The organism is Paractinoplanes lichenicola, from assembly GCF_016785085.1.
GTDB classification, from domain to species: Bacteria; Actinomycetota; Actinomycetes; order Mycobacteriales; family Micromonosporaceae; genus Actinoplanes; species Actinoplanes lichenicola.
This window is the reverse complement of record NZ_JAENHO010000006.1, coordinates 1-456,002: the sequence shown is the minus strand read 5'-3', so window position 1 is coordinate 456,002 and position 456,002 is coordinate 1. Positions and strand designations below refer to the sequence as shown.

434 protein-coding genes, 5 tRNA genes, 1 other RNA gene, 3 pseudogenes and 2 riboswitches (1 of these 445 running past the window's edge) are annotated in these 456,002 nt (G+C 70.8%); of the genes and pseudogenes, 304 read left to right on the top strand and 139 right to left on the bottom strand.

Annotated features, from left to right (window positions below):
- On the bottom strand, positions 1–3 hold the start of the coding sequence (locus JKJ07_RS23245; protein WP_202993802.1) for a YcaO-like family protein. Its footprint begins 1,851 nt before the window's first position; the window shows 3 of its 1,854 coding nt (coding positions 1–3); its start codon is at positions 1–3; its stop codon lies beyond the left edge, outside the window.
- Positions 4–290: 287 nt separating this feature from the next.
- On the opposite strand from JKJ07_RS23245, the gene JKJ07_RS23240 reads away from it, so the two are divergent.
- A complete protein-coding gene (locus JKJ07_RS23240; protein ID WP_307834361.1) occupies positions 291–2,108 on the top strand; it encodes an MBL fold metallo-hydrolase in 1,818 nt (605 codons plus the stop codon).
- 104 nt (positions 2,109–2,212) lie between these two features.
- A complete protein-coding gene (locus JKJ07_RS23235; protein WP_202993800.1) occupies positions 2,213–3,805 on the top strand; it encodes a multinuclear nonheme iron-dependent oxidase in 1,593 nt (530 codons plus the stop codon).
- Positions 3,806–3,994: 189 nt separating this feature from the next.
- Here the strand turns inward: JKJ07_RS23235 and JKJ07_RS23230 are convergent, their stop codons facing one another.
- Both JKJ07_RS23230 and JKJ07_RS23225 read right to left on the bottom strand, forming a co-directional pair.
- Positions 3,995–4,144 carry a hypothetical protein gene (locus tag JKJ07_RS23230; RefSeq protein WP_202993799.1) on the bottom strand — a complete coding sequence of 50 codons (150 nt, stop codon included), beginning with the start codon at positions 4,142–4,144 and terminating at the stop codon, positions 3,995–3,997.
- Between the two features lie 88 nt (positions 4,145–4,232).
- Positions 4,233–7,253 (bottom strand): EAL domain-containing protein, encoded by a 3,021-nt coding sequence (locus JKJ07_RS23225; RefSeq protein WP_202993798.1) that lies wholly within the window; start codon positions 7,251–7,253, stop codon positions 4,233–4,235.
- 205 nt (positions 7,254–7,458) lie between these two features.
- Between JKJ07_RS23225 and JKJ07_RS23220 the strand changes: the two genes are divergently transcribed.
- On the top strand, positions 7,459–9,072 hold the full coding sequence (locus tag JKJ07_RS23220) for a chitinase (RefSeq protein ID WP_236029683.1): 1,614 nt from the start codon (positions 7,459–7,461) through the stop codon (positions 9,070–9,072).
- A gap of 46 nt (positions 9,073–9,118) precedes the next feature.
- On the opposite strand, the gene JKJ07_RS23215 is transcribed toward JKJ07_RS23220, so the two are convergent.
- A complete protein-coding gene (locus JKJ07_RS23215; protein WP_202993797.1) occupies positions 9,119–9,931 on the bottom strand; it encodes an ABC transporter ATP-binding protein in 813 nt (270 codons plus the stop codon).
- Positions 9,921–12,683, bottom strand: a complete 2,763-nt coding sequence (locus tag JKJ07_RS23210; protein WP_202993796.1) for an FtsX-like permease family protein — start codon at positions 12,681–12,683, stop codon at positions 9,921–9,923. The genes JKJ07_RS23215 and JKJ07_RS23210 overlap by 11 nt, the downstream gene beginning before the upstream one ends.
- On the opposite strand from JKJ07_RS23210, the gene JKJ07_RS52445 reads away from it, so the two are divergent.
- Positions 12,682–13,083, top strand: coding sequence for a DUF899 family protein (locus tag JKJ07_RS52445; RefSeq protein ID WP_438871435.1), 402 nt, complete (start codon positions 12,682–12,684; stop codon positions 13,081–13,083). The genes JKJ07_RS23210 and JKJ07_RS52445 overlap by 2 nt on opposite strands.
- Here the strand turns inward: JKJ07_RS52445 and JKJ07_RS23200 are convergent.
- Positions 13,020–14,741 (bottom strand): ABC transporter ATP-binding protein, encoded by a 1,722-nt coding sequence (locus JKJ07_RS23200; RefSeq protein WP_202993794.1) that lies wholly within the window; start codon positions 14,739–14,741, stop codon positions 13,020–13,022. The two genes, JKJ07_RS52445 and JKJ07_RS23200, sit on opposite strands and share 64 nt — an antisense overlap.
- Positions 14,742–14,802: 61 nt before the next feature.
- On the opposite strand from JKJ07_RS23200, the gene JKJ07_RS23195 reads away from it, so the two are divergent.
- The gene (locus JKJ07_RS23195; RefSeq protein WP_307834359.1) at positions 14,803–15,387 is read left to right on the top strand and encodes a TetR/AcrR family transcriptional regulator; all 585 of its coding nucleotides are present in this window, start codon (positions 14,803–14,805) and stop codon (positions 15,385–15,387) included.
- Between the two features lie 52 nt (positions 15,388–15,439).
- On the opposite strand, the gene JKJ07_RS23190 is transcribed toward JKJ07_RS23195, so the two are convergent.
- Positions 15,440–17,227, bottom strand: coding sequence for a sensor histidine kinase (locus tag JKJ07_RS23190; RefSeq protein ID WP_202993792.1), 1,788 nt, complete (start codon positions 17,225–17,227; stop codon positions 15,440–15,442).
- Positions 17,224–17,916: a response regulator transcription factor gene (locus JKJ07_RS23185; protein WP_202993791.1), complete on the bottom strand. Its 693-nt coding sequence runs from the start codon at positions 17,914–17,916 to the stop codon at positions 17,224–17,226. Before JKJ07_RS23185 ends, JKJ07_RS23190 begins: the two co-directional genes overlap by 4 nt.
- A gap of 92 nt (positions 17,917–18,008) precedes the next feature.
- On the opposite strand from JKJ07_RS23185, the gene JKJ07_RS23180 reads away from it, so the two are divergent.
- From JKJ07_RS23180 to JKJ07_RS23170, 3 genes are read left to right on the top strand one after another with little or no spacing between them, the layout of a single operon-like run.
- Positions 18,009–19,058 carry a peptidoglycan-binding protein gene (locus JKJ07_RS23180; protein WP_202993790.1) on the top strand — a complete coding sequence of 350 codons (1,050 nt, stop codon included), beginning with the start codon at positions 18,009–18,011 and terminating at the stop codon, positions 19,056–19,058.
- The gene (locus tag JKJ07_RS23175) at positions 19,055–19,717 is read left to right on the top strand and encodes an ABC transporter ATP-binding protein (protein ID WP_202993789.1); all 663 of its coding nucleotides are present in this window, start codon (positions 19,055–19,057) and stop codon (positions 19,715–19,717) included. Before JKJ07_RS23180 ends, JKJ07_RS23175 begins: the two co-directional genes overlap by 4 nt.
- Positions 19,714–20,877 (top strand): ABC transporter permease, encoded by a 1,164-nt coding sequence (locus tag JKJ07_RS23170; protein ID WP_202993788.1) that lies wholly within the window; start codon positions 19,714–19,716, stop codon positions 20,875–20,877. The genes JKJ07_RS23175 and JKJ07_RS23170 overlap by 4 nt, the downstream gene beginning before the upstream one ends.
- Here JKJ07_RS23170 and JKJ07_RS23165 read toward each other — a convergent pair.
- The 3 genes from JKJ07_RS23165 to JKJ07_RS23155 form a co-directional block, all read right to left on the bottom strand.
- Positions 20,874–21,458, bottom strand: a complete 585-nt coding sequence (locus tag JKJ07_RS23165) for a hypothetical protein (protein WP_202993787.1) — start codon at positions 21,456–21,458, stop codon at positions 20,874–20,876. The two genes, JKJ07_RS23170 and JKJ07_RS23165, sit on opposite strands and share 4 nt — an antisense overlap.
- Positions 21,459–21,559: 101 nt before the next feature.
- Positions 21,560–22,342 carry a polysaccharide lyase family 7 protein gene (locus JKJ07_RS23160; RefSeq protein ID WP_202993786.1) on the bottom strand — a complete coding sequence of 261 codons (783 nt, stop codon included), beginning with the start codon at positions 22,340–22,342 and terminating at the stop codon, positions 21,560–21,562.
- A 94-nt stretch (positions 22,343–22,436) separates the two neighbouring features.
- Positions 22,437–23,060 carry a flavin reductase family protein gene (locus JKJ07_RS23155; protein WP_202993785.1) on the bottom strand — a complete coding sequence of 208 codons (624 nt, stop codon included), beginning with the start codon at positions 23,058–23,060 and terminating at the stop codon, positions 22,437–22,439.
- 62 nt (positions 23,061–23,122) lie between these two features.
- On the opposite strand from JKJ07_RS23155, the gene JKJ07_RS23150 reads away from it, so the two are divergent.
- Complete coding sequence (locus JKJ07_RS23150) at positions 23,123–23,560, top strand: SRPBCC family protein (protein ID WP_202993784.1); 438 nt, start codon at positions 23,123–23,125, stop codon at positions 23,558–23,560.
- 13 nt (positions 23,561–23,573) lie between these two features.
- Here the strand turns inward: JKJ07_RS23150 and JKJ07_RS23145 are convergent, their stop codons facing one another.
- From JKJ07_RS23145 to JKJ07_RS23135, 3 genes are read right to left on the bottom strand one after another with little or no spacing between them, the layout of a single operon-like run.
- A complete protein-coding gene (locus tag JKJ07_RS23145; protein ID WP_202993783.1) occupies positions 23,574–23,963 on the bottom strand; it encodes an NAD-dependent epimerase/dehydratase family protein in 390 nt (129 codons plus the stop codon).
- 17 nt (positions 23,964–23,980) lie between these two features.
- A complete protein-coding gene (locus tag JKJ07_RS23140) occupies positions 23,981–25,108 on the bottom strand; it encodes a Gfo/Idh/MocA family protein (RefSeq protein WP_202993782.1) in 1,128 nt (375 codons plus the stop codon).
- A gap of 17 nt (positions 25,109–25,125) precedes the next feature.
- A complete protein-coding gene (locus JKJ07_RS23135) occupies positions 25,126–25,716 on the bottom strand; it encodes a copper resistance CopC family protein (protein WP_202993781.1) in 591 nt (196 codons plus the stop codon).
- 126 nt (positions 25,717–25,842) lie between these two features.
- Between JKJ07_RS23135 and JKJ07_RS23130 the strand changes: the two genes are divergently transcribed.
- The 11 genes from JKJ07_RS23130 (at position 25,843) to JKJ07_RS23080 (ending at position 38,043) form a co-directional block, all read left to right on the top strand.
- Complete coding sequence (locus JKJ07_RS23130) at positions 25,843–27,141, top strand: VTT domain-containing protein (RefSeq protein ID WP_202993780.1); 1,299 nt, start codon at positions 25,843–25,845, stop codon at positions 27,139–27,141.
- A 6-nt stretch (positions 27,142–27,147) separates the two neighbouring features.
- Positions 27,148–28,332, top strand: a complete 1,185-nt coding sequence (locus tag JKJ07_RS23125) for a sensor histidine kinase (protein ID WP_202993779.1) — start codon at positions 27,148–27,150, stop codon at positions 28,330–28,332.
- On the top strand, positions 28,320–28,964 hold the full coding sequence (locus JKJ07_RS23120) for a response regulator (protein WP_202993778.1): 645 nt from the start codon (positions 28,320–28,322) through the stop codon (positions 28,962–28,964). The genes JKJ07_RS23125 and JKJ07_RS23120 overlap by 13 nt, the downstream gene beginning before the upstream one ends.
- Positions 28,965–29,079: 115 nt before the next feature.
- Positions 29,080–29,796, top strand: coding sequence for an ABC transporter ATP-binding protein (locus tag JKJ07_RS23115; protein ID WP_202994029.1), 717 nt, complete (start codon positions 29,080–29,082; stop codon positions 29,794–29,796).
- A 5-nt stretch (positions 29,797–29,801) separates the two neighbouring features.
- Positions 29,802–31,952: an FtsX-like permease family protein gene (locus JKJ07_RS23110; protein ID WP_202993777.1), complete on the top strand. Its 2,151-nt coding sequence runs from the start codon at positions 29,802–29,804 to the stop codon at positions 31,950–31,952.
- A 16-nt stretch (positions 31,953–31,968) separates the two neighbouring features.
- Entirely contained in the window at positions 31,969–33,348 is a 1,380-nt protein-coding gene (locus tag JKJ07_RS23105; RefSeq protein WP_202993776.1) for a M14 family zinc carboxypeptidase, read from the top strand.
- 75 nt (positions 33,349–33,423) lie between these two features.
- Positions 33,424–34,434, top strand: a complete 1,011-nt coding sequence (locus JKJ07_RS23100) for an iron-siderophore ABC transporter substrate-binding protein (protein ID WP_202993775.1) — start codon at positions 33,424–33,426, stop codon at positions 34,432–34,434.
- A gap of 7 nt (positions 34,435–34,441) precedes the next feature.
- Positions 34,442–35,467, top strand: coding sequence for a FecCD family ABC transporter permease (locus JKJ07_RS23095; RefSeq protein WP_307834358.1), 1,026 nt, complete (start codon positions 34,442–34,444; stop codon positions 35,465–35,467).
- Positions 35,464–36,495 (top strand): FecCD family ABC transporter permease, encoded by a 1,032-nt coding sequence (locus tag JKJ07_RS23090; protein ID WP_202993774.1) that lies wholly within the window; start codon positions 35,464–35,466, stop codon positions 36,493–36,495. Before JKJ07_RS23095 ends, JKJ07_RS23090 begins: the two co-directional genes overlap by 4 nt.
- Before the next feature lie 2 nt (positions 36,496–36,497).
- A complete protein-coding gene (locus JKJ07_RS23085) occupies positions 36,498–37,304 on the top strand; it encodes an ABC transporter ATP-binding protein (protein ID WP_438871434.1) in 807 nt (268 codons plus the stop codon).
- A 28-nt stretch (positions 37,305–37,332) separates the two neighbouring features.
- The gene (locus JKJ07_RS23080; protein WP_202993773.1) at positions 37,333–38,043 is read left to right on the top strand and encodes a DinB family protein; all 711 of its coding nucleotides are present in this window, start codon (positions 37,333–37,335) and stop codon (positions 38,041–38,043) included.
- On the opposite strand, the gene JKJ07_RS23075 is transcribed toward JKJ07_RS23080, so the two are convergent.
- Together JKJ07_RS23075 and JKJ07_RS23070 are read right to left on the bottom strand one after the other, a co-directional pair.
- Positions 38,033–38,323, bottom strand: a complete 291-nt coding sequence (locus tag JKJ07_RS23075) for an Rdx family protein (RefSeq protein WP_202993772.1) — start codon at positions 38,321–38,323, stop codon at positions 38,033–38,035. The genes JKJ07_RS23080 and JKJ07_RS23075 overlap by 11 nt on opposite strands.
- 2 nt (positions 38,324–38,325) lie before the next feature.
- Entirely contained in the window at positions 38,326–39,687 is a 1,362-nt protein-coding gene (locus tag JKJ07_RS23070; RefSeq protein ID WP_202993771.1) for an FAD-binding oxidoreductase, read from the bottom strand.
- Between the two features lie 123 nt (positions 39,688–39,810).
- Here JKJ07_RS23070 and JKJ07_RS23065 point away from each other — a divergent pair, with 123 nt between their 5' ends.
- Positions 39,811–41,658, top strand: a complete 1,848-nt coding sequence (locus JKJ07_RS23065) for an AfsR/SARP family transcriptional regulator (protein ID WP_202993770.1) — start codon at positions 39,811–39,813, stop codon at positions 41,656–41,658.
- On the opposite strand, the gene JKJ07_RS23060 is transcribed toward JKJ07_RS23065, so the two are convergent.
- Positions 41,655–43,091, bottom strand: coding sequence for an MFS transporter (locus JKJ07_RS23060; RefSeq protein ID WP_307834357.1), 1,437 nt, complete (start codon positions 43,089–43,091; stop codon positions 41,655–41,657). The genes JKJ07_RS23065 and JKJ07_RS23060 overlap by 4 nt on opposite strands.
- Positions 43,092–43,168: 77 nt before the next feature.
- On the opposite strand from JKJ07_RS23060, the gene JKJ07_RS23055 reads away from it, so the two are divergent.
- Positions 43,169–43,852 (top strand): TetR/AcrR family transcriptional regulator, encoded by a 684-nt coding sequence (locus tag JKJ07_RS23055; RefSeq protein WP_307834356.1) that lies wholly within the window; start codon positions 43,169–43,171, stop codon positions 43,850–43,852.
- Here JKJ07_RS23055 and JKJ07_RS23050 read toward each other — a convergent pair.
- On the bottom strand, positions 43,842–45,758 hold the full coding sequence (locus JKJ07_RS23050) for an NHL repeat-containing protein (protein ID WP_202993767.1): 1,917 nt from the start codon (positions 45,756–45,758) through the stop codon (positions 43,842–43,844). The genes JKJ07_RS23055 and JKJ07_RS23050 overlap by 11 nt on opposite strands.
- A gap of 88 nt (positions 45,759–45,846) precedes the next feature.
- On the opposite strand from JKJ07_RS23050, the gene JKJ07_RS23045 reads away from it, so the two are divergent.
- Positions 45,847–47,034: an MFS transporter gene (locus tag JKJ07_RS23045; RefSeq protein ID WP_202993766.1), complete on the top strand. Its 1,188-nt coding sequence runs from the start codon at positions 45,847–45,849 to the stop codon at positions 47,032–47,034.
- A gap of 137 nt (positions 47,035–47,171) precedes the next feature.
- Here the strand turns inward: JKJ07_RS23045 and JKJ07_RS23040 are convergent, their stop codons facing one another.
- Positions 47,172–47,708: a class I SAM-dependent methyltransferase gene (locus tag JKJ07_RS23040; RefSeq protein WP_202993765.1), complete on the bottom strand. Its 537-nt coding sequence runs from the start codon at positions 47,706–47,708 to the stop codon at positions 47,172–47,174.
- A gap of 108 nt (positions 47,709–47,816) precedes the next feature.
- Between JKJ07_RS23040 and JKJ07_RS51195 the strand changes: the two genes are divergently transcribed.
- From JKJ07_RS51195 to JKJ07_RS23020, 4 genes are all read left to right on the top strand, one after another.
- Complete coding sequence (locus JKJ07_RS51195; protein WP_202993764.1) at positions 47,817–48,395, top strand: TetR/AcrR family transcriptional regulator; 579 nt, start codon at positions 47,817–47,819, stop codon at positions 48,393–48,395.
- 64 nt (positions 48,396–48,459) lie between these two features.
- Positions 48,460–49,464, top strand: coding sequence for a zinc-dependent alcohol dehydrogenase (locus tag JKJ07_RS23030; protein ID WP_202993763.1), 1,005 nt, complete (start codon positions 48,460–48,462; stop codon positions 49,462–49,464).
- 4 nt (positions 49,465–49,468) lie between these two features.
- Positions 49,469–50,662, top strand: coding sequence for an NAD(P)/FAD-dependent oxidoreductase (locus JKJ07_RS23025; protein ID WP_202993762.1), 1,194 nt, complete (start codon positions 49,469–49,471; stop codon positions 50,660–50,662).
- Positions 50,663–50,753: 91 nt separating this feature from the next.
- Positions 50,754–51,434 (top strand): FAD-binding oxidoreductase, encoded by a 681-nt coding sequence (locus JKJ07_RS23020; RefSeq protein ID WP_202993761.1) that lies wholly within the window; start codon positions 50,754–50,756, stop codon positions 51,432–51,434.
- Positions 51,435–51,464: 30 nt separating this feature from the next.
- Here the strand turns inward: JKJ07_RS23020 and JKJ07_RS23015 are convergent, their stop codons facing one another.
- Complete coding sequence (locus JKJ07_RS23015; protein ID WP_202993760.1) at positions 51,465–52,400, bottom strand: LysR family transcriptional regulator; 936 nt, start codon at positions 52,398–52,400, stop codon at positions 51,465–51,467.
- Positions 52,401–52,470: 70 nt separating this feature from the next.
- On the opposite strand from JKJ07_RS23015, the gene JKJ07_RS23010 reads away from it, so the two are divergent.
- Entirely contained in the window at positions 52,471–52,842 is a 372-nt protein-coding gene (locus tag JKJ07_RS23010) for a YybH family protein (RefSeq protein WP_202993759.1), read from the top strand.
- A 9-nt stretch (positions 52,843–52,851) separates the two neighbouring features.
- Here JKJ07_RS23010 and JKJ07_RS51805 read toward each other — a convergent pair whose 3' ends face one another.
- Positions 52,852–53,550 (bottom strand): LysM peptidoglycan-binding domain-containing protein, encoded by a 699-nt coding sequence (locus JKJ07_RS51805; RefSeq protein WP_202993758.1) that lies wholly within the window; start codon positions 53,548–53,550, stop codon positions 52,852–52,854.
- A 20-nt stretch (positions 53,551–53,570) separates the two neighbouring features.
- A riboswitch (cyclic di-AMP (ydaO/yuaA leader) is annotated at positions 53,571–53,687 on the bottom strand.
- A gap of 176 nt (positions 53,688–53,863) precedes the next feature.
- Here JKJ07_RS51805 and JKJ07_RS23000 point away from each other — a divergent pair.
- Positions 53,864–55,102: a saccharopine dehydrogenase family protein gene (locus tag JKJ07_RS23000; protein WP_202993757.1), complete on the top strand. Its 1,239-nt coding sequence runs from the start codon at positions 53,864–53,866 to the stop codon at positions 55,100–55,102.
- A gap of 215 nt (positions 55,103–55,317) precedes the next feature.
- Here the strand turns inward: JKJ07_RS23000 and JKJ07_RS22995 are convergent, their stop codons facing one another.
- Positions 55,318–55,953 (bottom strand): TetR/AcrR family transcriptional regulator, encoded by a 636-nt coding sequence (locus JKJ07_RS22995; RefSeq protein WP_307834355.1) that lies wholly within the window; start codon positions 55,951–55,953, stop codon positions 55,318–55,320.
- 203 nt (positions 55,954–56,156) lie between these two features.
- On the opposite strand from JKJ07_RS22995, the gene JKJ07_RS22990 reads away from it, so the two are divergent.
- From JKJ07_RS22990 to JKJ07_RS22980, 3 genes are all read left to right on the top strand, one after another.
- Positions 56,157–56,765 (top strand): GNAT family N-acetyltransferase, encoded by a 609-nt coding sequence (locus tag JKJ07_RS22990; protein WP_202993755.1) that lies wholly within the window; start codon positions 56,157–56,159, stop codon positions 56,763–56,765.
- A 17-nt stretch (positions 56,766–56,782) separates the two neighbouring features.
- On the top strand, positions 56,783–57,877 hold the full coding sequence (locus JKJ07_RS22985; protein WP_307834354.1) for a winged helix DNA-binding domain-containing protein: 1,095 nt from the start codon (positions 56,783–56,785) through the stop codon (positions 57,875–57,877).
- Between the two features lie 179 nt (positions 57,878–58,056).
- Positions 58,057–58,368 carry a DUF3040 domain-containing protein gene (locus JKJ07_RS22980; RefSeq protein ID WP_202993754.1) on the top strand — a complete coding sequence of 104 codons (312 nt, stop codon included), beginning with the start codon at positions 58,057–58,059 and terminating at the stop codon, positions 58,366–58,368.
- A 676-nt stretch (positions 58,369–59,044) separates the two neighbouring features.
- Here JKJ07_RS22980 and JKJ07_RS22975 read toward each other — a convergent pair.
- The 5 genes from JKJ07_RS22975 to JKJ07_RS22955 all read right to left on the bottom strand — a co-directional run bounded on the left by JKJ07_RS22975 (position 59,045) and on the right by JKJ07_RS22955 (position 66,223).
- Positions 59,045–60,292, bottom strand: a complete 1,248-nt coding sequence (locus tag JKJ07_RS22975; protein WP_202993753.1) for a bifunctional glycosyltransferase family 2/GtrA family protein — start codon at positions 60,290–60,292, stop codon at positions 59,045–59,047.
- 140 nt (positions 60,293–60,432) lie between these two features.
- Entirely contained in the window at positions 60,433–62,601 is a 2,169-nt protein-coding gene (locus JKJ07_RS22970; RefSeq protein WP_202993752.1) for an ArnT family glycosyltransferase, read from the bottom strand.
- Between the two features lie 106 nt (positions 62,602–62,707).
- Positions 62,708–63,844, bottom strand: a complete 1,137-nt coding sequence (locus JKJ07_RS22965) for a 3-deoxy-7-phosphoheptulonate synthase (protein ID WP_202993751.1) — start codon at positions 63,842–63,844, stop codon at positions 62,708–62,710.
- Between the two features lie 122 nt (positions 63,845–63,966).
- Positions 63,967–65,484: a sensor histidine kinase gene (locus JKJ07_RS22960; protein ID WP_202993750.1), complete on the bottom strand. Its 1,518-nt coding sequence runs from the start codon at positions 65,482–65,484 to the stop codon at positions 63,967–63,969.
- Between the two features lies 1 nt (position 65,485).
- Entirely contained in the window at positions 65,486–66,223 is a 738-nt protein-coding gene (locus tag JKJ07_RS22955; protein WP_202993749.1) for a response regulator transcription factor, read from the bottom strand.
- 130 nt (positions 66,224–66,353) lie between these two features.
- Between JKJ07_RS22955 and JKJ07_RS22950 the strand changes: the two genes are divergently transcribed.
- Positions 66,354–66,593, top strand: a complete 240-nt coding sequence (locus tag JKJ07_RS22950) for a hypothetical protein (RefSeq protein WP_202993748.1) — start codon at positions 66,354–66,356, stop codon at positions 66,591–66,593.
- Here the strand turns inward: JKJ07_RS22950 and JKJ07_RS22945 are convergent.
- Complete coding sequence (locus JKJ07_RS22945; protein ID WP_236029681.1) at positions 66,577–68,685, bottom strand: hypothetical protein; 2,109 nt, start codon at positions 68,683–68,685, stop codon at positions 66,577–66,579. The genes JKJ07_RS22950 and JKJ07_RS22945 overlap by 17 nt on opposite strands.
- A gap of 199 nt (positions 68,686–68,884) precedes the next feature.
- On the opposite strand from JKJ07_RS22945, the gene JKJ07_RS22940 reads away from it, so the two are divergent.
- The gene (locus tag JKJ07_RS22940) at positions 68,885–69,259 is read left to right on the top strand and encodes a tetratricopeptide repeat protein (RefSeq protein WP_202993746.1); all 375 of its coding nucleotides are present in this window, start codon (positions 68,885–68,887) and stop codon (positions 69,257–69,259) included.
- Complete coding sequence (locus JKJ07_RS22935) at positions 69,256–69,540, top strand: Smr/MutS family protein (RefSeq protein ID WP_202993745.1); 285 nt, start codon at positions 69,256–69,258, stop codon at positions 69,538–69,540. The genes JKJ07_RS22940 and JKJ07_RS22935 overlap by 4 nt, the downstream gene beginning before the upstream one ends.
- On the opposite strand, the gene JKJ07_RS22930 is transcribed toward JKJ07_RS22935, so the two are convergent.
- Positions 69,537–71,897: a M28 family peptidase gene (locus JKJ07_RS22930; protein WP_202993744.1), complete on the bottom strand. Its 2,361-nt coding sequence runs from the start codon at positions 71,895–71,897 to the stop codon at positions 69,537–69,539. The two genes, JKJ07_RS22935 and JKJ07_RS22930, sit on opposite strands and share 4 nt — an antisense overlap.
- A 74-nt stretch (positions 71,898–71,971) precedes the next feature.
- Here JKJ07_RS22930 and JKJ07_RS22925 point away from each other — a divergent pair, with 74 nt between their 5' ends.
- The 8 genes from JKJ07_RS22925 (at position 71,972) to JKJ07_RS22890 (ending at position 79,863) form a co-directional block, all read left to right on the top strand.
- Positions 71,972–72,307: a hypothetical protein gene (locus tag JKJ07_RS22925; protein ID WP_202993743.1), complete on the top strand. Its 336-nt coding sequence runs from the start codon at positions 71,972–71,974 to the stop codon at positions 72,305–72,307.
- Between the two features lie 75 nt (positions 72,308–72,382).
- The gene (locus JKJ07_RS22920) at positions 72,383–73,585 is read left to right on the top strand and encodes a PP2C family protein-serine/threonine phosphatase (RefSeq protein ID WP_202993742.1); all 1,203 of its coding nucleotides are present in this window, start codon (positions 72,383–72,385) and stop codon (positions 73,583–73,585) included.
- Positions 73,582–75,195, top strand: a complete 1,614-nt coding sequence (locus JKJ07_RS22915) for a sensor histidine kinase (protein ID WP_202993741.1) — start codon at positions 73,582–73,584, stop codon at positions 75,193–75,195. The genes JKJ07_RS22920 and JKJ07_RS22915 overlap by 4 nt, the downstream gene beginning before the upstream one ends.
- Positions 75,192–75,647, top strand: coding sequence for a response regulator (locus JKJ07_RS22910; protein ID WP_202993740.1), 456 nt, complete (start codon positions 75,192–75,194; stop codon positions 75,645–75,647). Before JKJ07_RS22915 ends, JKJ07_RS22910 begins: the two co-directional genes overlap by 4 nt.
- On the top strand, positions 75,640–76,449 hold the full coding sequence (locus JKJ07_RS22905; RefSeq protein ID WP_202993739.1) for an inositol monophosphatase family protein: 810 nt from the start codon (positions 75,640–75,642) through the stop codon (positions 76,447–76,449). The genes JKJ07_RS22910 and JKJ07_RS22905 overlap by 8 nt, the downstream gene beginning before the upstream one ends.
- 5 nt (positions 76,450–76,454) lie before the next feature.
- A complete protein-coding gene (locus JKJ07_RS22900) occupies positions 76,455–77,228 on the top strand; it encodes an SDR family NAD(P)-dependent oxidoreductase (RefSeq protein WP_202993738.1) in 774 nt (257 codons plus the stop codon).
- Between the two features lie 64 nt (positions 77,229–77,292).
- The gene (locus JKJ07_RS22895; RefSeq protein WP_202993737.1) at positions 77,293–78,306 is read left to right on the top strand and encodes a coiled-coil domain-containing protein; all 1,014 of its coding nucleotides are present in this window, start codon (positions 77,293–77,295) and stop codon (positions 78,304–78,306) included.
- Between the two features lie 57 nt (positions 78,307–78,363).
- Positions 78,364–79,863 (top strand): fused MFS/spermidine synthase, encoded by a 1,500-nt coding sequence (locus tag JKJ07_RS22890; protein ID WP_202993736.1) that lies wholly within the window; start codon positions 78,364–78,366, stop codon positions 79,861–79,863.
- 384 nt (positions 79,864–80,247) lie between these two features.
- Here the strand turns inward: JKJ07_RS22890 and JKJ07_RS22885 are convergent, their stop codons facing one another.
- Complete coding sequence (locus tag JKJ07_RS22885; protein ID WP_202993735.1) at positions 80,248–82,077, bottom strand: serine/threonine-protein kinase; 1,830 nt, start codon at positions 82,075–82,077, stop codon at positions 80,248–80,250.
- A 237-nt stretch (positions 82,078–82,314) separates the two neighbouring features.
- Between JKJ07_RS22885 and JKJ07_RS22880 the strand changes: the two genes are divergently transcribed.
- Both JKJ07_RS22880 and JKJ07_RS22875 read left to right on the top strand, forming a co-directional pair.
- Positions 82,315–83,550, top strand: a complete 1,236-nt coding sequence (locus JKJ07_RS22880) for an MFS transporter (RefSeq protein WP_202993734.1) — start codon at positions 82,315–82,317, stop codon at positions 83,548–83,550.
- Positions 83,551–83,635: 85 nt separating this feature from the next.
- Positions 83,636–84,361, top strand: coding sequence for an SDR family NAD(P)-dependent oxidoreductase (locus JKJ07_RS22875; RefSeq protein ID WP_202993733.1), 726 nt, complete (start codon positions 83,636–83,638; stop codon positions 84,359–84,361).
- Between the two features lie 25 nt (positions 84,362–84,386).
- On the opposite strand, the gene JKJ07_RS22870 is transcribed toward JKJ07_RS22875, so the two are convergent.
- Entirely contained in the window at positions 84,387–84,785 is a 399-nt protein-coding gene (locus JKJ07_RS22870; RefSeq protein WP_202993732.1) for a hypothetical protein, read from the bottom strand.
- A 670-nt stretch (positions 84,786–85,455) separates the two neighbouring features.
- Here JKJ07_RS22870 and JKJ07_RS22865 point away from each other — a divergent pair.
- The 4 genes from JKJ07_RS22865 to JKJ07_RS22850 are packed head-to-tail and all read left to right on the top strand — an operon-like array spanning position 85,456 to position 89,239.
- A complete protein-coding gene (locus JKJ07_RS22865; RefSeq protein ID WP_307834352.1) occupies positions 85,456–87,612 on the top strand; it encodes a RecQ family ATP-dependent DNA helicase in 2,157 nt (718 codons plus the stop codon).
- A 57-nt stretch (positions 87,613–87,669) separates the two neighbouring features.
- Positions 87,670–87,975 carry a metal-sensitive transcriptional regulator gene (locus tag JKJ07_RS22860; RefSeq protein WP_184953800.1) on the top strand — a complete coding sequence of 102 codons (306 nt, stop codon included), beginning with the start codon at positions 87,670–87,672 and terminating at the stop codon, positions 87,973–87,975.
- A 21-nt stretch (positions 87,976–87,996) separates the two neighbouring features.
- A complete protein-coding gene (locus tag JKJ07_RS22855; protein ID WP_202993731.1) occupies positions 87,997–88,209 on the top strand; it encodes a heavy-metal-associated domain-containing protein in 213 nt (70 codons plus the stop codon).
- The gene (locus JKJ07_RS22850) at positions 88,202–89,239 is read left to right on the top strand and encodes a DUF8832 domain-containing protein (RefSeq protein ID WP_236029680.1); all 1,038 of its coding nucleotides are present in this window, start codon (positions 88,202–88,204) and stop codon (positions 89,237–89,239) included. The genes JKJ07_RS22855 and JKJ07_RS22850 overlap by 8 nt, the downstream gene beginning before the upstream one ends.
- A 9-nt stretch (positions 89,240–89,248) precedes the next feature.
- Here JKJ07_RS22850 and JKJ07_RS50010 read toward each other — a convergent pair whose 3' ends face one another.
- The gene (locus JKJ07_RS50010; RefSeq protein ID WP_236029679.1) at positions 89,249–90,688 is read right to left on the bottom strand and encodes a class I SAM-dependent methyltransferase; all 1,440 of its coding nucleotides are present in this window, start codon (positions 90,686–90,688) and stop codon (positions 89,249–89,251) included.
- Positions 90,689–90,823: 135 nt separating this feature from the next.
- Between JKJ07_RS50010 and JKJ07_RS22835 the strand changes: the two genes are divergently transcribed.
- Positions 90,824–91,483 (top strand): biliverdin-producing heme oxygenase, encoded by a 660-nt coding sequence (locus JKJ07_RS22835; protein WP_202993730.1) that lies wholly within the window; start codon positions 90,824–90,826, stop codon positions 91,481–91,483.
- Positions 91,484–91,515: 32 nt separating this feature from the next.
- Complete coding sequence (locus tag JKJ07_RS22830; RefSeq protein WP_202993729.1) at positions 91,516–91,815, top strand: DUF2470 domain-containing protein; 300 nt, start codon at positions 91,516–91,518, stop codon at positions 91,813–91,815.
- A 56-nt stretch (positions 91,816–91,871) separates the two neighbouring features.
- Here JKJ07_RS22830 and JKJ07_RS22825 read toward each other — a convergent pair whose 3' ends face one another.
- The 3 genes from JKJ07_RS22825 to JKJ07_RS22815 form a co-directional block, all read right to left on the bottom strand.
- On the bottom strand, positions 91,872–93,734 hold the full coding sequence (locus JKJ07_RS22825) for a DEAD/DEAH box helicase (protein ID WP_202993728.1): 1,863 nt from the start codon (positions 93,732–93,734) through the stop codon (positions 91,872–91,874).
- A gap of 269 nt (positions 93,735–94,003) precedes the next feature.
- Positions 94,004–94,228, bottom strand: a complete 225-nt coding sequence (locus JKJ07_RS22820) for a DUF3107 domain-containing protein (protein ID WP_202993727.1) — start codon at positions 94,226–94,228, stop codon at positions 94,004–94,006.
- 38 nt (positions 94,229–94,266) lie between these two features.
- Positions 94,267–94,926, bottom strand: coding sequence for a TetR/AcrR family transcriptional regulator (locus JKJ07_RS22815; RefSeq protein WP_202993726.1), 660 nt, complete (start codon positions 94,924–94,926; stop codon positions 94,267–94,269).
- Between the two features lie 374 nt (positions 94,927–95,300).
- Here JKJ07_RS22815 and JKJ07_RS22810 point away from each other — a divergent pair, with 374 nt between their 5' ends.
- The 7 genes from JKJ07_RS22810 (at position 95,301) to JKJ07_RS22780 (ending at position 102,894) form a co-directional block, all read left to right on the top strand.
- Positions 95,301–97,328, top strand: coding sequence for a Daple (locus JKJ07_RS22810; protein WP_202993725.1), 2,028 nt, complete (start codon positions 95,301–95,303; stop codon positions 97,326–97,328).
- Positions 97,325–98,287, top strand: coding sequence for an alpha/beta fold hydrolase (locus tag JKJ07_RS22805; protein ID WP_202993724.1), 963 nt, complete (start codon positions 97,325–97,327; stop codon positions 98,285–98,287). Before JKJ07_RS22810 ends, JKJ07_RS22805 begins: the two co-directional genes overlap by 4 nt.
- A 61-nt stretch (positions 98,288–98,348) precedes the next feature.
- The gene (locus tag JKJ07_RS22800) at positions 98,349–99,221 is read left to right on the top strand and encodes a DUF3152 domain-containing protein (protein ID WP_202993723.1); all 873 of its coding nucleotides are present in this window, start codon (positions 98,349–98,351) and stop codon (positions 99,219–99,221) included.
- Positions 99,222–99,338: 117 nt separating this feature from the next.
- Positions 99,339–100,520, top strand: coding sequence for an adenylyltransferase/sulfurtransferase MoeZ (gene moeZ, locus JKJ07_RS22795; protein WP_202993722.1), 1,182 nt, complete (start codon positions 99,339–99,341; stop codon positions 100,518–100,520).
- Between the two features lie 91 nt (positions 100,521–100,611).
- Complete coding sequence (locus JKJ07_RS22790; RefSeq protein ID WP_202993721.1) at positions 100,612–101,418, top strand: prenyltransferase/squalene oxidase repeat-containing protein; 807 nt, start codon at positions 100,612–100,614, stop codon at positions 101,416–101,418.
- A gap of 250 nt (positions 101,419–101,668) precedes the next feature.
- Positions 101,669–102,178, top strand: coding sequence for a hypothetical protein (locus JKJ07_RS22785; RefSeq protein ID WP_202993720.1), 510 nt, complete (start codon positions 101,669–101,671; stop codon positions 102,176–102,178).
- Positions 102,179–102,213: 35 nt separating this feature from the next.
- Positions 102,214–102,894, top strand: coding sequence for a hypothetical protein (locus tag JKJ07_RS22780; protein ID WP_202993719.1), 681 nt, complete (start codon positions 102,214–102,216; stop codon positions 102,892–102,894).
- A 7-nt stretch (positions 102,895–102,901) separates the two neighbouring features.
- Here the strand turns inward: JKJ07_RS22780 and JKJ07_RS22775 are convergent, their stop codons facing one another.
- Together JKJ07_RS22775 and proB are read right to left on the bottom strand one after the other, a co-directional pair.
- Complete coding sequence (locus tag JKJ07_RS22775; protein ID WP_202993718.1) at positions 102,902–104,149, bottom strand: glutamate-5-semialdehyde dehydrogenase; 1,248 nt, start codon at positions 104,147–104,149, stop codon at positions 102,902–102,904.
- 17 nt (positions 104,150–104,166) lie between these two features.
- Positions 104,167–105,327 carry a glutamate 5-kinase gene (gene proB / locus JKJ07_RS22770; protein WP_202993717.1) on the bottom strand — a complete coding sequence of 387 codons (1,161 nt, stop codon included), beginning with the start codon at positions 105,325–105,327 and terminating at the stop codon, positions 104,167–104,169.
- Positions 105,328–105,339: 12 nt separating this feature from the next.
- Here proB and JKJ07_RS22765 point away from each other — a divergent pair, with 12 nt between their 5' ends.
- The gene (locus JKJ07_RS22765) at positions 105,340–105,642 is read left to right on the top strand and encodes an MGMT family protein (RefSeq protein WP_202993716.1); all 303 of its coding nucleotides are present in this window, start codon (positions 105,340–105,342) and stop codon (positions 105,640–105,642) included.
- Positions 105,642–106,448, top strand: coding sequence for a class I SAM-dependent methyltransferase (locus JKJ07_RS22760; protein ID WP_202993715.1), 807 nt, complete (start codon positions 105,642–105,644; stop codon positions 106,446–106,448). Before JKJ07_RS22765 ends, JKJ07_RS22760 begins: the two co-directional genes overlap by 1 nt.
- On the opposite strand, the gene JKJ07_RS22755 is transcribed toward JKJ07_RS22760, so the two are convergent.
- Positions 106,423–107,112: a TetR/AcrR family transcriptional regulator gene (locus JKJ07_RS22755; protein ID WP_202993714.1), complete on the bottom strand. Its 690-nt coding sequence runs from the start codon at positions 107,110–107,112 to the stop codon at positions 106,423–106,425. The genes JKJ07_RS22760 and JKJ07_RS22755 overlap by 26 nt on opposite strands.
- A 101-nt stretch (positions 107,113–107,213) precedes the next feature.
- On the opposite strand from JKJ07_RS22755, the gene JKJ07_RS22750 reads away from it, so the two are divergent.
- From JKJ07_RS22750 to JKJ07_RS22740, 3 genes are all read left to right on the top strand, one after another.
- The gene (locus JKJ07_RS22750) at positions 107,214–108,143 is read left to right on the top strand and encodes a Rossmann-fold NAD(P)-binding domain-containing protein (RefSeq protein WP_202993713.1); all 930 of its coding nucleotides are present in this window, start codon (positions 107,214–107,216) and stop codon (positions 108,141–108,143) included.
- A gap of 353 nt (positions 108,144–108,496) precedes the next feature.
- A complete protein-coding gene (locus JKJ07_RS22745; RefSeq protein WP_202993712.1) occupies positions 108,497–109,027 on the top strand; it encodes a hypothetical protein in 531 nt (176 codons plus the stop codon).
- A 17-nt stretch (positions 109,028–109,044) separates the two neighbouring features.
- On the top strand, positions 109,045–109,923 hold the full coding sequence (locus tag JKJ07_RS22740; protein ID WP_202993711.1) for a DUF3037 domain-containing protein: 879 nt from the start codon (positions 109,045–109,047) through the stop codon (positions 109,921–109,923).
- 21 nt (positions 109,924–109,944) lie between these two features.
- On the opposite strand, the gene JKJ07_RS22735 is transcribed toward JKJ07_RS22740, so the two are convergent.
- Complete coding sequence (locus JKJ07_RS22735; protein ID WP_202993710.1) at positions 109,945–111,336, bottom strand: gamma-glutamyltransferase; 1,392 nt, start codon at positions 111,334–111,336, stop codon at positions 109,945–109,947.
- Between the two features lie 49 nt (positions 111,337–111,385).
- On the opposite strand from JKJ07_RS22735, the gene JKJ07_RS22730 reads away from it, so the two are divergent.
- The 6 genes from JKJ07_RS22730 to JKJ07_RS22705 all read left to right on the top strand — a co-directional run bounded on the left by JKJ07_RS22730 (position 111,386) and on the right by JKJ07_RS22705 (position 117,739).
- Positions 111,386–112,720 (top strand): MFS transporter, encoded by a 1,335-nt coding sequence (locus JKJ07_RS22730; protein WP_202993709.1) that lies wholly within the window; start codon positions 111,386–111,388, stop codon positions 112,718–112,720.
- Positions 112,721–112,798: 78 nt separating this feature from the next.
- Positions 112,799–114,280 (top strand): pyridoxal phosphate-dependent decarboxylase family protein, encoded by a 1,482-nt coding sequence (locus JKJ07_RS22725; RefSeq protein WP_202993708.1) that lies wholly within the window; start codon positions 112,799–112,801, stop codon positions 114,278–114,280.
- Positions 114,281–114,289: 9 nt separating this feature from the next.
- The gene (locus tag JKJ07_RS22720; protein WP_202993707.1) at positions 114,290–114,826 is read left to right on the top strand and encodes an NADH-quinone oxidoreductase subunit B; all 537 of its coding nucleotides are present in this window, start codon (positions 114,290–114,292) and stop codon (positions 114,824–114,826) included.
- Between the two features lie 10 nt (positions 114,827–114,836).
- Positions 114,837–116,138 carry a DUF2252 domain-containing protein gene (locus tag JKJ07_RS22715; RefSeq protein WP_202993706.1) on the top strand — a complete coding sequence of 434 codons (1,302 nt, stop codon included), beginning with the start codon at positions 114,837–114,839 and terminating at the stop codon, positions 116,136–116,138.
- Between the two features lie 24 nt (positions 116,139–116,162).
- Complete coding sequence (locus tag JKJ07_RS22710) at positions 116,163–116,780, top strand: NADH-quinone oxidoreductase subunit C (protein WP_202993705.1); 618 nt, start codon at positions 116,163–116,165, stop codon at positions 116,778–116,780.
- On the top strand, positions 116,780–117,739 hold the full coding sequence (locus JKJ07_RS22705; RefSeq protein ID WP_202993704.1) for a complex I subunit 1/NuoH family protein: 960 nt from the start codon (positions 116,780–116,782) through the stop codon (positions 117,737–117,739). Before JKJ07_RS22710 ends, JKJ07_RS22705 begins: the two co-directional genes overlap by 1 nt.
- Here the strand turns inward: JKJ07_RS22705 and JKJ07_RS22700 are convergent.
- Both JKJ07_RS22700 and JKJ07_RS22695 read right to left on the bottom strand, forming a co-directional pair.
- Positions 117,732–118,133 (bottom strand): hypothetical protein, encoded by a 402-nt coding sequence (locus tag JKJ07_RS22700; RefSeq protein WP_202993703.1) that lies wholly within the window; start codon positions 118,131–118,133, stop codon positions 117,732–117,734. The two genes, JKJ07_RS22705 and JKJ07_RS22700, sit on opposite strands and share 8 nt — an antisense overlap.
- 265 nt (positions 118,134–118,398) lie before the next feature.
- Positions 118,399–118,974, bottom strand: coding sequence for a Uma2 family endonuclease (locus JKJ07_RS22695; protein ID WP_202993702.1), 576 nt, complete (start codon positions 118,972–118,974; stop codon positions 118,399–118,401).
- Positions 118,975–119,079: 105 nt separating this feature from the next.
- On the opposite strand from JKJ07_RS22695, the gene JKJ07_RS22690 reads away from it, so the two are divergent.
- The 7 genes and pseudogenes from JKJ07_RS22690 to JKJ07_RS22660 all read left to right on the top strand — a co-directional run bounded on the left by JKJ07_RS22690 (position 119,080) and on the right by JKJ07_RS22660 (position 126,826).
- Positions 119,080–119,757 carry a 4Fe-4S binding protein gene (locus JKJ07_RS22690; protein WP_202993701.1) on the top strand — a complete coding sequence of 226 codons (678 nt, stop codon included), beginning with the start codon at positions 119,080–119,082 and terminating at the stop codon, positions 119,755–119,757.
- Positions 119,754–120,269, top strand: a pseudogene (locus tag JKJ07_RS22685) (NADH-quinone oxidoreductase subunit J family protein); the annotation flags it as partial. The gene JKJ07_RS22690 and the pseudogene JKJ07_RS22685, both read left to right, overlap by 4 nt.
- Positions 120,270–120,694: 425 nt before the next feature.
- On the top strand, positions 120,695–121,066 hold the full coding sequence (gene nuoK / locus JKJ07_RS22680) for an NADH-quinone oxidoreductase subunit NuoK (protein ID WP_202993700.1): 372 nt from the start codon (positions 120,695–120,697) through the stop codon (positions 121,064–121,066).
- A complete protein-coding gene (locus JKJ07_RS22675; protein ID WP_202993699.1) occupies positions 121,063–122,937 on the top strand; it encodes an NADH-quinone oxidoreductase subunit 5 family protein in 1,875 nt (624 codons plus the stop codon). Before nuoK ends, JKJ07_RS22675 begins: the two co-directional genes overlap by 4 nt.
- A gap of 34 nt (positions 122,938–122,971) precedes the next feature.
- Positions 122,972–124,468: a complex I subunit 4 family protein gene (locus tag JKJ07_RS22670; RefSeq protein WP_202993698.1), complete on the top strand. Its 1,497-nt coding sequence runs from the start codon at positions 122,972–122,974 to the stop codon at positions 124,466–124,468.
- Entirely contained in the window at positions 124,465–125,928 is a 1,464-nt protein-coding gene (locus tag JKJ07_RS22665; RefSeq protein WP_202993697.1) for an NADH-quinone oxidoreductase subunit N, read from the top strand. Before JKJ07_RS22670 ends, JKJ07_RS22665 begins: the two co-directional genes overlap by 4 nt.
- Positions 125,929–126,034: 106 nt before the next feature.
- Complete coding sequence (locus JKJ07_RS22660; protein ID WP_202993696.1) at positions 126,035–126,826, top strand: alpha/beta fold hydrolase; 792 nt, start codon at positions 126,035–126,037, stop codon at positions 126,824–126,826.
- A gap of 60 nt (positions 126,827–126,886) precedes the next feature.
- Here the strand turns inward: JKJ07_RS22660 and JKJ07_RS22655 are convergent, their stop codons facing one another.
- The gene (locus tag JKJ07_RS22655) at positions 126,887–128,011 is read right to left on the bottom strand and encodes an MFS transporter (protein WP_202994023.1); all 1,125 of its coding nucleotides are present in this window, start codon (positions 128,009–128,011) and stop codon (positions 126,887–126,889) included.
- Between the two features lie 74 nt (positions 128,012–128,085).
- Here JKJ07_RS22655 and htpX point away from each other — a divergent pair, with 74 nt between their 5' ends.
- Positions 128,086–129,003 (top strand): zinc metalloprotease HtpX, encoded by a 918-nt coding sequence (htpX, locus tag JKJ07_RS22650; protein ID WP_202993695.1) that lies wholly within the window; start codon positions 128,086–128,088, stop codon positions 129,001–129,003.
- A 152-nt stretch (positions 129,004–129,155) separates the two neighbouring features.
- Entirely contained in the window at positions 129,156–130,412 is a 1,257-nt protein-coding gene (locus JKJ07_RS22645) for an MFS transporter (protein WP_202993694.1), read from the top strand.
- A 50-nt stretch (positions 130,413–130,462) separates the two neighbouring features.
- Here the strand turns inward: JKJ07_RS22645 and JKJ07_RS22640 are convergent, their stop codons facing one another.
- Positions 130,463–130,693: a winged helix-turn-helix domain-containing protein gene (locus JKJ07_RS22640; protein WP_202993693.1), complete on the bottom strand. Its 231-nt coding sequence runs from the start codon at positions 130,691–130,693 to the stop codon at positions 130,463–130,465.
- A 784-nt stretch (positions 130,694–131,477) separates the two neighbouring features.
- A complete protein-coding gene (locus JKJ07_RS22635; protein ID WP_202993692.1) occupies positions 131,478–132,128 on the bottom strand; it encodes a class I SAM-dependent methyltransferase in 651 nt (216 codons plus the stop codon).
- 77 nt (positions 132,129–132,205) lie between these two features.
- Between JKJ07_RS22635 and JKJ07_RS22630 the strand changes: the two genes are divergently transcribed.
- Positions 132,206–132,652 carry a DUF1707 SHOCT-like domain-containing protein gene (locus tag JKJ07_RS22630; RefSeq protein ID WP_202993691.1) on the top strand — a complete coding sequence of 149 codons (447 nt, stop codon included), beginning with the start codon at positions 132,206–132,208 and terminating at the stop codon, positions 132,650–132,652.
- Between the two features lie 36 nt (positions 132,653–132,688).
- On the opposite strand, the gene JKJ07_RS22625 is transcribed toward JKJ07_RS22630, so the two are convergent.
- Positions 132,689–134,854 carry an acyltransferase family protein gene (locus JKJ07_RS22625; protein ID WP_236029678.1) on the bottom strand — a complete coding sequence of 722 codons (2,166 nt, stop codon included), beginning with the start codon at positions 134,852–134,854 and terminating at the stop codon, positions 132,689–132,691.
- A 69-nt stretch (positions 134,855–134,923) separates the two neighbouring features.
- Between JKJ07_RS22625 and JKJ07_RS22620 the strand changes: the two genes are divergently transcribed.
- From JKJ07_RS22620 to JKJ07_RS22610, 3 genes are read left to right on the top strand one after another with little or no spacing between them, the layout of a single operon-like run.
- A complete protein-coding gene (locus tag JKJ07_RS22620; RefSeq protein WP_307834351.1) occupies positions 134,924–135,916 on the top strand; it encodes an LLM class flavin-dependent oxidoreductase in 993 nt (330 codons plus the stop codon).
- A 47-nt stretch (positions 135,917–135,963) separates the two neighbouring features.
- Positions 135,964–136,809, top strand: a complete 846-nt coding sequence (locus JKJ07_RS22615) for a GNAT family N-acetyltransferase (protein WP_202993689.1) — start codon at positions 135,964–135,966, stop codon at positions 136,807–136,809.
- Positions 136,806–137,474, top strand: coding sequence for an MOSC domain-containing protein (locus tag JKJ07_RS22610; protein WP_202993688.1), 669 nt, complete (start codon positions 136,806–136,808; stop codon positions 137,472–137,474). The genes JKJ07_RS22615 and JKJ07_RS22610 overlap by 4 nt, the downstream gene beginning before the upstream one ends.
- Positions 137,475–137,559: 85 nt before the next feature.
- Here JKJ07_RS22610 and JKJ07_RS22605 read toward each other — a convergent pair whose 3' ends face one another.
- Positions 137,560–137,859, bottom strand: coding sequence for a hypothetical protein (locus tag JKJ07_RS22605; RefSeq protein WP_202993687.1), 300 nt, complete (start codon positions 137,857–137,859; stop codon positions 137,560–137,562).
- A 143-nt stretch (positions 137,860–138,002) separates the two neighbouring features.
- Positions 138,003–138,086: transfer RNA gene (locus tag JKJ07_RS22600), tRNA-Tyr, on the bottom strand.
- Positions 138,087–138,235: 149 nt separating this feature from the next.
- Between JKJ07_RS22600 and JKJ07_RS22595 the strand changes: the two genes are divergently transcribed.
- Genes JKJ07_RS22595 through JKJ07_RS51800 form a run of 3 tightly spaced genes read left to right on the top strand, consistent with a single transcriptional unit; the run spans position 138,236 to position 139,897 of the window.
- Positions 138,236–138,730 (top strand): YajQ family cyclic di-GMP-binding protein, encoded by a 495-nt coding sequence (locus JKJ07_RS22595; RefSeq protein WP_202993686.1) that lies wholly within the window; start codon positions 138,236–138,238, stop codon positions 138,728–138,730.
- A gap of 30 nt (positions 138,731–138,760) precedes the next feature.
- On the top strand, positions 138,761–139,063 hold the full coding sequence (locus tag JKJ07_RS22590) for a hypothetical protein (RefSeq protein WP_202993685.1): 303 nt from the start codon (positions 138,761–138,763) through the stop codon (positions 139,061–139,063).
- A gap of 24 nt (positions 139,064–139,087) precedes the next feature.
- Positions 139,088–139,897: a sulfurtransferase gene (locus JKJ07_RS51800; RefSeq protein WP_202993684.1), complete on the top strand. Its 810-nt coding sequence runs from the start codon at positions 139,088–139,090 to the stop codon at positions 139,895–139,897.
- Between the two features lie 3 nt (positions 139,898–139,900).
- On the opposite strand, the gene JKJ07_RS22580 is transcribed toward JKJ07_RS51800, so the two are convergent.
- Complete coding sequence (locus JKJ07_RS22580) at positions 139,901–140,215, bottom strand: hypothetical protein (protein ID WP_202993683.1); 315 nt, start codon at positions 140,213–140,215, stop codon at positions 139,901–139,903.
- A gap of 504 nt (positions 140,216–140,719) precedes the next feature.
- Between JKJ07_RS22580 and JKJ07_RS22575 the strand changes: the two genes are divergently transcribed.
- From JKJ07_RS22575 to rplO, 43 genes are all read left to right on the top strand, one after another.
- Positions 140,720–143,254 (top strand): putative bifunctional diguanylate cyclase/phosphodiesterase, encoded by a 2,535-nt coding sequence (locus tag JKJ07_RS22575; protein WP_202993682.1) that lies wholly within the window; start codon positions 140,720–140,722, stop codon positions 143,252–143,254.
- 94 nt (positions 143,255–143,348) lie between these two features.
- Positions 143,349–143,421 (top strand) — tRNA-Thr (locus tag JKJ07_RS22570).
- Between the two features lie 63 nt (positions 143,422–143,484).
- Positions 143,485–143,557: transfer RNA gene (locus tag JKJ07_RS22565), tRNA-Met, on the top strand.
- A gap of 104 nt (positions 143,558–143,661) precedes the next feature.
- On the top strand, positions 143,662–143,829 hold the full coding sequence (gene rpmG / locus JKJ07_RS22560) for a 50S ribosomal protein L33 (RefSeq protein WP_184953737.1): 168 nt from the start codon (positions 143,662–143,664) through the stop codon (positions 143,827–143,829).
- A gap of 77 nt (positions 143,830–143,906) precedes the next feature.
- Positions 143,907–144,353, top strand: coding sequence for a MaoC family dehydratase N-terminal domain-containing protein (locus JKJ07_RS22555; protein WP_202993681.1), 447 nt, complete (start codon positions 143,907–143,909; stop codon positions 144,351–144,353).
- A complete protein-coding gene (locus JKJ07_RS22550) occupies positions 144,350–144,745 on the top strand; it encodes a MaoC family dehydratase (protein ID WP_202993680.1) in 396 nt (131 codons plus the stop codon). Before JKJ07_RS22555 ends, JKJ07_RS22550 begins: the two co-directional genes overlap by 4 nt.
- Before the next feature lie 119 nt (positions 144,746–144,864).
- Positions 144,865–144,937, top strand: a tRNA-Trp gene (locus tag JKJ07_RS22545).
- Positions 144,938–145,044: 107 nt separating this feature from the next.
- A complete protein-coding gene (gene secE / locus JKJ07_RS22540) occupies positions 145,045–145,407 on the top strand; it encodes a preprotein translocase subunit SecE (protein WP_202993679.1) in 363 nt (120 codons plus the stop codon).
- Between the two features lie 39 nt (positions 145,408–145,446).
- The gene (nusG, locus tag JKJ07_RS22535) at positions 145,447–146,211 is read left to right on the top strand and encodes a transcription termination/antitermination protein NusG (RefSeq protein WP_202993678.1); all 765 of its coding nucleotides are present in this window, start codon (positions 145,447–145,449) and stop codon (positions 146,209–146,211) included.
- A 73-nt stretch (positions 146,212–146,284) separates the two neighbouring features.
- On the top strand, positions 146,285–146,995 hold the full coding sequence (gene rplA / locus JKJ07_RS22530) for a 50S ribosomal protein L1 (protein ID WP_202993677.1): 711 nt from the start codon (positions 146,285–146,287) through the stop codon (positions 146,993–146,995).
- A 62-nt stretch (positions 146,996–147,057) separates the two neighbouring features.
- Positions 147,058–147,873 (top strand): ATP-binding cassette domain-containing protein, encoded by an 816-nt coding sequence (locus tag JKJ07_RS22525; protein WP_202993676.1) that lies wholly within the window; start codon positions 147,058–147,060, stop codon positions 147,871–147,873.
- Entirely contained in the window at positions 147,870–148,550 is a 681-nt protein-coding gene (locus JKJ07_RS22520) for a hypothetical protein (RefSeq protein WP_202993675.1), read from the top strand. The genes JKJ07_RS22525 and JKJ07_RS22520 overlap by 4 nt, the downstream gene beginning before the upstream one ends.
- 369 nt (positions 148,551–148,919) lie before the next feature.
- Positions 148,920–149,465, top strand: coding sequence for a 50S ribosomal protein L10 (gene rplJ / locus JKJ07_RS22515; protein ID WP_202993674.1), 546 nt, complete (start codon positions 148,920–148,922; stop codon positions 149,463–149,465).
- Positions 149,466–149,520: 55 nt separating this feature from the next.
- Positions 149,521–149,907, top strand: a complete 387-nt coding sequence (gene rplL / locus JKJ07_RS22510) for a 50S ribosomal protein L7/L12 (protein WP_202993673.1) — start codon at positions 149,521–149,523, stop codon at positions 149,905–149,907.
- A gap of 600 nt (positions 149,908–150,507) precedes the next feature.
- Positions 150,508–153,948 carry a DNA-directed RNA polymerase subunit beta gene (gene rpoB, locus JKJ07_RS22505; protein ID WP_202993672.1) on the top strand — a complete coding sequence of 1,147 codons (3,441 nt, stop codon included), beginning with the start codon at positions 150,508–150,510 and terminating at the stop codon, positions 153,946–153,948.
- A gap of 129 nt (positions 153,949–154,077) precedes the next feature.
- Positions 154,078–157,968 (top strand): DNA-directed RNA polymerase subunit beta', encoded by a 3,891-nt coding sequence (locus tag JKJ07_RS22500; protein WP_202993671.1) that lies wholly within the window; start codon positions 154,078–154,080, stop codon positions 157,966–157,968.
- A 105-nt stretch (positions 157,969–158,073) separates the two neighbouring features.
- Complete coding sequence (locus tag JKJ07_RS22495) at positions 158,074–158,388, top strand: hypothetical protein (RefSeq protein WP_202994021.1); 315 nt, start codon at positions 158,074–158,076, stop codon at positions 158,386–158,388.
- Between the two features lie 42 nt (positions 158,389–158,430).
- Positions 158,431–158,901 (top strand): hypothetical protein, encoded by a 471-nt coding sequence (locus tag JKJ07_RS22490; protein WP_236029677.1) that lies wholly within the window; start codon positions 158,431–158,433, stop codon positions 158,899–158,901.
- A gap of 397 nt (positions 158,902–159,298) precedes the next feature.
- On the top strand, positions 159,299–159,673 hold the full coding sequence (gene rpsL / locus JKJ07_RS22485) for a 30S ribosomal protein S12 (protein ID WP_014440718.1): 375 nt from the start codon (positions 159,299–159,301) through the stop codon (positions 159,671–159,673).
- A gap of 1 nt (position 159,674) precedes the next feature.
- Positions 159,675–160,145 (top strand): 30S ribosomal protein S7, encoded by a 471-nt coding sequence (gene rpsG / locus JKJ07_RS22480; RefSeq protein WP_133873229.1) that lies wholly within the window; start codon positions 159,675–159,677, stop codon positions 160,143–160,145.
- Between the two features lie 87 nt (positions 160,146–160,232).
- Positions 160,233–162,329, top strand: a complete 2,097-nt coding sequence (gene fusA / locus JKJ07_RS22475; RefSeq protein ID WP_202993670.1) for an elongation factor G — start codon at positions 160,233–160,235, stop codon at positions 162,327–162,329.
- Between the two features lie 119 nt (positions 162,330–162,448).
- Entirely contained in the window at positions 162,449–163,642 is a 1,194-nt protein-coding gene (tuf, locus tag JKJ07_RS22470) for an elongation factor Tu (protein WP_184953723.1), read from the top strand.
- A 309-nt stretch (positions 163,643–163,951) separates the two neighbouring features.
- Positions 163,952–164,260, top strand: a complete 309-nt coding sequence (gene rpsJ, locus JKJ07_RS22465) for a 30S ribosomal protein S10 (RefSeq protein ID WP_007073037.1) — start codon at positions 163,952–163,954, stop codon at positions 164,258–164,260.
- 13 nt (positions 164,261–164,273) lie between these two features.
- Positions 164,274–164,924, top strand: coding sequence for a 50S ribosomal protein L3 (gene rplC, locus JKJ07_RS22460; protein ID WP_202993669.1), 651 nt, complete (start codon positions 164,274–164,276; stop codon positions 164,922–164,924).
- Positions 164,921–165,568 (top strand): 50S ribosomal protein L4, encoded by a 648-nt coding sequence (gene rplD, locus JKJ07_RS22455; protein ID WP_202993668.1) that lies wholly within the window; start codon positions 164,921–164,923, stop codon positions 165,566–165,568. The genes rplC and rplD overlap by 4 nt, the downstream gene beginning before the upstream one ends.
- On the top strand, positions 165,565–165,867 hold the full coding sequence (rplW, locus tag JKJ07_RS22450) for a 50S ribosomal protein L23 (protein ID WP_202993667.1): 303 nt from the start codon (positions 165,565–165,567) through the stop codon (positions 165,865–165,867). Before rplD ends, rplW begins: the two co-directional genes overlap by 4 nt.
- Before the next feature lie 12 nt (positions 165,868–165,879).
- Positions 165,880–166,719 (top strand): 50S ribosomal protein L2, encoded by an 840-nt coding sequence (rplB, locus tag JKJ07_RS22445; RefSeq protein WP_097322774.1) that lies wholly within the window; start codon positions 165,880–165,882, stop codon positions 166,717–166,719.
- A gap of 15 nt (positions 166,720–166,734) precedes the next feature.
- Complete coding sequence (rpsS, locus tag JKJ07_RS22440) at positions 166,735–167,016, top strand: 30S ribosomal protein S19 (RefSeq protein ID WP_014440726.1); 282 nt, start codon at positions 166,735–166,737, stop codon at positions 167,014–167,016.
- Positions 167,017–167,047: 31 nt separating this feature from the next.
- Positions 167,048–167,512, top strand: a complete 465-nt coding sequence (rplV, locus tag JKJ07_RS22435) for a 50S ribosomal protein L22 (RefSeq protein WP_202993666.1) — start codon at positions 167,048–167,050, stop codon at positions 167,510–167,512.
- Positions 167,512–168,369: a 30S ribosomal protein S3 gene (gene rpsC, locus JKJ07_RS22430; RefSeq protein ID WP_202993665.1), complete on the top strand. Its 858-nt coding sequence runs from the start codon at positions 167,512–167,514 to the stop codon at positions 168,367–168,369. The genes rplV and rpsC overlap by 1 nt, the downstream gene beginning before the upstream one ends.
- Before the next feature lie 3 nt (positions 168,370–168,372).
- Positions 168,373–168,798: a 50S ribosomal protein L16 gene (gene rplP / locus JKJ07_RS22425; RefSeq protein ID WP_097322770.1), complete on the top strand. Its 426-nt coding sequence runs from the start codon at positions 168,373–168,375 to the stop codon at positions 168,796–168,798.
- The gene (gene rpmC / locus JKJ07_RS22420) at positions 168,798–169,031 is read left to right on the top strand and encodes a 50S ribosomal protein L29 (protein WP_127499785.1); all 234 of its coding nucleotides are present in this window, start codon (positions 168,798–168,800) and stop codon (positions 169,029–169,031) included. Before rplP ends, rpmC begins: the two co-directional genes overlap by 1 nt.
- Positions 169,028–169,303, top strand: coding sequence for a 30S ribosomal protein S17 (rpsQ, locus tag JKJ07_RS22415; protein WP_133873220.1), 276 nt, complete (start codon positions 169,028–169,030; stop codon positions 169,301–169,303). Before rpmC ends, rpsQ begins: the two co-directional genes overlap by 4 nt.
- Before the next feature lie 93 nt (positions 169,304–169,396).
- Positions 169,397–169,765: a 50S ribosomal protein L14 gene (gene rplN / locus JKJ07_RS22410; RefSeq protein WP_023358185.1), complete on the top strand. Its 369-nt coding sequence runs from the start codon at positions 169,397–169,399 to the stop codon at positions 169,763–169,765.
- The gene (gene rplX, locus JKJ07_RS22405) at positions 169,762–170,082 is read left to right on the top strand and encodes a 50S ribosomal protein L24 (RefSeq protein ID WP_202994019.1); all 321 of its coding nucleotides are present in this window, start codon (positions 169,762–169,764) and stop codon (positions 170,080–170,082) included. The genes rplN and rplX overlap by 4 nt, the downstream gene beginning before the upstream one ends.
- Positions 170,082–170,651, top strand: a complete 570-nt coding sequence (gene rplE / locus JKJ07_RS22400; RefSeq protein ID WP_184953717.1) for a 50S ribosomal protein L5 — start codon at positions 170,082–170,084, stop codon at positions 170,649–170,651. Before rplX ends, rplE begins: the two co-directional genes overlap by 1 nt.
- A gap of 2 nt (positions 170,652–170,653) precedes the next feature.
- On the top strand, positions 170,654–170,839 hold the full coding sequence (locus JKJ07_RS22395) for a type Z 30S ribosomal protein S14 (protein WP_014440734.1): 186 nt from the start codon (positions 170,654–170,656) through the stop codon (positions 170,837–170,839).
- Between the two features lie 72 nt (positions 170,840–170,911).
- Positions 170,912–171,319 (top strand): 30S ribosomal protein S8, encoded by a 408-nt coding sequence (gene rpsH, locus JKJ07_RS22390; protein ID WP_202993664.1) that lies wholly within the window; start codon positions 170,912–170,914, stop codon positions 171,317–171,319.
- Between the two features lie 17 nt (positions 171,320–171,336).
- Positions 171,337–171,876 carry a 50S ribosomal protein L6 gene (rplF, locus tag JKJ07_RS22385; protein ID WP_202993663.1) on the top strand — a complete coding sequence of 180 codons (540 nt, stop codon included), beginning with the start codon at positions 171,337–171,339 and terminating at the stop codon, positions 171,874–171,876.
- On the top strand, positions 171,873–172,268 hold the full coding sequence (gene rplR / locus JKJ07_RS22380; RefSeq protein WP_438871433.1) for a 50S ribosomal protein L18: 396 nt from the start codon (positions 171,873–171,875) through the stop codon (positions 172,266–172,268). The genes rplF and rplR overlap by 4 nt, the downstream gene beginning before the upstream one ends.
- Before the next feature lie 13 nt (positions 172,269–172,281).
- Positions 172,282–172,905: a 30S ribosomal protein S5 gene (gene rpsE / locus JKJ07_RS22375; protein ID WP_202993662.1), complete on the top strand. Its 624-nt coding sequence runs from the start codon at positions 172,282–172,284 to the stop codon at positions 172,903–172,905.
- Positions 172,905–173,087, top strand: a complete 183-nt coding sequence (gene rpmD / locus JKJ07_RS22370; protein ID WP_014687772.1) for a 50S ribosomal protein L30 — start codon at positions 172,905–172,907, stop codon at positions 173,085–173,087. The genes rpsE and rpmD overlap by 1 nt, the downstream gene beginning before the upstream one ends.
- The gene (gene rplO, locus JKJ07_RS22365; protein ID WP_184953714.1) at positions 173,087–173,536 is read left to right on the top strand and encodes a 50S ribosomal protein L15; all 450 of its coding nucleotides are present in this window, start codon (positions 173,087–173,089) and stop codon (positions 173,534–173,536) included. The genes rpmD and rplO overlap by 1 nt, the downstream gene beginning before the upstream one ends.
- A 118-nt stretch (positions 173,537–173,654) precedes the next feature.
- On the opposite strand, the gene JKJ07_RS22360 is transcribed toward rplO, so the two are convergent.
- Complete coding sequence (locus JKJ07_RS22360) at positions 173,655–174,062, bottom strand: hypothetical protein (RefSeq protein ID WP_236029676.1); 408 nt, start codon at positions 174,060–174,062, stop codon at positions 173,655–173,657.
- A gap of 598 nt (positions 174,063–174,660) precedes the next feature.
- Between JKJ07_RS22360 and secY the strand changes: the two genes are divergently transcribed.
- From secY to truA, 13 genes are all read left to right on the top strand, one after another.
- Positions 174,661–176,007 (top strand): preprotein translocase subunit SecY, encoded by a 1,347-nt coding sequence (gene secY, locus JKJ07_RS22355; RefSeq protein WP_202993660.1) that lies wholly within the window; start codon positions 174,661–174,663, stop codon positions 176,005–176,007.
- A 65-nt stretch (positions 176,008–176,072) separates the two neighbouring features.
- Positions 176,073–176,726 (top strand): adenylate kinase, encoded by a 654-nt coding sequence (locus tag JKJ07_RS22350; RefSeq protein ID WP_030436520.1) that lies wholly within the window; start codon positions 176,073–176,075, stop codon positions 176,724–176,726.
- A gap of 1 nt (position 176,727) precedes the next feature.
- Complete coding sequence (gene map, locus JKJ07_RS22345) at positions 176,728–177,561, top strand: type I methionyl aminopeptidase (RefSeq protein ID WP_202993659.1); 834 nt, start codon at positions 176,728–176,730, stop codon at positions 177,559–177,561.
- Positions 177,562–177,598: 37 nt separating this feature from the next.
- Entirely contained in the window at positions 177,599–178,033 is a 435-nt protein-coding gene (locus JKJ07_RS22340) for a DUF1707 SHOCT-like domain-containing protein (RefSeq protein WP_236029675.1), read from the top strand.
- Between the two features lie 39 nt (positions 178,034–178,072).
- Positions 178,073–178,696, top strand: coding sequence for a DUF1707 SHOCT-like domain-containing protein (locus tag JKJ07_RS22335; RefSeq protein ID WP_236029674.1), 624 nt, complete (start codon positions 178,073–178,075; stop codon positions 178,694–178,696).
- 251 nt (positions 178,697–178,947) lie between these two features.
- Complete coding sequence (infA, locus tag JKJ07_RS22330) at positions 178,948–179,169, top strand: translation initiation factor IF-1 (protein ID WP_018347787.1); 222 nt, start codon at positions 178,948–178,950, stop codon at positions 179,167–179,169.
- Positions 179,170–179,224: 55 nt separating this feature from the next.
- Entirely contained in the window at positions 179,225–179,341 is a 117-nt protein-coding gene (rpmJ, locus tag JKJ07_RS22325; protein WP_015619018.1) for a 50S ribosomal protein L36, read from the top strand.
- A gap of 150 nt (positions 179,342–179,491) precedes the next feature.
- Positions 179,492–179,872 (top strand): 30S ribosomal protein S13, encoded by a 381-nt coding sequence (rpsM, locus tag JKJ07_RS22320; protein ID WP_133873210.1) that lies wholly within the window; start codon positions 179,492–179,494, stop codon positions 179,870–179,872.
- A 17-nt stretch (positions 179,873–179,889) separates the two neighbouring features.
- Complete coding sequence (gene rpsK / locus JKJ07_RS22315; protein ID WP_014440747.1) at positions 179,890–180,297, top strand: 30S ribosomal protein S11; 408 nt, start codon at positions 179,890–179,892, stop codon at positions 180,295–180,297.
- A 16-nt stretch (positions 180,298–180,313) separates the two neighbouring features.
- Positions 180,314–180,940, top strand: coding sequence for a 30S ribosomal protein S4 (gene rpsD / locus JKJ07_RS22310; RefSeq protein WP_202993658.1), 627 nt, complete (start codon positions 180,314–180,316; stop codon positions 180,938–180,940).
- Between the two features lie 94 nt (positions 180,941–181,034).
- Entirely contained in the window at positions 181,035–182,057 is a 1,023-nt protein-coding gene (locus JKJ07_RS22305) for a DNA-directed RNA polymerase subunit alpha (RefSeq protein ID WP_127499772.1), read from the top strand.
- A gap of 36 nt (positions 182,058–182,093) precedes the next feature.
- Positions 182,094–182,675, top strand: coding sequence for a 50S ribosomal protein L17 (gene rplQ, locus JKJ07_RS22300; RefSeq protein ID WP_202993657.1), 582 nt, complete (start codon positions 182,094–182,096; stop codon positions 182,673–182,675).
- Between the two features lie 135 nt (positions 182,676–182,810).
- Positions 182,811–183,623, top strand: coding sequence for a tRNA pseudouridine(38-40) synthase TruA (gene truA / locus JKJ07_RS22295; RefSeq protein WP_202993656.1), 813 nt, complete (start codon positions 182,811–182,813; stop codon positions 183,621–183,623).
- Here the strand turns inward: truA and JKJ07_RS22290 are convergent.
- Positions 183,620–184,417 (bottom strand): hypothetical protein, encoded by a 798-nt coding sequence (locus JKJ07_RS22290; RefSeq protein WP_202993655.1) that lies wholly within the window; start codon positions 184,415–184,417, stop codon positions 183,620–183,622. The genes truA and JKJ07_RS22290 overlap by 4 nt on opposite strands.
- 96 nt (positions 184,418–184,513) lie before the next feature.
- Between JKJ07_RS22290 and JKJ07_RS22285 the strand changes: the two genes are divergently transcribed.
- The 9 genes and pseudogenes from JKJ07_RS22285 to thiC all read left to right on the top strand — a co-directional run bounded on the left by JKJ07_RS22285 (position 184,514) and on the right by thiC (position 192,599).
- Positions 184,514–185,128 carry a class I SAM-dependent methyltransferase gene (locus JKJ07_RS22285; protein ID WP_202993654.1) on the top strand — a complete coding sequence of 205 codons (615 nt, stop codon included), beginning with the start codon at positions 184,514–184,516 and terminating at the stop codon, positions 185,126–185,128.
- Between the two features lie 32 nt (positions 185,129–185,160).
- Positions 185,161–186,807 carry an ABC-F family ATP-binding cassette domain-containing protein gene (locus JKJ07_RS22280; RefSeq protein ID WP_202993653.1) on the top strand — a complete coding sequence of 549 codons (1,647 nt, stop codon included), beginning with the start codon at positions 185,161–185,163 and terminating at the stop codon, positions 186,805–186,807.
- 34 nt (positions 186,808–186,841) lie between these two features.
- Positions 186,842–186,953, top strand: a riboswitch (TPP riboswitch).
- A pseudogene (locus JKJ07_RS22275) lies at positions 186,947–187,522 on the top strand (thiamine phosphate synthase); the annotation flags it as partial. (Overlaps the previous riboswitch by 7 nt.)
- A 127-nt stretch (positions 187,523–187,649) precedes the next feature.
- On the top strand, positions 187,650–188,639 hold the full coding sequence (thiO, locus tag JKJ07_RS22270) for a glycine oxidase ThiO (protein ID WP_202993652.1): 990 nt from the start codon (positions 187,650–187,652) through the stop codon (positions 188,637–188,639).
- Positions 188,639–188,836 carry a sulfur carrier protein ThiS gene (gene thiS, locus JKJ07_RS22265; RefSeq protein WP_202993651.1) on the top strand — a complete coding sequence of 66 codons (198 nt, stop codon included), beginning with the start codon at positions 188,639–188,641 and terminating at the stop codon, positions 188,834–188,836. Before thiO ends, thiS begins: the two co-directional genes overlap by 1 nt.
- 2 nt (positions 188,837–188,838) lie before the next feature.
- Positions 188,839–189,585: a thiazole synthase gene (locus JKJ07_RS22260; protein ID WP_438871432.1), complete on the top strand. Its 747-nt coding sequence runs from the start codon at positions 188,839–188,841 to the stop codon at positions 189,583–189,585.
- Positions 189,579–190,157 (top strand): annotated as a pseudogene (locus JKJ07_RS22255) (thiamine phosphate synthase); the annotation flags it as partial. The gene JKJ07_RS22260 and the pseudogene JKJ07_RS22255, both read left to right, overlap by 7 nt.
- Before the next feature lie 104 nt (positions 190,158–190,261).
- Positions 190,262–191,032, top strand: a complete 771-nt coding sequence (gene thiD / locus JKJ07_RS22250) for a bifunctional hydroxymethylpyrimidine kinase/phosphomethylpyrimidine kinase (protein ID WP_202993649.1) — start codon at positions 190,262–190,264, stop codon at positions 191,030–191,032.
- A gap of 55 nt (positions 191,033–191,087) precedes the next feature.
- A complete protein-coding gene (gene thiC / locus JKJ07_RS22245; protein ID WP_202993648.1) occupies positions 191,088–192,599 on the top strand; it encodes a phosphomethylpyrimidine synthase ThiC in 1,512 nt (503 codons plus the stop codon).
- A 114-nt stretch (positions 192,600–192,713) separates the two neighbouring features.
- Here thiC and JKJ07_RS22240 read toward each other — a convergent pair whose 3' ends face one another.
- The 3 genes from JKJ07_RS22240 to JKJ07_RS22230 form a co-directional block, all read right to left on the bottom strand.
- Positions 192,714–193,904 (bottom strand): hypothetical protein, encoded by a 1,191-nt coding sequence (locus JKJ07_RS22240; protein WP_202993647.1) that lies wholly within the window; start codon positions 193,902–193,904, stop codon positions 192,714–192,716.
- Positions 193,905–193,996: 92 nt separating this feature from the next.
- Entirely contained in the window at positions 193,997–194,746 is a 750-nt protein-coding gene (locus JKJ07_RS22235) for an ABC transporter ATP-binding protein (RefSeq protein WP_202994013.1), read from the bottom strand.
- Positions 194,743–195,852 carry an ABC transporter substrate-binding protein gene (locus JKJ07_RS22230; protein WP_202994012.1) on the bottom strand — a complete coding sequence of 370 codons (1,110 nt, stop codon included), beginning with the start codon at positions 195,850–195,852 and terminating at the stop codon, positions 194,743–194,745. The genes JKJ07_RS22235 and JKJ07_RS22230 overlap by 4 nt, the downstream gene beginning before the upstream one ends.
- A 458-nt stretch (positions 195,853–196,310) precedes the next feature.
- Between JKJ07_RS22230 and JKJ07_RS22225 the strand changes: the two genes are divergently transcribed.
- Genes JKJ07_RS22225 through JKJ07_RS22210 form a run of 4 tightly spaced genes read left to right on the top strand, consistent with a single transcriptional unit; the run spans position 196,311 to position 200,675 of the window.
- Positions 196,311–199,280, top strand: a complete 2,970-nt coding sequence (locus JKJ07_RS22225) for a sensor histidine kinase (RefSeq protein WP_202993646.1) — start codon at positions 196,311–196,313, stop codon at positions 199,278–199,280.
- Positions 199,277–199,684: a roadblock/LC7 domain-containing protein gene (locus JKJ07_RS22220; protein WP_202993645.1), complete on the top strand. Its 408-nt coding sequence runs from the start codon at positions 199,277–199,279 to the stop codon at positions 199,682–199,684. Before JKJ07_RS22225 ends, JKJ07_RS22220 begins: the two co-directional genes overlap by 4 nt.
- Positions 199,685–199,714: 30 nt before the next feature.
- Entirely contained in the window at positions 199,715–200,077 is a 363-nt protein-coding gene (locus JKJ07_RS22215; RefSeq protein WP_133873193.1) for a DUF742 domain-containing protein, read from the top strand.
- Complete coding sequence (locus JKJ07_RS22210; RefSeq protein WP_184953692.1) at positions 200,058–200,675, top strand: GTP-binding protein; 618 nt, start codon at positions 200,058–200,060, stop codon at positions 200,673–200,675. The genes JKJ07_RS22215 and JKJ07_RS22210 overlap by 20 nt, the downstream gene beginning before the upstream one ends.
- A gap of 346 nt (positions 200,676–201,021) precedes the next feature.
- Here JKJ07_RS22210 and JKJ07_RS22205 read toward each other — a convergent pair whose 3' ends face one another.
- On the bottom strand, positions 201,022–202,167 hold the full coding sequence (locus JKJ07_RS22205) for a uroporphyrinogen-III synthase (protein ID WP_202993644.1): 1,146 nt from the start codon (positions 202,165–202,167) through the stop codon (positions 201,022–201,024).
- Between the two features lie 651 nt (positions 202,168–202,818).
- Here JKJ07_RS22205 and rplM point away from each other — a divergent pair.
- The 3 genes from rplM to glmM all read left to right on the top strand — a co-directional run bounded on the left by rplM (position 202,819) and on the right by glmM (position 205,275).
- Positions 202,819–203,262, top strand: coding sequence for a 50S ribosomal protein L13 (rplM, locus tag JKJ07_RS22200; RefSeq protein WP_202993643.1), 444 nt, complete (start codon positions 202,819–202,821; stop codon positions 203,260–203,262).
- 20 nt (positions 203,263–203,282) lie between these two features.
- Entirely contained in the window at positions 203,283–203,813 is a 531-nt protein-coding gene (gene rpsI, locus JKJ07_RS22195) for a 30S ribosomal protein S9 (protein WP_236029672.1), read from the top strand.
- 109 nt (positions 203,814–203,922) lie between these two features.
- A complete protein-coding gene (gene glmM / locus JKJ07_RS22190) occupies positions 203,923–205,275 on the top strand; it encodes a phosphoglucosamine mutase (RefSeq protein WP_202993642.1) in 1,353 nt (450 codons plus the stop codon).
- Positions 205,276–205,345: 70 nt separating this feature from the next.
- Here glmM and JKJ07_RS22185 read toward each other — a convergent pair whose 3' ends face one another.
- Together JKJ07_RS22185 and JKJ07_RS22180 are read right to left on the bottom strand one after the other, a co-directional pair.
- Complete coding sequence (locus tag JKJ07_RS22185) at positions 205,346–206,527, bottom strand: pyridoxal phosphate-dependent aminotransferase (protein ID WP_202993641.1); 1,182 nt, start codon at positions 206,525–206,527, stop codon at positions 205,346–205,348.
- Between the two features lie 12 nt (positions 206,528–206,539).
- On the bottom strand, positions 206,540–207,325 hold the full coding sequence (locus JKJ07_RS22180) for an MmpS family transport accessory protein (protein ID WP_202993640.1): 786 nt from the start codon (positions 207,323–207,325) through the stop codon (positions 206,540–206,542).
- A gap of 170 nt (positions 207,326–207,495) precedes the next feature.
- Between JKJ07_RS22180 and glmS the strand changes: the two genes are divergently transcribed.
- On the top strand, positions 207,496–209,379 hold the full coding sequence (gene glmS / locus JKJ07_RS22175; RefSeq protein ID WP_202993639.1) for a glutamine--fructose-6-phosphate transaminase (isomerizing): 1,884 nt from the start codon (positions 207,496–207,498) through the stop codon (positions 209,377–209,379).
- 47 nt (positions 209,380–209,426) lie between these two features.
- Here glmS and JKJ07_RS22170 read toward each other — a convergent pair whose 3' ends face one another.
- Both JKJ07_RS22170 and JKJ07_RS22165 read right to left on the bottom strand, forming a co-directional pair.
- Entirely contained in the window at positions 209,427–210,923 is a 1,497-nt protein-coding gene (locus JKJ07_RS22170; protein ID WP_202993638.1) for an alpha/beta hydrolase, read from the bottom strand.
- A complete protein-coding gene (locus tag JKJ07_RS22165; RefSeq protein WP_202993637.1) occupies positions 210,920–211,207 on the bottom strand; it encodes a hypothetical protein in 288 nt (95 codons plus the stop codon). The genes JKJ07_RS22170 and JKJ07_RS22165 overlap by 4 nt, the downstream gene beginning before the upstream one ends.
- 135 nt (positions 211,208–211,342) lie before the next feature.
- On the opposite strand from JKJ07_RS22165, the gene JKJ07_RS22160 reads away from it, so the two are divergent.
- The 12 genes from JKJ07_RS22160 to JKJ07_RS22105 all read left to right on the top strand — a co-directional run bounded on the left by JKJ07_RS22160 (position 211,343) and on the right by JKJ07_RS22105 (position 222,761).
- The gene (locus JKJ07_RS22160) at positions 211,343–211,711 is read left to right on the top strand and encodes a holo-ACP synthase (protein ID WP_202993636.1); all 369 of its coding nucleotides are present in this window, start codon (positions 211,343–211,345) and stop codon (positions 211,709–211,711) included.
- A gap of 81 nt (positions 211,712–211,792) precedes the next feature.
- Positions 211,793–213,247: an NAD(P)H-hydrate dehydratase gene (locus JKJ07_RS22155; protein ID WP_202993635.1), complete on the top strand. Its 1,455-nt coding sequence runs from the start codon at positions 211,793–211,795 to the stop codon at positions 213,245–213,247.
- Between the two features lie 10 nt (positions 213,248–213,257).
- Positions 213,258–214,376: an alanine racemase gene (alr, locus tag JKJ07_RS22150; protein ID WP_202993634.1), complete on the top strand. Its 1,119-nt coding sequence runs from the start codon at positions 213,258–213,260 to the stop codon at positions 214,374–214,376.
- On the top strand, positions 214,373–215,449 hold the full coding sequence (locus JKJ07_RS22145; protein WP_202993633.1) for an alpha/beta fold hydrolase: 1,077 nt from the start codon (positions 214,373–214,375) through the stop codon (positions 215,447–215,449). Before alr ends, JKJ07_RS22145 begins: the two co-directional genes overlap by 4 nt.
- Positions 215,446–215,916 (top strand): tRNA (adenosine(37)-N6)-threonylcarbamoyltransferase complex ATPase subunit type 1 TsaE, encoded by a 471-nt coding sequence (gene tsaE, locus JKJ07_RS22140; protein ID WP_202993632.1) that lies wholly within the window; start codon positions 215,446–215,448, stop codon positions 215,914–215,916. Before JKJ07_RS22145 ends, tsaE begins: the two co-directional genes overlap by 4 nt.
- The gene (ung, locus tag JKJ07_RS22135) at positions 215,913–216,596 is read left to right on the top strand and encodes a uracil-DNA glycosylase (protein ID WP_202993631.1); all 684 of its coding nucleotides are present in this window, start codon (positions 215,913–215,915) and stop codon (positions 216,594–216,596) included. Before tsaE ends, ung begins: the two co-directional genes overlap by 4 nt.
- Positions 216,597–216,606: 10 nt before the next feature.
- Complete coding sequence (gene tsaB / locus JKJ07_RS22130) at positions 216,607–217,512, top strand: tRNA (adenosine(37)-N6)-threonylcarbamoyltransferase complex dimerization subunit type 1 TsaB (RefSeq protein ID WP_202993630.1); 906 nt, start codon at positions 216,607–216,609, stop codon at positions 217,510–217,512.
- The gene (gene rimI / locus JKJ07_RS22125; protein ID WP_202993629.1) at positions 217,512–217,946 is read left to right on the top strand and encodes a ribosomal protein S18-alanine N-acetyltransferase; all 435 of its coding nucleotides are present in this window, start codon (positions 217,512–217,514) and stop codon (positions 217,944–217,946) included. The genes tsaB and rimI overlap by 1 nt, the downstream gene beginning before the upstream one ends.
- Positions 217,939–218,991: a tRNA (adenosine(37)-N6)-threonylcarbamoyltransferase complex transferase subunit TsaD gene (tsaD, locus tag JKJ07_RS22120; protein ID WP_202993628.1), complete on the top strand. Its 1,053-nt coding sequence runs from the start codon at positions 217,939–217,941 to the stop codon at positions 218,989–218,991. The genes rimI and tsaD overlap by 8 nt, the downstream gene beginning before the upstream one ends.
- A gap of 9 nt (positions 218,992–219,000) precedes the next feature.
- The gene (locus tag JKJ07_RS22115; RefSeq protein ID WP_202993627.1) at positions 219,001–219,255 is read left to right on the top strand and encodes a hypothetical protein; all 255 of its coding nucleotides are present in this window, start codon (positions 219,001–219,003) and stop codon (positions 219,253–219,255) included.
- Positions 219,256–219,306: 51 nt separating this feature from the next.
- The gene (locus JKJ07_RS22110; RefSeq protein WP_202993626.1) at positions 219,307–220,998 is read left to right on the top strand and encodes an ABC transporter ATP-binding protein; all 1,692 of its coding nucleotides are present in this window, start codon (positions 219,307–219,309) and stop codon (positions 220,996–220,998) included.
- Positions 220,995–222,761, top strand: coding sequence for an ABC transporter ATP-binding protein (locus JKJ07_RS22105; RefSeq protein WP_202993625.1), 1,767 nt, complete (start codon positions 220,995–220,997; stop codon positions 222,759–222,761). The genes JKJ07_RS22110 and JKJ07_RS22105 overlap by 4 nt, the downstream gene beginning before the upstream one ends.
- Positions 222,762–222,772: 11 nt before the next feature.
- Here JKJ07_RS22105 and JKJ07_RS22100 read toward each other — a convergent pair whose 3' ends face one another.
- The 3 genes from JKJ07_RS22100 to groES all read right to left on the bottom strand — a co-directional run bounded on the left by JKJ07_RS22100 (position 222,773) and on the right by groES (position 225,477).
- Positions 222,773–223,066: a DUF1707 SHOCT-like domain-containing protein gene (locus JKJ07_RS22100; protein WP_202993624.1), complete on the bottom strand. Its 294-nt coding sequence runs from the start codon at positions 223,064–223,066 to the stop codon at positions 222,773–222,775.
- Between the two features lie 381 nt (positions 223,067–223,447).
- Complete coding sequence (groL, locus tag JKJ07_RS22095; protein WP_202993623.1) at positions 223,448–225,097, bottom strand: chaperonin GroEL; 1,650 nt, start codon at positions 225,095–225,097, stop codon at positions 223,448–223,450.
- Between the two features lie 71 nt (positions 225,098–225,168).
- A complete protein-coding gene (gene groES / locus JKJ07_RS22090; protein ID WP_015619077.1) occupies positions 225,169–225,477 on the bottom strand; it encodes a co-chaperone GroES in 309 nt (102 codons plus the stop codon).
- Positions 225,478–225,711: 234 nt separating this feature from the next.
- Between groES and JKJ07_RS22085 the strand changes: the two genes are divergently transcribed.
- The 7 genes from JKJ07_RS22085 to JKJ07_RS22055 all read left to right on the top strand — a co-directional run bounded on the left by JKJ07_RS22085 (position 225,712) and on the right by JKJ07_RS22055 (position 234,256).
- On the top strand, positions 225,712–226,899 hold the full coding sequence (locus JKJ07_RS22085; RefSeq protein WP_307834350.1) for a class I SAM-dependent methyltransferase: 1,188 nt from the start codon (positions 225,712–225,714) through the stop codon (positions 226,897–226,899).
- A gap of 18 nt (positions 226,900–226,917) precedes the next feature.
- A complete protein-coding gene (gene ybaK / locus JKJ07_RS22080; RefSeq protein ID WP_202993622.1) occupies positions 226,918–227,403 on the top strand; it encodes a Cys-tRNA(Pro) deacylase in 486 nt (161 codons plus the stop codon).
- Positions 227,404–227,788: 385 nt separating this feature from the next.
- On the top strand, positions 227,789–228,895 hold the full coding sequence (locus tag JKJ07_RS22075; protein WP_202993621.1) for a sugar ABC transporter substrate-binding protein: 1,107 nt from the start codon (positions 227,789–227,791) through the stop codon (positions 228,893–228,895).
- Between the two features lie 164 nt (positions 228,896–229,059).
- Complete coding sequence (locus JKJ07_RS22070) at positions 229,060–229,878, top strand: ATP-binding cassette domain-containing protein (protein WP_202993620.1); 819 nt, start codon at positions 229,060–229,062, stop codon at positions 229,876–229,878.
- Entirely contained in the window at positions 229,875–231,131 is a 1,257-nt protein-coding gene (locus tag JKJ07_RS22065; protein WP_202993619.1) for a sugar ABC transporter permease, read from the top strand. The genes JKJ07_RS22070 and JKJ07_RS22065 overlap by 4 nt, the downstream gene beginning before the upstream one ends.
- A 34-nt stretch (positions 231,132–231,165) precedes the next feature.
- Positions 231,166–232,344: an ROK family transcriptional regulator gene (locus tag JKJ07_RS22060; protein WP_202993618.1), complete on the top strand. Its 1,179-nt coding sequence runs from the start codon at positions 231,166–231,168 to the stop codon at positions 232,342–232,344.
- Positions 232,345–232,582: 238 nt separating this feature from the next.
- On the top strand, positions 232,583–234,256 hold the full coding sequence (locus JKJ07_RS22055) for a molybdopterin-dependent oxidoreductase (protein WP_202993617.1): 1,674 nt from the start codon (positions 232,583–232,585) through the stop codon (positions 234,254–234,256).
- 182 nt (positions 234,257–234,438) lie between these two features.
- On the opposite strand, the gene JKJ07_RS22050 is transcribed toward JKJ07_RS22055, so the two are convergent.
- Entirely contained in the window at positions 234,439–234,828 is a 390-nt protein-coding gene (locus JKJ07_RS22050; protein WP_184953664.1) for a WhiB family transcriptional regulator, read from the bottom strand.
- A gap of 231 nt (positions 234,829–235,059) precedes the next feature.
- On the opposite strand from JKJ07_RS22050, the gene JKJ07_RS22045 reads away from it, so the two are divergent.
- Positions 235,060–235,911 carry a response regulator transcription factor gene (locus JKJ07_RS22045; RefSeq protein ID WP_202993616.1) on the top strand — a complete coding sequence of 284 codons (852 nt, stop codon included), beginning with the start codon at positions 235,060–235,062 and terminating at the stop codon, positions 235,909–235,911.
- Positions 235,912–235,948: 37 nt separating this feature from the next.
- On the opposite strand, the gene JKJ07_RS22040 is transcribed toward JKJ07_RS22045, so the two are convergent.
- Positions 235,949–236,350 (bottom strand): DUF5319 domain-containing protein, encoded by a 402-nt coding sequence (locus JKJ07_RS22040; RefSeq protein WP_202993615.1) that lies wholly within the window; start codon positions 236,348–236,350, stop codon positions 235,949–235,951.
- Between the two features lie 122 nt (positions 236,351–236,472).
- Between JKJ07_RS22040 and guaB the strand changes: the two genes are divergently transcribed.
- Genes guaB through JKJ07_RS22025 form a run of 3 tightly spaced genes read left to right on the top strand, consistent with a single transcriptional unit; the run spans position 236,473 to position 240,565 of the window.
- Positions 236,473–237,960 carry an IMP dehydrogenase gene (gene guaB, locus JKJ07_RS22035; RefSeq protein ID WP_202993614.1) on the top strand — a complete coding sequence of 496 codons (1,488 nt, stop codon included), beginning with the start codon at positions 236,473–236,475 and terminating at the stop codon, positions 237,958–237,960.
- An 18-nt stretch (positions 237,961–237,978) separates the two neighbouring features.
- Positions 237,979–239,097, top strand: a complete 1,119-nt coding sequence (locus tag JKJ07_RS22030; protein ID WP_184953660.1) for a GuaB3 family IMP dehydrogenase-related protein — start codon at positions 237,979–237,981, stop codon at positions 239,095–239,097.
- Between the two features lie 43 nt (positions 239,098–239,140).
- Positions 239,141–240,565, top strand: a complete 1,425-nt coding sequence (locus JKJ07_RS22025) for a M1 family metallopeptidase (protein ID WP_202993613.1) — start codon at positions 239,141–239,143, stop codon at positions 240,563–240,565.
- Between the two features lie 10 nt (positions 240,566–240,575).
- On the opposite strand, the gene JKJ07_RS22020 is transcribed toward JKJ07_RS22025, so the two are convergent.
- A complete protein-coding gene (locus JKJ07_RS22020; RefSeq protein ID WP_202993612.1) occupies positions 240,576–241,640 on the bottom strand; it encodes an LCP family protein in 1,065 nt (354 codons plus the stop codon).
- Positions 241,641–241,771: 131 nt separating this feature from the next.
- On the opposite strand from JKJ07_RS22020, the gene JKJ07_RS22015 reads away from it, so the two are divergent.
- The 3 genes from JKJ07_RS22015 (at position 241,772) to guaA (ending at position 246,589) form a co-directional block, all read left to right on the top strand.
- Positions 241,772–243,583, top strand: a complete 1,812-nt coding sequence (locus JKJ07_RS22015; RefSeq protein ID WP_202993611.1) for a S8 family serine peptidase — start codon at positions 241,772–241,774, stop codon at positions 243,581–243,583.
- Between the two features lie 94 nt (positions 243,584–243,677).
- On the top strand, positions 243,678–245,045 hold the full coding sequence (locus JKJ07_RS22010) for a S8 family serine peptidase (RefSeq protein ID WP_202993610.1): 1,368 nt from the start codon (positions 243,678–243,680) through the stop codon (positions 245,043–245,045).
- Positions 245,042–246,589 carry a glutamine-hydrolyzing GMP synthase gene (gene guaA, locus JKJ07_RS22005; protein WP_202993609.1) on the top strand — a complete coding sequence of 516 codons (1,548 nt, stop codon included), beginning with the start codon at positions 245,042–245,044 and terminating at the stop codon, positions 246,587–246,589. The genes JKJ07_RS22010 and guaA overlap by 4 nt, the downstream gene beginning before the upstream one ends.
- Positions 246,590–246,596: 7 nt before the next feature.
- Here guaA and JKJ07_RS22000 read toward each other — a convergent pair whose 3' ends face one another.
- Positions 246,597–246,881, bottom strand: coding sequence for a PspC domain-containing protein (locus tag JKJ07_RS22000; RefSeq protein ID WP_202993608.1), 285 nt, complete (start codon positions 246,879–246,881; stop codon positions 246,597–246,599).
- A gap of 204 nt (positions 246,882–247,085) precedes the next feature.
- On the opposite strand from JKJ07_RS22000, the gene JKJ07_RS21995 reads away from it, so the two are divergent.
- The 4 genes from JKJ07_RS21995 to JKJ07_RS21980 all read left to right on the top strand — a co-directional run bounded on the left by JKJ07_RS21995 (position 247,086) and on the right by JKJ07_RS21980 (position 251,373).
- Positions 247,086–248,036: an NUDIX domain-containing protein gene (locus JKJ07_RS21995; protein ID WP_202993607.1), complete on the top strand. Its 951-nt coding sequence runs from the start codon at positions 247,086–247,088 to the stop codon at positions 248,034–248,036.
- A 5-nt stretch (positions 248,037–248,041) separates the two neighbouring features.
- Positions 248,042–248,944, top strand: coding sequence for an NUDIX hydrolase (locus JKJ07_RS21990; RefSeq protein WP_202993606.1), 903 nt, complete (start codon positions 248,042–248,044; stop codon positions 248,942–248,944).
- A gap of 265 nt (positions 248,945–249,209) precedes the next feature.
- Complete coding sequence (locus JKJ07_RS21985) at positions 249,210–250,067, top strand: CDP-alcohol phosphatidyltransferase family protein (RefSeq protein WP_202994009.1); 858 nt, start codon at positions 249,210–249,212, stop codon at positions 250,065–250,067.
- A 70-nt stretch (positions 250,068–250,137) separates the two neighbouring features.
- A complete protein-coding gene (locus tag JKJ07_RS21980; RefSeq protein WP_202993605.1) occupies positions 250,138–251,373 on the top strand; it encodes a HEAT repeat domain-containing protein in 1,236 nt (411 codons plus the stop codon).
- 2 nt (positions 251,374–251,375) lie between these two features.
- Here the strand turns inward: JKJ07_RS21980 and JKJ07_RS21975 are convergent, their stop codons facing one another.
- From JKJ07_RS21975 to JKJ07_RS21965, 3 genes are read right to left on the bottom strand one after another with little or no spacing between them, the layout of a single operon-like run.
- Positions 251,376–252,620, bottom strand: a complete 1,245-nt coding sequence (locus JKJ07_RS21975) for a phosphatidylserine decarboxylase (RefSeq protein WP_202993604.1) — start codon at positions 252,618–252,620, stop codon at positions 251,376–251,378.
- Positions 252,621–252,630: 10 nt separating this feature from the next.
- Positions 252,631–253,002, bottom strand: a complete 372-nt coding sequence (locus tag JKJ07_RS21970; protein ID WP_202993603.1) for a hypothetical protein — start codon at positions 253,000–253,002, stop codon at positions 252,631–252,633.
- A complete protein-coding gene (locus tag JKJ07_RS21965) occupies positions 252,999–254,675 on the bottom strand; it encodes a PspC domain-containing protein (protein ID WP_202993602.1) in 1,677 nt (558 codons plus the stop codon). Before JKJ07_RS21965 ends, JKJ07_RS21970 begins: the two co-directional genes overlap by 4 nt.
- Before the next feature lie 153 nt (positions 254,676–254,828).
- On the opposite strand from JKJ07_RS21965, the gene JKJ07_RS21960 reads away from it, so the two are divergent.
- The 8 genes from JKJ07_RS21960 to JKJ07_RS21925 all read left to right on the top strand — a co-directional run bounded on the left by JKJ07_RS21960 (position 254,829) and on the right by JKJ07_RS21925 (position 264,137).
- Positions 254,829–256,085 carry an ATP-binding protein gene (locus JKJ07_RS21960; RefSeq protein ID WP_202994008.1) on the top strand — a complete coding sequence of 419 codons (1,257 nt, stop codon included), beginning with the start codon at positions 254,829–254,831 and terminating at the stop codon, positions 256,083–256,085.
- Positions 256,082–256,750, top strand: coding sequence for a response regulator (locus JKJ07_RS21955; protein ID WP_202993601.1), 669 nt, complete (start codon positions 256,082–256,084; stop codon positions 256,748–256,750). Before JKJ07_RS21960 ends, JKJ07_RS21955 begins: the two co-directional genes overlap by 4 nt.
- Positions 256,751–256,964: 214 nt before the next feature.
- Positions 256,965–258,599, top strand: a complete 1,635-nt coding sequence (locus JKJ07_RS21950; RefSeq protein ID WP_202993600.1) for a peptide ABC transporter substrate-binding protein — start codon at positions 256,965–256,967, stop codon at positions 258,597–258,599.
- Positions 258,600–259,526, top strand: coding sequence for an ABC transporter permease (locus JKJ07_RS21945; protein ID WP_202993599.1), 927 nt, complete (start codon positions 258,600–258,602; stop codon positions 259,524–259,526). It abuts the gene before it with no gap.
- Positions 259,519–260,412 (top strand): ABC transporter permease, encoded by an 894-nt coding sequence (locus tag JKJ07_RS21940; RefSeq protein WP_202993598.1) that lies wholly within the window; start codon positions 259,519–259,521, stop codon positions 260,410–260,412. The genes JKJ07_RS21945 and JKJ07_RS21940 overlap by 8 nt, the downstream gene beginning before the upstream one ends.
- A 7-nt stretch (positions 260,413–260,419) precedes the next feature.
- On the top strand, positions 260,420–261,403 hold the full coding sequence (locus JKJ07_RS21935) for an ABC transporter ATP-binding protein (protein WP_202993597.1): 984 nt from the start codon (positions 260,420–260,422) through the stop codon (positions 261,401–261,403).
- On the top strand, positions 261,396–262,367 hold the full coding sequence (locus JKJ07_RS21930) for an ABC transporter ATP-binding protein (protein WP_202993596.1): 972 nt from the start codon (positions 261,396–261,398) through the stop codon (positions 262,365–262,367). Before JKJ07_RS21935 ends, JKJ07_RS21930 begins: the two co-directional genes overlap by 8 nt.
- 18 nt (positions 262,368–262,385) lie before the next feature.
- On the top strand, positions 262,386–264,137 hold the full coding sequence (locus JKJ07_RS21925; protein WP_202993595.1) for an NACHT domain-containing protein: 1,752 nt from the start codon (positions 262,386–262,388) through the stop codon (positions 264,135–264,137).
- 124 nt (positions 264,138–264,261) lie between these two features.
- Here the strand turns inward: JKJ07_RS21925 and JKJ07_RS21920 are convergent, their stop codons facing one another.
- Together JKJ07_RS21920 and JKJ07_RS21915 are read right to left on the bottom strand one after the other, a co-directional pair.
- The gene (locus tag JKJ07_RS21920) at positions 264,262–264,552 is read right to left on the bottom strand and encodes a chorismate mutase (RefSeq protein WP_184953639.1); all 291 of its coding nucleotides are present in this window, start codon (positions 264,550–264,552) and stop codon (positions 264,262–264,264) included.
- 223 nt (positions 264,553–264,775) lie between these two features.
- Positions 264,776–266,632 (bottom strand): bifunctional metallophosphatase/5'-nucleotidase, encoded by a 1,857-nt coding sequence (locus JKJ07_RS21915; RefSeq protein WP_202993594.1) that lies wholly within the window; start codon positions 266,630–266,632, stop codon positions 264,776–264,778.
- Between the two features lie 135 nt (positions 266,633–266,767).
- On the opposite strand from JKJ07_RS21915, the gene pcrA reads away from it, so the two are divergent.
- Positions 266,768–269,197 carry a DNA helicase PcrA gene (gene pcrA, locus JKJ07_RS21910; RefSeq protein ID WP_202993593.1) on the top strand — a complete coding sequence of 810 codons (2,430 nt, stop codon included), beginning with the start codon at positions 266,768–266,770 and terminating at the stop codon, positions 269,195–269,197.
- On the opposite strand, the gene JKJ07_RS21905 is transcribed toward pcrA, so the two are convergent.
- Both JKJ07_RS21905 and JKJ07_RS21900 read right to left on the bottom strand, forming a co-directional pair.
- The gene (locus JKJ07_RS21905; RefSeq protein WP_307834349.1) at positions 269,194–269,949 is read right to left on the bottom strand and encodes a M23 family metallopeptidase; all 756 of its coding nucleotides are present in this window, start codon (positions 269,947–269,949) and stop codon (positions 269,194–269,196) included. The two genes, pcrA and JKJ07_RS21905, sit on opposite strands and share 4 nt — an antisense overlap.
- Positions 269,950–270,120: 171 nt before the next feature.
- Positions 270,121–270,855: a M23 family metallopeptidase gene (locus JKJ07_RS21900; protein WP_202993592.1), complete on the bottom strand. Its 735-nt coding sequence runs from the start codon at positions 270,853–270,855 to the stop codon at positions 270,121–270,123.
- A 389-nt stretch (positions 270,856–271,244) separates the two neighbouring features.
- Here JKJ07_RS21900 and icmB point away from each other — a divergent pair, with 389 nt between their 5' ends.
- The 4 genes from icmB to JKJ07_RS21880 all read left to right on the top strand — a co-directional run bounded on the left by icmB (position 271,245) and on the right by JKJ07_RS21880 (position 275,729).
- Positions 271,245–271,649 (top strand): coenzyme B12-dependent isobutyryl CoA mutase small subunit, encoded by a 405-nt coding sequence (gene icmB / locus JKJ07_RS21895; RefSeq protein WP_202993591.1) that lies wholly within the window; start codon positions 271,245–271,247, stop codon positions 271,647–271,649.
- Between the two features lie 452 nt (positions 271,650–272,101).
- On the top strand, positions 272,102–273,280 hold the full coding sequence (gene sucC, locus JKJ07_RS21890; RefSeq protein ID WP_202993590.1) for an ADP-forming succinate--CoA ligase subunit beta: 1,179 nt from the start codon (positions 272,102–272,104) through the stop codon (positions 273,278–273,280).
- A gap of 5 nt (positions 273,281–273,285) precedes the next feature.
- A complete protein-coding gene (gene sucD, locus JKJ07_RS21885; RefSeq protein ID WP_202993589.1) occupies positions 273,286–274,167 on the top strand; it encodes a succinate--CoA ligase subunit alpha in 882 nt (293 codons plus the stop codon).
- A 113-nt stretch (positions 274,168–274,280) separates the two neighbouring features.
- Positions 274,281–275,729, top strand: a complete 1,449-nt coding sequence (locus JKJ07_RS21880) for a cell division protein PerM (protein ID WP_236029669.1) — start codon at positions 274,281–274,283, stop codon at positions 275,727–275,729.
- A 99-nt stretch (positions 275,730–275,828) separates the two neighbouring features.
- Here the strand turns inward: JKJ07_RS21880 and JKJ07_RS21875 are convergent, their stop codons facing one another.
- Positions 275,829–276,179, bottom strand: coding sequence for a hypothetical protein (locus JKJ07_RS21875; protein WP_202993588.1), 351 nt, complete (start codon positions 276,177–276,179; stop codon positions 275,829–275,831).
- A 142-nt stretch (positions 276,180–276,321) separates the two neighbouring features.
- Here JKJ07_RS21875 and purN point away from each other — a divergent pair, with 142 nt between their 5' ends.
- From purN to mdh, 4 genes are all read left to right on the top strand, one after another.
- Positions 276,322–276,939, top strand: coding sequence for a phosphoribosylglycinamide formyltransferase (gene purN / locus JKJ07_RS21870; RefSeq protein WP_202993587.1), 618 nt, complete (start codon positions 276,322–276,324; stop codon positions 276,937–276,939).
- Positions 276,936–278,504 carry a bifunctional phosphoribosylaminoimidazolecarboxamide formyltransferase/IMP cyclohydrolase gene (gene purH, locus JKJ07_RS21865; RefSeq protein WP_202993586.1) on the top strand — a complete coding sequence of 523 codons (1,569 nt, stop codon included), beginning with the start codon at positions 276,936–276,938 and terminating at the stop codon, positions 278,502–278,504. The genes purN and purH overlap by 4 nt, the downstream gene beginning before the upstream one ends.
- Position 278,505: 1 nt before the next feature.
- Entirely contained in the window at positions 278,506–279,099 is a 594-nt protein-coding gene (locus tag JKJ07_RS21860) for a pentapeptide repeat-containing protein (protein WP_202993585.1), read from the top strand.
- An 88-nt stretch (positions 279,100–279,187) separates the two neighbouring features.
- Positions 279,188–280,138: a malate dehydrogenase gene (gene mdh, locus JKJ07_RS21855; protein WP_202993584.1), complete on the top strand. Its 951-nt coding sequence runs from the start codon at positions 279,188–279,190 to the stop codon at positions 280,136–280,138.
- Between the two features lie 117 nt (positions 280,139–280,255).
- Here mdh and JKJ07_RS21850 read toward each other — a convergent pair whose 3' ends face one another.
- Entirely contained in the window at positions 280,256–281,062 is an 807-nt protein-coding gene (locus tag JKJ07_RS21850) for an MBL fold metallo-hydrolase (RefSeq protein WP_236029668.1), read from the bottom strand.
- 154 nt (positions 281,063–281,216) lie between these two features.
- Positions 281,217–282,845 carry an alkaline phosphatase D family protein gene (locus JKJ07_RS21845; RefSeq protein WP_202993583.1) on the bottom strand — a complete coding sequence of 543 codons (1,629 nt, stop codon included), beginning with the start codon at positions 282,843–282,845 and terminating at the stop codon, positions 281,217–281,219.
- 161 nt (positions 282,846–283,006) lie between these two features.
- Here JKJ07_RS21845 and JKJ07_RS21840 point away from each other — a divergent pair, with 161 nt between their 5' ends.
- The 3 genes from JKJ07_RS21840 to JKJ07_RS50005 all read left to right on the top strand — a co-directional run bounded on the left by JKJ07_RS21840 (position 283,007) and on the right by JKJ07_RS50005 (position 285,176).
- Positions 283,007–284,224 (top strand): NADP-dependent isocitrate dehydrogenase, encoded by a 1,218-nt coding sequence (locus tag JKJ07_RS21840; protein WP_202993582.1) that lies wholly within the window; start codon positions 283,007–283,009, stop codon positions 284,222–284,224.
- Positions 284,225–284,608: 384 nt separating this feature from the next.
- On the top strand, positions 284,609–284,923 hold the full coding sequence (locus tag JKJ07_RS21835; RefSeq protein ID WP_202993581.1) for a type II toxin-antitoxin system Phd/YefM family antitoxin: 315 nt from the start codon (positions 284,609–284,611) through the stop codon (positions 284,921–284,923).
- 151 nt (positions 284,924–285,074) lie between these two features.
- Positions 285,075–285,176, top strand: coding sequence for a type II toxin-antitoxin system YoeB family toxin (locus tag JKJ07_RS50005; protein ID WP_236029667.1), 102 nt, complete (start codon positions 285,075–285,077; stop codon positions 285,174–285,176).
- Here JKJ07_RS50005 and JKJ07_RS21825 read toward each other — a convergent pair.
- The 5 genes from JKJ07_RS21825 to JKJ07_RS21805 all read right to left on the bottom strand — a co-directional run bounded on the left by JKJ07_RS21825 (position 285,173) and on the right by JKJ07_RS21805 (position 289,294).
- A complete protein-coding gene (locus JKJ07_RS21825) occupies positions 285,173–285,505 on the bottom strand; it encodes a TraR/DksA family transcriptional regulator (RefSeq protein WP_202993580.1) in 333 nt (110 codons plus the stop codon). The two genes, JKJ07_RS50005 and JKJ07_RS21825, sit on opposite strands and share 4 nt — an antisense overlap.
- Positions 285,505–286,593, bottom strand: coding sequence for a galactose-1-phosphate uridylyltransferase (galT, locus tag JKJ07_RS21820; RefSeq protein ID WP_202993579.1), 1,089 nt, complete (start codon positions 286,591–286,593; stop codon positions 285,505–285,507). The genes JKJ07_RS21825 and galT overlap by 1 nt, the downstream gene beginning before the upstream one ends.
- Complete coding sequence (locus JKJ07_RS21815) at positions 286,590–287,366, bottom strand: DeoR/GlpR family DNA-binding transcription regulator (RefSeq protein ID WP_202993578.1); 777 nt, start codon at positions 287,364–287,366, stop codon at positions 286,590–286,592. Before JKJ07_RS21815 ends, galT begins: the two co-directional genes overlap by 4 nt.
- A gap of 81 nt (positions 287,367–287,447) precedes the next feature.
- Positions 287,448–288,362, bottom strand: a complete 915-nt coding sequence (locus tag JKJ07_RS21810; protein WP_202993577.1) for a glycosyltransferase family A protein — start codon at positions 288,360–288,362, stop codon at positions 287,448–287,450.
- Positions 288,359–289,294, bottom strand: coding sequence for a sulfotransferase (locus JKJ07_RS21805; RefSeq protein ID WP_202993576.1), 936 nt, complete (start codon positions 289,292–289,294; stop codon positions 288,359–288,361). The genes JKJ07_RS21810 and JKJ07_RS21805 overlap by 4 nt, the downstream gene beginning before the upstream one ends.
- Before the next feature lie 62 nt (positions 289,295–289,356).
- On the opposite strand from JKJ07_RS21805, the gene JKJ07_RS21800 reads away from it, so the two are divergent.
- A complete protein-coding gene (locus tag JKJ07_RS21800) occupies positions 289,357–290,154 on the top strand; it encodes a WecB/TagA/CpsF family glycosyltransferase (RefSeq protein ID WP_202993575.1) in 798 nt (265 codons plus the stop codon).
- On the opposite strand, the gene JKJ07_RS21795 is transcribed toward JKJ07_RS21800, so the two are convergent.
- Complete coding sequence (locus JKJ07_RS21795) at positions 290,133–290,804, bottom strand: cutinase family protein (RefSeq protein ID WP_202993574.1); 672 nt, start codon at positions 290,802–290,804, stop codon at positions 290,133–290,135. The two genes, JKJ07_RS21800 and JKJ07_RS21795, sit on opposite strands and share 22 nt — an antisense overlap.
- A 289-nt stretch (positions 290,805–291,093) precedes the next feature.
- On the opposite strand from JKJ07_RS21795, the gene JKJ07_RS21790 reads away from it, so the two are divergent.
- Positions 291,094–291,462, top strand: coding sequence for a VOC family protein (locus JKJ07_RS21790; protein ID WP_202993573.1), 369 nt, complete (start codon positions 291,094–291,096; stop codon positions 291,460–291,462).
- On the opposite strand, the gene JKJ07_RS21785 is transcribed toward JKJ07_RS21790, so the two are convergent.
- From JKJ07_RS21785 to cysC, 8 genes are all read right to left on the bottom strand, one after another.
- A complete protein-coding gene (locus tag JKJ07_RS21785; RefSeq protein WP_202993572.1) occupies positions 291,452–292,444 on the bottom strand; it encodes a glycosyl hydrolase in 993 nt (330 codons plus the stop codon). The two genes, JKJ07_RS21790 and JKJ07_RS21785, sit on opposite strands and share 11 nt — an antisense overlap.
- On the bottom strand, positions 292,437–293,171 hold the full coding sequence (locus tag JKJ07_RS21780; RefSeq protein ID WP_202993571.1) for a class I SAM-dependent methyltransferase: 735 nt from the start codon (positions 293,169–293,171) through the stop codon (positions 292,437–292,439). Before JKJ07_RS21780 ends, JKJ07_RS21785 begins: the two co-directional genes overlap by 8 nt.
- Before the next feature lie 10 nt (positions 293,172–293,181).
- Positions 293,182–294,711 carry an oligosaccharide flippase family protein gene (locus tag JKJ07_RS21775; RefSeq protein ID WP_202993570.1) on the bottom strand — a complete coding sequence of 510 codons (1,530 nt, stop codon included), beginning with the start codon at positions 294,709–294,711 and terminating at the stop codon, positions 293,182–293,184.
- Positions 294,699–295,574 carry a sulfotransferase domain-containing protein gene (locus JKJ07_RS21770; RefSeq protein ID WP_202993569.1) on the bottom strand — a complete coding sequence of 292 codons (876 nt, stop codon included), beginning with the start codon at positions 295,572–295,574 and terminating at the stop codon, positions 294,699–294,701. The genes JKJ07_RS21775 and JKJ07_RS21770 overlap by 13 nt, the downstream gene beginning before the upstream one ends.
- A gap of 11 nt (positions 295,575–295,585) precedes the next feature.
- Complete coding sequence (locus JKJ07_RS21765; RefSeq protein ID WP_202993568.1) at positions 295,586–296,815, bottom strand: hypothetical protein; 1,230 nt, start codon at positions 296,813–296,815, stop codon at positions 295,586–295,588.
- Positions 296,812–298,185 (bottom strand): O-antigen ligase family protein, encoded by a 1,374-nt coding sequence (locus JKJ07_RS21760; protein WP_307834347.1) that lies wholly within the window; start codon positions 298,183–298,185, stop codon positions 296,812–296,814. The genes JKJ07_RS21765 and JKJ07_RS21760 overlap by 4 nt, the downstream gene beginning before the upstream one ends.
- On the bottom strand, positions 298,182–299,897 hold the full coding sequence (locus tag JKJ07_RS21755; RefSeq protein WP_438871431.1) for a Wzz/FepE/Etk N-terminal domain-containing protein: 1,716 nt from the start codon (positions 299,895–299,897) through the stop codon (positions 298,182–298,184). The genes JKJ07_RS21760 and JKJ07_RS21755 overlap by 4 nt, the downstream gene beginning before the upstream one ends.
- A 137-nt stretch (positions 299,898–300,034) precedes the next feature.
- A complete protein-coding gene (gene cysC, locus JKJ07_RS21750; protein ID WP_202993566.1) occupies positions 300,035–301,555 on the bottom strand; it encodes an adenylyl-sulfate kinase in 1,521 nt (506 codons plus the stop codon).
- A gap of 141 nt (positions 301,556–301,696) precedes the next feature.
- On the opposite strand from cysC, the gene JKJ07_RS51795 reads away from it, so the two are divergent.
- On the top strand, positions 301,697–303,064 hold the full coding sequence (locus JKJ07_RS51795) for a glycosyl hydrolase (RefSeq protein WP_202993565.1): 1,368 nt from the start codon (positions 301,697–301,699) through the stop codon (positions 303,062–303,064).
- Positions 303,065–303,067: 3 nt separating this feature from the next.
- On the opposite strand, the gene JKJ07_RS21740 is transcribed toward JKJ07_RS51795, so the two are convergent.
- The 5 genes from JKJ07_RS21740 to JKJ07_RS21720 form a co-directional block, all read right to left on the bottom strand.
- Complete coding sequence (locus tag JKJ07_RS21740; protein ID WP_202993564.1) at positions 303,068–303,625, bottom strand: DUF4352 domain-containing protein; 558 nt, start codon at positions 303,623–303,625, stop codon at positions 303,068–303,070.
- Between the two features lie 99 nt (positions 303,626–303,724).
- Entirely contained in the window at positions 303,725–304,435 is a 711-nt protein-coding gene (locus tag JKJ07_RS21735) for an ABC transporter permease (RefSeq protein ID WP_202993563.1), read from the bottom strand.
- Positions 304,435–305,346: an ABC transporter ATP-binding protein gene (locus JKJ07_RS21730; protein ID WP_202993562.1), complete on the bottom strand. Its 912-nt coding sequence runs from the start codon at positions 305,344–305,346 to the stop codon at positions 304,435–304,437. Before JKJ07_RS21730 ends, JKJ07_RS21735 begins: the two co-directional genes overlap by 1 nt.
- Complete coding sequence (locus JKJ07_RS21725; RefSeq protein WP_202993561.1) at positions 305,343–306,206, bottom strand: ABC transporter permease; 864 nt, start codon at positions 306,204–306,206, stop codon at positions 305,343–305,345. Before JKJ07_RS21725 ends, JKJ07_RS21730 begins: the two co-directional genes overlap by 4 nt.
- Positions 306,199–307,113: an ABC transporter ATP-binding protein gene (locus tag JKJ07_RS21720; protein ID WP_202993560.1), complete on the bottom strand. Its 915-nt coding sequence runs from the start codon at positions 307,111–307,113 to the stop codon at positions 306,199–306,201. The genes JKJ07_RS21725 and JKJ07_RS21720 overlap by 8 nt, the downstream gene beginning before the upstream one ends.
- A gap of 120 nt (positions 307,114–307,233) precedes the next feature.
- Between JKJ07_RS21720 and JKJ07_RS21715 the strand changes: the two genes are divergently transcribed.
- Positions 307,234–307,986: a hypothetical protein gene (locus JKJ07_RS21715; RefSeq protein WP_202993559.1), complete on the top strand. Its 753-nt coding sequence runs from the start codon at positions 307,234–307,236 to the stop codon at positions 307,984–307,986.
- 65 nt (positions 307,987–308,051) lie between these two features.
- Here JKJ07_RS21715 and JKJ07_RS21710 read toward each other — a convergent pair whose 3' ends face one another.
- From JKJ07_RS21710 to JKJ07_RS21685, 6 genes are all read right to left on the bottom strand, one after another.
- A complete protein-coding gene (locus tag JKJ07_RS21710) occupies positions 308,052–309,404 on the bottom strand; it encodes a cellulase family glycosylhydrolase (protein WP_202993558.1) in 1,353 nt (450 codons plus the stop codon).
- Positions 309,405–309,538: 134 nt separating this feature from the next.
- Positions 309,539–312,334 (bottom strand): phosphoenolpyruvate carboxylase, encoded by a 2,796-nt coding sequence (gene ppc, locus JKJ07_RS21705; protein WP_202993557.1) that lies wholly within the window; start codon positions 312,332–312,334, stop codon positions 309,539–309,541.
- Between the two features lie 101 nt (positions 312,335–312,435).
- Positions 312,436–313,443 (bottom strand): glycoside hydrolase family 6 protein, encoded by a 1,008-nt coding sequence (locus JKJ07_RS21700; RefSeq protein WP_236029666.1) that lies wholly within the window; start codon positions 313,441–313,443, stop codon positions 312,436–312,438.
- On the bottom strand, positions 313,443–315,395 hold the full coding sequence (glxA, locus tag JKJ07_RS21695) for a radical copper oxidase GlxA (RefSeq protein WP_202993556.1): 1,953 nt from the start codon (positions 315,393–315,395) through the stop codon (positions 313,443–313,445). Before glxA ends, JKJ07_RS21700 begins: the two co-directional genes overlap by 1 nt.
- The gene (locus JKJ07_RS21690) at positions 315,392–317,146 is read right to left on the bottom strand and encodes a glycosyltransferase family 2 protein (protein WP_236029665.1); all 1,755 of its coding nucleotides are present in this window, start codon (positions 317,144–317,146) and stop codon (positions 315,392–315,394) included. The genes glxA and JKJ07_RS21690 overlap by 4 nt, the downstream gene beginning before the upstream one ends.
- On the bottom strand, positions 317,146–318,894 hold the full coding sequence (locus JKJ07_RS21685; protein ID WP_202993551.1) for a hydrogenase maturation protein: 1,749 nt from the start codon (positions 318,892–318,894) through the stop codon (positions 317,146–317,148). Before JKJ07_RS21685 ends, JKJ07_RS21690 begins: the two co-directional genes overlap by 1 nt.
- Before the next feature lie 182 nt (positions 318,895–319,076).
- Here JKJ07_RS21685 and mfd point away from each other — a divergent pair, with 182 nt between their 5' ends.
- From mfd to JKJ07_RS21660, 5 genes are all read left to right on the top strand, one after another.
- Positions 319,077–322,700, top strand: a complete 3,624-nt coding sequence (gene mfd / locus JKJ07_RS21680) for a transcription-repair coupling factor (RefSeq protein ID WP_202993546.1) — start codon at positions 319,077–319,079, stop codon at positions 322,698–322,700.
- Between the two features lie 121 nt (positions 322,701–322,821).
- Positions 322,822–323,490, top strand: a complete 669-nt coding sequence (locus JKJ07_RS21675; RefSeq protein WP_202993545.1) for a hypothetical protein — start codon at positions 322,822–322,824, stop codon at positions 323,488–323,490.
- A 513-nt stretch (positions 323,491–324,003) separates the two neighbouring features.
- Positions 324,004–325,014 carry a nucleoside triphosphate pyrophosphohydrolase gene (locus JKJ07_RS21670; protein WP_202993543.1) on the top strand — a complete coding sequence of 337 codons (1,011 nt, stop codon included), beginning with the start codon at positions 324,004–324,006 and terminating at the stop codon, positions 325,012–325,014.
- Between the two features lie 10 nt (positions 325,015–325,024).
- Positions 325,025–326,641 carry a DUF885 domain-containing protein gene (locus tag JKJ07_RS21665; RefSeq protein WP_202993541.1) on the top strand — a complete coding sequence of 539 codons (1,617 nt, stop codon included), beginning with the start codon at positions 325,025–325,027 and terminating at the stop codon, positions 326,639–326,641.
- Positions 326,642–326,842: 201 nt separating this feature from the next.
- Complete coding sequence (locus tag JKJ07_RS21660) at positions 326,843–327,958, top strand: protein kinase family protein (RefSeq protein WP_202993539.1); 1,116 nt, start codon at positions 326,843–326,845, stop codon at positions 327,956–327,958.
- Here JKJ07_RS21660 and JKJ07_RS21655 read toward each other — a convergent pair.
- The 4 genes from JKJ07_RS21655 to JKJ07_RS21640 form a co-directional block, all read right to left on the bottom strand.
- A complete protein-coding gene (locus JKJ07_RS21655) occupies positions 327,900–328,340 on the bottom strand; it encodes a hypothetical protein (protein ID WP_202993531.1) in 441 nt (146 codons plus the stop codon). The two genes, JKJ07_RS21660 and JKJ07_RS21655, sit on opposite strands and share 59 nt — an antisense overlap.
- Positions 328,337–328,888 carry an RNA polymerase sigma factor gene (locus JKJ07_RS21650; protein ID WP_236029664.1) on the bottom strand — a complete coding sequence of 184 codons (552 nt, stop codon included), beginning with the start codon at positions 328,886–328,888 and terminating at the stop codon, positions 328,337–328,339. Before JKJ07_RS21650 ends, JKJ07_RS21655 begins: the two co-directional genes overlap by 4 nt.
- 189 nt (positions 328,889–329,077) lie before the next feature.
- Positions 329,078–329,749, bottom strand: coding sequence for a hypothetical protein (locus JKJ07_RS21645; protein WP_202993527.1), 672 nt, complete (start codon positions 329,747–329,749; stop codon positions 329,078–329,080).
- Between the two features lie 42 nt (positions 329,750–329,791).
- Positions 329,792–330,421, bottom strand: a complete 630-nt coding sequence (locus tag JKJ07_RS21640) for a hypothetical protein (RefSeq protein WP_202993525.1) — start codon at positions 330,419–330,421, stop codon at positions 329,792–329,794.
- Positions 330,422–330,587: 166 nt separating this feature from the next.
- Here JKJ07_RS21640 and eno point away from each other — a divergent pair, with 166 nt between their 5' ends.
- The 19 genes from eno to JKJ07_RS21545 all read left to right on the top strand — a co-directional run bounded on the left by eno (position 330,588) and on the right by JKJ07_RS21545 (position 345,233).
- Positions 330,588–331,871 carry a phosphopyruvate hydratase gene (gene eno / locus JKJ07_RS21635; protein WP_184953590.1) on the top strand — a complete coding sequence of 428 codons (1,284 nt, stop codon included), beginning with the start codon at positions 330,588–330,590 and terminating at the stop codon, positions 331,869–331,871.
- A 317-nt stretch (positions 331,872–332,188) separates the two neighbouring features.
- On the top strand, positions 332,189–332,644 hold the full coding sequence (locus tag JKJ07_RS21630; protein WP_438871430.1) for an FtsB family cell division protein: 456 nt from the start codon (positions 332,189–332,191) through the stop codon (positions 332,642–332,644).
- Position 332,645: 1 nt separating this feature from the next.
- Positions 332,646–333,143, top strand: coding sequence for a DUF501 domain-containing protein (locus JKJ07_RS21625; RefSeq protein ID WP_202993522.1), 498 nt, complete (start codon positions 332,646–332,648; stop codon positions 333,141–333,143).
- Between the two features lie 2 nt (positions 333,144–333,145).
- Positions 333,146–333,640, top strand: a complete 495-nt coding sequence (locus JKJ07_RS21620) for an amino-acid N-acetyltransferase (RefSeq protein WP_202993521.1) — start codon at positions 333,146–333,148, stop codon at positions 333,638–333,640.
- Complete coding sequence (locus JKJ07_RS21615) at positions 333,637–334,545, top strand: Ppx/GppA phosphatase family protein (protein WP_202993520.1); 909 nt, start codon at positions 333,637–333,639, stop codon at positions 334,543–334,545. Before JKJ07_RS21620 ends, JKJ07_RS21615 begins: the two co-directional genes overlap by 4 nt.
- Positions 334,546–334,625: 80 nt before the next feature.
- On the top strand, positions 334,626–334,955 hold the full coding sequence (locus JKJ07_RS21610; protein WP_202993517.1) for a PadR family transcriptional regulator: 330 nt from the start codon (positions 334,626–334,628) through the stop codon (positions 334,953–334,955).
- Entirely contained in the window at positions 334,952–336,037 is a 1,086-nt protein-coding gene (locus tag JKJ07_RS21605) for an HAAS signaling domain-containing protein (protein WP_202993515.1), read from the top strand. The genes JKJ07_RS21610 and JKJ07_RS21605 overlap by 4 nt, the downstream gene beginning before the upstream one ends.
- A gap of 121 nt (positions 336,038–336,158) precedes the next feature.
- Entirely contained in the window at positions 336,159–336,881 is a 723-nt protein-coding gene (locus tag JKJ07_RS21600; RefSeq protein WP_202993513.1) for an LppU/SCO3897 family protein, read from the top strand.
- Between the two features lie 70 nt (positions 336,882–336,951).
- Positions 336,952–337,329, top strand: coding sequence for an LppU/SCO3897 family protein (locus JKJ07_RS21595; RefSeq protein WP_202993511.1), 378 nt, complete (start codon positions 336,952–336,954; stop codon positions 337,327–337,329).
- Between the two features lie 10 nt (positions 337,330–337,339).
- Positions 337,340–338,077, top strand: a complete 738-nt coding sequence (locus JKJ07_RS21590; protein ID WP_307834346.1) for a uracil-DNA glycosylase — start codon at positions 337,340–337,342, stop codon at positions 338,075–338,077.
- A 20-nt stretch (positions 338,078–338,097) separates the two neighbouring features.
- Entirely contained in the window at positions 338,098–338,790 is a 693-nt protein-coding gene (locus tag JKJ07_RS21585) for a DUF4129 domain-containing protein (protein WP_202993507.1), read from the top strand.
- Positions 338,787–339,365 carry a hypothetical protein gene (locus JKJ07_RS21580; protein ID WP_202993505.1) on the top strand — a complete coding sequence of 193 codons (579 nt, stop codon included), beginning with the start codon at positions 338,787–338,789 and terminating at the stop codon, positions 339,363–339,365. Before JKJ07_RS21585 ends, JKJ07_RS21580 begins: the two co-directional genes overlap by 4 nt.
- Before the next feature lie 13 nt (positions 339,366–339,378).
- Positions 339,379–340,389 (top strand): AAA family ATPase, encoded by a 1,011-nt coding sequence (locus tag JKJ07_RS21575; protein WP_202993503.1) that lies wholly within the window; start codon positions 339,379–339,381, stop codon positions 340,387–340,389.
- Positions 340,390–340,403: 14 nt separating this feature from the next.
- Complete coding sequence (locus JKJ07_RS21570) at positions 340,404–341,735, top strand: DUF58 domain-containing protein (RefSeq protein ID WP_202994002.1); 1,332 nt, start codon at positions 340,404–340,406, stop codon at positions 341,733–341,735.
- The gene (locus tag JKJ07_RS21565; RefSeq protein ID WP_202993501.1) at positions 341,735–342,298 is read left to right on the top strand and encodes a hypothetical protein; all 564 of its coding nucleotides are present in this window, start codon (positions 341,735–341,737) and stop codon (positions 342,296–342,298) included. Before JKJ07_RS21570 ends, JKJ07_RS21565 begins: the two co-directional genes overlap by 1 nt.
- 100 nt (positions 342,299–342,398) lie before the next feature.
- Positions 342,399–343,748: an NAD(P)/FAD-dependent oxidoreductase gene (locus JKJ07_RS21560; protein ID WP_202993499.1), complete on the top strand. Its 1,350-nt coding sequence runs from the start codon at positions 342,399–342,401 to the stop codon at positions 343,746–343,748.
- An 86-nt stretch (positions 343,749–343,834) separates the two neighbouring features.
- Positions 343,835–343,918: transfer RNA gene (locus JKJ07_RS21555), tRNA-Leu, on the top strand.
- A 120-nt stretch (positions 343,919–344,038) separates the two neighbouring features.
- On the top strand, positions 344,039–344,866 hold the full coding sequence (locus JKJ07_RS21550; protein WP_202993497.1) for a Bax inhibitor-1/YccA family protein: 828 nt from the start codon (positions 344,039–344,041) through the stop codon (positions 344,864–344,866).
- Between the two features lie 70 nt (positions 344,867–344,936).
- Positions 344,937–345,233: a hypothetical protein gene (locus JKJ07_RS21545; RefSeq protein WP_307834345.1), complete on the top strand. Its 297-nt coding sequence runs from the start codon at positions 344,937–344,939 to the stop codon at positions 345,231–345,233.
- Positions 345,234–345,305: 72 nt separating this feature from the next.
- On the opposite strand, the gene JKJ07_RS21540 is transcribed toward JKJ07_RS21545, so the two are convergent.
- The 3 genes from JKJ07_RS21540 to JKJ07_RS21530 all read right to left on the bottom strand — a co-directional run bounded on the left by JKJ07_RS21540 (position 345,306) and on the right by JKJ07_RS21530 (position 348,508).
- On the bottom strand, positions 345,306–346,550 hold the full coding sequence (locus JKJ07_RS21540) for an acetyl-CoA C-acetyltransferase (RefSeq protein ID WP_202993495.1): 1,245 nt from the start codon (positions 346,548–346,550) through the stop codon (positions 345,306–345,308).
- A gap of 89 nt (positions 346,551–346,639) precedes the next feature.
- Complete coding sequence (locus JKJ07_RS21535) at positions 346,640–347,431, bottom strand: SGNH/GDSL hydrolase family protein (RefSeq protein ID WP_202993494.1); 792 nt, start codon at positions 347,429–347,431, stop codon at positions 346,640–346,642.
- Between the two features lie 18 nt (positions 347,432–347,449).
- Positions 347,450–348,508: an SGNH/GDSL hydrolase family protein gene (locus tag JKJ07_RS21530; protein WP_438871438.1), complete on the bottom strand. Its 1,059-nt coding sequence runs from the start codon at positions 348,506–348,508 to the stop codon at positions 347,450–347,452.
- Between the two features lie 141 nt (positions 348,509–348,649).
- Between JKJ07_RS21530 and JKJ07_RS21525 the strand changes: the two genes are divergently transcribed.
- Complete coding sequence (locus JKJ07_RS21525) at positions 348,650–348,994, top strand: YkvA family protein (protein WP_202993493.1); 345 nt, start codon at positions 348,650–348,652, stop codon at positions 348,992–348,994.
- A 4-nt stretch (positions 348,995–348,998) separates the two neighbouring features.
- Positions 348,999–350,357 carry a cystathionine beta-synthase gene (locus tag JKJ07_RS21520; protein ID WP_202993492.1) on the top strand — a complete coding sequence of 453 codons (1,359 nt, stop codon included), beginning with the start codon at positions 348,999–349,001 and terminating at the stop codon, positions 350,355–350,357.
- Here JKJ07_RS21520 and JKJ07_RS21515 read toward each other — a convergent pair whose 3' ends face one another.
- Positions 350,358–350,936 (bottom strand): TetR/AcrR family transcriptional regulator, encoded by a 579-nt coding sequence (locus JKJ07_RS21515; protein WP_202993491.1) that lies wholly within the window; start codon positions 350,934–350,936, stop codon positions 350,358–350,360.
- A 48-nt stretch (positions 350,937–350,984) separates the two neighbouring features.
- On the opposite strand from JKJ07_RS21515, the gene JKJ07_RS21510 reads away from it, so the two are divergent.
- Both JKJ07_RS21510 and JKJ07_RS21505 read left to right on the top strand, forming a co-directional pair.
- A complete protein-coding gene (locus JKJ07_RS21510; RefSeq protein WP_202993490.1) occupies positions 350,985–351,560 on the top strand; it encodes a dihydrofolate reductase family protein in 576 nt (191 codons plus the stop codon).
- Positions 351,561–351,814: 254 nt separating this feature from the next.
- Positions 351,815–354,040: a TPM domain-containing protein gene (locus JKJ07_RS21505; RefSeq protein ID WP_307834344.1), complete on the top strand. Its 2,226-nt coding sequence runs from the start codon at positions 351,815–351,817 to the stop codon at positions 354,038–354,040.
- Between the two features lie 211 nt (positions 354,041–354,251).
- On the opposite strand, the gene JKJ07_RS21500 is transcribed toward JKJ07_RS21505, so the two are convergent.
- Both JKJ07_RS21500 and JKJ07_RS21495 read right to left on the bottom strand, forming a co-directional pair.
- Positions 354,252–354,557, bottom strand: a complete 306-nt coding sequence (locus tag JKJ07_RS21500) for a DUF1330 domain-containing protein (RefSeq protein WP_202993489.1) — start codon at positions 354,555–354,557, stop codon at positions 354,252–354,254.
- A 28-nt stretch (positions 354,558–354,585) separates the two neighbouring features.
- Complete coding sequence (locus JKJ07_RS21495; RefSeq protein WP_307834343.1) at positions 354,586–355,473, bottom strand: S1C family serine protease; 888 nt, start codon at positions 355,471–355,473, stop codon at positions 354,586–354,588.
- Positions 355,474–355,747: 274 nt separating this feature from the next.
- Here JKJ07_RS21495 and JKJ07_RS21490 point away from each other — a divergent pair, with 274 nt between their 5' ends.
- Positions 355,748–356,041, top strand: a complete 294-nt coding sequence (locus JKJ07_RS21490) for a hypothetical protein (protein WP_202993486.1) — start codon at positions 355,748–355,750, stop codon at positions 356,039–356,041.
- 795 nt (positions 356,042–356,836) lie between these two features.
- Here the strand turns inward: JKJ07_RS21490 and JKJ07_RS21485 are convergent.
- The 4 genes from JKJ07_RS21485 to JKJ07_RS21470 form a co-directional block, all read right to left on the bottom strand.
- Positions 356,837–357,361: a GNAT family N-acetyltransferase gene (locus tag JKJ07_RS21485; RefSeq protein ID WP_202993484.1), complete on the bottom strand. Its 525-nt coding sequence runs from the start codon at positions 357,359–357,361 to the stop codon at positions 356,837–356,839.
- Positions 357,361–358,272, bottom strand: coding sequence for a ribonuclease Z (locus JKJ07_RS21480; protein ID WP_202993998.1), 912 nt, complete (start codon positions 358,270–358,272; stop codon positions 357,361–357,363). The genes JKJ07_RS21485 and JKJ07_RS21480 overlap by 1 nt, the downstream gene beginning before the upstream one ends.
- A gap of 276 nt (positions 358,273–358,548) precedes the next feature.
- Positions 358,549–359,523, bottom strand: coding sequence for a polyphosphate kinase 2 (gene ppk2 / locus JKJ07_RS21475; protein ID WP_202993482.1), 975 nt, complete (start codon positions 359,521–359,523; stop codon positions 358,549–358,551).
- Between the two features lie 55 nt (positions 359,524–359,578).
- Positions 359,579–360,997 (bottom strand): CYTH and CHAD domain-containing protein, encoded by a 1,419-nt coding sequence (locus JKJ07_RS21470; RefSeq protein WP_202993480.1) that lies wholly within the window; start codon positions 360,995–360,997, stop codon positions 359,579–359,581.
- Between the two features lie 117 nt (positions 360,998–361,114).
- On the opposite strand from JKJ07_RS21470, the gene JKJ07_RS21465 reads away from it, so the two are divergent.
- Positions 361,115–361,288, top strand: a complete 174-nt coding sequence (locus JKJ07_RS21465; protein ID WP_202994052.1) for a hypothetical protein — start codon at positions 361,115–361,117, stop codon at positions 361,286–361,288.
- Here JKJ07_RS21465 and JKJ07_RS21460 read toward each other — a convergent pair.
- The 3 genes from JKJ07_RS21460 to JKJ07_RS21450 all read right to left on the bottom strand — a co-directional run bounded on the left by JKJ07_RS21460 (position 361,285) and on the right by JKJ07_RS21450 (position 362,858).
- Complete coding sequence (locus JKJ07_RS21460; RefSeq protein WP_202993478.1) at positions 361,285–361,614, bottom strand: hypothetical protein; 330 nt, start codon at positions 361,612–361,614, stop codon at positions 361,285–361,287. The genes JKJ07_RS21465 and JKJ07_RS21460 overlap by 4 nt on opposite strands.
- Positions 361,615–361,737: 123 nt before the next feature.
- A complete protein-coding gene (msrA, locus tag JKJ07_RS21455; RefSeq protein ID WP_202993476.1) occupies positions 361,738–362,397 on the bottom strand; it encodes a peptide-methionine (S)-S-oxide reductase MsrA in 660 nt (219 codons plus the stop codon).
- A gap of 47 nt (positions 362,398–362,444) precedes the next feature.
- Positions 362,445–362,858: an HIT family protein gene (locus tag JKJ07_RS21450; RefSeq protein WP_202993474.1), complete on the bottom strand. Its 414-nt coding sequence runs from the start codon at positions 362,856–362,858 to the stop codon at positions 362,445–362,447.
- A 24-nt stretch (positions 362,859–362,882) separates the two neighbouring features.
- On the opposite strand from JKJ07_RS21450, the gene JKJ07_RS21445 reads away from it, so the two are divergent.
- The 3 genes from JKJ07_RS21445 to ilvA are packed head-to-tail and all read left to right on the top strand — an operon-like array spanning position 362,883 to position 366,652.
- Positions 362,883–364,034 (top strand): cystathionine gamma-synthase, encoded by a 1,152-nt coding sequence (locus JKJ07_RS21445; RefSeq protein ID WP_202993472.1) that lies wholly within the window; start codon positions 362,883–362,885, stop codon positions 364,032–364,034.
- 16 nt (positions 364,035–364,050) lie between these two features.
- Positions 364,051–365,409: an amidase gene (locus JKJ07_RS21440; protein ID WP_202993470.1), complete on the top strand. Its 1,359-nt coding sequence runs from the start codon at positions 364,051–364,053 to the stop codon at positions 365,407–365,409.
- Between the two features lie 16 nt (positions 365,410–365,425).
- Positions 365,426–366,652, top strand: a complete 1,227-nt coding sequence (gene ilvA, locus JKJ07_RS21435) for a threonine ammonia-lyase (RefSeq protein WP_202993468.1) — start codon at positions 365,426–365,428, stop codon at positions 366,650–366,652.
- Positions 366,653–366,698: 46 nt separating this feature from the next.
- On the opposite strand, the gene greA is transcribed toward ilvA, so the two are convergent.
- Both greA and JKJ07_RS21425 read right to left on the bottom strand, forming a co-directional pair.
- Positions 366,699–367,247, bottom strand: a complete 549-nt coding sequence (gene greA, locus JKJ07_RS21430) for a transcription elongation factor GreA (RefSeq protein WP_236029660.1) — start codon at positions 367,245–367,247, stop codon at positions 366,699–366,701.
- Between the two features lie 96 nt (positions 367,248–367,343).
- Positions 367,344–367,760, bottom strand: a complete 417-nt coding sequence (locus JKJ07_RS21425; RefSeq protein ID WP_202993464.1) for a DUF4307 domain-containing protein — start codon at positions 367,758–367,760, stop codon at positions 367,344–367,346.
- 111 nt (positions 367,761–367,871) lie between these two features.
- Here JKJ07_RS21425 and mca point away from each other — a divergent pair, with 111 nt between their 5' ends.
- From mca to JKJ07_RS21360, 13 genes are all read left to right on the top strand, one after another.
- Positions 367,872–368,753, top strand: a complete 882-nt coding sequence (gene mca / locus JKJ07_RS21420) for a mycothiol conjugate amidase Mca (protein WP_202993461.1) — start codon at positions 367,872–367,874, stop codon at positions 368,751–368,753.
- Positions 368,754–368,812: 59 nt separating this feature from the next.
- Positions 368,813–369,178 carry a hypothetical protein gene (locus JKJ07_RS21415; RefSeq protein WP_202993452.1) on the top strand — a complete coding sequence of 122 codons (366 nt, stop codon included), beginning with the start codon at positions 368,813–368,815 and terminating at the stop codon, positions 369,176–369,178.
- A 249-nt stretch (positions 369,179–369,427) separates the two neighbouring features.
- On the top strand, positions 369,428–371,971 hold the full coding sequence (locus JKJ07_RS21410) for a putative bifunctional diguanylate cyclase/phosphodiesterase (protein WP_202993450.1): 2,544 nt from the start codon (positions 369,428–369,430) through the stop codon (positions 371,969–371,971).
- 55 nt (positions 371,972–372,026) lie between these two features.
- Positions 372,027–374,012: a thioredoxin domain-containing protein gene (locus JKJ07_RS21405; protein ID WP_202993448.1), complete on the top strand. Its 1,986-nt coding sequence runs from the start codon at positions 372,027–372,029 to the stop codon at positions 374,010–374,012.
- 28 nt (positions 374,013–374,040) lie between these two features.
- Positions 374,041–375,183, top strand: coding sequence for a 5-(carboxyamino)imidazole ribonucleotide synthase (locus JKJ07_RS21400; RefSeq protein ID WP_202993446.1), 1,143 nt, complete (start codon positions 374,041–374,043; stop codon positions 375,181–375,183).
- Complete coding sequence (gene purE / locus JKJ07_RS21395) at positions 375,184–375,681, top strand: 5-(carboxyamino)imidazole ribonucleotide mutase (protein ID WP_202993444.1); 498 nt, start codon at positions 375,184–375,186, stop codon at positions 375,679–375,681.
- 9 nt (positions 375,682–375,690) lie between these two features.
- Positions 375,691–376,113, top strand: coding sequence for a glutaredoxin domain-containing protein (locus JKJ07_RS21390; protein ID WP_202993438.1), 423 nt, complete (start codon positions 375,691–375,693; stop codon positions 376,111–376,113).
- Between the two features lie 59 nt (positions 376,114–376,172).
- Positions 376,173–377,369: a substrate-binding domain-containing protein gene (locus tag JKJ07_RS51790; protein WP_202993436.1), complete on the top strand. Its 1,197-nt coding sequence runs from the start codon at positions 376,173–376,175 to the stop codon at positions 377,367–377,369.
- The gene (locus JKJ07_RS21380; protein ID WP_202993434.1) at positions 377,357–377,680 is read left to right on the top strand and encodes a type 2 periplasmic-binding domain-containing protein; all 324 of its coding nucleotides are present in this window, start codon (positions 377,357–377,359) and stop codon (positions 377,678–377,680) included. Before JKJ07_RS51790 ends, JKJ07_RS21380 begins: the two co-directional genes overlap by 13 nt.
- 265 nt (positions 377,681–377,945) lie before the next feature.
- Positions 377,946–378,386, top strand: a complete 441-nt coding sequence (locus tag JKJ07_RS49990; protein ID WP_438871437.1) for a CdiA C-terminal domain-containing protein — start codon at positions 377,946–377,948, stop codon at positions 378,384–378,386.
- 4 nt (positions 378,387–378,390) lie between these two features.
- Positions 378,391–378,843, top strand: coding sequence for a SitI3 family protein (locus tag JKJ07_RS21370; RefSeq protein WP_202993431.1), 453 nt, complete (start codon positions 378,391–378,393; stop codon positions 378,841–378,843).
- 134 nt (positions 378,844–378,977) lie between these two features.
- Positions 378,978–379,724, top strand: a complete 747-nt coding sequence (locus JKJ07_RS21365) for a methyltransferase domain-containing protein (RefSeq protein ID WP_307834342.1) — start codon at positions 378,978–378,980, stop codon at positions 379,722–379,724.
- 14 nt (positions 379,725–379,738) lie between these two features.
- Positions 379,739–380,251 carry a GNAT family N-acetyltransferase gene (locus JKJ07_RS21360; protein WP_202993429.1) on the top strand — a complete coding sequence of 171 codons (513 nt, stop codon included), beginning with the start codon at positions 379,739–379,741 and terminating at the stop codon, positions 380,249–380,251.
- Here the strand turns inward: JKJ07_RS21360 and JKJ07_RS21355 are convergent.
- Positions 380,232–380,843 carry a histidine phosphatase family protein gene (locus tag JKJ07_RS21355; protein WP_202993427.1) on the bottom strand — a complete coding sequence of 204 codons (612 nt, stop codon included), beginning with the start codon at positions 380,841–380,843 and terminating at the stop codon, positions 380,232–380,234. The genes JKJ07_RS21360 and JKJ07_RS21355 overlap by 20 nt on opposite strands.
- Before the next feature lie 24 nt (positions 380,844–380,867).
- On the opposite strand from JKJ07_RS21355, the gene JKJ07_RS21350 reads away from it, so the two are divergent.
- Positions 380,868–381,179: an NIPSNAP family protein gene (locus JKJ07_RS21350; protein ID WP_202993425.1), complete on the top strand. Its 312-nt coding sequence runs from the start codon at positions 380,868–380,870 to the stop codon at positions 381,177–381,179.
- A 709-nt stretch (positions 381,180–381,888) separates the two neighbouring features.
- Here JKJ07_RS21350 and JKJ07_RS21345 read toward each other — a convergent pair.
- Entirely contained in the window at positions 381,889–387,000 is a 5,112-nt protein-coding gene (locus JKJ07_RS21345) for an SCO7613 C-terminal domain-containing membrane protein (RefSeq protein ID WP_202993423.1), read from the bottom strand.
- Between the two features lie 107 nt (positions 387,001–387,107).
- Complete coding sequence (locus JKJ07_RS21340) at positions 387,108–388,466, bottom strand: UDP-glucose dehydrogenase family protein (RefSeq protein WP_236029658.1); 1,359 nt, start codon at positions 388,464–388,466, stop codon at positions 387,108–387,110.
- An 89-nt stretch (positions 388,467–388,555) separates the two neighbouring features.
- On the opposite strand from JKJ07_RS21340, the gene JKJ07_RS21335 reads away from it, so the two are divergent.
- The gene (locus tag JKJ07_RS21335) at positions 388,556–389,710 is read left to right on the top strand and encodes an acyl-CoA dehydrogenase family protein (protein ID WP_202993419.1); all 1,155 of its coding nucleotides are present in this window, start codon (positions 388,556–388,558) and stop codon (positions 389,708–389,710) included.
- 46 nt (positions 389,711–389,756) lie between these two features.
- Here JKJ07_RS21335 and JKJ07_RS21330 read toward each other — a convergent pair whose 3' ends face one another.
- Positions 389,757–390,791, bottom strand: a complete 1,035-nt coding sequence (locus JKJ07_RS21330) for an iron-siderophore ABC transporter substrate-binding protein (protein ID WP_202993412.1) — start codon at positions 390,789–390,791, stop codon at positions 389,757–389,759.
- Between the two features lie 129 nt (positions 390,792–390,920).
- Between JKJ07_RS21330 and JKJ07_RS21325 the strand changes: the two genes are divergently transcribed.
- From JKJ07_RS21325 to JKJ07_RS21265, 13 genes are all read left to right on the top strand, one after another.
- Positions 390,921–391,895 carry a FecCD family ABC transporter permease gene (locus JKJ07_RS21325; RefSeq protein WP_438871436.1) on the top strand — a complete coding sequence of 325 codons (975 nt, stop codon included), beginning with the start codon at positions 390,921–390,923 and terminating at the stop codon, positions 391,893–391,895.
- Positions 391,892–392,920, top strand: coding sequence for a FecCD family ABC transporter permease (locus tag JKJ07_RS21320; protein ID WP_202993410.1), 1,029 nt, complete (start codon positions 391,892–391,894; stop codon positions 392,918–392,920). The genes JKJ07_RS21325 and JKJ07_RS21320 overlap by 4 nt, the downstream gene beginning before the upstream one ends.
- A complete protein-coding gene (locus JKJ07_RS21315) occupies positions 392,917–393,720 on the top strand; it encodes an ABC transporter ATP-binding protein (RefSeq protein ID WP_202993408.1) in 804 nt (267 codons plus the stop codon). Before JKJ07_RS21320 ends, JKJ07_RS21315 begins: the two co-directional genes overlap by 4 nt.
- The gene (locus JKJ07_RS21310; protein ID WP_202993407.1) at positions 393,717–395,357 is read left to right on the top strand and encodes an ABC transporter ATP-binding protein; all 1,641 of its coding nucleotides are present in this window, start codon (positions 393,717–393,719) and stop codon (positions 395,355–395,357) included. Before JKJ07_RS21315 ends, JKJ07_RS21310 begins: the two co-directional genes overlap by 4 nt.
- A complete protein-coding gene (locus JKJ07_RS21305; RefSeq protein WP_202993405.1) occupies positions 395,354–397,072 on the top strand; it encodes an ABC transporter ATP-binding protein in 1,719 nt (572 codons plus the stop codon). The genes JKJ07_RS21310 and JKJ07_RS21305 overlap by 4 nt, the downstream gene beginning before the upstream one ends.
- A 72-nt stretch (positions 397,073–397,144) precedes the next feature.
- Positions 397,145–398,569, top strand: a complete 1,425-nt coding sequence (locus JKJ07_RS21300; RefSeq protein ID WP_307834341.1) for an ATP-binding protein — start codon at positions 397,145–397,147, stop codon at positions 398,567–398,569.
- 69 nt (positions 398,570–398,638) lie between these two features.
- Entirely contained in the window at positions 398,639–401,125 is a 2,487-nt protein-coding gene (locus tag JKJ07_RS21295; protein WP_202993403.1) for a helix-turn-helix transcriptional regulator, read from the top strand.
- A gap of 65 nt (positions 401,126–401,190) precedes the next feature.
- A complete protein-coding gene (locus tag JKJ07_RS21290) occupies positions 401,191–401,442 on the top strand; it encodes a DUF4242 domain-containing protein (protein WP_202993402.1) in 252 nt (83 codons plus the stop codon).
- Between the two features lie 35 nt (positions 401,443–401,477).
- A complete protein-coding gene (locus JKJ07_RS21285) occupies positions 401,478–401,807 on the top strand; it encodes a PadR family transcriptional regulator (RefSeq protein ID WP_202993401.1) in 330 nt (109 codons plus the stop codon).
- Positions 401,800–402,615 (top strand): ATP-binding cassette domain-containing protein, encoded by an 816-nt coding sequence (locus JKJ07_RS21280; protein ID WP_202993400.1) that lies wholly within the window; start codon positions 401,800–401,802, stop codon positions 402,613–402,615. The genes JKJ07_RS21285 and JKJ07_RS21280 overlap by 8 nt, the downstream gene beginning before the upstream one ends.
- The gene (locus tag JKJ07_RS21275) at positions 402,612–403,286 is read left to right on the top strand and encodes a hypothetical protein (RefSeq protein ID WP_202993399.1); all 675 of its coding nucleotides are present in this window, start codon (positions 402,612–402,614) and stop codon (positions 403,284–403,286) included. The genes JKJ07_RS21280 and JKJ07_RS21275 overlap by 4 nt, the downstream gene beginning before the upstream one ends.
- A 135-nt stretch (positions 403,287–403,421) precedes the next feature.
- Positions 403,422–404,318, top strand: coding sequence for an arginase family protein (locus tag JKJ07_RS21270; RefSeq protein ID WP_202993398.1), 897 nt, complete (start codon positions 403,422–403,424; stop codon positions 404,316–404,318).
- 141 nt (positions 404,319–404,459) lie between these two features.
- A complete protein-coding gene (locus JKJ07_RS21265; protein WP_202993397.1) occupies positions 404,460–404,867 on the top strand; it encodes a hypothetical protein in 408 nt (135 codons plus the stop codon).
- A 496-nt stretch (positions 404,868–405,363) separates the two neighbouring features.
- Here the strand turns inward: JKJ07_RS21265 and lexA are convergent, their stop codons facing one another.
- Together lexA and JKJ07_RS21255 are read right to left on the bottom strand one after the other, a co-directional pair.
- The gene (lexA, locus tag JKJ07_RS21260; protein ID WP_202993396.1) at positions 405,364–405,972 is read right to left on the bottom strand and encodes a transcriptional repressor LexA; all 609 of its coding nucleotides are present in this window, start codon (positions 405,970–405,972) and stop codon (positions 405,364–405,366) included.
- A 69-nt stretch (positions 405,973–406,041) separates the two neighbouring features.
- Positions 406,042–408,933: a hypothetical protein gene (locus JKJ07_RS21255; protein ID WP_202993394.1), complete on the bottom strand. Its 2,892-nt coding sequence runs from the start codon at positions 408,931–408,933 to the stop codon at positions 406,042–406,044.
- 372 nt (positions 408,934–409,305) lie between these two features.
- Here JKJ07_RS21255 and JKJ07_RS21250 point away from each other — a divergent pair, with 372 nt between their 5' ends.
- Together JKJ07_RS21250 and JKJ07_RS21245 are read left to right on the top strand one after the other, a co-directional pair.
- Positions 409,306–409,803 carry an acyl-CoA thioesterase gene (locus JKJ07_RS21250; protein ID WP_202993393.1) on the top strand — a complete coding sequence of 166 codons (498 nt, stop codon included), beginning with the start codon at positions 409,306–409,308 and terminating at the stop codon, positions 409,801–409,803.
- A gap of 20 nt (positions 409,804–409,823) precedes the next feature.
- The gene (locus JKJ07_RS21245) at positions 409,824–411,758 is read left to right on the top strand and encodes an acetoacetate--CoA ligase (protein ID WP_202993392.1); all 1,935 of its coding nucleotides are present in this window, start codon (positions 409,824–409,826) and stop codon (positions 411,756–411,758) included.
- Here JKJ07_RS21245 and JKJ07_RS21240 read toward each other — a convergent pair.
- Positions 411,739–412,443: a TIGR03089 family protein gene (locus tag JKJ07_RS21240; RefSeq protein WP_202993391.1), complete on the bottom strand. Its 705-nt coding sequence runs from the start codon at positions 412,441–412,443 to the stop codon at positions 411,739–411,741. The genes JKJ07_RS21245 and JKJ07_RS21240 overlap by 20 nt on opposite strands.
- A 160-nt stretch (positions 412,444–412,603) precedes the next feature.
- Here JKJ07_RS21240 and JKJ07_RS21235 point away from each other — a divergent pair, with 160 nt between their 5' ends.
- The gene (locus tag JKJ07_RS21235) at positions 412,604–413,755 is read left to right on the top strand and encodes a glycosyltransferase family 4 protein (protein ID WP_202993390.1); all 1,152 of its coding nucleotides are present in this window, start codon (positions 412,604–412,606) and stop codon (positions 413,753–413,755) included.
- Positions 413,756–413,773: 18 nt separating this feature from the next.
- A complete protein-coding gene (locus JKJ07_RS21230; protein WP_202993389.1) occupies positions 413,774–414,889 on the top strand; it encodes a mannose-1-phosphate guanylyltransferase in 1,116 nt (371 codons plus the stop codon).
- Positions 414,890–414,892: 3 nt separating this feature from the next.
- Here the strand turns inward: JKJ07_RS21230 and JKJ07_RS21225 are convergent, their stop codons facing one another.
- From JKJ07_RS21225 to cofD, 3 genes are read right to left on the bottom strand one after another with little or no spacing between them, the layout of a single operon-like run.
- Positions 414,893–415,444, bottom strand: coding sequence for an NUDIX hydrolase (locus JKJ07_RS21225; protein ID WP_202993388.1), 552 nt, complete (start codon positions 415,442–415,444; stop codon positions 414,893–414,895).
- A gap of 10 nt (positions 415,445–415,454) precedes the next feature.
- A complete protein-coding gene (locus JKJ07_RS21220; protein WP_202993387.1) occupies positions 415,455–416,504 on the bottom strand; it encodes a coenzyme F420-0:L-glutamate ligase in 1,050 nt (349 codons plus the stop codon).
- Between the two features lie 28 nt (positions 416,505–416,532).
- Positions 416,533–417,489, bottom strand: a complete 957-nt coding sequence (gene cofD, locus JKJ07_RS21215; RefSeq protein ID WP_202993385.1) for a 2-phospho-L-lactate transferase — start codon at positions 417,487–417,489, stop codon at positions 416,533–416,535.
- Between the two features lie 111 nt (positions 417,490–417,600).
- On the opposite strand from cofD, the gene JKJ07_RS21210 reads away from it, so the two are divergent.
- From JKJ07_RS21210 to JKJ07_RS21200, 3 genes are all read left to right on the top strand, one after another.
- Complete coding sequence (locus tag JKJ07_RS21210) at positions 417,601–418,557, top strand: hypothetical protein (protein ID WP_202993383.1); 957 nt, start codon at positions 417,601–417,603, stop codon at positions 418,555–418,557.
- Positions 418,558–418,631: 74 nt separating this feature from the next.
- A complete protein-coding gene (locus JKJ07_RS21205) occupies positions 418,632–421,142 on the top strand; it encodes a bifunctional FO biosynthesis protein CofGH (RefSeq protein ID WP_202993382.1) in 2,511 nt (836 codons plus the stop codon).
- 285 nt (positions 421,143–421,427) lie between these two features.
- Positions 421,428–421,685, top strand: coding sequence for a WhiB family transcriptional regulator (locus tag JKJ07_RS21200; protein WP_014688021.1), 258 nt, complete (start codon positions 421,428–421,430; stop codon positions 421,683–421,685).
- Here the strand turns inward: JKJ07_RS21200 and JKJ07_RS21195 are convergent.
- Complete coding sequence (locus tag JKJ07_RS21195; RefSeq protein ID WP_438870759.1) at positions 421,682–422,161, bottom strand: metallopeptidase family protein; 480 nt, start codon at positions 422,159–422,161, stop codon at positions 421,682–421,684. The genes JKJ07_RS21200 and JKJ07_RS21195 overlap by 4 nt on opposite strands.
- Positions 422,162–422,367: 206 nt before the next feature.
- On the opposite strand from JKJ07_RS21195, the gene JKJ07_RS21190 reads away from it, so the two are divergent.
- Positions 422,368–422,736, top strand: coding sequence for a DUF3499 domain-containing protein (locus tag JKJ07_RS21190; RefSeq protein ID WP_202993379.1), 369 nt, complete (start codon positions 422,368–422,370; stop codon positions 422,734–422,736).
- Here JKJ07_RS21190 and JKJ07_RS21185 read toward each other — a convergent pair whose 3' ends face one another.
- From JKJ07_RS21185 to JKJ07_RS21170, 4 genes are all read right to left on the bottom strand, one after another.
- Positions 422,737–423,588, bottom strand: coding sequence for a polysaccharide deacetylase family protein (locus tag JKJ07_RS21185; RefSeq protein ID WP_202993378.1), 852 nt, complete (start codon positions 423,586–423,588; stop codon positions 422,737–422,739).
- 343 nt (positions 423,589–423,931) lie between these two features.
- Positions 423,932–424,303 (bottom strand): DUF779 domain-containing protein, encoded by a 372-nt coding sequence (locus tag JKJ07_RS21180; RefSeq protein ID WP_202993377.1) that lies wholly within the window; start codon positions 424,301–424,303, stop codon positions 423,932–423,934.
- Positions 424,304–424,307: 4 nt separating this feature from the next.
- A complete protein-coding gene (gene adh / locus JKJ07_RS21175; RefSeq protein ID WP_202993376.1) occupies positions 424,308–425,831 on the bottom strand; it encodes an aldehyde dehydrogenase in 1,524 nt (507 codons plus the stop codon).
- 33 nt (positions 425,832–425,864) lie between these two features.
- On the bottom strand, positions 425,865–427,151 hold the full coding sequence (locus JKJ07_RS21170; RefSeq protein WP_202993375.1) for a GAF domain-containing protein: 1,287 nt from the start codon (positions 427,149–427,151) through the stop codon (positions 425,865–425,867).
- Positions 427,152–427,333: 182 nt separating this feature from the next.
- Between JKJ07_RS21170 and JKJ07_RS21165 the strand changes: the two genes are divergently transcribed.
- The 12 genes from JKJ07_RS21165 to hpf all read left to right on the top strand — a co-directional run bounded on the left by JKJ07_RS21165 (position 427,334) and on the right by hpf (position 440,558).
- Positions 427,334–428,713, top strand: a complete 1,380-nt coding sequence (locus JKJ07_RS21165; RefSeq protein WP_202993374.1) for a phosphomannomutase/phosphoglucomutase — start codon at positions 427,334–427,336, stop codon at positions 428,711–428,713.
- 43 nt (positions 428,714–428,756) lie between these two features.
- Positions 428,757–428,936, top strand: coding sequence for a Trm112 family protein (locus tag JKJ07_RS21160; protein ID WP_202993373.1), 180 nt, complete (start codon positions 428,757–428,759; stop codon positions 428,934–428,936).
- Positions 428,936–430,162, top strand: coding sequence for an SIS domain-containing protein (locus JKJ07_RS21155; RefSeq protein ID WP_438871429.1), 1,227 nt, complete (start codon positions 428,936–428,938; stop codon positions 430,160–430,162). Before JKJ07_RS21160 ends, JKJ07_RS21155 begins: the two co-directional genes overlap by 1 nt.
- A 36-nt stretch (positions 430,163–430,198) precedes the next feature.
- A complete protein-coding gene (locus tag JKJ07_RS21150) occupies positions 430,199–431,134 on the top strand; it encodes a cation diffusion facilitator family transporter (protein WP_202993372.1) in 936 nt (311 codons plus the stop codon).
- Positions 431,135–431,173: 39 nt separating this feature from the next.
- The gene (gene manA, locus JKJ07_RS21145) at positions 431,174–432,328 is read left to right on the top strand and encodes a mannose-6-phosphate isomerase, class I (RefSeq protein WP_202993371.1); all 1,155 of its coding nucleotides are present in this window, start codon (positions 431,174–431,176) and stop codon (positions 432,326–432,328) included.
- 1,141 nt (positions 432,329–433,469) lie between these two features.
- Entirely contained in the window at positions 433,470–434,330 is an 861-nt protein-coding gene (locus tag JKJ07_RS21140; RefSeq protein WP_202993370.1) for a DUF5753 domain-containing protein, read from the top strand.
- Between the two features lie 42 nt (positions 434,331–434,372).
- A complete protein-coding gene (locus JKJ07_RS21135; protein WP_202993369.1) occupies positions 434,373–434,576 on the top strand; it encodes a DUF397 domain-containing protein in 204 nt (67 codons plus the stop codon).
- A gap of 109 nt (positions 434,577–434,685) precedes the next feature.
- Positions 434,686–435,375 (top strand): MtrAB system response regulator MtrA, encoded by a 690-nt coding sequence (gene mtrA / locus JKJ07_RS21130; protein WP_089293161.1) that lies wholly within the window; start codon positions 434,686–434,688, stop codon positions 435,373–435,375.
- 28 nt (positions 435,376–435,403) lie between these two features.
- Entirely contained in the window at positions 435,404–437,086 is a 1,683-nt protein-coding gene (gene mtrB, locus JKJ07_RS21125) for an MtrAB system histidine kinase MtrB (protein WP_202993368.1), read from the top strand.
- Positions 437,086–438,897: an LpqB family beta-propeller domain-containing protein gene (locus JKJ07_RS21120; RefSeq protein WP_202993367.1), complete on the top strand. Its 1,812-nt coding sequence runs from the start codon at positions 437,086–437,088 to the stop codon at positions 438,895–438,897. The genes mtrB and JKJ07_RS21120 overlap by 1 nt, the downstream gene beginning before the upstream one ends.
- Position 438,898: 1 nt before the next feature.
- Positions 438,899–439,687, top strand: coding sequence for a ComF family protein (locus JKJ07_RS21115; protein ID WP_202993366.1), 789 nt, complete (start codon positions 438,899–438,901; stop codon positions 439,685–439,687).
- Positions 439,688–439,934: 247 nt separating this feature from the next.
- Positions 439,935–440,558, top strand: coding sequence for a ribosome hibernation-promoting factor, HPF/YfiA family (gene hpf, locus JKJ07_RS21110; protein ID WP_202993365.1), 624 nt, complete (start codon positions 439,935–439,937; stop codon positions 440,556–440,558).
- On the opposite strand, the gene JKJ07_RS21105 is transcribed toward hpf, so the two are convergent.
- Positions 440,559–441,692, bottom strand: a complete 1,134-nt coding sequence (locus tag JKJ07_RS21105) for a GNAT family N-acetyltransferase (RefSeq protein ID WP_202993364.1) — start codon at positions 441,690–441,692, stop codon at positions 440,559–440,561.
- 163 nt (positions 441,693–441,855) lie between these two features.
- Here JKJ07_RS21105 and secA point away from each other — a divergent pair, with 163 nt between their 5' ends.
- Positions 441,856–444,768: a preprotein translocase subunit SecA gene (secA, locus tag JKJ07_RS21100; RefSeq protein WP_202993363.1), complete on the top strand. Its 2,913-nt coding sequence runs from the start codon at positions 441,856–441,858 to the stop codon at positions 444,766–444,768.
- Positions 444,769–444,994: 226 nt separating this feature from the next.
- Here secA and JKJ07_RS21095 read toward each other — a convergent pair whose 3' ends face one another.
- The 3 genes from JKJ07_RS21095 to JKJ07_RS21085 all read right to left on the bottom strand — a co-directional run bounded on the left by JKJ07_RS21095 (position 444,995) and on the right by JKJ07_RS21085 (position 446,435).
- A complete protein-coding gene (locus tag JKJ07_RS21095) occupies positions 444,995–445,552 on the bottom strand; it encodes an Rv3235 family protein (protein WP_202993362.1) in 558 nt (185 codons plus the stop codon).
- A 147-nt stretch (positions 445,553–445,699) separates the two neighbouring features.
- The gene (locus JKJ07_RS21090) at positions 445,700–445,930 is read right to left on the bottom strand and encodes a helix-turn-helix transcriptional regulator (RefSeq protein WP_202993361.1); all 231 of its coding nucleotides are present in this window, start codon (positions 445,928–445,930) and stop codon (positions 445,700–445,702) included.
- Between the two features lie 49 nt (positions 445,931–445,979).
- On the bottom strand, positions 445,980–446,435 hold the full coding sequence (locus JKJ07_RS21085; protein ID WP_202993360.1) for an Lrp/AsnC family transcriptional regulator: 456 nt from the start codon (positions 446,433–446,435) through the stop codon (positions 445,980–445,982).
- Between the two features lie 94 nt (positions 446,436–446,529).
- Between JKJ07_RS21085 and JKJ07_RS21080 the strand changes: the two genes are divergently transcribed.
- Both JKJ07_RS21080 and JKJ07_RS21075 read left to right on the top strand, forming a co-directional pair.
- Positions 446,530–447,051, top strand: a complete 522-nt coding sequence (locus JKJ07_RS21080; protein ID WP_202993359.1) for a rhodanese-like domain-containing protein — start codon at positions 446,530–446,532, stop codon at positions 447,049–447,051.
- Between the two features lie 278 nt (positions 447,052–447,329).
- Entirely contained in the window at positions 447,330–447,839 is a 510-nt protein-coding gene (locus JKJ07_RS21075; RefSeq protein ID WP_438871428.1) for a DUF6912 family protein, read from the top strand.
- 15 nt (positions 447,840–447,854) lie between these two features.
- On the opposite strand, the gene JKJ07_RS21070 is transcribed toward JKJ07_RS21075, so the two are convergent.
- A complete protein-coding gene (locus tag JKJ07_RS21070; RefSeq protein WP_202993358.1) occupies positions 447,855–448,982 on the bottom strand; it encodes a hypothetical protein in 1,128 nt (375 codons plus the stop codon).
- Between the two features lie 322 nt (positions 448,983–449,304).
- On the opposite strand from JKJ07_RS21070, the gene JKJ07_RS21065 reads away from it, so the two are divergent.
- From JKJ07_RS21065 to ssrA, 8 genes are all read left to right on the top strand, one after another.
- Entirely contained in the window at positions 449,305–449,820 is a 516-nt protein-coding gene (locus JKJ07_RS21065; protein WP_202993357.1) for a PadR family transcriptional regulator, read from the top strand.
- 64 nt (positions 449,821–449,884) lie between these two features.
- Complete coding sequence (prfB, locus tag JKJ07_RS21060; protein ID WP_202993356.1) at positions 449,885–451,003, top strand: peptide chain release factor 2; 1,119 nt, start codon at positions 449,885–449,887, stop codon at positions 451,001–451,003.
- Between the two features lie 148 nt (positions 451,004–451,151).
- Positions 451,152–451,832: a cell division ATP-binding protein FtsE gene (gene ftsE, locus JKJ07_RS21055; protein ID WP_202993355.1), complete on the top strand. Its 681-nt coding sequence runs from the start codon at positions 451,152–451,154 to the stop codon at positions 451,830–451,832.
- Between the two features lie 60 nt (positions 451,833–451,892).
- Positions 451,893–452,768 carry a permease-like cell division protein FtsX gene (gene ftsX / locus JKJ07_RS21050; RefSeq protein WP_202993354.1) on the top strand — a complete coding sequence of 292 codons (876 nt, stop codon included), beginning with the start codon at positions 451,893–451,895 and terminating at the stop codon, positions 452,766–452,768.
- Between the two features lie 105 nt (positions 452,769–452,873).
- Positions 452,874–454,115 carry a peptidoglycan DD-metalloendopeptidase family protein gene (locus JKJ07_RS51170; protein WP_307834340.1) on the top strand — a complete coding sequence of 414 codons (1,242 nt, stop codon included), beginning with the start codon at positions 452,874–452,876 and terminating at the stop codon, positions 454,113–454,115.
- Between the two features lie 53 nt (positions 454,116–454,168).
- Positions 454,169–454,645, top strand: coding sequence for an SsrA-binding protein SmpB (gene smpB / locus JKJ07_RS21040; RefSeq protein WP_202993353.1), 477 nt, complete (start codon positions 454,169–454,171; stop codon positions 454,643–454,645).
- Positions 454,646–454,688: 43 nt separating this feature from the next.
- On the top strand, positions 454,689–455,330 hold the full coding sequence (locus JKJ07_RS21035; RefSeq protein ID WP_202993352.1) for a cellulose binding domain-containing protein: 642 nt from the start codon (positions 454,689–454,691) through the stop codon (positions 455,328–455,330).
- Positions 455,331–455,354: 24 nt separating this feature from the next.
- Positions 455,355–455,730, top strand: a transfer-messenger RNA (tmRNA) gene (ssrA, locus tag JKJ07_RS21030).
- Positions 455,731–456,002: the final 272 nt, after the last annotated feature.

Genomic DNA, 456,002 nt, shown 5'->3' with positions numbered 1-456,002 from the left:
CATGACCCCTCCGTGGTCGCGCCGGGCCACCGGCCTGCCCCGGGACGGACCCGGGGCAGGCCGGTGCTCGGCTACGCGGTCGTGCCGGCGCGTTTTACTGGCAGCGCGAGTTGGCCGGGATGCTGCGGCCGGGGTTCTCGAAGGTCTCGACCTCCTCGATGGTGATTTCCTCGTCCTGCTCGACCTCGACGGCGACAACGGGCTTCTCGGCCATGACGGTTCCTCTCGTTGATTCCGGTGCGGCCGGTTGAGCCGCTGCCAATAATCAACCATTCGGCGAGCGGCCCGTCATGTCCCCGATTCAAGGGACTGTTGTAGCGGTCGCGGTCAATGCGAGAGTTGCTGCAATCACCAGTTCGATACGGGGAGAGTGCGACATGCAACCGTGGCGGATAACCCGCGTACAGCACACGTGTTTCGTCATGGACGCCGGATCCGGGCGGGTCGCGGTGGACCCCTCGCTCGACTATTTCGGCAATCTGTGGAGCCCGAAAGGACAGAACGATCGGGCGGTCACCACGCTGCGCGGAGTGGACGCGGTTGTCGTCTCCCATTCCCACGTCGACCACTTCCACGTGCCGACGCTGCTGCAGCTCGACCGGGACACGCCGATCGTGCTGCCCGAGGCCGACCTCGACGCGCGTTTTCCGATGTCCGAGGAGTTGAAGGAGCACGGGTTCACCGACATCCGGTTCCTCGGCGCCGACCGGCCCGCCGCGGTGGCCGGCTTCGAGATCAGCGCGGTCGCCGCGTGCGAGTCCATCGAGGGCATCCCGCAGCAGTCACTGCTGTTCGCCGCGGGCGGCCTGCGGGTGCTGCACGGGGCGGACACGCTGGAGGATTTCACCGGCTACGCCCGGCTCGCGGCGCGGGGCCCGGTCGACGTGGCGCTGCTCCCGCTCAACTGCAGCTTCAACTTCCGGGCCCTGCGCAACCAGATGTCGCCGGCCACGTTCCTGCGCAGCGTCGAACTGCTGAGCCCGGTGGTGGCCGTCCCGCTCGGCATCAACGAGGGCACCCGGCGGGCGCAGACCGCGCTCGACGCGCCCTGGTTCCCGCACAGCGAGGCCCTCTACACCGACCGCTTCCTGCTCTCGCACGCGCCGGCCGGCACCAGCGTGGAGCCGCTGGCCGACGGGCAGACGCTGCTGCTCGAACGGGCCGCGGACGGCGCGGTGACCTGGCGCAGCGAGCCCGAGCCGGCCGGGGCCGACCTGTCCGCGGCCGGAGTCGAGATCGCGATGGGCCGGTTCTGGTCGCTCGCCCTCGACGTGCACCGCCGCGACCGGCACTACTTCGGCCTCAACCTGACCCGCAAGTTCCCGCAGTGGCGGGACAGCTGGCTGGAGTGCCGCGACCGGCTGGAGGCGCTGCTGCCCGAATGGGCCGAGCACCTCACCGACGCGCTCGGCCAGGCCTCCCGCCGCTACTCGACGCTGCCGGTGCTGATGCACTTCCCCGACACCGTCGACTTTCTCGAAGGCCGGGGTGACGACGTCGCCGCGCTGGTGATGCAGTCGCTGTACCTGCTCGACGCCGACGTCGCCGAGCACGACTACTTGCAGCGGATCTACGACGTGCTCAGCTATCGGGTCCGCGACGACGCGGAGGCACTCTGGCGCTGCCACTTCGAGTACGCCCGCTGGCTGCAGACGCGGCAGGCCGCCAAACAGCCGAACCGGCCCGCCGAATTCAGCCCCGAGGCCGAACAGGAATGGCTGCGCCGTCAGATCGACGCCGACCTGGACGCGGCCGACTTCGCGCACCCGCGCATCAATCCCATTTTCGGACCGTTCGCGGGAACACCGGAGTTCCTGCGCAAAGGGCCGGCCGACGAGGACACCGTCACCTTTTATCTGATCGACCGTACCGACGAGCGCATTCGTACCTCGGTCAAAATCTTTTCCCGTACGTCGGCTGCACTCGTGCGGGCGATCGACGCGGCCCAGGGGCGCAAGACCATCACCGCGATCTGCACCGAGACGGGGATCGGTCAGGACGAGTTCCGCAAACTCTACGAGAGCATGCTCGCCTTCACGCCCTATCTGATGGACACCCATTGGCTGCCCAGCGAGACGCTCGCCTGGCAACCCCACTTCACCCGCTGAGCTTCATCCGCCGCGAAAGGACACCACGCCATGTTCACCTTCGAGGACGACCCCTCCAGCCTGATCTTCGACCCGACCGTCAGCACACCGCCGAGGTCGCTGTGATGTTCGGCCCCGAGTACTTCGCCGGCGTCGCCCGGCGCGGGCTCGGCCTCGGCGTCAACCCGTCCGACTTCCACGACGCCTACCTGACCGCCGAGCCCGGCCGCGTCGACTTCTTCGAGGTGACCGCGGCCTCGGCCCGCCACCGCGGCCGACTTGCCTACACCGACGTGCAGGAGCGGCGGGGCCGGCCGGAGGGCTTCCACCGGCGCAGCGCGGCCGACCTGGTCGAGCTGGGGCAGAACGTGCTGGTGCACAGCACGGACCTGAACCCGGTCTACCCGGAACCGGTCGCGCCGGCCGACCTGCGCGAGCTCAACACGCTGCTCACCGACAGCGGGTCGCCGTGGGTCACCGAGGACCTCGGCGTCTGGCTGATGAGCGAACGGCACGTCTACCCGTACTTCACGCCGTTCCCGTTCGACGAGACCACCCTGGCCACGACGATCGGCAACGTGCACGCGCTGCACGCCAACCTGCCGGTGCCGTTCAACGCCGAGTTCCCGCCGTGTGAGGTCATCACCGGCCGGATGCACGCCTTCGACTTCTTCGCCGACCTGGTGACCGAGACCGGCGCGGGCATGTGCGTCGACGTCGGGCACGTGCTCAGCTACCAGCTCGCCCGCGGTGCCTCGCCGATGGCCGACCTGCACCGGCTGCCCTGGTCGCACATCACCGAGATCCACGTCGCCGGCGGCGGCCTCGACCTGCACGACTTCGGTCTGCGCTACGACGACGCGCACGGCGACGCCCCGATCATCTCGGTCTGCTTCGACCTGATCGACGCGATCGTCGAGCACGCGCCCAACCTGCGGGCGATCGTGCTCGAAGTGTTCGGCGCGCGCCGGCCTGCCGAGGCGCTGGCCACGCTGGACACCGTGCGCGACCGGCCCAGCGTGGCCGCCTGGCTGGCCGGGCAGCAACGCGTCCCCCGGGCGCGGACGGCCGACCCCGGCCGCAGCCGGTCCCGGATCGTGGCGACCTTCGACGCGCTGCACGGCGGCGCCCCGGTCGACGGCGAACGGCTGGCCGAACTGGGCGAGCCCGTACTGACCGGGTTCGCCGTGGCCGAGCAGGACCGGTGGGAGTTCCACCGCCGCCAACGCCTGCAACTGCACGGCGCCACCGTGGCCGGTTACTTCCCGCTCACCACCAAATGGCTGCTGCACCGCGACGGCCTCACCGAACTCGAACTCTTCGAGCGGATCGTGCCCACACTGACCGGCTCCGACGTCGAGCTGCACGAAAAGGTGCACGCCGCGTTCGCGCTCCAGGTAACCGCCGACGCCAACGACACAACCGGCGCGGAGATCTACCGCATGGAATCGTGGATGAACACCTGCGCCGCGGAGGGCGACAACGATCAGCGCGCCGAATTCACACTCAGCCTGCCCGACCTCCTGTCGGCGACGCGATCGGAGACGTTGGGGACCGGAGACTTCCTCCGCCCGTACGGGGTCAGCTTGCGCCACAAAGGCGAGTGCCGTTTCGCCACCTCGGCCTCGGAGAAGCGGGTGCTCGTCGAGGCGACCGCCCTGGCCGTGGTGGACCTGGGCGATGTGCCCGGCCGAGCCGTCTGCTGCAGCGGCGAATAAACGCTCGGTCTCGTCAGCAGCACGGATGCTCCCCGATCAGCGCGACCACCGAGCCGTGCGAAACCGTGACGGCGGCCAGCAGAAACAGAACCAGCAAACAACCGGCGGCGAGGTTCAGAAGGCGTCTCATGAACTCACCCTGGCAACGTCGTAGATGCCTGGCAATCCCTGCTTTTGCCCCCTATGGGGTCACCCCGACAACCCCTGTATGACGGCGCCCGGCGAGCGGTCGTGCGCCGGGCCCGGGGCGAACTCCATCGGACTGGGCTCGTCCCGGCGGGCCAGGGCGAGGAGGTCATCGAGTTTCATCCGGGCCCCGTCCTTGGCCAGCTGGGCCATCCGACGCTCCGCGTCCGCCCTGACGGTCCGCACCGTGGTGGTGGCCAGCCCCGATCGCGCTCGGCGCCGGCGGAACGGTCGTGGCGGGCTACCAGCCGCCCACGCCGGTCAGGACTCTCTCTACCGGGACTGGTTTGCCCAGGTAGAAGCCCTGGCCGAAGGGGACGCCGCAGGCCACCAGGGCGTCGCGTTGGGCGGCGGTTTCGATGCCTTCGGCAATCACGGTGCAGCCGTGCTGGTCGGCGAACTGGACCAGGGCGCGGATCGCGGCCTGGCGGGCGCCCGAGGTTTCGATGCCGGTGATCGAGCCGAGGCCCAGCTTGAGGAACGCCGGGCGTACGTGTTCGACCAGCGACAGTGTCTCGTAGCCGGCGCCCAGGTCGTCGACAGCCAGCCGTACGCCGCCACCCAGCCGGGCCACCTCGGCCGCCTCGGCGTCGCCGGTTTCGAGGACCAGGGGGCGGCGGGATTCGGCGAGCAGTTGCGCGAGTTCGTGCGGGTGGCGGAGCAGGTCGGCGGTGGCGTTGACCGACAGCCACGTGCCGTTGGGCAGGGACGCCGACGACGTGATCGCGGCCTGGATCAGGGCGGCGTCGAGCGCGATGTGCACGCCGCGCTGGGCGGCCGATGCCAGGGCCTCGCGCGGGTTGCTGCCGTCGGCGAAACGGGTGAGCGCCTCGTAGCCGACCACATGGCCGTTGATCATGTTGTAGATCGGCTGGAAGACCGTGAAGAAGCTGAACTCCTCGAACGCGTGGGCCTGTGAGGAGGACGACGACGCAGATTTCCAGTCGCCGGTCTGGCTGCGCTGCAACCGTACGGTGGTGTGACCGGCATTCGTTCCGGTCTCGTGCCGATAGTGCAGCACCTGGGCCCAATCGCCGGCCCCGGCGGTCGGGATAGGGGCAACAGCGGCCTTCTTCTTCGTACGCCGTTTGCGAACCCGCTTCGGGACGACCGGGCGGACCAGCCAGTTGCGCAGGTGCGTGAGCAGGTCGACCACCGTGTTGCCCAAACCGACGAACGCGATCATCGCGTACAGGGAAAGGGTCAGGTTGAGCACCGCGAACACCATGTTGTTCCACAGCTGGTGCTCGATGTCGACCCAGATCGTGTAGACACACAGGGCGATCAGCGCGAGCGGCAGGATCAGATAGCTGGTGGCCGCGGTCGTGCGATTACGGACCTTCGGCGTACGTTTGAAGGCGCTCTTCTCGCCGGTGAGCAACTGGAGCAGCGAGGCGATGCTGCCCGACAGGTTGACCGGCAGCAAAATCAGGTTGAAGCCGTAGATGCGCAGCATGTCCGAGCGCTTGTAGCCGAGCTGCTTCAGGTCGGCCGCCATCATGAAGAAGTACGGCACCGAAATGAGCAGCAGGATCGGGTTGAGCAGCTCGTTGTTGAACGGGTAGGCCAGCATCACGACCAGGCACACGGAGCTCCAGAAGATGGAGGCCATGTAGTTGACGCGCAGGAAGTACTCGCCGAAGCGGTTCTTGTCCTCGCGTTTCGACTTCGCCCGGAACTGGTCCTTCAGGCGCGACAGGATCAGCAACCCGCCGTTGGCCCAGCGCTGCCGCTGAATGCAGAGCGAACCGAAGTCGGGCGGCGTGGCGCTGTAGGCCAGGCGCTCCGGATAATTGTGCAGGAGCCACCCCCGTACGCCGAGGTCGATCGTCGATTCGGTGTCCTCGATGACCGTACGGTCCTGGATGTATCGCTTGATCTCCCAGTCACCCTCGTACGAGGTCTCGCAGATCTCGTCCAGGGCCTTCTTGCGCAGCACGGCGTTAGCGCCGACCCAGAACGTGGCGCCGTAATGCGTCATGCCCTGGTGCACGATGTATTGGATGTCGGTGGTGGCGCCCGAAATGCGCTCGATCCGCGTGGCCGAACCCGGATAGGCCGAGTACGGCGTCTGCGCGACCGCGTGATGCGCGAATGCGCCCTGTTCGAGCAGGTGCACGAGTCGAAGCGCGTATTCGGGCAGCAGCACACTGTCCGCGTCGAGCGTGAGCACGTAATCCGGGTTCGGCACGACCAGGTCCGCGCGGTTCGGGCCGGCCGTCACCAGCGCGGTCCCCAGCGGCGTGCTGACCTCCTGATACGCGCCGCCCATGAGCCCGATGTAGCTGTTCAGGTTCATCGCCTTGTTGGGCTCGTGCGACAGCGACACGTATTTCTTGCGCTCGAAGCTGGTCACCTGCACGTCGAAGATGGCCAGCAGCCGCTTGTAGAACTGGTTCATGCGCGCGATCGGCAGCGCGACCTGCTCGTCGGCGCCCTTGTTGAGCGCGCCCGCGATCTGGCCGAGTTCGGCCGCGAGCGGATTGACGATGTGCTCGACGAAGAACGTGTCGGTGTGGTCGACGATCTCCTGCCGGGCGCCCAGGTCGTACAGCCAATCGGAGGCGTACCGGTATTCGTCGGCGAGCCGGCGCATGTCCTCGATCATGACCAGGTAGCCGCCGCGAACACGCACCTGCTCGTCGAAATAGGCGAAAGCGTTCGACACTCGATAGAACGGGACCTTCAGCTCACCCTCGATCTGGCCGGGCAGGGCGCGGGCGGCGAGCAGCATGTCCCGTGCGGCCCGGGTTTTAGGTGCGCGCGGGTCGTCGATCAGCAGCGTCACCCGCAGGCCGGGATATTCCTGCAAGGCCGCCGACAACAACGTCGTACGGTTGGTCCGCTCGTCCTCCTGATAGGACGGCACGAGCACCGTCACCGACGGCATCTTCCCGCCGATGAACTCGTCGAGCATGATGCGCGGCGCCCGCTGGTGACCACGCGCGCGATAGAAATAGCCGATTCGCGTAATGAGGTACGCGATGGCCGAAGCGGCCAGTCCGGTGACGACCAACATGTACACGATCGCCTCGATCGCGAGCCGCACCGAATAGGCGTGGCCGGCAATGAACTGCTGAATGATCGTGTATGTGATGTAGCATGCCCAGACCGTGATTGTCACCACGATCGCCAGCCGGCCTCGAGTGATCCTGCCTTCGGAGACAGGGGGCGGAACGATCGGATGAGGGTCCGTCCGCCGGTCGGCCCCCCATTGGCGCTGGGCGTCCCGTTTTCCCTGGTCCGCCGATGTGCGTGGCATGCGTGTCTGGGCCTTTCGGTGCGATTTGCGGCGACACCGCGCGGCGATGTCGGCGGAATTGTGGGCCCCCGATCCCGTTTTGCAGCTCCCGATTCCGGTCGAAAGAACCGTCCCTCGCGCCCCACTGGTCTCGTCCTTTCACCCGATCGTGAAAGCGGCCCCCGTACGCCAGCGTGTGGCGACTCGAAAAATCGAAAGGGCTTTCATGGACCGCGCCACACCCGTAGCCGTGCGGCCCGATTACGATCCGCTCGCGGACCCCCTGGCCGACCCGAACTGGCAGGAGCCTGAGCAGCCGCGCAGCAAGCTGTCGTGGACGCGGCTCGGCCTGCTGGTGATCGTTCTGGGGCTGGTCGGCGCCGGCGGCACGCTCGGAGTGATCCACCTCCAGAACACCGCGGGCCCGACCGCGAAGTCGTGGGCCGTGCCGTACGTCGACGTCACGCTGACCCCGACGTTCCAGTTCCAGGATCCGACGGCGAACCCGGCCAACGACGTCGCGCTGGGCTTCGTGGTCGCCGACCCCAAGAACGCGTGCAGCCCGAGCTGGGGTGGCGCGTACACGCTGGACGGGGCGGGCAACCTGCTCGAGCTCGACCGCCGCATCGCGCAGCTGCGCCAGGCCGGCGGCGACATCACGCTCAGCCTCGGCGGGCTGCACAACTCCGAGCTGGCCGTCGCGTGCACGGACGAGGAGCGGCTCACCGCGGCGTACCGGGAATTGGTGGAAAGGTACGACGTCAAGACGCTCGACCTCGACATCGAGGGGACGGCCGTCGCCGACCAGGCCTCCTTGCAGCGCCGGGTCGCCGCGCTGGCCACCGTGCAGAAGGAGCGCGAGGGCGCCGGCAAGCCGCTCGCCGTGTGGCTGACGCTGCCCGTCGCGCCGAGCGGGCTGACCGAGGACGGTGTCGGTGTCGTCCGCGGCATGCTCGAAGGCGACGTCGAACTGCGCGGCGTCAACGTCATGACGATGGACTTCAACACCGGCGAGACACGGCCGAACATGCTCGACCTGAGCATCAGCGCGCTCAACGGCACGCACAAGCAGCTGTCCGACACGTACCTGCGCCTGGGTCGGAAGCTCACGTCGCCGCAGGTGTGGTCGCGGATCGGGGCCACCCCGATGATCGGCCAGAACGACATCGACGCCGAGCGCTTCACCCTCGACGACGCCGCGGGCCTGGCCCGTTTCGCCGTCGACAACGGCCTCGGCCGCGTCTCGATGTGGTCGATCAACCGTGACGCCCCCTGCCGCGGCACGTTCGCCAACGTCGTCGTCCACTCGAACACCTGCAGCGGCGTCGACCAGGACGCGCTGGCCTTCTCCAAGGTCTTCGCGGGCCTGCCCGGCAAGGCCGCGGGCAGCGACAACTACGACTCCGTGGAGATCCCCAACCGGGCCACGACGGTCGACAACCCCAAGACCAGCCCGTACCCGATCTGGCGGATGACGGCCATGTACGCGGGCGGCTACAAGGTGGTCTGGAAGGGCGTCGTCTACGAGGCCAAGTGGGCCAACTCGGGCCAGGACCCGGCGGCCGCCCCACCCGCGGGCACCCAGAGCGCGTGGTCGGTGATCGGCCCGGTGAGCCCGGTCGAGAAGGCGCCCAGACCCATCCCGGTGGTGACCGGAGTGACCGACGCGTGGACGGCCGGCACTATTTACCGCCGAGGCGATCGGGTGCTGTTCGGCGGCCTCCCGTACGAGGCCAAATGGACCACAAAGGACGACTCCCCGTCGACCGAGTTCCCCGTCGACGCCGACGATCCGTGGAAGCCGCTCTTCAACATCCCGGGTGAACCCAAAACCAACTAAGAGGGCTCTCCGGCCGCGTAGGCGGCGAGGACCTCGTCTTCGCGGCTCATGATGTCGGCGGGTGCAATTGGACGTGATCGTCGACCACGGTCACCACGGCTCGGCCGGTCGGGAACAGGGGCAGGGCCTCCTCGGGGAGTTGGAGGCGGCCCAGGCTGTCGATGGTGACTGTTCTGTCCTGGCCGGTTTCGTGTTCACCGGAAAGGACGCCGTGGCGCAGGCGGAGCACCGTGTCCGAGGCGGCGATGGCGCGGGCGTCATGCGTGGCGATCACTACCGCGCTTCCGGCGGCGGCCCGGGCACGCAGAAGACGCAGAACCAGCGCCGCGGATTCGTCGTCCAGTTCGGCTGTGGGTTCGTCGGCGATCAGGAGGGCGGGTGGGCCCACGCCGGCGGCGGCCACGGCCAGGCGTTGTTGTTCGCCGCCGGACATCGTGGCGGGGTGGGCGGTGGCTCGGGACGTCAGGGAGACCTCGGCCAGGGCGGCCTCCACGTCGACTTTGACCCGGCGCAGCTGGGCGATCTGTGAGATCTGGCCGCGCGCGTCAAGCTGGGGAAACAGGCTGTGGGTGGGGCGCTGGGCGACCCAGCCGATCTCGCGACGACGCAGTTTTTGCAGGTCACGGCGGGACAGCGAGGAGACCAGGCGGCCGCGATGGCGCAGTTCGCCGCCGGCGGGGCGTTCGCGCAGGGCCAGCACGGCCAGCAGCGTGGACTTGCCGCTGCCGGACGGGCCGGTGATGGCGCTGACCCGGCCGGCGACCACCGAGACGTCGACGCCGCGCAGGGCCTGGGTCGGGCCGGTGCGGGCGGCGTACAGCTGAAGGAGCTCGCGACCCACGAGCAGGTCAGTTGTCACGGTAGGCCTCCTCCTCCAGACCAGGCGAACGCGCCGCGGTAATCAAGACTGCCAGCACCGTGGCCACTGCCGCAGCCCCGGCGGTGACGGCGATGCCGGGAACGGAGAGCTGGAACGAGAAAGCGGGCAGCAAACCGGGCTGATCGTCGAGCAGCCGGCCGCCCAGCGGGATCAGCAGGGCCACGCCGGCCACCGCGAAAGCGAAGGACAGCACGGCCAGCAGCACGAATTCGAGGGAGCGGGCGCGGCGGACCCGGGCGCGGCCCAGGCCGATCCGGGACAGCATGAGGTCGGACGGTCGGCGCAGCACCGCGGTGCGCTGGGCGTAGACACACAGCGTCAGGATCGCCAGCAACGCCAGGTAACCGGCGATGGCGAGCTGATAGCCGCGGGCCCGGCTCGTGGCGACGTACGCGCCGTCCTCGCGCAGCTGGGCCGCGGTGTCGATGCGTTCCGGCTGCACCCCCTTGGGCTCGGTGACGGCCAGCACGCCCGGCTCACCGGCCGAGCTCCACAGATACGTCTGGATCACGAACATGGGCGAGCCCAGCTCGGTGCGCGGCACCAGCCGGGGATCGTCGACGCCGAGCAGGGCGAACATCGGGTCGGCGGCCACGACGTACATCGGGCGACCGCGCATGCCGGGGAAGGCGTCGACACGCTCCGCAATCATCAGGTTTTCGGCGTTGTAACCCAGAGACACCCGTACGAGGGGCACGTCCACGGTCGAGGGGTCCGCCACGACGATCGCGCGGGGCATCCCGTCCACGTCCGTGGGGTGGGCGGCCAGCGCGGTCACGGCGTCGCGGGCGGCCGCCAGATCGGGGCCGGTGCCCCACAACGCGACGTCCTTGAACCGCGCGGGATCGATGACCAGCAGGTCACGCTGGCCGTCGTCGAGCGGCGTCGACACGTCCACATGCCACACCGTCGTGCTGTCCGGGGGTAAAGGCGGCACCCGTACGCCGGGAACAAGTCCCTTGGGCGGCGCCTGGTTCGGAACCTCGGGCGGCGCGGACGGCGCCTGATCGTCAAGCTCCCACGAGCCGTTGATCTTCGCGACCGCCTCGGCCCCGGCGGCCACGGCGATCCGGTTGTCGGCCGACGACCCCGTGGAGTGAAGAGCGGACAGTGCGAAGAGCAACATGCCCAGCCCGGCGGTCACCACGAGCACGGCCAGCCGCCGCTCGGTGCCACCCGAACCGAGCCTCCGCCGGGCCAGCCACACGACCACCCGGGTGGGCGCCGCCGGGATCTTGCCGCCGCCTCGCAGCAGGGCGGGCAGCCAGCCGGCGAGCACCCCGGCCGCCACCAGCACCAGCAACGGCACGAGCAGATCCACCCCGCGTACGCCGTCGGCCTGCGACAACCCCGCGGCGGCGACCAGCGCCACGATGATCAGAACCGGACCCCACGGGATCGAGCGCTTCGCCGTCGCGGGCGGGGCGGGCCGTACCCGCCGGGCCGCCGCGGCCGCACCGACCACCGCGACCAGCAGCAGGCCGATGCCGGTCGCGCCGGCCGCGTTCACCGCCGCCGGTTCCCACGACTCCGCGATGGTGCCCGGCGGACCCAGCCGCTCGACCAGTTGCCACGCGGCGAGCCAGCCAAGCCCGGCCCCGACCGCCGCCGGCAGCAGATTTTCGAGCAGCCACAGGCCACCCACGGTGATCGGGGACATGCCGACGGCCGCGGTGTGGCGCAGTTCCCGCTCGCGCCGGCGGGCCGACAACAACGCCACGGCCAGCACCGACGCCAGCCCGACGCCGGTCGCCGCCCACTCCACGGGCCGGGTGCGCTGCCGCACCGTCTCGGTCGTGGCCTGCGCGGTCGCGACGATCCGCCCGATGCCGCTGGCGAAGTTGAGCGCCAGCGGGTCGTCACCCTCGGCCGGCCGCACGGTCGCGTAGTACCGCCGCTTGTAGTCGATCTCGGCGGCCGTCCGCCGGGCCTCGCTGAGGGTGACGCCCGGCTTCAGCGCGGCCTCGACCGCCCACAAGATCTGATCGTCAACGGTCTTGGCCAGGCGCTCGACCGTCGCGACGTTGCCGACCAGCAGGTACGCCGGGAGGGTGCGATATTCGGTGTCGCCGGGGGTGTCGCCGCCCCGCAGCGCCCACTTCGTGCTGCCCCGAGGGTCGGCCGGCAGCCGCCCGCCGCGATCGACCGCGTAGACGCCGCTGACCTTGGCCGTGGCCCTCTTCGGTATGCCGCGATTGCCCGTGACCACCGCGAGGACGATCTCGCCGCCCGGCCGCACGCCCAGCTCCTCGGCCACCGGCTCGGCCAGCCACACACCGTCATCGCCAACGGCCTTACCGACCGCGACCAGCTCCTCGGCCGGACTACCGACCGCGAACAGCCGCCCCCGCTCGGTCTTGCCACCCGCGCTGACCGTCGACCCCCAGAACTTCGGCTTGGCCAGCTCGGCCCCGATCGACCCGCCGGTCAGGTCGGGCTCGGTCAGCCCGGCCACCCCGCGCAGATCGTCGATGACCTTCTGCTGATCGAGACTGTCCGGCCCGACATTCGCCGACAACCGCACGACGGCCGCGTCGTTCTGCCGCGCGGTCACCGGAACCTGCTCGCGCCGCACCTCGAAGGCCGCGTTGTCGGACGCCTCGGCAAACATCGGCCCGGCCGCCGCGGCCGCCGCCAGCACCAGGAACGCGCACAACGTGAGCACCGTCCAGGCCCGCTGCCGCAACCCACCCACCAGCGCCGCAACGGCAAGCCGACCACCGAGCGCCATGGGCCTCCTTAGGCCATCAACCACCAGAGGCCGATTGCCGATGAAGCTATCTCACTGGGCGCGCTCCCACGACCCCGCGGCACCGAGGGCACCGCGGGACAGGCTCACGGCGTACGGGGAAAAGTGGGGTTGGGGTGTTCCGCTGTATTCGCCGTTCGGGTCGGAGTTCCACTACGACTTCACCGTGACGATCGACGCTGCGAAGGCGCCGGCATCACGGGCCGGACGAGCTGCCCGCGGCCGGGGTCGAATGGATGCTGAACGAGGACGAGCGGCCGGGAATGAGCTGGGGACTGAGCAGGCCGGCGGGGCGTACGGGATCCGTTCGGTCGGGTTTCAGGTGACCGAGCCGGCTGCTGAGGGGACTGCGATGCGCAGTGCTTCGACCAGGCCGCGGTAGAGGTCGTCGGAAGCCAGGAGGGAGTCGTGGGTGCCTACGGCCCGGACGCGGCCGCGGTCGAGGACGATGATGCGGTCGGCGTCGATCACCGTGGAGAGGCGGTGGGCGATCGTCACGACGGCGCCGGTAGCGGCACGGTCCCGAACGGAGGTTTGGACCGCGGCCTCGGTCAGGGCGTCCATCTGGGCCGTCGCCTCGTCGAGGAGCAGGATCGCCGGGGTGCGGATCAGGGCGCGGGCCAGGGCTATCCGCTGGCGTTCGCCGCCCGAGAGCTCGGCGCCGGAGATCGGGGTGTCGACGCCCTGCGGCAGGCCGGCGACCTTGTCGGCCAGGTTGACCCGGGTCAGCACCGACTCCAGTTCCTCGTCCGTCGCCGACGGGTGGCTGAACAGGATGTTCTCGCGGATGGTGCCCGGCACGACCGGGGCCTCCTGTTCCACGTACGCCAGTTCTGCGCGGATCTCGCTGTGCGTGAGCGCGCTGTAGGGCCGGCCGTGCAGGTAGATCTCGCCCGAGTCGGGGTCGAGGAAGCGCAGCAGCAGCGAGAACAGCGACGTCTTGCCGGCCCCGGACGGTCCGACGATCGCCGTGTGGCCGCGCGCGGGGATCGACAGGGTGACGTCGTCGAGGGCCGCCGGACCGTCCACGGTGTACGACAGAGTGACCCGCTCGGCGGACAAGACGGGCGCGTCGGCGACCCGTGAACCGGGCGTCGGGGTGGAGGTCTCCGAGGTCATCGCGTAGACCTCGCTGATCCGGCGGGCGGCGGCGATGCCGGACTGCAGGGCGGTCACGTTGTTGGTCAGCTCGCCGATCGGGCCCATCAGCTGAAACGCGTACAGCAGGAAAGCGATCAGGCTGCTGACCTCGAGCAGGCCGGCGTCGGCCCGCCACGCGCCCACGCCGAGCACCGCGATGATGGCCAGGGAGACGCCGCTCCACGAGACCGTCCACACCCAGGCCGCCCGGCGCGCCGCCCGTATGTTGAAGGCCGCGGCCCGGCGTGCGTCCGACTCGATGCGGTCACCCTGGCGCTGCTCGGCCCGGCTGGCCTTGACCGTGCGCATCGCTCGCAGCGTGCCTTCGAGTTCGCCGCCCAGGTCGCCGACCGCGTCCTGCGCCGCCTTCTGCGACTTGCTGATCGTGGGCAGCAGCAGGGCCATGACCGCGCCCACGATCGCGACCGCGGCCAGCGTGCACAGCAGCAGCACGAGGTCGAGCGTGCCCATCAGCACCAAGGTCGCGACGAAGGCCAGCGACGCGTTGATCAGGCCGACGATGCTCGACGAGGCCTGGTGCAGCAGGCCGGGGTCGGCCGTGACCCGGGTGACCAGCTCGCCGGTGGGGCGGCCGGTCAGCTCGGCCAGCCGGGCCCGGAAGTAGCGCTGGATCACCGAGAGCCGTGCGTCGAGGACGACCTGCTCGGCCAGCGTGCCCATCAGGATCCACTGCCAGAGCCCGATCACCGAGCCGATCACGACCAGCACCAGCAGCAGCGTGATCGGGCCGGTCAGCGCGTTGCCGGTGCCGAGCGTGTCGATGATCCGTTTGGTGGCGAGCGGGGCGGCCAGGTTGGCGGCGTTGGCGATCAGGCCGAGGACCAGCCCGAGGGCCAGCACCCGGAGGTGCGGGCGGAGGAGGCGCAGCAGAATCTGCATGATTCGTAGTGGAACACATGTGTTCCATTGCGGGCAATGCCAATTCCCGTACAGTATGGCCGTGACCTCCGGCATCAAGAACCGCACGCGGCAGGCGATCATCGATGCCGCGATCGACCTGCTGGCCGACAACCCGGCCTGCTCGCTCGGCGACATCGCGTCGGCGGCCCAGGTCGGGCGCACGACGCTGCATCGATATTTCGCCGAGCGGGCCGATCTGCTGTCCGCGGTCGCCGTCGAGGGCGGGCAGCGTCTCGTGCGGGCGGCGCGGCTGGCGGAGCTCGAGCGCGGCACCGGCGGCGAGGCGTTGCTGCGGCTCTGCCGGGAGTATTTCGACCTCGGCCCGCTGCTCTCCCTGATCTTCAGCGAGCAGGGCGGCGAATGCTGGGAGGCCCAGGACGAGACGTCGCTCCACACGGTGATCGAGCGCGGCCGCCGGGACGGCTCGATCGACCCCGTGCTGCCGGCCGACTGGGTGCTCAGCCTGCTTTGGTCCCAGCTCTACGCGGCGTGGTCCTACCTGGGCGAGCGGCCCGGCTCGTCCCGCCACCACGTGCTCGACCTGCTCACCCGCACCCTCACCAACGCCCTCCGCCCAGAGCCCAAGCCCGATCCCGTACGGGGTAAGGCAAGCGCGACGCCATGAGCCGCAGACCAGCCCGAGCCCGTACGGGGTGAGGCCGCGCGCTGAAGGGCGGTCAGTCGCCGAGATTGATGGTGAAGAGGGTGCCTTCGCCGAGGGTGCTTTCGACCTCGATCGTGAAGTTGTGGGCGTCGGCCAGTTTGCGGGCTATGGCCAGGCCCAGGCCGCGGCCGCCGGTGGCTCGGCTGCGGGATTCGTCGGCTCGCCAGAAGCGGTCGAAGATGCGCGGCAGGTCCTCGGGCGCGATGCCGGTGCCGGTGTCGCGGACGGTGATCGCGGACCGGGTCGCGCCGACCGTGACCGTGCCGCCCGCGGGGGTGTGGCGGATCGCGTTGGAGACCAGGTTGCCGACGAGCTGGCGCAGGCGTACGGGATCGGCAGTGACGACCGGGTCGCCGTCGACCTCGATCGTCAGGTGCACGCCGCTGGCCGCGCCGCGGTGGCTGTCGACGACCTGGGTCAGCACGTCGCGCAGATAGCTCGGCTCGGGGTGGATGCGCAGCGTGCCCGCGTCGGCGGCGGACAAATCGCTGAGGTCGTCGATGATGTGCTGCAGCAGCACCGCCTCCTCGTGCAGCAACGTGAGCAACTGCGCGTCAGTGGGGGCCAGGTCGTCCTGCGCGGCCTCGAGCCAGCTGCGGATGTTCGTGAGAGGCGTGCGCAGCTCGTGCGCGACATCGCTTACCATCGCGCGGCGCTGCTCCTCGGCCCGGTCGCGGCGTTCGGTGCTGTCGTTGAGCGCGCGGGCCAGCCGGCCGATCTCGTCCTTGGTCGACACCGTGGCGGGCACGTGCCGGTCGGCCGAGTCGGTGAGCGCGCGCAGCGGCCGCACCAGGCGCCGGCCGACGAGCACCGTGACGACGATCGTGGCCAGCAGGACCGCGCCGGTCACGGCCACGATCCGTACGGTGTTCTCCTCCGACAGCGTGAACGGGTCAGGGTCCTCGCGCGGGTCGGTCACGAAGAGCAGGGCGGGCGGGGCCACGTACGGCTGAAGAACTGCCCGCCGGGCCTTCTCGACGCATCCGTCGATGCGGGCGGCCTGCTGCGGCACGAGAAACGCCTCGGCGGACGCCGTCATCCCGGGCACGGGGCGGAGGTAGTCCTCGTCCCGCAGCGCCTTGGTCACGTACGTGGTGAAATCCGGCCGGATGCCCAGCTGATAATTGCGCTCGTCGAGCTTGACGCAGCGCGAGACGACCTGGCCCAGCGAGCGCAGCGCCGTGAACTCGCTCCTCGTGATGGTGTTCTCGAGCTCGGAGCACCCGGTGTCGAAGGCTCCGGGGGAACGCACCGTGATCACCGGCCGGCCGTTCGCGCCCTGCCCCATCGTGCCGTCCAAGCCGCTCTTGCGCAGGCACTGCATGTCGCCGTCGGCCACTTTGCGGAGCAGCGCCCGATCCTCGGCCGACGTCACCCGGAACGGCCCGATCACGCGCCGGTCGATGCGGCTGCTGCCCCCGGTCAGGCTCAGGTCCAGGTTGAGCGGGTCGACGACGGCCGACGGGCGGGCCGTGTGCAGCGACGGACCCGGACCGGAGTCGACGATCACCGCCCGGTCGTCGGTCATCAGCGTGATCCGGCGGCCCAGCTTCTGCGCCCGCTCCTGGATCAGCTTCGGTGCACCCGTCCAGTCGGCGTGCGTGGCCGCGTATTCGACGAGCATGTCGTACACGCCTTTGTCGTCGGCGAGCGCGCGACCCTGTTCCTGACTGATCGCCCGGGTGGCCGTGCGGACGGCGAGCCACGCGGTCGAGGCGATGCCCGCGATCGCGATCAGCACCGACGTGACCAGCAGCCGGGTGACCAGGCTGTGCCGCAGCGGGACGCGGCCGCGGCTCACGGTGTGCCCGGGGTCAGCTTGTAGCCGACGCCGTGGACGGTCAGCAGGTGCACGGGCCGGCGCGAATCGAGCTCGATCTTGCGGCGCAGGTTCATCACGTGCACGTCGATCGTGCGCTCGGTCGAGCTGCGGTCGATGCCGCGCGTGTGGTGCAGCAGCTGGGCGCGCGTGAAGACCCGGTCGGGCTGCTCGGACATCGCGGCCAGGATCGCGAACTCGCCGCGCGTGCACTCGATCGGCTCGCCGTCGACGCTGATGAGATGCCGATGCGGATCGATGGTGATTCGCCCGATTTGTCGGCTCGCAACTCCGGTGGGGTGGGCGACGGGGGCCCGGCGGAGCAGCGTGCGCACCCGGGCCATCAGCTCCCGGGGGCTGTACGGCTTGGTCAGGTAGTCGTCGGCGCCCAGCTCGAGCCCGAGCAGCAGGTCGTCCTCGGTCGTCCGCGCCGTGAGCATCAGGACGAGAACGTCCGATTCCTGCCGCAGCGTCCGGCAGACCTGCAGCCCGTCCATCCCGGGCATCATCACGTCGAGGACGAGCAGGTCGGGGCGCAGGCGGCGGGCGCTGTCGAGGGCCGCCCGGCCGTCGTGCACGACCACGGCCTCGTGCCCCTCCGCGGTCAGGTAGCGGCGCACCACCTCGGCCTGCCGGGGATCGTCGTCCGCCACCAGCACCTGAGCACACATGGCGGCGATGATAGATCCGCTTCGCACGTCCGTTAGCCGGTTTCCGCGATACCTGACGGTTTCCTAACGAACCCCGGCCACGCTCGTTCGCCATGTGGAAACGATGGCTGATCACGTGTCTCGTGCTGGCCGGCCTGGCCGCCGGCTCGACGTACGTGGTGACCCGGCACCAGGCCGGGCGGGAACCGGTGGCCCGCGAGACGGTGGCGGTCGAGACGGCCAAGCTCGAGCGGCGGACGTTGTCCACGGTCACGTCCCTGCCCGGCGCGCTCGGGTTCGGCCCGGCGCGGCCGCTGGCCGGGCACGCCGAGGCCGTCGTGACCTGGCTGCCGGCCCCGGGCGCGACGATCCGGCGCGGCGACCAGCTGTTCCGCGCGAACGACAAGCCGGTGGCGCTCTTCTACGGCAGCCTGCCGCTCTTCCGGCCGATCGCGACGCCCGCCATGAAGGGCCGCGACGTGCGCATCATCGTGGACAACCTGCGCGCGCTCGGCTATCGCACCGGCTCGCAGCGCAGCCGCGAGGAGGGCGAGCTCACCCCGGATCTGGTCGGCGCGATCAAACGCTGGCAGAAGGATCAGGAGGTGCCGGTGACCGGGACGATCGCGGTGGGCGACATCGAGGTGCAGTCCGGGGCCGTACGGGTCGAGTCGATCGCCGTGCAGCCCGGCTCGCCGGCGAACGCGCCGCTGATGACCGTGACGTCGACCCGCAAGGTGATCACCGTGGCCGCCGAGCCGGGCGACGCCGCGGCCATCCGGCGGGGTGGCCGCATCACCGTGAGCCTGCCCGACGACCGTACGGTGAAGGCTCGGGTCCTCGCGGTGGGCCGGGAGGTCGCGTCGGCCGACGAGGGCGCGGCGAGTGGTCCGCCGAAGCTGACCGTCACCGTCGCCGTGGACGACCCCGCGAGCGTGGCCAAGTTCGACACGGCCGAGGTCGAGGTCAACTTCCCCGGGCGTACGCGCAAGGACGTTCTGACCGCGCCGATCGAGGCGCTCGTGGCGTTGAGCGAGGGTGGTTACGCCGTACAGGGGCCGGAGGGTTTGATCGCCGTCAAGACCGGCATGTTCGCCGACGGCTGGGTCGAGATCACCGGCGACGGCCTCGACGAGGGCGCCGACGTGGTGGTCGCGTCATGAGCGTGCTGTCCGTGCGCGACGCGAGCATGGTTTATCCCGGCGGCGTGACCGCGCTGGCCGGCGTCACCCTCGACATCGAGGCCGGTGAGCTGGTGGCGGTGGTCGGGCCCTCCGGCTCGGGCAAGTCGACGCTGCTCAACATCATCGGCACGCTCGACCGGCCCACCTCCGGCACCGTGGCCATCGCCGGGCAGGACGTGGCCACCCTGCGCGATAGGCAACTGTCCCGCCTGCGGGCGCGCGAGATCGGCTTCGTCTTTCAGCAGTTCCACCTCACCGACGGGCTGAGCGCGGTCGACAACGTGACAACCGGGCTCCTGTACGCCGGGACGCCGCGCCGCAAACGCCGGGACCTGGCCCTGCAGGCGCTGTCGCGGGTCGGCCTCGGGCATCGCGCGAGTCACCGCCCGCAGCAGCTCTCGGGTGGTGAACGGCAGCGGGTCGCGATCGCCCGCGCGCTCGTCAACGAGCCGTCGCTGGTGCTCGCCGACGAGCCGACCGGCGCCCTGGACAGCGCGAACGGGCAGGCCGTGCTGGGTCTGCTGCGCCGGCTCAACGACGAGGGCACCACCATCGTGGTGATCACCCACGACCGGGACATCGCGGCGTCGATGCCCCGCCGGATCGAGATCCGCGACGGCCGGGTGGTGTCGTCATGAGCCCGCTCGACGTGCTCGACCTGGGTTTCCTGGGGCTGCGAACCAGACCCGCGCGGGCGGCGCTGTCGGCGCTGGGCATCGCGATCGGCATCGCCACGATGATCGTGGTGACCGGCATCCCGGCGTCGAGCCAGGCCGCGCTGCTCGCCGAGCTGAGCGCGCTCGGCACGAACACCTTGCAGGCCACGGCCGTCCCCGACCAGGAGCCGCCGACGACCATTCCGGAGTCGGCGGTCGAGATGGTGCGCCGGATAGGCCCGGTCACCGCGGTCAGCGCCGTGGCCAACACCCATGCCCTCGTACGGCGTAACGACCGGATCTCGCAGGACAACGGCTCGGGGCTGACCGTGCTGGCCAGCCGGCTCGACCTGCTGCCCACGATCAACGCCCGGATGCAGTCGGGCCGATGGCTGACCGAGGCCACCGCCCGCTTCCCGGCCGTGGTGCTCGGCTCGATCGCGGCGGCCCGGCTCGGCATCGTGGCGCCCGGCCCGCAGGTCGTCATCGCCGACACCCGGTTCACCGTGGTCGGGATCCTCGCCACCACGCCGCTCTCGCCCGACATCGACCGCTCGGTGCTGGTCGGCTGGGAGGCGGCCCGCGATGCCCTCGACTTCGACGGGCACCCGACCGTCCTCTATGTGCAGTCGCAGGAGGCCCAGCTCGAGGAGGTGCGCGGCGTGCTGGCCGAGACGATCTATCCCGAGCGGCCGGGCCGGGTGGCCGTGACCCGGCCCTCCGACGCGCTCGCGGCCAAGCGGGCCACCGAGAGCAGCTTCTCGGTGCTGTTTCTGGCGCTGGCCGCGGTCGCCCTGGTCGTCGGGGGGATCGGGGTGGCCAACACGATGGTCGTGGCCGTGCTGGAACGCCGCTCCGAGATCGGCCTGCGGCGGGCGCTGGGGGCCACCCGCGGCCAGATCCGCCTGCAGTTCCTCACCGAATCGGTCGTGCTGGCCACGATCGGCGGCGTCGCGGGGGCGGGGCTGGGGCTGGCCGCCACGATCGGCTACGCCTCGTGGCAGCAGTGGCCCCTGGTCGTACCGACGGAAGCGGCGCTGGCCGGGGCCGGGGGAGCCGTCGTGATCGGCGTGCTCGCCGGGTTGTATCCCAGCGTGCGCGCGGCCCGGCTCACCCCGACCCAGGCCTTGGCCACTGTTTAGTTCTTGGCGGCGACCTCGCGCTCGCACTCGGGCGCGAGGTCCATGCCCATGGTGATCGAGCGGCGGTCGTTCTGGTCGCCGCCCAGCGCGTAGCTCAGCCCGTCCTCGGCGACCTCGACGTATTTGACGCCCTTGTTCTTCAGGCACTTCACCACCGCGACGGCGAAGTCGCGGGCCTCCGGGTTGGCCGGATCCTTCTCCCACGGCGGCAGCGGATAGAACTGCGCCTCGCAGACCCGGAACGCCTCGTCCATCGCCTCGGACGCCGGACCGGCCGCCGGTTTCGCGCCGCCGCCGGCATCGGAGGCCGCCTTGCGCTTGAGGTCGTCCGGGGCGTAGCCGCGCTCCTTCAGGCACTTGTTGTACGGCCCCAGCAGCGCCTCGAACTCCTCGGGCGTCGTGTCGAGCCGCTCCCGCGGACGTTGCGCGGCCTTCGACGACGCCTGTGCCTTCTGCGGCGTGGTGCTGGTCAACGTGGCCACCTTCGCCTCGCCGCCCGCCTGCTCGTCCTCCTTCGCCCCGCACGCCGACACCGCCGTCAGCGCGATCGCCGCGACCACCAGCGCGTGACTTCTGCGCATGAACCAGCCCTCCTGTCCGTTGCCCCGGCGCGGTGTTGCTCCGTTGCGAACGGCCAGCCTTCCGGCCGGAAGTCAGGAAGCTGTGAGGTTCGCCCAGCCGGTCAGTTGTGGGTGACCGTGAGGGCGTAGAACTTCACCTTGGCCCCGTTGGTGGTGCTCTCCGAGGATGACTGGTTGTACGAGCCGGCCTTGAAGTACTGCTTGTACGGGTTGAACGACGACGGGATCGTGTAGTTGGTCTTGCTCCCGTTGACGGTCAGGCTGGCCTTGTTGCCCGAGACGTTGATGACGTAGGTCCAGCGCTGGCCGAGCGGCACGTTGCCCAGCTTGTGCAGCGTCTGGCCGTCGGTGGGGCTGCGCTGCTGGCCGAGATAGATGTCGCCGTTCGCGCGGTAGTAGAGCTCGAGCAGCGGCTTGGTCGACGTGCCGCCGGTGCCCAGCTTGACCTGGCCGACCGCCACGTTCTTGGTCACCGAGACGATCCGCAGGTCGGCGCTGAGCGTGTGGTTGCCGGCGAGCGACCAGTCGGCGGCCGAGCCGTTGGCGTTCATCTCGCGCAGCTCCGAGCGCGCGTATTTGGAGTTCGGCGTCGTCACACCCTTCTCCGGCGCCCAGAAGGTCATCGAGCCGTCGTTCTTGTCGGTCCAGAAGTAGGCCGGGTTGGAATAGCCGTTGGCGCCCTTGAGCCGGGCCGGCGAGATCGTCTCGGGGCTGCCGGGCGAGCCGATGGGCAGCTGCAGCGACCAGACGGAGAGGTTGAAGTTGCCGCCGGGGGCGACGGCGGGGTTGAGGGCAGCGGCGTGAGCGGTGGTCACGCCGAGCAGGCCGAGGCCGCCGACAACCACTGTGGACAGTGCGGCAGCGAGCAGGGTGCGCTTCTTCATGGGGGACACCTCGTTTGCCTCAGGGGGATTGGCAAGACGGTTAACAATAAAGACCCCTGTCGATCGGTTGTCAATGGATGTGCTGGTCAGATTTTTAAAGAGCCTTGATTAAAGACGACCGGAAGCTCTGACCGCGCTCCTCGCCGAGGCCGAAGTAGTGGCGGAAGTTGTAGATCAGCGGGTTCCAGGCCGCCGGGTCGACGTGGTCGGTGCCGGGCACGACGATCCGGGGGTCGGCGTGCACCGCGAGCACATGGGCCTCGACGAGCAAGAAGTCGCCGCTGGCATCGGTCCGGATGTCGGCCGCGCGGGCCTCCAGCTGCAGCGGGCACTCGGCGACCCGGGGCGGTCGAACCCGCGCGGAGGCCTGCGGCGTCAGACCGGCGGCGGCGAACTTGGCCGGCTCGTGCCGGAACTGATCGCGCTTGTCCGCCGGAACCGGGTGCCGGCCGGTCAACGGGGCCAGGCGTTCGACGGCCTGCCACTGCGAGGCCGCGGGCAGATTGATCACCATCTCGGGCCGGCGGGCGAGGTTGTGCCCGCTCTGACCGTCCCGGCCGAGGCCGAGCACGACGACGTCACCGAGCGCCCACGCGGAGGACATCGGGGCGAGGTTCGCGCTGCCGTCCTCGTTCTCGGTGCTCAGCAGCACCACCGGAGTGCCGAAGTAGAGGATCTTCGGAGCGATCGTCACGTGCGTGAAAGGCCTGGTCGTCATGGTCAGGACCGTAGGGCCGGCGCCCTTCGGCGGCGGCCGAAAGAAGCCTACGATCTCGGGCTATGCCGACCGACCGGTTCAGCGAGACCGTCCACCTGGCCGCCCCGCCCGCGACCCTCTACGCCCACCTGCTCGACCCGAACAGCTACATCGGCCTGTCCCCGCTGATCGTGGCCGTCCGCGACATCCGGCACACCGCCGGCGCGACCAGCTATGTGGCCGTCGAGCGCTTCAAGCTGGGCCCGCTGCACTGGGACAACCGCATCCGGGTCACGCTGACCGGCGAGATCCCCGACGTACGCCTGGTCAGCCACGTGATCAGCCCCGGCGCGGTCCGCTTGACGGCCACCGTCGACCTGGCCCCCACCGCCGGCGGCACCTCGCTCACCGAGTCAGTCGAGGTCAGTTCCCCTGCCCTGCTGCGCGGTTTCGTCGTCAAGCAGGCCAGTTCCGTTCAAAAGGCCCGCCTCGCCGAATTGGCCCGCCACTTCAATCAGTAAGCGACCCGCTCTCTCACTCGGTGAGCGACCCGCCGACCAGGCGATGCTCGGAGCGGCTCCAGTCCGGCGCGTCGTCGGGCAGCCCGTCCGGCCCGGCCTCCTCGCGCGACCAGTAGCCGGCCGCGTGGTTGCTCGACGCCAGCACCACCCGCGGCACCCCGCAGTCGACCGCCGCCCGCAGCACATTCTCGGTGCCCCGTACGTTCACCGACAGCACCTCGTCGAACGACCCGCGACCGGCGATCGCTCCCAGATGCACGATCGCCTCGACGCCTTCACTGGCTGCCCGGACCGCGTCCGCATCGGTGACGTCGACCGGCGTGAGCCGCCACGGCAGCGCCAGCCGGTCCCGCAGCATGCGCCCGATCCGTCCCGACGCGCCAGTCATGAGAATCTCCGCCATGCCCGGGTGATACCCCGCTAGCGAAGCGTGACCCAGGCCCCCGAGACCGCGGATTGCTCCATCGCGTCCAGCGCCTCGGCCGCCCGGATGGCGTCGGTCAGAGTTGCCCCGTACGGCTTCCCGTCGGCCACCGACCGCAGGAAGCGCGCCGCCTCGATCACCTTGAGGTCGTCGTAACCCATCGGAATTCCGGCCCCCGGCTGGAACGCCCCGAAGTCGCCGTCGAGTGGGCCGACGAAGAGCGTGCGCACGGGTTCGTCCTGATAAGACGGCCCGGTGCCGACCCCCAGCTCGCCCATCCGGCGAAAATCCCAGAAGAGCGCGCCCCGGGTGCCGTGGATCTCGAAGCCGTAGCTGTTCTGCTCGCCCACCGCGACCCGGCTGCAGTCGAGCGTCACCCGCGCCCCCGAGGTCATCCGCAGCAGGCTGCCGAACCAGTCGTCGTTCTCGACCGGCCCCGGCTCGCCGCTGCCCCGTTCGTGCCCGGCCGTGGCGGCGGTCGGGCGCGGCCTTTCCGGAATGAAGATCGCGGTGTCGGCCACCAGCGAGCCGATCTCGCCGAGCAGGTAGCGCACCAGGTCGACGCCGTGCGCCCCGAGGTCGCCGAGCACCCCGTTGCCGCCCCGGGCCCGCTCGAAACGCCAGCTCAGGGCGCCGTCGGGGTGGGCCGCGTAGTCGCTCAGAAACTTGAACCGGGCGTGCGTGACCGTCCCGATCTCGCCGTTCGCGATCAGCTCGCGCGCCTTCTTGACGGCCGGCGCGTTCCGATAGTTGAAGCCGACGGCGACCTGCCCGTCCCCCACGATCGCCCGCGCGTCGTCGGCGGTCAGCCCGACCGGCTTCTCGATCCAGATGTGCTGCCCGGCCGCGGCGAACGCGCTGCCCATCTCGCGGTGCAGAAAGTTGGGGGCGGTGATGCTGACGGCCTGCACCCGCGGATCGCCGACGAGCCCCCGCCAATCCACCGCCGACTCCGCGAACCCGTACCGCTGGGCGGCCTGCTCGGCCCGCCCCGGCACATCGTCAGCCACAGCCACCAGCCGTACGGGTCCCACGCCCGAAAAATGGTGGGGAACCCGCGCATAGGCCTGCGCGTGCACCCGCCCCATCCAACCGAACCCGACAACCGCGACGCCGATGTCCATCGACCGAGACTAACCCGCTAGCTCGCGCGGCGGTTGCGGGCGAAGAGGAAGCCGCCGAAGGCCAGAAGGGCGACCACGATCGCGCCGAGGATCAGGTAGGTGGTGGTGTTGCTGTTGTTCGACTCGTTCGAGGCCAGGTCGGTCGCCGGGGTCGGGGCCGGGGCGCTGGTGGTCGGCGGGGCGACCTGGACCAGCGACTCGTCGGGGGCGGGCGCGGGCTCGGTCGTGGGGGCGGCGGTGGCGGACGGGTCGGCCACCGTGAACTTGTAGGAGCCCTTGACCGTGTGGCCGTCCGTCGAGACCACCTGGTAGGCCACCGTGTAGGCGCCGTTGGGCAGGGGGTCGAAGGTGATCGAGCCGGTCGCGCCGTCGACCTTGGGGGCCGAGGTCTCGATCTTGGCGGTGCCGGAGAGGGCGATCGTCGTGTATTCGGGGTTGAGCTTCTGCAGGAACTTCAGCTTGACGCTGGTCGGGGCCTTTTTGACCGTGGCGCCCTTGGCCGGCGTGGCTTCGGCCAGCGCGTTGTGGGCGAGCGCGGGCGCGCCGGGCAGCAGCACCGCCAGTGTCGCGGCCAGGGCGACGAGCAGGCGGGTCACGGGCTTGGTCATGGGTCACAGGTCCTTCGGTATGAAGCGGGGAGTAAGTAGTCGCTCCTCGAAGCGAGAAAGTTCCCGGACGAGCTTAGGGGAATCTCACCGATACGCCTGGGGTGTGCGCGTTCATAGTCTGCGGGCGTGCCTTTCCTCGACGACCTGCCGGCCTGGCTGGCCCTCGCGGTGGTGGCGGCGCTGGTCGCGGCCGAGGCGGCCTTCCTGGCCGGCCTGGTCCTGCCGTCGGCGACCGCGCTGGTCGCGCTGGGCCTGCTCGCCAACGAGGGGGTGGTGGGCATCGTCCCGGCCGCGCTGGTCGCCGTGGGCGCGGCGCTGCTCGGCGGCAACGGGGGATATGTCGCCGGGCGGCGCCGCGGGCCGCGGTCGCGGTGGGTCAAGGAGCGGCACTGGCGGCGGGCCGAGCGGATCTTCGAGCGTTACGGCGGGCGGTCGGTCTTCTTCGGACAGTGGGTGGCCGGAGCCCGTACGCTGGTGCCCCGCCTGGCCGGTATGAACGGCGTGTCGTACGGGCGGTTCGTCGCCTTTCACAGCCCGGCCGCGATCGGCTGGTCCCTGTGGCTGGTGCTCGGCAGCTATCTGGCCGGCGCCTCGTACGACGTGCTGGCCGCCCGCGCGGGCCGGGCCGGGGGCGCCCTGGCCGTGCTGACCGCGCTGCTCGTGGTGCTGGTGCTGGCCGGTCGCTGGCTGGGCAGCCACCCGATGCGGGCGCCCGACTGGCCGGTGCCGGCCGACAACCGCGCGGCCCGGGTGCTGACCAGCTTGACCGCGCTCGTGTTGTTCGCCCTGCTACTGCTGTTTGTCATGCCCCTGATCGTCAAGCTCAGCGGCCTGTCGGCGGCCGACGACGCCGTCACCACCTGGGCCCGCGGCCAGTGGTCGTCCGACGGTTACCGGTTCGCGCTCGAGCTGGCCACCTCGGCCAGCCCGGAGATCCTGCTCGCGGTGGCCGCCGTGGTCGTGCTGGCCCGGGCCTGGTGGCGGCGCACCGGGCTGCTCGACGGCCTGGCCCCGCTGCTGCCCCTGGCCGTCCTGACCCTGGTGCTGGCGATCGTCAGCCCGCCGTCGTGGGACGGCCCGCCCGACGTGTTCTTCCCGTCCGCGGCCGAATACGACGGCCCGGCTCCCCTCCGTGAGGCCGGCCCCGCCCTGGCCGACCTCGCCGCGGGCCAGACCGCGCAGCTGGCCGCCGTCGTGGGTCTGCTGGCCTGGCTGCTGTCGCGCCGCCTGACCTGGCCGCAGCGGGTCACCGTGGGCACGCTGGCCGCCGCCGGGGTGGTGGTCTGCGCCGGCTCGTGGGTCTATCTGGGCTGGTCCCACCTCAGCGAGACGATTGCCGCCGTGCTGCTCGGCGGCGCCTGGGCCGTGCTCAACGCGGCGATCTGGGCGTCCCGCGTTCCCAGGCGCGCCCATGTCCTAGTGTGACGGGCTATGCGCCGCCGTGTGCACGCCCTCATCGACGCCTTGCAAAGGTTGCTCGGCGGCTTCGGCACGGCGTTCATGGCCCTGGGCGCCCTGTTCTGGCTGGCCGTCGTGGCGTTGTTGTGCCCGGTCGGCATCGGCATTTTGCTCATCCCGTACGCCCGGAGGGCCGTGCGCGCCGTGGCCGACCGCGAGCGGGCCCGGCTGTCGCGCTGGGGCCCCGAGGTGCTGGGCCCGGTGTCCGACCGGTGGAGCCGGCGTGAGCTGCTCTGGCTGGTCGAGCACGCGACCGTCGGGTGGCTGCTGAGCGCGTTCGGCCTGATCGTCCCGCTCTCGGCCGTGCAGGACGTCATCTTCCCGTTCTTCTGGTGGCTCGTCCCGCCCGGCTCCACCCCCGGTCTCGTCTGGTGGCGGGTCGACAGCCAGGCCGGCGCGATCGTCGTGGCCGTCTACGGGCTGGCCTGGGTGCTGCTCGGCCTCTATCTCGCGCCGAAGCTGGCCCGGTTGCAGGCCTGGCCGGGCCGCCGCCTGCTCGCCCCGCCGCCGGGCACCGACCTCTCGCTGCGCGTGGCCGAACTGACCGCCACCCGGGCCGCGGCCCTGGATGCGCACGCCGTCGAGCTGCGCCGGATCGAGCGTTCGCTGCACGACGGCGCACAAAATCGCCTGGTCGCCGTCAGCGTGCTGCTCGGCGCGGCCCGGCGGGCGGTGACCCGCGACCCGGCGTCGGCGGGCGAGCTGCTCGACCGGGCCCAGGACGCCGCCGAGCAGGCCCTGGCCGAGCTGCGTACGGTCGTGCGCGGCATCCTCCCGCCGGTGCTCGACGGTCGCGGGCTCGACGGCGCGCTGGCCGGGCTGGCCGGTGACTCGGGCGTGCCCTGCCGGCTCGACGTGCGGCTGCCCCGCCGGTGCGCGGCCTCGGTCGAGGCGACCGCCTATTTCGTGGTGGCCGAGGCGCTGACAAACATCAACAAGCACAGCGGTGCGACCGCGGCCTCGGTCACGGCGCGTCTCGAGGATCAGCGGCTCGAAGTGACGATCGAGGACAACGGCCGTGGTGGCGCCGACGAGCACGGCGGGTCCGGGCTCACCGGGATCCGGCGCCGGGTCGAGGCGTACGACGGCAGCCTCACCCTGACCAGCCCGGCCGGTGGGCCGACGACGATGCGAGTGGAGCTGCCGTGCGGATCGTGATCGCCGAGGACGACGCGTTGCTGCGTGAGGGCCTGGCCCTGCTGCTGCGGGCCGAGGGGCTCGACGTGGTGGCGACGACCGACGGCCCGGCCGCGTTCCTGGCCGCGGTCGACGAGCACAAGCCGGATGTGGCGATCGTCGACGTGCGGATGCCGCCCACGCACACCGACGAGGGCATCGTCGCCGCCGTCGAGGCCCGCCGGCGGTTGCCCGGCCTGGCCGTGCTCGTGCTCTCGGCGTACGTGGAACAGGCTTTTGCCACGGATCTGCTGGCCGGTGGCGCGGCGGGGCTGGGGTATCTGCTCAAGGAGCGGGTGGGCCGGGTCGAGGAGTTCCTGGAGGCGCTGCATCGGGTGGCCGACGGTGGCACGGCCGTCGACCCCGAGGTGGTGGGGCTGCTGCTCGCCCGCAACAGCGCCGACAACGGCCTGGAACGGCTCAGCCCCCGCGAGCGGGACGTGCTCGCGCTGATGGCCGAGGGGCTGGGCAACGTGGCGATCGCCGAGCGCCTGGTCGTCACCGAGGGCGCCGTGCACAAGCACATCCGCAGCATCTTCGCCAAGCTCGACCTGGCGCCGAGCGACCGGGCCGACCGGCGCGTGACGGCGGTGCTGCGCTACCTGGAGGTATAGCCTGCTGTACCCGGAAGACGGCAGCTGCCTTCATCGATCTTGACCACTGCGAAAAATAGATTTCTTGGTGTCAGCGAAAGCCCGCTACACACCGAGAGGCGCAGTGATGAACGACATGGTCGCGGTCCGGGTCGAGGGACTCACCCGCACGTACGCCACCGACGGGCAGCAGGTCGTGGCCCTGGCCGGGGTGGACGCCGCGTTCGCCCGCGGCACGTTCACGGCGGTCATGGGCCCGTCCGGCTCCGGCAAGAGCACACTGCTGCAGACCGCCGCCGGCCTCGACCGCCCCACCGCGGGCAAGGTCTGGGTCGGCGACACCGAGCTGTCGAAGCTCTCCGAGACCAAGCTGACCGAGCTCCGGCGCGACCGCATCGGCTTCGTCTTCCAGGCGTTCAACCTGATCGGCGCGCTCACCGTCGAGGAGAACATCCTGCTGCCCTCGCGGCTGGCCGGCACCCGGCCGGACCGGCAGTGGGTGGCGAGCGTGATCGAGCGGGTCGGCCTGACCCCGCGGCTGGCGCACCGCCCGGCCCAGCTCTCCGGCGGCCAGCAGCAGCGAGTCGCCATCGCCCGCGCCCTGTCCGTGCGCCCCGATGTGGTCTTCGCCGACGAGCCGACCGGCGCGCTCGACACCGAGACCGCGGCCGAGGTGCTCACCCTGCTGCGCTCGATGGTCGACGAGTTCGGCCAGACCGTGGTGATGGTGACGCACGACCCGGTCGCCGCCTCGTACGCCGACCGCGTGCTCGTGCTGGCCGACGGCCGGATCGTCCGCGACCTGCCGCAGGTGGGCGCGGAGAAGATCGCCGAGCTGCTGGCGAGCCGGTGATCACGATGCTGAAGCTTGCTCTGCGCCTGCTGCGGCAGCGCCCCGGAACCTCCCTCGCCACCCTGGTCGCCCTGGCCGGCGGCGTGATGATCCTGATGAGCCTGGCCGTGTTCGTCGAATCGGGCCTGCGCTATCAGCCCGAGCCCCAGAAATACGCGGCCGCCGACGTGGTGGTCGCCCATCGTCACATCGAGATCTCCACCAAGGAGTTCGACGGCGAGGTCAGCGTCTCGCAGGTGCCCCTGCCCGAGGGCAAGGTGCCGGCCGGGCTGGCCGACAAGATCCGCGCCGTCCCGGGGGTGACCGACGTCCAGGCCGACCCGCAGGCCATCGCGATCAAGGCGTCCCCGGAGGCCATCAAGCAGATCGACGGCCTGGCCGAGGAGGCCGGGGTCGAGGCGTACGCCGGGAAGGAACGCGGCTGGGCCGAGCCATCGAGCTCGATCGAGGCCCGCTCGCTGCTGATGGAGGCGGGCGGCGCGTTCGGCGGCTACGTCGTCATGCTGATCGTCTTCGTCGTGGCCGGCACCGTCGGCCTGTCCGTCCGGCACCGCCGCCGCGACCTGGCCCTGCTGCGCGCCGTGGCCGCCACCCCGCGGCAGGTACGCACCCTGGTCGTCGCCGAGGCGGCAGTGGTCGGCCTGGCCTCGGCCGTGATCGGCATCCCGGCCGGGCTCTGGGCGACCGCCTGGACCCACGACGAGCTGGTCGCCCGCGGCTTCCTGCCGGAGAGCTTCCCGATCGCCAACCCCGCCCTCGCCGCCGCCGTCGCGGTCCTCACGACCCTGCTGATCGCCGTGGGCGCGGCCCGGATCGCGGCCCGCCGGGTCGCCCGCATCCGCCCGGCCGAGGCGCTCGGCGAGATCGCCGTCGAACCCCCGCGCGGCGGCCGCGTCCGGCTCGCGTTCGGGCTGTTCACGCTGGCCGGGGCGGGCACGTCGACGTTCTTCACGGCGGGCACCTCGGGCACGGCCGCGATGGCCGCCGCGGTCGGCATGCTCTACCTGTTCGTGCTGGCGGTCGCGCTGCTGGCGCCCTGGATCAACCTGTACGCGGCCCGGCTGCTCGCGCCGGTGCTGCGTACGGTATGGGGGGTCTCGGGGGAGCTGGCCGCAGCCAACCTGCGGGCCAACGCCCGGGGCATGGCCGCCGTGCTGAGCGCGCTGGTGCTGTCGGTCGGGTTCGGCGGCTCGGTCTGGTTCCTGCAGGACAACCTGCAGCGTCAGACGGTGACCCAGAGCCAGGACGGGCTGCTGGCCGACCGGGCCCTGACCTCGTCGGAGGGTCTGCCCGCGTCGACTGCCGACCGCGTGCGTCGTACCGGTGGTGTGCAGGCGGCGACCGGGGTGCAGCACACGTCGGTGGTCGCGCGGATCTTCGACGGGGCCGAGCCGGTCGTGGCCCGGGCGGTCGAGCCGGCCCAGCTCGCGTCCACGATGGACCTGAAGGTGCGCGAGGGCAGCCTGGCCGGGCTGACCGGCGACACGATCGCGGCCTCGGCCCTGCAGGCGTCGTCCTCGGGGTGGAAGGTCGGCGACCAGGCCGAGATGTGGCTGGCCGACGGCACCCCCGTCAAGCGCACGGTGGTCGCGATCTACGAGCGCGGGCTCGGCTTCGGCGACGTGCTGATGCCGTACGTGTCGGGGCCTTACGACGAGATCCTGGTGCGCACCGACGGGCACGCCGACGAGGCGCTGGCCGCCCTGGGGCAGGTGCGCACGGCCGACGAGCTCACCGGGCAGCTCAGCCGTGACCTGGCCATCAGCGCCTGGCTCAACAAGCTGCTGATCACGGTGATGGTGGCGTACGCGGCCCTCGCGGCCGGCAACACGATGGTGATGGCCGCCCTGGCCCGCGGCCGGGAGCTGGCGGTGCTGCGGCTGGCCGGCGTCACCCCGCGCCAGGTGCGGCGGATGGTCAACGCCGAGCAGGTGGGGCTGCTCGGGGCGGCCCTGACGGTCGGTGTGGTGATCGCCGGGATGACGCTGGTGGCCGTGGTGCGGGCGCTGACCGGCACGCTGGTGCCGTACGTGCCGCCGCTGGGCTGGGTGATCGTGCTGGGCGGGGCGATCGGGCTGGCCCTGGTCACGACGATCCTGCCGGTGAGCCGCCTGCTGCGGGTTCCGCCCGTACGAGCAGCGGGCACCAAGGAATAGCGGGGAGGATGGCGGGATGGACACCCTCCCCGCCTGGCTCCGAACCGAGATCGAGACCGTGCCGGCCTACGAGGCCTTCGCCGGGGTCGACGAACTGCACGCCGGGCTGCGGCGGATCGCGGATCGTCACCCCGGCGTCGCGTCGTTGCGGCGGTGCGGCAGCTCCCGGCAGGGCAACCCGCTCTGGTGCCTCTCCATTGGCAGCTCTGCGGAAAATGCGCCCGAGGCCCTCGCGTTCGGGCTGCCCCACCCCAACGAGCCGATCGGCGGGCTGACCGCGCTGCACCTGGCGGAACGGCTCTGCGAGGACCGTGAGCTGCGGGAACGCCTCGGGCACACGTGGCGGATCGTGGACTGCGTCGACCCGGACGGGCTGCGGCTCAACGAGGGCTGGCTGCGCGGGCCGTTCACCCGCAGCCACTACGCGCGGCACTTCTATCGGCCGGCCGGGCGCGACCAGGTCGAGTGGACGTTTCCGGTCAACCACGGCGACGCGTACTTCGACGAGCCGATCCCCGAGACGCAGGCGCTGATGCGGCTGATCGACGCGCACCGGCCGGCCTTGGTCGCGTCGCTGCACAACAGCGAGCTGGGCGGGGCGTACTACTGGCTGAGCCGGGCCGAGCCGCCGCTGCACCCGATCCTGCAGGGCATTCCCGAACATCTGGGCATTCCGCTCGACCGGGGCGAGCCCGAGGCGCCCGACCTCGAGCTGCTCGGCGACGCGATCTACGAGGCCACGCCGCTGGCGACCGTCTACGAGCGCACGATGGCCCGGCAGCAGCCGTGGATCTTCGAGGGCGGCAGCACGACCTGGTACGCCGAGCGGTGGGGCGCGCTGATCCTGGTCAGCGAGCTGCCCTACTGGCTGGATGCGCGGGCCGGGGACACGTCGCCGGCCGGGACGACGTACGCGGAGGCCTTGGCCGGGAATGCCGTCGCGCTGGCCGATCTCGGGGAGCTGCTGACCCGTACGCTCGCGGCCGTTGAGAGTTGCCTGATCGCGCCGACCTCGCCGTACTGGAGGGCAGCTCGCTTCTATGCCACGGTCGTCGAGGGCGCGGCCCAGGAGCGGCTCGCGCGCAGCAAGGAGCCGGCGTCGCAGCGCCCGGCCAGTGTGGCCGAGGCGAACTCGCTCGAGCTGAACTTCCACGAGTGGCGGCTGCGCTACGGCGGAATTCTGCTGCGGGCGCTGCAAGGCGAGGCCGCGGTGGGCAATGTGCGCGCTGCTGTCCGCTTCGCACTGGCCGAGGTGGAGCAACGCTACGGCGGCTGGCTGGAGGAGGACGCCCGCGTCGCCGAGCTCGATCCGATTGAGATCCGGCGGCTCGTCGGCGTGCAGTACGGGGCCACCATCGCCGCCGCGGCCCATTTGGCAGGACGTTTGCAATTGTGACCTACGTGGCTCTGACTTGCGGATATGGTGATTGTCGTTAGGTTAGGCTCACCTTTGACGATCATGGAGCCTTTGATGCGACTTCCGTTTCCCCGCGCCGGCCGGCTTCTGCCGGTCGCCATTCTGAGCGCCGTGGTAGCCCTCTCCGGCTGCTCGACGACCGGCACGGAGGACGACAACGCCGCGCCCGAAGCGGGATCGTCGGCCGCCTCGGCCTTCCCGGTCACCGTCACCACCGCCTTCGGCGACGTCACGGTCAGCAAGCAGCCCGAGCGTGTGGTCGCCCTGGGCTGGAGCGACGCCGACGTGGCGCTCTCGCTCGGCGTGCAGCCCGTCGGCGCCTCCGACTGGCTGGCCTTCGGCGGCGACGGCCAGGGCCCGTGGAACGCCGGCAAATACACGACGCCGCCCGAGATCCTCGGCACCCTCGAGCTCGACATGGAGAAGGTGGCGGCCCTCAAGCCCGACCTGATCCTCGACACCCGCGGCAGCGGCGAGAAGGCCCGGCACGACTCGCTGGCCAAGCTGGGCGTCCCGGTGATCGACGTCCCCAAGGGCGGCGAGATGTATCTGACCACCTGGGAGCAGCAGCTCGACATGATCGGCAAGGCGCTCGGCAAGCAGGCCGAGGCGGCCAAGCTCAAGACCGATCTCGACGCCAAGTTCACCGCGGCCGCCGCGGCCAACCCGGGCTTCAAGGACAAGACCATCGCCGCGGTCGCCCGCACCGGCGAGGGCTGGGGCGCCTACGTCACCGGTGACGGCCGCGTCGACTTCCTGACCAAGCTCGGTTTCAAGAACGCCCCGGCGATCGAGGCGCTCAAGAAGGACTCGTTCTACATCACGCTCTCCAACGAGCAGCTCGACCTGGCCAACGCCGACGTCACCGTCGTGTTCCTCATCCAGGCCACGCTCGATCAGGTCAAGGGCGACAAGCTGTTCCAGGCCGTGCCGTCGGTCAAGGCCGGCCACGTCGCCTACATGGACGACAAGGACATCTCGAACGCGTTCTCGAGCTCGTCCGTCGCCGGCCTGTCCTACGCCGTGGACAAGGTCACCCCGCTGCTGGCCACCGCCGCCGGCTGACGCCGAAGTGCCGGAGACGGATACCCGGCACCGCAGGGCCGCCGTGCTCACCACCGGACTGGTGGTGATCGCGGCGGCCCTCGCCGGAGCCGCGCTGCTGAGCCTCGCCGTCGGCGCCCGGGACGTGCCCTTCGGCACGGTGCTTCACGCCCTCGTGAACCCGGACCCGAACTCCACCCTCGACCTGATCGTCACCGAGTCGCGCGTTCCCCGGACGATCGTCGGCCTGCTCGCCGGGGCCGCGTTCGGGCTGGCCGGCGCGGTGATCCAGGGCGTCACCCGCAACCCGCTGGCCGACCCCGGCATCCTCGGCGTCAACGCCGGCGCCGGGCTCTTCATCGTCATCGCGATCAGCTTCTTCGGCATCACCAGCCTGACCGGGTACGTCTGGTTCGGCTTCCTCGGCGCCGCGATCACCTCGGTCCTCGTCTACACGATCGGGTCGATCGGCCGCGGCGGCGCCACCCCGGTCAAGCTGGCCCTGGCCGGCGCCGCGGTCACGGCCGCGCTGATCTCGTTCACCACCGCCGTGCTGATCACCGACGTCGATGCGTACGACCAGTTCCGGTTCTGGCAGGTCGGCTCGCTCGCCGGCCGGGGCACCGACGTGGCCGTCCAGAGCATCCCGTTCCTCATCCTCGGAGCCGCGCTCGCCCTGTATTCGGCCCGCGCCCTCAACGCGCTCGCCCTCGGCGACGACGTGGCCACCTCGTTCGGCCAGAACGTGATCGTGGCCCGGCTCGTCGCGGCCGGCGCGGTGGTGCTGCTCTGCGGCACGGCCACGTCGATGGCCGGCCCGCTGGTCTTCATCGGCCTGGTCATCCCGCACATCGCACGGGCGATCACCGGACCCGACCACCGCTGGCTGCTGCCCTACTCGATGCTGCTGGCCCCGCTCCTGCTGCTGATCGCCGACGTGATCGGCCGGGTCGTCGCCCGGCCGGGCGAGGTGCAGGTCGGCATCGTCACCGCGATCATCGGCGCGCCGATCTTCGTGGCCATGGCCCGCCGCGAGAAGCTGGCCGAGCTGTGAGCGCCGGTGTGGTGACCACGACCCGGCGCCGCGAGCTGGCCCGGGCCCGTACGGTGGCAGTGGCGCTGTTCGTCGGCGTGGTCGCGATGTTCCTGCTGACCCTGTCGTACGGCGATTTCCAGATCTCGCTGCCCGATGTGGTGCGCTCGCTGCTCGGCCGGTCCACCCCGGCCGGGGTCGACTACGTCATGCACGACCTGCGCCTGCCCCGGGCCTCGGTCGCGGCGTGCGCCGGGCTCGCGTTCGGCCTGGCCGGCGCGATCTTCCAGCAGCTGCTGCGCAACCCGCTGGCCAGCCCCGACGTGATCGGCGTGAGCCAGGGCGCGACCACCGCCGGGATCATCATGGTGATGGTGCTGGGCCTCGAGGGCGGCGTCGTGGCGGCCGCCGGCCTGGCCGGTGCGCTGGTCACGGCCCTGACGATCTATGCGCTGTCGTGGCGCAAGGGCGTCGGCGGCTACCGCTTCATCCTGGTCGGCATCGGCATCGGCACGGTGCTGACCAGCATCACCTCCTACATCCTGACCCGCTCGGACGTGAAGGTCGCGGCCGAGGCGATGATCTGGCTGACCGGCAGCGTCAACGGCCGCACCTGGCCGCAGATCGTCCCGCTCGCTGTGTCCCTGCTGATCCTGGTGCCGTTGGCGCTGATCCTGGGCCGGGTGCTGACCGGCATGCAGCTCGGGGACGACCTGGCCACCGCTTTCGGCGTACGGGTGCAGTGGAGCCGGTTCGCGCTGCTGATCGTGGCCGTGTGCCTGACCGGCATGGCGACCTCGGCGGCCGGCCCGATCGCCTTCGTCGCCTTCATGTCGGGGCCGATCGCCGCGCGCATGGTCGGTGGGGGCCGGCCCGTGCTCGTCCAGGCCGCCCTCGTCGGCGCCCTGCTCGTGCTGGTGGCCGACTTCATCGGCTCGCACCTGCTCGGTTCCCGGCAGTTCCCGGTCGGCGTCGTCACCGGCGTCATCGGGGCCCCCTACCTGCTGTGGCTGCTCGCCACGGCCAACCGCTCCGGCCGAGGAGGCTAATCGTGCCCTTGGATCTGCAGGCCGAACGGCTGTCGCTGGGATACGGCGAGCGGACGATCGTCCACGACCTGAGTCTGACCCTGCCCAAGGGCAAGGTCACCATCATCGTCGGGCCCAACGCGTGCGGTAAGTCGACCTTCCTGCGCGGCCTGGCCCGCCTGCTGCCGCCCGCCTCGGGCCGCGTGCTGCTCGACGGCAAATCGATCCACTCCACGCCCAGCCGCGAGGTCGCGCTCGAGCTCGGCATCCTGCCCCAGGGCCCGATCGCGCCGGACGGCATCACGGTCACCGACCTGGTCAGCCGGGGCCGGCACGTGCACCAGGGCTGGTTCCGGCGGTGGAGCGGCGATGACGACGACGCGGTGACCGCGGCCCTGACCGCCACCGGCACGCTCCCGCTGGCGGCGCGGCCGGTCGACGAGCTCTCCGGCGGGCAGCGGCAGCGCGTGTGGATCGCGATGGCGCTGGCCCAGCGTACGGGGATTTTGTTGCTCGACGAGCCGACGACCTATCTCGACATCAGCCACCAGGTCGAGGTGCTGGATCTGCTGACCGACCTCAACGAGGCCGAGGGCACGACCGTCGTGATCGTGCTGCACGAGCTCAACCTGGCCTTCCGCTACGCCGATCACGTGGTCGTGATGAAGGACGGCGCGGTGGTGACGGCGGGCGACCCCAACGAGGTGCTCACCGAGCAGATCATCGCGGAAGTGTTCGGCATGCGCTGCCGCCTCGTCGACGACCCGGTCTCGAACACCCCGATGATCGTCCCGATCGGCCGCCACCGGGTCGGAGTTCAGGAAGCCTGACGTCCGGAATCGGGTCTACCGTGCGCTCATGGCTGAGTTTCACGGCGACGATCTGACCGGCTCGACGTTCCGCGACGTCGACTTCTCCAAGTCGACGATGCGGGGCGTCGAGATGCGGGACGTGACGATCGACGGCGACATCGGCAACCTCGTGATCAACGGGGTCGACGTGGTGCCGCTGATCGAGGCCGAGCTGGACCGGCGCGACCCGCTGCGGCCCAAGATGCGTCCGGTCGATCCGGCCGGGTTCCGCGAGGCGTGGGACATCGTCGAGCGGCTCTGGGCCGGGACGGTCGACCATGCCCGTACGTTCCCGGCCGAGCAGTTGCACGAGTCGGTCGACGGTGAATGGTCGTTCATCGAGACGCTCCGGCATCTCGCCTTCGCCACCGAGTCGTGGGTGTCGCGGGCGATCCTGGGCGACCCGGCCCCGTGGCATTCGCTGAGCCTGCCCTGGGACGGGATGCCGGACACGCCGGGAGTGCCGCGCGACCGGTCGGCCCGGCCGTCGCTCGACGAGGCGCTGGCGCTGCGGCTCGACCGGATGGCCACCGTACGGCGGGTGGTCGACGACCTGACCGACGAGTCCCTGGCGGCCGACACCGTGCCGGTCGAGGGGCCGGGGTGGCCGCCGGCGCGGGCTTTCCCCGTACGGGAATGCCTGTTGATTGTCTTGAACGAGGAATGGCATCACCGGCTGTTCGCCGAGCGCGACCTGGACGTTCTGGCTAAGCGCTAGTTCCGGCGTTGTCGGTGTGGCCCAGCGAGCGGCCGGGCGCGATGCGGTCGCGCACCAGCCGCTTCAACTCGGGCAGCTCGGGGAAGCCGCCCTGTTCCTTGCGGGACCAGAGCAGCTCGCCGTCGAGGTGGATCTCGAACACGCCGCCCGTGCCCGGCATGAGCGCGACCTCACCCAGCTCCTTCTGGAACGTGGTGAGCAGCTCCTGCGCCGTCCACGCGGCCCGCAGCAACCACCGGCACTGGGTGCAGTATTCGATCTCCAACCGAGGTGTTCTCACAACTAGTCAGTATGCGCCGGGGCGATGTTGTGGTTGATCCGGAACGTGTTGGCCGGGTCGTGGCGCCGCTTGATCTCGCGCAGCCGCCGGAAGGCGTCGTCGGAGTAGGCGAGCGCGACGGTCTCGGGATCGGTGTCGCCCGCGAACATGAAGTTCAGATAGCGGCGGCCGGTCGACCACGGCCGGAGCGCGTCGATGACGGCCTGCTCGTAGGCCTCCAGCTGCGGGCCGCCACCCACCGCCGCGACGAAGACGCTGAACTCCGCGTCCGCGCGGTTGCCGACGGCGTTGGGGACCTGCGGCGGGCGGCCGAGGGCGCCGCCGAGGTGCCGGATCTCGGCCATGACCAGGGGCGAGTCCGAGCCGGGGCCGGCGAGCCGCAGGATGGTGTCGACCGCCTCGGCGGGGAGTTCGCGCAGCATGGTGGCGCGCTCGACGATCGGCATCGGGTCGACCGGATCGTTGTGGACGGCGGCCACCGCGCCGTACGGGAGCTGGGTCACCGCGTCGATGATCGGCTCGCCGAGGTCGCGGAAGGGCTGGACCAGGCGCTCGCCGTCCGGCCCGAGATGGGCGAACCGGAGGTGGGTGACCAGGCGGCCGCGCAGGGGCTCGGGCACGAACTCCACCGGCGGCAGGTTGAGCAGGCAGATCGAGGCGGTCATCTCGTCGGGCACGTCCCGCACCCACTCGCGGAACAGGTGCAGCGCCTCGCCCGCCAGCTCGCCGGGCAGGAACAGCCCGCCGCCGTAGAAGATGGTGATCGGGAAGAGGGCGAACTCCATCGCGACCACCACGCCGAAGTTGCCCTTGCTGCCGAGCAGCGCCCAGAACAGCTCGGGCTCGCTCTGCGCGGTGACATGCCGTAGCTCTCCGTCGGCCGTCACGACATCCATTGACCGTACGTGGTCGGCCGCGTATCCGTATTTGCGACCGAACGGGCCCAGGCCGCCACCGAGCGTGTAGCCGATCACCGAGACGGTCGGGGAGGAGCCGTTGAGCGCCCCCAGCCCGGCCTTGGCGGCCTGCTCGATCAGCTCGGCCCAGCGCACGCCGGCCTCGACCCGGGCCGTACGGGTGGTCTCGTCGACGGTCAGGCCGGTCATCCGGCGCGTGGTGATCAGCACCGAGCCGGCCGACGGGGTGGTGCTGCCGTGGCCGGTGCCGAGCACCGCGACCGGCAGGTCGTGCGCGGCGGCGAAGCGGACGGCGGCCTGCACGTCGGCCGGGCCGGTGGCGCCGATCACAACGGCCGGCTCGTGCCGCACGGACAGGTTGAAAGTGGACAATTCCTGCGCGTATCCGTCGTCGCCGGGGGTAAGGACGATGACCTCTTGGCGCAGGGTGTCGAGCGCGGCGTTCACTGTGGTGGACCTCTCTGATCTGCTTCCCGGTTTGCCGGGTCGAGGTCCATGAGGCCGGTTCGCGATCGACGGAGAGTTGACAAAACATAGTCGCGCCGGTCGCGGCCCGGTTTGATGGTCCGGGTGAGCGAGGACGTGCGGTATTCGGTGCTGGGCCCGGTGCGGGCGTGGCGAGGTGACGAGGAGCTCGAGCTCGGGTCGCCGCAGCAGCGGACCGTGCTGGCCGTCCTGCTGCTGCACGAGGGCCGGGCGGCCACCGCCGACACGCTGATCTCGGCGGTCTGGGGCGACGAGTCACCGCGCACCGCGATGCTCACCCTCCGCACGTACGTCTTCCGGCTGCGCAAGGTGCTCGGCGAGTCCGCGATCCGCACGGTCGCCGGTGGCTACGCGCTCTCTCTCGAGCCGGACGCCCTCGACGCGGCCGTGCACGCTCGAGCTGTGGCCCGGGCCCGGGGCGACGTGGCCGCGCTGGCCGAGGCCGATGCGCTCTGGCAGGGCGATCCGCTGGCCGACATCGCCGGCGCCTGGGCTTCGCGCCAGCGGGTCCGGCTGCAAGGTCAAAGGCAGGCCGCCGTACGCGAGAGGATCGCGCTCGACCTCGCCGCGGGCCGGGCCGGCGCGGCCGTCACCGAGCTCACCGGTCTCGTGGCCGCCCACCCGCTGGACGAGGAGCTTCGCGGGCTGCTGATGACCGCGCTGGCCGGTTCGGGTCGTCAGGCCCTGGCCGTGACGCAGTATCACGAGATCCGCACCCTGCTCGCCCACGAACTGGGCCTCGATCCCAGCCCCGACCTGCAGCGGGCCTATCACCGCTTGCTCAACCCGGCCCGGCCTGCCTCGCCCGATTCCGGCTCTCTGCTCTCGGCACTTCCGATCGAGTCGCCGCCCGCTGCAGCTCACTCACCCGCCGCGCGGCTTGTCGTGCCGGCGCAACTGCCCGCACCCGTTCGCGACTTCGTGGGTCGCGCCGACCTGCTCAACCGGCTGTCCGCCGTGCTGACCCGCGACTCCACCACCACCGTCCCGTCCGCGTCGACCGGTCTGCCCGGGGCGGCGTCCATTGTCGGCATCGTCGGGATCGGCGGTGCCGGTGCCAGCGCGCTCGCCGTCCACGTCGCCCACCGTATCCGGCCCGCCTTCCCCGACGGGCAGCTCTACGCCGACCTGCGCGGCTCCGATGCCGGCCAGGTGCTCGCCGGCTTCCTGCGCGCCTTCGGCATCACCGGCGACAGCATCCCGGCCGACCTGACCGAGCGGGCGGCCCTGTGGCGCAGCGTGGCCGACGGCCGCCGGATTCTCGTCGTGCTCGACCACGCGACCCCGCAGGATCAGCCGGACCTGCTCCTGCCTGTCACCGCAGGCGCGGCCGCGATCGTCACCGGCGGCCGGCGCCTGCCCGATCTGGCGGTCGACGAGTGGGCCACTGTGCCCCCCTTCGCTCCGGAGGAATCGGTGCAACTGCTGTCGTTCGTCATCGGCGCCGCCCGGGTGCGCGCCGAGCGGGCGGCCGCCCTGCGGCTGGCCGAGATGTGCTCCCACCTGCCGATAGCCATCCGGATGGGTGCCGAGCGGCTGCACGCCCGTCCGAACTGGACGCTGGCCGAGACCGTCGAGCGGCTCCGGGCGGAGCTGGACCACCCGGTCGTGGTGCACGGCGACTGCCGCCGGGTCTACGAGCCGCTCGAACGCCGCCTCGACGAGGTGCACGCGAGCGCACCCCGGGCCGTCGAAGCGTTCGAGCTCGGCACCCTGCTCGGTGAGCCCGAGGTGGCGCTGGCCGACGTGGCGTCGCTGCTCGGCCTCCCCGACATCGAGGCCGAGCATCTGCTGGACGACCTCGTCGACGCGCACCTGCTGGAGCCCGTCGGCTTCCGCCGCTATCGCTACCTCGACGCCCTGCGCCGGCTGGCCCAACGCCGGCTCGCCGCCCGCTCGGCGACGGTCGGCGCTCAGGGCGCGTGGCTCTAGGCCGGCTCCAGCATCGGCTCCTCGTCCTTGGCGGTGGGCTCGTCGGCCGGCTTGACCGAGCGCAGCGCCCACAGCGAGATCGGGATGCCCACCGCGACCAGGGCCGCCGCCACGACCAGCGAGAACTGGTAGCCCTCGAGGTATCGGTGCAGCTCGGAACCGGTGGCCGCGTTCGAGCGGTTGGTCAGGAGGGCGCCCAGGATCGTGATGCCGAGCAGGCCGAACACCTCGCGCGAGACGTTGAGCATGCCCGACGCGATGCCGGCCCGGGCGGCCGGAAGCGCGCCGACGACCACGTTGTTGAGGGGCACGAGCATGCCGCCGCCGACGCCGTAGACGAGGAACCAGGGCAGCAGGTCGAGATAGGTCGTGCCCTCGCCGAACGAGGAGATGCCCGCGACCGAGACGGCCATCAGCGCGAGCGCCGCCGCCACCGTGCGCCCCGCGCCGAACCGGGCCTCGAGCCGCGGCGCGACAGTCGCCATCACGGCCATGACCAGGGCCATCGGCACGAACGCGGCACCCGCCTCGGTAGGCGAGAAGCCGAGCACGTTCTGCATGTAGATCGCCGTGTAGAAGTAGATGCCGAAGACGCCGAACGCCCACAGACCCATCGCGAGCAGGCCGCCGGTGAAGAGCCGCAGGCGGAAGAAGCTGAGATCCATCATCGGGTTGGCCGAGCGCGACTCGATGATCACGAAGGCGATCGCCCCAGCCGCGGCCACCGCGAAGCCGGCCAGGATCGAGCCGCTGGTCCAGCCGCGTGACTCGCCCTCGATGAGCGCGAACGTGAGGGCGAACAGCGCCAGCGAGGAGGCGCCGAGGCCGGGCAGGTCGAGGCCGCGGCTCGTGCCCCGGCGGCCGGCCGGGATGCTCAGGAAGCCGACGACGGCGGTGGCGATGCCGATCGGCGCGTTGATCAGGAAGATCCAGCCCCAGGAGGCGTGCTCGCTGAGCCAGCCACCGGTCAGCGGGCCGAAGGCCAGGGCCAGCGCGCCGACGCCACCCCAGATGCCGACCGCGGTGGCCCGCTCGCGCGCATTCGGGAAGAGCTGGGTCAGCAGGGCCAGCGAGGCCGGGGTGAGCAGGGCCGCGCCCACACCCTGAACCGCCCGGGCGCCGATCAGCATCTCCTGGTTCTGCGCGAGGCCGGCGGCCACCGAGGCCACCGTGAAGACGGCCAGGCCGCCGAAGAACACGCCGCGCATGCCGACCACGTCGGCGATCCGGCCCCCGGCCAGCAGCAGGCCCGCGAAGACCAGGATGTACGAGCTGGCGATCCACTCCAGGCCCTCGATGCTCAGCTGCAGGTCGCGCTGGATCGAGGGGAGAGCCACGTTGACCACGTTGTTGTCGAGGTAGGTCATGAAGGTGCCCAGCGCCACCGCGACGAGCGCCCACCACCTGCGATTTGTCTGCGTTCCTACAGTCACCGGATCCCCCTTTACGGCGTCCATGTACGTCGTACATGTACCGCGTACATGGAACCTGTACGTTGTATGGTTGTCAAGTGGCAGCAGAACGACTCAGCCGAGCGACCGTCGCCGAGACCGCCCTGCGCCTGGGCGACGAGCAGGGGCTCGAGGCGGTGACGATCCGCCGGCTCGCGCAGGAGCTGGGCGTCACCCCGATGGCGCTGTATTGGCACTTCAAAAACAAGGAAGAGCTGTTCCTGGGCGTGGTCGATCACGCGCTGGCCGACGTGCGGGCCGACCGCAGCGCGGCCGATCCGTGGCCGGTGCAGCTGCGCTCGATGGTCGAGTCGCTCGTCGAGGCCATGCGGCGGCATCCGATCCTGCCCGACCTGCTGCACCAGTCCGACAAGGCCCGCGCCAACAGCTTCAGCCGCGCCACCGAGGACGTGCTCGTCCTGCTGACCCAGGCCGGGTTCACCCCGCAGGAGGGCTACTGGATCGGCAGCCACCTGCTGCACGGCGTGATCGGCCTGGTGCACGCGCAGGTCGAGACGCCCCCGCGCAACGGCGGGTGGGAGGTCAACGAGTGGCGGCGGATGCGGCGGATCGAGCTCGAGTGCCTGCCGATGGACCAGTTCCCGATGATGGTGCAGATCGGCGCGACGTACGCGGCCGAGCCCGACCCCGAGCGCTATTACACATTCGGCGTCGACCTGCTGATGGCCGGCGTCGAGTCGATGGCCCGTGGCCGGTCGGCGGCCGACCCGGTCAGTTCGTGAACGTGAAGAACTGGTAGTTGCCGTACGTCGTGGCGTTCAGCGTGTCGCCCGACTTGGCGTACAGATAGATCGCGCGGAGCCGGTATTTGACGCCGGGCGTGTGCGTGCCGGAGAGCTCGTTGTAGAGATTGCCGTACGTGTTGAGCCCGAACCAGCCGGCCTGCCAGACCTTCCACTGCGTGCCGTTGAAGTATTCGAGCTGCAGATAGACCTTGCGGCCGGGCACCGCCGGACTCTTCGTGGTGATGTAGGGATTCACCGTCTTGCGCAGGTGGTGATAGGACACTCCGCCGATCTTGGCCACCTTGTAGGACCGGGCGATCGACGTCGTCACGCTGGTCTTGACCGAGACGGTCGTGGTGGCCGTGCGCGCGCCGGTGAACAGGTCGCCGCGATAGATCGCCGAGAAGGTCGTGTGGCGGGTGACCTTGAACGTGGTCGTGACGACGCCCTGGCTGTTCGCCGTGGCCTTGCGCACGAGCCGGTTCGCCTGGTCGGCGCCGAACGGGTCGGCCCAGATCTCGACGACCCGGCTCGAATGGGTCGGGCCCAGCTTGGCCGTCAGGGTCACCGTCGTCCCGTACGCCAGCACGCCGCTGCCGCTGCGGGCCAGCGCGAGGGTCGTGGTCTTCGTGGTGCCGACCCCGAACGACTTGGTGATCGTCGCGGGGGAGTAGTCGCCGTTGCCCGCGAACGCGACGGTGTAGGTCACCGTGCCCGTCCGGGTGGGCTTGTCGGAGATGGTGAACTTGCCGTTCGCCGGGACGGTCGTCGGCCCGACGCGGCGGCTGCCGGCCGCGTCCTTGCGGGTGATCGTCACCGGCAGCCCGGCCGGGATCGGCGCGGTGAAGGCGCCGCTGATCGTGACCGTCTTGCCCAGCTCGGCCTTGGCCGGCACGGTGAGCCCGACCTTGGTCGCCAGGACGGCCGGGTCGCCGAAGATCTGCAGGTCGAACTGGCCCGCCTGGCCGGAGACCCCGAACAGGCGCGGGCCGCCCGGCTGCCAGGCCAGGCCACCCGGCTGCAGGACCCCGGCCGTCCGCACGGTGAACTGCTTGGTCGCCGTGGCCGAGTCGGCCGCGAACACGGAAACAGCCTTGCTCGAGCCGACCGCGACGCTGCCCGTCGACGACACGGCGACCGTGTTGTTGTCGGCGGCCGCGGTGTAGTTCTGGATCGTGCTCAGGTCGGCCGGCTTCACCGCCCGGGCCAGGCCCTGGCTGCCCGCCACGAGCAGGCGGCCGGCGCCGAACGCGAGCGCCTTGGCCTGCCCGGCGCCGGCCTGGGCGGTGACGACGGCGGGGGTCGCGGGCGCGACGTCCGCGACGGCGACGGTGCCGGGGGTGGCGGCCGGGTCGGCGGCGGCCAGCAGGGAGCCCGACCCGGTCAGCACCGGGGTGGCCGTGAGGCCGGTGCTGACGGCGTCGGGCACGAGGTCGGGCTCGTCGCCGCCGCGGTCGAGCCGGCCGATCCCGCCGTCCGCCTCGCCGAACCAGATGCGGTCGCCCGCGGCGGCCAGCGAGACGGGCCGGACGTTGCCGGTGGCCGTGAAGGTCTGGAGCCGGGTGCCGTCCGGCTTGAAGACGACGATCGCCTTGGCGTCGGGAACGGCGGCGTAGACGTCACCGTCCTCCTCGTCGAGCGCGAGGCCGGCGATGCTGGGCAGCTTGTCGGTCGTCTTCTGCACCACACCGGCGTAGTTCGTGGTGATCAACTTGCCGGCCGCCGGGTCGCTGATGAAGATCAGCTGGCTCTTCGGGTTGACCACGATGTCGCCGAACGAGGTGATCGGCAGCGGGGCGGTGAGGTCGACGGCGTGGGCCGGGCCGGAGACGCTCAGGACGAGCGCGGTCGACCCCGCGACGAGGGCGGCGGACAGCGCTGCGCGAACGATCCGATGCGACACGGACCGCATAGTAAAGGCGCGGGCGGGGCGGGCTGATCATACGAACGGACCCGGATTTCTGTCGTACCTCCTCGATAGCGTCGGCCGCATGGAAGTGAGTCGTACGCGTGCCTGGGTCGCCCTGGCGGCGCTGTCGCTCGGCGCCTTTCTTTACGTCACGGTCGAGACCCTGCCGATCGGCCTGCTGGCGGCCATGGCCGGCGACCTCGGCGTCAGCGAGTCCTCGATCGGCCTGCTCGTCACGGCGTACGGGTTCGTGGTCGTGGCGGTCACGGTGCCGCTGGTCCGGCTGACGGCCGGGTGGCCGCGGCGGCGCCTGCTGGTGTTGCTGCTGGCGGTGTTCGTGGTCGCCACGGCCCTGTCCGCCCTGGCCCTGAACTATCCGTCACTGCTGGCGGCGCGGGTCGTGATCGCCCTGAGCCAGTCCGTCTTCTGGGCCGTGATCACCCCCGCCGCGGCCGGCCTGTTCCCCCAGCGACTGCGCGGCCGGGCGCTGTCGATGATCTATGCCGGCAGCTCCACCGCGCCGCTGGTCGGCGTGCCGCTGGGCACGTGGCTGGGCCAGCAGGCCAGCTGGCGGCTGCCGTTCCTCGCCCTGGGCGGGCTCGGTGTGGTCGTCCTGATCGTCGTGCTGACGCTGCTGCCCGAGACCCCACGCGGCGAGAGCGACGCCGACCGCGGCACGGCCCCCGACGCCGGCCGCTATCGCACGCTCGTCGTGGCCAGCGCGATCACGGTCTCCGGAGCCTTCGCCGCCTTCACTTACGTTGACCCTTTCCTGACCCGGGTCAGCGGCATCGACCCGGCCGCCCTGGGCCCGATCCTCGCCCTGCGCGGCGTGGCCGGCCTGGTCGGCGTGGTCGTCGCGGGCCTGGTCGTGGGTCGCTGGGGCTGGCCGAGCTTCCTGACCGTCACCGTCGTCCAGGCCGTGACGCTGGGCGCCCAGTTCGCCTTCGGCACCGACCAGCTGACCGCCGTCGTCACCACCGCGGTGGCCGGCTTCGCCCTCTCCGGCATGGCCTCGATCCTCGGCACCCGGGTGCTGGAGGTCGCCCCGGGCAGCACCGACATGGCCGCCGCGGGCACCTCCACGGCCTTCAACGTCGGCATCACCGGCGGCGCCCTGCTGGGCAGTGCCCTGCTGACCGGCGCCGGCCCCCGTTCCCCGGCACTGGCCGGCGCCGTCCTGTCCGCCGTGGCCGTGCTGGTCATCCTGGCCGAACCCCGCCTGTCCACCGCCCGCCGCTCCCAGTCGGTCCCCCAGCCGGCCCGCTGACCCCCGATCCCCGACGCCCGCCCCAGCTCAGCCCGCCCCAGCCCAGGGCAGCCCGTCCAGCCCCGCCCCAGCCCGGCCCGCCGCGGCCCGGGCCCTAGCTGCGAATGGGCGCCAGTCCTCGCGCGTGCGGGATCGGCTCAGCGGGCCCTGGCGGTCAGGCGGGTGATCAGCGGGATCGGCCAGCGCGTCAAGCGGATCGGCTCCCGGCGCACGTCGGCAAGCTCCCGCTCGGCGGCCCGCCGGGCCCGGCTCAGGCTCCAGCGCACGTCATAGATCCAGAGCCGCCCACCCGGCCGCAACACCCGGCGCAGGTCGCGGATCCCGGCGTCCACTTGCGACCAGTGATGCTGGCTCAGCGACGAGACGATCAGGTCGAAGCTCGCGTCGGGGTAGGGAAGCGCGGCCACGTCGCCGACGCTGAAGGTCACCCGGCCGCCCTGACCCCGGGCGTATTCGATCATCTGCGGCGACAGGTCGATCCCGTCGATGACCCAGGTCGGCTCGACGGCGGCGAGCGCGCGGGGGATCCGGCCCGGCCCGGTTCCGACGTCGAGCACCCTCGTGCCGTCGGGCAGGCCCAGCTCGTGCGCGTCGGCCACCACTCGGTCGTAGAGCTTGCGGCCCAGCCGGAACGCGTGGCGGTCGTACTGCTCGGCGTGCGTGAACGTCTGCATGATTGACTCCCGAACTTAGTGTTCACTTCCGAACAGAGTGTTCGGTTATGGTGAGCGGGTCAACGGGCGGAATCGCACGTCGGTCCCGAACCGAACAGATCGGCGAAAGTGCCCGCAAACCTGGAGGGCGAGATGGCGGCGGTCGAGGACCGGCGGGTCCGGCGTACGCGGGCGGCTCTTCGCCAGGCCATGGTCGAGCTCGTCGTGGAACGGGGCTACGACCGGGTCACCGTGCGGGACGTGCTGGACCGGGCCGACATCGGGCGGTCGACGTTCTATGCGCACTATCGCGACAAGGACGCCCTCTTCGCGTCCTGCTTCGAGGATCTGCGCGAGGGCTTGCAACGCGAGATGGCCCTGCTCGAGGGCGGCCGAGGCGGCGGCCCGGCCGACCCGATCAAACCGATCAGCGTCATCTTCGAGCACGCCCACCGGCACCCGCAGATCTATCGCGCGGTCGGCACCACCCACCTGCACCAGATGATCTTCGAGGTGATGCGTGACCACCTCTGCACCCACGACGACCTGCGGCTCCCCGTCGACGTGGCCGCCGAATATCACGCGAGCGCCCTCGTCGGCATCCTCGGCTGGTGGGTGCGTGCGGGCTTCCCGCACGGCCCGGCCGAGATGGCCCGCATGATCCGCGAACTGACGGCCGGCGGCTTGGGGCACGTGACCGCCCCCTGACGCGGCGAGCCCGCTGTCGGCGGCATCACGGCCGCGTGATCGTTCGAGGCGGCAGACTGTCGGCATGCGCGCATTCGTGATCACCGGGCCGGGACGCTCCGAGGTCGTCGAGGTGGACCCGCCCGTCGCCGGCCCCGGCGAGGTGGTCGTCGACGTCGAGCGGGCCGGTGTCTGCGGCACCGACATGGAGTTCTTCGGCGGCGACATGGCCTACCTGGCCAGCGGCGACGCCACGTACCCGGTCCGCATCGGCCACGAATGGAGCGGCGTCGTGGCCACGGTCGGCGCCGGGGTCGACCCGTCGTGGCTGGGCAAGCGCGTCACCGGCGACACGATGCTCGGCTGCGGCCACTGCGCGCGCTGCCGCAACGGCCGCCAGCACCTCTGCGCCGACCGCTACGAGATCGGCATCCGCCACGGCTGGCCGGGGGCGCTGGCCGAGAGCCTGCCCGTGCCGGCCAAGGCCCTCTTCGAGCTGCCCGATGCGGTCGATCCGACCCTCGGCGCCCTGGTCGAGCCGGGTGGCAACGCCCTGCGCGCGGTCCGGGCGGCCGACCCGGCGCCGGGCTCCCCGACGCTGATCATGGGGCCGGGCACGATCGGCCTGCTCGCCGCCATGTTCGCGCGGGCCCGCGGCGCGCACGTCCACCTGCTCGGGGCCACCCCGGAGTCGCTCGCCTTCGCCCGCGAGCTGGGCTTCGCCGACGCGTGGACCCGGGACGACTTGCCCTCGATCCCGTTCGACTCGATCATCGACGCCACCAACGCGCACGACCTGCCGGCGTTCGCGGTCGACCGGGTCGAGCCCGGCGGACGGGTCGTCTGTATCGGCATCGCCGGCGAGCCGTCCCTCGTGGACACCCGCCGGGTCGTGCTCGAGGACCTCACCGTCGTCGGCATCCTGAGCGCGTCGGGCGGACTCGGTGAGACCATCGAGACCTACGCCTCGGGGGCCGTTGATCCTCGACCGCTGGTCGCCGAGACGGTCGGACTGGAGGAGGCGGCCGACGTGCTCGCCGGCCGGCGCAGCGGATCGGCACCGAAGATTCACATCGACCCACGAGGATGAGGCTATGACCTACGTTGTGGTGGGCGGCGGCCTGGCTGCCGCCAAGGCGGTGGAGACGCTGCGCGACGAGGGCTTCCACGGCCCGGTCACGCTGATCGGCGCCGAGACGGACCGGCCGTACGAGCGTCCGCCGCTCTCGAAGGGTCTGCTGCTCGGCACCGACGAGCCCGAGAGCGTCTTCGTGCACTCGCGGGACTGGTATCCGGAGCACAACATCGACCTGCGGCTGGGCACCACGGTCACCGCGATCGACCGCGACGCCAAGGTCGTGCGGCTGGCCGAGGGCGACGAGATCGCGTACGAGAAGCTTTTGCTGGCGACCGGCTCGAGCCCGCGCCCGCTCCCGGTTCCGGGCGGAGAAAGAGCCTTCCTTCTCCGTACGCTTTCCGACTCGCACCGCATCTCCGCCGCCGTCACCAGCACGGCCCGGGTCGTGGTGATCGGCGCGGGTTGGATCGGCCTCGAGGTCGCCGCGGCCGCTCGCAGCCGCGGCGCCGACGTGACCGTCGTGGGCACGGCCGCGCTGCCGCTGCAGAAGGTGCTCGGCGACGAGATGGCCCAGGTCTTCGCCGATCTGCATCGGGCCAACGGCACCAAGCTCGTGCTCGGCGCCCAGGTCACCGAGGTCACCCCGACCGAGGTGGTGCTGGCCGACGGCCGGCGGCTGCCCGCCGACGTGGTGATCGCCGGCATCGGCGTGAACCCCAACATCGCCCTGGCCGACCACGCCGGCCTCGCGATCGACAACGGCGTGCTCGTCTCGCCGAGCCTGGCCACCAGCGACCCGGACATCTTCGCGGCCGGCGACATCGCCCACGTCGACCACGCCTTCCTCGGGCGGCGGATCCGGGTCGAGCACTGGGACGTGGCCATCCACACCGGCCAGGCCGCGGCCCGGGCGATGCTCGGCCAGGAGGTCTCCTACGACCGCCTGCCCTATTTCTTCACCGACCAATACGACCTCGGCATGGAATACACCGGGTTCGCCCCGCCCGGCGCCGAGGTGGTCGTCCGCGGGGATCTCGCCGCCCGCGAGTTCATTGCGTTCTGGCTGGTCGACGGCCGGGTCGCGGCCGGCATGAACGTCAACATCTGGGACGTCGCCGACCAGATCGGCGACCTCATCCACTCCCGGGCCGCGATCGACCCCGAGCGACTGGCCGATCCAGGCCTCGAGCTAGCCGCATTGCGCGGCTGACCTGCCCGTTCGCACAATCTGTCCGTCGGGTGCCGGGCCCGTCGGCGACGCTGATCGGGCAATTGACGACGACCGGCATCAGGGGCGAACGATGTCGACCGACTTTTGGCCCGCCGAGGTGCTGCGGCACGAACGGCGCCGACCCGACGTCGCGGTCTTCACCTGCCGGACGGCGCGACCGCTGCCGTACCGGGCCGGGCAGCACGTCACCATCGAGTGCCCGTATCTGCCGTGGCGGTCGTCGGCCTACTCGATGGCGAACGCGCCCCGGCCCGACCGCCGCATCGAGTTCCACGTGCGCGCGGGCCGGCCCGGCGACGTGTCGGCCGCGCTGGTCGAGCGGCTGAAACCCGGCGACACGCTGCGCCTGAGCGCGCCCCGGGGCTCGCTGTCGCTCGACCCGTACTCCCGGCGGGATCTCGTCTTCGTCGCGGCGGGCACCGGGCTGGCCGCCGCGAAGGCGCTGCTCGACGAGCTGTCCCGGGTCAACCGGACGCGCTGGATCCACCTGTTTCGCGGCGAGCGCGACGAGGCCGGCTTCTACGACCGCGAGGCCCTGGACCGGCTGGCCCAGCGGCACCCCTGGCTGACCGTCACCCGGGCCGTGTGTGACGTCGCCGAGCTCGTGGCCAGCCATGGGCCCTGGCCCGACCACGACTTCTATCTCAGTGGACCACCCACCATGGTGTCCACGACGCTGCGCCGGCTGGAGAGCTCACGAGTTCCGGTCTCGCGCATCCACTTCGACGCCCCGGCGCAGCTTCAGTTCTGACTTCCCTATTGATCGCTTCAAGTTTCGCCTTCACCTTTGAAGACGCTTCGAGCCGGCCGATCCGCTTACGACCGCGGCTGACTTTTCCGGCGAGACGCCGAACGCCTCGCGCAGATGGGGGAGCAGGGCGGCCAGCGCGGGGCTGACTCGCGGGCGCCAGGTCAGGGCGAGCAGGGCGGGGATCCGTACGGGCTCGATGGGAATGGTCTTGAGCTGCGGGAACCCGGCCGCCATGGACTCGCTCAGCACGCCCAGGCCGAGACCCCGCGACGCCAGCTCGGCCACCGCACCCGGCGCCGACGCCACCAGCACCACGTTCGGGAACAGGCCGGCGGCCAGGCACGACTCGTCGAGAACGGTGCGAATGCCGGTGCCCTCGGGCAACGTGACCAGCGGATGAGCGGCGAGATCGGGCAGCGAGATGCGGTCGAGCCGGGCCACCTCGGAGCCCACGGGCGCCATCGCGGCCAGCCCCTCGCGCACGATGACCTGCGACTCCAGGTGTTCCGGGGGCTCGCCGGCCACTCCGACCAGGGCGACGTCCACTGTGCTCACCCGCACGCCTGCCACGAGCCGGTCGGAATTGTCCTCGATCAGGTCGAGCTCGATCGCCGGATGCTCCCGGCTGAAGGCGGCCAGCGCGGCGAAGAGCGGCTTCACCTCGCAACCCGTCACCATCCCGACCGTGAGCTGCCCCCGCACGAGCCCCCGCACCTCGTCCACCACCTGCCGCATGCCTGCGGCGGCCTCCAGGGCGGCTTTCGCGTACGGCAGGGCGGCGGCACCCGTCTCGGTGAGGCGTGCCGTGCGGCCCGAGCGGTCGAAGAGCGGCGCTCCGATCTCGTGCTCCAGCGCCTTGACCTGCGAGCTCACGCCCGACTGGCTGATCCGGACGCGCTCGGCGGCGCGGGTGAAGTTGGCCTCCTCGGCGACGGTGACGAAGTACTCCAGCTGGCGCAATTCCATAACTCGCAATTCTAGTTCCCATAAGAACTATGCGTTGGACTTGTGAATCCGGCCGGAGCAGGGTGGAGCCATGACCGAACGCGAGAAGGCCCACCGTCCCGAAGACCTGACCCGCCTCTTCGTCGAGCGTGCGAACGCCAAAGACGCCGAGGGGCTGGCGCTGCTCTATGAGGAAGACGCCGTGATGGCCTATCCGCCGGGCCGGCAGACCGTCGGCCGTGCCGCGATCCAGCAGCTCTGGGCGGAGGCGTTGCCGCACATGCCGTCCTTCACGCCGGAGGAGCCGCTGCCGACCTTGATCAGCGGTGACCTGGCCCTGACGTCGACGCCGCCGAGCGACGGCGCCGGCGCCCGGGCCCAGGTCGTGCGTCGGCAGCCCGACGGCACGTGGTTGCGCGTGCTCGACCAGCCCGAGTTCGTCAGCCCGGCCGGTGACGGGTGAGCGCCGCGCTCACAGCGAGAGCGGCTGACCGGGATAGATCCGGTGCGGGCTGGGGAGCTTGTCGCGATTGAGGCGGTGCAGGGCGCGCCAGCCCCCGGGGAATTTCGTCCGCTGCGCGATCAGCGCGAGGGTGTCCCCGGCCCGCACGATGTAGACGCGCTTCGTCGGGCGGGCTGTGGTGGCCGCTGCTTGAGCTGTGGGCGGGGTTCCGGTGGCGACGCTCTGGGCCGTGGCGTCGTCCGTGGCTCGGGTCGCGGCGGCTTGGGCGGCACGGGCTTCGGCGGCGCGCTTTGCGGCCGCGGCGGCTCGGGCCTCGGCCAGCTGGGCTCGATATTGCTTGGTCGACGAGGCTCGGCGGCCGCACGTGGGCCAGGCGCCCAGGCCCTGGCCGTCGCGCACGCGTTCGGCGATCGCGATCTGCTCGGCCCGGCTGGCCTGGTCGGCGGTGCCGGCGAACCGCGATCCGCCGTAGGCACGCCAGGTGCTGCGGCTGAACTGCAGACCGCCGTAATAGCCGTTGCCCGTGTTGATGTCCCAGTCGCCGCCCGACTCGCATTCGGCGATGGCGTCCCAGTTGACGTCGGCCGTGGGTGCGGGTGCGGCGACGGCCGGGGTGGTGGCCTTCGGCCCGATCAGGGAGGTGATGCTGGTGATGCCCGCCGCGGCGAGAACAAGCGCGGCGCGGGCAGGGTGACAGACTCGTGCCATGACAGTGGACCCTCCACGCCTTCGAGGTCAGCTGTCGGGTTCGGGCTGAGGTGCCCGGCCGCGTGGTGGCGGCTTCACCCCGAGGCGCGCGGACGCGCCGAGGAACGTGGGTCCCCCGCTCCATGCCGTTGATGATTGTCCCGTCGGGCGGCGGCAGGACTCGGCGTTCCGCCCGCGGTGTCCGCGATGCGCGGACGGGGCCGGTTCCGAGGCCGCGAAGGGGCCCGTCACCAGCCGGTTCGGTAGAGGAACAAGCGGCTTGAGACTAAACCGCCCGAGCAGTTCGTGGAGCGCTGATGCAGAATCCAGAACCATGACCGATCGAGCCAGGGATCACGATATCGTCGTTTACGGCGCCACCGGGTTTGTCGGCGCGGTGACCGCTCGCTACCTCGCCGAGCACGCGCCGGAGGGCACGCGTCTGGCCCTGGCCGGGCGGTCCGAGTCACGCCTCGCGGCCGTCCGCGACAAACTCGGCGTCGACTGGCCGATCCTGGTGGCCGACGCCGCCGACCATGAGGCGCTGGCCCGTCTGGCCGCGTCGACCCGGGTCGTGCTGACGACCGTGGGGCCCTATCTGAAGTTCGGCAAGGCGCTGGCCCAGGCGTGCGCCGAGGCCGGCACCGACTACGCCGACCTGACCGGCGAGGTGATCTTCGCGCGGCACAGCATCGACGCCAACCACGAGACGGCCGCGCGCACGGGCGCCCGGATCGTGCATTCGTGCGGCTTCGACTCGATCCCCTCCGACCTCGGCGTGCACGTGCTCGCGCAGCAGGTCGCGGCCGACGGGGCCGGGGAGCTGACCGACACCACCATGGTCGTGACCAGCATGCGCGGCGGGGTCAGCGGCGGCACGATCGACTCGATGCGTCAGCAGCTCGACGCGGTCAAGAACGATCGCCGTCTGCGCCGGCTGGCCGCGAGCCCCTATTCGCTCAGCCCCGACCGCGCCGGCGAGCCCGACCTGGGCCGGCAGGGCGACGTCGCCACCGTGCGCGGCGCCGAGGTGCATCCCACGCTGCGGGGCACGCTCGCGCCGTTCTTCATGGCGTCCTACAACACCCGGGTCGTCCGGCGCAGCAACGCCCTGCACAACTGGCGATACGGGCGGCGCTTCCGCTATCGCGAGCTGATGAGCGTCGGGGCGTCACCGCTCTCGCCGCTCGTGGCGAACGGGGTCAAAATCGGGTTCGGCGCCCTGGTCGCGGGCATGATGCTGCCGCCGACCCGGTTCGTTCTCGACCGCCTGCTCCCCAAGCCGGGCAGCGGTCCCAGCGAGCGTGCGCAGCGCGACGGCCACTTCACGATGGATTTCTTCACCACGACGACAACCGGCGCCCGCTACACGGCCCGCTTCCGTGCCAAGGGCGACCCCGGCTACGCCGCCACCGCCATCATGCTCGGCGAATCGGCACTGGCCCTGATCCACAACCGCGACGCGCTCCCCGCCTCGCCGGGCGGCGTGCTGACCCCGGCCACCGCCCTGGGCGACGCCCTGGTCACCCGCCTGCGGGCCGCGGGAGTGGAGATCACGGCCCGCCGCCTCTGACCACCGCACCCAGCGCCTCTAACCAGCGCGCCCGACGCCTCTGGCCAGCGCGCCCGACGCCTCTGGCCAGCGCGCCCGACGCCACTGACCACCGCACCTAACGCCACTGGGTCTCCGCCCTTAGCCTCCACCGCCCGTCCCTTCGCCGCCCCCGGCCCGCCGCGCGCCACCTCTCCCTCGCCTAGCTGGCTCTCGCCTGTCGCTGGGGGAGCGTGTCAGAGGGTGGCGGCGCGGGTGGTGAGGGCCAGGGCTATGCCGGTCAGGTGTTCGGCGAGGTGGTCGGGGTCGCCGTCCATGTCGTGGGAGATCCAGTCGATGATCACCTCGCTGAGCCCCGAGACCAGGGCCAGGAGCGTACGGTCGTAGCCGATCTGGTCCTCGGGTTTGCCCACTGCACGCCGCAGCATCGCCGCGACGAACTGGGCGTCCTCGCGCAGCACGCCGCGCCGGCGGGTCTCCATGCGGGGAGCGTTCACGTAGATCACGCGGGCGCTCTCCGGGTTGTCCCTCAGCATCCCGACCAGCGTGTGCAGAGCCGGCCGGAACAGCTCTTCCAGCGAGGCCGGACGCTCGGGGATCGCCGCAGCGACGCCACGCAGCAACCACTCGTTCTGGTCGCGGTTCACCCTGATCAGGAGGTCAGGACGATCCTCGAAATGCTCGTAAAAATACCTTTTGGACACTTTGGCGTCGGCGCAGATGTCGGCGACGGTGACATCGTCGTAGTCACGCGTGCCGAACAGGTGCACCGCCGACATCATGATCCGCGCGCGCCGCTCGTTGGACCGCTGCTCGCGAGATCTGCCGGCGTAAGTTTCGCCGCGCCGGGTCGTCGTGGTTTGTTCCTCCACAGGGTCAACGTTACGACTTCGCCGATCAACCCACCCGTCAACCCTCCACATTGGGCAAGGTGGACGACCAAGATCCGTGCATCATCCCGCGAATGCGCCGTCGGCGATAGCGGCTATCCGACGTTGGCGGCATGACCAATCACTCATCGGCTTCATATCCTGCGCTACTGGCCGCAACCGGTCCTTACGGGCAGGATTCAATCATGGCCGCCAGCCGTCTGCCCTATCCGCTCACACTGACGGGGGACGGCATCACCCTGCGCGAATGGCGCTCCGAGGACCTCGACGACCTGGTCCGCATGTTCGACGAGCCCGAGATCGCCCGCTGGTCGCCGATGCCGTCGCCGTTCGACGTCGAGGCCGGCATCGCGTATCTGAAGCGCTGTTATCAAAATCGCGTCGGCGGCCGGCGCATCCAGCTCGCGATCACCGCCGACGGCTCGCGCCCCCTCGGCGAGGTCACGCTCTTCGGCCTCGACCTGGGGCGCAAGGAGGCCGAGCTCGGCTATCTGGTCGATGCGGGCGAGCGCCGGCGCGGGCTCGCGTCGGGCGCGTTGTCACTTCTTTCCGCGTACGCACAGGGCAGTCTCCACCTGAGCCGTCTGCTGCTGCGCATCGATCCCGGCAACGTCGGCAGCACGGCCGTGGCCCGGCGCTGCGGCTATCGGCTCACCGGCGAGCCGCCGATCCTGCAGGAGGGGCCGCACGGATCGAGCCGCCTGGAGACGTGGGAGCTGGTCGAACGGCAGCCCGACACCCGTCGCGACCGGCTGAAAAATGTCGCAGCCCGGCGGTACGGTCGTCGCACCTAGCTTCCTCAGGGGGTGCCGTGGTCAACGTCGATCGTGCGCAAGCAATGGCCTACCGGGTCACCGCGTTGGGGCTGGCCGAGCGAAGTTCCGCCCGGCCCGCCGACCTGCCCGTGCTCGATCTCGGCGTGCAGGAATACACACCCGGCTCGGCCCAGGTCGCGCTGGCCGCGCGCACGGGCGCTGACCTCGCCGACCGGCGGCTGATCACTGTCTGGGCCGCGCGCGGGGCGCCTCACCTGCATCGTCGCGCCGATCTGGCCGCGCTGGTCAAACAGTTGTGGCCGATCAGCGACGCCGACGCGTCCGCCCGCATCAAGAGCAGCCAGATCCCCGACGGCATGAAGCTCGGTCTCGAGGCCTTCCGGGTCACCGCCGCGGCGTTCCGCGAGGTCGTGCGGGAGCCGATGCCCCGCGGCGAGGTGAGCACCGAGGTCAGTAAGCGCGTGCCGAAGGCCCTGACCTACGAGTGCCGCAGTTGCGAGGCCCGGCACATCGCCGGCAACGTCTGGCAGCATTCCGGGCTGGCCGGCGGCGTCGAGGTGCAGTCCCGTGGCCGCGACGCGATGCTCGGCCCGCTGGCCAAGGCGCCCCCGATCCCCGCCGAGAACGCCGGAATCGACGAGCTGATCCTGACTTACCTGCGGTTTCTCGGGCCGGCCGGTCCGCTCGAGGTCGGCAAATATCTGGGCAGCTCGACCGCCGAGATGAAATCCGTCTGGCCCGCGGAACGGCTGACACCGGTCACCGTGGAGGGGCGCAAGGCGTGGCTGCCGACCGAGGCGATCGAGGAGTTGACGTCCGCGTCGAGCCCCGGTGGCGTCCGGTTCGTCCCGCCGATGGATCCGCTGCTCCAGGCGCGTGACCGCGACGTGCTGGTGCCCGGCCGCGAGCGGCAGAAGGAAGTCTGGCGCATTCTGGGCAATCCGGGAGCCCTGCTCGTCGACGGCGAGGTGGCGGGTGTGTGGCGGGCCAAGATGTCCGGCAAACGCGTCAACCTGACCGTGACGTCGTTCGGCTCGTTGCCGGCCGCCCGCCGCAAACAGATCGAGGAAGAGTCCGCCGAGGTCGCGCGGGCTCGCGGGGTGCCCGAGGCCGCGGTCGCCTTCGAGTGAGTTCCACTCTTTGAGACGGCTCAGCGCTTTCCGGGCCGGTGGGAACGCTCGCGATCCCGGCCGCTGGGCCGTGCTGAATTCTGGAGGTATCCGAAAGGCAACACGTGAGTAACAATGGCATTGATCGGAGTGCGTGCCGTTCGATGGGGTGTGGCCGCGACCCGACCGGAGGTGGCGACATGTTGAGCAGGGAAGACAGCCGACGGCTGGCGCAGCTGGAGCGTCAGTTGAGGCGTGATGACCCGGAGTTCTGCGCCCGCATGACCAGCGGCCGCCTCGAACCGCCCCGCCCCAAACGTCCGTCTTTGTCGCTGATTCTGACCGCCGTGGTCATCTGGACCGCCGCCGTCATCCTCGGCGTGCTCGGCTGGTGGGTCGCCGCCGCGGCTGCCGCCTTCTTCGCCACCCTGGTGATCGCCGCGGCCCTGCTGCGCCGCCCGCCGGGTCGCCCCCGCCGCATCACCCCCGACCAGCTCCCGCCGGAGCACTGACTCCGCTTCGAGCAGGAGTCGCCTCACCTGGCTCGACCGCGCCCGCCTCGCTCGATCGTGTTCGCCTGGCTCGATCGCGCCGCCCATCCGCCTTCTCTCGGCGCGCCCATCACACTTTGGACATTTACGATTTGTCGCCCCGAGCAACATGGGCCAAGCGGTGCGCGCGGCCTGCGGTCTGCGGCGAGTGCGGCTCATCGTGGGTCGGTGCGACGGGTGCCGTGCGGTGCGGCGGGGTGCTGGGCAACGGGATGCGGTGCGGTGCGGCGGGATGCGGTGCGGTGCGACGGGGTGCGGTGCGACGGGGTGCCGGGCGGCGTGGTGCGGTGCGAGCCGTGCGACGGGGTGCGGTGGGTCGTGCGGCGCGGTCGGCGACGGTTCGATGAACGGTAGGACGAAGGCCATCAGAAGGCGAAGGGGCGGCGCCGGGTGGTAGTGGCGCCGCCCCTCCTGGTGGGCTGAGGCCGAGGATGCCCTCCGTCGCGGGCGCGACTTCGGCGGCGCTCAGACCCTGGTCGGGCTGGTCGGGTGGCCGAGTTGGCCGGGTGATCGAGTTGGTTAGGTGCCGGGCTGGCCGGGTGCTGGGTTGGCAGCATGACGGGGCTTGCGGGCTTGCGGGCTTGCGGGCTGCGGGGCTGGCCGGGCGTCCATTGCCTGGGTGGCTGGGGTGGCCGGCTTACGGGGTGGAGTGTGCCTGGGTGGGGACTCGGCGGGAGCGGAAGACCCAGAGCCGGAGCATGAGGAAACGGACCGCGGTGGCCAGCAGGTTGGCCAGGATGAGGACGGCCAGTTCGACCGGCTTGGCGGGGGCCGAGTGCAGGGCGTCCAGCAGGGCCAGGGCGCCGCTTGTCAGGCCCAGGCCCACGGCGAAGACGATCAGGCCTTGGGCCTGCTGCCGCCAAGCGCCCTCGTTTCCTCGTACGTTGAAGGTCAGTCGGCGGTTGGCGGCCGTGTTGGCGATGGCTGTGGCCAGCAGGGCCAGCAGGTTGGCCGGCTGCGGACCCATTCCCAGGCGGAGCAGGGCGTACAGGCCCAGATAGGCCAGGGTGCTCGCCACTCCCACGGCGGCGAAGCGGATCAGCTGACCGGTCAGCCCGGCCGGCACCCCGGCCACCGGCAGTGGGTTGCGGCCGAGTTGTTCGCGCAGCGTGGCCAGCGGGAGGCGGCCCGCGCCGAAGGCACGCATGAGGCGGACGATGCCGCGCAGGTCGGCCATCGCCGTCGGGACGATGTCGACCCGGCTGTCGGGGTCGTCGACCCAGTCGACGGGCACCTCGTGGATGCGCAGGCCCGCGCGTTCGGCCAGCACCAGCATCTCGGTGTCGAAGAACCAGCCCGTGTCCTCGACCATCGGCAGCAGCCGGGCGGCGACGTCGGACCGGATCGCCTTGAAGCCGCATTGCGCGTCGGTGAAGCGGGCGGCCAGGGTGCCGCGCAGGAGCAGGTTGTAGCCACGCGAGATGAACTCCCGCTTGGCGCCCCGCACCACCCGGGAACCGCGGGCCAGCCGGGAGCCGATCGCCAGGTCGGAGTGGCCGCTGATCAGCGGGGCGACCAGCGGCAGCAGCGCGCCCAGGTCGGTCGACAAGTCGACGTCCATATAGGCCATGACGGCCGCGTCGGAGTGCGTCCACACCTGCTTCAGTGCGCGGCCGCGGCCCTTCTCCGGCAGGTGCGCCCATTCGACCTCGGCCAGCTCGCCGGCCAGCCGGTGCGCCACGTCCGCCGTCGAGTCGGTGCTCGCGTTGTCGGCGATCGTGATGCGGAAGCGGTACGGGAAGTACGCCCCGAGATAGCCGTGCAGCCGTCGCACGCACGGCTCGAGGTCGATCTCCTCGTTGTAGACCGGAACGACCACGTCGAGCACCGGGGCATCGAGACGAGTCGGGGCCGCGGTGGGTGCGGGCTGCGTCGAAAGGCTCATGAGACCACGATGATCCCGTCGGCTGAGCGCGATTTATGGCGATCCTGTGCCCCCACTGTGAACCCGTGCGTGGCTGCGAGAGCACCAAAAGAACGGCCAGTTCCCCGTACGGGAAACCGGCCGTTCTTTGATTGACGGGGTCAGGCCGTCGTCTGGGTCAGGTCGTAGACGGTGGTGTTGCCGACAGTCTGGGCCGTGAAGTTCTCCGACACCCAGGACGCGATCTCCGAGCTGGCGCTGCTGCCGCTCGACCCGCGGCCGCCGAAGCCGCCGCCCCCGATGAAGTAGTGGATCTTGCCCTCGGCCACGTATTGCTGGAACTGGGCCAGGGTGGGGGACGGGTCGCTGCCGTTGAAGCCGCCGACCGCCATCACCGGGTTGCCGGTGGCCAGCTGGTAGCCCGACGCGTTCTGCGAGCCGACCGCGGCCGCGATCCAGGTGTACTGGTCGGCGTTCGCCTCGAGCAGGGCTTTCATCTCGTCGCTGACCGTGGCCGCGTCGAGCAGACCGCCCATGCCGCCACCGCGCATCCCGCCGCCGTTGCCACCGGGGAAACCGCCGCCCTGAGACGTGCCGCCCTGAGACGTCCCACCCTGGGTGCCGCCCTGAGTGCCGCCCTGAGAAGTGCCGCCTTGGGACGTGCCGCCCGGGGAGCCGCCGCCGGGGAAGCCCTGACCGCCGCCGGGGAAGCCTTGACCACCACCCGGGAAGCCTTGACCACCACCCGGGAAGCCCTGTCCGCCGCCGGGGAAGCCGCCGCCGTTGCCGCGCCCGCCGCCACCGCCGCGGAAGCCACCCCGACCGGGCCCGCCGCCGAAGCCGCCCGAGGTAGCCGGCCCCGCCGAGGGAATCGAGCCGGTGTGCGCCTCGGAAGCCGTCTGCACCGCGTACGCCGCGGGCCCGGCCAGCACCGCGGCCAGCGAAACCCCCGCCGCCAGCGCCGCCACCCGGGCCGGCAACCGCAGCGCGCCGAGCAGGGCCGCCGCCCCCACGAGGCCGCCGATCAGCACGACCCAGCGCAGCCAGGGCAGGAAGTCCGGGCTGAGCCCGAGCAGGTGAAACGACCACCAAGCCGTGACCGCCACGGTCGCCGCCAGGGTCACCGCGGCCACCACGTTGCGCCGCCGCTGCCAGAGCAGGGCCACGCCCATGCCGACCACCGCGCCGACCGCGGGCGCCAGCGCCACCGTGTAGTACGCGTGGAAGATCCCCTGCATGAAGCTGAAGACCAGTCCGGTGATCAGCAGCCAGCCGCCCCACAGGATCAGGCCGGCTCGTTGCCGGTCGGTGCGGGCCCGCCGAGCCGTGATCACCAGACCCGCGACCAGCACGATCAGGGCCGCCGGGAGCAGCCACGAGATCTGACCGCCCTGCGAGGAGTCGAACATGCGGGTCAGCCCGGTCGACCCCCACATGCTCCCACCGCCGCCGAAGCCGCCACCGCCGCCGCCGACGCTGCCGGTCTCGTCGCCGTTGAGCCGGCCCAGGCCGTTGTAGCCGAGGGTGAGCTCGAGGATGCTGTTGTTCTGCGAGCCGCCGATGTAGGGCCGCATCGACGCCGGCACCAGTTCGACGATCGCGATGTACCAGCCGGCCGAGACGATCACGGCCAGGCCCGAGAGCAGCAGCTGCCAGATCCGCTTGCCCAGCTTGGGCGGCCCGGCGACCAGGTAGGCGAGCGCGAAGGCGGGCACCACGAGCAGCGCCTGCAGCATCTTGGCCAGGAAGCCGAACCCGACGAAGACCCCGGCCAGCACGATCCACTTCGTGGAGCCGTTCTCGACGGCCCGTACGGTCGCGTAGGCCCCGGCCACCATGAGCAGCACGAGCAGCGCGTCCGGGTTGTTGAACCGGAACATCAGCACCGCGATCGGGGTCAGCGCCAGCACCGCCCCGGCCAGCAGGCCCGCGGCCGGCCCGAACCAGCGCCGCACGGTCGCGAACAGCAGCCCGACGCTGGCCACACCCATCAGCGCCTGCGGCACCAGGATGCTCCACGCGTTGACGCCGAAGATCCGGGCCGACAGGGCCATCACCCACAGCGCGGCCGGCGTCTTGTCGACCGTGATCGAGTTGGCCGCGTCGGAGGAGCCGAAGAAGAACGCCTTCCAGCTCTCCGACCCGGCCTGCACGGCGGCCGAGTAGAACGCGTTGGCCCAGCCGTTCTTGCCGAGGCCCCAGATGTAGAGCACTCCGGTCGCCACGAGCAGCGCGATCAGGGCCGGACGCACCCAGGCCGGATTGGGCGCGGGGGCACGGGGAGGCAGATCCTGCGCCACCGGCGGCGGGACGGGCAACGTCGTGGTCATCGAGGCTCTCCACAGAAAAGCGGATATTTACCTCGACCAGATTCGCCGCCCGCCCTGTCCCGCCGTTATGCCAAGCCTGTGCCCCGGCTGTGAGTTGGAGGCCGCCTCACGAAGCCGAAACAGTGCGCCGCTTGGCCGAAGCCGTGGCCAGGCGCTCCAGCACCTCGACGGTCGGGTCCCAGCCCATGCACGCGTCGGTCACCGACTGGCCGTAGGTCAGCGCGCCGCCCAGCTCCTGGCGCCCGGGCACGAGGAAGCTCTCCAGCATGACGCCGCTGATGCCGTGCTGACCGGCCTCCATCTGCTGCGCCACGTCGTCGGCGACCACCGGCTGGCGCAGGTGATCCTTGCCGCTGTTGCCGTGCGAGCAGTCGATCACCAGTCGCTCGGGAAGACCGGCCTTGCGCAGCAGTTCCAGCGCGTTGGCCACGTCCGCGGCGCTGTAGTTGGGCTTGCCCCCGCCGCCGCGCAGCACCAGGTGGGTGTCCGGGTTGCCGGTCGTGTGCAGGATCGCCGGGGTGCCGGAGTAGTCGATGCCGGGGAAGACGTGCGGCACGGCGGCCGCGTGGATCGCGTCGATGGCGGTGGCGATGCTGCCGTCGGGGCGGTTCTTCATCCCGATCGGCATCGACAGCCCCGACGAGAGCTGCCGGTGCACCTGCGATTCCACCGTACGGGCTCCGATCGCGCCCCAGCTCACGGTGTCCGCGATGTATTGCGGGGTGATCGGGTCGAGGAACTCGACGGCGGTCGGCAGCCCCCGGCCGACGATCTCGAGCAGGAGCCGCCGGGCGATCCGCAGACCGGTGCCGACGTCGCCGGTGCCGTCGAGCGCGGGGTCGTTGATCAGGCCCTTCCACCCGACCGTGGAGCGCGGCTTCTCGAAGTAGACCCGCATGACGATCAGCAGGTCGTCGGAGAAGCGCTCGGTCGCGCCGGCCAGCAGCGAGGCGTACTCGCCGGCGGCGACGGGGTCGTGCACGGAGCACGGGCCGACGACGACGAGCAGCCGCGGATCTCGGCGGTTGAGCACGTCCTCGACCTGGCGGCGGCCCTCCAGCACGGTGTCGTGCAACTCGCTCGTCAGCGGCAGCTCGTGGTGCAGCAGCGCGGGGCTCATCAGCGGGACGACGGCCTCGATGCGCTGGTCACGAACGCGCTGAACCTCGGGGGCAGTCACGGTGGTCTCCACTTCTGCGCCGGCCCCCACCCTGAGAGCCGGCAAACAAAAAGGCAGCGACATCGTGTCGCTGCCCGGGCCGGCTCTGGCGTGGTGTCTCAGACGATGGTCATGGCTGAGGCACCGGCGGGAGCCGGCCTCGTAAACCAATAGAACGCCTGAGTCACGTCGCACAGCATAGCGCCTCAGTTCGCAGGCGGAGCTATTTGAGCCAACTGCTCAGCTGATGAGACGGGCAACGGCAGCTCAACCGTGAAGACTGTGCGGCCGGGAACACTCTCGACGGCGACGTGGCCCTGGTGGGACTGCACCACGGCGTGCACGATCGACAGGCCGAGGCCGGTGCTGCCGGCGGCCCGCGAGCGCGAGCTGTCGCCGCGGGCGAATCGCTCGAAGATGTGCGGCTGCAACTCGTACGGGATGCCGGGGCCGTTGTCGGTGACGCGCAGCACGGCCGAGCCGGGCGTCGAGCTCACCCCGACCGTCACGACCGAGCCCTCGGGGGTGTGCGTGCGCGCGTTGGCCAGCAGGTTGGCCAGCACCTGATGCAGCCGCGCGCCGTCGCCGACGACGATGACCGGCTCCTCGGGCAGGTCGAGCTGCCAGAAGTGCCGCGGCCCGGCGGCGTGGGCGTCGCTGACCGAGTCGACGACCAGCATGGTCAGGTCGACCGGGTCGTGGGCGAGCGGCCGCCCGGCGTCGATCCGGGCCAGCAGCAGCAGGTCCTCGACCAGGCCGGTCATCCGCTTGGCCTCGGACTCGACGCGGTTGAGCACGTGGGCGATCTCGTCCGGGATCGGGGCCCGGCTGCGCCGGCTGAGCTCGGCGTACCCGCGGATGGCGGCCAGCGGCGTGCGCAGCTCGTGGCTGGCGTCGGCGACGAACTGGCGGACCTGGGTCTCGCTGGCGTGCCGCGCCTCGAGCGCGTTGCCGACGTGGTCGAGCATCTGGTTGAGCGCGGCGCCGACCTGGCCGACCTCGGTGCGCGGGTCGGTGTCCCGCTCGGGCACGCGCTGGGCCAGCCGCACCTCGCCGCGGTCGAGCCGCAGCTCGGAGACCCGGGTGGCGGTGGCGGCGACCCGGTCGAGCGGGGCCAGGGTGCGGCGCACGATGAGGGCGCCGGCCCACCCGGCGATGCCCAGGGCGATCAGCACCGCGCCCCCGGTGACCAGGGCGACGCGCAACAGCGTGAAGTTGGTGTTCTTGAGTGAGAGCGCGGTGACCCGGATCGTGCCCTCGTTCGTCGTCTCGGCGATCACCCGGTACGACCCGTAGCCGTCCAGGCCGACCGTCGACTTCTCGCCGTCGACCGGCACGGCCAGCAACTGGGCGCTCGCGACGTCGGTGAGCGTCTTGTAGCGGGTGTCGGGGAAGCCTTCGGTGTTGGTGAACGCCTCGACCATGCCGCCCTCGATGTCGCTCACGCCCGTATAGGTGATCGTGATCGACCCGGGCTCGGCGCCGCGGTACGGGTGCGTGTCGTCGAACGGGAACTGGAATTTGCCCCCGCCCGGTCCGGGCCGGCCGGCCGTGTCGAGCTTGGCGTCGACCTGGGTGTAGAGCGTGTTGCGGAGGAAGAAGAACGCCGTGCCGCCGACGGCCAGGCCCAGCACCGTGAGCAGCACCATGATGATGGCCACGATCCGGGTACGCAGCGGCCAGCCCGCGGGGCTGCGCCAGCGCGAGGGGTGGGTCCAGGTCATCTCAGTCGGCGGGCTTGAGGACATAACCCGCCCCGCGCATCGTGTGGATCATCGGGGCGCGCCCGGCGTCGATCTTCTTACGCAGGTACGAGATGTAGAGCTCGACCACGTTGGCCTGGCCGCCGAAGTCGTAGTTCCACACCCGGTCGAGGATCTGGCTCTTGCTCAGCACCCGGCGGGGGTTGCGCATCAGATAGCGCAGCAGCTCGAACTCGGTGGCGGTCAGCGTGACCAGGTCGCCGCCGCGGCGCACCTCGTGGCTGTCCTCGTCGAGCGTCAGGTCGCCGACGATCAGCTGCGAGTCGGTGCGCATGGGGGAGTGACCCATCCGGCGCATCAGGCCGCGCAGCCGGGCCACGACCTCCTCCAGGCTGAACGGCTTGGTCACGTAGTCGTCGCCGCCCGCGGTCAGGCCGGTGATCCTGTCCTCGACCGAGTCCTTGGCCGTCAGGAACAGCACCGGCACCTCGGGCGACTCGCCGCGCAGCCGGCGCAGCACCTCGAGCCCGTCGATGTCGGGCAGCATCATGTCGAGGACGACGGCGTCGGGGCGGAAGTCGCGGGCGGTGCGCACGGCGGTCTGCCCGTCGCCCGCGCTCTTGACGTCCCAGCCCTCGTAGCGCAGCGCCATGCTGAGCAGCTCGGCCAGCGTCGGCTCGTCGTCGACCACGAGGACCCGGACGGGACCCCCGTCGGGCCGGCGGAGATCGGTGCTGGAATCTGCGTTCGCCATCGTCATGCCCTTACTTTCGCGGGCCACGCTATGCGCTTCCTTTCCCATTCCTGTGTACCACCTGTGGATGCGGCTCACAGGGAGGGCATCAAAACCGCACAGCCGCCTGACACCGTACGCCGGGAAGGTGTTGACCATGACGCAGATGACGAAGCACCTGACGGCAGGCTGGCAGCGGCGCACCGGCCTGGTGGCGCTGGGGGCGGCGATCGCGATGGCCGCGACTTTCGGGCCGGGCACGCTCGGCACCACCCGGCTCGGCGCGAGCGAGGTGGCCGGCTACGCGACGGTGACCGCGGCCGACACAATCACCTCGACCTCGGTGCTGGCCGAGGGCACCTCCGCGGGCCGGGTGCGGGTCAGCCGGTCGTCGTAGCGAGCGCGGCGTCCCGCAGCTCGGCCGCCCCCTGCTTGATCCGCTCGGAGTAGCGCGGCCGCGTCCAGTCGGCCCACTTGACCTGCCCGACCCCCTGGTCGGTGCCCGAGGCGGTGAGCGACACCGTCACCCCGGGACTGATCTGCGTGGTCAGCTTGCCGTTCTTGGGCACGGCCACCCGGTGCGCCGACGGGTCGGCGAAACCCAGCATGGCCCACGGCACCCGTACGGACAGGTCGTCGCCGTCGAGGTGCCACAGCGCCCGGCTGTCGGCCTCCTCGTCCTCGGGGTCCCAGCTGCCGTGCCGCAGTTGCCCGGCGTTCTGCAGCTCGACCGGCAGCTTCGCCTTGATCCGGGGCACGGTCACGGCCCGGTTCACGACCAGCTCGAAGGGCTTCCAGCCGTTCGGGGCCGGGCCTCGTTCGGCGGCCGGCACCGAGAAGTCCAGCCGCATCGGGTCGAGCTGGTTGCGTACGTACGCCTGACCGCTGTGCCCTACCAGGTTGAGCGCGAAAACAGCGTCCGGCCGGCGGTCGCCGCTGCCCGGCATCGGCGCGCCGGTCACACCCGGCAGCACGTCGAAGCTCACCATCATCGTGCCCGGGGGCGAGTCCCCGAGTTTGATCTTCAAATTCAGGTACGCCTCGTCCACCCGCGCGTCGACGTCGGTCGCCGGCCACCCGTCGGTGTCGAGCAGGTGCTGCTCCCCGGCGTCGGGCTGCCCCTGCGGGTCCATCGCGAGCACCCCGAAGCCCTGCTCGTTGGTCAGCGGGTCGTGCCAGAGCTGGCGGCGCTCCGGGTCCTGGACGCCTGCCGTGTTCCAGGTGTAGCGCCACCACTCGTCGGCCCAGCTGAACACGAACCCGGCCCCGAGGCCCTGCTCCCGGATCATGCGCAGCAGGCCGGCGTTGATCCGCATCGCGTCCTGCTCGCTGTGGTCACCCTGAGTGCGGCCCAGGGGAGCGTTGTGGGCCGACCCGATCGCCGACGGCACCCCGAACTCGGTGATCAGCGTCGGCATCGTGGAGTGGTGCCGGCGCAGGTCGGCGAGGTATCCGGCGTACGGGTCGCGCTGCCCGCCGAAGTCGTAGGCGAGCAGGTCCGGCTCGTGCCGCAGGAAGTCCGGATAGAACGGGTACGCGTGGTAGCTGGCGAACGTCCCGGCCGGCCAGTCCGCCGTGGGCAGCACGTGGTTGGCGTCCAGCCCGACCAGGTCCTCCTGCTTGAGCGGCTCCTCGGGGTGGCGCAGCGGGTCGGTGGTGGGCCAGTTCACGAAGGCGATCGGCTGGCTGACCCCGTGCCCGGCGACGAACCCGGCCAGGTCGTTCATTCGGGCGGCGAGCCAGCGCTCGGTCGGCGTCGACTTGGGCGTGTTCCGGAAGTACTTGCCGGTGAACCGGGGCACGTCGGCGTTGCGCTCGTCCGAGGCGACGGCCGCGGCCGGGTCGATCTCGTCGCCGACGATCCAGCCGGCCAGCCACGGCGTGACGTCGGTGGTCCACGTGCCGCCGGCCCGGCCGGGCACCGTCGTCCGGCGGTAGTCGCCCGTCACCACCTGCGCGGCCGCCTGCAGCTCCTGCCGGAACGCGGTGGTCACCCGCTTGTCGAACAGGTTCTTCTTGGCCACGTACGTCTGGTCGGGCAGTGCGACGCCCTGCACGAGATAGAGCGGGCGGTCCGGGTTCGCCTCGTTCCACGCGGCCAGCTGGTCGTAGAACGCGGGCGGGTGGATCTGGTAGATCCGCACCACGCGCAGGCCCAGCCAGCTCATCCCGGCGAACCAGGCCCGATACTGCGCGGCCGAGATCGCGCCCTCGCCGGGCAGGTGGCCGGGCGTGGTGTCACCGAGGTCGACGCCGGGCAGGAAGGTGCGGTCGCCCCCGGCCGTGTGCAGCTCGAACTCCTGCCCGTCGGCGCTCGCCACCATGCGCAGGCCGCCCGCCTCCCGCGGCGCCGCGGCCCACGACGTGCCCTGCGGCGGCGACGGGATCTCGTTCATCCCCGCGATCAGGAAGGCGGGCGAGTCCAGCTGCGGTGCCGCCGCGCCCCCGGCCAGCAGCGCGCACAGGGCCAGCACGAAGAGGCCGATCATGGACGCCCTGAATCGCCCGAATCGTGGACGGGCCGGTGCGGTCACGAGATGGCTCGGAAAGTCCCCCACGCAGGCATTGTCTGACGGCTGAGTTGCTGTATGGGCGGTTTTGTCGGGAAGCTTGGATCATCGGAACACTCGCCGTTGGCCCGTTGTTGTGCCAGCGTTGGGTAGCCGGCGCGAGCGTGGGGAGTGACACGTGGATCTTCTCGAGGAGTACCGCAGGGCCACCTTCTTCTTCGAGTCCGGCGACCCGCTCGGGGCGGCCAAGCTGCTCGAGCCGATAGTCGAGGCCGAACCGCACAACGCGGCCGTGCGCCAGCTGCTGGCCCGGGCCTATTTCAACTCGGCCCAGCTCGGCCGGGCCGAGGCCCAGCTGCGGGCGCTGGTCGAGCACGATCCGTCCGACCACTACGCGCATCACGTGCTCGGCCGCACACTGGAGCGGGACGGCCGCTTCCGCGAGGCGCTGCCCCACCTGCGGCTCGCCGCGGCGATGAAGCAGCATTCGGACTACGAGGACGCATTGCACCGGGTCGAGCAGTGGCTCGGCAAAGCAGAGGACACGCCGTGAAATTGAAGCTCGACCTGCACGACATCTTCAACCGGGGGCAGGAGATCGACCGTGCGCTGCGCGGGATCATCGACGAAGCCGTGCAGAAGAAGGCCAGCACGGTCGAGATCATCCCGGGCAAGGGCAGCGGCGCCCTGAAGAAGAAGGTGCTGCGCTTTCTCGACCAGAAAGAGATCAAGCAGCTCTACCACCGGGTCGAGAAGGACGGCGACAACTGGGGCCGCCTCTTCGTCCACTTCCGCCACAACGAGAGCACGGGCCGCCGCGGTCGCGGTCGCTAGAACGTGTAGGTCTTCGCCACCGCCAGCAGCTCGCTCGTGTGGGAGCCGACGATGCCGACGGCGGCCGGGCGGGACTTGAAGCCGGGCAGTTGGCTCAGGCCGTCGCTGCCGTCCATCGCGCGGAACTTGACCTCGCCGGCGGTGCGCACGGTCAGCGTGACCTCGACGCCGTCGGCCGGTGGGGCGTGGAAGACGAAGCCCCAGCCCCAGGCGCCGTCGATCGGCTCGCGGGCGGGCATCGGGCGGCCGCCCACGGTCGCCGACTCGACCGGCGTCGCGGCCGCCACGTGCAGGGTGATCAGCCGGGCCTGACGCTGCGGTTTGAGCCGGACTTTGAGCGTGCGAGTTTCCCCCGTACGGGTGTCGGACTCGACGGTGAGCAGCGGCGCGGGCAGGCCGGCGGCGGGGGCGTCGCCGGTGCGCACCTGCTCGGGGCCGAACGACGGCAGCGTGTCGTCGACCCGGTGCGGCTCGCCCTGGACGAACTGGCTGGTCCACTGCTGGACCCGGGGCTCGTCGCTGATCCAGCGGGCGGTGCCGTTGTCGGCGTCGAGCGCATACATGAGCTGGGTCAGGGCCGGGCGCTCGGCGTCGAACCGGTCGACCGCCAGCCCGGTGACCGTGCAGACCAGCGCGGCTACGGCGGCGGCCAGCGCGGGCAGCGCCCCCAGGCGGCGGCTGCGCAGGGCCTCGAGACCGCGTTGACCGCCGGCCCGCGGGTGGATCAGGTCGATCACCGGCAGCAGGGCCAGGCCGAGCAGCACGGTGAGGAACGCCCCGGCCGCGCCCAGGCCCATGCCCAGCGCGGGGAACAGCATGATCACCGTGGGCAGCAGGATGACCGTGGCCACGGCGCCGCCCAGAGTCACCGCGACGACCGGAAGCGTTTTGTTGCTCAGCCCCACGGCGAACAGACAGGTCAGTGCGCCGACCAGGGCGGGGATGGCGGCCAGGTAGGAGCCGCCGGGCACGAACGCGGCCAGCACGATGCCGAGGACGGCCAGCCAGCCCAGGCCGGCGATGGCCAGGGCGGCCGGGCCGAGCCGGCGGCGCAGCAGCGCGAACCAGGCCAGCACCACGGCGGCGGAGAGCAGGATGACGGCCACCCGATAGAGCCCCGGGCGATACGGGTCGATCGGCAATTGCGCGTACGGGGGACGGATTTTGGTCAGGACGAACCAGAGGAGCTGGGCCAGCAGCGGCGCCACCACGATCGGGACCAGGGCCAGCGCGCCCGCCTTGAGCAGGCGCCGGCCGCCGGTCAGCCGCCGCCGACGAGCCAGCCAGGCCAGCGCGGCCACCGCGACCAGGGCCAGCAGCGCGATCGGCCAGACCAGCGCGCCGGGATAGCGCACCAGCAGGCCGGGCACGGGGAAATAGGTCGCGTCGCCGCCGTCGGTGGCCGCCAGCGGGGCCAGGTCGCGGCCGCCCAGCTCGCGCGTCACGGCCAGCGTGTTGTCGCCGTGGTGCTGCAGGCTGGCCCGATTCATCGCGGCAGGCACGTCGGTCGGCGCGTGATAGACCGCCGCGCCGTCGATGTAGGCCGCGTTCATGCCGGCGAAGCCCGACTCGCGGAACGGGGTGAAGTCGGTGTCGTTGGGCAGCAGCCGATAGATCTCGACCGCGAATGACGTGCCCACCGGCTTGGGGGCGTGCGCGTAGGCCCCGACCAGGCCACCGTTGCCGGCCGAGGTCTCGAACATGATCGCCGGGCCGCTGCTGCCGCGGGCCTCGATGTTGAGCACCACGCCGCCGTCGCGGGCCAGCGGATGCTGGTCGACGAACGCCTTGGCGCCGCAGAGGCAGGCCTCCTCGCCGTCGGTCAGCACCAGCACCACGTCGTTGCGCAGGCGTGGGCCGGCCAGCAGGGCCCGGGCCGTCTCGAGGATCGTCGAGGTGCCGGCCGCGTCGTCGTTGCCGCCCGGCCCGACCTGCACCGAGTCGTAGTGCGCGACCAGGAACACGCGCCCGGTCGAGCCGGTGCCGGGGATCCGGGCGATCACGTTGCGGACGCGGGCCAGCCCGGCGCCGCCCGCGCTCGCCGACAGCCCGGCGCCCTCGATCGACACCGTGTCCTGCACCTCGGGGGTCAGGCCCAGGCCCCGCAGCGTGGTCAGCAGATGCTCGCGCACCTCGTCGTTGGCCGGGCTGCCGACCGGGTGCGGCCGCTGGGCGATCGCCTGCACCTGCTGGAACGCGCGCTCGGCGCTGAACTCGGCCTCCGGCGCCGAGACGGGCCGGGCCGAGGGCGGCCGGATCGTCGCGAGACCCGCCGCGCCGGCCAGGATCAGCACCACGACAGCGACGACGGCGGCCAGGGCCCGGTGGGCCGGGTCGGTGATCGCGGGAGCACGCATGGGTGTATCTAAGCGGTTGGGTACGACACCGGGTAGTCGGAAGATCGTTTACGGCGTGGCCTAGCGTTGTCGGCGTGAGCACCCCGTTCGACCCCGCCGCGGTGGTGGCCGCCTTCATCGACGCCGTCGCCCCCTACGACCCCCAGCCCGAGGCCGCCCCGGTCGCGATGGTGGGGGTGCGCACTGCCATGGGCGAGGGCGTGTTCCCGGTCAGCGACCACGTCATCCGGGCCATGTGCAAGGCGCTCGCGGCCTATCGCGACCCGGAGGACAGGGGCACCTGCGTCGAGTGCGGCGGACGTCACCTCGACGAGAATCTGCACTGCCGGGAGTGCGGACGGCTGCACGGAATCCTGGGCGAGGTCATCGCGCAGCACGCTCGTCGTGTGGCCGGCGAGGAGGCCACGTGAGAGTGTTGTGCCCCCGCACGCAGTGGTACACGATCAGCGGGACAGGGGCCGGCAGGCGGACGAGTGGGGGTGGGCATGACTGAGCGCTCCGTCGCGCCCCGCGCCCGTGCCGGCACACCGGTCTATCAGGAGCGGCTGAGCGTCCTGCTCGTCGAGGACGACGAGGGCGACGCCTTCCTCGTCCGCGAGCTGCTGCACGAGGCCGACGCGCCCTTCGACCTGCGCGTGGCGACCAGCCTGCGCGAGGCCCGGGGCCTGCTGCGCGGCATCCACTGTGTGCTGCTCGACCTCGGCCTGCCCGACGCCGAGGGCATCGACGGGCTGCGCAAGCTGCTCGCGGTGGCCGGCAGCGCCGCGGTCTGCGTGCTCACCGGCCGCTCCGACGAGCACCTGGGCGTCGCCGCGGTGGCCGAGGGCGCCCAGGACTATCTGGTCAAGGGCCAGGTCGACGGCGTCCTGCTGACCCGGGCGCTGCGATACGCGGTCGAGCGCAAACGGGCCGACGAGAACGCGCAGCGCCTGCGCGAGGTCGAGCTGCGCCAGGCCGAGTCGGCCCGCCTCGAGCGCGGCCTGCTGCCCCAGCCCCTGATGTCCACCGATCGGGTGGCGGTGCACACGTTCTATCGCTCCGGCCGGGCGATGGGCCTGCTCGGCGGCGACTTCTTCGACGTCGTCCAGGTCGGCGACAACAAGCTGCACGTGATCGTGGGCGACGTCTGCGGGCACGGCGTCGACGAGGCCGCGCTCGGCGTCGAGCTCCGGGTCGCCTGGCGCGCGCTGGTGCTGGCCGGGGTGCCCGACGAGCAGATCCTGGCGTCGCTCGAACAGGTGCTGATGAGCGAGCGCCGGGCCCGCGAGATCTTCGCGACCGTGGCCGCGGTGACGATCGACCTCGACGTCAACCGGGCCGTCGTCCGGCTGGCCGGCCATCCCCCGCCGGTGCTGCTCGGCGGGGGCCGGGTCGGCCCGGTCGAGGCCCGCACCGGGATCGTGCTCGGGGTCAGCCCGCGGCCCACCCCCGCCACCGAGGTGGAGTTGTCCGGAGATGACTGGTCCCTGCTGATGTATACCGACGGCCTGATCGAGGGCCACACCGGCGAGGGCAACGAGCGGCTCGACGTGTCCGGCCTGTGCTCGCTGCTCGACGAGCCCGCCGCCCGTACGGTGCCGCTGCCCGCGCTGCCGGCCTGGCTGGTCGGGCGGGCCGAGCACGCCAACGGCGGCCCGCTGGCCGACGACGTGGCCATGCTGCTGATCTCGCGGGGGAATGGCCGATGAGCAGCCTTTTCGACCTGCGCACCTGGACCCTGCGGCGGCGCATCCTGGCGCTCTGCATCACCGTCGGCGTCCTGCTCAGCGCGCTCGGCGTGTTCGCCTTCATCACCGCCGCGCAGAACAATCGCCAGCTCGACGACGTGCTCGACCGGGCCAGCCCGATGCGGGCCGCGGGCGAGGCGCTCAACACGGCGTACGTCGATCAGGAGACCGGCATCCGCGGTTTCGCGATCACCGGCCAGGAAGCCAACCTCAAGCCGTACACGCAAGGCATCGCGGACGAGGAGCGGCTGCTCGGCCGTATCAACCAGCTCCTCGACCCGGACGACACCGACATCCGGGACGCGCTACGGGTGGTGCAGCAGCGGGCCGACGAGTGGCATCGAGAGGTGGCCGACCCGGTGATCGCGCTCATCCGGGCCGACGGCACCCAGGCCGGGCAGGAGCGGCTGAGGGGCACGTCGACCGAGCGGTTCGACGCGTTGCGCGGCGCCATCGCGACGATGCAGGACGACATTCAGGTGATGCGTGCCGCCGCGGCCGAGCAGGCCAAAGCCAGCAGCCGCACCATGGTGGCGATCCAGATCGCCGCCGCCGCGATCATCATCCTGGCCGGCTCGGCATTGATCCTCGTGCTCGACCGGATGGTCAGCCGCCCGGTCACCGACCTCGCCCAGCAGGTGCGCGAGGTGGCCGACGGCGATTACGACAAGCACATCACCAGCAGCGGCTCGCCCGAGCTGGCCGCCCTGGCCGGCGACGTCGACGGCATGCGGACGAAGATCGCCGCCGAGCTGACCGAGGTCCGTGAGGCCCGGGCCCAGATCGAGTGGGTCAACGACCAGCTCAAGGTGCAGGCCGAGGAGCTGACCCGGTCCAACCGCGACCTCGAGCAGTTCGCCTACGTCGCGTCGCACGACCTGCAGGAGCCGCTGCGCAAGGTGGCCAGCTTCTGCCAGTTGCTGCAACGCCGGTACGCGGGACAGCTCGACGAGCGCGCCGATCAGTACATCGCGTTCGCGGTCGACGGCGCCCAGCGGATGCAGCGGCTGATCAACGACCTGCTCGCGTTCTCGCGGATCGGCCGGCTCACGGCCGGGTTCACCGACGTGCCCCTCGATCGGGTCCTGACCGAGGTGAAGTCGCAGCTCGAGCCGCGGGCCGGCGAGGACGCCGAGATCAGCTGGTCCGGGCTGCCGACCGTCGAGGGCGAGGAGCCGCTGCTCACGACCCTGTTCGTCAACCTGATCGGCAACTCGCTCAAGTTCCGCCGGCCCGACGTGCCGCCCGTGATCCGGGTCAGCGCCGAGCGCGCGGACGACGAGTGGCGGATCAACGTGCGCGACAACGGCATCGGGATCGAGGCCGAGTTCGCCGACAAGGTCTTCGTCATCTTCCAGCGGCTGCACGCCCGCGACGCGTACGAGGGCACCGGCATCGGTCTGGCGATCGTCAAGAAGATCGTCGAATATCATGGCGGACGGATCTGGCTCGATCTCGACGCCGAGGTCGGCACGTCGATCTGGTTCACCCTTCCGGTGCTGCCGGGCGCCCCGGCCGACGAGGAACCCCAGGCACCGACGCAGGAGACGAGAAAAGAGGTCACGGCATGACGGCTCCCATTCGGGCCGACGGCACGCCGATCGAGGTGCTGCTGGTCGAGGACGACCCGGGCGACGTGCTGATGACCCAGGAGGCGTTCGAGGAGCACAAGGTCCGCAACCGGCTCAACGTCGTCTCCGACGGGGCCGAGGCGCTGGCCTACCTGCGGCGCGAGGGCGACTACGCGAACGCCGTCCGCCCCGACCTGATCCTGCTCGACCTCAACCTGCCCAAGCGGGACGGCCGCGAGGTGCTCGAAGAGATCAAGAAGGACGACGAGCTGGGCCGCATCCCGGTCGTCGTGCTCACCACCTCGGCCGCCGACGAAGACATCCTGCGCAGCTATCAGCTGCACGCCAACGCGTACGTGACGAAGCCGGTCGACTTCGAGCGGTTCATCACGGTCATCCGGCAGATCGACGAGTTCTTCGTCAGCGTCGTGAAGCTGCCGCCGCGTGCTTGATCAGGTCGGCGAGCTCATCCGGGAGGTCGCGGCCACCGTCGTGCTGCCGCGCTTCCGTCACCTGTCCACCGACGAGATCGTCCAGAAGGCGCCCGGTGACCTGGTCACCATCGCCGACAAGGAATCCGAGCAGGCGCTCACCCGCGGCCTCACCGCCCTGCTGCCCGGCTCGATCGTGGTCGGCGAGGAATCGGTGGCGGCCGATCCGCGCGTGCTCGACCGGGTCGGTGCCGGCGGTGCGGTCTGGATCGTCGACCCGGTCGACGGCACCAACAACTTCGCGGCCGGCAAGACCCCGTTCGCGGTGATGGTGGCCCTGCTGCGCGACGGCGAGCCCGCGGCCTCGTGGATTCTCGACGTGGTGGGCGACCATCTCGTGGTGGCCGAGGCGGGCTCGGGCGCCTACCGCGACGGCGTACGGGTCAAGACTCGCACCGACGACCCGGGAGCGGCCGGTCTGCGCGGCGTCGTGGCCACTCACTACCTGCCGGAACGCCTGCGGGTGGTGGCGTCGGCCAACCAGACCGCGCTCGGCGAGGTGACCCGGGGCAAGCACTGCGCGGGCTACGAATACCCCGCGGTCGCGGTCGACGAGCAGCAGTTCGCCCTGTTCTGGCGGATCCTGCCCTGGGATCACGTGCCGGGCTCGCTGATCGTCCGGGAGGCGGGCGGCACGGTGCTGCATCTGGACGGCTCGTCCTACCGCCCGACCGACAGCGAGCGTGGCCTCCTGGTCGCCGCGAACGACGACATCTGGCGTACGGTCCGCGACACGCTCTTTCCCGACACCTCGATCCTGTAGGGCACATGTCGGCGTACCTGGAAAGCGTTTTCGGTCTGGCCGGCCGCACGGCGATGGTCACCGGCGGCAGCTCGGGCATCGGCCGGGCCATGGCGATCGCGCTGGGGCGGGCCGGCGCGCGGGTGCTGCTGGTGGCGCGGCGGCCCGGGCCCCTGGCCGAGGTGATCGGCGAGCTGCGCGGGTTCGGCGCCGAGGGCCACGCGATCGAGGCCGACCTGGCCGAGCGCAAGGCCGTCACCGTCCTCATCGAACAGACCCTGCAGTCGTACGGGGCTCCGGACATTCTGGTCAACTCGGCCGCGGTCAATCGCCGCCCGCCGCTCGACGAGCTCACCGAGGACGACTGGGACGTCACCATGGCGGCCAATCTCACAGCCCCGTTCCTGCTCGGGCAGGCGTTCGGGCCGCGGATGGCCGAGCGCGGCTGGGGCCGGATCATCAATGTGGCGTCGCAACAGGCCTTCCGCGCGTACGGGAACAGCGGGGCCTACGGCGCGTCCAAGGCGGGTCTGGTCGGTTTGACCAGGTCGCAGGCCGAGGCGTGGTCGGCCCGGGGCGTCTGTTGCAACGCGATCGCGCCCGGAGTGGTGCATACGCCCCTGACCGAACCGGTCTTCGCGGATCCGGCGGTCGTCGCGAAGCACGCGGCCCGCGCCATGATCGGCAGAAACGGCGTACCGGATGATTTCGGGGCGTGTGCGGTCTTTCTGTCCAGCGCTGCCGTCGTCGCCGTGACGGGCCAGACACTCTTCGTCGACGGCGGTTACTCCGCCAGTTGATCGATCTGCCGCTTCCCTGCGTATCACGGTAGAGTCTGCCCGCGCTGACGATGGGGAGGTATCCGTGGCGGCGGTTTTCCAGCGCCGGCTCAGTGCTGTGCTCGTGCTGATCGTGGCGGCATGCGCGCTCGTGCTGACGGCTACGTCGGGTTCGGCCTACGCCGATCCGGACGAGGGCGACGACAAGACGCTGCGCAGCGCGCTCGAATCCGCGGCCAAGGGCCAGGCGGTGGCGATCCAGAAGCTCAACGCGTCGAAGAAGCGGGCCGTGGCCCTGCAGAAGACGGTCGCGCAGGCGACGGCCGGGGCCAAAGCCATGGAGAGCCAGGTCAACGAGATCGCGGCCCGGTCCTACCGGCTCGGCCGGCCCAGCACCGCCTCGATGCTGCTCGACTCGACCTCGCCCGACGTCTTCCTCGAGCGCATCCAGCAGCTCGACATGATGGCCCAGCTCGACGGGCAGGTCCTGGCGCAATATCGCGCGTCGCTCGACAAGGCCAAGGCGGCCAAGGCGGCGATCGACAAAGAGGTCACCGAGCAGACCAAGCAGGTCGCCGCGCTGGGCAAGAAGAAGAAAGAGGCCGAGCGCGCGCTGGCCAGTGTGGGCGGCGGGCAGGTCGCCGGCGGCTTCGTCGGGGTCAACTCGCCGCTGGCCAAACCGGCCCCGCGCAACTCGGACGGCTCCTGGCCCGACGAGAAGTGCACTGTCGACGACCCGACCAGCACGGGCTGCCTGACGCCGCGCACCCTGAACGCCTACCAGCAGGCGAGGGCCGACGACTTCACGCGCTACACGGTGTGCTGGAGTCAGCGCAACTCCGGCGAGCATCCCAAGGGCCGGGCGTGCGACATGTCGTCCAACCGCACGACATACAAGAACTCGCCCGCGACCGGCGACGACAAGGCGTACGGGGATCGGCTCGCCGCCTATTTCGTGAAGAACGCCGACCGGCTGGGCGTGATGTATGTGATCTGGTTCCGGCAGATCTGGCTGCCCGGCGACGGCTGGAAGAGCTACAGCGGCAGCGGCGGGGCCTCGGCCGAACACACCAACCACGTGCACGTCTCCATGCTTTAGCGCGGCTTTTCCCGGCGGTCAGCTTCCTTCCAGGTGGCGGCGGCTAGCATCCGGCGAATGGAAACCCCGCCCCGTGCGCTTCCGTCCGGTCTGGCCACCGCCCTGGTTTTCGGCACGAGCGGGGCCGTGCTCGTCCTCGAGATCGTCGCGCTCCGGCTCGTCGGGCCCTACGTCGGCGTGACGCTGCAGGTGAGCAGCTCGGTCATCGGCATCGCGCTGGCCGCCATCGCGTACGGGACGTGGCTGGGCGGGCGGCTCGCCGACCGCTACGACCCGCGCTCGCTGCTCGTGCCGGCGCTGCTGCTCGGCGCGATCTTCACGGCCGTCACCCTGCCCCTGGTCCGCTTCGGCGGCGAGATCCTGCGGGGCGGGGCCGCGCCGGCCGTGCTGCTGCTCGCCGCCCTGGCCGTCCTCCTGCCCGCCTTCATCCTCTCGGCGGTCACCCCGTTGGTGGTGAAGCTGCAGCTCAGCGATCTCAACCGGACGGGCTCGGTGGTCGGGCGGCTGTCCAGCATGGGCACGCTGGGGGCGATCACGGCCACGCTGGCGACCGGGTTCATCTTCGTGGCCGCGGTGCCGTCGAGCTGGATCATCATCTCGCTGGCGGTGCTGCTCGCGCTGGCCGGCGCCGGGCTGGCCTGGTGGCTGCGCGGGCGCGGCGGGGCGGCCCTGCCCGGCAAGCCCCGCACCCGGGCCGTGCTGGTGTCGGTGGGGCTGGTCGGGGCGGGGCTCGGGGTGGCGTCGCCGAACCCGTGCGACGTCGAGACGGCCTATCACTGCGCCCGGGTGCAGGCGGATCCGGCCGAGCCCCGTGGCCGCGAGCTGATCCTCAACTCGGCGCGCCACTCGTACGTCGACCTCGACAACCCGCGCAACCTCGAATTCGCGTACATCCAGTGGATCGGGGCGGTGGCCGACGTGCTGCCGGCCGGTCCGGTCGACGCGCTCCACCTCGGCGGGGGCGGCTTCACGATGCCCGATTACGTGCGGGCGACCCGGCCCGGCAGCGACCAGCTGGTGATCGAGCTCGACGGCGGGCTGGTCGAGCTCGACCGGTCGAAACTCGGGCTCAAAACCGGACCAGACCTTCGCGTACGGGTGGGGGACGCGCGCGTGGGCGTGGCCGACCAGCCGTCCGGGTCGTACGACTTCGTGGTCGGCGACGCCTTCGGGCACCTGACCGTGCCGTGGCACCTGGCCACGCGCGAGATGGCGCAGGAGATCGCCCGCGTGCTGCGCCCCGGCGGGATCTACGTGCAGAACGTGATCGACTACCCGCCCGACCGCTTCATCCGCGCCGAACTGGCCACGGTGGCGGCGGCCTTCCCGCACGTCGCGGTGATCAGCAGCCGCGAGGCCCTGGACGGCGAGGTGGGCGCCAACTTCGTCATCATGGCGTCGGCCAGCCCTCTACCGTCTTCCGAGGTCGCGCGCCGAGTCTCCCAGGTCGAAGATCCAGCCGTCCTACTGACCGGCGCGGAGCTGGGCGCCTTCATCGACAACGCCCGCATCCTGACCGACGACTACGCCCCGGTCGACCAACTACTGGCCGGCTAGCCGCCCGCTCCGCCCGCCTTTACCGCTCGCCGCCTGGCCGCTGCTCCACCCGCCTTTATCGCCCGCCGCCTGGCCGGGGCCTGGCCGCCGCCTGCGCCCGCCCGCCTTCGTTTCTGCCGTGCCGCAGCCCCTGCCCGCCCCATCCGCCTGCCGCCCTTGCCGCTCGGCCCGTGCCCCCGCCGCGCCCGTGCCCCCGCCGCGCCCGTGCCTCCCGCCGCGCCCTGCCCCCGCCGCGCCCTGCCCTCGTTCTTGAAAGTGAGTACTCACTTACCAAGTGGGGACGGACTCGACCTGCGCCCCGCCGCGCCCTGCCCTGTCTTCCGCCCTGCCCTCGCTCCTGGAAGTGAGTACTCACTTACCAAGTCGGGGCGGGCTCGGTGGCGGTCACATCGCTAGGGAGAAGCCTGTTTCGCCGGTGGCCTTGGTCGTCGGGGTCGGGCCGGGGCTCTTCGTCGGCGAGCCGACCCGCTTCTGGGGTGTGCCGTTCTTGCGGGCACCGCGCTCGGCCCCGGCGCCGTGCTGGAGCGACGGGCGGTTGTGCCGGGGCTCGCTGATCTCGGCGGTGCCGGGCAGCGCCGGGTTCTTGCGTTCGTGGCGGCTCACCGGCATGTTGGCCAGCACCTCGGCCCGGCATTTCACGCCGTCGACGGCGAACGTCAGCGGCAACGGGTTGTAGTCGCGGTATTCGCCACGCAACGTGAAGGACTTGAGCTTGCCGTGACCCTTCGCGGTCACCTTGCGACCCTTCTGGGTGACCGCCTTCGAGGGCCCGGTGAGCTGCTGACTGCCCGGATAGAGAAACTGCACCCGCCACGAGCTCTGCGCCAGTTCCTCGGTGGTAGCCACGGTCAACTGGGCCTCGTAATCCCGGCCCGAATCCCGCCGCAGCTGATAGCGCACCGCGCACCCGCCGTCGTCGCTCGGCCCGGCTGCCACCACCCCGGAGCCGGCCGCTTGCGCCTCCTGCACGTCCGGGGTGTCGCGGGTCGTCGCCCAGCTGATCCCGGCCGTCGCCACCAGGGCCAGCGTCATGAGCGCGGTCTGCACCCGATGCCGCCCGCGCAGGAACCCCAGCGCGTCCCCGGTGAGCATGCCGCCGCCCATCCGGCCGCCCTCGAACAGGCCGCCGCCCAGCGGTCGCACCTTGCCGAGCCGCAACGCCGCCCCGATCTTGAGTCCGGCCCGCAGCCGCAGCATCCGGGTGGCTGGTCGCGGACCCGGCGTCCCGCCTGGCAGGCCGAGATAGGCCAGCAGGACCCGGCCCAGACCGGGCCGCCGCCGCGGCACGACCGCGGGCGGATAGGCGGCGCCTCGCACCGGCTCCGGCGCGTCGGCCGCCCGCTCGGTGACCGGCGGGATGATCGGTTGCACGCCGACGATCACGGCCAGGTCGCGGGCCACGTCGGCCGCAGTGGGACGGTCGGCCGGGTCCTTGGTCAGGCAGCGCAGGCACAGGTCGGCGACCGACTCGGGCATGCCCGCGATCGAGGGCAGCGGCTCCGGGTCGGCGTACAGGTGCGCGCGGAGCGCCTCCGACGTGGTCTCGGCGGGCCACGGCAGGCGACCGCTGAGCGAGCGGTAGAGCAGCAGCCCGAGCGCGTAGACGTCGGCCGTCGTGGAGACCTGTGAGCCGCCGAGCCGCTCCGGCGCCAGATAGGCCGGGGTGCCGAGCAGGCTGCCGTCGGGGGCGGCGTCGCACTGGCCGACGATCGCCGAGATACCGAAGTCGACCACCTTGGCGCCGCCGCCGGTCAGCATCACGTTGGCCGGGGTGACGTCGCGGTGCACGACGCCCCGCGCGTGGGCGGTGGCCAGGGCGGACGCGACCTCGACGGCGACCGTGACCGCCTGCCGCCAGGGCAACGGCCCCTGCCGCGCGAGCCGCGAGGCCACCGACTCGCCGTCGTTCAGCTCCATCACCACGTACGGGAGGGAAAAGCGCTCGTCGAGAGGTGACTCGCCGAAGTCGAAGATCCCCGTGATGTGGGGGTGGGCCAGGCGGGCCGCGGCGAGCGCCTCCTGCCGCATGCGGTCGCGGAACATCTGATCGCCGGCCAGGCGCGGCGAGAGCACCTTGACGGCGACCGGGCGGCCGAGGGTCTCGTCGTGGGCGCGCCACACCTCGGACATGCCGCCGGTGCCGAGCTTCTCGACGAGCCGATACCGGCCGATACGGAGCGACCCGATCTGCCCTTTTCGCTCCGTCCGCCCCATGTGCCGATTGTGACCCGAGGGACGGGCCGCTCGAAGGCGTCCGGGGAAACCCGTAACGCTCGTGCCCAGATGCCGGGATTGCCGATACTCTGACCGGCGTCGCTCGGGAGGGAGTTCGCATGCAACGCACCTCGGTGAAGGTCTTCGCCTCGACGCGAGGGCGCTAGGGCTTCCTAGCCGTCACTCCTCGCCTCGGGGCAGTCGCCTTCGACTGTTTCCTTTGCTCGAGGAGCTCTTTTGCGTGCCCTTTTCGCCGCACCGCTGGGTGCGGATTTCTGGAAACTCTGGACCGCTTCCGCCGTCACCAACGTGGGCGACGGCATCACCATGGTCGCCGGCCCCCTGCTCGTCGCCTCGCTCACCTCGAACCCGGCCGCGGTGGCCGGGGCGGTCTTCGCCCAGCAGCTTCCCTGGCTGCTGTTCGCCCTGATCAGCGGGGTGTGGGCGGACCGCCTGGACCGGCGCCGGCTGGTCGTGGCGGTCAACATCATGCGCGCGGCGGCCCTGGCCACCCTGGCCGTCGCGGTGGCCTCGGGGATCGCCTCGGTTCCGCTCATCCTGGCCGTGTTCTTCCTGCTCGGCACCGGTGAGACCCTGGCCGACACGGCCGCGGCCGCCTTCGTCCCGGCGATCGTGAGCGAGCCGCTGCGGCCACAAGCCAATTCCCTCATGTACGCCAATTTCAACGTGCTCAATCAGTTCGCGGCCAAGCCGTTGGGCGGTTGGCTGTTCGTCGTGGCCGCGGCGGTGCCGTTCGCCGTCAACGCCGTGACGTTCGCGGTCTCGGCCGCTCTGATCGCCGCGATCCGTGCCGTCGGGCCGCCTTCACCTACTACTTCCACATGCTCGGCGCGGCCGGGCCTTGGAGCGGAGATCGCCGAGGGGGTGCGGTGGCTGATGCGGCACCGCCTGCTGCGCACCCTGGCCGTCACGATGGCGGTCGGCAACGTCGTCTTCTGCGCCGCCTTCGCGATCTTCGTTCTCTACGCCGGTCAGCGCCTGGGCCTGAACGAGGTCGGCTACGGAACCCTCCTCATCTCCTTCGCGGCCGGCGGCTTCCTGGGCACCCTGGCCGCCCCCGCCCTGATCCGCCGCTTCGACGCCGCGCCGCTGCTCAGGCTGGGGCTGCTGATCGAGGTCGCCCTGCACGTCACCCTGGCCCTGACCCGGGAATCCCTGGCCGCCGCGGCGATGATCGTCGTCTTCGGCATCCACACGACGGTCTGGGGCGTAGTCGTCACCACCCTCCGCCAACGCGACGTCCCGCCGGCGATGTTCGGCCGGGTCACCAGCGTCTACTCCTTCCTGGACCTGGGCGGCGCGGCCCTGGGCTCGCTGTCGGGCGGCCTGGTGGCCACCGCGTACGGCTTGGTCGCGCCGTATTGGGCCGCGGCGATCGCCATGGCCCTGGTGGCGGCCGCCGCCTGGCGTCCGCTGAGGTCCGCCACGCTCAAACCCGTCCCGGCCGGCTGACGAACGCGGGGAGCGCCGGCAGCCAGTCGGCGCTCCCCGGCTCGACCGGGGCGTGGGGTGGCGCGCGCGTCGATAGGGTTGAGGCATGTCGAGGCTTGCGGTGGTCAGCGGGGGCGGTACCGGGATCGGTCGCTCGACGGCGGGAATGCTCGCCGGCGAGGGCTACGACGTGATCGTCGTCGGCCGCCGTCCCGAGGTGCTGGAGGAGGCGATCGCCTGGATCGGCCCGCAGGCGTCAGCGGTCACCGCCGACGTCTCCGACCCCGCCCAGGTCGCCGCCGTGGTCGCCGCGGTCGGCGATCGCCCCGTCGACGTCCTGGTCAACAACGCCGGCGCGTTCGTCTCCGGCGACGGTTCCACTCTCGACGCCGTGGCCACCCGGTGGCGGGCCAACTTCGACTCGAACGTCCTGACCGCCGTGCTGCTGACCACCGCCCTCCTGCCCAGCCTGCGCCGCCCCGGCGGCCGCATCATCCTGACCAGCTCGATCGCCGCCCAGCGCGGTGGCGGCGGTCCCTATTCCGCCGCCAAGGCCGCCCTCCACGGCTACGCCCTCGACCTGGCCACCGACCTCGGCGCGGAAGGCATCACCGCCAACGTCATCGCCCCCGGCTACGTCACCGACAGCGAGTTCTTCGCCGGCCGGATGACCCCCGAGGGCCACCGCGCCCGGGTCGACGCGACCCTGCTCAAGCGGCCCGGCGAGCCCGACGACATCGCCGAGGCCGTCCGCTGGCTGGCCGGCCCCGGCGGTCGCTACGTGACCGGCCAGATCATCAACGTCAACGGCGGCTCGGTCCTCGGCCGCTGACGCGCCCCCGAGCCGGCCGCCGGCGCTACTTCGCGCCGCCGGTGAAGCGGCCCTCGCCCTCCCGGTTGGGCCGGAACCGCAGCCCGGACCAGTTGTCGTCGATCGCGACCTGTCCGCACGGGCGCATGTCGTAGTCGGCGACGATCGGCCACAGCGAATCCCGGTTGATGTCGGCCTTGTTGCCCTTGGGGTAGGCCACCCAGAACACCCCCGGCTTCGCCAGGTCGGCCTGGTGCTCGTCGAGCTTCTCGCGGGTGCTCGCGGCATCGGAGACGAAAAGCACTGCCGTGCTCGCGGTGGCCAGCGCGTCGACCTCGCGAACCCCCTCCGGCATCGGCGTCAGCAGCGCTACGTGAGCGGGATCCGACAGCCAGACCGTGGAGTTCGGCTTGATCAGCAGCTTCTCGGCGATCGTCTTCGACATGAACCGAGCCTCGCACCGACAAGAAAAGTTGTCAACGACCTGCCAGGCTTCCAGCAGGCTCATGACCGGATTTCGGAGCAGCGTGCCGGCGGTCCTGGGCCCACCGATCAGCAGGCGCCGGTAGAAGCGCTGAGGTGGGCCGTCGACATGCTCGGGTGCCGGTTTGATCCCATGACTCCGCCGGCGATGCGGTGGCGTCGCGCGGGCCGGAAGCGGAGCGTAACGGCCGGACCGGACGCGCCTCAGGGCCACGCCGCCGGTCGGCCTGGTCGTGGGGCGGTGGCGCGGAGCCTCCTCGGCGGCGCCGCCCTCATCCCGTTCGACGAGGCGCAGGGGTCGGTCCGGAAGGCCGGGCCCCAGTCGCACCAGGGGCAGGGGATTGCCCATGAAGTCGAAGAGGTCGGGGCGGACCTGTGTCTCCGCCGACGCTTGAACACGGCGGCGCCGGCGGCGACCCAGTGCTGGGCCTTTGCCGGTGGCGGCCTGACGGGCTGACCGAGAGGGACTGGACTGACGGGACACGGCTCGCTCCTTGCTCGGGGGTGCGGAGGCGAGCCCGATTCTGGGTCGATCCGTCCCGGCGCCGCGCAAATTTCCCGACTGCCTGTGGACAACGAGGCTGCCTGTGGATAACCCGAGTTCTGTCGGACGGGGCTGATAGACATGCCGGGTGACCGAGACCCGAGCGACAGCCGAGCAAGCCACCGCAGCCGACCGCGCCGCCGTGCGTGAGCGGGCCGAGGCGGTGCTGCGCCGGCTCGCCGGTGATCACGCGGTGCTCCGCGAGGATCAGTGGCGGGCGATCGAGGCGCTCACCGTCGACCGCAGGCGGGTGCTCTGCGTGCAACGTACTGGATGGGGCAAGTCCGCCGTCTATTTCGTGGCGACCGCCCTGTTGCGAGACACCGAGGGCGCGGCGGCCGGTCCCACGGTCATCGTCTCCCCGCTGCTCGCCCTCATGCGCAACCAGGTCGACGCCGCGGCCCGCGCCGGCATCCGGGCCCGCACGATCAATTCGGCCAATCTCGACGAGTGGTCCGAGATCGAGGAGGAGATCCGCGCCGGCCAGGTCGACGTGCTGCTGATCAGCCCCGAGCGGCTCAACAACCCCGACTTCCGCGACAACGTGCTGCCCGGCCTGGCCGCCGAGACGGGCCTGCTCGTGGTCGACGAGGCCCACTGCGTCTCCGACTGGGGTCACGACTTCCGCCCCGACTATCGCCGCCTGCGCACGTTCCTGGCCGGCCTGCCGAGCCGCACGCCGGTGCTCGCCACCACCGCGACGGCCAACTCGCGGGTGACCGCCGACGTGGCCGAGCAGCTGGGTGACGCGCTGGTGCTCCGGGGCCCGCTCGACCGCGACTCGCTGCGCCTGGCCGTGCTCGAGCTGCCCAATCCCGCGCACCGGCTGGCCTGGCTGGCCGACAATCTCGACCGGCTGCCCGGCTCCGGCATCATCTACACGCTCACCGTGGCCGGCGCGACCGAGACGGCCGATTTCCTGCGGTCGCGCGGGTTCCCCGTGGCGTCGTACACGGGCCAGGTCGAGGACGCGGATCGTCGCGCGGCCGAGCAGGACCTGCTGGACAACAAGATCAAGGCCCTGGTCGCCACGTCCGCGCTGGGCATGGGCTTCGACAAGCCCGACCTCGGCTTCGTCGTGCACCTGGGCGCCCCGCCGTCCCCGATCGCCTATTACCAGCAGGTCGGCCGGGCGGGCCGCGCCGTCGAGCACGCCGAGGTCGTGCTGCTGCCCGGCAAGGAGGACGCCGCGATCTGGCGCTACTTCGCCTCGCTGGCCTTCCCGCCGGAGGATCAGGTGCGCTCAGTGCTGGCCAACTTGTGGTCCGACCGCCCGACGTCCACGCAGGCGCTCGAGCCGCTGGTCGACCTGCGCCGCAACCGCCTCGAGATGATGCTCAAGGTGCTCGACGTCGACGGCGCTGTCCGGCGGGCGCGGGGCGGCTGGCTCGCGACCGGGGAGCCGTGGACCTACGACACCGCTCGCCTGCGCCGGGTCGCCGAGGCCCGGGCCGACGAGCAAAAGACCATGATCGAGTACGCGGTGACGAGCCAGTGCCGCATGGAGTTCCTCCGCCGCTGCCTGGACGACCCCGAGGCCACGCCGTGCGGGCGCTGCGACAGCTGCGCCGCCCCGCTGTTCGACGCCGAGGTGTCGGCCGCCTCGGTCGCCGCCGCCGACGCGTTCCTGGGCCACCCCGGCGTGGTCGTCGCCCCCAAAAAGATGTGGCCGACCGGCCTGGCCGCGGTGGGCGTCGGCCTCAAGGGCAAGATCCCCGTCGGCGAGCAGATCGAGCCCGGTCGCGCCGTCGGCCGGCTCTCCGACCTGGGCTGGGGCAACCGGCTGCGGGGGCTGGTCGGCCCCGAGTCGCCCGACGCGTCCATCCCCGACGATCTCGCGGGCGCCGTGGTCGAGATCCTCAAGGACTGGGCGCACGGCGACGACGCGTGGGCCCTGCGACCGGCGGCGGTGGTCGCGGTCTCGTCGAGCCGCCGGCCCGAGCTGGTCGGTTCGCTGGCCGCGCACATCGCCAAGATCGGGCGGTTGCCGCTGCTCGGCACGGTCGAGGTGACTCCGAACGCGGAATCCGACGGGCGGGGAAACAGTGCCCAGCGGGTCCGGGTGCTGCACGACGCCTTCACGGTTCCGCCCGAGGTGGCCGCCGAGCTGCCCGGCCTGTCCGGCCCGGTCCTGCTCGTAGACGACCTGGTCGACTCCGGGTGGACGATGACGCTGGCCGGCCGCGCCCTGCGCCGCGCCGGGGCCGCGGGGGTGCTGCCGCTGGCGTTGGCGGTCGCGGGCTGAGCCTGTCCCGGTCGGGGGCGTGGCGGGATGGATACGGGGAGGGGGTATGCTGGCGTCATGTCCGATGAGTCGACGCCGCAGCACGGTCCGCATGGCTATTCGGGGGACAAGGCGGCACTGCTCGGGCGCCTCAGGCGCATCGAGGGGCAGATCCGTGGGCTCCAGCGGATGGTCGACGAAGACACGTATTGCATCGATGTGCTGACGCAGATCTCGGCCGCCAAGAGCGCATTGCAGGCGGTGGCGGTCGGGCTGCTCGAGGATCACCTGGCCCACTGCGTCGTCGACGCGGCGCGAGCCGGGGACCCGACGGCCAAGGTCAAAGAGGCGTCGGACGCGATCGCCAGACTCGTCCGTTCCTGAGCGCTCCGGAGGCTTACTGCCATGGCTGTGACCAGCACCTACACCGTGACCGGCATGACCTGTGGGCACTGCGTGCAGGCGGTGACCGGGGAGTTGTCCGCCCTTCCGGGTGTCGACGCCGTGCAGGTCGACCTCGCCTCCGGCGCGGTCACGGTGACCAGCGACGCCCCGCTCGAGGACGAGGCGGTGCGGGCCGCGGTGGACGAGGCCGGCTACGAGCTCGCGAATGCCTGACGACCCACACCGCGACGACCGCCCGGCCGGCGGCACCACGGCGACCGACGAAAAGCCGATGACCACGGCGGTGGATGAGACGCCGGTGGGGGATCGGGCCGGGTTCCGGCTGGCCGCCTTCGGGGCGGTGCTCGTGGTGGTGCTGTTCGCGGGCTACGGGCTGGGCCGGCTCAACAACTCGACGGTCTCGGCCTCGGCCCCACCCACGGCCGGGACGCAAAGCCCCGGCGCGATGCCCGGCATGGTCATGGACGAGAGCCAGCCGCACACGCACAACTCCAGCGGCACGGTCAGCCAGCCCGGCAGCACGACGATGCCGATGGGTGCCTCAGTCGGCGGCCTGTCGTTGAGCTCGGACGGGCTCACGCTGGTGCCCGAGACGACCAGTTTCGCGGCCGGGCAGAAGCAGCGGCTCGCGTTCCGGGTCGCCGGGGCGGGCGGGGCGCCGGTCACGACATACGCGGTTGTGCACGACAAACCCCTGCACCTGATTATCGTGCGGCGGGATCTGACCGGCTTCCAGCATCTGCATCCCAGCATGGCGGCCGACGGCACCTGGGGCATCGACCTCACGCTGGCCGAGCCGGGGATCTACCGCATGATCGCCGACTTCACCGCGATCGTCGGCGGGCAGCAGATCGCCACCACACTGGGCGGCGACCTGACCGTGGCGGGCGACTACGCGCCACGGGCACTGCCCGGCCCGGGGCGGACCGACAAGCCGGACACGTTCACGGTGTCGTACGAGGGAACTCCCAACACCCAGGCCACCCAGCCGCTGCTGATGACCGTGACCGGCGCCGACGGCAAGACCGCGAAGCTCGACCCGTATCTGGGCGCGTTCGGCCACCTGGTCGTGATGCGGCAGGGCGACCTGGCCTACGTGCACGTCCATCCGGAGGCGACGCTGGTCGACGGCAAGGTCAAGTTCTGGCTGACCGCGCCCAGCCGCGGGACTTACCGGATGTTCTTCGACTTCCAGGTGGCCGGCCAGGTGCACACCGCGGCCTGGACCGCCACGATCGAATAGGGCCACGACCTACGGGAGCATCTTCTCCAACGCCGGGGTCACGCCCCACTCGGAGGTGAGGGCCTCGTACTCCGCCCGCTGCGCCTCGGTGGGCGGTGCGGCGGTGCGGCGGGCCCGCAGCAGCAGGTTGCGCGGGGTGTGGGCGGAGTCGATGAACTCGACGACGTCGACCTTGTAACCGTTCAGGCGCAGCAGCGCGGCCCGCAGCGAGTCGGTCAGCACGTCGGCGAAGCGCTCGCGCATGATCGCGTGCCGGGTCAGCTCGCCGAACGGGGCGGGGGCCGGACGGCCCTTGAGCTGGGCCGCGATGTCGTGGTGGCAGCACGGCGCGGCCAGCGTCCACTGCGCCTGCCAGTCGACGGCCCGGGCCAGGGCCTGGTCGGTGGCGGTGTCGCAGGCGTGCAGGGCGAGCACCAGGTCGGGCGCGAACGGCAGCTGCGCGTCCTCGATCGTGCCCGCCACGAACGTCACGTCCTCGGCGCAGCCCAGCGAGGCGGCGACGGCCGTGTTGCGTACGCGCTGATCTTCCCGGACGTCGACTCCCACGACCTGCACCGAGTCGACCCGCTCGGCCAGGTATCGGTAGGCCGCGAACGTCAGGTAGGCGTTGCCGCAGCCCAGGTCGACCACCCGCAGCGACGAGGGCAGCGACTTGGGCAGCGTGGCCGCGAGCGCCCGGAGGAACGCGTCGATCTGGCGCCGCTTGGCCGCGTTGCCGCCGATCACCTGGAACAGCGGATCGCCGGGATCGAGCAGCCACTGCTTCTGCCGATCATGATCTTGCGAGGGGGTGGGGGCCTTGCCGGGGGAGGCCGCGACGAAGGGGGAGGCCGCCGCGACGGAGGGGGAGGCCGCCGCGACGGAGGGGGAGGCCGCCGCGACGGAGGGGGAGGCCGCAGTGGTGGAAGAGGCAGCGGAGGGGGAGGCCGCAGTGGTGGAAGAGGCAACGGAGGGGGAGGCCGCAGCGGTGGAAGAGGCAGCGGAGCGGGAGGTCGCAGCGGTGGAAGAGGCGGCAGGGATCGAGGACGCGGCAGAAGGGGAGGCGGCGCGGGCCGAGGGCGCGGAGGAGGCGGCGGCGGGGGCCGAGGAGGCAGCGGGGGGAGCGGCGGCGGCTCGGTGAACCTGGGCGTCGCCCTTCTTGGTTACTCGGAGTTGCAGCGTCACTTCCGCGGTTTCGACGTGCCAGTTGCCGAACGGCTGGGCCAGCAGCTCGTCGACCGCTGTCGCCGCTGCGGGGCCCGCGGCGGCGTTGCGGGTGAAGGGGCGGGCGCCGTCGTCCGTCACGATCTGCAAGTGCGGGCCACCCCTGAGTGTCACCGGGCGCAGCTCGGCCCGGGTCACCGAAGGGGTGAATCCGCGACGGCGGCCGGCCGCCACGGCACGGGTCAATCCGGGGCTCAGCAGCAGTTCCCGGACTTCGGCCAGGGCGGAGTCGAGCGGTTGTGGCATAGCTCTATTCTGCCTCGCGCCGCTCGGTAACGATCGCCGCGTAAGATCCCCGCCCACACGCGGCGTGAGGACCGCCGTCGGTGGCAAGTGGATCTATAGATAGGCTGATAGGCCGGGAAGTGAGGTGCCTTGCCGATGTCGTTGATGGCCGACCCGCCGGGAGCCGACCGGCTCTCCGTTCGTGTGCGCCGGAACACAGTCGGCGACCACGACGAGGCCCAGCGCAGCGGGTTCCTCGACGCGCTCGCGTCCGGCCGGTTGCCCTGGGAGGCCTACGCCGACCTGACCGCGCAGCACTGGTTCATCTACGAGGCGCTCGAGTCGGCCGCCACCACGATGGCCGACGACCCGGTGGTCGGCGCGTTTCTGTTTCCCGAGCTGCGCCGGCTCCCCGCGCTCGAGTCCGACCTGCGCTTCCTGTACGGGCCACGCTGGGCCGATCACCTGTTCGCGTTGCACGCCACGACCGTCTACTGCACCCGTTTGCGTGACGTGGCCCACCGCGCGGCCACGGGTTTCGTCGCCCACCAATACACGCGCTACATCGGTGATCTCTCCGGCGGCCAATATCTGGGCCCCGCGATCGCCCAGTCATACGGTTTGCCCGGCGCCGAGGGGCACCGCTTCTTCGTCTTCAACGGCGTCGACCCGATGGCCTTCAAGACGCACTATCGCGGCCTGCTCGACACGGCGCCCTGGTCCCTGGCCGAGCAGGATGAGTTCATCGCCGAGGTGGCCGAGGCGTACCGGCTCAACATCGCCGTGCTCGGCGAGCTGCAGAGTCGCTGGGGCTGATCAAAGGTCAAGGTCGAAGCAGGGGAGGCACGATGACCGATCCGTTCCCGCCCGAGGTGATCGATCAGATCGCCCGGCACATGAACGACGACCACGCCGACGACAACGTGCTGATCGTGCGGGCGCTCGGCGGCATGCCGACGGCCACGGCGGCCCGCATGTCCGGCCTGGACGCCGACGCGATGGAGTTCAAGGCGGTGGTCGACGGCATCGAGGTGCCCGTCCGCGTGCCGTTCTCCGAGCGGCTGACCGAGCGTCGGCAGGTGCGGGCCGAGGCCGTCCGGATGTATCGCGAGGCCTGCGCCGCCCTCGGGGTCGAGCCCCGCCACTGAGCACGCAAAAGCCCCTCGATCCCGCGCAAGGATCAAGGGGCTTTCCCGTACGAGGATCAGGCCGTGGTGCCGACCCCGGCCTCGGACCCGCCGCTCATGTCGGCCGGCGCGGCGCCCTCGGAGGTAGAGGCGGATGCGGCGCCCTCGGAGGCGGAGGCGGATGCGGCGCCGGAACCGGAGCCGCGGCTGCCCCGGCCACCGCGACGACGACGGCGACGAGGCCGGTCGGCGCCCTCGTCGTCATCGGACGAGAAGTCGTCGGAGCCGGAGTCGGAATCGGAGTCAGCCGAGCCGGCCTCGGGAGCCACCGCGGCGTCGCCGTCCGAGAACACCGGAGTGGCCACGCGACGACGGGACCTCGTACGGGCGGGGCGTTCCTCAGCCGTAGCCGAAGACGCGTCCTCAGAGACCGCAGCGTCGTCCGAAGTCACCTCGGGGGTCACGTCGGAGTCGACCCGCCGCCGGCGCCGCTGCCGCTTGGGCCGCTCGCTGTCGCCGCTCTCGGAGGAGGGGGCGGGGGAGTCGGAGCCGCCCCGCGACCGGCCGCCGCGCTCGCGCCCGCCGCGTCCGCCACCACCGGGCTCGCGACGACGACGGCTGCCGCCACCCAGGTCTTCCTCGACCTCGGCGGACAGGCCGGCCCGGCTGCGGTCGGCGGTCGGCAGCGTGCTCGTCACGTCGGTGGGGATGTCGAGGTCGCTGTAGAGCGCCGGGCTGGTGTGATACGTCTCGGGCGGCTGCGGCATGCTCAGGCCCATCGACTTGTCGATGAGGACCCAGCGCGGCATGTCCTCCCAGTCGACGAAGGTCACGGCGACGCCGGTTGCGCCCGCCCGGCCGGTGCGGCCGATGCGGTGCGTGTAGGTCTCGGGGTCTTCCGGGCAGTCGAAGTTGATCACGTGGGTGACGCCGGAGACGTCCAGGCCGCGGGCGGCGACGTCGGTGGCCACCAGCACGTCGATCTTGCCGCTGCGGAACGCGCGGAGGGCGCGCTCGCGGGCGCCCTGGTTGAGGTCGCCGTGCACCGCGGCCACCGCGAAACCGCGGAAGTCGAGGTCTTCGGCGAGCCGGTCGGCGGCCCGCTTGGTCCGCGTGAAGATCATCGTCAGGCCGCGGTCGCGCGCCTGCAGGATGCGCGCCACCATCTCGACCTTGTTGAGCGGGTGCGTGCGATAGACGACCTGCTTGGTCAGCGGCGACGGCCCGCTGTCGGCGGTGTGGCCGGCGTGGATCGTCACCGGGTGGCTCAGGAAGCGGCGCGACAGCGCGACGATCGGGTCGGGCATGGTCGCCGAGAAGAGCATGGTCTGCCGCTTCTCGGGGAGCATGGCCAGGATCTTCTCGACGTCGTCGAGGAAGCCCAGGTCGAGCATGCGGTCGGCCTCGTCGAGCACCAGCGCCTTGACCGAGTCGAGCTTGAGCTGCTTCTGCTTGGCCAGGTCGAGCAGGCGGCCGGGGGTGCCGACGAGGATCTCGACGCCCTTCTTCAGCGCGTCCACCTGCGGCTCGTACGCCACCCCGCCGTAGATCGGCAGCACGCGGACGCCCCGGGTGCTGCCCGCGGCGGCCAGGTCGCGCGCCACCTGCAGGCCCAGCTCGCGGGTGGGCACGACGATGAGCGCCTGGGGGCGGCCGTCGGCGCCCTCGCCGGGAGCCGTGACGCGCTCGAGGATGGGCAGGCCGAAGCCCAGGGTCTTGCCCGTGCCGGTGGGCGCCTGACCGATCAGGTCGGTGCCGCGCAGGGCGATCGGCAGGGCGTACTCCTGGATGGCGAAGGCCCGGTTGATGCCGGCCTTGGCCAGCGCTTCGACGGTCTCGGCCCGGACACCCAGCTCGGCAAAGGTGGGGCTGTCGGGACGGACGGGTGCGCGGTTGGTTACTGCTACCAGAGCGGGTTCGTTGTTCTCGATGTCGGTCATGAAGTTTTACGGGTGCCTCTCGTGGTGCGCCCGTGGGAAGTCTTGGGGCGCGGTGTGGATAGGGCGCGGGCCACACGCTGCTCAGTTTTTGCAGAGCGCAGCGGGCCGCACGCGCGGGTCGCCGCGGCGATCGGTGAAGATCGACGTCGACGGCAACGCCGCCAGTCTACCCGACGGGACGATCGTGCACCTCAGAGCGGACTTCAGAGCCGAAAGCACGCCGAGGACGCCCCCTGGCAGGGGCGCCCTCGGCGAATGGAGAACTATTTTCAGCGCGCGGTGAAACCGAACGGACGAGCGTTCGACTCAGCGATCTCCACGTACGCCACCTTGGCGATCGGGATGATCACCTTGCGGCCCTTCTCATCCGTGAGCGACAGCACGCTGTCCTTGGCCATCGCCTCGGCCACGGCCTGCTCAACCTCCGCCGGGGTCTGCGCGCTCTCGAGCACCAGCTCACGCGGCGTGTGCTGCACGCCGATCTTGACCTCCACGGGGCCCTCCCTTTTCGTGGCTCTTACCGTCGAAAAGGTTATCCGATTTCGGCCGGTGTTCCGCCGGATGCGCCGCCCTGGAGCGGGAAGCTGGCGATCCCGCGCCAGATAAGTGCAGCTACGAGCGCTTCGGCTTCAGCTTTAGGCGTACGCCGTCCGTTGGCCAGCCAGTACTGGGCGGACTGCCCGGCCGCCCCCACGAGGCCCGACGCGAGCAGCTGGGCGGCGTCCGAGCTCAGGTTGGTGTCCGAGATGATCGTGTCGGTGACGGCGGCGATGCAGCCCTGCTCCACCCGCTCGACGCGCTGACGCACCTGCGGGTCGTTGCGCAGGTCGCTCTCGAAGACGAGCCGGAACGCCTCGCTCTCGTGATCGACGAAGTCGAAGTACGCCCGTACGGCGCCCTTGACCCTGTCCTTGTTGTCGCTGGTGGCCAGCATGGCGTCGCGAACCTTGGCGATTATCGCGTCGCAGTGGGTGTCCAGCAGCGCCAGATAGAGCTCGAGCTTGCCCGGGAAGTGCTGGTAGAGCACCGGCTTGGAGACGCCGGCGCGCTCGGCGATGTCGTCCATCGCGGCGGCGTGATACCCGTGCGCGACGAAGACCTGCTGAGCGGCGGCCAGCAGCTGCTTGCGGCGCGCGGAGCGAGGCAGACGGGTGGGACGGGCCGTCTGAGCTCCGCCGGACGCAGCGGTCATGTCTGAGAACCTCCAGGGGGTCAGTACCCCGTTTTGCCGGCGCGGATTGCCCGGATCGGCGCGTGTTACTCCTCTGCAGCAATTGTCGCGACGCTGCAACTTATCGCCACTGCAAGCACACGGTAGCCTCAGCGGGGGCGAGCGAGGAGCACGCGGTGGATGAATCAGGGCATTCCGGCGACACTGGAGCCGCGGAGGGCGGCAACGGTGCCGATTCGCGTGACCGGGCCCGGGTGAACGGGTGGGCGACATCGGACAGCCCATGGTCCTATCAGGGGACTGGGGTCGAGACCGACGCCGACGTGCCGTCCTGGCGGCGTTCCGGGGGCGAGACGCGGTCGTTTCCGCGTAATCCGGCATTTCCGTCATCTGCCATGCCGCTGTCGAATCAGCCCGTTTCGGCCCAGCCCTCCTCGAGCATTCCCGCTCCCGCGCCCGCCCCGCCGGGCTTCGTCGACGCGAAACCGAGCGGCGAAATTCCCTCGTCCGGGGAACCCGCGCCGGGCTCCCGGTGGGACAGGTCGCGCTTCTCCGAGTTGCTGAGCCCGCTGACGCCACCCGAGCAGCCCCGCCCGGAACAGCCGCGCCAAGATCTGCCCCGGCCGGAACAGTCCCGTCAGGAGCAGTCCCGCGCCGATCTGCCGCGCCCGCAGCCCGCGCCGGCCTCGCCCGCCCCGCCGGCCCAGCCCACCCCGCGCGAGTCCGGCCTGGGCACGGGCGGCCTGCGGCCCGATCGCGAGCCCGGTCTGAGCACGGGCAGCCGCCGGCCTGACCGCGAGCCCGGCTTGGGCACGGGTGGCCTGCGGCCCGATCGCGAGCCCGGCCTGGGCAGCGGAAACCTGACCCCGGGCCTGCGCGCCTTCGACGTGCCCACCCCCAACAGCGCCCCGCCTTATCCGTACGAGGGTGACCTCGACGACCAGCCCCCGCCCCCGCCGCCGATCGTGCAGCAGCGCGCCGCCGTCCCGCTGGTGCGCCCGGCCACGCCCGGTGGCGGCCGCCGCGCCGACTGGGGCACGGCCGAGCACAGCACCACCGACCCCCGGCACGCGCTCAGCGGCGGCACCGGAGTCCAGGGCGTGCCCCGGGTGGCCTCCGACGAGCCCGGCCCGGCCCGCCCGGCCTACGACCCGTCGAGCTTCCCGCGCCGCCTCTCGTACGAACCACCCCCGCCGTACGAGGTGCCGAAGCCCTACGAACCGCCCGCCCCGGTCCCATCCCCGCCGGAGCCGTCGTCGTATTCGGGTTTCGGCGAGACCACCGCGCGCCTCGACCCCGCCGCCGAGCGTGGGCTGCCGCAGCGCGTTCCCGCGCAACCCGACGTGCCCAAGGGCGTACCGGAGCCGCCGCTCGTGGAAGCCACTGCCGAGACCCCCGCCCTCGCCCGGATCGCCACCCACCTGCGCCGCGGCGACGTGCTGCCCGTGCAGGAACGGCAGGAGGGCTTCGACGTGCAGGCGATCCTGGCCGCCGTGCGCGAGGTCGACGGGGTGCGCGACGCCTCCCTGCGCTCGACCCCGACCGGCGCGCACAGCCTGCGTCTCGACCTGGCCGAGGGCGCCGACCCGGCCGAGGTCAGCCGTCAGGTGGCCCGCCTGCTGCAGGATCGCATGGGCCTGGACGCGGCCATGCCCGGCGAGGCCCCGCCGCCCGCCGAGCCCCCGCTTGCCGCCGCCCCGGTCTCGCCGCCGGCCCTGGTGCCGCGGGTGCGCCAGGCCGAGCAGGTCTCGGCCCCGCCGGTGTCGCAGACCCCGCTGGCCGACAGCATCGCCCCCGAACGTGAGCGCGAGACCCGCGAGCGCGAGACCAGGGAACGCGAGACCAGGGAACGCGAAGCCCGGGAGCGTGAGATCAGGGAGGCCCGGGAGCGCGAGGCCCGCGATCGGCACGCCGACGCGGCCCGGCTCGTCCCCGAGGTCGACGAGTCGGCCGAGGTCGTGCCGACCGGTGTCGACTGCGGACCGCCCCGCCCGCTCTATCCCAACGAGCACCCCGGCCCGCGCGTGGTCATCGAGAACGTGCACGTCAACACGTTCGGCGCCGACGCCACGGTGGAGGTCAAGCTGGCCGTCGGCGGCCGGACGGCGTCCGGCACGGCCAGCGGGCCCGCGGTCGACGGCTATCTGCTGCGCCTGTGCGCGATGGCCACGGCCGGCGCCGTCGACGAGCTGCTGTCCCATTCCGATCATCCGGACGGCCCGGCCCGCTGCTTCGTCGAGCACGCCGCCGCCGTCCCGTTCGGGGCCGCCCAGGTCGCCGTCGTCGTGCTGCTGCTGTCGTGCGGCGGCTGGGTCGAGCAGCTGGCCGGCTCGGCCGTGGTGACCAGTGACGACCGGCATGCCATGGTGCGTGCCACTTTGGCCGCGGTGAACCGCCGGCTTGAGGCACTCTTGACCAGATGAAAGGCGCCATACTTTCCGCCGACAGCGCGCTGCTGCCGGAGGGCGAAGCACCAGCACCCTGGCCGGCTCGACGGGTCACCATCGGTGGGGCGATGCTCCACGTCCGGGACACCCCGGCGACCCGGCCCGACGCGGAGCCGGCCGTCTACGTGCACGGCCTCGGCGGGTCCTCGCAGAATTTCACCGACGTGGCGGGCCTGCTGGCCGACCGGTTCGACGGCCAGGCGGTCGACCTGCCCGGCTTCGGCTACAGCGACCCCAGCCCGCGCTATTCGATCCCGTCCTTCGCGTCCACGCTGATCGCCTATCTCGAGCACGACGGGCGGGGGCCGGTCCACCTGGTCGGCAACTCGCTCGGCGGCTCGATCGCGGTGCGCGCGGCCGCCCTGCGCCCCGATCTCGTCCGCACGCTGACGCTGATCTCCCCGGCGATGCCGTTCCTCGACGTCAGGCGTACGGCTCAGGCCCGGGCCTTGCCCCTGCTGGCGTTGCCCTATGCCGACCGGGTGCTCGGCTGGGCGTTCGCCCGGCTGACCGCCGAGGAGATGGCCGAGCAGGTGCTCGCCGCGTGTTTCGGCGACACCCGCAAGGTCACCCCGCAGCGGCGCGCCGAGGCGATGGAGGAGATCCGGCTGCGCTACACGGTGGCGCACTACCCGAAGGCGTACCTGGGCACTTTGCGCGGCCTGGTGTCGAGCTTCCTGCGGGCCTATCTGCCGGGCGAGAACTCGCAGTGGCGGCTGGCCGCGCGGGTGGAGGCGCCGACGGTGGTCATCGGCGGTCTCAACGACAAGCTGGTCGATCCGCGGGTGCCGGCCGTGGTGGCCCGGACGATCCCCGACTCGCGGCTGCTGATGCTGCCCGGGGTCGGCCACGTGGCCCAGATGGAGGTGCCGCGCCTGGTAGCCCGCGCGGTGGTGGGCATGCTGGACGAGGTCGGGTCGCCGGTTCCGCGATAGGGATCTCACAAGATCCATTGGGGCAGACACCGTTCAGCGGCATGTGCGACGCTGGCGGACGATGATCGACGAAGCCACGGCACCGCCCGCTCAGCTGGCGCCGACCGGACGCGACCGGTGGCGTACGTGGTGGTTGGTGGCTTTTGCCCTCGTCGTCCTCGTCGCCGGGGGCTTCGCGGTGGGCCGGCGCATCGAGCAGGGTGGCGCCGCTCCGGCCGCCGCGCCCACTGTGGTGGCCACGTCGTCGAGCGCCCCGGCTCCCGTTGTGGAAAGCGTGCCGACACCTACGCCATCGCCCACGCCCACGCCGACCGTCGAGCAAAGCGTGCTGCAATTGCCCGGCGCGGTGCCCGTCCGAGGTTCCGGCCAATTCTCGTACGCCACCTCGCGCGGCCCGGTCTTCGGCAGCCGGGGCGAGCTGCGGCGCTTCCGGGTGGCCGTCGAGAAGGGCAGCAACGAGAACCCGGAGGGGTTCGCCACCCAGGTCGCGAACACCCTCGGGGATCCGCGCAGCTGGATCGGCGGCGGTCAGGTGCGCCTGCAGCTGGTCAGCGGCGCGGACGCGGCCGACTTCACGGTCTTTCTGGCCACGCGGGACACGGCCGGGAAGATGTGCCTGCGGGGCGGCACCAACGTCAGCGTCGGCGGCCGCCCGTACACGTCGTGCCGCACCACCGGCAAAGCGATCATCAACCTCGACCGGTGGCGGCGCTCGGCCACCCCGTTCGTGAACGCCAAGGTTCCCCTGAGCACCTATCGGCAATACGTGATCAACCACGAGGTCGGTCACGAGCTGGGGCACCGGCACGAGGGCTGCCCCCGGGCGGGCGGTCCGGCCCCGGTCATGGTGCAGCAGACCTTGACGCTGCGCGGCTGCAAGGCGTACGCGTGGCCGCGCCTCAATGGGAAGATGTTGACCGGTCCGCGCCTGTGAACGGACGGGAAAATTCCCGTGTCCCGCATGTCGGGCCGGTGTCGAACGTCATGGCCGTTCAGCACGGTCGCGAGTGACAATGGTGACCGATCCTTACCGTCAACCCGGGGAGTTAACGTGGCACTGCCCCCGCTCGTCGAGCCGGCCGCAGAGCTGACCGTCGATGAGATCCGCCGTTATTCGCGGCACCTGATCATCCCGGATGTCGGGATGGACGGTCAGAAGCGGCTGAAGAACTCGAAGGTCCTGGTCGTCGGCGCGGGCGGCCTCGGTTCGCCGGCGCTGCTCTATCTCGCCGCCGCCGGTGTGGGCACGCTGGGCATCGTCGACTTCGACACGGTCGACGAGTCCAACCTGCAGCGCCAGATCATTCATGGCGTCTCCGACATCGACCGGCCCAAGGCCGAGTCCGCCGCGGACAGCATCCGCGAGGTCAACCCGCTGGTGAACGTGGTCATTCACAACACCGCGCTCGACGTCGACAACGTCAAAGAGATCTTCAGCCAGTACGACCTGATCGTCGACGGCACCGACAACTTCGCGACGCGTTACATGGTCAACGACGCCGCCGTGCTGCTCGGCAAGCCGTACGTCTGGGGTTCGATCTATCGCTTCGACGGCCAGGCGTCCGTCTTCTGGGAGGAGCACGGTCCCTGCTACCGCTGCCTCTACCCCGAGCCCCCGCCGCCCGGCATGGTGCCGAGCTGCGCCGAGGGTGGCGTGCTGGGCGTGCTCTGCGCGTCGATCGGCTCGATCCAGGTCAACGAGGCGATCAAGCTCCTCACCGGCATCGGTGAGCCGCTCGTCGGCCGTCTGATGGTCTACGACGCCCTCGAGATGGAGTATCGCAAGATCAAGGTTCGCAAGGACCCGAACTGCGCGCTCTGCGGTGACAACCCGACCGTCACCGACCTGCTCGAGGACTACGAGGACTTCTGCGGCGCGGTCTCGGCCGAGGCCGAGGAGGCCACGCTGAACGCCACGATCACGGCCCGCGAGCTCAAGGACTGGCAGGACTCGGGCAAGGACCTGTTCCTGGTCGACGTCCGCGAGCCGGCCGAGTGGGAGATCAACCGGATCCCGGGCGCGACCCTGATCCCCAAGGGCGAGATCCTCTCGGGCGAGGCGCTGTCGCGCTTCCCGCAAGACCGGCAGATCGTGCTGCACTGCAAGTCGGGCGTGCGTTCGGCCGAGGCGCTGGCGGCCATCAAGGCGGCCGGCTTCAAGGACGCCGTGCACCTTCAGGGCGGCATCGTCTCGTGGGTCAACACCATCGACCCCTCGCAGCCGTCGTACTGACCCGTTTCACGCTGGGGAGCCGCGCTGCGACTCCCCAGCGTCACGGAATCGGCACAGCGGTTTTCCGCAACGCGCTGTAGCGTCTGCATTCGTGGTAGATATCGACGCCGCGATCGGCTATGTCGTCGCCCACGGCGACCCCGTGGAGCGGGCCCGGCTGTCATATCTGCGCACCGGCCAGCCTCCCGATCCGCTCGTCATCGGGCGCATCACCGCCGATCAGTCCGAGGCCGGCGGCTGGTCCGCGTCGGCCGGCGCCCCCGTCGACTCGATCGACGCCACCTGCTTCCGGCTCAACGAGCTCGACGACCTGGGCGGCCTGCACGGCGAGCCCGTCGACCGGGCCCTGGCCTGGCTGGCCAGCGTGCAGCGCCGCGACGGCACGTGGCAGGAATCCGAGACGCTGGCCGCCGAGGCGCCGGCCTGGGCGATGCCGGGCGACCCCGAGGCCACGCTCTATCTGACCGCCGCCGCGGGTTTCTGGATGACCGTCGCCGAATACGAGGCGCACCCCCAGTTCGACGTGCCGGCACGCTACGGCCACACGATCGGCGCGGCCGCCCAGTGGGTGGTGGGCCGGCTTCACCCCGACGGCACGTGGCCGTCCTTCCTGGCCGCGGGCTGGCACGCCGCGGGTCTGCTCTACGGCGCGCAATATTTCTACGAGTCCGCCCGTGTGCAGCTGGTGCTGGGTGATCGCCTGCCCGACATGGAGCCGGCCGACATCGCCTCGATGGCCGCCGCGCTGCGCCGGATCAACCTCGGCGACGACTGGCTGCTGCAGAGCGCCCGCAAGCGGCTCGGCGAGACCCAGCGCACCGACGGCGGGTGGGACAGCGCCGAGGGGCCGAACTTCGACGTGAACACGACCCTGACCGTCTTGCGCGCCTGTCGCTGAGAGTCAACGGCTGCAACCGATTTGCACCCTTAAACAGCCGAAAGGCTACCGTACGGCTACCGGGTTGACGTAACGCAAAGTCACATAGGCCGTTGAGGGGCCGCTCACCGATGCGGCACAGTTCTCCGCAGGCCCAACCGGGCCGGGGCGAGACGAAGATCCGCTGGGCGATGAAGTCTGGTCGCCACAGTCCGGCGGGGAGTCAGTGGCGAAACCGGCGCTCTCCAACACTTCGCCAGGAGCGCCGAAGATGCGTAAGTCCACCAAGCGTGTAGCCGTCATCCTGACCACCCTCGCCGTGACCGGCGCCGCGAGCGCCGCCTGGGCGTCGTGGCTGGCCAACGGCGAGGGCAACGCCTACGCCCAGGCCGAGACGGCCCAGGAGCTCGTGATCAGCGAGGCCACCACCAGCGCGACGCTCTACCCGGGCGCGACCGGTGACGCCTTCATCAAGATCGAGAACCCGAACAAGTACCCGGTCGAGGTCACCACGATCAAGTGGGACCCGAGCGACGGCGCCAAGGGTGTCGGCGGCAAGGGCACCTGCAACAACACCGGCGTCTACTTCGGCGACTTCAGCGGCGGCCCGGTCGGCACGAACGGCCTGCTCGGCGGTCTGAAGCTGGACCTGGGCGCCGGCGAGACGAAGACCTTCACCCTCAAGAACGCCGTCCGCATGATCAACAACTCGGAGGACGGTTGCCAGGGCGCGACCATCAGCCTTCCGGTCAAGGTCACGGGCGCCAGCAACGCCGGCTGATCCCGGATTCGATCGACGGGGAGGCGTGGCTTTCGATGAGACTGTCTGCCGTGGCCGGAGCCGGCCTGCTCGCGGGGGCGCTGCTGCTCAACCCCGGTGCCGCCCAAGCGGCCTGGGACGCGAGCGCGAGCGCGACCGGCTCGGCCGCCGCGGTGGTGCTGCCGGCCATGCGGACCCCGACGGCCGAGGCGACCGGCACATCCGTACGCGTCGACTGGGCCACCTCGTCCGCGCCCGGTCTGCGCGGTTATCGGGTCACGCGAACTGACGCGACGACCGGGCGGACCGTGGCCGCCGAGCACGGCTGCTCCGGCGTGATCACCAAGACGCGATGCACCGAGCGTGGCGTGGCCGAGGGCAACTGGACCTACGCGGTCGTGGCGCTGGTCGGCGACGACTGGCGGTCCGCCGCGGGTGTCGCCGCCCCGGTGCGGATCAGCCGGCCTGTCGAGGCTCCCGAAGCACCGTCTGAACCCGCCCCGAAACCGACCACCCCGGCGCCGACCGTGAGCCCGGCACCGTCCGTCGAGCCCACGAGAACGCCGGATCCGGAGCCCGCCGAATCGCCCACGACAAAGCCGGTCGCGACCCCCTCGACGCCGGCCCCGTCAGCGACGACAGAGCCGGAGCCGGAACGGACGCCGTCGGAGTCGCCGCAGCCGAGCCTGGAGACCACGGCCGAGGCGACTCCGACGCCGTCACCCGCGGAGTCCTAGCGCGTCGTCACCGTCGAATGTGGCCGTTGCCCGTGACGATGTATTTCGTCGACGTCAGCTCGGGCAGGCCCATCGGCCCGCGGGCGTGCAGCTTCTGGGTGCTGATGCCAATCTCGGCGCCGAACCCGAACTCGCCCCCGTCGGTGAAGCGGGTGGACGCGTTCACCATGACCGCGGCCGCGTCGACCCGGGCCGTGAACCGCCGCGTGGCCGTCACCGACTCGCTCACGATCGCCTCGGTGTGCCCGGTGCCGTACTGCCGGATGTGGTCGAGCGCGTCGTCCAGCGAGTCGACGATCGCCACCGCCAGGTCGGCCGACAGATATTCGGTGCCCCAGTCCTCCTCGGTGGCCGGCACCACCTGCGAGTCGTACGCCACCACCTGCGGATCGCCGTGCACGGTCACCCCGGCCTCGAAGAGCGCGGGCAGCACCAGCGGCAGGAACCGGTCGGCGATCGCCGCGTGGACCAGCAGCGACTCGGCCGTGTTGCAGGTGGACAGCCGCTGCGTCTTCGAGTTGACCGTCACGGCCAGCGCCTTCTCCAGGTCGGCGTGCTCGTCCACATAGACGTGGCAGTTGCCGACCCCGGTCTCGATCACCGGCACGGTCGATTCCTCCACCACCGTACGGATGAGGGAAGCACCCCCACGCGGGATCAGCACGTCGACGAGGCCGCGCGCCCGCATCAGCTCCTTGACCGAGTCGCGCGTGGTCGCGTCGAGCAGCTGGATCGTGTCGGCCGGCAGCCGCGAATCGGCCACGGCCTTGCGCAGCACCGACACGATCGCCGCGTTGGAGCTGAGCGCCGAGCCCGACCCCCGCAGCAGCGCCGCGTTGCCCGACTTGAGGCAGATGCCCGCCGCGTCGGCCGTCACGTTGGGCCGGCCCTCGTAGATGATGCCGACGACGCCGAACGGCACCCGCACCTGCCGCAGCTCGAGCCCGTTGGCCAGCGTCGAGCCGCGCACCACGTCACCCACCGGGTCGGGCAGCGCCGCGAGTTCGCGCAGGCCCTGGGCCATCGCCTCGACCCGCGCCGGCGTCAGCGTGAGCCGGTCGATCATCGACTCGGACACCCCGGACGCGCGCGCGTTGGTCACGTCGACCTCGTTGGCCGCCACGATGTCGGCCGAGCGCTCGACCAGCCGGTCGGCCATCAGCTCCAGCGCGCGATCCTTCTCGGTGCGGGTGGCGGCGGCCAGGTCGATGGCGGCCACCCGCGCGTCGGCGGCCTGCTGCAGGACGGTCGTCATGGCGTACCCCAAAGGTTTTAAAGGAGGACGAGGTCGTCGCGGTGCACGACCTCACGTTCATATCCCGGCCCGAGGGCGGCGGCCAACTCGCCGGTGGTGCGCCCGAGCAGGGCGGGCAGCTCGATCGCATCGTAATTGACCAGGCCGCGGGCGACCGGCGCGCCCGAACCGGCGTCCACCAGGTCGACCGGGTCGCCGGCGGCGAACGAGCCGTCGACCGCGGTGATGCCGGCGGGCAGCAGCGATTTGCGGCGCGCGACCACCGCGGCCACCGCGCCCGGGTCGAGGTGGAGGCGGCCGCGCGGGGCGGTGGCGTGGGCGAGCCAGAAGAGCCGGGCCGCGGGACGGCTGTCGGCCGGCCGGAACAGCGTGCCGACCTCGTCGCCGCCCAGCGCCGCACCGGCCAGGGGAGCGGCGGTGAGCACGACCGGGATGCCGAAGCCGGTGGCTATCCGGGCCGCCTCGACCTTGGTCACCATGCCGCCCGTGCCGACCTTGGACTTGCTCGGCGTCGCGATGTTGACGCCCTCGAGATCAGAATCGGTTTCCACGTACGCGATCCGGCGCGACGACGGATTGGACGGGCTGCCCGTGTAGAGCGCGTCCACGTCGGAGAGCAGGACGAGCAGGTCGGCGTCGACCAGCGCGGCGACCAGGGCGGCGAGCCGGTCGTTGTCGCCGAAGCGGATCTCGTCGGTGGCCACCGTGTCGTTCTCGTTGACGATCGGCAGGGCGCCCAGATCGAGCAGTTTGCGCAGCGTCCGGTACGCGTTGCGATAGTGCGCGCGGCGGGTCACGTCGTCGGCGGTGAGCAGCACCTGGCCGACCTGCAGCCCGTGCCGCGCGAAGCCCGCCGCGTAGCGCCCGATCAGCAGCCCCTGCCCGACCGACGCGGCCGCCTGCTGGGTGGCCAGGTCGCGCGGCCGGCGGGTCAGGTTGAGCGGGGACAGGCCCGCGGCGATCGCGCCGCTCGAGACCAGCACCACCTCACGCCCGCCCGCGGCGAGCCCGCCGAGCACGTCGACCAACTCGTCGACGCGCTGCTCGTCGATCCCGCCGGAGGCCGTGGTCAGCGAGGACGAGCCCACCTTGACCACGATCCGGCGCGCTCCGGTCACCAGTTCACGCACCGGCCAATTGTGCTCGGGCGGGCCGACAGAACCGGGCCGAGATCCCATATCGTGGCCCGCGTGACACCACAGGAGTACGTCGAAGAGGTGCTTTCCCTCGTGGAGCGCATCCCCGAGGGGCGCGTGATGTCGTACGGTGCGATCGCCGACGCCCTGGCCGACGTCTCGGGACGCAACTCGGCCCGGCAGATCGGCACGATCATGGCCCGGCACGGCGGGGGCGTCCCCTGGCACCGGGTGGTCAACAGCTCGGGCCGCATGCCGCCGGGGCACGAGCAGGAGGCCCGGCAGCGCCTGCTGTCCGAGGGCGTCCCGCTGAAAGGGGAAAAGGTGGACATCGCCCGAGCCGGTTGGCAGCCCTGATGGAGCTCGGACAGCCCAGCCGCACGGCGATGAGCGCGGCCCGTTATCGCGCGGCCCACCAGATCCTCGAGGGCGGCCGGATCTTCACAGACCCCCTGGCCGTACGCATCCTGGGCGTCGACGAGCAGGAGCTGCCGGCAGACGCGCCCCGCCGGGGCATGCGCGTGTTCATCGCCGCCCGCCACCGTTTCGCCGAGGACGCCCTGGCCGCGGCGGTCGCGCGGGGCGTACGGGAAATGGTGGTGCTCGGCGCCGGGCTGGACACGTTCGCCTATCGCAATCCGCACCCCGGCCTGCGCGTCACCGAGGTCGACCACCCGGATACGCAGGCCTGGAAGCGGGACAGGCTGGCCGCGTCGGGCATCGCGCTCCCGCCGTCGGTGCGTTACCTCGGGGTCGACTTCGAGAAGGAGACGCTCGACCTGGCGCTGGACGGGCCGGTCTTCTTCCTGTGGCTGGGCGTGGTTCCCTATCTGACCCGCGAGGGGTTCGACGCGACGCTGGCCGTGACCGCCGCGCACGAGGGCAACGAGGTCGTCTTCGACTACGCCCAGCCGCCCGGGAAGATGCCCGCCGAGCGGCGCGAATGGCTCGAGGCCCGGGCCGCGCGGGTCGCCCGTCTGGGTGAACCGTGGCTGACGTATTTCGAGCCGCCCGAGATCGCGTCGCTGCTTCTTTCGTCGGGCTTCGACGAGATCGAGGATCTGGGGCCGGCCGAGCTGGCGTCGCGGTTCTTCGGCCGGGACGACGTTCCGCCCGGCACCGCGGGCGGGCACGTGCTCAGGGCGCGTCGGTCATCCCGATGAGGTAGGCCGCCCCGCGCATCTGGAACTCGAAGAAGCCCCGGCGGTCCTCCTCGACCGACGCGGTGAGCTGCCCGAACAGCTCGCCGCTGAGCGCGCCGCTCAGGTGCAGGAAGGCCGACAGCGCCGCCGCGACCAGCCTCGGGGTCGCGCCCGTCGTGTACCGCTCGGCGATCACGGCCAGCTCCTCGGCGTACCGGCCGGTGATCGGCGGGCGCTCGGTGAGCCGGCCGTTGGTGTAGGCGCTCTCGACCAGGCTCGCGATCAGCAGGATGACCCGGGTGGCGGGGCCGATGGTGTCCTGCGGCGCCTGATATCCGGGGACGGGGCTGCCGTAGATCAGCGCCCACTGGTGCGGGTCGTTCAAGGCCCATTCCCGTACGGCGTGTGCCATCCCTAGAAAGGCCGCGAGCTCGTCCGTTTTGTCCCGTGCGGCCTGCTCGGCCTGCTCGCCCACCGAGTTGTACGCGTCGATGATCAGCGCGGTCAGCAGCTCGTCGCGGCTCGCGAAGTACCGGTAGACCGCCGACGAGGCCATGCCCAGGTCACGGGCGACCGCGCGCAGCGACAGGTTGGCCCCGTCGGTGGCGAGGTGCCGGCGGGCCACGATCTTGATCTCTTCGGTCATCTCGGCCCGCACTCGGGCGCGTACTCCGGGGGCACTCATGCGACCAGTGTGTCACAACGAGAGCAGTGCTCTTGCTTTTCGCGTACGGGCGTGTAATCGTTGTTCTCAACAGAGAGCGGTGCTCACAAAGGAGAACAGCAATGTCGACCCACGTTATCGTCGGTTCGGGCCCGATCGGCTCCTCCATCGCCCGCCTGCACGCCTCGCGGGGCGATCGGGTCCGCATGATCACCCGCAGCGGCTCCGGCCCGTCGCACCCGCTGATCGAGCTCGTCGCCGCGGACGCCTCCGACGCGCGCCGGCTGACCGAGCTCACCCAGGGCGCGGCGACGCTCTACAACTGCGCGAACCCTCGCTACACGGAGTGGGAGAAGCTCTGGTTCCCGCTGAACGATGCGATGATCGCCGCGGCCAAGGCGGCCGGCGCGGTCTACGTGATCACCGGCAACCTCTACGTCTACGGCCCGCAGCCCGGCGGGCACATGACCGAGAACAGCCCGCTGGCCGCCGTCGGCCGCAAGGGCAAGGTACGGATCAAGATGTGGCGCGACGCCCTGGCCAGCGGCGTCCGCACGGTCGAGGTGCGCGGCTCCGACTACATCGGCGCGGGCGCGATCGGCGTCTTCGCGTTCAGCATCCTGCCCGCCCTCAAGGCCGGCCGGGCCGCCTGGGCGCCCGCCGACGTCGACCTGCCGCACAGCTTCACCTACACGGGTGACATGGCGAGCACGATGGTCTCCCTGGCCCACGACGAGCGGGCCTGGGGCAAGGCGTGGCACGCCCCGACCGCGCCGGCCGTCTCGATCCGGGAGATCGCCGACCGGTACACCGACCTGATCGGCAAGCCCCGCCTGACCATCCACAAGATGCCGCGCATCACGATGCGGGCGGCCGGCCTGGTCGCGCCGATGGCCCGCGAGCTGGCCGAGATGGACTACCAGTTCTACCGGCCGTTCCACCTGGACAGCTCGCTCACCGAGCGCACCTTCGGCCTGCAGCCCAGCCCGCTCGAGACCGGCATCCGCGAAACGGCCGACGACGCCGAGGCCATCGCCGCCCGCCGCATGTGACCAACGGTGTTCTGAGGGCGATGAACGGAGTCGGAATACCGACTGAATTAGGCGTTGGCATGAGGGGTGCCTCGGCTGACAACATGCTCCGCATGACCGCGTCGCTTCCGGAAATTTCTTGGCAGGGACTCGTCACTGGCCGACGCCAGGATCCGGAACCAGTACAGGTCAGAACCCCACTTCAGCAGTCCCACTCGGGTCTTAGCGGATCTTTCTCGGCCCTGGACACCGACGGCAACTGTTGGTGGATCAAGCCGAGTGGCCAGGGCGAGAAAGACTTCGCACTTGTTACCGAGTACGTGGTGGGCCGCGTCGGAGCACTTATAGGGGCACCTACGTGCAGGAACTCCGTCATGAGGATCGACGACGCACTGGCTGGCTGGGAGTTTGCGCCGGGCCGGTTGCTGCAAGCCGGACTTAGCCACGGCACCATCGAAGTGGATGCGGCAATTGAGGAGCGACCTATGCTCAGGTTCCGCAACCAGGACGACAATCGCCTTCGGCATGCGGGCATCTACGCGCTCTACGACTGGTGCTGGGGGTCCGATCAGCAGTGGCTGCACTCAACGTCCCAGCAGAACAGCGTCTTCAGCCACGATCATGGGTTCTTCCTGCCGCCAAGTGGCTGGCGATGGGATGCGGGGCAGCTGAGAGCGAAGGTCGATGAACCTCATCCGCTGCGGCAGGAGGTCGACGGCCTGCTCAGAGAGGACCTGTGGAGGTTCGCCGACGAGCTCGACAAGGTCGATAGGGCAGTGCTCCTGCCGATCCTGCTGCGTGTCCCCTCAGCGTGGCCGGCGACGGATACGGATCTCGAAACCTTGGGTTGGTTCTTGGAGCGACGTGCGGTGGCCGTCGCGTCGCGTCTGAGGGATCTACTCTGATCATGAAGGGAGGCAGCATGAGGTACGTCTACAGCGTGATCAAATACGTTCCGGTCCCGTCGACGGGAGAGTTCGTCAACGTCGGAGTCATCGCGGGCAGCGACGAAACTGGCGATTGGAGCCTGCGCAAGGCGGAGAATCCGCGACGAGCGCGCCTGTTCGGGACACTGGACAGCCTGAATGCTGTCGATGCTTTCATGAATGAACTAGGTAGTCAGTTGGATGGATTCACGCTGATGCAAAATTCCGATGTGTCGGAAGCTTGGCTCGCGGGAATGCAGCGACGATATCGCAATGTAGTCCAGTTGACCGCCCCGGCTCCGATAATTGCAGAATCCGCTGAAGATGCCTTGAATCTAATTTTTCCCAGGATGATTCTGGAGGAAGCGGGTGCGATGGACGTTGCATCGCGCTCGTATGCAACCAGGCAAAGAATCTTCTCGGAGCTCAAAGCCAGCTATCGGTGGGCGCAGATCGGTAGTCAGTTGGTCCGCGAGAGGACGCAGGTGGTCGCTAGCGGTATAGCGACGAACATGGACTTCGTCATTGGCAACGGCAAGGTCATCCAGTTGGCCCACACCTGGTCTTTCCAACTTAACTCGATCTCCGATGTATCTCGTGATGTCAAGTCTTGGGCGTTTGGACTCGAGCGACTCATTGATGGTGGTGGAGAAGTTGTGGGGGATGGTGCGGAGGTGCCGGCCAACACTCCTATTGAGGTGGTCTATGCTCCGCCCAAATCGCCGGCGCAGGAGAAGGCGTTCGCTGAGGCAATGCGTGTCTTCAATGATCTGAAGGTAATCGTACTTCCTCAGAGTGACGTCCGCCGAGTCGCTGACGATGCGCGTAAGCGCCTGCAGCAACATGGGGTTTCTGTCGACCTCATGTCGCCGTAATGGATTCCTCCAACATTCCGCTTAGAGCAACAGGCCGACGCCGTCGCGGCGGGGATCGCCCGCCGCGCCGGCCTGGCCGACCGCGGTAACGCCGCCGAAGTAGTGGTTGATCTCCGGCCACTGCTTGACGTGCCAGCCGGCCGCCGCCAGCGCCCCCAGCTCGTCCCGCGGATAGCCCGGTTCGGCGTGCACGGTCTCGTCGACGACGTGGAAGCGGGGCCGCGCGATCGCCTCGGTCATGTCCAGCCCGTCGACCAGCGTCCCGAGCAGCGTGTCGATCAGGGCCGTACGGATCCGGCTGGCCCCCGCCGACCCGGCCGCCACCGCGAGGTCGCCGTCCGGGTCGATCACTACGAGCGGGCACATGTTCGACGACATTCGCCGGCCGGGCGCCATGTCGCCGGTGACCAGCTCGCCCTCGCCGAGCATCGAGTTCAGGTTGATGCCGAGCCCCGGCAGCCACACCCCGGAGCCCAGCCCCAGCGTCGTCGTGATCACGCAGGCGTTGCCGTCGGCGTCCACCACCGAGACGTTGGTCGTGTCGCCGATCCGCTGCCGGCCCTGGTCGCGCAGCGCGGTGGCCAGGCCGACGGCCCGGCCGGGACGGGACAGGTCGGCCGGCAGGCCCGCGATCGTGTCGACCGTACGGCTCAGGTCGTGCCGGGCCAGCACCCGATGCCCGACCAGCGTGGCGTGGTCGACCGGGGTCTCCAGCACCCGATACCCGGCCAGGTCGCGGGGGCCGAGACAGCCACCTGCGGCCCGCACGGTGTCGACCAGGATCGCCGCGTAGTCCCCGGTGTAGAAGATCTCGGGCCCGGCCTCGGCCAGCCTGGTCAGCGCGCCCGCCAGTCCATCGTGGAACAGCCGGTCGCCTCTGCACAGCAGGCGATCGCCGGGCGTGTAGACCGCGGCGCCCTCGCCCCAGGCCAGCGCGGGCGCGCACGATTCCAGCGTCCGGGCGTGCGCGGCCGGCAGCGGGACCCCCTCGGCGGCCAGCGCGATCGCCGGCGCCACGACATCGGCCCACGGCAGCCGGCCCCAGCGCCGGTGCACCTCGCCGCAGCCGGCCGGCACGCCGGGCACCGCCACGCTGGCCCCGCCGATCGAATAGACCTGCGGCATGCCGCCGAAGAACACGTCGACCGCGACCATCGGGCCGGCCTCGCGGTCACCGTCGGTGCCCGGCACCGCCACGAAGAAGTCGAGACAGGTGACCTCGCCGCTGGCCGCGTCGAAGTAGGTGGCGAAGCCGCCGCCGCCCAGCCCGGTGTAGACCGTCTCGGTGGCGCAGCAGGCCAGCACCGCCGCGACCGCGGCGTCGGCCGCCGTTCCGCCCTCCCGCAGGGTCCGCAGCCCGGCCGCGGCCGTGGCCGGGTGACTGGCGGCGACCCCGGCCGCAACCTTTTTCATCTGGCGAAGCGTAGGCGGGATCCCATGATCGTGGTTACCATCCGCGTTCATGGCGACCGCTGATCCCACTCCCGAAGTACGGCCGGCGGCCGCCCTGCCTCGTCGTGTTTTGGCGGGATATTCGCTGGGTTCGCTGGTCACGGGCGCCTTCGGCACCGTGCCGGGTTTGCTCCTCCTGCCCTATCTGACCGATACGTTAGGTGTGGCGGCTGGCGTGGCGGGCCTGCTCGTGCTGCTGCCAAAGGCGTGGGACGTGCTGGTCAACCCCGTCGCCGGCCGGATCTCCGACCGCCGCGGCGACCGGCGGCCGTTCCTGCTCGGCGCGGGCCTGCTGCTGGCCGTGCTGTTCGCCGCGATCTTCGCCGGGCCGGTGAGCAGCGGGGCCGGCGCCGGCGCGTACGTCGCCCTCGCCTTCCTCGCCGCCGCCACCGCGTACGCCTTCTTCCAGGTGCCCTACGTCGCGATGCCGGCCGAGCTGACCGACGGCTACGCCGAGCGCACCCGCCTGATGACCTGGCGCGTCGCCGTGCTGGCCCTGGCCATCCTGATCTCGGGCGCGCTCGCCCCGCTGGTCGTCGAGCAGACCGGCGGCGGCCTGGCCGGGCATCGCTGGTCGGGCCTGTTCGTCGGCGCGCTCATCGTCGTCGGCACACTGGGTGTCTACTTCGGAACGCGCTCGGCCGAGTCCCGTACGGTCGAGGCGGTCGAACCCGACCTGCGGACCCAGCTGCGCGTCGCCGCCGCCAACCGTCCGTTCCGGGCACTGCTCCTCCTCTGGATCATCCAGGCGGTCGGGATCGGCACGATGCTCGCCGGCGTGCAGTACTTCGCCGACCACGTCGTCGAGCGCGACTCCGGCGCCACCTTCCTTTTCGCGGCCTTCGTCGGGCCGGCCCTGCTCGTCATGCCGCTCTGGACCCGGGTCGGCGGTCGCCTCGGCAAGCCGGTCGCGCTGGCGATCGGGTCGCTGCTTTTCGCGGTGGGCGCCCTGGCCCTGCTGAGCGCGCCCGCGCTGCCGCCGGTGGCCGTCTATCTGATCGTCGCGGTGATCGGGGCCGGTTACGCCGGGCAGCAGGTCTTCGCGATGGCGATGCTGCCGGACTGCATCGCCTACGACACCGAGCGCACCGGGCGGCGGCAGGCCGGCGTCTTCACCGGGCTCTGGACCGCGGGGGAGACCCTCGGACTCGCGCTCGGCCCCGGCCTCTACGCATTGGTGCTCCAGCTCTTCGGATACGTCTCGTCGTCGACCGGCGAGGCGGCCCGCCAGGACGACACCGCCCGCCTGGGTGTGCTGCTCGGTTTCACGGTCATTCCCGCCCTTCTGGTCGGCGCCGCGGTGGTGCTGCTGCGGGCTTATCGCGACGTCATTCGACACCCGTGAGCGCGGCCCGACCAGCTACTTAAGTACCGGGTCCTTCGGCGGTCCTCAGCCCGCCCGCCCTGGGATAGCGTGATCGGCATGTTGGAGGCGCTGCCCGAGAAGGGCGTCCCGGGGGAGCAGATCCTCGCCGAGCTGAGCGAGCTGCGATCGGCCGACCTGCCCACCCACGGCGGCCGGCTCTTCGCCTATGTCTACGACCCCGCGCTCGACGGGCTCGACGAGCTGGCCCGTCAGGCTCACGCGATCTCCGCCCACGTCAACGGCCTCGACCCGACCGCGTTCCCGTCCCTGCTGGCGATGGAAAATGCCCTGGTCGGCGCGGCGGCCCGGCTGCTCAACGGCGACGGCGGCACGGTCGGCAGCGTCACCAGCGGCGGCACCGAGTCGCTGATCCTGGCGGTCAAGGCGGCTCGCGATTCCCGGCCCGAGCTCGCCACCCCGCGTCTGGTCGTCCCGTCCACCGCCCACGCCGCGTTCGCCAAGGCCGCGCACTATCTGCGGGTCGCCCTCGACGTCGTGCCCGTCGGCGCTGATCTGCGCGCCGATCCAGCCGCGACAAGACAGATGATCGGGGAAGACACCGTCCTGGTCGCCGCCTCCGCGCCGTCCTACGCCCACGGCGTCGTCGACCCGATCCCCGAGCTGGCCGCGATCGCCGCCGAGCGGGGCGTGCGGTTCCATGTGGACGCCTGCTTCGGCGGCTGGGTGCTGCCCTATCTGCGCCGCCTCGGGGCCGACCTGCCCGCGTTCGACCTGGCCGTCCCCGGCGTCACGAGCATCTCGGTCGACCTGCACAAATACGCGTATGCGCCGAAGGGTGTCTCGGTCCTGCTGCACCGCGACGAGGCGCTGCGCCTCCCGCAATACTTCGCCTACGCGGGCTGGCCGGGCTACACGATGATCAATCCGATCGTCTCGTCCACCCGCTCCGGCGGCCCGATCGCCGCGGCCCTGGCCACCCTGCGCCACATCGGCGACGCGGGCTATCTCGAGCTGGCCGCCCGCACCCGCGATGCCGTCGCGACGCTGGCCGAGGCGGTGAACCAGACCGACGGCATACGCCTGTTCGCCCCGCCCGAGACGAGCGTCGTCTGCCTGGCCGCGGAGGGCGTCGACCTCTTCGTCCTGGCCGACGAGCTCGCCGCGCGCGGCTGGCACACCCAGCCCCAGATGGCGTACGGGGAAATGCCCGCAACCATCCATCTCACCGTGACCGCCGCTGTGGCCGGCACCGCCACCGATTTCGCGCCCGACCTCGCCGAGGCGGTGGCCGCCGCCCGGTCGAAAGGCCCGGCCGACCTGCCCGCCCCGCTGCTCGAGGCGGCCGCCGCGCTCACCCCCGAGCTGGTCACGCCCGAGCTGATCGCCGGCTTGGCCGAGGGGCTCGGGCTGGGCGGGGGCGACTTCACCCGCATGGCCGCGGTCAACTCGCTGCTCAACGTCGCCCCGCCCGCGCTGCGCGAGGCATTGCTCACGGGCTTTCTCAGCCTGCTCCAACGCCCGGCCGCGAACGGACGACAGGACCAGGCTGCGGCTGCCCCGAACAGCGTGACGGAGTAGGTTGACGTCGTGGCCGGTCTGCCAGGAGTGCTCGGGGAACCCATCCGGTTCGTGCTGAACTGGGGGCGGCGCTACTCGCTCTGGGTGTTCAACTTCGGGCTGGCGTGCTGCGCGATCGAGTTCATCGCGTCGAGCATGAGCCGCCACGACTTCATGCGCATGGGCGTCATCCCGTTCGCGCACGGCCCGCGTCAGGCCGATCTGATGGTCGTCTCGGGCACGGTCACCGACAAGATGGCCCCCGCGATCAAGCGGCTCTACGACCAGATGCCCGAGCCCAAATACGTGATCTCGTTCGGCTCCTGCGCGAACTGCGGCGGGCCGTATTGGGATTCGTATTCGGTGACCAAGGGCGTCGACCAGATCATTCCCGTCGACGTCTACGTGCCCGGCTGTCCGCCCCGGCCCGAGGCGCTGCTGCACGGCATCCTCCGCCTCCAGGAAAAGATCGCCGCCGAGCAGTCCGGCCCCGGCGGCGTGCCCCGGCCCGATCCGCTGGCGTTAACTGCCCCTTTGGTGACTCCGCCACGTGCAAGTGGGGACTAGTCTCCGCACTATGACGGACCAGTCGCGTGCCGACTTCATCATCGACGTTCTGACCAGGGAATTCGGCGAGTTGATCGCCATCGATCCGGCCGCCTTCCGGCGCAAGTTCCGCAAGATGGCCGCGTCGCCGTTCGCCTTCTACCGGGGCAGCGCGTCGCTGTTCTACGCCGACCTGTCCGGCACGTATGCCGACAACAGCTTCCTCGACGAGCGCACGAGCCGCGTCTGGATCCACGGCGACCTGCACGCCGAGAACTTCGGCACCTACATGAACGCGTCGGGGCATCTCGTCTTCAACGTCAACGACTTCGACGAGGCGTACGTGGGCCCGTTCTCCTGGGATCTCAAGCGCTTCGCGGCGAGCGTGGCCCTGATCGGCTACTCCAAGGCCCTCTCCGACGATCACATCACCGCGCTGGTCACCGGGTTCGCGCGCTCCTACATCACCGAGCTGCGGGCCATCGCGCTCGGCGGCGACGACGCGATCGGCTCGATCACCCTCGAGAACGCCGACGGGGCGCTGCGCCGCGTGCTGCAGGAGGCCCGGCTCAGCACCCGCATCGACCTGCTCGACGGCCAGACCACGATCGACGACTACGAGCGCCGGTTCGCCCTGGCCGACGGCGTGTTCGAGGTCGACGAGGCCACCCAGGCCGCGGTGCGGGAGGCGTTCGAGAAATACCTGCCGACGCTGCCCGAGAAGACCCGCCCGGTCTCGACCAACATCAAGGACATAAAGCTGCGCAAGGGCGTCGGCATCGGCTCGGCCGGCCTCCCGTCGTACAACCTGCTGCTCGAGGGGCACACCGAGGCGCTCGAGAACGACGTCATCATCTACATGAAGCAGGCGCAGGTGCCGGCCGTCGCCCGCTGGATCGACGACGAGCGCGTCCGGTCCTACTTCCAGCACCAGGGCCACCGTACGGCCGAGTCCCAGCACGCGCTGCAGGCGCACGCGGACCCGTGGGTCGGCTACACCACGCTCAACGGCGTGGGCCAGCTCGTCGCCGAGGTCTCGCCGTACGCGGCCGATCTGGACTGGGCCGACGTCAACGAGCCCGAGGAGCTGGCCGGGGTCATCGCCGACCTGGGCCGGGCCGTCGCCCGCATGCACTCGGTGGCCGACGACGAGTCCAGTCACGACCTGGTCGACTTCTCGACCGAGGAGGCGATCGTGGCCGTGATCGACAAGGACGAGGCCGGCTTCGTGCAACACCTGGTCGAGTTCGCCCACCGCTACGGCGACCAGGCCCGCGAGGATCACCAGGATTTCGTCGACGTCTTCCGGAACGGCCGTCTCACCGGGCTGTGACCGGCGAACTCCTAAGATGACCCCATGACTGGAGAAGAGGTCGGCGAGCGCCTGGTCGCGCTGCTGACGGACGACTCGCCGGACGCGCCGCCGGGCGAGATCGTCGCCGGCCTCTCGGGCGGCGGCCCCGGCCACGAGCGCGCGGTCGTCGACGTGCCGGTCGCCCGCTGGTGGGAGACGGTGGGCACGGCCAAGCACAACGGCGCCCTCGGCTGCGACTATTTCGACTGGCTGTCCGCCGTCGACGAGCTCGACGAGGGTTTCCGCGTGGTCGCGCATCTGTGGTCGATCCGCCGCCACCACGCGCTGCTGCTGCGCACGCTCGTGCCCCGCGACAACCCGGTGATCGAGTCCGTCGTCGAGCTCTTCCCCGGCGCCGCGTGGCACGAGCGGGAGACGTTCGAGATGTTCGGCATCACCTTCGCCCGCCATCCCGACCTGCGGCCGCTGCTGCTGCCGCCGGGCTTCGAGGGCCACCCGCTGCGCAAGGAGTTCGTGCTGGCCTCCCGCGTGGCCAAGGCCTGGCCCGGCGCCAAGGAGCCCGGCGAGTCCGAGGCCGGCACGGCCAAACGCGCCCCCATGCGCCCGCCCGGCGTGCCCGACCCGAAAGAGTGGGGCCCGCGGGCGGGGGAGGGCGCCTGATGCCGATCTGGCTCGACCTCATCGTCCGGGTGGTCGCCGTCGTCGCGGCCTTCCTGGTGCTGCCGCTCGTCGTCGGGCAGGCCGAGCACAAGGTCATGGCCCACATGCAGGGCCGCCTCGGCCCGATGTATGCGGGGGCGTTCCACGGCTGGGCCCAGCTCGTCGCCGACGGCGTCAAGTTCGTGCAGAAGGAGGACGTCGCCCCCGGCGAGGCCGATCGGCGGGTCTTCCGGCTCGCCCCGATCGTCGCCCTGTTCCCCTATCTGCTGGTGCTGCTGGCCATCCCGCTCGGCCCGAACGGGCTGGTCGCCCAGGGGCTCGACGTCGGCCTGTTCTTCGTGCTCGCGGTGCTCGGCGTCGGCGTGCTCGCCGTCCTGATGTCCGCGTGGGCCTCCGCCAACAAATACAGCCTGCTCGGCGGTCTGCGCGGCGCCGCCCAGCTGCTCGGTTACGAGCTGCCGCTGGTGCTGGCCGCGGCGAGCGTGGCCATGGCCGCGGGCACGCTCAGCCTGCCCGGCATCGTCGAGGCCTGGCGCCCGTGGTGGCTGCTCTGGCAGGCCCCCGCCGCGATCGTCTTCTTCGTCGCCGGCCTGGCCGAGATCCGCCGTCCGCCGTTCGACATGCCGATCGCCGATTCCGAGCTGGTCTTCGGCTACATGACCGAATACACCGGCCTGCGGTTCGCGTTCTTCCTGCTGGCGGAATACGTCGGCATCATCGTGATCGCCGCGCTGACCACGGTGTTGTTCCTCGGCGGCTGGCACGGCCCGTTCGCCGACCAGCTCGGCTGGCTGTGGACGCTCGTCAAGATCTTCGCGGTCTCGTTCGTGATCATCTGGCTGCGCGTCAGCTTCCCCCGGCTGCGCGAGGACCAGCTGCAAAGGCTCTGCTGGCTGGTCCTCGTGCCGTTGGCGCTGGCTCAGCTGGTGCTGACCGCAGCCGTCAGGGTGCTCACGTGAGCAGCGTCACCGAGTAGTCATTCGTGGTGCCGCTCGCGGTGTAGGTCGCGGTCTGCCCGTTCGCGCAGTACGACACGAACACGTTGCCGGGCACGCTGTCTCCGGCCGTCGCGTTCACCAGCGGCCGCACGTCCACACCCTCGGCGAACGGCGTCGAGGCGAGGTCGACGATCCGCCACTGGTTGATCGGGTAGGTGTCGGTGGGCGCCGAGAGCTGCCCGTCCCGCGTGGTGATCTGGAAGTTGATCGTGAACCCGCCGTTGTTGACGACGGCCACCTTCTGCACACACGGTTCCGCCAGCGCTTGCGGCGCTGCCGCGGCCGGCGAGGCCAGTGCTCCGATGATTCCGGCCGATCCCACGAAGGCCAAGGCCAGTCGTCCGGTCCTGCTCATACGAAGATTCTCCGTTCGCTCGGATGAAGCGGTCAGCCGTGTAGTAACCGGACACCCGGGCATCAAACAGAGGATCTTCTATATTTATTACTTTTACTATTAAGCACTCTCAGGATCACAAAAGTCCGCATCCCGTACGCATCGTCGCCTCCCACGGCGGCCCAGGTAAGACGCTCGACGCTGCCCTGCCGTCCCACGCGGCCAGGCGGCCGCGAACGGCCATGGCGCGCGACCGGGATGTCCCCGGTGGTCACGCGAAAGGGGCTCAGAGGTTGCGCGGGCGGACGGCGCTGAGGGGGATCTCGATCGGCCATGGACGTTCGAGCCGGATCGTGTCATCACCCTCGAAGGAGCCGACCGACTCATAGGCCTTCGTCTCGGTGTTGAGCTCGTAGGCCTCCACGGCGAGGCCACCGCTGGTCTCGATCAGCCAGTAGAACGGGATGCCGGCCTGCGCATAGTAGGTCGGCTTGGTCACCCGATCGGCGCTTTTGGTGCTCGGCGAGACGATCTCCATGGCCAGGACGACGTCTCGGGCCGCGAACTTGCCGGTGCCCGACCTGGCGGCCTCGAAATTCACCACCAGCAGGTCGGGGATGTGGGTTCGATCGTGGCTGAGCACGACGTCGTTGGCCTGAGTGACGAAGAGATGCTCAGGGCAGGACGCGGACAGGACATAAAACAAGAAGCCGGAAAGAGCCTGATGAATGCTCGAAGGCGAGGGGGTCACGTGGATTTCTCCGTCGTAGATCTCGCGACGAATGCCATCCTCGGGCGTCCGATCGAGATCGGCGGCAGTCCACGCGCCCTGAGGTGGCATGTCGCTGGTGGCAGCGGTCATGCGATGCCTCCTCGGCGCGGATTACTGACCCCGGAGTCAGCTTACCGGAAGATCTGATGGGGGTGTGCTCGCATCAAATGGGGCGACGGGGCAGGATATGCGTTTGTGAGTGACGACGGGGAGCGCAGCACGCCCGGGAAGGGCCTCGTGCAGGGGCTCGCCGTCACCCTCAAGACGATGACCCAGCGGACGACCACCCAGCAGTATCCGGACGTCGAGCCCGAGCTTCCCCCGCGCAGCCGTGGGGTGATCGCGCTTCTCGAGGAGAACTGCACGGTCTGCATGCTGTGCGCCCGCGAGTGCCCCGACTGGTGCATCTACATCGACTCGCACAAGGAAGAGGTCGTGGTGCCCGGCGCGGCGCGCTCGCGTCAGCGCAACGTGCTCGACCGGTTCGACATCGACTTCTCCCTGTGCATGTATTGCGGCATCTGCATCGAGGTCTGCCCCTTCGACGCGCTGCACTGGACGCCCGAGTTCGAATACGCCGAGACCGACGTTCTCGATCTGCTGCACTCCAAGGACCGCCTGGGCGACTGGATGCGCACCGTCCCGCCGCCGCCGGCCCACGACGTGCTGGGCGAGCCCTCCAAGGAAGAGGCCACGGCGGCCCGCAAGGCGGCTGGCCCGGGCGCGGCCACGGCAGCCAAGACGGCCCGGCCCGCGGCTCGCCGGCCCGCCGCAGCCGCCCCACCCGCGAAGGCGGCAGGAGAGGAGCCCGCGAAAGCGGCGGGCGACGAGCAGGCGAAGCCCGGGTCCGGCGAAGCGGAGCGGGAGCGGTGACGGTCGCGGACGCGCTGATGCTGGCTCTCGGCGCGATCGCGGTGGGTTCCGGCGCGCTCGTCGTCACCAGCGCTCACCTGGTTCGTGCGGGCTTCTACCTGGTCGTCAGCCTGGGCGCGACCGCCGGCCTCTATCTGGTGCTCGGCGCCGAGCTCGTGGCCTGGGTGCAGATCCTCGTCTACGTCGGCGCGGTCGTCGTCCTGCTGCTCTTCGCCGTCATGCTGACCCGGGCGCCGATCGGCCCGTCCAAAGATCTCGACCGCCCCGCTCTGCCCGCCGCGATCATCGGGGGCGGCGTCGGGCTCGGCCTCACGGTGCTGCTGGTCGACGCCTTCCGCTGGACCGAGTTCGAGCTGCCCCCGCCCGGCAACGGCCGCCGCGTCGGGGAGCAGATCTTCGGCGCCTGGGTGCTGCCGTTCGAGGTGCTCTCGATTCTGCTGCTGGCCGCCCTGGTCGGCGCGATCGTGCTCTCCCGGCCCGACATCGGCGCCCGCCCCGACCCCAACGCCGGCGCCGAGCCGTCACCCGCGCCCGGCCCGGTCGGGGAGTCGCCCGAGGTGGCCGCCCGCCTGGAACGCATCGCCGCCCGCCAGGCCGCCGCCCAGTCCCGGGTGCGGGCCCAGCGCGCCGCCGAACGAGCCGCCGAAGAGGGCGAACCGGTGGACGAGGCCCCGGCGGCCAACCGAGTGCCCACCCGCGAGGACGCCCTCAAAGATCAGGCCCGCGACGTCGTCTTCCGCGCCCGCGAGGCCGGCCCCAAGCTCGGCCAGCCGGACAAATCGGAAATGTCCGCTATTGAGGGCGGAGCTAAGTCGGCTGAAAGAAGGGTCATCGAGGGATCGAGTAGGGAAACCGGGCGGAGGGCCATCGAGGGGTCGAGTAAAGAGACCGGGCAAAGGGCGCTGCCGCGCAGCACGCCCGAGGGCGAGGGGGAGTGATGCACGCGGTCATCCCGTACGTCGTCGCTGCTTTGCTTTTTGCGCTCGGGGTTTACGGCGTCCTGCGGCGGCGCAACGCCATTCTCGTGTTGATGGCCGTCGAGCTCATGCTCAATGCCGTCAACCTGATCCTGGTGGCGGCCGACAGCACGATCAAGTCGGCCCTGGTCGGGGTGCAGCCCGAGGCCTGGGCCCACGCCGCCCCCGAGCCCCGGGCGGGCGCGATCTTCGCCCTGTTCGTCATTGTGCTGGCCGCGGCCGAGGTCGGCGTGGGCCTGGCCATCGTCCTGCAGTATTACCGCCTGCGCCGCGCCGTCGTTCTCGACGAGGTCGCGCTGCACGAGCACGACCACGAGCGGGTGCCCCGATGACCGCCGCCGCGCTGATCCCCGGCGTACCCCTGCTCCTGGGCCTCATGGGCCTGTTGTTGCCCATGAAAAGGCGGCCCGCCGCCGTCCTCGGCATCACCGGCGCCGCGATCTCACTCCTGGTGACGCTCAGCGTGCTACTCGCCGCCACCAAGCCCGTCGAGTGGAAAACACACTGGGTGAGCCTCGGCGACATCCAGCTCACGCTGGGCATCAGCGCCGGCCACGCCGCCCTCTACATCGCCCTGGCGGTCTGCGCGGTAGCCCTCGCCGTCCAGGTCTATTCGGTCGCCTACCTGCACGACGACCCCCGCTACGCCCCGTACGCGGCCCAGATCAGCCTCTTCACCGGCGCGATGCTCCTCGTCGTCACGAGCGGTGACCTGATCACCCTGCTGATCGGCTGGGAGGTGATGGGCGCCTGCTCCTACCTGCTGATCGGGCACGACCGGCGGCTGCCCGAGGCCCCGGCCGCCGCCGTCAAGGCCTTCCTGGTCACCCGGGTCGGCGACGTCGGCTTCCTGCTGGGCGTGGCGATCCTGATCGTCGACGCCCGCACCAGCGAGATCGCCGTCGTGCTGGCCGAGCCGCCGCATACCGCCGCGCTGGTCCTGATCCTGGCCGGGGTGGCCGGTAAGAGCGCCCAGTTCCCGTTGCACACGTGGCTGCCCGACGCGATGGCCGGCCCCACCCCGATCTCGGCCCTGATCCACGCGGCCACCATGGTCGCGGCCGGGGTCTACGTCGTCTTCCGGCTCTATCCGCTCTACGACCGGTCGCCGGCCGCGCTGGCCGTCCTCGGGGTCATGGCCGCGATCACGATCCTGCTCGGGGCGCTCAGCGCGACGGCCCAGGACGACCTGAAACGCGTGCTGGCCTGGTCGACCGTCAGCCAGATCGGCTACATGACCGGCGCGCTGGCCGTCGGCTCGCCCGCCGCCGCGCTGTTCCACCTGCTCACGCACGCCGCGTTCAAGGCCCTGCTGTTCCTCGCGGCGGGCGCGGTGATCCACGCCGTGGGCACCAACTACCTGTCCCGCATGGGTGGCCTGCGCGAGCACATGCCGGTCACGTTCACCTCGTTCGTCGTCGGCCTGGGCGCGCTGGCCGGGGTGCCGCCGCTGGCCGGGTTCTGGTCGAAGGAGAACGTGCTGACCGCGGCCGCGCACGCCACCGAGGGCGGCGGGGCGACCCCGGTCTGGGTCGGCTGGGTGGTCTGGGTGGCGGCGCTCTTCGCGGTCGCGATCACCGCCTGGTACGCCACCCGCCTGCTGCTCCGGGCCTTCTTCGGCATCTCGCGCGCGCACGGCCCCGACGGCCCGGACTGGGAGGTCGGCTTCGACGACGCCCGCTACACCCAGCCCGCCGCGCCGCACGACCCGCCCGGGTTGATGCGCTGGCCGATCCTGCTGCTGGCGATCCCGTCCGCGCTGCTCGGCCTGGCCGCGTACGCGCCCGGTTTCCGCACCGCCCTCGAGCTGGAAAATCCGCATCTCAGCGTCGCCATCGTGCTGCCGTTGATCCTGCTGGCGGCCGGGGCGACGGCCGCGTGGTGGCTCTGGCGTCAGGTGCCCGGCGTCGATCCCGCGCTGGCTCTCGGGCGCGCGCGTCCCCTGCTGGCGTCGGGTTTCCGGCTCGACGAGATCCAAGACCGTTTCCTCGTACGCCCCACCCGCGCGCTGGCCCGGGCGGTGACCACGGCCGACACCAAGGTCGTGGACGCGGCCGTCGAGGGCACCGGCACCACCACCTCGGCCGTCGGCGCCGCCCTCGCGTACGCCCATCGCATCCCGCTGCCCGCGGCGGCCGCGGCCGTCCTCGCCGGCGCCCTCCTCCTCGGCGCCGCCGCAGTCCTGTTCGGAGCCGCCGCATGAGCGCAACGCTCGTCGCCGTCCGAGGAGCCGCCGCATGAGCGTGGCCCTAGTAGCAGTGCTCCTCATCCCGGCCCTCGGCGCGGCCGTTCTCGCGCTCATGCCGAAAACCCAGGATCAAGCCGCCCGCAAAACCGGCACGATCTTCGCCGCGGCCGCGCTGATCCCGATCGTCGTGCTGCCCTTCGCCCGCGACGACGCCTGGTCGTCCTACTCGGTCAACCCCCTGGCCGTACGCCCCTGGGCCGAGCTCGACCTCTCCTGGGTCCCCGCCCTGCGCCTCGACTTCCACCTCGGCGTCGACGGCGTGTCCTACCCCCTGATCGCCCTCACCGGCCTGCTCACCCTGCTCTGCTGCGCGTACACGGTCCGCAAGGTTCCCGAGGGCGGCCCCGGCCGTACGCTCGTGGCTCTCCTCCTGGTCCTCGAGACCGGGATCCTGGGCACGTTCCTGGCCCTCGACCTGATCCTGTTCTTCCTGTTCTTCGAGGTCGTCCTGCTCCCCATGTACGCGGTGATCGCGGGCTGGGGCGGTCCCGACCGGCGGCGGGCCGCGCGCAAGTTCGTCCTCTACACGCTCTTCGGCTCGGTGTTGCTGCTGCTCGGCGTGGTGCTGGTCGCCGTTACCGCGGGCACGGGCGACATCGCGCAGCTCACCGGTGGCGCGGGCCTGAGCCGTTCGGTCCAGTACGGCGCGTTCGCCCTGTTCGCCATCGCGTTCGCGGTGAAGGCCCCGCTCTGGCCGCTGCACACCTGGCTGCCCGACGCGCATACCCAGGCCCCCACGGTCGGCTCGGTGATCCTGGCCGGCGTGCTGCTCAAGATGGGCACGTACGGCCTGATCCGGATCGGGGTCGGGGTCACGCCGCTGGGCGCCGAGTGGGCCGCCCCCGTGCTGGGCGTGCTCGCCGTCGCCGCTGTGCTGGCCGGGTCCCTCATCTGCCTGCGCCAGACCGAGCTCAAGCGCCTGATCGCCTATTCGAGCGTCGGCCACATGGGTTTCGTGCTGCTCGGCATCGCCACGCTGACCGCCACCGGCCTGCAGGCGGCGCTGCTCGGCAACGTCGCCCACGGCCTGATCACCGGCCTGCTGTTCTTCCTGGCCGGCGCGATCAAGGACCGGGCCCACACGGGCGAGCTGGCCGACCTGGGCGGCCTGCGCGAGTCGGCGCCGCGGCTGGCCGGTCTGCTCGGCTTCGCCGCGATCGCGTCGCTCGGCCTGCCCGGCCTGGCCGGCTTCTGGGGTGAGGCGTTCGCCGTGGTCGCGGCGGTCGAGCGGGGCGGCGGCCTCTGGGTCACGCTGGCCGTGCTGGCCGCGATCGGCGGCGCGCTGACCGCCGCGTACTTCCTGCGCCTGCTCCGCAAGGTCACGCACGGCCCGGCCAAGGGCAGCGTGCCCTCGGAGATCACCGGTGCCGAGTGGCTGGCCTGGTCGCCGCTGGCCGCGCTGACCCTGGCCGTGGGGGTCGCGCCGGCGCTGGTGCTGGCCGCGACGAGCGCGCCGGTGCGAGCCCTGACGGAGGCACTCCGATGAAGGCGCAGGCCGTCGACCACATCTCACTGCTTCCCCTGTACGCCGCGGCCGGCACAGCGGTGCTGGTGCTGCTGGCCGATCTGCTGCTCGCCCGGCGTACGGCCGTCTTCGCCGCCCTGGGCGCAGGCGGGCTGGCCACCGTGGTCGCCGCGATCTTCACCGGTTTCCGGGCCGGCACGTTCTGCGACCCGACCGGCGGCGCCTGCTCGTGGGTGCCGAGCCCGCTGGCCGCCACCGCCGCGGTCGTGTTCGCCGCCCTGACCGTCGGCGTGCTCGCCCTGTCGATCCCCGCGCTGCGCCTCGGCACGGCCCCGGCCGGCGAGTTCTGCTTCCTGCTGGCCGCCTCGATGACCGGCGGTGTCGTGGTCGGCTACGCCGGCGACCTGATCACCCTGATCGTCGGCCTGGAGACACTGACCCTGCCGCTCTATCTGCTCGTCGGCCTGCGCCGGTTCGCGCCGGGGGAGCGGGTGACCACCTCGGCCGCGTCCGCCTCGGTCACGTTCTTCCTGATCAGCGTCGTCTCCACGGCGATCGCGCTGCTCGGGGCGGCCCTCAACTACGCCGCCACGGGCGCCCTGCACTTCGACCGCCTGATCGACGGGGCCGGCCCCACAGCCCCGGTCGCCCAGGCCGGCGTGGCCCTGCTGGTGATCGGTCTGGCCTTCAAGGTGGCCGCCGTGCCGCTGCACGCGTGGGCCCCGGCCACCTACGAGGGTTCTCCGCTGCCGGTCGCCGCCTATCTGTCGACGGCCTCCAAGCTGGGCGGCGTGCTGGCCCTGGCCGCGATCGTGACCCGCCTCGACGCGGCGACCCTGACCGCCCTGCTGGCCCTGCTCACGATGACGGTCGGCAACCTGGTCGCGCTGCGCCAGACCCGCATGGTCCGGCTGCTCGCCTGGTCCTCGATCGCCCAGGCCGGTTACATCCTGGCCCCGCTGGCCCTGGGCGCCGACGGGGTGCGGGCCGCGGCCGCGTACGCGGTCTTCTTCGTGGTTCTCGAATTCATCGCGTTCGCCGTGGTGGTGGCCCTGCGCCCGCCGGGCGAGGACGGCGGCGACATCGATTCCTACCGGGGCGCCGCCCGCCGCTCCCCGTGGCTGGGCGCCGCCCTCGTGCTGGCCCTGGCTGGGCTGGCGGGCCTGCCCCCGGGCCTGGCCGGCCTGTTCGCCAAGGTCACGATCGTGGACGCCCTGATCGACGGCGGCCAGACCTGGCTGGCGGTGATCGTGGCCCTCAACGCCGTGATCGCCCTCGCCTACTACGTGCGGGTCGCCGCCCTGCTCTACGCCGCCCCGCCGCGCGTCGGCATCGCGGTCGCCGACCCGGAGCTGCTCGAGGCGGCCACCCACCCGCGCCTCCCGCTGACCCGCCCGGTGGCGGCCGCCCTGATCACCGCCGCCGTTGCAGCCGTCGTCCTGGGCTTCGCCCCCCAACTGCTCTTCGACGCCCTGTCATGAAACGGCCGGCCGACGAGAGACTGGCCGACGTGAGACTGGCGGACGTGAGACTGGCGGACGTGAGACTGGCGGACGAGAGACTGGCCGACGAGAGAGGCGCGCTGTCGTGACGCTGCCCAACACCTATGAGCTGGCCCTCGGCGACGGCCGGGTGCTCCGGTACTGCTTCTACGGCCCCGCCGACGGCGTCCCGGCGATCTTCCAGGGCGGGTCGCCGAGCAGCCGGTGGAAGCGCCCCGACGTGACCGCCACGATGGAGAGCAGCCGGCTGCGCCTGCTCGTCTACGACCGCCCCGGCTACGGCGGCTCCACGCGCCTGCCCGGACGAACGGTGGCCGGGGCCGCCGACGACACGCGGGTGCTGGCCGATGCGTACGGGTGGGAAAGGTTTGCGGTCTTCGGTGGCTCGGGTGGCGGGCCGCACGCGCTGGCCTGCGCCGCCCGGCTGGCCGAGCGGGTCACCCGGTGCGCGGTGCTGTCGGGGATCAAGCCGGGCGGGCCGCCGCGCGAGGAGCAGCCCGTACGGGAGAAGACCGTCGAGCACTCGAGATCCGTGATGGCGCAGGTCACCGCGGGCGGGCCCGAGTTCATCGGCCAACCGGGACCGCCCGCCCGCGAGGACCCGCTGGCCATGGCCCGGCTGCGGGCCACCTTCGCCGACAGCATCGACGGCTGGGTCGACGACACGCTCGCGTTCAACGAGCCGTGGGGTTTCGACCCGGCCACGATCACGGCGCCGGTCGCGATCTGGCGCGGAACGAACGACACCGCCGTGCCCGCCGACCACGCCGCGTGGATGCTCGACCACATCCCCGGCTCGACGGAACACGTCTACGAGGGCGGCCACCTGCCCGGCCCGGTCACATACGCGGAGATCTACGACTGGCTGGCCGGCTGAGGACGGCCCGCTCACGTACTCCGAGTTCTCCGACCGGCCGGCAGGCTGAGGACGGCCCGCTCACGTACTCCGCGATTGACGACTGCCCGGCCGGCTCAGGACGGCCCGCCCGGCCAGCAGCAACGCCAGCACCCCGAACCCCGCCGTGAGCCCGGCCAGCGACGCCACCCCGGCCACCAGCAGCGGCCCGCCGGCGTCGCCCAGCTCCCGCCCCAACTCGGCGGTCCCCATCGTCTGACCCAGCCGGGCCTCGGGCGTCGAGGCGGCCAGGGCGGCGAAGGCGAGCGGAGTGATCAGTCCGGTGCCCACTCCGTTCAGCACGGCCGAGGCCAGGATGCCGGCCAGCCCCGGCAGCACCACCGCGGCCAGGCCGGCAGTGGTCAGCAGCAGGCCTGCGAACACCCCGGTCCGGGCGGTCAGGCGGCCCTCGTCGAGCGCCCTTCCGGTGCGCGGCTGCACCAACGCGGCGCACAGGGCCAGCACCGAGACCGCGGCGCCGGTGGCGATCGTGCCCAGCCCGGCCTCGCGACCCAGCACGGGCAGGAAGCCGACGGCCACCGACAGGGCCGCCGTCGCGGCGGCCAGCGCGCTCGTCGGGCCGAGGAACGCCGGGTCGGCCAGCCGGCGGGCCAGGTCGACCACCGTCTGCCGGGTCTTGGGCAGCGGCGGCACCCGCGGCACGACCACGGCCGCCCAGATCGCGACCGCGATGCCCATCGCCGTCATGACCAGGAACAGCAGCCACAGGCCGCCGGCCCAGAGCAGCACGCCGCCGAGCAGCGGGCCCAGCGTGTAGCCGATCGACTTGTAGAACCCGTACGAGCCGAACGCCCGCCCGTGCTTGGCCGCCGGGTTGAGCCGGGCCACCAGGGCCGACGCCGACGGGGAGAACGCCGAGGCGGCCGCGCCCTGACCGAGCCGGGCGGCCCACAGCCAGCCGGGGTCGTCGGCGAGCACATAGACGGCCGACGCCGCGGCGAACGCGATCAGGCCGCCGAGCAGCACCGGGCGCAGGCCGATCCGGTCGGCCAGGCTGCCGAAGACCGGCTTGAGCAACACCTCGGCGCCGTCGTAGAGGGCGAGCAGGGCGCCGAGCATGATCAGCGAGGTGACTCCGCCGATGTTGGCCGCGATCGCGTGGGCGCCGAAGGCCGTCGTGAAGCCTGCCGCGTAGAGGGGCCACATCCGCACCGGGACACCGTACGGGCTCAGCCAACTCACAGCGTGACCGGGATGAATCGCCAGGTGAGCGACGTTCTATGGGATGCGTGGCCCTACCGGGTCACCCGTTTAAGGAGTCCCTGTTGCACAGCCATCACAACGGCCTCAAGACGGCCGCTCTGCTGGGTCTGCTGACCGCCCTCATCCTGGGCGCCGGCTATTGGCTCGGCGGCAGTGGCGGTCTGGTCTTCGCGGTTCTCATCTCGCTGGCCATGAACGCCGGCACCTACTTCTTCTCGGACAAGCTGGCCCTGCGGGCGATGCGTGCGCAGCCGGTCAGCGAGGCGCAGTTCCCCGAGCTGTACGCGATGGTGCGCGAGCTCTCGCAGGCGGCGCGGCAGCCGATGCCCCGGCTCTACGTCTCCCCGACGCCGCAGCCCAACGCGTTCGCGACCGGGCGCAACCCGCAGCACGCGGCGGTGGCCGTGACCGAGGGGATCGTCCGGCTGCTCAGCCCGCGTGAGCTGCGCGCGGTGATCGGGCACGAGCTGTCGCACGTCTACAACCGCGACATCCTGATCTCGAGCGTGGCCGGCGCCCTGGCCGGCATCATCACGATGTTCGCCCAGCTGGCGATCTTCCTGCCGTTCGGCGGGTCGGACGACGAGGACAGCCCGAACCCGGCCGCCCTGCTGCTGATGCTGATCCTCGGCCCGCTGGCCGCCTCGGTCATCCAGCTGGCGATCAGCCGCAACCGCGAGTTCCAGGCGGACGCGGACGGCGCCACGCTGACCCGTGACCCGCTGGCCCTGGCGAGCGCCCTCGAAAAGATCCACTACGGGGCGCAGCGGCTGCCCCTGCCGGCCGACAACCGGCTCACCAGCGCGGCCCACCTGATGATCGCCAACCCGTTCCGGGGCGGCGGCCTGGCCAAGCTCTTCTCGACGCACCCGCCGATGGCGGAGCGGGTCGCCCGGCTCCGTCAGCAGGCCGGTGCCATCCAGTACGTTCGCTGATCCGTCCAACCAGGAGGGCCGCCCCGGCAAGGGCGGCCCTCGCTGTGTTTCCGGACACCACCCCCCATATTTCGGTCGTGTTGTGCGGGCCTCCGGCGTTAGGGTCGGGGAACCGTAACAAGCGTTACCGATTGGTGGAGGAGGCGGGCACAGTGACCGCGTTGCGTCAGTATCTGGGCGTTTGGCAGCTGCCGGGCGGGCGGATCCTGCTCAGCGTGGGCATCCTGGCCCGGCTCGGGATCGGCATGACCCCGCTGGCCCTGTTGCTGCTCGTGCAGCAGGCCACCGGCAGCTACGCGGCGGCCGGCCTGGCCGGCGGCGTCTACGCGCTCGCGGGCGCGGCCCTGAGCCCTGTCGCGGGCCGGCTGGCCGACCGCATCGGCCCGGCCCCGATCCTCGCCGCCACCGCCGTCCTGCACCCGGTGGCCCTGGTCGCCCTTGTGCTGACCAGCCGGGGCGGGGCCGAGGTGCTGCCCTGGATCTTCGTGCTGGCGGCCGTGGCCGGCGCCACCTATCCGCCGCTGTCCGCGGCGATCCGGCGCGCGTGGACCGACATGACCGAGCCCGGCAGCGGGCAGCATCACCTGCGCGGCGCCGCGATCGCCGCCGAGACCTCGCTTTTCGAGCTGGTCTTCGTGCTCGGCCCGATCCTCGTGGCGGCGTTCGTCGTGGTCACCAGCCCGGCCGCGGCCCTGCTCGGCGCGGCGGTGGCGACCCTGCTCGGCACCCTGTGGATCTCGCGGCTGCCGGTCATGCGCCGCCGTCACCGGCCCGAGAGCGACGACACGGCGCGCGGGCTGGGCCCGCTCAAGGTGTCGGGCTTCCCGGCCCTGCTGGTCTGCGTGATCGCGCTCGGCATCGGGTTCGGCGCGGCCGGCGTCATCGTCCCGGCCTACGCGAGCCAGCACGGCGGCGGCGACGGCCTGGGCGGCGTGCTGCTGGGCATCTGGGGTGTCGGCAGCGCGATCGGCGGCATCTGGTTCGGCACCCGGCGCCCGGCCATGGAGCTGCCCCGGCAGTTCGCGTGGCTGCTCGGCGCGGTCTCGCTGAGCTTCCTGGTGCTGGCCTTCATGCCGAGCCCGCTCTGGCTGGGCGTGGCCCTGGTGCTGGGCGGCGCGGTGATCGCCCCCGCCCTGACCGTCGAGACCAACCTGGTCGGCCGGCTCACCCCACCGGCGATGCTGAACGAGGCGTACACCTGGGTCGTCACCGTCTCGGTGGCCGGCAGCGCCGCCGGCGGGGCGGTGGCCGGCGCGATCGTCGACCAGCCGGGCGGCCTGGGCTGGGCGTTCGCCCTCAACGCGGCCGTCCTCATGGTGGCCGCGGTGGTGGCGGCCGTCCCGCACGGCTCGATCGCCCGCGCCGACCGCCTGGCCACGGCCCGCCTGAGCGAGGCCCTGGGCCGTTAAGCCGGGATAACTGATCGAGGCGTAGGCGCGACTGATCGGCTCAGTCGCGCCTACGCCTCGCCCGGCGCGTCACGTACGAAAACGCCTACGCCGGCAAGGGTCTCTGTTACGCCCAGAACCCGCAGAATCTGCATCGCACGATCAATGACGGGTTCCGTCACGTCGTAGTAAGCCGTCAGTTCCCGCCGACTCGGGAGACGTGACCCAGGCGGAAACTCCCCGACCTCTATCCGCTTCCGCAGGTCATCGGCGATCTCTTCATATCGGTAACGCGGTGGCACGAAGTCTCCTCGGTTGGCATGCCGAGTAGACCACCTACGACTAGCTCTTGACTACCCAACGCTAGTTGTGGGAGGTTTCCCATAGGTCTCCTCGGTTGGCGCTAAGGCGACCCAGACAGCGAGGCGACTCTTAGTGGTTCGCCCGTGGTCAAGACGAAGGCCCGGGCAGTCATAGCGCTCCGGGCCTTTGCCTTCTGGACAAGTTAGGCGCACGCACAACGAGATGCCAGATCGCCGGTCAAGAGCAGGACCGCATCTGCGCATCGGCGGCTCAAGCGCCAGAGAATTCGATCTTCACGTTCCCGAAGACGGCGCCCTCGAAGAGGAAGAGGCCCTCGGCCAGCGCAAACGCTGACCGTGGGCCTCTTTCGTGCAGTGTCACTCGATCGCGTGACACCTGCTTGAACTCGTTGACCGTGTCGACAACGAAGCCCTTCGCAGAAGAGCGGCGGCACACAACGCGGCGGCAGAACCGGAAGGTCGTCGACCAGACCGTGACGGGTCTGCCCTGGACCTCCTAGGCGGCACCCTCGACAGCGCAACGCACCTAGTGCGGTCCTGTGCAAGATTGGCAACCGCCGTCCCTTGAAGATCGCCCGCGACCTCGCAGCCCAGGTCTCCGACGCTCGACACGAGATCGAGATGCTGCTTAAGGTATGACGGGCAATTTGTGCAACCTGTGAACAAGTAAGCCACTCTCGCCTTATTGGCGCCCGCTCGCGTCCCGGCGGCCCGTGCGTCATCTTCTAGCTGCCATGGCCTGCCTGAGCGAGGCGCTGGGCCGCTAAGCCAGCTTGACCAGGGTCAGGGCCTGGAAGCGGATGCCGGCCCGATCGTCGTAGACGTGGAAGTCGAGCACCTCGAAGACCTCCCGCGCGTATTCCAGCAGCTGCCGGTCCGAGCGGAACGAGAAGAACCGGGGCGGCACGTGCTGGTCCTCGCCGGCGATGCCCTCCTCCTGGTCGCCGCCGAAGACACCCAGATAGAAGAGGCCGCCGGGGACGAGCACGGCCCGGATGGCCCGGAGCGCCGCGTCCAGTTCGGAGTTCGGGACGTGGAGCAGGGTGTTGATCGAATAGACCGAGTCGAACGACTCCGCGGGGAGGTCGAGCGCCATCAGGTCGCGTACGAGGGCCTTGATGCCTTTGGCCTTGGTCTTCTCGACCATGGCCGGGGACAGGTCGACCGCCGTGACCTCGAGCCCCTCCTCCTGGAAGAAGACGCTGTCCTGCCCGGTGCCCGAGCCGACCTCGAGCAACGTGTGAGCGTCGGCCGCGCGCAACCGGTCGAGGAAGGCGGCCCGCTCGTCGATCTTCCAGGCCGATTTGGGGTGGGCGTCGCGGCGGGTCGCCTCGCTCTCCCCATAGGAGGCCCGGTTGCGGGCGACCACGTCGTCGTAGCCGGTCGGACCGGCGTTCTCGAGGCGCAATCTCATGGTTATTCCCCCTGCCGATCGATCGTGCCGCTCGGATAGCCTGACCCGATCGACGGGGGCGCGTAAAGGAGCGATCGATGGCGAAAGAGGTCCGGGCCGACATCGAGACGATGCGGGCCGCCGACGCGGATCGTCAGAAGGTCGCCGACCAGCTCAAGACGGCGCTCGACGAGGGCCGGCTCACCCTGCACGAATACGACGAACGGGTGGCCCTGGCCTATTCGTCGAAGACCTATCAGGAGCTGCTGATGCTCCTGACCGACCTGCCCCGCCCCGGGCTGAGCGCGAGCGAGGTGCGCGCCCGGCACGAGGCCGAGCAACGCCGGGCCGCCCGCCGCCTGCCCACGGCGATGCTGGTGCTGTGGACGATCTGGGCCTCGCTGACGGTTGTCAATCTGGTGGTCTACGGGCTGGTCGCGATCGGCACCGACGACGTCTATCCGTGGCCGGTCTGGATGCTGGTGCCCGGTGCGGCGCTGGCGGCGGTGACCGTGGGCGTCCAGGTGATCCGCCACCAGCGCTGAGCTAACGCGCCGGAAAAAGCACCGACCAGCGCTGAGCTAGCGCGCCGGGAAGAGCGCCCGGTCGAGCAGCGGCGAGATCGCGTGGGCGTAGGCCAGCGTCATGTGGCTGTTGTCCTTGTAGACCAGCACGTTGCCGACGATGATCGGGCACTTCGTCGCGTCGCAGAACCACGGCGTCGGGTCGATCACGCGGATGCCGGCCGTGCGGGCCGCCCCGGCCACCAGCTCGCGGCGGTTCTTCTCGGCGATCGCCCGGGTCAGCGGCCGGTCGCACTTGGCCAGGCGGCGCGCGTTCTCGGCCGCACACTCGGGCGCGTCCTCGGCCGGCCACGGCGTGTCCTGCAGCAGCACCTTAGGGATGCCGTTGAACTTGGCCCAGGTCTGCTTCCAGCGGGCGACCCAGACCGGGTCGTCCTCAGCGCCGGCGCGCGGGATGATCTGGCCGTCCTCGCCGACGATGCCGCCGTTGTCGAGGTCGTTGGAGGCCATCACGAGCAGGTCGGGCTTGGCGTCGGCGACCCGCTTGACGATCTGGTCGCGCCAGGTCACACACTCGGTGTAGTTGCGCTTGAGGGCCGAGTTGTAGGTCAGCACCTGCGGCAGCTGGCAGGCCGCCTTGGTCAGCGCGACCAGCTTCCAGCCGTTGTTCTTGGCGACGTCGTCGACCGCCGGGAACCAGTGGGCGGCGTGCGAGTCGCCGATCAGATACATCGTCTTGGCGCCGGCCGGGTCGCCGTAGACGCACTCCCGGTTCTGCTCGACCTGGGTGTAGTTGAAGTGACACTGGTCGTCGTAGATCTGCGGGCTCTGCGCCCCGGCGTCCGTGACCTTCGGGTTCAGATTCTTGGGCAGCTTCTCGCCGCCGAGCGAGGCCGTGATCAGCTCGGTGATCCGGGCCTGCGGGTCGGCCGCGGCGGCCACCTCGGCTTGGGTGTCGGCGGCGGCCGGGCCGGCCGGCAGCGGCGGCGTGAACTGCCCGATGATCAGCGCGAAGATCGCCGCCGAGGCCGACAGGACCAGGCCCAGCGCCAGGCCGTTGCGGGCGCGGCTGCGCAGCCCGGGCCGCGTCCGGACCGGATTTTCCACCGTGTGGTAGGTCACCCAGGCCAGGCCGAGGGCGGCGACGGCGAAGATCAGATTGGTCTTGATGCTGGCGTCGCGCGCGAACGCGGCCGGCCAGATCATCAGGACCGGCCAGTGCCACAGATACCAGCCGTACGACAGCTTGCCGATGAACCGGAACGGGCCGGTGCCGATCAGCTTGCCGGCGCCCCAGCCCTCGGCGCTCGTGCCGCCGGCGATCACCGCGGCGGTGCCGAGCACGGGCAGCAGGGCGTGGTAGCCCGGGAAGGCGGTCGCCTCGTCGAATGTCACGGCGGCGATCACGACGGCCACGAGGCCGCCCCACGTGAGCACGGCGGCCAGAGCCTTGGGCGTACGGCGGAGGAAGCCGGCCCCGACCGCGACGAGCGCGCCGATGCCCAGCTCCCACGCGCGGGTGTGCGAGCCGAAGTAGGCCCACGGCGCGGCGCTGGTCGTCTGCTGCACGCTGACGATGAGCGAGACCACGACCAGGGCGCTCAGCGCGAACAGGGCCCGCCGGTTGGCCCGGCGCCCGGCCCAGACGGCGAGCAGCAGCAGCGGCCAGATCAGATAGAACTGCTCCTCGACCGCGAGCGACCACAGGTGCTGCAGCGGCGAGGGCGCGGCGGTGGCGTTGAGGTAGTCGGTTCCCTCGTACGCGAGCCGCCAGTTGATCCCGTAGAACGTGCTGAACAGGGCGTCCAGCGAGATCGACTTGAACCGGGTGGCGGGCAGCCAGAGCCACGCCGCGACGACGGTGGCCACCAGCACCACGGTCGAGACGGGCAGCAGCCGGATCGCGCGCCGGGCGTAGAAGCCGGGCAGCGAGATCGTGCCCGTCTTGCCCAGCTCCTTGAGCAGCAGCGTCGTGATCAGGAAGCCGGAGATCACGAAGAAGACGTCCACACCGACGTAGCCGCCGGCGAAGGTGCTGATGCCCGCGTGGCTGAGCACCACGAGAACAACCGCGATGGCACGAAGGCCTTCGATGTCCGGCCGGAACCCGATGTGCGGGCCCTGAGCGCGCGGCGGGGCTGCGGGAGCCCCGGAGCCCTGGGCGTCCCCGGTCGAGGACGGGGGCCGCTGGCCGACGATGGGGGTATGGACTGAATAATTCATGGTCGCCGCACAAGATACTCAGTAGCTGGGCCGGGGTCGACCTGAACCGGCTCGCGCTAGGGTCGAAATGTGACCTTGATCGAACGTGTTCCACTGTCCGTTCTTGACCTGGCCACGGTCCGTGAAGGGCACTCGAGCGCCGATGCTCTGCGGGGCACGATCGCGATCGCGCGCACCGCGGACGAGCTCGGGTATCGAAGGTTCTGGGTAGCAGAGCACCACAACATGCCTGCCGTCGCTTCGACGGCGCCTCCCGTCCTGATCGCTTCGGTGGCCGCACAAACCAGAACGATCCGGGTCGGATCGGGTGGCGTGATGCTGCCCAACCACATGCCGTTCGCGGTCGCCGAGCAGTTCGCCATTCTCGAAGCGCTGCATCCGGGACGAATTGACCTCGGTATCGGTCGCGCACCCGGCACGGATCAGGCGACCGCGGCCGCTTTGCGTGGTGTCTCCCCCTATCTGACCGTCGAGCAGTTTCCCGACCATCTGCGGGCGGTGCTGGCCCTTCTCGGCGACGACCGGATCGACCCGGGCCCGGTCGCCCGGCTGCGCGCCACCCCGGTCGCGGAGAGCTTTCCCGAGGTCTGGATGCTCGGCTCCTCGACGTACGGGGCTCAGGTCGCGGCCGCCCTCGGGCTGCCCTTCTGTTACGCGTATCACTTCGCGATGGGCTCGGACGTGGATGCCGCCCTGCACCTCTATCGGGCCGGCTTCCAGCCCTCGGAGCGGTTCCCCGAGCCGTACCCGATGGTCAGCGCCTCGGTGATCGCCGCCGAGACGACCGCGGAGGCGCAGTTCCTGGCCGGCCCGAGCCGGGTCATGGTGCAGAGCCTGCGCACCGGCCGGCTGGGTCCGATCGTCGCCCCCGAGAACGCCACCGACCTCGACCCGTCGCTGCCCGGCACCCAGTACGCGGGCACGGCCGAGGAGGTCGTGGCCGGCCTCGACGCGCTGGTCGAGCGGACGGGCGCGCGCGAGGTCATGCTCGCGGGCACGGTCTACGACCCGGCGACCCGGCAGGACACCCTTGCCCGAATAGCGAAGGCTTGGGGGCTTTAAGCTCCGCGGGGTCGCGCGCTCACGCGTAGCGACGACATGATCGCTCTATGAGCTGGCAGCTGACCGACGACGTCGACACCTTCGCCGCCACCGCCGGCGACTTCCTGCGCTCCCGCCCGATCGAGCACACCACGCTGCTGACCGTGCTGGCCACCCTGCAAAGGCGCGGCCCGTACGCGTACGGCCTGGCCGAGCCGGTCTTCGGCTGGTGGAGCACCCCGGCCGCGAAGGTCACCGCGGTGCTGCTGCAGACCCCGCCGCACCCGATGATGTTCAGCGAGCTGCCGCCACGGGCCGTGCCGGCGGCCGTGCTGGCCCTCAACGGCCGGCAGCTGCCCGGGGCCAACCTGACCGCGGACGCCGTCGACGGGTTCGCCGCGGGCTGGCGCAGCCGCACGGGGGTGCGCACCCAGGTCGTCCGGCGAACCCGGCTCTACCGGCTGGAGTCGCTGGTCTTCCCGGCCCAGCCGCCGCCCGGGCACGCCCGCTACGCCGGGCCGGACGACCGCTCGCTGCTGCAGGGCTGGCTGCTCGCGTTCCACGACGAGATCGGCGAGCGCCGGCCGGCTGACCCGCTGGCGGCGATCGACGACCGGCTCGCGTACGGGGGTGTGCTGGTCTGGGACGACGACGGGCTGCCGGTGGCGATGGCGATGACGTCGCGCCCCGAGGCGGGCATGGTCCGCGTCCAGATCGTCTACACCCCGCCCGTACGCCGGGGGCGTGGCTACGCCGGGGCGGTGACCGTGGTGGCGGCGCAGGCGGCCCTCGACTCCGGGGCCCGCGATGTCGTGCTCAACACAGACTTGGCCAACCCGACCAGTAATGCTTTGTATCAGCGGCTGGGTTTCCGCCCGGTCGAGGATCGAGTGATCGTGGAGTTCACGAGATGACAGACGGCAAGGTGCTTTCGGTGAACGTCGGTGTCGCCCGGCCCAACCCGGCCAAGCGCAACGGCGGCCTGACCGGCATCGACAAGCTGCCGGTCGATCACGCGGTGGACGTGCGCGCGCCCGGCCCGAAGACCACCGGCCTGCACAGCGGCGTGGTCGGCGACCCGATCGGCGACGTCAAGAACCACGGCGGGGACAACCAGGCGGTCTACGCGTACTCCCGCGAGGACTACGACTGGTGGGAGGCGTCGCTGGGCCGGTCGCTGCCCGCCGGCATGTTCGGCGAGAACATGACCACCGTCGGCCTCGACCTCAACGAGACCCGGATCGGCGAGGTCTGGCGGGTCGGCGACGTGCTGGAGCTCCAGCCCACGTTCGGGCGAATTCCGTGCTCCACGTTCCAGGTCAAGATGGGCGAGAAGCAGTGGCTCAAGCGGTTCGCCCGCGAGGCCCGCACGGGCACCTACCTGCGCGTGATCACGCCCGGCCCGCTGCGCGTGGGCGACCCGATCGAGATCGTGCACCGGCCGGCGACGAGCATCGGCGTCTCGGAGGCGTTCGACATCTACATGCACCGCAAGGAGGAGCTCGCGCGCCTGCTGGTGGCCGAGGCCCTGCCGAGCGACCTGCGGGAAGAGATCGAGCGCCGGCTGGCGACGGCCTGAGAACAAAGAAGTCCCTCGAACGGAGTCGAGGGCTTCCTATGCACCTAGTGGCGAACGTCGAAGCGGCGCTAGAAGAAGCTGAGAGTTAGGTGTTTTCACCACCGAGTTCACGTTGGGCACGCTTGGCGCGGAGTTCCTCCGCCCGCTGCAGCACGCCCTCGAGGTCCTTCGCGCCGTATCCCTCGAACGTGGTGGACTCATCACCCACCTTGATCTCTACCTTCTTGTTGTCATGTCGGCTGAGAAAGGCCTTCAGCGCGGGGGTCAACGCCTTCCACATAGTTGCCGTGGCGGTTGCGTAGATCCCGATGTATGCCAGGACCTCACCGGCGCTGGCCTTGATGATCGGCCCGTTGTGCCGCTCGGCGTCGACCAGGTCGCACAACGTGGGCGATCTGTTGCCTCAGATGCCGCCACGTATGTGACATGACCGGGGGATCGAGCCGTCTTTAGTGAGACCTAGAGGTGGGCCAACGAAAGCAGCCCCTCACATGCTGTTCGAGCGTGTGAGGGGCTGCTACGTGCACCTGGTGGCGGGTGAAGGATTCGAACCTTCGAAGCTTTCGCGACGGATTTACAGTCCGCTCCCATTGGCCGCTCGGGCAACCCGCCTGGGCACACCACCACGGTTTCCCGTGGCAGCGGAGAACAGCTTAGCCGTACCGCGCGGCGGTTTCGCAACCGGGTACGGTCGGCATGTCGGCGCCCGTTTCCCGGGCCCCGTCCTCATCGACGAAGCCAGCATCGCAGGAGTTCTGATCATGGCAGCCAGCCCGTCCTTCGACATCGTCAGCAAGGTCGACCAGCAGGAGGTGGACAACGCGTTCCACCAGGCCGAGAAGGAGCTCGGCACCCGGTTCGACTTCCGGGGCACGGGCACCTCGCTCGCCAAGTCGGGCGACGCCGGGATCACCATCACCTCCGAGACCGAGGAGCGGGCCAGCGCGGCGCTCGAGGTCTTCAAGGAGAAGCTGATCAAGCGCAACATCTCGCTGAAGTCCCTCGACGCGGGCGAGCCCCGGCAGTCCGGCAAGACCTACAAGATCGACTGCAAGGTCATCGAGGGCATCGAGACCGACAAGGCCAAGGCGATCAGCAAGAAGATCCGCGACGAGGGCCCCAAGGGCGTGCAGGCGCAGATCCAGGGCGACCAGCTGCGCGTCACCGGCAAGAAGCGCGACGACCTGCAGGCCGTGATCGCCCTGCTCAAGGCCGAGGACTTCGGCGTCGCCCTCCAGTTCACGAATTACCGCTGATCGGCGCCGCCCGGGCCGCAGACTGGGGCCATGAGCACCAGTTCGTGGACCATGCTGGCCGGCGCGGCGGCCGGGGCCGGGCTTGCGGTGTTCGGCTTGGTCATCCTGGTGACCGGCCGGGCCCCGAACCCGACCGCGCGGGCCTTCCGGTGCGTCCGGGACGCCGGCTTCTACCACTTCTTCTTCGGCGCCGCCCTCGGCCTGGTGGTGATCGGCACGGGCATCAACAACCCCGTCGTCACCACCACCATCACCGTGCTGGCGATCGTGATGGCGGGCACGGCCCTGGTCCGGTTCCGCCCGCGTCCCCGGCAGAGACCCGTCAACAGATAGTTCGTCAGCGGATGTGAGGCAGTCGTGATCGAGCCGGTCGTCAGCCCCGAGTGGGTTCGCAGCAATCGCGACCGGGTCGTCCTGGCCGACGTCCGCGCCTATCTCGACGGCCGCAAGGGCGCCGACGCGTACGCCCGGGGGCACCTGCCCGGGGCGGTCTTCGCCGACCTGGACGCCGATCTCGCCGCCCCGCCCACCGCGGCCGACGGGCGGCACCCCCTGCCCGATCCGGCGCACTTCGCCGAGCGGATGTCCGCGCTGGGCATCGGCCCGGACGACACGGTGATCGCGTACGACGATGCGGGGGGCGTGATGGCGGCCCGGCTCGTCTGGATGCTGCGCGCGCTCGGGCAGGACGCCGCGCTGCTCGACGGCGGGATCGACGCGTACGGGGAGGAGCGGGAGACCGACGCGCCGGAGCGTCCCCGTGCGGTCTTCCCCGTACGCCCGTGGCCCGCCGACCGCCTGGCCTCGCTCGCCGACGCCACGTCGGGCGACTTCGTCGTGCTCGACGCGCGCCAGTCCGAGCGGTTCCGGGGCGAGACCGAGCCGATCGATCCGCGCCCCGGCCACATTCCCGGCGCCCGCAACGTCTCCTGCCGCGACAACGTCGACCCCGACGGCCGTTTCCGGCCCGCGGAGGCCCTGCGTGAGCGCTTCCTCGCGGCCGGGGTGGCCGACGGCGCGCAGGTGGTGTCGTACTGCGGCTCGGGCGTCACCGCCTGCCACAACCTGCTGGCCCTGGAGCGCGCCGGGTTCGCGCCGGGCCGCCTCTATCCCGGCTCCTGGTCGCAATACAGCGCGACCGACCTCCCCGCCGCGACCGGCGACTAGGCGCTAGGCCTCCGATCGGCGGTGCGCCTCCCAGGCGGCTTGTTTCGTGGTGCCGAGCGCGGCGCCGATCTGGGTCCACGAGGCGCCGGCGTCGCGGGCCACCCGCACCATCGACTGGCGCGCGTAGCCGGCCTTGCGGATGACGACCTCGCTCAACGCCAGCATCTCCAGCGTCTCCTCGCGAGTGAGCGGCACGGCGCTCCCGTTGCTCTCGCCGGCCATCGCCGCGAGGGCGTCGCGCATCCTCAGCTCGTCGTAGCGCGTTGTAGCCGTGGACAGCGTGTGCTTCCGCTCGAGGTCCTCAGGAGTCGCGCTCACGGCGGGACAGCATGGCGTCAGGCGCGCTTGACGTCAAGATCACCTGACGTCGAGCATGCGAATTGCCCTCACTTCTCCCATTATTTCGGACGTAAAGTCGTCAATTCTGCGCGTAACCGAGGGGGAGGCTACTCAACCGTTCGGTCAGGATTTCGGAATGTGCGGTTTCGACCCGCCGATGGACACTGCCGGTCGCACATCCGGTGTGGCACCATCATGGAACCCCCCACCAGGAACGCGTAAAAACCGCAGGAGCCAACATGTTCGCAAGGAAGCTGGGCCGTTTCGCCGGCTTGGTTTTCGTGCTCGCCGTCGTTTTTGGTGGAGCCGGTGCCGCGGCAGCGAGCACTGGTGGCGGGTCGGACCCCGCTGCGGCACGCGGCCACGACTCCGGTTACTCGGCGAACTCGAGCTACTCCACCAACGGCATCACGGAGTGGGAGTAAACGTCTCCGCCTGGCCGGCGCCGAGCGCCGCCAGCGTATTTGACTGACGAGGAGCACGATGGCCGAGCGTCCGCGTGCACGGCCGCGTTCCCCGCAATACGCTTGGCTGCTCACTGGTCCGTTCGCCGTTCTGACAATTGCCGGATTTGCCGGATTCTGGGCGACTGAGCGCGACTGGTATTCCGAATGGCTCGGCGGCCTGCTGGCGCTGGCCGGCATCTGCCTTTGTTACGTGGGCGTCTTCCACGTCGTCATCCGCCGCAGCACCTACGGCATCGTCCTCGCCGAGATCCCGTACGTCCTGGCGCTGTTCTACCTGCCGCCCGCGATGGTGATCTGCGTCGTCGCGTGCGCCACGCTCATCACCCAGTTCCTGCGGTCGGCCGTGCTCATGCCGACCAAACTGTGGTTCAACGTCGCCAAGAACTCGGCCAGCATGACCCTGGCCGCCCTGGTCATAGCCGCCCTGCCGCCCTTCGACGGCGGCATGCCGACCACCTGGCTGATCCTCGCCACCGCCCTGGCCGTCGTCACGGTGGCGGACCTGCTCGGCACGGCCGCCGTGATGAGCATCGTCCAGGGCCTGCGGGCCGGCCAGGACGTGCTGCGCGGCGGCGGCCCGCCGTTGATCATCGCCAGCGTCAACGTCGTGATCGGCCTGGTCTTCCTGGTCGCGCTCGAGGCCACCCGCTGGTCGGCCGTGCTGCTGGTCGTCCTGGTCGGCGCGCTCATCCTGATGCTGCGGTCGTTCGCCGACTTCTTCCGGCAGCACCGCACGCTGGCCGAGGTCTACGAGCTGACCAAGGCGATCCGCGAGGCGGGCGCCGACGCCGGCCTGCCCGACGTGCTGCTCGGCCGGGTGCAGACCCTGATGCGGGCCGAATACGCGACCCTCTATCTGACCCCGCAGGACAGGCACCCCGAGGTGCTGCTCACCGCCCGCGTGGAGAACAAAGGCCTGCTCGACCTCTCGCCGATCCCGCCCGCCGTCCGCGAGCAGGCGATCGCGGACAGCCACAGCCTGGCCATCGGCCCGACCTTCGGCGGCACCCAGGAGCTGCGCCAGCAGCTCCGCTCGGCCAAGGTCAAGGACGTGGTGATCGTCCCGCTGCGGTCGGGCCAGACCACGATCGGCAGCCTCGAGGTGGTCAACCGGCTCGGCGACGCCCGCTCGTTCCGCGACGCCGACATCCAGGTGCTCGAGACGATCGCGGCCCACGCGGCGGCCGCGGTGGAGAATTCGCGCCTGGTCGACCGGCTGCGCTACGACGCCTATCACGACCGGCTGACCGCGCTGCCCAACCGGCGCAGGCTCACCGACGCGCTGGCCGAGTCGGTCAAGGTGCGCGCCGAGGACGAGGTGGTCGCGGTCCTGCTCTTCGACGTGGACGGTCAGCGTGACGTCAACGAGTCGATGGGCCACGCCGCCGGCGACAAGCTGCTGGCCGAGGTGGCGAGCCGCCTGCGCGCGATCGCCGGGCCCGGCGCCCTGGTCGGCCGGATCGGCGGCGACGAGTTCGTGGTGACGCTGCGCGCCGAGAGCACCGACGCCACAGTCCAGCTGGCCACCGACATGCGCGAGCAGCTGCGCGGCCCGATGACGGTCGGCACGCTGACGCTCGACGTCGACACCGCGGTGGGCGTGTCCGTCTATCCCGATCACGGCGCCGATCCCGAGATGTTGCTGCAGCGGGCCGAGCTCGCGGGCAATGCGGCCAAGGTCCTCCCGTACGGGGTGCAGCTCTTCCACCCCGCGCTCGAGTCGCGCGCCGTGCGCCGCCTGGGCATCGCGGCCGATCTGCGCACGGCCCTCGACAACGGCGCCCTCGACGTCTACTTCCAGCCCAAGGTCACGCTGACCGACCGTCACCTCGTCGGCGTCGAGTGCCTGGCCCGCTGGCAGCACCCGGCGCAGGGCGAGGTGGCGCCGGAGGATTTCGTGGCCGTCGCCGAGCACACCGGCCAGCTCTCCCGCCTGACCGAGGTGGTGCTGACCGAGGGTCTGCGGCGCTGCCGGGAGTGGACCGACCAGGAACGCCCGCTCTCGATCGCGGTCAACCTGTCGGTGCGCACGCTGCTCGACTCCCGCTTCCCCGACCAGGTCGCCACGCTGCTCGAGCAGTACGGCGTGGCCGCGGCCCAGGTCACGTTCGAGATCTCCGAGCCGGGCATGCTCAACGACATCGAGCGCGTGCTGCCCACCCTCTATCGGCTGCGCGATCTGGGGGTCAAGCTCAGCGTCGACGACTTCGGCACCGGCGCGTCCTCACTGTCCTATCTGCGGCAGTGGCCGGTGCAGGAGGTCAAGATCGACGACAGCTTCGTGCAGGGCATGGCGACCGACACCGGCGACCTCGCGATCGTCCGCGCGGTGATCAGCCTGGCCCGTGAGTTCGGCCTCACGGTCGTGGCCGAGGGCGTCGAGAGCGAGCTCACCCTCGACCTGCTGGAGGAGATGGGCTGCGAGATCGGCCAGGGTTACCTGTTCAGCCGCCCCCTGCCGTACGAGCGGCTGGAGGCCTGGGTCAGCGCGCAGACCGAGCCGGCCACCACCGAGGCGGGTGCGGTCAGAAGGCTCCGAGCGGTGATCTGACCTGCGCCGACACTGGTTTGGGGGAGTCGATTTCACCCCCTGCTCCGGGCCGTGTAAGCTTTCCCCTGCGCACCAAGCGAGTGATCGCGCGCAAGCCCCCTTAGCTCAGTCGGCAGAGCGTCTCCATGGTAAGGAGAAGGTCTACGGTTCGATTCCGTAAGGGGGCTCTACCGGGTTCGTTCCCGCCTCAGGCGCTGACACTTGAGGGCGCTGGACTTGAGCCTGGCTCTGGCGGTGTAGCTCAGATGGCAGAGCAAGCGGCTCATAATCGCTGTGTCGCCGGTTCAAGTCCGGCCACCGCTACTTTGCGAAAGGGATCCCTCCCCGGGGTCCCACTTTGCATGTCGACGCACGGGCGTTGTAGTCTGGAGCGTCGTTAAACCCCGTTAGCAGGAAGGCAATCCGTCGTGGCCAAGGCGACCGACGTCCGTCCGAAGATCACTTTGGCTTGTACGGAGTGCAAGGAGCGGAACTACATCACCCGGAAGAACCGGCGTAACGACCCCGACCGGGTCGAGCTGAAGAAGTTCTGCCCGCGTGACGGCAAGCACACCCTGCACCGCGAGACCCGCTGATCTTCTGCCCTTCGCCTGCGCCGTCCGGTTCCGACCGGGCGGCGCAGAGTCGTTTCCGGGCAAGTATTTTCTTATTCATGCCCCTGGACCAGTCCTTCGTCGGCCGCAGCTGGCCGGCCACCGAGCCCTATCAGGTCGGTCGCGAGAAGATCCGCGAGTTCGCCCGCGCGATCGGCGCCACCGACGCCGAATATCACGATCCCGAGGCGGCCCGGGCCCTCGGCCACGCCGACGTGGTGGCCCCGCCCACCTTCCCCGTCGTGTTCACCATGGCGACCAGCCGGCAGATCATCGAGGACCCGGCGCTCGGCCTCGACTACAGCCGGGTCGTGCACGGCGACCAGAAGTTCTCGTATCAGCGCCCGGTCGTGGCCGGTGACGAGCTGGTCTGCGTCAACTCGGTCGACGACATCACCTCGCGGGGCGGCCACGACTTCCTGACCACCCGCACCGAGGTCACCACCGTCGCCGGCGAGCCCGTCGTCACGGTCTGGTCCAAGCTCGTGCAGCGAGGTGCCGAGTGACTGACACGTTTGAGCCGCAGACCTTCCGGATCACCCGGGCCGACCTGGTGCGCTACGCGGGCGCCTCGGGCGACTTCAACTCGATCCACTGGAGCGACCGGATCGCCACCAGCGTCGGCCTGCCCGGCGTGATCGCGCACGGCATGTTCACCATGGCCCTGGTCGGCCGGGCCGTTACCGCCTGGGCCGGCGCCCCCGACGCGGTCGTGGAATACAACGTGCGCTTCTCCCGCCCGGTGCCGGTTCCCGACACCGACGAGGGCACCGAGGTGGTCGTCACCGCCACGGTCAAGGAGACCACCGACGAGGGCCTGACCAGGCTCGCGCTGACCGCCACCTGCCAGGGCGAAAAGGTGCTCTCGCTGGCTCAGGCGACTGTCCGCAAGCGTTAGGCCACGGTTTGGGTGAGCCCGGGTTGGGCGAACCCGGTGTGAACCCGTACACTGGTGCGCCGTGGGGCAATGACCCCCCGAACCAGCCTGCCTGGGACGGGGTTTTACCTGCCTCGCACAGGGGTGTAGCTCAATTGGCAGAGCAGCGGTCTCCAAAACCGCAGGCTGCAGGTTCAAGTCCTGTCACCCCTGCGCAATCCTCCTAGACGTGCCCGCCCGGTGCGCGGTCCGCACGACCTCCGCGCCCACGACGAGCGCCGACAGGGGACCCCCACCACCGATGACGGAAGTAGGGCGCCATGGCCGACAGGAACCGACCCGGTGACGCCGGCGACCCTGCCGACGACGAGGTGTTCGACGACGCCGTCGAGGACGACAAGGACGCGGCCGACGACGACGAGCCGGTAGGCCGTGGCGGCACCGCCCTCGCCGAGCGCTCGGCGAAGCCGAAGAAGGAGGTCCGCCGGACGGGCTTCTTCGGACGCATCGGCGGTTTCTTCCGTGAGGTCGTCAGCGAGCTGCGTAAGGTCATCTGGCCCACGCGCAAGGAGCTCCTGACCTACACGACGATCGTGATCGCGTTCGTGGCGATCATGACCACCATCGTCGGCCTGCTGGACCTCGGCCTGGGCAAGGCCATCCTCTGGGCGTTCGGCGGCTGACCCCGCCGTTTGAGAAGACTTAGCTGGAAGTGAGCGAGCGTGCCTGAGTACGACGACGAGACCGCGCAGTCCATCGACGAGCAGTCGTCGGTGGCCACGGCGGACAACGACGAGTCGGTCGAGGCCGCTGACCCGCAGGACGAGGCCGCCGAGCCGCAGGAGCCCGCGGCGCCGGCGGCCGGGGATTCCCCCGCGGCGGAGGACGACGAAGACTTCGACCCGGTGCAGGAGCTGCGGCAGAAGCTGCGCTACGCCCCCGGCGACTGGTATGTCGTGCACTCCTACGCGGGTTACGAGAACAAGGTCAAGACCAACCTCGAGACCCGCATCACCAGCCTCGACATGGAGGACTTCATCTTCCAGGTCGAGGTGCCGACCCGCGAAGAGATCGAAGTCAAGAGCGGCAAGCGGGTCCAGGTCAACAACAAGGTCTTCCCGGGCTACATCCTCGTCCGGATGGATCTGTCTCCCGAGTCGTATTCCTGCGTGCGCAACACGCCCGGCGTGACCGGCTTCGTGGGTGCGACCGACCGGGTCGACCGCCCCGCCCCGCTCTCGCTCGACGAGGTGCTGAAGTGGCTGGCCCCGGCGGTCGAGCAGGAGGAGAAGAAGGCCAAGCCCGAGGTCAAGGTGCTCGACTTCGAGGTCGGCGACTCGGTCACGGTCACCGACGGCGCGTTCGCCTCGCTGCCCGCCTCGATCAGCGAAATCAATGCCGACCAGCAGAAGTTGAAGGTTCTGGTCTCCATCTTCGGCCGCGAGACGCCGGTGGAGCTCAACTTCAACCAGGTCGCCAAGATCTGACCAGCACGACAGCAGTCAGTGGGAGGGCCCCTGTCCGAATGGGGCCCGCCATCTACCACAGGAGTAAGTGAACATGCAGCGCAGCAAGAGCTACCGCAAGGGCGCCGAGCAGATCGACCAGAACAAGCTCTACGAGCCGGCCGAGGCGGTCAAGCTGGCCAAGGAGACCAGCCCGACCAAGTTCGACGCCACCGTCGAGGTTGCGATGCGGCTGGGCGTCGACCCGCGTAAGGCCGACCAGATGGTCCGCGGCACGGTCAACCTGCCCCACGGCACCGGCAAGACCGCCCGCGTGATCGTCTTCGCCCAGGGCGCGAAGGCCGAGGAGGCCGTCGCGGCCGGCGCCGACGAGGTCGGCACCGACGAGCTCGTCGCCCGCATCCAGGGTGGCTGGCTCGACTTCGACGCGGCGATCGCCACCCCCGACCAGATGGCCAAGATCGGCCGGATCGCCCGCATCCTCGGCCCGCGTGGTCTCATGCCCAACCCGAAGACCGGCACCGTCACCATGGACGTGACCAAGGCCGTCAACGAGATCAAGGGCGGCAAGATCACCTTCCGGGTCGACAAGCACTCGAACCTGCACCTGATCATCGGTAAGGCGTCGTTCACGCCGGAGCAGCTGACCGACAACTACGCCGCCGTGCTCGACGAGGTGCTGCGGGCCAAGCCGTCCGCGGCCAAGGGCAAATACCTCAAGAAGGTCACCGTCTCCACCACGATGGGCCCGGGCGTGCAGGTCGACCCGAACATCGTCAAGGGCCTGACCAACGCCGAGGCCTGAGCACCGTTTCAGCGAAGCCCCCGGGGACATCCCCGGGGGCTTTTCTGTGGCACAGTTCCGTCGTGCGTTTCGACGGGGTCTGGTTCCGATACGCCCGCCGCGCCGACTGGACGCTGCGCGCGGTCGACGCCGCCGTCGAGCCCGGCCAGACGATCGTCGTGCTGGGCCGCAACGGCGCCGGCAAGTCCACGCTGCTGCAGCTGGCCGCGGGTGTCCTCCGCCCCCAGCGCGGCGCCGTGCGGGAGCGTCCGCCGGTCGTGGGCTGGGTGCCCGAGCGCTTCCCGGCCGACCAGCCGTTCACCGCCGGCGACTACCTGCACCGGATGGCCGCGCTGCGCGGGCACGACCCCGGTCAGGCCGACGAGTGGATCGAGCGCCTGCTGCTGACCGGCCACACCGGCACCCGCCTGAGCGACCTCTCGAAGGGCACCGCCCAGAAGGTCGGCCTGGCCCAGGCCCTGATCGCCCGGCCCGGCCTGCTCATTCTGGACGAGCCGTGGGAGGGTCTGGACGCCGTCGCCCGCACCCTGATCCCCGAGATCGTGGCCGAGGTGACCGCCACCGGCGGCATGGTGCTGGTCAGCGACCACCGCGGCGAGATAGCCCAGCTCCCCGGCGCGATCCACTGGTCCGTCGCCGACGCCACCGTCGCCGCGGCTCCAGCCCCGCCCGCCCCCGCCCGCGACGAGGTCGTCATCGAGATCGCCGTCGCCCGCGCCGCGGCCGACGAGGCGGTGGTCCGGCTGCGCGCCCAAGGTCACGCTGTCTTAGGCGTACGCGACGTCACAGGCCCCCGGCCCGACGCCCGCTATCACCCCGGTGCCACGAACGCCCGCAACGCCGCCGCCGGCTCATGGAACTCCGAGGGCGAGCAGTGAGCCCCCTGATCCGGATGCGTCTGGCCGGGTTCCTCCGCGGCGGCCGCATCCTCCCGCCCGCGATCGCCGTCCTGATCGTGCTCGGCGTCATCTACGGCGGGGGAGCGTCGCCCGCCTCGGTCGCCTACGGATATTCCGCCGCCGCCCTCTTCCCCGTGCTCGCCTGGCAGTCCAAGCTGCTGCTCGACACCGAACCCGACGGGCAGCGCCGACTGGCCCGCGTGGCCGTGGGCGCCCGCACCGAGGCCGTGGCCGGCCTGCTGGCCGCCGCCGCGCTCGCGCTGATCGTCTGCGTCCTCGCGATGGGCGCCCCCTGGCTGTTCCACGGCATCGACACCAAGGAGCCTGTGCTCTCCGGCACCCTGCTCGGCGTCCTGGCCCACCTGCTCGCCGTCCCGCCCGCCATCGCGGTCGGCGCCCTGGCCAGCCGGGCCGTCACCCGCGGCGCCCGCAACGGCGTGGCCGTCCTCGTCACCGCGGCCGTCCTGGTGGTCGTGCTGGGCCTGCAGGGCTCGTTCGCCCCGTGGCTCGTCCCGCCCGTCATGGCCACGGCACGGGCCCTCAACGACGTCACGATCCCGCCCGTGACCACGCTGGCCCTGCTCACCGGCTGGGCCGCCGCGTGGTGCGCCGCGGTCTTCACGGCCTACGCGTTTCTTCGCCGCTCACGCTCATGAGCCGGCGGCGGCGTTGCGGGCGGAAGCCGCGCCTGGGCCGATAGGTGCCGCCGGGCCCGGGACGGGGCCGTTGCGGTTGGGGGCGGCCACGACGCGTACGGGAAAAGGGTTGGATTTGGTGGTTGCAAGCCGGTCGCGTACTCTTGTCAATCGAAGTTCCACCCATAGACCGCTGGTCGCCGTGGCCCTGATTTTCCGGGTCATGGTCGAAGGTCCCGCAGATGCGGGCGACCCGCGCAGGGGAGAACGGTTCGTGACCAGGCCGGTGAAAATCGCCTGCTCCGCCCCGTGCGCCCTGCGCCGGGGCGTTTCTCATTTTGCTCCTCCTTCGAGTTCGATCAGGGGTTCGAGCATTGAGAGAGGAGGGACATGGCGGACAAGCCGGTCCGGGCCGACAAGGCCAGTGCAGTCGCCGAGCTGACGGACGACTTCCGTAACTCGTCGGCCACCGTGCTGACCGAGTACCGCGGTCTCACGGTCAAGCAGCTCACCGAGCTGCGCCGTTCGCTGGGCGGCGACACCAAGTACGCGGTGTCGAAGAACACCCTGGCGAAGCGCGCTGCGACTGACGCGGGCATCGAGGGCCTCGACAACCTGTTTGCCGGTCCTACCGCGCTCGCCTTCATCAACGGCGACCCGGTCGAGGCGGCCAAGAGCCTGCGGGCTTTCGCCAAGGCCAACCCCGTCCTGGTCATCAAGGGCGGTGTCTTCGAGGGCAAGGCGATCACGGCCGACGAGGTCAACAAGATCGCCGACCTCGAGTCGCGTGAGGTTCTGCTGGCCAAGCTGGCCGGCGCCATGAAGGGCAACCTGACCAAGGCGGCCGGGCTCTTCCAGGCCCCGCTGTCGCAGGTGGCGCGCCTCGCGGCCGCTCTTCAGGAGAAGCGCGAGAAGGACGGTCCCGCGGAGGCCTGAGCCACCGCGCACCAGCAAGACTTCTTTGTTCAGTAGCTAGGAAAGGTTGCCAGATATGGCGAAGCTCAGCACCGACGAGCTGCTCGACGCGTTCAAGGAAATGACGCTCATCGAGCTGTCGGAGTTCGTGAAGCAGTTCGAGTCGACCTTCGAGGTCACCGCGGCTGCCCCCGTCGCGATGGTCCAGGGTGGCGGCGGCGGCGCTGCCCCGGCCGAGGCCGAGGCCGAGAAGGACTCGTTCGACGTTGTCCTCGAGGGCGACGGTGGCAAGAAGATCCAGGTCATCAAGGTCGTGCGTGAGCTGACCGGCCTGGGCCTCAAGGAGGCCAAGGACGCCGTCGAGTCCGCCCCCAAGGCGATCCTCGAGGGTGTCAACAAGGAGAAGGCCGAGGCCGCCAAGGCCAAGCTCGAGGGCGAGGGCGCCAAGGTCACCCTCAAGTGATCTAACGCTCCACTGCTTTCTCTTGCGAATGGCGAGGACCCCGTACGCGGGTCCTCGCCATTTGTGTTCACGCGATGTCATCCCTGGTCAGGAACCTCTTGCCGGCTGTCCGGGTGCCGACGCACAAAGCGGGCTCAATCGGGCAAGCCGTGGAGTATGGTCGCTAGAGCGCGCCGGGCGGGCGACGACAGGGGTTCGACCCGCACCAGAGCCCTTGACTGTGTGTCCCCTGACAGGCACGCTGATGACAGCAAGTTTCCGCGCTTGCGACAGCCGAGCCGAGGGTAATCCGGTGTCACCGGGTCCCGCGGAGAGGCACCAGAGGGAGAGTTGCCGCGTTCCGAGCGGCCCCGCTGTTGGCCCTGGCCCCTGGAGGCGCAGGTCAGAGGCCGCGGGGACACGTTCCGCAGGCCCCCTCAGGTGTGGGCTGGACAGCGGTTAGCCGAGCGGCTACACTGCTAGTTTGCGCTGCCTTCTGTCTTGAGCCCTTTCGGGACATCCATCCGGATGAATTCCTGGGGGCTCGTTGGAGTGCACGCAGACAGTTGCATACCGCAGCTGCAGCCGCATCAGCAGCACCGGTCCTCGGAAGGACGCATCTTGGCAGCTTCCCGCCCTGCGAAGACCAGCCGTACGTCGAGCGCTTACGCACCCCGCCGTGTCTCTTTCGGCAGGATCACCGAGCAACTTGAGGTCCCCAACCTCCTCGCCCTCCAGACGGAGTCCTTCGACTGGCTGGTCGGGAACGAGGCTTGGCAGGCTCGTTCGACGGACGACCCGCATGCCCACTCGGGCCTCGCAGAGATCCTCGAAGAGATCAGTCCCATTGAGGACTTCTCCGGCACCATGTCGCTGTCTTTCTCGTCTCCCCGGTTCGACGAGGTCAAGGCCTCGATCGAGGAGTGCAAAGAGAAGGACCTGACTTACTGCGCACCGCTGTTCGTGACCGCGGAGTTCACCAACAACACGACTGGCGAGATCAAGAGCCAGACCGTGTTCATGGGTGACTTCCCGATGATGACCCCCAAGGGGACGTTCGTCATCAACGGCACCGAGCGCGTCGTGGTGAGCCAGCTCGTCCGTTCGCCGGGCGTGTACTTCACCAAGGAGCCGGACAAGACCTCCGACCGCGACCTCTCCAGCGTCAAGGTCATCCCCAGCCGGGGCGCCTGGCTGGAGTTCGACATCGACAAGCGCGACACTGTCGGTGTCCGGATCGACCGCAAGCGCCGGCAGGCCGTCACCGTCCTGCTCAAGGCGATCGGCTGGTCGGCCGACCAGATCCGTGAGCGCTTCGGCTGGTCCGAGCTCCTCATGACCACGCTGGAGAAGGACCACATCGCCGGGCAGGACGAGGCCCTGCTCGACATCTACCGCAAGCTCCGCCCCGGCGAGCCCCCGACCCGGGAGAACGCGCAGACCCTGCTCGACAACCTCTTCTTCAACCCGAAGAGGTACGACGTCGCCAAGGTCGGCCGTTACAAGTTCAACAAGAAGCTCGACATCGATGTCCCGATCGTCCGCGGCACGCTGACCGAGGAAGACATCGTCAAGACCGTGGACTACCTCGCCCGGCTGCACGCCGGTGAGGAGGGCTACGAGGCTGACGACATCGACCACTTCGGCAACCGCCGTCTGCGTACGGTCGGCGAGCTCATCCAGAACCAGGTGCGTGTCGGCCTGTCCCGGATGGAGCGCGTCGTCCGTGAGCGCATGACGACCCAGGACGTCGAGGCGATCACGCCGCAGACCCTGATCAACATCCGTCCCGTCGTGGCGGCGATCAAGGAGTTCTTCGGCACGTCGCAGCTGTCGCAGTTCATGGACCAGACGAACCCGCTGGCGGGCCTGACCCACCGGCGTCGTCTGTCCGCGCTCGGCCCCGGTGGCCTCTCGCGTGAGCGGGCCGGCTTCGAGGTCCGCGACGTGCACCCGTCCCACTACGGCCGGATGTGCCCGATCGAGACGCCCGAGGGCCCGAACATCGGCCTGATCGGCGCCCTGTCCACGTTCGCCCGGGTCAACCCGTTCGGCTTCATCGAGACGCCGTACCGGAAGGTCGAGGCGGGCATCGTCACCGACGAGGTGCACTACCTCACGGCTGACGAGGAGGACAGGTACATCAAGGCGCAGGCGAACGCCACGCTGAAGAGCGACGGCACCTTCGCCGACGACCGCGTCCTGGTCCGCCGTAAGGGCGGTGAGGTCGACTACGTGCCCGGCACGGAGGTCGACTATATGGACGTGTCGCCGCGTCAGATGACCTCGGTCGCGACCGCGATGATCCCGTTCCTCGAGCACGACGACGCCAACCGTGCCCTCATGGGCGCGAACATGCAGCGTCAGGCCGTGCCGCTGGTCAAGGCCGAGTCGCCGCTGGTCGGCACGGGCATGGAGTACCGCGCCGCGGTCGACGCCGGTGACGTGGTCGTCGCCGAGGTCGGCGGCGTGGTCGAGGACCTGTGCGCCGACTACGTGACGGTTCACCAGGACGACGGCCACCGCCGGACGTACCTGCTGCACAAGTTCCGCCGCTCCAACGCCGGCTCCTGCGTCAACCAGAAGCCGGTCGTCTTCGAGGGTGACCGGGTCGAGGCCGGCCAGGTCATCGCCGACGGCCCGTGCACCGACGAGGGGGAGATGGCCCTCGGCCGCAACCTGCTCGTCGCGTTCATGTGCTGGGAGGGTCACAACTACGAGGACGCGATCATCCTGTCGCAGCGCCTCGTCCAGCAGGACGTCCTCACCTCGATCCACATCGAGGAGCACGAGGTCGACGCCCGGGACACCAAGCTCGGCCCGGAGGAGATCACCCGCGACATCCCCAACGTCAGCGAGGAAATGCTCGCCGACCTGGACGAGCGCGGCATCATCCGGATCGGCGCCGAGGTCGTCCCCGGCGACATCCTGGTCGGCAAGGTCACGCCCAAGGGCGAGACCGAGCTGACCCCCGAGGAGCGGCTGCTCCGCGCGATCTTCGGTGAGAAGGCCCGGGAGGTCCGGGACACCTCGCTGAAGGTGCCGCACGGTGAGACCGGCACGGTCATCGGCGTCCGCACGTTCTCGCGTGAGGACGGCGACGAGCTGCCCCCCGGCGTCAACGAGCTCGTCCGGGTCTACGTGGCCCAGAAGCGCAAGATCCAGGACGGTGACAAGCTCGCGGGCCGGCACGGCAACAAGGGCGTCATCTCCAAGATCCTGCCGGTCGAGGACATGCCGTTCCTCGAGGACGGCACCCCGGTCGACATCGTGCTCAACCCGCTCGGTGTGCCCTCGCGTATGAACATCGGCCAGGTGCTGGAGACCCACCTCGGGTGGATCGCCAAGACCGGCTGGGAGGTCGAGGGCGACGACGCTGAGTGGAAGCGCCAGCTGCGCGCGATCGAGGCGCACGAGTCCCCCAAGGACTCGAACGTCGCGACCCCCGTCTTCGACGGTGCGCAGGAGGAGGAGATCAAGGGCCTCCTGGAGTCGACGCTGGTCAACCGCGACGGTAAGCGGCTGGTCAACGGTGACGGCAAGGCGCAGCTGTTCGACGGCCGCTCCGGCGAGCCGCTGCCGGACCCGGTCTCGGTCGGGTACGTCTACATCCTCAAGCTGAACCACCTGGTCGACGACAAGATTCACGCTCGGTCGACCGGCCCGTACTCGATGATCACGCAGCAGCCGCTGGGTGGTAAGGCGCAGTTCGGTGGCCAGCGGTTCGGCGAGATGGAGTGCTGGGCGATGCAGGCCTACGGCGCCGCTTACGCGCTGCAGGAGCTGCTCACCATCAAGTCCGACGACGTCCTCGGTCGCGTGAAGGTCTACGAGGCCATCGTCAAGGGCGAGAACATCCCGGAGCCGGGAATCCCCGAGTCCTTCAAGGTGCTCCTCAAGGAGCTGCAGTCGCTGTGCCTGAACGTCGAGGTGCTCTCCAGCGACGGTGTGGCCCTCGAGATGCGCGAGACGGACGACGAGGTCTTCCGGGCCGCGGAGGAACTCGGTATCGACCTGTCACGACGCCCGAACGAGGGCGTCAGCAGCGTCGAAGAGATCTGACGGAAGCGTCCCGGGGGTGTTCATCAAATTTCGTCGCAGTACGGCGAAGCCGTTTGATGAGCAGAGCCCCCGGGACGCCACCGCCGGCCTGGAACCCATTCGAGCAACGAAATACGAGGGATAGACCAAGTGCTCGACGTCAACTTCTTCGACGAGTTGCGCATCGGCCTGGCCACCGCTGACGACATCCGGCAGTGGTCGCACGGCGAGGTCAAGAAGCCCGAGACGATCAACTACCGCACGCTCAAGCCCGAGAAGGACGGACTCTTCTGCGAGAAGATCTTCGGTCCGCAGCGGGACTGGGAGTGCTACTGCGGCAAGTACAAGCGGGTCCGGTTCAAGGGCATCATCTGTGAGCGCTGCGGCGTCGAGGTGACCCGGTCCAAGGTCCGCCGTGAGCGCATGGGCCACATCGAGCTGGCCGCCTCGGTCACGCACATCTGGTACTTCAAGGGTGTGCCGAGCCGCCTGGGCTACCTGCTCGACCTCGCGCCCAAGGACCTCGAGAAGATCATTTACTTCGCCTCGTACGTGGTCACGAGCGTTGACGCCGAGGCGCGTCACCGCGACCTGTCCACGATCGAGAACGAGATCTTCGCCGAGAAGCGCCAGTCCGAGAACAGCCGCGACTCGGAGATCGAGAAGCGGGCCGCGAAGCTGGAGCAGGACCTCTCGGAGCTCGAAGCCGAGGGTGCCAAGGCCGACGTGCGGCGCAAGGTCAAGGAGGCTGGCGAGCGCGAGATGCGCCAGATCCGCGACAAGGCGCAGCGCGAGATCGACCGTCTCGACGAGGTGCTCGACACCTTCCGCAAGCTCGACTCCAAGCAGCTGGTCACCGACGAGCTGCTCTACCGCGAGCTGCGGGACCGCTTCGGTGAGTACTTCACCGGTGGCATGGGCGCCGAGGCGATCAAGGCGCTGCTGACGAACATGGACCTGGACGCCGAGGCCGAGAACCTGCGCGAGATCATTCGCACCGGTAAGGGCCAGCGCAAGATCCGTGCCCTCAAGCGCCTCAAGGTCGTCGCCGCGTTCCTGAACACGCGCAACTCGCCGCTCGGCATGGTGCTGGACTGCGTCCCGGTCATCCCGCCGGACCTGCGCCCGATGGTGCAGCTCGACGGTGGCCGGTTCGCCACGTCCGACCTGAACGACCTGTACCGCCGCGTGATCAACCGCAACAACCGGCTCAAGCGGCTCATCGACCTCGGCGCGCCCGAGATCATCGTGAACAACGAGAAGCGGATGCTGCAGGAGGCCGTCGACGCGCTGTTCGACAACGGCCGCCGCGGCCGGCCGGTCACCGGCCCGGGTAACCGCCCGCTCAAGTCGCTGTCCGACATGCTCAAGGGCAAGCAGGGCCGGTTCCGTCAGAACCTGCTCGGCAAGCGCGTCGACTACTCCGGCCGTTCGGTCATCGTCGTCGGCCCGCGCCTGAAGCTGCACCAGTGCGGTCTGCCCAAGCAGATGGCGCTGGAGCTGTTCAAGCCGTTCGTGATGAAGCGCCTGGTCGACCTGAACCACGCGCAGAACATCAAGTCGGCCAAGCGCATGGTCGAGCGTCAGCGGCCGGTCGTGTGGGACGTCCTCGAAGAGGTCATCAGCGAGCACCCGGTGCTGCTGAACCGCGCGCCGACCCTGCACCGCCTGGGCATCCAGGCCTTCGAGCCGCAGCTGGTCGAGGGCAAGGCGATCCAGATCCACCCGCTCGTCTGCACGGCGTTCAACGCCGACTTCGACGGTGACCAGATGGCGGTGCACGTGCCGCTGTCGGCCGAGGCGCAGGCCGAGGCCCGGATCCTGATGCTCTCGTCGAACAACATCCTTAAGCCGGCCGACGGCAAGCCGGTCACCATGCCGACCCAGGACATGGTCATCGGGCTGTACTACCTGACCCACGAGACGCCCGGCACCAAGGGCGAGGGCCGGGTGTTCAGCTCGGACGCCGAGGCGCGGATGGCCTTCGACAACGGCGAGCTGCACCTGCAGGCGCCGGTGAAGATCCGGCTGCGCGAGGTCATCGGGGTCGACAACGGGGCCAAGGGCGCGGCCTGGACCGCTCCCGAGGAGTGGGTCGAGGGCGAGCCGCTGCTCGTCGAGACCACCCTGGGCCGGGTCATCTTCAACGAGACGCTGCCCCCGGGCTACCGCTTCGTGAACTACGAGATCCGCAAGGGTCAGCTGTCGGCGATCGTCAACGACCTCGCCGAGCGCTTCCCCAAGGTCAGCCTCGCGGCGACCCTGGACGCGCTCAAGGAGGCCGGCTTCCACTGGGCCACCTGGTCCGGCGTGACGATCGGCATGGGCGACGTCATCGGCCCGGAGCGCAAGCCGGAGATCCTGCAGCGCTACCAGGTCGAGGCCGACCGGATCGACAAGCAGTACCAGCGTGGTCTGATGACCGCCGAGGAGCGTCGCGGCGAGCTCATCGAGATCTGGACCAAGGCGACGAACGAGATCTCCAAGGAGATGGAGAACTCGCTCCCGCACGAGAACCCGCTCTGGGTCATGATCAACTCGGGCGCCCGCGGTAACCTGCTGCAGCTCCGGCAGATCGCCGCGATCCGTGGCCTGGTGGCCAACCCCAAGGGTGAGATCATCCCGCGACCGATCACCTCGTCGTACCGCGAGGGTCTGACCGTGCTGGAGTACTTCATCTCCACCCACGGTGCTCGTAAGGGTCTGGCCGACACCGCGCTGCGTACCGCCGACTCGGGTTACCTGACCCGTCGTCTGGTGGACGTCTCGCAGGACGTCATCATCCGCGAGGAGGACTGCGGCACCGACCGCGCGATCCCGATGCAGGTGGGCGAGCGCGAGGCCGACGGCACGCTGGTCGTGCACGTGCACGCCGAGACCGGGGTGCACGCTCGTACGCTGGCCGACGACATCAAGGACGCCAACGGCAACCTGGTCGTCCCGCGCGGCGCGGACCTCAACTCGATCCTGGTCGACCAGCTGGTCGCGGCCGGTGTCGAGAACGTCCGGGTCCGCTCGGTGCTGACCTGTGAGTCGAAGCTCGGCGTGTGCGCGGCCTGCTACGGCCGGTCGCTGCCGACGGGCAAGGGCGTGGACATCGGTGAGGCGGTCGGCATCATCGCGGCCCAGTCCATCGGTGAGCCGGGCACGCAGCTGACGATGCGTACCTTCCACACCGGTGGTGTCGCGGGTGAGGACATCACCCAGGGTCTGCCGCGTGTGCAGGAGATCTTCGAGGCCCGTGTGCCCAAGGGCAAGGCGCCCATCGCCGACACCCCGGGACGCATCCGCATCGAGGACGGCGAGCGCTCGCGCAAGATCATCGTGGTGCCGGACGACGGCAGCGAGGAGATCGTGTACGACAAGATCTCCAAGCGCGTCAAGCTCCGGGCCCACGACGGCGACCACGTCGGCGTCGGCGAGAAGCTGACCGAGGGCACCATCGACCCGCACGAGCTTCTGCGGATCATGGGTCCGCGGGCGGTCCAGGTCCACCTGACCTCCGAGGTCCAGGAGGTCTACCGCTCGCAGGGTGTGCTCATCCACGACAAGCACATCGAGATCATCATTCGCCAGATGCTCAAGCGGGTGACGGTCATCGACTCGGGCGCGGCGGAGTTCCTGCCGGGCGTGCTGGTCGACCGGGCGCTGTTCGAGTCGGAGAACCGCCGGCTCGTGGGCGAGGGTGGCGAGCCCGCCGCCGGTCGTCCGGTGCTCATGGGTATCACCAAGGCCTCGCTGGCCACCGACTCCTGGCTCTCCGCGGCCTCCTTCCAGGAGACCACCCGGGTGCTGACCGACGCGGCGATCAACTCGCGCAGCGACTCGCTCGTCGGCCTCAAGGAGAACGTGATCATCGGTAAGCTCATCCCGGCCGGTACGGGTATCTCCAAGTACCGCAACATCCGGGTCGAGCCGACCGAGGAGGCCAAGGCCAAGGTGTACTCGATGACCGGGTACCCCGAGACCGACTACGGCTTCGGGCCGGCCAGCGGGCAGGCTGTGCCGCTGGACGACTTCGACTTCGGGTCGTACCGCTAAGGGTCTGTGACATCTCGAAGGGCGGCCGCGCACTGCGCGGTCGCCCTTCGGGCTTTCTAAGATGGTCGGGTGACCCTTCCCGTGACCGTGCCGGACCGCCACCCGATGGACCCGGATCCCGAGCCCTCGTCGAAGGCGCGGGCGGTCTTCGCGCTCGGCCTGGTGGGGTTCCTGACCGGCGCCTTCGTGGGTGGTGTGATTCCGGCCACCATCGCCCTGCTGCTGGCCGGGCAGACGGCCCGCCAGGCCTACGAGGCGAAGGGCTACCTGACCGGCTCGGCGTGGATCAGGCGGGGCCGCCGGCTCGCGTGGGCCGGCATCGTGCTCGCGCTGACGACGCTCGTGATCGCGTCGATCGCCGGCCTGCTGCATCTGGCCGGCTCGCCCGGTGGCCCCGACTTCTCGCCGGGCACCGACTGAGGCGGGATGCGGCCGGTCCCGTACGGGTGACATGCTCTTCTCATGACCGTCCCGCCCCCGCCGCAGGTGCCTTACCCGCCGGCTGTGCCCCCGCCGCCCCCGTCGGGCCGCTGGCGCCCGGAACGGGTCGACGCGCTGCCGGGCACCGAGTTCGGCCTGGTCCAGCTGCGGGTCGAGCCGATCACCTCGGGTCTGGCCATCGGCTCGCTGATCGCCGGTATCGGCTCGATCCTGGCCTCGCTGCTCGTGCTGTGCTTCGGCGTGGCCGGCTCGTCGGGCGGCTGGGGCGGCTGGGTCTCGGGCGCCTTCACACTGCTCAGCGTGCTCGTGGGCGGGGGTGCGATCGCGCTCGGCGTGGTGGCCCGCCGCCAGGTGCGCACCTCGGGTCAGACCGGCCAGGTGCGATTCACCGGAGCCGGGCTGGGTATGTCCGGGATCGTGTGCGGCGCGAGTGGCGCGGGAATTGCTCTGTTGTCCCTGGCGTTGACTCTGCTGTTGCAACTGTCGGCCTGAGGCTGGATCTGGCACCGCGGCGTTGCTTCCGTGAGGCACCCGGTACACTTGTATCGGAGATATCCGTCGCGTGGTCCTGGGGCTCATTTTGACCTGGGTGCTCGGGGTGGGTAATCTTTCCCCTCGTGCCCGGGCTTGCCCGGGCAACTCGTGCGTGCACCCGAGTTCGCGTCAAGCGGCTTGCCGGAGCTACGCCGAGCCGGCGCCCCCATCGGGGCGTCGACCAAGACAAGACCCGGTGCGTGCGACCAGCGCGCGGCGGGACCGTGAGCCGGACGACACGCCCGACCGCGGGTGCCGGTCAGTCCTCCCGGACGGGGGGATTGACCAGCACATAGAGGCAGACATAAGACGGTGCGGCCGCCTAGGAAGCGGCCGAAGGGAGCGGAGAAACCCGGTGCCCACGATCCAGCAGCTGGTCCGCAAGGGCCGACAGGCTAAGACGAGCAAGACCAAGACGCCGGCGCTCAAGGGAAGCCCCCAGCGGCGCGGCGTGTGCACGCGCGTGTACACCACCACCCCCAAGAAGCCGAACTCTGCGCTGCGCAAGGTCGCTCGTGTGAAGCTCAGCAGCCAGATCGAGGTGACGGCGTACATCCCCGGTGTCGGCCACAACCTGCAGGAGCACTCGATCGTGCTCGTGCGTGGCGGTCGTGTGAAGGACCTGCCGGGCGTCCGCTACAAGATCGTCCGTGGTTCGCTGGACACCCAGGGTGTCCGCAACCGCAAGCAGGCTCGCAGCCGTTACGGCGCGAAGAAGGAGAAGAGCTGACATGCCGCGCAAGGGCCCCGCTCCGCGCCACCCAGTGGTCGCGGACCCGGTTTACAACTCGCCGCTCGTGACCCAGCTGGTCAACAAGATCCTGGTCGGCGGCAAGCGTCAGCTCGCTGAGCGCATCGTGTACGGCGCCCTCGAGGGCTGCCGCGAGAAGAACGGCACCGACCCCGTGGTGACGCTCAAGCGCGCCATGGACAACGTCAAGCCGACCCTCGAGGTCCGCAGCCGCCGCGTCGGTGGCGCGACCTACCAGGTTCCGGTCGAGGTCCGCACGCCGCGTCAGACCACCCTGGGTCTGCGCTGGCTGGTCCAGTACTCCAAGGCCCGCCGCGAGAAGACCATGATCGAGCGCCTGCAGAACGAGCTGCTCGACGCCAGCAACGGCCTCGGCGCTGCGGTCAAGCGGCGCGAGGACACCCACAAGATGGCGGAGTCCAACAAGGCCTTCGCGCACTACCGCTGGTAAGACCCCGCTGCCGGCCCGGCATCCGCCGGGCCACAGCGCAAGTCGTACCGGTCCGAGAGACGACGACGAAGAAAAGTAGGGACTGAAGTGGCCGCCGCAGACGCGCTCGCCAACGTACGCAACATCGGCATCATGGCGCACATCGATGCCGGTAAGACCACGACTACTGAGCGAATCCTCTTCTACACCGGCATCACCTACAAGATCGGTGAAGTCCACGATGGCGCCGCCACCATGGACTGGATGGAGCAGGAGCAGGAGCGCGGTATCACGATCACTTCCGCCGCCACCAAGTGCGAGTGGAAGGGCCACACGATCCAGATCATCGACACGCCCGGCCACGTCGACTTCACGGTCGAGGTGGAGCGGTCGCTGCGTGTGCTGGACGGTGCGGTGGCGGTCTACGACGGCGTGGCCGGCGTGGAGCCGCAGACCGAGAACGTGTGGCGCCAGGCGGACAAGTACAACGTCCCCCGGATGTGCTTCGTCAACAAGCTCGACCGGACCGGCGCGGACTTCTTCCGCTGCGTGCAGATGATGATCGACCGGCTCAACGCGACCCCGCTGGTCCTGCAGATCCCGATCGGGCTCGAGGGCGACCACATCGGCGTCGTCGACCTGGTCGAGATGCGCGCGCTCACCTGGCGTGGTGAGACCCAGAAGGGTGAGGACTACGCGATCGAGGAGATCCCGGCCGACCTGGTCGACTCCGCGAACGAGTGGCGCGAGAAGCTGATCGAGACCCTGGCTGACGTCGACGACGCGGTCATGGAGAAGTACCTCGAGGGCGAGGAGCTCTCGCTGGACGAGATCAAGGCCGCCATCCGGCGCGCCACGATCGCCAGCAAGGCCAACCCGGTGCTGTGCGGCTCGGCGTTCAAGAACAAGGGCGTCCAGCCCATGCTCGACGCCGTGGTCGACTACCTGCCGTCGCCGCTGGACATCCCGGCCATCGAGGGCACCGCCACCGACGGTGAGACCCCGATGCTGCGCAAGCCGTCGAACTCCGAGCCGTTCTCCGGCCTGGCGTTCAAGATTCAGACGGACAAGCACCTCGGCAAGCTCACCTACGTCCGGGTCTACTCCGGCACGCTCGACTCCGGCTCCCAGGTGGTCAACTCCACCAAGGACCGCAAGGAGCGGATCGGCAAGATCTACCAGATGCACGCGAACAAGCGTGAGGAGCGCGCCACCGCGCAGGCCGGCGACATCATCGCCGTCCAGGGTCTGAAGCAGACCACCACCGGTGACACGCTCAGCGACCCGGCCAACCCGGTCATCCTGGAGTCGATGACCTTCCCGGAGCCGGTCATCCAGGTCGCCATCGAGCCGAAGACCAAGTCGGACCAGGAGAAGCTGGGCACCGCGATCCAGCGTCTGGCCGAGGAGGACCCGACCTTCCGCGTCTTCAACGACGAGGAGACCGGGCAGACCATCATCGCCGGCATGGGCGAGCTCCACCTGGACATCCTGGTGGACCGCATGCGCCGCGAGTTCAACGTCGAGGCGAACATCGGTAAGCCGCAGGTGGCCTACCGTGAGACGATCCGCGGCACCGTGGAGAAGTACACGTTCGTCCACAAGAAGCAGACCGGTGGCTCCGGTCAGTACGCGAAGGTCGTCGTCACCATCGAGCCGCTGACGCTCGAGGCGGACGGCCCCACGTACGAGTTCGTCAACGCCGTGACCGGTGGCCGCATCCCCAAGGAGTTCATCCCCTCGGTGGACGCGGGCGCGCAGGACTCCCTGCAGTACGGCGTTCTCGCGGGCTACCCGCTGGTCGGCGTGAAGTTCACGCTGGTCGACGGTCAGTACCACGAGGTCGACTCGTCCGAGATGGCGTTCAAGATCGCCGGCTCCATGGCGATGAAGGAGGCGGCCCGCAAGGCCGACCCCGCGCTGCTCGAGCCGATGATGTCCGTCGAGGTCACCACGCCCGAGGACAACATGGGCGACGTGATCGGCGACCTCAACTCGCGGCGTGGCATCATCCAGTCGATGGAGGAGCGCTCCGGCGCCCGCGTCGTCAAGGCTCTGGTGCCGCTGTCGGAGATGTTCGGCTACGTCGGCGACCTGCGGTCGAAGACGGCCGGCCGGGCGAGCTACAGCATGCAGTTCGACTCCTACGCCGAGGTCCCGCAGGGCGTCGCGAAGGAGATCATCGCGAAGGCCACCGGCGCCTGATGCGTTGAGGCGCGTGCGGTCCGTCGAGGGCCGCACGCGCACGAGCAGTCGACAGAGTCCCCATCGCCTTATCGGGCGTGCCGGGCGAAAGTAATTCCACAGTCCACAGGAGGACACCAGTGGCGAAGGCGAAGTTCGAGCGGACTAAGCCGCACGTCAACATCGGCACCATTGGTCACATCGACCACGGTAAGACGACGCTGACTGCGGCCATCACGAAGGTCCTGCACGACGAATACCCGGACCTGAACCCGTACACCCCGTTCGACGAGATCGACAAGGCGCCTGAAGAGAAGGCCCGTGGTATCACGATCTCGATCGCGCACGTCGAGTACCAGACCGCGGCGCGTCACTACGCGCACGTGGACTGCCCCGGCCACGCTGACTACATCAAGAACATGATCACCGGTGCCGCGCAGATGGACGGCGCGATCCTGGTGGTCGCCGCGACCGACGGCCCGATGCCGCAGACCAAGGAGCACGTGCTCCTGGCCCGCCAGGTCGGCGTTCCGTACATCGTCGTCGCCCTGAACAAGAGCGACATGGTGGACGACGAGGAGCTCCTCGAGCTCGTCGAGCTCGAGGTCCGCGAGCTGCTCAGCACCTACGAGTTCCCGGGTGACGACCTGCCGGTCGTGCGGGTCTCCGCGCTCAAGGCGCTCGAGGGTGACAAGGAGTGGACCGGCAAGCTCCTCGAGCTGATGAACGCGGTCGACACCGCGATCCCGCAGCCCGAGCGTGAGACCGAGAAGCCGTTCCTCATGCCCATCGAGGACGTCTTCACGATCACCGGTCGTGGCACCGTGGTCACGGGTCGCGCCGAGCGCGGCATCCTCAAGCCGAACGAGGAGGTCGAGATCGTCGGCATCCGCGAGAAGTCGACGAAGACCGTCTGCACCGGCATTGAGATGTTCCGCAAGCTGCTCGACGAGGCCCGCGCGGGCGAGAACGTCGGCCTGCTGCTCCGCGGCATCAAGCGCGAGGACGTCGAGCGCGGCATGGTCGTTGTGAAGCCGGGCACCACGACTCCGCACACGGAGTTCGAGGGCCAGGTCTACATCCTCTCGAAGGAAGAGGGCGGCCGGCACACCCCGTTCTTCCAGAACTACCGCCCGCAGTTCTACTTCCGCACCACGGACGTCACCGGCGTCGTCACGCTGCCCGAGGGCACCGAGATGGTCATGCCGGGCGACTCCACCAGCATGTCGGTCAAGCTGATCCAGCCGATCGCCATGGAGCAGGGCCTGAAGTTCGCGATCCGCGAGGGTGGCCGCACCGTCGGCGCCGGAACGGTCACGAAGATCAACGTCTGAGGACCCTGACCCCGATTAGCATTGCCGGACAGTTTCCGGCATACTAGTCAGGTTGCGTCCGAGCGGGGTGGGTAGCTGCCTTGGGCAGTTGCCCACCCTCGCCGGGTGTCTGGGGTGTGTTTACGAGCCGCCCTGCACGACACCTCAAGATCCCCGCGATCTAGAGTGCTGCCCTGCGCAGAATTCTGAGAGTCAGCGCGACACGCCCGACCGCGGGGGTCGGACAACGCAGGATCAACGGTCCTGCGGGCATGCGAGAGCCACCGCTTTCGCACGTAGCGGCATCGAGAGAAGGAAACAGAAGCCACCATGGCGGGACAGAAGATCCGCATCCGGCTCAAGGCCTATGACCACGAGGTCGTCGACTCCTCGGCTCGGAAGATCGTCGAGACGGTGACGCGTACCGGGGCGCAGGTTGCTGGCCCGGTGCCGCTGCCCACGGAGATCAACCGTTTCTGCGTCATCCGCTCGCCGCACAAGTACAAGGACTCGCGCGAGCACTTCGAGATGCGCACGCACAAGCGGCTGATCGACATCATCGACCCGACTCCCAAGACGGTCGACTCGCTCATGCGCCTCGACCTGCCGGCTGGCGTCGACATCGAGATCAAGCTGTAGGGATCTGCGACTGATGGACAGGCAAGTAAAGGGGATCCTGGGCGCCAAGCTCGGCATGACCCAGGTCTGGGACAACAACAAGGTTGTCCCGGTGACCGTGGTGCAGGCCGGCCCTTGCGTCGTGACCCAGGTCCGCACAGATGAGAAGGACGGCTACGCTGCCGTCCAGCTGGCATATGGCGCGATCGACCCGCGGAAGGTCAACAAGCCCGAGGGCGGCCATTTCGCGAAGGCCGGCGTCTCGCCCCGGCGTCACGTCGTCGAGCTGCGCACGACCGACGCGGGCGAGTACGAGCTGGGCCAGGAGGTCACGGTCGACACGTTCGAGGTCGGCGCGACCATCGACGTCACCGGCAAGACCCGCGGTAAGGGCTACGCCGGTGTCATGAAGCGGCACGGCTTCCATGGCCTCAAGAGCAGCCACGGTGTCGAGCGCAAGCACCGCTCGCCCGGCTCGATCGGCGCCTGCGCGACCCCGGGTCGCGTCTTCAAGGGCGTCCGGATGGCCGGCCGGATGGGTAGCAACCGCTTCACCGTGCAGAACCTCACCGTGCAGGCGGTCGACACCGAGAACAACCTGATCCTGGTCAAGGGCGCTGTGCCCGGGCCCAAGGGCGCGCTTGTTCTGGTCCGCACCGCGGCGAAGAAGGGCGGTGCCAAGTGAGCTCGGTCGACGTGATCAACGTTGCGGGCGACAAGGCCGGCTCGGTCGAGCTGCCAGACTCGGTGTTCGACGTGCAGGCCAACATCCCGCTGATGCACCAGGTCGTCGTGGCCCAGCTCGCCGCCGCCCGCCAGGGCACGGCCAAGGCCAAGACCCGCGGCGAGGTCGCCGGTGGCGGCAAGAAGCCGTACAAGCAGAAGGGCACCGGTCGCGCCCGGCAGGGCTCGATCCGCGCGCCGCAGTTCACCGGCGGTGGCGTCGTGCACGGTCCCGTGCCGCGCGACTACAGCCAGCGGACCCCCAAGAAGATGAAGGCCGCCGCCCTGCGTGGCGCCCTCTCCGACCGGGCCCGCGACGGCCGCGTGCACGTGGTCGAGGCGTTCGTCGACGGTGACAAGCCGTCGACCAAGGCCGCGATCGCCACGCTGCGCAAGGCCACCGAATCCACCAAGGTCCTGGTCGTGCTGAGCAGCACCGACGAGCTGAACTGGCTCTCGCTGCGCAACGAGGCGACCGTGCACCTGCTCGAGGCCGGCCAGCTCAACACGTACGACGTGCTGGTGGCCGACGAGGTGGTCTTCACCAAGGACGCGCTCGACGAGTTCCTGGGCGCGCCGGCGACCGCCGAGGGGGAGAACAAGTGAGCACCATCGCCGACCCGCGCGACATCATCTTCAAGCCGGTCGTCTCCGAGAAGAGCTACAGCGTTCTCGACCAGAACTGGTACACGTTCCTCGTGCACCCGGACGCGAACAAGACCGAGATCAAGATCGCGATCCAGCAGATCTTCAACGTCCGCGTGCTGACGGTGAACACGGCGAACCGCGAGGGCAAGCGCAAGCGCACTCGCACCGGCTTCGGTCAGCGCAAGGCGACCAAGCGCGCGATGGTCAAGCTGGCTGACGGTGACCGTATCGAGGCCTTCGGCGGCCCGGTCAGCTAAGGGGTTTGAACAATGGCTATCCGTAAGTACAAGCCGACCACGCCGGGCCGTCGCGGCTCGAGCGTCGCCGACTTCGCCGAGCTCACCCGGTCCACCCCGGAGAAGTCTCTGCTGGTCCCGCTGCCCAAGAAGGGTGGTCGCAACGTCCACGGCCGCATCACCACGCGGCACCAGGGCGGCGGTCACAAGCGGCAGTACCGGCTCATCGACTTCAAGCGGGTCGACAAGGACGGCGTGCCGGCCAAGGTCGCTCACATCGAGTACGACCCGAACCGCACCTCCCGCATCGCACTGCTGCACTACGCCGACGGCGAGAAGCGCTACATCCTCGCGCCGAAGGACCTGAAGCAGGGCGACCGCGTCGAGTCCGGCCCGGGCGCGGACATCAAGCCGGGGAACAACCTGCCCCTGCGCAACATCCCGGTCGGTACGACGGTCCACGGTGTGGAGCTTCGTCCCGGCGGTGGCGCCAAGCTGGCCCGCTCGGCCGGTGTCGGCATCCAGCTGCTCGGCCGTGAAGGCGCGTACGCCACGCTGCGTATGCCCTCCGGTGAGATCCGCCGGGTCGACATCCGTTGCCGCGCCACGGTCGGCGAGATCGGCAATGCCGAGCAGTCGAACATCAACTGGGGCAAGGCCGGCCGCATGCGCTGGAAGGGCAAGCGCCCGACCGTTCGCGGTGTCGCCATGAACCCGATCGACCACCCGCACGGTGGTGGTGAGGGTAAGACCTCCGGTGGTCGCCACCCGGTGAACCCGGCTGGTAAGCCCGAGGGCCGTACCCGCCGCAAGGGCCAGGAGAGCGACAAGCTGATCGTTCGCCGCCGCTACGCCACCCGCAAGCGCGGGTAACGGGAGTAGAAGAAGATGCCACGCAGCCTGAAGAAGGGCCCGTTCGTCGACGACCACCTGATCAAGAAGGTGGAAGTCCAGAACGAGAAGAATTCCAAGAACGTCATCAAGACCTGGTCGCGGCGCTCGACGATCATCCCCGACATGCTCGGGCACACGATCGCCGTGCACGACGGGCGCAAGCACGTCCCGGTGTTCATCACCGAGGCCATGGTCGGTCACAAGCTCGGCGAGTTCGCTCTGACCCGCACGTTCAAGGGTCACGAGAAGGACGACCGCAAGAGCCGTCGCCGCTAGTCAGTCCACGGATAAGAAAGGGGTTACAGCGATGCCAGCAAAGAACGACGCTCCGGTTCTTCCGGGCAGTCGGGCGGTTGCGAAGCACGTCCGCATCTCGCCGAACAAGGCTCGCCGTGTGATCAACCTCGTCCGCGGTCTGCCCGCGAAGGAGGCTCTCACGGTCCTGCAGTTCGCGCCGCAGGCCGCGAGCGAGCAGGTTTACAAGGTGCTCGCGAGCGCTATCGCGAACGCGGAGAACAACGAGCGGCTCGACCCGGACGCGCTCCTGGTCAGCGAGGCGTTCGTGGACGAGGGCCCGACGCTCAAGCGGTTCCGGCCGCGGGCGCAGGGCCGGGCGTACCGGATCCGCAAGCGCACCTGCCACATCACGATCGCCGTCGAGGCGGTCCAGGTCGCCCGGCCGGCCAAGAAGGCCGCCGCGGCGAAGAAGGCCGCTCCGGCCAAGAAGGCGGAGCCGGCTGCCCAGACCCAGACCACGGAGGAGTCCGAGTAATGGGCCAGAAAGTTCACCCCACCGGATTCCGCCTCGGCATCTCCACCGACTGGAAGAGCCGCTGGTTCGCGGACAAGCTCTACAAGGACTACATCGGCGAGGACGTCAAGATCCGCCGGATGATGTCCAAGGGCCTCGAGCGCGCCGGCATCTCCAAGGTGGACATCGAGCGGACCCGCGACCGGGTCCGGGTCGACATCCACACCGCCCGGCCGGGCATCGTCATCGGCCGCAAGGGCGCGGAGGCCGACCGGATCCGTGGCGAGCTCGAGAAGCTCACCGGCAAGCAGGTCCAGCTCAACATCCTCGAGGTGAAGAGCCCGGAGTCGGACGCTCAGCTGGTGGCGCAGGGCGTCGCCGAGCAGCTGTCCTCCCGGGTCAGCTTCCGCCGGGCGATGCGCAAGGCCATGCAGTCGGCCATGAAGAACCCGATCTGCAAGGGCATCCGGGTGCAGGTCTCCGGTCGCCTCGGCGGCGCGGAGATGAGCCGCACGGAGTTCTACCGTGAGGGTCGCGTTCCGCTGCACACGCTGCGCGCGAACATCGAGTACGGCTTCTTCGAGGCCCGTACGACGTTCGGCCGCATCGGCGTGAAGGTCTGGATCTACAAGGGCGACGCCGTGCCCGGCCGCGAGGCCGTGCAGGAGGCGCCCGCGCGTCCGCGCCGCGACCGTGGTGACCGTCCCGAGCGTCCGCGCCGTGGCCGTTCCGGCTCGTCCGGCACGACTGCGGGTGGCACCGAGGCCGGCCGCGCGGCCGCCCAGGCCCGGACCGGGGACACCCCGACCGGCGAGAACACGAACGACGCCGCGGTCGCCGCGGCTCCGGCGCAGGCCGAAACGCAGCAGGAGGGCTGACACATGCTGATGCCGCGTAAGCCCCCGAAGGGCTTCCGCAAGCCGCACCACCCGGACCGCCACGGCGCGTCCAAGGGCGGCAACCGGGTTGTCTTCGGTGAGTTCGGTATCCAGGCGCTGGAGCCCGCGTACGTGACCAACCGGCAGATCGAGTCGGCCCGTATCGCGATGACCCGTCACATCAAGCGTGGTGGCAAGGTCTGGATCTCGGTGTTCCCCGACAACGCTCTGACCAAGAAGCCGGCCGAGACCCGCATGGGTTCCGGTAAGGGTTCGCCCGAGTGGTGGGTCGCGAACGTCAAGCCGGGTCGCATCCTCTTCGAGATGTCGTTCCCGAACGAGACGATTGCGCGCGAGGCGATGCGCCGCGCGATCCACAAGCTCCCGATGAAGTGCCGCATCGTGACACGCGAAGTGGGTGAAAGCTGATGGCAGCGGGCGTTAAGGCAGCCGAGCTGCGCGAACTCTCCGGTGAGGAGCTTGTTTCGCGGCTGCGGGAGGCCAAGGCGGAGCTGTTCAACCTTCGCGTGCAGGGCGCGACCGGCCAGCTCGACAATCACCGTCGGCTGCAGGTGGTCCGCAAGGACATCGCGAAGATCTACACGATCATGCGTGAACGTGAGCTCGGGCTCTCGGTTGCGCCGGATGAGGTGACAGCATGAGTGACGAGAGCACGGCCACGGTCCGCGCGAACCGCAAGGTTCGTGAGGGTCTCGTGGTCAGCGACAAGATGGACAAGACCGTCGTCGTCGAGGTCGAGGACCGTGTCAAGCACGCCCTCTACGGCAAGGTTCTGCGTCGCACCCGCAAGCTCAAGGTGCACGACGAGCAGAACGCGTGCGGCGTCGGCGACCGGGTTCTGCTCATGGAGACCCGTCCGCTGTCGGCCACCAAGCGGTGGCGTGTCGTGGAGATCCTCGAAAAGGCCAAGTGAGTGCGGTCGGGCCGGCTTCGGCCGGCCCGGCCCACCATCGTTCCGCCAAGCTTCGGTCGCTGACCGGAGAACTGGCAGACATAGGAGACAGACGTGATTCAGCAGGAGTCGCGACTGCGCGTCGCTGACAACACGGGTGCCCGGGAGATCCTGTGCATCCGCGTGCTCGGCGGCTCCGGTCGCCGTTACGCGAGCATCGGCGACGTCATCGTGGCCACGGTCAAGGACGCCATTCCGGGCGCGGGTGTGAAGAAGGGTGACGTCGTCAAGGCGGTCATCGTCCGCACCGCCAAGGAGCGGCGTCGTCCGGACGGCTCGTACATCCGGTTCGACGAGAACGCCGCCGTCATCATCAAGGACGGCGGAGACCCCCGCGGTACCCGCATCTTCGGCCCGGTCGGGCGCGAGCTGCGCGACAAGCGGTTCATGAAGATCATCAGCCTGGCGCCGGAGGTGCTCTGACCGTGAAGATCAAGAAGGGCGACACGGTCGTCGTCATCGCCGGCAAGGACAAGGGTGCCAAGGGCAAGGTCATCGCGGCCTACCCGCGGCAGGACAAGATCCTGGTCGAGGGCGTCAACCGCGTCAAGAAGCACGAACGCATCCGCACCACTCAGCGTGGTTCGAAGACCGGCGGCATCGTCACCCAGGAAGCCGCGATCCACATCTCGAATGTGCAGATCGTCGACGACCAGGGCAAGCCGACCCGCATCGGTTACAAGGTCGACGAGAACGGCAACAAGGTCCGTATCGCTCGGACGACCGGTAAGGAACTCTGATGACTGCCGCCACCGAGACCAAGACGCTGCCCCGGCTCAAGGAGAAGTACCGCAACGAGGTTGTTGCGGGACTCAAGGAGCAGCACAACTACGCCAACCCCATGCAGATCCCCGGCCTGGTCAAGGTCGTCGTGAACATGGGTGTCGGCGAGGCCGCGCGGGACGCGAAGCTGATCGACGGCGCGGTCCGTGACCTGACCACCATCACCGGTCAGAAGCCGCTGGTGCGGCGGGCGACCAAGTCCATCGCGCAGTTCAAGCTGCGCGAGGGCATGCCGATCGGCGCGAAGGTCACCCTTCGTGGCGACCGGATGTGGGAGTTCCTGGACCGGCTGCTCTCGATCGCGCTGCCGCGTATCCGTGACTTCCGCGGACTGGACGGCCGCAAGCTCGACGGTCACGGCAACTACACGTTCGGTCTGACCGAGCAGTCGGTGTTCCACGAGATCGACCAGGACCGGATCGATCGTCCGCGGGGCATGGACATCACGGTGGTCACGACCGCCAAGACCGACGACGAGGGCCGGGCGCTGCTCAAGCTCCTGGGCTTCCCGTTCAAGGAGAACTGAGCATGGCTAAGAAGGCGCTGATCATCAAGGCGGCCGCGAAGCCGAAGTTCGCCGTGCGTGCCTACACCCGCTGCCAGAAGTGCGGACGCCCGCATTCGGTCTACCGCAAGTTCGGCCTCTGCCGGGTTTGCGTGCGGGACATGGCTCACCGCGGTGAGCTGCCCGGCGTGTCGAAGGCTTCCTGGTAACCGATAGCAACACCGCTTCGCCGTAGGCCTGCCCTACGCGGGAACCCCGGCGAGAAAGGTTGACGAACACCCATGACGATGACGGACCCGATCGCAGACATGCTGACGCGTCTGCGTAACGCCAACCAGGCGTACCACGACAAGGTGACCATGCCCTTCTCGAAGATCAAGGCGAACATCGCCGAGGTCCTCAAGGCCGAGGGTTACATCGCCTCCTGGACGGCTGAGGAGCCCGAGGAAGGCGCTGTCGGCAAGCGTCTGGTCGTTGAGCTCAAGTACGGCCAGAACCGCGAGCGCAGTCTCGCCGGTATCAAGCGCGTCTCGAAGCCCGGCCTCCGGGTTTACGCCAAGTCCGAAGAGCTCCCGCGGGTGCTCGGCGGCCTGGGCGTCGCGATCATTTCGACGTCCCAGGGGCTGCTGACCGACCGGCAGGCCCGCAAGCGGAGCGTTGGCGGGGAAGTCCTCGCCTTCGTCTGGTAACTGGAGACTGAGAAACCATGTCGCGAATCGGACGTAAGTCGATCCCGGTCCCGGCCGGCGTCGATGTCACCATCACGGGCCAGACCATCAAGGTCAAGGGCCCCAAGGGCGAGCTCTCGCACACCGTCGCCGAGCCGATCACGGTCGAGCAGGACGGCGCCGAGCTGCACGTCAACCGCCCCAACGACGAGCGCCGGGCCAAGGAGCTCCACGGCCTCTCGCGTACCCTGGTCGCCAACATGATCGTCGGCGTCACCGAGGGCTACAAGAAGACGCTGGAGATCAACGGCACCGGTTACCGGGTCACCGCCAAGGGCAAGGACCTCGAGTTCGCCCTCGGCTTCTCGCACCCGGTCAACGTCGTGCCGCCGGCCGGCATCAGCTTCACGGTCGAGCGCCCGACGCAGTTCACTGTCGCGGGCATCGACAAGCAGCTGGTCGGCGAGGTCGCCGCCAACATCCGGAAGATCCGCCCGCCGGAGCCCTACAAGGGCAAGGGCGTCAAGTACCAGGGCGAGGTCATCCGCCGTAAGGCCGGAAAGGCAGGTAAGAAGTGACCGCCACGCTGCTCAAGCGTCGCAATGGCGCGGGTGCCGCCGCCAAGCGGGCTGTCGGAAAGGCGCGTCGGCACTTCCGGGTCCGTCGGAACCTCCGCGGCACCGCCGAGCGTCCCCGCCTGGTCGTCACCCGGTCGACGCGGCACATCACCGCTCAGATCATCGACGACCTCAAGGGCCACACGCTGGCCTCGGCCTCCACGCTCGACGCCTCCCTGCGGGGCGGCGAGGGTGACAAGAGCGCGCTGGCCGGCAAGGTCGGCTCGCTCCTCGCCGAGCGGGCCAAGGCCGCGGGCGTGTCCAAGGTCGTCTTCGACCGCGGTGGCAACAAGTACGCGGGGCGGATCGCCGCGCTTGCGGATGCCGCTCGCGAAGCCGGACTCGAGTTCTAGGAGGAATTGACCAATGCCTGGTCAGCAGCGCCGAGGCGGCGGGTCCGGCGGTAACACCGAGGGTGGCAACCGCAGGGACAACCGCCGTGAGGGCGGCCGCGGCAACGCGCCCGTCGACAAGACCCCGCATCTCGAGCGGGTCGTCGCGATCAACCGTGTCGCCAAGGTCGTCAAGGGCGGTCGTCGCTTCAGCTTCACCGCTCTGGTGATCGTGGGCGACGGCGACGGCACCGTCGGCATCGGCTACGGAAAGGCCAAGGAGGTGCCCGCGGCCATCGCCAAGGGCGTCGAGGAGGCCAAGAAGCACTTCTTCAAGGTTCCGCGGATCGGTGCCACGATCCCGCACCCGATCACGGGTGAGGCTGCCGCGGGCGTCGTCCTGCTCAAGCCGGCGTCGGCTGGTACCGGTGTTATCGCCGGTGGCCCGGTGCGCGCCGTGCTGGAGTGCGCCGGCATCCACGACATCCTCTCGAAGAGCCTCGGCTCCTCGAACCCGATCAACATCGTGCACGCGACGGTGGCCGCGCTGAAGGGCCTCGAGTCGCCCGAGCAGGTCGCGTCCCGTCGTGGCCTGCCGGTCGAGGACGTGGCGCCGGCGGCCATGCTGGCGGCGCGTGCGGAAGCGGCGGTGCACTGATGGCCCGTTTGAAGGTCACCCAGATCCGGTCCGAGATCGGCCGCAAGCAGAACCAGCGGGACTCCCTGCGGTCGCTCGGGCTGAAGCGGATCAACGATGTGGTGGTCAAGGAGGACCGCCCCGAGATTCGGGGCATGATCTTCGCCGTGAACCACCTCGTGACTGTTGAGGAGGTCGAGTAATGGCGATCAAGGTCCACCACCTGCGTCCGGCGCCCGGAGCCAAGACCCCCAAGACCCGCGTGGGTCGTGGTGAGGGCTCCAAGGGCAAGACCGCCGGCCGCGGCACCAAGGGCACCGGTGCCCGCAAGAACACGTCGGCGGCGTTCGAGGGTGGGCAGATGCCCCTCCACATGCGTCTGCCGAAGCTCAAGGGCCTCAAGAACCGGCCCCGCAACAAGGTCGTCTTCCAGGTCGTGAACCTGGACCGCCTCGCCGAGCTGTTCCCGAACGGCGGCGAGGTCGGCCCGGATGAGCTGTTCGAGGCGGGCGCGGTTCGCAAGAACCAGCCGGTCAAGGTCCTCGGCTCGGGCGAGCTGGGCGGCGTGTCGCTGACGATCAAGGCGCACGCGTTCAGCGAGTCGGCCAAGGAGAAGATCGCCGCAGCCGGTGGTTCGGTCACCGAGCTGTAGTTTTTCCCTGAAAAGGGCGGCCCGAGATATCGGGTCGCCCTTTTTTGGCATAACGAAAAGGTGCCGCACGCCATCGCGTACGGCACCCTTTTCATTTCGGATCAATCAGCGTCGATCGTCAGCCCGAGCAGGTGATGCGGACGTTGCCCGAATTCTTGACCAGCGTCGTTCCGCCGACCTGACGCGCCACCTGCTGGCCGCGGTAGGTCTGCGTTCCCCGGCCGTTGCAGTTGAAGTCCAGGGAGCCGAATCCGCCGCCGCTGAGCGTGCGGCTGGCGACCGTCTCCCAGAACCCCGGAATCTGCTGACGCTGCAGGTTCAGCGTCGAGTTGCCGGTACCGCAGTCGGTGTTGCGATTGCCCGTGACCCGGATGGTCGACGTCCCGAGCTTCTGGGGAGCGGTCACGGAAATCGCACACGCGAACGCTTGCACCGGCGCGTCGGCCGAGGCCGGCGTGCTGGCGAAAACGATTCCGGACGCGGCCAAGGTTGCGACGACCGCAACGGCCCTGATGCTGTGACGCATCTGATTCCTCCCGTAAACATCGGCCAACCCCGTGTTCGCCGATGCCCAAGGCAAACACAGCCATTCGGTGATGGTCAATGCGTATTGGAAGTGCACATTTCTATTCGGAATGAGCTTGTTTTGCGAAGCAATTCGGCCATGTCAATGTTCACAACCGCGGCCGATCCTGCGGGTGTGCCGGTTCAGTGCGCTTCCGGCTTGATCATCGTTAACAGGGGAGTGGGCGCCGGTCCGGGCCCCGGAAAATTTTCCTCCCCGCGCTCAGCCGCGCGGGCTGCTGTGTGCCGAGCGGGGCGTAACTGATACACTCCTCCGCTGGTGGCTTGTGCGACGAGAGTGCTCTGGTGCCTCGTCGCAAGCTCGTGGGGGGTGTCTTCCCGGCGCTGCGAACGCGAAGCTCGGGCGGCATCCCCTTTGTGGCGTCTGACCTGGTCTTTTACGGACCGGGTGGATGCCTACGCGCGGTGACGGCTACCGTGACACACCGCGCTCCCGCAAGACTGTTAGAGTCCGTTCCCAGCTAGGGATATCGGTCGTCCGGACCGATGCCTTCCCCCATCCGCCGATTGCGGCGGTAACCTCGCGCAGGAGGAAGAAGTTGCTCTCCGCCTTTACTAGTGCGTTCCGGACGCCTGACCTGCGCAAAAAACTGCTGTTCACGATTTTCATCATCGCGCTCTACCGGCTCGGCGCCACCTTGCCCAGCCCTGGTGTGTCCTACACCAACGTGCGGCGATGCATCGACATCGTGAACTCCCAGGACGCCGGCAACGGCGTGCTCAACCTGCTGAACTTGTTCTCGGGCGGCGCGCTGCTCCAGCTCTCGGTGTTCGCCCTGGGCATCATGCCGTACATCACGGCCTCCATCATTCTGCAGCTGCTGACCGTGGTCATTCCCCGCCTCGAGCAGCTGCGCAAGGAGGGCCAGTCCGGCCAGGCCAAGATCACGCAGTACACCCGGTACCTGACGCTCGGCCTCGCGGTCCTGCAGTCCTCGGCGTTCGTCGCTCTCGCCCGGACCGGTCAGCTCTTCGGCAACGCCTGCGACCAGAACGACTCCACGCTGCAGATCATCCCGGAGAACACCGGGCTGCCCATGTGGCTCACGCTCTCGGTCCTGGTGCTGACCATGACCGCCGGCACCGGCATGGTGATGTGGCTCGGCGAGCTCATCACCGACCGCGGCGTCGGCAACGGCATGTCTGTCCTGATCTTCACCTCGATCGCCGCCCGCCTCCCCGGCGAGGGCTGGACGATCAAGGAGTCGACCAACTGGGGCAAGTTCTCGCTGGTCATCATCCTGGTCCTGGTCATCATCGCCCTGGTCGTCTTCATCGAGCAGGCGCAACGGCGGATCCCCGTGCAGTACGCCAAGCGCATGATCGGCCGCCGGATGTACGGCGGGACCTCGACCTACATCCCGCTGAAGGTCAACCAGGCCGGTGTCGTCCCGGTCATCTTCGGATCGTCGCTGCTGTACCTGCCTCAGCTGTATCTGCAGTTCTTCGACCCGAACAACCTCAACGGCTACCAGCTGTGGATCCAGAAGTGGCTCGCCGACCCGACGAGCGCGCTGTACATCGGCGTCTACTTCCTGCTGATCATCTTCTTCACGTACTTCTACGTCTCGATCACGTTCAACCCGACCGAGGTCGCGGACAACATGAAGAAGTACGGTGGATTCGTGCCGGGCATCCGTCCGGGCAAACCCACCGCCGACTACCTGGACTTCATCCTCAGCCGGATCACGCTGCCGGGCGCGTTGTACCTTGGTCTGATCTCGGTCCTGCCGAACTTCTTCTTCATCTGGCTGAACGCGCAGCAGTACCAGAACTTCCCGTTCGGTGGTACGGCAGTGCTGATCATGGTGGGTGTGGGTCTGGAGACGGTGAAGCAGATCGAGAGCCAGCTCATGCAGCGCAACTACGAAGGGTTCCTCCGGTAGTGGCGCCGCGGAGCCGGGGGGCTCTTGCGTCGAGGATCTCAATTCACCTAAGCGAGGCGATGTAGGTGCGGCTGGTGCTGGTGGGCCCTCCGGGGGCCGGCAAGGGGACCCAGGCTGAGTTCATCGCCGCCCATCTGGCCGTACCGAAGATCTCGACCGGCGACATCTTCCGGGCGAACGTCTCGCAGGGAACGCCGCTGGGCGTCGAGGCCAAGCGCTACATGGACGCGGGGCAGCTGGTTCCGGACGAGGTGACCATCAACATGGTCCGGGACCGGCTGGCCGAGCCGGACGCCGGTGACGGCTTCCTGCTCGACGGCTTCCCGCGGACGGTTCCGCAGGCGTCGGCGCTCGACAAGCTGCTGGCCGACCTGGGCACCGCGCTCGATCTGGTGATGGAGCTCGTGGTCGACGACGACGAGGTCATCCGGCGGCTCTCGGGCCGCCGGACCTGCCGCGGCTGCGGCAAGATCTGGCACGTCGAGTTCGACCCGACCAGCAAGGAGAACATCTGCGACCGCTGCGGGTCGGAGCTGTTCCAGCGGGACGACGACAAGGCCGAGACGATCGCCAACCGCCTCGTGGAGTACGCCGAGAAGACCGCGCCACTGGTCGACTTCTACGGCGCTCAGGGCAAGCTGGTGGGGATCGACGCGACCGGGCCGGTCGAGGACGTCACGGTGCGCGCCATCGACGCCCTGCGGTCCTACGGGGGCTGACATGCGCCGCCAGCAGCTGGACATCCAGCTGAAGACCCCGGATCAGATCGAGAAGATGCGCGGCGCCGGCCTGGTGGTCGCCGCCGCGCTCGACGCGATGCGGGAGGCGGTGGCGCCCGGTGTCTCGACGGCCGACCTCGACGCGATCGCCGAGAAGGTCATCCGGGACGCGGGGGCGACCCCGTCGTTCAAGGGCTACCACGGCTTCCCCGCCTCGATCTGCGCCTCGGTCAACGAGCAGGTCGTGCACGGCATCCCCAGCTCGGAGCAGGTGCTGCGCGAGGGCGATCTGATCTCGCTCGACTGCGGCGCGATCCTGGACGGCTGGCACGGCGACTCGGCGATCACGGTCGGGGTCGGCGAGACCGACCCGGCCTTGCTCAAGATGGCCGAGGTGGCCGAGGACGCCATGTGGGCCGGCATCGCGGCCGCCGCCCGGGGCGCGGCCAACGGCCGGGGCCGGCTGACCGACATCTCGTTCAACGTCGAGAAGACCGTCCGCAAGGCGGGCCGCTACGGCATCGTCGACGGCTACGGCGGGCACGGCATCGGCACCGAGATGCACCAGGACCCGCACGTGCTCAACCACGGCAAGCCCGGCAAGGGCCCGCGCCTCGAGCCCGGCCTGTGCCTGGCGATCGAGCCGATGATCACGATGGGCTCGCCCCGGACGGCCGAGCTGTCCGACGGCTGGACGGTGGTGACCCGCGACAACTCGATGGCGGCCCACGTCGAGCACACGATGTGTCTGCTCGAGGACGGCGTCTGGGTGACCACTGCGGTCGACGGCGGCCGGGGCCGGCTCGGCGATCTGGTCACCTCGCGCCAGCCCTGACTACCGATGGGTGTTTCTCTCGGGCATGCTGGGACGCATGGGACGGGGAGAGATGCGGGCCGGCGACGGTGACCGCAAGCAGGTCGCGGACCAGTTGAAGACTGCGCTCGACGAGGGCCGGCTCGACCTCAACGAGTACGACGAGCGGGTGCAGCGGGCCTACGGAGCCAAGACGTACGGCGACCTCGACGGCCTGCTCGACGACCTGCCCGGCACGGTCCCCGTGCAGCACTCCCAGATCCAGCCCGCCGCCCCGCCCGCTCCGCCGGTGGCCGCGGGGGCGAGCACTCCGGCGTACGGGGAGAACCCCCGGCAGTGGCTCGGCGGCTACGCGGGCGTCGTGGCCCTCTGCACGCTCATCTGGCTCTTCACGATGGTGGCCTCGCAGCACTGGATCTATCCGTGGCCCGTCTGGATGCTGATCCCGCTGGTGCTGGGCTTCTTCGGGCAGCGCTTCGGGCGCGGGCGCTGACCCCGCCCGTACTGGATGAGGGTTGTCACCATGGAGGGCATGGGCCGGGAGCAGATGCGGGCGGCTGACGAAGACCGCCACAAGGTCGCCGACCAGTTGCGGCTGGCGCTCGAGGAGGGCCGGCTCGACCTCAACGAGTACGACGAGCGCGTCAAGGACGCGTACGCGGCCCGGACGTACGCCGACCTCGACCGGTTGCTGACCGACCTGCCGAACGCCGCGCCGGTGGTGCCCGCGACGCCGCAGCAGAGCCCGGTGCTGGTCGCGGAGAAGGCCACCGCCCCGTGGCTCGGGCACGTGTGGGTGCCGTGGGCCAAGGCCGCGGTGTTCTTCACCCTGATCTGGGCCGTCGGCGCCCTCGGGAGCGGCGAGGCGATCTTCTACTGGCCGGTCTGGGTGCTCGGGCCGTGGGGTGTCGTGCTCGTGTTGCGTACGGTGGCCGGCCTGGCCCAGGGTGAGCCGCGCAAGCACGCCGCCGAGCTCGAGCACCGGCGCCGGCTGCGCGAGCACAAGCAGGAGCGCAAGTCGCTCTATCGCCGGGCGATCGCGGCGGGGGAGCTGCCGGCCAAGCCGACCAAGGAAGAGCGCAAGGCGTTCATCGCGGAGGCGATCGCGCGGGGAGAGCTGCCGCCCAAGCCCCGCCGGCCCGCCTCGGACGAGTGATACGGGGCCTTTCGTCCGGTTTCCACCAGCGCGACACACCCGACCCCGGGTCACGGCGACCTCGGTTTGGCGTGGCCCGTGCGGCGCGCGTACACTGGCTAGCTGGCGCGCAGCGTCCACTCTTGCATGTCTCCGGACATCCGCCTCAGCGCTTCGAGGTTGCAGGAGCCGCGGCTGGTCCGAGTCCGAACCGTACTCGGGTAAGACGTTGCACAGCCAGCCCCAAACCCCAGTGTCAGGTAGCGGAGGACATGCCTAAGAAAGACGGAGCCATCGAGATCGAGGGCCGTGTGATCGAGCCCCTGCCGAACGCCATGTTCCGCGTTGAGCTCGCCAATGGTCACAGAGTCCTTGCACACATCTCCGGCAAGATGCGGCAGCACTACATCCGCATCCTTCCCGAGGACAGAGTCGTCGTCGAACTCTCGCCGTACGACCTCACCCGTGGGCGAATCGTCTACCGCTACAAGTAAACGAACGGGTGCGGGGAGAACCGAGTTCCCGTCCGACTGAGAGTTAAGGCAAACCGTGAAGGTCAAGCCGAGCGTCAAGCGGATCTGCAACAACTGCCGGGTCATCCGGCGGCACGGCCGCGTCATGGTCATCTGCAAGACCGACGCGCGCCACAAGCAGCGCCAGGGCTGAGTCCCCGGTAAAGCTGCCAGATCCGGCATCTGAACAAGCTCGTCCCAGCCACGAGAGTGGCCACCCCCGGCGCGGAGGCCGGGGCCCGTCCGGGCAGACGGGGTGGGAGGGGCACAGACCTCCGAACGATTCTGAGGAGTACGCCCACTTATGGCTCGTCTCGTCGGCGTCGATCTCCCCCGCGAAAAGCGGATGGAGATTGCGCTCACCTACATCTACGGGATCGGTCGCACCCGTGCCGTTGAGGCACTGACTGCCACCGCGATCGACCTGAACAAGCGCGCCAAGGACCTCACGGACGAGGAGCTGGTTCAGCTCCGCGACTACATCGAGGGCAATTTCAAGGTTGAGGGCGACCTGCGCCGCGAGGTCGCCGCGGACATCCGCCGCAAGGTCGAGATCGGCTGCTACGCCGGCATCCGCCACCGCCGGGGTCTCCCTGTGCGGGGTCAGCGCACCCGGACCAACGCGCGTACGCGCAAGGGTCCGAAGCGCACGGTCGCTGGTAAGAAGAAGCCGGGTCGGAAGTAATAGGAGCGCACTGACTTATGCCACCGAAGGCACGCGCAGGGGCCGCAGTCAAGAAGGTCCGGCGCAAGGAACGCAAGAACGTCGCCCACGGGCAGGCGCACATCAAGAGCACCTTCAACAACACCATCGTGTCGATCACCGACCCGACCGGTGCGGTCATCTCCTGGGCCTCGTCCGGCCAGGTGGGCTTCAAGGGCTCCCGCAAGTCGACTCCGTTCGCCGCGCAGCTGGCCGCCGAGGCCGCCGCTCGCCGGGCGATGGAGCACGGCATGCGCAAGGTCGACGTGTTCGTCAAGGGTCCCGGCTCCGGCCGCGAGACCGCGATCCGCTCGCTGCAGGCCGCCGGCCTCGAGGTCGGGCAGATCAGTGACGTCACGCCGCAGCCGCACAACGGTTGCCGCCCGCCGAAGCGTCGCCGGGTCTGAGGGAGAGACAGAGACAATGGCTCGTTATACAGGTGCGGACTGCAAGCGCTGCCGCCGCGAGAAGATGAAGCTGTTCCTCAAGGGCAGCAAGTGCGACGGGCCGAAGTGCCCGTTCGAGTCGCGTCCCTTCCCGCCCGGCCAGCACGGCCGTGGCCGGACCAAGGAGACCGAGTACCTGCTTCAGCACCGCGAGAAGCAGAAGGCCCGCCGCGTCTACGGCGTGCTCGAGAAGCAGTTCCGCGGTTACTACGAGGAGGCTGTCACCAAGCCCGGCAAGACCGGTGAGGTGCTGCTGCAGATCCTCGAGTCGCGGCTCGACAACGTCGTCTACCGGAGCGGCCTCGCGCAGTCCCGGGACATGGCCCGGCAGCTGGTCAAGCACGGCCACTTCCTGGTCAACGGCGTGAAGGTCGACGTCCCGTCGTACCGCGTCAAGGAGCACGACATCGTGACCACGCGGGAGAAGTCGAAGGAGATGACCCCCTTCGTCGTCGCCCAGGCCCAGGCCGGTCAGCGGCCCGTGCCGGCGTGGCTCGAGCCCATCCCGAGCGAGATGAAGGTTCTCGTTCACTCGCTTCCGGCCCGGGGCGTCATCGACACCCAGGTCCAGGAGCAGCTGATCGTCGAGCTCTACTCCAAGTAGCGCTCCGCCCGGTGCCGGCCCGCGTGGCCGGCGCCGGGCTGCATCATCAGGATGGCCATCAAATAGCGGATGGCCTGACAGAAAGAAGAAACACGTGCTCATCAGCCAGCGGCCGTCTCTTTCCGAAGAGTCGATCAGCGAGACCCGCTCCCGGTTCACCATCGAGCCCCTGGAGCCGGGTTTCGGGTACACCCTCGGCAACTCGCTGCGGCGTACCCTGCTGTCGTCAATCCCCGGCGCGGCGGTCACCAGCATCAAGATCGACGGCGTCCTGCACGAGTTCACCACGATCCCCGGTGTCAAGGAGGACGTGGTCGAGCTGGTCATGAACGTCAAGGAGCTCACCGTCAGCTCCGAGCACGACGAGCCGGTCAGCATGTACCTGCGCAAGCAGGGCCCCGGCGACGTCACCGCCGGCGACATCCAGCCCCCGGCCGGTGTCTCCGTGCACAACCCCGACCTCAAGCTGGCCACGCTCAACAGCAAGGGCCGGCTCGACATGGAGCTCACCGTCGAGCGGGGCCGTGGCTACGTCACGGCGGCGCAGAACAAGAGCGCCGGCGCCGAGATCGGCCGCATCCCGGTCGACTCGATCTACTCGCCGGTCATGAAGGTGACGTACCGCGTCGAGGCGACCCGTGTCGAGCAGCGCACCGACTTCGACCGCCTGATCATCGACGTCGAGTCGAAGGCGTCCATCTCGCCCCGCACCGCGCTGGCCTCGGCCGGTTCGACCCTGGTCGAGCTGTTCGGCCTGTGCCGGGAGCTGGACGAGACCGCCGAGGGCATCGACATCGGCCCGTCGCCGCAGGACGCGCAGCTCGCGGCCGACCTGGCGCTGCCGATCGAGGAGCTCGACCTGACCGTCCGGTCGTACAACTGTCTCAAGCGTGAGGGCATCAACAGCGTTGGTGAACTCATCGGGCGGACGGAGGCCGACCTTCTGGATATAAGGAATTTCGGTCAGAAGAGCATCGACGAGGTCAAGATGAAGCTCGCCGGAATGGGGCTCGGCCTCAAGGACAGCGCGCCGTCCTTCGACCCCGCGCACGTCGTGGACTCGTTCGGCGACGTGGACTACGACACCGACGATTACCGCGAGACCGAGCAGCTCTAAGAGCCCTCCGGCCGCCTTTTACAAGGAGCATTTGGAATGCCCACGCCCACCAAGGGAGCCCGCCTCGGCGGCAGCCCGGCGCACGAGAAGCTCATCCTGGCCAACCTGGCCACCGAGCTTTTCCGGCACGGGAAGATCAAGACCACCGAGGCCAAGGCGCGCCGGCTGCGCCCCCTGGCTGAGCAGCTCATCACCAAGGCCAAGCGCGGCGACCTGCACAACCGTCGCCGGGTGCTGGCCACGGTGAAGGACAAGGACGTCGTGTACGCCCTGTTCGAGCAGATCGCTCCGCGTTACGGCAACCGGCCGGGTGGCTACACCCGGATCACCAAGACCGGCCCGCGCAAGGGGGATGCTGCTCCTATGGCGGTTATTGAGCTGGTCGAGGAGCTGCAGGTTGCGGCTACGACGGCTCCGGCCAAGAAGACCGCCCGCAAGGCCGCCGCGCAGCAGGACAAGGTCGAGGCCCTGTCCCGCGAGGACGAGACGACTGCTTCTTCGTCGAACGCTACGGCTGCCGACCAGGATTCTGAGCCGCCGGTCAACGCTTCCGGTGACAAGGGAGCCGAAGGCCCGGGCGACAAGGCCGAGGGCGAAGACACCGACGCCAAGGCGTAGCTTTCTCTGAATCGAGCCCGGCACCCTTTGTGGGGTGTCGGGCTCTTTTCCTGTACGGGTTCTGGTGCTCACGAGTACGTCGGAGTGTTCCCCGGCGCCGTGGGTGGTTCGGGCCGAGGAGGGGCGATTGCTCTTATGAGATCCATCCGCTTGCGACTGGACGTTTCCTACGACGGTGCGGGTTTTTCGGGGTGGGCGATTCAGCCGGAGCGTCGGACCGTGGCCGGGGTGCTGCTCGAGGCGCTGGGGCGACTGGCTGGTGTGGACACTCCGTACGGTTTGACGGTCGCGGGGCGAACGGACGCCGGGGTGCACGCTTCCGGACAGGTGTGCCACGTGGATCTTCCGGCTGACACGTGGGAGCAGATGGAGAGTTCGTTGTTGCGGCGGCTGGGCGCGTTGATGCCGCCGGACGCGCGGGTGAAGGCAATCACGCCGGTGCCGGACAGCTTCGATGCGCGGTTCTCGGCGACCTATCGGCGGTACGAATACCGGGTCGCCGACACCGTGTGGGGGCCGGAACCGTTGCGGCGGCACGACACGATCGGGTGGGTGCGGCCGCTCGATGTGGGGCGGCTCACCGTGGCCGCGGCCGGGCTGACCGGCGAGCACGACTACGCGGCGTACTGCAAGCGCAAGGAGCACGCGACCACCGTGCGGGCGATCACCCGGTTCGACTGGCGGCGCGACCCCGACGGGGTGGTGGTGGCCACCGTGGAGGCCGACGCGTTCTGCCAGTCGATGGTGCGCAGCCTGGTCGGGGCGCTGCTGGCGGTGGGGGACGGGCGGCGCGACCCGGGCTGGCCGTCGACGCTGCTCACCCGCACGGAACGGTCCAGCGAGGTCACCGTGGCGCCGGCCCACGGGCTCACGCTGATCGCGGTCGGCTACCCGGCCGAGGAGGCCTACGCGAGCCGGGCCGAGGCCACCCGGCGGCTGCGAGCCTAGAGCGCGGCCCCGCCGAGGTGGTTGTCCACGATCTCGGCGGTGATCCTTTTCGCGTACGGGTCGTCGTCGAGCACCAGCGCGCCGTCGGGCCGGGTGATCACGCAGTAGAGCAGCAGGTTGCCCCGCACATGCCAGCCCATCGAGGCCGCCGCGGGGTCGCCGGACGACGCGGGCAGGGTGCGGAACCCGCCGAGCCCGCCCACCACCTGCTCGCGCACCAGGTCGTTGACCGTCGCCGCGGCCTCGGCGTCGGCCAGGGCGAACACCCCGGCGGTGACCTGATAACCCTCGTACGGGGAAAGAAGACCGGCCCGCACCACCTCGGAGCAGCCGTTGCGGGCCAGCAGGGCGCCCAGGCTGCCGGTGGTGGCCTCGGCGCAGTCCCGGCCGTAGTGCCGCATCTCGATCCGGTAGGCCCCCGCGGCGCCGGCCGGTCTCACCACGTCACTCGGGCCGAAGACGTCGCCCAGGGACGGCGGCTGCGCGACGGCCGGCGCCACCGGCTCCGGCTGCCGCCGGTCGGACGCCGTCACCAGAAAACCGATCATCAGGACCAGGCCGAGGACGATGATCCCGGCCAGGCCCTGCGTGAGCCACTGCACGGCCCGTTGCGGCTCGACGGAGGGGCGCGCGACCGCCGCCCGCCGGCGTCCGCGCTGAACGGGGACGCGCGGGAGCAGGGGTGCCGGCGACGGCCGATGCTGTCCGCCCGATCCGATGCCGCGGACCAGGAGCACCAGGCCGCCGTCGGCGGTCGCGCGGTGGGCTGGTTGAGAAGGGGTGCCGTACCGCATGGCGACCAGGCTAGGAGCGCACCGTGATCAATGAACGCACAGAATGTGCGGCACCCCGGCGCGCGCTCGCGCGTTGTGCGGCGGCAGACTGGTCGGGTGAGCGCCGATCATTACTTCAGCGCCGAGCCGACCACGCCCGACCGTCGCGGCGAGATCGAGTTCAGCGCCGCCGGCCGTGACTACCGGCTGGCCGTCGCGGCCGGCGTGTTCAGCGCGGGCCGGCTCGACCCCGGAACGGCCGTGCTGCTGCGCAAGGGCGACCTGCCCACGGCCGACGTCGCGGGCACGTTCCTCGACCTCGGCTGCGGCTACGGCCCGATCACTTGCGTGCTGGCCAGCGAGGCCCCGGCCGCGACGGTCTGGGCGGTCGACGTGAACTCGCGTGCCCGCGAGCTGACCGCCCTGAACGCCGAGACGCTCGGGTTGTCGGCGCGGGTGCGGGTGGCCGAGCCCGACGAGGTGCCCGCCGGGGTGACGTTCGACCAGATCTGGAGCAACCCGCCGACCCACGTCGGCAAGAGCGAACTGCGCGCGCTGATGGAGCGCTGGCTGCCGCGGCTCGCCGACGGCGGCGTGGCCTGGCTGGTGATCAACCGGAATCTCGGTGGTGACTCGCTGCACACCTGGCTGGTCGAGAACGGCTGGGAAGTGGAGCGTACGGCCAGCCAGAAGGGCTTCCGAGTGCTCAAGGTGACCCGGAAAACCGGCTGACTACCGCGGCCCGGGCCGGGATGATTGCCGCCATGGGTTACGTGGATGTCGCCGGAGCCGGTTTTGTGCTGCCCGACGGGCGCCGGCTGTTCGCCGACGTCGCGTTCCGGGTCGGCGAGGGGGCCAAGGTCGCGCTGGTCGGGCCGAACGGGGCCGGCAAGACGACGTTGCTGCGCATGGTGGCGGGCGATCTCGGCCTGCCCGAGGGGTCGATCGCCCGTTCCGGCGGCCTCGGCGTGATGCGCCAGTTCATCGGCATGATCGGCGACGACCGTACGCTGGAAGATCTGGCTCTGTCGCTGGTCAAACCCGAGCTCGGGGCCGCGGGCGAGCGCGTGGCCAAGGCGGCCGCCGCGCTCGACGAGACCGAGCGCACCCAGCTGGCGTACGCGAATGCCCTGGCCCACTGGGGCGAGATCGGCGGCTACGACACCGAGGTGCTCTTCGACACGGTCGCCGTCGCGATCCTCGGCAAGCCGTGGGACGACGTGCGCAGCCGTCCGGTTCGGACACTGTCGGGCGGCCAGCAGAAACGGTTCGCGCTCGACCTGCTGCTGCGCGGCGACGACGAGGTGCTGCTGCTCGACGAGCCGGACAACTTCCTCGACGTGCCCGGCAAGCGCTGGCTCGAGGCGCGGCTGCGCGAGTCGCCGAAATCAGTGCTCTACGTCTCGCACGACCGCGAGCTGCTGGCCCAGACGGCCGACCGGGTCGTGGCCGTCGAGGGCGGCACGGCCTGGACGCATCCGGGCGGGTTCGCGTCGTGGCACGAGGCCCGGCTGCACCGCCACGACCGGATGGAGGAGAACCGCCGGCGCTGGGACGAGGAGCATCAGAAGCTCAAGGATCTGGTGTTCACGCTCAAGCAGAAGGCGACCTTCAACGACGGCCTGGCCTCGCGCTATCAGGCCGCACAGACCCGGCTGCGCAAGTTCGAGGAGGCCGGCCCGCCGCCGCTGCCGCCCAAGGAGCAGTCGCTGCGGATGAACCTGCGCGGCGGGCGCACGGCGAAGCGCGCGGTGATCTGCGAGCAGCTCGAGATGGAAAATCTGACGTTCCCGTTCGACCTGGAGATCTGGTATGGCGATCGGGTCGCCGTGCTGGGGGCCAACGGCACCGGCAAGTCGCACTTCCTGCGGCTGCTGGCGGCGGGCGGCAGCGATCCCGAGGCCGAGAACAAACCGGTCGACGGCGCGCCCCTGACCCACGTGGCGCACAACGGCGTGGCCCGGCTCGGCGCGCGGGTGCGGCCGGGGCACTTCTCGCAGACGCACGACCGGCCCGAGCTGCTCGACCGCACCCTGGTCGAGATCCTTTGGCGCGGCGACGACCACCGGTCCGGAATGGACCGCGCGGGCTCGATGAAGGCGCTCAACCGGTACGAGCTGTCGGAGCAGGGTGACCAGCGGTTCGGCACGCTCTCCGGCGGTCAGCAGGCCCGCTTCCTGGTGCTGCTGCTCGAGCTGTCGGGGGCGACGGTGCTGCTGCTCGACGAGCCGACCGACAACCTCGACCTGGCCTCGGCCGAGGCGTTGGAGGAGGGGCTGAACAAATTCGAGGGCACGGTGATCGCGGTGACCCACGACCGCTGGTTCACCAGGTCGTTCGACCGTTTCGTGCTCTTCCAGGGCGACGGCGAGGTCGTCGAGACGCCCGAGCCGGTCTGGGACGTGCGGTAGTTTTTCGGCCTCGGACGGGTTATGGTCCGAGGCAACACAACCCCACGGGAGTCCGGTGCACCGGGCTGAGAGGGGGGCTGACGCGGCCCCCGACCGTCGAACCTGATCCGGATCATGCCGGCGCAGGGAGGAGCGACAGTTGTTGTTGCCGCGTTTGCACATCGTCACCGACTCGCTGAATGTCGTGCGGGGCGTGCTCCGTCACGGGCCGGTGGCCGTCCAGATCAGGGTCAAGACCAACGACCGCGAGGCGTACGCCCTGACGACCGCCGCGCTCGAGCTGTGCCGCCCGGCCGGGGCCCTGTGCCTGGTCGACGACCGGGTCGGGGTGGCCCTCGCGGCCGGCGCCGACGGCGTGCACGTGGGCGCGGACGACCTGCCGGTGGCGGCGGCTCGGCGGGTGCTCGGGCCCGACCTGGTGCTGGGCGCGACCTGCCGTAATCCCGTGGCCGCCCGCGCTGCCGTGGCCGACGGTGCGACGTACCTCGGGGTCGGGCCGGCCTTCGCGACCAGCAGCAAGACGGGGCTGCCGGAGCCGATCGGGCCGGCGGGCGTCGCGGCGGTGACCCGGGCCGTGCCGGGGACGCCGGTGATCGCGATCGCGGGGATCACGCCTGCCCGCGTGGGCGAACTGGACTGTTACGGGGTGGCCGCGATCTCGGCTGTCGTGGGCGATCCGGCTGGTGCGACTGCCGACTTTCTGCGGGCTCTGACTCGCTTTCCGGCCGCTCTCCCGGCCGCTCTCCCGGCTGCTCTTCCGGCTGCTCTCCCGGCCGGCGATGTTATCGACGGCCGGCATTCTCGGGCGGCTGGTTCGGCGGATGACGTGATCGGGGTCTCGCATGAGTGACGTCGCGGTCGTCGGGGGCGGGATCATCGGGCTGTCCATCGCGTGGCGGCTCGTGCAACGGGGTGCGGACGTGACCGTGCTGGACGGCGGCGACGAGGGCGCCTGGCACGTGGCGGCCGGAATGTTGGCGCCGGGTGGCGAATCCGAGCACGAGGATCCGGCCCTGATCGGGCTCATGGAGCGATCCGCCGCGCTGTGGCCCGCGTACGCGAAGGAACTGGAAGTTGATGTCGGCTATGACGACACCGGCACCCTGAGCCTGGCGCTGACGGCCGACGACCTGGCCGAGCGGGCGCGCATGTGGACCCGGCAGCAACTGCCGCTGCTGCGGCCGACCGAGCTGCGCGACCTGGAGCCGGCGCTGTCTCCCCGCGTACGGGCGGGGGTCTTTGCTCCTCGGGAGACTCAGGTGGACCCGCGCAAAGTGGTGAGCGCGCTGCGGGAGAGGCTCGGGGCGCGGATCGTGGCCAAGCGGGTCGAAGATCTCTCCGATGTGGACGCGCCGCAGGTCGTGGTGGCGGCCGGCTGCGGCACGGCGGCGCTCACGGGCTTGCCGATCCGGCCGGTGAAGGGCCAGGTGCTGCGGCTGCGCGGCGAACCCGGACTGCTGCGGCACGTGCTCGACGCCCCCGAGGTCTACGTCGTGCCGCGCGCCGACGGCGAGGTGGTGGTGGGCGCGACCCAGGAGGAGCGGACCGATCGGCTGGTCACCGCGGGTGGGGTGCACGATCTGCTGCGCGCGGCGCTGGAACTGGTGCCGGGGCTGGCCGACTTCGAGCTCACCGAGACCACCGTCGGGCACCGGCCCGGCACGCCCGACAACGCGCCGCTGCTGGGGCGGCTCGACGACCGGGTGATCGTGGCCGCCGGGCATTTTCGCAACGGCATCCTGCTGGCACCGGTCACCGCGTCGCTGATCGCCGGGCTGGTGCTCGGCGAGACCGACCCGATGCCGGCCGGCTTCTCGCCCCGGAGGTTCTGATGCGGCTGACGGTCAACGGAAACGTGATCGAGAGCGACGCCGCGACCGTGCAGGCGCTCGTCCAGACGATCACCGAGGCCCGGCGGGGCGTCGCGGTGGCGGTGAACGGCGAGGTGGTGCCCCGCTCGACCTGGGGGCTGACCGCGCTCGCGGACGGCGACGCCGTCGAGGTGCTGACCGCGGCCCAGGGAGGCTGATCGTGGACTTTCTGGACAAGTCACGGCTCATTCTCGGCACCGGTGGAGCCAACAGCCTGGCCGCGCTGGAGGAGGCGATCGTCGCGTCCGGCACCGCGCTGGTCACCGTGGCGCTGCGCCGGGTCGACGCGGCCGGGCCGGGCCTGCTGCCGATGCTCGACCGGCTCGGGGTGCCGGTGCTGCCCAACACGGCCGGCTGCTACACGGCCGGCGACGCGGTCAAGACCGCCCACCTGGCCCGCGACGCCTTCGAGACCGACCTCGTCAAGCTCGAGGTGATCGGCGACGAGCGAACCCTGCTGCCCGACGGGGTCGAGCTGCTGAGGGCGGCCGAGACGCTGGTGGGGGACGGGTTCCGGGTGCTGCCCTACACCAGCGACGACCCGATCCTGGCCCGCCGGCTGGCCGACGTGGGCTGCGTCGCGGTGATGCCGGCCGGGTCGCCGATCGGGTCGGGGCTCGGCATCTCGAACCCGCATCACATCCGGCTGATCCGGCAGAGCGTGGACGTGCCGGTGGTGCTCGACGCGGGCATCGGGACGGCCTCGGACGCGGCGCTGGCCATGGAGCTGGGCTGCGACGCGGTGCTGATCGCGAGCGCGATCACGCGGGCTTCGGCGCCGGCCGAGATGGCGTCGGCGATGCGGCATGCGGTTGTCGCGGGGCGGCTGGCCTTCACGGCGGGGCGGATTCCGCGGCGGTTCCACGCGGTGGCGTCCACATCGGATCTTGGAATCGCGCAGTGGTGACGCCGGGTGGGCTCGTGGTGCTCACCGATCGGCGTCTCGCTCGCGGGTCGCTGGTGGCGGTGGTGCGGGCGGCGGTCCGCGGCGGCGCGGGGTGGGTCATTCTGCGGGAGAAAGATCTGCCGTACGCGTCTCGGGTGGCGCTCTTCGAGGAGCTGCGCGCGGTTGTGCCGGACGGGCGGTTGATCGTGGCCGGGGCTGATCCGCTCGGGGGTGATGCCGTGCATTTGGCGGCGGCGGATCCGGTGCCTGCTGTGGGGCTGGTCGGGCGGTCCTGTCACGGCTTTTCGGATATGTTCGACGTGGACTATGTGACGGTGTCGCCGATCTATCCGACCGAATCGAAGCCCGGGTATGGGCCGGCGCTGGGGGCTTCGGTCGCCGCGGAGATCGCGGGGGAGGTGCCTTGGCTGGCGCTGGGCGGGGTTGATTCCGCTGGTCGGGCCGCGGAGTGTGCGGCTGCGGGGGCGGCCGGGGTGGCCGTTATGGGGGCGATTATGCGGGCTCGTGACCCATTTGGGGTGGCTGCCAGTATTTCGACCGTTTTCCAAGATCGGTTAGCTACTGGTCTGCCTTCCCTAGCCCCCACCCACCCTGGGGAGAGGAATGAAAATACACCCTGTCAAGCGGGGGTGGCGGGTTATCCACAGGATGTGGACCGAGGCGAGGTGTGTTCCTCGTGACGGGCCGGACGCCGCCAGTCGTGTTAACCATCGCCGGGTCGGATTCCGGTGGTGGCGCCGGGATTCAGGCCGACCTCAAGACGTTCGCGGCGCTGGGGGCGTACGGGGCCTCGGTCCTCACGGCCGTCACCGCGCAGAACACTCTCGGCGTCACGGCGATCCACCCGATCCCGGTCGACGTCGTGGCCGCGCAGCTCGAGGCGGTGCTGGCCGATTTCCCCGTGGCCGCGGTCAAGGTCGGCATGATCGGCGACCCGGCCGTGGGTGAGCTGATCGCCTCGTGGGCCGACCGGCTGCCCAACCTGGTCGTCGACCCGGTGCTCGTGGCCACCTCGGGCGCCCGGCTGGCCGAGACGGCCTCGGTCGCGCCGCTGCTCACCCGGTCGTGCGTGCTGACCCCGAACAGGCAGGAGGCGGCCGCCCTCGTACGGGGCCGGGTCGAGACCGCGCCGGAGATGGCGGAGGCGGCCGAGCGACTGGCCGCCGGGGGAGCGCGAGCGGTGGTGGTGACCGGGAGCGAGCTGGCGGTCGACGTGCTGCGCTACGACGGCGTGACCGAGACGCTGGCCGGCGACCCGGTGCCGACGGTCAACAACCACGGCTCCGGCTGCACGTTCTCGTCGGCGATCGCCGTGCGGCTGGCCCTGGGCGATCCGGTGCCCGTCGCCGTCAAGAACGCCAAGCAGTACGTAACGAATGCGCTCGCCGGTGGGCGGGAGTGGCGGCTGGGCGCCGGGCCCGGACCGCTGAACCACTTCTCGATTTAACAAAGGACGCCGTCCACAGGGGACGAGTGTGTCCAGCGAAGGGGAGGAACGGGATATGAGGCGCAAAGTGTACGTCGACGGGGTGCCGTTCACCGAGGTCGAGCTGAGCGACGGCAACGACCCCGTACGGCTCTACGACACCTCGGGCCCGGGCAGCGATCCCGCCGTGGGCCTGCCGCCGTTGCGCGCACCCTGGGCGAGCGGCCGCACCCAGCTGGCGTCGGCGCGGGCCGGAGTCGTGACGCCCGAGATGGAGTTCGTGGCGATCCGCGAGAACGTGCCGGCCGAGCTGGTGCGCTCCGAGATCGCGGCCGGCCGCGCGGTGCTGCCGGCCAACCGCAACCATCCCGAGTCCGAGCCGATGGTGATCGGGTCGCGGTTCCTCGTGAAGGTCAACGCGAACATCGGCACCTCGGCCGTGACGTCGTCGGTGGCCGAGGAGGTCGAGAAGCTGACCTGGGCCACCCGCTGGGGCGCGGACACGGTGATGGACCTGTCGACCGGGCCGCGCATCCACGAGACCCGCGAGGCGATCATCCGGAACTCGCCGGTGCCGATCGGGACGGTGCCGATCTATCAGGCGCTCGAGAAGGTCAAGGGCGACCCGGTCAAGCTGACCTGGGAGGTGTTCCGCGACACGATCATCGAGCAGGCCGAACAGGGGGTGGACTATATGACTGTCCACGCCGGAGTGCTGCTGCCGTACGTGCCGCTGGCCGCCGACCGGGTGACCGGCATCGTGTCGCGCGGCGGCTCGATCATGGCGGCCTGGTGTCTCGCGCACCACGAGGAGAACTTCCTGTACGCGAACTACGACGAGCTGTGCCGGATCTTCGCCGACTACGACATCACGTTCTCGCTGGGGGACGGGTTGCGTCCGGGCTCGATCGCCGACGCCAACGACGAGGCCCAGTTCGCCGAGCTGCGCACGCTGGGCGAGCTGACCCACCGGGCCTGGGCACACGACGTGCAGGTGATGGTCGAGGGGCCGGGGCACGTGCCGATGCACAAGATCAAGGAGAACGTGGACCTGCAGGTCGAGCTCTGTGGCGGGGCGCCCTTCTACACGCTCGGGCCGCTGACGACCGACATCGCTCCCGCGTACGACCACATCACGTCGGCGATCGGCGCCGCGATGATCGGCATGTTCGGCACGGCGATGCTCTGCTACGTGACGCCGAAGGAGCACCTCGGGCTGCCCGGCAAGGACGACGTGAAGGCCGGGATGATCGCCTACAAGATCGCGGCGCACGCGGCCGACCTGGCCAAGGGGCATCCGGGCGCGCAGGAGTGGGACGACGCGCTGTCCAGGGCCCGGTTCGAGTTCCGCTGGGAGGACCAGTTCGAGCTCGCCCTCGACCCGGAGACCGCGCGGGCCTACCACGACGAGACGCTGCCGGCCGCGGCCGCCAAGACCGCGCACTTCTGCTCGATGTGCGGGCCCAAGTTCTGCTCGATGAAGATCAGCCACGAGCTCAAGGCGCGCGGGATGGGCGAGAAGTCCGCCGAGTTCGTCTCCTCGGGCGGGCGGGTCTACGTGCCGTTGCCGATAACCGAGATCGCCTAGCGGTCCGGTTCCGCAGCAACCATTCCGAGGTTCTTGGCCATTCGCCAATAACGCCCTATGCGGATTCCTTGGAAAATGCCATGGACGACGACGGAATTGGTCGCGAATCCGGGCTCAGCGACCGAGCCCGCTCACCCAGTCGGCGATCTCGCCTTCCGGGCTGTCCGGCCGATTCGAGCGCTGCTGCTGCGAGGGCGGGGTGAAGCCGTCGAACGGGGGCATCGTGATCACGCCGGTGTCGGACGGCTTCAGCTCGTGCTCGGGGCGCTGCGCGGCCACGGCGGCGTGGGCGGCCACCGAGGCCCGGCCCGAGACCGAGGCCCGGCCGGTCGCGGGTTTGACGGCGGCGGTGCCGGCCTGGGGACCGGCGGCGGCCTTGGCGATCGCCGACTCGGGCTGCGCGTCGCGCTGGGGCAGCGGCGGGCGGTCGGGGGTGGGCTCGGTGCCGAGCGGGACGCCGGGCTGGTCGGTGGCCGGGCCGCGGCGCAGCACCGCGGCCAGCACCGAGCCGAAGACCCCGGCCCCGGCCGCGGTCATGGCACCCCAGTAGGGCACCTCCTGGAAGCGGCTCGCGCCCGGCCCGGCGACCAGGTAGGCCACCGTGAGCAGGGCGGGACCGGGCAGGCCGGCCAGGGCGATCGCCACCGTGGGCAGCTGGCGGCGGCGGGCCGCGAGCCCGATCACCAGGCCGCTGATCAGGGCGATGGCCGGCATCGTGAACAGGGCGACCCGCTCGATGAGGCCGTCGGGGACGAAATCGGCGTCCAGCACCCCCAGCCGTACGGGGGGAAGGGTCTTGCCCGAGATGAGCGAGGGCGCCACGGACGCCAGCGCGACGAGCCAGATCGCGCCGGCCACGGTCATCAGGCTCCAGTGCGACACGTGCCGGCCCAGGGCGGCGTACGCGGCGAAGATGCCCGCGGCCGCCCCGATCACGGCGCACGCCCCGATCACGAAGACCGCGTTCACGCCCGCGATCTCGGCGCTGCGGGCGGGCTGCATGGTCAGCGGCACGATCGCCGCCGCGCCCAGGCCCGCCGCGATCGCGCCGGCCATCCGCGTGCCCGCACCCGCCGACCGGGGCAGCCGGGACCGGCCGGCCAGCCCACCGGCGGCGGCCGCGGTCAGCGCGAACCACGCGACCCAGCCCAGCTGGACGGTCCATTGATCACGCGCGGTAGCGTCCACGACACGGGTGAAGCCGAGGATGCCCAGCCCGTAGGCGAGGCCCAGCTGACCGGCGCCGACCAGCGCCGCGGCGCCGAATGCGGCCCCCACCAACTTCACCCAGGTCCGAAATGCCATGCCCGGCACGTTACGGTTTCCTTGCCTGTGCGCTCAACTGCGGGAGTGGATTCTTAAAATCCCGCTTAGTTATTTATACAAAGAGTGACGACTCAGGCCATCAGTAGATCATGAAGCAGGCCGCTGGCCCGGGCCACCTCGTCGGAGTGCGCCGTGCGGCCCAGGGTGCGTGGACGCGGGATCCGGACGTCGACGATCTCGCGGACCCGGCCCGGCCGCGGGCTGAGCACGACCACCCGGTCGGCCAGCAGCACGGCCTCGTCGATCGAATGGGTGACGAAGACCGTGGTCGCCCGCTGCTCCATGTGGATGCGTTGCAGCTCGACCGAGAGTTCCTCGCGGATCAGCGGGTCGAGCGCCGAGAAGGGCTCGTCCATCAGCATCACCTGCGGCTTGCCGATCAGCGCCCGGCACAGCGCCACCCGCTGCTGCATGCCGCCGGAGAGCTCGTGCGGCAGCCGCTTCTCGAAGCCGGTCAGGCCGGTCAGGGCCAGCAGCTCGTGGGCGCGGCCGAGATACTCCGACTTGCGCCGGCCGAAGATCTGCACCGGCAGCAGCACGTTGTCGAGCACTGAGCGCCAGGGCAGCAGGGCCGGCCGCTGGAACATCATCGACACGTCGCGCCGGGGCTTGGCCACCGCGACCCCGCCCACCTCGATCACGCCGCCGGTCGGGGGCAGCAGACCGGCGATCATCCGCAGCAGCGTCGACTTGCCGCAGCCCGAGCGGCCGACCACGGCCACGAACTCGCCGTCGCCGACCTGCAGGCTGACGTCGCGCAGGGCCTCGACCGTGCCCGAGCGGCCGGTGAACGTACGGGAGACGTGGTTGACCTGGATCATGACGCGAGCCGCCACCGGCCGCTGCGCGCCACCAGCAGGGTGAGCGCCTGCGGCATCAGGCCGGAGTGGTTGTCGGGGGTGAGCCGGATCGGGCCGGACAGGCCGTCGACCTGCGACGTCTCGAGGATCTCGCGGATCTGCACGCGGTTGGTGCCGACCCGGGCCACCGCGCCGGCGACCAGGTCGGTGGCGTCGGCCGCGAACGAGGCCACGCCGGAGTAGCTGCCGTAGCGGGACGTGTAGTCGCGGAACCACTGCTTGCGGGACGACTTGGCCGGGGTGGTCGCGATCACGTCGTCGATCGCCAGGATCTGGGTGAACACCATCGTGGCGTTGTTCGTGGCGGCGGCCGCCTCACGCGGGATGAACAGGTCGCCCGCGGCGGCCGCGTCCATGTAGATCCGGCCGCGGTAGCCGGCGGCCCGCGCGTCCCGGGCGGCCAGCTGGGCCAGGTCGGGCGGGGTGAGCACGACCAGCGCCTGCGGGGCGGCGTCGGTCAGCGTGCCGACGGTCTGCGCGATGTCGGACGCGCCCGCCTTGACCGAGCGGGTCGCCTTGACGGTGATGGCCGACCCCCGCGCGGCGTTGAACGCCGTGTTCGCGCCGCGGCCGTAGAGGTCGGTCGTGTAGAGCACCGAGACCGTCTTCATGCCGGCCGAGGACAGCTCGCTGACCAGCGCGGCGGTGCTGTCGGCGGAGTTCGGGCCGAGCTTGAAGACGTACTGCCGCTCGTTGACCGGGGAGGCGACGTCCGACGAGGCCAGCGCGATCGTCGGGATGGTCTTGTCGTTGATCGTCTTGGCCGCCTGGACCACGCACTCGTCGCACGAACCGGTGACGACCGCGGCCACCGTCGGGTCGTCGGCAAACGATGTGATGTTTCGCATCGATGCCGCCGGGTCGTTGCGGTTGTCCTTCGTCACCAGCCGCAGCTCGCGGTCGCCCAGCTGGCCCGAGGCGTTGATCTGGTCGACCCGCAGTTGCAGGGCCCGGGCGTACGCGGTGTCGACCGACGAGTTGTTGAGGTCGGCCGCGATGACCACGACTTCGGCGCCGCTGGCGGCGTCGTCGTCAGAGGTGCAGCCGGCCGCACCGGCGATGAGCATCGATGCCACGGCGGTGGCCGCGGTGATGCGGGGGAGCCGCACTGCGGTGCCTCCTATGGGGGCGGAAAAGGCGGGGGCGCCGGCACATCGTGGTCCGTGGGCGGGCGCGCCGGCACGGACAATGTGTCCGTTCGATCGCGCCAAACCTTGCCAACGTGAAGGCCCCTGGTCAAGCGGCTCACCATCGATGGAACGAGACGGTTGTCTCACATATTGGTTGGAATCTTGGGGGTTCAGCGTGACCGAGTCGTCACCGGATGTGTTGGGCGACATATTCGCGCACGTCAAAGCGCATTGTTTGTCGAATGTAGAACGGTCAGGAATCCTTGCACTCGGACACCAAGTTCATTTCTGGGTGTTTCCTGGCTTCCCAAAGGGATGTCCGTTCTGATGAAATTCCCGGGCCGCGCGAGGTTTTGCGGGCGAAGAGCCACGGGGATGACCACGGAGGAGAAGTCGTGAGCACCGGATCTTCGACCCAGGTGACGCGCCGTGGTGTCTTCCCCCGCCTGCGAGACGCCCGGATCCGCGCCAAACTGGCTCTCATTCTGGTCGTTCCTCTGGTCGCAGTCATCGCCCTGGCGACCACCCGTCTGGTCGACGTCGGACAGCGTGCCGCCGACGCCGGACAGGTCGAGGAACTGACCAAGCTGGAGACCGACGTCTCCGCACTCACACAGCTGCTGCACGTCGAGCGGATGGCCGCCGCCGCGTACCTCGGGAACGCGGTCACCAACGCGCGCACCGACGCCTACCGGTCCGCCGTCCGGGCGAGCGACGCGCAGATCCAGGTCTACCGCGCGCACCGCGAGGACATCGGCACGCCGCCGGCCACGGTGCTCGACCGGCTGACCCGCATCGACGACCACCTGAACACGATGGACGCGACCCGCACGGCGGTGGGCGACCGCAACGGCATCGCCGTCGCCGAGGCCGTCTCGCGCTACAGCGTCGTGATCACCGACCTGGTCTCGTACGGCGAGGCGGTCAGCCAGTTCGCCGGCGACGGCGACATCGCCGACCGGCTGCGCGCGATCGCCGCGTTCGCCCGGGCCAAGGCGGGCACCGCCGAGCAGGAGGCGGTGTCGTACGCGGCCGTCGTCACCCGCGACCTCAGCGCCGAGCAGCGCGTCACGTTCATCGCCACCCAGACCGCCCAGCAGGAGGCGCTGCTCGCCTTCTCGCTGGTGGCCAGCCCGGCCCAGGCCTCGCTGGTCGACAACGTCGTCTCGGGCGACGCGGTCAACCTGGTCGACGGCGTGACCGCGCAGCTCAACCGGGCCGGCAATCAGGTTCTCGAAGCCGACGAGGTGACACGGTCCTTCGGGGCCGTGGTCGACCTGATGCGCTGGGCCGAGCAGGAGCTCGAGTCCGACGTGGTCGACCAGGCGTCGGCCGACCGCGACAGCGTCGTGCGGCAGACCGCGATCGAGGCCGCCCTGGTCCTGCTCGTGCTGATCGTCGCCATCACGCTGGCCGTGATCCTGGCCCGCTCGCTCAACATGTCGCTGCGCCGGCTGCGGGAGGGCGCCCTCGCGGTGGCCAACCGCGACCTGCCCGACGCCGTGGCCCGGCTGCGCGACGCCCGCAACCTCGGTGAGGGCGGCGCCGACGAGCTGGTCCGCCAGGTCCGCGACCCGATCAAGCTGCCCAACAAGGACGAGGTCGGCCAGGTCGCCCAGGCCTTCAACGTGGTCCACCGCGAGGCGGTCCGCATCGCCGCCGAGCAGGCCGCCCTGCGCACCAGCGTCTCGACGATGTTCCTCAACCTGGCCCGGCGCTCGCAGTCGCTGGTCGACCGGATGATCGGCGAGCTCGACATGATCGAGCGCACCGAGGAGGACCCGAAGCGGCTGGCCCAGCTGTTCGAGCTCGACCACCTGGCCACCCGGATGCGCCGCAACGACGAGAACCTGCTCGTGCTGGCCGGCGCCGACTCCAGCGCCCCCCGCCGCGAGGACGCGCTGCTGGTCGACGCCCTGCGCGCCGCCCAGTCCGAGGTGGAGCTGTACAACCGCATCGAGTTCGGCACGGTCGACACCGACATCTCGATCGCCGCGCTCGCCGTCAACGACGTGGTCCGCCTCGTCGCCGAGCTGCTCGACAACGCCACCCGGTTCTCGCCGCCGACCACGATCGTGGTCGCCGACGGCCGGCGGATCCGCGACTACGTCGTGATCCAGGTCGAGGACCGTGGCCTCGGCATGTCCGAGGAGCAGATGGACCAGCTCAACCGGCGCCTGGCCGAGCCGCCGAGCGTCGACGTGGCCGCCTTCCGCCTGATGGGTCTGGCCGTGGTCGGCCGGCTCGCCTCGCGCTACGGCATCCGCGTCGAGCTGCGGGCCAACCTCGAGGGCGGCACGGTCGCCCAGGTCACGCTGCCGAGCAGCATCGTCGTGCTGCCGAGCCGCCGGCTCGACGCGCCGGTCCGGCCGCAGGAGCTCGGCACCGCGCCGTACGGGGGTGGTGGCTGGGACGCCCGCTCGTCCCGGGCCGCGACCGCGACGCTGCCGACGATCTCGCCGTCGGCCGCGCCCGAGCCAGCCTGGAGGGAGCCGACCCCGGCGCCGCCAGCCGCGCACCCGCAGCTGCCGATGTTCCCGTCGCAGCGCCCGCCGTCCGAGCCCGAGACCCGGCCCACGCCGAACCGGCCCCCGCTGCCGACCCGGGTGACGAAGACGATCGACGCGACGAACTCGTCGTCCACGATGAACGGCTTCGCCGCGGCCACCCCGGTGGTCTCGGCGCCACCGATGCCGGCGCCCCCGGTTTCCGCGCCGCCCGTGTCGGCCCCGCCGATCGTCTCCACGCCGCCGGCCCCCACGGGCAGCAGCTGGGGCGCCGCCCTGGCCGCGATGCCGCCCGCGCCCCCGCCGCCGGTCGTGCCGTCGGCCGAGGACCGCAGCGACGCGCCGATCTTCGTGCAGATGCAGCAGAGCTGGTTCCGCAACCACGAGAACGCGAGCCAGGAGGAGTGGGGCATGCCGACCGCCGGCTACGCCCCGCCGCCGAACGGTGCGTCCAAGCCCACCCCGGCCCCGCCTGTTTCTCCTGCTCCGGCACCCGCGGCCGCACCGGCACCCCCGCCGTCGTCGCCCGCCCCGACCGGGCACAATGGACCGTCCGTACCCAAGCCGCGTGCCGCGGCCGAGGACAGATGGAAGACGACGGCCGACGAGGGGTGGCAGAAGGCGATGGCAGCGGCCGAGCCCGTCGACGCCGGCACGACGCGGTCCGGTCTGCCCAAGCGCGTACCCCAGGCGCAGCTCGTGCCCGGCGGCGTGCAGCCCGGGCCCAAAAACCAAAACCGTCGCAGTCCTGATGAGGTCCGCGGACTACTTTCTGCGTATCACCGGGGAGTGCAACGAGGGCGGACGGACGGCACCGCCGAGTCCGCCACCTCCCAGGCTAAGGAGAACCAACCGTGACCAGGCCCCCCACCATGCAGGACATGGGCTGGCTGCTCAACAACTTCGCCAACAGCGTGGCCGGCATCGCCCACGTCGTGGCGGTCTCCGCGGACGGCCTGCTGCTCGCCGCGTCGCGCGACCTGCCCGCCGACCGGGCCGACCAGCTCGCGGCCATCACGTCCGGTGTGGTCAGCCTGACCGAGGGCGCGTCGCGCATGTTCAACGCGGGCGAGGTCCAGCAGACCATCATCGAGATGGACTCCGGCTACCTCTTCCTCATGACGATCAGCGACGGTTCCTCGATGGCCGTGCTGGCCGCGCGCAGCTGCGACGTCGGTCAGGTCGGCTACGAGATGGCGCTGCTGGTCGAGCGGGTCGGCGCGTCGCTGTCGCCCGCTCCCCGGGAAACTGTCAATCACTAGTCGCCGGTTCGACGGAAGGGGGTGATCGCGATGGGCCAGCCGCAGGATCCGAGAGGCAACCTGGTGCGTCCGTACGCGGTCACCCGTGGCCGGACCGAGCCGCGCCGGGACATCCCGATCGAGGCGGTCCTGGTCGCCAGCCAGGCCGGTCTGCAAGAGGCCCGGTTCGCCGGGCATGACAAGTACCGCATCGCCGTGCTGTGCGAGGCGAAGGCGCAATCGCTGGCCGAGCTCGCAGCGCTCTCCCGGCTACCGCTGGGTGTGGCGCGGGTCCTGGTCGCCGACATGGTGGCCGACGGGCTGCTCTCGTTGCACAGCGCCGCTCCCAAAACTGGGTTCTCGGAGCGGATGAACCTGCTGGAAAGGGTATTGAGTGGACTTCGCAAGCTCTGAGCGGGCGGGGGCGCAACCCAAAGAGATCACCTCCGCCAAGATCGTCGTCGCCGGCGGTTTCGGCGTGGGCAAGACGACGCTGGTCGGGGCGGTCTCCGAGATCGAGCCGCTGACCACCGAGGCCGTGATGACCTCGGCCGGTCAAGGGGTCGACGACGCGTCCAAGGTGCCCGGCAAGGGGACCACCACGGTGGCGATGGACTTCGGCCGCATCACGATGGCCGACGACCTGATCCTCTACCTTTTCGGCACCCCCGGGCAGACGCGGTTCTGGTTCATGTGGGACGAGCTCATCCGCGGCGCGGTCGGCGCGGCAGTGCTCGTCGACACCCGCCGGATCGCCGACGCGTTCGCCCCCCTCGACTACTTCGAGAATCGTCACCTGCCCTACCTGGTGGCGCTGAACTGCTTCGACGGGGCGCCACGCTACGAGCCCGACGAGGTTCGCGAGGCGCTGGCCATCCCGCCGCACGTGCCGCTGGTCATGTGCGACGCCCGCCACCGCGACTCGGTCAAGCAGGTGCTGGTCGCGGTCGTGGAGCACGCGATGGCGACATTGATTTCCGAACAGGGTGGATACCCGGCGCCCGTTGGCTAAACGTCAAGATCAAGATGTCCTCGCGGGGTGGTGGGTGGCCGTCGCTCCTGCGAAAACTTCAGAGGCAAATGTCCTCGCGGGGTGGTGGGTTCAGACCGTCGCTCCCGCGGGGACCCGGGCGGGCTGAGCAGGGCGCTGGCGCGCCCTGAACGCTCAGCCCACCCGGGCGACGTGAGTGAGTGGTCGCGCCCGAAAACCCCTGGTTGGTTGCTCCCGCGGACTTATCCACAGCCCTCAAGCGATCTTGTCTGGACGCCGCTAGGGTGTGCCCACCCTTTGTGGGCGGGGGAGGTGGCGGCTGCTCCTGCGATCTTGAGGAAGACGGGATCTTGGGCGGCTGAGTGGGTCAGACGGGTAGGCGGTAGCCGCGTTTGACGACTGTTTGGATGACGCCGGGGGCGTTCAGGCCGGCTCGGAGGCGGGCCACTGCCATTTCGACGGCGTGTTCGTCGGCGCCGCGGGGGAGTGCGTGCAGCAGGGCCGCCCGGGAGAGCACCCGGCCCGGGGTGGCGGCCAGCGCGCGCAGCACGGCCATCGGGGCCGGAGCCAAGGGGCGCAGTTCGCCGTCGACTATCGCGGCGTGGCCCCGCAGGGTGAGCGAATGGCCGGCCACCTCGAGCGAGACGGCCCGTTTCGGCAGCTCGTCGACGATCGTGCGGACCAGGGCGCTCAGCCGGGCCCGGGTCGGCGCTACTACAGGCACGTTGTGGCGGCGCAGGGGTGCGGCCGTGACCGGGCCCACGCAGGCCGCCAGCACGTCGCCGCGGAGCGCGTCGAGGACGGCGTCCGAGCTCGGGCCGGCCGCGCGCAGCAGCGCCTGCACGGCCGGGGCGGCGGTGAAGGTGACCGCGTCGACGAGCCGGGCGGTGATCAGGTCGACCAGGCGGTGCAGCGGGGCCGGATCGGTCGGGGCGGCCCAGCGATAGACCGGCACTTCGATCACGCGGGCCCCCGCCTGCTCCAGCGCCTCGGTGTATTCGGGCTGGCTCTCGCCGTGCAGCTGCATCGCGACGGTCAGCCCGGCGATCCCGCGGGCCTTGAGGTGGTCGACGACCTCGTCGTAGCTCTCGCCCTCGGGGGACCACTGGTCGTGCAGCCCGGCCGAGCGCACCGCGGCGCGCGCCTTGGGGCCCCGGGCAACCAGATAGGCGTGGGACAGCACCGCCCGCAACGGCTCGGCCAGTCCCCACCCCTCGGCCGCCTCGAGCCAGCCGCGCATGCCGATGCCGGTGTTGACCAGCACGATGTCGGGCGGGGCGTCGAGACAGGCCCGGGTCGCGGCCCGCAGCTCGGCGTCGTCGGCGATCGGCACGATCCGCAGCGCGGGGGCGAGCACCACGCGGGCCCCGCGACCCTCCAGCAGGGTGGCCAGCTCGTCGCGGCGGCGGTCGGCGGTCACCCCGATCGTGTATCCGGACAGCGACGCGGCCGGCTCGGCCAGCGCGGCCGCCGTGATCACCGTCCGGCGCGGTCCCCCCGTACGGTCGGTCATCGCAGTTTTTCGAGAAGTCGTGGCGCGGCCGTCCGGTCCACCGAAGGGCACGCTCGGAGCCCGCCGTCCTCAGCGTCGACCCGCTCCCATGTCACGCCTGCGTTCTCCGCCGTACCTCCGGCCGGCGCGCGCCACGACTCCCCCTCGCCGAACCGGGAAGCCGGTCCAGCGGTCACCGTCAGGTCCGTCCTCAACCCTGACGGTGGCTTCTCAATAGTGCGTCCTCCCCGCACGCGCGAGCCACGCCCGGCCCGCGTCGTGAAGGTGTCAGCACCATTGCTCATGCCGGAAGCGTGCCGGTGAGGAATTTCGCCCTTGCGTCCCGTTTGTTTCGAGCCTGCTAAGAGGCATCGACCTGTGACCTTCGCTACGGGGGACAGGCCGAAAGTTCTTGACCATGGATCCCGCTGCCGGGCGCGTCACGGGAGCGGGTATGCTGGCTGTTGGTTATTTTTGGAGGTCGCGTCCGAGCGCTGGGCGGGGCCACCGATCGTGTTGACCCTTGCACGTTTTGACCACGCGCCGCGCAGGCGGGTATTGTTGCCTGCTGTTGTGCGACAGCTGCGAGCCCGCCCCTCCGGGTAGGCTTGATGTTCGCGTTCTCCGCGACCAGCGCGCGACCCCAGACCGACGACAAGACAAGGTAATTCTGTGCGTACGTACAGCCCGAAGCCGGGTGAGATCGAGCGTCAGTGGCACATTATCGACGCTTCTGACGTCGTTCTGGGCCGCCTGGCCACCCACACCGCGAACCTTCTGCGTGGCAAGCACAAGCCGATCTTCGCGCCGCACGTCGACACCGGCGACTTCGTTGTGATCATCAACGCCGGCAAGGTCGCCCTGACCGGCAACAAGCGGCAGACCAAGGTCGCCTACCGCCACTCCGGCTACCCGGGCGGCCTCAAGCAGGTCGGCTACGAGGAGCTGCTGAGCAAGCGCCCCGAGAAGGCGATCGAGCTGGCCGTCAAGGGCATGCTCCCGCACAACAAGCTCGCGCGGCAGATCATCAAGAAGCTGAAGGTCTACCCGGGCGCTGAGCACCCGCACGCCGCTCAGCAGCCCCAGCCGTTCGAGATCACCCAGATCGCGCAGTGAGCGCGGGAGAAGGCAGCAGCATGTCCGACAGCATCGAGCCCGAGGTCGTCGAGACCGTCGAGGAGCCCGCCGCTGAGGCGGCAGTCATCGTCGAGGAGCCGGCCGAGACGGTCGTCGTCGTCGAGACGCCCGCGCCGGCCCCGGTCCGCGCCCCGCGTCCCGGTGACCGTCCGATCCAGACCGTCGGCCGCCGCAAGGAGGCCATCGTCCGGGTGCGTCTCGTCCCCGGCACCGGCAAGATCACCTGCAACGGCCGCGAACTCGAGGCCTACTTCCCCAGCAAGGTGCACCAGCAGCTCATCCGCGAGCCGCTCGTCACCGCGGAGAAGGAAGAGCAGTTCGACGTGATCGCGAACCTGCGCGGCGGCGGCATCACCGGCCAGGCCGGTGCGCTCCGCCTCGGCATCGCGCGGGCGCTCATCACGAACGAGCCCGACGACCGCCCCGCTCTCAAGAAGGCCGGCTTCCTCACCCGGGACGCCCGCGTCAAGGAGAGCAAGAAGTACGGCCTCAAGAAGGCCCGTAAGGCTCCGCAGTACTCGAAGCGCTGATTTTGCGCCGAGTCTGACAACGGCCGGGTTGTGCTCCTGGGTTTCTCGGGAGCACGCCCGGCCGTTTGCGTTCCCTCCCCTTTTATCGATGCAACGCAAAGGAATCCGCATGGGTCGACTGTTCGGCACCGACGGCGTCCGGGGGCTCGCGAACGGCGAGCTGCTCACCCCGGAACTAGCCCTCAAAGTGGCCGTCGCGGCAGCGCGCGTCCTGGTCGAGAGCGACAGCAGCCACCAGCCACTGGCGATCGTCGGGCGTGACCCGCGGGCCAGCGGCGAGATGCTGGAGGCGGCCGTCGTCGCCGGGCTGACCAGCGCGGGCGCCAACGTGGTGCGGGTCGGCGTGCTGCCCACCCCCGCGGTGGCGTTCCTGGTCGGGCAGACCAACGCCGACCTCGGCGTGATGCTCTCGGCCTCGCACAACCCGATGCCCGACAACGGGATTAAGCTCTTCGCCGCCGGCGGCACCAAGCTGCCGGACGAGCTGGAGGAGCGGATCGAGCAGGCCATCGAGGACGGTCACGGGCTGATCGGTCGCCCCACCGGCGCCGGCATCGGGCGGGTGCACGACCTGCTCGACGGGGCCGAGCACTACGTGAAGCACCTGGTCGGGGCCACGCCGCACAGCCTTTCCGGCGTCAAGGTCGTGGTCGACTGCGCGAACGGCGCGGCCAGCGAGGTCGGCCCGGTGGCGTACGAGGAGGCCGGGGCTGAGGTCATCGCGATCCACGCCGACCCGGACGGCCTGAACATCAACGACGAGTGCGGCTCGACCCACCTCGACAAGGTGCGCGACGCCGTGCTGGCCGAGGGCGCCGACCTGGGCCTGGCCCACGACGGCGACGCCGACCGCTGCCTCGCGGTGACCGCCTCGGGCGAGGTCGTCGACGGCGACCAGATCATGGCGATCCTGGCCCTGGCCATGCGCGACGCGGGCACGCTGACCGACGACACGCTGGTCGCGACCGTGATGAGCAACCTGGGCCTGCGGATCGCCATGAAGCAGTCCGGCATCAAGCTGCTCGAGACCAAGGTCGGCGACCGCTACGTGCTCGAGGAGCTCAACGCGGGCGGGCTGGCGCTGGGCGGCGAGCAGAGCGGGCACATCGTGATGCCGGCCTACGCCACCACCGGCGACGGGGTGCTGACCGGCCTGCACCTGATGGCCCAGATCGCGGCGAGCGGCAAGTCGCTGGCCGACCTGGCCGCCGTGGTGCACACGCTGCCGCAGGTGCTGATCAACGTGCGCGTCGGCGACCGGGAAGCGGGCGCGTCGGCCCCCGCCGTGCAGGCCGCGGTGGCGCTGGCCGAGAACGAGCTGGGCGAGACCGGGCGGGTGCTCCTGCGTCCGTCGGGCACCGAGCCCCTCGTACGGGTCATGGTCGAGGCCGCCACCGAGGAGCAGGCCCGCTCGGTGGCCGAGCGGATCGCCGACGAGGTGCGCTCCGCCTCGCCGGCCTGATCCCGTACGTCTTACTGGCGGCCCAGCTTCGACAGGCGGCCTTAGGGGATCTGCCCGCTTCGTCAAGCTCTTACTGGCGGCCCAGCTTCGACAGACGCTGGGCCGCTTCGTCTATTACGGCCTCGCGCTTGCAGAAGGCGAACCGGATCAGGTGCCGGCCCGCCTCCCGGTTGTCGTAGAAGACCTGCGTCGGCACCGCCACGACCCCGCAGCGCTCGGGCAGCTCGCGGCAGAACTCGATGCCGTCCGTGCCGCCCAGCGGGGTGATGTCGGCCGTCACGAAATACGTGCCCTCGGACGGCTGCACGGCGAACCCGGCCTCGGTCAGCCCCGCGGTCAGGTGGTCGCGGCGCGCCTGCAACTCGGCGCGGAAACCGGTGAAATACGACTCGGGCAGGCCCAGCGCGACGGCCACGGCAGGCTGCAACGGCCCCGCGTTGACGAACGTGAGGAACTGCTTGACCCGGGTCACGGCCGAGACCAGCCGGGCCGGGCCGGTCGCCCAGCCCACCTTCCAGCCCGTACAGGAGAAGGTCTTGCCGGCCGAGGAGATGCGCAGTGTGCGGTCGTGCATGCCGGGCAGGCTGGCGAGCGGCACGTGCGGCTCGGCGGCGTCGGTGAAGACCAGGTGCTCGTAGACCTCGTCGGTCACGGCGTACGTGTCGAACTCCTGGCAGAGGCCCGCGATCAGGGTCAGCTCGGCGCGGGTGAAGACCTTGCCGGTCGGGTTGTGCGGCGAGTTGAGCAGCACCAGGCGGGTGCGCGGGCCGAACGCGGCACGCAGCTCACCCTCGTCGAACGTGTATCGCCCGTCGGGGCCGGGGCGCAGCGTGACGGGCCGCCGGACGGCGCCGGCCAGCGTGATCGAGGCCGCGTACGAGTCGTAGTAGGGCTCGAACGTGACGACCTCGTCGCCGCGCTCGCACAGCCCCAGGATCGCGGCCGCGATCGCCTCGGTCGCGCCCGCCGTCACGACCACCTCGGTGCCGGGATCGCGGGGCAGGGCCCAGAAGCGCCGCTCGTGCTCGGCGATGGCGGTGCGCAGGGCGGGGATGCCGGGCAGCGGCGGATACTGGTTGGCCCCCTCGCGCAGGGCCCGGGCGGCGGCGTCGAGCATCTCGGCCGGGCCGTCGGTGTCGGGGAAGCCCTGACCCAGGTTGATCGAGCCGGTGCGGACGGCCAGGGCCGACATCTCGCTGAAGATCGTGGTGCCGAACGGGCGCATCCGTTCGACCAGGGGATCACTCGTCACATTGAACCTTCGTCACTCGATGGCGAAATGCGTGCACGACGCGGTGGCGACGGTGGACGAGGTGGACGTGCGTTCCTTCACCTCGGCCCCGTCGACCAGGGCCCGGCACTTGATCGTGCCCGCCGACGTGTCGATCCGCATGGCGACCACCGAGACGAGCGCCGGGGTGTCCATCTCGGTCGTGAACGTCCACGGCAGGTCGACGTTCTGCAGCCGCTTGGGTGACTCGCCGAGCTTCGCCACGTACAGGATCTGGGACGCCTGGCCCTCGCCGCTCACCTCGTACGTCACCTTGATCTTGCGGCCGGTCACGTCGGGCGCGTTGCCCGGCAGGCTCGGCAGCTCGGTGGGCAGGTCGGGGATCTCGGGGGCGGCCGTGGGCAGCTGCGGCAGCTCGGGCAGCGCCTCCTCGGCCTTGTCCCGCACGTTGCGCACGAACATCACGCCCGCCGTGGCCACGCCGCCGCAGAGCAGGAGGGTAACCGCCAGCACGAGCAGCACCATCGGCGTCTTGCTCTTGCGCGGCGGCCGGGGCGGTTGCTGATAGCCGGGCGGCGGGCCGTAACCGGGTGGCGGGCCATAACCCGGCGGGGGACCGTAACCGGGCGGCGGCTCGTAGGACTGCACCCGATACTGCTCGGTCGGCGCGGCCGGGAACTCCGACGTCGGCGGGTAGTCGGGGTTGGGCGGCTGCGGCAACGACGCGTACCCGGGTTGGAACGTCGGCGGGGCGGGCTGCTGGGGCACGAAGGGCTCAGTAGTGCCGTCCGGCTGCCGATTGTCCGGCTGATTGCTCATGTTTCTCCCGGTGCGTGCGCGCTGTTGTGGCGCGGTAGCCGACGGTACGCCAACGGCGCCAGCCGTGGGATGGCCCGGTCGGCCGTTCGGCCTGTTTTGCGCAGACGGTGTGCTCGAAAGGGTGCTTCTCGCGCATGACGGGTGAGCGGAAGTCCGCTAGAGTCACGGCCATGTGTGGCATCGTGGGGTACGTCGGCGGTCGTCCGGCGCTCAGCATCGTTCTTGACGGACTGCGCAGGCTGGAATACCGCGGATACGACTCCGCCGGTGTGGCTGTCGTGGACAACGGCGCCGTTCTGACCGAGAAGAAGGCCGGCAAGCTGGCCAACCTGGAGAAGCAACTGGCCGAGGCCGACGACGCGCGGATCGCGGCCGGGCTCACCGGCATCGGGCACACCCGCTGGGCGACGCACGGCGGCCCGACCGACCGCAACGCCCACCCGCACGTCTCGCAGGACGGCCGGGTCGCGGTCATCCACAACGGCATCATTGAGAACTTCGCCCGGCTGCGCGCCGAGCTCGAGGCGACCGGCGTCGAGTTCGCCAGCGACACCGACACCGAGTGCGCCGCCCACCTGCTCGCGGCCGAGGTGCGCCAGCTCCGCGAGTCCGGCCACGCCGAGGGCCCGCAGCTGCTGGCCGAGGGCATGCGCCGCACGGTGCGCCGGCTCGAGGGCGCGTTTACGCTGCTCGCCATCGACGTCGAGGTGCCCGACGCGGTCGTCGCCGCCCGGCGCAACTCGCCGCTGGTCGTGGGGCGTGGCGAGGGGGAGAACTTCCTGGCCAGCGACGTCTCCGCGTTCATCGAGCACACCCGCGAGGCGGTCGAGCTGGGCCAGGACCAGGTCGTCCTGATCACCCCGGCCGGCATCGAGATCACCGGCTTCGACGGCTCGCCCCAGGAGGGCAAGGAATACCACGTCAGCTGGGACGCCTCGGCCGCCGAGAAGGGCGGTCACGACTACTTCATGCTCAAGGAGATCGCCGAGCAGCCCCAGGCGATCGCCGACACCCTGCTCGGCCGCCTCTCCGAGCGCGGCGAGATCGTGCTCGACGAGGTGCGCCTGACCGACCAGGACCTGCGCGACGTCGACAAGATCTTCATCGTGGCCTGCGGCACCTCCTACCACGCGGGCATGGTCGCCAAGTACGCCATCGAGCACTGGGTGCGCATCCCGTGCGAGGTCGAGCTGGCCAGCGAGTTCCGCTATCGCGACCCGATTCTCGACCGCTCGACGCTGGTGGTCGCGATCAGCCAGTCCGGCGAGTCGATGGACACGCTGATGGCGCTGCGCCACGCCAAGGAGCAGAAGGCCCGCGTGCTGGCCATCTGCAACACGAACGGCTCGACGATCCCGCGCGAGTCGGACGCGGTGCTCTACACGCATGGCGGCCCCGAGATCGCGGTGGCGTCGACCAAGGCGTTCCTGACCCAGCTGGTCGCCTGCTATCTGATCGGGCTGCACCTGGCCCAGATCCGCGGCGTCATGTACGCCGACGAGGTCGCCGCCGTGGTCGAGAAGCTGCAGCAGACGCCGGACAGCCTGCGCACGCTGCTGGGCCGGATGGAGGAGGTGCGCGAGCTCGCCCGCGACCTCAAGACCGCCTCCACGGTGCTGTTCATCGGCCGGCACGTCGGCTACCCGGTGGCCCTGGAGGGCGCGCTCAAGCTCAAAGAGCTCGCCTACATGCACGCCGAGGGTTTCGCCGCCGGTGAGCTCAAGCACGGCCCGATCGCCCTGATCGACGAGGGCACGCCGGTGGTCTGCGTGGTGCCCTCGCCGGCCGGTCGCGGCGTGATGCGCGACAAGGTCGTCTCCAACATCCAGGAGGTCCGCGCCCGCGGGGCCCGCACGATCGTGATCGCCGAGGAGGGCGACGAGGACGTCCGCGCCTTCGCCGACCACCTGATCCCGGTGCCGGCCACCCCGACCCTGCTGGCCCCGCTGATGACCACGGTGCCGCTGCAGGTGCTCGCGTGCGAGATCGCCGCGGCCCGCGGGCACGACGTCGACCAGCCCCGCAACCTGGCCAAGTCCGTCACCGTCGAATAAACCGCCTTCCCGTACGGCCGTCACCGTGGTGGCGGCCGTACGCGTTCTCATCGGGCCGTCCCCAGGGTGATCGAGGTCAGCGCCTCGAGGGACGGGGAACCGGGCTCCCAGTAGCCGATGTGACCCCCGCCGGGCGCGCTGGTGAAGACGTGGGCGCCGAAGGCCGGGTCGCTCGGGTTGTGGCCGAACCACAGGTCGCGCTCGGGCAGGCCGAAGGCCGGCAGCGGGCCCAGGCCGGGCATCGTGCCCAGATCACGGACCAGGCTCGCGGGGGAGACCGCGGCGTACTGGATGACGTCGTCGCGGGCCGTGCTCGACCAGACCTGGCCCGGCGGCACCCGCAGGTCACGAGCCGAGTCGACGCCGACACCAGGCGAGCCGACGAAGACCACGCTGTCCGCCTCGAGACCGTCCACGGCGGCGGCCCGGCCCACCAGCAACGAGCCATAGCTGTGCCCGAGCACCACCTGCCGGCCCGGCGGACCCTCGTGCGCGGCCCGCAGACCCTCCTGGAAGTGCCGCAGCGCCGGCGCTCCGGCCGCGGCCTGCCGGGCGCTCGCCGCCTCGTCGACGAAGTCGGGCGCGTCGTAGTCGAGCCACATGACGGCGCTGGTCGCGACGGCCGGGTCGACCTCGGCGGCCCGCACGGCGACGCGCTCGGCCCGGGTCAGCTCCCCGCCGAAAGAGGCCAGCCCGGCCGTCATCCCGGGCACGTGGGTGAGCACGTTGTCGGCCCGGTCGGGATCGCCCAGGGCCACCACGGCTCGGCCCTCACCACCGACGTCGAGCTGTAAGAGATAAGCCCGCGGCCCGGAATCGTCGGCGAGCCGATGGTCGAGAGCGAACAGCCCGTTGCGGACCTCGCGCAGCCGGTTGCGCTCCCGCCCGGCGGTCTTGGCGATCGCCCGGTCGAGCTCGGCCAGCCGGTCGTCGAGCAGGAGGCGGTTGGCGATGTCGCGGTCGGCCGCCGGCAGGCCGTCGAGCCGGGCCAGCCAGGACGCCTCGGTCGCCAGCAGCCAGTTCCGCTGCTCGGGCGGAATCTCGGCCCACCAGCGCCGCACTTCGGCGGGAGAGGAGGCGCAGTCGGGTCGGGCGGAGCCGGATTGAGGCGGCGCGGCGGGGGAGCTGATCGCCGCGGCCAGGTCTCGTAGTCGCCGGGCGGCCTCGGCGTCGGCCCCCGCCGCCAGGGCAAGCGCCGCGGCCGGTTCGCCGCCGGGTGGGCCCTGCGTCCGGGTGCCGGCGGCGGGGGCGCTCGGCAGCAATGCCTTGGCCCGGATCAGGGCGGCGGCGAACTCGCCGGCCGTCTGGTCGGCCCGCCAGCAGTGCAGCCGGAACAGGACCAGCCGGAGGCGCAGCTCCTCCAGGCGGCGGGCGGCGGCGGTGGCCGCGGTGCCGCGCCACACCGCGGGCAGGGCGGCCAGGCGGGGGACCAGCTCGTCGAGCAGATGACCGGCCAGCTCGGCCCAGCGCCGCCACGACAGGGCCAGCGCACGCCACCGCTCCGGGTCGGTGACCTGCAGCCGGGCCAGGATCGCGGTGGTCATCGAATCAGCCGCAGGCGGGTGACGGCACGGGCGTCGGCCAGCTCGTAGGCCTCGGCGGCCGAGGTGATGCGACGGGCGGTCTCCTCGATCTCAGCGCCGATCAACGCCAGCTGCCGCCGGGCGGTCTCGCCGGCCAGCTGAGCCGCGTCGACCGTGGCCCAGCGCGGGACCTGCGGGGGCGGCGGCTCGCCGGCGGCCGCGCCGGCCACCCGGTCGCCGGTGACGGCCACGCCGGCGGCCGCACGGCGCAGGGCCTCGATGTCGGCCTCGAGATCGGGATTCATCAGCAACCTCCGGGTGGGGCGAACGGATGCGACGAACTTAGGGGCCGCAAGCCCGCCGCGGGGTGGCCTGTGGACAACGCCCGAGGTTGTCCACAGGCCCCGATGCCGAGCGGCGACTACCGATAGGGTTGGGCCGTGATCGTGGCTGTCGGCATCGATGTGGTCCTGGTGGAGCGCTTCGCCCGCGCTCTCGAGCGGACGCCGCTGCTGGCGACCCGGCTCTTCACCGAGGGCGAGCGGCAGACCTCCACCGGCAATCCGCGGTCGGCCGAGTCGCTGGCCGCCCGGTTCGCGGCGAAGGAGGCGGTGGCCAAGGCGCTGGGCGCCCCCGCGGGCATGCTCTGGCACGACTGTGAGATCGTCGCCGACCCCGACGGCCGCCCGTGGCTGACCGTCTCGGGCACGGTCGCCGCGGTCGCCACGCAGCGCGGCGTCAATCGGTGGCATCTGTCGCTCTCGCACGACGGCGGCATCGCCTCGGCCATGGTGGTCGCGGAGTCCTGACCGGCGGCGTTCAGCGGCGGCCGGGAAAATGTCGCAGCCTTGCGCTAGAACGGTCGGCAACATCGATTGGCTGGAGGACCGATGCGGCAGGCATGGCGGGTCGCGGATGTGCGCGCGGCCGAGCAGGCACTCATGGCGACGCTGCCCGAGGGCACGCTGATGCAGCGGGCCGCCGCCGGCCTGGCCCGGCGCTGCGCCCTGCTGCTGGAGGAGGCGGGCGGCGTCTACGGCGCGCGCGTGACCCTGCTGGTCGGCAGCGGCGACAACGGTGGCGACACGCTCTATGCCGGTGCCGCCCTGGCCCGGCGTGGCGCCCAGGTGCGGGCCCTGCTCATGCGGCCCGACCGGGTGCACCTGGCCGGCCTGCGGGCGCTGCGCACGGCGGGCGGCTTCACCGTCCGTGAGCTGCCCGACCGGGCCGACCTCGTGCTCGACGGCATCGTCGGGATCGGCGCCACCGGCGGCCTGCGCAAGCCCGCGGCGGCCGTGGCCGGCCGGCTGAGTGAGCTGCGCGGGCGACACGGCGCCCGCGCCGTGGTGGTGGCGGTCGACGTGCCCAGCGGGGTGGCCGTCGACACGGGCGACGTGCCCGGCGCGGCCGTCACGGCCGACGTCACGGTGACCTTCGGCAGCCTGAAGCCGGCTCATGTGCTCGGCCCGGCGACGGTGCGCTGCGGGCAGATCGAACTGGTCGACATCGGCCTCGGCCCGGCGCTGCGGGCCGATCCGGCCGTCTCGGTGCCCGACTCCGGCGACGTCGCCGCCTGGTGGCCGCATCCGGGCCCGGCCTCCGACAAATACACCCGCGGCGTGGTCGGCATCGCCACCGGCTCCGCGACCTATCCGGGGGCCGCCCTGCTGGGCGTGAGCGGCGCCCTGGCCGGGCCGACCGGCATGATCCGCTATGCGGGCAGCGCCCACGAGGAGGTCGTGCGGGCGCACCCCTCGGTGGTGGCCGCGCCCAGCGTCGCCGATGCCGGGCGGGTGCAGGCCTGGGTCTGCGGTTCCGGCCTGGGCACCGACGACGAGGCCCGCACGACCCTGCGCAGCGTGCTGGCCACCGCGCTGCCCGTGGTGCTCGACGCCGACGCGCTGACCCTGCTGATCGACGGCAAGCACGCGAGGGATCTGCGGCGCGACGCCCCGGTGGTGGTCACGCCGCACGACGGGGAGTTCAAGCGGCTGGCCGGCGAGGGGCCCGGCCCCGACCGGGCCGGCGCGGCGCTCAAGCTCGCGTCCTGGATGAACGCGGTGGTGCTGCTCAAGGGCGACCGGACGATCGTGGCCACCCCGGGCGGCGAGGTCTGGGCCAACCCGACGGGCACGTCCGCGCTGGCCACGGCGGGCAGCGGCGACGTGCTGGCCGGGTTGCTGGGGTCGTTGCTGGCCGCCGGGCTGCCGGCCGAGCGGGCCGCGGTCGCCGCGGCGTACGCGCACGGCCTGGCCGGGCGGCGGGCCGCGGCGGAGGGCCCGGTGAGCGCCCCCGACATAGCCGCCGCCCTGCGTCCCACCGTTCGCGACCTGACCAGTCGTTAGGCTGGGAATCATGTGGCAGGCCGAGGTCCGGATCGATCTGGACGCCATCCGGGACAACGTCGCGTTGCTGCGCGCCAGAACGACCGCCGAGGTGATGGCCGTCGTCAAGGGCGACGGCTACGGGCACGGCATGCTGCCCTCGGCGCGGGCCGCCCTCGCCGGCGGGGCGACATGGCTGGGCGTGGCGACGCTCGAGGAGGGCCTGGCGCTGCGCCGGGCCGGGTTCGAGGTGCCCGTGCTGGCCTGGCTGCACTCGCCCGGCCAGCCGCTGCACGAGGGGGTGGCGGCCGGCCTCGACCTCAACGCGGGCAGCCTCGAGCTGCTGGGCGAGCTGGTCACGGCGGCCCGGCGCGCGGAGCGCACGGCCCGGGTGCATCTCAAGCTCGACACCGGCCTGTCCCGCGGCGGCGCCACCCCGGCCGAGTGGCCGGCGCTGCTCGAGGCGGCCGCCAAGGGCCAGGCCGACGGCGACCTCGAGGTGGTCGGCGTGTGGAGCCACTTCGTCTCCGCCGACGCCCCCGGTCACGAGACCATCGACCATCAGCTGGCCGTCTTCGCCGAGGGGCTGGCCACGGCCGAGCGCTTGGGAATCACCCCGCGCTATCGGCACATCGCGAACTCCGCGGCCACGCTGACCCGCCCCGACTCGCATTACGACCTCGTCCGGCCCGGCATCGCGGTCTACGGCCTGTCCCCGGTGGCCGGCGAGACGTACGGGCTGCGCCCGGCGATGACGGCGCGGGCCCGGGTCGCGCTGACCAAGCGGGTGCCGGCCGGTCAGGGCGTGTCCTACGGCCACACCTATTTCACCGAGCGCGAGACGACCCTGGCGCTGGTGCCGCTGGGCTACGCCGACGGGGTGCCGCGCGCGGCCTCCAACGCGGGCCCGGTCCAGCTCGGCGGCAAAATTCGTACGGTGGCCGGCCGGGTCTGCATGGATCAGATCGTCCTCGACGTGGGCGACGACCCGGTCGTCTCGGGCGACGTGGCGACGCTGTTCGGGGCGGGCGACGACGGCGGGCCCACGGCCGACGACTGGGCCGAGGTCGTCGGCACGATCAACTACGAGATCGTCACCCGGTTCGGCAGCACCAGAGTCCCGCGGGTCTACGACGGAGGTGCCGCGTGAGTCCGGCCAGCAAACGGGCCAAGCAGGTCGGCATCGCCGGTGCGGCCGTCGGTGTGCTCGCGGCCGGCCTGGCCACCGCGTTCGCCGTCGAGCGGGTGCTGGTGCGGCGCTCGATCAGCGCGCCCGGCGACCCGCACGTCGACGAGCCCTTCGGCGACCAGGCGTACGACCGTGAGTTGACCGTCACGGCGGCCGACGGCACCGAGCTGCACGTCGAGATCGTCGAGCCCACCAAGGCGAAGCCGGGCGCCAAGCCCACGATCGTCTTCGTGCACGGCTTCGCGCTCGACATGGGCACGTTCTACTTTCAGCGCAAGGCCCTCACCGAGCAAGGCGAGCACCGTCTGGTCTTCTACGACCAGCCCGGTCACGGCCGGTCGAGCCGGCTCAAGTCGGGCGACTACGACATCGCCGCGCTCGGCAAGTCGCTGGCCGCGGTGCTCAACGCGGCGGTGCCCGACGGCCACATCATCCTGGTCGGCCACTCGATGGGCGGCATGACGCTCATGGCGTTCGCCGAGCAGTATCCGGAGTGGTTCGGCAAGCGGGTCACCGGTGTGGTGCTCATGTCCACGTCGGCCGGTCTGATCGACAAGACCAAGCTCGGCATCCCGTCGCTGGTGGCCCGGGCCAGCGCGCCGTTCTTCCCGCTCTGGGGCAAGGCGGCCCACCTGGGCGGCAGCAGCATCGACCGGGCCCGCGTGGTCTCCTCCGACCTGGCCTGGCTGCTCACCCGGCGGTATGGCTTCGGTGAGCCCAAGCCCAGTCCCTCGTTGGTCACGTTCGTGGAGAACATGAACTCCAAGACGTCCGTCGAGACGCTGACGAAATACCTGCACACGCTCTACACGCACAACCGCTTCCCGGCTTTGTCGGCGCTGCGCGGCACCCCGGTGCTGGTGATCGTGGGCACGCGCGACTATCTGACCCCGGTGACCCACTCCGAGGAGATCCTGCGGCACCTGCCCGAGGCCGAGCTCGTCAAGGTCGACAACAGCGGGCACGTCGTGATGCTGGAGAAGGCCGACGTGGTCAACGCCGCGCTGCTGCCGTTCCTGGAGAAGATCTCGTGAAGCTGCCCACGGTGGACGACACCCGGGCGTTCGGGCGGCGGCTCGCCTCGATCCTCCGCCCGGGTGACCTGGTGCTGCTCACGGGCCCGCTCGGCGCCGGCAAGACCGCGCTGGTGCAGGGGCTCGGGGCCGGGCTCGGCGTGACCGACCCGATCACGTCACCGACCTTCGTGATCGCGCGCGTCCATCGAGGACGGATTCCGCTGGTCCACGCGGACGCATACCGGCTGGGTGACAGTGCCGACCCGCGCGCCGAGATCGACGACCTCGACCTGGACGCCTCGGCCGGCGACGCGGTCACCGTCGTCGAGTGGGGCGCCGGCCTGGTCGAGCAGCTCAACGACGAATATCTGCAGGTGCGGCTCGACCGGCTGGACGACGACACCCGGGTGGCCGAGCTGATTCCGTACGGCGGAGACTGGGCCGCGCGCATCGCGGACCTTCACACACTTGGGGAGAGACCTTGAATCTGGCGGAGTTGCTGCCGGCCGAATGGCGAGCCGAGCTTGCCGGTTTTCTCGACGAGAAGGCCACGGCCGCGCTGGGCGAGTTCGTGGCCTCGGAATACGCGGCGCACACGATCTATCCGCCGATCGAGGACCTGTTCTCGGCGTACCGGCTGTGCCTGCCCGAGCAGACCCGGGTGCTGATCCTGGGGCAGGACCCCTATCACGGCCCCGGCCAGGCCCACGGGCTCAGCTTCAGCGTGCGGGAGGGCGTCAAGATCCCGCCGTCGCTGCGCAATGTGTTCAAGGAGCTGGCCGAGGACGTCGCGGTCGCGCCGCCGGCCGCAGGCGACCTCACCGGCTGGGCGCAGCAGGGCGTGCTGCTGCTCAACGCGGTGCTGACGGTGCGCGCGGGAGCGGCCGCGTCGCATGCGGGCAAGGGCTGGGAGGCGTTCACCGACGCCACGATCCGGGCGCTGAACGCTCGCGACGAGCGGGTGGTGTTCCTGCTCTGGGGTGGTTACGCGCGCAAGAAGGCGGCGCTGATCACCAACCCGGCCCACGTGGTGCTCGAGGCCGGGCACCCGAGCCCGCTCAACCGCGAGGGCTTCCGCGGCGCCCGTCCGTTCAGCGCGGCTAACAAGGCCCTGGCCGACGGCGGTCGCCCGGTCATCAACTGGGATCCGCGCACCGCGGGTTAGGGTCGGAAACGTGCTGGTACTGGCTCTGGACACCGCAACCCCCGCGTCGACCGCCGCGCTGGTGGAGGTCACCGCCGACGGCCTTCGGGGGCTCGCCGAGCGGCGCACCGTCGACCCCCGGGCCCACGGGGAGAAGCTGGCCCCTGAGATCGAGGCCACCCTGGCCGAGGCGGGGGTGCGCCCGCGCGACCTCGGGGCGATCGTGGCCGGGCTCGGGCCGGGCCCGTTCACCGGCCTGCGGGTCGGCCTCGTCACGGCCGCGAGCATGGGCCAGGCGCTCGGCATCCCGACGTACGGGGTCTGCTCGCTCGACGGTCTGGGCCGGGCCGCCGGTCCGGGCCGGGTGCTGATCGCGACCGACGCCCGGCGGCGCGAGGTCTACTTCGCGACATACCGCGACGGCGTCCGGGTCCAGGGCCCCGACGTCGCCCGTCCGGGTGATGTGGCCGCCGCGATCGTCCGCGCCGGCACCCCCACCCGCAGCCGCGCCCGCAACAGCGCCGCCACCGACGCGGCCGCCCTGGCCGAGTCCGAGACGCTGGAGGCCGCGATCTCGCTGGTCGGCGCCGACGCGGCCCGCGTCGCCGCCGCGCTGGCCCGGGCCGAGGCGGCCGCCCTGATCGGCCAGGCCACCGCCCGCGACGACGGCGTCGATCTGACCGGCCGCCAGTCCGAGGCCCCGGCCATCGGCGTCGGCGGCCTGGTCGACCGGGCCGCGGGCGAGGGCGCCCTCAAATACGGCGACGTCTTCGGCGTGCCCGTCGAGGAGCACCTGCTCTATCCGCCCGGCGCCGCCCTGGTCGCGCTGGCGGCCGACCGCATCCGTGCGGGCGCGCCGGGCGAGGCCCTGACCCCGCTCTATCTGCGCCGCCCGGACGCGGTCGAACCGACCGGCCGCAAACCGGTGCTGACCTGATGCGGATCGAGCGTTTCCGCTGGTGGCACATCGCCGAGGTGGTCCCGTTGGAGCGGGACCTGTTCGGTGACGAGAAGTGGACGGCGGCGATGTTCTGGAACGAGCTCGCGCAGCGCAACTTCTATGTCGTGGCGCTCGACGGCGACGACGTCCTCGGCTATGCCGGGCTCGCCGCCACCCTGGACGAGGCGTGGGTGCAGAACATCGCCGTACGGAAATCCGGGCAGCGCCGCGGCACCGGGCGCAAGCTGCTCGAGGCGCTGCTCGACGAGGCCCACCGGCTCGAGATCAAGCAGACCCTGCTCGAGGTGGCGGTCGACAACGAGCCCGCCCAGCGCCTCTACGCCACGTACGATTTCGAGCCCGTCGGCATCCGGCGCGGCTACTACCAACCGAGCAACACGGACGCCCTGGTGATGATGCGCAATGGCTGACGAGCCCCTGGTCCTCGGGATCGAGACCTCCTGCGACGAGACCGGCATCGGCATCGTGCGGGGCCACACCCTGCTGGCCGACGCGCTCGCGTCCAGTGTGGATCAGCACGCCCGGTTCGGCGGCGTCGTGCCCGAGGTGGCCAGCCGGGCCCACCTCGAGGCGCTCGTGCCGACCATGCAGCGCGCGCTCGAGGAGGCCAAGGTCACCCTGGCCGACATCGACGCGATCGCCGTGACCAGCGGGCCCGGTCTGGCCGGGGCGCTGCTGGTCGGGGTGGCCGCGGCCAAGGGCTACGCGCTGGCCGCGGACAAGCCCGTCTACGGCGTCAACCACCTGGCGGCGCACGTGGCCGTCGACACCCTCGAGCACGGCCCGCTGCCCGAGCCCGCGATCGCCATGCTGGTCTCGGGTGGACACTCCTCGCTGCTGCTCGTCGACGATCTCACCAACGGGGTTACGCCGCTCGGGGCCACGATCGACGACGCCGCCGGCGAGGCGTTCGACAAGGTGGCGCGCCTGCTCGGGCTCGGCTTCCCCGGGGGACCGATCATCGACCGTACGGCGAAGGAAGGTGACCCGGCGTCGATCGCGTTCCCGCGCGGGCTCACCGCACCCAAAGATCTTGCCGCGCACCGCTTCGACTTCTCGTTCTCGGGGCTCAAGACGGCCGTGGCCCGCTGGGTCGAAGCCCGCGAACGGGCCGGCGAGCCGGTGCCGATCGCCGACGTCTCGGCCTCGTTCCAGGAGGCGGTGTGCGACGTGCTCACCGCCAAGGCGATCGAGGCCTGCCGGACGAACGGCGTCGGGACCCTGGTCATCGGGGGCGGCGTGGCGGCCAACTCGCGGCTGCGGGTGCTGGCCGAGGAGCGCGCGGCCAAGCACGGCATCGAGGTGCGCGTGCCCCGGCCCGCGCTGTGCACCGACAACGGCGCGATGGTGGCGGCGCTCGGCTCGCGGCTCGTGGCGGCCGGGGTGGCGCCGAGTCGTCTCGATCTGCCTGCAGACTCGGCGATGCCATTGACCGCGGTCAGCGTGGCGGGGTAGGAAGCGAACATGATCGCGCGGATGTGGGAGATACGCGCCTCGCTCAGCGGCTTCGACGAGCTGCTGACCTGGGTGTGCGACGTGGCCGTGCCCCGCATCGAGGTGCTGCCGCAGCACGTGTCGAGCGACGTGTTCTCGTCCACCGACAACCGCATTGTGGTCATCTCGAAGTGGCGCCACAGCCCGGAAAGCCTGCCCGCGCCGCCGCCGAATCTGATCGCCCGGGCGCCTCACGTGTGGGACTTCACACCGGTAGATCGTTAAGGGAAAACGCGTCGCAAACTGTCGTACCCCGGCCGTAACGTCGGGGCTGCGATGAAGAAGCTCCCCGACGCCGCCCCAGGCATTCCCGACGACAGTTCCCCCGTTGGCTATCTCCGCCGGCTGATCCGGCACTACTGGCGATCGGTGTACGCGGCGATCGCGCTCGCCATCCTCTGGATGCTCTGCCAGGCGTTCGTGCCCGCGATCGTCGGCCGGGCGATCGACGCCGCCACCGATGGCGACCGTCGTGGCCTGCTGATCTGGAGCCTGGCGTTGCTCGCGGCGGGCATCGGCCAGGCCGCGTTCGGCATCGGCCGGCATCGCTTCGCGGTCGTCAACTACGTGGGCGGCATGTTCACCACGGTCCAGCTCACCGTGCGCAAGGCCGGCCGGCTGGGCTCGGCGCTCTCCCGCCGGCTCGACACGGGCGAGGTCGTCGCGATCGGCACGTCCGACATCCGTCAGATCGGCGCCGCGATCGACATCACCGCCCGTGGCACCGGCTCGCTGCTCGCCGTCGTCGCCGTGGCTGTCATCCTGCTCACCACGTCGGTGCCGCTCGGCCTGGTCGTGGTGCTCGGGGTGCCGCTGCTGATGTCGATCGTGGCCCTGCTCATCCGCCCGTTGCACGGCCGCCAGCAGGCCACCCGCGAGCAGCAGGGCCTGCTCACCGGGCGCGCGGCCGATCTGGTCGGCGGCCTGCGGGTGCTGCGGGGCGTCGGCGGCGAGGCGGTCATGGGCCGGCGCTATCGCGAGGAGTCGCAGGTGCTGCGCGCGGCCGGGGTGCGTACGGCGGGGGTCGAGTCGTTGCTGGAGGCGGCCCAGGTGCTGCTGCCGGGCATCTTCCTGGTGCTGGTCACGTGGCTCGGGGCGCGGTTCGCGCTCGACGGGCACATCACCGTGGGCCAGCTGGTCTCCTTCTATGCGTACGCGGCCTTCCTGGTCACGCCGCTGCGGCAGCTCACCGAGGCGATCGACAAGCTGACCCGCGGCCACGTCTCGGCCCGCCGGGTGGTGTCGATGCTGCGCGCCCGCACCGACCTGCCCGATCCCGCGGCCCCGGTCGACGCCGAGCGGCTGCGCGGCCCGCTGACCGACCCGGCGTCCGGCGTGACGATCCCGCCCGGGCGCACGACGGCGATCGTCGCCACCGTGCCCGCCGAGGCCGCCGCGATCGCCGACCGGCTCGGCCGATACGCCGACGGCGCGCTGGCCGACGGCGTCCCGCTGGGCTCGTTCGAGCTGGCCGCCGTGCGCGAGCGGATCCTGGTCGCCGACAACGACGCCCGCCTGTTCACCGGCCCGATGCGCGCCGATCTCGACCCGGGCGGCGACGGCCGGCTCACGCAGGCGTTGCGGACGGCCGCCGCCACCGACATCGTCGAGGCGCTGCCCGACGGGCTCGACAGCGAGGTGGCCGAGCGCGGCCGCACGTTCTCCGGCGGTCAGCAGCAACGACTGCGGCTGGTGCGGGCGCTGGTGGCCGACCCCGACACGCTGATCCTGGTCGAGCCGACCAGCGCGGTCGACGCGCACACCGAGGCCCGCATCGCCGAGCGGCTGGTGGCCGCCCGGGCCGGCCGCACGACCGTGATCTGCACGTCCAGCCCGCTCGTGCTCGACCGCACCGACCAGGTGATCTTCGTCGACCAGGGCCGGGTGGTGTCCGTCGGCCGCCATCGTGACCTGCTCGACGACGAGCCGCTTTACGCCCGCACGGTGCTGCGAGAGGAGGCGGCGTGAGCAACCTGCTGCCCGTCGCGGACACCGCCCAGGTCCGGCGCTACGCCCGTGACCTGCTGCGCCGCTATCCGCGCACGCTCGGCCTGACCGTCGGGCTGCACGTGCTGGCCGCCGTGGCCGGGCTCGTCGGGCCACGGCTGCTGGGCGAGCTCGTCGAGGCGATCCGGCACGGCGAGGGCGTCGGCGTGGTCGACCGGCTGGCCGCGACCATCGCCGGGTTCGTCGTGCTGCAGGCGGTGCTGGTCCGGTTCGCCTATCTGGCGTCGGCCCGGCTCGGCGAGCAGGTGCTGGCCCGGTTGCGCGAGGAGTTCGTCGAGCGGGTGCTCGCGCTGCCACTCTCCACCGTGGAGCGGGCGGGGTCGGGCGACCTGCTCACCCGTACGACCCGGGACGTCGACGCGCTGTCCCGGTGTGTGCGGCTGGCCGTGCCCGAGACGATGATCGCGCTGATCACGGTGGCCCTGGTGGTCGGCGCGCTGGTGCTGACCGGGCCGCTGCTCGCGTTGCCGCTGCTCATCGCCGTGCCGATCATCGTGGTGGGCACCCGGTGGTATTTGCGCCGGGCCCCCGCGGGCTATCTGCGGCAGAACGCGGTCTATTCCACAGTGACCGACGGGCTGGCCGAGACGGTCGAGGGCGCCCGTACGGTCGACGCCCTGCGCCGCCAGCAGCAACGGATCGACCGCTCCGACGCCGACCTGCGCGTCTCGTGGGCGGCCGAGAAATACACCCTCTTCCTGCGTACGGTGTGGTTCCCCGTCATCGAGGTGAGCTATGTGCTGCCGGTGGTCGCGACGCTGCTCGCCGGTGGCTGGCTCTATCTGCACGGCACCGTGTCGCTGGGGCAGCTGACGGCCGCGGTGATCTATGTGCAGCTGCTGATCGACCCGCTCGACCGGCTGCTCGGCTGGCTCGACGAGGTGCAGATCGGCGCGGCCTCGCTGGCCCGGCTGCTCGGCGTGGCGGCCGGCGACGAGGGCCCGGCCGCGGCCGGCGCCGAACCGGAGGGGGCCCGCATCGAGGTCCGCGACGTGCGCTTCTCCTACGTGCCCGGTCGCGAGGTGCTGCACGGCATCAACCTGACCCTCGAACCGGGGGAGCGGCTCGCGGTCGTCGGGCCGTCCGGCGCGGGCAAGTCGACGCTGGGCCGGCTGCTGGCCGGTGTGCACGAGCCGACGGGCGGCACGATCACGGTGGGCGGGGTGCCGCTGCCCGGCCTGCCGCTCGACCGGCTGCGCACCGAGGTGGCGCTGGTGACGCAGGAACATCACGTGTTCATCGGCACGGTGCGCGACAACATCGCGATGGTGCGGCCGGGCGCCGCGGAAGCCGAGGTGCGGTCGGCGCTGGCCGCGGTGCATGCGCTCGAGTGGGCGCTGGCGTTGCCGTCGGGGCTCGAGACGGTGGTCGGGACGGGCGGGCATCCGCTGACGGCGGCGCAGGCGCAACAGCTGGCGCTGGCCCGGCTCGTGCTGGCCGACCCGCACACGCTGGTGCTCGACGAGGCGACATCCCTGCTCGACCCGCGGGCGGCCCGTGATCTCGAACGTTCGTTGGCCGCGGTGCTGCACGGGCGCACGGTCGTGGCGATCGCCCACCGGCTGTTCTCGGCCCACGACGCCGACCGGGTGGCAGTCGTCGAGAACGGCCGCATCACCGAACTGGGCTCACACGACGAGCTGGTCGCAGCCAACGGGCCTTATGCGGCGCTGTGGCGCTCCTGGCACGGCGAACGCATCCCCGACCCGGATCCGGCTCGCTGACCGTATGCCGGTCAGGCGCGGATCAGCGCGATGAAGAAGCCGAGCAGCACGAGGGTGGCCGCGGCGATGGCGAAGAGGATGAGCAGGTCGCGGCTCGGCTCCTCGACGGTCGCGGCGGCGCCGGTCGGCTGAGTGTCGGCCGGGAGGTCGTTGACGACGGCGGCCAGCTCGTCCAGGGTGCGCGCGCAGTGGGCGACCTTTGCCCGCTCGGCGAACTCGTCCAGCGTGAGGCGTCCCGCGCCGGCGTGCCGCTCGAGGTCGGCCACCGTGCGCTCGCGATCTTCGTCGGAAGCACGGATTTCCACGGCCGCACTCTACCGCCGCCACGCGACCCCGGGCACTCATCGACCACCGAACAACCGCGCGGGCTGGGTGTCACGAGGTGGGGGGACCGCACGAGGTGGGGTGTGGGTGGGTGTCACGAGGTGGGGTGGACCGCACGAGGTGGGGTGTGGGTGGGCGCACGAGGTGGGGTGTGGGTGGGCGCACGAGGTGGGGTGTGGGGACCGCGCGAGGTGGGTGGGAGTGGGTCGCGCGAGGCGGGTCTGGGTTGGCGCGCGAGGTGTGGATCGGACGCGCGAAATGGGTGTGGCGGTGGCCGTGCGAGGTGGGCGGGGGCCTGGTGAAAGGGCGGTGCATGGAAAGGGCGCGCTCCAAGCGGAGCGCGCCCTTTGGTGTTGCGTGGATCAGAAGCCGGGGCCGTGCTGGTGGCCGTGGCCTCCGTGGCTGTGGCCGTGGCCGCCGGCGGCGGCGGGCTCGGGCTCGGCCGGCTTGTCGACCACGAGGCTTTCCGTGGTCAGGAGGAGGCCGGCGATCGAGACGGCGTTGGAGACCGCGTTGCGGGTCACCTTGACCGGGTCGATGATGCCGGCGGCCGCCAGGTCGACGTATTCGTCGGTGGCCGCGTTGAGGCCGTGGCCCCAGCCCAGCTCGGCGACCTTGCCCACCACGACGTAGCCGTCGTGGCCGGCGTTCTGCGCGATCCAGCGCAGCGGCTCCACCAGCGCCTTGCGGACGATCGAGACGCCGATCGCCTCCTCGCCGGTGAGGCCCAGACCGCCGTCGAGCTCCTTGGCCACCTGGGCCAGGGCGGCGCCACCGCCGGGGACGGTGCCCTCCTCGACCGCGGCCTTGGTCGCCGCGATGGCGTCCTCGATGCGGTGCTTGCGCTCCTTCATCTCGACCTCGGTCGCGGCGCCGACCTTGATCACCGCGATGCCGCCGGAGAGCTTGGCCAGCCGCTCCTGGAGCTTCTCGCGGTCCCAGTCGGAGTCGGAGGCCTCGATCTCCTTGCGGATCTGCGCGACCCGGTCGGTGACGTCGGCCGACTTGCCGCCGCCGTCGACGATCGTGGTGTTCTCCTTGTCGACCACGACGCGCCGGGCGGTGCCCAGCATGTCGAGGGTGACCTGGTCGAGCTTGTAACCCAGCTCGGGGGCGATCAGCTCGCCACCGGTGGCGATCGCCAGGTCCTGCAGCATCGCCTTGCGGCGGTCGCCGAAGCCGGGCGCCTTGACGGCGGCGACCTTCAGCGTCTTGCGCAGCGCGTTGACCACCAGCGTGGACAGGGCCTGGCCCTCGACGTCCTCCGCGATGATCAGCAGCGGCTTGCTGGACTGCAGCACCTTCTCCAGCAGCGGAAGCATCTCTTCGATGCTGGAGATCTTCTGGGTCGTGATCAGGATGTGCGCGTCCTCGAGGACGGCCTCCTGCGACTCGGCGTCGGTCACGAAGTTCGGCGAGATGAAGCCCTTGTCGAACTGCAGACCCTCGGTGACGTCGAGCTCGGTCGCCATGGCCGAGCCCTCCTCGACGGTGATGACACCGTCGCGGCCGACCCGGTCCATCGCCTCGGCGATCAGCTCGCCAATCGTGGCGTCCTGGGCCGAGATGGTGGCCACGTTCGCGATCGCCTTGTGATCGGCGACCTCGACGGCCTTGGCCAGCAGCGCCTTCGACACGGTCTCGGCGGCCTGGTCCATGCCGCGCTTGAGGCCGATCGGGTTGGCGCCCGCGGTCACGTTGCGCAGGCCCTCGCGCACGAGCGCCTGGGCGAGCACGGTCGCGGTGGTGGTCCCGTCGCCGGCGACGTCGTTGGTCTTGGTCGCCACCTCCTTGACCAGCTGCGCGCCGAGGTTCTGGTACGGGTCGGTGAGCTCGATCTCCTTGGCGATGGTGACGCCGTCGTTGGTGATCGTGGGCGCGCCGAACTTCTTGTCCAGGACGACGTTGCGGCCACGCGGGCCGAGGGTGACCTTGACCGTGTCGGCGAGCGAGTTGACGCCGTGCTCGAGCAGGTGGCGGGCGTCGTCGGAGAAGCTGAGAATCTTCGCCATATGTGGTCCCTTCACGCACCAACGCCCTGGCCCGTCAGCAACGAGCCAGGGCGATCAGCACTGTCAGTAGGTCACTTCTCGATGACCGCGAGGACGTCGCGGGCGGAGAGCACCAGGTACTCCTCGCCGGCGTACTTGACCTCGGTGCCGCCGTACTTCGAGTAGAGGACCGTCTCGCCGACCTTGACGTCAACCGGGATGCGGTTGCCCTTGTCGTCGATGCGGCCGGGGCCCACAGCGAGGACGGTGCCCTCCTGCGGCTTCTCCTTGGCGGTGTCGGGGATCACGATGCCCGACGCCGTGGTCGTCTCAGCCTCGTTCGCCTGGACCACGATGCGGTCCTCGAGCGGCTTGATCGCAACCTTGGTCGCGGTAGTCACGGGCATACCCTCCTGGGTACAGGTTTGCCGACCAGAAACTCTGGCCGGGCTGATGCCTCATGCCACCGGGCGGGGCCGTCGTCGCGGGTGCCGGTCCGCCTGGTGCCAAGCCGCAGGCCCGGATGGGCTCGCGGCTGGCACCCTCATGTTGAGAGTGCTAATCGGAGATTAGGCCGGAACTAGCACTCCGTCAACCAGAGTGCCAACCAAGTTGAGGCCGGGGAGAATGCCTGCGTGACCGCCTCCCTCCGTACCCCCGAAGGGGTGAACGCCCTGGCCCTGGCGAGTGAGATCGCCGCCGGGGACCCGCTGGCCGCGGCCTCCGCGCTGCGCTCGCGGGGAGTGCCGCCCGAACTGGCCGCGGCCGCGCTGACCCAGGTCGATCTGAGGCGCCGCGCGACCTCGAAGTTCGGCCCGGACGCGGAGTCGATGTTCTTCACGCGGGCCGGGCTGGAGCAGGCGACCCGGGCGGCCGTGTCGAACCGGCGGGCGGCCCGGCTGGCGGCGGCGGGCGTGAAGACTTTGGCCGACCTCGGCTGCGGGCTGGGCTCCGACGCCATCGCGGCTGCGCGCGCCGGAATCGAGGTGTACGCCGTCGACGCCGACCCGCTGACGGCCGAGACGGCTGCGGCGAACGTGGCGGCCCTGAAACTCGACCACCTGATCCGGGTCGAATGCGCGGACGCCACGACCGTACGGGTGGAAGGGTTTGACGCCGTTTTTGCCGACCCCGCGCGGCGGAGGGCCGGGCGTGGGCGTGTCTTCGACCCCAAGTCCTACTCGCCGCCCTGGGACTTCGTCGTGGGCCTGGCCGAGCGGGTGCCTCGAACGGTGCTCAAGCTGGCCCCGGGAATCGATCACGACCTGCTGCCGCCCGGCGCGGAGGGGGAGTGGGTGAGCGTGGGCGGCGACCTGGTCGAGGCCGCGTTCTGGTGCGGCCCGCTGGCGGAGGCGCCGCGCCGCGCGACGTTACTTCCGAGTAGCGCGGAAAAGGGTGGCGCGGCGGGGCGAGGGGTGGAGCTGACTGGGAGCGGGACACGCCAGGCGCCCGTCGGGGATGTCGGGGCGTATCTCTACGACCCCGACCCGGCGGTGGTGCGCTCGCACTTGGTGGCCGAGTTCGCCGAGACCATCGGCGGCAGCCTGGCCGACCCCGACATCGCGTACGTCTACACCGACGACCCGCGCGAGACCCCGTACGGGAGAAGGTTGGAGATCACGGACGTGCTCGGGTTCTCGTTGAAGCGGCTGCGCGCCCTGCTCCGGGAGCGTGGGGTGGGGCGGCTGGAGATCCGCAAGCGCGGCTCGGCCCTGGAGCCCGAGCAGTTGCGCCGTGATCTGCGGCTGTCGGGCCCGGAGGCGGCGTCGATCGTGCTGACCCGGGTGGCGGGCGCCCCGACGGTGATCCTGTGCCGCGCGTGAAGGGGTAGCGTGCGCGCCATGGCGAAGAAGGCCGCGGCCGGCACCCCGGCCACCGCGCTGCTCACCGCGCAGAGGGTCGAGCACACCCTGCATCCGTACGAGGTCTCGCCGGAGGCGCCGAACTATGGCGCGCTCGTGGCCGAGGCGCTCGGGGTCGGGGCCGAGCGGGTCTTCAAGACGCTGATCGCCGAGGTCGACGGGGGACTGGTCGTCGGTGTGGTGCCGGTGACCGGCGAGCTGGATCTGAAGGCGCTCGCGCACGCCGCCGGGGGCAAACGGGCAAACCTTGCCGATCGCGCCGCCGCGGAGCGCAGCAGTGGCTACGTGCGCGGGGGCATCAGTCCGCTCGGGCAGCGCAAGAAACTGCCTACCGTGGTCGACGACTCGGCCGTCGGGCTCGACCGGATGTTCGTCTCGGCGGGGCGTCGCGGGCTTCAGGTGGCCCTCGCGCCGGGCGATCTCATCCGGCTCACGGAAGCGGTTACGGCGACAATCCGGACATGAGGGTCGAATCCTCCGGCCAACTGCGAGCCGTTACGACAACGTTACGCGCCGCGGGGATCTTTCTCCCGAGAATGGGGCAGAGCGGGCGCTGACCTGACTTAGCGTCACATCGTGAGTCACGTCAGCGATCAATCGGTGGGCCCCGGTGCGCCTTGGCCAGGGCCGAACGCCTTGTATCACTGCCGTGTTGCCGGATTGTTATGGCGGGTTACGAGATCGCCGGGCGACACCGCTTGTGTAACCGGCCGCAACGGGAATACGTTGCCGGACACAACAAACTAGCTCCTGATCATTTTGATCTCTCGGCGTCTCGGGGAGCGACACTCCCGCAGCGCACACCATCGAAATCCGATGAAGGCCCGGATTTACCGAAAGGAAACTAGGAATGCGTAAGGGACTGTTCGCCCTTGCCGCGGTGAGCCTGCTGGCCACCGGCAGCATTGCCGCTTGCGGCGACGACAGCGGCACGGACTCCGGCAGCACCGGCGGCGACTCCTCCGCCGCGGGCAAGGTCGGCATCATCCTGCCCGACACCAAGAGCTCGCAGCGGTGGGGCACCGACGACCCGAAGTTCCTCAAGGCGGCGTTCGACGCGGCCGGCGTTCAGGCTGAGATCCAGAACGCGCAGGGCGACAAGACCCAGTTCCAGACCATCGCCGACGGCATGATCTCGAGCGGCGTCAGCGTCCTCATGATCGTCAACCTCGACTCCGGCACCGGTAAGGCCGTCCTCGAGAAGGCCAAGAAGGCCGGTATCGCGACGATCGACTACGACCGGCTGACCCTGAGCGGCGGCGCCGACTACTACGTGTCGTTCGACAACGTGAAGGTCGGCCAGCTGCAGGGCGAGGGCCTGGTCAAGTGCCTCGAGGACAAGAAGTACCAGAAGCCGGTCGTCGCCGAGCTCAACGGCTCCCCGACCGACAACAACGCCACCCTGTTCGCCCAGGGCTACGACGGCGTCCTCGACCCGAAGTACGCCGACGGCACCTTCACCAAGGGCCCGAACCAGGACGTTCCGGACTGGGACAACGCGCAGGCCGGCACGATCTTCGAGCAGATGCTGACCTCGAACAAGCAGATCAAGGGCGTCCTCGCGGCGAACGACGGTCTGGGCAACGCGGCCATCTCGGTGCTGAAGAAGAACAAGCTGAACGGCCAGGTCCCGGTGACCGGCCAGGACGCCACCGTTCAGGGCCTGCAGAACATCCTCGCCGGTGACCAGTGCATGACGGTCTACAAGGCGATCAAGAAGGAGGCCGACGCGGCCGCCGAGCTGGCGATCGCGCTGGCCAAGAAGCAGAAGCCGACCACGGCCACCGGCACCACGGAGGACCCGGAGTCGAAGGCCAAGGTTCCCTCGGTGCTGCTCGACCCGCAGTCGATCACCAAGGAGAACGTCAAGGACGTCATCGCCGACGGCTTCGTCACCAAGGACGCGGTCTGCACCGCCGACTTCGCCAAGGCCTGCACGGACGCGGGAATCAGCTGAGAATCCTCAACTGATGACGGGCTAGACCCGAACTGACGACGGCGCCGCTCATCCCCTGGTCAACGGGGGCGTGGGCGGCGCCGGAATTGGGTTACCCCCCACCCTGCCGTCCCTGGCCGCGCGCCGGGGGCGGCAAACCGGTCACTTAGCGAAGGAGAACCACCGTGGCCGCGACACCCCTCTTGGAACTCAGCGGGATCAACAAAGGCTTCGGTCCCGTTCAGGTCCTGCATGACGTCGGCCTGAGCGTCTACCCCGGCGAGGTCACCGCCCTCGTCGGCGACAACGGCGCCGGCAAGTCGACGCTGGTCAAGTGCATCAGTGGCATCTATCAGATCGACTCCGGCACGGTGACCTTCGAAGGCAACCAGGTCGCGATCCACACCCCGAGCGACGCCTCCGGGCTGGGCATCGAGGTCGTGTATCAGGACCTGGCACTGTGCGACAACCTGGACGTCGTCCAGAACATGTTCCTCGGACGCGAGAAGAAGCGCGGCATCGTGCTCGACGAGCCGACCATGGAACAGATGGCCGGCGACGCCCTCGCCAGCCTCTCGGTGCGCACCTTGAAGTCGCTGCGACAGCTTGTCGCCAGCCTTTCCGGTGGGCAGCGACAGACCGTGGCGATCGCCAAGGCCGTGCTGTGGAACTCGAAGATCGTGATCCTGGACGAGCCGACCGCCGCCCTCGGCGTCGCGCAGACCGCGCAGGTGCTCGAGCTGGTGCGCCGCCTGGCCGACAACGGCCTCGGCGTCGTGCTGATCTCGCACAACATGAACGACGTGTTCGCGGTCTCCGACCGGATCGCGGCGCTCTACCTCGGCCGGATGGCGGCCCAGGTCAAGACCACCGATGTGACCCACGCGCAGGTTGTGGAGCTGATCACCGGCGGCCGCAGCGGCAACATCGGCCTGCCTCCCGAGAAGCCGGCGGCTGACTTCGGCGGGGACGTCGTCGACATCACGCCGGGAGGCGACAAGTGACCACCACCACGACCACCACGGCCGGCGGCGTCAAGGTCGTCAAGCCGACCGTCGCGAGCTACATCAACGACTACTGGGGCCGGGTCCGCGGTGGCGACCTCGGCACCCTGCCCGCCATCCTGGGCCTGATCGTCCTGAGCCTGATCTTCGGCATCGCCCGGGACACGTTCTTCAGCGGCCTCAACTTCGCGAACCTGTTCAACCAGGGCGCGCAGGTCGTCTTCATCGCGATGGGCCTGATCTTCGTCCTGCTGCTGGGCGAGATCGACCTCTCCGCCGGTTTCGCCTCCGGCGTGTGCGGCGCGGTCGTCGCGATCCTGCTGACCAACCACGGCTGGGAGTGGTACACCGCCATCCCGGCCGCGCTGGTGACCGGCATCGTGATCGGCTTCGTGCTGGGCTTCCTGGTGGCCAAGCTGGGCATCCCGTCGTTCGTCGTCACCCTGGCCGCGTTCCTCGCCTTCCAGGGCGTCCTGCTGGTGCTGCTCGGCGGCGGCACCAACATCTCGACCCGAAACGAGTTCTTCAACTCGCTCAACAACAACAACCTGTCGGTGGCGTGGAGCTGGATCCTGGCCATCGTCGCCGTGCTCGGGTACGCCGCGGTGCAGTTCAACCAGATGCGCAGCCGGGCCAAGCGGGGCCTGGTCACCGACCCGATGGGCATCGTGCTGATGCGCATCGGCGGGCTGGCCGTGCTGCTGCTGGTGGCGACCGCGGTCCTGACCCAGGAGCGCGCGATCAACCCGGCGATCAACTCGCTCAAGGGCGTGCCGATCGTCGTCCCGATCATCGGCTTCTTCCTGGTGCTGTGGACCTTCGTGCTCGGCCGCACCAGCTACGGCCGGCACGTCTACGCCGTCGGTGGCAACACCGAGGCGGCCCGCCGCGCCGGTATCCCCGTCGACCGGATCCGCATCTCGGTCTTCGTCATCGGCTCGTTCATGGCCGCGATCGGTGGCATCATGGCCGTCAGCCGGGCCAGCTCGGTCGACCCGAACACCGGTGGCAGCAACATCCTGCTGTACTCGGTGGGCGCGGCCGTCATCGGTGGCACCAGCCTCTTCGGCGGCAAGGGCAAGGTGATCAACGCCGTGATCGGCGGCGCGGTGATCGCCGTGATCGACAACGGCATGACGCTGATGGGGTTCAACTCCGGCACCAAGTTCATCGTGACCGGTCTCATCCTGCTGGTCGCCGCGAGCGTCGACGCTTTGGCCCGGCGCAGAGCGGCCGCTACCGGCAACCGATGAACGAGAGCCGCCTGGAACCGGGGACGGCACGCTGATGCGGGCCGGCCCCAGCCAGGAGGAGGTGCGCCGGCACAATCTCGGGACGCTGCTCCGGTACGTCCACGTACACGGAGCCACGTCCCGGGCCGAACTCACCAACCGGCTCGGCCTGAACCGGAGCACCATCGGGGCCCTGACCGCCGACCTGACCACCGCAGGGCTGGTCAGCGAGGCGGCACCACGAGAGACCGGCCGGGCCGGGCGACCGTCGCTGGTCGTCCGGCCCGAGTCGTCCCGGGTGTACGCGTACGCGCTGAGCATCGAGGTGGACCGCCTGCGGGCGGCCCGCGTCGGGCTGGGCGGGCGCATCCTGGACCGCCGCGAGGCCGACCGGCCGCGCGGCATGCAGGTGCTCGACGCGGTGCAGCCGCTGGCGAAGTTCGTGCACGAGATGCGGGTCGGCGTGCCCGAGGACACCCGCTGCGTCGGCACCGGCGTGGCGGTCGCGGGGCTGGTGCGCCGGGCCGACGGCATGGTGCGCCTGGCCCCCACCATCGGCTGGGTCGAGGAGCCGGTCGGCGCAGCGCTCCGCGCCGACCTCGGCGACCTCGGTCAGCTCACGCTGGGCAACCACGCCGACGTCTCGGCCCTGGTCGAGCACAGCCGGGGCGCGGCCGCCGGCTGCGACAACGTCATCTACCTGTACGGCGACGTCGGGGTGGGCGCCGGCATCATCGCCGACGGCCGCCGCGTGGCCGGGCACGGCGGGTACGGCGGCGAGGTCGGGCACATGGTCGTCAACCCGTACGGGCGCGAGTGCAGCTGCGGCTCGCGTGGCTGCTGGGAGACCGAGATCGGCGAGTATGCCCTGCTCAGGCACGCCGGACGGGCCGACCAGTCGGGTCGCGAGGCGGTGCTGAGCGTCGTCGACGCGGCCATGCGCGGCGACAGTCAGGCCCAGTTCGCCGTGCGTCAGGTCGGCGAGTGGATCGGCTTCGGCGTCGGCAACCTGGTCAACATCTTCAACCCCGAGGCCGTGATCTTCGGCGGCACCCTGCGTGACGTGTATCTGGTGGCCGCGGCCCAGATCCGCAGCCGGCTCAACGCGATCGGGCTGCCGGCGTGCCGCGAGCACATCCGGTTGCGCACCCCGGAGCTCGGCAACGACGCGGCCCTGATCGGCGCGGCCGAGCTCGCCTTCGAGCACCTCCTGGAAGACCCTTTGATCAACTGACTTTCCCGTACGAGGGTCCGCCCGCCGGACAACCGCAGACGAGGCCGTTCCCGCCGCCGCGGAACGGCCTCGTCGCGAATCGAGGCCGTCCCCGGCTGCCGGGCCGGTGGGCGGAACGGCCTCGTCGCTGCTCACGGCCGTTCCCGGCCACCGGCGGCGTGCATGCGAGATCTTTCGAGTTCCTAACGTCACCGCCGGGGTCGTCGTCGTTCGGGCGGGGCCGGAGCACGATGGTGACGTGAAGCTTTCGGTCCGGGCCGGTCTGTCCGGTGTGGCGGCGGCCGCGGTCGCCGTGGGCGCCGCCGAGGTGGTGGCCGTTCTCACCGGCCCGCTGTCGGCGCCTTTGATCGCCGTCGGCGGCGTGGTGGTCGACAACGTGCCGGCCGCGGTCAAGGACTTCGGCGTGCGGGTGTTCGGCGTGCACGACAAGACGGCCCTGATCGTGGGCACGTCGATCCTGCTCGCGGCCTACGCGTACGGGGTGGGTGTGGCCGCCCTGCGGTCGTGGCGGCTCGCGGTGGGCGGGATCGGGCTGTTCGCCCTGGTCGGCGTGCTGGCCGCGCTGACCAGGCACGACGCCGGCGTGTTCGCGTGGCTGCCCACGGTGGCGGGCGCGGCCCTGGCCGTCTGGACGCTCCGACTGCTGCTGGAACAGGCCGGGGTGCTGCCCGCCGAGGCGGCGCCTGCGCGGACACCGGCGGAGGAGCAGGCGGCGTGGGCGGGGGTTCTCGGCACCAGAGCCGGAACGGGCCGCAGCGCAACCACCGGGAACATCCCGCAGCGGGCGGACGGCCCGGACCACGACGGCGCTTCAACTGCTCGGCCCGGGGCCGGTCAGGACCCGTACGGGAAAGGTCGTCGGGGTTTTCTGCAGGGACTGGGAATCGCGGCGGGTGTGGCGGTCGTGTCCGGGCTGGCGGGGCGGTGGCTGACGTCGCGGCAGGCGGTGACCGCGGCCCGCAGCGAGGTGGTGCTGCCGAAGCCCAGGCAGACCGCGCCGCCGGTGCCCGCCGGAGTGCAGGTGCCCGGGGTGACGCCCTACATCTCGCCCAACAAGGACTTCTACCGGATCGACACGGCGCTCATCCCGCCCCGCGTCGACCCCACAACGTGGCAGCTCCGGATCCACGGGATGGTGCGCAACCCGATCACGATCACCTGGGAGCAGCTGCTGCAGCGCCCGATGATCGAGCGCTACGTGACCCTGGCCTGCGTCTCGAACGAGGTCGGAGGCGATCTGATCGGCAACGCGCTCTGGCTCGGCACGCCGATCCGCGAGCTGCTCGAGGAGGCCGGACCGCTGCCCGGCGCCGACCAGGTGATCCAGCGTTCGGTCGACGGATGGACCTGCGGCAGCCCGACCTCCGCACTGATGGACGGGCGGGATGCGCTGCTCGCCGTCGGCATGAACTCCGAGCCGCTGCCGGTCAACCACGGGTTCCCCGTACGCATGGTGGTGCCGGGCCTGTACGGCTACGTGAGCGCGTGCAAGTGGATCACCGAGATCGAGCTGAGCCGGTTCTCGGATTTCGACGCCTACTGGGTGCCGCGGGGCTGGGCGGCGCAGGCGCCGATCAAGACCGAGTCGCGCATCGACACGCCCCGCGACGGCGGCAAGCGCCCGGCCGGCACGGTGGTGGTCGGCGGGGTGGCGTGGGCCCAGCATCGCGGCATCACCAAGGTCGAGGTTCAAGTCGACGACGGGGAATGGGCCGAGGCGAGCCTGGCCGCGACGGTCTCGAGCGACACCTGGCGCGAGTGGAGCTGGTCGTGGCCGGCCACCGCGGGGGAGCACTCACTCCGGGTTCGGGCGACCGACGGGCAGGGCGTCACGCAGACCAGCACCCCGGCTCCGCCCGCGCCCGACGGCGCGTCCGGGTGGCATCAGATCCGGGTCGGCATCGAGGGCTGACTTCTTCGGAACGTGAGTGTGCCGGTTACTTGAAGGCCGCACCAGGCGTCCGTCGTTAGTGCGCAAGTCGCTCATACGGTGGCTTGCATGTCCACCAATGCGGTTGATGAAGAGCCGTCGAACAACTCGACCCGGCCCCCGAACGGGGACCGGATCGTCATGGTGATGCCGGGTGACAGGCGTCAGGCCGCCGGTGCCTGCCGCTGCGCGGGAACGGCGGACTTGTGGGGCCGGCCGAGCCGGGCCTCGAGCCGGGCAAGGTCGACACGTCCGTGATGACGGTCGGCGGTGTCCTCCCAACCGACGGCGAGCAGCCGCAGCCGCTCCGCTTCGGTGAGGCCGCCCCAGACCCCGTACGGCTCGCGAACCGCGAGGGCGTGCGCGGCGCACTCGGCTCGAACCGGGCACGCGCCGCACATGCTCTTGGCTTTGGCTTCCCGGCGGTTGCGGGACGAACCGCGTTCACCGTCCGGGTGGAAGAACTGAGCGCTGTCCCGGCCCCGGCACAGACCAAGTCGCTGCCAGTCCCACAGGTCGGCGATGGGCCCGGGCAGTCTGCGAACGTTCGACATGTCACACCCTCCTCCCGCGCGGCACCGCGGAGTGTCGTCACGAGGGCCCTTGCTCAGGCCTGCCGCGGTCTTACCCCGGTGATCCCCGGCTCACACGCAACATGTCGATGTCTTCTGAAGCCGCATGACATCGGTCCAGCAAGTCATACCGATCTTTCCCATTTTTTCCATCTAAAGCGCGTAATGCTGCGGCCCTCGCGTGATCTCCTCTGAGAGAGAAGGAGGATCACTGTGCGTACCGTCCTCGTGTGCGTCCGTACCCCGCTGGCGGCCCAGACCGTCGCGTCCACCGCGGCCCGGCTCGGCATGACCGGCGTCGTAAGGACCGCGGTCAGCGAGACCGAGGCCATGATCCGCCTGGCTGAACGGCCGGCTGAAGTGGTCCTGGCTGACACCGCCGTGACCCGTCCCGACAGCGTCGGCTTCACCCGGCGCGTCCTTGCCCGTGCGCCGCAGGCGCAGGTGGTGCTGTTCGGCGCCGAAGACCCCCGGGTCGCCGCGGCGGCCGTCGCCGCCGGTGCCCGCGGTGTCATCCGCGGCGTCGAGCACGACCTGGTCAGCGTCGTGGCCAAGGCGCTGCTCCTGCTGCTGCTCCCGGTGCGCCCGCAGGGCATGCCGATCAACGGGGCGAACGCCCAGCCGGCGGCCGTCGCCGGCGGGGCCCGCAACAACAACTCGACCGCGGCCCGGGCCGCGTATCAGAACGGCCTGGCGGTGGGGGCGCCGAACGCGGCGGCCGTGCCGGCCGTGCTCGGTCCCAACGCGCCGATGGTGCCGTCGCAGCGCGGCGACGCCCCGATCGACCCGGCCACCGGCCGGCCGATGGTGGCCTGGCCCGGGAACGAGACCCAGGTCGGGGTGGCCGACCCGGCGCCCGCGGGCCGGCGGCTCACGCTCACCGAGCGCGAACTGCAGGTGCTGCGGGGGATGGCCGACGGCAAGAGCAACGCCGAGATCGGCCGTGAGCTCTTCGTCTCGGAGGACACCGTCAAGACCCACGCCCGGCGGCTCTTCCGGAAGCTCGGCGCCCGGGACCGCGCCCACGCGGTCGCAGCCGGCTTCCGAGCCGGGCTAGTGGCTTAGTAATTCGCTATTGATAGGCCGGGGGGCGACTCCCGGCCTATTCCTTTTCGTCCTCGTTGCCCTCGGTCAGCGTGTCGTGGACGCCGTCGGCGTAACCGCGCGCGTACTCCCACGTGACGTAGTGGTCGGGATCCGGGTCGTAGGCCGGCTCGTGCACCCGGGGGCGCCCGCTGCTCAGCAGATGCCGCAGGTTGCCGCGGAGCAGATCCCAGTCGAAGTAGTGCGGTTCGTGGCAGTCCTCACACTCGATGACCAGGCCGCGGATGCCGGTCGGGCTCAGGAGCGCCTGATAGATCTCCAGGTCGGAGAGATCCTCGAGGACGTCCTGCCGTTCGGCGTCGGTCAGCGGCTCGGACTCGGCGTCGTCGCTGACGTCGTCGAGACCGGCGGCCGGGTCGGCGGGGTCGCCGTTGAACGGGTCGATCGGCTCTTCTTGCACCCCCTTACCGTACTCACCCCGGGCGGATGTGTGCTGGCCCGCACGTCCTGTCCGTCCCGCGAGGTCGCCGAGAACGGATGGGTACGATGAACTATCCGTCTTCCGGCTTTTAGGGATGCTCCGTGGAAACTGACTCGGCCCGTACGGTTCCGCTCGGTCTGACCTTCGACGACGTGCTCCTCCAGCCCGGCGAATCGGACATCGTGCCGAGCCGGGTCAACACGAACACACGGCTCACCCGCAACATCGACCTGACGATCCCGCTGCTGTCGGCCGCGATGGACACCGTCACCGAGGCCCGCATGGCGATCGCCATGGCCCGCGAGGGCGGCATCGGCGTGCTCCACCGCAACCTGTCCGCCGAGGACCAGGCGGCCCAGGTCGACCTGGTCAAGCGGTCCGAGTCGGGCATGATCACCAATCCGGTCACCTGCAGCCCCGACGACACGCTGCGCGAGGTCGACCAGCTCTGCGGCCGCTATCGCATCTCGGGCGTGCCGGTCACCGACGCCGACGGCACCCTGGTCGGCATCGTGACCAACCGCGACATGCGCTTCGTCACCGACGAGAACGCCAAGGTGCGCGACGTCATGACGAAGATGCCGCTGATCACCGCCCCGGTCGGGGTGAGCAAGGACCAGGCGCTCGGCCTGCTCCAGCAGCACAAGATCGAGAAGCTGCCGCTGATCGACGACAGCGGCAAGCTGCGCGGCCTGATCACGGTCAAGGACTTCACGAAGAGCGAGCAGTATCCCAACGCGACGAAGGACGGGCAGGGCCGCCTGCGGGTCGCCGCCGCGGTGGGCGTCGGCGACGAGTCCTACAAGCGGGCCCGCGGCCTGATCGACGCCGGGGTCGACGTGATCATCGTGGACACCTCGCACGGCCACCAGCGCCAGGTGCTCGACATGATCGCCCGGCTCAAGCGCGACACCACCACCGACATCGTGGGCGGCAACGTCGCGACGTACGCGGGGGCCAAGGCGATGGCCGAGGCCGGTGCCGACGCGGTCAAGGTCGGCGTCGGTCCCGGCGCCATCTGCACGACCCGCATCGTGGCCGGGGTCGGCGTCCCGCAGATCACCGCCGTGATGGAGGCCCAGCGCGCGTGCGCGCCGTTCGGCGTCCCGGTGATCGCCGACGGCGGCATCCAGTACAGCGGCGACATCGCCAAGGCGATCGTGGCCGGCGCCGAGACCGTCATGCTGGGCGGCCTGCTGGCCGGCTCGGAGGAGAGCCCCGGCGACCTGATCTTCGTGAACGGCAAGCAGTACAAGTCGTACCGGGGGATGGGCTCGCTCGGCGCCATGCAGTCGCGCGGTCAGGCCAAGTCCTACTCCAAGGACCGCTACTTCCAGCATGATGTGCCGGAGGAGAAGCTCGTGCCCGAGGGCGTCGAGGGCCAGGTTCCCTACCGCGGCCCGCTCTCCCGGGTGGTGGCCCAGCTCGTCGGCGGTGTCCGGCTGGCGATGGGTTACGCCGGGGCCGAGACGATTCCCGACTTGCAGCAGCGTGGGCAGCTCATCAGGATTACGGCGGCGGGCCTCAAGGAAAGCCACCCGCACGACATCCAGATGACCGTCGAGGCTCCGAACTACCACTCCCGCTAAGACAAATAAGGAACCGACATGCGTGACGTCGTGGAGATCGGTCTGGGCAAGACCGCTCAGCGCGGATACCACCTGGACGACATCGCCATCGTCCCGAGCCGCCGCACCCGCGACGTGGACGACGTGTCCACCGAGTGGCGCGTCGACGCCTACCCCTTCAAGATCCCCTGCGTCGCGCACCCGTCCGACGCGACCATGAGCCCGGAGTCCGCGATCGCCCTGGGCCGCCTCGGCGGCCTGGGGGTGCTCAACGCCGAGGGCCTGTGGACGCGGTACGAGGACCCGACCAAGATCCTGGAGGAGCTGGCCTCGCTCGACGAGGACGCCGACGCCACCCGGCGCCTGCAGGAGGTCTACTCCGAGCCGATCAAGCCGGAGCTGATCGCCGAGCGCGTGCGCACGATGCGCGAGGGCGGCATCACCGTCGCCGTCCGGGTGTCGCCGCAGCACACGCTGGCGCTCGCCCCGGTGGTCCTCGACGCCGGCGTCGACCTGCTCGTCATCCAGGGCACCCTGGTCAGCGCCGAGCACGTGTCCACGACGGACGAGCCGCTCAACCTCAAGGAGTTCATCGCCGACCTCGACCTGCCGGTCATCGTCGGCGGCTGCACCGACTACAAGACCGCGCTGCACCTGATGCGTACGGGCGCGGCCGGTGTGATCGTCGGCGTCGGGGCGGACGAGTGGTCGACCACCGACACCGTGCTCGGCATCCGGGTGCCGATGGCTACTGCGATCGCCGACGCCGCGGCCGCCCGCCGTGACTACCTCGACGAGACCGGCGGCCGCTACGTGCACCTGATCGCCGACGGTGGCATCTCGACGTCGGGCGACATCGCCAAGGCGATCGGCTGCGGCGCCGACGCGGTGATGCTCGGCGAGCCGCTCTCGCTGGCCGAGGGCGCCCCGGCCGGCGGCGCCTGGTGGCACTCGTCGGCCAGCCACCCGCAGCTGCCACGCGGCGGGTTCTGCATCGCGGGCGAGCCCGACGGCACCCTCGAGGAGCTGCTCTACGGCCCGGCCAACCGGCCCGACGGCCAGCTCAACCTCTTCGGCGGGCTGCGGCGCGCGATGGCCAAGTGCGGCTACCGCGACGTCAAGGAGTTCCAGAAGGTCGCGCTCGTCCTCGACAAGTAGGCCTTTCCCGGGCCTTTCGCGGGACGGCGCTAACCTCGCGCCTATGAGACGTGCGGGTGTTGCCGGGGTTCTGAGTGTCGCGTTGATCGCCGGCTGTACGGCCGACGCGGAACCGGCGCCCGCACCGTCGTCGGCCCCGTCCTCCGCGCCGGTGTTCGCCCCCGGCGCGGAGGGCATCGGCGATCCGTATTTCCCGAAGTACGGCAACGGCGGCTACGACGTGGCCGGCTACGACCTCAAGGTCCGCTACGACCCGCGGACCGATCAGCTCACCGGCACGGCGACGATCACCGCCACCGCGACGCAGGACCTGTCCCGGTTCAACCTCGATCTGTCCAAGCTGGCCGCCAAGAACGTGACGGTCGACGGCGTACGGGCGGGCTCGTCGGCCTCGGGCGCCGAGCTGACCGTCACCCCGGCCGCCGGCATCCCGAACGGGCGGGCGTTCACCACTGTCATCGAGTACGGCGGCAAGCCCGCGCAGCTCGGCGACGCGGTGCTCGGCCAGGGCGGCTGGCTGGAGAGCCCGCAGGGCGCGATCGCGCTGGGCCAGCCCGAGTCGGCCAGCACGTGGTTCCCGGTCAACGACCACCCGCTCGACAAGGCCACCTTCAAGCTCGAGATGACCGTGCCCGCGGGCGTCGAGGCGATCAGCAACGGGGTGCCCGGCCCGCAGCGCACCAGCGACGGCTGGACGACCTGGTCGTGGTCGCAGAGCGCGCCGATGGCCAGCTATCTGGCGATGGTCGTGATCGGGCAGTATCGCGTCACCACCACCGAGCACAACGGCAAGCCGATGGTCATCGCGGTCGCCGAGGCGCTGCCCGCCGACGGCCCGGCCGCGCGGTCACTGGCCAAGACGGCCGAGATCACCGACTTCCTGGCCACCAAGTTCGGGCCGTACCCGTTCGACGCGAACGGCGGTGTCGCGGTGGACGACCGGCGCATCGGGTACGCGCTCGAGACGCAGAGCCGCCCGGTCTACGGTCCCGCGTTCTTCACCGGCGGCGCCAACGAGGGCGTGATCGCCCACGAGCTGGCCCACCAGTGGTTCGGCGACAGCGTGGCCCTCGAGAAGTGGCAGGACATCTGGCTCAACGAGGGCTTCGCCACGTACGCGGAGTGGCTGTGGGACGAGCACTCGGGCGGCGACAGCGTGCAGGCGAACTTCGACAACGTCTACAACTCGTACCCGTGGAACCAGCCCGGCCAGGCCGGCAACCCCGGGGCAAGCCGCATCTTCGGCCAGGCCGTCTATCAGCGCGGCGGCATGACTGTCTTCGCGCTGCGCAAGGCGATCGGTGACCCGGCCTTCGACCAGCTGCTCAAGCGGTGGACGAGCGAGCACAAGGACGGCAACGCCAACACCGACGACCTGATCGCGATGGCCGAGGAGATCTCGGGCAAGCAGCTCGACGACCTCTTCAAGTCCTGGTTGTTCAGCGAGGAGAAGCCGGCCAAGCCCTGACTCCCCATACCTATTTATCTACAAGCTTGGGGTGACTCTTCAGGTAAGCGCCCGCTTTGCCCTGCGCGACGGCCCTGACGAAGCCGCGGCCCTCCTCGGTGAGCTGCTCGCCGAGATAGCCGCTGCCCCGGCCGACCCCGCGCCCCGGCAGGCTGACCCGGGTGATCTTCGACGGCGACAGGTCGCGCAGCGCGTACGCGTATTCGACCGGTTTGCGCCCACCCAAGTAGACAAAGGTGTCGCCGAGCGCCGCGACCAGTTGGTCCACCTTTTCCGACTGGGTGGGCAGCCCCTGGCCCATCGCCTTGGTCAGCAGGGCCGCGACGAGCTGGCGCTGATGCCGCTGGCGGTCGTAGTCGCCGTCGGGCAGGCCGTAGCGCTGCCGCGCGTAGTCGGTCGCCTGCCAGCCGACGAGATGGCGCCGGCCCGGCTGATAGACGGCCTGCGGCCCGGTGTATTCGCCGCCGGAGAGCGGCCGCAGCGATCCGTCCGGTTTGCGGTGCCGTGACGCGACCTTCTGATCGATCACCAGGTCGACCCCGCCGAGCTGGTCGGTCAGCCGGGCCAGGCCGCCGAAGTTGAGGATCGCGCCCGCCTGGAACTGCTTGATGCCGGTGTAGCCGCTGAGCGTCCGGGTCAGCAGCTCGTAGCCCTTCTCGACGTCGGGCACCTTGCTGCCCGCGACCCGGGAGCCGAGGCTCATGGCCTCGGTGACCTTGCGGGTGCCGTGGCCGGGCACCGCGACCCGGGTGTCGCGCGGGATCGAGTAGAGATAGGCGGCGCCGAGGCCCGGCTCGACGTGCAGCAGCATGATGGCGTCGGCGTGCGGTTCCCAGGTGGGGATCGAGACCCGGGTGTCGACGCCGATGAGCACGAGGTCGAGCGGCCCGGTGATGTCGGCCCCGGGTGAGGGCGCCGGGCTCGTGGGCGCGGGCGGCGGCGTGGTGGTCGGGGCGCTCGGAGCTGCCGTAGGTTTGTCCGGCCCCGAGCGGACGGCCCACGCGATACCCCCGCCGGCCAGCAGCGCGACGGCCAATGCCCCGCCGATCCACAGTCCTGCCCTCTTGTTCCGCATGCCGGAACAGTAGGCGAGCGAGATCAGCAGCTCAATGTCTGCCGATCTCGCAATGTGAAACCGGTCATTGCTTTCCGTTGATTCGCCCGTACGCTGACCGCCGCGAATCAACGGGGGAGGCAAACGCTTCAATGAAGCTCACCAAACGACGTGTCACCGTCGGTCTCATCTCCACCGCCGTCGTCGTCTCGATGACGAGCGTGACCACCTGGGCACTCGCTGCCGACAACAAGAAGCTCCCGGCCGCCGCGGCCGCGACGACCGACCGCCTCGTCGTCGGTTACAAGGTCGGTGCTGACCGCAGCGCCGCCAGCCGGACGATGTCCGCCGCGGGCGCCCGCGTCACCACCGGCGACACCACGGCCACCTCGGCCCTGTCCGCCATCAACGCGGCCCACGTCTCGGTGCCCTCGGGCCGCAGCGCGACGATGATCTCGGCGCTGCGCAGCGACCCGAACGTGGCCTACGTCGAGAAGGACGTGCGGACCAAGGCGTTCATCGTGCCGAACGACCCGTCCTTCTCGAAGCAGAACGAGATGTACACGGTCAAGGCGCCCGCCGCGTGGGACACGACGACCGGTGGGTCCACCCCCGTCATCGTCGCCGTCATCGACACCGGCTTCACCAACAGCTACGAAATGGCCGGCCTGTCCGTGCCCGGCTACGACTTCGCCAACAACGACTCGAACCCGGCCGACGACGAGGGCCACGGCACCGCCGTCTCCGCCCTGATCGCCGCGCGCGGCAACAACGGCAAGGGCATGGCCGGCGTCTGCTGGACCTGCAAGATCATGCCGATCAAGGTGCTCGACGAGACGGGCAGCGGCTATGACAGCGACGTCGCCAAGGGCATCATCTACGCCGTCCAGAAGGGCGCGCGGATCCTGAACCTGTCGCTCGGCTCGCCGCAGTCCAGCAAGGTCCTGGCCGACGCGGTGGCCTACGCGAACATGAACGGCGCCCTCGTGGTGGCGGCCGCGGGCAACGCGGGCAACACCGTGAAGCAGTACCCGGGTGCCTACGGCGACGTGCTCACCGTGGCCGCGTCGAACCGCTGCCCGCAGTTCAGCAGCGTCCCCGACTGCACGACCGGCACCACCACCCGCTCGGCCTTCTCGTCGTACAACAAGGCCGGCGACTCGTGGGTCGACGTGGCCGCCCCCGGCACCGTGCTGAGCATGGACCGGTTCGGCAACTACAGCACCGGCATCCAGGGCACGTCGTTCTCGTCGCCGATCGTGGCCGGCGCGGCCGCCCTGATCAAGTCGCGGAACCCCGGCTACACCGGCTGGTCGCTGGCCAACGCCATCTACAACGGCGCCGCCAAGCGGAAGCTGACCAACGGTGGCGTCAACTACGGCCTGCTCGACATCCCGGCCTCGCTGAACGTGCCGACCGACACCGTCGCGCCGACCGCCACCGGCATCACCCCGGGCAACGGCGCCGTCAAGCGCGGCACCTTCGCGGTGAGCCCGCTGGGCCTCAAGGACAACCGCTCGGGCATCCGCAACTCGACGCTCTGGGTGAACAACAAGTTCGTCGGGTACAGCCGCAACGCCCCGTTCGGCATCAGCTACAACTTCAGCTCGTACAAGGGCCCGACCAAGGTCGAGCTGCGCATCTTCGACCGGGCCGGCAACAACAAGATCGTGTCGAGCACCATCACGATCGACAACACGGCCCCGGCCGTGCGGATCACCTCGGCTCCCAAGAGCGGCTCGAAGCTCAAGGGCAAGGTGACCATCGGCTACACCGGCTCCGACGCGTACGGCATCAACCGCTACGAGCTGCTGCTCAACGGCAAGGTGGCGCAGAAGCACACCAACACGACGGCCTTCGCGTTCGCCACCACGGCGGTCCCGTCGAAGTTCACCGTGCAGGTGCGGGCCTACGACCGGGCCGGCAACTCGCGGCTGTCCGCGAAGTACAGCTACACCCGCTAGACAACTCGCTCGCTCCGGGGATCGACCCGGACGGACCGAAGGTGAAGGAGCCGGCCATCGTGGCCGGCTCCTTCATTTTTGTGAGGTCCGAAGCATGCGGAAGCTGCTCGCCGGTCTGGCCGTCGCCGGCTCGATGCTGGTCGCGACGCCCGCCCTGGCCGCCGTCGCGCAGCCCGGCCTGACCCAGACCCGGGTCACCGAGGCCTGGGCGGCCACCCGTGGCTCGTCCCGGGTGATCGTCGCGGTGATCGACACCGGGGTGAGCAAGCTGCCCGACCTGGCCGGCCGCCTGCTGCCCGGCCGCGACTTCGTCAACCACGACGACGACGCCACCGACGACAACGGGCACGGCACGATGGCCGCCACCGTGATCGCCGCCGCGGCCGGCAACCGCACCGGCGTCGACGGCGTCTGCGGTAACTGCCGGATCCTGCCGGTCAAGGTGCTCAACGCCAAGGGCGGCGGCAGCTACACCGACATCGCCCTGGGCATCCGCTACGCCGCCGACCGCGGCGCGGCCGTGATCAGCCTGTCGCTGGGCGGGGCGGACGACAGCCCGCTGCTGCGCGCCGCTGTCGCCTACGCCGAGAGCAAGGGCGCGCTGGTGGTGGCGGCCGCGGGCAACCGTGGAGTCGCCACGCCGCACTACCCGGCGGCGATCCCGACCGTGCTCGCGGTCGGCGGGGTCACGTCGACCGGCGCCCGCTACGACTGGTCCAATTTCGGCAGCTGGGTCGGCGTCACCGCGCCGGGCTGCAACCCGGCCCAGGGCCCGTCGGGCGCGATCGGGCAGTACTGCGGCACCTCGTCGGCGACGCCGTTCGTGGCGGGGGTGGCGGGCCTGCTCGCCTCGACCGACCCGGCGCCCTCGCCGGCCCTGATCCGGGCGACGCTGATCGCGACCAAGGCCCGTCCCTCGGGGCGCGTCGACGCCCTGGCCGCGCTGCGGGCGCTGCCGATCGACGGCGACGTCATCCGGCCGTCGGCCGCCTTCGGAGCCGTGCGCCCGCTCGTGCGCGGCCGGGTGACGATCACGGCCGGCGCGGCCGACCAGCACGGCGTCTCCCGGGTCCAGCTGTACGCCGGGGGCCGGCTGATCGCCACCGACACCACCGCGCCGTACTCCTTCACCTGGCAGTCCGCCCCGCGCACCGGGCTCGTCCCGCTGGAGCTGCGGGCGTACGACCGCCGGGGCAACCTGACCGTCGTGCGCCGCACCGTGCGGGCCGACAACACCGCGCCCGTCCTGCGGCTGGCCAAGTCGGGGCGTACGGTCACCGCGCGTGCCACCGACCCGTCCGGCCTGGCCCGTCTCGAGCTGATCGTGAACGGCAAGGTCACTGCCCGTTCCACGGCCGCCGTACGCCGTTTCGTAGTGCCCGCGCGGGCACGCACCGTAGTCGTCCGGGCGGTCGACCGGGCCGGGAACGTGCGGGTCGCCAACGGTAAACTCGGCGGGTGAGTACTCCCCGCCCGGTTCTCGTCGTCGACTTCGGCGCCCAGTACGCCCAGCTGATCGCCCGCCGTGTCCGTGAGGCGCGGGTCTATTCCGAGATCGTCCCGCATTCCATGCCCGTGGCCGAGATGCTGGCCAAGGATCCGGCCGCCATCATCCTGTCCGGCGGCCCGTCCAGCGTCTACGAGCCCGGCGCGCCGGTGCTCGACACGAAGCTGTTCGACAACGAGGTGCCCGTCTTCGGCATCTGTTACGGCTTCCAGGCGATGGCCCAGGCGCTCGGCGGCACGGTCGCGCACACCGGCTCGCGGGAATACGGCCGCACCCACCTGACCGCGCAGGGCGGCACGCTGCTGCGCGAGCTGCCCGACGACCTGCCGGTCTGGATGAGCCACGGCGACAGCGTGGCCGTGGCGCCGCAGGGCTTCGCGGTCACCGCCTCGACGCCGGGCGCGCCAGTGGCCGCGTTCGAGGATCTCAACACCCGCCGGGCCGGCGTGCAGTTCCACCCCGAGGTGGCGCACACCGAGCAGGGGCAAGAGATGCTCAGGCGGTTCCTCTACGACATCGCCGGCATCGAGCCGACCTGGACCCCGGGCAACATCATCGAGGACCAGGTGGCCGCGATCCGCGCGCAGGTCGGCGACAAGCAGGTGATCTGCGGGCTCTCCGGCGGGGTCGACTCGGCGGTCGCCGCGGCGCTCGTCCAGCGGGCCATCGGCGACCAGCTGACCTGCGTCTTCGTCGACCACGGCCTGCTTCGCGCGGGCGAGGCCGAGCAGGTCGAGAAGGATTTCGTGGCCGCCACCGGGGCCCGGCTCAAGGTGGTCGACGCGGCCGAGGTGTTCCTGGGTCACCTGGCCGGGGTCACCGACCCCGAGCAGAAGCGCAAGATCATCGGCCGCGAGTTCATTCGCGCGTTCGAGGGTGCGGCCCGCGAGCTCGACGCCGAACGGCACGTCGAGTTCCTGGTGCAGGGCACGCTCTATCCCGACGTGGTCGAGTCGGGCGGCGGCACCGGCACGGCCAACATCAAGTCCCACCACAACGTGGGCGGCCTGCCCGACGATCTGCAGTTCGCGCTGATCGAGCCGCTGCGCACCCTGTTCAAGGACGAGGTGCGCGCGCTCGGCGCCGAGCTGGGCCTGCCGGAGGAGATGGTGCAGCGGCACCCGTTCCCCGGTCCGGGCCTGGCCATCCGCATCATCGGCGCGGTCGACCGGGAGCGGCTCGACCTGCTGCGCGCGGCCGACCTGATCGCCCGCGAGGAGCTGACCGCCTCCGGCCTCGACCGCGACGTCTGGCAGTTCCCGGTGGTGCTGCTGGCCGACGTGCGCAGCGTCGGCGTGCAGGGCGACGGCCGCACTTATGGTCACCCGGTCGTGCTGCGCCCCGTCTCCAGCGAGGACGCGATGACCGCCGACTGGTCGCGCCTGCCGTACGACGTGATCGCCAAGATCTCGACCCGGATCACCAACGAGGTGCGCGAGGTCAACCGGGTCGTCCTCGACGTCACGAGCAAGCCGCCGGGCACCATCGAGTGGGAGTGACGCGGCCTCACTGAGCCGCGTCGTGCGGAACCTGAGCCGGGTCCTGCGGCGCGGGAGCAGGCCAGGAAACGGCCGGCTCCTCGGGCATCAGGAACCACATGATCGGGTAGGCGAGCAGGGCCGCGCCCGCGGTGATCACGGCGAGCAGGGCGAAGCCCACCCGCACGAGCACCGGGTCGACGCCGAAGTAGCGTCCGACACCGCTGCAGACGCCCGCCGCGAGACGGTCGTCGAGGGGCCGGCGGAGTTGCTTGTACGGGGTCTGGAGGCCGCCGTCGGGGAGCTGTGTCATGTCCCCATGGTGGCCCCGGACCGCCCCCGGCGACCTCGGTGAGCCCCCCGATACGGACCCTGAAATGCCGGTCACGCATTGTAGTGGATCGAGGGCCCAATGTGCCTAATGGTGCTCTGATCAGCGGTTACGCAGCGCGAACCCACTGTCAGGAATCCGACAGACGATTTCTGGAGTTAACATATTCCGGGCAGAATGCCGCCCGTGACCCCCGCACTGGAACCGCTCCGCCGGATCGCCGCCTACGCCGTCGCCACCGATGACGAGGGCCGCGTGCTGCTCGTGCGCGCGTCCAGCAAGTCCGGCACGCCGGGCGTCTGGTCGTTGCCCGGCGGCGCCGTCGACCACGGCGAAGATCCCAACCACACCGTCGTCCGCGAGACGGCCGCCGAGACCGGGCTCTCGGTCGCCGTCACCGGGCTGCGCGACGTGCTGGCCGACATGCGCTCGCTGCCGCACCGTGGCGTCACCATCCACACCGACCGCCTCATCTACTCGGTCTCGATCCGGGGCGGCACGATCGTGGACCGCGTCGGCCACCCCACCGACCTGGCCCGGTGGCACACGCTCGCCGAGGCCGAGCACCTCAAGCTCCGCCAGTTCACGGCCGACGCGCTCGGGCTGGGCAGCGCCTCGGCCGACCTGCGGCCCGAGACGGCGCCCACGTTCCCGTCGTTCTACGCCCACCCCGGGCCGGACGGGCTGCACCGGGCGCAGCGCTTCGCGGCGTACGCGATCGCGACCGACCCGCACGACACCAACCTGCTGCTGACCCGGATCGCTCCGGGTTATCCCGGAGAGGGGCGCTGGCACCTGCCCGGCGGCGGCACCGACTACGGCGAGCAGCCCGGCACGGCCCTGATCCGCGAGCTCGTCGAGGAGACGGGGCAGGAGGGCCGGCTGGTCGAGCTGCTCGGCGTGGCCAGCCACCGCGACGCGGCCTCGCTCGGCCCCGAGGGCTATCCGATCGACTGGCACGGCGTGCGCGCCTTCTATCGGGTGATCGTCGACACCCCCACCGAGGTCGAGATCCGGGACGTCGGCGGGTCGACCTCCGAGGCCCGCTGGGTGCCGGTCAAGCACGTCGCCGACCTGCCGGAGGACGAGCTGACCGAGGTGACGGCCGAGGCGCTGCGCAAGGCGGGACTAATCTAGGCCCGGTGAAGATCAGACGGGTCGGGGCGTACGGGATCTGCCGCGACGACTCCGGGCGGGTGCTGCTCGCCCGGAATTCGCACCTCAGCAACTTCCCCGGCCTGTGGACCCTGCCCGGCGGCGGCGTCGAGCAGGGAGAGCACCCGGACGCCGCGGTGGTGCGCGAATTCGGCGAGGAGACCGGCCTGTCTGTGCGGATCGACGCGCTGCACGCCGTCACCGCGGACGTCTTCCGCCTGCCCGGCGGCGACCTCGAGCACACAGACCGGATTGTCTATGACGTCTCGGTGACGGGCGGGTCGCTGCGGGCCGAGGCGCTCGGCACCACCGAGTCGGTCGAATGGGTGAATTCCGACCAAATTGCCTCGTTGCCCATGATGCCCTTCACGGCGGCGATGCTGGGCGGTCCGCCGGTGGTCTCGGACAAATCGGATCTACCGGAGGAACTCGCACGTCCGTCGCGAGTACAACGTTTCGGCGCGTACGGGGTCGTGACCGACCCGAACGGACGGATCCTGCTCACCCGGATCGCCGAGGGATATCCGGGCGCCGGCCGCTGGCATCTGCCCGGCGGCGGCACCGATCACGGCGAGACGCCCGAGGTGGCGCTGGCCCGCGAGCTGACCGAGGAGACCGCGCAGCACGGCCGCGTGACCGGCCTCCTCGGGGTCTCGCACCGCTACGATTCCGCAGCTCTCGGGCCCGAAGGGGTGCCGATCGACTGGCATGTCATCCGGGTCCTGTTCAGGGTTCGGGTCGATGTGCCGACGGAACCTTCGGTGACCGAGGAAGCGGGCGGATCCACCGCCGAGGCGCGCTGGTTCGCGGCCGGTGAGACGCGGGGACTGAGCCTGACCGAGGTGGCCGCCGACGCCGTAGCCCGGGTCGGAGCGGAACGGACGAGTTAAAATCGGCTGAGGGAGAGGTGAACAGGTGGCCTGTCCCGCGGGGTGAGCCGCTGGAATTGACCGCTCGCCAACATCGTTCGGGTATGCGAAGGTGTAAGCCGCAATTTTCCCGGCTCCGCATGTGCGGCGGGCTACCGGGCCACGACCCACCGCGACAGCCGGTGGCCCACCGATCCCATGGAGGAAGCACGTGCCGAGAACCCCTTGGCGCCGGCGTCGTACGACGGATAGCCCCCGTCCCGCTGGTCGTCGTTGGGCAGGCCGTCTGCGCCGCAGCGGAACCATCGCGCGGCAGGCCCTGCTGGTGCGGGTGGGTGGCCGGGGCTCCGGCCGCGCCGCCACCGCCACGCGGGCCGAGGTGATCTACACCGGGGCTCCCGTCGCTCCGCACCTGGCGATTCCGGCGCCCGTCGAGGTCGAGGAAACCGCCCAGGGCACGTCGCTTCTTCCCGGCGAGCAGACCGCGGCCCGCCGCGTCCGCTTCGCCATCGTGCAGGGGTGCACCCTGGCCAGCCTGGCCCTCGGCATGCTGGCCATCGTGCTGGCCATGCACGACGAGGTGCGCCTGGCCGCGGCCTTCCTGGTCGCCTGCGTGGTCTTCGACGGCGTCGACGGCGCCCTGGCCCGCAAGCTGGGCGTGCAGAGCCCGTTCGGCGCGCAGATGGACTCGCTGGCCGACATGTGCTCGTTCGGCCTGGCCGCGCCCGTGGTGGTCTACGCCTCGCTGGCCCACTCGGTGCCGACCCCGGCCGCCGCGGTGGCCTGCATGCTGGTCGCCGGGTGCGCCGCGATCCGGCTGGCCCGCTTCAACGTCTCACCCAAGGACGGCAAGTTCTTCAGCGGCGTCCCGACGACGCTGGTCGCGGCCGTGCTCGCCCTCACCGTGCTGATCGACCTGCCGCTGCCCGGCGTGGTCATCCTGGGCGGGGTGGCGCTGCTCGCCTTCGCGATGGTCTCCAGCTTCCCGTACGCGAAGCTGGCCCGCCTGGTCAAGCTGCCGGCCTGGTTCTGGCTGCTGCCGGTGGTCGGCGCCCTGGTCGACGCCCGCCTGACGTTCGTCATGCTGGTCGCGGCATACCTGGTCAGCGGCCCGATCATGTGGGTCAGAGCCAAGCGGGTTTGACAACAGTCTTCGAGCAGGCCGTCCCCGATCGGGGACGGCCTGCTCGCTTTTCGCGCTAGGCTCCCTGGTCGTGCGTGACGTGATGCTGCGGCTGGCCGACGACTGGGAAGCGGCCAAAGCTGAGCTGGTGACGCTGGGTGGGGCGGCGGTCGGGCCGCTGATCGCCGAGCTGGCCGACGAGGAGTCGCCGGTTCAGTGGAGCAGCATCGGGGTGGTGCTGCGCGAGATCGGCCGGCCCGCCTTCGCGCCGCTGGCCGAGGCGCTCGCCGCCGCGCCCACCCCCGAGGTCAAGCGGCGTTACGGCTGGGCGTTCATGGGCTTCGGGGTGGCCCTGCTCGACGACTACATCGGCGCGCTCGCCCATCCCAGCGCCCGGGTGCGGGAGGATGCCGCCCTGGGCATCCAGTACTGCCGCGAGCGGGCCGCGCCGGCCGTGCCCGCCTTGGCCGGGCTGCTCGACGACCCGGACGCCGAGGTGCGGCAGCGGGTGATCTGGGCGCTCGGCGAGATCGGCGCGGCCGCGATCCCGGCCCTCCAGCAGGTGCGCCGCGAGGGGCCCGGACGGCGCCGGGCCGCCGCGCTGCGGGCGCTGGCCGGGATCGGGGGCTTCGAGGCGTTTTCCGCGGCCGACCGGGCGGCGGTCGAACGGCTCGTCCGGGTGAAGCTGATCGACGAGCGGATCGAGGGCGAGGAGCCGCACGGGCGCTGGCTCGCCCTGCCGACCGGGGATCAGGCCGCCGTGCTGGAGGCGCTCGGTCTTTCGTCGCCCCGGCCCGCCACGATGCGGCTCGGCCGGGCGGTGGCGGGGGCGGCGAGCCACGGTTCGGTGCCGGAGGAGTGGCGCCGCGCGGTCGTCTTCGTGAGCCCGCAGCTGGACGACTGGACCCTGGTGTTCGGTCACTGGGCCGACGACGACCGCGAGCACGACGCGATCCGGTCGCTCAGTGCGCGGTTCGGCCGGGCCCAGGCGTATTGGTACGACGACCAGACCGGTTCGTCTGGTTGGACCATCGCCGGGGGCGGCGTCGTGATCAGGCACTACTCCGACGCCGGGGACGCGTGCAGTGGCGAGCGGCTGCCGATCGAGCGGGAGAAGCCCACCTTCGCCGACCTGGAGGAGCTGCCGGCCGACCAGTGGCCGGACGACGACAACGACGTGTGTGACGGGTTGGCGGTGGCCGCCGCGATGTCGATCTCACCGTCGGAGCTGGGACCCGAGACCCTCGTACGGGGAACTGGGGTGCTCGCCCTGACGGAAGCCGGCCGGGACCTCGGCGGGTGCCCGGCCGGCGCTTTTCCGATTTAGGGTCAGAGCCAGCGGGCGATGACCGACGCCCCGCCGATGACCTTGTCGTTGACGCTGACCAGGGCCTCGGCCTTGTCGGCGGGCAGATAGACGTCGGTGCGGGAGCCGAAGCGGATCAGGCCCATGCGCTCGCCCCGGGCCACCAGGGTGCCCACCGGGACGCGCTGCACGATGCGCCGGGCGATCAGACCCGTACGCTGGGCCACCGCCACGGTGCCGTGCTCGGTGTCGAGCACCGTGTACGCCGCGACGTTGTGCTCGGCGGCGGCCGTCATGGCGTTGGCGTAGCCGCCGTCCTCGACGAAGTAGTCGGCCACCCGACCGGCCACCGGCACCCGGTTGACGTGCACGTCGAGCACCGACAGGAACACGGCGATGCGCAGGAACTCGCCGGGCCCGAACCGCTCGTCGGTCATCCGCTCGACCGAGAGCACCCGGCCGTCGGAGGCCGCGACGACCGCGGCCGGGTCGTCGGGCAGCTCGCGCTCGGGGTCGCGGAAGAACGCAGCGACCGGGGCCGCGGCCAGCGCGGGCAGCAGCCAGAGCCGCGACTTGGGCCGGGCGAGGCGGGCCGCGGCGGCCAGCCCCAGGGCGATGCCGGCGGCGACGACGCCGTTGGAGTCGATGTGCATGCCCCGCGTGACCGGCACGCTGGACGGGCGATAGGCCGGGGCCAGCGTGGCCGCGACCCGCGTCTCGGGCTGGGTGAACCGCAGCTTGTGCACGCGCAGCGGCGTGGGGTTGCGGACCACCAGGTCGGAGCCGACGCCGAAGAGGGCGCCCTGGCGGAACAGCTCGGCCGCGGCCCCGCCCGTGCGGCCCGGGGTGGCCGGGACGGCCAGCGTGACCACGCCGCCGTCGGCCAGGTGCTTGCCCAGCCGGTCGAGCAGGTCACGCACGTCGGCGGCGGTGCCGGTGAGCGGCTCGCCGACGATCACCACGTCGGCCTGGCCGGCCTCGTCGAGCGTGTCGACCACCTGCACCCGGTCGGCGATCCAGCTGCCGAGCCCGGCGATGTGGTCGCGCAGCAGGTCGGCCGTGCTGCGCTCGCCGGCGACCAGGGTGAGACGGTCGCCCGGCAGCAGGGCCTCGACCGCGCTCGCCACCACGGGCGAGGCATGGTCGGCGCCCGCCACGATCGCGGTGGTGGCCGCGTTGTGACGGGCGAACTCGGCGGTGAGGGCGCGGGCGGCCGTGGCGCCGACTCCGACGATCGGTGCATGGGACACGGCGGGGAACGGAGTCATGACGACGAGTTTATTGCGCCTTGCGGGGCTGCTCCGAGGTCAGGGTCGGGTGCTCCTTGGTGATCCGATCCACCGAGTCGTCCATCAGCTCCTGGACGATCGAGGCGTGCATCTCGGGGGTCAGGTCGCCCGGCAGCTCGGGCTCGGCCGGCCGCTCGACCGTGGACGGCACCTGGACCGCGGCCGACTCGACCGGGGTGCGGGCCGAGCGCAGCGCGCCCAGCAGCCCGATCACGCCGAAGACGATCAGGCCGCCGGCCACCAGCCAGCCCACCGCGGGCAGGTGGATCGTGATCACCCGGGACACCGCCCACCACAGGGCGACCAGCAGAAACAGGACGCCGAAGCTGAGCGAGACCCCGTCCATGCGGTGCGGCTTCATCGGATGACCTCCACGTTGCCCGTGTCCATCTGCAGATCCAGCTTGAGGGTGCCACCACCGGCGCCGTCCCGCCCGAGGTCGGTCAGGTTCTGCGCGCTGACCTCACCGTCCTCGAACTTCTGACCGAACACCACGGCCCGGCCGTTCTGCACCTGGAGCAGCGTGGTGGTGTCGACGTTCTCGGGCAGCAGCACGCGGATCTGCCCGAACTTCATGGTGACGACCACGTTCTGTTCCTGGCCGGTGAAATTCACCTGACGGAGGTCGAGCGTGGCGCTGCCCGCGGTGAAGTCGTAGCGGTCGGCCACCCCGGCCGGCGTGGCGGGGCGGTAGACGCTGTTGCCGACCTCGCCGCCCCAGCGCTCGGTGCCGGTCGAGATCAGCAGGCCGATCGAGAGCAGGATGCCCAGCGCGATCAGCCCGCGGGCCCGGCCGAGCCAGGCGCCGACGACCAGGCCGAGCGCGACGGTGATGAGGGCGCCCGCGAAATACACCGAGACGGCGACGCTCGCGCCGGCCATGTCGATCGCGGCGATCACGCCGATCACCATGAGCGCGGCGAAGAACGTGAGGCGGCCCAGCTTGGAGCGCTCGCGCTTGACCTTCGGCGGCTTGGGCGGCTTGGGCGCGGCCGGCGGGGGCGGGACCCGGCCGGGCGCGTACGTGACCGGGGTGGGCCGGGCGTACGGACCGTGGGGCGCGAACGGCGGCCGGTAACCGCCGGCGGGCGGCGCGAACGGCGGCGGGGGCGGGGTCGTCACCGGCTCCGCGGGCGGTGCGGTCGCGGGCGCCGGACCGGGCGCGGGCGGAACGGCCCCGAACTCGGCCGTCTTCTCGAACGGGCTGGGCTCGAACGGACCGGGCGGCGGCGGTGGGGCCGGCGCGGGAAAGGCGGCGGGCTGCTGCTGGCCGGTGCCGCTGCGCTTGATCAGCAGGATCGCGCCGACGATGACCGCGCAGGCCAGCAGGCTCGCCCGCACCCCGTCCTGCACGATGAAGGCGAACGTGAGCACGGCCGCGCCGCCGAGCAGGATCACCGAGGCCGGGGCCATGCCGGAGCGGCCCTTGCCGAGCAGCGACTCGATCGGCGAGGCGGCGTCGCCCTCGGCCGGCATGACCAGCCAGCCGATCAGGTAGAGCAGCACGCCGACCCCGCTGAGCACGCCCAGCACGGCCAGCAGCACGCGCCACAGCACCGGATCGGTGTTGGTGGCCCGGGCCAGGGCGCCGCACACGCCGGCCACGTAGCGGCCCTGGCGGGGGCGCACCAGCTTGTCGCGGGAGAAGGCGTCGCGCGAGAAGAACGGGCCGCCCGCGCCGGGATCGCCGGCCGGCGGGAACCACGGCGGCGGATTGCCGGCACCGGAACTGGGACCAGGCTCAGTAGCCGGGCCGGGTTCGTTCGCCGGGCCGGGCTCCGTGGCGGGACCGGGCTCGGTGGCGGGGCCGGGCTCGGTGGCGGGGCCGGGCTCCGTGGCGGGGCCGGGCTCGGTGGCCGGGCCCGGCTCGGTCTTGGGATCGTCGGGGACGGCCTCAGCGCGAAGATCGGCGGTCGGCGTCTCAGCACCGGCCGGCGTCGAAGTCGCCGGCGGGGTGGGCGTGTCGGCGGCGGACGCCGGCGCATCCTGTGACGGACGGGACGGACCCCGCGATTCGGCAGCTTCGTCGTTCATGACACCGATCCTCGCCTCGTCGGCACCCGAGCCGCTTCGGGCGGCGACCCTGAGACCACCCTGAGATCCTGGCACCCGGATACCGGGGGTTGTTCCCCGTGGTCCGGGCCGCCCGAACGTGTGACGATCGGGGTACACAACCGAGGAGGGGCCATCACCACCGCCGTCAACCCGCCGTCACGCCGGCTGTACCGGCCGCGCGACCACCGCATCATCGCGGGCGTCGCGTCGGGCCTGGCGCAGCACCTGGGCGTTCCCGTGCTGGTCGTGCGCATCGCGCTGGTGGTGCTGCTCGGCTTCAACGGCCTCGGCCTCCTGCTCTACGCCGCGTTCTGGGCCGTGCTTCCGCAGCAGGTCGTCACGGCCGACCCGCCGCAGCGCCGCGATCTGGCCATGCTTCTGCCGTTCGGCGCGATCGGCCTCGGCGTCGTGCTGCTGCAGGCGCTCGTCTTCGACGACAGTGTCGCCGGCACGGCCGGCTGGCTCATCGCGGTCGTCGCGGTCGGCGCCGGCATCATCTGGCACCAGTCCGACCCCACCCGCCGCCACCTGGGCGGCGCCGTGCCCCAGCAGCCGTGGCTGGCCGCCGTGGTGGCCGAGAGCGACCGCCGCTTCTTCCTGTTCCGCTTCATCGGCGGCGGGGTGCTGGTCGCCACCGGCATCATCGGCGTCGTCGCCGTCTATGCCCCGGCCGGCAGCCTGACCGCCGTGGTCAACGGCGTGATCTTCGCGCTGGTCGGCCTGCTGGGTGTCGGCGTGGTGGCCGCGCCGCTGCTGTGGCGCATGTTCAACCAGCTGCGGGCCGAGCGTGAGGGCCGCATCCGCGAGCAGGAGCGGGCCGAGCTGGCCGCCATGATCCACGATCAGGTGCTGCACACGCTGGCCCTGATCCAGCGCAACTCGGCCGACATCAAAGAGGTGCAGCGGCTCGCCCGGGGCCAGGAGCGCAGCCTGCGCAACTGGCTCTACAAGCCGACGGCGTCGCCGACCGAGCGCTTCGCGGCCGCCCTCGAGCAGGCCGCCGCCGAGGTCGAGGACACGTACGCGATCAGCGTGGAGACGGTCGTGGTGGGCGACACCGAATGCGACGAGCGGGTCGCGGCCCTGGTTGCCGCCGCCCGCGAGGCGCTGGTCAACGCGGCCCGCCACGCCGGGGTGTCGACCGTGTCGCTCTACGCGGAGGTCGAGGAGAGCGAGCTCAGCGTCTTCGTGCGCGACCGCGGCGCCGGTTTCGACATGGCCGGGGTGCAGGAGTCGCGGCACGGCGTGCGAGGCTCCATCATCGGGCGTATGCAGCGGCACGGGGGCAAGGCGGAGATCCGCAGCGCCCTCGGCGACGGCACAGAGGTCCGGCTGACCCTCCCCGCGTCCCGGGAGAGCGTGTCGGCCGCTAAGGAGGCAGCACGATGACCGAGGCTCAGGGCACCGAGACCGATCGGCGGCTCACCGTCTTCCTGGTCGACGACCACGCGATGTTCCGGGCCGGCGTCCGCGCCGAGCTGGGCGCGCACGTCGAGGTGGTGGGCGAGGCGAGCTCCGTGACCGAGGCGGTCAGCAAGATCGCCTCGATCGAGCCCGACGTGGTGCTGCTCGACGTGCACATGCCCGACGGTGGCGGCCGCGCGGTGCTCGACGCCATGCGCCGCAGCCACCCCCACGTCAAGTTCCTCGCGCTCTCGGTCTCCGACGCCGCCGAGGACGTGATCGGCCTGATCCGGGCGGGCGCCCGGGGTTACGTGACCAAGACGATCTCGCCCGACGAGCTGGCCGCGGCGATCCGCCGGGTGGCCGACGGCGACGCGGTGTTCAGCCCCCGGCTGGCCGGGTTCGTGCTCGACGCCTTCGCCTCGCGCCCCGACGTGCCGGTGGCCGACCCCGAGCTCGACCAGCTGACCAACCGCGAGCGCGAGGTGCTGCGCCTGCTCGCGCGCGGATATGCGTACAAAGAGATCGCCAAGGAACTGTTCATCTCGATCAAGACAGTCGAGACACATGTCTCGAACGTCCTGCGGAAGCTGCAAATGAGCAACCGTTACGAATTGTCACGATGGGCGGCTGATCGACGGCTCGTCTGAACGGCCGGAATCGCGCCGCTGCGGTGGGTCGCCGATCGCGTACCCACCGGCATCATCCCAGTTCAGGGGCATAAATCGAGCCGAGGAAAAAGCCCGGAGGTAAGGGCTGACTAGTATCGGCTTGATAACAGGGCTCGGGCTGTCGTTGGCTCTGTGTCACAGTTGCTGGCGTCTCACACGACCCCCGTGAGCGCCCCTGAAGGAGACACCCCTCATGCCTGGGAAAAGCCCGTGGAAGGTGGCGGCCGCAACGGCTGTCATCGCCCTGCTGGCGGCCGGCTGCAGCGGCAGTAGCTCGGAGGACACCGAGGTTCTGCCCAACAGCATCAGCATCGGCATCGCCGAGCCCTCGAGCCTGATCCCGTCGAACTCGATCGAGTCGAGTGGTTCCCAGGTGCTGGCGTCGCTGTTCTACCCGCTCGTGCGGTTCGACCCGACCAACAAGCCCTACCTGGTCGCGGCCCAGTCGATCACGCATGACAAGGCCAACAAGGTCTGGACCGTACGGCTCAAGCCGGGTTTCACCTTCAGCAACGGCGAGCCGGTCGTGGCCGACAACTACCTCGACGCCTGGAACTATGGCGCCTACGGGCCGAACGGTCAGCTTGCTTCGTACTTCTTCAGCCGCATCGACGGCTTCGCCGACCTGCAGGGCAAGGACCCCGACGGCGACGGGCCGGAGAAGGCGGGCGAGCCCCAGGCCAAGAAGCTGCGCGGGCTCAAGAAGGTCAACAACCTGACCTTCACGGTGACGCTGACCGAGGCGTTCGCGGGCTGGCAGTCAGTCATGGGCTACGACGCCTTCTATCCGCTGCCCAAGGCCGCGTTCTCCGGCGACGGCGTGCTCAACAAGGATTTCGAGAACGCCCCGATCGGCAACGGCCCCTTCAAGATGAAGGGCACCTGGCAGCACGACGAGAAGATCGCCGTCGAGAAGGTGGCCGACTTCAAGGGCACGATCCCCAAGGTCAACGGCATCACCTGGAAGATCTATCAGGAGCTCGGCGCGCAGTACGCCGACCTGGTCGCGGGCAACCTCGACATCCAGACGAAGATCCCGATCGAGAACCTGGCCTCCGCCTCCGGTGACCTCGGCGCCCGGCTGGGCCGCACGGACAGCTCGGCGTTCTCATTCGTCGGCTTCCCGATGTATCTCGACAAGTACAAGAATCCGAACGTCCGCCGCGCCCTCTCCATGGCGATCAACCGCGACGAGATGACCGACCAGGTCTTCCTCGGCTCCGAGAAGCCGGCCACGTCGTTCGTCTCGCCGGCCATCGAGGGCGCCCGCTCCAACAGCTGCGGCCAGTGGTGCGAATACAACCCGACCAAGGCCAAGCAGCTCTACACCGCGGCCAACGGCCCGAAGGACATCAAGATCGCGTACAACGTGGACGGCGGGCACAAGGCCTGGATCGACGCGATGTGCAACCAGATCAAGGTGTCCCTGGCGATCAACTGCACCGGCTCCGGCCTGCCCAAGCTGGGCGACGTGGTCACCAAGGCCCGGGCGGGGGAGGACATCGGCCTGATCCGGCTGGGCTGGACGATGGACTACCCGCTGATGGAGAGCTACCTCGGCCCGCTGTACACCAGCGACGGCTCGTCGAACTACTACGGCTACAAGAACAGCACGTTCGACAGCCTGGTGCGGCAGGGTTCGGCCGCGACGAGCACCAAGCAGGCCGAGCAGCTCTGGAACGAGGCCGAGAACCAGCTCGTACGGGATATGCCGGTGTTGCCGCTGCGCTTCGGGCAGAACGTCTTCGGCTGGTCGGAGAAGGTCACCGACGTGACGATGGACCTGTTCCAGAAGGTCGACATCTACTCGGTCGACATCGCCAGCTGAATGTTCCGCTTCATCGTGCGGCGTTTGCTGCAGATGGTCGTCACGTTCTTCGGTGCCACGTTCGTCGTCTACGCGCTGATGTTCGCGTACGTCGACGATCCGTATCAGGCGCTCGTCGGCGACCGCCCGATCACCGACGCCCAGCGGGCCGCGCTCGACGCCCGGTTCCACCTCGACGACGGCTTCTTCCAGCAGTACTGGCACTACATCAGGGGCCTGCTGACCGGCGACCTGGGCGAGACGATCACCGGCCGCTCGATCGGTGACCTGCTGGCTCAGGCCTGGCCGGTGACCATCCGGCTGGCGCTGCTCTCGATCGTCATCGCGGCCGTCGTCGCCGTCGGGGCGGGTGTGCTCTCCGGCATCCGCCGCGGCGGCGCGTTCGACACCGTCACGCTGGTGCTCACGCTGATCGTGCTGGCCATGCCGATCGTCGTGCTGGCCCCGCTGGCCCAGCTCGTCCTGGGCATCCAGCTCGGCTGGTTCCCGCCGACCGCCGGGCGCGACGCCGGCCTGTACGAGCTGCTGCTGCCCGCCCTGGTGCTGGGCAGTCTGGTGATCGCGACCGAGCTGCGGGTGACCCGCACGTCGGTGGCCGAGAACCTGCGCGCCGACTACGTGCGGACCGCCCGGGCCAAGGGGCTCGCGCCCAAACGGGTGATCGGCGTGCACGTGCTGCGCAACTCGCTGATCCCGGTGATCACCCTGATCGGCGTGGACATCGGCGTGCTGATGTCGGGCGCGATCGTCACCGAGGGCGTCTTCAACATCCCCGGCGTCGGCTTCAACCTGTTCCGCGGCATCCGCGCCGAGGACGGCCCGCTGGTCGTCGGCTTCGTCAGCGTCCTGATCATCGTCTTCCTGGTCATCAACCTGATCGTCGACCTGGTCTACGCCGCCCTCGACCCGAGGATCCGCTATGAGTGACCTCGGCGAGCTGAGCCGGACCGCCGGGAAGCCGCGCAGCCTGGCCGGCGACGCCTGGCTCGACCTGCGTACGCGGAAGGTCTTCTGGATCGCCGCGGTGCTGGTCGTGGTCGTGCTGGTGATGGCGATCTGGCCATCGCTCTTTACCTCGGCCGACCCGCGCGACTGCCTGCTCGCCCGCAAGAACGCCGGGCCCACGGGCGGGGCGATCTTCGGCTTCGACTTCCAGGGCTGCGACGTCTACGCCAAGACCGTCTTCGGCGCCCGCGACTCGATCCTCGTCGCCGTGAGCGCCACCCTCATCTCCGGAGTGATCGGCCTGCTCGTCGGGCTCGCGGCCGGCTATTTCGGCGGCTGGCTGGACGCCCTGCTGTCCCGCTTCATCGACGTCATGCTCGGCATCCCGTTCCTGCTCGCCGCGATTGTGCTGGCCCAGCGCCTGTCGTCCGACCCGCAGAGCAACGGCGTGCTGGCGGTGACCGTCACGCTGGGGGTGCTCGGCTGGACCACGGCCGCCCGGGTGATGCGCTCGGCCGTGCTGACCTCGAAGAACCAGGACTACGTGGCCGCGGCGCGGATGCTCGGGGCGGGCCCGGGACGGCTGATGTTCCGGCATATCCTGCCCAACTCGATCAGTCCGTTCATCGTCGTGCTGACCGTCCTGCTCGGCATCAACATCGCCGGCGAGGCCACCCTGTCGTACCTCGGGGTGGGGCTCAAGGGTGACGCCGTGAGCTGGGGCATCGCGATCGCGGAAGCCGGCCCCTTCGTCCGTACGGCGGCGGGCCCGCTGGTCTGGCCGTCGGTGTTCCTGGCGGCGACCGTGCTCGCCTTCATCATGCTCGGCGACGCCGTCCGCGACGCCTTCGACCCGAAACTGCGGTGAGACGTCAATGACCGCTCCTCTGCTGGACGTACGCGATCTGCACGTCGAATTCCGTACGCGGGAAGGGGTGGCTCGCGCGGTCAACGGCGTCGACCTGCGGCTGCACCCGGGCGAGACGCTGGCCGTGCTGGGCGAATCCGGCTGCGGCAAGTCGGTGACCGCCCAGGCGATCATGGGCATCCTGGACACCCCGCCCGCGCACGTGACCGGCGGTCAGGTGCTCTATCAGGGCGTCGACCTGCTGCGGCTGCCCGAGAACGAGCGCCGCAAGGTGCGGGCCAACCGCATCGCGATGATCTTCCAGGACGCCCTGAGCGCGCTCAACCCGGTCTACACGGTCGGCTTCCAGCTGGCCGAGCTGTTCCGGGTGCACCGCGGCACCTCCCGCGGCGACGCCAAGCGCCGGGCCGTCGAACTGCTCGACATGGTCCACATCCCGGACGCGAAACGCCGCGTCAAGGACTACCCGCACCAGTTCTCCGGCGGCATGCGGCAACGCGTCATGATCGCGATGGCGCTGGCCCTCGACCCCGAGGTGCTGATCGCCGACGAGCCCACGACGGCCCTCGACGTCACCGTGCAGGCCCAGATCATGCGCCTACTGGCCGAGCTGCAGCGCGAGCGCAACATGGGGCTGATGCTGATCACGCACGACATGGGCGTGGTGGCCGACGTGGCCGACCGGATCGCGGTCATGTACGCCGGGAAGGTCGTCGAGGAGGCGCCGGTCTACGACATCTACGCCCGGCCGGCCCACGCCTACACGAAGGCGCTGCTCGAATCGATCCCGCGGCTCGACCACAAGGGGCGGGCGCTCAACGTGATCCGAGGGCTGCCGCCGGCGCTCACGGACGTCCCGCGCGGCTGCGCCTTCCACCCCCGATGCGCGTACGCCCGGGAGATCTGCCGGCAGGAGACGCCGCCCGCCTATCAGATCGCGCCGCAGCGGATCGCCAGCTGTCACTTCGTACGGGAGGTTCTCGGTGTCTGATGTCGTGCTCGAGACCCGGGGACTGGTGAAGCACTTCGGCGCGGTCCGGGCGGTCGACGGGGTTGACCTGCAACTGCGCCGCGGCGAGACGCTGGGCGTCGTCGGTGAATCCGGGTGCGGCAAGTCGACGCTGGCCAAGCTGCTGGTCGGCCTCGAGAAACCGACCGGCGGCGAGATCCGCGTACGGGGTGATGATCTGTCCCGGCTGCGCGGCGGCGGCCTGCGGCGGGCCCGGCGCAACATCCAGATGGTGATGCAAGATCCGTACACGTCGCTCAACTCGCGGATGACCGTCGGCGACATCATCGGCGAGCCGTACGACATCCACCGCGACGCCGTGCCGCACACCGGCCGGCAGCGCGCCGTGCAGGAGCTGCTCGACCTGGTCGGGCTCAACCCCGACCACCTCAACCGCTACCCCCACCAGTTCTCCGGCGGCCAGCGCCAGCGCATCGGCATCGCCCGCGCCCTCGCCCTGCGCCCCGAGATCATCGTCTGCGACGAGCCGGTCTCGGCCCTCGACGTGTCGATCCAGGCCCAGGTGATCAACCTGCTGGAGGGCCTGCAACGCCAACTCGGCCTGTCCTACATCTTCATCGCCCACGACCTGTCGGTGGTCCGCCACATCTCGGACCGGGTCGCCGTGATGTATCTGGGCAAGATCGTCGAGACCGGCAACCACATGGCGATCTATGACCAGCCGACGCATCCTTATACGCAGGCGTTGCTGTCGGCTGTGCCGGTGCCCGACCCTCGGCTGCGGGGGCGCCGCGATCACATCATGCTGACGGGGGACGTGCCGTCGCCGGCTTCTCCGCCTTCGGGGTGTCGATTTAGGACGCGCTGCTGGAAGGCGCAGCCGGGGTGTGCCGAGCATGAGCCGACGCTGGAGATCCGGGAGCGGTCGCCGCACCCGAGCGCCTGCCACTACGCCGAAGTTCGTGACGTGATGCGCCGCTTCTGACCTGTCAGACTCGCTGGCATGCTGCGACCGTCGTCCCGCCGGGGTCTGACTTACGCCGATGCCGTCGCCCTGCTCGGGGCGGGGGAGAGCAAGTTCCTCTCGTACGTGGGACGTCTCGCCGGCGTTCCCGCCAGCGCGGCGGCATTGGCCACGCTGAGCTCGGTCGACTTGCTGGCGGCCCGAAACGAGATCCTCGACTGGGGACAGTCGGCGGTTCGCTCTATTACCGAGCGCCGCGCGGGACTCAGTCGCTTTGACCGCACAGAACGGCTGACGGCCGCGCACACGGTGCTGGTGGTCAGCGCGTTCTTCGAGTCCTGGGACTCGCACGGCATCACGCTGGGGGAGCAGGCCGCACTCGGTGCTTGGTCCACATCGGAATCCACTGTGGCCGGGGTCGCCGAGGTGCTGGGCAAGGCGTCGGTGCCGATGCCGTCGGCTGCGGTGCCCTGGGAGGCCCTGCGGTCGGAGCTCGAGGCGTACTACTCGATGCTGATCGAGGCTTCGGCGCGTTTCCTCGACGGGTTGGCCGGCACCTCCGCCGACTTGGACATTTCGGTCGAGGCGGCGATCCGGCGCTACGAGATCGGCTACCGGTCGCTCGCGGCGGACGTTCCGGAGTTCGCGATCTGGGCCGCGATGACCGACACCGCGGCCGGGCGCGCCACGACCGAGCGGGTGGGCGGCGAGATCGCGACCGGTCTGGCCGGCATCCGGTCGATGCTGGAGGGCCTGACCGGTGCCGCCGAGGAATGCCGGGCCGACCTGGCCGATCAATATCGTCGGGAACTCGCCCACCCGATCGTCGACGTCGGCGACCTGCCGGACGGCGTGACGTTGCCCGCGACCGCCGACCTCTACGTCAACCCGCGGGCCCGGGCCCGTCGCGCCGAGCAGAGTGCACCGGTCGCCGCCGAGTCGTGGTGGGAGGAAGCGGCCGCCGTGCCGGACATCCAGTCGTTCCTGGCCGGCTGTCTGACCGGGTCGGATGCCGTGACCGCGCCGCTGGTCGTGCTGGGGCAGCCGGGTTCGGGCAAGTCGATGCTGACCCGCGTGCTGGCCGCGGCCCTGCCGCCTGCGGAGTTCCTGGCCGTACGAGTGGAGTTGCGCTCGGTCGCCGCCGACGCCCCGATCCAGGACCAGATCGAGGCGGCCGTCTACGACACGATCGGCGAGCGGGTGTCGTGGCCGGAGCTGGTGCGCTCGGCCGGGGGAGCGCTGCCGGTCGTGCTGCTGGACGGCTTCGACGAGTTGCTGCAGGCGTCGGGCGCGAACCGGGCCGACTACCTCGAACAGGTCCGCGACTTCCAACGCCGCGAGGCCGATCGCGGCCGACCGGTGGCGGTGCTGGTCACCTCGCGCATCGTCGTCGCCGATCGGGCCCGGGTGCCCGACGGCAGTGTCGTGCTGCGCTTGGAACCCTTCGACGACCAGCAGATCGAGACCTGGCTGGCGGTCTGGCAGGCAGCCAACAATGGGAGTTGCTGCTCGAGTTGTTCCTGGCGTCGCACGCCCCGGACGAAGCCCGGCACCTGTCCTTGCCCTACCGCACCGCCCTGCGCGCCTTCGACGCCGGCCGTTGGCAGGCCATGGTCATGCGCATGCTCGAGGACGACGCTCGCCGGATCGACACCCGGCTCGCGCTCAACCTGCTGCTGGAGGCGGTGCAGCAGGAGGATCGGGCGGTCCGCCGCTACTGGACTGATCAGGCCGACGGGCCGGCCCGGATTCTGGCCGCCTGTCACCAGCGCAACGGTGACCCGGAGCTGATTCGCGCCGTCTACGACCGGATCGGCGCGCACACCCGGGTCGGCCCGGGTGAGCAGCGCTTCCGAGAGCTGTTACGCCAGGAGTTCGAGATCCTCGGTGTGCCGTTTCCCGAGGAGTTGTTCGACTAGAGGGGGCCGCGCCCGGCCCGGAGGATCATCAGGGCGACCTGCGCCCCGTCGGCGCCCAGGGCCTCGCGGAAGCGTTCGACGATCTCGCGCTCGCGGGAGAGGACCAGGCGGGTGCCGCCGCTGGCCATGCGGGTTTTTCCGACCGTTTGGGAGAGGCGGGCGCGTTCCAGCCACAGGTCGATGATGGCTTGGTCGATCTCGTCGATGCGTTCGCGCATCGCGCGGATCTCGTCGGCGGCCAGCGGCTCGCCCGCGCCGGTGTTCTGGTCCATCACGTCGGCGGTCATGTCGTGCTCCTCGGGTGCTGGCGCCCCGGTCGACCCGGCCCGGGCAGCATCAAGCCCCGGGCTGGGAAGCCCGGGGCTCGATGTAGGTCTGTCGTTCAGACGCCTACGGCAGCCGGACTCCCGGTGCCATAGAAAAATCGCGTCTGCTGGATCACGAGGCCGAGTATGCCCCCGTCACGAGCGGCTTCGCAAGGAAACCGCCCGATCCGTGGGACGGCGGAAATCAGCTGACGGTGGCGATGCGGTTGGCCGGGCCGGGCGCGACCGGCTCGCCCGCCCCCAGGTAGGCCACCAGCGCGTCGATGTCGAACCCGGGCGCCGTGGTGCGGCCCGTGCCCGCGGTCAGCGTCGAGAAGCCGTCGCCGCCGTTGGCCAGGAAGTCGTTCGTCGTCACCTTGTACGAGGCGGCGGGGTCGATCGGCGTCCCGTTGAGGGCCAGGTTCGAGATCTTGGAGCCGAGGGCGGCCGAGGCGCTCCACGTGTATGTGAAGCCGTTCGACACCTGCAGGATCTTGGTGGTGGTCTGCCCGTTGAAGCCGGCGAACTGCTGCTCCAGGACGGCCTTGATTTGCGCCCCGGTGAGGGTCTGGGTGACCACGAGGTTGTTGAACGGCTGCACGGTGAAGGCTTCCCCGTACGTCACCTCGCCGTTCGCCTCGCCCCCGGCGCTCGCCTCGGCGTCGAAGTCGGCCCGGATGCCGCCCGGGTTCATCAGCGCGATCTGCGCGCCGTCGCCGGTCGTACGGGCCAGCTGGGCGTCAGCGATCACGTCGCCGAGCGGGCTCTCGCCGGCCGGGGTGGCCGTACGGGTGATGTCGGCCGTGATGCGGCCCACGACCCGATTGGCGATCGGCGCCACCGCCGTACGGTATTTGTCGGCGATCTTCTTGGCGGCCGCGTCGACGGTCGCCGGGTTCTTGAGGAAGACGCCGTTGGCATCCTTCTGCCAGCCGCCGTTGCCGTCGGGCACGCCGTTCTCGACGATGACGTTCTTCGCGGTGATCTCCGAGAAGCGTCCCGTACGGCGGTCGACCGCGTAGTCGATGTCGGTGATCAGCTGCCCGTTGGTGCCGGCGCTGGTCACCACGGACTGGCCCTTTTTGTTGGGCAGCGTGCAGGAGTAGAACCGGTGCGTGTGACCCGAGACGACCAAACCGAACTCGGGGTTGAGCCCGGCCACGATCGGCACGATGGGGCCGCTGAAGCCGTTGCAGTCCGAGACGCCAGGGGTCGGCGTGGCCGTGGCCTGCGAGCCGCCCTCGTGCACGAGCAGCACCTGGGCCTTCACGCCGAACAGCTTGAGCAGGTTGCCCCACTTGTTGGCGGTCTCGACCTCGTCGGTGAAGTGCACGTTCTTGATGCCGGCCGGGTTGACGATGCCGGCCGTGCCCTCCAGCGTCATGCCCACGAAGCCGACCGGCACGCCGTTGACCAGCTTGATGTCGATCGGCGGGAGGATCGGCAGCTTGGTCCGGTTGTCGATCGTGTTCGCCGCCAGATAGGTGAACTTGGCGCCGCCGAAGCCGTCGCCGTCCTGGCAGCCGTCGACCGGGTGGCACCCGCCGCGCTGCAGCCGGATCAGCTCGTCGACGCCCTCGTCGAACTCGTGGTTGCCGACCGAGCTGACCTGCAGGCCGACCTGGTTCATGAGCTCGATCGTGGGCTCGTCGTGGAACGCGGCGCTGACCAGCGGGGTGGCGCCGATGAGGTCGCCCGCGCCCACGGTCAGCGTCGAGCGGCCCTCGGTCTTGGCCTGGGCCCGCAGCTTCTTCAGGTACGTCGCGAGGTATTCGACGCCACCGGCGGGCGTCGACGTGCCGGACGCGTTGACGACCGCGCCGCTGCCGGCGGGCGGGTCGATCGCGCCGTGGAAGTCGTTGTAGCTGAGGAACTGGCCCTTGACGGTCGCGCCCTTGGGCAGCCCGTAGTTGACGCTGACGGGCTGGAACTCGGGCGGCGCGGAGGCCGCGGGTGCATCGGCGGAGCGGGCCAGCGGCAGTGCCGCGACGACGGCCAGCGCGAGGGCGGGCGCTACGAGGTGACGCAGCGCGGCCCGGCCTCGGAAGCGGGGACGGTCCATGATGTTCGGTCTCCCGATCAATGTTGTGAGGTCAACTACGACAGAGTGGTGTATCGATGCGCGTGAGCGCTACCGCCGCGGGGTCAACAAGGCGACGAATTCTTGTCGGGGGGTCGGCATAGACTTGCCACCGCGATGCGACCTTCTTCTGAGACCCCCGATAACGCCCTGTTCGCCGTGCCGTCCACGCGGCCCGAGCAGCCGGCGCCGCGCAGGCCGCGGATCGACCCGGAATCGCTGCTCACGGGGCTGAACGGCCCTCAGCGCGACGCCGTCACCCACGCCGGTTCGCCGCTGCTCATCGTGGCCGGCGCCGGTTCCGGCAAGACCCGTGTGCTCACGCATCGCATCGCCTATCTGCTCGCCGAGCGCGACGTGCATCCCGGCCAGATCATCGCGATCACGTTCACCAACAAGGCCGCCGGCGAGATGAAGGAGCGGGTCGCCCAGCTCGTCGGCCCGCGGGCCCGGCTCATGTGGGTGTCGACGTTCCACTCCGCGTGCGTGCGCATCCTGCGCGCCGAGCACGACCACGCCGGCCTCAAGAGCACCTTCTCGATCTACGACGCCGACGACTCGCGCCGCCTCATGACGCTGGTGATCCGCGAGCTCGACCTCGACCCGAAGCGGTATTCGGCGCGCGGCCTCGCGGCCCAGGTGTCCAACCTGAAGAACGAGCTCGTCGAGCCCGAGGAGTTCAAGGAGAAGGCCAAGGGCCCGGCCGAGCGGGCGGTCGCCGAGGCGTACGAGTTGTATCAGCGCCGCCTCCGGGAGGCGCATGCGCTCGACTTCGACGACATCATCATGGCCACGGTCCACCTGTTCCAGTCGCATCCCCACGTCGCCGAGACCTATCGTCGCCGCTTCCGCCACGTCATGGTCGACGAATACCAGGACACCAACCACGCGCAGTACATGCTGGTCAAGGAGCTGGTCGGGGGTAAGGACAGCGAGGTGCCGCCGGCCGAGCTGTGCGTGGTGGGCGACGCCGACCAGTCGATCTACGCGTTCCGCGGCGCCACGATCCGCAACATCCTCGAGTTCGAGCGCGACTATCCCGACGCCCGCACGATCCTGCTCGAGCAGAACTACCGCTCCACCCAGACGATCCTGTCGGCGGCCAACGCGGTGATCGACCGCAACACCTCGCGCAAGCCCAAGCGGCTCTGGAGCGATCAGGGCGCCGGCGAGCAGATCGTGGGTTACGTCGCCGACACCGAGCACGCCGAGGCCGACTGGGTGGCCCGCGAGATCGACCGGCTGAGCGACCGCGAGGGCATCCGTCCGGGTGACGTGGCCGTCTTCTACCGCACGAATGCTCAGTCCCGCGTCTTCGAAGAGGTGTTCATCCGCGTCGGCCTGCCGTACAAGGTGGTCGGCGGCGTCCGGTTCTACGAGCGCAAGGAGGTCCGCGACGCGCTGGCCTATCTGCGCGCGGTGGTCAACGACGACGACACGGTCAGCATCCGCCGGGTGCTCAACACCCCGAAACGCGGCATCGGCGACCGGGCCGAGGCGTGTGTCGAGGCGCTCTCGTCGCGCGACCGCATCTCGTTCGGGCAGGCCCTGCGGCACGCGAAGGACGCCCCCGGCATCGCCGCCCGCTCGGCCAACAGCATCGCCGACTTCGTGCAGCTGATGGACGACCTGCGCGAGCTGGCCCAGAACGCCCCGCCCGAAGAGGTGCTCGAGCTCGCCCTGCAGCGCTCGGGCCTGCTCTCCGAGCTGGAGGAGAGCCTCGACCCGCAGGATCAGGGCCGCGTCGAAAACCTGCAGGAGCTCGTCAGCGTCGCCCGCGAATACACCGAGCGCGTCGAGGCCCAGGCCGACGAGGACACTGAGTCTGCTGAAGCTCAGGCCCCGGCGGCCACCCTGGCCGGGTTCCTCGAGCAGGTGGCGCTGGTGGCCGACGCCGACCAGCTGCCCGACGACGACCCCGACCACCAGGGCGTGGTCACGCTGATGACGCTGCACACGGCCAAGGGCCTGGAGTTCCCGGTCGTCTTCCTGACCGGCCTGGAGGACGGCGTCTTCCCGCACACCCGCGCGCTCGGCGACAACAACGAGCTCGAGGAGGAGCGCCGCCTGGCCTACGTGGGCATCACCCGGGCCCGGCAGCGGCTCTATCTGTCCCGCGCGGTCACCCGGGGCGCGTGGGGCCAGCCGCAATACAACCCGCCGTCGCGCTTCACCGACGAGCTGCCGCCCGAGCTGATCCGCTGGGAGCGCACCGCCGGCAACTACACGTCATGGTCGGGCACGGGCGGCGGGGTCGGCGGCCGAGGCGGGGGCGACCGCTACCGTGGCGGCGGCTTCTCGGGCGGCACGCCCAAGGCGCAGCAGCTGGCGAGCCGGCTCGGCATCGACGCCAGCAAGCTGGCCACGGCCAGCGAGCTGCCCCAGGCGCCCAAGGTGTCGGCGGGCGACCGGGTCAACCACCAGCGTTACGGCCTGGGCCGGGTGATCACCGTCGAGGGTCAGGGCCCCGGCGCGCGGGCCCAGATCGACTTCGGCGACCAGGTGATGTGGCTGATCCTGCGGCACGCCCCGATCGAGAAGATCTAGGCGGGAGCGCAGCCGTCCAGGGTGACGCCGCGCTCGTGCAGCCAGCGCACCGGCTCGATCGGGTTCTTGTAGAAGCCGAGGTGCACCTCGAAGTGCAGGTGCGGCCCGGTGGAGTGACCGGTCGAGCCCTCGTCGCCGATCTGCTCGCCGGCCTCGACCCGCTGCCCCTCGTGCACGGCGATCGCCGACATGTGCCCGTAGTGGGTGAGGTAGCCGTTGCCGTGGTCGATCAGCACGGCGTTGCCGTAACCCTGGGCCGCGCCCGCGCGCACCACGACGCCCGCTCCCGCGGCGAGGATCGGCGAGCCGTCCGGCCCGGCGATGTCGACACCCGCGTGCAGCCGGCCCCAGCGCTGGCCGAAGCACGACGTGACGCGGCCCGACGGGTTCGGGTTGACCCAGCCGGCGGGCAGCTGCTTGAGCTCGGTGATCACCACTCGGGGCTTGAGCTTGCGGCGGGCGGCGGAGGCCTCGCCCTCGGCGGGCGGCTTCCAGGGCCCGGCGTCCACAGCCGGGTCGGTGGCGGTGAGCGACTCGACGGGCGCGATGTCGGCCACCGGCACGGCCGGCTGGTGGGCGGCGGCCGCGGCGGTGCCGCCGGCGACCCCGGTGGCGAGCGCGGCGCCCAGGGCGGCCGTCAGCAGAGTGGCCCGGCCCCGGTCGCCGGCGAGAAAGGCGAGGGGCGCCCGGTGGCGGCGGACCTGGTTCCCGCGGTGACGACCGGCGGAACGGGTCTCGTCTCGTTGCGCCACGCGGCACGACCTCCCAGGCAGTACGGATCACCGACATTTGCCTGTCGGCCTGCCTGAAGGCTTTGTGAGGAAGGTGCGGCCCGGTTCAACCGAGTTGCAACCGGGGCGGTGTCCGGGGCCACATCACCCGGGGAGGAAGGTTTCGATGCCCTGAGGCGGGTACTTCAGAGGTCAGGAGGCGGCGGCCACGCCGGCGAACACCGACTCGACGCGCAGCTTGATGTCGACGCCGCGATCGCGCAGGAACGGGATCGGGTCGGTCGGGGTGCCGTTGACGTGGATCTCGAGGTGCAGGTGGGTGCCGTACGAGGCGCCCGTGTTGCCGACCAGGCCGATCACCTGTCCGGCCTTGACCTTGTCGCCCGCCTTGACGAGCAGGCGGCGGGAGTGGGCGTAGATGACCTCGTTGCCCTCGGCGTCCTCGATCGTGATCTGGTAGCCGTAGCCGCCGTAGTAGCCCGCCTTGGTCACCTTGCCCGCGTGGATCGCCTTGTAGGGCGCACCCTCGGGGCCGGCCAGGTCGATGCCGCCGTGCAGCTTGCCCCAGCGAACCCCGTACGCCGAGGTGAACTGGTAGTCGTCCATCGGCAGCAGCCAGACGTCTTTGGTGGCCTGATCGGCGCTGACCTGCTGCTTGTCGGCGCCGCGGTTGTTGCTGCGGGAGGCGGCCGAGTCGTCGGCGCGGTCGGCGATGGCGTCGTCGACGGACTGAACCGCGCCGTGCGCCTGCAGTGCCTGCGGGTCGACGTTCTTCTGGTCGGGGAAGTTGGACGCCGCGCCGATCGCGACAACACCGGCGCCTGCGAACGCCGCGGTGACTGCGACGGCGTAGCGGCTGCGCGGAGGGGTGGGTACGCGACGACGACCCCGATAACGATCGGGCTCAGACGACAAGCGCTGGCGCACGAACAACCCTCCGGTCGGTGGCAAATCGGCGGTGAGCGCGGGACCGAATTAACCGGTGATCCGTGCCCGTCCGAGCTGTCAGATCAGCGTTAACTGGTTGACAGCCGGGAGCCACGGTAACGAAACGGCTCCGGGGCCACAAGTCGAAGCGCCAAATCGCTGACACTTCCGAGTCCGCATTGCGCAGCGAATGTCCGAATTGGTCACCTTTCCTCGCGCAGTTGTTCGCGCACGCGGAGTAATGGCGTGAAAAACAGATAGTGAGGTGACGCAGAATACATTTGCCGTTACCGCAGGTGATCACGGGTTCGCGACGGCGCTACCCCGGGAACCGCGGGCGGGTTAACGTTGGTTCAGGTGGCATCGCGTCGGCGCTCGGAGGGGTCAGGATGCAGGCACGGATCAGGGTCGTGGTCGCCAAACCGGGGCTGGACGGGCACGACCGCGGGGCCAAGGTGGTGGCCCGGGCGCTGCGCGACGCGGGCATGGAGGTCGTCTACACCGGCCTGCATCAGACGCCCGAGCAGATCGTCGAGACCGCAATTCAGGAGGACGCCGACGCGATCGGTTTGTCCGTCTTGTCCGGCGCGCACATGACATTGTTCCGCCGAGTAATTGCACTGTTGGCGGAACGTGACGCGGCCGACATCGTCGTATTCGGCGGGGGCATCATTCCGGCCGACGACATCGCCGAATTGGAAAAGCTCGGAGTGGCCCGCATTTTCACTCCCGGCGCCACTACCGCGGCCATCATCGAATGGGTACGCGCCAATGTGAGTTCGCCGGTGGCCTGACCAGCCGTCCCTACTCGTCCGGTAGGCGAAGGGCCGGGCAGGGGGAGAGGCCGGACGCACCCCTCACACGTCCGGCCTCTCTATGCACGATGCCCCGCCGCCACCCCTCGACCGACAGGGCATCGGCCGCTTGCCAGCCGGCCCGCCGTAGCGCTCCGACACCACACTCAACGACGCCCTACGGGGCTGGTTACGCGCCGATTCGGGGAATTTTGCCGGCCCGCGCGAGCACCCCCGCCCCACGTGTCCCAGGCGCCTCGGGTGTGTGGTCTTGCACACCGCGCACCCGCGCCTTCGGAGTGGGTGCCCAGGTCGCTAGTCTGCGAATGAAGGCCCGCAGGGCCGGACATTCTTCACGCCGGCGACGCCGCTCAAGAGGCAGCCGTGCACACAGGTCGGGACGCGGGCGGTGCGGCTTGCCGGCGCATGGCGTCGCGAGCGAAAGGAGACACGTGGACCTGTTCGAATATCAGGGGCGCGACCTCTTCGAACGGCACGGGCTGCCCGTGCTGGGCGGTGGCGTCGCCGAGACCCCGCAGGAGGCTCGGGCGATCGCCGAGCGGCTCGGCGGCAAGGTCGTCGTCAAGGCGCAGGTCAAGGTCGGCGGTCGCGGCAAGGCGGGCGGCGTCAAGCTGGCCGACGGGGCCGACGAGGCCGAGGCCCGGGCGACCGACATCCTGGGCATGGACATCAAGGGCCACACGGTGCACAAGGTGATGCTGGCCGAGACGGCCGACATCAAGGAGGAGTACTACTTCTCCTACCTGCTCGACCGGGCCAACCGTACGTTCCTCTGCATCGCCAGCGTCGCCGGCGGCATGGAGATCGAGACGGTCGCCGAGGAGCAGCCGGACCGGGTCGCCAAGATCGCCATCGACGCCAGCAAGGGTGTCGACGAGGCCAAGGCCCGCGAGATCGTCGCCGCCGCGCAGTATCCGGCCGAGGTCGCCGACCAGATCGTCGAGATCGCGGTCAAGCTGTGGCAGGCCTTCGTCGCCGAGGACGCCACCCTGGTCGAGGTCAACCCGCTGGCCAAGGTGGGCGACGGCCGGGTGCTCCTGCTCGACGCCAAGATCACCCTGGACGAGAACGCGTCGTTCCGGCACCCCGACCACGAGGCGCTGGTCGACCAGTCCGCGGTCGACCCGCTGGAGCAGGCGGCCAAGGCCAAGAACCTCAACTACGTGAAGCTGGACGGCGAGGTCGGCATCATCGGCAACGGTGCCGGCCTGGTCATGTCGACCCTCGACGTGGTGGCGTACGCGGGTGAGCAGCACGGCAACGTCAAGCCGGCGAACTTCCTCGACATCGGCGGCGGCGCCAGCGCCCAGGTGATGGCGAACGGCCTCGAGATCGTGCTCGGCGACCCCGCCGTGAAGTCGGTCTTCGTCAACGTCTTCGGCGGCATCACCGCCTGCGACGAGGTCGCCAACGGCATCATTCAGGCCCTCGCCCTGCTCGGTGAGCGCGGCGAGCAGGTCACCAAGCCGCTCGTGGTGCGTCTCGACGGCAACAACGCCGAGGCCGGCCGGGCCATTCTCGACGGCGCGAACAACCCGCTGGTCGAGCGAGTAGACACGATGGATGGTGCGGCCGCGCGGGCCGCCGAGCTCGCGTTTGCGGGGAAGTGACTTTCATGGCGATCTGGCTCACCAAGGAATCCAAGGTCATCGTCCAGGGCATGACCGGCTCCGAAGGCTCCAAGCACACCCGGCGCATGCTGGCCGCGGGCACCAACGTGGTCGGCGGCGTGAACCCGCGCAAGGCCGGCACGACCGTCGACTTCGACGGCACGTCGCTGCCGGTGTTCGCGTCGGTGGCCGAGGCCATGAAGGAGACCGGCGCCGACGTGTCGGTCATCTTCGTGCCGCCGGCGTTCACCAAGGCCGCGATCGTCGAGGCGATCGACGCCGAGATCCCGCTGGCCGTCGTCATCACCGAGGGCGTCCCCGTGCAGGACAGCGCGTCCGCCTGGGCCTACAACGTGGACCGGGGGCAGAAGACCCGGATCATCGGCCCGAACTGCCCGGGCATCGCCTCGCCGGGCGCCAGCAACGCCGGCATCATCCCGGCCGACATCACCCCGGGCGGCCGCATCGGCCTGGTCAGCAAGAGCGGCACGCTGACCTACCAGCTGATGTACGAGCTGCGTGACTTCGGCTTCTCGACCGCGGTCGGCATCGGTGGCGATCCGGTCATCGGCACCACGCACATCGACGCGCTCAAGGCGTTCCAGGACGACCCCGAGACCGACGCCATCGTCATGATCGGTGAGATCGGCGGCGACGCCGAGGAGCGGGCGGCCGAGTTCATCAAGGCGAACGTCACCAAGCCGGTGGTCGGCTACATCGCCGGCTTCACCGCCCCGCCCGGCAAGACCATGGGTCACGCCGGCGCGATCATCTCGGGCTCCGCGGGCACCGCGGACGCCAAGAAGGAGGCCCTCGAGGCCGCGGGCGTCAAGGTCGGCAAGACGCCGAGCGAGACCGCCCGGCTCATGCGCGAGATCATGAGCTGACGCTGCACGCCATGCGATCGGCGCGCCGTCGTCCGGGTCCGTGCGACCCGATTGACGGCGCGCCGTCCTGTCTGCGTCGCCGACCCGCCTCCGGCGTGCAAAAGTAGGCGGCGATGCCGACCACTCCCGACCGCCCCGGCGACTCGGACGACCCGTACGCGGTCGCCGAGGCGGCGGCGGTCGCCCGCGAGACGGTGCCGGTCGACGTGCGGCGCCCCACCGAGGGCATCGACCGCCCCACTGAAAGCATTGATCGGCCCACCGGCGCGATCGAAGTCGACGACGTGGACGCGGCCGAGGCCAAGGAGCAGCGCACCGTCCTGGTCGACGAGAAGGTGCTGGCCGACCGCGAGACGGTCAAGCTGCCCACCCAGCGCCGCCCGCCGCAGCGTCCCCAGCGCCGGGCCCCGCTCCCGATAGCGGCCGCCTTCGCCACGCTCTGGGCCGCCCTGCTGTCCTATCTTCCGGTCGCCGTGGTCATCGGCCTCGCCCGTACGCTCGAGGGCAGCGGCGGCCTGCTCGGCGCGGCCCACGCGGGCCTGGCCGGCTGGCTGCTCGGCCACGGCGTGCCCATCGGCACCTCGATCGGCTCCCTCGGCCTGGCCCCGCTGCTGCTCAGCATGCTCATCGCCTGGCGGCTCAACCGGGCCGGGCTGCACGTCACCCGGGCCGTCGGCGCCCGCCGTACGGGCTCGACCGCGCGTGCTGTCTCCGTGGCCTTCGCCATCGCCCTGGGCTATTCGCTGCTCGGCTCGGTCTGCGCGCTGCTGGTCGACGGGCGCGGCACCGAGGTCACCCCGGCCCGGGCGGCGCTCAACTTCTTCGTGATCGGTGGCCTGGGCTCGCTGGTCGGCTCGCTGCGGGGCACCGACGCGCTCAGCGTCTGGGCCCGGCGCCTGCCCGCCGCGCTGCGCCACGGGTTGCGTACGGGTGTGGTCGCGGCCCTGCTCGTGGTGGCCGCCGGGGCCGCCGTCACCGGGCTCTCGGTGGCGATCGGCGGTGGTCAGGCGGCCGACATGATCTCGGCCTATCGCACCGGCGTGGCCGGCCAGGCGGGCATCACGCTGGTCAGCCTCGCGTACGGGGTGAACGGCGTGATCTGGGCGGCGGCCTATCTGCTCGGGCCCGGCTTCGCGCTCGGCACCGGCTCGGTGATCCGGCTGACCGAGGTCACCGTGGGCCCGCTGCCGACCCTGCCGCTGCTGGCCGGGCTGCCCAACGGCCCGATGGGGGCGACCGGCGCCCTGCTGCTGGCCCTGCCCGTGCTGGCCGGCCTGGCCGCGGGCTGGCTGCTCATGCTGCGCCTGACCCGCGAGGCGCGCGCCGACGACGAGAAGGGCGCCCCGGCCTGGCCGCTGGTCATCGGCGGCGGCCTGCTCGCGGGCCCCGTCGCCGGGCTGGTGCTGGGCCTGCTGGCCCACGTCTCCGGCGGGTCGCTGGGCGACGGCCGGCTGGCCACCATCGGTCCCGACCCGTGGACGGTCGGCCTGGTCGCGACCGCGGTGCTCGGCGTCTCGGTGGCGCTGGGCGCGGCCGGCACCAAGCTCTTCGCCAAAGCATGACGGGCCGGCTCTTCGCCAAAGCCTGACGGACCAGCTCTTCGCCAAAGCATGACGGGCCGGCGCACACCCCGCGCCGACCCGCCGTGACGTGCCGCAGAATCAGTTGGTGCTGTTCTGGTCGATCCAAGTCTGCCAGTCGAAGGTGTTGGCCCAGATGCTCAGGATGAGCACCACGAGGCCCAGCACCACGCCGACGATCGAGCAGATGAGGCCGGCCTTGGCCTGGCTGCGGTTGCTGGCCAGACCCTGGTTCGCCTTCTGCAGGCCGAGGTAGCTGAACACGCCGCCGACGATGCCGACGATCATGCCGATCCAGGCGCAGCAGGCGAGCGGGATCGAGATGATGCCCACGATCATGCCGACGAGGCCGAAGGTGTTCTGCTGACCCTGCGGCTGACCGACCGGGTCGCCTCCGGGCGGACCGTAGTAAGGGGGCGGAGGTGTCGTCACGAGATTCTTCCTTTACGGCGTACGGAGAAAGTCTTCGAACATATCTAGAAGGACCGGCAGCGTAACCGATGATCAGCCGTTTCGCCTGCCCTACGGCCCACCCGATGTCGGTTGATCGGGATACCGGCGATAGGGTTTCCGGGTGACCGACCCCGCGCCCGCCCGCCTGGTCGTCCTCGTCTCCGGCTCGGGCAGCAACCTGCAGGCCCTGCTCGACGCCTCCGCCGACCCCGCCTACGGCGCGCAGGTCGTGGCCGTGGGCGCCGACCGTGACGGCATCGCCGGCCTCGACCGCGCCGCCGCCGCGGGAGTGCCGACCTTCGTCGATTCGGTGAAGGCGTACGAGACGCGTGACGACTGGGATGCCGCCCTCGCCGCCCACGTCGCCGAGTTCAAGCCCGACCTGATCGTCTCGGCCGGCTTCCTCAAGCTGGTCGGGCCCCACTTCCTGGCCGCGTTCGGCGACCGTTACATCAACACGCACAACGCGCTGCTGCCGTCGTTCCCCGGCATCCACGGCCCGCGCGACGCGCTCGCCTACGGCGTCAAGCTGGCCGGGGCGACCCTCTTCTTCGTCGACGCCGGCGTCGACACCGGACCGATCATCGCCCAGGTCGCTGTGCCCGTGCTCGACGACGACACGGAGGACACGCTGACCGAGCGGATCAAGGTGGCCGAGCGGGCCCAGCTGGTCGACTTCGTCGGCCGCCTGGTGCGCGAGGGCTGGACCATCGAGAACAGGAAGGTACGCATTCCATGACGCTTCCCGGCGAGGGCCGCCGCCCGATCAAGCGGGCGCTGCTGAGCGTGTACGACAAGACCGGCCTCGTCGAGCTGGCCCGGGCGCTCTCCGCCGCCGGCGTCGAGATCGTCTCCACCGGCTCGACCGCCTCGACGGTCGAGGCCGCGGGCGTCCCGGTGACCCGGGTCGAGCAGCTCACCGGCTTCCCCGAGACCCTCGACGGCCGGGTCAAGACCCTGCACCCCCGCGTGCACGCCGGGCTGCTGGCCGACCTGCGGCTCGACACCCACGCCGCGCAGCTCGCCGAGCTCGACATCGCGCCGTTCGACCTGCTGGTCAGCAACCTCTACCCGTTCACGCAGACGGTGGCGTCGGGCGCGAGCGTCGACGAGTGCGTCGAGCAGATCGACATCGGCGGCCCGGCCATGGTGCGCGCGGCCGCGAAGAATCACCCCTCGGTGGCCGTGGTCACGGCCGTGAAGGCGTACGGGCTGGTCTCGGAGGCCCTGGAGAACGGCGGCTTCACGCTGGCCCAGCGCAAGGTGCTGGCGGCCCGGGCCTTCGCCGACATCGCCGAGTACGACGTGGCCGTGGCCAGCTGGACGGCGACGACGCTGGTCGAGGAGGCCGGCTTCGCCGGGTTCACCGGCATCGCGCTGAAGAAGCAGAGCACCCTGCGCTACGGGGAGAACCCGCATCAGCAGGCCGCGCTCTACGCCGACCCGAACGCGCCGGCCGGGCTGGCCCAGGCCGAGCTGGTGCACGGCGGCGAGCTGTCGTTCAACAACTACGTCGACGCGGACGCCGCCTGGCGCAGCGCCAACGACTTCGCCGAGCCCTGCGTGGCCATCATCAAGCACGCCAACCCGTGCGGCATCGCGGTCGGCGCCGACATCGCCGACGCGCACCGCAAAGCCAACGACTGCGACCCCGTCTCGGCGTTCGGCGGCGTCATCGCGGCCAACCGCGTCGTCACCGAGGCGCTGGCCAAGCAGCTCGACGGCATCTTCACCGAGGTGATCGTGGCCCCGGCCTACGAGGAGGCCGCGCTCGACATCTTCCGGGCCAAGAAGAAGCTGCGCGTGCTGATCGCCCCCGCCTGGGATCCCGCGCAGGCCGAGGTCAAGCAGGTCGGCGGCGGCATGCTGGTGCAGACGGCCGACCGCGTCGACGCCCCCGGCGACGACCCGGCCAACTGGACGCTGGCCACCGGCGAGCCCGCCACTGCCGACGACCTGGCCGACCTGGCGTTCGCCTGGCGGGCCATCCGCAGCGTGAAGAGCAACGCGATCCTGCTGGCGCACGACGGCGCGACCGTCGGGGTCGGCATGGGCCAGGTCAACCGGGTCGACGCCGCGCACCTCGCGGTCAACCGGGCCGGCGCCGACCGGGCCAAGGGCAGCGTGGCCGCCTCCGACGCGTTCTTCCCGTTCCCCGACGGGCTCGAGGTGCTGATCGCGGCGGGCGTCAAGGCCGTCGTGCAGCCGGGCGGCTCGATCCGGGACGACCAGGTGATCGAGGCCGCGACGAAGGCCGGCGTCACCGTCTATCTGACCGGCACGCGGCACTTCTTCCACGGCTGACATGGAGGACCTCGTCCAGGACACCACCTTCCGCGGCCGCGACTGGGCCCTGGAAGAGGTCGTCGGTGCCCGGTACGAGGACTGCGCGTTCCACGACGTCGACTGGTCGGAGGCGCGGCTCACCGGCTGCGTCTTCACCAACTGCACCTTCGGCAACGTCCGGTTCAACGCGGCCGTCCTGGAACGGGTGGCGATCATGCAGTCGACGCTGCAGCGCTGCTCGTTCTTCGACGCCGAGCTGACCGACTGCAAGCTGACCGGCTCGCAGTTCATCGACTGCGGGCTGCGCCCTCTTCGCGTTACCGGCGGCGACTGGGGCTTCGTCTCGCTGAGCGGACAGAATCTGACCGGCGCCGCGCTGGGCGGACTACGGTTGCGGGAGGCCGACCTGATGGGCGCCGACCTCTCGCGGGCCGACCTGCGCGACGCCGACCTGTCCCATGCCCGGCTCACCGACGCCATCCTCAAGGGCGCCGACCTGCGGGGTGCCGACCTCGACGGGGTCGAGCTGCGCGGAGTCGACCTCACCGGCGCCACCATCGACATCGGCCAGGCAGTGCGGTTCGCCACCGCACACGGCGCGACAGTGGCTTAACTCGCGTTGAGGCGACCGGCCGGTAATACGCCGTTAACCGACTGATACGGTCCGAAAAAATGCGGCCGAGACTGGGAGTGGAAGTGCTATGGGCAAGAAGGTAACCGTCGTAGGTGCCGGTTTCTACGGCTCGACGACCGCGCAGCGCCTGGCCGAGTACGACATCTTCGAGACCGTGGTGCTCACCGACATCATCGACGGCAAGCCCGCGGGCCTGGCCCTCGACATGAACCAGTCCCGCCCGATCGAGGGCTTCGAGACCAAGATCGTCGGCGTCACCACGGGCGTCAACGGCGAGGGCTACGAGGCCATCGAGGGCTCCGACGTCGTCGTCGTGACCGCCGGCCTGCCCCGCAAGCCGGGCATGAGCCGCATGGACCTGCTCGAGGTCAACGCCAAGATCGTCCGCCAGGTCGCCGAGAACATCGCCAAGTACGCCCCCAACGCCGTCGTCATCGTGGTGTCGAACCCGGTCGACGAGATGACCGCGCTGGCCCAGCTGGCCACGCAGTTCCCCAAGAACAGGGTCTTCGGCCAGGCCGGCGTGCTCGACACCGCCCGCTTCACCAACTCGATCGCCGAGACGCTCGGCGTGCCGGTCAAGAGCGTCAAGGCGCTCACGCTCGGCTCGCACGGCGACACCATGGTCCCGGTCCCGTCGCGCTGCACCGTCGACGGCAAGCCGCTGTCCGACCTGCTCCCGGCCGACAAGATCGAGGAGCTCGTCGTCCGCACCCGCAACGGTGGCGCCGAGGTCGTCGCGCTGCTCAAGACCGGCTCGGCGTACTACGCGCCCTCCGCCGCGGCCGCCCGCATGGCCAAGGCCGTCGTCGAGGACTCCGGCGCCGTGCTGCCGGTCTGCGCCTGGGTCGAGGGCGAGTACGGCATCTCCGGCGTCTACCTGGGTGTCGAGGCCCAGATCGGCGCCGAGGGCATCAAGAAGGTCGTCGAGGACAAGCTCACCGACACCGAGATCGCCGGCCTCAAGGAGGCCGCGGAAGCCGTCCGCGCCAAGCAGGCGGACGTCGCGAACCTCTGATCGTCTGCGTTGGGTCAAGCCGGGATCTTCGGGTTCCGGCTTTTCTCATGTACGCGACGTGTCAGTCCCCAACCGCACCACTCCCGTTCCGGGCTCTTCGCGCCTGTCCACTCACGCTCATGAGATCGCAAGGGCCCGGAATGCCTCCCCCAGGTGCGAAACAGCGACGGTGGCCCCGCGCCTGCGCGCCTCGCTCAGGGCCGTGATTCGTGAGCGGCCGGCCTCGTCCGGGTTCATGTCGCTGGCGTACGGGAGCTCGGGGTTGGTCAGCTGGATGGCGTGGACCAGCAGGTCGCCGGTGATGAGCAGGCTGTCGCCGCCGGATTCGACCCACACCGACTGGTGACCAGGGGTGTGGCCGGGCGTCGGCACCACCCGTACGCCGTCGGCCAGCACCCGCTCGCCCGCGATCGCCTCCAGCCGCCCGGCCGCCCGCAGTGGCTCGACGAGCAGGTCGTACTGCCCCGCCTGCTCGCGATTGGCGGCGTACGCGTCGATGTCGGCCTGTTGCATCACGACGCGGGCCTCGGTGAACGGCGAGTCGCGGGGCACCGCCCACCCCATGTGGTCGTTGTGCAGATGCGTGAGCACGATGGCCGACACCTCGCCGGGGGCGATGCCCGCCTCGGCCAGCGCGTCGGGCAGCCGCCCCGGCACCGGCGCCCAGTCGGCGGCCAGCGACCCGGCCGGCCCGATGCCCGCGTCGACCAGGATCACCGGGCCGGTCCCCACCCGTACGGCATAGCTCCGGAATCTCAGCAGCCACTCGCCGCCGGGCGTGCGGGCGGCGGGATCGAGCGCGTCGGCCGCCGCCCACTGCTCGGGTGTCGCCGTCGGGAACGCCCGCGAGCGTGGCTCGAAGAACGGCCCGGCCGCGTCCTCGACGGCGATGACAGAGATGGATTCGACCCCGTGAATCGACATGGGCGCCATTCTGGCCGACGCGGGGACACCCTGGGCCGTTGTCCACAGTTGGAAGTTATCCACAGGGTGCCCCGTGAAGATCGCCGGATTCCGGAATGATGGAAGTAGGGTGGTGGCCCCCCTGGTCGGGCGGGTTGGGCCTAGTTGAACCTAGTTAGGGCTGGTCATCTTCGACCGCGAAGGCGGGGGCGCGCAGCGTGGCGACGGCGGGCGGGGTGGCTTCGGCGGAGACCGACGCGATGCCGGGACGGCCGCTCTCCACCACAAAGGTTGCCGCCGTCCGCACCGTGGCCGTCGGCGCCCACACGGTGTCAACCAGGCGCAGCCGGCTCACCATCTCGCTGCGGGTCACGTCGCAGACCACGTAGCCGCGCTGGTTGTCGATGTAACGCCAGTGCGGGCTCTCGGCCATGATCGGGTCGTACGTGGCGTGGAACGAGGCGGTGTTCGCGTTGCCGCCCGAGGTGATCGACGTGCCGGTGAGCTCGGCGCCGACGATCGGGGTGCTGACGTCGTCGAAGTCGGGCCGCAGGTCGCTGATCCACGTGCAGTGCCGGTCGCCGGTGAGCACGACGGGGTTGTCGACCCGCCCGCTGCCGAAGTATTCGAGCAGCCGTTTGCGCTGCACGCGGTAGCCGTCCCAGTTGTCGAAGTCGAACGTCTGCGTGGGCCCGGCCGTACGGTCGTTCTGGGCCCACATGACCTGGTTGGCCAGCAGGTTCCAGTTCGACCCGGAGCGCCGCAGGCCGTCGACCAGCCACTTCTCCTGCTGAGCGCCGGTCATCGTCAAGGACGGGCTCTGTGCGTCGGCCAGGGTGGCCGGCTGGTCGCTGCGGTACTGCCGGGTGTCGAGCACGTGCACGCTGGCCAGCGAGCCGAACCGGAACCGGCGGTAGAGCTGCATGTCGAGCCCGCGCGGCAGCGACGACCGGCGCAGCGGCATGTGCTCGTAGTAGGCCTGAAAGGCGGCAATGCGGCGAGCGCGAAAAGACGAAGGCGTCTGCAGGTCGGGATCCTGCGGGATCTCGTCGGCCCAGTTGTTGTCGACCTCGTGGTCGTCGAAGGTGACGATCCACGGGAAGGCGGCGTGCGCGGCCTGCAGGTCGGCGTCGGTCTTGTACTGCGCGTGCCGGTTGCGATATTGCGCCAGCGTCGTCGGCTCGCCGGTGCCCTCGTGCTGCCGGGCCGCCGCCGGGTTGGTCGGACCCTCGTAGATGTAGTCGCCGAGGAACGCCACGAAGGCGAGGTCCTCGGCCGCCAGGTGCTGGTAGGCGGTGTAGAACCCGGCCTGGTAGTCCTGGCAGCTGGCGAAGGCGAACCGCAGCGTACGGGGGCGGGCCGACGACGCCGGGGCGGTGCGGGTGCGGCCGACGGGGCTGAGCTGCCCGGCGATCCGGAAGCGGTAGAAGTAGACCGAGTCGGCCCGCAGCCCGCGCACGTCGACGTGCACCGAGTGGCCCAGTTCGGGGCGGGCCACTGCGGTTCCCGTACGGCGGTGCCGGGTGAAACGGTCGTTGTCGGCGATCTCCCATTGCACCGTCACGGGGCGATCGGGCATGCCCCCGCCGGCCAGCGGGTCGGGCGCGAGGCGGGTCCACAGCACCACGGAATCGGGCAGCGGGTCGCCGGAGGCCACCCCCAGCCGGAACACGTCGGCCGGGACGGGCGCGCTCGTCTGCGCGTACCCGCCCTCGGGGTTGAGCAGCATCGGGGCCCCGACCGCGGCCGCGCCGCCCGTCAGGAGCACTCGTCGGCTGAGCTTCGATTCTCTGAACAGAGACATTCTTCGATGCGACCGCGTTTCGGTCACAACGTGCCGACAAGCGGCCAAACTGGTGTTGGCGATCCGGACAACACCGCGACGGGGTCGCCGCGCAAACACGAAGAGTCCTGCAGTACGCTCGTACTGCTAAGCACGGTTTTCGGGAGAGGAGCGCCGGCCGCATGGCGAAAATCAAGGTCACAAACCCGGTCGTGGAGCTCGACGGCGACGAGATGACCCGGATCATCTGGAAGCAGATCCGGGAGCAGCTGATCCTGCCCTACCTGGACGTCCCGCTCGAGTACTACGACCTCTCGATCCAGTATCGCGACGAGACCGACGACCAGGTGACGATCGACGCGGCCAACGCCATCAAGCAGCACGGCGTCGGCGTCAAGTGCGCCACGATCACGCCGGACGAGGCCCGCGTCGAGGAGTTCGGCCTCAAGAAGATGTGGCGGTCGCCCAACGGCACCATCCGCAACATCCTCGGCGGCGTCGTCTTCCGCGAGCCGATCATCATGCAGAACGTGCCGCGGCTGGTGCCGGGCTGGACCAAGCCGATCATCATCGGCCGCCACGCCCACGGCGACCAGTACAAGGCGACCGACTTCGTGGTGCCCAGCGCGGGCAAGCTGACCGTCACGTTCACCCCCGAGGACGGCTCGGCGCCGATGGAGTTCCACGTCGCCGACTACCCGGGCGGCGGCGTCGCGATGGCGATGTACAACTACGACGAGTCGATCCGCGACTTCGCGCGCGCCTCGTTCCGGTACGGCCTGGCCCGCAACTACCCGGTCTACCTGTCGACGAAGAACACGATCCTCAAGGCGTACGACGGTCGCTTCAAGGACCTGTTCGCCGAGGTCTTCGAGAGCGAGTTCGCCGAGGAGTTCAAGGCGAAGGGCCTCACCTACGAGCACCGGCTGATCGACGACATGGTCGCGGCCGCGATGAAGTGGGAGGGCGGCTACGTCTGGGCCTGCAAGAACTACGACGGTGACGTGCAGTCCGACACCGTGGCCCAGGGCTTCGGCTCGCTCGGCCTGATGACCTCCGTGCTGATGACGCCCGACGGCAAGACCGTCGAGGCCGAGGCCGCGCACGGCACGGTCACCCGGCACTACCGCCAGTGGCAGAAGGGCGAGAAGACGTCGACGAACCCGATCGCGTCGATCTTCGCCTGGACCGGCGGCCTCAAGCACCGCGGCGTGCTCGACGGCACCCCCGCGGTGACCGAGTTCGCCGAGACGCTCGAAAAGGTCTGCGTCGAGACGGTCGAGGGCGGCCAGATGACCAAGGACCTCGCGCTGCTGATCGCGCGGGACGCCCCGTGGCTGTCGACCGACGAGTTCATGAACGCGCTCGACGAGAACCTGGCGCGCAAGCTCGCCGCCTGATCGTTCTCACCGTCACCGGGCCGTCGGGGTTTCCCCGGCGGCCCGGTTTTGGCTCTCAAGCATGCGAAGAAACGCATGTTTGAATCCGTAACCGATGGTTGAACGCCTCGTTCTTCATGCAGAACGGATGACGGTCGCGACGCCGAGGGGTCGCCCACCGGTCCGGCCGCCTTGTCCCGGGCGCCGACCGGTTCCCTCGAGCCCGCGCCCGGCGTGGGCGCCCGCACGTGCCTGCCGTCCCTTCCCTGCGGGGGGTCCTGTCCCGGGCCCCCCGCCCCTCTATCCACAGCCCTGTGGATAACTTGCGCCTCGCTCCCCATGGCAGCCTTAGGATCGCCTCCGTTCGGGCGACTCGCGTCCGGCATGTACCATGGGAGGTACGAGATGTTGTACGACATGGGAGGCGCCGTGAAGGTGCTCACGATCTCCGACGTTCGGAAGAACTTCGCTGCCGTAGTCGACGCGGTCATCGACGATGCCGAGGAATGCGTGATTCCTCGAGGCGGTGGCAAAGCCGTCGTCATGGTCTCGCTGGACGAGTGGAACGCGATGAAGGAGACGCTGCACGTTCTGGGGTCGCCCGCGAATGCTCGCCGTCTGCTGGAGAGCATCGCCCAGGCCGACGCGGGTGTTATGGAGGAACACCCGCTCGTTGATCCGAACTCCCCGACCACTCCGGGGAGCCGGGAAGCGGCGTGACCCTGCGCATCGTTTTCACGCCTAGCGCCTGGCGCGAATACGACGCCTGGCTCCGTCGCGATATGAGGACGGCACGCCGCATCAGCAAGTTGCTCCTCGATGTTCAGCGCGGGGAACCGGCATCGGCAAGCCGGAGCTGCTCAGGGGAGCCTTGGCTGGCTGGTGCTCACGTCGCATCGATGAGGAGCATCGGCTGGTCTATCGGATTCGTGGCGGCGATCTGGAGGTCGCTGCCTGTTACGGCCACTACTAGCTCGCGCAGGCAACGCAGTTTGTGGCGAACGGCCGGATCTCCAGGCGCTCAGCCGGAATCGCGGCGCCGCACACTTCGCACATGCCGTACGTGCCGGCGTCCAGTCGGGCGAGGGCCTCGTTGACCGCCGTCAGTTGGGTGCGGGCGGCGGTCAGGACTGAGGTCAGCTGGGCGCGTTCGTAGGCGATCGTGGCGCCCTCGGGGTCGTGTTCGTCGTCGGCGTTGTCGGCCCGGGAGGCCTCGAACAAGGCGTGCAGGTCGGCGTCCAGCGTGGCGATCTCGAGCTCCGCGGAAGCGCGCAAACGGTTCAGGGCGGAGCGGTGGTCCATCAGAGCTCGCGCAGCAGTTGGGCGGCCTTCTCGGGCACGATGTCGTTGATGAAGACGCCCATCGCCGATTCGGAGCCGGCCAGGTATTTGAGCTTGTCGGCCGCGCGGCGGATGCTGAACAGCTGCAGGTGCAAGTAGCCGAGCTCGCGGCCCTCGCCGACGACCGCCTGGTGCCAGGCCGAGATGTAGGGCATCGGCTTGCCGAACAGGCCGTCGAAGCGGCGCAGCACGTCGAGGTAGAGCGGCCCGAACGCGTCACGCTCGGCGTCGGACAGGGCAGGGATGTCGGCCACCTTGCGGTGCGGGGCCAGCTGCACCTCGAACGGCCAGCGCGCGGCGGCAGGCACGTACGCCGTCCAGTGCTCGTTGGCCGCGACGACCCGGGTGCCGTCGGCGCGTTCGGCCGCCAGCACGTCGGTGTAGAGGTCATTGCCCGTACGAGCCAGGTAGGCCCGGGCGGCGGTCAGCATCGCGCGGGTGCGCGGCGGCACGGTCGGGTACGCGTAGATCTGGCCGTGCGGGTGGTGCAGCGTCACGCCGATCTCGACGCCCCGGTTCTCGAAGGGGAAGACCTGCGCCACGCCGTCCAATTGCGACAGCGCGGCGGTCCGGTCGGCCAGGGCGTCGACCACCGTGCGTACGCGGGAAGGGGTCAGGGCGCCGAACGCGCTGTTGTGGTCGCTGGTGAAGCACACGACCTCGCACCGCCCGAGCCCGGGACGCACCGGCGCCATCGGCGTGACCTCGGTGATCTCGTCGGGCAGCACGCGGTCGCTGAACGACGGGAACTGGTTTTCGAAGACGACCACGTCGTAGTCGGGCGCCGGGATCTCGCTGGCGAACCGGGCGGTCGTCGGACACAGTGGACAGGCGTCGCTCGGCGGCAGGAACGTGCGCGTCTGCCGGTGCGCGGCCACGGCCACCCACTCGTCGACCAGCGCGTCGTAGCGCAGCTGCGAAGTCGGCGGCGGAGGCGGGAGCTGCCGGGTGTCGGCGTGGCCGGCCCGGTGGGACTGTGCCTCCTCGTTGAAGTAGATGAGCTCGCGCCCGTCGGCCAGCCGGATCGCCGTACGGCTCTTGAAAGTCACTGGGAGCTCACAACCACGAGGTCGGGGACCGTCTCGGACAGCAGGGCGCGGGCGGCTTCGTCCAGCCCGTCGTCGGTGATCAGCACGTCGGCCCGCTCGAGCGGGACGATCGAGGAGATGCCCACCGTGCCCCACTTGGTGTGGTCGGCCAGCACGACGAGCCGCTCGGCCGCCTCGACCAGGGCGCGGTTGACGTCGGCTTCCATCAGGTTGGGCGTGGTGTAGCCGGCCCGCTCGCTCATCCCGTGCACGCCGAGGAACAGCATGTCGAGGTGGAGCGTGCCGATCGCGGCCACCGCCACCGGGCCGACGAGGGCGTCCGAGGGCGTACGGGTGCCGCCGGTCAGCACCACGGTCTGGTCGGGGCGACCGGCGCGGTAGAAGATGTCGGCGACCGGGATCGAGTTGGTCACCACGGTCAGCGAGGGGACGTCGACCAGGCGCTGCGCGAGGCCGGCGGTGGTCGTGCCCGCGGAGAGCGCGATCGCGTCGCCGGGGGAGACCAGCGCGGCGGCCCGCATGGCCATGGCGGCCTTCTCCGTACGCTGGCGCACGCTCTTGGCCGCGAAGCCGGGCTCGTGAGCCGAGCCCGGGCTGACCGTCGTCGCTCCACCGTGTACCTTCGCCAGCAGGCCACGATCGGCCAGTGACTCGAGGTCGCGGCGGATGGTCATGTCGGAGACGCCGTATTCGGCGGCGAGCTCGCTGACCCGGACGCCGCCGGCGGCCCGGACCCGGTCGAGAATGGCTGCTTGGCGCTGCTGGGCAAGCATCAGCGCACCTCCGCCGGGAACCGCACTAAATCGAACACGCCCGAACACTACCTGGCGTGGGGGCATGAGCGAAAGGGTGAGTTAAATACCTCGCCCGCGCTTGTGCAGTGCGGAGAGAACGTTCTCAACCTTCACTGCCCCGGTCATCGCCGCAAGAGCAATCGCCGTACGAGGTTCTTTCCAGTTCGCCCGTACGGCCTCCTTGCTGAACTGCCACGCCTGACTGCGGTTGCCGGTCGCCGCCGACCAGCAGGCCAGCTGCCCGTAGACGCGGGCCGCGCCGGGCTTGCAGCCGCTGATCTCCGGGTGCCGTTGCATCATCCAGCGCAGCGAGCTGATCTTGGTGGCGTACTCGTAGGCGTAGTGCGACGTGCGACCCCACAGGACCCGTACGAGGGGCTCGTCGAGATGCACGATGGGCACCCGGCGGGCGGCGCGCAGCAGCAGGTCCCAGTCCTCGTTCTGACTGCCCGGGGCGTCCTCGGCGACCAGCCCGATCGCCTCCGGGACGAGCGCCGAGCGGCGGATCAGGAACGACGACGAGTGCAGCATCGCCATCCGGGAGCGGGCCAGCTCGTCCACCGTGACGCGGCTGCGCCCGGCCAGCCGCGGTGTGCACTTCCCCTCGTACTCGACCTCGATCGCACACGTGGCGAACTCGGCGTCCGGCTCGGCCAGCACCGCGGCCACCTGGCGCCGCAGCTTGTCGGGCTGCCACACGTCGTCGTCGTCGCAGAACGCCACGAACTCGGTGTCGAGCGCGAGGATCCCGGTGTTGCGCGCCCCGGCCAGCCCTGACGTCCGCCAGTTGGTCAGCACCAGCACCTGTACGCCCTCGGCCGAGGCGAGCAGGTAGTCCGGCTCGGTCTGGTCGTAGACCACCATGACCTTGATCTCGCCCGGGTAGTGCTGGTCGCGCACCGACGCGATCGCCTTGCGCACCAGCTCGGGGCGGTTGCGGGTCGGGATGACGACCCCCACGGACGGCCAGTTCATCGGGTCTCCTCCGGCAGTGAGAGCGGATATCCGTACGCGCGCAGCATGGGTGCGCAGACCGTGCCGACCAGGCGCCGCTGGTTGCGGGGCAGCGAACGCTTCCAGGCGTCGTCGCGGCGCAACGGCAGCCGCCCGACGGTGAAGCGCATCGGGTTGCCGGCGGCGCTGTGCCCGACCCGCAGGTCGGCGAAGCCGTCGCCGACGAAGTTGAGGTCCTCGGGCATCAGGCGCAGGCCCGCGAAGTCGCCGATCGCCGACAGCCGCGATCGCGGGTCTTGGAGGAACTCCTCGTAGCGCAGCCGATGCATCGACACCCCTCGCTTTCCGAGCAGTCCGAAGGCGGCGTTGTGAGCGTTCCACAACAGCGCCGACCGTCCGGGGGAGTAGCGCGTCATCTCGTCCGCGCCGTCCGTCTCGGGCCGCGACACCTTCTTGGTCCACGAGTACGCCACCCCGCGCGCGTCCCGGACGACGTGCACCACGCGCAGGTCGATCTCGGGCGCCCAGCGCAGCACGTGGGCCAGCGCGGAGTGCTTCGACGAGTCGACGACGACCCGCGCCCCGGACACCTCGGCGGCCGCCTTGTAGACCCGGGCATAGAAATGCGCGTACTCGCGCACCTCGTCGGACGCCTCGACCGCGGCCGCCAGGCGGGGGATGTGCCGGGTGCGCTCGACGGCGTCGCGCAGCTCGTGCACCCGGTCGACGTCCACGTTGTGCCAGCCGCCGAACGCGTACTGCCCGACCCGCCTCCAGAACGTGCAGGCCGAGAACCGGGCCCCGCAGCCGCAGCGCTCGTCGTCGCGGATGTCGCGCTGCCAGAGGTGCACCACCTCGCCCAGCGCGCAGACTCCGGGCAGCTCGCCTAGCAGGCGTTCGACGAGTGTTGTCCCACTTCGCCCTAATCCACCCAGAAAAAGCACCCGTGCCACTTTGGCCCACCTTCGCTCGTTTCGCTCCTATAACGAGCCAACAACCGCGAAGGAGGCGTTGCGTGTCAGTCGAGGCTTTCGACCGCGTCGAGCTGGACGGAACCGGCATCGATCGGATCACCGAGGCCGAGGTCGTGGCCGTGGTGCGGGACGCCCTCGCCCACGGCCGGGGCGGACGGATCCTCACCCCGAACGTCGACATCCTGCGCCGGGCGCAGCGCGACGACGAGTGCCGGCGGCACCTCGACGACGCCGACCTGATCGTCGCCGACGGCATGCCCCTCGTCTGGGCGAGCCGGCTGAGCGGCGCCCCGCTGCCCGAGCGGGTGGCCGGCAGCAGCCTGATCTGGTCGCTGTCGGCGGGGCTGGGCCTCGACAACCGCTCGATCTTCGTGCTCGGCGGCACCCCGGCGGCCGACGACGCGACGGCGGACGGCGCGACCCGGGCCGCCGACCGGCTGCTGGCCGACTGCCCCGGGCTGCGCCTGGCCGGCACGGCGTGCCCGCCGTTCGGCTTCGACCGCGACCCCCTCACGTACGAGGATTTCTGTGCGAAGGTCGTCGACGCGCGCCCGGACCTGGTCTTCGTCGGGCTCGGCTATCCCAAGCAGGAGCGCTTCATCTCACGGCTGCGCCCCGACCTGCCGCAGGCCTGGTTCATCGGCTGCGGCGCCGCGGTCAACTTCGTGGCCGGCGACGTCGAGCGCGCGCCCCGCTGGATGCAGCGCACCGGCCTGGAATGGGCGCACCGGCTCGGCACAGAGCCCCGCCGGCTGGCCGGGCGCTACCTGCGCCACGACGCCCCGTACGCGCTGCGGTTGCTCGCCCAGGCGCCCGCTCAGCGCGCCAGGGCCCGCTGAACCCGCTGCGCCAGCGGCCCGATCTCGGCCGGCCCGTATCCGAGGTGGACGAGGAACCCCGTGGCCAGCATCGCCCCGTTGTGCAGGTGCAGCGGCGTGAAGTCGCAGACCAGGTCGTACCGCGAGCACAGGCTGAACACCGCGGGCCAGGCCGGCAAGGGCGTGCGGCGGGCCCGGAGGGTTCCCGCGTACGTCTGGGCAATGCCCCGGCCCTCGGGTGCGGCGCTGCCGAGACGAACGGCCCGGTCACCCGGCGTACGGTCCCCGTCGGCCATCAACGCGACGGCCACAATGTGCTCGAGGGTGGCCGGCCGGGCCCGCTGCAGCACACGGTGGATCACCATGGCCCCCTGCGAGAACCCGGACAGCACGAGCCGTTCGTCCGGGCAGTCCCGCGTGCGCTGCTCCAAGAGCCTTTCCAGGGCCCGTACGCCCCGGCCCACGCTCCGCAGATAGTCGGCCCGTCCACTCCCCGGCTTGACGAACGTGCTGACCGGCGACGCCCGATAGGGCAACGGATAGGCAGTGATCTCCTCCGGCCCGTCGATCAGCGCGCGGAACAGGTCAAGATTCTCGTTACCCATCCCGACGTTCTGCCCCGACCCCCGCACCCCGACGAAGAGCACGTCCCCACACGCGGGCGACTCCACCGCAAGCGCCTCCGGCGCCGTCACCCCCAGTCCAGCCAGGAGAAGAGCGGCGACCCCCAGGGCGGGTGTAATCCTGCGCGAAACGGCCATCGGGTTTGTTCTAGCAGTGCGCGGAGGCGTGGCGATGGACAACGCTGTGGACAGCCGCGGAATCGCCGGTTGGGGTTGTGGACAATCCGGCCCCGCCGGCTTGACATCGGCGTAGCGTGCCCGCCGAATCCCCCGTGGCGGGTGGGGGTTAGGGATGGCCGTACACAACAAAACGTACGTACGGTTTAGGATGGGCGGCATGCGATTCGAGCGGCTTCATCACGTGCAGATGCTGTGTCCGCCCGGGGGAGAAGAGCAGGCGCGGGCGTTTTACGCGGGCGTTCTCGGGCTCGACGAGGTGGAGAAGCCGCCCGTGCTCAAGGCGCGCGGCGGTGCCTGGTTCCGCGGCGGCGGCTGGGAGGTGCACGTCAGCCCGGTGCCCGGCTTCGTCCCCCAGCGAAAGGCTCATCCCGGCGTCCTGGTCGACGACCTCGATGCCCTGGCCGCGACGCTGGAGGCCGCCGGTCGCCCGGTGCAGTGGGATCCCCACTTCCCGGGCCACCGGCGGTTCTACTCGCAGGACGATCACGGCAACCGGCTCGAGTTCCTGGAGCCGGTCACGGCGTGAAGTACGGGTCCTTCGCCATCTGGTGGAACTCCTTGAAGGCGGGCTTGTCCCCGGTCAGCTGGAACTGCTTTGTCGGGCCGTTGCCCTCGGGGTCGGACTCGAAGTAGGCGATCGCCTTGATCTGCGGGTTCGCCTTGAAGGTGCGCCGGGCGTCCTTGAGCCACGCGGCCCGGCCGGCCGAGCCCCAGGCCTTGGCCACGCCGAACTCGCCGATGACGATCGGCTTGGGGCGCGGGGCGGCCCAGGCCAGGAACGGGGCCATCAGATCGCCGATGGGCTCGAACTTCTCGCCCGCGTAGACGTCGACGCACGTCCAGTCGACCTGGTCGTCGCCGGGATAGAAGGCGGGTGCGTCGCCGCGCATGAAGCCTTCGGCGGTCGGGCACCACACCCACGACACGTTGGTCGCCCGTTCCTGCGCGAAGATCGCCCGTACGTATTTCCACGCCGCGATGTAGTCCTCGCCCGACCACATGGTCGCCCGCAGGTTGGGCCGGTCCATCTCCCAGCGCATCCGCAGCAACACCGGCACCCCGAGCTTCCGTACGGCCTTGGCCTGCTTGCGGATCAGGTCGTCGTGCTCGCCGTCCAGGATGGACCGGTTGTCGCCGGTGGCCCAGCTGACCATCAGCGTCGCCCCGCGGGCCAGGAACTCCTGGTCCGACGGCGTGCCGACCATCTGCTCGAAGCGCCGGTACGTGTTCACGATCTTCAACGGGCGGCCCAGGTCGGACTGCAGGCTGTCGACGGCGGCCAGCCGGCCCACGTGGGTCAGCGCGTCCGGCTTGATCCACGCCCCGAAGAGCGCCCCGCGGTCGGGTGCGGCGACCGGGCCCGACTCGAAGGGGCCCTTGTTCACCGCCACCGGCGCCGGTGCGCTCGTCAGATCCGGGGCGGGTGGCGTCGGCGGAGCCTCTTTGCGCGAGGAGCAGCCGGCCAGAACGAGCGCCAGCACCAGGCAGAGAGCAGCTACCTTACGCATGGACGCGCCGGGCCGTGTAGAGGACGTTGACCGCGTACGCGTCGCTGCCGGGAAGCCGGCGCACGGCGGCGTCGGCGGCCCGCGCGACCGGGTTGCCGTGCAGCGACGGCGTGATCATCGAGAAGCCGCGCCGCTCGATGATGACGAAGCCGTGCCGGTCGAGCAGCGTCGCGACCTGTTCGTGGGACAGCTCGGCGAACCAGCGCTCGCCCTGGTGCCGGCGGGCCCGCAGGTGCCGCACCGAGCCGGCGTTGCCGTGGTTCTCGACGACCAGGACGCCTGAGTCGGCGGTGGGCAGGGCCTTGGCGGCGAAGGCGAGCGCCCGGTCGCGTACGGTCTCGTCGACGTTGAGCAGCAGCCGGAACATCGTCACGATGGCCGGGAAGCCGGCCGGCACCGGGTGCGGCACGGGCCCGTCCGGCGCCACCTGGTGCCAGTTCGCCCGCGACCCGACCTCGGCCGCCTTGGCCATCATCTCGGCCGACGTGTCGTAGCCGTGGGCCTCGCGCACCAGGCCGTGCAGCGTACGGATGGCCCGGCCGGTGCCGCAGGCGAAGTCGTGCTGCACGGGGGCGAGCTCGCCGAACTCGCGCCGCACCAGCGTGCGCAGGTAGTCCTGCTGCCGTTCGTTGATCTGCGAGGCGTAGCTGTCCGGCGCGTACGTGATGGTCTCGTACTTCTCGACGGCATCGGTGTCCTGGAACACCTTGGTGTAGTCGGTGGTCAACTCGTCCTCCTCATGAGTTCGAACGATCGGGTCGGAACGCGTCCAGTGCGAGCGGGACGCGCAGGAGCCAGGTGCCGGCCAGGAAAGCGGGGATGGCGACCACCATCGCGAGGGCCCGGCCGGTGACGGGGGCCAGGGCCCAGGGCAGCGCGCCGAAGCACACGACGGCGAGCAGGGCCGCCGCGCGGGTGCCGCGGCCGAACGGGTGCAGCCCGGCCGAGCGCCCGACCTGGATCAGCGGCAGCAGGTTGTTGACGACCATCGAGCAGGCCAGCCCGATCGCCGCGCCGAGGGCGCCGTAGCGGGGGATGAGCAGCACGTCGAGGGCGACCGTGACGGCCAGCGCGACGAGCACGTTGACCAGGTTCCACGACGTCCGCCCGGCCATGGCCAGCACCATGTCGACCATTCCGCAGCCGGTGGCGACCAGCATCGCGGCGGCCAGCACGGCCACGACCGCGGTGCCCTCGGCGGCGTAGCGGTCGCCGAACAGCCGCAGCCACACCGGCGCGAAGAAGATCACCAGCAGGTTGATCGGCCAGGTCACGAGCACGAGCCAGCCGGTCGCGGTCTGGTAGAGGTCGTTCGCGGCCCGCCGGTCGCCCACGGCCAGGGCCTCGGCCAGCCGCGGCTGGACGGACTGCGAGATGCCCTGGTTGGCGAACTGGATCAGCACGACGAACCGGCCCGCGACCGCGTAGACGGCCGCCGGGATCAGGCCGCCGAGCGCCGCCACGAGCAGCACGTCGATCCGCTGCAGGGCCAGCTGGGCCACGCTGGCGATCGCGCGCGGCCCGGTGAACCGCCAGAACTCGCGGCGCAGGGCGGTCCGCTCGGCCCGCCGAGTGGGCACGCCGGGCGGCTTCCCCTTGCGATAGAGCCGTCTGAGGGCGTACGCGGAAAGGATCGTCACCGGCAGATAGGGGGCGGCCCAAGCCAGCGCGAACCCGGGCAGCGAGGCGGCCGTCCACAGTGCCGTGAGGCCGGCGATGCCGACGAGCCCGAGCTGCATGCCGCTGCGCAGCACCCGGTCGAGCATCACCGTGGGCCGCATCGCGCGATAGCCCCGGGTGGCGGTCAGCAGCGCGTCGGTCATCGCCTGCAACGGCAGGAACAGGGCCAGCACGCGCAGGCCGGCGGTGTGCGCGTCGACCATTTGCCCGGCCTCGTGCGCGGTCATCCGGGCCAGCGCCGGCGCGGCCAGCCACAGCGCGACCGCGAGCACGACCGACAGCACCAGCACCGGGGTCAGACCGGTGCGCAGGCAGGCGCCGAGCAGGTGGGCCCGGCCGGTGGCACGCAGCCGGGCCGGCCAATAGACCAGCCCGGTCTGGGTGCCCAGCTTGGCCAGCCCGCCGGCCAGCACGAAGACCGCGGTGGCGGCGAAGAACGCGCCGGCCTGCTCGGCCCCCAGCGAGCGGGCGACCACCCAGGTGACCACCACTCCGGTGCCGCCGGCCAGCGCCGAGCCGGCCATGTTGGCCAGCCCGCCCCGGGCCGCCCCACGGGCCCCGGCGGCGGGTTTCTCTAGGACCGCCATACCGGCTTGCGTCCCAGCCAGCGGGCCAGGGCCTCGTCGTGCGGCACGTAGTAGTCGGTCAGGTCGCGGCGCAGGGCCGGGTCCATGTCGCTCTCGCGGGGACGCGCATTGTGCCGCTCGAACGCCGGCCGCTCCAGATAACTGGGCAGGCCGAGAAACTCGCACACCTCGTCGTAGACGTCCTCGGGGTCGCTGAAGAACCGCTCGCTCTCCATCACGTGGATGCGCTCGCGGCCCACGTGCTGCGCCATCACGCTCAGGTAGCGGGCGTATTCGCCGCGGGCCCGGTACGCGTGGTGCTGGTGGCTGAAGCTGTAGAACTTCGGGTCCTCGGCCAGCCGCTCCTCCTGCTTGTGCAGGCGGGCCGGCTCGAGGGCGAGCGCGGCCCCGAAGTCCCGTTCGGTCTCGAAGCCGCGGGCCACCTCGTGGTGGTGCTGCGAATACGCGCGCTCGACGGGGTCGCGCACGAGCACGAGCAGCCGGGTGTGCGGCAGGTCGCGGGCGATCCGGGCGGCCGCCTGCGGGTGATACATGTAATACGGGCTCGACTCGAACGTCTGCGCCGGCACCCCGTACCGCTCGCCGATCTTGTCGCCGCTGCGCACCAGCGGGAAATGCCCCTTGTACCAGGGCATTCCCCGGTCGTACGAGGTGTCGAAGTAGTGCACGCCCTTGTGCAGCACGGCCTTGAGCACGACCGGGTGCCCGGCCAGCGCGCGGTAGAGCGACGTCGTGCCGCAGCGCTGCCCGCCGCAGATCAGGAAGGTGGGCGTCATCCGGCCCGGCGCGGTCAGGCGGCCGTAGGAGCGGGAGCCCAGGTGCACGACGCGCTTCATCGGCGCCGGCAGTTTGCGTACGTCCATGGTTGGTCTCCTCAGAGCTCCTCGACCCGCCGGATCAGCACCGGCAGCAGCCAGGTGCCGAGCACTCCCAGGCGGGCGCCGGCCTCGGCCTGGCGATCGGTCAGGTAACGGGTGGCCAGGTCGACCAGGTAGAGCAGGGCGGTGGCCTCGCGACCGGCGACCGGCACGCCGAACGGCGCGAGCAGCTCGGCCGCGCGCCGCACGGTGGCCTCGACCGCGTCCTTGGCGTCGCCGGTGGACTGGATCCGGCTCTGCAGCTCGTGGTGCACCGCGTCGAAGCCCAGCGGCACCCCCGACGCGAACCGTTCCCAGTCCCAGACCAGCAGCCCGTCCTGGACGTTGGCCATGTTCCAGGGGGCCCAGTCGCCGTGCCACGCGCCGTACCGCAGGACGATCTCGCCGGCCCGCTTGACCAGCAGCTCGGCCGCCGCCGCGAGCCCGACCCCCTCGGGCCGGTCGGCCACCGCAGCCAGCCGGGAGCGCAGGTCGTGCCAGTACGCGCTGCCGTCGAGGGCACCGGTCGTGTAGCCGCAGCACCCGGCGATGTCGAGCATGGCCGCGACCAGCCGGCGCCGGCTCAGCGGGGCGCGGGGCAGCCACACCGGCAGGGCCGACTGCACCAGCACCTCGAGCCCGCGCCACTGCCCGGCGTGCAGCACCCGGGGCACGATCAGCTTGGTCAGGCCGCTGTGGGCCAGCGAGGTCAGGGCCGCGGTCTCCGCCCGTACGAGGGCCTGGGTGAGCGGCCCGGTGCCGAGCTTGCCGAAGCCGAAGGTGTCGCCGTCCGGCCCGATCAGCTGCAGCACCGGCTTGCGGTTGGCCCGGGCGGGGCCGATGTGGACGCTGACCGCCAGCTCACGGCCGAGCGCCTCGCTCAGGTGCCCGTCGATGCTGTGCGAGAACGGCCCGGTCACCCGGATCCGGTCGCGCAGCAGCACGCTCGAGGCCCCGGTGCGTACGGCGGCGACGACCGCCTCGCGCTTGAGCTTGGCCCCGCGCGACTGCGGTTCGGCATAGCGGCGGACGGCGGCCGCGGCGACCCGGCGCGAGCCCGAGGGCACGAGCAGCTTGGGCCGGCGGGCGTCGGGCACCACCAGGTATTCGGCGATCGGGGTGCCGGGCGAGCCGTCGGTGCGGCAGGGCGGCGGATAGAGGAGGCCGAGCACCTCGTTCAGGTAGCGGGTGCGCAGCTCCGCGTCCCCCACGGTCAGCTCGGCGGGCGCGGTCCGCACCGGACTCATGTCGTTTCCCCCTCGGTCGAGTTGCGCCAGAGCAGCGCGTAGGCCAGAACCATGAAGGCCAAGGGGGTGACCAGCGAGTTGTACCAGAGCATCGCCGAGAACGACGTGACGATCGCACCCCCGGCGGCCACCCCGATGGCACTGCGATCGCGCCGGAACCGCCACAGCCCGTACGCGAAGAAGCCGAGATAACCGGCGGTGCCGACGGCGCCGTGCGCGTAGAGCAACTGCCACAACTGCCCGTTGCCGCCGACCGTGAAGTTGCCGCAGCGCTCGCAGCCGGCGCTCTCGCCGACCGTGATTGAGTTGCGGCCGCCGAGCGTGTTGCGGGTGCCGCCGTAGCCGATCACCGGCGAGTCCTGGAAGCCGTCGAGCGCCCGGTCGATGAGGAACGAGCGCACGCCGTTGGACTTGCCGTTGTCGAGCCGGGCGCCGACCACGTCGCCGAGCGGGGTGGCGATCAGTGCGACCCCGAGCACGGCGCCCGCCACCGCGACGGCGCCGATGATCCAGAGCCGGCCGGCCAGCACGTAGCGCACGGCGACGTAGAGGACGAGCACGCCGACGCCGATCCACAGGCCACGGTTGAGCGAGACCACCGCGGGCACGACCGAGACGACCAGGCACACGACGGCCCAGAACTTGGCCTTGCCGCTGCGGGTCTGCCAGGCGGCCACCACCAGCCAGCCGGCCAGCAGGCAGAAGTTGTTGCCCCACGTGTTCGTGTAGCCCCAGGGCGCGGCCGGTCTCGGTTGCCCCTCGCCGACGATGTCCATGATCTGAGCCGCGTACGGGTGCACGAGCGACTGCACGAAGCCCTTGTTGCGCACCCCCGACGGCAGCAGCCACTCGACCGGCGAGGTGAACTCGAAGTTGCCGGCCACCATGCCGAGCAGGCCGCCCAGCACGGTCACCACGAACAGCCAGCCGAGCAGCTTGACCAGCCGCTTGCGGGGCAGCTCGGCCTCGGTCAGGTTGCCCGCGTAGACCAGCAGGACGGTCAGCGCGGCGTACATGACGGCCTTGTAACCGGCCGGCAGCAGGCGGCCCTCGGCGTGCCCGGCCACCGTGCCGGTCGGGTCCGCCCCGAGCGCGCCGATGCTGACCACGACGGCGATCAGGAAGACGGCCCACCACGCGAAGCCGGGCGGCAGCCGCAGCGGGCGCCCGGCCGTGCGCCGGCGGATCAGCAGGAACAGCATCGGCACGGCCATCAGCGCGAAGATCAGCACGCCGAGGCCGAGCGCCCACCAGATCGGATAGAACGCCAGGATGCTCGCCACCGGCCAGGCCGGCAGGGCGGTCTTCTTGCGGACGCCGTGGGCCGGGCCGTCGGTGCTGGTCACCGCGGCCGCAGACACCTGGGTCACTGCTGGTCGCCGTCCTGCGCCTTGACGTCCAGGCCTGACATGTCGATCACCGCGGTGATCTCCTCCGCGCTGTCCGCGACCCGCGGGCGCACCTTCTGCGCGGCCTTCTCGGCGGCCGACATCGTGTTGGTCGGGAAGCGCTGCGGCTGCATCAGATCGCGGTCGAGCACGGCCGTCTCGTCCGGGCGCGGGCCCGGGTGCGGCGACGGCGGGCTCAGCGTGACGGCCGGCCCGGCCTGCTCGGCGGCGCGCAGGTGGGACAGGCGGGGCAGCACGACCGCGCCCAGCAGCGGGGTGCCGACCCGCTGCAGCTGCTCGGCCGCGTCGAGCAGGGCGGGGCGGCGGGCCCGGCGCAGCTCCACGGCCAGGATGGCGGCGTCGGCCAGGCTGGCCAGGCTCTGCGCGTCGGCGCTGCTGGCCGTCGAGGGCGCCTCGATCACGACGTACCCGCCCTGGCGGCGCAGCGTCTCCAGGGTGTCCTTGAGCCGCTGCGACTGCATGAGCCCGGCCGCGGTGGCGGCGCCGCCCGTGGTGATGACCCGCAGCGACGGGATGCGCGGGGTGCGCTGCAGCGCGCGGGTCAGGCCGACCCGGCCGGCCAGCAGGTCGGACAGGCCGGGCACGGACGAGACGCCGAGCATGCGGGCGATCGGGGCGGCGTCCACGACGCTGTCGGGCAGGTGGGCTCCGATCAAGACCACGTCACTGCCCGTACGGGCGAGGGCCGCGGCCAGGTTGGCGGCGACCAGCGTGCTGGCCGAGCCCCGGCTGGCCCCGGTCACCACGATGACCTGCTGGCCCGGCGGCATGGTGGCGAGCACCTCGTTGCGCAGCCGGTTGAAGACCCGCCCCCCGGCCCCGTACGGCTGCAGGACGTCGTCGAAATGCGGGGTGGTGCGCTCGTCGAGGGCGGCCAGCACGTGCATACGCCCCCGGTCGCGCACGTCGGCCGCCGAGCGCAGGCGCCGGTCGAAGCGTTCCCGTACGAAGGCCAGGCCGAGCCCGAGCAGCAGGCCGATCATGCCGCCGGTGGCCAGGTTGACCATCGCGTCGGGGCTGGTCGGCGTGTCGGGCAGCCGGGCGTCGCTGATGATGCTGCCGGCGCCGATCGTGGTCGTGGTGAGCTCGTTCAGCTTGCCGGTCATGCCGTTGAGCTGGTTCTGCGAGTTCGACCGCAGGCTCAGCAGGTTGCTCTCGTCCGAGCTGCCCTTGGCCGCCCGGGACAGCCGGGCGTTGATGCCGGCGAGCGTGGTGGTGAGCTGCTTGATCTTCGCGGTCAGCGTCTTGATCTGCTGGTTGAGACCGTTCTGCGCGGTCTCCTCGCGGTTGCGCAGATATGCCTCGGCGAAGGCGTGCGAGCCGGCCTGGGCCTCGGCCGGGTTTCCGGCCTGGAAGGTGACCATGAGGACGGTCGTGTTGGCCGGCACCTCGACCGAGACGTCCCGGGCCAGCTCGATCGGCGACTTGGGGCTGCGCAGCAGGGCGACGGCCTTGGTGGCGACCGCGCCCGAGCCGACGAGCTGGGCCTCGGTGTCGAGGTTGACCATGCCCTTGGTCCGGCCGCCCTGGGCGTTGGTGTCCTGATCGACGGCCTGCACGAGCACGGCGGTGGAGGATTCGTAGACCTTCGGCATGGCCGAGGTCAGGGCCGCGCCCGCACCCAGACCGGCGCCTGTCGCGATCAGCGCGATCCACCAGTGGCGGCGGAACACGCCGAGATAGTGCGAGACATCGGCAGGGCGAGACGCTTCCATCGGTTGGCGGCCCTTTCGGGGGTGGAGTGAGAAGTGGTAATCGGGCGTTTCGCCCCCGGAGGGGTAAACGTCTCACTCCCGCCTTCGTGATGGGTTTATTGCATTTTCGGCTCCACCCAGCCGTTGTCCACGAGATATGCCACCACGAGCTCGATCGCCTCGGGCACGGTGATGCTTGTCGTGTCGATGCTCAGCTCGGCGTCGGCCGGCTCCTCGTACGGGTCGTCGATGCCGGTCATGCCGCGCAGCTGCCCGGCCCGGGCCCGCGCGTAGAGGCCCTTGCGGTCGCGCTGCTCGCAGACCTCGAGCGGCGTGTTGACGTGTACGAGCACGAAGCCGGCGCCCGCCTCGACGGCCATCGCGCGGACGGCGGCGCGGGCATTCTCGTAGGGCGCGATGGGGCAGGCGACCGCCATGCCCCGATGCCGGCCCACCTCGGCGGCCACCCAGCCGATCCGGCGCACGTTGGCGTCGCGGTCGGCCTTGCTGAAGCCCAGGCCGGCCGAGAGCTCGCGGCGCACCACGTCACCGTCGAGCAGCGTGATCGTGCGCTCGCCGCTCTCCCGCAGCGAGTCGGCCAGGCCGCGCGCGATCGTCGACTTGCCCGAGCCCGAGAAGCCGGTGAAGAACACGACCAGGCCCCGGTGCCGGCGCGGCGGGCGGGCCCGGACCAGCTCCTTGGCCACGGCCGGGGGAGTGTGCCACTCGGGCAGCGGGAAGCCGCGGTCGAGCAGGTCGTCGATCTCGGCCGGGGTCATCGCCAGGCGCCGGTTGCGCAGCGGGATGTCGTCGCGCCAGCGCCACTGGCCGTCCCGGTTGTCGTAGGCCAGCTCGCGCGGCACGAGCACCCGCAGGTTGCCGCCGGAGAGCATGTCGCCGGTCGAGAGCACGTGCGTCACCCCGTACGACCCCAGGACGCGGGCCCGCAGCAGGGCGTCGCGCATCTCGTCGCCCCGGGTCAGCAGCGGCACGGCGACGATGGTGGCCGGGGGCATCCGGTCGCGGGCGGCGAAGACCGCGCGGACCAGCGCCTCGGGCGGCAGGCCGTCGGGGCCGGGGCCGCTGACCGGAATCATGATCAACAGGTGCGCGCCCAGGGTGCGAGCGGCGTGCGCGATCTGGGCCAGCTGCGGCCGGTGCAGCGGGCGGTCGGCGATGACGCCCAGCACCCGGCCCGGTGGCAGCAGCGCTCGCACCTCCTCGGGGGTGCGTTTGAGCCGCTGGAACGGGCCGTGCCCACCGTCGCCCATCCGCCGGACGGTGCCGCCGGCGGCGAAGCCGCGCTCGCTCGTGGCCCACAGGTCGCTCACCTCGAGCGCGGCCACCGGCGCGCCCTCGGGGTCGGTCAGGATGATCGTGCGGCGCAGCGGATCGTCGACAGTCAACCGCCCGGCGAGCTCGGCCGGAATCTCCAATGTGACCGCCACCGGCCACGGCGTACCGTCCGCGAGCCGGCCCCGACGGCGCAGCGCGGTCAGATCGGCGCGGCCCAGAAACCCGGTGAGCGGCGCGTAGGCGCCGGACAACAGGAGTTCCAGATCCGCGAGCTCGTGCGGGTGCGGTGTGTACGACGGGGCGTCGCGCAGCACGTCCTCGGGCAGCACCGAACCATTCACTTCCGTATCCCCCTGCGGCCGATTAGGAGACAGTTTCTCAGCCTCGCTGATCGTGGTCGAGACGGGTATCCCGCCCCGGTTTTCTTCTGGTCCTGACCGGGTAATGGACAAAACGGACTAAAGTCACAATACTGGCTGATCGTGAACCGTCGACCGCGCCGTTTCCGGCTCGTCCAGATAGCCGCCGTTCCCACGGCCCTCGCACTTTCCGTCGCCACCACGCTCGCCTGGGCCTGGACCGGCGGGGTCGACCAGATCGGTCTCCCGGTGGGGACGCTCGGCGACCCCACCGTCTCGGTGCCCGTGCTCTCGCCCACGGCCCAGCAGCCGGGGATCCCGGACGCGCTGGCTCCGGCGCGCCGGCCGTCCTCGGCCGCGGCCGACGCCGCCGCGTCGTCCGCCGCCGCTGCCTCCTCGGCCGCCTCCGCCGCGGCGTCGAGCGCGTCGGCCGCCGCGTCCAACGCCACGACCGGCCCGGCCGCCGTGCCCCCGGCGCTCGCGCCGCAGGGCCGCAGGGCCCCGGTCGCCGACCCGCAGAGTCGCGGGGGCGACTGCTACACCGGCCACAACCTGGTGCCCACCTGCGGCGTTCTCTGGGGCGTGGCGCCGGGCGCCCACACCGAGAGCCGCGGTGCGTCAGCGCTCTCCCGCTTCGAGCGCAAGACCGGCCGCCACCAGGCGATCTACCACGCGTATCACGGCGGGGTCCGGCAGCTGTTCCCGACGCCGGAGGAGATCGCGATCGCCCGCCAGCCGGGCCAGCGGCGCATCCTGTTCCTGAACTGGAAGCCCGAGTCCGCGTCCTGGGCCAAGATCGCCAAGGGGGACCGGCGGACCGACGCCTACCTCGACCGGCTGGCCAAGCACATCAAGACGAATTTCCCCGAGCAGTTCTTCTTCGCCGTGCACCACGAGGGCGAGAACGACGTGCGCGAGCGGGCCGGCTCCGGCTACACCGCGCGCGACTACGCGGCCATGTACCGGCACGTCATCAAGCGGCTGCGGGCCCGGGGCGTCACCAACATCGTCAGCGTCCTGGTGCACATGGCGTACGTGCCGCACGCCCAGAAGAGCTGGTTCAACTCGATGTATCCGGGCGACGACGTGGTCGACTGGATCGGCCTGGACACCTACGCCTACAGCGACCCCGGCTACGGGCACGGCCAGTTCGCCGAGGTGTTCAACCGGCGGCTCGAGGGCAAGGGCAAGCACTCCTGGCCCGGCTTCTACAACTGGGCGCGGATCCGGCACCCGAGCAAGCCGCTCATGCTGGCCGAGTGGGGCGTCTGGTCGTCCAAGCGGAACCCGCAGTACAAGGCCGAGTTCTATCGCCGGCTGGGCCACGAGATCCGCCAGTTCCCCAAGATCAAGGCGATGGTGCAGTTCGAGACGCCGAGCAACCAGAAGGGCCAGGACTCCTCGGTGGACAGCACGCCGGCGGCCCTCAACGCGTACCGCAAGCTCGGGAATCTGCCCCTCTTCCAGGTGGCCGTGACCCCGCGGCGGTAGGCGCTAGCGCAGTGAGATCCGGGCGCCGGGCGAGGAGAAGCTCTCGTGCAGGACCACGTTCGTCAGAGCCGAGCCCTGCGGGACGTCGAACACGAGCGACCCCTTGACCTGGTTGCCCGGGGCGATCTCGTCGAGGAAGTTGCGGGCCTCGCTGTTGACGAACACCTCGGCCTGGATGTCGGTCGAGAACTCGGTGCCCGCCGCGTCGTACGCCTTCTGCGAGTTGCTGTCGAAGAACTCCGGGGTCCGCCCGCCGTTCTTCACCGTCACGTCGAGCAGGCAATACGCACCCTTGGGCTCGAGGTTGACGTATTCGTCGCCGACCCGGTCGACGCCGCAGCGCACGGCGGTGACGGTGAAGACGAACCGGCCGTCGCGGGCGGGCCGGCCGAGCTGGCCGCCGGTCGTGCTCACGACCTGACCGCCATCGTCCTCGCGCAGCACGAAATACCAGCTGAGCGTGGCGACGACGGCGAGAACGACGACGCCGGCCACCCACGGCCACAGGGGCTGTGGAGGGCCGGCGTCCTCGTCTTCGTCCTCGACCTCGGCGTCGGTCATGACTCATATAAACACCGCGGTCACTCCGTGCGGTGGGCCGATCGGTCAGAAGCCCGCGCCGATCCAGCTGGTTTCGCCGGCCCGGCTGATTTCGCGGTCTTAGCTGGTTTCGCCGGCCACGCTGAACGAGCCGAGCCGGTTGATCGCGTAGATCGTGCCGCCGAGGGCGAAAACGGCGCTCATCACGATCGCGACCGGCACCGAGACCTTGCCGTCGAGCATGCCGGTCGGGGCGATCTTGTCGGTGATCGAGATGACGTACTGCTCGATCGAGAGCACCCGGGTGCCGCTGACGAACCGGCCGAGCAGCCCCTCCCAGACCAGGATGTAGGCCAGGCCGAGCAGCACGGGCCGCCGCGTGACCAGGCTGAGCAGCAGGAACAGCGCCGAGTAGGCGATCGCGCCGGCCACCGCGCCGACCACCAGGGCCAGCCCGAACCGCACCGAGTCGGCCAGCAGCCCGGCCACGAACAGCGGGACGGCCGCGGTCACCGCGCTCACCCCGGCCGCCACCAGCAGCTTGGCCAGGATGATGTCGCGCCGCGGCAGCGGCTTGGTCAGGATGTGCACGATCGTGCCGTCGTCGACCTCGGAGCCGAGCACGCCGGTGCCGACGATCAGCGAGATCACCGGCAGCACGACGGCCAGGCCCAGCCCGACGACGACCGCCTGGCCCCACTGGCCGGGGTCGACGTCGTAGGCCCGGCAGATCGCGGCCAGGCCGATCAGCAGCAGCGGCAGCGGGAGCAGGAGCAGCACCCGGCGGCGGCCGAAGAGGCCGCGGGCGGTGATGTAGGCGACCGTGGACATCATGCCTCCAGCAGGTAGGAGAAGACGCTCTCCAGCGACTCGTCGGACGGCAGCAGCTTGCGCAGCCGGATGCCCTCACCGAGGGCGATGCGCGGCAGCGCGCGGGTGAAGCTGCCGTAGTCGGACGCGCGTACGGTCAAGCCGTTGGCCTCGACCTCGATGCCGCTCACCGACTTCTCGCCGATCAGCGCCACCGCGAGCCGCCGGTCGTCGGAACTCTGCACGGCGAACACGTGCGGCCGGTTGGTCATCAGGCGGCGGATCCGGCGATAGTCGCCCGAGGCCGCCAGCCGGCCCGCCACGATCACCTGGACCAGGCCGGAGAGCTGCTCGACCTCCTCCAGGATGTGCGAGCTGAACAGGATCGTGTGGCCCTGGTCGCCCAGCGTGTGCAGCAGCTCCATCATGTGCATGCGCTGGCGCGGGTCCATGCCGTTGAACGGCTCGTCGAGCAGCAGCACCTTCGGCTCGTGCACCAGCGCGGCGGCCACCCGGGTGCGCTGCCGCATGCCCTTCGAGAAGGTGTCGATCCGCCTGTCCTGGGCGCTGGTCATCTCCACCAGCTCGAGCGCCCTCTTCGTGGCCGCGGCCGGGTCGGGCAGCTTCTGCATCTTGGCGCAGGCCAGCACGAACTCGTACGCGGAGAGGAAGCCGTGCACCGCCTCGCGCTCGGCGACCAGGCCCAGCTCGCGATAGATGCCCGGGTTGCGCCAGGTCGGCGAGCCGTCGATGGTGACGGCGCCGCGCGACGGAGCCAGGAAGCCGGCCATCATGTGCAGCACCGTGGTCTTGCCGGCGCCGTTCGGGCCGAGCAGGCCGGTCACCCCCGGCTGCAGGGTCATGCTGATGTCGTTGACGGCCACCACGTTGCCGTACCAGCGGGAGACGTTCTGCAGGTCGACGGTGCTCACAGGGAGGCCACCTTCCGGTAGCGGGCCAGCAACAGCAGGAGGCAGGCGAAGACCAGGCAGAACAGCTCGATCCCGTAGATCACGCCGAAGTCGCCGACGTCGATGCCGAGGTCGTTGCGGCCCCGCAGCCACGCCTGCACGCCGGTCAGCAGCGACATCGGGCTGGCCAGGCCGGCCAGGTGCTGCGAGGTGCTCGACGGCAGGATGCTCAGCACGCCGACGATCGGGGCGGTCATCAGGAAGACGGCCACGATGCCGCCCGCCGCGAACGCGCGCTTGCCGGTGATCGAGGCGACCAGCAGGCTGATCGACGCGAACAGCAGCGCCCAGAGCACGCTGTAACCCCAGCCGGGGAGCAGGTCGAGGAGCTCGTTCCAGACGCCCGAGGCGCCCTTCTTGGTGGTGAACGCGCCACCCAGAAACATGATCAGCTGGGGCACGCCGAGCAGCAGGAACACCGCAGTGGCGAGCGCGGCGAACTTGGCCCCGATGTAGTCGAAGGCGCGCAGCGGGCGGCTGAAGTAGAGCGGCAGGACCCCCGAGCGCATGTCCCGCGAGACCAGCTCGGGCGCGACGATCGCGACGAAGAAGATGACCAGCCAGCTCATCGTGTCGTCGAACGAGAAGTAGTCGAACAGGATGATGTTGGCCTGGGCCTTGACCGCGGCGTTGATCACCGCGACCAGCAGGACGATGCCCACCACCAGCCACGGGAAGATCTTTGCCTTGGCCGAGCGGCCCAGCCCGAACGCGGCCCGCAGGCCGTGCTGGTAGATCGCTCCGAACACCGCGGACCGGCCCAGGCGCGGACCCTCGTACCGCTGGTATCCGATGTCGTGGATGACGCCCGCATCAGACATCGGCGGTCTCCTTCGTGGTGAAGAGCTCGGCCACGCGGTGGCGTCGCTGGTCGAGGCGGTGCAGCGGCAGGTCGAGTTCGGCCACGGCGCGCAGGATCTCGTCGTACGCGGTCTCGTTGGTCAGCGGCACGAGCAGCATCCGGCCCTCGCGGGTCACCGTCAGCTCGCGTTGCACGAGGATGTCGGCCAGCTCGTCGGTGCCCTCGCTGACCTCGACCGCCAGCACGTCGGAGGCGGCCGTCATCGCCGAGATCCGGTCGGCCCGCAGCAGGCGGCCGCCCTCGATCGCGATCAGCGAGTCACAGATGCGCTCCACCTCGCCCAGCAGGTGCGAGCAGACGACGACCGAGATGCCGAACTCGTTGCCGATCCGGTGCACCAGGTTGAGCATGGCGTCGCGGCCGGCCGGGTCGAGGCCGTTGGTCGGCTCGTCCAGCAGCAGCAGGTCGGGGTCGTGCACGAGAGCCTGGGCCAGCTTGACCCGCTGCTTCATGCCGGTCGAGTAACCGCCGATCTGGCGGTAGCGCTCCTCGTAGAGGCCGACGTGCCGCAGCGCCTCGGAGGCCCGCTCGCGCGCGGCCGTCTTGGGCAGCCCGCTGAGCCGGCCCAGGTGGGTCACGAACTCCGAGGCCGAGACGTCCGGCGGCAGGCAGTCGTTCTCCGGCATGTAGCCGACCCGGGCCCGCACCTTGTCGGTCTCGGTGACCGGGTCGATGCCGAACACCCGGACCTCGCCGCTGGTGGGCGCCGTGAGGCCAAGCATGATCTTGATAAAGGTGCTCTTACCGGCACCGTTCGCGCCGACGAGCCCGATCACGCCCGCCTCGACGTCGACGGTGAGTTCGCTGAGGGCGGTCACCCCGCCCCCGTACGTTTTCGTGAGCGACTGTGTCGCGATGATGGTCACGGCAACAGCCTAGGAAGCCGACGCACCCGATCGGATCCGGTTAAACCCTGAGAGACCGTCGGGGGTCTCTCAGCTCACTCTCAGAATCACCTGAGAGCCGGTCGGCGCGTTCAACAAAACATGGGACTCACGTCAATGTGGCCGGGTGGGGTCTTCCTGTCCTTCGGCCTCTGGTTCGACCGCCTCCCGGACGAGCCGGCGCTGGCCGCGGTCGGGGACGTCCTGGAACGCAACGGCGGCACGTACGCCGGGGGGATGTTCTTCGGCCCGCCCGGCCTGGCGTTCTCGCGGCTGCCCGGCGCGCCCGGCATCGGCTACACGGGCGACCGCTCGGCCCGGGAGGTGCGCCGCTGCCTGCGCGACGGCGGCGGCTACAAGGTGGCGATGAACCTGCCCGGCATCGGCCCGGCGGCGATCTCGTTCGAGGCGACCCCCGGCGAGGACACCCCGCCCGACCGGCACCCCGTCGAGGTGACGATGGAGGCCGGCGCGTTCGCGATCCCGCGCCCGCTGTGGAACGCCGACGAGCGGGCGGCCGCCGAGGCCCGGCAGGCGGTGGTGCTGCGCTACCTGGAGGCGTGCTGCACGGCCCTCGACCCGGCGTACGCCGTCCTGCACTCCGAGGGCTGCACCCCGACCCCGGCCGCCCTGACCGTGGGCCGCCAGCTCGGCACCGACGTCTACCTCTCGCGCCGGCTCGCCCTGGACCCCCGCCTGACCCAGGTCAACCGCCTCTCCCACACGCTGCAGTGGTCGACCGGCACCTTCCACTCGGGCTGGTTCCTGACCGAGACCCCCGACCTCGACGCCCTGCTCGCCGCCTGGACCCGCCCGGCCCTGATCATCGGCGAACGCCTGGCCGTCAAGGCGTGACACGTATGCCCCCGGGCTGGTGGGAACCCGGGGGCACACGCGGATCTACCGGCGCTTGAAGAGGATCAGAAGTTGTCCGGGGTGCTGATGCGGCTCTTCAGGTAGGTGCCGGACTGGCTCAGGACGCCGCTGCCGTAGTCGGAGCCGTTGCACGTGCCGGAGCGGAAGGCTGCGCTGCTCTCGTCGGCGTCCGAATAGGTCCAGTTGGCGTAGCTGATCTGCAGGCGGTCGAGCAGGTCGAGCCAGGTGGCGGTGCTCTGCAGGTCGACCTGGCCGCCACCCGTGTACGTCACGGTGCCGAACTCGGTGACGAACAGCGGGAGCGAGGCGGCCGCCCGTTGCACCTCGGCGCGGTAGTTGTCCAGGTGGGACGCCGCGTAGAAGTGGAACGCGTACATGATGTTGCTCGCGTTGACCGGGTTGGTGGTGATCTCGGCCGAGGTCGCGCCCTCGGAGACGCCCAGCGACGACCAGCCGCGGGTACCGACGACGATCACGGCGTCCGGGTCGTTGGCCCGGATCACGGGGATGACCTGCTCGGCGTAGCTCTTGATGCCGGCCCAGCTGACGCCGTTGGGCTCGTTGGTGATCTCGTAGATGATGTTCTTCTTGTTCGCGTTGCGCGCCGAGACCTCGTTGAAGAACGTCTTGGCCCGGGCCAGGTTGTAGTTCGGGTCGCCCGGGGTCAGCGTGTGGAAGTCGACGAGGGCGTACAGGCCGCGGCTCTCCGCCTGGTCGACCAGGTTGTTGACCTGCGAGGTGAAGCCGGCCGGGTTGGTCTCGTAGCCGCCCTCCTGCACGTACATCGAGATCCGCAGCAGGTCGGCCTTCCAGTCGTTGGCCAGCGCGTTCAGCGAGTTGGTGTTGTAGCACTTGGCGAACCACTGCAGGCCGTGGGTGCTCATGCCGCGCAGCTGGATGGCCTTGCCGTTGGAGTTGCACAGCTTGGTGCCGCAGACCCGCAGCTGCCCGTTGATCGCGACCGGGGTGGTGCCTGTGGGAGGAGCGGTCGTGGGGGGAGTGGTCGTGGCCGGGGGAGTGGTGGGGCCGGTGGACCCGTCAAGAACGGGGCGGCCGGTGCCGTTGGCGACGAACCCGAAGGACGTCGACGCGCCCGCGGCCAGCGTGCCGTTCCAGCCGGCCGGCGTGAACGTGTAGGTCGAGCCCGAGACGGACTGCGTGGCGTTCCAGGAGTTGACGACGGTCGTGCCGGCGGGCAGGGTGAACCGGACCTGCCAGGTGTTGATCGTGGCCGAGGTGTTGTTCCTGACCTCGATCTGGCCCTGGTAGCCGGTGCTCCACGAGCTGGTCACCGTGAAGGCGGCCGTCTCGGCGCTGGCGGGCAGGGCGATGACCGTGGCCACCGTCGCGGCGGCGGCCGCCACGGCGACGCCGGCGAGAATTCTCCATCTGCGCATGGGGGATCGATGCTCCATCGGGGAGGGGACGGGGGATCTGGGAGCGCTCCCACGGACCATAGCCGTAACCTTCGATGGCTGCAAACGGGAACGGGCCCGGGACGAGATCGCCCCGGGCCCGAAAACGGGCTAAATCAGCCCGTGTTGCGCATGCCCGCGGCGATGCCGTTGACCGAGGTCAGCAGCGCCCGCTCCAGGGCCGTGGAGTCGGACGGGGCCCGGCGGGAGCCCGGCGCCACGACGGCCTGGCGGTCGGCCTCGCCCGCGTCGCGATACTGCCGGAGCAGGGCCACCTGCAGGTGGTGCAGCGGCTCGAGGTAGGTGTCGCGGACGCCCAGCGTGCGCTTGAGCTCGGGCTGGCCTTCCAGCAGCTCGGACGTGCCGGTGATGGCCAGCACCTCGCGCACGGTCAGGTCGTACTCCTCCCGGATCTTGTCGAAGATCGGGTGGAGGTACTCGGGCACCAGGGTGTCGACGTAGCGGCGGGCGATCGACAGGTCGGTCTTGGTCAGCATCATCTCGACGTTGGACAGGAACGTCTGGAAGAACTGCCAGTTGCCGTACATCTCCTTCAGCACCTCGGTGTGGCCGGCCTCGCGGGCCGCCTTGAGGCCGGTGCCCACGCCGAACCAGCCGGGCACGATCTGCCGCGTCTGGGTCCAGCCGAACACCCACGGGATCGCCCGCAGGCCGCCCAGGCCGGCGTCCGTGTTGGGCCGCTTGGCCGGGCGGGAGCCGATGTTGAGCGCGCCCAGCAGCTCGGTCGGGGTGGCCGCCCAGAAGTACGCCGGCAGGTCCGGATTCTCGACCAGCGAGCGGTACTGCGCGAACGCCGCGTCCGACGCCGTGTCCATCGTGGCGTCCCAGCGGGCCAGCCGCTCGAGGTCGACCGACGGCGAGGTGTGCAGCAGCGTCGCCTGCAGCACCGCGGCCACCGTGAGCTCCAGGTTCTCCCGGGCCAGGGCGGGCAGCGTGTACTTGTCGGAGATGACCTCGCCCTGCTCGGTCACCTTGATCGCGCCGTCCAGCGTGCCGTACGGCTGGGCCAGGATCGCCTCGTGCGTGGGGCCACCACCGCGGCCGACCGTGCCGCCGCGGCCGTGGAAGAGCCGCAGCCGTACGCCGTGCCGGGCCGCCACGTCACGCAGCGAGCGCTGCGCCTTGTGGATGCCCCACTGGCTCGTGGTGATGCCGCCCTCCTTGTTGGAGTCGGAGTAGCCCAGCATCACTTCCTGCACGTCGCCGCGGGCCTTCACGATCTCCCGGTACGCCGGCAGGGACAGCATCTCGTCGAGCAGGTCGCCACCCGCGTCGAGCTCGGCCGGGGTCTCCAGCAGGGGCACGATGTTGACCCGGGCCCGGCCGTTGTGGATGTCGACCAGTCCGGCCTCGCGGGCCAGCACGGCCGCGGCCAGCACGTCGTCGACGCCCAGGGTCATCGAGATGATGTACGTCTCGATCACGTCGGCGCCGAACCTGTCCTGCACGTCGCGGATCGTGTTGAACACGTCGAACGTCTTGCGGGCGGAATCCGTCAGCGGCGTCTCGGCGCTGGCCAGCGGGCGCCGGCCGGTCAGCTCGGTGGCCAGCAGCTTGGTGCGGTCGGCCCGGTCGAGTGCGGCGTAGTCCTCCACCTCGCCGACCTGCGTGTACATCTGCTGCAGGACCTCGTGGTGCTTCTCGGCGTGCTCGCGGACGTCGAGCGTCGCCAGCTGCAGCCCGAAGGCCGACACCGTACGGATCGCGGTGGCGACCACGCCGACGGCGGTCAGCTGGCCGGAGTTGCGGGCCAGCGAGGCCCGGATCAGCTCGAGGTCGCTGATCAGCTCGTCGCTGCCCAGGTAGTCGCGGCCGGGCACGTGCGCGGTGCCGCGGCGCAGCCGGTCGCGGGTGTTGGCCAGCTTGGCCTTGATCGCCCGGACCTTGAGCCGGTACGGCTCCTCGGCGTTGGTGCGGCGGAACCGCGGGGCGACCTCGGGCAGGTTGTCGAGATCCTTGGCCAGCGAGGCGGACAGGTCGAGCGAGACCCCACGCAGCCGCCGCGAGACCGACAGCACGTCGATCAGCTGGTCCATCGCGGCCTCGGTGGCCTGGATGCCGTGCTCGTGCTGGATCAGCAGCACGTCGCGGGTGACGGTCGGGGTGACGAACGGGTTGCCGTCGCGGTCGCCGCCGATCCACGAGCCGAAGGTCAGCGGGCGGGCCGTCGGCGCGGTCTCGACCCCCAGCTGGCGCAGCGTCTCGGCCAGGTCGGCCAGCACCTGCGGGGCGGCCTCGGCGTAGAGGTCCTTGAGGTAGTAGACCGCATTGCGGGCCTCGTCGGTCGGGTCGGGCCTGTCCAGCCGCAGCTCGTCGGTCTGCCACAGCAGGTCGATGAGCTCGGCGAACTTGCGCGTCGAGGCGGTGGTGTCGGTCTGGCCGTAGAGCACCTGGGCGGCGGCCTCGGCGTCGAGCGCGTCGGCCAGCTGGCGCAGCTTCGACAGGATCGAGCGGCGGGCGGCCTCGGTCGGGTGCGCGGTGAAGACCGGGCGGACGGCGAGCCGGCGGGCGGCCGCGGCGATCTCGTCGGACGGCACCCCCTTCTCGGCGATCAGCTTGGCCGCCTGGTCGAGCCAGCCGCCGTCGCGGGCGCGGCGCCGGCGCAGGTCACGCGAGCGGTGCACCTGCTCGGTGATGTTGGCCAGGTGGAAGTAGGTCGAGAACGCGCGGGCCAGCTTGGTGCCGGTGGTGACGTCCATGGCCGCGAGCCGGTCGGCCGCGGCCTGCGGCTCCTGCCGGACCAGGGCGCGAATCTCCTCGACCAGGTCGAGCAGCGGACGGCCTTCCTGGCGGGCCAGGGTCTGCCCGAGCAGCGTGCCGATACGCCGGATGTCGGCGCGCAGTGCGGCGTCAGGACCGTCGGGGTCTAAGTGGCCGTGCTGGTCGGTCATCGGGGGCGCTCCTTGCCTTGAAAGGTGCTCCAGGACAGCGCTGTCCCGACTGCGCCGATCGTATCGGCGCGAGGGTAACAAGGGGGGAATTGGGATAAGGTTCACTTGGCCAGAGCGACCGCGTACGCAGGGAACCAGTGCCCCGCCGGGGGCTGACCGGGCCCGCAGGCGCCATCGGATTCCCCGGGACGTTTCACCCAAAGGTACGCATCGACCAGCGGGTGTCCGGTGCGCAGGGTGGGCGCGGGCCCGAGCCGCCGCCCGGCCGGGTTGCACCAGTGCCGGTCGCCCGCGCCGCGCTGCGCCGGCCCGTTGCCGTTGCGGCTGGTGTCGACGACGAAATGTTTGCCCCCGAGGCTCCGGGACACTGCGTTCCCGTACGCGATGTTGTCCGCTGTCGTCTCGAAGTTGGCCACGTTGAGCGCGAACCCGGCCGCCGTCCCCACCCCGGCCGAGCGCAGGGCGGGGCCGATCCGCGCGGCCGCGATCCACGTCGGGTTGCCCGCGTCGACGTAGACCCGCACGCCGGGGGCGGCCAGCCGCAGGGCCGCCACCGCGTGCCGCAGCAGCCCGTAGCGCTCGGCCGCCCGCTCCTCCGACAGGCACCCCCGTACGGCCTGGGCCACCGCGTCCGGTTCGAGCACGACGATGGCCCGGTGCCCGCGCAGCGCCCCGGCCAGCCCGTTCACCCAGCTCCGATAGGCCGCGGCGTCCGGCGCCCCGCCCGCCGAATGCCCCGAGCAGTCCCGGTAGGGAATGTTGTAGAGCGTCAGCACGGGTGTGCGCCGGGCGGCCGCGGCCGCGGCGACCAGCCGGCGCGCCCGCTCGACGTGGCCCGGGGCGCCGTCGGTGAACCAGACCGAGGCAGGCTGGTCGGCGATCCGGCGGACGATCGTCGCCTCGCCCGGCCGCCCGGCCTGTTCCAGGGCGCGCACGGCGACGGCGGCCGCGCCGTTGGGGTCGACGTAGAGGTGCGGGCTGACCGACCGCGGCGGCAGCGGGATGTGCAGCTCGGGATCGCGCTCGCGGGCCCCGGCGGCGACCGCCAGTGTGCCCAGGCCGATCATCGAACCCGCCAGGAACAGGGACAACCTGACCCGACGGGGCATCACCGGACCCTGACCCAGCGGGCCACCGAGGGGCGGCCGCGGTCGTCGACGAGGAACAGCATGTACCAGCCGGACGGGGCGATCCCGGCCTGCTCGGGCACGCGCAGCCGGAGCCGGCCGTCGCCCGTCCGCTCGACGCCGAGCGCGACCGAGCGCTGGTCGGTGTCGGTGCCGTGGGTGACCGAGCTGGGCCGCACGAGCCGGGCCGACGCGATCCGGCCGGACTGCGGCGAGGCGACCGGGAAGGCGCCGCCCCGCGTGATCTCGCCCGGGGCGGCGGCGATGGCGGGCCGCTCGCCGCGGAACAGATACGGCGGGCTGTAGACCTCGATGCGCTGCTCGAACGTGCCCGGCGCCTTGCCCGTACGGTCGTAGAGCGGGTCGCCGCCCATGGTGATGATCCGGCCGTCGGGCAGCAGGATGCCCTCGGAGTGGTAGTTGCGCCCGACCGTCGACTCGGCGGCCGTACGGAACGAGTTCGACGACGGCACGTAGAACTGCGCGTTGAACAGGTCGCTGCGCGGCCGCCCCCGATACGGCCCGCCGCGATAGCCGGACGAGCCGCCGCTGGTGAACACGGTGTCGTCGGGCAGCACGACGGTGGACAGATAGCGCGCCGGCTTGGGCAGGTCGGGCCCGGGACGGTAGGCCGGCTTCTTGCTCCGCAGGTCGACGATGTCGGTGCGGGCCGTCGAGACGGGCGAGTCGCCGACCCCGCCGCCCCCGAAGATCATCACCTGCTGGTCCTGCGCGGGCGGCAGCAGCAGCGAGGTGGCGGTCTCGTTGAGCTCGGGCTGCCGCAGGCCGGGAACGGGCCGGAAGTGGTTGCCGTCGAGATCCCAGACGCCCGGCGTACGGCCTTCCTTGTCGGAGCCGTAGCCGCTGTTCGCGCCGGAGTAGAAGAGCCGGCCGTCGGCCAGTTGGTGCAGGCTCGGATAGGTGGGGAAGTAGCGCTGCAGCTCGGGCGCGCGCGACCAGGTCTTGCGTTTCGCGTCGTAGACCTCGTTGCGCCCGGGGATGATCCGGCCGTACTCGTCCAGGCCGGAGACTGCGAGCACGTCGCCGTCGGTCTTCGTGACCAGGGTCGGATACCAGCGGTGGTCGGTCAGGTCGCCCGTGCGGTGGTAGCGCTCGGTGCGCGGGTCGAACTCGTACGACGTCTTGTCGCCGCCGTACTCCTGCTTCTCCCGCGTGATCTTGTCGGCCACGCCGTACAGGTTGCGCAGGTCGGAACCGGTGAGGGCGGGAATCGTGTACTGCGCGCCCTCGCGGACGACCGGGGCGTCGCCGGTGCGGACGGCGTCGACCCACACCTCCCGCTCGCCGGCCGTGATGGCGACGTGCGCGCCGTGCACGACCTTGCGCGCGGGCGGGACGTCGAACGCCGTACGGCTGACGTATTCGTGCCCGGCCGCCGAGCGGAACTTGGTGCCCTTGGCGAACCTGCGCACGCCGTGGTCGGCCGACTCGTTCTTCACCTTCATCACGCCGCCGGCCCGCTTGACGTCCTTCTCGAGCACCTCGTACGACTTGGTGCCGCCGGCGATCAGCAGGTTGCCGTCGGGCAGGAAGCTGTGCCCGGCGCAGAACACGTCGGTCGGCGTGTCCACCTCGCTGAACTTCTCGCTGCGAGGGTCGTACAGGATCGTCCGGAAGGTGCCCGCCTCGAACTGCTCGCGGTTGTTGCCGCTGCCCGCCACGATCAGCACCTTGCCCGTGCTGAGCAGGGCGGCGTGGATGGCGTTGACCCGGAAGCCCTGGGGCACGGGCAGCTTGGCCCAGTGCCCGTATTTCTCCTTGTAGGACTGGCGGTTGATGTTGTAGTTGTGCAGCGCCTCGGATCCGGCCGCGAGGACCGGACGGTTCGCGAACGCGACCACGGCGAGCACCACCACCGCGACTGTTCCGCTGGCCATCCGGCGCGCGAGACTGGGGCGGGGGCGGGGCTTCATACAGCGGACTCCTTGGTTTTTCGGCGGCGCCGGCCCATCCAGAGCGCCGGCGGGGTCAGGCAGATGAGCAGGTTGAGCGCGGGCCAGACGAACATGGCGTTGTCGACGTGCCCGGTGACCTCGGCGATCACCAGCAGCACGACGAAGAACGCGGCCCAGCGCAGCCCGGGGGCGAAGGTGGCCAGCCGGTCCGGGCTGGTCGAGTCGCCCTTGGGCGTGACCACGAACCCGGCCTTGCGGCGCAGCAGCGCGCCCACGAACGACGAGACGTAGATCGGCGTGGACAGCGTGGACGCCACCATGCCGGTCAGCCCCGACGAGCCCGCCTCCTCGTGCGGGCTCGTGTTGTGGCGGCGGTTGAAGACGTACAGGCCGACCTGGAACAGCGCGGCGTCGATGTAGAGCATCAGCCACACCTCCTGCGGCACGTACACACCCTGGGCGCCCAGCGCGAGATAGCAGAACGCGTTCAGGGCGCCCAGCAGCCAGGCCAGCGCGGTCAGCGGGTAGTACGACATGAGCAGGCCGTAGTGCAGCGCCTTGCCCGGGCCGAGCTTGCGGGCCAGCCGCCAGAACTTGCGCATGACGACCTCGTCGGTGCCGCGCGACCAGCGGTGCTGCTGGGTGAAGTAGTCGGTCCAGGAGGACGGGCCCTCACCCACGGCCAGGACGTCGGGCGTGTAGACGGAACGCCACTTTTTCGCGTGCAGGGCCAGGCTGGTCGCCATGTCCTCGGTGATGGAGTCCTGCAGCCCGCCGATCGATTTCAAGGCCTTGATCCGTACGGCGTTGTTGGTCCCCACCAGCATGGCGATCCCGCGCCGGTTGCCGGCCCGCTGCAGCAGCGAGTGGAACAGATACTGCTGCGACTCGGCCCAGCGGGTGACCAGGTTGTCGTAGTTGCCGTAGATCTGCGGGCCGACCACGAAGCCGACATCCGGATCGCGGAAGTAGCCCAGCAGCCGCTCGCAGAAGTTGGGCAGCGGCACGTGATCGGGGTCGACCGAGACGAACACGTCGTAGTCGTCGCCGTTCACCTCGACCCACGAGTTGTAGTTGCCGTGCTTGGTCTTGGCCTTGAAGGCGCCCGACCCGGTGTTGAACTCGGCCCGTCCCTTGCGGCTGAAGTGCCGCACGCCAAGCCGCTCGCACATCGCCTTGACCTCGGGGTCGTCGCCCTCGTCGAGCAGCCAGACGTCGTACGTGCCGCCGTAGCGCACGTTGCGGGCCGCGCGCAGCGTCTTCTCGACCATGGCCACCGGCTCCTTGCCGGGCACGATCGTGGTCAGGAAGGCCACCCGCAGCGTCGTGTCGGGCACCACCGGCACCGGGTCGCGCGCCCACAGCGTCGACAGGCACAGCGTCACCACGTTGACCAGCCGGAACAGCTCGATCGCGGCGGTCGCACCGATCATCACCAGCGCGCCTGCGTAGTGCGCCGGGTCGATCGAGCGGTCCGGGATCTCGATCGACGCGATCAGCCAGCCGAAGAACGTGCTCTCGAAGGCGAAGGCGAACAGCGTGATGAGGACGGTGAGGAACGGGCGCCGCCGGGCGAGCCGCTTCATCCGTACGCGGTAAGGCTCTTCGGTGTCGTCGGGCGCCGGATCGGCCGGGCCGGCCAGCACGCTGTAGGCGCTGTAGTTGTAGCGCGCGGGCAGCAGCATCGTGGCCGCCTGCAGCGCGGGGCTGACGCTGACCCGGCCGACCGGGCGCCGGGGTGCGGGAACCTTCTCCTGAACCCGGCGCATCAGGCGGACAGGGGCACGGCCGGGCGCACCGCGGGCCGCTGTTCCTTGGGCGCGATCCGGGTCACCGTGCCCGGCGTGGCGAACCGCAGCCGGTCGGGCGTCGACGTGGCCTTGGCCTTGGTCACGAAGTCGTGCCGGGCGGCCGCGAAACCGGACCGGTCGCCGAACATGTCGCGGCTCATCTCGGCCAGCTCGCGCGCCTCGAACACCTCGAGCGGCAGGTGCTCGGCGGCCAGCCGGCGCGCCTTGGCCTGCCGGCGGCGGCGGGCGGTGCGCGGGTCGCTCGCGCGCTCGGCCAGGTCGGTCAGCCATTGCGTGTACGCCTCGGGGTGCCGCGGCCCGACCTCGTCGACCAGGCCCAGCACGGCCGCGTGGCCGGCGCTGACCGGGAGCTTGTCGTCGATCAGCCGCTGCGCCTGCTCCTCGCCGACCCGTCGCGGCAGCGTGAAGGTGTGCAGCTCGGAGCCGTACAGGCCCATCTCGTAGTAGGGGTTGAGCACGATGCCCTCGCGGGCGGCCACGATGTCGGCGCCGAGGCCGAGCATCACGCCACCGGCGCCGGCGCTTCCCGCGTACGCGGAAATGACGACCTGCCGCGTGCACGTGATGATCTCGCGGCACACCTCGTTGATGGCCCGGATGTTGGCCCACGCGCTGCCCGCCGGGTCGGGGGCGGCCTCGATCACGTTGAGGTGGATGCCGTTGCTGAACGCGTCGGTGCCGCCCCGCAGCACCAGCACCTCGGTGTCCTGGGCGGCCGCGTGGCGCAGCCCGGCCAGCAGGCGGCGGCAGTGCCCGGCCGCCATCGCGCCGTTGTAGAAGTCGAACGCCAGCCAGCCGACCTTCCCCGTACGGCGATAGCGCACCTGGCGATACGCGTTCGGCGTCTCGGGTTCCACGCCGATCGGCAGCGGCGACTGGGGGACGTCCTTGAGCCGCTTGCCGAGCAGGGTGGTGGCCGGCAGTTTGATCTTTTCCGTGCGCAGATGCCCCACCCAGAGCGCGCCGTCGCCGGTGCCGATCAGCACCGCGCCCTGGCGACGGCTGAGCAGCGCGCCCGGACGCGGATGCCGGGCCAGGCCGGGCGCGGCGTCGTAGACGAAGACGGGCAGCCCGGCGATCTCCGTACGCACCCCCGGCGCGCCGTCGGCGGCCCGGATCTTGCGCAGGATCCGCTCGGTCGGGTCGGACCAGTCGAAGGCACGGTCGTCCTGGGTCATCAGGGGACGCGGTCGTGCGCCAGGCGCCTCGATCGGCGCGTCCTCGGCCGGGATCGGCGTGAAATCGGGGTCGGCCGCCTTGGCCACCACCTCGAAGACGCAGTCCATGGCGGCGTCGGCGACCGGCCCGTTGTAGAGCGAGGATTTGCGCGGGGGAGTGGCCGGCATGCCGAACGTGCGGGTCGCCCAGATCGGCCCGGCGTCCATCTCCTCGACCGCCTGCAGCGCCGTGACCCCCCACACGTGGGCCCGCTCGGCGATCGCCCAGTCCAGTGAGGACGGTCCGCGATCGCCGGCCGGGCCCGGGTGGATGATCACCGTGCGCCAGTGCCGCCAGACCTCAGCCGGCACCCGGTCCTTGAGGAACGGGCACAGGATCAGGTCGGGATCGGCGGCCCGGACCCCATCGATCATGTCGGACGCGCTCGTCGCGAGCTGCACGCCCACGTCGTGCCCGGCCTCGCGCAGCGCGCACCAGGCCCGCTGACTGAGACCGTTGAACGCCGTAACGAGCAGCAGGATCCGCACGTTTCCTCCCCAGGGAATGCTTTCTGCAGTCGCCACTATTGCCCCGTTATCGATGGCTATGTCGGACATGTTGTGCGTTGTTGTCGGGGCGCCCGTGAATGTCAGACGGGCGGACTAAACTTGCCGACGTACCCCCGCCCCCTCCGGGCGCTGGGGTTATTCGACGTGCTTTGGGGTTTTCGATGCAGCTCTCCGGTCTCATTCCCGCCGCGCTTCGCGACCGCGGTCTCGCGCGTGCCCGTGACGTGGCGCGCCAGGGCTTCGCCGAGTCCGACGCGCTCGACCTCACCGCGCCCGCCTCGCTGCGGCCGTTCGTCGTGGCCACCGTGGCCGGGGCGGCCGAGATCGGCGGCGCGGGCCGGCCGGTGCTGGCCGTCACCGCCACCACCCGCGAGGCCGACGACCTGGCCGACGCGCTGGGCTGCCTGATCAGCCCGTCCCGGGTCGCCGTCTTCCCGTCGTGGGAGACGCTGCCCCACGAGCGGCTGTCGCCTCGCTCCGACACCGTCGGCCGTCGCCTGGCCGTGCTGCGCCGGCTGGCCCACCCGGGCGAGGCGCCGATCCAGGTCGTCGTCGCGCCGGTCCGCTCGCTGCTGCAGCCGCAGCTCAAGGGTCTCGGCGATCTCGAGCCGGTCGAGCTGACCGCCGGCGGCTCGGCCGAGCTGGAAGAGGTCGCCCGGCGGCTGTCCGACATGGCGTACGCGCGGGTCGACCTGGTCACCAAGCGCGGCGAGTTCGCCGTCCGGGGCGGCATCCTCGACGTCTTCCCGCCCACCGACGAGCACCCGTCGCGCGTCGAGTTCTGGGGCGACGAGGTGGAGGAGATCCGCACGTTCGCTGTGGCCGATCAGCGGACCATCGACCCGGTCCAGTCGTTGTGGGCGCCGCCCTGCCGGGAGCTGCTGCTGACCCCTTCTGTTCGTTCCCGTGCCGCTTCTCTTTCCGAGGCTCACCCGGAGCTTGCGGAGATTTTGGACAAATTGGCCGAGGGTATTCCGGTCGAGGGCATGGAGTCGCTGGCCCCGGCGCTGCTCGACGGCACCGGCAGCATGGAGTTGCTGATCGACTGCATGCCCGCCGGCACCCACGTGCTGCTCTGCGACCCCGAGCGGATCCGCACCCGCGCGCACGACCTGACCCGTACGTCTGATGAATTCTTGGAGGCGTCGTGGGCGGCGGCGGCCGTCGGCGGTCAGGCGCCGATCGACGTCGGGGCCGTGGCTTTCAAGACCCTGGCCGACGTACGGGCTCACGCCGCGACCCTCTCGCAGCCGTGGTGGACGGTGTCGCCGTTCGGCCTCGCCGACTCCGACTCGTCTGCGGCCGATGATCAGCCCTGGCTCGAGAAGCCGTCGGTCGAGGTCTCGCCCGACCTGGGGGACGCGGTGGCGCTGGCCGCCCAGCCCGTGCCGCTCTATCACGGCGACACCGCCAAGCTCGCCGCCGACCTGCACGACTGGGCCGCCGCGGGCTGGGCCGTCGCGCTGGTCTTCGAGGGCCACGGCACCGCCCAGCGGGCCACCGAGCTGCTGCGCGACGCGGGCCTCGGCGTCACCCCGGCCGACTCCATCGAGACCCCGATCGAGGCCGGCCAGCTGCTCGTCACCTGCGGCGGGCTCAACCACGGCTTCGTCGACGCGGGCTCGCAGCTCGCCGTGATCACCGGCAACGACATCACCGGCGGCCGCGGCGCCTCCACAAAAGACATGCGCAAGATGCCGTCGCGGCGGCGCAACACGATCGACCCGCTCGAGCTCAAGCCGGGCGACTTCGTGGTGCACGAGCAGCACGGCATCGGGCGTTACGTCGAGCTGGTGCAGCGCACGGTCAACGGCGCCGACCGCGAATACATCGTGCTCGAATACGCCGCCTCCAAGCGGGGCCAGCCCGGCGACCGCCTCTACGTGCCGACCGACCAGCTCGACCAGCTCTCCCGCTACGTCGGCGGCGAGTCACCCACGCTGCACAAGATGGGCGGCGCCGACTGGCAGAAGAGCAAGGCGCGGGCCAAGAGGGCGGTCAAGGAGATCGCCGCCCAGCTGATCCAGCTCTACGCGGCCCGCCAGGCCTCCAAGGGCCACTCGTTCGGCCCCGACACGCCGTGGCAGCGCGAGCTCGAAGACGCGTTCCCCTACACCGAGACCCCCGACCAGATGTCGGCCATCATCGAGGTCAAGCACGACATGGAGCTGCAGGTCCCGATGGACAGGCTGATCTGTGGCGACGTCGGCTACGGCAAGACCGAGATCGCCGTACGGGCGGCTTTCAAGGCGGTGCAGGACGGCAAGCAGGTCGCCGTGCTGGTGCCGACCACCCTGCTGGCCCAGCAGCACTACAACACGTTCACCGAGCGGATGAGCCAGTTCCCGGTGACCATCAAGCAGCTGTCCCGGTTCCAGACCCCGGCCGAGGCCCGGCTGACCCTGGAGGAGGCGGCCAACGGCACGGCCGACATCGTGATCGGCACCCACCGCCTGCTGGCCAACTCGACCAAGTTCAAAAACCTCGGCCTGATCATCGTGGACGAGGAGCAGCGCTTCGGCGTCGAGCACAAGGAGCAGCTCAAGGCGCTGCGGGCCTCGGTCGACGTGCTGACCATGTCGGCCACCCCCATCCCTCGTACGCTGGAGATGGCCATCACCGGCATCCGGGAGATGTCGACCATCGCCACCCCGCCCGAGGAACGGCACCCGGTGCTGACCTTCGTCGGCGCCCAGGACGACAAGCAGGTGGCCGCCTCCATCCACCGCGAGCTGCTGCGCGACGGCCAGGTGTTCTACCTGCACAACCGGGTCGAGTCGATCGACAAGGCGGCCCGCAAGCTGCGCGAGCTGGTGCCCGAGGCCCGGGTCGCGGTGGCCCACGGCCAGATGAGCGAGGAACAGCTCGAAAAGGTCATGGTCGGGTTCTGGGAGAAGGAGTTCGACGTCCTGGTCTGCACCACGATCGTCGAGTCCGGCATCGACATCCCGAACGCCAACACGCTGATCGTCGAGCGGGCCGACCTGCTCGGTCTGGCCCAGCTGCACCAGATCCGCGGCCGGGTCGGCCGGGGCCGCGAACGCGCCTACGCGTATTTCCTCTATCCCCGCGAGAAGCCGCTCACCGAGCAGGCCCACGAGCGGCTGGCCACCATCGCCCAGCACACCGAGCTCGGCGCGGGCATGTACGTGGCGATGAAGGACCTCGAGATCCGCGGCGCCGGCAACCTGCTCGGCGGCGAGCAGTCCGGCCACATCGAGGGCGTCGGCTTCGACCTGTACGTGCGGATGGTCGGCGAGGCAGTGTCCGCGTTCAAGGGCGAGCGCCCCGAGGAGGAGCCCGAGGTCAAGATCGACCTGCCGGTCGACGCGCACCTGCCGGTCGACTACATCTCGGTCGAACGGCTGCGCCTCGAGATGTATCGCAAGCTGGCCGAGGCCCGCGACGGCGCGAAGCTCGACGAGGTGGTGGCCGAGATGACCGACCGCTACGGCGAGCCGCCGGCCCAGGTGGCCAACCTGATCGCGGTGGCCCGCTTCCGCCAGCTGGCCCGGGCGTACGGGCTGACCGACGTGTCGATGCAGGGCAAGCACATCCGCTTCTCCCCGCTGCCCCTGCCCGACTCGAAGCAGCTGCGGCTCAAGCGCTACCACCCCGACTCGGTCTACAAGCACGCGACCGACCAGGTCAGCGTGCCCCGCCCGAGCACCCGCCGCGTCGGCGGCGAGCCCCTACGCGACCAGGCCCTGCTCGAATGGTGCGCCCAGCTCCTCAAGGACGTGCTGGGCGAGGTCCCGGCCCCCGCTTCGGCCGGGGTCGGGTGATCTCGCTCATACCCGGCGTGAGAGAGTCAGTGTCATGCAGCGTGCTCGCCGACTGGCATCCATCGTCGTCGTTGCGTGTCTCGGGGTGGGCGGGCTTTCCGCCTGCCGGTCCGAGCCGTCCGTGGCCGCCTACGTGGGCGACAGCGCCAAGATCACCGAGGCTCGGGTGCAGGAGGTCTGGGACGACGCGAACGCCGCGTTGACCAGTGCGGCCGCCTCCGGCTCGGCCGAGCAGCCGGAGTCCGCCGCGGCCCCGGCCATGCCGATCAAGCGGATCGACATCGTCCGCACACTGGTCGGCCACGACGTGCTGGCCGACGTGGCCGAGCGCGAGGGCGTCTCCCTGCCGGCCGACCTCGGGCTGGCCGACCACGCCAGCCGGCTGCGGCTGCCCCAGACCGCCGAATACGTGCGTCTCTACGCCGAGTTCGACGGCCTGCTGCGGGCGCTGCGCACGAAGGTCCAGTCCTCCGCGCCCGAGGTCACCGAGGACGACCTGCGCGAGGTCTACACCGTGCTGCTCCGCTCGGGCGGCGTCCCCGCCGGCACGACGTTCGACCAGTTCAAGACGTCGCTCCCGGCGGAAAACATGGCCCTGGTCAAGACGGCGGCGGCGGTCCGCAAGGAGGTCGGCGAGTTCACCGGCACGGCGGACATCACGGTGAACCCGCGCTACCAGCCGCTCACCATCCCGGTCCTGGAGTTCCAGACCGAACAGGGTGAGCTCAAGCCGCTGGTGGAAGTGCCCCTGGGTGAGTCCTCGCAGAGCACGGTCACCGACGTTTCCTGAGCTTCATTTACTCGCGCTTTTCGCGGGCCCGGCCCTGTCAGTGGGGCCGGGCCCGTTTCGTTCGCCGCAGTGCCCGCCCCTGCGCCGCTGCCACTAGCCGCTCCGGCGCCGCCGCGTTGCCCGCCCTTGCACCGTCGCACTGCCCGCCCTGCACCGCCGCACTGTCCGCCCTGCGCCGCCGCACTGCCCGCTCCGGCGTCGGCGCATTGCCCGCCCCTGCGCCGCCGCTACCGGCCGCTCTGGCGCCGCCGCACTGCCCGCTCTGGCGCCGCCGCACTGCCCGGCGCCGCCGCACTGCCCGGCGCCGCCGCACTGCCCGCCCTGCGCCGGCGCGTTGCCCGCCCCTGCGCCGCTGCTGTTGGCCGCTCTGGCGCTGTGACTGACGTCTCTGTGGATGACTTGCTTGGGCCTGTGGACAACCCGGTTCGCGGGCTTGACAAGCAGTAGCGTCCTTATATCTCCCAGGGCGGGTGGGGGAGGTGGTGGCTGCTCCCGGGTGGCAAAGTTGCGCACATGACCGCACGGATCTTTCTGCTTGTCACCTCGCCGCGCCTGCCTGCTGGGTTGCTGACCGCGGCCGCCTGGGATGTGGTGCGGGCTCATCCGGTGTTCGCGGGTGGCGAGAGTGAGCAGGCCGAGGCGCTGCGTAAGAGCGGCGTGCCGGTCACGGTCATCGAGAGCGACCCCGAGCTGCTGATCGCCGAGCTGGGGGCCGCCGAGGGGGAGGCTGAAGGGGATGCCGCGGTTGTTTGGCTGGCCGGGCCGACGGGGGACGAGGCGTTCGCGCGGGGGCTGGGGTTGCGGCTGGCGCGGGAGCCGGGGCTGGCCGAGCTCGAGCTGATCTACGGGTCGTGGGATCCGCCGGGGGCGCGGCTGCTCGACGCGGTGGCGGTGATGGACCGGCTGGTCTCGCCGGGCGGCGACCCGTGGAAGCGGGCCCAGAACCACCGTACGCTCGCGCCCTACCTGCTCGAGGAGAGCTACGAGGCGTACGACGCGATCGAGGCGGACGACACCGACGCGCTGCGCGAGGAGCTGGGCGACGTGCTGCTGCAGATCGTGCTGCACGCGCGGCTGGCCGAGGAGCTTCCCGAGGACGAAGCTTGGACCGTCGACGACGTCGCGGCCGGCCTGGTCGACAAGATGGTGCGCCGCAATCCGCACGTGTTCGCGGGGGTCGAGGTGGCCGACATCGACGAGATCACCCGCAACTGGGACGCCATCAAGAAGGCCGAGAAGACCCGTGACTCTGTGCTCGACGGCATCGCGCTCAGCCAGCCCGCCCTCGCCCTGGCCGCCAAGATCCTTTCCCGTACGGGGCGGGCCGGGCTCGACGTGCCGCTGCCAGAAGGGTCCGAGCTCGGCGCCCGGCTGTTCCGCATCGTGGCCGAGGGCGGCGACGCCGAGCAGGCCCTCCGGCGTACGGCGTTGGAATACGCGGAGGCCGTGCGAGCGGTCGAGCCCAAGGTCGAGACGGCGCCCGCAAAAGCGACGGTCCTCAAAATTGTCGGACCGGCCGAGTAGGTTTCACGACATGCCGGAGTTCGTACCGCTCGCCGAGCGCATCGTCGACGCCCTGCTCGAAAGCGACCCCGGGCTGGCCACCTATTCGGGTGACCACCGGTTCGACGACCGCCTGCCCGACTTCTCCCCGGGCGCGGTCGACGCTCAGGTCGCCATGCTGCGCGACGCGACCGACGCTCTCTCCGGCGTCGACGCCGACGCGCTCGACCCGGAGGATCAGGTCGATCACGCCATGCTCAGCGCGATGGCCGAGCGCGGCCTGTTCGAGCTGGGCGACGTGCGTGAGCACGAGTGGAATCCGCTGGAGCACAACCCCGGCCCGCTGCTGCACGCGCTGATCTCCCGCCAGTTCGCCCCGGCTGAGGAGCGGCTGGCCAGCCTCGGCGGCCGGCTCGCGGCCATCCCCGACGCGCTGGCCACGGCCCGGGCCGTCCTGCGCGATGTGCCGCGCATCCACGCCGAGACGGCGATCGGCCAGTTCGCGGGCACGGCCGCGCTGATCCGCGACGAGCTGCCCGCCCTGCTCGAGCAGGAGCCGGGCATGCGGGGCGCGCTCGAGCCGTCCTCGGCCGCCGCGCTCAAGGCGCTCGAGGAGTTCGACGGCTGGCTGCACGCCCGGGTCGACAGCGGCGAGCCCGGCCGCGACCCGCGCCTGGGCCGTCGCCTGTGGGAGGCCCGCCTCTGGCACACGCTCGACACCGAACTGCCCGCGGCCGAGGTGCTCTCGCGGGCCCGGGCCAATCTCGACCAGGTCGGCGAGCGCCTGCGTGCGGCGGCCGCCGAGCTGACCGGCGGCCCGGCCACCGACGAGACGGTCCGCCGCGCCCTCGGCGACCTGGGTGCGCAGCATCCGGCCAACGACACGATCGTCGAGCTGGCCAAGCTCACGATGGGCGAGGCGACCGAGTTCGTCCGCGAGCACGACATGGTCACCCTGCTCGACGACCCGTGCGTCATCGAAGAGATGCCGGAGTTCGCGCGCGGCGTCGCCGTGGCCTATTGCGACCCGCCCGGCCCGCTCGAGACGGCCGACGTGCCGACGTTCTACTGCATCTCGCCGACGCCCTCCGACTGGCCGGCCGAGCGCGTCGAGTCGTTCTATCGCGAATACAACGACCACATGCTCCGCGACCTGACCGTCCACGAGGCGATGCCCGGCCACTTCCTGCAGATCGCCCACTCGCGGCGCTTCCGGGCCGCGACCCGGGTGCGCGCGCTGGGCTGGTCGGGCCCGTTCGTCGAGGGCTGGGCGGTCTACGCCGAGGAGGCGATGGCCGACCTGGGCTTCGGGGGCCTGCCGGTGCGCCTGCAACAGCTCAAGATGCAGCTGCGCATGAGCCTCAACGCGATCATCGACCAGCTCGTCCACTGCGAAGACCTGCAGGAGGCCGAGGCCATGGCGATGATGACGGGCGCCGGCTTCCAGGAGGAGGGCGAGGCCGCCGGCAAGTGGCGTCGCGCGCTGCTCACCTCGACTCAGCTCTCGACTTATTTCGTCGGCTACACCGAGGTCGCCTCCATCGCCGCGGCCCGCCCCTTCGGCGCCACCCCCAAGGCCTGGCACGACGCCATGCTCGCCCACGGCTCCCCACCACCCCGCCACCTGCGCACCCTGCTCGGCGTCTGACCGCCTCCGGCCCCGGGCGCCGCCGATGGGACGGCCCTGAGCGGCGCTGGGGCGGCCTTGGGCGGCGCTGGGGCGGCCTTGGGCGGCGCTGGGGCGGCCTTGGGCGGCGCTGGGGCGGCCTTGGGCGGCGCTGGGACGGCTTTGAGCGATGCTGGGACGGCTTTGAGCGATGCTGGGACGGCCCTGAGGCTTGGAGGTCGCATGTCTTCGTCCATGCCCGACTTCGCCGCGCCGGGTTTGTTCGCACGGCGGCCGGCCTGGCGATCCGTGCCCGCGGAAGTCCGGCTGGCGGTGGAACAAGTCCTCGGCGCGCGGATGTGTGCGAGCCGTGACGTGAGCGGAGGCATGTCACCCGGCCCGGCGGCGATCGTGGAGCTGGCCGACGGGCGGCGGGTCTTCGTCAAGGCCGTCGCCGCGAGCGCGAGCAGCGAGTCACACCGGTTCTACAAGCAGGAGGCGGTGGTCCTGGCGGCCCTGCCCCGGTCGGTGCCCGCACCCCGACTGCTCGGCGTGACCGAAGTCGGCGACTGGTGTGCGCTGGTGATGACGGCCGCCGAGGGAGTCCCGGCCGGCCCGCCGTGGACCGACGACGGCATCCGCCTGGTCACCGCAGCCTGCGAGACGCTCGCCGGAATCGCAGCGCCGCCGGTCCTGCCACCGATCGCCGACCTGCTCACCGACCTCGACGGCTGGCATCGGCTCCTGACCGAACATCCCGGCCGGCTCGACCCGTGGGAACGCGAGCACGCCCCCGCCCTCGCCCGGCTGTCGGCCGGCTGGCCCCAGTGGACAGCCGGCCGAACCCTGGTGCACCAGGACATCCGCGCCGACAACGCCGTGATCGACCCCGGCCCCGAACCGGCCGACATCCCGAGCACAGCCGCCGCTCCCGCAAGCGCTGCGGTTCCGGGCTTGGCGGCGATAGTCGGTCCGCGTGAGTCGACAGCCGGTGCCGGTGGGCGGGTGGTGCTGGTCGATTGGAGTTTCGGGTGTGCGGGGGCCGACTGGCTCGATCGGGCCCGGCTCGCCGCCGACATCGTGGGTAGTGGACACCATGACGGGCCCGCGGCTGCGCTCGAGGCCGCTCGCAGGGTTCTCGGCACGCTTCCGGGCGGGGCGGGACGGTTTGTCGCTGCCCTCGGCGGGATGTGGCGTTACCGATCGGTGCTGCCCGCGCCGCCCGGCCATCCCACCTTGCGCGGCTGGCAGCGGGCGCGGGCTCAGGCCGTACGGGGGCTGCTCGAGGTTTTGATCGAGCCTAGCCACCCAGCTCGGCCTTGCGACGCAGCAGGGCGGACCGGGTTCGCAGCGCGCTGACCAGGGCGACCACCGCCGCGACGCCGAGCGCGCCGACAACCACGAACGGCCACCCCCGTACGCCGGGAGCGACGATCAGCGCCCCGCCCGCGAAGACGGCCCACGCCGCCAACCCCAGCCACCCCGCAACCACCCGATCGCGTGCGAACAGTGGTGTCCGCCGGGTGACCGCCCACGTGCCGACCACCGTCCAGCTCAGGCCGATCGCGATCAGCACGGCAAAGGCCACGCCCGTACGGGTGGGGAGCGCCGGCTCGGTCGCCCACAACAGCCCGATCAGCGCGCTCCCGACCAGCCCGGCCAGGGCCACCACCACGTACGCGATCCGCCGCCCGGGCGACAGCCGTGCGTCCAGTCGTCCCAGCACGTCTTCCGGCGTCATGCCTCGTACCCCTCTCGCGTCAGCTCCTCCCGCAACAGCCGCCGGGCCCGGTGGAGCCGCGACTTGATCGTGCCGACCGGCACCCCGCAGATCTGCGCGCAGGCGTCCAGCGGCAGATCCTCGAGATAGAAGAGCAGCAGCACTTCGCGCTCCCGGGCCGGCAGCGCCGCCAACGCCCCCGCCATCGCCTCGCGATCGACCACCGCCTCCGATGCGGGCGGCTCCCACACCGGCGTCGAGATCCCGCGCCCCGACGTCGGCTGCGGTTGATCCAGCGGCTCGGCCGTGGGGGCGTAGGCCTCCCGCAGCCGGTTCATGACGGCCCGCCGGGCGATCGTGAACAGCCACGGAGCGAACCGTTCGGGCTCCCGCAGCCGGGGCAGCCCCTTGACCACCGCCAGCCACACTTCCTGCACCACGTCGTCGTCACCGCGTCCCAGCATCCGGGTGACGTATCGCTCGACCGCACCGTGCCACTCGCGAACCAGCTCGGCGAACGCGTCACGCTCCCCGAGCTGGCATCGGACGACCAGAAGCTCGTCGCTCATCCCCACCTCCCTGAGCATTCAGTCGGGCGGAAGGGGAGAAAGGTTCACGGGCGCGAGGGGAGCAGGGCAAGGCGCGGGGGGCAGGGCAAGGCGCGGGGAAGGGACGCGGCCGGGAGAGCGGGGGAAGGAGGGCCGCCGGGCATGGAGGAGGTTGGCAGGAGGAGGGAGTCAGGAAGAACGGGCAGGGGGCTACTTCGTCGACTTGTCGATCATTTTGGCGTTCGTGGGGACCAGGAAGGCGTCGTCCGGGAGGTCTTCGCGGAGGGACGTCAGGGCCTGGTCGATGCGGACGCCGTCGATGGTGGCCGTGAAGCTGGCCAGGGTGCCCTCGTTGGTCACGCACAGGTCGAACTCGTCGGCCGGGGTGTTGTCGACGCCGGAGAGCGACAGGCAAGTGGCGTGGCGGCCGGCGATCGTCGTGTCGTGCTGGGTGGTTTCGACGACCGGGTCGAGGGCGGCCGTGGCCAGCATCGCCTGGACGGCCTCGGCCGAGATCAGCGGGCCGTTGTCGAGCGTGGCCGCGGCGGCGGGGTCGGCCGTGTCGGATTCGCAGGTCGACGCCGTGCACTTGATGGTGACGGTCGACGTCACGATCAGGCGGCCGCCGGGATAGACGTACGACGCGCGGAGCGGGCGCTGGGCGCGGTTCACCGTGGCGAGCTCGCCGCCGGCCACCTGATATTTCGCCGAATAGGTCAGGGCCGCGCCCGCCGCCAGCTGCCCGGCCGTCTCGGTGATCAGGGATTCCCGGCTCAGCGGGGCCGCGCTCGCCTCGTCGAGGTCGCCGCAGCCGGCCGTGCCGAGCAGCGCCACGCACGCGGCGGTCAGGCCGGCGGCGGTAAGGCGCGTAACAGTGGGCACGACTGACACCTTGGCCCATCCACGCAACCTCAGGCAAACCAGTTACTGCGAAGCTGCGCTCCGTGCCCGGGCCATCAACTGCTCGTGCATGATGTAGCGCCGGACCACGCGGGCCGAGTGCTCGTCGGTGCCCGCGAAGACGGCGACCATCTCGACGATCATCGGGCCCCGGCGCGGGATCTGCTGGCGCATCGAGCTCACCTTGACGGCCTGCGCCGCGAACTCGACCACCTCGTCGCCCACCTGGACGCGCAGTGTCAGGTCCTCGCCCGGCTGCACCTCGACGTCGGTGAACTGCGCCCGTACGGCCCGCTCGCTGAGATCGCGCACGAAGCCCTGGGCCGGCCCGTCCGGCCGGAGCAGCACGATCGGCTCGCCGCCCCCGCCGCGTACGAAGTCCCGGCTCTGCTCCAGGGAGGCCTCCCCGGCCAGCTGCACGTCGACCCGGTTCCCGTCGACGGCGGTCACGTTCGCGAGCGAGGCGTACCGGCCGCGCGGGGCCGTGGCCCAGCGCAGCGTGACGGTCGAGCCGGCCGGCGGCACGTTGTCGAGGGCCAGCGAGAGCGTGAGCATGGCGCCGGCGGTGTGCACGACGCGAACTCCGGGCAGCGTTTCGCCGTACGAGGTCAGCTCGATGAACGACCCGTCGGCGGGAAGCGTAGGTGTGCTCATAGTGACGGGGTAATCGGTGAACCCCGGCCGGACCTTAGCCAAAACCCAAGGGCAACCGTACGAGCGTCACGACGGCTCGATACGCTCAGTGCCGTGGTCGGCCGCAGGGTCGCGGTCGGTGTGAACGGCAGCCAAAGGCAGCCTGAATGAAGGAGCGACACGACACATGGCCACCATCGAAGCGATCGTCGCCCGCGAGATCCTGGACTCCCGGGGCAACCCGACCGTCGAGGTCGAGGTCGGGCTGGACGACGGCACGGTAGGCCGCGCCGCGGTCCCCTCGGGCGCCTCCACCGGTGCCTTCGAGGCCATCGAGCTGCGGGACGGCGACAAGGGTCGCTACCTGGGCAAGGGCGTCGAGAAGGCGGTCTCGAACGTCGAAGACAAGATCGCCGACGAGCTCGTCGGCTACGAGGCCAGCGAGCAGCGCCTCATCGACCAGAAGATGCTCGACCTGGACGGCACGGCCGACAAGAGCGAGCTGGGCGCGAACGCGATCCTGGGCGTCTCCCTCGCGGTGGCCAAGGCGGCCGCGCTGAGCGCCGAGCTGCCGCTGTTCCGCTACGTCGGCGGCCCCAACGCGGCCGTCCTGCCGGTGCCGATGATGAACATCCTCAACGGTGGCGCCCACGCCGACTCGAACGTCGACGTGCAGGAGTTCATGATCGCGCCGATCGGCGCCCCGACCTTCCGCGAGGCCCTGCGCACCGGCGCCGAGGTCTACCACGCGCTCAAGTCGGTGCTCAAGAAGAAGGGCCTGTCGACGGGCCTGGGCGACGAGGGCGGCTTCGCGCCGAGCCTGCCGTCCAACGCGTCGGCCCTCGACCTGATCGCCGAGGCCGTGCAGGCCGCCGGCTTCTCCCTGGGCAGCGACATCGTGCTGGCCATGGACGTCGCCGCGACCGAGTTCCACAAGGACGGGGCGTACGTCTTCGAGGGCACCCCGAAGTCGACCGACGAGATGATCGCGTACTACGCGAAGCTGGCCGCCGACTACCCGATCGTCTCGATCGAGGACCCGCTGTCCGAGGAGGACTGGGCCGGCTGGAGCGCGATGACCGGCGAGCTGGGCGACAAGATCCAGATCGTGGGCGACGACCTGTTCGTCACCAACCCGACCCGCATCGGCCGGGGCATCGCCGAGAGCGCGGCCAACGCCGTGCTGGTCAAGGTGAACCAGATCGGCTCGCTGACCGAGACGCTCGACGCCGTCGACCTGGCCCACCGGGCCGGCTTCAAGACGATGATGAGCCACCGCTCGGGCGAGACCGAGGACACCACGATCGCCGACCTGGCCGTCGCGGTGGGCAGCGGCCAGATCAAGACCGGCGCCCCGGCCCGGTCCGACCGCGTCGCGAAGTACAACCAGCTCCTGCGCATCGAGGAGCAGCTGGAGGGCGCGGCCCGGTACGCCGGTGCGGGCGCTTTCCCGCGTTACCGCACGGCGTGACGAGCGCCCGCTAGATCATGGAGTTGTGGCGCCCCCGGAAACGGGCATAGGTTTCAGCGGGCGCCACAACACGTGACGGAGGGGTCAGGGTGACGACACAGCGACGATCACCGAGCGGTCAGGGTCCGTCCCGCCGCCCCGGAGCGTCGCGCGCTCGCACCACCGGACCAGTCCGTAATACCGGCAATATCCGGAACGGCAGCGCTGACAAAGCTCGCAAAAGCGTACAAAGCTCCGGCAAGGAGCAGGAAAGCCGGAGCGGAGCCGCCCGTAACAGCGCGACCGGCCGCCCGACGAGGAACGTCAAGCGCGCGACCGTGAACCGGCCGACGGCCTCCCGGCGTACGGGGAATGCGGGCCGAGGGGCCACCAAGCGCACCGTCGCCCCCCGGCCGCGCGCACTGACCGGCCGCGCGATGGTTCTGATCGTCGTGTTCCTCGCGCTCGCCCTGGCCTACACCTATCCCCTGCGCGTCTATCTGGCCCAGGAGTCGCAGATCGCCCAGCTCGAGGCCGACCAGGCCGCCCAGCGGGAGCTGATCGCCCAGAAGGCCCAGGAGCTGCAGAAGTGGAAGGACCCGGAATACCTCCGGGCCCAGGCCCGTGAGACTTTGTTCTACGTGCGGCCGGGGGAGACCCCGCTGCTCGTGCTGAACGACCCGGCCGGCGCCGCAGCCGAGGCCGGCCAGAAATCCCCGGCGGCCGCACCCGACCGCTGGTACGACACGCTGTGGAGCAGCGTCCGAGCCGCCGACGCGGAGTCCCCCAACTGAAATGCCTGAGCCAACCGAAGCCGATCTGGAAATCGTCAAAGCCCAGCTCGGCCGTTCTCCCCGCGGCACGCGGGCGGTCGCGCACCGCTGCCCGTGTGGCAATCCGGACGTGGTGGAGACGGCCCCGCGCCTCGACGACGGCACGCCGTTCCCGACCCTCTATTACCTGACCTGCCCGCACGCGACCGCCGCGTGCAGCCGCCTCGAGTCGGCCGGCGTCATGCGCGACATGCAGGACAGGCTGTCGACCGACCCCGAGCTGGCCGCTCGATACAAGCTGGCCGCGGAGGACTACGTCACCCGGCGCAAGGCGATCGAGGACGTGCCGGAGATCGCGCACGTCGCCGCCGGTGGCATGCCCGATCGAGTGAAATGCCTGCATGTCCACCTCGGGCACGCGCTCGCCGTGGGCCGGGGCGTGAATCCTTTCGGGGACGAGGTCCGCGACGCCGTCGAGCCGTGGTGGGCCGAGGGCCCCTGCGTCAAACGGGAAGACTGACGGTGGAGATCCGGCGCGCGCGCACCCAGGACGTCCGGGCCATTCGCGCCCTGGTCGACGAATACACGGCCGATCGGCGGCTGCTCAGCAAGGCCACGGTCACCCTCTACGAGTCGGTCCAGGAGTTCTGGGTCGCCGTCGACGACCAGGATCGCGTCTTCGGCTGCGGCGCCCTGCACGTGATGTGGGAGGACCTGGCCGAGATCCGTACGGTCGCGGTCGATCCCGCCTGCCGGGGCCGCAAGATCGGTCACAAGATTGTCCGGCGGCTGCTCGAGGCGGCCCGTGAGCTGGGCGTGGCCCGCGTGTTCTGCCTGACGTTCGAGACCCGGTTCTTCGGCTCGTTCGGGTTCACCGAGATCGACGGCGCTCCCGTCCCGCACGCCGTCTACGAGCAACTGCTCCGCTCGTACGACGAAGGCGTGGCCGAATTCCTCGACCTGGAACGGGTCAAGCCCAACACGCTGGGGAACACGAGAATGCTGCTGCACCTATGAGTCGCGTCGCCGGAATCGACTGCGGGACGAACTCGATCCGCCTGCTCATCGCGGACGTCGGCGCCGGCGGGCTCACCGATGTCGCCCGCCGCATGGAGATCGTGCGCCTGGGCGAGGGAGTCGACCGCACCGGGCGCTTGTCCGAGGGAGCCATTTCCCGTACGAGGAAGGCTCTGCTCGGCTACGCCGCGGAGATCGCCGAACTGGGCGTGAACCGGGTTCGCATGTGCGCGACGTCGGCCTCGCGGGACGCCGAGAACGCGCAGGAGTTCCGGGACATGGTGCGCGGCGTGCTGGGCATCGACCCCGAGGTGATCAGCGGCACCGAGGAGGCCCGGCTCTCGTTCGCGGGCGCGGTGGCCGGTCTCACCGCCGAGCGGCCCTGTCTGGTGGTCGACATCGGCGGCGGCTCGACCGAGTTCGTCACCGGCGGCGCCGAGGTCGACCACGCCATCTCGATGGACATCGGCTGCGTGCGGATGACCGAGCGGCATCTGCACGGCGACCCGCCGTCGGCCGCCGAGATCCACAACACCGAGCGGGACATCGCGGCCGCGGTCGACATCGCCCTGACCGCCGTGCCCGGTCGCGAGGCCAAGACTTTGGTCGGCCTGGCCGGCACGGTCACCACCGTCGCGGCCCTGGCGCAAAACCTTCCCTCGTACGATCCCGCGCGCATCCACCACGCCGAGGTGAGCCTGGCCGACGTGTCCCGTGTGACCGCCGACCTGCTGGCCATGCCGGTCGAGAAGCGGCCCGCCCTGCCGGTGATGCACCCGGGCCGGGCCGACGTGATCGGCGGCGGCGCCCTCATCCTGCGCACGATCATGGAGCGCTCCGGGCACGACTCGGTGATCGCCTCCGAGCACGACATCCTCGACGGCATCTGCTTCAGCCTCGTCTGAGCCCTCCGCGACGGTCCGTGACCATTGCGGCACTACTGTCGTCTTGACGGTATTTCGCATTGCGCAGTACTGTCCATCGCGTGGATACGACCCAGCTGCTCAAGGGTGTCCTCGACCTGGCCGTGCTCGCCGCGCTGCGCGACGAGGACGGCTACGGCTACGACATCCTGCGCCGCCTGCGAGCCGCCGGGCTCGAAGACGTCGGCGACGCCTCGGTCTACGGCACGCTGCGCCGCCTGTTCGCCGGGGGCTATCTGAACAGCTACGTCGTTCCGAGCGTCGAGGGCCCGCACCGCAAGTACTACGGGCTCAACGCGGCCGGCCATGCCGAGTTGCAACGGTCGGGCAAAGTGTGGCACGGCTTCGCATCCACCATGGACGATCTGCTTCGCGAGCGGGAGACGGCGTGAACTCCACGGCACAGGACGAGATAACCGAGTACGTCGAGCGGGTCCGCGCGGCCCTGGCCGACCTGCCCGAGGCCACCCGCGCCGAGCTCCTCGAGGATCTGCCCGAGCACCTGGCCGAGATCCGCGCCGAGGACACGGTCACCCTGACCGACCGGCTGGGCACCCCCGAGGCGTACGCGGCCGAGCTGCGCGGCACCGCCACGGGCTACGTCGGCGGCTTCCCCGACCCGCCCAAGAGCCCGTGGGTGACCCCGGCCGAGGTGCGCACCCAGGTGATGAAGGTGCTCGGCCCGGCCGACGTCAAGATCGGGCCGCTGATCGGCTACCCCAAGGCCAGCGACTTCCTCGCGCTGCTGCGCCCCGCGTGGTGGGTGCTGCGCGGCTATCTGGCCGCGATGGCGCTGGCCTACCTGTTCGACGCCAGCGGCAACGAGCCCGGCCTGCTGCCCCGCGTCGGCGGCAGCACGCTGGTGGCGCTGATCCTGCTGGCCGGCTGCGTCTTCGCCTCGATCCTGATCGGGCAGCGCCGCCTGGGCCGGGCCGGCTGGCCGCGTTACGTGCTGCGCTTCGGCTCGGTGTTCCTGGTGCTGTTCGCGATCGGCGGCTTCTTCAACGCCGACAGCGACGTGCGCGACCCGGGTTACAGCGACGCGGGCTACTCCGGCGGCGGCAACCCGTACGACTACATCACCGACGTCTTCGTCTACGACAGCACGGGCAAACTGGTGCCCGGCGCGCGCCTTTTCGACCAGGACGGCTCGCCGATCCAGATGGGCAACGCCTGGTGCGACAACCCGAACACGGGGGAGTCGTTCCACTCCCGCTCGATGGGCTACCCGTACTGCCCGGAGGCGGCGCCCTTCGGCTCCCCGAACGCCACGCCGTCGGCGAACCGCACCGCCACACCTGAGCCGGACGCCGCCGCCACGGCCGAGCCGGGTGCCACCGTCACGCCGGATGCCACTGCCACGCCGGGTGCCACCGTCACGCCCGGTGCTTCCGTCACTGAACCCGCCGACGCGCCGACCACCAAGCCGGCGCGGCCCGCCCCGTCCGCGTCGTTCCTCGACGGCGGCCGCTGACCGTGATGCCGCCCACCCCCTGCGGGCACTGAACGGGGTCGCGAGAAAGCGGGGCCGGTCGCTACTGTCTGGACCGCTTGATCCGGCCGTTCCGCAGGCCGGCCCGCGGAAAGGAACACCCTTGAGCGACGCGACCCCGCCGCCCTCCGACCCGACGTTCGCGCCGCAACCGGCCTTTCCGCCGGTGTCGCCGCCCGCGAGCCCGGGTGGCGCCGCCGTGCCGCCGGGGCAGCCCACGTTCCCGCCCGCCGCGGCGCCGGGTCAGGGCTATCCCGCACCATCCGTGCCCAGCCAGCCCGGCTATCCGCAGTACGGGCAGCCCGAGGCCCCGCCGGCATCGTTCGGCCAGCCCGCCTACGGCCAGCCGCAGCCCGGCCAGCCCGCCTACGGTCCGCCGCAGCCCGGCCAGCCCGGTCAGCCGGGTTATCCGCAGCCCGGTTACCCCGCGTACCAGGGGCTTGGCACTCCCGCGCCCAAGAAGCGCAGCACTCTCAAGATCGTGCTGCTCGTCGTCGGGCTGGCCGGGGTGCTGCTCGTCGGGCTCGGGGTCTTCGGGGTGAGCGCGATCGTCTCGGCCGCCGCCGACCCCGCCAAGGGGGCCAAGGTCGGCGACTGCCTCTCGGCCACGGGCACGGTCGCCGACAGCGGGATCAGCGACACCTCGGCCGACATCGTCGACTGCTCGTCCGTGACCGCCGAATACACGGTCGTGGCCCGCATCGAGGGGGAGAGCTCGCCCACCAGCACCGCCTGCGACAAGTTCTTCCCCGGTGACGAGCGCTTCTTCGTCTACGGCAGCACCGCGGGCGACGGCTACGTGCTCTGCCTACGCCCGAAAGGCTGAACCGAGACTCGCGGGCAGCGGGGCCGGTCGCTAAAGTCTCGGCCGGACGACCCCCTCGAGAGGATCACCCGTGAGCACAGCACCCCAGGCCGCCCCCGATCGGTCTCGCTGGGTGGTCGTGGCCCTCGTGGCCGGTCTGGTCGTGGCGGCCGCGGTCTATGCGATCAGCGGCCTGGTGCTCGGCGGCGACGACGCCCGCGACGCCAAGGCCGGCGACTGTCTCGCCTCCGACAAGCAGGTGGAGGACGAGGGCACCACCCGCACGGGCGCCAACCTGGTCGACTGCTCGGCTGAGGACGCCCGGTTCACCGTCGTGGCCCGGGTCGACGGCGAGAGCTCCACGCAGAGCGACTCCTGCAACAAGTTCTTCCAGGAGAAGGAGGAGTTCTACGTCTACGCCAACGGCGATGACCGGGGCTACCTGCTCTGCCTGCGGCCGAGGGCGTAGAAAGAACCGAGTGAGCCCCACCCGTACGCCGGAAGAAGCGCAAGCCGCCGCGGCCCGAGCGGCCTCACTCCCCGTGCTGGACGCCGAGATCGCGGATTGTTTCGCCTGTCCGCGCCTGGTCGCCTGGCGTGAGGAGGTCGCCGTCACCAAGCGGGCCTCGTTCCGCGACCAGCATTACTGGGGGCGCCCGGTCCCCGGCTACGGCGTGGCCGGCCCCGAGATCGCCATCCTCGGCCTGGCCCCGGCCGCGCACGGCGGCAACCGTACGGGTCGCATCTTCACCGGTGACCGCTCGGGTGACGTGCTGTTCGCCGCGCTGCACCGGGTTGGCCTGGCCAACCAGCCGACCAGCGTCGCCGCCGACGACGGCCTGACGCTGAGCCATCTTCGGATCTTCGCCGCCGTCCGCTGCGCCCCGCCCGACAACAAACCGCTGCCCGTCGAGCGCGACACCTGCGCGTCGTGGCTGCACCGCGAGCTCGAGCTGATCCGCCCGACCCTCAAGGTGGTCGTCGCGCTCGGGGCTTTTGCCTGGCAGGCGTGGTGGCCCGCGATGACTTCGGTGTACGGCACGAGGCCGCCGGTGCCGCGGCCGAAGTTCGGTCACGGGGCCCGGGTGAGCCAGCCCGGTGTGCCGGATTTGCTCGGGTGCTTCCACGTAAGCCAGCAGAACACCTTCACCGGTAAGCTCACCCCGGCCATGCTCGACGACGTCTTCACGGAGGCGAAGCGATTGGCTCAGATCTGATAAGGCACAGAGAAGGATCGATGACCCTCGCGGCACTGCGACGCTGGTGGCCCCTGGCCGCCGTCCTCGTGCTGCTCTTCGGCACCGCGCTGGCCGCGACCAGGTCCGAGCCGCGCCTCGAGCAGATCGTCCGCGACGAGCCGACGGCCGAGGCGCCGCTGCTGCCGACCACGGTCCCGTCCGGTCAGCAGTCGACCCCGCCGCCGCCCGAGCCCGCCCGCGGCCTGCCCGACTGGATCAACACGGCCGCCGTCATCGTGCTCGGCCTGGTCGTCGCGATCGTCCTCGGCCTGCTGATCTATTCGCTGCTGCGCGACCGCCGCCGCCGGTCCGGCAAGAACAAGCGTCAGCGCAAGCGCCCCGGCGACCAGCCGCGTACGGCCGAGGAGTTGCTCGACGCCCTCGACGCCGGTCTCGAGGAGCTCTCCGACACCGACCGCGACCCGCGCCGCGCCGTGATCGCCTGCTGGGTGCGGCTCGAGCAGGCGGCCGCCGCCGCGGGCACGCCGAGGCATCCCGGCGACAGCCCCACCGACCTGGTCGGCCGGCTGCTGAGCGAGCAGCAGGTCGACGCGCAGGTGCTGGCCGCGCTGCTCGACGTCTATCGCCAGGCCCGCTACGCGACGCACACGGTCGACGACCAGATGCGCCGCCAGGCCCGCTCGGCCCTCGAGCGGCTGCGCGCCGATCTGGGCTCGGGGGTGCCGGCGTGACCACGGGCGGGCTCGAGGAGCTGTTCGGCGAGCGCGAGGAGCCGCTGGGCGGCGACGAGGCGGCGCCCGAGCGCAAGCGCTCGTGGACGGGCTGGGTGCTGCGCAACCTGCTGCTGGTCGCGCTGGCCAGCGCGGTCGTCGTGGCCGTCATGCGCTCGGCCGACCTCGACATCTCGATCGTCTTCGTGGTCTCGGCGCTGATCGGGCTGCGGGTGATCCTGCTGGCGGTGGCCGAGGTGCGCCCGCCCCCGCGGCCGAAACGCTCCGATCGGCGCGGCGGTTCCGACGGCGGCAGCGGCACCGACTCGCTGCGGGCGGCCGTGCGCCGCTGGGAGCAGAATCTCGAGCGGGCCAACGCGGACGACGACCTCTATTCGCGTAACGTCTTGCCGGTGCTGGCCGAGCTCACCGACGAGCGCCTGCGGCTGCGTCACGGGATCACCCGGGCGTCCGACCCGCGGCGCGCCCGTAAGCTGCTCGGCGACCCGCTCTGGGCGACGCTGCACGACCGCGGCCGGCGCATGCCGAAAGCGCGTGATCTCGAGTCCTACGTGGACGTCCTGGAACGACTGTGAGAAAGGTGCCGTGGTGACAGAGACAGGCGTGCAGCCCCTCCCCCCGTACGAGGTGGGAAGGCTGGCCACTGCCGTCCTGGACTCGGTCGGCGGCGTCGTGGTCGGCAAGCGCGACTCGCTCGAGCTGGTGCTGGCCGGGATCCTGGCCGGCGGCCACGTGCTGCTGGAGGATCTGCCCGGTCTCGGCAAGACGCTGACCGCCCGCTGCTTCGCGCAGGCGCTCGGCCTCGACTTCCGCCGGTTGCAGTTCACCCCCGACCTGCTGCCCGCCGACGTGACCGGCTCGTTCCTGTATGACCAGCGCAAGGGCGACTTCGCGTTCCGGGCCGGCCCGGTCTTCACCAACATGCTGCTGGCCGACGAGATCAACCGGACGCCGCCGAAGACCCAGGCCGCGCTGCTCGAGGCCATGCAGGAGAAGCAGGTGTCGGTCGAGGGCGTCACCTATCGCCTCGACCCGCCCTTCCACGTGCTGGCCACGGCCAACCCGATCGAATACGAGGGCACCTACCCGCTGCCCGAGGCCCAGCTCGACCGGTTCCTGCTGCGCGTGTCGTTCGGCTATCCGACGGCCGAGGAGGAGTGGGAGGTGCTGCAGCGCCGCATGTCCCGCCGCCAGGAGGAGGCTTTCCTGCCGCCGGTGGTCGACTCGGCCGCGCTCCAGTCGATGCAGGCGGCGCTCGAGACGATCACGGTGGAGGATTCGATCGGCCGCTACTGCGTGTCGCTCGCCGCGGCCACCCGTGAGCACGCGTCGGTGCTGGTCGGCTCGTCCCCGCGTGGCTCGCTGGCGCTGCTGCTGCTGGCCCGGGCGCGCGCCGCGATGGCCGGTCGCGACTTCGTGGTGCCCGAGGACGTGAAGGACGTCGCCGTGCCCGCCCTGGCCCACCGCATCACGCTGCGGCCCGAGATGTGGCTGCGCCGCGTCGACCCGGCCTTCGTGGTCGACGAGGTGCTGCAAAATACTCCGGCCCCGGCCAGCGGCGCCCTGCCCACCTACGCCACGGGGTACACCGCGACGTGACCGTTCCCGAGCCGCTGCTGCGCCGGGCCGTGCCACCGGCGACGTCGAGCGATTCGGGTCACGGCCCGGCCTGGGCCCCGACCCGCGCGCTCGGCCGTGCCGTGCTGCTCACCGGTCTGCTGCTGGTGCTCGGGGTCGCGCTGGGCCGGGTCGACCTGGTGCTGCTGGCGGCGCCGTTCGCGATCGGCGCCGCGGTGCAGTTGCGCCGGATGCCCCGCGCGACGCCCGAGCTCTCGGTCACCGCCGACGAGGAGCTGCTGGTCGAGGGCGGCCAGGTGCAGGCCTCGGTGACCGTCACCAACCCCGACGTCATCCCGTACGACCTGGTGGTCGTGCGCACCCGCACGTCGCGCTGGCTCAAGCTGGAGCACGCCGACCGCCCGTTCGCCCTGACCGTCGCCTCCGACGGCTGGGCCGCGGTCGACCTGCCCGGCGACGCGCTGCGCTGGGGCCGGCAGGACGTCGGCCCGGCCGCCGCCCGGGTCGCCGCCTGCGGGGGCCTGCTGGCCTGCCGCCCGGTCGTCACCCCGGCGTACGGGGTGCGGGTCTATCCGGTCACCGAGCCGTTCGCCGCGATCGAGGCCATGCCCGCGGCGGCCGGTCTGGTCGGCGCGCACCGGTCGCGGCGCATGGGGGAGGGCGGCGAACTGGCCGGCGTCCGCCCGTTCGCGCCCGGCGACCGGCTCCGGCGCATCGACTGGCGGGTGTCGTTGCGCACGAGGGATCTGCACGTCGCCTCCACCCTGTCGGACCGCGACGCCGAGGTCGTGCTGCTGCTCGACGTGCTGGGCGAGGTCGGCCTGTCGGGCGGCGTCGGCGGCAGCGCGTCGGTGCTCGACACCACGGTCCGCGCCTCGGCCGCGGTCGCCGAGCATTATCTGCAGCGCGGCGACCGGGTCTCGCTGCTCGAATACGGCGCGGCCGCCCGTCGGCTGCGCCCGGCCACCGGCCGCCGGCAATATCTGACCGTGCTGGAGTGGCTGCTCGACGTGCGCCCCGACCCGATGGACCACGCGGGCGACTTCGGCGCGCATCACGTCTCGTCCGACGCGCTGGTCGTGGTGCTGACCCCGCTGATCGATCCGCGGGCGGCCGACATGCTGGCCTCGCTGGCCCAGTCGGGCCGGTTCGTGGTCGCCGTCGACACCCTGCCCGCCACGGCCGCCCCCGAGGTGCGCGGCCCGTGGACGCCGCTGGCGACCCGGCTGTGGCGCCTGGAGCGCGAGAACGTGCTGGGCCGGCTGCGCGAGCACGGCGTCCCGGTCGTCGAGTGGGCCGGCGCGGGCAGCCTCGACCTGGTGCTGCGCGACGTCTCCCGGCTCGCCTCGGCCCCGCGGGGGCGTTGATGATCGACCTGATCACCCGCCGGTTCGCTGGCGCCCGGCGCGCCCTGACCCGCGCAACGATTCTGCCGTTCCTGGTGCGCTGCGGCATCGGCGTGGCCGGGCTGATCGCCATGTCGGTGGCGTGGCCGGCCGCGCTGTTCGGCACGCAGTTCTTCGTGCCGCTGGCGGTGGTCGCCCTCTATCCGGCTTTCGCACCGCGCGGCCGGGGCGCCACGTTCGCCGCATTGGTCGTGATCGGTGGCTGGCTGGCCGACACCGCCTTTTACGACTCCGAAGTCTCGCTCTGGCGGGTATTGACCATCGCCGGCGCGCTCTACTTGGGCCATTCGCTCACGGCATTGGCCGCCGTGCTGCCGTCCGACGCCGTGGTGAACATCGACGTCGTGGGCCTGTGGCTGCTCCGGGCGCTGGCCGTGATCCTCGTCTCGGCCGTACTCACCGTGTTCGCGCTGGGACTCGCCGCCGAACTCGCGGGCGGCCCGTTCCTCGTGGCCACAGTGGTCGGACTGGCCGGCGCGGCGGCCGCCACGCTGCTCATAGCACGGCTCGTGCATAGAGCGTGAAATCTGCCCGCAATATGTGTGTCACGGCACTTGACAAAACCATTTGTTGAACATCACACCAGGAGGCGCGGGGGCCCCTCGGCGCGCGAGAATGGCTCATGTGAATCCGCAGCGCATCGTCGTCGTCGGTGCAGGGCACGTTGGTCTTTACGCCGCCCTGCGCCTGTCGAAGAAGCTCAACCGGCGCCGGGCCGAGATCGTCGTCATCGACCCGCAGCCGCACATGACGTACCAGCCGTTCCTCCCCGAGGCGGCGGCCGGCAACATCTCCCCGCGGCACAGCGTCGTGCCGCTCCGCCGCGAGCTCAAGAAGTGTCGCGTGGTGTCCGGCGAGGTCACCAAGGTGGAGCACGCACGCAAGACGGTGACCATCCAGCCCATCGAGGGCCCGGCCACCGAGTTGAGCTACGACCACATCATCGTGGCGCCGGGTTCCGTCTCGCGTACGCTGCCGATCCCCGGCCTGAGCGAGCGCGGCATCGGCCTCAAGACCATCGGTGAGGCCACCTATCTGCGCAACCACATCCTCGACCAGCTCGACGTCGCGGCCGTCACGCCCGACCCCGAGCTGCGCAAGGCCGCGCTGACCTTCGTCTTCGTCGGCGGCGGTTTCGCCGGCATCGAGGCGCTGGCCGAGATGGAGGACGTCGTCCGCGACGCCCTGAAGTATTACCCCGAGCTCGACAAGAGCGAGCTCAAGTTCGTCCTGGTCGAGGCGACCAACCGGATCCTGCCCGAGGTCGGCCCCAAGATGGGCGCCTACGCGGCTCGCGAGCTGGCCAAGCGGGGCATCTCGCTGCGCCTCGACACGTTCCTCAACTCGTGCGTCGACGGCGAGATCGTGCTCTCCGACGGCGACACGTTCCGCGCCGAGACCCTGGTCTGGACGGCCGGGGTCAAGCCGTCGCCGATGCTCGACCACACCGACCTGCCGCGCGGCCCCAAGGGTCACGTCAACTGCCTGCCCACGCTGCAGGTGGCCGACAGCGACGGCAACGTGCTCGAGGGCGCGTGGAGCGCCGGCGACAGCGCCCAGGTGCCCGACCTGACCAACCCCGGCGGCTGGTGCTCGCCGAGCGCCCAGCACGCCGTGCGGCAGGCCCGGGTGCTGGCCGACAACATCCGGCAGGTCGTCCTCGGCGGCGAGCCGAAGGAATACAAGCACAAATACATCGGCAGCGTGGCCGGCCTCGGCCTCGGCAAGGGTGTCGCGCACGTCTACGGCATCAAGGTCAAGGGCTGGCCGGCGTGGTTCATGCACCGCACCTATCACGTCAGCCACATCCCGTCGTTCCACCGCAAGGCCCGGGTGGTCGCCGACTGGACGCTCGCCATGCTGTTCAAGCGCGAGACGATCGCCCTCGGCCAGCTGCACGCCCCGCGCGAGGAGTTCACCGAGGTGACCCCGCCGGTGCAGCGCCCGGCCGAGCGTCCGAAGGTGGACGCCTAGTCCCGCTGAGGCGGGGTCCTGTCCTGGCGCTCGGACGTATACGGTGTCCTAGGGTGTCGCCGGTCACGGTGGTGCCCTAGGACCACGCCCGGGTGGTGGAACGGCAGACACGGCCGCCTTAAAAGCGGCTGCCTCACGCAGGCGTGCGGGTTCGAGACCCGCCCCGGGCACTTCGACAGCCTTACATTCAGCCTGTTCACAGCATTCCGAGGCTTTCCTGATCAGCTAGCTCCCGTACGCTGGAACAGCACGTCATACGTGCCTCAACCTCATAAGGGAGGCTGGACACAGTGAAGACTTCCAACCCGGTGCTCTCGCGCCTCGGCCAGGCGGCCGAGCGGGAGCGTACGGCCGGGTACGGGGCTTACGGCCCCGCCGGTGCCGCCCCGGGTTACGGTCAGCCGTATCCCGGCGCGTCGGATTACCCCGCCGCTCCGCCCGCCGTCCAGCCCATGACGGTCGACGACGTCGTCGTCAAGACGGTCACGCTGCTCGGCATCACCGGTGTCTCGGCGGTGGTCGCGTGGAACGTGATCCCCGACGCCATGACCGGTGCCGCCTGGATCGGTGCCGCGGTGATCGGCCTGGTGCTCGGTCTCGTCATCTCGTTCATGCGGATGGCCAACCCGGCGCTCATCGTCGGCTACGCGGTCGTCGAGGGCGTCTTCGTCGGCATGGCGTCCAAGGTTTTCTCGGTCATCGCGGGCTATCAGGGCGTCGTCCTGCAGGCGGTGATCGCCACCTTCGGCGTCTTCTTCCTGACGGCCTTCCTCTACAAGGCCAAGGTCATCCGGGCCACGCCGAAGTTCCAGCGCGGCATGATCATCGTGATGGGCGGCCTGTTCGCCGTCATGCTGATCAACATCGTGCTCTCGCTGTTCGGCTTCAGCACCGGCCTGCGTGACAACGGCCCGCTGGGCTACCTGTTCAGCGTGGTCTGCATCGTGGTGGCCGCGCTCAGCTTCATCCTCAGCTTCAACGAGGTCGAAGAGGGCGTGCGCGCGGGCCTGCCGGCGCGTTACTCCTGGGTCGCCGCGTTCGGCATCCTGGTCAGCCTGGTCTGGCTCTACCTGGAGATCCTGCGGCTGCTGAGCATGTTGCAGGGCGGGGACGACTAGCACCGCCAAGATCCAAAGAACGCCCGGACCCCCGTACGAGGGTCCGGGCGTTCTCTTTTAGCCTGAAGGCGTGACCGACTTCGCGACGTCGATCGACCGGCTGCTCAACCAGATCCGGGTGTGGGAGCAGCCGCGCTGGAATCAGGACGACCGCGCCATTCGCACGTACGCCCTGGTGCAGCGCCTGGCCGACCTGGGGGCCGACGCCGAGGGCCGCCCGCGCCGCGAGGTGCCCCGCGAGCACGACATGATCCTGCCCGACCAGGTGCGCGTGCTGGCCGACGACCTGCTGGCCACCGGTTCCGAGCCCGCACTGGCCGAGGCGGCCACGGCCGTGGACGATCTGCGTGCCTACATCAACACATAAATCCGCACTAAAAACCGCCAAGCCCGGCCGCTCGTGGCAGGCCGGACCTGGCGGTGACTCGTGGGCCGATCCTCAGCTGAGGCGCTCCAGCACCATGGCCATGCCCTGGCCGCCGCCGACGCACATCGTCTCGAGGCCGATGCCCTTGTCGTGCCAGTCCAGCGCGTTGAGCAGGGTGCCGGTGATGCGGGCGCCGGTCATGCCGAACGGGTGACCCACGGCGATCGCGCCGCCGTTGACGTTCAGCTTCTCGATCGGGATCCCCAGGTCGCGGTACGACGGGATGACCTGGGCCGCGAACGCCTCGTTGATCTCGACCAGGTCGATGTCGTCGATCGTCATGCCGGCCCGCCGCAGCGCCTGCCGCGACGCCTCGACCGGGCCCAGCCCCATGATCTCGGGGCTGAGCGCGGTCACGCCGGTCGACACGATCCGGGCCAGCGGGGTGATGCCCAGCTCGCGGGCCTTGGTGTCGCTCATGATGACCACGGCCGCGGCGCCGTCGTTGAGCGGGCAGCAATTGCCCGCGGTGACCGTGCCGTCGGGGCGGAAAACGGGCTTGAGCTGCGAGACCGCCTCGAGCGTGACGCCCGCCCGGGGGCCGTCGTCCTGCGCCACGACCGTGCCGTCGGGCAGCGTGACCGGGGTGATCTCGCGCTCCCAGAAGCCGTCCGCGATGGCCTTCTCGGCGAGGTTCTGGCTGCGTACGCCGAACTCGTCCATGTCCGCGCGGGTCACGCCCTTGATCTGGGCGAGGTTTTCGGCGGTCTGGCCCATCTGGATGTAGACGTCCGGAATCTGGCCGTCGTCGCGCGGGTCGTGCCAGGTGCGGCCGCCCTCCGCGTACTGCTTCGTGCGGGCCTGGGCCTCGTCGAACTTCGGATTCTCCCAGCCGCCGCCGACCTGCTGCTGCAGCGCCGAGGGAAGACCGTCGGAGCTGCCCCGGGCGTACCGGGAAACGGTTTCGACGCCCGCCGAGAGGAAGATGTCACCCTCGCCGGCCTTGATCGCGTGGAACGCCATGCGGGTCGTCTGCAGCGAGGACGAGCAGTAGCGGGTGACCGTCGCGCCGGGCAGGCCGTCCAGTCCGAGCTGGGTGGCGACCACGCGGGCCATGTTGAAGCCCTGCTCACCGCCGGGCAGCCCGCAACCGAGATAGAGATCCTCGATCAGCGTGCGGTCGAGCTGCGGCACCTTGGCCAGCGCGGCGTCGATGATGGTGGTGGCGAGGTCGTCGGGACGCAGGTCCCTCAGGGATCCCTTGGCTGCACGGCCGATGGGGGATCGAGCGGTGGCGACGATGACAGCTTCCGGCATGGGCCCAATTTAACTCGCGGGTAACTTAGCCGGTAGTACAAATTCGTCACAGAGGGGCCATGTTCGACTACTGAACCGTCATTGCGCTCTCAGCCCGCGGGCGTCATGGCCGCCTTGACCACGGCGGGGTAGAGGGCGTGGGCCCAGACTCGATAACCGTCGGCCGAGGGGTGGAAGCCGTCGTAACAGAGGGTGCCCGCGTCGGCCCGGAACACCGCGCCGGTCTTGTCGCCCAGGTCGACCACCGCGCCGCCCGCGGCCGTCACCGCCTTGGTCTGCGCCTTGGCCATCCGGCGGCCCAGCACGCCGGCCACCTGCCGCAGCGGCGGGGCGATGGCCCGCAGCGCGCCCAGATCGGGGCAGGTGCCGACGACCACCCGGACGCCCGCGTCGCGCAACCGGCGCACCGCCGTGCCCAGCTGGGCCGCCGACTCCTCAGGGCTGCGCAGGCTCGTCGCGTCGTGCGCGCCGATCAGCACCACGGCCACGTCGGGCCGGTCGCCCAGCAGCGCCCGGGCCACCTGCGTGCCCAGGTCGGACGAGCGGGAGCCGGCCACCCCGACGCTGGACAGCAGCACGTGCCGCTCGCCGGTCTCGCCGCTGCCCTCGGCCAGCAGGCGGGCCAGGTGGCCGCCCACGGTCTCGCTCAGCCACTCGACCCCCACGCCGATCGCGGCCGAGTCACCCAGCAGCACCAGGCGCAACGGCGGGGCCGAGACCGGGCCCATCGACGTGCGCAGGGCCAGGCCCATGGTCGGCTTCGCGTAGCGGCGCGCCTTGGCCGCGAGCACCTCGCCGATCAGCAGGGCGGCCCCGCCGACCGCGCCGGCGAGCAGACCGGTGGCGGCCGCCTTGCCGATTCGTGCGTTCAGCCCCGCCATCCCACTCGCCTCCCTGCGTCACGATGCATGCTCTTGATCCTCCGGTGTCCACCCTACGGCGCTCGACGCCGAGCGGCCGCTGGGAACAACTTCCGTCGCCGGTGCCGGTGAGGCGGCCGACCGGTGCCCGAACCAGGACCGCGGCTCGCCGAACCACGGGTGCCGGCGCAGCACGGCCCACCGGCCCGCCGCGCTGACCTCCGTGCCCGGAGCCTGAACCGCCTCCTGCGCGGCCTGCTCCAGATTCCGTACCCCCTCGGCGGCCGGAAGAACCGTGCGGTCGTCCTCGCCGAGCACCGCCATCAGGGTCGGCATCACCACGGCGGCGGCCCGGGCGTACCCCTCCGCCGACGGGTGGAAGCGGTCCGAGCCGAACATGCGGACCGGGTCGGCCTCGAACATGGGCCCGAGCAGGCCGCCGATCGACACCGTGCGCCCGCCCGCCTCGACCACGGCGACCGTCTGCGCGGCGGCCAGATCGCGGCTCCACTTGCGGGCCAGCCAGCGCAGCGGCCGCTTGATCGGCTGGATCGCGCCGATGTCGGGGCAGGTGCCGACGACCACCCGGCAGCCCACCTCGCGCAGCCGGCGCACGGCGTCGCCCAGGTGGCGTACGGCGGAGTCACGGTCCGAGACGTGGGTGACGTCGTTGCCGCCGATCAGGATCACGGCCACGTCCGGCTCGTAGTCCAGCGCGGCGTCGACCTGATAGGGCAGGCCGGACGACATCGACCCGACGACGGCGAGCCGATGCAGCCGTACGGGCCGGCGCAGGCGACGCGACACGCCGGTGGCCAGCAGCGCGCCCGGAGTCTCGCGGGGACGGTGCACGCCGTACCCGGCCGCGGTGGAGTCACCCAGGATGACCATGCTGATCGGCTTGCCGCCGAACTTGGCGCCGTAGAGGCCGTCGCCGCGCGGGGGTGGCGCCTCGGCCATCGGGATGATCCGCCGGGCGTGCGAGGCCTGCCGCATCAGCAGGCCCGCCGACAGGGCGGTCACCGTGGCCACGACGCCTGTCACGCCGCCGAGGATCTGCCCGGCCAGCTTGATCCGGCGCCGGTCCGCGGCGGTGATCTGAATGGTGCTCACGGGCTCCCTCGCTGTCGTTCGTCTCAGAATCCCAAAACCGGCGGGGGAATTCGAGGCTATCGCGCGGCGCCGAGAGGCAATCGTGGCGCGGACAAGTCATGCTGGAATGACCGGAAGGAGAACAGCATGGCGAAGACGCTGAAACGAACGGCGGCGTTCACCGCGCTGGCCAAGGCATTGATGTCGGGCGCTCGGGGCGGCCCCTCGCTGTCCACTCGCATCGCGGCGATCCCGCGGATGATGAAGGCGTCCACCCGCGGGCAGTACGACGGCGGCCTGCGCCTGGCGATGATGGCGGCCGCCACGGCGTACGTGCTCTCCCCGATCGACGTCATCCCCGAGGCGTTCCTGCTGATCGTGGGCCTGGCCGACGACGCCGTGATGGTGGCCTGGCTGGCCGGCGCGGTGCTGGCCGAAACGGAGCGCTTCCTGGAGTGGGAGCGGGGCCAGGACAGGATCGTCGTACCCTGAGTCCGTGCGCTACTACGACAACGTCGTCGACATCATCGGTGACACCCCCCTGGTCAAGCTGAACAACGTCACCGAGGGCATCGCGGCCACGGTGCTGGCCAAGGTCGAATACTTCAATCCCGGCGGCTCGGTCAAAGACCGGATCGCCCTGCGGATGGTGCTCGACGCCGAACGGGACGGGCTGCTCCGGCCGGGCGGCACGATCGTCGAGCCGACCAGCGGCAACACCGGCGTCGGGCTGGCCCTGGTGGCCCAGCGCCGCGGCTACAAGTGCATCTTCGTCTGCCCCGACAAGGTCAGCGAGGACAAGCGGAACGTCCTCAAGGCGTACGGGGCCGAAGTGGTGGTGTGCCCGACGGCGGTCGCGCCCGAGGACCCGCGCTCCTATTACAACGTCTCCGACCGGCTGGCCCGCGAGGTGCCCGGCGCGTGGAAGCCGGATCAATACAGCAACCCCGCCAACCCGCGCTCCCACTACGAGGAGACCGGCCCCGAGCTGTGGAAACAGACCGAGGGGCGGATCACGCACTTCGTCGCGGGCGTCGGCACCGGCGGCACGATCACCGGGGTCGGCCGTTATCTGAAAGAGCAGGGTCCCGTACGGGTGGTGGGCGCGGACCCGGAAGGCTCCGTCTACTCCGGCGGCAGCGGGCGGCCCTACCTGGTCGAGGGCGTGGGTGAGGACTTCTGGCCCACCACGTACGACCGGGAGGTCTGCGACGAGATCATCGAGGTCTCCGACTCCGACTCGTTCGAGATGACCCGTCGCCTCGCCCGTGAGGAGGGCCTGCTGGTCGGCGGCTCGTGCGGCATGGCCGTGGTGGCCGCGCTCGAGGTGGCCCGCCGCGCCTCGGCCGACGACGTCATCGTGGTCCTGCTGCCCGACGGCGGCCGCGGCTACCTGTCGAAGATCTTCAACGACGACTGGATGGCCCGCTACGGCTTCCTCCGGTCGGTCGACGGCGCCCCCACGGTCGCCGACGCGCTGGAGGGCAAGGACGGCACGATGCCCCCGCTGATCCACGTGCACCCGACCGAGACGGTGCGCGACGCGATCGACTACATGCGCGAGTACGGCGTGTCGCAGCTGCCCGTGCTCAAGGCCGAGCCCCCAGTGGTGACCGGCGAGGTGGCCGGCTCGATCGCGGAGAAGGCCCTGCTGGACGCGTTGTTCACCGGCCAGGCCCACCTGCACGACACGATAGAGCGGCACATGGGCGACCCGCTGCCGATGATCGGCGGTGGCCAGCCAGTGAGCGAGGCGGTGTCGCTGCTCGAAAAGGCCGACGCGGCGATGGTCCTGGTCGACGGCAAGCCGGCCGGGGTGCTCACTCGACAGGACCTGCTGGCTCACCTTTCTTGATCATTGCTGGGCCGGCGCTGCTCCCCATGTGGTCAGGCGCTTCGCGAATGCCTCGATCGCCTGGTCGGTTGTGGCGTCGGCCCCGATGGACGTGCTGAGCAGGTCGAACAGCAGGCCGTCGAGCGCGTAGTGCAGGAGCGCGATCTCGAACGGGCCCCCCGGCAGCCCGGTCGACGCGTGAAAAGCGACATCCTCCGCGTACGTGCGGTGCAGGGTTGCCGCCAGCATCCGGCCGAGCTCGGGCCGGCGCGCCCCCTCCAGCCGCAATTCGAATAGCGCCCGCATCAGATCGGGCTCGCGAGTGGTGCGCCGCACGATGTCGCGCAGATAATCGGCCATCGAGCCGCGCTGCTCCAGCCGCGCGACGTCGTCATCGGTCGGCGCCAGCCGCGCGAAGATCCGCTCGCCCAGCCCGCTGAACAGGGCGTCCCGCGACCGGAAGTAGTTCGACGCCGTGCCGGCCGGCACCTCCGCCTCCTGATCGACAGCGCGATGGGTGAGACCGCGCGCGCCGCTCCGGGCGAGGACCCGAAGCCCCGCATCGGCAAGCAGATCACGGCGCTGAGGATTGCTGACCACTGTTGTAGTCTAACCACTACAGGCATAGTGATTACCCCGGAGGCAGTCTTGCGCAAGCTCGTCTACTACATCGCGTCGACGATCGACGGCTTCATCGCCGGCCCCGACGGGACCTTCGAGTTCTTCCCGTTCGAGCCCGACCTGCTGGAATACATCCGCACCCGCTATCCGGAAACCCTCCCCACGCATCTGCGCGAGCCCCTCGGCATCCCCGCCGACACCCCGAACCGCGCGTTCGACACCCTCGTGATGGGCCGAGGCACCCTCGAACCCGGATTGAAAGCCGGCATCACCAGCCCGTACGCCCACCTGAAGCAGTACGTGTTCAGCCGCACCCTGCCGCAGGGCGGCGACCCGGAGATCGTCGACGGCGACCCGGTGGAGTTCGTCCGCAAACTCAAGCAGCAGGAAGGCCTCGACATCTGGCTCTGCGGCGGCGCCGACCTGGCCGGCCAACTACTGCCCGAGGTCGACGAACTGGTCATCAAGCTCAGCCCGGTGATCGCCGGCCAGGGAGTCCCACTCGTACGCCGAGACTTCGACCCGACCCGCTTCACGCTGGTGTCGGCTGTCCCGCTGGCGAGCGGCGTGGTCGTCCTCACCTACCGCCCGTACACCGCGTGACGCCGGTCCGGGGCGTGCGGCCGGCTCGTCGACGCGTCCGAGTGGATCTCCGCACGGCTGGATTTTGTCCCGTTTTGCCCGGCGCCAACCAGCCCTAACCCGCCCGCCTAGGGGGTCCCCCACCCTAAGACAGTGGCGGCCGTTCGCGTTCTGGCTGTCCACAGAATGCCTGAAACGCGATTTCGGGGCGTCGAGTTATCCACAGGGCTGGGATCGGAGCGGACGCGGCGAGGTCCAGCGCCTAGGTTGGGCTGGTGATATCGAAGCTGCGTCGTCTTGTCGTCCTGCCGGTGCTGGCCGCGGCCGCCGTCGTGCTGATGGCCGGGCCCGCCGGGGCGCAGGCCCCCGAGCGGCTCGCCACTCAGGTGACCGACCGGGCCGGCGTGCTCGACGATCGGGGTGCGGTCGACGCGGCGCTCCGCGATCTGCAGGAGAAGACGGGGCTGCAGCTGTTCGTGGTCCTGGTCGACTCGTTCGACGGCACGCCGGCGCAGGAGTGGACCGATGAGACGGCCCGGCTCAGCGACCTCGGCGATCGTGACGCGCTGCTCGCCGTGGCGGTGACCGACCGGGCGTACGCGTATTCGTTCCCCGACGATTCCCGGCTCAGCGACAGCGAGCTCGCCGACGTGGCCGAGCAGGACATCGAGCCCGCCCTGAGCCGCAGCGACTGGTCGGCGGCGGTGATCGCGGGTGCCCAGGGGTACGCCGACGCGGCGAGCGGGGGCGGTTTCGGGTGGGTGTGGCTGATCGTCGTGCTGGTGGTGCTCGTGGCGCTGGCCTGGTGGTGGTTGCGGCGCAGACGCCGTCCGGCCCCGAGCGCCGCGCCGCAGGCCCCGGCCGGGCCGAGCCTGGACGAGTTGACCAGTCAGGCCAACGCGCTGCTCATCGAGCTCGACGACGACCTGCGGGCCGGGGAGCGTGAGTTGGGGCTGGCCGCCGCGCAGTACGGCGCCGAGGCCACCGCGCCGTTCCAGGCCGCGCTGCAGGCGTCCCGGCAGGACGTGGCGGAGGCGTTCCGGTTGCGGATGACGCTCGAGGAGGAGCCCGCCCCCGACGAGGCCCGCCGCCGCGACACGCTGACGAAGATCATTGAGCTGTGTCAGGGTGCCGATGCCCGGCTGGACGCCGAGTCCGAGGCCTTCGACCGGCTGCGCGACCTGGAGGGCCGGGCGGCCGAGGCGGCCGACGAGATCGACCGGCGCCGGGCGGCGATCGAGCAGTCGTTGCCGGCCACCGAGGCAACGGCCCAACAGGTATTGACCACGTATTCCGGCGGCGCGGTCACCGCCATCGCCACCAATGTGGACCAGGCCCGCGAACGGCTGTCCTTCGCGGCCTCCGCGCTGGCCGAGGCCCGGGAGGCGCTGGCCGACGCCGCCGGGTCCGGAGCCGCAAATCCCGGCGGCGGCGTGTCGAACCCGGCTGCGGGTATGACCGGTGGCGGCGCGGGTTCGAGCGGCGCGGCGGGTGTGCCCAGTGGCGGTGCGGGTTCGAGCGACGCGGCGGGTGCGGCCGGTGGTGGTGCGGATCCTGGCGGTGATGGTGCGGGCGCAGGTCCGAGCACGACCGGCGGCGCTGCAACGGGCGCGGCCGGGTCCGAGGGGGGTGTGCCCGGCGGGGATCGGGCCGAGGCGGCGCTTGCCGTGCGGGCCGCGGAGCAGGCAGTCGACCAGGCGGAGCAGTTGGTGGCCGCGGTGAGCCGGGCCGCCGCTGATCTGCCGGCCGCCCGGAGCGCGGCCGAGGCGTTGATCGCCGAGATCACCGGCGAGATCGCCGCGGGGCGGGCGGCGCTGAGCGGGGGCGGCCCGGCTCCGGCGGGGCTGGCCGCCGCGATCTCCGGTGGGGAGCAGGCGCTGGCCGCGGCGGCGACCGCGCTGGCCGTGTCGCGGCCGGATCCGATCGAGGCCGTCGCCACGTTGCAGGCGGCCGACGCGGCCCTGGACGCCGCGCTGGCCGAGGCCCGCGACGTGGCCGAGCGGCTGGCCCACGACCGCGGCCTGCTGGCCCAGGAGCTGCCGGTGGCCCGGGCCGAAGTGGCGGCGACCAACGATTTCATCACCACTCGCCGCGGGGCGGTGGATTCCGGCGCGCGAGCCACTCTCTCCGAGGCGCTGCGTCACCTGGCGACGGCCGAGAGTGTGGCCGGCACCGACCCGGCGACCGCGTTGGCCGAGGCTCGGCAGGCACGGCGGCTCGCGGCCAACGCGGGCCAGGCGGCCCGGCTCGACGTGCAGCGCTGGGGCGGTGGCGGCGGTTCCGGCTGGGGCGGGCCGGGCCAGTCGGGCGGCTTCGACGCGGGCGCGTTCGCCGGCGCGGTGCTGGGCGGCATCCTGTCCGGCGGCGGCCGCTCCTACGGCGGGCGCTCGGGCGGCGGCTTCAGCGGCGGCGGTTTCGGCGGCAGTGGCTCGAGGGGCCGCCGCACGTCCGGCGGCGGCGGTGGCGGCGGCGGCCGCCGGGGCGGAGGCGGTCGTTTCTAAAAATCTTGGGGGCGGAGGCGGCCGTTTCTAAAAATCGCGTGGGTGGAGGCGGCCGTTTCTAAGAAACGCGTGGGTGGAGGCGGCCGTTTCTAAGAAACGCGTGGGTGGAGGCGGCCGTTTCTAAGAAACGCGGAGGTGGAGGCGGCCGTTTCTAAGAAACGCGGAGGTGGAGGCGGCCGATCTTAAGGATCGCGGGGTGAGGCGGCCGTTTCTAAGGATGGGGTGCCGCCACCTCGATCACCCGGGTCGTGGGGGCCGCCTCGGCGAACGAGGCCCGCAACGCCAGACGATCGGGGTCGGTCATGAAAGCGTCGTAGCCCGCGCGGGACTCGAAGCGGATCAGGTGGACCTCCGAGTGGGCGTCCGTGCTGTGCAGGCGCCGCTCCAGGGTGCCGCCGTGGCGGGGGAGCAGGGCCAGCACCGCATCCTCGTACTGCCTGCCCCGGGCCGGGTCGGCGGGGGACATGTCCACAATGGCCACGAGCAGGAGGCCGGCCGCCTCGCCTGGGTCGATCATGGGGCAAGTATCCCAGGCGAGGCGGGGGTCAGTTGAGTTCGGCGGGGACGGTGACCACGTCGACCAGCGCGTTCTTGCGGAGCAGGGTGATCGGCAGGTTGGTGCCGATCGCGGGGCCTAGCATGAGGCGCTGCAACGCCTGCACGCTCTGCGTGGACTGGCCGCCGGCCGTGATCAGGATGTCGCCCAGGTAGATTCCGGCGTTGCCGGCGGGGCTGCCGGGGACGACCTCGACCACGCGGAGCCCGAGTTTCTGGCCCAGCCGGTCGGCCAGCGCCGGTGGCAGCGGTGCGGGGACGCCGGCCACCCCGAGCCACGCCCGGCGCACGCGGCCGTTGGCGACCAGCTCGCCGATGATCGCGCGGGTGGTGGCGTTGATCGGGACGGCCAGCCCGAGGCCGTAACCGGCGACCGCGGTGTTGATCCCGACCACGGTGCCGGTCGAGTCGGCCAGGGCGCCGCCCGAGTTGCCGGGGTTGAGGGCGGCGTCGGTCTGGATGACGCTGTCGATGATGCGTACGCGGCGGCCGTCGCGGGCTGGGAGTGAGCGGCCCAGGCCCGACACGACGCCCGCCGTGACGGAACCGGCGAGCCCCATCGGGTTGCCCACGGCCACGACCAGCTGGCCGATCTTCAGTTCGTCGGCGTTGCCGAGCGGGGCGGCCGGGGCCCCCGGGTTGTGCACCCGCACGACGGCCAGGTCGGAGAGCGGGTCCGCCCCGACGACGTCGAAGCGGGTCTCGGTGCCGTCGGCGAAGTCGGCCGTGCCGCCGCTCGCCCCGGCCACCACATGTGCGTTGGTCAGCAGAAAACCGTCGTCGGTGAAGGTGACCGCCGAGCCGGCGCCCTGGCCGCGCGAGGTGCGCACGGAGAGGGCCGCGACCGACGGCAGAAGTTTGGTGGCGACGCCGGTCACCACACGGCTGTAGGCATCGAGTGCCCCTGAATCGACACCCGTGTGTTCGGTATCCATGAGTGCTTCAACACGCCCCCGACCGGCATCGATGCCCGCCAGAAGTCCGCCCACGGCGAACACGTGTGCAAAAGGCGCTACACGTGTCCGTCACTCTGGGTCGCGCTAATCGCACAGAAAGTCCGACCGGCGGATGGCGCTGGGCGGTTGTATGGGTCGTGACGGACGTATGACGACCCGACCGGCACCCGAATCACCGACGGAGGGGTACAAGGGAATGGTCATCGCCGAGTCGATGCCGACCGACATTGTGGACCGCCTGCTGTGGCAGGACGCTCAGCAGATGCTCGGGCGGCACGCGGAGCCGGACGGCAACGGGGAGTGTGTCTGGTGTGGATGGCGCTGGCCATGCTCGCCACGCCGGCTCGCCGAACGGGCCGACGCCGCATCCCGTCGCCCCTGGCGGGAGGCGTGGACCGTCCGTCACGACCTGAACAGCATCAGGTCGATGCCCGGCTTGCGGGCCGGCCGTGAGGAGCCACGCCCGGTCAACCGCGGCCGCTTCGAGTAGCCGAACACAACTGCACAGAGCTTCGACGTCGCCCGTCCGCTTGACCTCCCCCGGCAGGCATGGCTACCCGGCCCGGGATGACGTCGTCCGGCGGTGAGTCCGCTGCGCCCCGCCAGCGTCGCGATCTCCCGCCGCAAGACCCGCCCTTGATCCGGATCAGGACCGGCATGCCTCCGTCGGTCCAGCGTCTCCGGCCAGACGCGACCCCGGTTCGGGCGGGATGGTTGGCGGGAGCGTGGGGCCACAGGTTCCCCCGTTCCATATCGGTCCTGCGCTCCCGCCCAGCCAAGAAATGAAAAAGGCGATAAGTCGGAAATGGGGAAGGGGATTGCGGCCCGAGCGGCACGAGAAGCGGCGGCGCGGGTGGTGTGCGCAAGCGATCGTAAAGCGGATCGCAGGAGCAAGCCCCGAACGGAAAGTCGCGGGAGCGGGCCGTACGAGAAAAGTCGCAGGAGCGAGCCGTACGAGGCAAGTCGCGAGCTGATGCCGTACGGGACGAGAAGCGAGCTGAAGCCGTACGGCAAAACGCGAGCTCAAGCCGTACGAGAAAACGCGAACTCAAGCCGTACGGGAAGAGCGCGAGCTGAAGCCGTACGAGAAAAACGCGAGCTCAAGCCGTACGAGAAGAGCGCGAGCCAAGGCCGTACGGGGAGAGGGAAGCTCCGGCGCGCCCGACCCGGCAAGACCGGGCGCGCCGAATCAAGGTCGATGCGCCGGCCGTGACAGCGGCACGCATCGTCCACGACGAACGAGCCCCGACGTGGCGGCCTGGGCGGCGTCCGTAGTTAGGGTAGGCTAACCAAAGGCTGAGCGCAGGTCAATCGTGTAGCGAAGTTGCGCGACCGGTTCACCGTTGACCGGCTCCTCCCGGGTGCCACCGTCGGCCGTCCACCCGCCGGCCTCGTAGAACTCCCGTGCGCGCAAGTTCTCCTCCAGCACCCACAGCACGGCCCGATCCTCGCCGAGGGTGGCCAGCGACGACAGCGCATCCACCATCAGCAACCGCCCCACCCCGGTGCCCAGCACCGGCGGCAGCACGTGGATCGCGTACAGCTCGACCGCGCCCGGAGTCTCCGAAGGCCCGACGTACGAGAACCCGATCACGGCGCCGGAGTCGTCCACGGCCACCGTCATCCGATGCGTGTCCTTCTCCCAGCGATATCGCTCGGTCCACCACTCCCCGAAGGCCTCCTCGGTGCGCAACGCGAGCGTCGACGCCGAGAGGATGCCGGCGTAGGCCGCCACCCGCGAGCGCTGATGCACCGCCCCCACCGCGACAAGATCACCCTGAGAAGAGGCCGTACGCAGCGAGACGGTCATCAGGCGACCGTAGCCTCCCGCCGCGGCGGCACGGGCACCCGCCCGAGGTCCGACCCGACCACGATCTCCCCGTCGAACGAGGCCCGCGCCTCGGCCAGGAACCGCGACGCGTCCGGATAGCGCTGCGAGAAATGCGTCAGAACCAGAGTCCGTACGCCCGCCGTCCGCGCCACCGCCCCGGCCTGCGCCGCCGTCAGGTGACCGACCTGCGCGGCCATGTCGGCGTCCTCGGTGAGGAAGGTCGACTCGATGACCAGCATGTCGACGCCCGCGGCGAGCTCGTGCACGTTGTCGCAGAGCCCGGTGTCCATGATGAAGGCGAAGCTCTGCCCGGGCCGCTCGACGCTGACCTGCTCGATCGTCACGTCGCCGATCCGCCCGGCCCGCTGCAGCTCGCCGACCGCGGGCCCGGCGATGCCGTGAGCGGCCAGCAGCGCGGGAACCATCCGGCGCCCACCCGGTTCATCGAGGCGATACCCGTACGTGGGAAGGGAATGCCAGAGGGGTAGCGCCGTCAACCGGCCCGCCGGCGTGGACGTGACCCAGGAGGAACCGGAAACGGGCGAGCCGACGATCGTGGCGTTGTCCCAGTAGCTCGTGGCGTGCCGCAGCCGGTCGTAGAACTCCTGGCCGGCCGCCGGGTAGTGCACCGTCACCGGGTGGGGCACCTTGTCGAGCGAGATGCGCTGCAGGATGCCGGGCAGGCCGAGGCTGTGATCACCGTGGAAGTGGGTGATGCAGATGCGCTTGATCGGGGTGACCGCGAGGCCCGCCATCAGCATCTGGCGCTGGGTGCCCTCACCCGGGTCGAAGAGGATAACCTCGTCGTCCCAGCGCAGCAGGTAGCCGTTGTGGTTGCGCAGCCGGGTCGGCACCTGGCTGGCCGTGCCGAGCAAGACCAACTCGCGCAGGAGGGCCTCCAACAATGAAGCGACCCCTGGGGACTTCCGCACACGTATGCACGGTCCGGTCGGACAAGGCCGGATCCCCAGGGGTCGGGTGGCTACCTTGAATTCGCCGCACCGCTGCCACACGGTCTCGACGTAGTACTACGAAGCTGTCGAGGACAGCGGCTAGCGGACAGCCACCTCACGAGTCCCGTTGCTATACAACTTCGGACCACCTCCCTTCACGTGTACGCACACGTTAACCAGCGATCGGGGAGGTCGCCAACACTTTTAAAATCACTAGAGGCGAGGGAATACCCGCGGCGACATCTCGGTGCCCTCCACGGCGAGCGCGGCCGGGCCGACGATCAGCGGGTCGGGCGTGCCGACGACCTCTTCGTCCTTGTTGTCGTAGTCGAAGCGGTTGAGCACGTGCCGCATCGCCTCGAGCCGGGCGCGCTTCTTGTCGTTGCTTTTCACCACGGTCCACGGCGCGTCGGCGGTGTCGGTGTAGAAGAACATCGCCTCCTTGGCCTCGGTGTAGTCGCCCCACTTGTCGAGCGACGCGAGGTCGTTCGGCGAGAGCTTCCACTGCCGTACGGGGTCGACCTGGCGAATGGCGAAGCGCGTGCGCTGCTCGCCCTGCGTCACCGAGAACCAGAACTTGACCAGGTGGACGCCGGACCGGACGAGCATGCGCTCCAGCTCGGGGGCCTGACGCATGAACTCGAGGTATTCCTGCCGGGTGCAGTAGCCCATGACCCGCTCGACGCCGGCCCGGTTGTACCAGGAGCGGTCGAACAGCACGATCTCACCGGCCGAGGGCAGGTGGCTGATGTAGCGCTGGAAATACCACTGCGTGCTTTCCTTCTCGCTGGGCTTCTCCAGCGCCACCACCTTGGAGCCGCGCGGGTTCAGGTGCTCCATGAAGCGCTTGATCGTGCCGCCCTTGCCGGCCGCGTCGCGCCCCTCGAAGAGGATCACCATCCGCTCGCCGGTGCTCTTGCACCAGTTCTGCAGCTTCAGCAGCTCGATCTGGAGCAGCCGCTTGTGGTGGTCGTACTCGTGGCGGGCCATCCGCTCGTCGTACGGGTATTCCTCGCGCCACGTGTCGACCGGGGTGCCGTCGGCGTTGAGCAGCACCGGGTCGTCGTCATCGTCGTCCGCGACCCGGTATCCGCCCAGCTCGGCCACCGGACCCGCATAGGGCTCCGTCGTCGAGTCCGAGTCATCGAAGTGACCGTTCTGCTGCGCCTGCTCTGCCTCCGACTGCATAACTCGACTACATACCCCCGGAGGGTGACAACTCAACGACTGGTCAGATGAACATTCAGCCGAGCCACTTACGGAGCTTCTTCTGCCGTGAGGTCTCGACAACCACCGGCAATTCCTTGTACGTGTCCTTGCCGACCTGCTCCTGCCGGGCCCACAGGACGCCGAACCAGAAGCTGTCCGGGCCGATCTCGTGCAGCAGCTCGCGGGCGACCACCGAATCCTGGTGCGCGCCGAGCACGTCCTGCAGCTCGGTCAGCACCTTGACCAGCTGCTTCCCGGGCTTGCCGGCCTCCGCCTCGAACACCTCGACGGCGTACCGGGCGCGCTTGTAGGCCTTGCGGGCGTCGTGCAGCTCGTGGTCCTCGCCGTTGTTGAGCGCCTCGTCGAGCAGCGCGTCGGCCTTGGCCAGGCTCTTGTGCGCCCGCTTGATCGGGTCCGGCTCGACGGTCTTCTGCCGGGCCAGCTGGTCGATGCGGTCGAGCAGGGTCAGGTAGCGCTCGCCCTCGAGCGCCTCCTCGAGCGCGGCGCGGCCCTCGGCGACCTGGGCGTCGAGGTGCTCGCGGATGCGCGCGGCCACCGGCTCGAACTGCGGCCCGGCCTCGTCCAGCCCGGCCAGCAGCTTGCCCTCCTGCACCTGGCCGTCGCGCACCTGACCGAGCAGGTCGGCCAGCCACTTGAGCTCGTCGTTGAGGTCGGCCGCCTCTCCGAAGGTGCGCTTGAACGTCTTGAGGGTGCTGCGCAGGCGCCGGGTGCCGACGCGCATCTTGTGCACGGCTTCCGGGTCACCCCGCCGTACGCCCGGGTCGTACTCCACGATGGCGTCGTGCTGGTCCCGGACGTACTGGAGGACGGGGTTCTTGTTCGGCGGGGCGGCCTTGGGCAGGGCGGGGTTGCCGAACGCGCGCGCGACCTTCGAGGGGCCCGTGGCCGGAGTGGCGCCCGCGGCGAACAGCGCCTTCTCGACGGCGGCGAGCAGCTTGGGGCCGCCGTCGACCAGCTCGACCTCGACCTCCTGCCAGCGCTGCTCGTGGCCGTCCCGCTCGGCGATCACCTGATCCTGGGCGACCAGCGCGAGCGTGTTGCCCGCGGCGTCGCGCAGCGGTGTCTCGACCCGGTTGGTGCGCAGGCGGGCGATCGGCTTGAGCTCCTGGCGGCGAATGATCGCGCGGACCTGGCCCACCAGCTCGGCGGGCACGGTGTCGACCTTGCCGTTGAGGGGTAGCCGATGTTCGGTGCGGTCGGTGCCCTGGCCGGGCGTCTTCAAATGCCAGCCCGCGTCGCCGCCGCCGGTGCGCCGCCGAAGTGTCCGGCGGTTTCTCATCAGGGCGAGGTCGTCGGTGTCGAAGTACGTGGCGTCGAGGTCGTGGGTCTCGGCGCCGGTGCTGCTGCTGATCCCTGCCTTGCCGGCGAGATCGGGCAGCCGAAACTCGGTGGGCACGTCGTATTTACGCTCTGTTTCGGTGGCGATCTCCATCCGTTAATAGTGCCCGAACGGGTGACGCCGACACAGGTCAAGTGTTTAGCAGGTTCTGCACAGCCGGGTCACAGGCAGGCCTGGCACCGTAGGGAACCTTCGGTGATGGAGGTACGCATGGACAAGTCCGAACGCCGTCCGGTCTCGCTGGCCGGCCTCGGTCTGATCAGCGCCGGTGCCGTGCTCGGCCTGGCCCTGGCCACCCCCGCCGCGGCGTCGGCGTCCGACCAGCAGACCCGGTCGCAGTCGCAGGCGCAGCAGGCCCAGGCGAGCGAGGAGGAGGGCGCCTAGGCCGCCATCGGCCGGCCCCCGAGGCTGCGCAGATAGAGCGCCCGGGAGTAGTTGGCCGCGGCCGCGCCGTAATACATGGTGGCCAGCCCGACGTAGAAGCCGTTGTTGGTGATCGCGTTCTTGGCCGTGGTCGATGCCGACCACCGGATCTCCGCGTCCGACTCGCTGATGCCCTTACGGATGCACCGGAGCCGGTTCATCTCCTTGCCGGTCTTCCAGGTGTCGAGCGCCTGCTCGGCCTCGCGCATCGACTCCTCGGCCTGCTCGGTGAGCGACTCCGCGAGGTTCCAGGCCTGGCGCTCGTCGTCGTTGTAAAAAGTCCGCACGGTCACACCTCCCGTTGCACCGCTGTCGATCTCCAGTGTGCGGAGCATGTCGGGACATGTCGATCTTTTCCACCCCCAGGCATGAAAACCGGCCCCGGCGGTTGCCGGGGCCTCCACGCCCGGTCAGGCGGTGCGGGCCACACCCACCGGGCAGGTCATCCCGTTGGGGCCGTGGTTGCAGTAGCCGTACGGGTTCTTGCTGTCGCTGAGGTACTGCTGGTGGTAGTCCTCGGCGTAGTAGTACGCCGTGAGCGGGCCGATCTCGGTGGTGATGGCGCCGCGGCCGGCCTTTGTGACGACCGGCTGGAACGCCGCCCGCGAGGCCTCGGCGATCTTGGCCTGGTCGGGCGTGGTCGTGTAGATCGCCGAACGGTACTGGGTGCCGACGTCGTTGCCCTGGCGCATGCCCTGGGTCGGGTCGTGGTTCTCCCAGAAGGCCTTGAGCAGGTCCTCGTACTGAATCTTGGTGGGGTCGTAGACGACCTGGACCACCTCGGTGTGCCCGGTCGAGCCGGAGCAGGTCTCCTCGTACGTCGGGTTCTTGGTGAACCCACCGGCGTAGCCGACGGAGGTCGAGTAGACGCCCGGCAGCTGCCAGAAGATCCGCTCGGCGCCCCAGAAACAGCCCATCCCGAAGACCGCGACCTCGAGGCCGGCCGGCCACGGGCCCTTCAGCGGGGTGCCGAGGACGGTGTGCTCGCTCGCCACCGGCATCTCCAGCGGGCGGCCGGGCAGGGCCTGGTCGGGGGTAATCAGCTCGAGCTTCTTGTGCCGCAGGAACACGGTCACTCCCTTCATCCGCCTGTGTAACGCCGGGGGCTACCTCATCCTTACCCGAGTTCAGCGGCGATGGTGGCGGCGTACTGAGCTGCCTCTTCGTCGCTCGCGTACTTGGTGCGGGGCCAGAAGAAGCCGCGCAGGCCGTCGCCCTTCGTCCGTGGCACGACGTGGAAGTGGAGGTGGGCCACCGACTGGGAGACGACGTTGTTGTTGGCCACGAACGTCCCCTGCGCCCCGAGCGCCTCGGGCACCGCGGCCGCCACCCGCTGGACCAGTCCGAAATACCCGGGCAGGTCGGTCTGCGGCAGGTCGGTCAGCGTCACCACGTGCTCGCGGGGAACGATGAGCACGTGACCCTTGAACACGGGCCGCACATCGAGGAAACCCACCCCCTCGGGCGAGTCGATGACCTTGAAGGCGGGGACCGACCCCGCCACGATGTCGCAGAACACGCACGATGCCACGTGGCGAGACTAGCCTTGCGCAGCATGACGGCTAACGACTATGGGTTCGACACCCTCGCCATCCACGCCGGCTCGGATCCGGACCCCCGGACGGGCGCGGTCGTGCCTCCGATCTATCAGACGAGCACGTACGCCCAGGACGCCGTCGGCGCGCCCCGGCTGGGTTACGAATACAGCCGCTCCGGCAACCCCACCCGCGACGCGCTCCAGGAGTGCCTGGCCGCGATCGAGGGCGGCCGCCGTGGCCTGGCCTTCGCGAGCGGTCTCGCCGCCGAGGACACGCTGCTCCGCGCCGTCTGCCGTCCCGGTGACCACGTCGTGATCCCCGGGGATGCGTACGGGGGAACTTATCGCCTTTTCGCCAAGGTGGCCGAGAACTGGGGCCTGGCGTGGACGGCCGTGCCGCTGGACGACCTCGACCAGGTGCGCGCCGCTTTCCGGCCCGGCGTGACCAAGATGATCTGGGCCGAGACGCCGACCAACCCGCTGCTCAACATCGCCGACATCGCGGCGCTGGCCGGGCTGGCCCACGAATACGACGCGCTGCTGGTGGTGGACAACACGTTCGCCTCGCCCTACCTGCAGCAGCCGCTGGCCCTGGGGGCCGACGTGATCGTGCACTCGACCACGAAATACCTCGGCGGTCACTCCGATGTGGTCGGCGGGGCCCTGATCACGGCGTCCGACGATCTCGGCGACACGCTGGCCTTCCACCAGAACGCCATGGGCGCGGTCAACGGCCCGTTCGACGCGTGGCTCACGCTGCGGGGGATCAAGACCTTGGGCGTACGGATGGACCGGCACTGCGACAACGCCGAACGCGTGGTCGGTTATCTCCGTGAGCACAAGGCCGTGTCCGAGGTTCTCTACCCGGGCCTCGAATCACACCCCGGTCACGAGGTCGCGGCCAAGCAGATGCAACGGTTCGGCGGCATGGTCTCGTTCCGGGCCGTCGGCGGCCAGGAAAAGGCCATCGAGATCTGCAACCGGACAAAGCTCTTCGTGCTCGCCGAGTCGCTGGGCGGCATCGAGTCGCTGATCGAGCACCCCGGGCAGATGACACACCTGTCCGCTGCGGGCTCCGCGCTTGAAGTCCCCGGCGATCTCGTGCGACTGTCTGTCGGCATCGAAACCGTTGACGATCTGCTCGCGGACCTGGAGCAGGCACTCGGCTGACCTACGGAGCACGAAAATGACGGACGGGACGACCTGGGTCGGCGCCACCGCCAAGCAGATCTCGCGGGCGGTGCGGCGCGGCGACATCACCGCCACTCAGGTCGTCGCCGACCACCTGGAACAGATCGCCATCACCGACCCGTCGCTGGACGCGTTCCGCATCATCCGCGGCGGCGAGGCGATCACCGAGGCCGAGAAGGTCGACGACCAGGAGGACCTGTCGAACCTCCCGCTGGCCGGGGTGCCGGTCGCGGTGAAGGAGAACACGCCGGTCGCGGGCGTGCCGACGTGGAACGGCTCGGCGGCCGCCCGCACACCCGTGGCCGAGGAGGATCACGAGGTCGTGCGCCGGCTGCGCGGGGCCGGGGCGGTGGTCGTCGGCATCACCCGCATGCCCGAGATGGGGCTGTGGGCGGTCACCGACGAGGCCGACACGCCCACTCGCAACCCCTGGGACCGCGACCGTACGCCGGGCGGCTCCTCCGGGGGCTCGGCCGCCGCGGTCGCCGCCGGTCTGGTGCCGATCGCCCAGGGCAACGACGGCCTGGGCTCGATCCGCATCCCGGCCGCCTGCTGCGGGCTGGTCGGCCTCAAGCCCGGCCGCGGCGTCGTGCCGGCCGAGATGGGCATCACCAACTGGTACGACCTGGTCGAGAACGGCGTGCTCACCACCACGGTGGCGGACGCCGCGCTGGGCTTCTCGGTGCTGGCCGGCCGCGATCCGATCAAGCTGGTCGAGCCGAGCCGCCTGCGGGTGGGCATCTCGACCCGGTCACCCCTGCCCGGCGTGCGCGCCGACGAGCCCAACATGTCGGCCGTGACCACCGCGTCCAAGCTGCTGGTGCAGGCCGGGCACGACACGGTCACGGCTAACCCGCGGTATCCGCAGACGCTGGGCATCGGCACGCTGGCCACCTGGTTCGCGTCGGCCTACCGCGAGTCCGAGGCCTTCCAGCTGTCCCAGCTGCAGCCGCGCACCCGGCAGCATATCCGGATGGGCAAGTGGGCGCTGCGCAGCGGCCTGGTCCGCCAGTCGCAGCGCGACGCGTTCCGCGAGGCGTCCATCCGCTTCTTCGCCGACAACTCGATCGACCTGCTGCTGACCCCGGCGCTGGCCTCGGCGCCGCCGCCCGCCGACGGGTACGCCTCCGGCTCGTGGCGGCACAACATGTCGGTCAGCATGCGATACGCCCCGTTCGCGGCGCCCTGGAACATCGCGGGCCTGCCGGCCATCTCCGTCCCGGTCGGCACCCGGCCCGACGGGCTGCCGCTGGCCGTGCAGTTCGTCGGCCCGCCCGACTCCGAGGCGCTGCTGCTGGCCGTGGCCGGGCAGTTCGAGGTTCTCAACCCCTGGCAGCGGTTCGCCTTCGCGTAGGGGCAGTATTCAGGGAATGAACTCGCTCGACCTGCTCTCGCTGGCCGACATCCGGTCCGCGCGTGAGCTGCTCACCGACGTGGTCAAGACCACCCCGTTGATCTCGTCCCGCCCGCTCACCGAAATCACCGGCACCGACGTCTGGCTCAAGTGCGAGAACCAGCAGCGGGCCGGCTCGTACAAGGTGCGCGGCGCCTACACCCGGATCGCCCGGCTCTCCGCGGCCGAGCGGGCTCGCGGCGTGGTCGCGGCCAGCGCCGGCAACCACGCGCAGGGTGTGGCCCTGGCCGCCGGGCTGCTGGGCGCCCGCTCGACTGTGTTCATGCCCGAGGGCGCGCCGCTGCCCAAGGTCACCGCCACCCGGGGGTACGGCGCCTCGATCGAATACGCCGGCACCAGCGTCGACGACTCTCTCGTGGCCGCGCGCCTGTTTGCCGAGCAGACCGGTGCGGTCATGATTCACCCGTTCGACCACCCCGACGTGATCGCCGGGCAGGGCACGGTGGCCCTGGAGATCCTCGAGCAGTGCCCCGAGGCCACCACGATCGTCACCGCGGTCGGCGGCGGCGGGCTGATCTCGGGCGTCGCGGTCGCGGCCAAGGCCCTGCGGCCCGACATCCGGGTCGTCGGGGTGCAGGCCGAGAGCATCGCGGCGTATCCGCCCTCGCTGGCCGCCGGCGCCCCGGTCAAGCTCGAGCGCGGCGTCACCATCGCCGACGGCATCGCCGTGCTGCGGCCCGGCGACCTGCCCTTCGCGCACGTCAGCAAGCTGGTCGACGAGGTGGTCACGGTCTCCGACGAGGACCTGTCGGCCGCTCTGCTGGTGTTGCTGGAGCGGCACAAGATGGTGGTCGAGCCGGCCGGGGGAGCGGCCGTGGCCGCCCTGCTGACCGGCGCCTACGCCCCGCCCACGGACGGGCCGGTGGTGGCGATCCTCTCCGGCGGCAACATCGACCCCATGCTGCTGCTGCGCGTGATCGAGCACGGGCTGGCCTCGGCCGGGCGGTTCCTGCGGCTCGCGGTGCGCTGCACCGACCGGCCCGGCGAGCTGGCCCGGCTGCTCGGCGAGATCGCGGAGCAGCGGGCCAACGTGGTCGACGTGGCCCACTCGCGGCAGAGCCCGCGGCTGAGCTTCGGCGAGGCCGAGGTGGCGCTCTCGGTCGAGACCCGCGGGCCCGACCATTCGGCCGCGCTGATCAGCACGCTGCGCGACTCGGGTTATCAGGTGTCGCTGCAGGCCTGAGTTGTGAAAAAGGCCCGCGGGAACCCGCGGGCCTTCCACGCCGGGGTCAGCCCTCGAACGGGCCGAACTTCACCACTGTCACCTTGATGTCGGAGCCGCTGGGCGCCGTGTAGGTGACGGTCTGGCCCTCGCCCGCGCCGAGAATGGCGGTGCCGAGAGCCGACTCGGGGCTGTAGACCGTGAGGTCGGTGGTGGACGCGATCTCACGCGAGCCGAGCAGGAAGGTCTCGGTGTCGCTCTGGTCGTCGTCGAAATAGATCGTCACGACCGAGCCCGGGGTGACCTCGTTGGCGGTCTGGGCCTCGCCGACCTCGGAGGTGCGCAGGAACTCCTTTAGATAAAGGATCCGGCCCTCCTGACGGCTCTGCTCCTCACGGGCGGCGTGGTAGCCGCCGTTCTCGCGGAGGTCACCCTCCTCGCGACGCGCGTTGATCTCCGCGGCGATGGCGGGGCGACCGGCGATCAGCTCGTCGAGCTCGGCCTGCAGCCGGTCGTAAGCGTCCTGAGATAGCCAGGTCTTGGGCGCCTCTGAACTGGTCACGGTCGATCTCCTTGCTGGAACGGGCACGAGACAAAAAGGAAAAGCGCCCAACATCTCTGGCGGAGATGCTGAACGGAGCGAATTACTTAGCTTACCAGCGGTATGCGGGCCGCCAGATATGCACGATCTCGCACTATTCAAACGCGGGTTTCAGGCGGCGCGGCACTTCAGGACGTCGCCGACGCTGGCCCGGGCCGTGGTGGGCACGTCTTCCTCGGCGTCGATCACCGACGCGTCGCCGGCCGCCCGGACCACCACCGTGCGCCGCCCGACCTCGAACCCGTCGTAGTCGCGGGCGCGCAGGATGCACTCGGCGGCCCCGCCGGCCGGCACCCGCACCTTGAACTGGATGGTCAGCACGGTGGCGGAGGGCTCGTCCCAGCCGACGATCTGCGGGTCGTAGTCGGTCTGGCCGTATTGCTGGAAGAGCCGGACCGAGAGCACGAGCGAGGCCGCCACGACGACCACGAGCACGATGAGCGGCAGCACCGGCCGGCGGCGGCCGGAGCGGCGCTTGCCGTACCGTCCCGGCGGGAAGACCGGGTTTGTGGTGCGCGTCTCGCTCACCGGAACACCCTCTCGTGCGTTTCTTGTCGGGGGGATCCGCAAGAATGGCAGGGTCCATCTTCGCAGTCGACACCGGCCCGCCTGCCGCGGGTCAGGTCCGAGGAGACTTCAGTGGCCGAGCAGTTGCGTCTCATGACGGTGCACGCGCACCCCGACGACGAGTCCAGCAAGGGCGCCGCGACCATGGCGCGCTATGTGGCCGAGGGCGTCCGGGTGATGGTCGCGACGTGTACGGGTGGCGAGCGCGGCAGCATCCTCAACCCGAAGATGGACCGCCCCGACGTGCTGGAGAACATCTCCGAGATCCGCCGGGCCGAGATGGACCGGGCCCGCGAGATCCTCGGCGTCGAGCAGTCGTGGCTCGGCTTCATCGACTCCGGCCTGCCCGAGGGCGACCCGCTGCCCCCGCTGCCCGAGGGCTGCTTCGGCCTGCAGGATCCCGAGACCGCCGCGATCCCGCTGATCAAGCTGATCCGCGAGTTCCGCCCCCACGTCATGACGACCTACGACGAGAACGGCGGCTATCCGCACCCCGACCACATCATGTGCCACAAGGTGTCGGTGGTGGCCTTCGACGCCGCCGGCGACCCGGAGCGCTATCCCGAGCTGGGTGAGCCGTGGCAGCCGCTGAAGCTGTATTACAACTCCGGCTGGACGAGGGCGCGCATGCTCGCGCTGCACGAGGGCATGCTGGCGGCCGGGCTCGAGTCGCCGTACGCGGAGTGGCTGGAGAAGTGGTCCGACCGCGACGACCGCGGCGACAAGATCACCACGCGCGTCGAGTGCGGCGAGTTCTTCGAGACCCGCGACGAGGCGCTGCGGGCCCACGCCACCCAGGTCGACCCGGACGGCTTCTGGTTCAAGATCCCGCTCGAGCTCCAGCAGAAGGTGTGGCCGACCGAGGACTTCGAGCTGGCCCGCTCGCTGGTCGACAGCCCGGTGCCCGAGTCCGACCTCTTCGCGGGCATCCGCGAGTCGGTCGAAGCGCACTGACCTTCCCCGGCCCCCGCCCACCCACCCGGGGCCGCACCTAAGGCCAGTACGCTCTGCTCATGGACCTCACGGCGGTCAACGTAGCGGTCAACAACTTCGGCGACACCCGGTCGGGCGGCCTGGCCGGCCCGATGGGGCTGTTCGTCATCGTGCTCATGTCCATAGCGACTGTTCTGCTGATCCGCAACATGAACAAGCGCTTGCGTCGGCTTCCCGACAGTTTTCCTGACGCGAAGCAGACGCAGCGTGAGGCTGAGATCGCTCGGCTCAACGCGGATCTCGAGCGTTCCGACCGCGGTGAAGCCACTCACGACGTTGACGCGAGTCGATCCGACGCCCCCGCCACCGGTGCGGAGGACGAGGTCACGGGCGTTACTACTCAGGGTGACGGCGGCTCCGCAGACGGCGACAACCGTCGCGTTTGACCTCGTCGCGAACGGTGTGGGCCCGTCGGCCGACAGCACACACCGTATTGGTCTGACGTAAGGGCGATACGCGTCGTGCGTCAAGCCCTGTTGCGTTCATCGGTATTGATTTAGCCTTCCGCCGGGGGCTTAACCGCCCCCGATCCCTGCGCGGAAGGGGGCGCCGAAAATGACCATTCCCCGCCCGCGTTTTTCTCCACTGCAGATGCACGTGCATCCGCCAGTGCCGCTGTTCAGCCGGTGTTTTTCATGAGCGCCCCGCCGGTGGCCGAGGCCCGCGTCCGTCGATCCTGGATCGACGCGGCGGGTCTGGCCGGCCGCTCCCGGGGCGTTCGCGCGCTGACCGCCGCGGTCGCCGGCTCGGCCCTCCTGCTCGCCGTTCTCGGGGTGCTGCTGCCCGCCGACCGGCCCGCCGACCGTCCACTCACGCCCGTCGCCGGCGTCGCGCTCGCCGTGGCGCTGGCCGCGGCCGGCCAGCTGGCCCGGCTGCGCTTCCGGCTCGGCCGCGGTTTCGTCTCCGTGAGCTGGGGCGAGGCGGCCTTCATCATCGGCTTCGTGGTGGCGCCGCCCGGCTGGCTGCCCGCCGCGACCCTGCTCGGCGCGCTCGCCGCGTGGGCGCTGCTGTCCTGGTGGGACGCGCGTCGCAACGTCGCCGAGATGGCGCACCTGGCCGCGTCGCTGAGCCTCGGCACGGCCGGCGCCGCGCTGGTGGCCACCCTGGTCGCCGGTGACGCCCCGGTGCTCGGCACCACCACGTCGGTCGGGCTGGTCGCGGGCGCCCTGACCTATCAGGTCATCACCTTCGGGCTGGCCACGCTGACCCTCACGCTGCACCGGGACGCGCCCGCCGGGCAGATCCTCGTCCGGGCCTCGTACGCGAAGGTCCCGATGTTCGTCGGCAACGTGGCGGTCGGCCTGGGCGCCGTGCACGTGATGGTCGGCGGCCCGCTCTGGCTCCTCGCCTTCGCTCCCGGCCTCTGGCTGCTCCAGCGCACCTACCGGTTCCACCTGCGGGCCGAGGAGGAGCGCCGCATGTGGGAGGCGTTCTCGGCGGCCACGGCGACCCTGCCGGCCGGCACCGAGGCCGAGGTCGTGCGGGCCGGGCTGGGCGCCGCGCTCGACGTGTTCGGCGCGCGCCGGGTCGAGATCGAGGTGCGCGGCCGCGACGGCGAACGCCGCTACGCCGTGGACAGCCCCGGTCAGGACAACGCGGTGGCGGGCCTGCCCGGCCCGGCCATCACCCGGTCGATGGCGGTCGCCGGGGACACGGTCGGCGAGCTCACCGTCTGGCTGTCCGACCCCACCCTGCCGGTCCCGCGCGACGAGGCCGCCATCTCCGCGTTCGGCGACGCCCTGGCCGGCGCGCTGCACGACGCGGCGACCCGCACCCGGGTGGCCGAGCTCGAGGAACGGATCGCGCGCGACCTCACCGAGGACAGGCTGACCGGTTTGCTCAACCGAACCACGCTGCTGACCGAGGGCGACCGGCGGCTGCGCTCCTTCGACCGGCGCCGCCCGGTCGCGCTGCTGCTGCTCGACATCAACGACTTCCGCGAGGTCAACGGCACCCTGGGCCACCGGCACGGCGACGAGGTGCTGCGCACCGTGGCCGAGCGGCTGACCGAGCTGGCCCGCGCCGACGAGCTGGTCGCCCGCACCGGCGACGACGAGTTCGCGCTGTTCATCCCGACCGTGGCCACGTTGACCGACACCGACCTGGAGGCGCCGCAGCCGTCGCCGATCCCGATCGCCCTGCGCCGGGCCCGCGAGCTGGTCGAGCACCTGATCCGGCCGATGGAGGTGTCCGGCGTACGGCTGGCCGTCGAGGTGGCGGTGGGCGTCGCGGCCGGACCGGCCGGGCGGGCCGACCTGGGCGAGCTGGTGCGCCGGGCCTCGCTGGCCCTGCACACGGCCAAGCGGCAGCAGGTGTCGGTGTCCGTCTTCGACGCCGGTCAGGACGCGGTCACCACCGACGGGCTGGCCCTGCTGGCCGAGCTGCAGGACGCGCTGGCCGCCGACGACCAGATCCTGCTCAACCTGCAGCCCGCGGTCGACCTGGTCACCGCGGCGCCGACCGGGGTCGAGGCCCTCGTACGGTGGAAGCATCCGCGCCGCGGCCAGCTGTCGCCGACCGAGTTCATCCCGGCCGTCGAGCACTCGGCCGAGCTGCACACCGCGTTCACCGCCCGGGTGCTCGACCTCGCCCTGCAGGCCGCCGGCAGCTGGCACGCGGCCGGCGTCGACGTGCCGGTCTCGGTCAACGTGTCGGCCCGCAGCCTGCTCGACCCCGGCTTCCCGGCCCAGGTCAACGAGGCGCTGCGCCGGCATCGGGCGCCCGCCTCCCGGCTCGTGCTCGAGATCACCGAGTCGGTGGCGGTCAGCGAGGAGCGGATCGTCGACGAGGTGCTGGCCGAGCTGCGTGACAACGGCATCCAGCTGTCGCTCGACGACTTCGGCACCGGTTACTCGTCGCTCTCGATCGTCACCCGGGCCCCGGTCGACGAGATCAAGATCGACCGCTCCTTCGTCGACGACATGATCGAGTCCACGGCGGCCGAGGCGGTGGTCCGCGGCGCGGTCGAGCTGGGCGCGCGCCTGGGCGTACGGGTGGTGGCCGAGGGGGTCGAGACCACGGAGCAACGCGCGGCCCTCATCGCACTCAACTGCCCCTCGGCTCAGGGCTATCACTTCTGCAAGCCGATGCCGGCCGACCGGATCGTGTCGGCGCTGACCCAGCTGGCCGAGGCGGCCCCGGCCAACATCCGCCCGCTCCGCGCCGACGACGCCGTCTAGATCACTATCCTTCAGCCTCCGAGCCGACGACGCCCGGGAGTGAGAGGCTGGGGGCATGGCCAATCGTCTCGCCGGCGCGACCTCGCCCTACCTGCTGCAGCACGCCGACAACCCGGTGGACTGGTGGCAATGGTCCGACGAGGCGTTCGCCGAGGCCAGACGGCGTGACGTGCCGGTGCTGATCTCGGTCGGCTATGCGGCCTGCCACTGGTGTCACGTGATGGCGCACGAGTCCTTCGAGGACGAGAAGATCGCCGAGCTGATGAACGAGGGCTTCGTGTCGATCAAGGTCGACCGGGAGGAACGGCCCGACGTCGACGCCGTCTACATGACCGCCACCCAGGCGATGACCGGGCAGGGCGGCTGGCCCATGACCGTCTTCGCCACGCCCGAGGGCGACCCGTTCTTCTGCGGCACGTATTTTCCCAAGGCGAACTTCGCCAACCTGCTCGGCTCGGTCACCACGGCCTGGCGCGACCAGCGGCAGCAGGTGATCGAGCAGGGCGCCAACGTGGTCAAGGCGATCGGCGGGTCGCAGCTGGTCGGCGGGCCCAAGGCGCCGATCTCGTCCGAGCTGCTCACCTCGGCGGCCAACGGCCTGCTCAAGGATCAGGACACCACGCACGGCGGCTTCGGCGGGGCGCCCAAGTTCCCGCCGCACATGGCGATGCTGTTCCTGCTGCGGCACCACCAGCGCACCGGGTCGGAGGAGGCGCTCGAGGCCGTCCGGTTCGCGGCCGAGCGGATGGGTCGCGGCGGCATCTACGACCAGCTGGCCGGCGGGTTCGCGCGCTACTCGGTCGACGCGACCTGGACGGTGCCGCACTTCGAGAAGATGCTCTACGACAACGCGGTCCTGCTGCGGGCGTACACGCAGCTCTGGCGGCTCACCGGCGACCCGTTCGCCCGCCGGATCGCCGACGAGACGGCCGAGTTCATGCTGCGCGACCTGGGCACCCCGGAGGGCGGGCTGGCCTCCGCGCTCGACGCCGACGCCGCGGGAGTCGAGGGCCTGACGTACGCCTGGACCCCGGCCCAGCTCGTCGAGGTGCTCGGCGAGGACGACGGGAAGTGGGCGGCCGACCTGTTCCGGGTCACCGCCGAGGGCACGTTCGAGCACGGCAGCAGCGTGCTGGTGCTGGCCCGCGACATCGACGCGGCCGACCCCGCGCTGGTCGCCCGCTGGGGTGAGGTGCGCACCCGGCTGCTCGACGCGCGGGCCGGCCGCCCCCAGCCCGCCCGCGACGACAAGGTCGTGGCCTCGTGGAACGGGCTCGCCGTGACCGCGCTGGCCGAATACAGCATCCTGACCGGCTCGGCCCCGGATGCCGCGACGGCGATCGCCGAGGTGCTGGCGACCCGGCACGTGGTCGACGGGCGGCTGCGCCGGGTCTCGCGCGACGGGGTGGTCGGGGAGCCGGTGGGCGTGCTCGAGGACTACGGCTGCGTGGCCGAGGCATTCCTCGCCGTGCACCAGCTCACCGCCGACGCCGTCTGGCTCGACCGGGCCCGCGAGCTGCTCGACGCGGCGCTGGCCCACTTCCCGACCGGCGACGGCGGGTTCTACGACACCGCCGACGACGCCGAGCGGCTGGTCACCAGGCCCGCCGACCCGACCGACAACGCCACGCCGTCGGGGCTGTCGGCGATCTGCGCGGCCCTGGTCGCGTACGCGGCGCTGAGCGGCGAGCCCAGCTATCGCGAGGCGGCCGACGCGGCGCTGGCCACGGCCGGACCGGTGATCGGCTCGCACCCCCGGTACGCGGGATATGCGGCGGCGGTGGCCGAGGCGGCGCTGACCGGCCCGTACGAGGTCGCCATCGCGGCCCCGGCCGGGCAGGAGGGCCCGCTGCTGGCCGCGGCCCACCGGCACGCGCCCCCGGGCACGGTGATCGTCGCGGGCGAGCCCGACCGGCCCGGCGTGCCGCTGCTGGCCGACCGGCCGCTGCAGGGTGGCGTCCCCACGGCGTACGTGTGCCGGGGTTTTGTCTGTGACCGCCCGGCCACCAGTGTCGAGGAGCTGACCACCCGGCTGGGCTGAGCTGGGGCTTGGCTAGGCTGGGCGGGCGATGGATACCCGAACCGGTCTGCCCGTGGTCGGCATGGTGGGCGGCGGCCAATTGGCCCGGATGACCCACCAGGCCGCTATTGCTCTCGGCCAGTCTCTGCGCGTGCTGAGCGTCTCTCCCGACGACAGCGCCGCCCTGGTCGCGGCCGATGTGCGCATCGGCACCCATACCGACCTGGCCGCTCTGCGCGAGTTCGCGAAGGGGTGCGAGGCCGTCACCTTCGACCACGAGCATGTGCCTACGGCGCACATCGCCGCCCTGGAAGCCGAGGGGGTGAAGGTCTTCCCCGGCTCCGCCGCGCTGCTGTTCGCGCAGGACAAGGGCGAGATGCGTCGGCGGCTGGCTGACCTGGGTGCGCCGGTGCCGCGCTGGGCGCCGGTCTCTACCGCTTCGGACATTTCCGATTTCTCGGGTGGCGTGTGGCCGGTCGTGGCCAAGGCTACGCGTGGCGGATACGACGGCCGCGGCGTCTGGATGCTGTCGTCCGCCGGCGCGGCCGCTGATCTTGTGGCGACCGGCACGCCGCTGATCGTCGAGGAGAAGGTGCCGCTGCGGCGCGAGCTGGCCGCGCTGGTCGCCCGCTCCCCGTTCGGCCAGGTGGCGGCGTATCCGGTGGTCGAGACCGTGCAAAAGGACGGCATCTGTGTCGAGGTGCTCGCGCCGGCGCCGGGCCTCTCCGAAGCGCTGGCCCTCGAGGCTCAGCAGCTCGCGATCGACCTGGCCAACGCGCTCGGCGTGGTCGGCCTGCTCGCCGTCGAGCTGTTCGAGACCGACGGCGGGATCGTCGTCAACGAGCTGGCGATGCGGCCGCACAACTCCGGCCACTGGACGATCGAGGGCGCCCGGACGTCGCAGTTCGAGCAGCACCTGCGCGCGGTCCTCGACTACCCGATGGGTGAGACGTCGCTCACCGCGCCCGCCGTCGTGATGGCGAACGTGCTGGGCGGCGAGCCCGGCGGCATGTCCATCGACGAGCGGCTGCACCACCTCTTCGCCGAGGATCCGGGCGCCCGCGTGCACCTCTACGGCAAGCTCGTGCGGCCCGGCCGCAAGATCGGGCACGTGACCGTGCTCGGTGACGACATGACCTCGGTGCGGGCCCGCGCGGTCCGCGCCGCCCAGTGGCTTCAGGAAGGCCGATAAATGGCGCCCCGCGTCGGGATCATCATGGGCAGCGACTCCGACTGGCCCACGATGGAGGCCGCAGCCGTCGCGCTGGCCGAGTTCGAGGTGCCGTTCGAGGTCGGCGTGGTCTCGGCCCACCGTACGGTCGGCAAGATGGTCGATTATGCCTCGTCGGCCGCCGAGCGGGGCCTGCAGGTGATCATCGCGGGCGCCGGGGGAGCGGCCCACCTGCCGGGCATGGTGGCCGCGCTGACCCCGCTGCCGGTGGTCGGGGTGCCGGTGCCGCTCAAGCACCTCGACGGCATGGATTCGCTGCTCTCGATCGTGCAGATGCCGGCCGGGGTGCCGGTGGCGACCGTGTCGATCGGCGGGGCGCGCAACGCGGGCCTGCTCGCCGTGCGCATCCTCGGCGCCGCCGACCCGCTGCTGCGCACCAAGATGGCCAACTTCCAGGCCGGGCTCGAGAAGCTCGTGGCCGAGAAGGACGCCGCGCTCCGGGAACGCCTGCTCGGGTAACGTGCTCCTATGCGGCGCTGGACTCCTGCGGTCATTCTGATCGCGGCCGGGCTCGTGGGCGGTGTGCCCATGATCGTCAGTGGCTCGGTGGTCGGTGGCGTGCTGGTTTTGGCGGCTTTCGTCCTTTTCGGAGTGCTGATCTCGCCGCCAGCCTTCCCGCGCTCGGTCACCGACGCCGACGCGCGCGCCGCCCAGGCCACCGACGGCCGCCCGATCATCTATTGGCGGCCCGGCTGCCCGTATTGCCTGCGCATGCGCACGGTGCTGGCGCGCAAAGCGGGCCGCTATCACTGGGTCGACATCTGGAGCGACCCCGCGGCCGCCGCATCCGTACGGGCTGTGGCCGACGGCAACGAGACGGTGCCCACGGTCGTCACGCCCGAGCGGTCCTATGTGAACCCCTCGCCGCGGTTGGTTCAAAACCTTCACTGAGCGCTCGAATCCCGTTCGTCTCCGGCTCCTACGCTTGATCCATCGAACTCTGGTGGAGTGTGGCCCTCGCGGCGCTCGGTATCGTGGTGCCGACGATCGCGGCGATCTACGAATTCCTGGTCAAGGGTCGTAAGCGACTGGGCTATCGGGTCCAGATGGACACCACGGCCAACGACGTGGGCGAGACGGCGGCGCCAGGTGCGCTGGGCGAGCTCAGCAAGGACGGCGTCGCGCTGGTCGACCCCAGCATCGTGCTGCTGCGCATCGAGAACACCGGCCGCACCAACATCGACGAGCACGACTACGCCGTACGGGATGACGACCACGCCGGCATCCGGGTGAGCTTCCCCGGGCGGCGCGTCGTGGGTGTGGTCGTCACCGAGCTCAGCGACGAGAACCTGCGGTCGAGCCTCGGCGGCCTGACCGTACGGGATGATCTGGTCGAACTGCCCAAGGTGCCGATGAACCGGCACGACCACTACAAGCTGCTGGCCGCCCTCGACAGCGCCGACGGCACCAAGAAGACCGACGGGGCGTATCCCGACCCGATGGTGGTCGGCACGATCAAGGGCGGGGTCGGCGGCGGGCGCATCATCGAGACCCGCAGCCGCCTCGGCACGTCGAAGCGGGCCATGGCGCTCATCGCGTTCCTGGCGGTGCTGGTTGTCGCGCAGTCGGTCGTCTTCTTCCGCAGCAGCGACGAGCTGCCGATCGACTGCGCGTCGGGCCGGCTGGCGATCGGCGGGTCGACCGCCTTCGAGCCGGTGGTACGCGAGGCGGCCCGCTCCTATCAGGACGCGTGCACGGCGGCCGAGTTCGACTTCGAGATGCGCGGCAGCGGCGAGGGGCTGTTGTCGCTCGACAAGGCCGGCGAGGGCGCGGAGATGCTGGCCTTCTCGGACGGCGAGAAGCCCGACGGCATGCCCGGACTGGTGGCCCGGCCGATCGCGTTCGTGCTGTTCACGCTGGTGGTCAACGCGGACACCGGGGTGCGCGACCTGAAGGCGGAGCAGATCCGCAGGCTGTACCGCGGCGAGATCACCAACTGGAAGCAGATCGGCGGGCGGGACGAGGCCGTGCGGTTGATCAGCCGCAACCCGGGCTCGGGGACTCGGGCCGCCTTCCAACGCCGAGTGCTCGACGGCCTGCGGGAACCGGGCAGCAATTCGGACATTGCCGTGATACGGATCCTGGGTCGCCCGGCGGGGTGGTGCGATGCGCCCGCAACTCGACCGAAGACGTGTTGCGCGCCGTAGCGGAGACACCCGGTGCACTCGGTTACAGCGAACTCGGCGCGGCCACCGACCGTGAAGGCCTGGCCCTGGTCCGCATCGACGGCCACCAGGCCACAGTCGTCGACGCCGACCACGGCACATACCCGTTCTGGGAAACCGAACTCGGCTACACCAACGGCGACCCGGACGCCCATTCGCTGGCGGCCAGCTTCCTGCGCTACCTGACGAACCAGGTCGGCGCCGACATCATCCGAGCCCACGGCGACCGCCCGTGCGCCGAACTGGCCAACCCCCAACTCTGCCACCCCAACCCGATGCCCCTCGCCGACTGATCTCGCATTTGCTCCCGTCAATTTCAATGGCCGTATGGCGAGGCGGCCGCACGGCGGAAACGACGACCCACCCGCCGATCACGGCGAAACGAGGCCGCGTTCGGGCGGTGGAGGCGATCCACGGTCGGTGCGCGCCGCGCAGGACAGGGCCGAGGGCACGGCGCGGGACGGTCGTGCCGGCGCCGGGCGCGGAGATCGCGCCGCTGACCTTGTTACTGAGCGGACCGGAACCCCGGGTGGCACGCCGAGCGGCCACACCACCGGCATTCCTCGCCGGGCCGACGCTTCAGGCCGGCGGTCCATTGATCGGGAGAACTCGGCAGCCGTGATCATCGCTGATCAGGGCTACGAGATCAGGCAGAACCCGACGCCAGGCGAGGTGGCCGGGGCCAGGCGGGAGTTCGGCGATACCGGCCGGCCCGAGACCCGGCCTGATTACTTGATCGAGGGCCGGGTCTTCGACTGCTATTCGCCCGACGACGGTAAGCCGGTCCGAGGTATCTGGTCGGAGGCGTCCGACAAGGTTGAGGACGGGCAGACGCAGCGAGTGATCGTGAACCTGGCGGACTGGTCCGGGGATCTCGGTGCCCTACGGCGACAATTCATGGACTGGCCAATCGAGGGGCTCAAGGAAGTGAAGGCCATCACCCGGGACAGGGAGATCGTGCAGCTCGATCTGCCTGGGGTGGGCGAGGAAGGGGCATGACGGAATGGCGATCGAATATTCGCTGACTCTCGCCGGGGACACACCGGTCGAGCAGGTCGCGGAGCGGGCCGTGCCCGAGGTGGACTACCGCCCGACGGGAACCGCGCCGTTGCTGGCGGCCGACCTCAATGACCGGCAAGGATTCGGACTGACCGTGCGTGCCGGGCAGAGCCGCTACATCAGTGTTCACGGCGATGACGGCTGGTGGGAGTGGGAGCCGAGCCCGTACGTCTCGGTCGGTTTTCGCTTCGCCAAGCAGGTGGAGGACATCGACTGGCAGGTGCGGAACATGCTCACCGTCGTCCGGCGCGTGCTGGACTCGGGCGCCGAAGATGCCGCGTTCTCGTTCAACGGCGACAACTTGCTGCTGACCCGGTTCGACGGCGTGATCACCAAGCACCGGCGCGAGAAGTGGTGGGAGCACTACGACGGGGCTGACCAGGTGATTCCTGGCTGAGCGGTAAATCGGTGGCTGTCGGCGCGGGGGTGGCCTACGGTCGGGCGACAGACCTGCTGTGGGGGTGCGTTGTATGAGGGTTCTTGCCGGTTCTGAGCTGACCATTCGTTCGTCCGGCGTTAGGAATTCTCGAAGTGGATCTTCCGCGTAGTTTTGTCATTCGTGAGCAGTGGCACCGTGTTCACAATCCGATCGATGAGGTGAAGCTGGCCCTGCTCGGGCGGGTGCTGCGCCTGCGGCCCGGCATGACCATGCTCGACCTGGCGTGCGGCACCGGTGAGATGTTGTGCACCTGGAGCCGGGAGCACGGCATTTCCGGTACGGGTGTCGACATCAGCACGGTCTTCGTCGAGCAGGCTCGGGAGCGGGCCGCGGAGCTGGGCGTGGCCGAAAGCGTGAACTTTGTGCACGGCGATGCGGCCGGGTTCGTGTCGGCCGAGCCTGTCGACGTGGCCGCCTGCATCGGGGCGACCTGGATCGGTGACGGGCTGGACGGCACCGTCGAGTTGCTGGAGCGCAGCCTGCGTCCGGGTGGGCTGTTGCTGATCGGGGAGCCGTTCTGGCGGGAGGATCCGCCCGACGAGGCCGCGGTGCGGGGCTCCCATGCTGCGAAGAAGGACGACTTCACCGACCTGCCGGGCCTGGTGGCGTCGTTCGGCCGGCTGGGCTGGGATCTGGTCGAGATGGTGCTGGCCGACCCGGACAGCTGGGACCGTTACACCGCGGCCCAGTGGCTCACCGTCCGCACCTGGCTCGACGAGAACCCGGAGGACGAGCTGGCCGCCGACTTCCGAGCCGAGCTCGACACCGCGCCGCTCAACTATGTGCGCTATCAGCGGCGCTACCTGGGCTGGGGCGTGTTCGCCCTGAAGAAGCGCTGACTTAGAGTGCCAGGGTGATCTTCCTGAGCGAGGCCACCCTGGCCGGGCCGGAGCTGGAGAGCCTGTACGAGATCTGCTGCTCGCGGCCCGAGTATTGGCGTCTCAGCGGCGACCTCGACCTCGACGCCTTGTCCCGCGCCGAGGTCGAGGCGGTGCTCAGCGACGACACGGTCGTGGCCCGGGACGCCGGCGGCCGGGTGGTCGGGTTCGCTCAGCTGCTCGACGAGCATCCGGTCGACGGTCACCCGTGGATCGGGCTGTTGCTGGTGGACGGTCGCCTCGATCGCCAGGGGCACGGCCGCGCCATCGTCGAGGCGATCGAGGAACGCTACCGGTCGAAGGGCGCCACCGCGTTGCGCCTCGGGGTGCTGGTCAACAACGAGCCGGCGTACGCTTTTTGGCAGGCCGTCGGCTATCGGCAGATCGACCTGCGCCCCGACCTCACCAAATCCCGGCCGACCCGGGTGATGGAGAAGCGGGTGGCGCGGGAACCCGGGGGCCGCGGGCTCACCGGACGTCTTCGTTGAGGCTGACCACGGCGTGGTTGTGGAAATAGTCGTCCTCGTGCAGGGTCGTGACGCCGCCGGCTGAGAAGCGGAACGCGACCCGGCCCGCCGCCTCCAGAGGCATCTCGATCCAGGCCGCCAGCACGAACGTCGCGGCCATGCCGTGGGTGACGATCACCTGGTGGGCCGCGTCCGACTCGAGGATGCGGCCGAGCGCGGCATAGACCCGTACGGCAAGGTCGTGTTTGGTCTCGGCGCCGGGCACGCCCTCGTCGTGGCGCATGCGCTCACCGTCGCGCGGCGGCGGCACAAAACGGGCATCCAGCCAGGCCTGCGGGCGGCCACCGGCTTCCCCGTACGACTTCTCGCGCAGCCCGCGGTCGAGGATGACCTCGGTGTCCAGGCGAGCGGCGATGATCTCGGCGGTGCGACGGGTGCGCAGCAGGTCGGACGAGTGAATCTCGGCACCGGGGGCACGGGTCGCGAGCACGTCGGCGATCTTTGCCGCGTGGGCGGCTCCGCGGGGCGTGAGATCGGAGTCGAACCAGCCGCCGACCAGGCCGTCGACGTGGTGGGTGGCCTCGGGATGGGTGACTACGTGAAGCGTGCGCATGCCCGTAAATGTAGGGTCGGGTACGTGATCACGTGCGTCGTGCACTACACGATCGACCCGGAGCGGATCGAGGCGTTCGAGCGCTTCGCCCGCGAATGGATGCGGCTCGTGGCCAAGCACGGCGGCCTGCACCACGGCTATTTCCTGCCCGCCGAAGGGGCCAGCGATCGGGCCGAGGCGTTGTTCAGCTTCGAGAGCTTGGCGGCCTATGAGCGGTATCGCGCGCTGTTCGGCCACGACCCGGAGTTCATCGCGGCCGACCGCATCCGCGACGAGTCGCAATGCGTCCTGCGCTACGAACGCACCTTCATGCGCCCGTTGCTCCCAACCGACTGAGCAGCAGCCAAGGCCAACCGAACAAGCCGCGGCCCAGGTCCGGCCGAGTGTGGCGCGCCCAAGTCCGGTCGGGCGGGCGGCGGCCTGAGTCCGGCTGAGTGTGGCGCGCCCAAGTCCGGTCGGGCGGGCGGCGGCCTGAGTCCGGCTGAGTGTGGCGCGCTCGAGCCCGGTCGAGCGAGTGGCGGTCCAAGTCCGGCCGAGTGAGCGGGGGTCCAAGTTCGGACGAACGGCGGCGCGGGCCCGAAAGAGCGAGCCGCGGCCCGAGTCCTGCCAAGTGAACCGGGCCCACGCTTGGGCGAACGGCGGCGCGGACCCAAAGAGCGAGCCGCGGCCCACGTCCGGCCGAGTGCGGCGCGCCCGAGTCCGGCCGAGCGAGCCGCGGTTCAAGTCCGGCCAAGTGAGCGGGGTCCAAGTCCGGCCAAGTGAGCGGGGTCCAAGGCCGGGCGAACGGCGGGGCGGGCCCGAAAAGAGCGAGCCGCGGCTCCAGCGGCGCGGGCCCACAGGTGTGGTGCGGCGTGAGCGCGACCGGCAAAAGTCGCGTACGTAGCAGGGAGCGTTCCCGCCGGGCCCACCCGTAGCGGGCGCGCGGAGCGTCACCACCCACCCGGCCGGGTCTGTCGAAGCAGAGCGCGTTGGAGAACTCGTACGAAAAAGGTTTTATCGCCTTCGACCAGCGCAGGATGACGCCGAGGGGCGCGCGAAGAACGCCCTAGCGCATTCGGACCAAGGCTCCGCGCAGGCCTTCGCGGGTGCGGCGGCGGTTTTCGTTCGTGGCGCCGACCCAGAGCAGGATGACGCCGAGTGGCACCAGCACGAGCCAGGGGCCGACCAAGGTCGTGGCGAAGTGGACGGCGGCGATGATGGTGGCGACCGCGCCGACGACCACGGGGGCCTGCTGGCGGTTGCGGGAGCCGATGATCAGCGTGGCCACGGCGGCCAGCAGCAGCAGGACCTCGCGCAACTCGCCGCCGTCGCCGGCCAGGACGATGCCGATCGTGGGGACGAACGCGGCCAGCAGCGCCGGGCCGTAGGCGACCCAGCTGCTCAGGTCGGGGCGGTCGCGCGACTCGATGACGCCGACCAGCAGGGCCAGGGCGGCGAAGGGCAGCGTGTACGCCTCGGGCAGCGCGACGTCGGCCAGGGCGATGAACAGCCACCAGCCGACCACTTCGAAGCCGACCGCCGTCCAGAACAGGGCGCGGCGCTGGTTGGGCGGGCGGCCGACGCGGGCGGCGGCCAGGCCGAGCACGGCGCCCCAGGCGGCCAGCATGGCGGCCAGGTGGGCGGGGGAGTCGAACGCCATGACGCCGGCGATCAGTGCGGACGCGTAGCCGCTCCACTCGATCGTCGTGGCCTCGGTGCGATATTGCGGGAGGCCCAGCCGGGGCACGGTGGCCTCGAGGATCAGCAGGGCGGCGCCCACGGCGAGCACGCCGAACGCGGCCCACGGGCGTTCCACCCCGGCGGCGATCGCGGCCGTGAGCACGAAGAACTGGCCCATGACGGCGGCGAAGACCCAGCCCAGCACGCGGGCGAAACGGCTGCGGCCGGCCAGCGCGGCGGCCAGGCCGACGAAGATCGCGCAGCCCAGCGTGAGCAGGGTGAGGCGCTGCTGGGCGAGGCTGCCGGCCAGGCCCGCGTTGCCGGCGAGCAGGCCGATCACGAAGACGATCGTGCGGACCGTGCCGAGCAGCGACGAGCGGCGGCCGGCCGGTGGCGGGGTGAGGGCCAGGCCGAGCATCGAGATCGTGAAGACGACCAGGGCCGCGGTGGTGGCCGTCGGATACGGCGCGTGCAGCGCGATCGGGGTGATCAGGATGGTGATCGCCAGGCCCGGCATGATCACCGGCACGGTCTCGGACGCGCGGCCGCCGAAACCGATCGCGGCGAGCGCGGCGGCCCCGGTGAGCAGCACGATCGCGAGGACGCTGGTGCCGTCGACGTAACCCGACGAGGGCGCGGCCAGCGCGGGGATCGGGCCGTCCCAGATGTGCCGGAGCTGGCCCAGCGGGTCGATCAGGGCGGCTCGCAGCGCCGGGGCGATCGAGAAGATGGCCAGGATGGTGGGCACCAGGGCCAGCACGACGGCGCTGGTGGCCGGGTCGACCAGCCAGCGGCCGGTGAGCCCGAGCGGGCGGGCCGTCGTCCAGCGGCGGGCGCGATAGCTGCTGCCCGAGAACGCGCCCTCGCGGGCCAGCGTGAGACCGGGGGCGGGGATCGAGCCGCGCAACAACTCGGCCATCACGCCGAGCAGGGCCGCGGCCGCCGCGTAGAGGGCCGTGGGGTGCGGGGTCGGGATCGACGCGAACGCGGTGATCGTCGCGCCCAGCACCAGGCCGACCGTGGCCCACGGCAGGAACTGCGGGATGTAGCGGCCGGCCAGCGCGAGCATGGCCAGGCTGAGGCTGGACGCGGCGAGGGCGGCGGTGAGCACGATCAGCGCGCTGTGGGCCTGGTCGGCGGCGACCGAGGCGAGCACGCCGGGCAGCGCCAGCATGATCGCTCCGGTGGCGGCCCCGCCGATCTGGGCCCGGTGCCGCGGCATGCCGGTGTCGTCGCGGGCCAGGTCGGCCTCGGTGATCGTGGACGGTGACCAGAACCGGCCGGGCGGGGGCAGCGGGGTGCCGGGCGGCGGGTCCTCGATCGGGGCGACCCGCGTGCGGGCCATGACCGCGGCGAGGGCGCCGATCAGCACGACGACCAGCAGCGCCAGGGCGGTCGACCAGGGCCGGGCGAGCGCCGAGACGACGGCGTGCAGCAACACGACGGCGGCCGCCCCGGCGCGGCACAGGGCGGCGATCGGGTCGATCGTGGCCACGGCGGCCATCGCGTACGCCACGCCGACCGCGCCGCCGATCAGCAGCGGCGACCACCAGGGCAGCCCGAGCGCGAACGGGGCGCCGATCGCGGCCAGCGCCCCGGCGATCGCGGAGAACAGGTGTGACCACGGGCGGGGCGCGGCCAGGGCGGCGGCGATCGCGATCGCGACCAGGCAGAACGGGGCCTGCCAGGCGCCCGGGCCGGGGGCGGGGACCCGGCTGAGGTCGGCGTCCCAGAGGTCGGCCGGGACCGAGAGCATGCGGACGGCGCCGGCCAGCGCCAGGTAACCGGCGATCGCCCCGACCACGGCGCCGGCGACGGCGAGCCCGCGGTTGGGGCCGCGCGCCCAGTCCTCCGGCAGGACGGCCACGGCGAGCGCGACGATCAGCACGACGACACCGGCCACGGCCAGCGGGGCCTGCGGGAACGCGAGCGCGAAGACCCGGGCCAGCGCGCCGCAGATGGCGACCGTGGCGGCCGCGGCGGCGATGTCGGGACCGTCGAGCACCCGGTCGCTGCGCCGGCCGTTGTCGATCGACTTCGAGAAGAACAGCAGACCGGCCGCGACCAGCAGCAGCGCGCCGACCCAGACGTCGGGTGCGGTGGCGCCGGGCGCGAGCAGGGCGGCCAGAGCCAGCGAGATCGCGCCGAGACCGGTGCCCGCGGTGAGCGGCAGGCTGATGTCGCGGCGGGCCACCTGGAACACGGCGGCGTAGCTGAGCGTGGCCGCCACGGCCAGGAAGCCGACGGCCAGGGCGGGCACGGTGACCGCCTCGGTGGCGGGCGGGCCGTCGCCGCGGTCGGACACGGCCAGCGCGGCGCTGACCACGGCCCCGGGCAGGGCCAGCGCGGCCGCGCCGGCGGCCCAGTCGCCGACCAGCCAGGCATAGAGCCGGATGGGGATCTGGCGGGCGGCCACGGCGATCATCACGCCCGCGCCGGCCAGCGCGGTCAGCACGGCGGCGGTCAGCCAGGCCGCGCCCAGGGCGGCGCCGGCCCCGAAGAAGCCGACCACCCCGGCCGCGGCGACGTGCACGATCGCGATGCGCCGGGTGGTCGCGGCCAGCCCGGCCGCGCCGATGCCGACCGCGGCGATGACCAGCGGCCAGGGCGCCTCCGACCAGTTCAGGGTGAGCGAGGCGGGCAGGGCCAGGGCGGTCAGCGCGATGCCGATCACCGCGCCCTCGTGCCGCACGCTGGGCGGCAGGGCCAGGGCGGCGGCGATGGTGACCAGCAGCGCGCTGAAGGCGAGCAGCCAGCCCAGATCGCCCGCGGCCTCGGCCATCCGCTGCGCGTAGTTCGCCGTCTCGGCGTGCCAGACCGGGCGGGCGGCCTGCAGCGGCTCGAGCGCGGCCCGCAGGCAGTCGATCACCAGGATCACGCCGATGAGGCCGAGCGCGACCGCCGAGGCGATCTGCGGGCCCCGGCGCACCTCGGCCGGCACCATGGTGACCACGGCGCCGGTGACCGCGACGGCGGCCGCGGCGACGGCCAGCGTCCAGTGCGGCGAGACGACGTCGGCGATGCGGGCGGTCGCGCCGATCACGGCCAGGGCGAGCACGCCGCCGGCGATGTTGCGGGCGACCTGATTCTCCAGCAGATAGGCCGCGGCGGCGCCGGTGAGCGCGGCCAGCACCAGCACGAGGCCGGAGCGCAGCGCGTCGGGCAGCACCTGAGCCTGCAGCAGCGCCACCGACGAATAGAGCAGGGCGCCGGCGCTGGCCACGCAGAGCAGCGCGAAGGTCAGCTCGCGGAGCCAGTCGGCCGACGGCGGGGTGGCCGGCGGGGCCAGCGGCACCGAGCCGGCCGGCGGCGCGTCGCCCGGGCGCGGGCCCGGGAAGATGCGGGAGCGCAGCCAGTTGCGGCGGCGCGAGCCGGACAGGCCCGGGATGATCAGGTCGGGTTCCTCGCCCGCGGTCTCGGGGCGCTCGGGCGGATCCTCGGCCAGGGCCGCCGGATCCTGCGCCCGGCGGTCGGCCGGGCCCGGGCGGCCCCACGGCCAGCGGGGCAGCAGCCGGCCCTTGCGGATCACCGTGGTCAGCAGCAGCAGGTCGAGCACGGCGACCACGGTCAGGGCCATGCCCCAGCCGGCCGGGCTCTGGATCATCGGGTCGGCCAGCAGCAGCGGCACCGGCTGGACGGCCACGACCGTCGCGTAGCGCGGCGCGGCGAGCCGGGTGGACCCCGCGTAGACGAAGGCGGCCACGGCCGTCAGCGCGAAGGTGATGCCCAGATAGAGCGGGACGGGCACGCTCTCGCCGCCGGTGACCGAGCTGCCGTGCAGGGCGAACAGGGTCAGCGGGAGCAGGATGAGGCCGACCCAGGCCACCGTCTCGCCGGTCGAGCTCAGCCCGCGCTTGGCGATGCCGGGCGCCACGGCCAGGGCGATCGCCGTGCACAGGGCGAGGATGAAGGCCCGGGCGAACGGGTTGTTGACCGCCACCCCGGCGAAGACCACCGCGGCCACGCCGATGAGCAGGGCGCCCAGGGCGAGCAGGATGTTTTGCACCGACTGGGAGGAGGCCTCGGGCGGGTGGTGCTCGGCGCCGGTGAACCCGGCCGAGCGGCGCGGCGGCGGGGCGACCCGCTCGGTCGGGGGCGGGTCGTCGACCAGCACGGTGACGCCGTCGGTGGCGACCCCGGGCGGGCCCGTGTGCGGCGAGCCGGGCGGCGCCCAGTCGGGCCGGGAGCCGGCCTGGCGGGCCGCGCGCGGGGGCGGCGGAGGCTCGCCGCCGGCCGGTGGGGCGCCCGTGGGCGGGGGCGGTGGCGGCGGGAACTCGTCGGACCCGCGGCGGCGCGGGCGCCGGGTCTTGGCCGTCTTCTTCTGCTGGTTGGCGTGGGAGAGGATGTCACGCTGGAACTGCGCCGCCTGGATCTTGGCGGCGATCTGCGTGCGCTCCTTGGCCGCCGCCATGTCCCGGATCTTCAGATCCGCGATCGAGGCCTCGATCCGGGCCAGCTCATCGTCGTAGCCGTCGGGCTGTCCACCCTGCGCCGCCACGGAACCTCCTCGACCTGCCCGCTCACCGGTCTGACTAGAGCATGCCGGTACGACATTCATTAGAACAGGCTCACGGCGGTCGACATCTATAGAAAACGCGCAGACGGCTACATCGGCGGGCGTCCCATTCCCCGGTACGTCCAGCCCGCCCGGTGCCACTGCTCCCGGTCCAGGCAGTTCCGCCCGTCGATGACCTGCCGCTCGGCGACCAGTTCGCCCAGGAGCACCGGGTCGGCGTTGCGGAACTCGGCCCACTCGGTCGCGACGACCACGAGAGAGACGTCCGTCACGGCAGCGGCCAGGCTGGGGGCGTACGAGAGAAGGGGTTGGGCGGCCTTGGCGTTGGGCATGCCCTGCGGGTCGTAGATGTGGACGTCGGCACCCGCCGAGGTCAGCGCGCCTGCCACGGCGAGGCTCGGCGCATCCCGTACGTCGTCGGAATTGGCCTTGAACGTCGCGCCCAGCACGGCGATCCGGGCGCCGGACAGATCGGGACCGGCCGGACCAACCGGTCTGTTCAGCAACTCCGCGGCCAGCGTGAGCGCCCGCCCCCGCCGCCGGGTGTTGATCAGATCGACCTCGTGCAGGAAGCGCAGCGCCTCACCCGCACCCAGCTCCTGCGCGCGGGCCTGGAAGGCGCGGATGTCCTTGGGCAGGCAGCCGCCGCCGAAACCCAGCCCGGCCTGCAGGAAGCGGTTGCCGATGCGCGGGTCATAACCGATCGCCCGGGCCAGCAGCGTGACATCGCCCCCGGCCACCTCGCAGACCTCGGCCATCGCGTTGATGAAGCTGATCTTCGTGGCCAGGAACGCGTTCGCGGCCACCTTGACCAGCTCGGCGGTGGCGAAATCGGTGACCACCACCGGCACGTCCCGGTCCTCGGTCGCGGCCAGGTCGAACACGCCCTTGTGGGCGGCGTGCAGCCGGTCGCGGGCCCACTCCGAGCGCACCCCGGCGACGATCCGGTTGGGGCGCAGCACGTCCTCGACCGCGTACCCCTCCTGCAGGAACTCGGGCGACCAGGCGACCTCGACGCCCAGGGCGGGGTCGGCGTGCTTGGCCACCAACTGCTCGACCCAGGCGGCGGTGCCCACCGGGACGGTCGACTTGCCCACGATCAGCGCGCGGCGGGTCAGCAGCGGGGCCAGGGTCGTCACGACCGACTCGACGAAGGTGAGGTCGGCGCTCATCCCGTCCGGGCGCTGCGGGGTGCCCACGCAGATGAAGTGCACGTCGGCGAACTCGGCCACCTCGGCCATCGACGTGCCGAAGGTAAGCCGGCCCGCGGCCAGGTTGCGGCGCAGCAGGTCGTCCAGCCCGGGCTCGTGAAACGGGGCCTGCCCGGCGGCCAGCTTCGCTATCTTCGCGTCGTCGACGTCGTAACCGAGCACCTCGTAGCCCAGCTCGGCGAAACAGGCGGCGTAGGTGGCGCCGAGGTAACCGGTGCCCAGAAATGACAAACGCATCACGTCCGGCATAACGACCGGACATCTGGTGGGCGTACGCTACGCGCCAGTAACATAGCGGGGACTGCTTGAGTGAAGGGACCAGGGGCATGAGTGAGTTCGACGTCTACCAGCTGCCGGAGGACCACGAGACCATCCGCGCCGCGGTGCGCGAGGTGTGTGACGCGCGGGTGGCGCCGAACGCGGCCGAGGCCGACGAGACGGGCGAGTTCCCCAAGGCCTCGTACGACGCACTCCGCTCGAGCGACTTCCACGCCCCGCACATCCCGGTCGAATACGGCGGCGCCGGCGCGGACGCCCTGGCCACGGCGATCGTGATCGAGGAGGTGGCGCGGGCCTGCGGGTCGTCGTCGCTGATCCCGGCGGTCAACAAGCTGGGTACGATGCCCCTGCTCATCTCGGCCTCGGAGGACCTCAAGCAGCGCTACCTGCCCAAGGTGGCCTCGGGCGAGGCCATGTTCTCGTACTGCCTGTCCGAGCCCGAGGCCGGTTCCGACGCGGCCGCGATGACGACCCGGGCAGTCCGCGACGGTGACTTCTTTGTTTTGAATGGCGTGAAGCGCTGGATCACCAACGCCGGCGTCTCCGAGTACTACACGGTCTTCGCGGTCACCGACCCCACCGCCCGCTCCCGGGGCATCTCGGCCTTCGTCGTCGAGAAGTCGGACCCGGGGGTCAGCTTCGGCGCGCCCGAGAAGAAGCTCGGCATCAAGGGCTCGCCCACCCGCGAGGTCTACTTCGACAACGTACGGATCCCGGCCGACCGCATGATCGGCGATGAGGGCACCGGCTTCGCGACCGCCATGAAGACCCTCGACCACACGCGCGTGACGATCGCCGCGCAGGCCCTCGGCATCGCTCAGGGCGCGCTCGACTTCGCGAAGAACTACGTGAAGGAGCGCAAGCAGTTCGGCAAGCCGGTCGCCGACTTCCAGGGCGTGCAGTTCATGCTGGCCGACATGGGCATGAAGCTCGAGGCGGCCCGCCAGCTGACGTACGTGGCCGCCGGCAAGAGCGAACGCGGCGACGCCGACCTGACGTACTTCGGCGCGGCCGCGAAGTGCTTCGCCTCCGACGCCGCAATGGAAATCACGACCGACGCGGTCCAGTTGCTCGGCGGATACGGCTACACGCGCGACTACCCGGTCGAGCGGATGATGCGCGACGCCAAAATCACCCAGATCTACGAGGGCACCAACCAGGTCCAGCGCGTCGTAATGGCCCGCCAGATGCTCAAGGACTGACCGTGGAAGGCCGTGGCCAGACCGGATCGGCCTGGCCACGGCGTTCTCAGTTGGCGCGGACCACTGCGGTTGACGGGTCGCCGTCGACGGCGGCGGCCATTTGGGGGACCAGTTTGTCGAGCAGGTAGGGCAGGCTGAGCACCGAGATGAATGAGGTCGCGGCGCCCACCTCCTCGTTGTTCTCGACGTAGAGGGCGCGCCCCTCGGTCTTAACCGCCAGCTTCGAGTACAGCGGGTCGGCCTCGACCTTGGCCTTGTCGGTGTCGTACTTGTCGACGATCCAGACCAGCATGTCGACGTCGAGCAGGTCAGTGCGTTCCTTCGAGAGGTTGGCCCCGAACTCCTTGCCGGTGATCTCGTCGAGGCCGGCCGGCAGCGTGAAGCCGAGGTCGGCCAGCAGGCGGCCGCGCGGGTCCTGGGTGCCGTAGACCCAATAGCCCTCGTCCGTGGTGGCCATCAGCCCCGTCTTCCCGGCGAACGCGGGGTTGTCCTGCTTGACCTGCGCGATCCGGGCCTCGGTGTCGGTGACCAGCTTCTCGGCCTGGGCCTTGCGCCCGACCGCCGCGCCGACCGTACGGGTCAGTTCCTGCCAGCCGACGCCATAGTCGACCTGGTCCTTGGGCTGGGCGACGGTCGGCGCCATCTTCGACAGTTTGGCGTAGTCCTCGGCGGTGAGCCCGCTGTAGACGGCCAGGATCAGGTCGGGCTTGAGGGCCGCGACCTTCTCGAACTCGACGCCGTCGGTCTGCGCCATCACCTGGGGCTTCGGCGCCGAGCCGAGCGCCGCCTCGGCCCACGGCCAGATCGCGCCCGGCTTCTCGCCGAACCATTCGGTGGTGCCGACCGGCACGATGCCCAGCGCGAGCAGCGCGTCCTGCTCGACCAGGCCGACGGTGACGATCCGCTTGGGCTCGGATTTGATCTCGGCGGTGCCGAACTTGTGGGCGACCGACACGGGGAAGGCGTCACTGGCCGAGGAACTGCTGCCGGCCGCCGGTTCATCGTTTGCGCTGTTCGGTCCGCACGCGGTCAGCGTGAGGAGAAGTCCCACGGCTGCCAGCCGGATAGTGAGAAGCCGCATGGGCTGGCCCCTTTCAACGTTTGCTGAGGGCCGAGTGTAGGTTAGCCTCACCTAAACAAAGAACCCATGGAGTGAACGTTGACCGCGGTCGTTGCGGCCCCGCTGCGGAAAAGGGCGAAGCGGCGCTGGATCGGGTTCGCGGCGGCGTTCGCTGTCCTATTTGTGGTGATCGCCCTGAGCGTCGCCGTCGGCAGCCGCACGATCCCGCTGTCCACGGTGTGGCAGGTGTTGTGGCACTCCGACGCCTCGGCCGAGTCGGCCATCGTCCACGATCTGCGCCTGCCCCGCACGCTGCTCGGCCTCGGGGTCGGCGCCGCGTTGGGCCTGGCCGGCACGGTCATGCAGGCGCTCACCCGCAACCCGCTGGCCGAGCCGGGCCTGCTCGGGGTCAACCTGGGCGCCTCGACCGGCGTAGTGATCTCCATCGCGTTCCTCGGGGTCGGCAGCGCGGCCGGCTACGTCTGGTTCGCCTTCGTGGGCGCCGGCCTCACCTCGGCCGCGGTCTTCGCGCTGGGCGGCGCCGGCCGGCATCCGACCCCGGAACGGCAGATCCTGGCCGGCATCTCGATCACCTCGGTGCTCGGCGCGATCGTCTGGGCCATCCTGGTGCTGCGGCGCGAGGCGTTCGACCGCTACCGCCACTGGGATGTCGGCTCGTTCTCCGACCGCGACTCCGGCACTGTCCTGCGGATCCTGCCGTTCCTGGTGGCCGGGGTCGTGCTCGCGCTCTTCCTGGGCCGTCAGCTCAACGCGCTCAGCCTCGGTGACGAGTCCGCCACGTCGGTGGGAGCTTCCCCCGTACGCGTCCGCGCCCTCGGCCTGCTCGCGGTGACGCTGCTGTGCGGCGCCGCCACGGCCGCGGCCGGCCCGATCTGGTTCCTCGGCCTGGCCGTCCCGTACGCGGCCCGCATGATCGTCGGCTCCGACCAGCGCTGGATCCTGGCCTACGCGCTCGTCCTCGGCCCGGCCCTGCTGCTCGGGGCCGACGTGCTGGGCCGGGTGCTGGTCGCCCCGGCCGAGCTGCCGGTCGGCGTGGTCACCGCGTTCCTCGGCGCCCCGCTGTTCATCGCGCTGTGCCGCCGTCGCCGGCTGAGCTCGCTGTGAGGACCGTCGTCCGGGCGGCCGGTCTCTCCGTACGGGTCTATCCCCGCGCGCTGATCGTCGGCGTCGTGCTGCTCCTGGTCGCCCTGGCGACGGCGCTGGTCAATCTCACGACCGGCGACTTCCCGGTGCCCGTGGCCGAGGTGCTCAAGAGCCTGGCCGGCGAAGGTGACGCCGGCACCGACTTCATCGTGTACGAGCTGCGGCTGCCCCGGGTGCTGGTCACGCTGCTGGTCGGCGCGGCCCTGGGGGCGAGCGGCGCGGTCTTCCAGAGCCTGACCCGCAACCCGCTCGGCAGCCCCGATTTCGTCGGCCTGACCACCGGCGCCGCCTCCGGGGCGCTGATCGTGATGCTGATCGTCGGGGGCGGCGGCGTGCAGGTCGGGGCGGGCGCGATCGTCGGCTGCGTCGTCACCGCGGTCGTGGTCTACCTGCTCGCGTTCCGCCGCGGCGTGCACCCGTTCCGGCTCGTGCTCATGGGCATCGGCGTCTCGGCCCTGCTCGAGGCGCTCAACTCCTACCTGATCTATCGCGCCCGGCTCAACGAGGCCGTGGCCGCGCAGGTCTGGCTGATCGGCAGCGTCAACGGCCGCGGCTGGACCGAGGTCGTCATCGTCGCGGTCACGGTGGCCGTGCTGGTGCCGATGGTCGTCTACTTCGGACGTCACCTCAAGCTGCTCGCCCTCGGCGACGAGATGGCCGTGCTGCAGGGCGTGCCGGTCGAGCGCAGCCGGGCCGTCCTCGCGCTGGCCGCCGTGGGTCTCTCGGCCGGGGCGACCGCGGCGGCCGGCCCGATCGCCTTCGTGGCCCTGGCCGCCCCGCCGCTCGCGGCCCGGCTCAGCCGCTCGCCCAGCTCCGGCATCCTGCCCGCGGCGGCCATGGGCGCGGCGCTGCTCTCGGCGGGCGACTGGGCCGCGCAGCACGCGCTGCCCGGCAACGACATCCCGGTCGGCGTGGTCACGGCGGCGCTCGGCGGCATCTACCTGACCTGGCTGCTGTTCCACGAGAGGCGAGGAGCCCGAGCATGACCGAGGCACGGCTGCGGGCGCAGGACGTCACGCTCGCGTACGACAAACGGGTCGTCGCCGAGCACCTCGACGTGCGGATCACCGACGGCTCGTTCACGGTCATCGTCGGCCCTAACGCGTGCGGCAAGTCGACGCTGCTCAAGTCGCTCGCCCGCGTCCTCAAGCCGCAGGCCGGCGCGGTCCACCTGGACGGGCAGAGCATCGCGTCGTACCCGTCGAAGCAGGTCGCCAAGCAGCTCGGCATGCTGCCCCAGGCGCCGATCGTGCCCGGCGGCATCGTCGTCGAGGAGCTGGTCGCGCGCGGCCGGTTCGCCCATCAGAAACTGCTCAAGCAATGGTCGCCCGAGGACGAGACCGCGGTCGCCGAGGCCATGCGCCTGACCGAGGTGGCCGACCTGGCCGACCGCTTCGTCGACGAGCTCTCCGGCGGTCAGCGGCAGCGGGTCTGGCTGGCCATGGCGCTGGCCCAGCAGACGCCTATCCTGCTGCTCGACGAGCCGACCACGTTCCTCGACCTGTCCCACCAGTTCGAGGTGCTCGACCTCTGCGCCGAGCTGCACGAGCAGGGCCGCACGATCGTCGCGGTGCTGCACGACCTCAACCACGCGTGCCGTTACGCGACCGAGCTGATCGTGATGAAAGGTGGCCAGGTGATCGACCAGGGGGCGCCCGCCGACGTGATGACGGCCGAGCTCGTCGAGGAGGTGTTCGCGATGCCGTGCCGGGTGATCGACGACCCCGAGACGGGGACCCCGCTGGTGGTTCCGGCCGACCGCCGAACCCGTGCGATCAAGAAGTGAAAGAGGCCCTCGGTAAGCAGCGCCGCCTGATCGTCCTCAGCTCGCTGCTGGCCACCGGTCACCAGGCGGGCGAGGCGGCCGTCCCGTTCCTGATCGGCGTGATCATCGACCGGGCCGTCGACGGTGGCGTCGGGGACCTGTTCCTCTGGCTGGGTGTGCTGGGTGCGATCTACATCGGACTGAGCTACAGCTTCCGGTACGGGGCCCGGGCCGCCGAGCGCGCCGCCGAGCAGGCCGCCCACGACCTGCGCCTGCGCGTGACCCGCCGGGTGCTGCACGACCGGGGTGGGGCCGAGTCGGGCCGGCTGCCGGGCGCGCTGGTGTCGATCGCCACCAGCGACACCGCGCGCGTCGGCGGGATCGCGGTCGCCATCACGTACGGCAGTGCCGCCGTGATCGCCGTGATCTTCTCGGCCGTGCTGCTGCTGTCCATCTCGATCCCGCTCGGCCTGCTGGTGCTGCTCGGGCTGCCGCCGCTGATGTGGCTGACCCGCCTGATCGGCAAGCCGCTGGAGGAGCGCAGCGAGACCGAGCAGGAGCACGGCGCGCACGCCTCGGGCATCGCGGCCGACCTGGTCTCGGGGCTGCGCGTGGTCAAAGGCCTGCGCGCCGAGGAGGCAGCGGTCGAGCGCTACCGGCAGCGCAGCCGGGTCGCGCTGACCGCCACCGTGCGCGCGGCCCGCACCCAGGCGGCGTACCAGGGCCTCGTGCTGACCATCAGCGGACTCTTCCTGGCCGTGATCGCGGTGGCCGGCGGCATCCTCGCAGTGCGCGGCGACATCACCGTGGGCCAGCTCATCTCGTCCATCGGCCTGGCCCAGTTCCTGGTCGGGCCGCTGTCCACGTTCGGCTGGGTCGGCGCCGACCTGGCCCAGGGCCGCGCGTCGGCCAAGCGGGTCGAGGCGGTGCTGTCCGCGCCCGAGGCGGTCAGCGGGGGCGATCAGCGGCCGGTCACGCCCGTACGGGGTGCGGTCGACCTGCGCGTACGGGATCTGGCCGTGAAAATCGCGCCCGGTGAGCTCGTCGGCGTGGTCGCCACCGACCCGGCCGAGGCCGCCGAGCTCGTGCGGCTGCTGAACCGGTCGGCCGACCCGGTCGACGGCGTCGTCTCGCTCGACGGGATCGCCCTGTCCGCCCTGAACCCCGAGGAGCTGCGGGCCGCCGTGCTGGCCGTCGAGCACCACACCGACCTGTTCGACGGCACGATCCGCTCGGCCGTCTCGCTCGACCGCGCCGAACCGGCCACGGTCGACGCCGCGATGGTCGCCGCCGACGCCGACGAGGTCGCGCGCACGCTGCCCGACGGGCTCGACGCGGTGCTCGACGACGGCGCCCGTACGCTCTCCGGCGGTCAGCGGCAACGGATCGCGCTGGCCCGCGCGCTGGCCGCCGACGCTCCGGTCCTGGCGATGCACGACCCGACCACCGCGGTCGACGCCGTGACCGAGGCCCGGATCGCCGCGCGGCTGCGTGAGGTGCGGGCCGGGCGCACGACGATCCTCATCACCACCAGCCCGGCCCTGCTCGCGATCACCGACCGGGTGCTGTTCCTGCACGGCGGCGTGGTGCGGGCCGACGGGACGCACGGCGAGCTGGCCGCGGGCGACGAGACCTACCGGGAGACGGTGCTGGCATGACAACCACTCCGCTTCCGATCGCGGCCGGACGGCGTACGCGGGCCGCTCTTCTGGTGTTTCTGCGACCCGAACGCGGGCGGCTGGCCGGGGCGATCGCGCTGCTGATCGCGGGCACGATCGCCGGGCTGCTGGCGCCGCCGCTGCTCGGCCACATCGTCGACCTGGCCACCACCGGCGGCGCGACCGGCGATTTCGTTCTGACCGGGGTCGCGCTGGTGGCGGTGGCCCTGGTCGACGCCGCGCTGGCCGGTTTCGGGTTCGCCATGCTGGCCCGGGCCGGCGAGTCCACTTTGGCCCGGATCCGTGAACGGTTCGTCGAGTCGGCCCTGCGGCTGCCCCTCGAACAGGTCGAACGGGCCGGCGCGGGCGACCTGACCTCACGCGTGACCAACGACGTGACAGTGGTCGGCGAGGCCGCTCGCTCGGCGGTGCCCGAGTTCACCCGGGCCATCCTGACGATCGTGCTGACCCTCGGCGGCATGGCCGTGCTCGACTGGCGGTTCCTGCTCGCCGCGCTGGTGGCGGTGCCCGTGCAGGCGTACACGGTGCGCTGGTACGCCCGCCGCGCCGTCCCGCTCTACGCCCGGCAAAGGGTCGCCGTGGCCGCCCAGCAGCATCACCTGCTGGCCACGATCGACGGCGCGCCGACCATCCGGACGTTCCGGATCGCCGGCGAGCACAGCGGCCGCGTCGCCGCCCGCTCCCAGCAGGCCGTCGACCTGCTGCTGCAGGGCATCGCGCTGATGACCCGGTTCTACGCTCGGCTGCACGTGGCCGAGTTCGCCGGGCTGGCCGCCGTGCTGGCGACCGGCTTCTTCCTCGTTCGCCACGACGCCGTGAGCATCGGCACGGCCACCGCCGCCGCGCTGTACTTCCACGGGCTGTTCAACCCCATCAACACCGCGCTGGCCCTGGTCGACGACGCGCAGGCGGCCGCCTCCGGGCTCGACCGCCTGATCGGGGTGGCCGACCTGGCCGGCGAGCCGCGCACGCCTTCGCTGGCCTCGTCGACACCGTCGGCCATCGAGGTCAGCGGGCTGAGCTTCGCCTACCGCCCCGACCGGCCCGTGCTGCGCGACGTCGACCTGGTGGTACGGCGCGGCGAGCGGGTCGCCGTCGTCGGCTCGACCGGCGCCGGCAAGACCAGCCTGGCCAAGGTCATCGCCGGGGTGCACGACCCCGTCGCCGGCACCGTCGAGGTGCCCGCCGGGGAGGTCGCCCTGATCACGCAGGAGGTGCACGTCTTCGCCGGCCCGCTGATCGACGACCTGCGCCTGGCCCGCCCGGGCGCCACCGACGACGAGGTGCACGCCGCGCTGGCCGCCGTCGACGCCGCGGGCTGGGTCGCCCAACTGCCCGACGGCCTCGACACGGAGGTCGGCGCGGGCGGCCACGGGCTGACCGCGGCACAGGCCCAGCAGATCGCGTTCGCCCGGCTGATCCTGGCCGACCCGCCGGTGGCCATCCTCGACGAGGCCACCGCGGAGGCCGGCAGCGCGGGCGCCCGCCTGCTCGAACGGGTCGCCGCGGCGGCACTCGAGGGGCGAACTGCCGTGATCGTGGCGCACCGGCTGACCCAGGCCGTGACCGCGGATCGTGTGGTGGTGCTCGAACAGGGACGGGTGGTGCAGGTCGGGCCACATGCGGCGCTGATCGACGAGCCCGGCCCGTACGCGACGCTCTGGCAGGCGTGGTCCGGCCAACGCGATCACTGAGTAACGTGCCCAACAGTATCGCCTGCGATAGTATCTCTGACGATACTAACTTGTGGCGAGCCTGGAGGACCCGTGGTCGCGTTCATAGGACGAGAGCACCAGTTGGCCGTGCTCGGCGCCCTTTTCGCGCAGGTGGCGAACGCACCCCGAACGGATCCGCGTCCGGGCCAGTGCCTGCTCATGAGGGGCCGCCGCCGGATCGGCAAGTCCAGCCTCGTCGAAGCCTTCGTCGACCGTTCGGGAGCCCCGGCAGTGTTCTTCACCGCCGCCGGGGCCGCCGACGACATTGAACTCGAGGCGTTCATCGAGGCGGTGAGCTCCTCGGACCTGCCGGACCGCGCGGTGTTCGACGACGCCACCCCGGGAAACTGGAGTGCCGCGCTCCGGCAGCTCGCCGGCGTTCTGCCTGACGACCGGCCCAGCGTCGTCGTCATCGACGAGGTTCCCTACTTGGTCGATCGGGTGGACGCCTTCGAGGGAATCCTCCAGCGAGCTTGGGACCGCGAGTTCAGCCGCAAGCCGGTCCTGCTCATCCTGATCGGCTCGGATCTGTCGATGATGGAGGCGCTGAGTTCCTACGGCCGGCCGTTCCACCAGCGTGGCAAGGAGATGGTCCTCGGGCCGCTGAACCCGGCCGAGGTCGGCGACATGCTTCAGCTGGAGCCGGCTGAGGCTTTTGACGCGGCCCTGGTCACCGGCGGCCTTCCACTGATCTGTGCCGATTGGCGGCCGGGCGCCGGCCTGTGGCAGTTCCTCTCCGCGGAGCTCGCCAATCCGGTCTCGCCCTTGCTGGTGTCGGCCGAGCGCTCGCTGGCCGGTGAGTTTCCGGAATCGGCGATGGCTCGCACGGTCCTGTCGGCGATCGGCAGCGGTGAGCGCACCTTCACCAACATCGCCCGGGCCGCCGGCGGCATCTCTCACACCACGTTGACGCGATCGACCGAGGTGTTGACCGGCAAGCGCATGGTCGCCGCGGAGCTGCCCGTCGCCCTGGGGCCGTCGAAGGAGCGGCGCTACCGCGTAACCGATCCCTACCTGCGGTTCTGGCTGACCTTCGTAGCGCCGCACTTGGCCGAGATCGAGCGTCTACGCGGTGACCTCACGCTGCGACGCATCGAAGCCGGGTGGACGAGTTGGCGCGGCCGTGCCGTCGAGCCCCTGCTCCGAGAGTCGCTGGCCCGGCTGTTGCCGGACGACTCCCTCCCCGCGGCCCCGGTGCTCGGTTCCTACTGGACCCGGTCCAACAGCGTCGAGATCGACGTCGTCGGGGCGGATCGCGCACCGGTGGCCCGGAGCCTGCTCTTCGTCGGATCCATCAAGTGGCTGGAGCGCTCGGCGTTCGACAATCATGACCTTCTGGCCCTGCAACGACACCGCGCGGTCGTGACCGACGAGCCGGTTCCGCTGCTGGCGATCAGCCGCAGCGGCGTGGACGCCCAGGGGCTCGACGCTTCCTACGGCCCCGCGGAACTGCTGGAGGCGTGGCGACCACACTAGGCCCTAGAGTCGCGCACCCGACCGCGAACTCGATGGCCAAGCGGCCCCGCCCCGCACGAGACTGGCCGCATGGCTCTGCTGGAGCGTGACCAAGCCCTGACCGCCCTGACCGCCTACGCCGACGAGGCCCGCCACGGCGACGGCCGCCTTGTGCTGATCAGTGGCGAGGCCGGCATCGGCAAGTCCGCCCTGGTCGAGGCGCTCCCCACCGAGGGCCGCCGGGCCACCGGCTTCTGCGACGGCCTGTTCACCCCGCGCCCGCTGGGGCCGCTGTTCGACCTGGCCGCCGAGCTCGGTGGTGAGCTGCAAGAGCTGTGCCGCCGCCGGGCCCCGCGCGAGGAGCTCTTCGACGCGCTGCTCCGCGAGCTCGACCGCGCCTTCACCGTCATCGTGATCGAAGACCTGCACTGGGCCGACGAGGCCACCGTCGACCTGGTCCGATTCCTGGCCCGCCGCCTGCGCCGCACCCTGCTGATCGTCACGTACCGCGACGTCGAGTCGACCCCGCTGCGCCTGGCGCTGGGTCACCTGGGCTCGCTGCGCGCCACCCGCCGCATTACGATCGAGCCGCTCAGCCCGGCGGCGGTCGCCCAGCTGACCACCGGCACCGGCCTGCCCGCCGACGAGCTGCACAAGCTGACCGGGGGCAACCCGTTCTACGTGACCGAGATCGTTCGCTCCGGCATCACGTCGGTGCCCGCCTCGGTGCGCGACGCCGTCCTGGCCCGCACGGTCGGTTTGTCTCCCGAGGCCCGCCACAGCCTCGATCTCGCGGCGCTGACCGGCGGCCGGTTCGACGTCGGCGACGAGCTGCTGCGGACGGGCCTGTTCACCACCGACGGCTTCCGGCACGAGCTGGCCCGCCGAGCCGTCGAGCAGGCCATCCCGCCCCGCCGCCGGGCCCAGTTGCACGCCACCATCCTGGCGTGCCTGCGTGACCACGGCGACGACGCGAGGCTGGCCTTCCACGCCGAACAGGCCGGTGACGGTGCGGCGGCCCATCATTTCGCCGTACGGGCCGCGGCCGCCGCCGCCGAGCTGGGTGCGCATCGCGAGGCGGCCGCCCAGTTCGAGCGCGCGCTCCGCTTCGCCGGGGACCTTCCTGATCCCGTACGGGGAAAGCTTTTGGACCGCCTCTGCGATGAGCTCTCGCTGGTGGATCGCGGGGCCGACCTGGCCGACGCGGCCGAGCAGGCGCGGCAGCTCTGGCACCGGATCGGGGATCGGCGGCGGGAGGGCAACGCGAACCGGCGGCTGTCCGAGGCGCTCGTCACCCTGTGCCGGCATGACGAGGCGATCGCCGTGGCCGAACGGGCCCTCAAGATCCTGGATCCGCTCGACGGCCCGGATCGGTCGCGCGCGTATGCCCACCTCGCGCGCAAGAAGATGCTGACCGATCACCACGCCGAGGCGATCGAGCTCGCGACCCGGGCCCAGCACCTCGCCGGCCCGCTGCACGACGTGCTCAGCGATGCCCTCAACACGCATGCGGGCGCCCTCGCCATGAGCGGCGAGCCCTGGCTGGGCAAGATGCGCGAGGCCCTCGACGTCGCCCTCGAACACGGGCTGGCCGAGCAGGTCGGGCGCGCCTACAACAACTTCTACGGGCTGCTCACCTGCGAGCGACGCTACGCCGAGGCGGAACAGTACTTTGTGGACGGCGTGGCGTTCTGCGACGAGCACGACGTGGCCTCGTTCGGCACCTGCATCCGCGGCGAGCGGTCGATCTCGCTGGCCCGCACCGATCGCTGGGACGAGGCCGCCCGGCTCGCCCGCAGGCTGATCACCGAGGTCGAGGCGACGCCGATCAACCGGATCAGCGCGCAGATCGCCCTGGCCACGGTGCTGGTGCGACGGGGCGACGACGAGATCGCGCCGCTGCTCGACGAGGCGGTCGCGGCCGCCGACGGGTCGGCCGAGCCCCAGTGGATCGTCTGCGCCCGCCTCTGCCGGGCCGAGTGGCGCTGGCTCGCCGGCGATCTGGCGGGTGCCCGCCGCGAGGCCGAGCGCGCGTTCCGGGTCGCCGGCCGGGGCAACGGGTGGCTGCGCGGCTCGGTCGCGGTCTGGCTGCGCCGCAGCGGATCAAAGCACGCGATGAGCGACGTGGCCGAGCCCTACCAACTCGAGCTCGACGGCGACTTCGCCGGCTCGGCCGCGGCCTGGCGCAAGGTCGAGAGCCGGTACGAGGCCGCGCTCGCCCTGCTCGGCAGCGACGACACCGGTCTGCTGCGCGAGGCCCTGGCCGTCTTCGACGAGCTCGGCGCCCTGCCCGCGGCCCGCCTGACCCGTCGCCGCCTGCGGGTCCATGGCGTGCGGTCGGTGCCGGTCGGCCCGCGCTCGGCGACGCGGGCCCACCCGGCCGGCCTGACCCGCCGCGAGGACGAGGTGCTCGGGCTGATCGTCGCCGGCCGGACCAACGCCGAGATCGCCGCCCGGCTGGTGCTCTCGGTCAAGACGGTCGATCACCACGTCTCGGCCGTGCTGGGCAAACTCGGCGCCTCGAGCCGCTCGATGGCCGCGGCCGAGGCCGAGCGCCGGGGACTGGTCTCTAGGTAACCGCGCGGGAAACCTGGGTAATCGCTCCCGATCTCCGCGGGCGGCGTTCTCCGTACGGTCGAGTCATGACCATCTACATGGACGTGCACACCGTGAGCGGCGGCGTGAGCCTCGACGACGTGGCCAAGGCGCACCAGGCCGACCTCGCGACGCAGACCGAGTTCGGCGTCAACTATCTGCGCTACTGGGTCGACGAGCGGCAGGGGAAGATCTTCTGCCTGGTCGAGGCGCCGTCGGCCGAGGCGGCCGTGGCCGTGCACCGCAAGGCCCACGGGCTCGTGGCCGACGAGATCTACGCGGTCGACGAGGGTGCCTAGTCAGACTGTCTACTAACCAGGTAGCCTGCCTAGCCATGACACCACGGCCATGGCTGCACGGCTTCCTCGACCTGTGCCTGCTCGCGATGCTGCGGGAACGCGCCGACTACGGCTATGGCCTGTCCCAGCGGCTCGCCGCGGCCGGGGTCGCCGATGTTCCCGGCGGCACGCTCTATCCGGCCCTGCTCCGGCTCGAGGAGCAGGGCCTGGCCGTCCCCAGCTGGGGGCCGTCGGAAAGCGGCCCCCGCCGCAAGAACTACGCCATCACCCAGGCCGGTCTCGACCTGCTGGCCGGTCAGGCCGGCGACTGGCGACGCTTCCGCGACGGGGTCGACAGCCTGCTCAGCGCGGTGCCGCATGAGTGACTGGCCCACCGCCTTCGAGTCCGAGCTGCTGCGCCTCGGCCTGCAACCGGCCCGCGCCCGCCGCCTCGCCGACGAGACCACCCAGCAGGCGGCCGAGAGCGCGGCCCCGCCGGCCGACGTCTTCGGGCCGGCCCACCTCTACGCGCGCCACCTGGTGGCCGAGCTCAACACGCCGACGGCCAACTTTCCCCGTACGAGGTATCAGGCTGGACCGGTCATGCTGAGCCTGACCGGGGTGACCAAGCGCTATCGCCGGCAGACGGTCTTCGAAGGCGTGAACCTGACCGTCCGCGGGGGAGAGGTGGCCGCGATCGTCGGCGCCAACGGCTGCGGCAAGTCGACACTGCTGCGCATCTGCGCCGGCCTGACCCGGCCCAGCGGCGGCGCGGTCCGGCGTACGCGCCGGGTCGGGTTCGTGCCGCAGGACGGCGGCACGGCGGGCTGGCTCACCGCGGAGGAACACTTCACGCTCTTCGGCTCGGCCGCGGGCATGGTTCCCGGGCGGGCCCGGTCGACCGGCGCGCACCTGGCCACCCGACTCGCCTGGCGCCCGGCCCGGCAGCAGCGCGCGCAGCAGATGTCCGGCGGCACCCGGCAGAAGCTCAACCTCGTGCTGGGCGAGCTGCACGCCCCCGACCTGCTGCTGCTCGACGAACCGTATCAGGGCTTCGACCAGGGCACCTATGTGGACTTCTGGCAGCAGGTGCTCGCGTGGCGCGACGCCGGGCGGGCGGTCGTGGTCGTCACCCACCTGTTGCACGACCTGCAGAATGTCGACCACGTGCTCGACCTGGGAGCGACCGCATGACAACCCTGGTGGTGGCCCGACTCTCTGCCCTCGAGGTGAGCCGGCGCCGGGCCGCGCTCCTGCTCGTGATCACCCTGCCGTTCTGGTTCTACCTCGTGCGGCGCGACCTCTCCGGCCAGTCCACCCGCGCGCTGACCCTGGGTATCGGCTGGGCCGTCTCGACGCTCACCCTGTTCGTGGTCAACGCCTCCCGCGGCGTCGACCCGCGCCTGCGGCTCACCGGCGCCTCGGTCACCGGCATCATCGCCGGCCGGCTGCTCGCGATGACCGGCGTCGGCCTGCTGCTGGCGCTCGGCTACTGGACGATGGTGGCCGTCGACCAAAACCTGCCGCACCTCTGGGCGGCCGGGGTCATGATGCTGGTGTCGGCGCTGGTCGCGGCCCCGGTGGGCAGCCTGATCGGCGCGATCCTGCCCCGCGAGCTCGACGGCGCGCTGGCCCTGCTCAGCATCAGCTCGGTGCAGATGCTGGCCGACCCGACCGGCCTGATCGCCAAGCTGATGCCGTTCTGGTCGGCCCGCGAGGTCGGCAACTACGCGGTCGACGGCGGCAGCATCGACCTGGTCTGGCGCGGCCTGGCCCACGCCGGGGTGACCTGGCTGATCTGCGTCCTGGGCACGCTGGCGATCTTCCACTGGCGGCTGCGGCTGGTCCGTTATCCCGAGCCCTGACCGCTCTCACCACCGCGCCGTCCCGCCGCTCTCACCGCTGTGCCGCCCCCGCCGCTCTCACCGCCGCGCCGCCCCTCACCGCGACACCCGCCCCGTTGCGCGGCCCCACCCGCCCGGCCGTTGCAGTATTGGGTCATGAGCCGTCGATGGACCGTGCTGGGTGTGCCGTCGAGCGCGGGCGCGCACACGCCCGGCGTCGAGCAGGGCCCGGCCGCACTCCGGGAAGCCGGACTGATCAACAACCTGCGCGCGGGCGGGCACGACATCGAGGACCGCGGCGACGTACGCGGCTTCCGATGGCGGCCCGACCCCGCCCGGCAGACCGGGCAAAACGCCGCGACCGTAGCCGCCGTAGCCGACGACGTAGCCACGGCCGTGGCGGCCATCCTCGCCGACGGCCGCGTCCCGCTCGTGCTCGGCGGCGACTGCAGCATCACCGTAGGCGTCCTGGCCGGCTTCGACCGCGCCGCCCGGGAGCCCGCACTGCTCTATATGGACGGTGGCCCCGACCTCTTCACCCCCGAGACCCGTCCCAACGGCAACCTGGACGCCATGGGAATGGCCCACCTGCTGCGGCTACCTGGTCACCTGCCCGAGGTCGCAGCCGTCGGTGAGCCGCTCACACCCGCACGTGTCGTGTCCTTTGGGGACGGTCTGCCCGACGACGGCCCCGACCAGGAACGCGACCTGCTCCAGGAGCTTTCCATCACCCGGATCACCGCCGCCGACGTGCACCGCGACACCCGTGCGGCCGCCGAGCGGGCGCTGGCCGCCGCGGGCGAGTCGTTCGTGCTGCACTTCGACGTCGACGTGCTGCGCTTCACCGACATGCCGATCGCCGACGTGCCCGACTCCGGCGGCGACCCCATCGGGCTGACCCTGCACGAGGCCATGACCTGCCTGTCGGTCTTCGCCAGCGGCGGCGACCGGCTGGCCGCGCTGGTGATCACCGAGGTCAACCCCGACCACGCGCCCGACCGCGCCGTGCTCGACGACTTCGCGACGGCCGTCGCCACCGCGCTGAGCACCTAGGCCCCTCCGTGTTGCGTATGTGACCGGCCGCACAAACGGTCAGGCAAGATCGTCCGAAAGTACGTATTTGCCTGTGCATGGCCTGTGTGTCCGTTATGCCACGATCTGTGGCATAAGGCAGCACGCAACTTGGAGGTAGACATGAACAAGGCAGTCCGCACGTTCACGATGATGGCGATGGGCCTGGTCGCCGGCGCCACCATGGCCGCCGGTCCCGCGATGGCCGCCGACAGCACCAAGGCGCCGGCCGCCAAGCCCGCCACCACCACCAAGGCCGAGAAGGGCTGGGGCCGCGACCGCGTCGTCGGCTACTTCCGCACCCTGCGCGCCTGCGAGCAGGCCGGCCGCATCGGCGAGTTCCGCAACCGCTGGGACGACTACGACTGCGACCGGGTCCGCTTCGGCTTCAAGCGTGGCCTGTGGGCCCTCGAGGTCGAGCGCGACTTCCGCGGCGGCCACGGCCACGGCCCGTGGGGCGGTCACGGCCACGGCGGCCACGGCGGTCACGGCCACGGCGGACACGGTCACGGCCCGCGCGGCCACCGCTGATCACCCGGGCCGGATAGTCCGGCCCACCCAGGTCGCGGGCACGAGGGTTCCGTCCACGCTCTCGCCGCCCGCCGCTGAACCACCCCGATGCTCGGGCCGCATCTCCACCGATGCGGTCCGAGCGCATTTTCAAGACCAGACCGAAGACGTACGCCACGTCGACTGCGACAAAAGCATTACGACACCACCCGCCGCGCCTCGCCGGCCAGGCGAAACACCGGACCATAACGCGGCCACCGGCCGTGGTGCCCACTCACCCACAACGCCCGCACCATCCAGGCCGGTCCCCTCGCCCACAACGCCTGCCATCATTCCGGCCGGTCCCGTGGCTCACAATGCCTGCCACCATTCCGGCCGGTCCCCTCGCCGCAACGCCTCTCACCACCCCGGCCGGTCCCCTACGCCCAGCCGGTGGGGTTGCTGTTGGCGGTCGGTCGCGCGCTCGCCTGGCCGGTTGGGGTGCTATTGCCGGTTGGCTGCGCGCTCGCCTGGCTGGTCAGACGCGGCGCAGGACTGTCACTACTCGGCCCAGGATCGTGGCGTCGTCGCCCGGGATGACGTCGTAAGCCGGGTTGCGCGGGACCAGCTCGATGTGCCGGCCGTTGATGCGCAGCACCTTGACCGTGGCCTCGCCGTCGATCATGGCAGCCACGATGTCGCCATTGTCGGCCACCTGCTGCTGGCGCACGACCACCGTGTCGCCGTCGCAGATCGCGGCCTCGATCATCGAGTCACCCTTGACCTTGAGCGCGAACAGCGTGCCGTGGCCGACCAGGCTCAACGGCAGGTTGAGCTCCTCGTCCACGTTTTCGTCGGCCAGGATCGGCGCGCCGGCCGCGATCGTGCCGATCACCGGAACTGGCACATTGGCCTGCTCGCCGGGGGTGCGCACGTCGATCGCCCGCGAACCCCGGGCCCCGCGCCGGATGAACCCGCGATCCTCGAGCACCTTGAGCTGATGAGCCACCGACGACGGCGAATCGAGCCCGACGGCGGCACCGATCTCACGAATGGTCGGCGGATAACCATGCTGTTCGATCCACTCGCGGATCATCGAAAGGATCTGCCGTTGCCGCTTGCTCAGGGGCCCGTCGTCCGTGGACATGCGGTGATGTTACTACACTTTCGATCATCTGTACGACTCGATCGGGTGACGCCCCGTAACCTTCCCCGCTCAGCTCGGCCGGCGCTGCTGCGGGATCTCGGGTTCGTCCTCCGGCGGCCGCTCCATGTTCATCACGGTCATCTCACGCTTCTCGGCCTCGTGCCCGTTCCCACCCGGCGGAACGATCCGGCTGGTCGGATCCTCCGCGAAGTTGGGCCGCTCAGCCTCGGCAATCGAAACCGCCATAGGCCCGGCAGCCACCGGTTGCGCCGACAGCGGTTGTGCAGAGACCGGTTGCGCGGACACCGGCTGTGCCGACATGGGTTGTGCGGACACCGGTTGCGTTGACACCGGCTGGGCCGACACTGGCTGGGCAGCCTGATCCGCGACCGGCAGCCGGATGAACTCGGTGCGCTCGCCCGGCGGCTCGACGGACCCCGGCCGGATGATCTGCGTACGGTCCGGATCGAACTTGATCACCTGAGTCTCGTCGACCGCGGCATTCCCGTTCCCGCCGTCGCGCTCCTCCACCAGCCCCGGATGCCGAGCCATCCCCGCCGGCGCCACCGGAGGCATCAGCCGCAACCCGTCGCCCGGGGCAACAACCGGAACGGCCTGCGTACGTTCCGGATCGAACTCGTCGTCGCCCCGGCGCCCACCGTCGTGCTCGCCGATCATCTCCAGCGACCGCGTGCTCTCGGCCAGCACCTTGATCGTCTGAGTCCGATCCGGATCCGGCGCGCTGAGCGACCGCGTCACCTCGAGATCGTCGATCCCCGACGCTGAGTGCACGTCCTCCGACGTGATCACGTGGATGGCGTGCGTGGTCTCGGCCTCGTCGGCCACCCTGATCGTCTGCGTCCGCTCCGGATCCGGTGCGTTCAGCGATTGCGTGACCTCGGCCCCCGGCCCCTCGGGAGCAGTCACCGAGGCGCGGGCCTTGACCGGCTCGTTGACATTCCCCGCCGGCTCCTCACCCGCGGCCGGCGTCACCTGAAGCTTGGTGGTCAGCTCCCCGATGTTGATGGCCCGCGTCCGCTCCGGATCAGGCGCCCCGAACTCCCGAGTCTCCTCGAAGTCCGGTGGCACAGCCCGCGAGTGCGGCGCCGCCTTGGCCTTCCCGGTCACGAACAACGAAGCGAATTCATCGTCGTCCGAGCCATCGTCGGCACTGTCGTCGGCGCCCTCCGGCCCCTCGGCCGACGCCCCTACGGCCGCGAACTCGGCGCCGTCATCGGCCGTCGTCTCATCGTCAGCGACCAAGCCCCCGCTCCCGAGGGCGGACGTCTCCTCTTCGCCCTCTGCCCCCGCGTCCAGAACAGCCAGCAAAGTCGAATCTTCGCCGGCCTCGCCCGTGAGATCAGCCGTGGCAGGTTCGTCCTCGGCCGCGGTGCCGGGGGATGTCGAGACGGTCTCGTCGTCCCGAGCGTCAGCGGCGGATGTGTCGAGCTTGTCAGTGGTTTCGTCGGCCTCGCTCGTGAGGTCGGCCGTCGCGGGTTCGTCGTCAGTCGCGGTGCTGGGGGCCGTCAAGTCGGTTGTGGCGTCGTCGGTCTCGTCGTCCTGGGCGTCAGCGGCGGAAACTTCGGCGGTCGAGTCAAGCCTGTCGGTTGCTTCGCCGGTTTCGTTCGTGAGGTCGGCCGTCGCGGGCTCGTCCGACGCGATGCTGGGAGCCGTCAGCACGGTCGTGGCCTCGTCCGCCTCGCCATCTCGCGCGTCAGCGGCGGAGACTTCGGCGGTCTTGTCAGTCGTTTCGCCGGTTTCGCTTGCGAGGTCGGCCGTGGCGGGTCCGTCGTCGGTCGCCGTGCCGGGGACCGTCAGCACGGTCGTAGCTTCGTCGGTCTCGCGATCTAGGGCTTCACCAGCGGAAACTTCGGCGGACGAGTCGAGCCTGTCAGCTGCTTCGCCGGTTTCGCTCGTGAGGTCGGCCGTCGCGGGCTTGTCGTCGGTCGCGGTGCTGGGGGCCGTCAACACGGTCGTGGCTTCGTCGGCATCGCTGGCTTGGGCCTGAGCAGCGGACGACTCGTCGGTCGCGGTGCCGACGGGGGTCAGCACGGTCGTGGCTTCGTCCGCCTCGCTGTCCTGAGTTCCGGTGACAGGGACGTCCGCAGTCGTGTCGTCCTCGGAGGTCTGCGTCGCGGCGGCGGTCGGGGGGCTCATGGCCGTGAGGACGGTCGTGGCTTCGTCGTCCTCGGGGTGATCGAGGGATGTGGGGGAGGCGGGGGCCGCAGACGCCGGGGTCGCGGCAACGGCGTCGAGGGTCTTCACCTCGGGCTCTGCGGGCGGCGGCGTCACGGTGCCCCGCCTGGTCGAAGCTTGCCCGTCGCAGAGAGCAGCTACCGTGGCCGCCTCGTCGGCGGAGACGATCACCGTGGTGCGACGGGTGTCCCGGAACGTCGGCCAAGCAATGGTCGCCTCGTCCTCCGGGGCCACGGCCGCAACCTCGCGCAGCGGCCCGGCCAGCGCGGCCATCGGCGACACGGAGCTGCCCTCGGTCGACTCAGCAGCCGGCGGCTCCGTCGGCGTACCGGCCGCGGTCGGCTCGTCCGAACCCAGCACCGAGATCGCATCCGGATCCACCGGCTCAGACGTAACCGCCTCAACCGTCGGCGGATCATCGGAGGCGGAGGCGGAGGCGTGGGAGGCAGGGGTGGGGGTCAAGGGAGAGGGGGCGCCCGAGGCGGAAGCGGGGGCTGAGGCGGGCAGCCGCAGCACCGCGGTCGGGTCCGGATCAGTAGGCGTCGGCGCATAAGGAGGCACCACGGCGGTAGTAACCAGGCCCGCATCCGGGGTAGCCACCGCGGCCTTCCCCCGGGCCCGTCCCACCTGCCCGATCAGCGGCAGCACCGGCGGCTCGTAGCGATCCCACCGCCGCGCGCTCAAGGCCGTGCACAGCAGCGGCAAAGCCAGCATCGCCGCCAGCCCGTACCCCGGCCGGCTCAGGTCGAAGCCGTCCTTGGCCACCGCGGCCGGCCAGATCCCCGCGTAGCCCCCTGGCGACACCAGCGCCCACAGCGAGAGCCCCAGATAGACCAGCCCGCCGAAGATCGGCCCGGCCGGTGAGATCGGGGCGAAGAGCAGGATCCCGTACGCCGCCCCGGCCAGCAGCAGGAGCAGCAGCCCGGTCGCCGATTCGACGGCGAAGTCGTCGCGCCCGCGGGTGGTCAGCTCGGTAGTGAACCCGACCCCCGCGAGTATCCACACCGCCGGTGCCAGCACAAGGGCATACAAGATCGACCTGAAGTGGCGCACGCTTTAACTCCCCGAACACTGGCTGCCCGACGAACCGTACCGTCGCGGGGCAACCGCACGGAAGGACGCCGTAACGTACGCCGCATGAATGAGGGCCGCCCCACCAGCCATTCCAGGGTCACGCTGAGCCGCATCATGACCGCGGTCGACGTCAACCTGTACGGCACTGTGCACGGCGGCGTGCTGATGAAGTTCGTCGATGACGTGGCCGGCGCGGCGGCGGCCCGGCACAGCGGCGGCACGGCGGTCACGGCCGCGATCGACGAGATCGTGTTTCTGGAGCCGGTGCGGGTCGGCGATCTCGTCCACGCGTACGCGCAAGTGAATTGGACCGGCACCAGCTCGATGGAGGTGGGCGTCAAGCTGGCCGCCGAGCGCTGGGACGTGGTGGCCGCCGAGCCGCTGACCGTGGCGACGGCATATCTGGTGTTCGTGGCCGTGGATGTGGCCGGCCACCCAAGAAACGTCCCGCCGGTGTTGCCCGAGAACGTGGACGACGAGCGCCGGTTCCGCGAGGCTCTGATCCGGCGGGAGCATCGCCTGGCCCGCCGGGCCGCCATCCAGAAGGCCAGGGAAGGCTGAATGAACGTTAAGGTGAGCGCATGACGGGCACAGTGTTGTGGCAGCCCCCGGCGAATGTTCGCGAGACCACCCGGATCGGGCATTTTCTGTCCTGGCTGGAGCGCGAGCGTGGCCTGACGTTCGCCGACTATGCGGCGCTGTGGCAGTGGTCCGCCGACGACCTGCCCGCGTTCTGGCAGTCGATCTCGGACTATTTCGAGGTGATCTGGCACGACCCGCCCTCGGGCGTGTTGCCCGACCGCGCCATGCCCGGCGCGAAGTGGTTCCCCGGCGGCACCCTCAACTACGCCGAGCACGTGCTGCGCATGCCCGGCCTCGACGACCAGGACCCGGTTGTCCTGGCCTACTCGCAGACCCGCGAACCAATCACGCTAACTAAGCAGGACTTAAAGCAAAAAGTCCGAAACGTCAGAGCCGGGCTGAGGGCGTACGGCGTCAAAAAGGGCGACCGAGTAGCGGCGTACGCCCCGAACATCCCCGAGACGTACGTCCTGATGCTCGCCACGGCCAGCCTGGGCGCCGTTTTCTCCAGCTGCGCCCCCGAGTTCGGCGTACGCAGTGTGATCGACCGCTGGCAACAGATTGAGCCCAAGATCCTCGTCGCGGTCGACGGCTACCGCTACGGCGACAAGCCGATCGACCGCACCGACGAGGTGGCGGCCATCCAAGCGGCTCTTCCGTCCCTCGAGCACGTGGTGACCATCGGCTACCTCGATCCTGCCAAGGACACGTTCAGTGACCTCAAAGGCGACGAGCCCATGGCGTACGAGGAACTCGCCTTTGACCATCCCCTGTACGTGCTTTACAGCTCCGGCACCACGGGACTGCCGAAGCCGATCGTCCACGGCCACGGCGGCATCCTCGTCGAGCACCTCAAGATGCTGGCCCTGCATCACGATCTCGGCCCCGGCGACCGCTTCTTCTGGTTCACCACGACCGGCTGGATGATGTGGAACTTCCTGGTCAGCGGTCCGGCGGTGGGCGCGGCCATCGTGCTGTTCGACGGCAACCCGGGCTTCCCCGGCATGTCGGCGCTGTGGGATCTGGTCGACGAGGCCGGCATCACGTATTTCGGCACGTCGGCGCCCTTTCTCATGGCTTGCCGCAAGGCCGGCATCACCCCGCGCAAGGAGCGGCTCAAGGGCATCGGCTCGACCGGCGCCCCGCTGCCGCCCGAGGGCTTCGACTGGGTCTACGAGGCGGTCGGCAGCCACCTGCAGCTGCAGTCGCTGTCCGGCGGCACCGACGTGTGCACCGGTTTCGTCGGCGCCGTCCCGCTGCTCCCGGTGGTCGAGGGCAAGATCGCGTGCCGCGCCTTGGGGGCCCGAGTCGAGGCGTACGACCCGGCCGGGCGCCCGGTGCTCGACGAGCTGGGCGAGCTGGTGATCACCGCCCCGATGCCGAGCATGCCGGTCGGCTTCTGGAACGACCCGGACGGTAAGCGCTACCGCGAGGCCTATTTCGACTATTTCCCGGGCGTGTGGCGGCACGGCGACTGGATCACCATTGGCGCCGACGGCTCGTGCGTGATCACCGGCCGGTCCGACGCGACGCTCAACCGCGGCGGCGTCCGGCTCGGCACATCCGAGTTCTATTCCGTGGTCGAGGGCCTGCCCGAGGTCGCCGATTCCGTGGTCGTGCACCTCGAGCAGGAGGACAACCCGAACGGCGAGCTGCTGCTGTTCGTCGTGCTGGCCGAGGGGCTCGAGCTGGACGACCCGCTCCGCAAGCGGATCGCCGGCGAGCTGCGAGCCGCCCTGTCGCCCCGGCACATTCCGGACCAGATCTACGCCGTACGGGCTGTGCCTCGGACTTTGTCGGCCAAGAAGCTCGAGGTGCCGGTCAAGCGGATCCTCACCGGCACCCCGGTCGAGTCGGCCGCCGCCAAGGGCGCCCTGGCCAACCCGGAATCGCTGCTGGCCTTCGAGGAGCTGGCTAGGCGACGACGAGCGTGACCTTCTCCGACTCGGCCCGGCTGGTGACTTTGGCCGGGTCGAGGTTGGCGCAGAGCACGATCGACGCGCCTGTGACCAGCGGCGCGACCAGCCAGTCGAGCGGATCGAATAAGGGCGTCGCGTCGATCAGCACCCGGCCGCCCGCGGTGATGCCGAGCTCGGTGGCGCGCGCCTGGGCGGCCGCGATCACCTCGGCGTGCGTACGGTTGCCGAGCGCACGATCCGCCGCGGCGACCGGCGCGCCCGGGAAGTGGTCGCCGAACTGGCGGACCTCCAGCACGTAGTCGGCGAAGCCGGCCGGCAGTTCCCGCAGGGGCATCGCGAAGGGGAGCAGGCCCGTCGCGTACCGGTCCGGGGCTTTTGTCGTTGTGCTCTGATCCGGCGTGGCGAAGAGCACGTCGGCCGACTCCGGATCGTTGATTGTCGCCGTCACCCCGGCCGACCAGACCCCGAGCAGGATCGCGGCCGTCTGCCAGTGCGGCGGGAGCGCCACCGCGGCGGTCTCGCCCGAGCCCAGCCCGAGCCCGTCGACCAGCAGGTTTGCGGTCTTTGAGACCCAGTTGTCCAAAGTCGCACCGGACAATTCGGTGCGATCACCGCTCTTGTCGTCGTAGAACGTCAGCAGCGGGCTCGCCGGGTCGCGGCGCACCGCGGACGCCAGCACCTGCGGGATCGTGGTCTCCACCGGAACAACGATAGAGGGATTACCGAGAGTAATCGATCCTGAACGGGCGATGAGAACCGCGAAACGCTTGGAACAAGGCGGTGTCGCGGTCACATGCGCGATGCATTGCGGGCGTACCCTTGCGAGTGGTCTGAATTACAACCTCTTTGGGAGTTGCCTCGTGACCGCCGGTCGCCCCCCGCGAGTGCTCGTCGACGCCACCAGCGTCCCCGCAGACCGAGGAGGAGTCGGCAGATACGTCGACGGCTTGCTCGGTGCCCTCGGGCGGATGGATCCTGACCGGGTCGATCTGGCCGTTGTGGCCCAGCGTTCGGATGCGGAGCGTTACAGCCGCATGCTCGACAACAAGGCCGAGGTGATCGCCGGCCCGGCCGCCGTCGCGCACCGCCCCGCCCGGCTGGCGTGGGAGCAGACGGGTCTGCCCCTGCTCGCGCAGCAGGTCGGCGCCCAGGTGCTGCATTCGCCCTTCTACACGTGCCCGCTCCGCGCCGGCTGCCCGGTCACGGTGACCGTGCACGACGCGACGTTCTTCACCGAACCGGAGCATTACGACAACACCAAGCGCACCTTCTTCCGCAGCGCGATCAAGACGTCGCTGCGCCGCGCCGGCCGGGTCATCGTGCCCAGCAAGGCCACCCGCGACGAGCTGATCCGGCTGCTCGACGCCGACCCGACCCGCATCGACGTGGCTTATCACGGCGTCGATCAGGCGGCCTTCCACGCGCCGACCGAGGAGGAGAAGGCCCGCGTCCGGGCCCGGCTCGGCCTCACCGACGCGGGTTACGTCGCGTTCCTCGGGGCCAAGGAGCCCCGCAAGAACGTGCCCAACCTGATCCGCGGCTGGGCCCGCGCGGTCGCCGACTGGCCGCACCCGCCCGCACTGGTGCTCGCCGGTGGCCAGGGTCACGACGACGAGATCGACCGGGCCGTGGCCGAGGTGCCGTCCCACCTGCGCCTGCTGCGCCCCGGCTATCTGCGCTACGCCGACCTGCCCGGCTTCCTCGGCGGCGCGCTGGTCGCCTGCTACCCGTCGTTCGGCGAGGGCTTCGGCCTGCCGATCCTCGAGGCGATGGCCTGCGCCACTCCGGTTCTCACCACCCCGCGGCTCTCGCTGCCCGAGGTCGGCGGCGACGCTGTCGCGTACACGACAGAGGATGCCGACCGGATCGCCACCGACCTGGCTGACCTGCTGCACGACGAGCCCCGTCGCCTCACGTTGGCCAAGGCGGGCTTCGACCGGGCCAAGGAATTCACCTGGGCGTCAAGTGCGGAAGTGCACGTCACAACCTGGAAACGAGTCGCGGCACTCTGACCTTTACACTCTGTGCGCATGAGCGATGAACTCGGCGGGCTGTACGGCGTGGTCTTGGCTGGTGGGACGGGCACCCGTCTCTGGCCGCTGTCCCGGGCTGGTCACCCCAAGTTCCTGCATCCGTTGACCGGAACCGATGCGTCGCTGCTTCAGGCCACGGTCGACCGGCTCGACCTGCTGGCCCCGATGGACCGCATCTTCGTGGTCACCGGCGTCGCTCACGCGGCCGCCGTGTCGCGGCAGCTCGAGTCCATCCCCGAGGCGAACGTGCTGGTCGAGCCGTCGCCGCGGGACTCGTGCGCGGCGATCGCCCTGGCCGCCGCCGTGATCGCCCGGCGCGACCCGGAAGCGATCATGGGCTCGTTCGCGTCCGACCACCTGATCTCCGACAAGGAAGGCTTCACTGAAGTCATCCGGAAGGCGATGGTCGGCGCCCGCGAGGGTCTGCTGATGACGCTCGGCATCACCCCGACCCGCCCCGAGACGGGCTACGGCTACCTGCAGTGCGGCAACGCGATCGGCGACGGCCCGGTGCTCGCGGTCGAGGAGTTCAAGGAGAAGCCGACGTACGACGTGGCCGAGGGCTACGTGAAGTCGGGCAACTACCTGTGGAACGCCGGCATGTTCGTCTGGCGGGTCGACGCTTTCCTGGCCGAGTTGACGCGGCAGCAGCCCCAGCTCGCCTCGGGCATCTCCCGCATCGCGCAGGCGTGGGACACGGGCGCCCGTGAGGAGGTGCTGGGCGAGGTCTGGCCGACCCTGCCGCGCATCTCGGTCGACTACGCGGTCATGGAGGGCGCGGCCACGGTCGGCCGGGTGGGCACGGTCACCGGCGACTTCGGCTGGAACGACGTCGGCGACTTCCACACTCTGGGCGAGGTGCTGGCGGCCGACCCGTCCGGCAACGTCATCGTGGGCCACGACCTCGAGCAGAAGTCGGGCGTGCTGCTGCGCGAGACCGAGGGCCTGGTGGTCGTGCCGACCCAGGGCCGGCTCATCGCCGCCATGGGCGTGCGCGACCTGGTCATCGTCGACACCCCCGACGCCGTCCTGGTGATCCCGCGCGAGCGCGCGCAGGAGGTCAAGAGCCTGGTCGACGAGCTCAAGGAGCTCGGCCAGCACGGCTACGTCTAGCGGCTACAGGCGACTCAGCGCCGGAGGGATCTGCCGGGCCGTGCCCGAAGCGAGCGGGCTCGGCAGGTCGTCCGGCGCGAACCAGCCCAGCTCGGCCGACTCCGCGCTGATCGTCTCGCGGGTGCCGGCCGGGCAGCGCAGCAGGAACCGGACGTCATAGTGGACGGAGGGCGTGGCGGGCTCGCCCTCCGCCGCCCCGCAGCGCACCTCGTGCACGTCGATGTCGATCGGCTCCGGATCCAGCCGCAGGCCCGTGATGCCGGACTCCTCGGTGGCCTCGCGCAACGCGGCCGCCGCCAGCGTCTCGTCGCCGGCTTCGCAATGACCGCCGAGCTGCATCCACTTGCCCAGGCGGCCGTGCAGACAGAGCAGCACCCGCCCGTCGCCGTCGACGATGAGCGCGCTGGCCGTGACATGACCGGCCCGGTGGGCCCGGGTCAGGGCGACCGGGCCGTCGGCCAGCAGCTCGATTGTCTGCTTGCGGGCCAGGGCGGCCTCGTCGGAGGTGGGCGACCAGGCTTCCAGCAGCCGGACGGCGTCCGCGTGCAGTGTCAACGTCGGGTCCTCAATTTCCGGAGAGCTCGAGACGGATGCCGTCCTCGTGGGGCAGCGAGAGCGTGACGATCGACTCGGCAGCCAGCGCGGCCCGCAGCCGGTGCGCGTCGGCGCCCAGCCGCATCAGGCCGGCCGGCGTCATGTCACGGCTCCGCAGATGCAGGGCCGCGGTGGCGCCGCTGCCGGTGACGACCTCGGCCGGCGCGACGGTGACGGCCGGGGAGATCAGGCCGGCGACGGCGGCCGCGGCACGGTCGACCGCGGCGGGATCGATCGGAAGGCCGGGCAGGGCGCCGTCGGGCAGCTGGGCCGCGTCGAGCAGGCCGGCCGCGCGGGCCTCGGCCGTGCCCAGGCTGAACATGTCGGACGCGGCGTCGCGCAGCAGCACCGACGCGCCCGCCGAGTCGCCGATGCCGGCCCGCGGATAGCCCCGCACGACGGCCACCGGCACCTGGTCGCACTTGCCCTTGACGAGCTCGCCGGCCGCGGCCAGCTCGTCGATCACCGCCATCTGGGTGATCTCCAGCTCGTTCCCGTACGGATCGGTTTCGCCCCGGTGGTCGCGGATCGGCTCGATGCCGGCCGCGCCCAGCGCCACGTCGGTCAGCCCGTTGCGCCAGGCCCGGCCCATCGTGTCGGAGACGATGACCCCGACGTCGAGCCCGCGCTCGGCAAACGCGGCCCGCAGCTGCCGGGCCGACGCGTCGGGGTCGGCGGGCAGCAGCACGAGGTGGGTCTTGTCGACGTTCGAGGCGTCGATGCCGGCCGCCGCCATCACGAACCCGTGATGGGTCTGCACGATCGTGGTCGGCCCGCGGCGAGCCACCACCCGCGCGGTCTCGGCGGCCAGCACCTCGCGGCGGGCCTCCTCACGCGCGGGCCCGTCGGCCGGCACCTCGGCCAGCCGCCCCTCGGCCTTCGACACGATCTTGCTGGTGACCACCAGCACGTCGCCGTCGGCCAGCCACGGCGCCGCCGCGGTGATCAGCTCGGCCAGGTCGTCCCCGGCCACGACGTCGCCGATCCCGCGCACCGGCAGGATCTCCAGCCCGTCCGTCACTGTTGCGTCCCCTCTGCGAAACGTGATCTCAGGCGACGCCGGCCAGCGCGAGCGCGTCCTTGACCATCTGGGCGGTGGCCTCCTCGGAGCTCATCCACAGCGGGACCGCGCGGGTCTCGACGCCGGGGATCTCGACGCCGGCGTCGGACGTGTCGACCAGCCACCCGTCGAGGATGCCGCCGCCGGAGCGAGCCGCATAGAGCCCGCCGACGCCCGCCGCCGTGACCTCGATCTCCAGCGTGTTCAGGCATTTGTCGGCCATGCCGCGGATCGGGGAGTCGCCGATGATGGGGGAGACCCCGACGACCGGGGCCGGGCCGGTGGCCACGGCGTCACGGATCGCGGAGACGGCCAGGATCGGGGCGATGCTGACCACCGGATTGCTCGGCGCGACCAGCACCACGTCGGCCCCGGCGATCGCCTCGAGCACGCCGGGCGCCGGTTGGGCCGCGTCGGCCCCGACGAAGACGAACCGGTGGGTCGGCAGGTCCCCCCGATAGCGCACCCACCACTCCTGGAAGTGGATCGCCTTGCGCCCGCCCTCGACGTCGACCACCACGTGGGTCTCGAGGCGGTCGTCGGTGGCCGGCAGCAGCGTCACCCCGGGCTGCCAGCGGGCGCACAGCGCGGCCGTGACCTGCGACAGCGGATAGCCGGCGGCGAGCATCCGGGTGCGTACGAGGTGGGTGGCCGTGTCTTTGTCACCCAGGCCGAACCACGACGGCTCGGCGCCGTAGGCCGCCAGCTCCTCCTTGACCACCCAGCTCTCGCCGACCCGGCCCCAGCCGCGCTCGGGGTCGTGCGCGCCGCCCAGCGTGTACATCACGCTGTCGAGGTCGGGGCAGATCTGCAGGCCGTGCATGCGCACGTCGTCGCCGACGTTGACCACGGCGGTGACCTCGGCGCCGAGGCCGCGGGCATGGGCGCGCACGCCGGCCAGGAACTTCGCGCCGCCGATGCCGCCGGAGAGGACCACGATCCGCATGCCGCCATCCTCCCGCACACGTATGACAGAACGCGCCGCCGGGTATCGGAGCGCGTGCGAGACCGGTCTACCCTTAGCCGACCTCACCCACCGTCATCAGGGAGAAGTTCCGTGACCAGCCAACCGCAGCCCGCGCCGGGCGAGGGCAAATCGGCGGGGCAGTTCCTCCGCCCGCTGCGTGATCTCGCGGCGTACGCGCTTGTCGGCGCCCCCGCCCTGCTGCTCTTCGTGGCCGTCATCCGGCTGATCCCGGACGGCGAGAACCAGTTCGGCTATCGCACGCAGGACAGCTTCTACGGCTTCGTCAACACGGCCACCGTGTTCATGCCGCTGGCCGCGGTGCTGCTGGCCGTCCTGGTGCAGCCGCGCCACCCCAAGGCGTCGCTGATCACGCTGATCGCCGTGGTGGAGTACGCGGTGATGGCGCTCTTCGGCGTGCTGTTCGGCCTGCTGATCGGCCTGATCAACCACGCCAGCAACAACGGCGCGCGGATCGCCTTCGAGGAGCTGCTGGTGCGCGCGGCGTGGCTGGCCGTGCTCGGCGTGGCGGCCTATGCGACGTTCCGCCTCTGGCAGGGCCTGTTCCAGGTGGCCAAGCCCAAGCAGCAGCCGGGCGTCTACGGCCAGCCGGCGTACGGGCAGCCGGGCACCTACCCGGGCCAGCCGGGTTACGGCCCCCCGCCGCAGCAGCAGCCGGGCTTCGCCCCGGGCAGCTACCCGCCGCCGGGCTACCCGCAGCCCCCGCAGTACGGCCAGCCCCAGCCGGGCCAGCCCCAGCCGGGCCAGCCCCAGCCGGGCTACCCGCAGCGGCCGCCGGCCTGGAACCAGTCCGCCGTCCCGATGCCCGCGTCGGCCCCGCCCGCGCCACCGGCCTCGGGCCCGCCCGGCCCCTTCGTCCCGCAGCCGGGCCAGCCGCCGCACCCCGCGCCCACGACGGCGTTCCCCAATTTCACCGAGCCGACCCGGACAGCGCCCGACGCGCCACACCCGGGCGACGACCGCACCGAGAAAATCTCGGAGGACCGTCCCGGCTTCGGACCGGCCGACGAGGACCCGCCGCGCCGCTGACTCGTGTCCTATGCCACTGCGGTTGCCCCGGTTCGCCCGGGGCAACCGCCGGGTTTCCGGCCTAGGCTGCTGGGGTGGCAGAGGTCAACACGGTCGGTAAAGGGCCCACAGAAGCGAGCATCCGGCGCGCCCTGCGCCGCGCCGCCGACGGCAAGGCGGTCGACGCCGAGGAGGCGACGGCCCTGCTGGCCGCGACCGGCGACCAGTTCGACGAGTTGCTGACGATCGCCGGCAACGTGCGCGACGCGGGTCTGCGCGAGGCCGGCCGCCCGGGCGTGGTGACGTATTCCCGCAAGGTCTTCATCCCCCTGACCCGGCTCTGCCAGGACAGGTGTCACTACTGCACGTTCGCCACGGTGCCGCATCGGCTGCCCGCGGCCTTCCTCGAGCGCGACGAGGTGCTCGAGATCGCTCGCCAGGGCGCCGCCCAGGGCTGCAAGGAGGCCCTGTTCACGCTGGGCGACCGGCCCGAGGAGCGCTGGCCCGCGGCCCGGCAGTGGCTCGACGAGCGCGGTTACGACTCCACCCTCGACTACGTGCGCGCCTGCGCGATCGCCGTGCTCGAGGAGACCGGCCTGCTGCCGCATCTCAACCCGGGCGTGATGAGCTGGGCCGAGCTGCAGCGCCTGAAGCCGGTCGCGCCCAGCATGGGCATGATGCTCGAGACCACGGCGACCCGGCTGTGGTCCGAGCCCGGCGGCCCGCATTACGGTTCCCCCGACAAAGAGCCCGCCGTACGGTTGAGGGTGCTCGACGACGCCGGCCGCGTGGGCGTGCCGTTCACCACGGGCATCCTGATCGGCATCGGCGAGACCCCGGCCGAGCGGGTCGACGCGCTGTTCGCGATGCGCCGCACGGCCCGCGAGTTCGGGCACATCCAAGAGCTCATCATCCAGAACTTCCGCGCCAAGCCCGACACGGCGATGCGCGGCATGCCCGACGCCGAGCTGCGCGAGCTGGCCGCCACGGTGGCCGTGGGCCGCATCATCATGGGTCCCCGGGCCCGGGTGCAGGCCCCGCCCAATCTGATCGACGCCGAGTTCTCGCTGCTGCTGCGGGCCGGCATCGACGACTGGGGCGGCGTCTCGCCGGTCACCCCCGACCACGTCAACCCCGAGCGCCCGTGGCCCCAGATCGACCTGCTGCGGGCCCGGTCGGCCGACGCGGGCTTCGAGTTGCGCGAGCGCCTGACGATCTATCCGGAGTACGTCCGCCGCGGCGCCGAGGGCTGGCTCGATCCCCGGCTCGCGGCCCACGTGGCCGCGCTGGCCGGCCCCGACGGGCTGGCCCGCGAGGACGCCGAGGTGGTGGGCCGCCCCTGGCAGGAGCCCGACGACGCGTACGGCTCGGGCCGGACTGATCTGTTCGCCACGATCGACAGCGAGGGCCGCACGGCCGACCGCCGATCCGACTTCGATCATGTCTACGGCGACTGGAGCGAGGTCGCCGCGCACATCACCACCGACACGCGGGCCAGCCTGCCGCAGGACGTGCTCGCGGGCCTCAAGCTGGCCGCCTCCGACCCGGCGAAGCTGCTGCTGCCCGAGCACGAGGACGCCGCGATGGCGCTGTTCAACGCCGACGGTGAGGCCCTCGACGAGCTCGCCCGCATCGCCGACGACCTGCGCAAACAGGTCAACGGCGACGACATCACGTACGTGGTGAACCGCAACATCAACTTCACCAACGTCTGCTACGTCGGGTGCCGGTTCTGCGCGTTCGCCCAGCGCGAGAAGGACGCCGACGCCTATCGCCTCTCGGTCGACCAGGTGGCCGAGCGGGCCGAGCAGGCCTGGGCGGACGGCGCGTCCGAGGTCTGCATGCAGGGCGGCATCGACCCCAAGATGCCCGTGACGGCGTATGCCGATCTGGTGCGGGCCGTCAAGCAGCGCGTCCCCGGCATGCACGTCCACGCGTATTCGCCGATGGAGATCGTCACCGCCGCGGCCAAGGCCGGCGTCCCGGTGCGGGAGTGGCTGGCCGAGCTCAAGGAGGCCGGGCTGGGCACGATCCCCGGCACGGCGGCCGAGATCCTCGACGACGAGGTGCGCTGGGTGCTGACCAAGGGCAAGCTCCCGGCCAGCGCCTGGGTCGACGTCGTCAGCACCGCCCACGAGCTGGGCATCCGGTCGAGCTCGACCATGATGTACGGCCACGTCGACCACCCGCGGCAGTGGCTCGGCCACTTCCGGGTGCTGGCCGGCATCCAGGACCGTACGGATGGCTTCACCGAGTTCGTGGCGCTGCCGTTCATTCACACCAACGCGCCGATCTACCTGGCCGGCATCGCGCGCAACGGGGCGAGCTGGCGGGAGAACAGGGTCGTGCACGCGATGGCCCGGGTCCTGCTGCACGGCCGCATCGACAACATCCAGTGCTCGTGGGTGAAGCTGGGCGACGAAGGCACTCAGGTAATGCTCAACGGGGGCTGCAATGATCTTGGCGGCACCCTGATGGAGGAAACCATCTCGCGTATGGCGGGCTCCGAGCACGGATCGGCACGAACAGTCGCTGAGCTGAAGGAACTCGCGGCAACCGCGGGTCGCCCGGCCGTGGAGCGGACGACAACCTACGGTCGACGCTAGATCACAAATCGGGTTAAATTGGACGCAGGCGGGCCTGGCTGCGTTACTTTCCGGTGCCCCGGAGAGATATGGCAGGAACGGGACCACGACGCGCCGGGGGCGCGCCGGGGAAACGGGCCTATTTATCAGGTTCGGCTTGACGACGCACGTCTTACACGCGTGTAATTTCGGTGGGGTTGTGAGTGAGGAAGTCGTGAATGCGAACTCTGCTCACAAATAACACGCTGCGTGCGTGGGGGGTCAGCGCCGGCATTGTTGCCGGCGCGGAAATTGGGAGGCACGCCGATGGAAGCGCAGGTTGAAGGGGTCGACCTGCTCGGGGACGCGCCCGAGTGGCAGGAGCGGGCGCTGTGTTCGCAGACCGACCCGGAAGCCTTCTTCCCGGAGAAGGGGGGCTCCACCCGGGAGGCGAAGCGGATCTGTGGTCGCTGTGAGGTCAAGGCCGAGTGCCTCGAATACGCACTGGGCCACGACGAGCGTTTCGGTATCTGGGGTGGACTGTCCGAGCGGGAGCGCCGCAAGCTCAAGCGGCGCGTGGCTTAAGAGAGCTCATCAGGATCCACCCCGAGCAGGTTGGCGACCTGCTCGATGATCACATCGTGGACGAGGTCGGCGAGGTCCTCGCGGTCCATCGCCCGGAATTCCAGCGGCCGCCGGTAGAGCACGATCCGTGGGGGAAGCTCCTGCCGGCCGGGACGACCGGGCAACAGCCGGGCCAGCGGCACCTCGCCGTCCTCGAGCACGTCGGAGTCGTAGACGTTGAGCTCGGGCGGCACGTCCTCGACCGCGAACTCGACACCGGCCAGCTCCTTGGCGTAGCGCCGCTCGAGCTGCTCGACCGTGTCGAGCACCAGGTCGTCGAAGATCTCTGCTTTTGTGCGGGCGAGGGGAACGGTGGCCGGCACCAGCCGGCCCCGCAGACCCCGGCCGTGCCGGTCGCGGCGCGCGGGGTGTCCCGGCCCGGCCTTGCGCGCCGCCCGGGAAGGATCGGTGCGGCGGCGTTCGGGACTGGTGGTCACTCCGCAACTCTAGTCCTCCGACGGTGTGACACGGCGGCAGAGGAGTTGCGGCGTTGTTGATTCGTCCCAACGGGGGCGTACGCCGGTAATTCGCCCCATCGGGGGCGGCGTGTCGGGCCGTCATGGCCGAATCGTGATGCATCGTGGGTCGGCGTGTCGCGGGGCTTCGGCCCCCACGCGGGCGCTCGGAGAGATAACGTGCCGCCGTGAGGTCACCACGGCGTTGCTCCCGGAACGGCTGTCCCCGACAGGCGGTCGCCACGCTGACCTACGTCTACAGCGACTCCACGGCGGTCGTCGGCCCCCTGGCGGCCTTCGCCGAACCCCACACGTACGACTTGTGCGAGCCGCACGCCCGCAGCCTCACCGCCCCCCGAGGCTGGGAGCTCGTCCGGCACGACGGCGATTTCGCCCCGCCGCCGCCCACCACCGACGACCTGGTCGCCCTGGCCGACGCCGTGCGCGAGGCGGCCCGCCCGCCGGCGCCGCCCCCGCGCACCGACGACGAGGAGCGTGTCCCCGGCCACCAGACGGGCCGCAGGGGTCACTTGAGGGTCATCCCACCTTCGCACTAGCTACGGCAGCGCGACGAGCGTGTAGCGCTTCTTGAGCCACGGGATGAGCTTCTTGTACGCCGCGATGGTGTCCGGCTGCGCGTAGTCGTGCGACAGCACGATCGCGCCCGGCCGGCAGTGCCGCGTGATGCTGGAGATGACCTTGGCCTGGTGGGCCGCGCTGCTTTCGCCCTTGCGGTGGCTCCAGTCGCGCGGGTCGACCTCCCAGTAGATCGACGTCATCTTCAGCTGCCCGGCCACCGCCACCAGCCGCGGCGTGAAGTTGCCGCCGGGCGCGCGGAAATACTTGATCTTTGCCTTGGGTGCGGCCCTGAGGATCGCCGCGTTGGTGCGCTGCAGGTCGGCCCGGATCTTGCCGGCCGGGTCCTTGCCCAGCTTGAGGCTGTGGTTCCAGGTGTGGTTGCAGAGCGTGTGACCGCCCGCGACGATCTGCCGCACCAGCTCCGGGTGCCGCTGCGCGTTGCTGCCGACCAGGCAGAACGTGGCCTTGACGTGATGCTTGGCCAGGAGCCTGAGCAGCTTCGGCGTCTCGGCCGGGTCGGGGCCGTCGTCGAACGTGAGCGCGACGCCCTTGGTGCCGGTGAGCACGTGGCTGCCCGCGGGCCCGGCGAACCGGGGGTTGACGACCTTGCGGGCGGTCGGCTGCTTGGTTTTCTTCGGCTTGGGCTTGGCCGTCTTGGCCGGGGCGGCCGGCTTGGTGGTGGGCGCGGCCGCCGACGGCGACACCGCGGGCGCGGCGACCGGCGGGCCGGCCTCGGGCAGGCGCGTCTCGGCCGACGCGCGCCCGGTCAGTCCCACCGCCAGCAGCACGACGCCGAGCAGAACCGCCTTCCTGGCGCGTGACATCCGCATCACAGCCTCCCTCTGCCGTCCGGCTGCCGACATTGCCGCTCGGAAGCCTCGAACCGCCACCTCCCGGCGGGATTCGGCACGGTCAGGGGAGACGTCAACCGGCCGTTCGTCGCCGTTTCGGACCGATTTGAGCACCCTGCGGGTGAGTGCCATTGCGCGGCGGTCCAGGGCGTGCAGGGCGGCCAGAAGCTGGTGGGCGGAGGGGGGTCGCACTCTTTCCTCGGGGGTCGGCGGCAGGGCGGGGCGGCGGCACGAAAAACGCCGCCGTCTCCCATTGATACGGGACGACGGCGGCGCGCGGATCAGATTGTGGCCAGTCTCAAATGATCCCGATCGGCTCCGATCAGGACAATTCGGCGAGCTCCTGCTCGGTGAGCAGGCGCGATCGGATCAGGAACCGTACGCCCTCGGGCGCCTCCAGCGAGAAGCCGGAGCCGCGCCCGCGAACCACGTCCACCGTCAGGTGCGTGTGCTTCCAGAGCTCGAACTGCGAGGCCGACATCCAGAACGTGATCGGCTCGGGCACCCCGTCGATCTTCAGGGCCTCGAGCAGCACATCGGACTTGCCCGTACGGAACTCGCCCTCCAGATAGCACATCGGCGAGCTGCCGTCGCAGCAACCGCCGGACTGGTGGAACATCAGCGGACCGTGCTGGTCCCGCAGCTGCCGCATGAGGTCGGCAGCCGCGGGAGTGACATCAACCCTGGTGGCCATCGGCTTAGAAGAAGCCCATCGCCTTGGGGCTGTACGACACGAGCAGGTTCTTGGTCTGCTGGTAGTGGTCGAGCATCATCTTGTGGTTCTCGCGGCCGATGCCGGACTGCTTGTAGCCACCGAACGCGGCGTGCGCCGGGTAGAGGTGGTACGAGTTCGTCCACACGCGGCCCGCCTTGATCGCGCGGCCGGCCCGGTACGCCGTGTTGATGTCGCGGGTCCACACGCCGGCGCCGAGGCCGTAGAGCGTGTCGTTGGCGATCTTGATGGCGTCCGCGTAGTCGTCGAACGAGGTCACCGAGACGACCGGCCCGAAGATCTCCTCCTGGAAGATCCGCATGGTGTTGTTGCCCTGGAAGATCGTCGGCTGCACGTAGTAGCCGCCGGACAGGTTGCCGCCGAGGTCGGCCCGCGCCCCACCGGTGAGGACCTTGGCGCCCTCCTGCCGGCCGATGTCCAGGTACGACAGGATCTTCTCGAGCTGGTCGTTCGAGGCCTGCGCGCCGACCTGGGTGTCGGTGTCGAGCGGGTTGCCCTGCTTGAGGTTCTCGACCCGCTTGACGCCCGCGCCCAGGAAGTCGGAGTAGATACTCTGCTGGATGAGCGCGCGCGACGGGCAGGTGCAGACCTCGCCCTGGTTGAGCGCGAACATCGAGAAGCCCTCGAGCGACTTGTCGTAGAAGTCGTCGTCGAGCCGGCTCACGTCCTCGAAGAAGATGTTCGGGCTCTTGCCGCCCAGCTCGAGGGTGACCGGGATGAGGTTCTCCGAGGCGTACTGCATGATCAGGCGGCCCGTGGTGGTCTCGCCGGTGAAGGCGACCTTGGCGACCCGGTTCGACGAGGCGAGCGGCTTGCCGGCCTCGACGCCGAACCCGTTGACGATGTTGAGCACGCCCGGCGGGATCAGGTCGGCGATCAGCGACACCAGGTAGTGGATCGACGCCGGGGTCTGCTCGGCCGGCTTGAGCACGACCGCGTTGCCCGCCGCCAGCGCCGGGGCGAGCTTCCACACGGCCATCAGGATCGGGAAGTTCCACGGGATGATCTGCGCGACCACGCCCAGCGGCTCGTGGAAGTGGTACGCGACGGTGTCGTCGTCGATCTCGCCCGCGGTGCCCTCCTGGGCGCGGATGGCGCCGGCGAAGTACCGGAAGTGGTCGATCGCCAGCGGGATGTCGGCGGCCAGCGTCTCGCGTACGGGCTTGCCGTTCTCCCAGGCCTCGGCGACCGCGAGCTTCTCGAGGTTGGCCTCCATCCGGTCGGCGATCTTGTTGAGGATGTTGGCCCGCTCGGCGGTCGAGGTGCGGCCCCAGGCGTCGGCGGCGCCGTGCGCGGCGTCCAGCGCCTTCTCGACGTCCTCGGCCGTGCCCCGGGCCACCTCGCAGAAGTCCTCGCCGGTGACGGGGCTGGGGTTGGCGAAGTACTGACCCTTCGCCGGAGGCACATACTCGCCACCGATGAAGTGGTCGTAGCGGGATTCATAGTTGACGATCGCGCCGTCGGTGCCGGGCGCGGAATATACGGTCATGCCTGCCTCCGTACCAATGGGGTACGGCCGACGTTAGTTACGGGTACGTTGCACAGACGTTGCAAGAAGCCCGTACTCGCGCTGAAGCTCGGCGACCCGGGTCAGGGCCAGCGGGCGGGCCGGGGCGGTCGGGGGCAGGAGGTGGGCGTATGCCTCCCAGATCTCCAGGTCGTCGGCGCCCCACGGGGAGTGCAGCCACCTCTGCAACAGGTCGCGATCGCCGGTGGCCAGCAGCGCCGCGCGCAGGCGGTCGTCGACGAGCCGCCGCAGCTTGACCACGCCCGGGGCGTCGGAGAAGGGCAGGAGCGGTCCCCCGTACGCCTCCAGGGCCTGCGCGACGCGGCCGTGCTCGAGCAGCCGCACGACCGTACGGAAGTCGGGCTCGACCTCGGCCCGCAGCCGGTAGGGCCGCGCCTCGATCAGCTCCGGCCCCAGTGTGCGGCGCAGCCGGGACAGCTCGGCGCGGACGGTGACCGGGCTCGCGTCGTCGCCGTAGAGCCCGACCCCGAGCTCGTCGCCCGTGCTGCCCTCGGGATGGGCCAGCAGCAGCACGAGCAGCTCGGAGTGGCGGCGGCCGAGGCGCCACCGGCGGCCCTCGAAGGTCAGCAGGGCCTCGTTGCGGCCGAGCGCGGCCACCGAGCCCGCGGTCGGGGCCGGCGTCAGGCTGCCGCGCAAGTAGGCCTCGGCGGCGAGCGCGGTCGCCCGTACGAGGGCAAGGCTGTGGGGGTTGGCCAGGTGATCGCCGCCGGTCACGTCGATCGCGCCCAGCAACCGCCCGGTCGCCGGGTCGTGGATCGGGGCGGCCGCGCACGTCCAGCGCTGCACCGGCCGGCTGAAGTGCTCGGTCGCGAAGATCTGCAACGGGTGGTCGATGGCCAGCGCCGTGCCGGGCGCGTTCGTGCCGGCGTGCGCCTCGTCCCACAGGGCGCCGGGCACGAAGTTCATCCGCTCGCCCGCGCGCAGCACCTTGGCCGTCCCCTCGACCCACAACAGCCGCCCGTACGCGTCACAGACCGCCATCAGGTGCTCCCCGTCCTCGGCCAGGCCGCCGAGCAGGTCGCGGAAGATCGGCAGGACGCGCGCCAGCGGGTGGGCCGCCCGGTACGACTCGAGGTCGGTGTCGCTGAGGTCGATCGGGGCCGTCGCGTCGGGGCTCGGCAGCGCCACGGCCGACCGGCGCCAGGAGTCGGCCACCACCGACCGCATCGCCGGGCCCGAGGCGGTTTCCCCGGCCACGAACCGCTCGTGGGCGCGCCCGACCTGCCGCATCCGCTCGACGGGATCGGCGCCGGCGTCGAGGGCGAGCCACGGGTTGGCCAAGGAGACACCTCCAGACCCACCCATCGTGACCCGCATCACGCCCGGCGACAAGCGCTGTTCGGCCGGGAGTATTTATCGCGATCGGATCACGTAACAGTGATGCCGCCTCGTTGCCACCTTGCCGACTTCGCGGCTCCGCTACTCTCGGCCCGAACATCCTGAGCAGTGCCATAGGGGGCGCAGTGTCTGACCTGTCCAAGCTTGTCAAGGCGTACGACGTCCGGGGCATCGTCCCGGATCAGTTCGACGAGTCGGTCGCCCGGGCCCTGGGCACGGCGTTCGTCGAGATGCTGCGCGAGTCCGGTGACAACGCGGACGAGATCGTCATCGCCCACGACATGCGCGAGTCCGGCCCCGGCCTGGCCGCCGCGTTCGCCCGCGGCGCCAACTCGGCCGGCGCGGCCGTGATCAACGTCGGGCTGGCCTCGACCGACGGCCTCTATTACGCCTCCGGCGCGCTCGGCCTGCCCGGCGCCATGTTCACCGCCAGCCACAACCCCGCGCAATACAACGGCATCAAGCTGTGCCGCGCGGGCGCCAAGCCGGTCGGCCAGGACAGCGGCCTCGCCGTCGTCCGGCAGCGCGCCGAGGCCCTGCTCGACGACCTGAACGCCGGGGCCGACGGCCCGGTCCGGGTCGAGACCCGCGATCTGCTGGCCGACTACGCGCAGCACCTGCGCTCGCTGGTCGACCTGTCGGCGATCCGGCCGCTCAAGGCGATCGTCGACGCCGGCAACGGCATGGGCGGCTACACCGTGCCGGCCGTGCTCGGCGACCAGGTGCTGCCCGCGCTGCCGCTCGAGATCGTCCCGCTCTACTTCGAGCTCGACGGCTCGTTCCCCAACCACGAGGCCAACCCGCTCGACCCGGCCAACCTGGTCGACCTGCAAAACGCGATCCGCGAGCAGGGCGCCGACATCGGCATCGCGTTCGACGGCGACGCCGACCGCTGCTTCATCATCGACGAGAACGGCGACCCGGTCTCGCCCTCGGCAGTCACCGCCCTGGTCGCCCGGCGCGAGCTGGCCAAGTTCCCGGGCAGCACGATCATCCACAACCTGATCACCTCGAACGCCGTGCCCGAGATCATCAAGGAGGCCGGCGGCACCCCCGTGCGCAGCCGGGTCGGCCACTCGTTCATCAAGGCCGAGATGGCCCGGACGAACGCGGTCTTCGGCGGCGAGCACTCGGCGCACTACTACTTCCGCGACTTCTGGTTCGCCGACACCGGCATGCTGGCCGCGATGCACGTGCTGGCCGCGCTGGGCGGGCAGGACAGGCCGCTCTCCGAGTTCGCCGCGGAGTACGAGCGCTACAGCGCCTCCGGCGAGATCAACTCCACGGTCGCCGACGCCGCGGCCAAGGTGGCCGAGGTGCGGGCCGCGTTCGCGGGCGCGACGTTCGACGAGCTCGACGGCCTCACCGTGAGCCTGCCCGACGGCGCCTGGTTCAACCTGCGGGCCTCGAACACCGAGCCGCTGCTGCGCCTGAACGTCGAGGCCGCGAAGCCGGACCGGATGGCGGCCCTGAGGGACGAAGTGCTCGCCATCGTCCGCAGTTAGGATCGTCTGGTTTTCGCCCTTCCCTCATGTAAGGAGCCGTTCGGTGGCCCTCGATCCGCAGCTGTTGGACATTCTGGCCTGCCCGGACACGCATCACGCGCCGCTCACCCACGACGCTGACGCGCAGACCCTCACCTGCACCGAGTGCGGCCGGGTCTTCGAGATCCGCGACGACATCCCGGTGTTGCTGCTCGACGAGGCGCGTCCCGGAGCATCGGCCTGATGGCGGGCCCGCTGGAAGGCGGGGCCGCCGGCGTGCACGGTCATCGGCACGCCGACGAGTCTCTGCTCGACGACGAGAAGTCGATGCTCGCCAACGACCCGGGCGGCATGCTGCGCGCCACGGCGTCGGCGGGCGCCCAGGTGCGCGAGGCGGCCGCGCTGGCCGCCGAGACCGACCTGAGCATGCTGGCCGACGAGGGCCGCCCCCGCGCGGTCGTCGTCGCCGGCATCGGCACGGCCGGCCTGACCGGCAGCATCCTGTCGACCGTGGCCGGCCCGCGCTGCCCGGTGCCGATCATCGGGCACCGCAGCCCCGGCCTGCCCGGCTGGGTCGGCGCGGCCGACGTCGTCATCGCCGTCTCCGCCTCCGGCCGCAGCCCCGAGGCGCTGGCCGCGGCCGAGGCGGCCGCCCGGCGCGGCGCCCGCCTGGTCGCCGTGGGCAACCCCGACTCCGAGCTCGAGGCCATGGCCGCGCGGGCCCGGGCCCCGTTCTTCGCGGTGCCCCGGCGCGCGCCGGCCCGGGCCAGCCTGTGGGGCCTGGCCGTGCCGGTGCTGCTCGCCGCGCGGGCGATCGGCCTGGTCAAGGTCAACGAGGCCGACCTGGCCGAGACCGCGACCCGGCTCGACGCCGACGCCGAGCGCTGCCGGCCCGGCGCCGACGCGTTCGTCAACCCGGCCAAGGCGCTCGCGCTCGACCTGGCCGGCTCGATCCCGATCGTCTGGGGTTCCTCGCCGCTGGCCACGGTGGCCGCCCGCCGCTTCGCCGACACCCTGGCCGCCAACGCGCGCTATCCGGTGATGGCGGGCGCGTTGGGCGAGGCCGGCCGCGGCCGCGTCGGCCTGCTCGACGGCGTCTTCGGCGGGCTCGCCGAGTCGTCGCGCGACATCTTCGCCGACCCCGACGCCGAGGAGTCCGGCGCCACCCGGCTGCGGCTGGTGCTGTTCCGCGACGGCGGGCTCAACCCGGAGGACGACGCCGACGAGCCGATCGCCGTCGAGGAGCGCCGCGCCGACGCCGTGCAGACCCTGGCCGAGCGGCGCGGCGTGCGCTGCGACGTGCTGACCGCCGAGGGCGGCTCCGCGCTCGAGCGGCTCGCCTCGCTCACCGCCGTGCCCGATTTCGCCTCGCTCTACCTCGCGCTGGCGCACGGGCTCGACCCGATGGCCGTGCCCGCAATTAGTGAGATGAAAGAGCTTTCCAACCCGCTGCCCGAGGGAATGCAGTGACCGATCTTTTTCGGACCATCACTGCGGAGTGGATAAATGAGTGCTGAAGGCGGCACCAGGGCGATCATCGCGGCGCTGACCGCGAACCTCGGCATCGCGGTCACCAAGTTCATCGCCTGGCTCCTGACCAGCTCGTCCTCGATGCTGGCGGAGTCGATCCACTCGGTGGCCGACTCGGGCAACCAGCTGCTCCTGCTCGTCGGGGGCAAGCGGGCCAAGCGGGAGGCCACGCCCGAGCACCCCTTCGGGTTCGGCCGCGAGCGCTACCTCTACGCGTTCATCGTGTCGATCGTGCTGTTCAGCCTGGGCGGTCTGTTCGCGCTGTACGAGGCGTGGCACAAGATCGCCGAGCCGCACCCGATCGAGAGCTGGCAGTGGGTGCCGGTCGTGGTGCTGGTCCTCGCGATCGGCTTGGAGACGTATTCGTTCGTCACCGCCATCCGGGAGTCGAACCGCACCCGCGGCAAGACGTCCTGGGTCGACTTCGTGCGGCGGGCCAAGGCGCCCGAACTGCCGGTGGTGCTGCTGGAGGACTCGGGCGCGCTGCTCGGCCTGGTCTTCGCGTTCTTCGGCGTCGTGCTCACCCTCATCACCGGCAACGGCGTCTGGGACGGCATCGGCACCGCGGCGATCGGCCTGCTGCTGGTGGCGATCGCGGCGGTCCTGGCCATCGAGACCAAGAGCCTGCTGATCGGCGAGGGCGCGACCCCCGAGGCGGTCCGCCAGATCGAGCAGGCCGTGCTGGCCGGCGAGGGCATCGAGCGGATCATCCACATGAAGACGCTGCACCTCGGTCCCGAGGAGCTGCTGGTGGCGGTCAAGATCGCGGTGCCCAGCTCGGAGCGGGCCGACGAGGTGGCCCGGCACATCGACGAGACCGAGAAGCGCATCCGCGACGCGGTCCCGATCGCCCGCGTCATCTACATCGAGCCCGACATCTACCGGCCCGCCACCACCCCGGCTCCCGCCTGATCGCCCCTCATTAAACGGACAAAAGGTTAAAGTGCCCTCATGAGTGTCTATTCGCTGACCGGGGTCGTCCGGCCGTACGCCTGGGGCTCCCGCACCCTCCTCGCCGAGCTCCAGGGCCGTCCCGCGCCCACCGAGCAGCCCGAGGCCGAGCTGTGGCTGGGCGCCCACCCCGGCGACCCGGCCACGATCAACGGCCCCGACGGCCCGGTCAGCCTGGAAGCGCTCATCGCCGACGACCCGAAGGGCCAGCTCGGCAGCCAGGTGATCGACTCGTTCGGCCCGCGCCTGCCGTTCCTGCTCAAGGTGCTGGCCGCCGAGACGCCGCTGTCGTTGCAGGCCCACCCCGACCCCGAGTACGCGAAACTGGCGTACGCGCGGCAGGAAGCCGACCCGAGCCTGCCCCGCAACTACACCGACCCGCACCACAAGCCCGAGATGCTGGTCGCGGTCACGCCCTTCGAGGCCCTGTGCGGCTTCCGCTCGCCCACGGCCGCGGCCGACGAGATCGAGTCGTTCGGCCTCGAATCGCTCACCCCGGTCGTCGAGGCACTGCGCGGCGGCGACCTGCGCACGGCCGTACAGACGCTGCTGACCTGGCCCGAGGCCGACCGCACGGAACTGATCGCCGCAGTCGCCGGCTCCGGCCGCTCCGAGCTGGCGACCTACCTGGCCGGCCACTATCCCGGCGACCCCGGCGTGCTGGTCGCGTTGCTGCTCAACCACGTGCGGCTGGCCCCCGGCGAAGCGATCTGGATGCCGGCCGGCAACATGCACGCGTACCTGAAAGGCGCCGGCGTCGAACTGATGGCCGCCAGCGACAACGTCCTCCGCGGCGGCCTCACCCCCAAGCGCGTCGACGTGGGCGAGCTGCTCAACGTCCTCCGCTTCGAGGTCCTGGAAGACCCGATCCTGCCCAGCGTCTCAGTGGCCCCCGGGGTCACGACGTGGAAGGTCCCGGTCCCCGACTTCGAGCTGTTCCGCATCGAACTGGACGGCACGGGCGCGCCCATTCAGGTCCCCGCCGCAGGCCCCCGCATCATCCTGGGCATCAGCGGTGACACGTACGTCGGTGAGGCCGTCGACGGCATGCCGGTCGAACTGGCCCCCGGCACAGCTGCCTACGCTCCCGCCGACGCGGGGCAGATCAAGGTCGCGGGGGAGGGGCAGCTCTTCGTGGCCGCTGTTCCTGCCTGATCACCTGTTTTTGAGGCGCTCCTAGCCACTTCCAGCGCGTCTGGACGGGCTGGGAGCGTCTGCCGTCTTCCCGCCTCCGGCTGGATGCGTCTGCTGCCTCCCCGGCTTCGCTGGGTGCGCCGGCTGCCTCCTTGGCTCCGCTGGGTATGCCCGCTGCCGAGAGGGCTCAGCTCGTCCAGCTAGGCCAACTCAGCTCGTTCAGTCGGGCCCGGCACTGCCAGCCTGGTTCGCAGGCTCATGTACGCCGCCGTTGGAACAAGCCCTGTAACAGTTCCATAAGAGGGCCCACCCGACCGGGGGACCCCCACCCTAAGCTGCGGACGTCAAATCCGTGCCTGAAGTTTTCCACAAACGCGGACCGGCCGTTTTGGTTGTCCACAGGCCAGCCGGAGTTATCCACAGGCTAAGTCGGAGCCGTGTCCGTTGAGTTAGCTGCCAGCCCCGCTTCGCTACCCGGGATCCCCGCTGCTGGCAGAGCTGAACATCCTCCGTTTTGGCTGCCGGCCCAGCGTCGCCACTCGCGGATCCCGCTGCGGCAGAACTGAGCACCCTCCGTTCCGGCTACGGCAGAGCTGAGCACCCTCCGTTCCGGCTGCGGCAGGGCTGAGCACCCTCCGTTCCGGCTACGGCAGAGCTGAGCACCCTCCGTTCCGGCTACGGCAGAGCTGAGCACCCTCCGTTCCGGCTGCGGCAGGGCTGAGCACGTCCGTTCCCGCTGGGCCACAGCCGAGCACCCTCCGTGTCTCTGACAAGCCCTCAAAATAGGAAATTTCCGGATTTGCTTGACACGGTCTGTGCGGAGTGTGAATCTATAAACACGCAGCGTCATTGGTGATCGGGGGGTCCCACGGACGCGCGCGGTACCAAACCGGGGGGATGAACGGGGCGGCGGGCTTAGGCCTGTCGTCCCGTTCGCTATTCGGGGGCCCCGCCCACCTGGCGTACGGGAAGAAACACGGGGAAGGGAAGAGGCCCCGCCCGCCCGCCGGACGGGACCTCCCTCTCCGGGCCCCGGTGGTGTTTGCCGCCACCCCCGTTCCCGTCGTCCCTCCCATTACGGCATGGGGTCTGACCTGCGTGCAAGTGCAGAGCGTGCGTTGCAAGTTGCAGGGCGCAATCGAAATGCCGTTATGGTGTTCGCGTGGCACGGGCGACCTCGACTGCACGACGCGAACTCGGTAACGAGCTGAGGCGTCTTCGTGGCGAGCGCCGGGCAGCCCACGTGGCGACCTCGCTCGGCTGGTCGGAAAGCAAGCTGAGCCGTATCGAGACCGCGCACACCGGCATCACCGAGCCCGATCTCGACCGTCTTCTCACCGCTTATGGCGTACGGGTGGAGGACCGCGAGCGCCTGCGCGAGTTGGCGCGCCGCGGCCGGGCGCGGGCCTGGTGGACGCCTTATCGGTCGTCGGTGCCGGATCCGTACGATGAATATGTCGCCCTCGAGGCCGAGGCCGTGCTCATCAGCGAGTGGGAGACGCAGGTCGTCCCCGGTCTGCTGCAGACCGACGAATACGCGCGTGCCGTGATCGAGGTCGGGGCCGACGTCGGCGCGGCCGAGACGATTCAGCGGCGGCTGGCCCTGCGCATGGCCCGGCAGGCCGTGCTGACCCGGGAGCCGCCGCCCACGTTGCGGATCGTGCTCGACGAGGCCGTGCTGCATCGCGAGGTCGGCGGTCCGGAGGTTTTGCGGCGGCAGCTGGCGCGGCTGGTCGAGGCGAGCGAGCGGCCCGGCGTCGAGCTGCTGGTGCTGCCGTTCACCGCGGGCGCGCACGCCGGCATGACCGAGCCGTTCATGGTGCTGGAGTTCGAGGTGGGCACCCGGGCCCCGATCGTTCATATCGAGGGGCTCACCGGGGGTCTCTTCCGGGTGAAGCCGACAGATGTCGACGTCTATCGAGATGCGCTGTCTGACCTGCGGGAACGTGCCCTGCCGGCAGAAGAGAGCCGAACGGCTATCGCTCGCAGGGAGGAAGCGCTCCGCCTGTTGACCGCTTCGTGAGCTGAAATGGAGGCGCATTTCATCCTTGGAAGGGGACTCACGATGCAGGACGCCACTCTCACCTGGCGCAAGAGCACTCGAAGCGGAGCCGCCGGCCACTGCGTCGAGGTTGCCAATGTCCCGTCGACCGTGCTGGTGCGCGACTCGAAGGATGCCTCGGGCCCGATGCTCGCCTTCGGCGACACGGACTGGGCCGGCTTCATCGCCGGGGTGCGGGCGGGGGAGTTCGACCGGCCCGGCGCCTGACCCGTACGGCGAGACGGCGGGCGGTCCCTGACGGGGCCGCCCGCCTTTTTTACACAAGATCGCCCCCGGGGTACATGGGGCTCGGGAGGACAGTGCAATATTGGACCGCATGAGAGCCCGGGTACTCGTCGTCGATGACGATCCAGCGCTGGCCGAGATGCTCGGCATCGTCCTGCGGAGTGAGGGTTTCCTGCCCTCGTTCGTCGCCGACGGTGAGCGCGCACTGGCCGCCTTCCGGGAGAGCCGGCCCGACATCGTTCTGCTCGACCTGATGCTGCCCGGGATGAGCGGGATCGACGTGGCGCGGGCGATCCGCGCCGAGTCGGGCATCCCGATCGTCATGCTGACCGCCAAGAGCGACACCGTCGACGTGGTGCTCGGCCTCGAGTCCGGCGCCGACGACTACGTGGTCAAGCCGTTCAAGCCCAAGGAGCTGGTGGCGCGGATGCGGGCCCGGCTGCGCCGCGGTGAGGACGCCGCGCCCGAGATGCTCACCATCGGGCCACCCGGCAACCAGATCACCATCGACGTCCCGGCGCACACCGTGTCCCGCGACGGCGAGGAGGTCAAGCTCACGCCGCTCGAATTCGACCTGCTGGTGGCCCTGGCCCGCAAGCCGCGGCAGGTCTTCACCCGCGAGGTGCTGCTCGAACAGGTCTGGGGTTATCGCCACGCGGCCGACACCCGGCTGGTCAACGTGCACGTCCAGCGGCTGCGGGCCAAGATCGAGCCGGACCCGGAACGCCCCGAGATCATCCTGACCGTCCGGGGGGTCGGCTACAAGGCAGGCACCGGTTAGGAGCCGGAGCGGCTAACCTTGCCGCGTAATGCGCGCTCCGGCTTGGCTTCCCCTTCCCCTGCGCCGCGTCCTGCGGGTCGTGCGGCGATATTGGCGTGTCGTCGCGCGCCGGGTTCAGGTGTGGTCGGCGCCCGCTCGCCGGGCCTGGCGGCGCTCGCTGCAGCTGCGGGTCGTCGCGCTCACCCTCGTCGCGTCGAGCCTGCTGGTCGGCGCGTTCGGCTGGTTCATCGCCGACCGCAGCGCCAAGATCCTGCTGAGCCGCGCGCAAGACGAGGTGCAGATCTCGATGCGCAACAAGGTGGCATACGCGGAACAGCAGCTCACCGTGCATCCGCAGGCGCGTGACCCCCGGCTGCCCAAGACGTTCAACAACATCGTCAGCCAGCTCGCCGACGGCGACCCGTCCGAGTCCGGCGGCTCGATGGTGTCGATCCGGGCCGAGGGGCATCCCGAGCTGCCGTCGGTGACCTCGCGCAACGTCGAGACCGACGAGCTGATCACCGGTGATCTCATCCACCAGGTGGCCGACGAGGAGAAGGTCGCCCGTCAGATCGTCACCGCACGGGTCAACGACCACACGACGAAATACCTGGCCACGGGCTCGCCGGTGCCGACCAGCTTCGGTCACGTCGAGCTGTATTACATGGTGCCGCTGACCACCGAGGACAGCGCGGCCAACCAGATCCGTACGACCGTGCTGGCCACCGGCATCGCGCTGGTCATCATGCTCGGCGTCATCGCGGGCCTGGTCACCAGGCTCGTCGTCACGCCCGTACGGGTGGCCGCCCGCACCGCCCAGCGCCTGTCCGCGGGCCTGCTCGACCAGCGCATGAAGGTCGACGGCGAGGACGACCTGGCCCTGCTGGCCGCCTCGTTCAACCAGATGGCGGCCAACCTGCAACGCCAGATCGTGCGGCTCGAGGAGTTGTCCCGCCTGCAGCGCCGGTTCACGTCCGACGTCTCCCACGAGCTGCGCACCCCCCTGACCACCGTACGGATGGCGGCCGACCTTATCTTCGCCGAGCGCGACGAGTTCGACCCGGCCGTGGCCCGCAGCGCCGAGCTGCTGCAGGCCGAGCTCGACCGCTTCGAGAGCCTGCTGACCGACCTGCTCGAGATCAGCCGCTTCGACGCCGGGTTCGCCGCGCTCGACGCCGAGCACTCCGACCTGGTGCCGATCGTCGAACGGGTCGCCGACCGGCTGGCCGGCCTGGCCGAGCGGGTGGGCGTCGTGATCGAGCTGCGCCTGCCCGACCAGCCGGTGATCGCCGAGGTCGACCCGCGCCGGGTCGAGCGGGTGCTGCGCAACCTGGTCGGCAACGCGGTCGAGCACGGCGAGGCCAAGCCGGTGCAGGTCACGCTGGCCAGCGACGACGCGGCGGTGGCGATCACCGTGCGCGATCACGGCATCGGGCTCAAGGCGGGCGAGGAGCGGCTGGTCTTCAACCGGTTCTGGCGGGCCGACCCGTCGCGGGCCCGGCAGACCGGCGGCACCGGCCTGGGCCTGTCGATCAGCGCGGAGGACGCGCGGCTGCACGGCGGCTGGCTCGAGGCCTGGGGCGCGCCGGGGGAGGGCGCCCAGTTCCGGCTCACCCTGCCCGTCCGGTCGGGTGACCGGCTGCTCGCGGCGCCGCTCCCGCTGATCCCGCGCGACCGGTCACCGGCCCTGGCCGAGGAGCCGGTGGCCGAGCCCGAGACGGAGGTGGTCTGATGAGACGCCTGCTCTGCACGGCGGTCGTGCTGGCCACATTGGTGGCCGGCGGCTGCGGCATCCCCGACGAGAGCGACGTGACGATCGTCGACGACGGCCCGTCGAGCGGCGTCTCGATCAGCGACGGCGAGGAGCTGCCGGTGCAGCCCCGCCGCGAGGACAGCGAGGAGCCGAAGACGCTGGTCGGCAACTACCTGCAGGCCGCGGCGGGCGATCCCGAGACGGCGGCGGCCCGGGTCAAGGCGTTCCTCGCGCCCGAGAAGGCGGCCCGCTTCCCGGCCGGCGGCGACATCAAGGTGGTCCGCGAGACGGTGCCCTCGCTGCACAGCCCGGGCGAGGCCGAGGTCACGATCACGATCCAGGTGGTCGGCACGCTCAAGGCCAACGGCGTGCTCGAGCCGGCCGCCCCGGCCGACGCCACAACGTACGAGCTGCGGGTGGGTTCGGTGGCCGGGCGCACCGGGCAGTTCATCCTCGACGCCCCGCAGTTCCTGATGATGTCCGACCAGGCCCTCCAGTCGTACTACTCGGCGCGCACGATCTATTGGTGGAACACGGCGAATACCGGCCTGGTGCCCGACGTGCGTTACATGCCGCTCAGCTTGCCGTCCGTGCAGCAGCCGACGGCGGTGCTGGGCTGGCTGACCGGCGGACCCGCGCCCTGGCTCGACGACGCGGTGAACCCGCTGCCCCAGGGCACCCAGGCGACCGACAACGTGCCCGCGATCACCGACGACACGCTGCTGATCAGCCTCAACGCGGAGGCCCTGCCGCCGGGCAGCGACGCCGGGGCGCTCGACCGGTTGCGGCGGCAGTTGCAGTGGTCGATGCGGCCGTTGACCGCGAGCGCCATCGAGATCAAGATCGGTCACGACGATCCCGTACGCACGGAGAACGGCGTCTATCTCGACAGCAACGCGGCGTACCGGCTGGCCGACGTGCCCGAACGGTTCGCGCTTTACAACTCGTCGATCCGCCGGCTCAAGGAATCGCCGCACGAGAACGATCCGGTGCCCGTGATCAAGGCGGCGGCCAACAAGAACATCACGTCGGCCGCCCTGAGCTCGTCGTCGACCCGGGCGTACGCGGCCGTGGTGACCGGCGCGGGCGACGCGCAGCGGCTGCGGGTGGCTCAGGCGCCGCTCGGCGAGCAGGCCGACCTGCGGCAGGTGGGCGGGCTCAGCGGCGACCTCGGTGCGCTCGGCACGCCGGTGTGGGCGCAGACCCCCGACGGCGACGACCCGGCAGCGGCCGTCGGCCTGATCACCATGGGCGGCCAGCTCTACAGTTTCGACGCGACCAGCGCCAAGGCGAAGCGGGTCGACTGGCAGGCGCCGGGTGCGGTGACCGGCCTGTCGGTGGCCCCCGACGGGCATCGGGTCGTGCTGGTCAGCGGAGGCAAGCTGTATCGCGCGGTGCTCAACACCAGCGGCGACGCCAGCACCCTGAGCGACCCGGAAAGGGTGGCGCCGCCCGACCTGGCGACGGTGGCCGCGGCCGCCTGGAACAGCGAGTCGTCGCTGGCGGTGGCGGGCCTGCGCACCAACGACCGGTACGCGGTGCTCGACGTGACGGTCGACGGCACGCTGGCGACGACCCGCCTCAACGACATCGGGGCCGAGCCGGTGACCTACCTCGCGGCGTACCCGTCCACGCCGACGAACCCGGAGCGCCTGGCCTCCGAGTGGTACGTGGCCGGCGGCGAGGCCTGGGACGTGCTCAGCGAGCCGGTCAAGGTGCAGCCCGACCAACTGGTCGACGTGACCCCGCAACCCGACGTCAACCCCACCGCCCCCTTCTTCCTGGACTGACTTGACCGGATTGCTCGGTGACCTCGCCGACCTCGTGCTGCCGGCCCCGTGCGCCGGCTGCGAGGCCGACCGAGTGCCGCTGAGCTTCGGCGTGTGCGCGAGCTGCGCCGTCCACCTGGAAGCCCTCAGGCCCTTCCGTACGGCTCCCGAGCCCCCGCCACCCGGCCTGCCGCGGTGCGTGGCCGTCGGGGCGTACGAGGGCTCTTTGCGGGGTGTGTTGCTCGGTTACAAGGAGAAGGGCCGGCATCGGCTGGCCGGCCCGCTCGGCGCACTGCTCGCCACCGGGGTGGCCGCACTGGTCCCGCGCGGGACACCGGTGACCCTGGTGCCCGTGCCGTCGACCGCCGCGGCCGCCCGGGAGCGGCACGGCGACCACATGAGGCGACTGACCGCACACGCCGTGCGTCGGCTGCGCGCCGCCGGTTGGGACGCTGTCGTCAGTCATCAGCTCGAAGCGTTACCGCGTCCCGACTCTACGTCACTGAGTGTGGCCGGAAGGCGGGCCGCGGCTGAGGATTCGCTGCGAATTCGGCGGGCCCGAATCGGCGTTCTGCGACGCGCCGCGCCCCGGAAAGGCACGCTGGTGGTAGTCGACGACATCGTCACCACCGGGGCCACGCTGGCCGCGGCGACGGGCCGGCTCGAGGAGGCGAAGATGCAGGTCGCGGGCGCCGCCGTACTTGCCGCCACGCAACTGCGGAGATCAACCGCGGTCGGTTTCGGCGGATTACCACCTGGGGGTACTGAAAAGGTGGAACGTCGGGGATCTGGTATCCCGAACGAGGGGTGACGCGAGAGCATCGGCACGTTAGCGTCTTGGTGACGAGGGTATGAGTGCCGCTCAACCCGCCTCAGCCGGAGGCGCAGCGTTCCGCGAACCGCCGCACCGGAAAGGAGTCGTCTCGTTCGCTATCGGTAACGCCCTGTGAGCCGGCGTCACCGTAAAGCCAAGCACTTCACGCGTCGCAGTTCGGCGCCCCCGCCAGCACCCTCTCGCAGGGGCGTCTGCAGAACAGAAACGTTGGGGGAGGTCACGAGTGGACATTGTCGTCAAGGGCCGCAACGTAGAGGTTCCCGACCACTATCGGGAACACGTCGCCGAGAAGCTGAGCAAGGTCGAGCGTTACGACCAGAAGCTGATCCGGGCCGACGTCGAGCTGTTCCATGAGCGCAATCCGCGCCAGTCCGACACGTGCCAGCGAGTCGAGATCACCGTTATGACGAGGGGCCCGGTCATTCGTGCCGAGGCCTGCGCGAAAGACTTCTACGCCGCCCTCGACCTGGCTATCACCAAACTCGACGGCCGGCTGCGGCGTTCCGCCGACCGGCGCCGGGTGCACCGCGGGCGGCACACGCCCCGTTCGGTGGCGGCGGCCACAGCCGGCCTGCCCACCGACCTCAGCCTCGCCGCGCAGGCGGCCGAGGATTCGTCATCGGTAGCCACCGCCCTCGCGGAACACGACGAGGATCAGCCGTGGCGGATCGTGCGGGAAAAAGAGCACCCGGCCGACCCGATGACCGTCGACGACGCCCTCTTCCAGATGGAGCTCGTCGGCCACGACTTCTATCTCTTCCTCGACAAGGACAGCGGCCGCCCGAGCGTCGTCTATCGCCGCCGCGGCTACGACTACGGAATCCTGTCGCTGGAGACCACGGGCTAGTCACCCATCAAGCCGGGGGCCTTCGGCCAGAAGGTCCTCGGCGAGGAGGACGAATTGCACGTCGTCGCTGCGCGTCCCGTCCGGGCCGGGCAGCCGCGAGCGCAGGAACGCCTCCTTGTGGAAGCCCGCCTTCTCGAGCACCCGCTGCGAGCCCGCGTTGTCGGGCATCGCGCCCGCGACGAGGCGGGCCACGTCGGTCTCGGCGAAGACCCACAGCGCGAGCAGCTGCGCGGCCCGGGTGGGAAAACCCTTCCCCCGGTACGCGGGCAGCATGCTGTAGCCGATCATGGCCTGCTGCGTGTGCGGGTCGTCGTAGTAGAGCCCGATGTCGCCGGTCGGCAGCCCGGTCGCTACGTCCTCGATCACCAGGTCGGCCCGGTTGCCGTTGAGCCAGTGCGCCTCGGCCCGCAGGCACCGCTCCTGGACGCGCTGCGGCGTCGGCGCGACCGGGGGCACGCTCGTGGCGATCACGTCCGGCTGGCCCAGCAGTTCGGCGAAGAAACTCGTGTCGCCCGGGCCGAGCGGGCGCAGCCGGACGACCCCGTCGGTGAGCTCGCCGCCGGGCAGGTCGGGCAGCAGGCGGGGCAGCGGATCGCCGGAGTCCGTGGCCAGGCGGGTGAAGACGATCAGGTCTTCGCGGCCCCCGGCGCGGCCGGGCTCGGCGCCCCGGCGTACGCCCTCGCGCAAGTAACCGGCCCCCAGCGCGACTCGTTGGCTGACCGGGTTGTCCCAGTGCGTGAGCAGCTCGAGGCGTTCCAGGCCATGGCTCAGGGCGTGCGTGCTCAGGGCTCGCAGCGCGGCGGTGGCAACGCCGCGGCGGCGCGCCCACGGGCCGACCCAGTAGCCCACCTCGGCCTGGCGGCGGGCCGGCACCACCTTGTCGAAGCCGATGCCGCCGAGCAGCTCGTCGGTCTCCGGGTCGGCGATCGCGTAGAGGGCGCCGCCCTCGGCGAAGGTGGATACGACGCGCTCGGCGATGTATCGCTCGGCGTGCGTGACGGTGAAGGGTTTCGGCATCTGCGGGAGGAAGCGTTGCGAGAGCGGATCGTCGAATCCGGCAGCGAGCGCGTCGGCGTCGTCGGCGCGAAACGCCCGGAGGCGTACTCCCGTACCGTTGATCTGTGCGATGGTCACGCCCTCTCCTCTACCCCGCTCATCCTGCCGGAAGTGCTGCGCTCTGAGCGAACTTGATGCGAAGTTTCACACCATTTGTGCGGTTAACCGGAGGCTCGGGTCACAGCTTCTGCGGAAGGGTGCCTACGATGGTTCCGCAGACTGTCTAGGGGAGCGCTGACCCGTGTCGATTTTGGAAAAGGTCCTACGTGCCGGCGAAGGCCGCATGGTGCGCCGGCTCAAGGCGATCGCGGACGCGGTCAATTCGATCGAGGACGACTATGTCGACCTGACCGATGACGAGTTGCGCGAGTGCACCCAGCAGTTCAAGGAACGGATCGAGGACGGCGAGTCGCTCGACTCGCTGCTGCCCGAGGCGTTCGCCGTGGCCCGTGAGGGCGCGAAGCGGGTGCTCGGCCAGCGGGCGTACGACGTGCAGCTCATGGGCGGCGCGGCGCTGCACTTCGGCAACATCCCCGAGATGAAGACCGGTGAGGGCAAGACCCTGACCGGTGTGTTCCCGGCCTACCTCAACGGGTTGAGCGGCAAGGGCGTGCACATCATCACGGTGAACGACTACCTGGCCCAGCGCGACGCCGAGTGGGTCGGCCGCGTGCACTCGTTCCTCGGCCTGACCGTCGGCGTGATCCTGCCGAACCGGCCGGCCGCCGAGCACCGCGCGGCGTATCTGTGCGACATCACGTACGGCACCAACAACGAGTTCGGGTTCGACTACCTACGCGACAACATGGCGTGGTCGAAGGACGAACTGGTGCAGCGCGGGCACAACTTCGCGATCGTCGACGAGGTCGACTCGATCCTCATCGACGAGGCGCGCACCCCGCTGATCATCTCCGGCCCGGCCGAGCACTCGCAGCGGTGGTACGGGGAGTTCGCGGCGATCGTGGCCCGGCTCCAGCGCGGCAAGGACGGCGAGGGCGACTACGAGGTCGACGAGGCCAAGCGCACCATCGCGGTCACCGAGCGCGGCGTCGGCCGGGTCGAGGACAGGCTCGGCATCGACAACCTCTACGAGTCGGTGAACACCCCGCTGGTGGGCTACCTCAACAACGCCATCAAGGCCAAGGAGCTCTACAAGCGCGACAAGGACTACATCGTCGACGAGGGCGGCGAGGTCCTGATCGTCGACGAGTTCACCGGCCGCATCCTGCACGGCCGCCGCTACAACGAGGGCATGCACCAGGCCATCGAGGCCAAGGAGGGCGTCGAGGTCAAGCAGGAGAACCAGACCCTGGCGACCATCACGCTGCAGAACTACTTCCGGCTCTACGACAAGCTGGGCGGCATGACCGGTACGGCGCAGACCGAGGCCGGCGAGTTCAACTCGGTCTACAAGGTCGGCGTCGTGAGCATCCCGACCCACCGGCCGATGGTCCGCATCGACCACCCCGACGTCATCTACAAGACCGAGAAGGCCAAGTTCGACGCGGTCATCGAGGACATCGCCGAGCGGCACGCCACCGGCCAGCCCGTCCTCGTCGGCACGGTCTCGGTCGAGAACTCCGAGATCCTCTCGCAGCTGCTGCGCCGCCGGGGCATCCCGCACTCCGTGCTCAACGCGAAGTTCCACGCGCAGGAAGCCACGATCATCGCGCAGGCCGGCCGCAAGGGCGGGGTCACGGTCGCCACCAACATGGCCGGCCGCGGCACCGACATTCTGCTCGGCGGCAACCCCGACTTCCTCGCGGCCAGCGAGCTCGCCCAGCGCGGCCTCGACCCGGTGGAGCACGAGGAGGAATACGCGAAGGCGCTCGAGGAGGTCCTGCCGACCTGGAAGGAAGCCTGCGAGGAAGAGGCGGCCGAGGTGCAGGCGGCCGGCGGGCTCTACGTGCTCGGCACCGAGCGGCACGACTCCCGGCGCATCGACAACCAGCTGCGCGGTCGTTCCGGCCGGCAGGGCGACCCGGGCGAGTCCCGGTTCTACCTGTCGCTGCAGGACGACCTGATGAAGCGGTTCCGCGCGGGTGCCGTCGAGGCCGTCATGGAGCGGTTCAACATCCCGGACGACGTGCCGATCGAGTCCAAGATGGTGACCCGGCAGATCCGTAGCGCCCAGACCCAGATCGAGGGTCAGAACGCCGAGATCCGCAAGAACGTCCTCAAGTACGACGAGGTCATGAACAAGCAGCGCCAGGTGATCTACGCCGAGCGCAAGCGCGTCCTCGACGGCGAGGACATGCACGACCAGACCGCCAGCATGATCACCGACGTGGTCAACGACTACGTGCTGGCGGCGACGGGCGAGGGCTATGCCGAGGACTGGGATCTCGACCAGCTCTGGACGAACCTCAAGCGGCTCTACCCGGTGACGATCACGATCGACGACCTCATCGAGGAGTCCGGCGGCGAGCGACAGGCCCTCGACCAGGAGTTCCTGACCGCGCAGCTGACGAAGGACGCCCACGACGCGTACGCGGCGCGCGAGGAGGAGCTCGGGCCGGAGGCGCTGCGCGAGCTCGAGCGCCAGGTGCTGCTCAGCGTCATCGACCGCAAATGGCGCGAGCACCTCTACGAGATGGACTACCTGCAGGAAGGCATCAACCTGCGGGCGTACGCCCAGCGCGACCCGGTCGTGGAGTATCAGCGCGAGGGCTTCGACATGTTCAACCAGATGATGGAGGGCATCAAGGAGGAGGCGGTCGGGTTCCTGTTCAACCTGGAGGTCCAGGTGCAGGAGCAGCCCACGGTGACCGTCGACCCGAGCAAGGCGGTGCCCCTGCCGGCCGGCGGCGTGATGGGCGCCGACGACTCCGCCAACGAGACCGACTCCGACCGCGTCGAGGTGCGGGCCAAGGGTCTCGGCGGCGAGCGTCGCCCGCAAAACCTGCAATACACCGCCCCGGCCATCGACGGTGAGGCGGGCGAGGGCTCCCCGGTGATCCAGCGCGAGCAGCAGGCTCCGGCGTTGGGCATCGGGCCGGGCGGCTCACCGGTGCCGGCCAACCCGGCCCACACCGCGGGACGGCGGGCGGCGCAGCCCGCCGGGCAGGAGAGCAACGGGCCGTCGCGCAACGCGCCCTGCTACTGCGGCTCGGGCAAGAAGTACAAGCGCTGCCACGGCGCCCCCGGGGCCTGACAGCTCGGTTTCTGCTTTTGAACGGCCCCGCCCGCGATTTCTACTTCGTGGGCGGGGCCGTTCGTCTTGCCCGGGGCGCCTTAAGTGGCCGCCCGGCGGCCCCGTTTGCTGGTCCTGGGCCGCCGTGCTTGCCGTCCCGGGCGCCGCGTTCACCCCGTGCGGCCCCCGTTCGTTGGCCCGGGACGCCCACTGCCGGGCGTGGTCGGCAGGCGCCCCGGGAGTCCTCTCAGATCAGGCGCAGGAGGGTGGCGCGCCAGGCCTCCTCGTGCAGCTCCAGCCGCAGCGCCAGCGCCCACGTGCGCTCGCCGGTCAGCAGGGCCACGGCGGCCTCCACCGCTCCCGGCCGGGGCTCGCAGAGGCGCACGTGGATAACGGCGACCGGCGCGACCCGGCTCGGTTTCCGCCGATGGCCCCGCCGCAGCTCGGCCACCCGGTGCGCCGCGGCCATACCCTGGGCCACGACCGCGGAGGCCTCCATCGGGCGCGACAGGCGGCGTAGGTGGGCGGCCGGACGATGCCCGTTGAGCACCTCGACGCAGGTCTGCACGAATCGCCGCACGGCCAGCTTGGCGTCGGCCGACGCGCCGGCGATGGGGGAGTGCCGCGGGATGGCCGGCTGCTCCTGACCCCGCCCACCCGGCTCCGGCGCCGACGGCCAGTTGAGCGCGAGTTGCTGGGCGGTGGCCCAGACGGTGGGCTCGAGCTCGTCGTCGAAGGGTGGCTCGCAGCGTGGGACCGGACGAAGACTGATCGCACTTCGGGTTTCGTCGAGCGTCCTCTGCATCGCCGCACCGCCTTCGGATCGGGGCTAGTTGACCTTGCGTTTGCCTTCGTTTGCTTGTGATAGCGATTCTGAAGAAGGCGCGAGGGGTGGTCAACGCGGCAGAGATCCAACTGAGCCAGGCGGGAAGAGGGATGAATCGGGCGCTGCCTAGTCGGCGTCGGGCGCGTTCAGCGGATTCTGCGCGACCCAGGCGGCCGTCTCCGCGTACTTCTCCTCGATGTACTGCTCGAGGCGGGCGCGCTCGACCCGCCACTGACCCCGGCCGCCGATCTTGATCGCGGGCAGCTCACCGCTGCGGACCATGTGATAGACCTGCGACTCCGAGACGTTCAGCTCGGTGGCGACATCGGGCAGCGGAAGGAAGCGCGGCTCGGCCATCCTCGTCCCACCTCCATATCCCGTACGGGTGCCTCAGTTTGCCACCGTTTCACTCCGGCGGTGAGATCGCGCGCCCGGTGAGCGGGCTGGAATAGACGACGCTGGTGGTGACCGCGCCGAGGCCGGAGATGCGGCCGGTGACCTCCTCGAGGTGGCGCATCGAGCGGGTCAGCACCTTGAGTACGAAACAGTCGTCGCCGGTGACGTGATGCGCCTCGACGATCTCGGGGGTCGACTCGAGCAGCGCGTGAAACGGCCGGTAGTTGCCCGTTGGATACCGCAGGCGAACGAAGGCCATCACTTGCAAACCGAGCCTTTCGGGGTCGAGCGCGGCCCGGTAGCCCGCGATCACGCCGGCCTCCTCCAACCGCCGGATCCGCTCGGCGACGGCGCTCGGAGACATCGCAACGGCCCGAGCCAGCTCGGCGAACGACGAGCGGCCATCGTTCTGCAGCTCGGTCAGCAACTGCCAATCCGTACGGTCCAGCGCGAAATCCGTGGTCATGGCGGCCATCTAAGCGCCTTTCCCCGGCCGTACGCCAGATGTGCCGGGGAACGACCATGTAACGACCGGGTTCACGCACCTAGCGTGATGTGCCATGACTTCCTTCTTCGAGGCGCTGCTCACCCACCAGACTGACGTCGCCGACGTACGCACGGCGCTGACCACGGGCGAGCCCGGCTTCGTGCTGATCGACTCCCGCTCCCGGGCGTCCTGGGACCAGGCCCACATCGCCGGCGCGCTGCACCTGCCGACCGCCGACATCCCGACCCGCGCGGCAACCCTGCTCGACCCGGCCGTGCCCGTAGTGACGTACTGCTGGGGCCCCGGCTGCAACGGCGCCACCCGCTCGGCGCTGGCCCTCTCCCGGGCGGGCTACCAGGTCAAGGAAATGATCGGCGGCATCGAGTACTGGATCCGAGAAGGCTTCCCCGTACGCACCTCGGACGGTGACGTGGCCGTGCCCCCGGACCCGCGGGTGGCGCCGGTCGGTCGTCGCTGGGCGCTGGCCGCACTGGGCGCCGTCCCGGTCGCCCCCGACGCGGCCAGGCCTGCGCCCACTCTCGCCGTGACCGGTCTGCAGCTCACCGCACCCAGCCCAGACGCCTGCGGCTGCTGACCCGCCGCCCCTCGCCGCCCGGCCGTCGCCCGCCGTGCCCCATCTCCGCCGAACAAGGATCTTGTCGGGAGCAGCCACCGCCTCCCCCGCCCACCCAGGGAAAGCTGGCGGTGACACTACTTCACGGCGGAGGGTGGGCGCGGGTTATCCACAATCCGGGGTTATCCACAGGCGGCGAGGGCCCGGCACGCCACGATCCGGACACGACTGGTGGAATGGGCCTACCCCGCGCCGCCTCGGCGGTGTACTACGGGGACGGTTCAACCGCTGGAGGAGACGTGCCGATCACCGAGCTGGTCCGGGTCTATGTGCCGGCCACCGTGCCGATGCTGGCGGCCCTGCGCGCCGACGGGCAGTTGGGTGCCGGGCCGTTGGAGGCGCACGCCGTGACTCCCGCGCTCCGCGAGTGGTATGCGGAGGGCGACGAGGAGGAGTTGGAATACGTGGCCTTCACCAGGGCCGCCCAGGGCGCTCTGCATCTGCTGCGCCTCGACCCGGAGGCCCCGCGGCGGCGGGTGGTGGTCTCGGCCGACGTGCCGTCGACGGCGCTCGTCCGGGAGGATGTCGAGCTCGGTTCGAGCACCGTCCGGCTGCCGCAGCCGCTGTCGATCAAGGAGGTCGCCTCGATCCACGTGGACAGCGCGGATGCGGCCGAGGTGGTGTCGGCGGCGTCCGAGGTGGTCGACGAGGCGGCCGCGGGTGATCCCGACGCCCAGTTCACGGTCGACAGCGCCGAGGATCACGAGCTCGAGTGGTACGCGGTGTCGGAGCTGGACGAACTGCTCTGACACGCCCGCAAGAAACTAGGAGGCCGCGGACGGCCCCGGCTGCGGCTTGACGGGCCCCTTGCTCGCCGGCTCCGCAACGTCACCGGAAGCCGAAGACGAAGCGTCGGAGGAACCGGAAGCCGAAGACGAAGCGTCGGAGGAACCGGAAGCCGACGACGAAGCGGCGGGCGAATCGGAAGCCGAAGACGAAGCGGCGGAAGAAGAAGCCGGAGCGGCAGGCTCGTCCAATTCCGAGTCGTCCGGGGCCGGGCTGATCGTGCGCCCCACGGCGATCGTCGCGCTGATCGCTCCCACGAACAAAATGATCAGGGCGCTGTTGAGCCGCGCCCCGCTGAGCATCTGCTGCACCACCAGTTCGAGCTCGCTGACCCGCCCGGCCAGATCGAGCACGCGATTCCCGGCCGTACGGGTGAGGATCTCCGCGATCACCAGCAGCAGCCCGGCCCCGGCCCCGGCTAGCCCATAGAGCCCCCACGGCACGTCCAGCCCGCCCGACTTGCGGCGATCGCGGCGCAGCACCTGGTAGGACACCAGCGCGGCGACCAGACCGCTGAGCACACCCTGCCCGTACGAGATCCACTGGTTCGCGTCGGCCCGGGAGCCCGCCGAATTGGAGCTGAGCGCGTCGATCAGCGGCCCCTGGAACAGGTTGAGCACGAAGCCGATCACGAAGACGGCCACCGAGGCCCACCCGACCGCGTGCACGACCCGGGGGATGCGGAACCCGGCCAGCGCCCCGCCGATCGTCGCCGCCGCGGCCACCGTCCCGCCGACCACCGCGTACAGCCAGCCCTCGGTGTTGATCGTGACGATGGTCAGCGCGCCCAGCACCCCGACGAGCAGCCCGCTGCCGGTGGCGATGGCGAACCGGGTGCTGGCGCCGAGCTCGCCGCGCCGGCTCATCAGCGCCAGCACCGCGAGGGCCACGGTGGACCCGGTGACGAGGCTGGCCGAGATGGCGCCGGGCAACGCGTACGCCGTGGAGGTCACTTCCGCCTCGGCGTCGACGCGGCCGGTGATCGTCGCGCGCGCCGACCACAGCATGGCGCCCATCCAGACCAGGCTGAGGGCCGCCAGCAGGAACCCGTTCGACGAGGCGGCCGCGGCCGGTTTCGGGGCCGGTGCGACCTCCTGGGAAGACATGTGGCTCAGGGTACGCGGCTCATCTGACGGGCCGGACGGGCCCTGAGGTGGCAAAACGGAGTCGATTGTCGTATTTGTTGGGAACGTACGCGTTCCGCAGAGGAAGTCTGTCCGGTTTTCGGGTGTTTCCTGCCCGGCATCGCCGTCTGACCGTTTGGCTAGCGCCATTTTAGCTGGTCAAGACCCAGATTTTCGGCAGAACGCGCCGTCTCGACCCTCGTGGTCGGACTGTCCGTGCGGGACAGTCGTTTGTGGAGACGCAAACTGGACGGATCGGGCGAAATCCTGGACGTCGGCGCGACAAAGTGGCAGCTTAGAAGGCATGCCCGACTCTCAAATCAATCCCACGGCTGCCGCATTGCTCGGCCTGCTTCACGAGGGGCCGATGACCGGCGGTCAGCTTATGGCGGCTGCCGAACGCCGCCTCGGGCCATACTGGTCGATGACGCGGAGCCAGGTCTACCGCGAATTGCCGGTTCTTGCCGAAATGGGCTTCGTCCGGCTCGGCAAGCCCGGCCCCAGATCCAGCCAGCCCTACGCCATCACCGCCTCCGGCAAGCGAGCCTTCAGCCGGTGGCTAGCCGAGCCCGCGGGCCGGGATGCCTTGCGCAACCCGGTCGCCTTGCGGGTCGCCTTCGGCGAGCAGCACAGCGGCACTCAGCTGCAAACCCTCTACACCGGCGCCAGTGAATACCACTCCGAGGCCATGGCGATGGCCAAGGAGCAGGCGAAGGAGGCGAAGAAGGCGGGCGACGCGTACGGCGCGGCGGCCCTCGAGTTCGCCGTCGCCTATCACAAGGCCGCGCTCAGCTGGCTCAAGATCGCTCCGGCCGGCTGACGACCCTGACAGTGTGCCCCGCCCCGACCAGCAAACTGGTCGGGGCGGCGTAGTCTTGACTGTCGTGACTGCTGCCGACTATCCCGAGCAACTCAAGACCCTCGACGCCACCCTGCGCAACATCGAGAACGTCCTGGACGTCGACAAGCTGCGTCGGGACAAGGCGGACCTTGAGGAGCAGGCCTCCGCGCCGGACCTGTGGGACGACCAGGCCCGGGCTCAAGAGGTCAACAGCCGCCTTTCGTACGTTTCCGGCGACATCGATCGCATCGAGCGGCTGCGCTCTCGGCTCGACGATGCCGGCTTGCTGCTCGAGATGGCCGAAGCCGAGGCCGACGAGGACTCCGTGCACGAGGTGGGCGTCGAGATCGTCGCGCTGAGCAAGGCCATTGAGGAGATGGAGGTGCGCACCCTGCTCTCGGGGGAGTACGACTCCCGCGAGGCCGTGGTGGCCATCCGGGCCGGCGCCGGCGGTGTCGACGCGGCCGACTTCGCCGAGATGCTCATGCGGATGTATCTGCGCTGGGCCGAGCGGCACGGCTACCCCACCGAGGTGTACGACACGTCCTACGCCGAGGAGGCGGGGCTCAAGTCCGCCACGTTCGCGGTCAAGGTCCCGTACGCCTATGGGACCTTGAGCGTGGAATCGGGCACCCACCGCCTGGTGCGGATCAGCCCGTTCGACAACCAGGGCCGCCGTCAGACGAGCTTCGCCGGTGTCGAGGTCATGCCCGTTGTCGAGCAGACCGACCACATCGACATCCCGGAGAACGAGCTCCGCGTCGACGTCTACCGTTCGTCGGGTCCTGGTGGACAGAGCGTTAACACGACCGACTCCGCCGTGCGCCTGACGCACATTCCGACGGGCATCGTCGTCACCTGTCAGAACGAGAAGTCGCAGCTTCAAAACAAGGCCTCGGCCATGCGCGTGCTCCAGGCGCGCCTCCTCGAGCGCAAGCGTCAGGAGGAGGAGGCGAAGATGGCCGGCCTCAAGCAGGACACCACCGGATCCTGGGGCGACCAGATGCGCTCGTACGTGCTGCACCCTTACCAGATGGTCAAGGATCTGCGCACTGAGCAGGAGACGGGCAACCCGTCGAACGTCTTCGACGGCGATCTCGACGACTTCATCGAGGCCGGCATCCGCTGGCGCAAGCAGTCCGAGAAGAGCGCCTCGGCGTAACGACCGGCAAGATCGTCTACGGACGGCGACGGCCCCCGGACGAACGGTGGGCCGCCGTCGCCCGGCGGCCGGGTTTCTTCACCAGACGCGCAGAATGGCGGACCCGGCGGGGTTGGCGTTTTCGTTACACCGCGTAGACTCCGTTCCCGTGATTCAGCTCGAGAACGTGACGAAGACGTACCCCAAGGCGTCTCGCCCGTCGCTGGACGAGGTCAGCGTCGGGATCGAGAAGGGTGAGTTCGTCTTCTTCATCGGCCCCTCCGGTTCCGGCAAGTCCACGATCATCAAGCTTCTGCTGCACGAGGTCGCCCCGACGCGCGGCAAGGTGATGGTCAACGCGAAGGACGTCACCTCCATCCGATCCTGGAAGATTCCCCACTTCCGCCGCTCGATCGGCTGCGTGTTCCAAGACTTCCGTCTGCTGCCCAACCGCACCGCGTACGAGAACGTGGCCTTCGCCCTGGAGGTCATCGGCAAGACCAAGGCCGTGTCCCGGCGGGTCGTGCCCGAGGTTCTCGAGCTGGTCGGCCTGGGCGGCAAGGAGCACCGCTACCCGCACGAGCTCTCCGGTGGTGAGCAGCAGCGTGTCGCGGTCGCCCGCGCGTTCGTCAACCGCCCGCTGATCCTGCTGGCCGACGAGCCCACCGGAAACCTCGACCCCGACACGTCGATCGAGATCATGCGGCTGCTCGACCGGATCAACCGGACGGGCACGACGGTCGTGATGGTCACGCACGACTCCAACATCGTCAACCAGATGCGCCGGCGCGTCATCGAGATCGAGAGTGGTCGCATCGTTCGCGACCAGGCTCGCGGCGTCTACGGCTGAGCTCCGCCGACTACCCCCGACTGAACCAGAACTGCGCGGAGTCCCGGAAGGAACCCCCCGATGCGCTTGAAGTACGTCCTCAACGAGGTCCTGGTGGGCCTGTGGCGTAACGTCACGATGACGGTCGCCATGATCATCACCATGTCGGTCTCGCTGACCATGCTGGGCGCGAGTGTCCTGCTCTACATGCAGGTCGACCAGATGAAGAGCTATTACTACGGCGAGATCGAGGTCTCGATCTTCCTGCGCACGGACGTCACCGACGGCCAGCGGCAGGAGATCGACAGCGCGATCTCGTCCAACCCCCTGGTCGCCAGCCAGACGTACGAGACTCGCGAGCAGGCGCTCGAGCGGTTCAAGACGCTCTGGAAGGACTCGCCCGAGTTCGTCAACTCGGTCGGCCCCAACAGCCTTCCCGAGTCGTTCCGGGTGAAGCTCAAGAACCCCGAGACGTACAAGACCTTCACCGATCAGATGAAGGGCATGCAGGGCATTCAGGACATCATCGACCAGCGTGCGCTGCTCGACAAGGTGTTCAACATCTTCAACGCCATCCAGGTGGGTGCGCTGGTGGTCGCGGGGGTGATGGCGTTGGCCGCGCTGCTCCTGGTCGGCAACACGATCCAGGTCGCCGCGTACAGCAAGCGCCGCGAGGTCGCCGTCATGAAGCTGGTCGGCGCGTCCAACTGGTTCATCCAGGCGCCGTTCGTGCTCGAGGCGGTAGTGGCCGGCCTGATCGGCGCGCTGCTCGGCTTCGTCGCCCTCTTCGTGAGCAAGGTTGTGCTCTTCGACAACAAGCTCCAGGCGCTCACGACGATCCTGACGCCCATCGAGAACGGCAACGTGTGGCTGATGCTGCCGCTGCTGGCCGGCGTCGGCGCCCTCGTCAGCGCGGTCACCGCCTGGGTGACGCTGCGCTTCTACCTGAAGGTCTGACGCTCTCCGGCTGAACTCACACCGCGGCCGCATCCTCGTCAAGGGGATGCGGCCGTTGGGCGTTTTAGGAGGTACGACACGTAAGGTCGCGTTACGGTGCTCTTCGTGTGGTCCAAACGTCGACATAGCCGGAAAAGTGCGCTTCTGCTGGTTTGCGCTGCCCTGCTGATCGCGCCACACCCGGCCCACGCCGACCCCAAGAACGACGACGCCGAACGCGCCGGCAAGGCCGTACAGCGGGCCGAGGCCGTCCTCGAACACGCCACCGACGTCGCCCGCGCGGCCGCCCGGCGCCTCGAGACCGCCACCGCGGCCATGCCTGCCGCTCAGAAGAAGGTCGCCACCTCGCGTGGGGCGGTCGCCGCAGCGCTGGCCGCCGCCAAGAGCGCCGAACGCAGGGCCAAGGCGGCCCGGGAGGCGTACGGGCAGGTCGCCGGACGCTTCCAGGCGGCGCGGGACCAGGTCTCCGACGCGCGCGACCGGGTCGACGAGATCGCGACCGCGAGCTATATGGGCAGCGACATCGCCCGCCTCAACGTGCTCGTCGACGCCAGCGGCCCGGCCGACATGATGGACCGGCTCAGCATCGTCGACCAGATCATGCGCGCCCAGCAGCGCGAGGTCGGCGTCCTGGTCGAGGCGCGGCGCGTGGCCCGTACGGAACAGGACCGGGCCGGACTCGCCAAGCGCGCCGCCGAGGAGGCCGAGGCGGACGCGCGCGACCGGCTGACCGCCGCGCGGGACGCCCAGGCGGCCGCCGAGCAGGCCCGCGCGGCCCTGGCCAAGCTGACCCAGACCCGGGCCGCCGCGCTGCAGGTGGCCAACTCGCAGCGCTCGGCCGTGCTCGCCCGCTATCGGGCCGCCAAGGCCGAGGAGGCCCGGATCGAGGCCGCGCTGCGCGGCTACTCCCTCAAATCCGGCGACGCCCGCTATGCCGGTGGCCGGCTGCTCATGCCGGTCGTCGGCTGGAAGTCCAGCAACTACGGATGGCGATACGACCCGTATTACCGCGTGTGGCAACTGCACGCCGGCATGGACATCGCGGCGGGCGGCGGCACCCCCATCCGCGCGGCCGCCGCGGGCCGGGTGATCAGGGCCGGCTGGGCCGGTGGCTACGGCCGATACACCTGCGTCAGCCACGGCCGGATCAACGGCGTCGCCTTCCAGACCTGCTACGGGCACCAGTCGGCGTTCCTGGTCGACGTCGGGGATTACGTACGCCGGGGCGAGGTGATCGGGCTGGTCGGCACGACCGGCGCCTCCACCGGCAACCATCTGCACTTCGAGACCCGCTTCAACGGCGAGCCCCGCGACCCGGTGCATTATCTGCCGCCCTGCCTCTGCTGAGCCCCCTGTAACATTGTGAGGTTCTGTCACTCATTCACAGGGGGTCCGGCGGCATGCCACGCGAACAAGGTCGCAAGGTCGTCGCCTCCAACCGCAAGGCCCACCACGACTACGCCATCTCCGACACGTTCGAGGCGGGCCTGGTGCTGACCGGCACCGAGGTCAAGTCGTTGCGGGCCGGGCGGGCCTCGCTGGTCGACGCGTTCGGCCACGAGAACAACGGCGAGATCTTCCTCCACGGGATGCACATCCCGGAATACACCCAGGGCACCTGGACCAACCACGAGCCGCGGCGCGTCCGCAAGCTGCTCCTGCACCGCGAGGAGATCGCCAAGATGCGCGGCAAGCTGCGCGACGACGGCGTGACGCTGGTGCCGCTCCAGGTCTATTTCCACAACGGGTACGCCAAGGTCGAACTCGGCCTCGGCAAGGGCAAGAAGAGCTACGACAAGCGTCAGGACCTGGCCAGTCGCGACGCGCAGAAAGAGATCAGCCGATCCCTCGGCCGGCGTGCCAAGGGCATGGGCTGACAAGGTACCCTTCCCCGCCGGCTCAAATGGGGGAGGTCGCAAGTTGGCTGCCAAGCACTCCGTGCGCGTGTTCGGGACGGCCAGGTTCATCCTGAGTTTCGGCGTTGCGATCCTGGTGCTCCTGGTCGTCTGGGTCGCGGTCCGCGCGGTCGGCCCCGCCGAGGCGTCCAAGGCGCCCTCGCTCGTGCTGCCGTCGTTGCCGGCCCCGACGATTGCGGTCCCGTCCCCGCCGTCCGTTTCCCACACCCCTTCCCGTACGCCGTCAGCCTCGCCCTCTCGCACCCGGAGCTCTGCTCCCACGAGTCCCACGCCGCGCCCTACCACCAAGCCGGCCGTGACCAAGACCACCACCGCACCGCCCCCGCCGCAGGCCGACGTCGAGGCCACCCTCGCGGTCGGCGCGAGCTGGGACGAGGGCTACGTGGCCGCCGTCCGCGTCACCAACGAGGGCGACCGCCCGACACGCTGGCGGGTGACCGTCAGCCACTCCGGCCTGCGCAACCTGGAGCTGCGCGGAGTCTGGAACGCCACCGGCGACCAGCAGGGCGACAGCCTCGTCTTCACCGGCGGCACCCTGGCCCCCGGCGCCCAGGCCAGCTTCGGCTACCAGACATCGAAGACCGGCCGCGGCAAGGCCCGCCCGTCGGGCTGTAATGCGTTGGGCGGCTCCTGCAGCGTCAGGTAGGATGGCACAGTTGTTCACTGACCAGGGGGTGACTGGTTTCGACTTCGAATGTGGAGACAGGGGAAGCGAGCCGAGGAAGCCGACGTCGTCTCGAGAATCGGTCGTCGGAAAACAATAAGCGCCGATAACAATCGCGCTGACTTCGCTCTCGCCGCCTGAGGCGAGTAGTGAGTCTGTCGGACCGGGAGCACCTCCGTCCCGGATTTCCGGCATCAGCTAGGAGGTTGGCCAACAGGTCCCGGTCGCGGGGACCTTGCGGCGAGATTAATCAGCGACTGGGCCCGTCACAGGAACTCGCTCACGTGATTCCCGGGGCCGAGTAGAGGCATAGTGAGCTGCGCTCGGAGAAGCCCTGACGAAGCGACGAAGGACCCGGGTTCGATTCCCGGCACCTCCACGGGAGTCGGAGGCCCCTGTCTGCGGAACGCGCAGACCGGGGCCTCCCTCTATATCTGCTCAGGGGGCCGAGCCCCCTGAAACCCCACGGTGCGGTTGGTTGCGCTGGGTGGGTGGTTGCGGGGGCACGGGTCCCTGCCTCTGGAACTCCACGGTGCGGTTGGTTGCGCTGGGTGGGTGGTTGCGGGGGCACGGGTCCCTGCCTCTGGAACTCCACGGTGCGGTTGGTTGCGCTGGGTGGGTGGTTGCGGGGGCACGGGTCCCTGCCTCTGGAAC

Bases quoted from the DNA above. Each gene is read 5' to 3' on its own strand.
- JKJ07_RS23240 (WP_307834361.1), top strand. From the start codon at position 291: ATGTCCCCGATTCAAGGGACTGTTGTAGCGGTCGCGGTCAATGCGAGA.
- JKJ07_RS23235 (WP_202993800.1), top strand. From the start codon at position 2,213: ATGTTCGGCCCCGAGTACTTCGCCGGCGTCGCCCGGCGCGGGCTCGGC.
- JKJ07_RS23230 (WP_202993799.1), bottom strand. From the start codon at position 4,144: ATGGCCCAGCTGGCCAAGGACGGGGCCCGGATGAAACTCGATGACCTC.
- JKJ07_RS23225 (WP_202993798.1), bottom strand. From the start codon at position 7,253: ATGCCACGCACATCGGCGGACCAGGGAAAACGGGACGCCCAGCGCCAA.
- JKJ07_RS23220 (WP_236029683.1), top strand. From the start codon at position 7,459: ATGGACCGCGCCACACCCGTAGCCGTGCGGCCCGATTACGATCCGCTC.
- JKJ07_RS52445 (WP_438871435.1), top strand. From the start codon at position 12,682: ATGGGCCTCCTTAGGCCATCAACCACCAGAGGCCGATTGCCGATGAAG.
- JKJ07_RS23210 (WP_202993796.1), bottom strand. From the start codon at position 12,683: ATGGCGCTCGGTGGTCGGCTTGCCGTTGCGGCGCTGGTGGGTGGGTTG.
- JKJ07_RS23200 (WP_202993794.1), bottom strand. From the start codon at position 14,741: ATGCAGATTCTGCTGCGCCTCCTCCGCCCGCACCTCCGGGTGCTGGCC.
- JKJ07_RS23185 (WP_202993791.1), bottom strand. From the start codon at position 17,916: ATGTGTGCTCAGGTGCTGGTGGCGGACGACGATCCCCGGCAGGCCGAG.
- JKJ07_RS23180 (WP_202993790.1), top strand. From the start codon at position 18,009: ATGTGGAAACGATGGCTGATCACGTGTCTCGTGCTGGCCGGCCTGGCC.
- JKJ07_RS23175 (WP_202993789.1), top strand. From the start codon at position 19,055: ATGAGCGTGCTGTCCGTGCGCGACGCGAGCATGGTTTATCCCGGCGGC.
- JKJ07_RS23170 (WP_202993788.1), top strand. From the start codon at position 19,714: ATGAGCCCGCTCGACGTGCTCGACCTGGGTTTCCTGGGGCTGCGAACC.
- JKJ07_RS23165 (WP_202993787.1), bottom strand. From the start codon at position 21,458: ATGCGCAGAAGTCACGCGCTGGTGGTCGCGGCGATCGCGCTGACGGCG.
- JKJ07_RS23160 (WP_202993786.1), bottom strand. From the start codon at position 22,342: ATGAAGAAGCGCACCCTGCTCGCTGCCGCACTGTCCACAGTGGTTGTC.
- JKJ07_RS23155 (WP_202993785.1), bottom strand. From the start codon at position 23,060: ATGACGACCAGGCCTTTCACGCACGTGACGATCGCTCCGAAGATCCTC.
- JKJ07_RS23150 (WP_202993784.1), top strand. From the start codon at position 23,123: ATGCCGACCGACCGGTTCAGCGAGACCGTCCACCTGGCCGCCCCGCCC.
- JKJ07_RS23145 (WP_202993783.1), bottom strand. From the start codon at position 23,963: ATGGCGGAGATTCTCATGACTGGCGCGTCGGGACGGATCGGGCGCATG.
- JKJ07_RS23140 (WP_202993782.1), bottom strand. From the start codon at position 25,108: ATGGACATCGGCGTCGCGGTTGTCGGGTTCGGTTGGATGGGGCGGGTG.
- JKJ07_RS23135 (WP_202993781.1), bottom strand. From the start codon at position 25,716: ATGACCAAGCCCGTGACCCGCCTGCTCGTCGCCCTGGCCGCGACACTG.
- JKJ07_RS23125 (WP_202993779.1), top strand. From the start codon at position 27,148: ATGCGCCGCCGTGTGCACGCCCTCATCGACGCCTTGCAAAGGTTGCTC.
- JKJ07_RS23115 (WP_202994029.1), top strand. From the start codon at position 29,080: ATGGTCGCGGTCCGGGTCGAGGGACTCACCCGCACGTACGCCACCGAC.
- JKJ07_RS23110 (WP_202993777.1), top strand. From the start codon at position 29,802: ATGCTGAAGCTTGCTCTGCGCCTGCTGCGGCAGCGCCCCGGAACCTCC.
- JKJ07_RS23105 (WP_202993776.1), top strand. From the start codon at position 31,969: ATGGACACCCTCCCCGCCTGGCTCCGAACCGAGATCGAGACCGTGCCG.
- JKJ07_RS23100 (WP_202993775.1), top strand. From the start codon at position 33,424: ATGCGACTTCCGTTTCCCCGCGCCGGCCGGCTTCTGCCGGTCGCCATT.
- JKJ07_RS23080 (WP_202993773.1), top strand. From the start codon at position 37,333: ATGGCTGAGTTTCACGGCGACGATCTGACCGGCTCGACGTTCCGCGAC.
- JKJ07_RS23045 (WP_202993766.1), top strand. From the start codon at position 45,847: ATGGAAGTGAGTCGTACGCGTGCCTGGGTCGCCCTGGCGGCGCTGTCG.
- JKJ07_RS23040 (WP_202993765.1), bottom strand. From the start codon at position 47,708: ATGCAGACGTTCACGCACGCCGAGCAGTACGACCGCCACGCGTTCCGG.
- JKJ07_RS23030 (WP_202993763.1), top strand. From the start codon at position 48,460: ATGCGCGCATTCGTGATCACCGGGCCGGGACGCTCCGAGGTCGTCGAG.
- JKJ07_RS23025 (WP_202993762.1), top strand. From the start codon at position 49,469: ATGACCTACGTTGTGGTGGGCGGCGGCCTGGCTGCCGCCAAGGCGGTG.
- JKJ07_RS23020 (WP_202993761.1), top strand. From the start codon at position 50,754: ATGTCGACCGACTTTTGGCCCGCCGAGGTGCTGCGGCACGAACGGCGC.
- JKJ07_RS23015 (WP_202993760.1), bottom strand. From the start codon at position 52,400: ATGGAATTGCGCCAGCTGGAGTACTTCGTCACCGTCGCCGAGGAGGCC.
- JKJ07_RS23010 (WP_202993759.1), top strand. From the start codon at position 52,471: ATGACCGAACGCGAGAAGGCCCACCGTCCCGAAGACCTGACCCGCCTC.
- JKJ07_RS51805 (WP_202993758.1), bottom strand. From the start codon at position 53,550: ATGGCACGAGTCTGTCACCCTGCCCGCGCCGCGCTTGTTCTCGCCGCG.
- JKJ07_RS23000 (WP_202993757.1), top strand. From the start codon at position 53,864: ATGACCGATCGAGCCAGGGATCACGATATCGTCGTTTACGGCGCCACC.
- JKJ07_RS22990 (WP_202993755.1), top strand. From the start codon at position 56,157: ATGGCCGCCAGCCGTCTGCCCTATCCGCTCACACTGACGGGGGACGGC.
- JKJ07_RS22980 (WP_202993754.1), top strand. From the start codon at position 58,057: ATGTTGAGCAGGGAAGACAGCCGACGGCTGGCGCAGCTGGAGCGTCAG.
- JKJ07_RS22975 (WP_202993753.1), bottom strand. From the start codon at position 60,292: ATGAGCCTTTCGACGCAGCCCGCACCCACCGCGGCCCCGACTCGTCTC.
- JKJ07_RS22970 (WP_202993752.1), bottom strand. From the start codon at position 62,601: ATGACCACGACGTTGCCCGTCCCGCCGCCGGTGGCGCAGGATCTGCCT.
- JKJ07_RS22965 (WP_202993751.1), bottom strand. From the start codon at position 63,844: ATGTCGCTGCCTTTTTGTTTGCCGGCTCTCAGGGTGGGGGCCGGCGCA.
- JKJ07_RS22960 (WP_202993750.1), bottom strand. From the start codon at position 65,484: ATGACCTGGACCCACCCCTCGCGCTGGCGCAGCCCCGCGGGCTGGCCG.
- JKJ07_RS22955 (WP_202993749.1), bottom strand. From the start codon at position 66,223: ATGACGATGGCGAACGCAGATTCCAGCACCGATCTCCGCCGGCCCGAC.
- JKJ07_RS22950 (WP_202993748.1), top strand. From the start codon at position 66,354: ATGACGCAGATGACGAAGCACCTGACGGCAGGCTGGCAGCGGCGCACC.
- JKJ07_RS22945 (WP_236029681.1), bottom strand. From the start codon at position 68,685: ATGATCGGCCTCTTCGTGCTGGCCCTGTGCGCGCTGCTGGCCGGGGGC.
- JKJ07_RS22930 (WP_202993744.1), bottom strand. From the start codon at position 71,897: ATGCGTGCTCCCGCGATCACCGACCCGGCCCACCGGGCCCTGGCCGCC.
- JKJ07_RS22920 (WP_202993742.1), top strand. From the start codon at position 72,383: ATGACTGAGCGCTCCGTCGCGCCCCGCGCCCGTGCCGGCACACCGGTC.
- JKJ07_RS22915 (WP_202993741.1), top strand. From the start codon at position 73,582: ATGAGCAGCCTTTTCGACCTGCGCACCTGGACCCTGCGGCGGCGCATC.
- JKJ07_RS22910 (WP_202993740.1), top strand. From the start codon at position 75,192: ATGACGGCTCCCATTCGGGCCGACGGCACGCCGATCGAGGTGCTGCTG.
- JKJ07_RS22900 (WP_202993738.1), top strand. From the start codon at position 76,455: ATGTCGGCGTACCTGGAAAGCGTTTTCGGTCTGGCCGGCCGCACGGCG.
- JKJ07_RS22890 (WP_202993736.1), top strand. From the start codon at position 78,364: ATGGAAACCCCGCCCCGTGCGCTTCCGTCCGGTCTGGCCACCGCCCTG.
- JKJ07_RS22885 (WP_202993735.1), bottom strand. From the start codon at position 82,077: ATGGGGCGGACGGAGCGAAAAGGGCAGATCGGGTCGCTCCGTATCGGC.
- JKJ07_RS22875 (WP_202993733.1), top strand. From the start codon at position 83,636: ATGTCGAGGCTTGCGGTGGTCAGCGGGGGCGGTACCGGGATCGGTCGC.
- JKJ07_RS22870 (WP_202993732.1), bottom strand. From the start codon at position 84,785: ATGTCGAAGACGATCGCCGAGAAGCTGCTGATCAAGCCGAACTCCACG.
- JKJ07_RS22860 (WP_184953800.1), top strand. From the start codon at position 87,670: ATGTCCGATGAGTCGACGCCGCAGCACGGTCCGCATGGCTATTCGGGG.
- JKJ07_RS22855 (WP_202993731.1), top strand. From the start codon at position 87,997: ATGGCTGTGACCAGCACCTACACCGTGACCGGCATGACCTGTGGGCAC.
- JKJ07_RS22850 (WP_236029680.1), top strand. From the start codon at position 88,202: ATGCCTGACGACCCACACCGCGACGACCGCCCGGCCGGCGGCACCACG.
- JKJ07_RS50010 (WP_236029679.1), bottom strand. From the start codon at position 90,688: ATGCCACAACCGCTCGACTCCGCCCTGGCCGAAGTCCGGGAACTGCTG.
- JKJ07_RS22835 (WP_202993730.1), top strand. From the start codon at position 90,824: ATGTCGTTGATGGCCGACCCGCCGGGAGCCGACCGGCTCTCCGTTCGT.
- JKJ07_RS22830 (WP_202993729.1), top strand. From the start codon at position 91,516: ATGACCGATCCGTTCCCGCCCGAGGTGATCGATCAGATCGCCCGGCAC.
- JKJ07_RS22825 (WP_202993728.1), bottom strand. From the start codon at position 93,734: ATGACCGACATCGAGAACAACGAACCCGCTCTGGTAGCAGTAACCAAC.
- JKJ07_RS22815 (WP_202993726.1), bottom strand. From the start codon at position 94,926: ATGACCGCTGCGTCCGGCGGAGCTCAGACGGCCCGTCCCACCCGTCTG.
- JKJ07_RS22810 (WP_202993725.1), top strand. From the start codon at position 95,301: ATGCCGCTGTCGAATCAGCCCGTTTCGGCCCAGCCCTCCTCGAGCATT.
- JKJ07_RS22805 (WP_202993724.1), top strand. From the start codon at position 97,325: ATGAAAGGCGCCATACTTTCCGCCGACAGCGCGCTGCTGCCGGAGGGC.
- JKJ07_RS22800 (WP_202993723.1), top strand. From the start codon at position 98,349: ATGATCGACGAAGCCACGGCACCGCCCGCTCAGCTGGCGCCGACCGGA.
- JKJ07_RS22785 (WP_202993720.1), top strand. From the start codon at position 101,669: ATGCGTAAGTCCACCAAGCGTGTAGCCGTCATCCTGACCACCCTCGCC.
- JKJ07_RS22780 (WP_202993719.1), top strand. From the start codon at position 102,214: ATGAGACTGTCTGCCGTGGCCGGAGCCGGCCTGCTCGCGGGGGCGCTG.
- JKJ07_RS22775 (WP_202993718.1), bottom strand. From the start codon at position 104,149: ATGACGACCGTCCTGCAGCAGGCCGCCGACGCGCGGGTGGCCGCCATC.
- proB (WP_202993717.1), bottom strand. From the start codon at position 105,327: ATGGGATCTCGGCCCGGTTCTGTCGGCCCGCCCGAGCACAATTGGCCG.
- JKJ07_RS22760 (WP_202993715.1), top strand. From the start codon at position 105,642: ATGGAGCTCGGACAGCCCAGCCGCACGGCGATGAGCGCGGCCCGTTAT.
- JKJ07_RS22755 (WP_202993714.1), bottom strand. From the start codon at position 107,112: ATGAGTGCCCCCGGAGTACGCGCCCGAGTGCGGGCCGAGATGACCGAA.
- JKJ07_RS22750 (WP_202993713.1), top strand. From the start codon at position 107,214: ATGTCGACCCACGTTATCGTCGGTTCGGGCCCGATCGGCTCCTCCATC.
- JKJ07_RS22745 (WP_202993712.1), top strand. From the start codon at position 108,497: ATGAGGATCGACGACGCACTGGCTGGCTGGGAGTTTGCGCCGGGCCGG.
- JKJ07_RS22740 (WP_202993711.1), top strand. From the start codon at position 109,045: ATGAGGTACGTCTACAGCGTGATCAAATACGTTCCGGTCCCGTCGACG.
- JKJ07_RS22735 (WP_202993710.1), bottom strand. From the start codon at position 111,336: ATGAAAAAGGTTGCGGCCGGGGTCGCCGCCAGTCACCCGGCCACGGCC.
- JKJ07_RS22730 (WP_202993709.1), top strand. From the start codon at position 111,386: ATGGCGACCGCTGATCCCACTCCCGAAGTACGGCCGGCGGCCGCCCTG.
- JKJ07_RS22725 (WP_202993708.1), top strand. From the start codon at position 112,799: ATGTTGGAGGCGCTGCCCGAGAAGGGCGTCCCGGGGGAGCAGATCCTC.
- JKJ07_RS22715 (WP_202993706.1), top strand. From the start codon at position 114,837: ATGACGGACCAGTCGCGTGCCGACTTCATCATCGACGTTCTGACCAGG.
- JKJ07_RS22710 (WP_202993705.1), top strand. From the start codon at position 116,163: ATGACTGGAGAAGAGGTCGGCGAGCGCCTGGTCGCGCTGCTGACGGAC.
- JKJ07_RS22705 (WP_202993704.1), top strand. From the start codon at position 116,780: ATGCCGATCTGGCTCGACCTCATCGTCCGGGTGGTCGCCGTCGTCGCG.
- JKJ07_RS22700 (WP_202993703.1), bottom strand. From the start codon at position 118,133: ATGAGCAGGACCGGACGACTGGCCTTGGCCTTCGTGGGATCGGCCGGA.
- JKJ07_RS22695 (WP_202993702.1), bottom strand. From the start codon at position 118,974: ATGACCGCTGCCACCAGCGACATGCCACCTCAGGGCGCGTGGACTGCC.
- nuoK (WP_202993700.1), top strand. From the start codon at position 120,695: ATGCACGCGGTCATCCCGTACGTCGTCGCTGCTTTGCTTTTTGCGCTC.
- JKJ07_RS22675 (WP_202993699.1), top strand. From the start codon at position 121,063: ATGACCGCCGCCGCGCTGATCCCCGGCGTACCCCTGCTCCTGGGCCTC.
- JKJ07_RS22670 (WP_202993698.1), top strand. From the start codon at position 122,972: ATGAGCGTGGCCCTAGTAGCAGTGCTCCTCATCCCGGCCCTCGGCGCG.
- JKJ07_RS22665 (WP_202993697.1), top strand. From the start codon at position 124,465: ATGAAGGCGCAGGCCGTCGACCACATCTCACTGCTTCCCCTGTACGCC.
- JKJ07_RS22655 (WP_202994023.1), bottom strand. From the start codon at position 128,011: ATGTGGCCCCTCTACGCGGCAGGCTTCACGACGGCCTTCGGCGCCCAC.
- htpX (WP_202993695.1), top strand. From the start codon at position 128,086: ATGGGATGCGTGGCCCTACCGGGTCACCCGTTTAAGGAGTCCCTGTTG.
- JKJ07_RS22635 (WP_202993692.1), bottom strand. From the start codon at position 132,128: ATGAGATTGCGCCTCGAGAACGCCGGTCCGACCGGCTACGACGACGTG.
- JKJ07_RS22630 (WP_202993691.1), top strand. From the start codon at position 132,206: ATGGCGAAAGAGGTCCGGGCCGACATCGAGACGATGCGGGCCGCCGAC.
- JKJ07_RS22625 (WP_236029678.1), bottom strand. From the start codon at position 134,854: ATGAATTATTCAGTCCATACCCCCATCGTCGGCCAGCGGCCCCCGTCC.
- JKJ07_RS22615 (WP_202993689.1), top strand. From the start codon at position 135,964: ATGAGCTGGCAGCTGACCGACGACGTCGACACCTTCGCCGCCACCGCC.
- JKJ07_RS22610 (WP_202993688.1), top strand. From the start codon at position 136,806: ATGACAGACGGCAAGGTGCTTTCGGTGAACGTCGGTGTCGCCCGGCCC.
- JKJ07_RS22595 (WP_202993686.1), top strand. From the start codon at position 138,236: ATGGCAGCCAGCCCGTCCTTCGACATCGTCAGCAAGGTCGACCAGCAG.
- JKJ07_RS22590 (WP_202993685.1), top strand. From the start codon at position 138,761: ATGAGCACCAGTTCGTGGACCATGCTGGCCGGCGCGGCGGCCGGGGCC.
- JKJ07_RS22575 (WP_202993682.1), top strand. From the start codon at position 140,720: ATGGCCGAGCGTCCGCGTGCACGGCCGCGTTCCCCGCAATACGCTTGG.
- JKJ07_RS22555 (WP_202993681.1), top strand. From the start codon at position 143,907: ATGCCCCTGGACCAGTCCTTCGTCGGCCGCAGCTGGCCGGCCACCGAG.
- secE (WP_202993679.1), top strand. From the start codon at position 145,045: ATGGCCGACAGGAACCGACCCGGTGACGCCGGCGACCCTGCCGACGAC.
- rplA (WP_202993677.1), top strand. From the start codon at position 146,285: ATGCAGCGCAGCAAGAGCTACCGCAAGGGCGCCGAGCAGATCGACCAG.
- rplJ (WP_202993674.1), top strand. From the start codon at position 148,920: ATGGCGGACAAGCCGGTCCGGGCCGACAAGGCCAGTGCAGTCGCCGAG.
- rplL (WP_202993673.1), top strand. From the start codon at position 149,521: ATGGCGAAGCTCAGCACCGACGAGCTGCTCGACGCGTTCAAGGAAATG.
- JKJ07_RS22495 (WP_202994021.1), top strand. From the start codon at position 158,074: ATGGACCCGGATCCCGAGCCCTCGTCGAAGGCGCGGGCGGTCTTCGCG.
- JKJ07_RS22490 (WP_236029677.1), top strand. From the start codon at position 158,431: ATGACCGTCCCGCCCCCGCCGCAGGTGCCTTACCCGCCGGCTGTGCCC.
- rpsG (WP_133873229.1), top strand. From the start codon at position 159,675: ATGCCGCGCAAGGGCCCCGCTCCGCGCCACCCAGTGGTCGCGGACCCG.
- rpsJ (WP_007073037.1), top strand. From the start codon at position 163,952: ATGGCGGGACAGAAGATCCGCATCCGGCTCAAGGCCTATGACCACGAG.
- rplC (WP_202993669.1), top strand. From the start codon at position 164,274: ATGGACAGGCAAGTAAAGGGGATCCTGGGCGCCAAGCTCGGCATGACC.
- rplB (WP_097322774.1), top strand. From the start codon at position 165,880: ATGGCTATCCGTAAGTACAAGCCGACCACGCCGGGCCGTCGCGGCTCG.
- rpsS (WP_014440726.1), top strand. From the start codon at position 166,735: ATGCCACGCAGCCTGAAGAAGGGCCCGTTCGTCGACGACCACCTGATC.
- rplV (WP_202993666.1), top strand. From the start codon at position 167,048: ATGCCAGCAAAGAACGACGCTCCGGTTCTTCCGGGCAGTCGGGCGGTT.
- rpsC (WP_202993665.1), top strand. From the start codon at position 167,512: ATGGGCCAGAAAGTTCACCCCACCGGATTCCGCCTCGGCATCTCCACC.
- rplP (WP_097322770.1), top strand. From the start codon at position 168,373: ATGCTGATGCCGCGTAAGCCCCCGAAGGGCTTCCGCAAGCCGCACCAC.
- rpmC (WP_127499785.1), top strand. From the start codon at position 168,798: ATGGCAGCGGGCGTTAAGGCAGCCGAGCTGCGCGAACTCTCCGGTGAG.
- rpsQ (WP_133873220.1), top strand. From the start codon at position 169,028: ATGAGTGACGAGAGCACGGCCACGGTCCGCGCGAACCGCAAGGTTCGT.
- rplE (WP_184953717.1), top strand. From the start codon at position 170,082: ATGACTGCCGCCACCGAGACCAAGACGCTGCCCCGGCTCAAGGAGAAG.
- JKJ07_RS22395 (WP_014440734.1), top strand. From the start codon at position 170,654: ATGGCTAAGAAGGCGCTGATCATCAAGGCGGCCGCGAAGCCGAAGTTC.
- rpsH (WP_202993664.1), top strand. From the start codon at position 170,912: ATGACGATGACGGACCCGATCGCAGACATGCTGACGCGTCTGCGTAAC.
- rplF (WP_202993663.1), top strand. From the start codon at position 171,337: ATGTCGCGAATCGGACGTAAGTCGATCCCGGTCCCGGCCGGCGTCGAT.
- rpsE (WP_202993662.1), top strand. From the start codon at position 172,282: ATGCCTGGTCAGCAGCGCCGAGGCGGCGGGTCCGGCGGTAACACCGAG.
- rpmD (WP_014687772.1), top strand. From the start codon at position 172,905: ATGGCCCGTTTGAAGGTCACCCAGATCCGGTCCGAGATCGGCCGCAAG.
- rplO (WP_184953714.1), top strand. From the start codon at position 173,087: ATGGCGATCAAGGTCCACCACCTGCGTCCGGCGCCCGGAGCCAAGACC.
- JKJ07_RS22360 (WP_236029676.1), bottom strand. From the start codon at position 174,062: ATGCGTCACAGCATCAGGGCCGTTGCGGTCGTCGCAACCTTGGCCGCG.
- map (WP_202993659.1), top strand. From the start codon at position 176,728: ATGCGCCGCCAGCAGCTGGACATCCAGCTGAAGACCCCGGATCAGATC.
- JKJ07_RS22340 (WP_236029675.1), top strand. From the start codon at position 177,599: ATGGGACGGGGAGAGATGCGGGCCGGCGACGGTGACCGCAAGCAGGTC.
- JKJ07_RS22335 (WP_236029674.1), top strand. From the start codon at position 178,073: ATGGGCCGGGAGCAGATGCGGGCGGCTGACGAAGACCGCCACAAGGTC.
- infA (WP_018347787.1), top strand. From the start codon at position 178,948: ATGCCTAAGAAAGACGGAGCCATCGAGATCGAGGGCCGTGTGATCGAG.
- rpsM (WP_133873210.1), top strand. From the start codon at position 179,492: ATGGCTCGTCTCGTCGGCGTCGATCTCCCCCGCGAAAAGCGGATGGAG.
- rpsK (WP_014440747.1), top strand. From the start codon at position 179,890: ATGCCACCGAAGGCACGCGCAGGGGCCGCAGTCAAGAAGGTCCGGCGC.
- rpsD (WP_202993658.1), top strand. From the start codon at position 180,314: ATGGCTCGTTATACAGGTGCGGACTGCAAGCGCTGCCGCCGCGAGAAG.
- rplQ (WP_202993657.1), top strand. From the start codon at position 182,094: ATGCCCACGCCCACCAAGGGAGCCCGCCTCGGCGGCAGCCCGGCGCAC.
- truA (WP_202993656.1), top strand. From the start codon at position 182,811: ATGAGATCCATCCGCTTGCGACTGGACGTTTCCTACGACGGTGCGGGT.
- JKJ07_RS22290 (WP_202993655.1), bottom strand. From the start codon at position 184,417: ATGCGGTACGGCACCCCTTCTCAACCAGCCCACCGCGCGACCGCCGAC.
- JKJ07_RS22280 (WP_202993653.1), top strand. From the start codon at position 185,161: ATGGGTTACGTGGATGTCGCCGGAGCCGGTTTTGTGCTGCCCGACGGG.
- thiO (WP_202993652.1), top strand. From the start codon at position 187,650: ATGAGTGACGTCGCGGTCGTCGGGGGCGGGATCATCGGGCTGTCCATC.
- thiS (WP_202993651.1), top strand. From the start codon at position 188,639: ATGCGGCTGACGGTCAACGGAAACGTGATCGAGAGCGACGCCGCGACC.
- thiC (WP_202993648.1), top strand. From the start codon at position 191,088: ATGAGGCGCAAAGTGTACGTCGACGGGGTGCCGTTCACCGAGGTCGAG.
- JKJ07_RS22240 (WP_202993647.1), bottom strand. From the start codon at position 193,904: ATGGCATTTCGGACCTGGGTGAAGTTGGTGGGGGCCGCATTCGGCGCC.
- JKJ07_RS22235 (WP_202994013.1), bottom strand. From the start codon at position 194,746: ATGATCCAGGTCAACCACGTCTCCCGTACGTTCACCGGCCGCTCGGGC.
- JKJ07_RS22230 (WP_202994012.1), bottom strand. From the start codon at position 195,852: ATGCTCATCGCCGGTGCGGCCGGCTGCACCTCTGACGACGACGCCGCC.
- JKJ07_RS22215 (WP_133873193.1), top strand. From the start codon at position 199,715: ATGGGCCAGCCGCAGGATCCGAGAGGCAACCTGGTGCGTCCGTACGCG.
- JKJ07_RS22205 (WP_202993644.1), bottom strand. From the start codon at position 202,167: ATGACCGACCGTACGGGGGGACCGCGCCGGACGGTGATCACGGCGGCC.
- rpsI (WP_236029672.1), top strand. From the start codon at position 203,283: ATGTCCGACAGCATCGAGCCCGAGGTCGTCGAGACCGTCGAGGAGCCC.
- glmM (WP_202993642.1), top strand. From the start codon at position 203,923: ATGGGTCGACTGTTCGGCACCGACGGCGTCCGGGGGCTCGCGAACGGC.
- JKJ07_RS22180 (WP_202993640.1), bottom strand. From the start codon at position 207,325: ATGAGCAATCAGCCGGACAATCGGCAGCCGGACGGCACTACTGAGCCC.
- glmS (WP_202993639.1), top strand. From the start codon at position 207,496: ATGTGTGGCATCGTGGGGTACGTCGGCGGTCGTCCGGCGCTCAGCATC.
- JKJ07_RS22170 (WP_202993638.1), bottom strand. From the start codon at position 210,923: ATGACCACCGCGATCCTGGCCCGGCTGCAGGTCACCGACCCGGAGCGG.
- JKJ07_RS22165 (WP_202993637.1), bottom strand. From the start codon at position 211,207: ATGAATCCCGATCTCGAGGCCGACATCGAGGCCCTGCGCCGTGCGGCC.
- JKJ07_RS22155 (WP_202993635.1), top strand. From the start codon at position 211,793: ATGCGGCAGGCATGGCGGGTCGCGGATGTGCGCGCGGCCGAGCAGGCA.
- alr (WP_202993634.1), top strand. From the start codon at position 213,258: ATGTGGCAGGCCGAGGTCCGGATCGATCTGGACGCCATCCGGGACAAC.
- rimI (WP_202993629.1), top strand. From the start codon at position 217,512: ATGCGGATCGAGCGTTTCCGCTGGTGGCACATCGCCGAGGTGGTCCCG.
- tsaD (WP_202993628.1), top strand. From the start codon at position 217,939: ATGGCTGACGAGCCCCTGGTCCTCGGGATCGAGACCTCCTGCGACGAG.
- JKJ07_RS22115 (WP_202993627.1), top strand. From the start codon at position 219,001: ATGATCGCGCGGATGTGGGAGATACGCGCCTCGCTCAGCGGCTTCGAC.
- JKJ07_RS22110 (WP_202993626.1), top strand. From the start codon at position 219,307: ATGAAGAAGCTCCCCGACGCCGCCCCAGGCATTCCCGACGACAGTTCC.
- groL (WP_202993623.1), bottom strand. From the start codon at position 225,097: ATGGCGAAGATTCTCAGCTTCTCCGACGACGCCCGCCACCTGCTCGAG.
- ybaK (WP_202993622.1), top strand. From the start codon at position 226,918: ATGGCGAAGAAGGCCGCGGCCGGCACCCCGGCCACCGCGCTGCTCACC.
- JKJ07_RS22075 (WP_202993621.1), top strand. From the start codon at position 227,789: ATGCGTAAGGGACTGTTCGCCCTTGCCGCGGTGAGCCTGCTGGCCACC.
- JKJ07_RS22060 (WP_202993618.1), top strand. From the start codon at position 231,166: ATGCGGGCCGGCCCCAGCCAGGAGGAGGTGCGCCGGCACAATCTCGGG.
- JKJ07_RS22050 (WP_184953664.1), bottom strand. From the start codon at position 234,828: ATGTCGAACGTTCGCAGACTGCCCGGGCCCATCGCCGACCTGTGGGAC.
- JKJ07_RS22030 (WP_184953660.1), top strand. From the start codon at position 237,979: ATGCGTGACGTCGTGGAGATCGGTCTGGGCAAGACCGCTCAGCGCGGA.
- JKJ07_RS22025 (WP_202993613.1), top strand. From the start codon at position 239,141: ATGAGACGTGCGGGTGTTGCCGGGGTTCTGAGTGTCGCGTTGATCGCC.
- JKJ07_RS22020 (WP_202993612.1), bottom strand. From the start codon at position 241,640: ATGCGGAACAAGAGGGCAGGACTGTGGATCGGCGGGGCATTGGCCGTC.
- JKJ07_RS22015 (WP_202993611.1), top strand. From the start codon at position 241,772: ATGAAGCTCACCAAACGACGTGTCACCGTCGGTCTCATCTCCACCGCC.
- JKJ07_RS22010 (WP_202993610.1), top strand. From the start codon at position 243,678: ATGCGGAAGCTGCTCGCCGGTCTGGCCGTCGCCGGCTCGATGCTGGTC.
- JKJ07_RS22000 (WP_202993608.1), bottom strand. From the start codon at position 246,881: ATGACACAGCTCCCCGACGGCGGCCTCCAGACCCCGTACAAGCAACTC.
- JKJ07_RS21975 (WP_202993604.1), bottom strand. From the start codon at position 252,620: ATGACTCCGTTCCCCGCCGTGTCCCATGCACCGATCGTCGGAGTCGGC.
- JKJ07_RS21970 (WP_202993603.1), bottom strand. From the start codon at position 253,002: ATGAAGCCGCACCGCATGGACGGGGTCTCGCTCAGCTTCGGCGTCCTG.
- JKJ07_RS21965 (WP_202993602.1), bottom strand. From the start codon at position 254,675: ATGAACGACGAAGCTGCCGAATCGCGGGGTCCGTCCCGTCCGTCACAG.
- JKJ07_RS21955 (WP_202993601.1), top strand. From the start codon at position 256,082: ATGACCGAGGCTCAGGGCACCGAGACCGATCGGCGGCTCACCGTCTTC.
- JKJ07_RS21950 (WP_202993600.1), top strand. From the start codon at position 256,965: ATGCCTGGGAAAAGCCCGTGGAAGGTGGCGGCCGCAACGGCTGTCATC.
- JKJ07_RS21945 (WP_202993599.1), top strand. From the start codon at position 258,600: ATGTTCCGCTTCATCGTGCGGCGTTTGCTGCAGATGGTCGTCACGTTC.
- JKJ07_RS21940 (WP_202993598.1), top strand. From the start codon at position 259,519: ATGAGTGACCTCGGCGAGCTGAGCCGGACCGCCGGGAAGCCGCGCAGC.
- JKJ07_RS21935 (WP_202993597.1), top strand. From the start codon at position 260,420: ATGACCGCTCCTCTGCTGGACGTACGCGATCTGCACGTCGAATTCCGT.
- JKJ07_RS21925 (WP_202993595.1), top strand. From the start codon at position 262,386: ATGCTGCGACCGTCGTCCCGCCGGGGTCTGACTTACGCCGATGCCGTC.
- JKJ07_RS21920 (WP_184953639.1), bottom strand. From the start codon at position 264,552: ATGACCGCCGACGTGATGGACCAGAACACCGGCGCGGGCGAGCCGCTG.
- JKJ07_RS21915 (WP_202993594.1), bottom strand. From the start codon at position 266,632: ATGGACCGTCCCCGCTTCCGAGGCCGGGCCGCGCTGCGTCACCTCGTA.
- pcrA (WP_202993593.1), top strand. From the start codon at position 266,768: ATGCGACCTTCTTCTGAGACCCCCGATAACGCCCTGTTCGCCGTGCCG.
- icmB (WP_202993591.1), top strand. From the start codon at position 271,245: ATGCAGGCACGGATCAGGGTCGTGGTCGCCAAACCGGGGCTGGACGGG.
- sucD (WP_202993589.1), top strand. From the start codon at position 273,286: ATGGCGATCTGGCTCACCAAGGAATCCAAGGTCATCGTCCAGGGCATG.
- JKJ07_RS21880 (WP_236029669.1), top strand. From the start codon at position 274,281: ATGCCGACCACTCCCGACCGCCCCGGCGACTCGGACGACCCGTACGCG.
- purH (WP_202993586.1), top strand. From the start codon at position 276,936: ATGACGCTTCCCGGCGAGGGCCGCCGCCCGATCAAGCGGGCGCTGCTG.
- JKJ07_RS21860 (WP_202993585.1), top strand. From the start codon at position 278,506: ATGGAGGACCTCGTCCAGGACACCACCTTCCGCGGCCGCGACTGGGCC.
- mdh (WP_202993584.1), top strand. From the start codon at position 279,188: ATGGGCAAGAAGGTAACCGTCGTAGGTGCCGGTTTCTACGGCTCGACG.
- JKJ07_RS21850 (WP_236029668.1), bottom strand. From the start codon at position 281,062: ATGTCGATTCACGGGGTCGAATCCATCTCTGTCATCGCCGTCGAGGAC.
- JKJ07_RS21845 (WP_202993583.1), bottom strand. From the start codon at position 282,845: ATGTCTCTGTTCAGAGAATCGAAGCTCAGCCGACGAGTGCTCCTGACG.
- JKJ07_RS21840 (WP_202993582.1), top strand. From the start codon at position 283,007: ATGGCGAAAATCAAGGTCACAAACCCGGTCGTGGAGCTCGACGGCGAC.
- JKJ07_RS21835 (WP_202993581.1), top strand. From the start codon at position 284,609: ATGTTGTACGACATGGGAGGCGCCGTGAAGGTGCTCACGATCTCCGAC.
- JKJ07_RS21825 (WP_202993580.1), bottom strand. From the start codon at position 285,505: ATGGACCACCGCTCCGCCCTGAACCGTTTGCGCGCTTCCGCGGAGCTC.
- JKJ07_RS21815 (WP_202993578.1), bottom strand. From the start codon at position 287,366: ATGCTTGCCCAGCAGCGCCAAGCAGCCATTCTCGACCGGGTCCGGGCC.
- JKJ07_RS21810 (WP_202993577.1), bottom strand. From the start codon at position 288,362: ATGAACTGGCCGTCCGTGGGGGTCGTCATCCCGACCCGCAACCGCCCC.
- JKJ07_RS21790 (WP_202993573.1), top strand. From the start codon at position 291,094: ATGCGATTCGAGCGGCTTCATCACGTGCAGATGCTGTGTCCGCCCGGG.
- JKJ07_RS21785 (WP_202993572.1), bottom strand. From the start codon at position 292,444: ATGCGTAAGGTAGCTGCTCTCTGCCTGGTGCTGGCGCTCGTTCTGGCC.
- JKJ07_RS21775 (WP_202993570.1), bottom strand. From the start codon at position 294,711: ATGGCGGTCCTAGAGAAACCCGCCGCCGGGGCCCGTGGGGCGGCCCGG.
- JKJ07_RS21770 (WP_202993569.1), bottom strand. From the start codon at position 295,574: ATGGACGTACGCAAACTGCCGGCGCCGATGAAGCGCGTCGTGCACCTG.
- JKJ07_RS21765 (WP_202993568.1), bottom strand. From the start codon at position 296,815: ATGAGTCCGGTGCGGACCGCGCCCGCCGAGCTGACCGTGGGGGACGCG.
- JKJ07_RS21740 (WP_202993564.1), bottom strand. From the start codon at position 303,625: ATGACCGACGCCGAGGTCGAGGACGAAGACGAGGACGCCGGCCCTCCA.
- JKJ07_RS21735 (WP_202993563.1), bottom strand. From the start codon at position 304,435: ATGTCCACGGTCGCCTACATCACCGCCCGCGGCCTCTTCGGCCGCCGC.
- JKJ07_RS21725 (WP_202993561.1), bottom strand. From the start codon at position 306,206: ATGTCTGATGCGGGCGTCATCCACGACATCGGATACCAGCGGTACGAG.
- JKJ07_RS21715 (WP_202993559.1), top strand. From the start codon at position 307,234: ATGGGACTCACGTCAATGTGGCCGGGTGGGGTCTTCCTGTCCTTCGGC.
- JKJ07_RS21710 (WP_202993558.1), bottom strand. From the start codon at position 309,404: ATGCGCAGATGGAGAATTCTCGCCGGCGTCGCCGTGGCGGCCGCCGCC.
- ppc (WP_202993557.1), bottom strand. From the start codon at position 312,334: ATGACCGACCAGCACGGCCACTTAGACCCCGACGGTCCTGACGCCGCA.
- JKJ07_RS21700 (WP_236029666.1), bottom strand. From the start codon at position 313,443: ATGCCCCGTCGGGTCAGGTTGTCCCTGTTCCTGGCGGGTTCGATGATC.
- glxA (WP_202993556.1), bottom strand. From the start codon at position 315,395: ATGAAGCCCCGCCCCCGCCCCAGTCTCGCGCGCCGGATGGCCAGCGGA.
- JKJ07_RS21690 (WP_236029665.1), bottom strand. From the start codon at position 317,146: ATGCGCCGGGTTCAGGAGAAGGTTCCCGCACCCCGGCGCCCGGTCGGC.
- mfd (WP_202993546.1), top strand. From the start codon at position 319,077: ATGCAGCTCTCCGGTCTCATTCCCGCCGCGCTTCGCGACCGCGGTCTC.
- JKJ07_RS21670 (WP_202993543.1), top strand. From the start codon at position 324,004: ATGACCGCACGGATCTTTCTGCTTGTCACCTCGCCGCGCCTGCCTGCT.
- JKJ07_RS21665 (WP_202993541.1), top strand. From the start codon at position 325,025: ATGCCGGAGTTCGTACCGCTCGCCGAGCGCATCGTCGACGCCCTGCTC.
- JKJ07_RS21660 (WP_202993539.1), top strand. From the start codon at position 326,843: ATGTCTTCGTCCATGCCCGACTTCGCCGCGCCGGGTTTGTTCGCACGG.
- JKJ07_RS21655 (WP_202993531.1), bottom strand. From the start codon at position 328,340: ATGACGCCGGAAGACGTGCTGGGACGACTGGACGCACGGCTGTCGCCC.
- JKJ07_RS21650 (WP_236029664.1), bottom strand. From the start codon at position 328,888: ATGAGCGACGAGCTTCTGGTCGTCCGATGCCAGCTCGGGGAGCGTGAC.
- JKJ07_RS21640 (WP_202993525.1), bottom strand. From the start codon at position 330,421: ATGAGCACACCTACGCTTCCCGCCGACGGGTCGTTCATCGAGCTGACC.
- eno (WP_184953590.1), top strand. From the start codon at position 330,588: ATGGCCACCATCGAAGCGATCGTCGCCCGCGAGATCCTGGACTCCCGG.
- JKJ07_RS21625 (WP_202993522.1), top strand. From the start codon at position 332,646: ATGCCTGAGCCAACCGAAGCCGATCTGGAAATCGTCAAAGCCCAGCTC.
- JKJ07_RS21615 (WP_202993520.1), top strand. From the start codon at position 333,637: ATGAGTCGCGTCGCCGGAATCGACTGCGGGACGAACTCGATCCGCCTG.
- JKJ07_RS21585 (WP_202993507.1), top strand. From the start codon at position 338,098: ATGACCCTCGCGGCACTGCGACGCTGGTGGCCCCTGGCCGCCGTCCTC.
- JKJ07_RS21565 (WP_202993501.1), top strand. From the start codon at position 341,735: ATGATCGACCTGATCACCCGCCGGTTCGCTGGCGCCCGGCGCGCCCTG.
- JKJ07_RS21540 (WP_202993495.1), bottom strand. From the start codon at position 346,550: ATGCCGGAAGCTGTCATCGTCGCCACCGCTCGATCCCCCATCGGCCGT.
- JKJ07_RS21535 (WP_202993494.1), bottom strand. From the start codon at position 347,431: ATGGCGGGGCTGAACGCACGAATCGGCAAGGCGGCCGCCACCGGTCTG.
- JKJ07_RS21525 (WP_202993493.1), top strand. From the start codon at position 348,650: ATGGCGAAGACGCTGAAACGAACGGCGGCGTTCACCGCGCTGGCCAAG.
- JKJ07_RS21500 (WP_202993489.1), bottom strand. From the start codon at position 354,557: ATGATCGACCCAGGCGAGGCGGCCGGCCTCCTGCTCGTGGCCATTGTG.
- JKJ07_RS21490 (WP_202993486.1), top strand. From the start codon at position 355,748: ATGGTCATCGCCGAGTCGATGCCGACCGACATTGTGGACCGCCTGCTG.
- JKJ07_RS21485 (WP_202993484.1), bottom strand. From the start codon at position 357,361: ATGACCGTCTCGCTGCGTACGGCCTCTTCTCAGGGTGATCTTGTCGCG.
- ppk2 (WP_202993482.1), bottom strand. From the start codon at position 359,523: ATGCAGTCGGAGGCAGAGCAGGCGCAGCAGAACGGTCACTTCGATGAC.
- JKJ07_RS21470 (WP_202993480.1), bottom strand. From the start codon at position 360,997: ATGGAGATCGCCACCGAAACAGAGCGTAAATACGACGTGCCCACCGAG.
- JKJ07_RS21465 (WP_202994052.1), top strand. From the start codon at position 361,115: ATGGACAAGTCCGAACGCCGTCCGGTCTCGCTGGCCGGCCTCGGTCTG.
- JKJ07_RS21445 (WP_202993472.1), top strand. From the start codon at position 362,883: ATGACGGCTAACGACTATGGGTTCGACACCCTCGCCATCCACGCCGGC.
- JKJ07_RS21440 (WP_202993470.1), top strand. From the start codon at position 364,051: ATGACGGACGGGACGACCTGGGTCGGCGCCACCGCCAAGCAGATCTCG.
- ilvA (WP_202993468.1), top strand. From the start codon at position 365,426: ATGAACTCGCTCGACCTGCTCTCGCTGGCCGACATCCGGTCCGCGCGT.
- greA (WP_236029660.1), bottom strand. From the start codon at position 367,247: ATGTTGGGCGCTTTTCCTTTTTGTCTCGTGCCCGTTCCAGCAAGGAGA.
- JKJ07_RS21415 (WP_202993452.1), top strand. From the start codon at position 368,813: ATGGACCTCACGGCGGTCAACGTAGCGGTCAACAACTTCGGCGACACC.
- JKJ07_RS21410 (WP_202993450.1), top strand. From the start codon at position 369,428: ATGAGCGCCCCGCCGGTGGCCGAGGCCCGCGTCCGTCGATCCTGGATC.
- JKJ07_RS21405 (WP_202993448.1), top strand. From the start codon at position 372,027: ATGGCCAATCGTCTCGCCGGCGCGACCTCGCCCTACCTGCTGCAGCAC.
- JKJ07_RS21400 (WP_202993446.1), top strand. From the start codon at position 374,041: ATGGATACCCGAACCGGTCTGCCCGTGGTCGGCATGGTGGGCGGCGGC.
- purE (WP_202993444.1), top strand. From the start codon at position 375,184: ATGGCGCCCCGCGTCGGGATCATCATGGGCAGCGACTCCGACTGGCCC.
- JKJ07_RS21390 (WP_202993438.1), top strand. From the start codon at position 375,691: ATGCGGCGCTGGACTCCTGCGGTCATTCTGATCGCGGCCGGGCTCGTG.
- JKJ07_RS21370 (WP_202993431.1), top strand. From the start codon at position 378,391: ATGGCGATCGAATATTCGCTGACTCTCGCCGGGGACACACCGGTCGAG.
- JKJ07_RS21355 (WP_202993427.1), bottom strand. From the start codon at position 380,843: ATGCGCACGCTTCACGTAGTCACCCATCCCGAGGCCACCCACCACGTC.
- JKJ07_RS21340 (WP_236029658.1), bottom strand. From the start codon at position 388,466: ATGCGTTTGTCATTTCTGGGCACCGGTTACCTCGGCGCCACCTACGCC.
- JKJ07_RS21335 (WP_202993419.1), top strand. From the start codon at position 388,556: ATGAGTGAGTTCGACGTCTACCAGCTGCCGGAGGACCACGAGACCATC.
- JKJ07_RS21330 (WP_202993412.1), bottom strand. From the start codon at position 390,791: ATGCGGCTTCTCACTATCCGGCTGGCAGCCGTGGGACTTCTCCTCACG.
- JKJ07_RS21315 (WP_202993408.1), top strand. From the start codon at position 392,917: ATGACCGAGGCACGGCTGCGGGCGCAGGACGTCACGCTCGCGTACGAC.
- JKJ07_RS21305 (WP_202993405.1), top strand. From the start codon at position 395,354: ATGACAACCACTCCGCTTCCGATCGCGGCCGGACGGCGTACGCGGGCC.
- JKJ07_RS21295 (WP_202993403.1), top strand. From the start codon at position 398,639: ATGGCTCTGCTGGAGCGTGACCAAGCCCTGACCGCCCTGACCGCCTAC.
- JKJ07_RS21290 (WP_202993402.1), top strand. From the start codon at position 401,191: ATGACCATCTACATGGACGTGCACACCGTGAGCGGCGGCGTGAGCCTC.
- JKJ07_RS21285 (WP_202993401.1), top strand. From the start codon at position 401,478: ATGACACCACGGCCATGGCTGCACGGCTTCCTCGACCTGTGCCTGCTC.
- JKJ07_RS21280 (WP_202993400.1), top strand. From the start codon at position 401,800: ATGAGTGACTGGCCCACCGCCTTCGAGTCCGAGCTGCTGCGCCTCGGC.
- JKJ07_RS21275 (WP_202993399.1), top strand. From the start codon at position 402,612: ATGACAACCCTGGTGGTGGCCCGACTCTCTGCCCTCGAGGTGAGCCGG.
- JKJ07_RS21270 (WP_202993398.1), top strand. From the start codon at position 403,422: ATGAGCCGTCGATGGACCGTGCTGGGTGTGCCGTCGAGCGCGGGCGCG.
- JKJ07_RS21265 (WP_202993397.1), top strand. From the start codon at position 404,460: ATGAACAAGGCAGTCCGCACGTTCACGATGATGGCGATGGGCCTGGTC.
- lexA (WP_202993396.1), bottom strand. From the start codon at position 405,972: ATGTCCACGGACGACGGGCCCCTGAGCAAGCGGCAACGGCAGATCCTT.
- JKJ07_RS21250 (WP_202993393.1), top strand. From the start codon at position 409,306: ATGAATGAGGGCCGCCCCACCAGCCATTCCAGGGTCACGCTGAGCCGC.
- JKJ07_RS21245 (WP_202993392.1), top strand. From the start codon at position 409,824: ATGACGGGCACAGTGTTGTGGCAGCCCCCGGCGAATGTTCGCGAGACC.
- JKJ07_RS21230 (WP_202993389.1), top strand. From the start codon at position 413,774: ATGAGCGATGAACTCGGCGGGCTGTACGGCGTGGTCTTGGCTGGTGGG.
- cofD (WP_202993385.1), bottom strand. From the start codon at position 417,489: ATGCGGATCGTGGTCCTCTCCGGCGGCATCGGCGGCGCGAAGTTCCTG.
- JKJ07_RS21200 (WP_014688021.1), top strand. From the start codon at position 421,428: ATGGAAGCGCAGGTTGAAGGGGTCGACCTGCTCGGGGACGCGCCCGAG.
- JKJ07_RS21185 (WP_202993378.1), bottom strand. From the start codon at position 423,588: ATGCGGATGTCACGCGCCAGGAAGGCGGTTCTGCTCGGCGTCGTGCTG.
- JKJ07_RS21180 (WP_202993377.1), bottom strand. From the start codon at position 424,303: ATGGCCACCAGGGTTGATGTCACTCCCGCGGCTGCCGACCTCATGCGG.
- adh (WP_202993376.1), bottom strand. From the start codon at position 425,831: ATGACCGTATATTCCGCGCCCGGCACCGACGGCGCGATCGTCAACTAT.
- JKJ07_RS21155 (WP_438871429.1), top strand. From the start codon at position 428,936: ATGGCGGGCCCGCTGGAAGGCGGGGCCGCCGGCGTGCACGGTCATCGG.
- JKJ07_RS21150 (WP_202993372.1), top strand. From the start codon at position 430,199: ATGAGTGCTGAAGGCGGCACCAGGGCGATCATCGCGGCGCTGACCGCG.
- manA (WP_202993371.1), top strand. From the start codon at position 431,174: ATGAGTGTCTATTCGCTGACCGGGGTCGTCCGGCCGTACGCCTGGGGC.
- JKJ07_RS21135 (WP_202993369.1), top strand. From the start codon at position 434,373: ATGCAGGACGCCACTCTCACCTGGCGCAAGAGCACTCGAAGCGGAGCC.
- mtrA (WP_089293161.1), top strand. From the start codon at position 434,686: ATGAGAGCCCGGGTACTCGTCGTCGATGACGATCCAGCGCTGGCCGAG.
- mtrB (WP_202993368.1), top strand. From the start codon at position 435,404: ATGCGCGCTCCGGCTTGGCTTCCCCTTCCCCTGCGCCGCGTCCTGCGG.
- JKJ07_RS21120 (WP_202993367.1), top strand. From the start codon at position 437,086: ATGAGACGCCTGCTCTGCACGGCGGTCGTGCTGGCCACATTGGTGGCC.
- JKJ07_RS21095 (WP_202993362.1), bottom strand. From the start codon at position 445,552: ATGCAGAGGACGCTCGACGAAACCCGAAGTGCGATCAGTCTTCGTCCG.
- JKJ07_RS21090 (WP_202993361.1), bottom strand. From the start codon at position 445,930: ATGGCCGAGCCGCGCTTCCTTCCGCTGCCCGATGTCGCCACCGAGCTG.
- JKJ07_RS21085 (WP_202993360.1), bottom strand. From the start codon at position 446,435: ATGACCACGGATTTCGCGCTGGACCGTACGGATTGGCAGTTGCTGACC.
- JKJ07_RS21080 (WP_202993359.1), top strand. From the start codon at position 446,530: ATGACTTCCTTCTTCGAGGCGCTGCTCACCCACCAGACTGACGTCGCC.
- JKJ07_RS21070 (WP_202993358.1), bottom strand. From the start codon at position 448,982: ATGTCTTCCCAGGAGGTCGCACCGGCCCCGAAACCGGCCGCGGCCGCC.
- JKJ07_RS21065 (WP_202993357.1), top strand. From the start codon at position 449,305: ATGCCCGACTCTCAAATCAATCCCACGGCTGCCGCATTGCTCGGCCTG.
- ftsX (WP_202993354.1), top strand. From the start codon at position 451,893: ATGCGCTTGAAGTACGTCCTCAACGAGGTCCTGGTGGGCCTGTGGCGT.
- smpB (WP_202993353.1), top strand. From the start codon at position 454,169: ATGCCACGCGAACAAGGTCGCAAGGTCGTCGCCTCCAACCGCAAGGCC.